The sequence below is a fragment of the Streptomyces sp. DSM 118878 genome, assembly GCF_052936595.1.
The window spans coordinates 6,612,475-7,073,847 of the sequence record NZ_CP193622.1 but is presented as its reverse complement, the minus strand read 5'-3'; the positions used below and the strand labels follow the sequence as shown (position 1 = coordinate 7,073,847).

Below are 461,373 nucleotides of genomic sequence, written 5' to 3'. Positions count from 1 at the left end.
AGGAGCTGTGCCCGCTCGACCACGTAGCGCGGCATGCGGGTGTTGATCTCTTGGGCCAGCTCGACCATGCGGAAGGGGTAGCCGAGCGTACGGACCTTGTGGGCGAGGTAGTTGGGGTCGATCGGGATGCAGTGCCCGCCCACGCCGGGGCCGGGGCGGAACGCCTGGTAGCCGAAGGGTTTGGTGGCGGCGCAGGAGATGGAGTCCCAGAGGTCGATGCCGAGTTCGTGCGAGAAGATGGCCATCTCGTTGACCAGGGCGATGTTGACGTGCCGGTAGGTGTTCTCGATGAGCTTGGCCATTTCGGCCTCGCGGGTGCCGGCGGCCTGGACGACGACGTCGACGAACTTTCCGTAGAAGGCGGCGGCGACGGTGGCGCAGTCGGGCGTGTATCCGCCGACGACCTTGGGGGTGTTGCGGATGCCGTAGATCTTGTTGCCCGGGTCGACGCGTTCGGGTGAGAACGCCAGGTGGAAGTCCGTGCCGCCCTTGAGCCCCGACTTCTCGAGGAGGGGCAGGACCACCTCGTCGGTGGTGCCGGGGTAGGTCGTCGATTCGAGCACCACCAGGGTGCCCGGTCGCAGATGGCGGCTGATCATGGTGCAGGCGCTTTCGACCATGGCCAGGTCAGGGCCGCCGTGCGGGGACAGCGGGGTGGGGACGCAGATGACGACGGTGTCCGCCTCGGCGACGACGTGCTCGTCGGTGGTCGCGGTGAAGCCCTGGGAACGCAGGGCCACCACGGCGGCGTCGTCGATGTCGTCCACGTGCGAGATGCCGTCGTTGAGCCTGGCCACGGTCTCGGCATTGCGGTCCAGGCCCGTGACGGTCAGGCCGCAGCGGCCGGCTTCGACCGCCAAGGGCAGGCCCACGTACCCGAGGCCTATGACAACGAGATCGCTGCGCACAGCGTGCTCCTTCTGAATGTGGAGTGGGGAGGGTGCGGGGGCGGGATTCGCCGGGATGGCTCTCTGTCTCAGTTGCTCTCGGTTGCTCTCAGTTGCTGCGCGCGCGGACGGCCACGAGAGCCACGAGGAGCGTGGGCACCAGCAGCAGCGCGAACGCGGTCGCATAGCCGCCGAGCGTGCTCGTGCCTATGGCCAGGCAGCCGTTGAGGACCGCGGTGGCGAGGGCGAGGATCACGACCTGCCCGAGGTTCATGTTGGTCTGCATCGCGCTGGTGGTGTGTCCCTGCCGGTGCGGTGCGCTGTGGCTGAGGGAGAGGACCGTGACGCAGGGGTCGAGCAGGCCCATGCCGACGGCGGCGAGCGGCATGGCCGCGACCGCGGTGTACGGGGACACGCCGGAGAAGCTGCCCATCACCGCGAAGCCGACGGACGCGGCCATGACCAGCGCTCCGACGGTGACGAGCCGATGGCGGGCCACATGCTGGAGGAGGTTGCCCTGTACCCAGGAGGCACCCGCCCACAGGACGGCGGAGACGGTGAACGCCACACCGACCACCACCGCGTCGACGTCGCGCTCCGTGATCAGCATCAGGGGCACGAGCGCCTCGACGGTGAAGTAGCTGCCGGAGGTGAGTCCGCGCATGAGCACCGCGGTCGGCAGCCCCCGCGCGCTGCTCCACGTACCCGGGGGCAGCAGCTTGGGGGCGAACGCCACCAGGAGCGCGACGCCCACGGCGACGAAGGGCAGGTGGTGGAGATCCCACTCGGACACGCCGTACTGGCCGAGCGCCGCTCCCAGGCTGAGGAGTGCGGCGACCAGCAGCGGCGGACGCGCGGCGCGTTCTTCCTTGGGCGGGAGGTCGGCGGGGGCGGAGTCCTGGCCGCCCGCGGGGCTCGACCGCAGGACGAACACCAGGACGACGGCGGGCAGCGCGGTGAGCGCGGCGAGGCCGTAGAAGACCGCACGCCAGGACCAGATTTCGGCCACCACACCGGCGAGGGGCGGGCCGACCAGCGACGGAATGACCCAGCTCGCGCTCATCATGGCCAGCATGCGGGGGCGCAGGTACTCCGGGTAGGACTGGCCGATCGCGGTGGTCACCGACACCGCGACCATCCCCGCGGCCAGGCCGTCGACGAACCGGCCCAGGGCGAGCTGCCAGATGGAGACGCTGGACGCGGACACCAGCAGCGTCACCACCGCCAGGACCATGCCCAGCGCCAGCGGACGGCGGGCACCGGCCCGGTCGGCCCAGTGTCCGCCCAGGACTCCGCCGAGGAGGCTGGCTGCCACGAAGCAGCCGGCGACCATCGGGAACAGCGGCACTCCGTCAAGGTCCTTCGCGGCGGTCGGCAGCGTGGGCACGACGGCCAGCGCGGCGAAGCCGGTGAGGAACATGACGACGGCGAAGGTCGTGGTCGCGGCGGCGTACCGCCGGGAGAAGAGTCCGGGTCCTGCGTCGGCGTCCTGGGCGAGACGGGTCTGCTCGTCAGGCATCGCTGCTCCGGTGCGGTGCCACCGTATCGGGGTCGTGGATGTCGCAGGCGAGCCACTGCGCGAGCGCGCGCGCCCCGCTGTGCAAGGACGCGGAGGGCCGCCAGCCCGTCTCCGCGGTGATCAGAGCGGTGGTCATACGGGGCCGGCTCTGGGTGGGGTCGGCGGGGCTCTGCTCCCACGGGGTGCGGCGCGCCGTCTCGGCGACGAGTTCCGCGAGTTCGGTCTCCTCGAAGTGCGCCGAGGCGACGTTGTAGACGGGCGAACGCGCCGGGCCCGCGAGGATGGCGGCGAGTGCTCCCGCGGTGTCGCGGTGGTCGACGATCTGGTGGTCGCGCCCTTCGACGAGGACCATGGGGCGGCGGGTCCAGGCCTGGAGCATCCAGGTGGCCATGACGCCCTCCAGCGGAGCGTGCGGCCCCACCTGCTCCGCGAGGCGGACGATCTGCACGGACGTGGCGGTCTCCGCGCCCCACCGCAGGAGCGCCTGCTCCTCGTCCCACCAGGCGGCCGCTTCCTCGTCGAGGGGGCGGGCGTGCAAGGCGTCCTCCGTGCCTCGGTCGGCCGCCGCGCCGCGGTAGACGGCGGCTGAGCCGAGGTGCACCACGCGCTGGATCCCCAGCTTCTCCGCGTGGGCGAGCGTTTCCGTCGTACGGGTTCCACGGTTGCGGTCGCCGAGGTGGATCAGGGCGCGGGGCGTCTGTCCCTCGTAGGTGCCGAGTTCGCCGACATAGGTCGCGCCGTGGCCCTCGTCCCCGAGCAGCCGGGCCAGTCGAGCGCCGAAGGCCCGGTCGCCACCGGTGACGACGACGGGATCGGTCATTGGGCCGGCCTCTGCCGTGAGCGGCAGACGGTGGTCCCCGCCGGCCGCCCGTGCCGCGCGGCCGGCGTCGAACGCCTCCAGGGCAAGTGCGCGGAGCCCGGGGATCAGATCGATGAGCTCTGCTCCGGTGTAGTCCTCGCAGAGGCCCCCGGGGCCCAGCGAGTCCATCACGGCACTCGCCACACCGGGGTCGACGGGGCCTGCGGCGAGGTCCTCGCAGACGACTCCCGTGGCGAAGGCCGTGAGCCATACGTGTCGGCGGGCCTCGGCGGGAAGTTCCGGCTGCCCGGCCTCGGCGAAGCCGCTGTCGCAGGCCTCCGCCATGTGGATGCGGCGCAAGTACGTCTCGGTGTCCAGGAACTCCCAGCGCTCCGCGTACCGCACGCCGCACTTGGCCTCGCCGTACTGGAAGAACGGCACCACCGGGAACGCGGGGGCAACCGTGTCGGTGACCTCGCCCGCCCGGTCGGTGAAGTACGTCGCTCGCCGCCATCCGTGCTTGCTGTTGCCGGCCAGGCTGGGAACGTCGTCGTGGTCCACGATGCTGGGAACCGCGAGCCGGACCGGTATCCGCAGCGTCTTGAGGTAGCGCTGCACCAGGACGTCGTACGGCCAGCCATCACCGTGCTCGGCCGCGAACCGGGCGTACCCTCGCGCCGCTTCGGCGGGGAGCATCAGCGCGAGTGACGGCACGTGTTCGTCGATGGCGTGGGCCCAGTGGGCGCCGGTCAGCGCTCCCAGGCGTACGACGCCGCTGTTGCGGCCTTCCCAGCCCTCGTAGAAGGCGACGGCTTCGCCGGGGAAGGCCGCGGCGGCCTGCTCGACATGGGGGAAGAATCCTTCGGCCAGGATCACGTCGTCCTGGAAGACGATGTGATGGGTCGCCTCCTCTCCCACGCAGCTCCAGGACGGATTGGCGGTCCGCAGGGCGGTCGGGGGCCCCGAAGGGTCGGGGTCCGTGATGACCTGGATGCGGCCCCGGGCATCCAGCGCGGCGATCTCCTGTGCCGCGGCAAACCTTCTGGGGTGGGTCATCACCGCGCCTGTGAGCACGACTGCCTTCACGGATCACCTTCCGGTTCGTCGGTGCCGGGCCGGCGGTGGGGGCCGGCCCGGCGATCTCGGGTTGCGTGTGCGGACGGGGCGTCGGCCCTCCGCCGCGCGATCAGTCCTGGGCGTCGGAGTTGCGGATCTGCCGCACGTTCTCGTTCAGGCCGTGATCGGCGCCTCGCTCGCGTTCAAGCTGGATCATGGCCGCGGGCCGGTAATTGAGGATGTACGCCCGGCGGGTACCGCTCGTGGTGTTTCCTCGCGAGTAGTGCAGGGTGGACCCGGAGTGCGCCACTGCCTCGCCCGCCCGCACGGGCACGGGGGTGGCGCCGGGCTCGTCCTCCGAGCAGTCGCACTCGATGTTCTTGCCGTCGCTGGTGGGTCGGTGCGGCCGGATCGGCTTCTTGTGGGAGCCCTGGACATACCACATGCAGCCGTTGTCCAGGCTCGCGTCGTCCATCGCTATCCAGATCGAGACGGCGCGGCGGTCGGGCATGTCGACCCAGTAGGCCGCGTCCTGGTGCCACGGGGTCGCCACAGCCGTGTGCGGATCCTTGTGGATCATCATGTCGAAGTCGAGTTCCGCGTCGTCCCCGATGAGTTCGCGAGCGACCGCCAACGCCTTGTTGTGCAGCGGGAGTTCACGCAGAGGGGGATGGAGCGCGGACGGCCACATGATCTGTGTGATGTTCTCGCGCACCCCCTCCTTGCGTGCGACGTGAGAGCCGAGGTCGGACCGCTTGTCCCCGGTCTCGATGTCTCCGCTCAGGAGCCGGTCGTAGATCGCCCTGTAGACGTCGAGATCACCCGGCGAGATGACTTCTCCCACCACGGCGTATCCGTCGTCTGCGAACTTCTGGGCCAACTCGGAAACCACTTGCGTGGTCAAACTGAACAACCCCTTCGTTACCTATGTTTCGTCGGCGCAGCGTTGCGTGGAAAACGCTGCATAGCATGGACGGAGCAGCCGACTACGGGAATTCGACGAGGCCTCCACAAGTTGGTCTATACCTGTGGGCCGGTTCCGGACACTAGGCGAGACTTCGTCGGCGGGTCAAGGTCATTTGCCTGGTCAGGACGCCAACGGACCGGATCGCACACCAAGTTGAGAAGTCACCAACCCTCGTACCATCCCTGCTCAGAGTGCATACCACCTCACTCACAGCGAGCACGGCACCGCGGTCGGGCGTTGCAAAGATCGCTATGGCCGGGCATGATCCACCCGGCGAAGAAATTGGCACGGCATCGCCGAAAAGGTCACCTATTCGCCCATCGGGCACGGAGACCGCCGTTCCACCGGCGCCGCCCGACGGTACTCGCGCAAGGGCGCGAAATATCGCACGAGTGACGCGGAACCCAAGTTCTCGCGAATACCGTGAAAGTACTTACTGGACGCGAAAAGCATGCGGCGCATGCGGAATGACCCAGAACGCACACAGAGCGACATAGCGAACGCAACGGACATCCAACGCACGCGTAACGGTCACCGGAACCATCGACCGTCGCAGCAGCACAGAATCGGAGAGAGCGGTGCCCAACAGTCCGCAGGTCCAGGCCGCAGTGCGGCGAAACCCCTATGCGTACATGCTGGACGACGCCGAACTCACGTCCCTGCTCCAGTCCTTGGGCGAACGGCGCGCCGAGAGCATCCTCCGGAACTCCACCACCACGCCGGGCCACGCCCCACGCGGCCCGTACCCCCGGCTCGCGATGGGTTTCGTCATCCTCGACCCGACGGCAGACGCCCGCGTCGGCCAAGCCGACGCCGTCCTGGGCGCCATCACCGTCGGGAGCGACGCCCGGGGCTTCCTCCCGAAGGCCGCGGCGAAGGCCTCAGCGCACCGCCGTCTCGGTCACAACAATGGAGTGGCCGTCCACACAGACCCCCACCTGCTCGGGAACGGGGCATTCCGCTACGGCCACTCCGCCGAAGTCCGTGGCCTCGTCGTCGCCGCCAGCTCCCAGACCCCCGATCAGGACCTCTTCGAGGCGTCCCGTCTCGCCACCGAGCTCGTCGAGGAACTCGCGGCCCGACACCTCGCGTTCGAATGGGAGCAGGGGGAGACCGACTGGCTCACCTCCGACGGCAAGGTCCCTGCCGAGTACACGGACATGATGGCCTGGTACCCGAACGGCAGCACCCGCCCGGAGTAGACCGGATTCTTGGAGGGTACGCATGAGCGATGTGAGCACCGGCACCGGCAAAGTGGTCGTGAACAGGGCGATGTCGCTGGACGGCTTCATCGCCGGCCCTGGCCACGCGATGGACTGGATCGCCGAGTACCTGACTGCGGACGTGTTCCCGGAGGTCATGGCGGCCACGGGCGCCATGCTCGTCGGCCGGGGCACGTACGAGGTCGCCAAGCGTATGGCCGACCAGGACACCGCCTACGACGGGGGACCACAGTTCGTCCTCACCCATGAGCCCCCCGGCGAACCGGACCCCACCGTCACGTTCCTCACCTGTGGGCTGGAGGAAGCCGTTGCCACGGCACGTGGCGCCGCGGGCGGCAGGAACCTGGAGATCCTCGGTGCCGACGTGGCCGCCCAGTGCCTGCGGCGCGGGCTCGTCGACGAGATCCTGGTGTATGTCCTGCCGGTGCTACTCGGCGACGGTGTCCGCTTCTCGCCCTCGACCCTCGGCAGGATCGACCTGGAACCTTTCGGCAACACCCGGTCGGGCGCCGTCACGATGCTCCGGTTCCGCGTGCGAAAGCAGTCACTGGCCGCGTGAGAGCTCGGCCACGTCGACCACGTCGGAGCCCTCGCGGCGTATCCGTTCGCTGCCCCAGGCACCGAGCGGCCCGAGCGCTTGGTTGAGCGTGTGCCCGTGCTCGGTCAGGGAGTACTCCACCCGTGGCGGCACCTCGGCATAGACCTTCCGGTGCACCACTCCGTCCTCCTCCAACTCACGCAGGTGCTGGGTCAGCATCTTCTCGCTCACTCCGGGCAGACCGCGACGGAGCTCGGCGAAGCGGCGTACGCGATGGGCGTCGAGCTCCCAGAGGATCAGCCCCTTCCACTTACCGCTGACCACGTCGAGCGCGGCGTCGATGCCACAGATGTAAGGCCCGCGTCTCGGCGCCTTGGCCATCACTGGTCCCCTTACTGAAAGGTAAGTACCGCAGGAAATAGTGGGTACTTCCCAGCGTAGTGGCGCGGCCTCGGCCCGATGGGCCGGGCGGTGCGGTCGAGGCGAGTGACCTCGTGTTCCTCACACGCGAGGCGGCGACCTGGGCAGCGCGGGAATGAAGGCCGCGGAGTCACTGCCGGAGCTGCTCGCCTCCGCCGACTCGATCGGCGCCATCCTCACGTCGGCCGACCACATCGTCGAAACCATCATCGACGGCATCCGAACACCGCGCTGATCCGGACCTCCCGCGACCGAGACGAGCGAGCGCCGCGCACTGGAGAGCGACGGCACACGCCATGGCCAGGCAGATCCCGGGGAGCCCGTAGCCCACCAGCGCGTGGCCCAGGGCCAGTTGGACGACGGAGCCGTACGCCGTGACGCGGGCCAGGGCCGGACTGCCGCCGCTGCCCTCGAAGGCACCGGCCACCCCGATGAAGCACGCGAGCAGCACCAAGTACGGCCCCAGACACCGCAGATGGAGCGCCCCGGCGTCGGCCACCTCGCCCCCGGCTCCGAAGGCCCGCATGATCCAGGGCGCGGCGGCGAGCAGTGTCACGGCGGCCGCCAGGCCGAGTGCCCCGGCGGCGACGAGCGCCTGGCGGCCGACCGCCCGCCACTCGTCGCGCCCGGCGCCCAGCAGGTGGGCGGTGTGGATGGCGGCGGCCTGGCGTACGGAGTAGAACGCCATGGTCGCGACGTACATGACCTTCGTCGCGATGCCGTACGCGGCGACCTCGTCCACGCCGATCCGGGCGACGACGGCGACGAGCGCGAGCGAGCCGGCCATGCGGACGACGAAGTCGGCGGACATGGGCAGCCCGGTCGCGGCCGTCCGCCGCGCGTCGGCGGCGAGCGCACGGGCCGCCGGGAGCCCGCCGCGTCGGCGCCCCACCCTCGACGGGCCGCGCCACGAGCGGCGGAGCGAACGGCGCAGCACCGCCAAGCCGCAGATCAGCGCCACCGTACGGCCGGTGACCGTGGCGATCGCCGCCCCGCGCACACCGAGATCGAGTCCGAGGATGAGCAGGGGGTCCAGGACGAGGATCAGCCCGTTGGCGAGCAGGGAGAGCCGCATCGGCGTACGAGTGTCGCCCGAGCCCTTGAGGATTCCGTCGACGACGTTCGTGGCGAAGTAGACCGCCACGCCGGGCAGCGCGACGGCGAAGTACTCCGCCGCGAGGTGCGGCGCCCGGCCGCCGTCGCCGAGGACCAGACGGGCGAGCGGCTCGCGGCAGACGTAGCCGCCGACGGCGACCACGGGGGTGAGCAGCGCCCACAGCGCCCAGCCCCCGCGCACCGCGGACCGCGCCGCCGCCACGTCCTTCGCCCCACGGGCACGGGCCATCAGCACCGTCGTACCGGAACCGGCCATGAGGATGACCCCGAGCAGGACGTTCTCGACGTTCGTGGCGACGGCCACCGCGGCGACGGCGTCCCCGCCGAGCCCCGCCACCCACACCATGTTGATGATCCCGGCCGCGACTCCCGCCAGGAGTTCGCAGTAGACCGGCAGGGCGAGCGACACCAGCCGCCGCCGGTGCTCCTTCGCACTCATGACCTTCCCCCTTTTCGCTGTACCTCGATTCGAGGTACAGCGAAAAGAGATAGCATCATCCGCGGGGAAGGGACAAGGGCCGACGACCGAGAGTTCAAGGGACAAGGAGCGCCGCACGTGCTGGAGTTGACGATTCTGGGCTTCCTCCACGAGGAAGCCCTGCACGGTTACGACCTCAAGGCCCGCATCCAGGACCTGAACGGCCACATCCGGCCGGTGAGCGACGGCGCCCTCTACCCGGCGATCAACCGGCTGGCCAAGGCCGGCCTCGTCGAGCAGCGCAGCGAACCCGGCAGTGGCGCCGCGCCCCGCCGGGTCCTCTCCCTCACCGGGGCGGGCCGTACGCGGCTGCTCGCGCGGCTGCGGGAACCCAAGGACGTGGAGATCACCGACGGGCAGCGGTTCTTCACCCTGCTCGCGTTCCTGCGGCACCTGCCCGACCCGGCGGAGCAGGCCGCGGTGCTCCGCCGCCGCCAGGCCTTCCTCGACGCCCCGGCGAGCTTCTTCTACCGGGACGGGGAACCCGTGCGCGCGGAGGACGCGCCGGATCCGTTCCGCCGGGGCATGCTGCGGATCGCCCGTGCCACCGGCCGGGAGGAGAAGGCGTGGCTGGCCGAGACCATCGCCGCGCTCGATCCGCCGACTCGCGGGATCAGCGGCTGACGGCGGCCTCCCGGGTCACACGCGACAGCTTGTCGGGGTTGCGGACGTGGTAGGCGCCTGTGACCCAGCCGTCCTCGACGCGCACGGCCACGACGCCGTCGACCTGCCCTTCGACCCGGACGAGGAGGGCTGGGCCGCCGTTGATCTGTACCGGCTCCAGCGACCTCGCGGCGTCGCGCCTCCACCAGCCGCCGGCCAGGAGGCGGGCGACCTTGTCCGCGCCCACGATGGGCCGCAGCAGGGCGTGCCGGACCCCGCCGCCGTCGCTCAGGGCGACGACGTCGGGGGCGAGGATGTCGAGCAGGCTCTGCAACTCCCCGGTCTCCACCGCCTGTTGGAAGGCGTGGAGCGCGGCCCGGGTCTGGGCCGGGGAGGCCGTGCCGCGTGGCCGGCGTGCGGCGACGTGCGCCCGTGCCCGGTAGGCGAGTTGGCGGACCGCCGCGGGGCTCTTGCCGACGGCTTCGGCGATCTCGTCGTACGCGAGGTCGAATACCTCGCGGAGCACGAAGACCGCGCGTTCGACCGGCGTGAGCGTCTCAAGGACCAGCAGCATCGCCATCGAGATGCTGTCGGCCAGTTCGACGTCCTCGGCCACATCCGGCGCGGTCAGCAAGGGCTCGGGCAGCCACGGGCCGACGTACGCCTCCTTGCGCCGGCCGAGCGCGCGCATCCGGTCGAGCGCCTGACGGGTGACGATCTGCACCAGGTACGCACGTTCCTTCCGCACCGTCGCCGGATCGACGGCCGTCCACCGCAGCCAGGCCTCCTGTAGTACGTCCTCGGCGTCGGCGGCCGAACCGAGGATCTCGTAGGCGACGGTGAACAACAGATTGCGGTGGGCCACGAACACCTCGGTGGCGGCGTCCGGCACCGCCGCCCGGGCAGCGCCGTCCAGCGGCTCGGGCGTGTCCGCCGTCCGTCCCCCGCACTCGCTCATCCCAGCTCCCGTCCGTCCGCTCCCCCGCCATGCGCAGCCATGGTCCGTGCATGAGACGTCGGTGCCGAGTCGCCCGTAACACTCGCGACGGGTGGCCTGCGTCACACCGCCGCCGGTGTTACGGGCGACGGGGGGCCGACGTCTCGTGTGTGTCAGGACGCCGTGCGTACGCATCGAGAAGGGCAGGGAACATGAGCAGCAGCAAGTTCGCCGTGGCAGGAGCGACCGGTCGGCTGGGACGCCACGTCGTGGACGTTCTCACGGAACGGGGGCACACGGTCGTGCCGATGTCCCGTGCCACCGGCGTGGACGTGATCACCGGCAAGGGCCTGGCCGACGCGCTCATCGGTGTCGACGTCATCATCGACGTCGCGTCATGGCACGCCTCAGACCAGGAGGCCGCCACGGACTTCTTCCGTACCGCCACCGGCAACCTGCACGAGGCCGGCCGCCGCGCGGGAGCCGAGCGGATCGTCGCCGTGTCCATCATCGGCGCGGACAAGGCCACCGCCGGTTTCCTCGCCGCCCAGCAGGTGCACGAGGAGGTCAATCTGTCCGGCCCGCTGCCCGCCCGCATCCTGCGGGCCGCGCAGTTCCACGAGTTCGTCGGTCAGGTCCTGGACTGGCGGCAGGGCGACGTCGCCTACGTCCCCGCCCTGCCCACGCAGCTCGTGGCCTGCCGCACCGTGGCCGAGACGCTGGCCGACCTGGCCATCGACCCCCACGCCGCGCAGCCGGGCCCCGGTGCGCCGATCCCCGAGGTCGCCGGACCCCGCAGGGAGACCCTGGCCGAAGCGGCCCAACTCCTCGGCGCCCGCCGGGGCATCGAGGTGGTGGCGGTCGACGGCTCCGGCATGCCCGATGCCGAGATCGCGGCGGCCGGCGGGTTCCTGCCGGGCCCGCACGCCGAGCTCGCCGGCCCCACGTTCCGGGAGTGGCTCGAAACCCAGCCCTGACCCGGCCGGCCGGCCGTCCGTCCAACCAAGGCAATAACCGTTAGGAACGTGCATCGGTTATAAAACACTAACGGTTAGTGTTAACTTTGCCGCATGAGGAGAGCGGCACACACCGGACGGCAAGAGGAGGAACGATGCGCACTGTGATCGTGGGAGCGGGTCTGGTCGGGCTCACCACCGCGGCCTCGCTGCGGCTGATCGGGCATGAGGTCATCGTGCTGGAGCACGCTCCGCAGGTGCGGGCCGCGGGGGCCGGCATCGGCCTGTGGCCCAACGCGCTGCGGGAGTTGGACGTCCTCGGCGTCGGCGACGACGTCCGGCGCATGGGCGAGACCGTCGACGCCTGGTTCTTCGACGCCGCCGGACATCCGATGCGCGCGGCCGGCTACGACCCGGCCGCCCACCAGTTCCTGATGGTGCCGAGGCCGGACCTGAACAACCTCCTCGCCGACACCGTCGGCAAGGACCAGATCCGCCTGGGGACACACGTCACCGGCTTCACCGAGCACGACACACACGTGGAAGTGCACGTCGCCGACGGTGCGCCGCTGCGGGCGGATCTGCTGATCGGCGCGGACGGCGTGTACTCCGACGTGCGCGCCTCCCTGGTGCCCGGCAGCGCGGCGGTCGCGCATGCGGGCAACTACGCCTGGCGGGCCGTGGTGCCCTCCGGGAACGAGCGGCCGGAGGGCACGTTCGTCACGATCGGCCCCGCGCGGACCCGAGGCGGCTACACGCGGGTGGCGCAGGGCCAGACCATGTGGTGGATCGGCCAGTTCGACGCCGGTGAACTGGTCGGCGGCAAGCGGGACCGCGCCCTGCGGCGGGCCCGCAACGTGGCCGAGTCCGGCTGGCACGACGAGCTTCTGGAGATGATCGCTTCGACGCCCGAGGAGTCCATCCTGGAGAATCAGATCATGCTCGTCCCCGAGCTGCCGCGCTGGACGACCGCCCGGGTCGCGCTGATCGGGGACGCCGCGCACGGCCTGTCCCCGCACATCGCGGCGGGCGGCACCCTGGGCATCGAGGACGCCGGAGTGCTCCGCGCCGAACTGGCGAGCGGGTCCGGCACGGCCGCCGCCCTCGCCCGCTACGAGAGCGCCCGCCGCTCCCGGTTCGAGCGGGTCCGCGAGCACTCCGCCGCGGTCGAGCACGCCGACGGGGCCGCCGAATCCGCCGAGCGCTACGCCGCCTTCACCCACTGGATGATCAACGCGACGACGTGATGACGTGGCTAGCGGCCCGGGCACCCCCGCCGACCTCCGCTTGACGGGTATACGTCACACCGAATCTCTGGTAGGAAACCTTCCTAACAGTACGCGGATCGACGAACTCCCCACCCTGGAGGCCCTCGTGCAAACCCCCCACCCCCCGCACGCCTCGCACGCCTCGCTCACCTCGCGCCGCACCCTGCTCGCCCTCCTCGGCGCCACCGTCGTCGCGGGCCCGGTCATCGCCACGCGGACGGCGTCCGCCGGGCAGACCTCCGCGCGGGCCGCCGGGCTCGACGATCCGGCGAAGAAGGAGATCGCCATGAAGCTGATCTGCAGCGCCGAGAACTCCAGCCTCGACTGGAAGCGCTACTACCGCTACTGCGAGGACATCGGTGACGGCCGCGGCTACACCGCGGGCATCATCGGCTTCTGTTCCGGCACCGGCGACATGCTCGACCTCGTCGAGCTGTACACCCGGCGCAAGCCCGGCAACGTCCTCGCCACGTACCTGCCCGCGCTGCGCGAGGTCGACGGGACGGACTCGCACGACGGGCTCGACCCCCACTACAAGCGCGACTGGGAGCGGGCCGCCGAGGACCCGGCCTTCCAGCAGGCGCAGAACGACGAGCGCGACCGCGTCTACTTCAACCCGGCGGTCAAGCAGGGCAAGGCGGACGGCATCGGTGTGCTGGGCCAGTTCTGCTACTACGACGCCATCGTGATGCACGGCGACGGCGGCGACCCCACCAGCTTCCGCAACATCCGTAAGCGCGCGCTGCGTTCGGCCGCGCCGCCGGCGCGGGGCGGTGACGAGGTGTCGTACCTGAACGCCTTCCTCGACGCGCGCGTCTGGGCGATGAAGCAGGAGGAGGCGCACGAGGACACCAGCCGGGTCGACACCGCCCAGCGGGTGTTCGTGCGGAAGCGGAACCTCGGCCTGAACACTCCGCTGGAGTGGAAGGTGTACGGGGACTCGTACCGCATCGGCTGACCGGCCGGCCGGGTCGACGAGGACCGCGGCGGATTCGCCGACTCGGCCGCCGTGCGCGATGACGGGCGGTGTACTGTCCCGGCATGTCCCAGGCCGAGATAGACGCGCTCACAGCCGAGTTCTTCGGCTCCTTCGACAACCGTGACGGGAAGACCGCCGACGTCGCCCGGATCCGCCGGCTGATGCTGCCGGGCGGCGTCATCGTCGTGACCGCGCCGGAGTACCACGCGTTCACCGTGGAGGAGTTCATCGGGCCGCGCGAGGAGCTCCTTGCCGAGGGCGGCCGGGTGACCGAGTTCTCCGAGTGGGAGACCTCCGCGCGGACGGACATCACCGGTGGCGTCGCCTCACGCTTCGGTGAGTACGCCAAGGCCGGACTCCTGGAGGGCAAGCCGTTCGAGGGCGGCGGCACCAAGACCATCCAGTTCGTCCGCACCCCCGAGGGCTGGCGCATCTCGGCGTTCGCCTGGCACGACCGGCCCTGACCGCTTCGGCTCCGGACACGGGCTCTCAGTGCGTGACGGCGGCTTCGGCGTCCGCCGTCGCGGGGGCCGGACCCGCCTTCTTGCCCAGGTGGTTGAAGACGAGGTTCAGCGCCACGGCGAGCAGGCAGCCCGTGGAGATGCCGGAGCCGAGGACGATCTGGGCCCAGGCGGGGAACGCGTCGTAGAAGCCGTCGGACAGGGCGGGAGCCAGGCCCGCGCCCAGGGTGACGACCACGATGAGGGCGTTGTCGCCGCGGTGCAGATCCGCCTGGAGCAGCGTCTGGATGCCGCTGACGGCGATCGAGCCGAAGAGGAAGAGGCTGACGGCGGCGAGCACCGGCATCGGGACGACCGAGATCAGCGCCGCCGCGGCCGGGCTGAGGCCGATCAGGACGAGGATGGCGCCGCTGAGCGCGACGACGAAGCGGCTGCGCACCTTGGAGATCACGACCAGGCCGATGTTCTGGGCGAACGCGCTGGCGTGGAAGGCGTTGAAGAGGGGGCTGAGCGCGGAGCCGAGCGCGTCGGCGCGCAGGCCGCGGGCGATGGTCCTCTCGTCGACTTCACGGTCGACGATCTTGCCCAGGGCGATCATGTCGGCGGTCGACTCGGTGAGGATCACCAGCATCACGACGCACATCGAGATGATCGCGGGAAGGTTGAACTGCGGGGCGCCGAAGTGCAGCGGGGACGGGATGCCGACCGCGGCGGCGCCGTCCAGCTTCGGGAAGTCGGCGAGGCCCATGGGGATGGCGAGCAGCGTTCCGAAGACCAGTGCGAAGAGCATGCTGATCTGCTTGAGGAAGCCGCGCGTGAACCGCTGGAGCAGCAGCATGACCAGGACCGTGGCGCCCGCGAGTCCGATGCTCCTGGGCTCCGGGGTGCCGCTCGCCGAGTCGTCGACGATCCAGTCGTAGGCGATGGGGATCAGCGAGACGCCGATCAGGGTGATGACGGAGCCCGTCACGACGGGCGGGAAGAACCGGACGAGCCGTGAGAAGTACGAGCTGACCACAAGCCCGAAGAGACTGGAGACGATGATGGCGCCGAAGACGATCGGCATGCCCGCCTCGACGCCGCCCTGTGTGGCGATGATCGTCAGCATCACGCCGACGCCCGCGAACGAGACGCCGTTGACGAAGGGCAGCCGTGAGCCGATGAAGTTGCCGATGCCGAGCGTCTGGAGCAGGGTCGCGACGCCCGCCATCAGGAGGCTGCCGCCCATGAGTACGGCCGTGTCCCCCGGTGACATCTTCGCCGCGACGGCCACGACGAGCGGGACGGAGACCGCGCCCGCGTACATGGAGGCGACGTGCTGGAGGCTGGCGACGAGCATGCGGCCCGGCGGCAGGATCTCGTCGACCGGGTGGACCTCGGGGGCGGCGGCGCTCGCGTCCGCGGTCTTCGCTTCAGAACTCATGGATGGCGCTTCTTCCGTTGCGTGACGCCGGAAGCCGGCCCCGTTCCATGGGAGTTCACTGAGACGCGGAACAGGGCCAACGTAACCGACTGGAAAGTAACTTCCGCCATACGGTCGACGGCGCCACGACGTTACGTCAGTGCACCCCGGCAGCGGAAGACCCCTTGTGTGAGGAGTGCGTGCGCTGTTCGGCGATGGCCCCGCCGCCCTCCATCGGCGCCGTGACGTCGTCGTCCTCGCGGCCCTTGCCGATGTGGTTGAAGACCAGGTTCAGGAGGACGGCCGCCACGCAGCCCGTGGAGATGCCCGAGTCGAGGATGATCTTCGCGGTCTCCGGGAACGCGTGGTAGAACTCCGGCGCCGCGATCGGGATCAGACCGACGGCCAGCGAGACGGCCACGATCAGGACGTTGTTGTCCTTCTCCAGGTTGGCCTTGACCAGCGTCTGGATGCCGCTCGCCGCGACCGAGCCGAAGAGCACCACACCCGCGCCGCCGAGCACCGGACGCGGCACGACCGCGATCAGCGAGGCGGCCATCGGGCAGAGGCCCATCAGGACGAGGAAGCCGCCGCCGACGGCCACGACGTACCGGCTGCGGATCTTGGTCATCGCGACCAGGCCGATGTTCTGGGCGAAGGCGCTGCACATGAAGCCGTTGAAGAGCGGGCTGACGGCCGAGCCGAGACAGTCGGCGCGCAGACCCGCGGCGATCGTCTTCTCGTCGGCGGGACGGTCGACGATCTCACCGAGGGCGAGCATGTCGGCCGTGGACTCCGTCATCGAGACGACCATGACGACGCAGAGCGAGACGATCGCGGCGGCCGCGAACTGCGGGGCGCCGAAGTGGAAGGGCGACGGGAAGCCGACGATGTCCGCCTCGCCGATCGGGCTGAAGTCCGTGGCGTTGAACGGGATCGCGATGAGCGTGCCGACGACCAGGCCGAGCAGGACCGCGATCTGCTTGACGAAGCCGGTGGTGAAGCGGCGCAGCAGCAGCACGACGACGAGGGTGATGCCCGCGAGGCCGAGGTTCTTCATCGAGCCGTAGTCGTCGGCGCCCGGCACCGGACCCTGCGCCCAGCCGAAGGCGACCGGCATCAGCGAGATGCCGATGAGCGTGATGACCGTGCCGGTGACCACCGGCGGGAAGAACCGCACCATCTTGGAGAAGAACGGGGCGGCGATGAAGCCGAGGACGCCGGCGACGATCACCGCGCCGAAGATGATCGGCAGCGCGTCGTCCTTGTCCTTGGTGGAGTCGACGACGGCGAGCATGGGGGCGACACCGGCGAACGTGACGCCGTTGACGAAGGGCAGCCGGGCGCCGATCTTCCAGATGCCGAGCGTCTGGAGGAAGGTCGCGAGGCCCGCGGTGAAGAGGCAGGCGCCGGTCAGGAAGGTGAGTTCCTTCGCGGAGAGGCCGACAGCGGCGCCGACGATGAGCGGCGGTGCGACGACGCCCGCGTACATGGCGGCCACGTGCTGAAGGCCGGTGGTGGCCATCTTCAGGGGCGGAAGCTTCTCGTCGACCGGGTGCACGGGTGGAGGTATGGAGGCTTCGCCGTCGCTGTCGGACGGCTCCGGGGTGGTGCCCTGCTTGGTGAACCTGGGCTGAGTGGCCACTGTGGCTCCTCCGGTTGTTTTCCAGTACCGGCTGGACACCGGCGCTTTTCGCTTCTGGGAGGTGGTGCGTGGTGCGGGGAACGCTCGGTATTCGGTTGTGGGAATGCGCCCAGGTAGTGCTGACCGCCCCGGGAACGTGAAGCTTTGGGCCACGTTCCCGGGGCGGCACTTGAGCAGCCCGCTCGGCTGCTCAAGTCCGGTCGGGGGCCGTCCCCCCCGACCGGAGTTCTCGTTGTCAGCTCCCGGCGGCGATCCGCGCGAGTCGCTGCGCCTCGTCCCGCGTGGAGCGGGCTATGGCGTCCTCGTCGGCGTGGAGCAGGCGGCCGTTCTCGACGACCGGTTCACCGTTGACGAGGGAGAGTGTGACCGGGGCCGCCGCGCCGAAGACGACGGCGGTCACCGGGTCGGCGATCGAGGCGTGCCCGATGCCGTCGATCTTCCAGAGGACGAGGTCGGCGAGCTTGCCGGCCTCCAGGGAGCCGATCTGCGTGGCCCGGCCGAGGACTTGGGCGCCGCCGTAGGTGCCGAGGCGCAGGGCCTGGCGGGCGTTGAGCGCGGCTTCCCTGTGCGCACCGAGGCGGTTGATCAGCAGGGCGTTGCGCAGCTCGGTGTGGAGTTCGCCGGACTCGTTGGAGGCGGTGCCGTCGACGCCGAGGCCGACGGGGACGCCCGCCCTCAGCATGTCGGGGACGCGGGCGATGCCGGCCGCCAGGCGCGCGTTGGACGAGGGGCAGTGGGCCACGCCCGTACCGGTGCGGGCGAAGGCGGCGATGTCGGAGTCGTTCATGTGGACGCAGTGCGCCATCCACACGTCATCGCCGAGCCAGCCGGTCGACTCGAAGTAGTCGGTCGGGCCCATGCCGAAGAGCTCGTGGCAGAACTTCTCCTCCTCGACCGTCTCGCTGCCGTGGGTGTGCAGCCGTACGCCCAGTCGGCGGGCCAACTCGGCGCCCTGCTTCATGAGTTCGGTGGACACGGAGAACGGCGAGCAGGGGGCCACGGCCACCTGCGTCATCGCGTCGTAGGACGCGTCGTGGTGCCGCTCGACCGTCTCCTCGGTCGCGGCGAGCGCCCCCTCCAGGGTCTCCACGGCGAAGTCCGGCGGCAGGCCGCCGTCCTTCTCGCTGCGGTCCATGGAGCCGCGGGCCAGGGTGAACCGGACGCCCATCTCGGAGGCGGCGCGGATGATCGACCCGGAGAGGTCGCCGGAGCCGCGGGGGAAGACGTAGTGGTGGTCCATGGCGGTGGTGACACCGCCGCGGACCATCATGCCGAGGGAGCCCTGCGCGGCGGCGTACGTCATCTGCTCGTCGATGCGCGCCCACGTCGGGTACAGCGCCGTCAGCCAGTTGAACAGGTTGTGGTCGGTGGCCAGGCCCCGGGTGATCCACTGGTAGAAGTGGTGGTGGGTGTTGACCAGGCCGGGGGTGACGAGGTGGCCGGTGGCGTCCACGCGGCGTATGACGCCCTGAAGGCCCTCGGGGGCCTTTCCGGCGCCGATGGACTCGATCCGGTTGCCCGCGACGACCACGTACCCCGAGGCGTACTCGGTGTCGTGGGCGTCGACCGTCGCGATGGCGGCGTTCTCGATGACGAGGCGCCGGACGGCGCCTTCCTGGGGTGCCGATGCTGCCATGGTGCTTCCTCTTCTACTCGTGGCGCTGCGATGCGGGCACGGCATGACCCTAGGAAGATTTGAGTGCCGCGGCCGAGGAGCCACGGGTGCCGAGATGGTGGAAGAACAGGTTGAGCGAGACGGCGACCAGTGCGCCGGCGCTGATGCCGGAGCCGAGGACGGTCTGCGCCCAGGCGGGGAACTCCGCGTAGAAGGTGGGCGCGGCGAGCGGGATGATGCCCGCTCCGAGCGACACGGCCACCAGGATGATGTTGGAGCTGTCGTCGAGGCCCGCCTCGGAGAGCGTACGGATGCCGCTGACCGCGATGGAGCCGAAGAGGACGATGCCCGCGCCGCCGAGCACCGGCATGGGGACCACGTTGACGACCGCGCCGAGCACCGGGAAGGCGCCGAGGACGATGAGCGCGCCACCGGCGACGGCGACGACGTAGCGGCTGCGTACGCGGGTCAGCGAGACCACGCCGACGTTCTGCGCGAAGGCGGAGGTCGGGAAGCCGCCGAAGACGGGGCCGACCAGGGTGGCGATGCCGTCGGTGCGCAGCCCGCGGGTGATGGTCCTGCCGTCGGTCCTGCGCTCGCAGATCTCGCCGAGGGCGAGCATGCCGGCCGAGGACTCGGTCATCAGGACCAGCATCACGATGCAGAGCGAGAGGATCGCGGCGGGCTGGAAGGTGGGCGCCCCGGAGGCGAACGGCGTGGGCAGCGCGGCCAGCGGCGCGGACTGCACGGAGGTGAAGTCCGCCATGCCGAACGGGATGGCGGCCAGCGTGCCGATGAACATGCCCGCGAGCAGGGCGACTTGCTTGAGGAAGCCGCGGCCGAAGCGCTGGAAGACCAGGATCACGACGAGCGTGAAGGCGGCGAGCGCGAGGTACTTCATGTCGCCGAAGGTCGGGTCGGTGTCGTCGCCGCCCTGCGCCCACTTCACGGGCACGGGCATCAGCGTGACGCCGATGAGGGTGATGACGACCCCGGTGACCAGCGGCGGGAAGAAGCGCAGTAGCCGGCCGAAGAAGGGGCCTATGACGAGGCAGAAGACACCGGCGACCATCACCGCGCCGTAGATGGCGGGGAGTTGCCCGCCCTTGGCGTTGGTCTCGGCGATGGCGAGGATGGGCGCGATGCCCGCCGAGGAGGCGGCGTTCACGAACGGCAGGCGGTTGCCGACGAAGCCCTTGACCCCGAGGGTCTGAAGGATGGTGGCGAGACCGGCGATGAGCAGTCCGGCGGCGATCAGCCGGGTCTGTGCCACGGTGTCCAGGCCGCAGGCCTGGCCGATGATCAGCGGAGGGGTGACCACGCCCGCGTACATGGCGGCGATGTGCTGGAGCGCGGCGGGGACGAGCCGCGAGGGGTGGAGCTTCTCGTCCACCGGGTGACAGTCGAGGGCTGACGCGTCTTTCGTCGGCTCCGTTCCCGCTGTCATCTCCGATGGGGTGGAACACGGGCCTTCTGCCGGCCCCGATGCAGGCTGTGCCATTGCTGTTCCCTCCGGTGTGGCGCGCCCCCGCCCGCTGCGGTGGGGCGGGGGCGCGCGTCCCGCGTCAGAGGTTGGTCATGTCGACCGGGATCTTCGGCTCGACGCCGTCCCGCAGGATGGTGGCCTCGATGAGGCCGTAGGGGCGGTCGGCGGCGTAGTAGACGGCTCCGTCCTTGGCCTCGTTGTCGAGGCCGAAGGGCGAGAGGTCCTGACGGAAGTGGTGCTTGTTGGGCGCGGAGAAGCGGATCTCGTCGATCTCGCTGCGGTTGTTGATGACCCGCGAGCCCATCTGGTAGAGCGTCTGCTGCAACGACAGCGAGTAGGTCTCCACGAAGGCGTGCAGGATGTGCTTCTTGGCCTGCTCGTACGACCGCTCCCAGCTCGGCATGCGCTGCTCGTCGCTGGTCCAGTTGTGCCGCCACCAGGTGGACAGGGAGGTGGCGAGGATGCGGTCGTAATCCTCCTTGAGCGTCGTGTACTTGTCCTTGATGAAGCCCCAGAACTCCGAGTTGGTGCTGTTCATCACGGTCAGGTCCTTCAGACCCGAGAGGACCTCGAACTTCTCGCCGTCGTAGGTGATCTGGGCGAGCCGCGTCTCCTGGCCCTGGCGGACGAAGGAGTGGTTGACCTCGTCGGCGCCGATGAACTTGGCGTTGCTGTCGGAGCCGCCGATGCGCGCCCAGGAGTACTCCTCGATCCGGATCCGCGCGCGGTGGATCGAGGGCTGGCTGTCCACGAAGTGCCGGGCGAGGTGGATGCCGTACTGCTCGGCGGAGTCGATGCCGTACTCCTTGGCGAACGCGAAGCAGGTGTTCTTCGTCGTGTCCGTCGGCAGGCAGTTGGCGTTCGAGCCGTTGTAGTGGACGTCGTCCAGGTCGCCGGAGAGGGCGACGGAGACGTTCAGGTCCTTGATGTGGTGGGTGTCGCCGTCCCGCGTGATCTTTACGACCCGGTTCTCAGCCTTGCCGTACTGGTTCTGTCCCAGAATGGTGGGCATGTCTGCTAGCTCCCTCGGTAAACGGAGTAGCCGAACGGGTTGAGCAGCAGCGGTACGTGGTAGTGCTCGCCCGGCGTGACGGCGAACGTGATCGCCACCTCCGGGAAGAACGCTCCGGTCGTGCCGCTGTCCCGATTCGCGGGGGCGTCCTGCTGCGCCTCGGCTTGCTGGTTCTTCGACTTCAGGAAGTACGCCTCGGTCTCGAAGTCGAGGCGTACGTGGGTGGTGCCCTCCGGCAGCGCCGGCAGGTCCTTGCAGCGTCCGTCGGCGTCGGTCGCGCTGCCGCCGAGCTCCTGCCACTTCTCGCCGGAGCCGCTGCGGGCCGACAGGGAGATGGCGACGCCCGCGGCGGGGCGTCCGACGCTGGTGTCCAGGATGTGCGTGGACACCGAGGCGGTGGTTTCCGTACTCATGCTGATTCCTGTTCCAGGAGGCGGGTCAGACGGATGCGGTTGATCTTGCCCAGTTCGGCGCGGACGATTTCCCGCTCCTGCTCGGGCGAGCTGCCGATCCGTTCCTTGACCGCGTCCCGCATCTGCTCACCGGTGCGGCCGGTGGCGCAGATCAGGAAGACGTGACCGAACTTCTCCTGGTAGGCCAGGTTCAGTTCGAGCATCTCGGCCTTGAGCTCCTCGGAGGCGCCGGCCATGCCCCGCTGTTCACGGGACGAGGTCGGGTCTCCCGGCTTCGGGCGGCCGATCGGCGGATGCCCCGCCATCGCCTCGGCGAGATCGTCCGCGGTGAGCTCCGCCATGGCGGCGTCGCTCGCGGCGAAGAGGGCTTCGACGGTGGCGTAGGGGCGCTGGGCGAGCAGTCTGCTCCCCCACGCCGAAGAGGCACAGGCCTCATGGAGGGCGGCGGTGGCCGCGGCCTCCGGCAAGGCATTGAACCGGGCGATGCCCGGCGTCTTACTCGAAGTCACGGGAGCCTCCGTGGCCTTGTGCTGGACGGGCTGCGGAACAGCTAAGACCTTGAAGAACACGGCGTCAACAGTTTGTTGAAATAACTTGAACAAAGAAGCCGCCACCCGGCTGGACGGGTGACGGCTCGGCCGCGCAGCGTGATCGCGCGGCGGGGGACGGACGTGGATCATTCGTGGGACGGACGGGGATCATTCGCCCTTCGCGGCGCTCTCCCTGTTCAGGTAGTTGTAGACGGTGAAGCGGGAGACGCCGAGCGCGCCCGCGACCGTCTCGACGCCGTGCCGCACGGCGAACGCGCCGCGCGCCTCCAGAATCCGCACGACCTCCTGCTTCGCCTTCCGGTCGAGCTCGGCGAGGGGCCGGCCCCGCTTGCGCTCCAGGGCGAGCAGGATGTGGTCCAGGGAGTCGGCGAGCTGCGGCAGCTTCACGGCCACCACGTCCTCGCCCTCCCAGGCCAGGACCACGTCGTCGGCCCCCGCCTGGTCGGGCGGCATCATCGTGCCGCCCATGGCGTCCACCAGCGGCTTGACCGCGGTGACGAAGGGGTCGTCCCCGAAAACGGTCACTTATCCGCCTCCCCCGGCTCGCGCGGCTCCCCCGGTTCACCGATCACGTTGACCTGGAGCGAGACGCGGGTGGCGCCCGCCCCCAGGGTCTGGCGCAGCATCGCGTCGACGGCGGTCAGGACCGCGTCGACGTCACCCTCGGCCGTGTTGCCGAACGGGCCCACGTCGACGGTGTCCAGCGGGGCCTTCTGGATCACCTCACGGGCCACCAGGGCATGGGGCGGGGCCTCGTCGAGGTCGAACGGTTCGGTCGTGAACTCCACTCTCAATCGCACGCCGCCAACCTACTGCCGTCGGCTGAATTTTCGGCAGGGCCCTCTTGACAGCTTCCGTGGACGACAGGCACTCTTCCATCAAGCAGAAATGAACTTCCGCAATACGGAAGGAGCGCGGAAGCCCCATGGGATACTCCGACCAGCGCTTCAATGTGAACCTGTCGATCCTCTTCACCGAGCTCCCGCTCCTGGAGCGCCCCGCGGCCGCCGCGAAGGCCGGCTTCGGCGCGGTCGAGCTGTGGTGGCCCTGGGTCGACGCCCCCACCCCCGAGCAGTCCGAGCTCGACGCCCTCAAGCAGGCGATCGAGGACGCGGGCGTCCAGTTGGTGGGCCTGAACTTCTACGCCGGCCAGTTGCCCGGGCCCGACCGCGGCGCCCTCTCCGTGCCCGGCGAGGAGAGCGAGAAATTCCGCGCCAACCTCGCGGTGGCCGCCGACTTCGCGAAGTCCCTCGGCTGCACGGCGCTCAACGCGCTGTACGGCAACCGCGTCGACGGAGTGGACCCGGCCGTCCAGGACGAACTCGCCCTGGAGAACCTGGTGCTCGCCGCCCGAGAGGCCGACCGCGTCGGCGCGATCCTGCTGATCGAGGCGCTCAACGCGCCCGAGTCGCCCAAGTGCCCGATCGTGAGCGCCCCCAAGGCGATCGAGATCGTGGACAAGGTGAACGCGGCGAGCGGGCTCGGCAACGCGAAGTTCCTCATGGACCTGTACCACCTGTCCATGAACGGCGAGGACCTGCCCTCGGTCATCGAGCGGTACGCCGCCAAGACCGGGCACGTGCAGATCGCGGACAACCCCGGCCGCGGCGCGCCCGGCACGGGGTCGCTGCCGCTGGAAGCCCTGCTCGACCAGCTGCACGCCGCTGGATACGAGGGGTGGGTCGGCCTGGAGTACAAGCCGGGCGACAGGCCCAGCGCGGAGGCCTTCGGCTGGCTGCCGGCTGGGAACTAGCCGCCTCTTCGCGGCGATTTCCTCCCACCCACCCGTTCGCCCCGCGGCTGACTCCGCGACGTAGGAACGCAGTTAGAAAGGCACCCTCATGAGCAACCTTCCCAAGATCGCGTGGATCGGCCTCGGCATCATGGGCTCCCCCATGTCCGAGAACTTGATCAAGGCGGGTTACTCCGTCACCGGTTACACCCTGGAGCAGGACAAGCTGGACCGGCTCGCCGCCGCCGGCGGTACGGCGGCGAAGTCCATCGCCGAGGCCGTCGGGGACGCCGACGTCATCGTCACGATGGTGCCCGCCTCCCCGCAGGTCGAGGCCATCGCGTACGGTCCTGACGGCATCCTGGAGAACGCGAGGTCCGGCGCGCTGATCGTCGACATGTCGTCGATCACCCCGCAGACCTCCGTGGACCTGGCCAAGGCCGCGAAGGACAAGGGCCTGCGCGTCCTGGACGCCCCGGTCTCCGGCGGCGAGGCGGGCGCCATCGAGGCCGTGCTCTCCATCATGGTCGGCGGCGACCAGGCCGACTTCGACGAGGCCAAGCCGCTCCTCGACGCGCTCGGCAAGACCATCGTGCTGTGCGGTCCGCACGGCTCGGGCCAGACCGTCAAGGCCGCCAACCAGCTCATCGTCGCCGTCAACATCCAGGCGTGCGCCGAGGCCGTGGTCTTCCTGGAGAAGTCCGGCGTCGACCTGAAGGCCGCGCTCGACGTGCTGAACGGCGGCCTCGCGGGCTCGACCGTCCTGACCCGCAAGAAGGACAACTTCCTGAACCGGGACTTCAAGCCCGGCTTCCGGATCGACCTGCACCACAAGGACATGGGCATCGTCACCGACGCCGCCCGCAACGTGGGCGCCGCCCTGCCGGTCGGCGGGGTGGTCGCCCAGCTCGTGGCCTCGCTGCGCGCCCAGGGTGACGGCGGCCTCGACCACTCCGCCCTGCTGCGCTCCGTCGAGCGCCTCTCGGGCGCCGAGCTCTAGCCACCGGGCTCCCCCTGAACTTCCGGGCCGTGGCGGCGCTGACACCTGTCCTGTCGCGCCCAGGCGCCGCCGCGGCCCGGAACCCTTGTCACCCTTGCCGCACCGCTCTTGGATCGCGGCTCGTGCAACACCCACCAAAAACTTCAACAAACTGTTGACGTAGCTGCTCAGGGCTCCATACGCTCCCGAACACCGTCACCAGTCGAAGCAGTTCCGTATGGAAGGTCAACCTCGCCACCATGTCGAAGCGTGTGCTCACGACCGAGTCCGGCGCCCCCGTCGCCGACAACCAGAACTCCGCCACCGCCGGCATTGGTGGCCCGATCCTTCTCCAGGACCAGCACCTCCTGGAGAAGCTCGCCCGCTTCAACCGTGAGCGCATCCCGGAGCGTGTCGTGCACGCCCGCGGCTCCGGCGCGTACGGCTACTTCGAGGTGACCGACGACGTCACCGGCTTCACCCACGCCGACTTCCTGGGTGAGATCGGCAAGCGCACCGAGGTGTTCACCCGCTTCTCCACCGTGGCGGACAGCCTCGGCGGCGCGGACGCGGTCCGTGACCCGCGCGGCTTCGCGGTGAAGTTCTACACCGAAGAGGGCAACTACGACCTCGTCGGCAACAACACCCCGGTGTTCTTCATCAAGGACCCGATCAAGTTCCCCGACTTCATCCACTCCCAGAAGCGCGACCCCTTCACGGGCAAGCAGGAGCCGGACAACGTCTGGGACTTCTGGGCGCACTCCCCCGAGGCCACGCACCAGGTGACCTGGCTGATGGGTGACCGCGGCATCCCCGCCTCGTACCGTCACATGAACGGCTACGGTTCGCACACCTACCAGTGGACGAACGCGCAGGGCGAGGCCTTCTTCGTCAAGTACCACTTCAAGACGAACCAGGGCATCCGCAGCCTCTCCGCCGAGCAGGGCGCCGAGCTCGCGGGCAAGGACGCCAACAGCCACCAGACCGACCTCCTCCAGGCGATCGAGCGCGGCGTGAACCCGTCCTGGACGCTGCACGTGCAGATCATGCCGGCGGCGGAGGCGGCCGATTACCGCTTCAACCCGTTCGACCTCACCAAGGTGTGGCCGCACAAGGACTACCCGCTCCAGCGCGTGGGCCGTCTGGTCCTCGACCGCAACCCGGACAACGTGTTCGCGGAGGTGGAGCAGGCCGCCTTCTCCCCGAACAACTTCGTGCCCGGCATCGGTCCGTCCCCCGACAAGATGCTCCAGGGCCGCCTGTTCGCCTACGCGGACGCGCACCGCTACCGCCTGGGCGTCAACCACACCCTGCTCGCGGTGAACGCGCCGAAGGCGACGAAGGCCGACAACTACGGCCGCGACGGTCTCATGGCGTCCAACGCCTACGGCCGTGACCGCAAGAACTACGAGCCCAACTCGTACGACGGTCCCGTCGAGACCGGCCAGGCCCTCTCCGCCCCGCTCGCCGTCCACGGCCACACGGGCACGCACGAGGCCCCCGCCCACACCAAGGACGACGACTTCTTCCAGGCCGGTGAGCTGTACCGCCTGTTCTCGGAGGACGAGAAGGCGCGCCTGGTGGCGAACATCGCCGGCGGCCTCTCGCAGGTCTCCCGCGACGACGTCATCGAGAAGAACCTCGCCCACTTCCACGCCGCCGACGCCGACTACGGCAAGCGCCTCGAGGAGGCCGTCCGCGCCCTGCGCGAGGACTGAGGCGCTACAGCTTCACCGGGGGCCGACGGGAGGTCGGCCCCCGGTGTTGAGCCCGACCCGTGTCACGCACCCGGATGAGGGGTGGTACGTGGCGCCGTCGGGCAGGCCGGTCCGCGGCGGCTCTGCGAGCCAGTGCGGTGGTGAAGGGCCGCGGCTTCCCTCTCGACCTGAGAGAGGGGACCCCACGGCCCGTCGCATCCGCCGCGGTCCCTCGCCCCTGGGCGTTGAGGCACCATGAACTCCGCCCGGCAGCGCGCATGCATGTTCCGCCAGTCGCGCGCGGTCGGGCGGCATCAACTCCACGTTTCTCACGGCCGGAGCGCCGGGTGCGGGCGGTCCCGTACCCGGCGCTCTCATGTGCCCGTGGGTCCGGCGAGTGAACGGTGGGCGTTGTCGATCAGCTCCTTGTAGGTGAGGACCTCGACACGGACGGTGTGGGTGTTGAACGTCCGCAGCGCGTCGTCGATCTCCTCCTCGGGCACGTCGGGTTGCAGGGCGGGGTGGCCGATCAGGACCAGCGCACTGGCTCTGCGCACCTCGATGCCGAACTCCTCGCGGATTTCACCGCGGTGCTCGTCCAGGCCCGTCAGGTAGTTGACGGCCTGCCCTACGGCGTCATGCACTCTGGCAGTGGGCACCCAGGCGTTGCGATACCGCTTGACCAGCGGCCCGTCGAGGCCCATGGCGCGCTTGAGCTCGACGATGTGCAGTGCGCCGTCGCCGCGCAGCAGGGGTATGTCCACCTCGTCACCGGGCACGAGGCGCCGTTGGGCGGCTTCGCCCACATAGCGGCCACCGAAGATCCAGGGCTGGCCCTGCAGAGCCCGCTGCAACTCGTGCTCGGATGCGCCGGGGTCCTCGACGACCGTGCGCAGCGCCTCCAGGCCGGCCGCCCGGCGCCGCAATTCCGCGGCTCGCAACAGGAGTTGCCCCTCGTCGTCGGAGGCCAGCAGCGCCAGTGCCTCCGGTGAGGTGACGATCTTCCGGGCGGCCTCGGCCGGGTCCTCCACGTCGACGCGGTCATCGCGCAGAATGCGCGCCAGCCAGAGCGCCGTCTCCGCCCGGCCGCGCGGGATGACGTAACGTCCCGGGCGGTCTTCGGGGGCCTCCATGAACCGGGTGTCCTCGCCCTGCGCCCGGAAGTGCTCCACCAGCTCCGCGGCGGTGGCGTCAGGCCGGTCCTTCAGATGCTCCTGGGCGGCGGACACCATCCAGTGATGGGTCGCCCACATCGTGTGCGCGAGGAAATCACGGCTGGTCTCGTTGCGCGCCCCGTCCTGGAAGAGTCGGTAGCGCTCCTCGAAGTCTTGCTGGAGGATGCGTCCCTCCGCATAGGCCAGTGAGTCGTGCAGTTGCCGGACGGCCTCCCACTCGCTCGCGCGCGCCGCCGCCTCCCGGGCCAGCGTCAGCAGCCGGGCGAGCTCCTTGCCGCCCCGGCGCTTGCTGCTCCGCCCGCCGTGCATGTGCGCCACCACGCCGGACACGGCCTCCCGCACCCCCTCGTCGGTGATGCCCTCGCTCACCGCGCGCAACTGCCACTCCAGCGCCATGTCCGCCCGTGTCGTCATGTCCGCCAGTGTGCCGCCCGGCACTGACAACGCCCCGCGTACGCGGAAGGGGCGGTCCACCCCCCTCGGGTGGACCGCCCCTGGCTTCGGCGGAGGTGTCAGACCTTCAGCGGGCGGATCGCCGTAGGCGCGTGCGCCGGCTCCGTCGCGATCTCCTCGAACTCCTTGACGGCGCTGATGTCCGCCGTCGGGCTCATGGAGATGTTCGTGATCCGCTCCAGGATCGCCTCGACGACCACCGGCACGCGGTGCTCCACCGCGAGCTTCTTCGCCTGCTCGAAGGCGTCGGCGAGGTCGGCCGGGTCGGTGACACGGATCGCCTTGCAGCCCAGGCCCTCGGCGACCTTGACGTGGTCGACGCCGTACACACCGAGTTCCGGGCTGTTCTGGTTCTCAAACTCCAGATTGACCTGGAAGTTGATGTCCAGGCCGATCTGCGCCTGGCGGATCAGGCCCAGGTAGGCGTTGTTCACGAGGACGTGCACGTACGGGATGCGGTGCTGCGCCCCGACCGCCAGCTCCTCGATCATGAACTGGAAGTCGTAGTCACCGGAGAGCGCGACGACCGGGGTCTCCGGGTCGGCCTTCGCGACGCCGAGCGCGGCCGGGATGGTCCAGCCGAGCGGGCCCGCCTGGCCGCAGTTGATCCAGTGCCGCGGCTTGTAGACGTGCAGCATCTGGGCGCCGGCGATCTGCGAGAGGCCGATCGTGGTGACGTACCGCGTCTCGGGGCCGAAGGCCTTGTTCATCTCCTCGTACACGCGCTGCGGCTTCATCGGCACGTTGTCGAAGTGCGTGCGGCGCTGGAGGGTCTCCTTGCGCCGCAGGTGCGAGGCGACCCACTGCGAGCGGTCGGGCAGCTTGCCCGCGGCCTTCAGCTCCTTCGCCACCTCGACGAACAGTTCGAGGGCGGCCTTCGCGTCGGAGGCGATCCCGTAGTCGGGGGCGAAGATCTTGCCGATCTGCGTCGGCTCGATGTCGACGTGCACGAACTTGCGGCCCTGCGTGTACACGTCCAGCTTGTAGCCGGTGTGACGGTTGGCCCAGCGGTTGCCGATGCCGAGGACGAAGTCCGACTCCAGGAACGTGGCGTTGCCGTAGCGGTGGCCGGTCTGCTGGCCGACCATGCCCGCGTTCAGGTCGTGGTCGTCGGGGATGGTGCCCCAGCCCATCAGGGTCGGCACGACGGGGGTGTTGGTGAGCTCGGCGAACTCGACCAGCAGATCGGAGGCGTCGGCGTTGATGATGCCTCCGCCCGCGACGATCAGCGGCCGCTCGGACTCCAGGAGGAAGCCGATCGCCTTCTCGATCTGGGCACGGGAGGCGGCCGGCTTGTAGACCGGCAGCGGCTCGTACGTCTCGGGGTCGAACTCGATCTCGGTCTGCTGGACGTCGATCGGCAGGTCGATGAGGACGGGTCCGGGACGGCCCGAGCGCATCAGGTGGAACGCCTGCTGGAAGATGCCGGGGACCTGCGCGGCCTCCAGGACGGTGACGGCCATCTTGGTCACCGGCTTGGCGATCGTCGCGATGTCGACGGCCTGGAAGTCCTCCTTGTGGAGCAGGTGCGTCGGTGCCTGGCCCGTGATGCACAGGATCGGGATCGAGTCGCCGATCGCGGAGTACAGGCCGGTGATCATGTCGGTTCCGGCCGGGCCCGACGTACCGATGCAGACGCCGATGTTGCCGGGGTTGGCGCGGGTGTACCCCTCGGCCATGTGCGAGGCGCCCTCGACGTGGCGGGCGAGGGTGTGGTCGATGCCACCGCCCTCCTTGAGCGCCTTGTAGAAGGGGTTGATCGCGGCGCCGGGGACGCCGAACGCGTTGACGACGCCTTCACGCTTGAGGATCTCAACTGCCGCGCGGACAGCGGTCATACGAGCCATGGGGTTCTCCTGCTTCGACAGCTTCGACAGCTTTTCTGCTGCCGGATACGGCTGGCGGATCCGGCTCCCGTCGCGCCCCGCGGTGAGCTTCTGTTTCCGCATTGTGGAAATAATGTTCTGCTATATGGAAGCAATGTAAGGGGGTTCGGCGAAGACCGTCAAGAGACGGCCGGTGATACGGCCGCGGAACGCGGTTGCGGGACACGGCCGTCGGCCGCGTGGAGTACGGCACCCCGGCTCTGCGCAATGTGCGTAACGCGCCTCACGCGGAGCCCTCCGGGTGGAGGATGGGGGGACGGCTTATGGCGTACGGCGGGCGGTACAGCCGCGGGCGTTACAGGGCGGGCGTTACAGGGCGGGCTTACGTGGCGGGCGGTACAGAGCGGGCGGTGGAGACGATGACGGCAGGTGGCGTTCCGGTGCGGTGCCCGGGCTGCCGGCGCGAGCACCTGTACGAGGCCCCGCCCCTCCCCTGCGCCTGCGGAGCGCCCGTGTCACCGCCGGTGGCCCGCGGGGCACCGCTGACGCCGGTCACCGACCGGAGCTGGGCGGACGAGTGGGTCACGGTCCGCTGCTGGGCCTGCGGCCGCCAGGGACAGTGGCCACAGCCGGAACTGGACTGCGACTGCGGGCGCGTCCTGCGGGTGCCGGTGATACCGGCCCTGAGGGCTCCGGGGCGCGCCGGCGATCCGGGGCACCCCAGCGGCCTGGGGCACGCCGGCGGTCCGGGGCGCTCCAGCGGTCCGGGGCGCTCCAGCCGTCCGGGGCATGCCAGCGCTCCCGGGGAGGAGTTGCCGCCGGGAGTCGAGGAGGCCGCTGTGGGGTCTGCTGGCGGGGCCGCCGCGGGGTCTGCCGAGGAGACCGCGGCGGGGTCTGTCGAGGGGAGTGCCGGCGAGGGCGCTGTGGGGTCTGCCGACAAGGCCACCGCGGGGCCTGCCGCCGAGACTGCCGCGGGGCCTGCCGACAAGGCCACCGTGAGGCCCTCTGACGAGGCCACCGCGGGGCCTGCCGCCGAGACTGCCGCGGGGCCTGCCGACAAGGCCACCGTGAGGCCCTCTGACGAGGCCGCCGAGGGACCTGTCGGCGAGGCCGCCGGGGCGCCGGCCGAAGCTGTGCGTCCCGTTGCGCCCGCCCATATCCCGCTTCCCCGCACAGCCCCGCGCCCCCGCCCCGCCTTCCGGCCCCTGCCCGTCCGGGACGCCCGCGACGCGGTCGCCGTCAGCGCGCTGTACCTGCGCTGGCTCGGCTACTCCGACACCCGCAGCACCCCCCGCGCCCGGCCCTCGGCGGTGCGCATCACCGCGCGCGGCATGCTGGCCCAGGTGGATCCGGCCCTGCGGCGCACCACCCCTCGCGACATCGAGTGCCTGTGGCTCACGGCCATGACAGGCCCCTCCGAGACGCCGCTCGCCTGCGCCTTCTTCTCCCTCGCCGGATATACGGACACCGCCCGCGCCCGCGCGGACACCCTAGGCGTGCCGCTGTTCACGCTGGACCTCACGGGAACCCCGCAGCCGGTCAACGGCGCGGCGGACGAGCTGGTGGCCACGGGCGCGTGAGCGCGCGGCCGTCCGCCAGGGCCACCCTGCCCGTGCCGGCACGAAATACTCACCCCATGCCGACCCGCACCCACATCCACACCCACATCCGCATCCGCCCCGCCGCCACCTCCGACCTCCCCTCGCTCCAGGACATCGAGCGCGCCGCGGGGGAACCGTTCCGCGCGCTCGGCATGGCGGCCATCGCGGACGACGAGCCGCCGACGGTCGAGGAGTTGGAGCGATTCCGCGCGGCGGGCCGGGCCTGGGTGGCCGTGGACGTCGACGATGGCGGTGACGACGGCAGCGGCGGGACGCCCATCGCGTACGTCATCAGCGAGACGCTGGACAGCCGAAGTGAACACATCGAGCAGGTCTCCGTGCACCCCCGTGCCGCCCGCCGCGGCGTCGGCCGTGCCCTGATCGAGCATGTGGCGGCCCTGGCCCGCGCACAGGGCAGGACCGCGCTCACCCTCACCACGTTCACCGACGTCCCCTGGAACGCCCCGTACTACGCCCGCATCGGCTTCCGTCCGCTCCCGGAAGCGGAACTCACCCCGGCGCTCCGCGCCATCCGCGCGCACGAGGCGGAGCTCGGCCTCGACCAGTGGCCCCGCCTCTGCATGCGCCGCGACCTCACAGAAGGAGAACTCACGCCCGGACCGGGCGGAGTCACTCGCTGAACCGCTCCCTGAGCTCGACCTTGCGCACCTTCCCCGAGACCGTCATGGGGAAGGACTCCAGGATGCGCAGCGCCGCCGGGATCTTGTAGTGGGCCAACTTCCCCCGGCAGTAGCCCTGGAGCTCCTCCAGGGTCAGCGTGCCGCCGGGTTCGCGCAGGATCACGCAGGCGAGGGGCACCTCCCCGTACCGCTCGTCGGGGACGCCCACCACCTGGACGTCGGCGATCTCCGGATGGCCGTACAGGAACTCCTCGATCTCGCGCGGGTACACGTTCTCGCCACCCCTGATGATCATGTCCTTGATGCGGCCGACGATCTGGACGTACCCGTCCTCGCGCATGACCGCGAGGTCACCGGTGTGCATCCAGCGGCCCGCGTCGATGACCTCGGCGGTGCGTGCCGGTTCGTTCCAGTAGCCGAGCATGACGCCGTACCCGCGGGTGCACAGCTCCCCGGAGGCGCCGCGCGGCAGGGTGACGCCGGTCGCCGGGTCGACGACCTTCACCTCGATGTGCGGCAGTACCCGGCCGACCGTGCCCGTGCGGCGCTCCAGGTCGTCGTCGCGGCGCGTCTGGGTGGAGACGGGCGAGGTCTCGGTCATCCCGTAGCAGATGGAGACCTCCGCCATGTGCATCTCTGCGACCACCCGTTTCATCACCTCGACGGGACAGGGCGAGCCCGCCATGATGCCGGTGCGCAGTGAACTCAGGTCGTACGTGGCGAAGTCGGCGAGGTTCAGCTCCGCGATGAACATGGTCGGCACGCCGTACAGCGAGGTGCATCGCTCCCGCTCGACGGCGCGCAGCGTGGCCACGGGGTCGAAGGCCGGGGCGGGGATGACGATGCACGCGCCGTGGGAGGTGATGCCGAGGTTTCCCATCACCATGCCGAAACAGTGGTAGAAGGGCACGGGCAGACAGACGCGGTCCTGCTCGGTGTAGCCGACGGTGCGGCCCACCCAGTAGCCGTTGTTCAGGATGTTGTGGTGGGAGAGCGTGGCCCCTTTGGGGAAGCCGGTGGTTCCCGAGGTGTACTGAATGTTGACGGGGTCGTCGCATCTCAACTCCGCCTCACGCGCGAGGAGTTGCTCCGCCCCGACCGAGTCGGCGGCGCCCAGGAGCTCGTCCCACGAACGGTCCCCGATGTAGTGGACGGCGCGCAGCTCGGGGCAGCGGGGCCGCACCTCGTCGACGAGCGCGCGGTAGTCGCTGCTCTTGTGCGCCTGCGAGGCGACCAGGAGGGAGACCCCTGACTGGTTGAGCACGAACTCCAGCTCGTGGGCCCGGTAGGCCGGGTTGATGTTCACCATGATGGCGCCGATCCGCGCGGTGGCGTACTGCACGAGCACCCACTCGGCACAGTTCACCGCCCAGATCCCGACCCGGTCCCCCTTGGCGACCCCGGACCCGAGGAAGCCACGCGCGAGCCGCGCGACGGCGGCACCGAACTCGGCGTACGTCCAGCGGGCACCCGCCGCTACGTCCACGAGGGCGTCGCGGTCGGGCCAGGCGGCGATGGCCCGGTCGAGATTGCGCCCGATGGTGTCACCTAGGAGCGGGGTGCCGCTGGTGCCGTGGGCATACGAGAGCGGAGTTGCCCCGCTGTCTTCATCGGCGTACGGGTGTGCGCTCACCGGAAGTCCTCCTCGCGGCACCCCGCGCCCGAGCCCACGGCGGTCGCCTCGTACTGCTCGCACTGCAGGAGGGCGTTCTCCGTGAACCGCGCACCCGGCATCCCTGCCAACACATCCATGAGCCGCTCCCAAAACCCCTGTCGAAGCCACCGACGCCACCGAGCCTTTGTGAAGCACGGCGTCAAGTGTGACCCGCCGGTCAGCGCCGCGTCGACCCTCACGCACCTGAAGGAGCGACGTGACCTGCGACCATGCCCCATCCGAAAACGGGGCAGGCATGTTTACGTCGCGGTGGCCCGTGCTCGAACCGGCACCAGGCCGTCACCCATAACCCTGAACGAAGGTTGCCCATGAACAGGGAACTCGAGACGTTCATCAAGGTGTACCTCACTATGGAGCAAGCTCGTGACTCGACTTACGGATATCGAGTTCGCCAACGAGGAGTCCCTGTATGACTATCTCCAGAAGATGTATCAGCATCTTTTCGAAGGCGGCGAGCAGCAACCCGCCCCACCCATGCGCCCTGGAAGTCACCCGTAGGACCGGACCTTGGCGGTCCTCAGGCCGACGGCTGACGCGCTGATGAATTCAGCTCTTGCCGTGCTCCAGCCACTCGTCCCCTGACCCCTCCGCCGTCCGTTGCCGTAGGTCGACTCGTCGGATCTTTCCTGAGATCGTCTTGGGTAGTTCCTTCGTGAACTCGATGCGGCGCAGGCGCTTGTAGGGGGCCAGCACCGAACGGGTGTACTCGAAGATCGCCTCTGCCGTTTCCTCGCCCGGCGACCAGCCCTGCGTCAGCACGACGTACGCCTTGGGGACGGCCAGCCGCACGGCGTCCGGTGCGGGGACGACGGCCGCCTCCGCCACTGCCTCGTGTTCCAGGAGGGCGCTTTCCAGTTCGAACGGGGAGATCTTGTAGTCGGAGGCCTTGAAGACGTCGTCGGACCGGCCCACGTAGGTGATGTAGCCCTCGGCGTCGCGCGAACCGATGTCGCCCGTGCGGTAGTAGCCGCCCGTCATGGCCTCGGCCGTGCGCTCGGGGTCGCCGTGGTAGCCGGCCATCAGGCCGACGGGGTCCTTGCCGAGGTCGAGGGAGATCTCGCCCTCGGCGGCGGCGCCGGCGGCGTCGGGCCCGTCGGCCACCGGCTGTCCCGTCACCGGGTCGAGGAGTACGACGGTGTAGCCGGGCGTCGGGCGGCCCATGGAACCCGGCTTCAGCGGCTGGCCGGGTGAGTTGGCGACCTGTACGGCGGTCTCGGTCTGCCCGAAGCCGTCGCGGATGGTGACGCCCCAGTCGCGCCGCACCTGCTCGATGACCTCGGGGTTCAGCGGCTCACCCGCGGCGACGACCTCGCGCGGCGGGGTGCGGAGCTGGGTCAGGTCGGCCTGGATCAGCATGCGCCACACGGTGGGCGGCGCGCAGAACGAGGTGACTCCGGCGCGGTCCATCTCCGCCATGAGCCGTCCCGCGTCGAAGCGGGAGTAGTTGTGGATGAAGACCGTGGCCTCGGCGTTCCACGGGGCGAACAGGTTCGACCAGGCGTGCTTGGCCCAGCCGGGCGAGGAGATGTTGAGGTGGACGTCACCGGGTTTGAGGCCGATCCAGTACATCGTCGCCAAGTGGCCCACCGGGTAGGACACGTGGGTGTGCTCGACGAGCTTCGGGCGGGCGGTGGTGCCGGAGGTGAAGTAGAGCATCAGGGGGTCGTCGGCTCGGGTGATGCCGTCGGGCTCGAAGACGGTCGGTGCGTCGGCCACGCCTTCGTAAGGTTTCCAGCCGGGGCCAGGGCCAGGGCCGGGGCTGGTGCCGGTACCTGTGCCGGGGCCAGTGTTCGGTTCCTGGTCGTACGGGCGGCGCCGGCCCGCGTTCCGGCCGCTCGCGGTGCCGACCGCGATGCGTGTGTAGTCGCCGGGCACGTCGTCGAACTTCTCCGTGTCCTCGGCGCGTACGACGACGTGGCGGGCCCGGCCGCGGTCGATGCGGTCGCGGAGGTCGACGGGGCCGAGCAGCGGGGTCGCCGGGATGACGACGGCGCGCAGCTTCATCGCGGCGAGGGCGATCTCCCACAGCTCGGACTGGTTGCCGAGCATCACCAGGATGCGGTCGCCGGCCCGTACGCCTCGCTCGCGCAGCCAGTTGGCGGCCTGGTTAGAGCGGGTGAACAGGTGTGCGAAGGAGTGGCGGGCCTCGGTGCCGTCCTCCTCGACGATGTGCAGCGCGGTCTTCTCGTTGCCCTCCGCGATGGCGTCGAACCAGTCGAGCGCCCAGTTGAACCGCTCGGGCCGCGGCCAGGCGAAGCCCTCGTATGCGGCGGCGTAGTCCTCTCGGTGCCGCAGCAAGAAGTCCCGTGCGGTACGGAACTGCTCCGTGGCGCTGGTCCCGGTCGTCGTCATGCGCACCCCTGCTCGATTCCGTGGCTCGTACTGCTGTGCTTTTGCTGTGGCGGCTCTGCCGTACTCATTGCCGGACGCTGTGGGACATCGTGTAATTCGAGACGCGGTCCCACCACCCCCGAACGGGGGTGTCGCGAGGTGAAAGGGCGGGCGCGTGGCGGCTGACGGCGGCGAGACGGTGGAGATACGGACCGCTCTGCTGCGGCTGCGCCGGGCCACGGGCATTCCGGTGGCCTTCGGCGGACTGCTCGAAGGGCAGCGGCACGTGCGGATCGCGGAGCTGAGCGGCACGGGGACGCGGGCGCTGTGCGGGCTCGCGGTCTCCTCGGGCAATGGCCTCGGCGGCAAGGCGATCGCCCTGTCCCGGCCGTGCGCCGTCACCGACTACAGCGAATCCCGGCACATCAGCCACGAGTACGACGCGGCGGTCGAGGCCGAGGGCCTGCGGTCGGTGCTCGCGGTGCCAGTGGTCGTACGACGGCGGGTGCGGGGCGTTCTGTACGGGGCGTTGCGGACCGCTCAGCCGCTCGGTGACCGGGCCCTGTCGGCGGCGGTGGCGGCGGCGCGGGACGTGGAGCAGGCGCTGGTCGTCCGCGACGAGGTGCGGTCGCTGCTCGTGGCCGCGCGGGAGCCGGTGGCGGGCCCCGGGGCCTGGGAGCAGGTCCGCGAGGCGCACGGCGCGCTGCGTGGCCTGGCCCCGCGGATCACGGACCCGGCGCTGCGGGCGGAGCTGCTTGCGGTGTGCGGCCGCCTGGAGTCGGCGAGGGCGGTGCCGGACGGTGGTGGCGAGCGGTCCCGCCCGGTCCGGCTGGCGCCCCGGGAGGTGGACGTCCTGGCCTGTGTCGCCGCGGGCGTCACGAACGCGACGGCGGCGGAACGGCTCGGCCTGCGGCCGGAGACGGTCAAGGGCTACCTGCGCTCGGCCATGCGGAAACTGGGCACGCATACGCGGCTCGAAGCGGTGGTGGCGGCGCGGCGGGCGGGGCTGTTGCCTTAGCGGGGGGCCGGGCGGACCACTTCAGCTGTCAGCTCGTCGCACAGACCGCGTCCCTGATCAGGTCGGCGACCCGGGTGGGCTCGGAGAGGGCGACGGCGTGCGAGGCGTCCGGAAGTTCGACGACTACGGCGCCGGCCCGTGCGGCGCCGAAGCGCTGGACCTCGGGGCTGATCGTGCGGTCCGCCCCGGTCACCAGGGCCCAGGACGGTTTGGTCCGCCACGCCGCCGCGGACGCGGTCTCCGTGAAGGCGGCCGTGGCGAGCGGGCGTTGGGCCGCTGCCAGGACGGCGGCGACGCTCTCGGGCACGTCCGCCGCGAACACGGAGGGAAAGGCTGTCTCCTCGATGGTGACCTCGACCCCGGAGTCGCCGTCGAGGAGCGGGTAGGTCCACGCCTTCAGGCTGGCCGTCAGCGGGGACTCGGGAAAGCCTTCTTGGAGCTGGCCGAGGCTCTCCCCCTCGTGGGGCACGTAGGCGGCCACGTATACGAGCCCCACGACGTTCTCCGCGGCGCCGGCCACGGTGATCAGCGCACCGCCGTACGAGTGGCCGACGAGTACGGCGGGACCTTCGACCTGGGCCAGGACGGAGGCGAGGTAGGCGGCGTCCGAGGCCAGGCCCCGCAGCGGATTCGACGGGGCGATCACCGGGATACCGCTGTGCCGCAGTTCCGAGATGACGCCTATCCAGCCTGTCGCGTCGGTGAAGGCACCGTGCACGAGGACGACGGTGGGGTTGGTCATGCGAGTTCTCTTCTCGGTGTCGGGCCACGTGTGGGGCGTCGTCACGCCTCAGCGCCTTCGCTCGTCCTGGGCGCCGGCAGGCGTCGTGAAGGCCGAGGTCGCCAGCGCCTGCCATTCGCTGGGACTCATGCCGTAGGCCCCGCGGAACGTGCGGCTGAAGTGCGAGGGGCTGCTGAAGCCCCAGCGGTGTGCCACCGCGGCCATGGTGATCCTCCGGTTGGAGCGGCCCAGTTCGAGCCGGCAGAACTCGAGCCTGCGCCGCCGCACCCAGTGGCTCACCGTGCTGCCGTCGTTCTGGAAGAGTTTTTGCAGGTACCGGACGGAGATGTGGTGGGCGCGTGCGATCGACTCCGGGGAGAGGTCCGGGTCCATCAGATGTTCTTCGATGTAGCCGTGGATACGGGACAGCATCTCGTTGCCGGCCCCGGACGCGTCCTCGGCCTCGCCCGTCGTCTCCGCTTCGAGGAGCTCCATCACCAGGACGGAGAGGAGGTGAACGGCCGTCCGGGCGCGCCGGTCCCCGATCGTGGAGCGGCGGAACTCGGCCTTGGCGGCGAGCGCGGTCAGGAAGTCGGACGCCAGCGCCCCGATCCCCTCCCCGCCGCGCACGGGTACGCCGAGCACCTGGTTCAGTTCCGGCTCCGTGACGCCCAGATAGCAGCGAGGCACCCGGAAGAAGATCATCCGGCAGTCCTCGCCGAACCGCAGCAGGTGCTGTCGGGCCGGGTCGCAGAAGACCAGGTCGTTCGGCTCCAGCAGGGTCTCGGTACGCCCGTGGACGACGGTGACGGGCCCGCGGACATGGACGCCGAGGTAGACATGGTTCCGGTCGTTCGTCTCCGGCATCTCGGAGAGCATCTGGACCAGCCACCCCGAGCGGGGGGAGGGCGAGGCGGGATCGGGCGCTTGTCGGGGCGACCGTTCGGGCACACGAGACATCAGTGTGAGGGTCATGGGGGTCCTAGCCGTAGGTGCGTGGTACGTGCGGGCGGAGGGCGGACTCACACCCCGTTCGCCGTCTCCTCGGCCAGGAACTTCTCCAGCACGGCATTGAAGGCCGGCGGGTTCTCCAGGAAGGGGAAGTGCGAGCTCGCCACGTCGGTGGTGAAGACGTGCAGGCGTGCGCCGGGAATCCGCTCGGCGACGAAGCGCTGGGAGTCGGGGTGCACATGGCTTCCCTCGCAGCCGATCACCAGGGTCGGCACATCGATCCGGGGAAGCACGTCGCGCCAGTCCTGCGCGCAGTGGTCGAACAGCAGCGGTACGCCCGCGTAGGCGGGTGTCGACCGGATCTCCTCGTCGACGAAGGCGAGCACCTCGGGGTCGGGCTCGCCGGAGAACATGCCGCGCACGAATTCGGCGCGGACCGTGTCACCCTCCGGCCCCGCGAGGGACGCGCACAGGTACAACAGCCCCGACACATCGAAGATGGCACCGGAGTCCCGCTGTTCCCGCTCGGTCGTCCAGGGCACGGCGGCGACCGCCGCGGGCTGGTCGACGGCGACGAAGCGCCGGATCCGTCCGGTCCCGTACTGGTCGATGAAGCTCCACCACACCGAGACACCCATGGACCAGCCCAGGGCGTCGAAACGGTCGAGACCGAGATGTTCGACGAGTTCGGACACATCGCGGGAGAGCCGGGCGATGCGGTAGCCGTGCCGCGGCTTGCCGGACTTCCCGTGGCCGCGGAGGTCGACGGTGACGACGCGGCGGCCGGGCGCCAGCCCCTCGACCTGGTGGCGGAACATCGCCTGCGTCTGCCCCCAGCCGTGCAGCATCACCAGCGGGACGCCCGCGCCGCCGGTGTCCTGGTACGCGAGCCGTGCGCCGTCCGTCGTGATCAGTTCCTTCATGACCTCTCCCCTGGTCAGAGGCGGCACATCGGTACCCGCCCGTCTCTCACATCATCGAATGGGGCAGGCCGCCCGCACCACCGCGAGCTGTAGGAATCGAGGCGTGAATCCTTCTCGCTTTGTCGAAGTCGCGTCGCCGGAGCGCGTCCGTGGTCAGACGGCCCCGTCGGCGCCCGGGGCGAGGAGTTCCTCGATCCTGAGGCCGAGGTGCAGCGTGAGCCGGTGGGCGCCTTCGTCGAGGTCGAGTCCGGTGATCTCCTGGATCTGGCGCAGGCGGTAGTAGAGCGAGGTGCGGTGGATTCCCAGCGCGTCCGCGGTCCGGGGTATCGATCCCGCGTGTTCGAGGAAGCAGCGCAGGGTGTCCCGCAGGCGGTCGCCGCCATGAGTGCCGCTCAGGACACGGAGCGGCTTCGGGATCAAGGACGCGTTCAGGGCGTGCTCGGGGAGCTGGAGCAGCACCGCGAACTCCCCGAGCAGCTCCCAGTCACCGGCGCTCTTCAGGGTGGGCAGCCGGCGCGCCGCGCGTGCCGCCACGAGCGCCTGCTCGTACGACGTCCAGGCGTCGTCCAGGCCGGCGTGCCGGCCGCCGACGCCGATCACGGCGTCCGCCGAGGGGCCGATGAAGGTGCGGAGTTCGTCCAGGATGCGGGCGGACTGAGCGGTGACCTCGTCCTGGCCGGGTGGGCGGTCGCGCAGCTGGAGCAGTGTCGCCCGCTCCTTGTCGACCGCGATGAGGCCCTGGGCCGAACGTGTCTGCCGGAACCCCTCCAGAGCTCCCCACAGGGCCGCCTCGCACTGCCGGACGAGGTCCGTCGCGCAGCTCAGCCGGACGATGGTGACCATGACGTGCTCGGCCGCTCCGAGCAGTCCGAGCTCCTTGCCCCGCCGCCGTGCGGTGGTACGGGCGGCGGCGTCGGTGCCGACGAGTTCGAGGACGAGGTCCCGCTCGTCGGCCTTCCGGGTGTCGCCGGCGATGTGTTCTCCGTGCATCTGGGCGGCCATGGCGTCCGCGGACCGGGCGATGGCACGTGTCTCGTCGTCCGTGAGCGTCTTCCCGGGCACGACCACCATGAGCAGTCCGAGGAGATGCCCGCGCTCGCGCAGGGGCACCACGTAGCGGGGCAGCAGTCCGAGGTCGTCGCGGCCGTCGATGAATCCGGCCCGGGACCACTGGGTCACGCCCTGGGCGAGGACGTACCGGATGGTCGCGTTGTCGGCGCGGCCCTGCAACAGGGTGCCGATGCGGACCCGGTCCTCGTCGCCGAAGTGGCGGCTCGTGCAGACCATGCGGACCAGCGGGTCGTCGACGGCGACGGACCGGCCGAGCCGCTCCGCGAGCTCGTCGACGAGCGCCTGGAGCTCGGGGCTTCCTGGGCGGGCTCGCTGGAGCCTTGCGGTCATACGCTGTTCCTCTCTCGACCAACGTTCCCCGCGGGCTACTCCATGTCCGCGGCTCTTGATCAGTCTGAGGAAGCGACGGCGTCGGCACATCACACGAATCGTGCATTGTCATGACGCCCGCAGGGGATACGAAGCGACTACTCTCCGCTGTCGCGCTTCTTCACCAGCCGGGTCAGCGCCCCGCGCGAGGTGATGTCCAGCTTGGTGAAGGCCCGGCGCAGGTGCGAACCCACCGTGTGCGGCGAGAGGGAGAGCTGCTCGGCCACCTGTTGGTTGGTCAGCCCGCGGGCCACGAGCCGTACCACCCGTATCTCCGCGGCCGTCAGCTCGGGCCACGCGCCGGAGAGTCCGGCCGTCGAGGGCCGGCGGCGGACACCGGCCGCCCGGAGGCGCCGGCGGACGCGTGCGACGTCCCGCTCGGCGCCCGCTCGCGCGTAGAGCGCGAGGGCCGCCTCGAAGTACGGCACCGCTTCGGACCTGCGGGTGGCCGCCAGTTTGCGTCCGGCGTCCTCCAGTGCCGACGCCCGGGCCAACGGCCGGGGGCAGTCCTCGTACAGCCGGACGGCGCGTACGAGAGGGGCGAGGTCGTTGTCCAGGAGCCCGCGGGCGTGCGCGGCGGTGGCGGCGAGCAGCGTGAGGCCGGGGTTGAGCGCGGCCATGCGCTCGGCGAGGGTCACCGCCTGCGCGGCCCGTTCGTGCGCGCCGGCACGCAGCGCAAGGCGGACGAGGACCGGGGCGTCGGCGGGGTCGACCAAGCCGGCGTAGGCCGGCCGGTCCGCGGCGGGTGACGTCATCGTCTCGTCGAGTTCGGCCATGGCACGGTCGGGCCGGCCTTCGAAGTCGGCCATCAGTGCCAGCATCCAGGAGCCGAAGTGCCGGACGACGGGCGCGTCGTCGCTCCGCATGCGCCGCGCCTGCGCCGCGTACGCCCGTGCGGTCCGCCGGTCGCCGGTGTGGAGGGCGACGCGCATCATCACGTACCGGAGCGTGACATCGGCGAGGTTGCCGGGGCCGGGATCGTCGGCTGTCGCGGACGCGGCTTCGGCGTCCGCCCGGGCGTCCGCCAGCCGTCCGGCCTCCAGAAGGATGCGGGACCGGGTCATGAGCCACATACGGGTGGCCGCCGTCCGGCCCTGCTCCCCGGTGATCCGGATGCCGTCCTCCGCGGCGGCGAGCGCCTGCCCCGAGCGTCCGGTGGTGTTCGACAGGAGAGCGTGCCACAAGGCCTCGGGGACCCACAGCGAGGTGCTGACGCCCAGGGCGTCGGCCAGCGCGGCGGCCCGCTCGGCCTGGCGGAACGCCTCGGTCAAGTCCATGCGGTGGAAACTCGCGGCCGAGCGGACCGTCGTCAGCGTGGCCTCGGCGGACCGGTCCCCCGCTGCCGCCGCGGTCTCCCACGCCTGCGCGGCGACCTGTTCGGCCGCCGCGTGCTCGCCCGACATCGACAGGCCCACGGCGAGCATGGCGAGCAGCCGTCCCCTGACGTCCACGGGGGTCCCGGGCAGTGCCGCCCCCGCGCGGGCCTGCCGGATCGCCTCGGAGAAGTCGAACGGTACGGCGAGGCGTGCCAGGGCGAGGCGTATGCGCGCCTCGTCCTCCGGTCGGAGACCGCCGGTCGCCAGGGTGGCGGCTCCCAGCTCACGCGCTGGGGCGGCCCGGCCCGTCTGCCAGAGCAGCGGGATCGTCTCGGCGACGATCCGCGGCCGCTCCGGGGCGTCCGCGGTGGTGAGTTCGAGGGCCTTGAGGCTCCGTTCCGCGGCACGTCCCGGAGCGGTGGCCGCGAGTTCCGCCGCCTCGGTACGCAGCCGGCCGGCCTCCATCACGTCTCCCTGCGGCGGCTCGGCGGCCCGGTCGTGCCCGGTCCTTCGCAGGGACAGGGGGAGGCCGACTTCCACGGCCTCGCGGATCAGGTCGTGGCGGAAGGCGAGGTGATCGCCGTCTTCGGCGAGCAGATCGGCGTCGAGGGATTCCCGCACCGCGGTGATGAGGGCCGCCGAGGACCTGCCGAGCCGTTCGGCCAGCAGCGCGATGGTGACCGGGCCGCCCATGGCTGCCACCGCCTGGACCAGCTCCCGTGCCTCGTCGGACAGCTGGTCGAGGCGGCGCACGACCGAGGGGAGCTCCCGTGGGGCGGGGGGTCCGGCCGACAGCCTGGCCGTGCCGTTCTCGATCGTCACCGCCTCCCGCAGCGGGCCGAGCAGCTCGACCAGGAGCTGCGGGACCCCTCCGGCGCGGCGGACGACGCGGAGGACGTCCGGGCCGGGAGCGGCACCGAGGACGTCCTCGGTGATCCCCGCGGTCGCCCGCTCGTCGAGCGTTCCCAGCGCCAGCTCGTGCGCGCCCGCCCGCCGGATCCTGTCCAGGGTCGTGCGCACTCCCGACGGCACGCTGCCACCGCGCACGGCGACCAGCCACAGGATGGCGTGCGAGGAGAGTCCGGCCGCGAGGGTGTTGAAGGTGAGAAGGGTCAGGTCGTCGCACCACTGGAGGTCGTCGAGGACGACGAGCAGGGGGCCGTTCCGGGCCGTCTCCCGCAAGCGGTCCCCCAGTTCCTGGAGCAGCCAGAAGCGCCGGCCGGGTGTCGTGGCGAGGTCCCTGAGGCGGACGGCGCCCGACAGCGGTTCCTCGCCGGAGAGCAGCCCGTCGAGGAGCGGGCCGAGCGGCACGAACGGTTCGCCGGGGGCCGCCGCTCCCTCGAACACCCTCGTTCCGCGCCGCTCGGCGGCTGCCGCGGCCTCCGCGAGGATCCTGGACCTGCCGATGCCGACGGGGCCCTCGACGCGGATGATCCCGCCTTCGCCCCGGTCGAGCGCGTCGAGCCGCGCCTCGATGAACGCCAGTTCGGCGTCCCTGCCGTGGAGGGGAGCCCGTACACGACCGAGGTCGCCGGGCACGGTCCTCGTCGTCTCTCGGTTCACGCTCATACGGCGGAACAGTATGAACCATGCGAGCCCACCACTCCGCCGTGGCCCGGCACCCGGCCACGGGGCCGTCTCAGTCGAAGCGCAGGTCGGCGAGTTGCCTTTCGAGCACGGTGACGTCGTCCTCGGGCTCCCCGCCGGCCGGGCGCGCCGCCATGAGCGTGGCGAGCTCGGCGCCCGCCCGGTGGACGCGGCCGGACAGGCCGTGGGTGTACTCGTCTCCGCCCGAGCCCCAGTCCTCGGAGGCCGCGAACACGGCGGTGGGCACGACGACGGCACGGAGATAGGCGAAGAGCGGGCGTACGGCGTGCTCAAGGACCAGGGAGTGGCGGGTGGTGCCGCCCGTCGCCGCGGTCAGGACCGGCTTCCCGGAGAGGGCGTCCGGATCGATCACGTCGAAGAAGGACTTGAAGAGACCGCTGTAGGAGGCCGCGAACACGGGGGTCACCACGATCAGGCCGTCGGCCGTCGTCACCGTGTCGATCGCGGCGCTCAGCCGCGGCGGCGGAAAGCCGGTCACGAGGTGGTCGGCGATGTTGCCGGCCAGTTCCCGCAACTCCACGACCTCGGTCGACGGCGCCTGCCCCCGGGCGGCGAGTTCGTCGCGGGCCGCCTCGGCCAGCCGGTCCGCGAGCAGGCGGGTGGAGGAGGGGGTGCTCAGCCCCGCGGAGACGACGGTCAGCTTCATGCGGCGGTCACCTCCCGGACGGCTCGCAGGGACGCGTGTGTGGGAGCCTCCGGCACGTCGGCCGGCCGGCCCGCGGCGAATTCCCTCCGCAGCACGGGCACGACCTCTTCGCCGAGGATGTCCAGCTGTTCGAGGACGGTCTTCAGGGGCAGGCCCGCGTGGTCCATCAGGAAAAGCTGGCGCTGATAGTCGCCGACGCTCTCCCGGAACGACAGGGTCCGCTCGATGACCTGCTGGGGAGAGCCCACCGTCAGCGGGGTCTGCTCGGTGAAGTCCTCCAGCGACGGGCCGTGTCCGTACACGGGAGCGTTGTCGAAGTAGGGACGGAACTCGTTCACGGCGTCCTGGGAGTTCTTGCGCATGAAGACCTGTCCGCCCAGGCCGACGACGGCGTCCTCCGGCCGGCCGTGGCCGTGGTGCGCGAACCGGCGCCGGTAGAGCTGCACCATGCGCCTGGTGTGGTCGGCCGGCCAGAAGATGTTGTTGTGGAAGAAGCCGTCGCCGTAGAAGGCGGCCTGCTCCGCTATCTCGGGGGACCTGATGGATCCGTGCCAGACGAAGGGCGGGACGCCGTCCAGGGGCCGGGGTGTCGACGTGAAGGACTGGAGCGGCGTACGGAACGTGCCCTCCCAGTCCACGACGTCCTCGCGCCACAGCCGGCGCAGCAGCGCGTAGTTCTCCCTGGCGAGGTCGAGGCCCCGGCGGATGTCCTGCCCGAACCACGGGTAGACCGGACCGGTGTTGCCGCGCCCCAGCATGAGGTCGACCCGGCCGTCGGCCAGGTGCTGGAGCATCGCGTAGTCCTCGGCGATCTTCACCGGGTCGTTGGTGGTGATCAGCGTCGTGGACGTGGAAAGGATCAGCTTCTCGGTGCGGGCGGCGATGTGGCCGAGCATGGTCGTCGGCGACGACGGGACGAACGGCGGGTTGTGGTGCTCGCCCGTCGCGAAGACGTCGAGGCCGACCTCCTCCGCCTTGAGGGCGATGGCGACCATCGCCTTGATGCGCTCGTGCTCCGACGGGGTGCGACCGTCGGTGGGGTCGGTGGTCACGTCACCGACGGTGAAGATGCCGAACTGCATGGGGTGTCTGCTTTCCTGGGATCGTCTCAACGGGGGGCGTCAGTTCGCCAGGAAGGCGAGGAGGGCGGTGTTGACCTCCTCCGCGTGGGTCCACAGCAGACCGTGCGGGGCGCCCTCGATCTCGACGTACTCGGCCGACGGGAGCGCCTTGTGGAACGGGCGCGCGGTGCCCTCGGCCGGCAGGACGCGGTCGGCCGTGCCGTGCAGGATCAGGGCGGGCACGTCCACGGCGGGGATGTCGGCGCGGAAGTCGGTGTACCAGGTCGCCGGCGCGGCGGACGCGGCGAAGGAGCCGCCGCGGGCCGCGGTGTTCCAGCTGTGGCGGACCGCTTCCTCGCTGATGCGGGTGCCGAGGTTCTCGTCGAGGTTGTAGAAGTCGTTGAAGAAGGCCGTGTAGTAGGCGTAGCGGTCGGCCTTCACGGCGGCGACGATGCCGTCGAAGAACTCCTTCGGGGCGACGCCGTCGGGGTTGTCGTCGCTCTTCAGCAGGCAGGGTTCGAGCGAGGCGAGGAAGGCGACCTTGGCGACGCGGCCGGAGCCGTACGTGGACACATAGCGGGCGACCTCGCCGGTGCCCATGGAGAACCCGACCAGGACGGCGTCCTTCAGGTCGAGGGTCTCAAGGACGGTGTTCAGGTCGCCGGCGAAGGTGTCGTAGTCATAGCCGGTGGTCGGCTGGGAGGACTGCCCGAAACCGCGGCGGTCGTACGTGATCACGCGGTAGCCGGCGTCGAGGAGCGCGGCGCTCTGGCGCTCCCAGGAGTGGCCGTCGAGAGGGAAGCCGTGGATGAGGACAACGGGCTGACCGGCGCCCTGGTCCTCGAAGTACAGCTCGATGGGGTTGGTGTTCTCCTGGCCCACGGTGATGTACGGCATGGATGTTTCCTCGTTTCGGGTCGGCTGGTCCGCGCGTCGGAGCAGCGCGGCATGCCCGTCACGCTAGGACCGGTCCCGCACCTCCTGTTGCCGTACCGCGCACCACACCTTGCACGGGAACGCCGAGGTCACTCAGGCGCCGGTGTCTGTTCCGGCGTCGTCCTCCGCGAGCACGAGCCGGGCCAGGTGGACCCGCGAGCGCACCGAGAGCTTGCGGAAGATCGACGCCAGATGGGTGTTGACCGTGTGCGGCGAGACGACGAGGACCTCCGCGGCCGACCGGTTGGTGTGGCCCGCGGCGATCAGCCGGGCCACCTTGCGTTCCGAGGCCGTGAGCGCGTCCCAGCCCTGGCCGAGGCGCGGCCGGGGGCCTCCGGTGCGTCGGCCGGAGCGGCTCGTGGCCCGTTCCAGGTCGGCCCGCACCCGCTCTGTCTCGGCGTCGGCCCCCGCCTGGGCGTAGAGGTCGTGCGCCCTGGTCAGGGCGGGTGCCGCGGCGGGGTCGCCGGCCGCGAGAAGCGCGCGCCCGAGGTCGGCGGAAGCGGCGGCGAGGGGCAGCGGCCTCCGGCCGGTGAGCAGCACGCGGACCGACCGCTCCAGGAGCCCGTGGTCGGCGTTCACCAGGCCGGCCACGTGGGCGGCCGTCCCCTGTGCGGTCGGCACGGAAGGGTTGCGGGCGGCGTGCTCCGCCGCCTGGGCCGCGAGGCCCTCGGCCAGGTCCCGGTCCCCGCCGCGCAGGGCGATCCGCACGGCCTGGACGACATGGGGGCGCAGGAGCCGCCAGCGGAAGAAGGGATGGTCGCGCTGTACGGACCGGACCAGTTCGGCCGCCGCCGCGTGGTCGCCCCCGGCTTCGGCGACGACGGCCTCGAAGTACTGGTGCGTGGCGTGGTTGCCCGTGTTCGGCCGCTCGGCCACGGCCGCCCGCACGACGTCCAGGTGTTCCAGCGCGGCTTCGCGGTCGCCGCGCAGCATCGCGAGGATGCCGCGGTTGACGCGGATGTTGACCAGGTTGCCGGGCACGTGGAGGTCCGCTTCGAGCCGCTCGGCGGTGACGAAGTCGGCGTCCGCGTCGTCGAGCCGGCCCAGCCCCATGTTCAGGGTTCCCTGCGCCCAGATCAGCATGGCGGGGCGCAGGGGCGCGTCGCCCGCCGTACGGATCAGTCGCCGTACGGTGTCGAAGTCGTCCAGGTGGATGCGGGCGACGGCCTCCTCGGGCAGGAATGCCGTGTCGAACACGCTCAGCGCCGTGTGGTGTTCGACGGCGGCGGCGCAGTCGCCCGCGTTGAGGGCGATCTCGCCGAGACCCCACAGCGCGAGGACACGGGCCTCCCTGTCGCCGGACCGCTCCGCCTCGGCGAGCGCCCGTTCGCCGGTCTCGCGGGCGGCCCCGAGGTCGCGTCCGCGGGACCGGGCGAGGGCCTGGCGGGCGGTGAGCCGGGCGCGGATCACCGGGTCGGTGACGGCTGCCAGTGCCGCCGTCGAGCGGCGGGTCAGCTCGTGGACGTCGTCGAGGTGCCACAGCGTGTCGCCGAGCACGGACTGCAGGCGGGCGAAGACGTCCAGGGGCGGCTGCCGGGCGAGCAGCATGTCCCCGGTGTCCCGTGCCTGGATGTACCGGCCCGCGCGGGTCAGCGCGACGACGGCCCGTTCCCCCACGTCGAAGACCATGGGCGCATGGGGCGGTACGAGTTCCAGGGCGCGTACGGCCAGGTCGGCCGCGAGGTCGGGCATCACGGCGATCACGTCCGCGGCAGCCGTGCCGAGCAGCGCGATCGCCTCCTGGTCGCCGGGTTCGGCGCTTTTCAGCAGATGCGGGACCGCGTCGGTGGAGCTCCGGCCCGCCGCGACGAGCCGGCTCGCGGCCTCGCGGTGCAGCGCCCGGCGTACGGAGGGGACGAGGTCGGCGTACACCGCCTGACGGAGCAGGTCGTGGCGGAACAGAAGACGTTCGCCGTCGTCGTGGAGGAGGGCGGCCGTGACCGCCTCGCCCACTTCGGCGCTGAGGCCGGACGCGGGCCGGCCGCACAGGGCGGCGGCGTCCGCGAGCGAGAACGCGCGGCCGAGGACCGAGCCGATCCGCAGGAAGTGGAGGGTGTCCGGCCGGAGATCGGCCAGCCGGTCGCGTACACCGAGGACCAGCCGCTCCGGCGGCTCCTGCGTGTCCGCGCCCGACGCCGCGATGCCCGTGAGCATCTCGGCCGCGAGGAAGGGGTTGCCTCCCGCCCCGTCGAGGAGTTCCGCGATCCGCGTCGGCACGTTCCCGCCGAGGACGTCCCGTGCCAGCTCGGCCAGGGCCGTGCCGGACAGCGGCCGGAGGGGGAGGGTCGTCGTCCGTGTCCCCCGCCCGTACAGTTCCGGGTCGTTCCTGCCCGTGAGCAGCCAGAGGACCGGGGAGCTGAGCAGCCGTGCCGGCATGACGCTCAGGGCGAACCGGCTCAGCGGGTCGGCCCATTGGACGTCGTCGACCGCGATCAGTACGGGCGCGTCCGCCGAGCGCTCCTCGATGAGCTGGGCCAGTCGTTCGACGAGCCAGACGCGCTGGTCGTGGTGGCCCGCGAGGTCCGCGAAATCCGTGCTGGACAGCAGCGGCGGGTCACCGTGCAGGAGGCCGGAGGCCAGCGAGGCGAGCGGTGCCAGCTCGTGCAGTTCCTCGGCGCGTCCGTGGCTGACGTGGAACCCGTGCGCCCGCGCGATCGAGACGGTCTCCCGCAGCAGTACGGTCTTCCCGATCCCGGGCTCGCCCAGGAGCAGCGCGATCGCTCCTCCCTCGCCGTCGCGCACCGCGTCGACCAGGGCGCGCAGCCGCTCCAGCTCGGCTTCGCGGCCCCGCAGCCCGGGCCGGCTCAGCGCCGCGCTCCCGGGCACCGCCCTGCCTTCCCCCTCGTGCCGGCCGGGGCTCATCCCTTGACCGACCCGGCGAGCAGTCCCCGTGCGAAGTGCCGCCGGAGGGCGAAGAAGACGAGCAGCGGGACGAACGCCGCCACGAAGGCTCCCGCGGTGAGCCGCTGCCACTCGTTGCCGTACGTCCCGGCCAGGCTCGCCAGTCTGACCGTCATCGGCGCGGTCTCGGCCGTCCCGCCCGACAGCGTCAGAGCCACGAGGAGGTCGTTCCACACCCAGATGAACTGGATGATCGCGAAGGAGGCCAGGGCCGGGCGGGCCAGGGGCAGCACGATCCGGAGCAGCAGCGTCCCGTGCGACGCGCCGTCGACGCGCGCGGCCTCGATCAGGTCCCGGGGCAGCCCCGCGAGGAAGTTGTGCAGGAGGAACACCGCGAACGGCAGCGCGAACACCGTGTGGGCGAACCAGGCCTGGCCGAAACGCGCGGGGCCGGTGGGGTCCCAGGCGGGCAGGAACAGCCAGCCCTGGGAGAACAGCTTCAGGAGGGGGACGAGCGCCATCTGGAGCGGCACGATCTGGAGCGCGAAGATGCCGACGACGAGCGCGTCCCGCCCCCTGAAGTCGATCCACGCCAGGGCGTACGCCGCCAGGAACGCCAGGACGAGCGGGAACAGCACGGAGGGGAGGGTGATGACGACGGAGTTGACGAAGTACTCCGCGAGCCGCCCCGACCCGTTTCCGCCGCCGGACAGCACCTCTCCGTAGTTGTCGAGCGTGAGGTGCGGCGTGCCGAACACGGTCCACCAGCCCGTCGTCTTGATCTCCTCCTCGGGGCGGAACGAGGAGAGCAGGAGGCCGAGGGTCGGTGTCGTCCAGAGGATCGCGATCACCACGGCGACCGACGTGAAGGCGCGGGAGGCCAGGCGCTCCCGGACGCCGTTCACCCCGCCCTCCGCTGCGCCCGGACCTGGTGGGCGACGAAGGGAGTGACGAGGACGAAGAGGAGCACGGCGAGCGCCGCGCCGCGGCCCGTCTCGCCGTAGCGGAAGGCCTGGTCGTACATCTCGTGGGCGATGACGCCCGTGTCGAACTGTCCGCCGGTCATGGTCTTGACGATGTCGAAGGCCTTGAAGGTTCCGATCGCCTGGGCGAGGACCACGACGAGCAGCGTGGGCCGGATCGAGGGCATGGTGATCCGCCAGAAGATCTGCCGGGGGGACGCGCCGTCGAGTCGGGCCGCCTCGGTCAGCTCTGCGGGAACGGCCCTGATCGCGCCGGCCAGCAGGACGGCCGCGAAGCCCGCCTGGGCCCACACCATCACCACGATGAGGAACAGGACGTTCCAGGGGGAGTCCACGAGCCATTGCCTCGGTTCGCCGCCGAACGCGACGACGACCTGGTTCAGCAGCCCGATCTGCGCGCCCTCCGCGGGGCGGTAGGCGTAGACGAACTTCCACACGACGCCCGCGCCGACGAGCGAGATCGCCATGGGCATCAGGACGAGGGACAGCGCGAGCGCTTCGCACCGCGACCGTACGACGGCCGCCGCGTAGAGCAGGCCGACGGAGGTCGCCAGCGACGGCACGAGCACCACCCAGGCCAGGGTGTTGCCCAGCGCGACCAACGCCCGGGGGTCGGTGAACATCCACACGTAGTTGTCGAAGCCGGCCCACGCGTCTCCCCCGTTCCCCGTGAACGACAGCGCCAGGGTGCGCAGAGCGGGCAGGAGGAGACCCACCGTGAGCAGCAGCAGCGCGGGGGTCAGCAGGAGGAGGACCGCGGCCCTTCTCCTGACCGGCCCCCGGTGCAGCGCCAGCACGATCAGGGAGACCACCGCCGCGAAGGCGGCGAGGCCCTGGAGCAGGTACAGCAGCTTGGGCTGCTGGGCGACGACGTCGAACGGCATCAGTGGCTCGGCCAGGACCGTTCGATGGACTCGGCGAACCGCCGGGTGCTCGCGCCGCCGATCCAGTCGACGGATCCCTTCCAGAACGTCCCGGCGCCGACCGAAGCGGGCATCAGGTCCGAACCGTCGAACCTGAACCGTGTCCCGGGGTCCTGGAGCAGCTGGATCGAGAGCCTGTCGACCGGGGTGGCGGCATTCGCCGGATCCACGCCCTTGTTCGCCGAGACGAACGGTCCCTTCTTCATCCGTGCGTTCGCGAAGTCCGCGGAGGCCAGGTACTCCTGGTAGGCCCGTACCTCGGGACGGTCGGCGAACGCCGCGGCGAACACTCCACCGCCCAGTACGGGGTGGTCGGCCGGCTCGGCCCCCGGCAGGAGGAAGGCGTAGACGTCCTTGTCCGGTCCGATCCCGGTGCCCTTCGGCCACATGTCGGCGTAGAACGAGGCCTGGCGGTGCATCGCACAGTCACCGGAGAGAATCGGTGTGCCGGCCTCCTGGAAGGGGATCGACGCCATCGAACGGGCCGGACCGAAACCGCCGTTGGCGTACCGGTCGTTCTTGAGGATGGACCCCACGGTGTCCATGGCCTTGATCACCCGCGGGTCGTTGAACGGGATCTTGTGGGCGACCCACTGGTCGTAGACGTGCGTCCCCTGCTGACGCAGCAGGACGTCCTCGATCCAGTCCGTCACGGGAAAGCCGGTCGCCTCGGCGGACTCGATGCCCGCGCACCACGGCTTGACGCCCGACGCCGCGATCTTCTCCGTCACGGCCATCAGCTCGGACCAGGTGCGGGGAACGCTCAGTCCCCTGTCGCGGAAGAACTTCGGCGAGTACCAGACGAACGACTTCACGTTCGCGACCAGCGGCGTGCCGTAGAGGGTGCCTTTCACGGTCGCGTAGCTGTTCCAGTCCGCCGACCAGCCCTCCTTCGCGAGGGCCGCGACCCCGGCGCTCACGGGCTTGAGCTTCCCCGCTCGCGCAAAGCGTTCCAGGAGGCCGGGCTGAGGGAAGAACGCCACGTCCGGCGCCGCCCCGCCGTCCACCCGGAGCTGGATCTGGGCCTCGAACTCCCCGTCGCCCTCGTACTGGACGTCGATCCCCGTGCAGTCCGCGAAGTCCGCCCAGGTCTCTTCGAACAGGTCCGCCTCCCGGTCCCGGTTCTCCGCGTAGACGGTGACCTGGGTGCCGGGGTGCTTGCCGTACTTGGCATACGGCCCGCAGTCCGCGGCGGCATGCGACCGCTGACCACTGTCCTGCGGAACACCACAGGCGGTGGCAAGGGAGGCCAGGGCGATGACGGCGAGCGCGAGCCTCGCGCCGAACCTCATGGGCGTATCTCCTCCGATCGCCCGCCGAAGAGGTCTGGGGGCGATCAGAAGTTACCAGCGCTCGAATAAAAACGACTAATCGTTCGATCTCGACTGGTCTTTCCCCAGACTGAAGCGGGCGCGCCTCGCCTCGGGAACCAGGTCGGTGTACTCGGGGTGCTTGACGATCCAGCCCCGGATGAACGGGCAGTACGGCAGGACGCGCAGCCCACGGGTCCGGGCGTCGTCGAGCGCTCCCCTGGCGAGGACGCCGCCCAGGCCGCGGCCGGCGAACCGGCTGTCGATCTCGGTGTGGAGGAAGGCCATCTCGCCCTCCGAGAGGTGGTACTCGGCGAATCCCGCGGTCTCGGCGCCGTCGTCGCCGGCGAGGATCTCGTACCGGGACCTCTCGGGCCGGTCCGTCACCTGCGGTTCCATGGGTGCTCCTGTGCGGTCGTGTGGTGGCGGGGTGGGTGGGGCCGGGTCAGAGCGTGCGGCGCACGCCGGCCTGGCGTTCCAGGTTGCGCAGCTGGACGGCCAGATCTCCTTCCACGGCGAAGTGGGCGGGGCCGCTGCGGCCGATGGGCAGGACCTGCTCGCTGCGCATGTCCTCAAGCATCAGGGCGAACGCCGTGTACATCGCGACGAGCGCCACCACGAAGCCGAGCGCACCGGCCGTGAGCGTCAGCCATTCGGCACCGGTGATGCCCGCGAGGCCGGTGGCCGCCCAGCGGGGCAGGGAGACCACGATGACGAACCACAGCGCGCGCTTGGGCCGCGTCACGGCGGTCATCAGGGCCCCGAAACCGAGGAGTGCCAGGTTGAACACGCCGAGGACCTTCAGGCCGTCGGCCACGCCGCTGAACATGACGAGTGCGTACGCCAGCCAGCTACCGGCGAACACCGCCATCAGCGTCGCCGCGATCACGTCACGGGCGCCGAAGGCCAGGATGCTCACCAGGAGCTGGAGGGCGAAGGCCGGGAGCACCGTGAAGGCGACGGCGGGGCGGGCCGCCTCGTCGAACAGCCCCAGTTGGAGGCAGCCCGTCATCACGGAAGCGATGGCGATGGCGAAGAAGCCCAGCGGCATGGGGGAAGCGATGGGGCGCAGGTTGATCCGGGTCATCGACCGGAGGTCCGGCTCGAAACTGCGTCCGGGGGGCATGGCCGCCGGGGAGTCGCCGCCGTCGGCGGGTGAAGCTGCGGACATCGGGTGGATCTCTCTTTCAGTGCTCGAAGCAGGGGTCGACGAAGGACGGCGTCGTATCGGGAACGGAGCCGCGGGCGACACGCCAACGGCGGTGCTGCTCGGACTCGGCGACGGCCTCGGCCACCAGGGACGCCTGACGCGCGCCGCTCTGGTAGCCGCCGAAGTGGGCCACGGGGCTCCAGACCGGGCTCACCGGCGGGATGGCCTCGTCGAGACCCGCGTACTCGGCACAGGCGTGCACGATCCGGCCGCCGACGACCGTGAGAACGGCTTCGATGTCGGGGATGACGGCCTCGGGCACGGTGAGGTAGTCGTCGGACAGGATCGCGAGGTCGCCGTAGAAGCCCTCGCGGAGGATTCCCTTGACGTCCTGCTCGCCGGTGAGCTCCGCCCCGCCGCGGGTGTAGAGGCCGAGGGCGGTCTCCCGGTCGATCGAGGTCCCGGCCGGGCTGAGGGCCGTGCCGCCGACGGTGCGCCCGGTCACCAGCCAGTGGAGCGCCACCCACGGGTTGTACGAGGAGACGCGGGTGGCGTCCGTGCCGGCGGCGACGGTCAGGCCCCGGTCGAGCATGGCCCGGACCGGCGGGGTGTGGGCGGCGGCCTCGGCGCCGTAGCGGTCACGGAAGGCGGTGCCCTGGAAGGACATGCGGTTCTGGACGGAGAGGGCACCGCCGAGGGCGGCGATCCGGTCCAGGCTGCCGGCCGAGACGGTCTCCGCGTGGTCGAAGAGCCAGCGGTTGCCGCCGGGGAAGAACCCCTCCGCGGCGAGTTTCTCGAAGACGGCCAGGTCGCGGCGGATCGTCTCGTCGTAGGTCGCGTGGAGCCTGAAGCCCCAGCCGTTCTCCATCAGGAGCCGTACGGCGCTCTCGAACTCGGCCTCGTATCCCGCGGCGAGTTCGGGCCGGGGCTCGGAGAAGTTCTCGAAGTCGGCGGCGGCCCACGTCAGGTTCTCTCCCGCGCCGTTGAGCCGGAGCCACTCGTCGCCGTCGCCGGGCTTGACCATCTCCGTCCAGCGCTTCAGGTCGGCCAGCTCCTGGCCCGCCGTCTGCGGGAACAGGTGGTAGGCGATGCGCAGGGACAGCTCGCCCGACGCCGCCAGGTCCATGACGGTGGCGTAGTTGTCGGGGAAGTTCTGGAATCCGCCGGCGGCGTCGACCGCGGAGGTCAGTCCGAAGCGGTTCAGCTCACGCAGGAAGTGGCGTGTCGACGTCCGCTTGTCGGCCTCGTCGAGGACCGGCGCCTTGGCCAGGGTCGAGTACAGGATCAGGGCGCCCGGCGCCGCGAGCAGCACGCCGTTGGGTTCGCCGTCCCGGCCGCGGACGATCTGGCCGCCGCGGGGGTCCGGGGTGTCGCGGGTGAACCCGGCCGCCCGCACCGCGGCCCGGTTCATCAGGGCCGACTGGTAGAGGTGCAGGACGAAGACGGGGGTGTCGGGGGCGGCGGCGTTGAGTTCGGCGACGGTCGGCATCCTGCGCTCGGCGAACTGCTCGGCGGTCCAGCCGCCCACCACTCGGATCCACTGCCCCTTCGGGGTGCGGCCGGCCTGCTCACGCAGCATCGCGAGGGCGTGGCGGAGGCTTCGCACGCCGTCCCAGCGCAGTTCCAGGACGTAGTTCAGGCCGCCCCTGATCACGTGCAGGTGCGAGTCGTTGAGGCCGGGGATCACCCGGCGGCCGAGAGCGTCGACGACCTTCGTTGCCGGGCCGACGAGGTGGGCGAGGGCGTGGTCGTCGCCGAGGGCCGCGACCCGGCCGTCGCGGATCGCGACGGCGCGGGCCTCGGGTCGGGCGGCGTCACCGGTGAAGACCTTGGCGTTGCGGACGAGGAGGTCGGCGTGCTCGTGTTCCCGGCGCGGGCCGGGGACGAGGCCCGCCACCGGCATGCTTGCCGACGGCCCGTGCACGGGGGTTCCGTGCGGCGACGGCCCGGTCATGCGAGGGCCTTGCGGAGGGCGTCGGTGGCGACGCCGATGGCCAGTTCCGCGGCCTGCGTCCGGCGCAGGTCGTTCAGCATGACGAAGTCGTGGATGGTCCCCTGGACGCGCAGTGCGACGACGGGGACGCCGGCGGCGCGGAGCTTCGCCGCGTACGCCTCGCCCTCGTCGCGCAGGACGTCGGCCTCGGCGGTGATGACCAGGGCCGGCGGCAGTCCGGTGAGCTGTTCGGTGGTGGCGCGCAGCGGGGAAGCGGTGATCTGGGCGCGCTCGGCCTCGTCGGTCGTGTACTGGTCCCAGAACCACCGCATGCCGTCGCGGCGCAGGAAGTAGCCCTCCGCGAACTGGTGGTAGGAACCGGTGTCGAAGCCGGCGTCGGTCACCGGGTAGAACAGCACCTGCTGCACGAGCGGGACGTCGCCGCGCTGCTTGGCCATCAGGGTCAGGGCCGCGCTCATGTTGCCGCCCACGGAGTCACCGGCGACGGCGATCCGGGTGCCGTCCAGGTCCTTGTGGTGCCCCTCGCGGGTGACCCACTGGGCGACGCTGTAGTTCTGCTCGATCGCGACGGGGTAGCGGGCCTCGGGAGAGAGGTCGTACTCGGGGAAGACCACGGCGGCGTTCGCGCCGACGGCGAGCTCGCGCACGAGGCGGTCGTGGGTGTGGGCGTTGCCGAACACCCAGCCCGCGCCGTGGATGTAGAGGACCACGGGAAGCGGGCCGGTCGCGCCGCGCGGGCGGACGATCCGGGCACGGACGTCGCCGGTCGGGCCACCGTGGACGGTGATCCACTCCTCGTCGACGGCGGGCAGCGGGACACCTTCGCCGCTCTGGACACCGTCGACGGCCTTGCGGCCGTCCGCCACGGGGATCTGGTAGAGGAACGGCGGCTGGGCGGTGGCGTCGGCGAAGGCCTGCGCGGCGGGTTCGAGTGTCGGTCGGTTCTTCATGAAGGGCTCTCCTTGCGGGGATGTAGGGGATGGGGGACGGCCGCGGCGTGCGACGAGTTCGGTGATCGCGGACCCGAGTCGTCAGCCGCGTACCAGAGGGGTGTCCACGAGGTGCTCGGCCAGGAACCACACCTGTGCCTCGCCGGTGCGGATGACGTCGGAAACGAGGAGGTCGGTGCTGCCCTCGTCGCCTTCCGCCGAGATCCGGGCGGCGGCGTCCCGCGCCTCGATCAGGATCCGCTCGTGCGCGTCGAGGAGCCGCGACAGCATGACGGGCACCGGCTCGACGCCATCCGGCGGCCGGGGTATGGCGGTCAGCTCCGCGACGTGGCGCGGGTCTCCGACGGCGACGCCGCCGAGGCTCTGGACCCGCTCGGCCAGCGCGTCCACGATGGCCAGTTGGGCCTCCGCGTGCTTGTCCAGCATCAGGTGGAGCGAGTAGAAGGTCGCCCCGCGCATGAGCCAGTGGTGCTTCTTGTAGAGGGCGTAGAGGATCTGCGTGTCGGCGAGTACGCGGTTCAGCCGCTGGCAGGCGTACATGCGGGTGTCATGGCCGAGCCCGATCGGCAGCTGCTTGAGCGTGCCGAACGCCTGGGTCTCGGCGCCCTTCTGGTGCAGCAGCGGCTGGCCGCCGCCGGGCTGGGCCGTGAGGGTGTCCATCGAGTGCTCCTGCTCGGGAAAAGGGTGGGAAAAGGGGTGGGAAAGAGGCCGGGAAGGGGCCGGCCGCCCGGTCGGGGGGAGGGGGCGGCCGGACCCGGTCTGCGGCGCGCTCAGCGCCCGCTGATCGCCGGGGCCGCGGACCGGTGCAGGACGAGCCGCGTGAGCAGCCCGCTGCCGAGGCCGGCCACGAGTGCGAGGGCGGCCCACCACAGCGGGTAGGGCGTGAGGCCGAGGACCGCGTCGAGGGACCAGGCGCCGGGGCCGGTGGCGGCGAGAGCCGCGGCGGTGGCGACGAGGACGAGCGGATACTCGTACCCGTCGTTCTGCACCCATAGCCCGTGGCGCCATTTCACGGTGAGAGCGACCGTCATGACCCCGATGACGCCGGTCGCCGCCAGCGGGGTCAGGACGCCGGCGGCGAGCAGCAGACCCGATCCGATCTGCCCCCCGCCCGCCGCCAGGGCGGTCAGCACTCCGCCGCGGAACCCGTCCGCGCGGAACTCCTCCGCGCCGCCCTCGAGCCCCCTGCCGCCCAGGTGTGAACTGATCTTCTGCACCCCGTGGCCGGCGACGAGCAGGCCCACCAGCAGACGCAGGATCAGGATGCCGGTGTCCAAGGAGGTCAGCCCGCCGCGTGCGCGCCGATGACGCTCTGCGCGTACACGACACCCAGGCCGTACGCGCCCGCATGCGCCTTGACGATCTCCATGACCGCGGGGTACGTCTCCTGGCGCGCCCAGTCGCGCTGCAACTCAAGGAGTACCTGTACCCAGGTCACCGGCACCGCGCCGGCGGCCAGCATCCGCTGAAGCGCGTGCTCGTGGGCGGCCGGGCTGACGCCGCCGGACGCGTCGGAGACCACGTACACCTCGTAACCCTGCTCCAGGGCGGAGAGGGCCGGCAGCACGAGGCAGACCTCGGTCCACAGGCCGGAGAGGATGATCTTCTTGCGCCCGGTCGCCTTGACCGCCGCCACGAGCGCCTCGTCCTCCCAGGCGTTCATGCTCGTACGGTCGATGACCTCCTGGCCGGGAAACACCTCGGCGAGCTGCGGCAGCAGGGGACCGGAGAACGACTCGGCGGCGACCGTGGTCAGAACGGCCGGCACGTCGAAGGCCCGCGCCGCCTTGGCAAGACCCACGGTGCTGTTGATGATCGCGGCGCGATCGCCGCTCCCGGTGCCGAAGAACATCTGCGGCTGGTGGTCCACGAACAGCATGACCGAGTTGTCCGGCGTGAGCAGATCCTTGCTCGGGGCGGCCTGCACCTTGTTGATGTCGAACATGAGGGGTCCTCTCGAAGCAATCGGTAACGTGCCCGCCGCCTCCGCGGCTCGGCACTCCTTCACGCTAGGAGCGACCCGACCGATCCTGTTGATCCTCTGCGCCCAGGAGTTGGCATGACAGCGCACAACCGACGGCGACAAGGTCCGCAGCCGATGTCCCCCGCCGCCCTCACCTCAGGTGAGCGCGCAGGAATCTCCCGCCGAGCCGTACCGCCGCGAGCGTGGGCGGGCTGTGGCGCAGGGCGGTCATGGACACGAAGTCGTGGACCGTGCCCTGGAATCGTGCCGCGGTCGCGGTGACACCGGCCTGGCGCAGCCGGTCCGCGTACTCCTCCGCTTCGTCGCGGGCGACATCAGCCTCCGCGGTCACGACCAGCGCCGTTGGCAGCCCCGCCAGTTCGGCCGTACTCGCGCGCAGCGGCGCCGCGGTCGGCTCGTCCCGCTGCCGGGGATCGACGGCGTACTCCCGCCAGTAGGACCGCACGGCATCCCGGGTGAGCTGATGTCCCGTGGCGAACATCCGTTGTGACGGGCTGTCGCAACGGGCGTCGGTCAGTGGGTAGTACAGCAGTTGGGCGCGGATCTGCGGACCCCCGCGCGCCCGCGCCAGTAACGTGAGCGCCGTGGCGAGGGTGGCCCCGGCGCAGTCGCCGGCGACCGCGAGCCGTTCGGTGTCGAGTCCGAGCGAATCGGCCTGTTCGACCGTCCAGGTCAGCAGGGCGTAGCACTCTTCGAGGGCGACCGGATAGCGGCTCTCGGGCGTGCGGCTGTACTCGGGAACGACGGCCGCGGCACCGGCTTCGCGCACCAGCTCGCTGACGAGCCGCGCGTGCGTCTGAGCGTCGCCCAGCATCCAGCGGCCCCCATGGACGTAGAGCAGGGTGGGGGGCCGGCTGACCCCGGCCGGCCGAAAGACCCAGAAGCCCACCAGACCGGTGGGCCCCACGGGCGCCGCGTGGAAGGTGGCATCCACGTCGAAGTCGTCGATCCGATCGCCCTGGGCCTCTTGCAGCGCCTGGCGCGCGGTCTCCGGCCGGAGCTCATGGAGGAAGGGCGGTGTCGCCGAGGCGTCGACGAGCCGTTGCACCAGGGGATCGAGGACCACGGGCCGCGGCTGCTCGGCGGGCCCCTCCCGGTCAGGCTCCGGCCGCATTCGTTCCGCCTCTCGCTCGGGCCCCTGGGTGGGTGGTGGTCGTCCGCACGTCAGGTGTCGTGCAGGAGGTCCCGAAGTTGATGGCGGCTGCTGATGCCGAGCTTGGGATACACGTTGTAGAGGTGCGAGCCCACGGTACGCGGCGAAAGAAACAGCCGGTCCCCGATCTCGCGGTTCGACAGGCCGCCCGCGGCGAGCCGCACTATCTGACGCTGCTGGGCCGTCAGCTCGGCAAGCCCCTCGGCCGAGGCCGTGGTGGACGCGGAGGCGTCGGTGACCCCCGTCGCGCGCAGTTCGCCGCGGGCCGCGTCCGCGAGCGCCCGGGCGTCGAGCCTGGCCGCCACCTCAAGGACGGCGGTCAACTGCGCGCGGGCCTCCAGGGGCCTGCGGCGTCTGCGCAGCCAGATCGCGTAGTGCAGGCGGGCCCGCGCCCGTTCCATCGGCCAGGTGTCGCCCTCCGGGTTGACCAGGGCCAGCCGAAAGTGGTGCTCGGGGTCCGCTGCCCCGTCGACGAGCGCCGCCGCGTGGTGCATCAGGAGCGTCATGCGGGTCGTCGGCCGCTCACCCAGATCCGCCCGCACCGCGCCCAGCACACGCGCCGCCTCCTCGCTCCGGCCGACGCGCTGTGCGGCGGTGGCCAGCTCACCGATGGAGCGCGGAGACAGGTAGGGGACCACGGGCGTTCCGTCCTCGCCGAACAGGGACCTGAAATGGCGGAACGCGCGCTCCGCGTCCCCCACGGCCAGCGCGTGGAGCCCACTGGCCCGCAGCATCCTGGCCCGGGTGGCGCCGTTCTCGCCGAGGCTGACGGTGCGCCAGTGCGGGCTGGTGAACGGGATGTCCGGCAGGCTGTCGCCCCGCAGCGCGCGCAGGGTCACCTCCAGCGCCTCCAGGTCCATGTCGACTCGGGGCAGCCGGTGGACGACCGCATCGGAGCGCCCTTCGTCGATCAGGGCCTGGGCCTGCGGCCATCGGCCCATGGCGATGAGGGTGTCCACGTGGTGCGGAAGCGTCCACACCCGCGATCCCCACGTCCCGTGGGGATCGCGCACCGTGCTCACCCGCCGGTACATCTCCGCGCACTGCTCCGACTCGTCGGTGTAGTACGCCACCGAGGCGCGGATCAGCAGCCGGGTCAGTGGGGCCGGCCCGTCGAGCGCGGCACGGTCGTCTTCCGCCGCGGGTGTCGCCCGGGCCGGCCGGCGTGCGTGGTCGAGCAGGCGCGGCAGCTCCGCACGATGCTCCGGCAGACCGGACTGCTGGGTGATCGCCGCCGCGAGCGCGGTGAACGCGAGGGAGGTGGCCGCGGTACGCGGGGGAGAGTCGCGCCACAGGTCCAGCAGGAGCCCGAAGGCTTCCCGCTGGAACGAGAGCAGCGACAGCGCGGCGGCCATGGCGCAGACCGCCTTGCAGCGCAGGTCCGGGTCGCGGCCGACGGAGAACTCCGCGTACAGGCCGGGGCCGACCCGGGAGAACTCCGCGTACAGGTCGCGGACCCACTCCGGGTCCCCGAGGGTGCTCACCGCGGCCATGGCGGCGGCGAGTCGGCGGGCCCGGTCCACGTCGTTGCCGCTGAGCCGTGCCGCCTGCTCCAGCGCCTTCGCCGAGGCGAAGTGGTCGCCCGTGCTCGCGGCGTGCACGGCGGTCGCCCGCTCCAGGGCCGAGGCGACCTCCTCGTCGGGGCCGATCGCGGCGGCGGCCAGATGCCATGCCCGGTGCGCCGGGCTCTGGCCCTCCGCCGCCGCGAGGTCCCGGTGGGCCCGCTGCCGCAGCTTCGCGGGCTGCTGGTGGAGAGCCGCCGCACGCGCCAGCGGGTGACCGAACGTGAGGCGGCCGTCGGTGATTGTGATCAGGCCGGCCTCCTCCGCCGGGGTCCACACGGTGAGGTCGTCGGTGCCCAGGGCGGCCATCACGATGCGGAGCTCCTCCTCCCGCAGCGCGGCCGAGGCGTAGAGCAACGCGCGCCGCGTGTCCTCGGGGAGACCGTCGAGCCGCGACGCGAACACCGGTGGGGCCGGGGCCGGCCCGGCACCGGCGCGTGCTGCCCGGTGCAGGTCGACGAGCGCCAGCGGATTGCCCTCCGCCTGCCGGAGCAGGTCGAGGCGGAGCCGCCCCCGGGGCGCGTCGGGCTGCGCGTCCAGCAGGCGGGCCGCCGCTCCGGGCGGCAACGGCCCGAGCCGCAGGACGGGGAGATCCGCCGGGACTCGGGGCGGGGGGCCTTCACCGCGTACGGTGAACAGCATGGTCACCGCCTGGTCCGTGAGCTGCCGCCGTACGGAGAACAGGACGTCCAAGGACGCGTCGTCCCAGTCCTGAGCGTCGTCCACCGCCACAAGCAGCGGGCTCGTCCGGGCGATGCGGGTCAGGAGTGCCAGCGTGGCGGCACACAGCGCACCTCGCTCCTGCGGCCCGGCTCCCCCGAGGGCCGGCAGAAGCAACCGGTGCAGTGCGGCGAAGGGCGCCGGTTCCTCCGCGCCCCAGCCCCGCGCCGAAAGGACGCGGGACCCGCGCGCCGCGGCCGTCTCCTCGGCGAACCGCAGCAACAGGGACCTGCCGGTGCCGGTCTCCCCGAGCACGAGCAGACCCTGCGGACCGGAACGCACGTCGAGGCACCGCAGGATCCGGCCGGTCTCCTCCTCCCTGCCGATCGGCACCGCCACGCGTCTCGCTTCGAACACCGTCATCGCACTCCGAGCTTCCCGTGCGGAGCGGCTGGGTCCCGCCCCTTCGTGGATGCTGGCAGGAAGGCGGGCAGGCCGCTTCTGTCATGTGACCAGTCATGCCGGCAGGAGAGCCTGGCAAAATGGCGTCAACGCCTTGAGCAGGTTTTTTCAGGGGGCGGGACTGAGGAGAGCATGGACGTCGGCGCCGTAGAGGCTCGCACGCGGGGCATCCGGGGCAGGGCCCGCGAGCTGGAGTGGATCAGCGGACTCGTCGACGCCGCGGACGGCTCCGGCTCGAAGGTGCTCGTGCTGACCGGTCAGCCGGGCGCCGGCAAGAGCACCCTGCTCGACCACGCCGCCGACGTGGCCGCGGCACGAGGCAGGCGAGTGCTCCGCGTACGTGGCTGCGAGGGCGAGCAGGGCCTCGACTTCGCGGGAGTGCACCAGTTGCTGCGCCCCGTCCTCCGCGACATCGACCGGCTGCCGAGGCGTCAGCGCGACGCCCTGCGGCACGCGTTCGGCATGGCCGACGGTGACGGTGACAGTGACGGTGACGGACAGCAGATCCCGGAGCCGTTCGTGATGAGATCCGGCGTGCTCACCCTCCTTTCGGAGGCGGCGACGGAACGGCCCCTGCTCATCGTCGTCGACGACGCCCAATGGCTGGACCTCTGCTCCCTGGACGTGCTGGCGTTCGTCGCCAGGCGTCTGGAAGGCGAACGGATCGCCCTGCTGCTCGCGGCACGGGACGAGTCCGTGCCGGCGCGCTTCGACCGTGACTTCCCCCATCTGGCGACCCGCCCCCTCGACGGGGCGGAGGCCGGGCTTCTCCTGGACGACCAGCCGCATCCACCGCGGGGCAAGGCCCGGGCAGAGATCATCGAACAGGCCGCCGGGAACCCGCTGGCCCTCATCGAACTCGCTCGGGCGTTCGCCAAGGGGCCGGGTCTCCAGAGGCCCGGTGCGATCGACGCCCTCCCCCTCACCACCCGGATCGAACGTCTCTTCGCGGCCGACCTGCCCGCCCTTCCGCCGGAGACCCGGCACGCTCTGCTCCTGGCGGCAGCCGCCGGCACCGACCGGCTCTCCGATGTCCTGCACGCCGTCCCGGGCCTGGAGGACCCCGAGGTCTGGCGGCCCGCCGAGGAGGCGGGGCTCGTACGGGTGGAGAACGGCGACGTCCTGCTGCGCCATCCGCTGATCCGCTTCGCGATCCACCAGGCCGCCTCCTTCGCCGACCGCCGTGAAGTCCATCTGACACTCGCCGCCGCGCTCGCCCACGAACCCGACCGTCGGGCCTGGCACCTCGCCGCTGCCGCGTTCGGCCCGGACGAGGAGGTCGCCGACGCCCTGGCGCGGAGCGCCGAGCGCTCCCGGCGGCGCGGCGGCTACGCGGCCGCCGCCACCGCGCTGGAACGAGCGGCCGAACTCACCCCGGACCCGGAGCGTCGTGCCGGGCGCCTGCTCGGTGCCGCGGTCTCCGCCATGTACGCCGGGTATCCCCAGTGGGTCGGGGAGATCGCTGCCCGTGTGGGCCCCCTGACACACGATCCCAAGCTGCTCGCCGAGGCCTCACTGTGCGGCGGCTGGTCGTTGTCCGTCACGCTCCGGCATGCGGACGCGCTCGGATTCCTGCTGCCGGTGGCCGAATCCATGGCCACCGCGGCTCCCGCCCTGGCCCTGGACGCGCTGGGCACGGCGGCGACCCCGGCCTACAACTCCGGCGATCCCGTCCACCGCGCCGAACTCCAGCGCATCGGGGACCTGATCTCCCCGCAGCCGGAGCGGAGCGACAGGCTGTGGGCGGAGGCGGTCGCCCGTCCCTTCACCGGGCGGGAGCAGGCGGTGAAACGCCTGCACGGCGTGGTCGACGGTCTGCGGGACGGCGGGGGCTCGGAGCCCGCCCCGCTCGGCGACCTCGTGATGCTCGGCGCCACCGCCTGGATCCTGGACGAGACCGACCTGTCCGTACGTGTTCTCGGCCAGGCCATGGACCACTTCCGCCCGGTCTCCACGGCCGGCACCAACTGCACGGTCATCCAGGCCCTCGCCCTCGCCCTGTTCGACAGCGGAGCGTGGACGGCGGCCGGGTCCGCGGCCGAGGAGGCCTACGGCCTGGCGGCGGAAGCGGGCGCGGAGAACGTCGCCGTGGGGGCACCGATCCTCCAGGCCACCTTGCGCGCCGTCCGCGGTGACCATGCCGGCGCCCGGGAGCGCGCCGCCGCGGCCGTCCGCGGCGCCGATCTGAGCAAGTCCCGCAGCCTGTACGTCCGCCATTGCCAGGCACTCGGCATGGCGGCGCTCGCGGAAGGCGACCACGGGGCGGCGTACGAGCACCTCCGCCGCGTGTTCACACAGGATTCCCCGCCCCTCCCCGTGCACCACCATGCCTCGCCCTACTACCTCGCCGACCTCGCCGCTGCCGCCGTACGCGCCGACCGGGCGGACGACGCCCGCGCCGTGCTCCTGGCCGTCGAGGACCACCTGGGCTCACCCCGCTCCAGCCGCCTGGACGCGATCGTGCACCGGGCCTCGGCCCTGCTGGGCCGGCCCGACGACGCGGAACCGCACTTCCTTGCGGCGCTCGCCGATCCCGCGGGCGCGCACTGGCCCTTCGAACGCGCCCTCACACAACTGGACTTCGCCGAGTGGCTGCGCCGTCGCCGACGGGTCGCGGAGGCACGTCCCCTGCTCACCGGCGCCCTGGAGGTCTTCGAGCGGCTCGATGCCCGCCCGTGGATCGAACGCGCCACCGCCGAACTCCGCGCGGCCGGCGTGGCCGTGTCGGCCTCCGCCGCCCCGGAGGCCGTGGCCGGCCTGACTCCGCAGGAGCTACAGATCGCCCGACTGGCCGCGGAGGGACTGACGAACCGGGACATCGGCGCCCGGCTCTATCTGTCCCCCCGCACCATCGGCTTCCACCTGCACAAGATCTTCCCGAAGCTCGGCATCACGGGACGCGCCCAATTGCGGGACGTCCTCGGCCCCTGACCGGTCAAACTCCTCGACTTCCCCGCGGAGTGGAACGGCTGACCGGGGCGCCGCCTTTGAACAGCGACAGCGGAACGTGGACACGTACAGGCCACAGCCGGGGCGCGGACAGACAAATACCCCGCCCGGCCGTCCCTAGGGTTGCTCACGTGTCGGCGCGACCGGCCGCGGCATCTCACGGCGCAGGGGCCCACCACGGCAGCCCCGCCCGGCCGTCAGCCGCGCGACACACCCGACCACCCCACCGATGAGGGAGTTTCCCATGCCCAGTTCCGACAAGCCGACCGTCGTCCTCGTGCACGGCGCTTTCGCCGACGCCTCCAGCTACGCCGAGGTCATCCCCCGGCTGATCGCCCGCGGCCTGGACGTGGTCGCCCCTGCGGTGCCCAACCGCAGCCTGATCGGGGACGCCGCCTACGTCGCCTCCGTCGTCCGGCAGATACCCGGTCCGGTCGTCCTGGTGGGCCACTCCTACGGCGGCGCGGTCATCACCGTCGCCGGCACCGAGGACAACGTCGAGGCACTGGTCTACCTGGCCGGTTACGCGTTGGAGAAGGGTGAGAGCCTGGGCGAACTACAGGGCCGCTTCCCGGACAGCGACCTTGCCGCCGCACTCGTCTACACCCCCTTCCCGATCGAGGGCTCGGCCACGCCCGGCACCGACGTGTCGGTCCGTACCGACAAGTTCCCGGCCATCTTCGCCGCCGACGTCGACCCGGAGCTCGCCGCCGTCCTCGCCGTGTCCCAGCGCCCGCTGGCCGCGCAGGCCTTTGCCGACGCGGCCCCGGACGCGGCCTGGAAGACGAAGCCGTCCTGGGGCCTGGTCGCTTCGTCCGACCACACCATCAACCCCGATGTGGAGCGCTACGGCTACCAGCGGGCCGGCATGACCACCGTCGAGGTCGACTCCTCCCACCTGGTGATGCTCGCCCACCCCGAGCGCGTCGTCGACCTGATCGAGGAAGCCGTACGGGCCGTCTCCGGCTGACCCCCACGGCCGCCTCCACTCCTCCGCCCTTCCACTCCTCCGCCCTTCCAGCCCTCCGCAGGGAGCGAACGTTGAACCCACCGATCTCACGCCGCACCGTCACCGTGTCCCTCCTGGCCGGCGCAGCCGCCCTGGGGACCGCCGGTACCGCACAGGCCGCGCAAGCCGCGCAGTCGGCGACGGCCGCCCGGCCGGCCGAACGGCACGGGCGCCCCGCCGCACCCACCATCGTCCTGATCCACGGCGCGTTCGCCGACGCCTCCAGCTGGAGCGCGGTCGTCGAACGCCTCCAGCGGGAGGGTCACCGCGTACTGGCACCGGCCCTCCCGCTGCGCGGCCTCGCAAGCGACTCCGCGTACATCCGCAGCGTTCTGGACAGCGTCACCGGACCGGTCGTGCTGGTGGGGCACTCCTACGGCGGAGCGGTCATCAGCCAGGCCGCGGCCGGCGCCCCGCAGGTCAAGGCGCTGGTCTACATAGCCGCCTTCGTTCCGGACGTCGGCGAGAGCGCGCTCCAGCTCACCGACAAGTTCCCCGGCAGCACCCTGGGACAGGCCACCGCCACCCAGTACTACCCGTTGCCCGACGGCGGACAGGGAGAGGAGCTGGTCATCAAGAAGGACCTGTTCCGCAAGCAGTTCGCGGCCGGTGTCCCCCGCACGACCGCCCAGGTCATGGCCGCGGGTCAGCGTCCGATCACCCTGGCGGCTCTCCAGGAGCCGGCCACCGCGGCCGCGTGGAAGTCGATCCCCAGCTGGTGCCTCGTGGCCACCCAGGACCGCAACATCCCGCCGGCCGCCGTGCGTTGGATGGCCAAGCGTGCCCGTGCCCACACGGTCACCGTCCGCGCCCCGCACGCAGCCGCCGTGAGCGATCCCGGTCCTGTCACCGGCCTGATCCTGCGAGCGGTCCGCTCCGTTCGCTCCGGCCACTCCGGCCGCTCCGGCCACTCCGGCCACTGACGTACGCCTCGGAACCCATCCCCTACCGGGGCCCCTGCAAGCAGAGAGAAAGAGAAGAGATCCCGCATGCCCAGATTCCTCACAGGGACCCGCGCCGGCCTCCTGGCCTCGGCCGTCGCGGCGGCCCTCGCCGTGACCGCCGCCGGTCCCACGACGGCGGCCACGGCCGCCCCGAAGCCGGACGTGCGCTTCGTCGCCCACCTGGACATCGCCGACGGACAGCGCCCGGAGAACATCACTCTGGAGCCCGGCGGCAGCGCCGTCGTCACCTTCGCCTACAGCCGTCAAGTGGCCCGCATCGACCGTGACGGCCGGGTGCACGTCCTCGCCACCCTGCCCAAGCCTCCGGCCGGCGCCGAGACCCCCGCCCTCTCCTCGCCCTTCCTCGGCGGAATCGTCCGTGCCCACGACGGGACCCTGTACTTCCTGTACGCCACCGGCAGCGGCGACCTGACCGGCCTGTGGCGCCTGCGCCCCGGCGGCGCCCCGCACCGCATCGCCGCGCTCCCCGCCGACGGCCTGCCCAACGGCCTCGCCCTCGACCAGCACGAACGCCGGCTGTACGTGGCCGACTCGGTCCTCGGCACCATCTGGCGGGTGCCTGTCACCGGGGGCACGCCCACCCGGTGGGCCACCGACCCCGAACTGGCCGCCGAGGGATTCCTCGGAGCCAACGGCATCAAAATCCACAACGGGGCGGTCTGGGCGTCCAACCTGGACAAGGGCACCGTGCTGCGCGTCCCGGTCACCCGGTACGGCACCGCCGGGCGGGTCGAGACCCGGGCCACCGGCCTGACCAACATCGACGACTTCGCGTTCACCGGCCGCGGCAACACCCTCCTTGCCGCGATCAACGCGGACAACAAGGTGGCCCTGGTCAGGCCGAGCGGCAGCCACACCGTCATGCTGACCGGCGCCGACGGTCTGGAGAACCCGACCTCGCTCGCCGTACGCGGCAACACGGCCTACATCGCCAGCGGCGCCTACTTCACCAACAACGACCCCAACCTCCTGGCCGCCCGGATCCACTCCGTCCGATGAGCCGGGGCCGGAGCCGCCGCTACCGCCATCGACCTGGCGGTGGCGGCGACCGGCATCCGCACCACCGCGACCAGGCAGACCAAGCAGACCAAGCAGACCAGGCAGACCAGTCGGCCGACTGATGCGTCTGCCCCCGTGCGAGAGCCACGCTGGTAGGCATGTCAGCGATATTGACCGCCACGGACGGTCTCGGTTCCCTGCGCACCTTCGTCCTGCGTTCCGACGAGGAGCGGGCCCCCGTCCTGCCCTGGCTCTCGGCCGCCCGCGATGAGAACGCCCTGTACGTCGCCCTGCATGTCCACGGTTCGGTCGCGGTCCGGCACGACGGAGACGAGGTCTTCCTCAAGCCGGGCGACCTGGTCTTCTGCGACGCGGGGCTGCGTGACTCCCCGCGCTTCGGCGACCAGTTCCGGATGACGGTCTTCCGTGTGCCGCGGCGCCGCCTTGAGGTCGCCGATTCCGACCTGCGCCGGGTCATGGGCGTGCCCCTGCGCTGCGAAGAGGGGATGGGGGCACTGGTGTCGGGTTTCCTGTCCGCGCTCGCCTCCGAGACGGCGTTCCACCGGACGCACATCGGCTACCGCATCGCCCGCAACGCCGTGGACCTCCTCTCCGCATTCGTCACCGAGGTCGTCGAGGGGGAGCAGGCCGACTCTTCAGGCGTCGGCGCGCAGACGCTTTCACGCATCCGGGCCTTCATCGAGCTGCATCTGGCTGATCCGGATCTGTCACCGGAGTCGATCGCGCTCGCTCACCACATCTCCGTCCGCTATCTGCACAAGCTCTTCCAGAGCGAGGGCACGACAGTGAGCCAGTTGATACGCCTGCGTCGGCTTGAGGCCTGCCGATACGAACTCAGCCGGGCACCGGATCGCAGGCTCGCGGTGGCCGTCGTGGCACACCGGTGGGGTTTCACCAGCGCGTCACACTTCAGCCGGGTCTTCAGGGCTGCCTACGGCATGTCGCCCAGCGAGTGGCAGGCCTCAGTGTGGGACGCCCCGGACGCCCCCGTTTCGGGCACGGTCGGTCCCGCGGCAGCGTCGAACGCGTGGCTCACCTCCGGCGCGGTGCCCTCGACGAGCAGTCCGCGGGCCCTCTCCTCGTGACGGCGGTCGGTGGCCGTGAGCCGGCCGTGGTGCTGGGCGAGATGCTCCGACCAGGACGCGACCAGGTAGTTCTCGACGAACCGTCCCGGATCGCCGCCGTCCTGGTAGATGCCCCAGGTGAGTGCTCCCGTGCGTCGGCGTGAGCGGGCCACCTGGCCCATGGACACGATGAAGGCGGCCCTGTTCTCGGCCGCTATCCGGTACACGACAGAGACCAGCACGGGGCCGTCGGCCGGGCCGGGCTCGAACACGAGGGGCGGAACGGGCCAGTGGTCGGACGGGGACGGATCGACACCGTCCGTTCCGTGCAGCGGCCGGCGACGGCCGATCACCGCGCCGACCAGCAGCAGCCCGCTGCCGGCCAGCAGGGAGACGGTCAGCCCCCAACTGTCGGCCAGCGCACCCCATAGGGGTGCCGCCAGCGCCTGCCCGCCCTGGAAGACCAGGAGGTAGACGGCGAGTCCGCGGGCCCTGACCCAGCCGGGAAGCCGTGCCTGGACGGCCGCGTTGAGGGTGGACAGCACGCCGATCCAGGCCAGACCGGCGGGCAGCAGCACGACCGTGGCCAGCCATGGGGCCCGGATCGTGGCCAAGGCCGCCAGGACTCCGGCGAAGACGAGGGCTCCCGCGGCCAGAGTGCCGTTGACGCCCAGCGCGCGGCGGATCGCGGGCAGCGCGAACGCCCCGCCCACGGCTCCGGCTCCCACCGCGCCGAGCAGCACCCCGTACCCGCCAGAGCCCAGGCCGAGGGAGCGGCTCGCGACCAGCGGAAGCAGCGACCACAGGGCGGCGGCGCCGGGAATGAACAGCACGGTGCGCAGCAGGACCCGGCGGACGCCGGGCGCGTTCCGTACATAGCGGCGGCCGGCGTGCAGGGCCGTCAGGAGCTTCTCGCCCCGGACGGCCTGCGGTGCCGCCTCGGGCCGTCTCCACAGCACCAGAACGGCCGCGGTGCCGAGGTAGGAGGCCGCGTTGAAGGCGAAGACCCAGCCCGCGCCCGCTGCCGCGACCACCGCTCCCCCGAGTGCCGGGCCGAGGGCGCGAGCCAGGTTCATGTTCACGGCGCCGAGCGCCGCCGCCTGTCCCAACTGGGGGCGTTCCACGAGTTCCGGCTGGATGGCCTGCCAGGCCGGGCCCATCAGCGCGGTGCCGCAGCCCAGCAGGAAGGTGAGACCGAGCAGCAGAGCCGGGGTGAGCGCGTCCGCGAACGCGAGCACCGACAGCGTGGTGGAGGCGGCGAGCATGGCGAACTGAGCGGTCAGCAGCACCGCGCGACGGTCGAAGCGGTCGGCCAGCACGCCTGAGGGCAGAGCCAGCAGGACGACGGGGAGACCGGACGCGGTCTGCACGAGCGTCACCAGGGCGGCGTCATGGCCGATCAGCAGCCACTGGGCGCCCACGGTCTGCATCCAGCTGCCGATGTTGGAGACCAGTTGCGCGATCCACAGCGCCCGGAAGACACGGGCCGCGAGCGGGGCCCAGGCCGAACCGGCCTCCGGGAGGGCTTTCTTTGACAGTACGGTGTTCACGTCGTTCCTACCGGTATGTTCACGTCAGGGGGACCGCTGTTCCCTCGTCGCCACCACGAGCAGGGCCGCCAGTAGTGCTCCGGCGGTGAGGGCGGGTGCGGGGGAGAAGGCGGCCAGCAGGACGCCGAGCGCGGCGATGGGATACGGGACCCGCTGAGCCACGGTCCTCTGATGGGGCCGCAGGTGCACGGCCCAGACGGTGATCAGGAAGACGGCCGCGGGGACGGTGACCGCCGCGCCCGCGGCCCACGCGGAGCCGTCCGTCCGACGCGTGACGTGATCGGCGTACGCGGCGAGGCCGGCTCCCTCGGCGGTCGCCGAAGCGAAGATCAGGTAGTGGCCGTAGGCCCAGGTGAATCTCCTGCGGTGGGCCTGGTGCGTGGTGGCGAGCAGGGTATGCGCGGACCTGGCGAAGTACAGCCACCACATGGCGAAGGCCATGAACAGGCCACCGGCCGCGACCGCGTACAGCGAACCGGTGCCGTGGTGCCGGTCGAAGGCGCCCCGGACCGCGACGGTGGCCGCCGCGATGGACTCTCCGATGACGATGAGGGTGAACAGTTCGTAGCGCTCGGCGATGTGGCGCGGATGCCATGGGGTCATCCCGGCGGACTGGGCCCACACCGGGACGGACACCTCCGCGACGATCAGCACCACGATCCCCGGAAGGCGTGCCGAGGCCGGGAGGCCCAGCAGCCCGACCCAGCCGACCTGACACGCTGTCACTCCGGCGGCGAAGCGCAGGGTGGTCGCCCGCCGGGACGGGTCGGACCACGCGGCGCGCAGCCACAGGGCGGTCAACGCCATGCGCAGCAGGACGTATCCGACGGTGATGACCCTCAGGTCACCCTCCTCGAACGCGCGCGGAACGCCGGCGGCGATCACGAGCGCCCCGGTGATCTGGACCAGCACCGTCAACCGGTACGGGACGTCGTCCGGGTCGTAGGCGGAGGCGAACCAGGTGAAGTTCATCCACGCCCACCAGATGGTGAAGAAGACCAGCGCGAAGCGCAGAACCCCGGTGGCGTACTCCCCTTCGGCCAGCGCCCCGTGCAGACTCCCGGACGCCTGTGCCACCGCGACGACGAAGCACAGGTCGAAGAGGAGCTCCAGCGATGTGGTGGTCCTGCGCGGCTCTCCGGGGTCGCGGCCCGGCATGGTCCGCCGTCGTCCGGGCGCCGGGATCTCGTGGGCGACCGGTGTGCGGCGGTTCAGCGGAGGGCTCCGAGCGCGGCCTCGACCGTCCGGTGGAACGTGGGGTACGTGTAGATCATGTGCTGGAGCCGGTCGACGGGTATCTCGGCGTGGACGGCCACGTTCAGTCCGTAGAGCACCTCGCCGCCCGCGGGGCCGGCCGACGTCGCGCCGATCAGTACGCCGCGGTCCGCGTCCTCGACAAGCTTGATGAACCCCTCGTTGCCCGGCCCGTGGATCCAGCCGCGCGTGGACGAGGCGACGGGCAGCACACTGGTGCGTACCCGCAGCCCCCGCTCACGCGCCTGCCGCTCCGTCAGTCCGACGGCCCCGATCTCCGGATCGGTGAAGGTGACGCGGGGCAGCGCCCGGTAGTCGGCGTCGGGGCCGGGCCGGCCGAGGATGTCCCTGACGGCGATCTGCGCCTGGTACATCGACACATGGGTGAAGGCGCCCCGGCCCGTGATGTCGCCGACCGCCCACAGCCCCTCCCCCGCCCGCATCTGCCCGTCCGTGTGCACGGCTCCCGCCGTCGGGTCGAGCCCCACGGTGTCGACCGCCAGCGCGGTCAGGTCGGTGTGGCGCCCGGTGGCGACCAGAAGCCGTTCGGCGCGAAGCGGCTCCCCCTCACCCTCGACGCGGACGGTGAACTCGGTGCCGTCATGGCTGATCCGCTGTGCCCGAGCACCGGTGAGTACGGTGACTCCGTCCGCCCGCAGAGCCTCCGTGGCCAGCTCACCGGCTTCCGGTTCCTCCTGCGAAAGCAGCCGGTCCTGCCCCTCGATCACCGTGACCACGCACGTGAAGCGGGCGAAGGCCTGGGCGAGTTCGACGCCGATGGCGCCCCCGCCGAGCACGATCATCGACTCCGGCAGCTCCTCGGCCGCCATGGCGTCCCTGTTGGTCCAGTACGGCGTTCCCTCAAGGCCCGGCACCGGGGGGACCCGGGGCCGGGTGCCGGTGGCCAGCACGACACCGCGCCGGGCTTCGATCGTGCGGTCGCCGACCATCACCCGGCGCGGCCCGGAGAGCCGGCCCCTTCCCCGGACGAGGCGACCGCCCTTGGCCGCGAGACGGTCGGCGGCGACCTGGTCGTTCCAGTCGTCGGTGGCCTCGTCGCGGATACGTCCGGCGACCCTGCCCCAGTCCGGTGTGACGACCGCTTCGCCGGCGAGAGCGGGCACCCGGCCCGCCTCGGCGAGCAGGTTCCCGGCCCGGATCATCATCTTGCTGGGCACGCATCCCCAGTACGGACACTCGCCCCCGACGAGTTCCGCCTCGACCCCCACCACGTCGAGGCCGGCTTCGGCGAGGGTGCCCGCGACGTACTCACCGCCCGGGCCCAACCCGACGACCACCACATCCGCCTGCTCGTTCGCGCTCATGTCTGCCTCTCCTCGCGCCTCGGGCTCCACCGACGTGGGCCGCCATGCCGACGCTAGATCGGCCGGCCGAAGACCTGTGCCCACCGGCGCACGGGCGCTTGTCGGAAAGTGAACACCTGACACGGGACACCACAGGCTGACGCGCGGGACTCACAGACGATCAGGGCCGGGGAGAGGATCGCGTGGCCGTCCTGTGGCGCGCGACGCGCCAGACGCCTTCGAGCAGCACACCGGCCACGACGGCGATACCGGCCGCGGCGCACGGCGCGGTGGTGCCGGTCAACTCCATGTCGAAGTAGGACCGGAGGTGCGGTACCAGGGTGACCGCCGCGAAGGACAGCGCCATCGCGAGCACCAGCAGTACGCGCCTGAAGGTGCAGGGGCGCGCGACGATGGACAGCGCCCACAGTCCGACGAGGAAGGCCGTGAGCGTCGTGGCGGATGTCTGCGCCTCCAGGTCCCCTCCATGGACGGCGCGGGCGACGGCGTACGACCCCATGGTGGCCGCGGCGGTCACGGCCCCGCACGGGACGGCGAACCAGAGCACCCGCCGCACGAAGTGGGGCCGCGGGCGCCCGGTGCCGGGGGCGAGGGCGAGGAAGAGGGCGGGGATGCCGATGGTGAGCGAGCCGATCAGCGTGAGATGCCGGGGCGGGAACGGGTACGGAACGTCGGCGAGGACGACGATGACGGCGAGCAGGGCGGAGTACGTCGTCTTCGTGAGGAACAGCTTGGCCACGCGCTCGATGGTGCCGATGACGCGTCTGCCCTCGGCCACCACCGACGGCAGGGCCGAGAAGTCGTTGTCGAGGAGCACGATCTGGGCGGCCGAGCGGGCGGCCGGGGCTCCCGTTCCCATACAGATGGCGACGTCCGCCTCCTTGAGCGCGAGTACGTCGTTCACCCCGTCCCCCGTCATCGCCACCCTGCGGCCGCGGGACCGCAGGGCGGTGACCATGTCGCGTTTGCGTCGGGGCCCCACCCTGCCGAAGACCGCGGTGCCCTCCATGGCTTCCGCCAGTTGGCCCTCGTCATCGGGGAGCCTCCGCGCGTCGACGGGGCGGTCGCCGTCCGGCAGTCCCGACCCGCGGGCCACGGCACCCGCCGAGAGCGCGTCGTCACCCGAGATCACCTTGACGTCCACGCCCTGCTCCGCGAAGTAGCGGAGGGCGTCGGGGGCCTCCTTGCGGGTGCGCTGCGCGATGACGACCAGAGCCACCGGGTCCGTCGCGCCGGGGCCCCGCTCCGGCGCGGCGAGCACCTCGCTGAGCGGGAGGGAGCAGCGCGCCAGGAGCAGCACGCGCAGGCCGCGCTCACCGTAGGCGTCCACGGCGACCAGTACGGAGTGACCTGCCGGGAGCAGCACGTCGGCCGCGCCGAGCAGCCACGTCACGGTGGCACCGTCCCGGCCGGTCAGGGTCGCACCGCTCCAGCGACGGGCGGCGGAGAACGGGGCGCGTTCCTTCTCGGTCCAGCCCTCGGGCGCGGGGAAGACGTCGATGGCGGCCCGCGGCCCGGCGGTGGGGTGGGCATCCAGCGCGCCGAGTGCGCCGAGCGCGCCGAGTACGTCCTCCACCCCTACGTCTCGTTCGATCCGGTACACCTCGTGGACGTCCATGGACGCCTCCGTCAGGGTCCCGGTCTTGTCCAGGCATACGGTGTCCACGCGCGCGAGCCCTTCGACGGCCGCCGGTTCCCGCACGAGGCACTTCCGCTTCCCGAGCCGGACGACACTTCCGGCGAAGGCGACCGACGCGAGCAGCACGAGCCCGTCGGGGACCACCGGGAGGACGCCTGCGACCATCCGCCGTGCCGCCTCGGGCACATCGCCGCCGCCGATGGTCAACTGATGCATGAACAGCGCGATCCCGGCCGGGATCATGGCGTACGTGGCGTATCTGACGAGGGTGGTGACGCCGTCGCGCAGTTCGGATTCGACGGGTGTGCAGCGGGCGGTCTTCTCCGCCGGCCGTGCCGCGCGGGTGTCCCGGCCGATCCTCTCGACGGCGAGCGCGCCGGAGCCGGAGACGACGGAGCTCCCGGACAGCACGTCGTCGCCCGGGCGTTTGAGCACGGGGTCGGCCGCACCGGTCAGGAGCGCCTCGTCGACCTCCAGGCCGTCCGCCTCCAGCACGGTGCCGTCGACGACGACCTGGTCCCCGGGACCGAGTCGGATGATGTCGCCGAGGCCGATCCGCTCGTAGGCCGGGCGGGCCCCGCCCGTGGCGGTGAGCCGGTCGAGGGCCCGTTCGGCGCGTACGTCCCGGACGACGCCGAGCAGGATGTTGGCGAGGACGACGACGCCGAAGACGGTGTCCTGGACGGGCCCGACAGCCAGGACGATCAGGAGCAGCACACCGATGACGGCGTTGACGCGGGTGCACACGTTGGCGCGCACGATGTCCCGGACGGTGCGACCGGTTCCCGCACCCCCGGCACCCCCCGGTAAGAAGGGGCCGACGGTGTCATGACCGCCGGCTCTCTCCGTTCCCTTCGCCCCCCTCGACCGCACATCCATTCCTGGATCCCCTCCACACCGGTCGTGACCAATGAACTGATCCAGACCGTAATGACCGCTGGTGTCCGCTCACTACGGACGAACGATGGCGGTGGCCCCCACTTTCGTGGTGGCCCCGACGGGACGAACGGTCGGACCAGCGTCTTCCGGCCTCAGCTCATGCCCGCGTCACGGGCGAGCAGCGCCACCTGGACGCGGTTGGAGAGGCCGAGTTTGGCCAGGGCTCGGCTCACATGGGACTTCACCGTGCCCTCGCTCATGGACAGTGCGCGGCCGACCTCGGCGTTCGACAGGCCTCTGGCCACCGCCCGGACCACGTCCTCCTCCCGTTCGGTCAGCACCGCCATCCGTTCGCGGGCGTTCGCGGAGTCCCCCGATTCGAGTCCGGCGAAGGTGTCGATCAGCCGCTTGGTGATCCGGGGGGTGAGCATCGCGCTGCCCTCGGCGACCGTGCGCACCGCGCCGGCGAGGTCGCGTGGCGAGGTGTCCTTGAGGAGGAACCCGGCGGCGCCGCTGCGCAGCGCGGTGTGCACGTAGTCGTCGAGGTCGAAGGTGGTCAGCATGATGACGCTGGGGGCGTTGGGCGAGCGGCGCAGTTCCTTGAGCGCGGTCAGTCCGTCCATGCCGGGCATGCGGACGTCCATGAGGACGACGTCCGGGCGGTGCTTGGCGACAGCCGTCACCGCCTCGCTGCCGTCGCTCGCCTCGCCGACCACCTCGATGTCGTCGGCCGGATCCAGGATCATGCGCAATCCGGCCCGTACCAGCGCTTCGTCGTCAACGACCAGGACCCGGATCACTTCTGCTCCTCCATGTCGTGCGGGGGAATCGGGAGCCGTGCGCGGACGGTGAATCCGCCGTCCGGCCTCGGCTCCGCGGTGAACTCGCCGTCGAGCAGCTCGACACGTTCGCGGAGCCCGACCAGGCCCATGCCGCTGCCCGGCAGCAGTTCGACGGGCCCCGCGGGGGCTTCGTTGTGCACGTTGATCTCCAGGTGGTGGTCGTGGTAGCGGACGACGACCTCGGTGCCGGCCGCTCCGGCGTGCTTGTGCACATTGGTGAGGGCTTCCTGCACCACGCGGTAGGCGGCGTGTTCCAGCAGGGTGGGCAGGCGTTGCGGGGTTCCCTCGTCGCGCCTGCGGACAGACATGCCCGCGGCCCGCGACTGGTTGAGGAGCCGTTCGAGGTCCACCAGGGTGGGCTGCGGTCCGAGGGCGATTCCCGCGCCGTCCACTGCCTTGAGCACGCCGATGACGTCCCTGAGCTGCGCGAGGGCCTCCCGGCCCGTGGTCCGGATGAGTTCCGCGCCGAGTGCGGTCTTCTCGTCCTTCGCGTTGATCTCCAGGGCGCCCGCGTGCAGCACCATCAGGGACACCCGGTGGGCGACCACGTCGTGCATGTCCCTGGCGATGCGGGCACGTTCCTGTAGACGCGCCTGCTCGGCGCGGGCCACCTGCTCGCGCTCCAACCGCTCCGCCCGTTCGCGCAGGCTCTCCACGACGTCCTTGCGGGCCTTGTTCCACAGCCCGAGGGCGAAGGGCAGCCAGACGAACAGCCCCGCGCCGCCGAGCGACGAGAGCATGTCCGCCCAGAAGACCCCCGGCAGCCCGAAGGCCAGGCCCGTGGCCGTCGGCAGCACCGTGATCGCGCTGGCCCCCATCACGTAGGACATCTGCTGGCGCGGCCTGTGCACGGTCGAGCCGACGACGTACGAGGCCACGCACAGCGTGGCCCAGACGGATGTCAGCACCCATGAGGCGCAGCCGACCACGACGACCGGCCAGCGCGTGCCCGGGAGGGCCCGGACCGCGGCCACGGAGGTGACCGCGATGAGCACGGCCAGGACCAGGGCGGGCCACGGGGTGAGCCCCAACTCCCCCTGCACCTGCGGGACCGGGCGGCCGTCGATGGGGAAGAACGCGCCGACGGCGAGCGCGGTCGACAGCACGCTCAGCCCCCAGCGGTCCAGCCATCGCCGTAAGTGTGCTCGAAATGCCCGTTCGGTGGCTGTGGGCGTACGTCGTGTCACACACTGAGCGTAGTAGCTCACCGGAGCCCCGTCCTCCGCCCTGTGTCCGGAACCGTCCCCACGAAAGTTGGGTGTCACCGTGACCTAAGTGGGGCAGGACCGTGGACTTTCCGGCGACGTGGCAAGGGACCCCGTTCTCGCAGACTCGCTGCCATGACAGAAACGACAGCCGCTGTCCGGGCCACGGGGCTCGGCAAGCACTACGGAACCGGTGACGCGCGGGTGACCGCCCTCGAGAACGTCGATGTGAGCTTCATGCGCCAGGAGTTCACGGCCATCATGGGCCCCTCCGGCTCCGGGAAGTCGACGCTGATGCACTGCGTCGCGGGTCTCGACAAGGCCGACGAGGGTTCGGTGTGGATCGGTGACACCGAGCTGACCGGGCTGAGCGACAACGCCCTGACCGATCTGCGCCGGGACCGCGTGGGCTTCGTGTTCCAGGCGTTCAACCTGCTGCCCACCCTCACCGCGCTGGAGAACATCCTGCTGCCGTTCGACCTCGCCGGGCGCAAGCCGGACAAGGACGTGCTGGACAGGATCATCACCACGGTGAACCTCAGGGACCGGCTGAGCCACCGGCCGAGCCAGCTCTCCGGCGGTCAGCAGCAGCGTGTCGCCTGCGCCCGGGCACTGGTGACCCGGCCGGACGTGGTGTTCGCCGACGAGCCGACCGGCGCGCTGGACTCCACCGCGTCCGCGGAGCTGCTCCGCTTCCTGCGGCAGAGCGTCGACGGCCTCGGCCAGACCGTGGTGATGGTGACCCACGAGCCCAGTGCCGCCGCCTTCGCCGACCGGGTGCTCTTCCTCAAGGACGGTGCCCTCGTCGACGAGATCCTCGCGCCGACCGCGGACAGCGTCCTGGAGCGCATGAAGTCCTTCGAAGGGTCAGTGGCCTGATGCTGAGGACCATGCTGCGCGATCTCCTCGCGCACAAGGGCCGTGTGGTGATGACGCTCGTGGCCATCGCCCTGGGCGTCACCGCGACGGTCGGGAGCTGGGTGGTGAGCGACTCCATCGCGGCGACGCTCACCCTGCGCGAGACGCGGGACGACGTCAGCGTCGCGGTGCAGAGCCCCGGCAAGGATGCGGTGCTCGGCGCGGCGGAGCGCGACCGGCTCGCGAAGCTGCCGGGGGTCTCCGAGGCCCAGGGGGTGGTCGTCGGGCGGGCCGGCGTCGTCGGGCCCGACGGCAAGCTGACCAAGGCGACCACGATCCTGGACCGGGCCGGCACCAACTGGAGCAGCGACGAGCGCTTCACCGTGGACGCGGGGAAGGCCCCCCGGGGCAAGGGCCAGGTCGCGCTCAACAAGACCGACGCCGAGAGCGCCGGGTACTCGGTGGGTGACACCGTGCGCATCCTGCTGTCCGGGGGCCGCACGGACCGCGCCGAGGTGACCGCGCTGTTCACGTACCACCGCCTGGGCCCGGAGGCGGAGGCGGATTCCGACGAGGCGTCGGACGCCGTTCCCGTGGTGGCCTACGACAACGCCACCGCCGCGAAGCTCCTCGGTTCCCGCTACCACCGCGTCGAGTTGACGGCCGCGGCCGGGACCGCCGCCGCCACGCTCGCGGACACCGCGCGCGACGCGATGCCCGGCAACTACCCGGTGGCGACGGGCAAGTCCCTGGCCGATGCCGCGGCCGCCCAGTCCGACACCGAGGCCCAGGACCTGAGGCTCACGATGCTGCCGTTCGCCGCGGTCGCGCTGATGGTCGGGATGTTCGTCATCGCCAACACCTTCACCATGCTCGTCAGCCAGCGCACCCGGCAGTTCGCGCTGCTGCGTGCCGTTGGCGCGCGAAGGAGGCAGGTGCGGACCGCGATCATCGTGGAGGCGGCCGTACTGGGTGTCGTGGGCGGCGCGATCGGCTCCCTGGCGGGTGTCGCGATCGGCCCGTTGATGATCAACGTGATGCGTCCCGACGACAACGTGGAGTTCACCGTCCGGCCGGTCGCGATCCTGCTGGGCTTCGGCGTCGCCGTGCTGGTGACGGTGCTGGCCGCGTACAACTCGGCGCGCCGCGCCGCCTCCGTGCCTCCGGTGGCCGCGCTGCGCACCGACGCCGTGGTCCCCCGGGAGACCAAGCGGCGCCGGAACCTGTTGGGCGTGGGCTTCCTGGTCGTCGCCGCGGCGATGGTCATCGCCACGGCCGACCCGAGCTCGTCCAACATGCTGCGCGTCATCGCGCTGGTCGGTGCCGTCCTCGGTGTCGTGGGTGTGATCCTGCTCGCCCCCTTCCTCGCCGAGAACGTGCTGCGCCCCGCCACCAGGATCATCGGCGGCCGGAGCGGCCCTGCCGTACGCCTGGGGCTGCGCAGCGCGGCCGGTGACCCGCGGCGTACGGCGGGCACCGCGACCGCCATCACGGTCGGCCTGGGCCTGGTGTGCGCCTTCGCCACGCTCAGCGCGTCCTTCTCCGATCTGATCGCCTCGACGACCCGGAGCAACGTGCCGGTCACGACCACCGTGCTCCAGTCGGCGGCCGGGGGCGAGTCGACCCTCACCCCGGCGGAGGCGGAGCGGGTCCGCGGGCTGCCGGGCGTCGACCACGTCGCCGCCAGCCGCGACGTGCTGGTCGGCCTGTCCTACCCGGGCGGCAAGACGGAACGGCGGATCTCCGCGATCGAGCCCGCGGCGCTGAAGACGGTGCTGACGCCCGACATCACGGAGGGCAGCGCCGATCTGACGCGGGGCGTGGTCATCTCGAAGAACCAGGCCGACATGCTGAAGCTCGGCATGGGCGACAAGCTCACCCTGGAGCTGGACTCCCAGACGTCGGTCACCCAGCCGGTGGTGGGCGTCTACGACGCCACCGAGCTCCAGGCGAGCATCTTCCTGAACGCGGCGGAGGCACCGCCGTCGCTGCGCAACCAGATCACCCTCCTGTACGCGTCGGGGGCCGACCCGGACAAGGCGCGCGCGAGCATCAAGGCGGCGTTCCGCGACCGCCCCGACGTGTCCGTCACCGACCGCGAGGGCCTGGTCGAACAGGGCGTGGACCAGCAGCAGTTCGCCTTCACGCTGATGTACGCCATGTTCGGCGTGGCCATCGCCATCGCGGTGTTCGGCGTCATCAACACGCTGGTGCTGTCCGTCATGGAACGCACCCGTGAGATCGGGGTGATCCGGGCGGTGGGCGCCAAACGGCTGCTCGTGCGCCGGATGATCAGGTCGGAGTCCATCGCGATCTCCCTGTTCGGCGCGCTCCTCGGAGTGGTCGTGGGGGTTCCGGCGGGTGCCGTGATGCAGCACGCCATGTTCGGGCAGCGGCTGTGGGACTTCTCGATGCCGTACGCCACGATCGGCATCGCGCTGGTCGGGATCGGCGTCGCCGCCGTACTGGCGGCGATGTGGCCGGCCCGGCGCGCCGCGAACACCAACATGCTGGCGGCGATCGCCAGCGAATAGCCGGGGACGGAAGGGGCTCGGCACAGCGGAGGGACGGCGGCGGGGCCGGTGGACAACATCCACCGGCCCCGCTCCGTCATGTCTCCGGCGCCTCCGCCCGTCAACTCTCCGGCGCCTCCACCCGTCAGCCGGGTACGCCCCAGCGGCGGGCGCCGCCCGCGGTGGGCACGTCGTACGCGTCGAAGTCCGGGGCCGTGCCGCGGCGTACGACGGTCAGCGTCCCGCCCTCGACGGGCCGGAACAGAGCCGTGCGCGGGCCGGTGCGCCGTATCTCGGCCCGGCGGCCCGGGCCGTCGTCGCCGGGCGGGCTCACCCACGCCTCGACGTCTCCCTCGATGCCGTGCCGCAGGGTCAGCGGCCGGCCGGCCTCGCTGCGCACCCGCACCCACCGCGTGCGGCCGTCCTCGCGCGCCGCGTCGACGACGAAGCCGCCCGGCGCGCGCAGCCCCGCGATCCGGACGTCCGGCCAGTCGTCGGGCACGGCCGGGAACACGTCGACCGGGCCGTGTCCGGCTCCGACGAGGAGTTCCAGGAGGGCCTGCCCCGCGTCGAAGGGGGCCGCGGCGAAGGGTGAGGAGACGTGGGCGTAGAGGGAGTTGGGGGACAGCGCGCCCTCGGCCGCGCCCCCCGTCCCCGTGAGGTGGTGCAGCATCTCCAGCGCCCGGCGTGCATCGCCCAGGGCCGCCGCCAGGGCCGCGGCCACGGCGTACGATCCGCCGTGCCAGGCGTCCCGGCTGCTCGCCCAGTGCTCGAAGCTGCGCCGCGCGTCGCGGCGCCCCTGGTCGTCTCCCGCCCTCTCGCGCAGGGGCAGCAGCCACAGGAGATGCGAGGGCACCGGGTGGGAGCGGCTCGCCCGGACGCCCGCTCCGACCATGACGCCGGTGTCGTCGCGGTGGTACGGGGTGAGCCGCGCGGCGATGTCCTGCCAGTCCGCCATACGGGGCTCGTCGTCACCGAGCCTGCGGACGGTGTCGATCAGCGTCGTCACCGCCCACCGCACGAGCGCGAGGTCGTAGGTGCAGTCGGTCACGTCGGCCTGGCCCGGCGAGTGGGTGACGGGCAGGTGCAACAGGCCGTCCACGCCCTCGTAGAGGAAGCCGGCGTAGTAGTCCACCGCCCGGCGCAGCGCGGGCCGCAGCAGGTCCTGGAGAAGGCGCCGGTCCTGGGTGTAGCGGTACGCCTCCCACAGGGCGAGCGCGCCCGACGCGCGCACCGGGTGTTCCGTACGTCCGGCCTTCGAGCCGACTCCGGGCAGGGCGCTGGTCAGATGGCGGTGGCTGTGGTGCGGCCCCCGCTCCAGCGCGGTGGCGACCGGGCCGATGCCGAGGTGGCCGGACGGGCCGAGCAGCGCGGGGGCCTGGCCGACGCGCTCGGGGGCGGCGTCGACGACGGCTGCCAGGGTGTACATCTGGATCCAGTGGAACCGCTGGAGGGTGCGGTCCGGCAGGGACACGTAGGCGTGCCGGTAGTGGTCACGCCACCACGCGCGATGCCGCGCGATCACGGCGTCCGGGTCGGCCGTGAGGAGCGTGCGCAGCGCGGCCTCGTCCGTCCCGCTCCCCGTCCCGGACGTGGCGGCGAGCAGCTTGTGTGCGCCGTCGCCCTGGTGGACCCAGGTCAGCGGTCGCGTCCGGCCGTCGGGGGGCGGAGCGGTGAAGGAGACCCGCTCTCCTCCTTCCGCGGTCGCGCGCAGGAGGAGTGCCGGGCCGTTCCTGTCCACCAGCGCGCTGAAGGCCACACTGCCCCTGGTCGTGGTGAGCCGTCCGGTCAGCTCGGCGTGCCACAGGTCCAGTGCGCAGGAGAGCCCGGTGGGGGTGCCGAGCGGGACGAGGTCCAGTCGGCCGGGGAGCGGGTCCGCGGGACGGGTGCCGGGTTGGCCGATGAGGAGGCGCACGGCACGGCCGCCGGGCGCCGTGACGAGTTGTGCCGCCATTCGTCCGTTGCCCAAGTACGGTGCGCCGGAAGGGCTTTCCGGTATGCGTGCCCATTCCATGCGGGCGTCCCGCACGGCGCGTTCGTACGGGTCCGTGGATTTCTCCGGGTCCTCGGGCACGGCGACGCCCGGCTTTTCCGCCGCCCAGGCGGTGCCGGACGCGGCGGCCAGGCCGGTGCCCGCTGTCGTGCGGATGAAGGTCCGTCTGCCGAATCCGGCGTTCATTGTCGGGGCCTCCGGCCTCAGTCAATAATTCAATACCGTCCAGGCGCCCACCCTTTACCGCAACGAAAAATGACCCTACAACTGGGGCAAGCGACAGTCACCGCCATTAAGTGAGCGATGAAAGACGCTCCACCAGGGGCCGCGGGAGGCGGCCGGAAGCTGCGGCCCCCCCTACGAAAGTGGTATGCGGTCGATTTCCATCGTCAGATGTGCCGGGCTGCCCCGATACGTACGGTGGAGCCACCGGCGCACCAACAGGGAGCATGCATGATTAGCCTCAGCGGGCTTACGAAGCGCTACGGCACGGTCACCGCCGTGGACGATCTGAGCCTTGAGATCAAGTCCGGCCGTGTGACCGGCTTCCTCGGTCCCAACGGTGCGGGGAAGTCCACGACGATGCGCATGATTCTCGGCCTGGACCGGCCCACCGCCGGAAAGGCACTGGTCAACGGCAAGGCCTACGAGGAGTTGCGCTACCCCTTGCGGGAGGTCGGGGCTCTCCTCGACGCCAAGGCGCTGCACCCAGGGCGGACCGCGAGGAGCCACCTGCTGTCCATGGCCCGCAGCAACGGCATCCCGGGGCGGCGCGTCGAAGAGGTGCTCGAAGTGGTCGGCCTGACAACGGTCGCGGGACGGCGCGTCGGGCTGTTCTCGCTCGGCATGGGGCAGCGCCTGGGCATCGCGGGAGCGCTGCTCGGCGACCCGGGGGTGCTGATCTTCGACGAGCCCGTGAACGGCCTCGACCCCGACGGGGTGCGCTGGGTCCGTGGGATCGCCCGCTCGCTGGCCGACGAGGGCCGTACGGTCTTCCTCTCCAGCCACCTGATGAGCGAGATGCAGCAGACCGCGGACCAGGTCGTCGTCATCGGCAAGGGCAAGCTGATCGCCGACATGCCGATCATGGAGCTGATCGAACGCAGCGCGCTGGGCACGGTGCGCGTGCGGGTCCCGGACCCGCGGGGCCGTGAGGAGCTGGCGCTGAGCATCGAGGCGGCCGGTTTCACGGCCGACCGCTCGGACGAGGACGTGCTGGTCGTGCGCGGTGCCACCCCTGAGCGGGTGGGCGACCTCGCGCACGAGGCCGCGGTCAGGCTGCACGAACTGCGCATGCAGGAGCCCTCGCTGGAAGAGGCGTACATGGAACTGACCTCCGGGAGCCTGGAGTACGGCACTTCCCGGATGGCGAACCGAACGGACGGTCCGGACGCATGAACGACAAGACGACGACCGCTCCGGCGGCAGCGACCCACGGCCGCGGCGGACTGCCGGGGGCCACGGCGGCCGAGTGGACCAAGCTGTGGTCCGTACGTTCCACCTGGGTGTCTCTGGTCGCGACGGCGGCACTGCTCATGGCCTACACCGTCATCTCCGGCGTCTCCGCCCGGTCCTCCGACGAGTCGGCGTCGGCCGGCGGGCTGCCGACCGCGCCGCTGGACAACATCGGCACCGGCGTCATCTTCATGGGCCAGTTCGCGGTGCTGGCCATGGCGACCATGGTCATCGCGTCCGAGTACGCGACCGGCAGCATCCGCTCCACCCTCCAGTGGGTGCCGGTGCGTCACCGCATGCTGCTGGCCAAGAGCCTCGTGCTGTTCCCGGTGTTGTTCGTGACCGGTCTGGTGCTCACGCCCGTGGCGCTCGGCACGGCCCTGGCGTCGCTCGGCGATGTCGCGGACCCGGTGAGCGCGGGCGACGTCGCCCGCCAGGCGCTGGCCGTCGGCGGCTACCTCGGCACGGTCGGCGTGATCATCACCGGCATCGGCGCGGCGATGCGCAGTGTCGCGGGCACCCTCACCGTCGGGTTCCTGGTGCTGCTGGTGCTCCCCATGACGCTCCAGTCCGTCTCGGTGGAGTTCCTCGCGAAGGCCGCCGACTACCTTCCGGGCCCGGCAGGCATGGCGTTGATGGGCGTCTCCGAGAACGACACGTACGGCGCCCCCGCGGCGGTCGCGCTGCTCGTCTTCTGGGCCGTGGTCGCCAACGCGGCCGGCTACTGGGTGCTGCGCTCCCGCGACGCCTGACGCGTCCGCCCCCGTAGCGGGCGGCGCCTCCCCTGATCGTCCCGGGCCCTCACATCCCCCGCGGGGCCCGGGACTTCCCGTCCCACAAGAACGCTGATTAAGCAGGGAACAAAAGAAACTGGCAGGGGCCCTTTTCCCACCGGAAATGCCTGCCCGCTTCACCCGGCAGCGGAACGAACGACCCTGACAGGGCAACGGAGCTGAGTTAGTCTCCAGTAGCCCGTCAGCCGTCACATTCCTCCGCTGGAGTATCATGCTGCCTTCTGGGCCAGAAATCACCGACAATGCGGCCCGGCCTCCGGACGAGGAGGTGGCGGCATTGAATTCATGGCTGACGCGCATGAGGCACACCGCTCCTGTCGGATATGACGAGTCCTTCCGCGCCTGGCAGGTATTCGGTTACGACGAGGCGCAGCGGGTCCTGTCCGACCCGTCCTTCTCGGCCGACATGCGCGCGGCGAGCCGGGCCGCGGGGATCGACACGTACGTACCGCCGGTCATCGAGCGGCTGACGTCGGCCAGCTTCTTCACGATGGACCCGGCCACCCACCGCTCGTTCCGCGGTCTGGTCAGCCAGGCGTTCTCGCGGCGCCTGGTGAACCGCCTCGCGCCCAGGGTCGCCGAGACGGCCACCGGCATCCTGGACGAACTCGACGGCCTGGAGCGGTTCGACCTGCTCGACCGGTTCGCCTATCCCCTGCCGATGATCGTGCTGTGCGAACTCCTCGGGGTGCCGCACGACGACCGGCGCGCCTTCCAGAGCTGGGCGGCCTCACTGATCGACCCGACCGGGCAGGCCGCCGACGGCGGCGGCGAACTCGGCGGCGAGCTGGAGCAGTTGGAGCAGTACCTGCACGAGCTGGTCGGCAGACGCCGCGAGCAGCCCGGCACCGATCTGCTCAGCCGGTTGGCCACGGCCGAGGTGGACGGCGAGCGGCTCACCGCGCAGGACGTCGTGAGCCTGGCCGCCGTCATGCTGCTCGCCGGGCACAACACCACGACGATGCTGCTGGCGAACCTCGTCGTGTGCCTGGACGAGAACCCGGCGGCCGCGGCCGCGATACGGGCCGACCGCGGCCTGATCCCCTCGGCCATCGAGGAGGTCTTCCGCTACCGCGGGCCGCTGCCGCGCGCCCTGCGCCTGGCGACCGAGGACTGCCTCATCGGCGGGCACGCGGTGTCCGCCGGTGCTCCCGTCATCGTCTGGACGGCGTCGGCCAACTGGGACGAGACCCAGTTCGCGCACCCGGACCGCTTCGACATCCGCCGCACGCCCAACCGTCATCTGGGTTTCGGGCACGGCATGCACTTCTGCCTGGGCGCTCCGCTGGCCCGCGTCGTGGCCGAGACCGCGATGTCCCTGCTCATGGACCGCTGTTCGAGCGTCACGGTCTCCCGGGACGCTCCGCTGTCCTACCCCGCGCCGCGGGTGAACCTCGCACCGGCCACACTCCCGGTCGAGATCCGCTGGGCCTCCTCCACGAGCCGCTAGGGGGACCGACAGCGTGTCCTACCTCGGGTTCCCCAGGCTGAACTTCGCCGGCACCATCCAGACGGACGTGGCCACGGCCAACAACGTGCCGCAGTACTTCGACAACGACCTCTTCGAGCCGCGCTACCAGTGGCGGATGGACCTGCCCGACGTCAACGGCCTGTGGAATCCGCGCGGCCCCGGCACGCTGCGGCTGGCCGACGTCTCCGTGACCAGCGTCTGCCTCAAGGACGGCCGCCGGCTCACCGCCGGCCGCAAGGACCCCGTCGTGGGCGGCCGGCTGGTCGACGACGACCTGCGGACCAACGGCAAGATGGTCGACCTCGACCCGCACAACCAGATGGTGCCGGAGATCTACGGCTGGCGCCCCCGTCTCCTGGACAAGGACGGCCGAGAGCTGCTGCGGGGCGCCTATCTCCCCTCCGCCGTCGAGGACATGTGGCCGCGCGCCACCCTCCCCTCCGGCCGCCCCGACATCTCCGGGGCGTACCACTCCGTCCTGACCGACCTGGAATGGGCGTCGGAGCTCACGTCCCCCTTCCTGCGCGCCTTGCGGGCGCTGACCCAGGACGGCATGCTCTCGATCAAGGTCACCATGGACGCCGTCGAGGACGGCGTCGAGAAATGGCCCGACAACATCACCCTCGGGCGGATCGTCGGCTCCATCGGCCCCTTCTTCTCGGGCGAGCCCCGGCGCTTCGTCGCCGGCCGCAGGCTGCGCAAGACCGACGACAAGAGCCCGCTCTTCCACGCGCCGTGCCGGGTCGACGAGCAGTCGTCCACCGTCTTCGTCGACCTCGGGAACAGCATTCCGGCCACCAAGCGCGGCGGCCCGCTCAAGGACGTCGGCCCGCTCGCCCTCGCGGTCCTCGACGAAGCCGGCGAACCCGAGACGCTCGCCCCCCTCGAAGGCATCGACTCCGGCTTCTACGAACGCGACGCGGGGATCGCCACCGCGGGACTGACCCGGCAACAGCTCGCGCTGATCTCCCGGCGCCGCATCGCCGTGGTCAGCACGGCGGACCCGCCCGTCGTCCTCCTGGCGGAGAACGCCGACGCCTCATGGGTCCACGCCGACGGCTTCGTCTTCCGGCTGCACCCCGACAGCCCGGACAGGACGGCCTCCACGACGCTCCACGCGACACGCTTCGGCCGTCCGGCCAAGGCGATGCGGCTGTTCCTCGACGCGGGCAAGGGCGCCAAGCCGCTGTCCGTCCCCGACGAGGCCGTCACCGACGCCAAGGGCCGCGCCGTGGTGACGCTCACGGGCACCGACCCCGGCAACCCCCGCAAGAAGATCGACGGCGCGCTGGCCGAGGTGTCCTACGGGCCGCTGCGCCGCCGGGGCGAGCCGGACGGCAAGCTCTCCATCCGCGTCTTCGACCCCTACCGGGCCCCCCGACGCCCGACGTGGCTGCGTGACGTACGGCCGCTCTTCCAGCAGTACGCCAACCTCTACCCGGTGATGCGGGACGTCATGGACCTGGGCAACTACAACCACGTCCTGCGGCACCGCACCTACGTCCGGCGGACCCTGCTCGCGTCGCCCGACTCCCCCACCCACATGCCGGTCACCCGGGACCTCTCCCCAGGAAAGCGAGACATGATCGTGAGCTGGCTGGACAGCGGGCCCCTGCCACCGCTGCTCGACATCACCACCGCCGACGAACTCAGGGACGTACTCCAGCAGGCGATGCTCGTCGAACTGGCGACCATGCCGCCCTACCTGGCCGCGCTGATGTCCGTCAAACCCGGCCACAACGTGAAGATCGCCCAGCTCATACGGGCCGTCGTGCTGGAGGAGATGCAGCACATGGCCCAGGTGTGCAACCTCCTGAACGCCGTCGGCGGGCAGCCCCGGATCGGCCGCCCGGGGTTCGTGCCGGTCTATCCGGGCGCGCTGCCCGCGGGCGTCCTGCCCGACCTCGAAGTCAGGCTCCGCAAGCTGTCGATCGAGCACGTACGCGACGTCTTCATGACGATCGAGCAGCCGCAGCACCCGACCGTGGACGGCAAGCCGTTCAAGGGCCACGTCATCTCCCCCAAGAGCGTGCGCGTCACCCGTGACGGCGAGGTGCGGCACGTGGACGACGACGCCGTCGAGAAGCTCAGGAAATGGTTCTCGAAGGCGGAGTACGAGCCGCAGACCATCGCATGGCTCTACAACCACATCGCCCGCGCCATCATCCGCCTGGACGACGACGGCAAGCTGTTCAGCGGGGACCCTGACCGGCAGGTCGGCTGGCCCGACGCGCCGGGCACGCTCTACAAGGTCACCGACAGCCGCTCCGCCCTGCTGGCCATCCATCAGATCGTGGAGCAGGGCGAGGGTTCCCCGCACGACCTGGACGGCGACGGCCTGGGCGACCCCGGCGAGCTGGGCCACTACTACATGTTCTCGGAGATCGTCGAGGGGCGGCAGCTCGCGCTCGACAGCAAGGGCAAGTGGACCTACTCCGGTCCCGCGATCCCCTTCGACCCCGACGGGGTCCACCCGATGGTCGACGACCCCGACACCTACCGGCTGCCCGCGGACTCCCTCGGCCGGCGCGAGTCACTGCGCTGCGACGTGTCCTACACCAACCTCCTCAAGAGCCTGAACCGAGTGTTCAACGGCCACCCGAAAGAACTGGACGACGCCGTGGGGCTGATGTTCCAGGTGCAGATCGAGGCCAAGAAGCTGCTGGCCATCCCCTCGGCGGAGGGCGCGAAGACCGTCCTCGGGCCCGCCTTCCAGTCGCCCGGCGTCAGCCTCGGCCAGTAGACGCGCCCGGCGGAACCAGGAGCCGGGCGCGCGCACGCCACACACAGGCACTTCCCCGTCAAAGGAGACACCGTGAGCAGCCCTTCGACACTCCACGCCCTCCACCACGAGCACGAGAGGGGCGACGGGATGCTGAGACTGCACTGCAACGAGAACCCGTACGGCCCGCCGCCCGGGGTCATCGCCTCCGTCACCAAGGAACTCGAAGGCCGGTGCGCCACCTACCCGGACAGCGGGGCGACCGTGCTGCGGGAGCGGCTGGCCGAACACATAGGTGTCCCCTCGGACATGGTGGCCGTGGGCAACGGTGCCGACGAGCTCGTGCTGCTCGTCACGCTCGCGTCGGCGGGCCCCGGCCGGACCGTCGTCGTCACGGAGTCGACGTTCCCCGGGTACGCCGCGTCGGCGGCCGTGGCCGGCGCGACGGTTCGCAAGGTCCCGCTGATCGACGACCACGTACCGGCCGCGGGTCTCGTGGGGGCACTCGAAGGCGCCTGCCTGGTCTTCGTCTGCAACCCGCACAACCCCACGGGCACCGCGCTCGCCCCGGCCGCCGTCGAGGAGATCATCACGGCCGCGGAGAGCGCAGGAGCCGTGCCGGTCTTCGACGAGGCGTACATGGAGTTCGCCGGGCCCGGTTTCGAGCACGCCCTGGACGCGGTGCGCGCGGGCCGACGGCTGCTCGTGCTGCGGACCTTCTCCAAGGCGTGGGGGCTCGCCGCCCTGCGCGCCGGCTACGCGGTCGGCCCCGCGGACCTCGTGGCCGGCATCCAGGAAGTGCGCCGGGCGCTGCCGTTCAACGTGAACAGGCTGGCGCAGCAGGCGGCCGTGGCCGCCCTCGACAGCCCGGACCACATCGAGGAGGTCCGCGGGCGCACCGCCGACGAGCGGGAGCGGCTGTGCCGGGGCCTGGAGCGCCTCGGTGTGGCGTACGTGCCCTCGGTCACCAACTTCGTGATGGTCAAGACGCCGGGAGACAGCGCCCGTTTCACCGCGCGGCTCGCCGACGAGCACGGCATCCTGGTACGTGACCTGACGTTCTTCGGGCGTCCGGGCCAGGTGCGGGTCACCGTGGGGACGTCCGAGGACACCGACCGGTTCTGCGAGGCGGTCGGCAAGCTGCTCGCCGCTCCGAGCTCGCACGCCGCACGCGGCCACGGCCTGGGCGGCGCACGGGACGTGATCTCCGTGCCGACCGGGGACGCCGTCACACCCGAGGACCTCTTCAACGGTTACGTCGGCGCCAACGTGGTGTTCGCGCTGACCAGGCTGGGTGTGTGGGAGCGTCTTTCGGCGCAGCCCACGTGCACGCTCGACTCGCTCGTCGCCGCGACGGGCACGGATGCCACGGGCCTCACGGCGATGCTGCGGGTGGCGGCCCTGCTGGGCTACGTCGAGCTGCGGCAAGGGGACGCCCACACGGTCTCCCTGACGGCGTCCGGCCGCGACCTCGTCCGGCTGAGGGGCTTCTTCACCTGGGGTGTCGGCGGCTACCACGACGTCCTGCGCGGACTGTCCGGTCTCGCCCTCGGCACCTCGGTCTTCGAGGGGGACATCGACCGCGACGGCGCGATGGTCGCCGTGGGCTCGGGCGAGGTGGGACGCGAGCTGATGCTGCCGCTGGAGAAGGAGGTGCTGGCCACGGTCGACTTCGGCGCGGTGGCCGACCTCGGCTGCGGGGACGCCACCCGGCTGCTGCGGCTGTGCGGCGGTGACGCGGCCCGGCGCGGCACCGGGATCGAGATCAACGGGGCCGCCTGCGCGCAGGCGCTCGGGCGGGTCGCCGAAGCGGGGCTCTCGGACCGCATCGAGATCGTGCACGGCGACGTCCTGTCCTTCTCCGAGCGGACGTTCCCCGGCGTCGACCTGGTCTCCAGCTTCCTGATGATGCACGACCTGTTCGACGCGACGGGAGACCCGGTCGGGGTCATGCGGACGCTGCGCCGGGTCTTCCCGGACGCCAGGCGGTTCCTGATCGGCGACACCGTGGCCCAGGACTGGGAGGAGCGCCAGGGGCCGCTGCCGGTCTTCTCGGCGGGCTTCGAGCTGGTGCACGCGTTCATGGACACGCCCATCATGAACCGGACGACCTACGAGAACGCCTTCGCGGGGGCGGGACTGCGGGTCGAGCGGCGTGAGCCGCTGGGTGCTCCCTCGACCTGGCTGTGGTTGCTGACCGCCGAGTGAGCCGGGCGCGGAGACGCGCCGAGCACGAAGGAGGGGCGGTCGCCGTCGGCGACCGCCCCTCCTTCGTGCTCGGCGGCGTCAGTCCGTGGCGCGGGCCGGGGCACCGGCCGGGGCGTCGGAGCGGAAGAACTCCAGGATGCTCTTGTTGACCGGCTCGGGGTTCTCCAGATAGCCGTAGTGCCCGGCGTCGGGGATGACGTCGATGCCGGCGCCGGGGATCAGGGCCGCCAGCTCCTCGCCGGCCCGCGGCGGGGTGATCAGATCGTCGGCGAAGGCGATGACGTGACAGGGGACGCGGATACCGGCGTACGCGTCGCGGCGGTCGGGCATCGGCTCCAGGGCGAGCTGGGCGCCCTGGCCCACCGGGTCCTGGGGCGACATCTCCAGCACGTCCAGCCAGTCGGCCACGGCCTGCTCGTCGTCGAGCGTCCGGGGGGAGAGGCTCTGCATCGCCTGGATCACCGCCCGGTAGCGCGTGGGCAGCGGCACCCCCGACGCGTGCAGTTCCTTCTCGGCCCCGGCCAGGGCCGCGCGCAGTGTGTCGCTGCGGGCCCGGCTCGCCATCAGTACGGCCTGGCACACCAGGTCGGGCCGGGCCAGGGCGAGTTCCTGGGCCACGTAGGCGCCCATGGAGGTGCCGACCAGCCTGATCCGGCCGAGACCGAGCCGGGCGGTCAGCGCGACGACGTCCGCCACCATGTCGTGGACGGTGAAGCCCTCGGCGCACAGGTCGGTGGGCGGGATGCCGCGGTTGTCGAAGGTGATCACCCGGTAGCCGGCCGCCGTCAGCGCCGGTACCTGGTGCAGGTGCCAGGCGCTGCCCCCGCTTCCCGAACCCATGATCATGACGACCGGTTCGCCGGAGCCGCTGTCCTGGTAGTGGAGACGGATGCCGTTGACGGTGACAAGGGGCATGGTTCTCCTACCTCCCGGTCAGGGTGATGGTCCGCAGTCGGGGCGAGGCCTGGATCTCCCGCTGGGTGAAGCGCTCGCGGACCCAGGTTCCCTCGGCGTAGAGCCGTGTCTGGTCCGCGTGGTGCGGGGACGTGGGGTCGGCGGACTGCCCGTAGGTGAGCAGCGACGAGGTGCGGGGGGCGCCCTTCGCCGGGAACTCCGTCACCTGGAGGAAGCTGGACCCGGTCGCCACGTCGGGGGTGCCGGCCCCGGGGGCCGTCCGGGGTGTGATCACGTTGAGCACTCCGGTCTCGTGCGGGCCGCCGTGGAGGGGGATGCGTTCGCCGTCGCGCACCACGTACTGGTGGTCGCCGAGCGGGGCGTCCAGGGGGATGTCCGCGGTACGGAGCTCCGCGGCCGCGTCACCGAACGCCCGCCGCACCTCGGGCCTGTCCACTGCCAGGGTGTGCGGTGTGCGCAGGGGGTCGGACGGCTCGAAGGGCACCTTCCACGGGCCGTCCTTCACCGTGGCGGCCTTCGCGACGAAACGGGCGAAGAGCAGCGAGCCACGGCTGCGGCTGTCGTAGCGGCCGTCCCAGTCGGCCAACGCCCGGCAGGCGCTCGACACGTCGACGGGGCCGTGGGAGGACGGTGCCGCTCCGCCGGGGAAGGACCGGCACATCCTCGCGGTGTCGGCGGCGGCCAGTTCGGCGGCTCTGCTGTGGTCCCGGAAGAGCATCCGCTCCATCGTGGTGCGCGAGAATCCCCTGCCCGGCAGCCCGTCCGTGCCGGCCAGCCGTCGCTGTACGGAGAGGATGCCTTCCTGGGTGCGCAGTGAGCGCGGGGTGCCGGTGTCCCCGACGACGCGGGGGTAACCGGTCAGCGGGGCCTCGGGGTTGGTCAGCCAGGGGCTGTTGTTGGAGTTGGTGACGTAGTCGTCGCGCTCCAGTCGCGGGAGCCGTCCGGGGCCGAGCAGGCCGGGCTCCACCGCGTCCGGGTCGCTCCCCCAGGCGCAGGCGCCGCGGCCGCCGTCCAGGACGGGTACGCCGCTGGTGCCCAGCAGTTGCTCGCCCAGCGGGGTGGAGCATCGCTTCGCCAGGTCGTCGGTGACGTGCGGCACGACCTGGATGTCGGAGTAGTACGACTTTCCCCTGCGGTCCACCGCCAGGGTGTTGATCCACGGCAGGCCCTGGGTGCGGGCTTGCGCACGCCGTACGTCACCCGTGTCACGGGTGCGGCCGAGGGCGAGCCAGTTGTTCATGGCCCGCAGGTTGGTCTTGTTGGCGTCCCGCAGCGTGAAGGCGGTGTCCTTGCTCCAGGGCAGCGGGAAGCCGCCGGGGCCCGCGCCGAGCACGGGCCCGTAGCGGCTGTCCCACAGCGTCCGCTCGACCGTGCGGATCGTCCCGTCCTTCTCGCGGACCCGGACGCGGACGCGGTGGCTCTTCATCGCCTCGGGTACGCCGTCGACGAGGTAGCGCGTCGGGTCCCCGGGGACGAGCGGCACCTCGTACAGCCCGTAGGTGCTCGCGGTGGAGACCGTGTGGGTCCACGCGACGTCGTGGTTGTGGCCGATCATTACGGCGGGGAAGCCGAGCAGCGAGGCGCCCGAGACATCCAGTCTGCCGGGAATCGTCAGGTGGCTCTGCCACAGGCGGCGCATGCCCTGCCACGGGAAGTGCGGGTTGGCGAGGAGTACGCCGCGGCCGGCGCGGGTGCCTTCGGCGCCGATGGCGAGGGCGTTGCTGCCCATTTCGCCCTCTCCCCGGGCGGCGCGGACCGCTGCGGCGAGCCCGGCCGCCGCGTCGGCGGGCCGCCGGGGGGTCGCGCCGGACTCCGCGGGCGGGCGGGCCCCCGTGATGCCGTCCATGAAGATGCCGGACCCGGACATCGTGGTGACCGCGTGGATCTGCCGGTACACGTCGATGGTGGCGATGGGCCGGACCCACTTCTCGCCGCGGCAGGCGGGATCGGTGATGCCGCCCCGCTCGTGCGCCTCGGCGAGGTACCGGTTGTAGCCCTGGACGTAGCCCCGCACGAGCTGGGCGACCTCCGGTTCCGGGCCGAGGGGCGGCGGCTCGGCGATGAGCCGCTCGACGGTGCCGGAGTCCTTGAGGCGCTGGAAGTACAGGTCGCTGGTGAGGCTGTCGGCCGCCGCGCCCACGCCCGGGTTGGCGGGGGCGTCGGCGCCGAAGTGGCGGGAGCGCTCGGCGTTGACCGTGACGTACGCGTCGGCGAGGACGCAGACGTTGTCCTTGGCCGACGCGTAGCCGTAGCCGTGGCCGAGCCCCGGGTAGTCGTCGGCGGTGATGTGCGGGACGCCGTACTCGGTGTACTGGATCACGGCCCGGCGGTCGTGGCCGGCCGCCGCGTCGATGGGTGTGGTGGAGGCCGGCAGGGCGGTGAGCCCCACCAACGTGGCCCCGGCCACCAGCGAGCTCACCGCCCTGCGGATGCGTGCGGGCAGCCGGGTCACGCGCGGCATGCGTGAGGCCCCTTTCCTCGTGTCGGTCCGCCTCAGGCGGCGTCGGCCTTCTCCATGGCGTCGATCAGGCTCTTGGGCCGCATGTCGGTCCAGTTCTCGTTGACGAAGTCGAGCGCCGACTGCCGGTCCGTCTCCTTCAGGGCGACCAGCCACCCCGCGGGTACGTCGACGAATGACGGCCAGAGGGAGTGCTGTCCCTCGTCGTTGACCAGGACCAGGTAGGTGCCTTCGGCGTCCTCGAACGGGTTGGTGCTCATCTGTGTCCTCCTCGGCTGGTGACGCGGTCAGACGGCCGCGTCAGGTGTCTCTTCGTAGCGGGCGAGTCCCGCCGGATCCGGCTCGAAGCGCACGGGCAGCTCGCTGAATCCGGTCAGGAAGTTGGAGTGGATGCGCTGCGTCGGGCCGGCGATCTCGAAGCCCTTGCTGAAGGTGCGCAGCGCGGAGAGCAGTTCGGAGAGCTCGACGCGGGCCAGGTAGGCGCCGAGGCAGAAGTGCGGCCCGTACCCGAAGGTGATGTGCTTGTTGGGGCTGCGGTCCAGGGCGAAGGTGCCGGGGTCCGCGAAGACGGCCTCGTCCCGGTTGCCCGAGGAGTGCCACAGGGTGACGATGTCTCCCGCCTCGATCCGCACTCCGCCGACCTCGGTGTCCTTGAGGCAGGTGCGCCCGAAGTGCATGGCGGGTGAGGCCCAGCGCAGCACTTCCTCCACGGCGGTGCCGAGGCTCACCTCGCCGGCCCGCAGGAGCTGCCACTGCCGCGGGTGGTGCGACAGTGTGAACACCGAGTCGATCATCGAGAGGCGGCTCGTCTCGTCGCCCCCGATGATGAGGCTGTAGCAGTTGAGGACCATCTCGTCCTCGGTGAGCGCCTGGCCGTCGATCTCTCCGCCCGCCAGCACGCTGATGACGTCGTCGCCCGGGGCATTGCGCCGCTCTTCGACGAGCTCGCCGAAGTACAGCAGGATTTCGTTGCGCGCCATGAGCGCGTCCATCTCCTGGCTGTCGGCGGCATCGGAACTCAGGGCCGACTTCGTCAGGGAGAGGAGGAATTCACGGTCGGCCGCGGGAACGCCCAGCAGATCCGCGATGGTGCCCATGGGGATATGGCTCGCGATGTCCTCGGCGAAGTCGCAGGTGCCCCGTTCGACCGCCTCGGCCACCAGTCTCCTGGTATTGGTCCGCACCCGGTCGGATATCCGCTCCAGGGCGCGCGGAGAGAACGCCTTCAACATGATCTTCCGCAGTTCGCGGTGCCGGTGGCCGTCGGTGACGGCGAGCATCTGACCGGCCGCCGAGTCCCCGCCGGCCAGGAGGGTGACCAGGAGATTCCCGCGCTCCGACGTGAAGTTCACGTTGTCGCGGTAGACCGCCATGATGTCGGCGTACCGGCTGACGACCCAGAAGCCCGGATTCTTGCCGAGCGGCGGGTGCCAGTACACCGGGCTCTCGGACCTGAGCCGTTGCCAGAATTCCGTCAGGTCTTGATCGTTGAAGGTCTGCGGGTCGGCCAGGTCTACGGCCTGGATCAGTTCCGTCATGCCGCGGATTACCTCTTCGTCCTGGTGTCGGATCCTTGCGTCGACGGCCGGCACCGAAGCTAGCACCGGCCGTCGAAAGGGGCACCGTCATTAAGCGGCAGCCAAATGTCCCACCGTCATCGGGTCTCTTTCACAGCTCCCGGGCGAGTGCCCTGCCGATGGCGGCGACGGCTTCCGTGTCGGCGAGCATCCCGCCGTGCGTGGTGTCCACCACGTGGTCGGTGATGGTGCCCTTGACGTAGGGCCGCCATGACTCGGGCACCAGTCTCTCGCGCACCTCGTCGGGGTGGCTGATGCCGGGGGTGGGGCGGGCGGCGGTGAAGAACAGCAGGTCCCCGCCGAAGACGCCCGGATCGAACGTCCGCATCAGGCGGTTGTTGTGGACATAGGCGTTCATGCTCTTCACCAGACCCGCCTCGCCCAGCGCGGCCAGCCGGCTGTTCTCCTCGTCGAGGTAGGCCGCGTAGCGGCCCAGGACGGCTTCGCGGTCCTCGGCGAGCTGCGTCAGGTCGAAGTCGAAGCCGTCCGCGAGGAGCGGCGCGATGATCTCCTCGTCGGACCAGTCGGGCGCCTCGGCCTCCAGGTCGGGCGGGAAGGTGTCCATGATGCCGAGCACGCTCACCTCCTCGCCCATCTCCTCCAGTTGGACGGCGATGGCGTGCGCGACCAGGCCGCCGAACGACCAGCCGAGGACCGCGTACGGCCCGGCCGGCTGTACGGTGCGCATCCGCTCGATGTAGTCGGCGGCCATCTCCTTGATCGTGCCCGGCATCTCGTCGGGCTCGGTCAGCCCCCTGGCCTGGAGCCCGTAGACGGGCTGGTCGGTGTCCAGGTGCGTGAGGAGACCGGCGAAGGACCAGCTCGTGCCGGAGCCCGGGTGGACGCAGAACAGGGCGGGGCGCTCTCCTCTGGGGCGCAGCGGCAGCAGCGCGGCGAGCGGGTCCCGCGAGGTGTCGGAGCCCAGTTCCCGGGCGAGCCCGGCCACGGTCGGCGCTTCGAAGACCGTGCGTACGGAGATCTCCACCCCGAGGTCCGACTGCACGCGGCGCACGAGCCGGGTCGCCAGGAAGGAGTGGCCGCCGAGCCGGAAGAAGTCGTCGTGGATGCCGACCGCGGGGACGCCGAGCAGTTCGGCGAAGAGGTCGGCGAGCACCTTCTCCTCGGGCGTGCGGGGGTGGACGAGGGAAGCGGGGCGCAGCCCCGGCGCGGGCAGTGCGCGGCGGTCCAGCTTCCCGTTGCGGGTCAGCGGGAAGGCGTCGACGGTCACGAAGGCCGAGGGGACCATGTAGTCCGGCAGGCTCTGCCGGACGTGCGCGGCGAGTTCCTCGTCGCCGGGGACCGCTCCGGGCTCCCGCGCCGGCCCGTCCGGCACCACGTAGGCGACGAGGCGCTTCTCGCCCCGGCCTTCGTCGCGGGCCAGGACGACCGCCTTGGCCACGGCCGGGTGCCGGGTCAGCACGCCCTCCACCTCGCCCGGTTCGACGCGGAAACCGCGGATCTTCACCTGGAAGTCGGCGCGGCCCATGTAGCGGACCTGCCCCTCGGGCGTCCAGCGGACCACGTCCCCCGTCCGGTACATGCGCCCGCCCGGCGGGCCGAACGGATCGGCGACGAAGCGCTCGGCCGTCATGCCCGGACGGTTGAGGTAGCCGCGGCCCACACCGCTTCCCGCGAGGTACAGCTCGCCGGAGCGGCCTGCCGCGACCGGGCGCAGCGCCTCGTCGAGCACGTACAGCCGGGCGCCCGCGATGGGCCCGCCCATCGTGGGGACGGGGTGCCACTGTGCGGCGTCCTCCGGCAGGACCCAGCCGGTCATCACATGGGTCTCGGCGGGGCCGTACTGGTTGTGCATGCGGCGGCCCGCCGCGCGCGCGTGGAAGGCCCGGACGGACTCGCTGGGGATGAGCGCCTCCCCGGCCTGCACGATGTCGCGGAGTGCGGGGAGGTCCATGCCGCGTTCGAGGGCCGCCTCGCTGATCGCCTCCACGACGAGGCTGGGCGCGAAGAGCTCCTGCACCTGGTGGCGGTCGAGCCAGGCCACCAGGCGTTCGGAGTCGCGCCGTACGTCCTCGGGGCACTGCACCAGCGTCTTGCCGTACACCAGCGCGGAGAGGATCTCCTGGACGGACACGTCGAAGCCGATGGGGGCGAACTGGGCGGTGACCCTGTTCCGCGGCAGCAGCGCGTCCTGCCAGGCGATCAGGTTCGCCGGACCGCAGGCCCGCATGACGACGGGCTTGGGCAGCCCGGTGGAGCCCGAGGTGTAGATGACGTACAGCGGGTGGTCGGGCAGCAGCGGCGGGCGTTCGGTGTCGGTGACGTCGGTGTCCGGGTAGGCGGCGAACGTGTCGAGTACGGCCGGGTCGTCGAGCAGCAGGTGGTCGGTGGGTTCACCGGGCAGGAGGTGCGCGAGCGCCACGGTGGTGAGCACCACGGTGGGTTCGGCGTCGGAGAGCAGGTAGGCGATGCGTTCGGCCGGCTGGGCGGGGTCGACCGGCACGTAGGCGGCGCCGGTCTTCAGGATCGCCCATACGGCGGTGACCAGGAGCGGGGAGCGGGGCATGGCCACGGCCACGTAGGTCTCGGGGCCGACCCCCAGGTCGATGAGCAGCCGGGCGATCCGGTTGGCGCGCGCGTTCAGCTCGGCGTAGGTCAGCCGCTCGACCGGCCCGGGGGTGCCGTCGTGGGCCACCTCCTCGCACACCACGGCGGGGGTGTCGGGGACGAGCGCGGCCCGCCGCTGGAACAGCTCCGGCAGGCTCTGCCACGGCCGCTCGCCGCCGGTGTCGTTCCACCCGGTGAGGACCTGGTGGCGCTCCTCGGCGGAGAGCACGTCGATGCGCCGCACCCGCGCGGCGGGGTTCTCCACGGCGATGTCGAGGAGTCTGAGCAGGCTGTCCACGAGGGACCGGGCGGTGCGGTCGTCGAAGAGGTCGCGGCTGTACTCCAACGACGCCTGCATTCCGGCGGGTGTGCCGTCGGCGCCGCGCCGCTCGGCGAAGGAGAACAGCAGGTCGAACTTGGCCGTGTTGACGGTGACCGGTTCGTTGGTGACGGTCAGCCCCGGCAGCCGGCCCTGCACGCTCGCGGCGGCCTGCTGGTCGTTGTTGTTGAAGGAGAGCTGGACCTGGAAGAGCGGGTGGCGGGACAGCGACCTTTCCGGGTTGAGCACCTCGACGAGGCGCTCGAAGGGGATGTCCTGGTGCGCGTAGGCGGCCAGGTCGGTGTCGCGGGCCCGGGTGACGAGTTCCTTGAAGGTGGGGTCGCCCGACACGTCGGTGCGCAGGACGAGGGTGTTGACGAAGAAGCCGACGAGTTCCCCGATGGCGTCGTCGGTGCGCCCCGCGATGGGCGTGCCGATGGGGATGTCCGTTCCCGCGCCGAGCCGGGACAGCAGTCCGGCGAGTCCGGCCTGGACGACCATGAACATCGTGGAGCGGGTGTCGCGGGCGAGCCGCGCGAGGCCGCTGTGCGTACGCTCGGGCACGTCGAAGATCAGCATGCCGCCGTCGCCGCTCGACACGCGCGGGCGCTCGCGGTCGGCGGGCAGCGCGAGCTCCTCCGGCAGGCCGGCGAGCTGCTCTCTCCAGTGGGCCAGTTGGCGGGACATGGCCGAGTCCGGGACGTCCTCCGAGCCCAGCATCTCCCGCTGCCAGACGGCGTAGTCGCCGTAGTTCACCGGCAGGGGCTGCCAGTTCGGGGCTCGGCCCGCGACGCGCGCGGCGTAGGCCACGGTCAGATCGCGCCGCAGCAGCGGCATCGACCAGCCGTCGGCGGCGATGTGGTGCATGAGCAGCAGCAGGACGTGCTCGGTCGGTGACAGCCGGAACAGCCATACCTTCAGGGGCCGTTCACCGCTCAGCTCGAAGCGGTGCTCCACGGCCCCGTCGAGCAGGCCGCGCAGCCGCTCCTCGGTGGTCGGCACGGTCTCCACGTCGACGGGCGCGACGGGCAGCACCTTCTGGTACGGGCCCGTGGCGTCCTCGGCGAACACGGTGCGCAGGGGCTCGTGGCGGGCCGCGACATCGGTGAGCGCGGCGCTCAGGGCCGCGTCGTCGAGCCGGCCGCTCAGCCGCAGCGGCACGGGGAGGTTGTAGGTCGGACTGGCCCCCTCCACCTTGTGCAGGAACCACAGGCGCTGCTGGGCGAAGGACAGCGGGACGCGCGCCGGGCGCGGCGATGCGGGCAGGATGCCGGTGCGGACGCCTCCGGTGCGGTCGAGGACCTCGGAGAGCGCGGCCACCGTCGGCGCCTCGAACAGTTCGCGGATGGCGAGTTCGGTCTTGAGCGTGGAGCGGATGCGGCTCACCAGGCGGGTGGCCATGAGCGAGTTCCCGCCGAGCTCGAAGAGGTCGTCGTCGATGCCGACCCTGGCGACTCCGAGCACCTCGGCGAAGAGGCCGCACAGGATCTCCTCGCGGGGGCCGCGCGGGCCGCGGCCGAGCACAGCGGTGTCCCAGTCGGGTTCGGGGAGGGCCTTGCGGTTGACCTTGCCGTTGGGCAGGAGGGGCAGCGAGAGGAGCGGTACGAACGCGGTGGGCACCATGTAGCCGGGCAGGGACTGCGCGGTGTGCGCGCGCAGCTCCTCGACGTCGAGGGTGTCCTCGCCGCCGGACGCGGGCACCACGTAGGCCACCAGGCGCTTCTCGTCGGCCCTGTCCAGGCGCGGCAGGACCACCGTCTGGCCGACCGCGGGGTGCCTGGTGACGGTGGACTCCACCTCGCCCGGTTCGATCCGGAAGCCGCGGATCTTGACCTGGTGGTCGGCGCGCCCCGCGAACTCCAGGACGCCGTCCGCGGTGCGCCGCACCAGGTCGCCGGTGCGGTACATCCGCGAGCCCGGCGGCCCGAACGGGTCGGCGACGAACCGCTCCGCGGTCAGGGCCGTGCGGCCCGCGTATCCGCGCGCCAGGCCGGCGCCCGCGACGTGGAGCTCCCCCGGCACGCCGTCGGGCACGGGCAGCAGGTTCGCGTCCAGGACGTACAGCCGGGTGTTGTCCATGGGGCCGCCGATGGGGACCACGGACCCGAGCGAACCGGCGTCGGTGACGGCGTGGTGGGTGGCGTTCATGGTGATCTCGGTCGGGCCGTACAGGTTCGACACGGTGACGCCGGGGCAGTGTTCGAGGACCCTGCGGAACGCCTCGGCCGAGGCCGCGTCGCCGCCCGTGGTGATGTCGCGCATACCGGCGAAGACGCCGGGGCGCTCCTCCGCGAGGAGGTTGAACAGCGCGGTGGTCAGCAGGGCGCCGGTGACCCGGTGCCGGGTGACGGTCCGCTCCACGGCGTCCACGTCCACCTCGCCCGGCGGGACGACGACGATCCGGTGTCCGGCCAGGAGCGGGACCCACAGCTCGTAGGTGGAGGCGTCGAAGGCGAGCGTCGCGTTCATCAGGACCCGCTCGTGGGCGCCGCCGCGCCAGCGGGTGTCGAGGGCGAGTTCGGCGACGCCTCGCTGGGTCACCACCACGCCCTTGGGCCTGCCGGTGGAGCCGGAGGTGAACATCGTGTACGCCGCCTGGTCGGCGCTCACGGACACGCCGGGGTCGGTGGACGGCCACTCCTGGCCGTCCGGCCCGTCCACGACGACGGTACGCAGGCCGAGTTCCGCGGCGCGCGGGGCCGTGGCCAGGTCGGTGACCACCACCCGCGCCCCCACGTCGGCGACGGCCTGCCTCATCCGCTCCAGCGGGTAGCTGTGGTGCAGGGGCACGTAGTGGCCGCCCGCCTTGAGGACGCCGAGGACGGCGACGGGGACCTCGGGCGAGCGGTCCAGCAGGAGCACGACCGGGGAGTCGGGGCGCACGCCCTCGTCGATCAGGTGGTGCGCGAGCCGGTTGGCGCGCTCGTCGAGCTCGGCGTAGGTGACCTCGCCGCCGTCGTGGACCAGGGCCGGGGCGTCGGGCACCCGCAGGACCTGGTCCCGGAAGAGCCGGGCGAGCGGAGCGTCGGGGACGGCCCGCTCGGCTCCGGCCAGGCCCGGGGGAAGTGTGCCGCCGCCCGGCTCGCACGCGGCGGTGATCCGGGCGACCGGGCTCCGGGGGTCGGCCGCCACCGCTTCGAGGGCCCGCACGGCCCGGTCCATGATCTGCCGCGCCGCGGTCTCGTCGTACAGGTCGGGGCGGTGGTCGAGGCGCAGCCAGATGCGCTCGCCCGGTGCGCCGATGAGCGACAGCGGGTAGTGGTTGGCGTCCTGGCTGTCGACCCGGGTCACCTTCAGGGCCGCGGACGACGCTCCCCCGCCGCCGCCTCCGGGGTAGTTCTCGAAGACGGTGAGGGTGTCGAAGAGTCCGCCGCGGCCCTCGGCCCCGACGGCTTTGCCGATGTCGGCGAGGCCGATGTGCTGGTGCGGCAGCAGGCGGGTCTGCGCCTCCTGGAGCCGCCGCAGGAACGCGGCCATCGGTTCGGCCGGCCGGAGCCTGGCGCGCATGGGCACCGTGTTGATGAACAGGCCGATCATGCCCTCGATGCCGTCGATCTCGGACGGCCGCCCCGAGACGGTGACCCCGGCCACCACGTCGTCGCGTCCGGTGAGGCGGGAGAGCACCACGGCCCAGACGCCCTGGAGGACGGTGCCCATGGTCAGGCCCTCGTCGCGGGCCCAGTCGGTGAGCCGCTCGGTCACCTCCCGGGACAGCCGTACGTTGACCTGCCCCGGCACCTTCGTCCCCGAGCCCGCGCCGGGCGCGACCAGCGTCGGTCCCTGAAGGTCGGCCAGCGCCTCCCGCCAGGCGTTCTCCGCGGCGACCCGGTCCTGGCCCTGGAGCCAGGCGAGGTAGTCGCGGTACGGGCGGACGTGCGGCAGCTTCGACGGGTCGCCCTTGCTGCCGTAGAGGGCGAACAGCTCCCGCCACAGGACCGGCAGCGACCAGCCGTCGAGCAGGATGTGATGGAACGTCAGCAGGAAGCGGTGGTGGTCGTCGTCGATGCGGACGAGCGTGAAGCGCATCAGGGGCGGCTTGGCCGGATCGAGGCGCTGGGCCCGGTCCTCGGTGACGACGCGGTCGGCCTCGGCCGCGCGGTCCTCCTCCTTCAGCGGGGTGAGGTCCACGTCCCTCCAGGGCACCCGCACCTCGCGGTGGATGATCTGGAGCGGGCGGTTGACCCCTTCGTAGCGGAAGCTCGCCCGCAGGTTCGCGTGGCGACGCAGCAGGCCGTCCGCCGCCGCCCTGAGGGCCACGCGGTCCAGCGGCCCTTCCAGATCGACGACGAGTTGCACCGCGTACAGGTCCGGTGCCGTCTCGTCGTACACGCTGTGGAAGAAGATCCCTTCCTGCAGCGGTGACAGCGGCAGGATTTCCTCCAGCCCGGGCTGACTCATTCCGACATCCTCCAGTCGCCTTCCAGCAGATCGATTTCGCTCTGGCTCAGCTCCACCAGAGGCATGTCCGAGGGGGTGTATCCGCCGGTGGCCGGCCGACGGGCGTGCTCCACCAGTGCCTCAAGCGCTCTGAACCACGCGTCGGCGAGGCGGCGTACCTCCTCCTGGGAGAGCACGTGCTTCGCGTAGAGCCAGTGGGCCGTCAGCTCGGGTCCGTTCGCGCCGTCCCGGGTCACGGCCGCCAGGTCGACGGCGTGCGGCAGCCGCATTCCGGGCGCCTGGCCGCCGACTCCGCTGAGGTCGGCGAGGACCGACCAGTCGGTCGAGCCCTCGGTGGTCTCCGTCTCGGTGAACCGGCCCAGGTAGTTGAAGCCGATCTGGGCCCCGGGCCGTCCGGCGAGTCCGCGCGCCGTGCGGGGGTTGAGGTGGCGCAGCGCGCCGTAGCCGATCCCGTTCTCCGGTACGGCGCGCAACTGCTCCTTGATCCGCTTGAGCACCTGGCCCGCGGCGGGCCCGGCGGCCAGGGCCTCGGCGTGGTCGTAGACGCCGGTGTCCAGGCGCACCGGGTACATGTTGGTGAACCAGCCGACGGTCCGGGACAGTTCGGTGCCCGGCAGGGTCTCCTCCTCGCGGCCGTGGCCTTCCAGGTCCACCAGGACTCCGGTGGTGCCGTCGCCCCGCAGCTCGGCGACGGCCATGGCAAGCGCGGTGAGGAGGACTTCGTCGACACCGGTGCGGAAGGTCTCGGGAACGGTGGTCAGCACCGCTTGGGTGAGGTCGGGCGAGAGCGAGCGGGCGAGCGTCGCGCCGCGCTCGTTCACGTCGCGCTCCGGGTCGAGCGGCCGCTTCCCGATGAGCGGTTCGTCGTGGGACAGCACCTCCTGCCAGTGGGCGAGTTCCGTCTCCCGCGCCGGATGCTGCGCCCAGTCGGCCAGCCGCAGGGCCCAGCCGCGCAGGGACGTGCCGACCGGCTGGAGCGCGGGCGGTTGCCCGGCGGCCACCGCCTGCCACGCCTCTTCGATGTCCGGCAGCAGAATGCGCCAGGACACTCCGTCGACAGCGATGTGGTGGACGCTCAGGAAGATCCGCCCTGCCTCTTCCGCTCCCCGGTCGAACCACACGGCCTGTACGAGAGTGCCCGCCTCGAGGGAGAGCCGCTCCCGCGCGGCGTGCGCGTGCTCGACCATCAGCTTGAGGCAGGCGTCCTCGTCCATGCCCGCGCAGTCGACGCGCCGCACCATGGGGCCGGCCGGGACGGTGCCGGGGCCGCTGACCTCCAGCCGCCAGCCGTCGCCCGCGCCCTCGCCCTCCCGCGGCCCGCCGGGGTCGACGGTGAGGCGCAGCCGCAGGGCGTCGTGGTGGTCGAGCAGGGCCTGCACGGTGGCCGTCAGACGGTCCTGGTCGCAGCCGTCCGGCGCCTGGAGCACCCGCCACTGGTGGAGCTCGTCGACGGGTCCGCCCAGTTCGGCGAACCAGTGCATGATCGGTGTCAGCGGGAGCGGCCCGATGCCCGCGCCCTCCTCCTCGACGCTCGCGCCGTCGGTCTCGGTGGCGACGCGGGCGAGCGCGGCGGCGGTCTTGTGCTCGAAGACGTCCTTCGCCGAGATGACCAGGCCCCGCCTGCGGGCCCGGCTGGCCAGCTGGATGGACATGATGCTGTCGCCGCCCAGCGCGAAGAACTCCTGGTCGGCGCCGATCTCTTCGAGGCCGAGGACGTCGGCGATCAGCTCACACAGCAGCCGCTCGCGCTCGTTGCCCGGCTCTGCCCCGCCCGGTGATCCGGTACCGAAGTCGGGTGCGGGCAGCGCCGTGCGGTCGAGCTTGCCGTTGGGGGTGAGCGGGAACTCCTCGATGCCGATCAGTGCGGCCGGGATCATGTAGTCGGGCAGGCTGCGGGTGAGGTGGGCGCGGATCTCGCCCGGGTCGACCTCTCCGGCGGCGCCCACGAGGTAGGCGACCAGGCGTCGGTCACCGGAGCGGTCCTCGCGGACCGTCACCATGCCCTGCGCGACCGAGGTGTGCTGAGCCAGTACCGCCTCGATCTCGCTGAGTTCGACGCGGAAACCGCGGATCTTGACCTGCTCGTCGGCGCGGCCGACGAACACCACCGAGCCGTCGGAGGTCCAGCGCACCAGGTCGCCCGTCCGGTACATGCGGGCGCCCGCGGGGCCGAACGGGTCGGCGACGAACCGTTCGGCGCTGAGTCCCGGCCGGTTCAGATAGCCCCTTGCCACCCCCTCGCCCGCGAGGTACGCCTCGCCCGTGACGCCCGGCGGCACCGGGTTGAGTGCGCTGTCCAGGACGTAGAGGCGGTCGTTGGGGATGGGGCCTCCGGCGTCCGGCACGGTGTCACCGCGCAGCGGGTCGCTCATGGTCGTGAGTACGGTCGACTCCGTGGCGCCGTAGACGTTGATGACCCGGACCCCCGCCTGTGACCACCGCTGGGCCAGTTCGGCGGAGAAGGACTCGCCGCCCATCAGCACTCCGCGCAGCGTGGGTGCCCGCTCGGGGTCGAGGGTGGCGAGGAGCGTCGGCGGGAGCGCCGTGTGCGTCACCCGCGCCCGGGTGATCAGGTCGGCCAGTTCGTCGCCGCCGACGAGCCCCGACACCGGCCCGAGGACCATGGTGGCCCCCGTGAGCAGCGTCATCACAAAGTCGCCGATGGCGGCGTCGAAGTTGGGCGAGACGAGTTGGAGCACCCGGCTCGCGTCGTCCAGGGCCAGCTTCTCGGCGTGGGCGGCGGCGAGCGAGGCCAGGCCCGTGTGGGGGACGACCACGCCCTTGGGGCGGCCGGTCGAGCCGGAGGTGTAGATCGTGTAGGCGGCGCCGTCGAGCCGCAGCGGCGCCGTCCGGTCGGTGTCCGCCGGGTCGTGGGCGGGCCGCGCGGCGACGGCGGAACGCGTCGCCGGGTCGTCGAGCAGCAGCCGGGGCGCGTCGCCGGCGGGCAGGGTGGCGGCCGTCGGAGCGGTGGTCACGAACAGCGCGGGGCGGGCCTCGCCGAGCATGTACGCGATGCGCTCGGCGGGGTAGTTGGGGTCGATGGGCAGGTAGGCCGCGCCCGCCTTGAGCAGGGCGACCAGCGCGACGACGAGTTCGTCGGTGCGGGGCAGTGCCACGGCCACGAACTGTTCGGGTCCCACGCCCAGGTCGATGAGGTGGTGGGCGAGCCGGTTCGCCCGTGCGTCGAGTTCCGCGTACGACACCGCCGTGGACTCGTACTCGACGGCGGTGCCGTGCGGTGTGCGCCGCACCTGTGCCTCGAACAGGCTCGGCCAGGTCTCCCGGGGCAGCTCGCGCGCGGTGTCGTTCCACGTGCCGAGGACGAGTTCGCGTTCGGCCGGTTCCAGGACGTCGACCAGGTCGACGGAGAGTTCCGGGTCGCTCGTCACGGCGTCGAGGAGACGCAGGTAGCGGTCGGCGACGGCCCGTACGGTGCCCTCGTCGAAGAGGTCGGTGCTGTACTCCACCGAGCAGTACATGCCGCCCGGGGCGCCGTCCCTGGCGGGGACCTCGCCGAAACCGAAGAGGAGGTCGAAGCCGGAGGTGCCGGTCCCCACGGGGTGTGCGGTGACCCGCAGGCCGTGGCTCCCCGCGTCGCCGCCGGGCGCCACCGGGTCGGTGTTGTTGAGCGAGAGCACCACCTGGAAGAGCGGGTGCCTGGCCAGGGTGCGTTCCGGGCTGAGGGCGTCCACCAGCCGTTCGAAGGGCACGTCCTGGTGGGCGTAGGCGCTCAGGACGGTCTCGCGGACCCGTTCGACGAGCTCGGCGAAGGTGGGTCCGCCCGAGACGTCCGTGCGCAGCACCAGGGTGTTGACGAAGAATCCCACGAGGTCGTCGAGCGCCTCGTCGGTGCGCCCGGCGATGGGGGAGCCCACCGGGATGTCGCTGCCGCCGCCGATGCGGTACAGCAGGGTGGCCAGGGCCGCCTGGAGCACGATGAAGACGCTGGCGTCGTGCGCCTGGGCGACCTCTCTCAGCCGGGCGTGCAGCGCGTCGGGGACGGTGATCTCGAAGCGGTCCCCCCGGTAGGAGGGAGAGGCGGGCCTGGGGCGGTCGGTGGGCAGGGCGAGCTCTTCCGGCAGCCCGCGCAGCTCCCGGGTCCAGTACGCGAGCTGGGCGCCGATCTCGCTGTCCGGGTCGTCCTGGGAGCCGAGCAGCTCCCGCTGCCAGCGCGTGTAGTCGGTGTACGTCACCGGGAGGCCGGGCGTATCGGGCTCCTCCCCCTTGAGCCGGGCGGTGTAGGCGCGGGTCAGGTCGCGGGCGAGCAGCGGGATCGACCAGCCGTCCGCGGCGATGTGGTGCATCAGCAGCAGCAGGACATGCTCGTCCTCCGCGAGTGCGAACAGCGTTGCCCGCAGCGGGAGTTCGGTGCTCAGGTCGAACGGATGCCGGGCCTCCACCGCCAGCCTGTCGTCGAGTTCCTCCTCGGTGACGTGCAGCACGGCGAGCCGGATGTCCGCCTCGTCCGCGTCCAGCACCCGCTGGTAGGCACCTTGGTCGTCCTCGCCGAAGGCGGTGCGCAGCGGCTCGTGCCTGACCACGACGGAGTGCAGCGCGTCGGCCAGGGCCGCGCGGTCCAGCGGTCCGGACAGCCGCAGGGACAGCGGCATGTTGTAGCCGGCGCCGGGTCCCTCGAAGCGGTTGAGGAACCACAGCCGCTGCTGTCCGTACGACAGGGGGGTGCGGTCCGGCCGGGGGCCTGCCGTGAGGGGGGCGCGGGTGCCGGCGGCGCCGTCGAGCGCGGCGGCGAGCCCGGCGACGGTCGGGGAGTCGAAGAGGGTGCGGACGGCGACCTCGGTGCGCAGGACGGTCCGGATGCGGCCGGCGAGCCGCGTGGCGAGGAGCGAGTGTCCGCCGAGGTCGAAGAACGAGTCGTCGACGGACACCTGCCGCACACCGAGCACTTCGGCGAAGAGGGCGCACAGGATCTCCTCGCGGGGTGTGCGCGGTTCCCGCCGCGGGCCCTCGGCGGTGTGCTCGGGTACCGGGAGCGCCGTGCGGTCGAGCTTGCCGTTGGGGGTCAGCGGCACGGCGTCGAGGAGCACGAACGCCGAGGGCAGCAGATGGCCGGGGAGCGTCAGGGCCAGGCCTGCGCGGAGCGCCGCAGGGGTCGGCGACGCACCGTCCGCCGGGACCACGTAGGCGACGAGGCGCTGGTCCCCCGGGGTGTCCTCGCGCACCACCACCTCGGCCCGCGCGACGCCGGGCAGGTCCGCGACGGCGGCCCGGATCTCGCCCGGTTCGACGCGGACACCGCGGATCTTGACCTGGTCGTCGGCCCGGCCCAGGAACTCCAGCGTGCCGTCGCGGCGCCAGCGCACCAGGTCGCCCGTGCGGTACATGCGCGCCCCCGGCCCGCCGAACGGGCAGGCCACGAAACGCTCCGCGGTCAGCGCGGCGCGCCGCACATAGCCGCGGGCCAGACCGGCGCCGGCGATGTACAGCTCGCCGCCGACGCCCGGGGGCACCGGACGCAGTCCCTCGTCGAGTACGTACACCCGGGTGCCCGCCACCGGCCGGCCGATGTGCGGTGCCTCGCCCTCGGCGAGGGGTGCGCTCATGGTCGCGGTGACCGTGGCCTCGGTCGGGCCGTAGGCGTCGATGACCCTGCGCCCGCCGCGGGTCCAGCGCCGGGCCAGTTCGGGTCCGAAGGCGTCGCCGCCGGTCATGACGGTCCGCAGGGTCGTGGCCCGTTCCTCGGGCACGGTGGCGAGGAGCGGCGGCGGCAGCAGTACGTGGGTGGCGGCCCGCCCGGTCAGCAGATCCGCGAGTTCGTCACCGGTGAGCCTGACGTCGGCGGGGCCGAGGACCAGCGTCGCCCCGGAGACCAGCGCCTGGGTGACGTCGGCGACGGCCGCGTCGAAGCTGAGCGACATCAGTTGCAGCACCCGGCTCGACGTGTCCATCGCCAGGTTCTCGATGTGGCTGGTGAGCAGCGAGTTGAGGCCGCGGTGGGAGACCGCCACGCCCTTGGGGCGGCCGGTGGAGCCCGAGGTGTAGATGACGTACGCGGTGTTGTCCGCGCGCGCCACGCCCACGCTCCGGTCGCCTTCCGCCGGGTCGGTGTCCGCCGACGCGGCGATCCGCTCGCGTACCGTCGGCGCGTCGAGGTCGACGAGCCGCTCGGTCGCGGCGGCGCCGAGGGCCGACTCCGCCACGGCCCGGGTGCCGGAGTCGGCGAGCACCAGGACCGGCGCGGCGTCATCGATCATGTACGCGATGCGGTCGGCCGGGTAGGCGGGGTCGACCGGCACCCACGCGGCCCCGGCCTTGACGACGGCGAGCATCGCCACCACCCATGTCTCGCCGCGCGGCAGGACCAGGGCCACCAGGCCCTCGGGGCCCGCTCCCGCCGCGGCCAGGAGGCGGGCGAGGCGGTTGGCCCGCGCGTTCAGCTCCGCGTACGAGAGGCGCTGTCCGCCGCTCTCCACGGCGATGTGCTCCGGCGTGCGGGCGGCCCGCTCCTCGAACATGGCCCGCAGGGTGCGCGGCGGCAGGGCGTCACCCGTCGTGCTCCACCGCTCCAGGACGCGGTGCCGTTCACCGGCGTCGAGCACCTCGGCCTCGCCGATGCGCCGGCCGGGGTCGGCGGACGCCGATTCGAGCAGGCGCACGAAGCGCTCGGCCAGCTCCGCCACCGTGTCCCTGTCGAACAGGTCGGTGCTGTACTCCAGGACGCCGTGCAGACCGTCCTGGTGGGCCCCGGGCCGCTCGTGGAGGGCGAACGCGAGGTCGACCTTGGCCGTGGCCGTGCTGACCTCGTACGGGGCGATGTCGGTGCCGGACAGTGTCAGCGCCTCGGAGACGCCTGTCCTCGCGGTGTTGTTGAGGGCGAGCGCCACCTGGAAGAGCGGGTTGCGGGAGAGGGACCGTTCGGGGGCGAGCACCTCCACCAGGCGTTCGAAGGGGATGTCCTGGTGGGCGTAGGCGGCCAGGTCGGTCCTGCGTACCCGCTCGATCAGCTCGGCGAAGGTGGGGTCGCCCGAGGTGTCCGTGCGCAGGACGAGCGTGGTGACGAAGACGCCGACCACCTCGCCCACCGCGTCGTCGGTGCGGCCCGCCGCGGGGGCGCCGAGCGGGATGTCCGTGCCCGCGCCGAGCCGGGTCAGCAGGGCGGCGAGACCGGCCTGGAGAACCATGAAGAGGCTGGACCGGGTCTCCTGGGCCAGGAGCCGGAGCCGCGCGTACAGCCCGGCGGGTATCTCGAAGCCGACCAGGTCGCCCTGGTGGCTGGCGTTGGCGGGGCGCGGCCGGTCGATGGGCAGCGTCAGCTCCTGCGGGCTGCCGCTCAGCGTCTCCCGCCAGTGGTCGAGCTGACGCGCCCGCACGCTGTCGGGGTCGCCCTCCTCGCCGAGCAGGGCACGCTGCCACAGGGCGTAGTCCGCGTACTGCACCGGCAGCGGCGGCAGGTCCGGCCGCTCCCCCGCGCACCGCGCGGCGTAGGCGGCGCCGATGTCCCGTCCGACGAGCGGCATCGACCAGCCGTCGCCCGCGATGTGGTGCATCAGCATCAGCAGGACGTGGTCGTCCTCGGCGAGGGTGAACAGGTGCCAGCGCACCGGGAGTCCGGAGCGGATGTCGAAGGGGCGCCGCGCGGCCTCGGCGACGCGCCGGTCCAGTTCGTCCCCGGTGGTGGCCACCGTGTGCAGCTCGGGTTCCGTTCCGGGGTCGAGCACCACCTGGTGCGGCCCTTCGGCGTCCTCGGCGTAGAGCGTGCGCAGCGCCTCGTGCCGTGCCACGGTGTCGGCGAGCGCCTGGCGGAGCGCGCCGGTGTCGATCCGGCCCGAGATCCGTACCGCCGCGGGCATCGTGTACGTGGGGCTGGGGCCCTGGAGGCGTTCGAGGAACCACAGGCGCTGCTGGGCGAACGACAGCGGCAGGCGCGCCGGGCGCGGGGTGGCGGCGGTGACCGGGGTGCGGCCCCGCTCCGCGCCGTCGAGGGCGGTGCCCAGGGCCGCGACCGTGGGTGACTCGAAGACCTGCCGGACCGAGATCTCGGCCGACAGGGTCGCGCGGACGCGGTTGACGAGCCGGGTGACGAGCAGCGAGTGGCCGCCCAGGGCGAAGAAGTCGTCGTCGATGGAGACCTCGGCCGTGCCCAGGACCTCGGCGAACAGGCCGCACAGGAGTTCCTCGCGCGGGGAGCGCGGGGCGCGCCCGCCGCTGTCGGGTCCGTACCTCGGTACGGGCAGTGCCCGCCGGTCCAGCTTGCCGTTGGGGGTCAGGGGCAGCGCGGCCAGGGCGAGGACCGCGGACGGCACCATGTACTCGGGCAGGGTGTCCGCCGTGTGCGCCCGCAGGGCCTCGGGGTCCGGGACCGCTCCGTCCACGGGTACGACGTAGGCGACGAGCCGCTTGTCCCCCGGGGTGTCCTCTCGTACGACCACGGCGGCGCGGGCGACGTCCGGGTGGTCTCCCAGGCGTGCCTCGACCTCGCCGGGTTCGACGCGGAAGCCGCGGATCTTCACCTGTTCGTCGGCGCGTCCGAGGTATTCCAGCTCCCCGTCGCGGTTCCACCGCGCCAGGTCACCGGTGCGGTACATCCGCTCTCCCGGCCTGCCGAAGGGGCAGGCGACGAACCGCTCGGCGGTCAGGGACGGGCGGTCCCAGTAGCCGCGGGCCAGTCCGGTGCCCGCGATGTGGAGTTCACCCGCGGTGCCGACCGGGACCGGGCGCAGCCGGCTGTCCAGGACGTAGGCGCGGGTGTTGCCGACCGGGCGCCCGATGGGTGCCGAACCCGGCCATGCCGCGGGGTCGTCCGGCAGGGTGTGCGCGGTGACGACATGGGTCTCGGTCGGGCCGTAGTGGTTGTGCAGCCGGTGGCCCGGCCTGCGGGCGTGGAAGCGCTGGATGGCGCCGCCCGGTGTGAGGGCCTCGCCCGCCTGGGCGATGTGGTGCAGCGCGGGCAGGGCGAGCCCCTGCTCGTCGGCGGCCCGGCAGACGGCGTCCACCACCAGGTTCGGCGCGTACAGCTCCGCCACCCGGTGCCGGTCGAGCCAGGCGGCCAGCGCGTCGGGGTCGCGGCGCACGTCCTCGGGGCAGAGGGCGAGTGTCTTGCCGTACATCAGCGTGGAGAGGATCTCCTGCGCGGACACGTCGAAGCTGATCGCGGTGAACTGCGCGGTGACGGTGCCCTCTCCGCCGGGCAGGGTGGCGCTGTGCCAGTCCAGCAGGTTCACCAGGGCCTCGGCAGGCATGACGACGGCCTTGGGGCGGCCGGTGGAGCCCGAGGTGTACATGATGTACGCCGGGTGGCAGGGCCGCAGCGGGGTGGAGCGCTCGGCATCGGTGACGTCGCCGTCCGACGGCAGCGGGGACGGGCCGGGGCCATCGGCCGGTTCCGGTTCGTCCGCCCCGAGCACCAGGACGGGCCGGCTGTCGGCCAGCATGAACTCCCGCCGCTCCGCGGGGAGTCCGGGGTCGACCGGCAGCCACGCGGCGCCGGTCTTGAGGGTCGCGAGCAGGGCGACGATCCACCGTTCGGACCGGGGCATCGCCAGGGCCACACACCGCTCCGGGCCGGCGCCGCGGCTGATGAGGTGGCGCGCGAGCCGGTTGGCCCGGGTGTTGAGCTCCCGGTACGTCAGCGTGGTGCCGGCTCCCACGACGGCAGGGGCGTCGGGCGTGCGCGCCGCCTGCCGCTCGAACAGGCCGGGCAGCGTGACGGCGGGCACCTCGCGGGCGGTGTCGTTCCACCGGGTGAGGACCAGCTCGCGCTCCTGGGGCCCGAGCACGTCGATGGCGTGCACCGACTGGTCGCGGCCGGTGGTGACGGCGTCCATCAGGCGCAGCAGACGGCCGGTCATCTCATCGGCCGTGACCCGGTCGAACAGGTCGGTGCTGAACTCCAGCGCCGCGTCCATCCCCGCCGGGGCGCCGTTCTGGTCGCGCCGTTCGGAGAACGAGAGCAGCAGGTCGAAGCGGGCCACGCCGGTGCTCACCCGCTGGACCGCCGCGGTGACTCCGGGCAGCGGGTGCACGGCGCCGTCCCGTACGGCGTTGTCGACGACGAGCAGGACCTGGAACAGGGGCTGCCGTGCGGCGGAGCGCTCCGGGTTCAGCTCCTCGACGAGACGCTCGAAGGGCACGTCCTGGTGGGCGTAGGCGGCGAGGTCGGTCTCCCGCACCCGCTCCAGGAGCTGGGGGAACGTCGGGTCGCCGGACAGGTCGGTCCGCAGCACGAGCGTGTTGACGAAGCAGCCGACCAGGTCCTCGACGGCCTCGTCGGCACGGCCCGCGACGGGGCTGCCCAGCGGGATGTCGGTGCCGCCGCCGAGGCGGGAGAGCAGGGTGGCGACGGCGGCCTGGACCACCATGAACAGGCTGCAATGGTTCTCACGGGCCAGGCGCGCCAGTTCGGCGTGGAGCGCGGGGGGTACCGCGAAGCCGACCCGGTCGCCGCGGTGCGTGGGGACGGCGGGCCGCGACCGGTCCGCGGGCAGCGGGATCTCCTCGGGGAGGCCCTCCAGCGCCGTCCGCCAGTGGTCGAGCTGCCTGGTGACAGGCGTGTCGGCCGGATCGGCGGCGCCCGTGGTTCCGGCGGCGGCGCCGTCGCCGATGACCCGTCGCTGCCACAGCGCGTAGTCGGCGTACCCGACGGGCAGGGGCCGCCAGTCGGGCTGCCGTCCGGCGCGGCGTGCGGTGTAGGCGGCGTTCAGGTCCCGGGACAGGACGGGCAGCGACCAGCCGTCCGCCGCGATGTGGTGCACCAGCAGCAGGAGCACCTGCTCCGGGTCCGTCCCGTCGGCCGGCTCGGGGAGCCGCAGCAGCCAGGCGCGTACGGGGGGTTCGGCGGCCAGGTCGAACCCGTACCCCGCGGCTTCGGCGAGCCGCTCGTCCAGCTCGTCCGGGAGCACGGACACGGTCTCGGGGACGAGGGGGGCGGCGTCCCGCACGATCTGGTACGGACCGTGGTCGTCCTCGGCGAAGACGGTGCGCAGCGGCTCGTGCCGGGTGACGAGGTCGGCCAGCGCGGCCCGCAGGGCCTGCTCGTCGAGGCGGCCGGTGAGGCGCAGCGCGAGCGGCATGTTGTAGGTCGCGGACGGGCCCTCGTAGCGGTTGAGGAACCACAGCCGCTCCTGCGCGTACGACAGGGGGAGCCGGTCGGGCCTGGGGCCGGCCGTCACGGCCTGCCGGGCGCGGTCCGCGCCGTCGAGCCGCGGTGCGAGGCGGGCGACCGTGGGTGCCTCGAACAGGGCGCGCAGGGGTAGTTCGGCGCCGAGGGTGGCGCGGATGCGGCTGATGAGCCGGGTGGCGAGCAGGGAGTGCCCGCCGAGGTCGAAGAGGTCGTCGTCGATCGTGACGCGCGGTACGCCGAGCACCTCGGCGAAGAGCGCGCACAGGATCTCCTCGCGCGGGGAGCGCGGCTCCCGTCCCTCGCCGTCCGTGCCGCCGTCCCGGGCGGGCGCGGGCAGCGCCTTGCGGTCGAGCTTGCCGTTGGGTGTGAGCGGCAGCGCCTCCAGCGTCACGAACGCCGAGGGCACCATGTAGTCCGGCAGCGCGGCGGCGGCGTGCTCGCGCAGCCTCGCGGGCTGCGGGAGGCGTCCGTCCGCCGGGACGACGTAGACCACCAGGCGCTTGTCGCCCGGGCGGTCCTCGCGGACGGCCGCGGCGGCCCTGCGGACGTCCGGGTGGCTGCCGACGGCGGTCTCGATCTCGCCGAGCTCGATCCGGAACCCGCGCAGTTTCACCTGGTCGTCGGCGCGTCCGACGAAGTGGAGCCGCCCGTCGGCGGTCCAGCGCGCCAGGTCGCCCGTGCGGTACATCCGGGACCCGGTGGCGCCGTGCAGGGCGCCGTAGGGGTCGGCGACGAACCGCTCGGCCGTGAGGTCGTGGCGGGCGAGGTAGCCGCGCACGACGCCCGCTCCCGCGATGTACAGCTCACCGGGGACGCCCGGGGGCACCGGCCGCAGGGCGCGGTCGAGCACGTAGGTGCGGGTGTTGGCGATGGGGGTGCCGATGTCCGGGGCGGCTTCGGAGCGTTCGCCGATGTCGGCGGCGGCGGACCAGACGGTGGTCTCGGTCGGCCCGTACAGGTTGAGCACGGAGCTAGCGTTCCGGCGCAGGGTGCGGGCCAGGTCCGCAGGCAGCGGCTCCCCTCCGGTCAGGACGCGCACTCCGCGCAGCCCGGCGGCGCCACCGTCGCCGGTGATCGCGTGCCACAGGCTGGGGGTGGCCTGCATGACGGTGATGTTCCGGTCGGCGAGCAGTGCGCGCAGGGCGGCCGGGTCGCGGGCGGTGTCGGCGCCGGCGAGCACGGTGGTGGCACCGTTGAGCAGCGGGCCGAAGATCTCCAGGGCGGCGATGTCGAAGCCGACGGTGGTCACCGCGAGGAGACGGTCACCGGCCGCCATGACGACCCGGTGGCTCATGTCCCGCAGGAAGTTGAGCAGTCCGCCGCGTGGTACGACGACGCCCTTGGGGCGGCCGGTGGAGCCCGAGGTGTAGATGACGTATGCGGGGTGGGCGGGGTGCGAGGGAGCCGTGCGGTCGGCGTCCGTCGGGGCGTGGTCGGGGCGTGCGCCGATGGCCGACCGGGTCTCCTCGGCGTCCAGTCGTACGACGCGGTCGGAGCAGTCCTCCGGGAGGGCGCCGGCGGCTTCGGACGTGGTGAGGAGCAGGGCCGGTGACGCCTCCGCGACCATCATGGCGATCCGGTCGGCCGGGAAGTCGGGGTCGACCGGGAGGTAGGCCGCGCCGGCCTTGAGCACCGCGAGCATGGCCACGATCAACTGCTCGGTGCGGGGCAGCGCGAGGGCCACGTACCGCTCGGGGCCGCAGCCGTGGGCGATGAGGTGGTGGGCCAGCCGGTTGGCGGCCGTGTCGAGCTCGCGGTAGGTGAGGGTACGGCCCTCGTACTCGACCGCGGGCGCGTCGGGTGTGTGCGCGGCCCGCTGTGCGATCAGCTCGCTCGGCGATCCGGTGGTCGGCGCCGCGGGCAGCGTGGTCGCGGTGTCGTTCCAGTGGGACAGGACCCGCTCGCGCTCGTCCGGTTCCAGTACGTCGAAGTCCGCGATGGCGGTCCCGGGCGCCTCCGTGGCCGCGTCCAGGATCCGCAGCAGGCGGTCGGCCATGGACCGTGCGGTGCCGAGGTCGTAGAGGTCGGTACCGAATTCCAGGGAGCAGCCGATGCCCTGGGCGCCCGCGTCCCGGGCGGCGCGCCGCTCCTTGATGGTGAGGTAGAGGTCGAACTGCGCGGTGCTGGTGCCGACTTGGCGTGGGCGGGCGGTCAGGCCGGGGAGCCCGTCCAGGTCCCGGGTCCCGCCTTCGGCGGAGGCCAGCATGATCTGGAAGAGGGGGTGGCGGGCGAGGGAGCGTTCGGGGTTGAGCTCTTCCACGAGGCGCTCGAAGGGCAGGTCCTGATGGGCGTAGGCCGCGAGGTCGGTCTCGCGCACCCGCTCCAGGAGCTCGGCGAACGTCGGCTCGCCGGACAGGTCGTTGCGCAGCACCAGCGTGTTCACGAAGCAGCCCACCAGCCGCTCCACCGCCTCGTCCGTACGACCCGCCACCGGCGTCCCGATCGGCACGTCCGTCCCCGCACCGAGGCGCGAGAGCAGCACCGCCAGAGCCGCCTGCACCACCATGAACACACTCACCCGATGCTGGAGCGCCACCTCCACCACCCGCGCGTGCAGCTCCACCGGGACCTCGAACTCAAGGCGCTCACCCCGGTACGACGCCACCGCGGGACGCGGCCGGTCCACCGGCAGCACCAACTCCTCCGGCAACCCCGCCAGCGCCTCACGCCAAAACGCCAACTGGCCCCCCAGCAACGAATCCGCATCGTCCCCGGACCCCAGCACCTCCCGCTGCCACACCGCGTAGTCCGCGTAGCTCAGGGGCAGTTCGGCCCACTGGGGGGCCGCTCCGGAGCAGCGGGCGGTGTAGGCGGTGGCCAGGTCGTCGCTGAGGACGCGTACGGACCAGCCGTCGGCCGCGATGTGGTGCACCAGGAAGAGCAGGACGTACCGGTCGTCCGGCAGCTCGAAGAGCCAGGTGCGGCAAGGGGCTTCCGTGGTCAGGTCGAAGGGGTGCCGTGCGGCGCGGGCGAGTTCCTCGTCGAGCCGTTCGGCGTCGACGCGGACGGCCGTGAACTCGGGCGTGACGTCGTCGCGGATGATCTGGTGGGCGCTTTCGGAGTCTTCGGCGAAGACGGTGCGCAGCGGGGCGTGGCGTGCCACCACGTCGGCCAGCGCGGCCCGCAGCGCGGCCCGGTCCAGGTGTCCCGAAAGGTCGAGCACCAGGGGGAGGTTGTAGGTGGCGGCGGGCCCCTCGAAGCGGTGCAGGAACCACAGCCGTTCCTGGGCGAGGGAGAGCGGCAGCCGGTCGGGGCTGGTCTCCGGCCGGGTGACCCGGGTCCGTGCCGCGGCGGTGCTGTCGAGCACGGCGGCCAGTTGCGCGACGGTGGTGTTCTCGAACACCTGCCGGATGGCGAGTTCGGCGTCGAAGACGGTGCGGACCCGGCTGACCAGCCGCGTCACCAGCAGCGAGTGCCCGCCCAGGTCGAAGAACGAGTCATCCACACCCACCCGCGGAACACCCAGCACCTCCGCGAACAGACCGCACAGGATCTCCTCCCGCGGACCACGCGGCAGCCGCCCCGCACCCACCCGGTACTCCGGAGCGGGCAACGCCCCACGATCCAGCTTCCCGTTCACCGTCACCGGCAGCCCGTCCAACACCACCACCGCCGACGGAACCATCCCCTCCGGCAACTTCCCCGCTACCCACTCACGCACCACACCCCCATCCACCACACCACCCGCGACCGCCACCACATACGCCACCAACCGCCAGTCCCCCACCCCCTCCTCACGCGCCACCACCACGCACTGCCCCACACCCGGAGCAGCCGCCACCACCGCCTGAACCTCACCCAACTCCACCCGCTGACCACGGATCTTCACCTGGTCATCCACGCGCCCCACGAACACCAGATCACCCGACACGGTCCACCGCACCAGATCCCCGGTCCGGTACATCCGCGCCCCGGCCACCCCGAACGGGCACGCCACGAACCGCTCCGCACTCAACCCCGCCCGGCCCCAATACCCGTGAGCCAACTGCACGCCCGCCAGATACAACTCACCCACCACACCCGGCGCCACCGGACGCAGACCACCGTCCAGCACGAACACCGACGTGTTCCACACCGGACGACCCATCGGCACCGACACACCACCCCCCGCACCGCCGGTGCACTCGAAGTGCGTCACCTCGATGGAGGCTTCCGTGGGGCCGTAGAGGTTGTGCAGCCGGGCGTCCAGTACGCCGGTGAAGCGGTCACGCAGTTCGGCGGGGAACGCCTCGCCGCTGCAGAAGACGCGGGTGAGGGACGTGCACTCCGCGGCGGCGGGCTCGGAGAGGAACGCGCCCAGCATCGACGGCACGAAGTGCACGGAGGTGATCTTCTCCTGGCGGATCACGTCCGCCAGGTAGGCCGGGTCACGGTGCCCCTCGGGCCGCGCCACCACCAGGGTCGCGCCGGTGATCAGGGGCCAGAAGAACTCGGGGACGGAGACGTCGAACCCCGCGGGTGTCTTCTGAAGGAGCCGGTCGCCGGCGGCGAGGGGGTCCTGGGACTGGAGCCACAGGAGGCGGTTGACGATGCCCTGGTGCGGCACCACCACACCCTTGGGACGCCCCGTCGAACCCGACGTATACATCACATACGCCGCACCCCCCGGCAACGCCCGCGGCACGAACCCGCCCGCCGAACCCGCACCCACCCCCTCCACACACACCACCGGAACACCCGGCACATCCACCGACACACCCGACACCGTCAACAACAACGCCGGCGCCGCATCCCCCACCACATACCGAACCCGCTCCACCGGATAATCCACATCCACCGGCACATACGCACCACCCACCTTGTGCACCGCCAGCAAAGCCACCACCAGCTCCACCGACCGAGGCACCATCACCCCGACCCGATCCCCCACCCCCACACCACGCGCCACCAACAACTCCGCCACACCACACGCACGCGCGTCCAACTCCGCATACGACAACGACACACCCTCGAACACCAACGCCACCGCATCAGGCGTCCGACCCACCTGCTCCACGAACAGATCAGCCAACGACACCGACGGCACCACCGCCCCCGTCGCATTCCACTCCACCACCACCCGCCGCGACTCCTCACCCGACAGCACATCGAGATCGGACACGGAGCGTTCGGGGTCGCGGATCAGCGCGTCGAGCACCTTCGCGAGCCTGTCGAGCACCGCTTCGGCGCCGGCGCGGTCGAAGGTGTCGGGGCGGTGGTCGAGCCGGAAGCCGAGCCGGTCGCCCGGGGCGGTGATCAGCGCCAGCGGGTAGTGCGTGGCGTCCCGGTTGTCCACCCGTTTGACGTGCAGGGACCCCGTGGACGTACGGCGGCCCGCCCCGCTGGAGGGGTAGTTCTGGAAGACGCAGAGCGTGTCGAAGAGTTCGCCGACGCCGGCCTGGCGCTGGATCTCGGCGAGTCCGATGTGCTGGTGCGCGAGAAGGAGGGACTGCTCGCTCTGGAGGCGTCGCAGCATCGCGGTCAGGGACTCGTCGTAGCGGATGCGGTGCCGCAGCGGCACGGTGTTGATGAACAGGCCGACCATCGACTCGACGCCCGCCACCTCGGGCGGGCGCCCGTTGACGGTGACGCCGGTGACGACGTCGTCCCGACCGGTCATGGCGTTCAGCACCAGGGCCCAGGCGCCCTGCACGACGGTGCTCAGGGTGAGGCCGTTCTCCCGTGCCCAGTTCAGCAGGGCGGTGGTGTCCGCCTCGGTCAGTTCCAGGCGTACCTCTTCGGGTACGACGGGGTCGCGGTCGGCGCCGGGCGCGACGAGGGTGGCGTCGGTGATGCCGTCGAGCGCCTCGCTCCAGGCGCGGACGGCCTCGTCGCGGTCCTGCCGGGCCAGCCAGCTCAGGTAGTCGCGGTAGGGGCGCACGGGAGGCAGCTCGTCGGTGGCCCCGCGGCTCTCGTACAGGGCGAACAGCTCGCGGGCCAGGACGGGCTGGGACCATCCGTCGAACAGCAGGTGGTGGCTGGTCAGCAGGAAGCGGTAGGTTCCGCCGCCGAGCCTGAGCAGGGTGCAGCGCATCAGGGGCGGCCTGGAGAGGTCGAAGCGGCGTATCCGGTCCTCGGCGACGATGCGGTCCGCCTCGGCGATGCGCTCGGCCTCGGGCAGGCCGCTCAGGTCGGTCTCCTGCCATACGGGTTCGACGTCGCGCAGCACCAACTGCGCCCAGTCGCCCGACTTGCGCTCGCGGAAGCAGGCGCGCAGGGCGGCGTGCCTGCGCAGGAGGCCGCCCACGGCGGCCCGCAGGGCGCCGGTTTCCAGGGGTTCCGCCAGCTCGAACACCGATTGCGCGGTGTACACGTCGTTGCCCGAGCGGTCGTAGACGCTGTGGAAGAGGAGGCCCTCCTGCAACGGCGAGAGCGGGAGAATGTCCTCGATGGTCCGCGGCTGTCGGCTCATTTGTGCGTCTCCCACTCCTGGGTCAACTCTTCTTCGAACTCGTCGATCTCGTTCTGGTCGATCGTCGAAAGGCCCACGTCGGACGGGGTGAGCCCGCCGGCGTCGGGGCGTTCGGCGTGTGTGGCGAGGGACTGGAGCGCCCGGAACCACAGGCGGGCCAGTTCTTCGACCCGGTCTTCGGTGAGCAGGTCCGCGGCCCACGTCCAGACGGCGGCCAGTTCGGGCCCGCGGGGGGTGTCCCGGGCGGCGGCGTTCAGTTCGAGCACATGCGGCAACGGCATGCGCGGGTCGTGGTCGGGGCCGGTGTCGACGCCCGCCTCGATGGTCCAGTCGGCGGGGTCCTGGTCCGTGCCCACGGCGTACCGGCCCAGGTAGTTGAAGCCGATCTCCGGCTGCGGGCGGGCGGCCAGCGGGCCCGCGGTGCGGGGGTCGAGGTAGCGCGCGAGTCCGTAGGCCATGCCGCGGTCGGGGATGGCGCGGAGCTGTTCCTTGACCTGTTTGACGAGGTCGCCCGCGGCTGGGCCCGCGGCCCACGCGTCGGACAGGTCGATGTCGCCGGCCCGCAGGCGCACGGGGTGGATGCTGGTGAACCAGCCGACGGTGCGCGACAGGTCGGCGCCGCCCGCGAACTCCTCCTCCCTGCCGTGTCCTTCGAGGTCGAGCAGGACCTCGGCGGCGGCCCGCCCCGGGCGGCCCGCGCCGTGCGGGCCCGACGGGTCCTGCCATTCGGCCATGGCGAGGGTGAACGCGGCGAGGAGCACTTGGTCGGGCCCCGCGCGGAAGGCGGCGGGGACGGAACTCAGTACGGCCTCGGTGACATCCGGCGGCAAGGTCACCGAGAGGTGCCGGGCGGTGGCGTAGGTGTCGCGCGCCGGGTCCAGGGGGCGGGTGCCGAGTGGCGGCGCCGAGGGGGCGAGGATGTCCTGCCAGAGCGCGAGTTCGGTGCCGTCGGGGCGGTCGCCGGCGAGTTCGGTCAGCCGGTGCGCCCAGCCGCGCAGCGAGGTGCCCACCGGCTGGAGCCGCGGGGTGCCGCCGGAGGCGCAGCCGTGCCAGGCCTCCGCGAGGTCCGGCAGGAGGATGCGCCAGGAGACGCCGTCGACGGCGAGGTGGTGCACCACCAGGAGCAGCCTGCCCTGCCGGTGCGGTCCCGCGTCGAACCACACGGCCTGCACCATCACCCCGTCGCGGGGTGCGAGCCGGGCGCGGGCCGCGGCTCCCTCCCGTGGGATCAGGGCCCGTATGTCCTCGTCGTCCATGGTGGAGACGTCGACCCGGTGCAGCACGTCGGCCGCGCGCGGGCCGGGGCCTTCGGGGACCTCCAGTCGCCAGCCCGGGGCGCCGAGGCCGACGATGTCGCCGCTGTCACCACCGCCTTCGGTGACGTGGAGCGTCATGCGCAGGGCGTCGTGGTGGTCGAGGACGGTCTGCAGCGTCCGTGCCAGCCTGTCGGGGTCGGCGCCCGCGGGCACCCGCACCATCTGCGACTGGCTGAAGTGGTCGGTCGGGCCGCCCAGTTCGGCGAGCCAGTGGGTGATGGGCATGAGCGGTACGTCGCCGGTGCCCTTCACGTACTTCTCGGTGTCTCCCGCCCCTCCGTCGACGTCGGACGCGGCATGGGCCAGGGCCGCGACCGTCTGGTACTCGAAGACGTCGCGGACGGAGAGCTGGAGTCCGGCGCGGCGGGCCCTGCTGACGAGCTGGATGGCCATGATGCTGTCGCCGCCGAGCCCGAAGAACCCCTCGTCGGCGCCGACCTCGTCCTGGCCGAGCACCTCGGCGAACAGGGCGCACAGCGCTTCCTCGCGGGGGGTGGACGGGGCGCGACGTCCGGTGCCGCCGCCGTATTCGGGTCGCGGCAGCGCCTGTTGGGCGATCTTGCCGTTGGGGGTGAGGGGCAGGGCGTCCAGCGGCATGACGGCCGTGGGCACCATGTGGCCGGGCAGTTCCCGCGCGAGGTGTTCCCGCCAGGCGGCCGGGTCCGGGTCGGCCGCGGCGCCGGTGGCCGGAACCGCGTAGGCGACGAGGCGTTTGTCCCCGGGGCGGTCCTCGCGGACCACGACGGTGCACTGGCCCACCCCGGGATGGCGGGCGAGTACGGCCTCGATCTCACCCAGCTCGATACGGAAACCACGGATCTTGACCTGGTGGTCGGAACGGCCCAGATACTCCAGACCCCCACCACGCAACCGCCGGGCCAGATCACCCGTGCGATACATCCGCGAACCATCAGCCGCGAACGGATCAGCGACGAACCGCTCCGCCGTCAACCCCGCACGATACAAATACCCGTCCGCAGGCGCCCGCCCACCGACATACAACTCACCCGCCACCCCCACGGGAACCGGCCGCAGCCACTCATCCAGAACATGCACCCGCAGATCCGGAATACCCACCCCGATCACACTGCGCGCACCACCCCGCACCGACGACGCGTCCAACGGCAGATACGTCACATGCACCGTCGTCTCAGTGATCCCGTACATGTTCACCAAAACCGGCGACCGATCACCATGACGGCCATACCAGTCCGCCAGCCGAGAAGGCTCCAACGCCTCACCACCGAACACCAGATACCGCAGCGCCAGCCCACGACCCACCTCAGGCCGCTCGGCATCCGCCGCACTCAACTGATGAAACGCCGACGGCGTCTGATTGAGGACCGTGACCCCCTCCCGCACCAACAGATCAAGGAAATCCGCCGGCGACCGGCTCACCTCGTGCGAGACCACCACCAGCCGGCCACCCCGCAGCAACGGCCCCCACAACTCCCACACCGAGAAGTCGAACGCGAACGAGTGGAACAACGTCCACACATCATCCGCACCGAACCCGAACCAGCCATCCGTCGCACCGAACAACCGCACCACATTCTGATGCGCCACCACCACACCCTTGGGCCGCCCCGTCGAACCCGACGTATAGATCACATACGCCGGATGCTCCGGCACCACACACCCACGCCGGCCCACCACACCCACCACCGGCAGACCCGCCAACTCCGCCACCGTCACCGGATCATCCAGCACCAGCGGCTCACCGGCGATGTCGTCCGGCAGCCCCGTGACGACGTCGGCGCTCGTCAGCACCTGGACAGGACGGCAGTCCAGCAGGGTGTGCCGGATGCGGTCGGCCGGATACGCCGGGTCCACCGGCACATACGCCGCGCCCGCCTTCAGCACGCCGAGGACCGCCACGACCAGGTCCGCCGACCGAGGAAGAGCCAGCGCGACGAAGTCGCCCGGCCGCACACCCCGGTCGATCAGGAGGTGCGCCAACCGCTCCGCGCGCGCGTCCAGCTCCGCGTACGACAACGACACGTCCTCGAAGACCACCGCCACACGCTCCGGCGTCCGCGCGGCCTGCGCCTCGAACAGCGCGGGCAGCGTCGAGCGCACGCCCTCGGGCGGCAGCTCGGCGCCCATGGCCCGAAGGCCGTCATGCTCGTCCTCGGTCAGTACGTCCAGTGCGCCGATGCGCCGGCCGGGCTGTCCGGCGGCGGCCGTCAGGACGCGGACCAGGCGTTCGCCGACCGAGCGGGCGGTGGGCCGGTCGTAGAGGTCGGTGCGGTACTCCAGGACGCCGCGCAGACCGCCGGGGCCGCCCTGCGCGGTGTGGCACTCCTCCAGGGCGAAGGCGAGGTCGAACTTCGCCGCGCGCGTGCTCACCGGGTACCGGGTGACGGCGAGGCCGGGCAGTTGGCCGATCGTGTCGAGCGCGGACTGCCGGTCGGAGGTGTCGACCCGCAGGGACACCTGGAACAGCGGGTGGCGGCCGAGCGAACGCTCCGGGTTGAGCGCGTCGACCAGCCTCTCGAAGGGGACGTCCTGGTGGTCGTAGGCCGTGAGGTCGGTGGCGCGGACCCGGTCGAGCAGTTCCGTGAACGTGGGGTCGCCCGCGGTGTCGGTGCGCAGCACCAGCGTGTTGACGAAGAAGCCGATCAGGTCCTCGACGGCCTCGTCGTCGCGCCCGGCCACCGGTGTGCCGATCGGCACGTCCGCCCCCGCGCCCAGCCGGGTCAGCAGCGCGGCGAGCGCCGCCTGCACCACCATGAACAGGCTGGCTCCGCTCTCCCTGGCCAGCCGCAGCAGGCTCTGGTGCACCTCGGCGGGCACGTCGAAGCCGACCTCGTCTCCGTCCTCCGAGGCGACGAGCGGGCGGGGGCGGTCGGTGGGCAGGGCCAGTTCGGCGGGCAGGTCCGCGAGCTCGGCCGTCCAGTGGGCCAGTTGGCGGGCGACCGGGGACTCGGGGTCGTCCTCGGAGCCGAGCCGCGCCCGCTGCCACAGGCTGTAGTCGGCGTACTGGACGGGCAGCGGTGCCCAGTCGGGGGCGTTGCCCTCGCTCCGCGCCGCGTAGGCGGTGACGATGTCGCGGGCGAGGGGCAGCAGTGACCAGCCGTCCGTGGCGGCGTGGTGGATCACCAGCAGCAGTACGTGCTCCTGGGGGGCGAGGGCGAACAGCCGGGCCCGCAGGGGTGTGTCGGCGGTCAGGTCGATGCCGGTGCGGGCCGCGTCGGCGAGCCGCTCGGCCAGTCGCTCCTCGGTGATGTCCTCGACGGGCAGTCCGGGCCGGGCCTCGGCCGGGGAGAGCACCTTCTGGTACGGACCGTGCTCGTCCTCGGCGAATACGGTGCGCAGCGACTCGTGGCGTTCGGCGAGGTCGGACAGGGCTGCCTCAAGGGCCTCGCGGTCCACGTCGCCGGAGAGCCGCAGCGCCGCCGGAATGTTGTAGGCGGGGCTGGGGCCCTGGAGGTGCTGGAGGAACCACAGCCGCTGCTGTGCGTACGAGAGGGGGACGCGCCCGGGGCGTGGCTCGGCGCGGGTCAGGGCGGTGCGGGCACGGTCGGCGGACGAGAGCAGGGTGGACAGTCCGGCGACGGTGGGCGACTCGAACAGCGTACGTACCGACAGTTCGGCCTTGAGGGCGCCGCGGATGCGGCCGACCAGTCGGGTGGCGAGCAGGGAGTGGCCGCCGAGGGCGAAGAAGTCGTCGTCGACGGAGACCTCGGGGACGCCGAGGACTTCGGCGAACAGCGTGCAGAGGATCTCCTCGCGGGGGTTGCGCGGCGCCCGGCCTCCGGGGGCGGCACTCGTCCCGGAGGCGGCACTCGTCCCGGGGGCGGGCAGCGCCTTGTGGTCGAGCTTGCCGTTGGGGGTCAGGGGCAGGGCGTCGAGCGTGACGAACGCGGAGGGGACCATGTAGTCGGGGAGCGCGGCCGCCGTGTGCTCGCGGAGGGCGGCGTGGTGCACGGGGCCGGCCGTGGGCACGCTGTAGGCGACGAGGCGTTTGTCTCCGGGGCGGTCCTCGCGGACCACGACGGTGCACTGGCCCACCCCGGGATGGCGGGCGAGTACGGCCTCGATCTCACCCAGCTCGATACGGAAACCACGGATCTTGACCTGGTGGTCGGAACGGCCCAGATACTCCAGACCCCCACCACGCAACCGCCGGGCCAGATCACCCGTGCGATACATCCGCGAACCATCAGCCGCGAACGGATCAGCGACGAACCGCTCCGCCGTCAACCCCGCACGATACAAATACCCGTCCGCAGGCGCCCGCCCACCGACATACAACTCACCCGCCACCCCCACGGGAACCGGCCGCAGCCACTCATCCAGAACATGCACCCGCAGATCCGGAATACCCACCCCGATCACACTGCGCGCACCACCCCGCACCGACGACGCGTCCAACGGCAGATACGTCACATGCACCGTCGTCTCAGTGATCCCGTACATGTTCACCAAAACCGGCGACCGATCACCATGACGGCCATACCAGTCCGCCAGCCGAGAAGGCTCCAACGCCTCACCACCGAACACCAGATACCGCAGCGCCAGCCCACGACCCACCTCAGGCCGCTCGGCATCCGCCGCACTCAACTGATGAAACGCCGACGGCGTCTGATTGAGGACCGTGACCCCCTCCCGCACCAACAGATCAAGGAAATCCGCCGGCGACCGGCTCACCTCGTGCGAAACCACCACCAGCCGGCCACCCCGCAGCAACGGCCCCCACAACTCCCACACCGAGAAGTCGAACGCGAACGAGTGGAACAACGTCCACACATCATCCGCACCGAACCCGAACCACTCATCCGTCGCACCGAACAACCGCACCACATTCTGATGCGCCACCACCACACCCTTGGGCCGCCCCGTCGAACCCGACGTATAGATCACATACGCCGGATGCTCCGGCACCACACACCCACGCCGGCCCACCACACCCACCACCGGCAGACCCGCCAACTCCGCCACCGTCACCGGATCATCCAGCACCAGCAGTCGTCCGCCACCGGTTCCCTCCGGCAGCCGGTCCGCGACGCCCGTGGACGTCACCGTCACCTCGGGCCGGCAGTCCCGCAGCACATGGTCCATCCGGTCCACCGGATACGCCGGGTCCACCGGCACGTACGCCGCGCCCGCCTTCAGCACGCCGAGGACCGCCACGACCAGGTCGACCGAGCGGGGCAGCGCCACCGCGACGAACTGACCCGCTGACACACCCCGGTCGATCAGCAGGTGCGCCAGCCGCTCCGCGCGCGCGTCCAGCTCCGCGTACGACAACGACACGTCCTCGAAGACCACCGCCACACGCTCCGGCGTCCGCGCGGCCTGCGCCTCGAACAGCGCGGGCAGCGTCGAGCGCACGCCCTCGGGCGGCAGCTCGGCGCCGGCCACGCGTTCGTCGTCGGCCAGCACGTCCACCAGCGCCACCCGCTCGGTCGGCGCCGCGGTGACGGTGTCGAGGAGCCGCAGCAGACGGTCGGCCATGGACCGTGCGGTCTCGGGGTCGTAGAGGTCGGTGCTGTACACCAGCGCGGCGCGCATCCCGTCGGGGGCGCCGTCCGTGGTGTGGCGCTCGGCGAAGCCGAAGACCAGGTCGAACTTGGCGGAGCCGGTCCAGGCTGTGCCTTCGCCGACGGACAGGCCCGGCATCGCCCGGCCGATCCGCTCATGGGCGGAGCCTTCGGTGTCGAAGGTGAGGGTGACCTGGAAGAGGGGGTGGCGGGCGAGGGAGCGTTCGGGGTTGAGCTCTTCCACGAGCCGCTCGAAGGGCAGGTCCTGATGGGCGTAGGCCGCGAGGTCGGTCTCGCGCACCCGCTCCAGGAGCTCGGCGAACGTCGGCTCGCCGGACAGGTCGTTGCGCAGCACCAGCGTGTTCACGAAGCAGCCCACCAGCCGCTCCACCGCCTCGTCCGTACGACCCGCCACCGGCGTCCCGATCGGCACGTCCGTCCCCGCACCGAGGCGCGAGAGCAGCACCGCCAGAGCCGCCTGCACCACCATGAACACACTCACCCGATGCTGGAGCGCCACCTCCACCACCCGCGCGTGCAGCTCCACCGGGACCTCGAACTCAAGCCGCTCACCCCGGTACGACGCCACCGCCGGACGCGGCCGGTCCACCGGCAGCACCAACTCCTCCGGCAACCCCGCCAACGCCTCACGCCAGAACGCCAACTGGCCCCCCAGCAACGAATCCGCATCGTCCCCGGACCCCAGCACCTCCCGCTGCCACACCGCGTAGTCCGCGTACTGCACGGTGAGCGGCGTCCAGTGGGGTGCCGTGTCGTTCAGCCGGGCCGTGTAGGCCGTCGCCAGGTCCTCGGCGAGTACGGGCAGGGTCCAGCCGTCGCCGGCGATGTGGTGGAGCAGGAGCAGCAGTTTGTGCTCGTCCGCCGCCGTCTCGAAGAGGGTGACGCGCAGCGGCGGTTCGGCGGCGATGTCGAATCCCGTGCGCACCGCCGTCTCGATGTGCCCGCGCACCTCGGACTCATCGGCGCCGACGAGGCGGACGACCGGAAGCTCGGGGCGGGCGGGTTCGCGTATGCGCTGGTACGGCCCTTCGGAGTCCTCGGCGAAGACGGTGCGCAGCGGCGCGTGGCGTGCCACCACGTCGGCCAGCGCGGCCCGCAGCGCGTCCCGGTCCAGGTGTCCCGAGAGATCGAGCACCAGGGGGAGGTTGTAGGTGGCTGCGGGCCCTTCGAAGCGGTGCAGGAACCACAGCCGCTCCTGGGCGAAGGAGAGGGGCAGCCGGTCGGGGAGCGGCCCCGCGGTGATGGGGACGCGTCCGGTCTCCGCGGTCTCCAGGGCCTCGGCGAGCCCCGCCACGGTGGGTGTGCGGAAGACGCGCTGAATGGGGAGTTCGGCGTCGAAGACGGTGCGGACCCGGCTGACCAGCCGCGTCACCAGCAGCGAGTGTCCGCCCAGGTCGAAGAACGAGTCATCCACACCCACCCGCGGAACACCCAGCACCTCCGCGAACAGACCGCACAGGATCTCCTCCCGCGGACCACGCGGCAACCGCCCCGCACCCACCCGGTACTCCGGAGCGGGCAACGCCCCACGATCCAGCTTCCCGTTCACCGTCACCGGCAGCCCGTCCAGCACCACCACCGCCGACGGAACCATCCCCTCCGGCAACTTCCCCGCTACCCACTCACGCACCACACCCCCATCCACCACACCACCCGCGACCGCCACCACATACGCCACCAACCGCCAGTCCCCCACCCCTTCCTCACGCGCCACCACCACGCACTGCCCCACACCCGGAGCAGCCGCCACCACCGCCTGGACCTCACCCAACTCCACCCGCTGACCACGGATCTTCACCTGGTCATCCACACGCCCCACAAACACCAGATCACCCGACACGGTCCACCGCACCAGATCCCCGGTCCGGTACATCCGCGCCCCGGCCACCCCGAACGGGCACGCCACGAACCGCTCCGCACTCAACCCCGCCCGGCCCCAATACCCATGAGCCAACTGCACGCCCGCCAGATACAACTCACCCACCACACCCGGCGCCACCGGACGCAGACCACCGTCCAGCACGAACACCGACGTGTTCCACACCGGACGACCCATCGGCACCGACACACCACCCCCCGCGACGGCGGGGAAGTAGGTGACGTCCACCGACGCCTCGGTCGGCCCGTAGAGGTTGTGGAGCTGGGCGCCCACCACCTCGTGGAAGCGGTCGCACAGCTCACCGGGGAGCGCCTCACCGCTGCTGAACACCCTCTTCAGGGAGGGGCAGTCGCCGGCGGTCGGCTCCGTCAGGTGGACCCGCAGCATCGACGGCACGAAGTGCAGGGTGGTGATCTCCTCCCGGCGGATCACGTCCGCCAGGTAGGCCGGGTCACGGTGCCCCTCGGGCCGCGCCACCACCAGGGTCGCGCCCGTGATCAGCGGCCAGAAGAACTCCCACACGGACACGTCGAAGCCGGCCGGTGTCTTCTGGAGGACCCGGTCGTCAGGCGTGAGCCCGTATGCGTGCTGCATCCACAGGAGGCGGTTGACGATGCCCTGGTGCGGCACCACCACACCCTTGGGACGCCCCGTCGAACCCGACGTATACATCACATACGCCGCACCCCCCGGCAACGCCCGCGGCACGAACCCGCCCGCCGAACCCGCACCCACCCCCTCCACACACACCACCGGAACACCCGGCACATCCACCGACACACCCGACACCGTCAACAACAACGCCGGCGCCGCATCCCCCACCACATACCGAACCCGCTCCACCGGATAATCCACATCCACCGGCACATACGCACCACCCACCTTGTGCACCGCCAGCAAAGCCACCACCAGCTCCACCGACCGAGGCACCATCACCCCGACCCGGTCCCCCACCCCCACACCACGCGCCACCAACAACTCCGCCACACCACACGCACGCGCGTCCAACTCCGCATACGACAACGACACACCCTCGAACACCAACGCCACCGCGTCAGGCGTCCGACCCACCTGCTCCACGAACAGATCAGCCAACGACACCGACGGCACCACCGCCCCCGTCGCATTCCACTCCACCACCACCCGCCGCGACTCCTCACCCGACAGCACATCGAGATCGGACACACGACGGCCCGGATCGGCGCACACCTGGTCCAGGACGCGCAGGAGACGGTCAGCGAGGGCGCGGGCCGTCGCCGGGTCGAAGAGTTCGGTGCTGTACTCCAGGCCGCCGTACATGCCGGCCGGGGTGCCGTCGGCGGTGAAGCGCTCGCCGAGGTCGAAGGAGAGGTCGAACTCGGCCGTGCCGGTGTGGCTCGGCAGCAGTTCGGCGTCGAGCCCCGAGAGCCGGCTGAGCGCGTTGATCCCGTCGTGGCGGTAGGTGTTCTGGAAGGCGAGCATCACCTGGAACAACGGGCTGCGGGACAGCGACCTGACGGGGTTGAGCTCCTCGACGAGGCGCTCGAAGGGCACGTCCTGGTGGACGTACGCGGAGAGGTCGGTCTCGCGGACGCGGGCGAGGAGTTCGCTGAAGGCGGGGGCGCCGGACACGTCGGTGCGCAGCACCAGGGTGTTGACGAAGACGCCGACCAGTTCCTCGACGGCCTCGTCGGTGCGCCCCGCGATCGGCGACCCGATCGGGATGTCGTCGCCGCCGCCGAGCCGTGAGAGGAGGGCCGCGAGGGCCGCCTGCACGACCATGAAGACACTGGCGTGGTGGGCGCGCGCGAGGGTGACCATCCGGCCGTGCAGCTCGGCGGGCACGTCGAACTCGAAGTGGGCGCCCGCGCCGGTGGCGACGGCGGGCCGGGGCCGGTCGACGGGGAGCGGCAGCTCCTCGGGCAGGCCGGCCAGGGCTTCCTTCCAGTAGGCCAGTTGCCGGTCCGCGAGGCTTTCGGGGTCGCCGGGCGTACCGAGCGCGTCCCGCTGCCACAGCGCGTAGTCGGCGTACTGGAAGGGCAGCGGGTCCCAGTCGGGTGCGTTGCCCCGCTGGCGGGCGGCGTAGGCGGTGGCGATGTCGCGGACGAGCCGCTCCATGGACCAGCCGTCCGCGGCGACGTGGTGGACCACGAGCAGCAGTACGTGCTCGGTGTCGGCCGTCCGGAAGAGCCGGGTGCGCAGCGGCGGTTCGGTGGACAGGTCGAAGCGCTCACCGGCCACGCGGTCGAGACCGGCGTCGAGGTCCGCGGGCCCGATGGGCGTCACCGGGAGGGACGGACGGGCCTCCTCGGGGCTGAGTACGGTCTGGCGCAGCCCTTCGGAGTCCTCGGTGAGGAGGGTGCGCAGGGGCTCGTGGCGGTGGACGACGTCCGCCATGGCGGCGTGCAGCGCCGCACGGTCCAGGGTGCCGGAGAGCCGGAGAGCGGCCGGGACGTTGTGGGTGGCGTTGGTGTCCTGGTCCTCCATGCGGTCCAGGAACCACCAGCGGCGCTGCCCGTAGGAGGCGGGTATGCGTGCGGGCCGCGGCCCCGCGGAGCGCGGGGGCTCGCCGACGGCGCCCGCGGATGCCAGGGCGAGGGCGAGGCCCGCCGGGGTGGGCGTGTCGAAGAGCTGGCGGACGGTCGTCTCGGCCCGGAAGGCGGCCCGGACGCGGGAGATGAGCCGGGTGGCGAGCAGGGAGTGCCCTCCCAGGGCGAAGAAGTCGCTGTCGGGGCCGACGTGCGGCAGGCCGAGCACCCGGGCGAACAACTCGCAGAGCAGCTCCTCCTGCGGGGTGCGGGGAGCGCGGGCGGGGGCGTCGTCGGCGTACTCGGGCGCGGGGAGCGCCTTGCGGTCGAGTTTCCCGTTCGGGGTGAGCGGGATGGCGTCCAGGAGGACGACGGCGGACGGGACCATGTACTCGGGCAGGACGTCGGCGAGCTGCTCGCGCAGCGAGTCCGGATGGGCGCCGCCCGCGGGGACGGCGTATCCGACGAGTCTGATGTCCCCGGGCCGGTCGCTGCGGGCGATGACGACGGCCTGGGCGACCTCCGGCAGTTGGGCCATGGCGGCCTGGATCTCGCCGAGTTCGATGCGGTGGCCGCGGATCTTGACCTGGCCGTCGGCGCGGCCCACGAACTCGACCGTGCCGTCGTGCCGCCGGCGTACGAGGTCGCCCGTGCGGTACATGCGTGCGCCGGTGGCGCCGTGCAGGGGGGCGAACGGGTCGGCGACGAAGCGTTCGGCGGTGAGGCCCTGGCGCTGCCAGTAGCCGCGGGCCAGCCCCGTGCCCGCGATGTACAGCTCGCCCACGACCGTCGGCGGGACGGGGCGCAGGGCGCTGTCGAGCACGTAGGCACGGGTGTTCCAGAAGGGACGGCCGACGGGTACCGGTCCGTCCGGGGTGGGCTCGCCCGGCTCCAGGCGGTGGTCCAGACAGTTCACCGTGGCCTCGGTGGGGCCGTACGCGTTGTACACCACGGCGTCCGGGTGCCGGCGGCGCCAGGTGTCGAGGGCGCTGCCGTGCAGCGCCTCGCCGCCGATGATGAGGGTGTCGCTGGGCGACGCGGCGTCGGGGAGGGCGTCGAGGAGCTCCAGATGGCTCGGGGTGACCTTCATGAAGGAAGGCCGCTGGCCGGCGTCCGCGGTCTCCTCGTCCAGCTCGCCGATGCGGACGTGGCCGCCGCTGACGAGCGGGGTGTACAGCGCGGTGACCGTGAGGTCGAAGGCGACCGGGGAGTGCAGCAGGGAGCCGCCGGCCGCGGCGGGGTATGCCTCGCGGGCCCGCTGGAGGTAGGCGGTCAGGGAGCGGTGCTCGACCACGACGCCCTTGGGGCGGCCGGTCGATCCCGAGGTGTAGATGACGTACGCGGGGTGGTGCGGCAGGAGCGGTGCGGTGGGCCCGCGGTCGTCGGCCGCGGGGCCGCCCGGCCCGTCGTGCGCGGCGGCGGTGGTGTCGGGCACGTCGATCAGTACGCGCCGGGACGCGGGGCCCGGGACGCGGTCGGCGAGCCGGGTGCCGGTGACGATCAGCGCCGGTTCGCAGTCGTCGATCATGTACTGGACGCGGTCGGCCGGATAGTCGGGGTCGACCGGCACATACGCGGCGCCCGCCTTGACCACGGCGAGCAGCGCGACGACCAGTTCCGGGGAGCGGGGCAGCACCAGCGCGACGAACTTCTCGGGGCCCGCCCCCTCGCGCCTGAGCCGCCGCGCGAGACGGTCCGCGCGCTCGTCCAGTTCGGCGTAGGTGAGGACCTGCTCGCCCGAGGTGACGGCCGGGGAGTCGGGGGTGCGCCGTACCTGGTCGGCCCAGAGGACGGGCAGGGTGGTCGCGGGCACGTCCTTGGCGGTGTCGTTCCACTCCACGACGGCGCGGCGGTATTCGTCGGTGTCCAGCAGGTCGGCCCGGCCGATGGGCCGGGAGGTGTCGGCGACGAGCCGGGAGAGGTGGGCGAGGAACCGGTCGCGATGGGCGTGGAGCTCGGCGTCGCTGTACAGGGCGGGATGGGCGTCGAAGTCGACGCGGATGCCGCCGGCGCCGTCGGGGGTCCCGCTGATGTGTACGGACAGGTCCCGCACCCGGCCGGTGGAGAGCTGGCGTGCCGTGGCGGTGGTGCCCCCGAAGTCCAGGGACTGCTCGTGGCCGACGACGTTGACGACGGGGCCCGCGAGCGGGTTCGTGGCGTTGCGCGCCAGGTCCCGGTGGATGTCCTCGCCGCGGTAGCGCTGGTGCTTGACCGCAGCCAGCACCTGCCGCGCCACGTGCGCGGTCAGGTCGGCCATGGTGTCGGACGGCCGCACACGGATGCGCAGCGGTACCTCGTTGGCGAGCATGCCGGGGGTGGTGAGGGCGGCGCGGCCGGTGCGCGCGGCGATCGGGAATCCGATGAGGACGTCGGACACGGAGGTCAGCCGCTGGAGGTAGGCGGCGAAGGCGGCGGTGAACACCACGGTCCAGCGGGTGCCGGCCGCCTTGGCCGCCGCCGTGAGGGCGCTGACCTGCTCGTCGGAGAGCCGGGTGGCGGCGCGCAGGTCGCTGTGGGCGGGGGGTGCGGAGCCCGGTGCGAGGCGCGGGGCCTCGGGGGCGTCGGCCAGGGCGTCCCGCCAGTACGCGCCGTCCCGCTCGTGGACGGGCGAACGGCGGTACGTGGTGTCCTCGTCGAGGAGCTGGGACAGGGGCCCGAAGGGGGTGGTGGGTGGTTCGGCGCCCCGCGTGTACGCCGTGTACAGCTCCGCGATCCGCCGGCAGTGCAGGATCTGGCCCCAGCCGTCGAGGACGATGTGGTGGTAGCGGAAGGCGAGCAGGTGGCGGTCGGGCGCGACGCGGATCAGGGTGTGTCCGTAGAGCGGCCCGCGGGTCAGGTCGACCGGTACGGCCAGGTCGGCCTTCATCCTGGCCAGGGCCGCGGCGTACGGGTCGGGCTCGCCGCTCAGGTCGGCGTGGTCCAGCGGTGCGGTGCCGGGGAGGGTCTCCTGCCACAGGCCCTCGTCGTCCTCGCCGAAGCGCACCCGCAGCGCCTCGGTCTCTTCCACGGCGCGGGTGACGGCGCGCTCCATGAGGTCCGGGTCCAGGGGCGCGTCGATGTCGAAGAACACGCCGCAGTTGTAGAGCGGCCCGGCCGGCTCCAACTGCTGTGCCACCCAGACACCCAACTGTGCGGCCGACGCACGGTGACGCGTGGATCCACCCTCGGACATACTCAACCTGCCCTTTCTGGGACTTCTTCGATGAGTGCGCGGCCCTCTCCGGGAGTGCCGTCTCCACGGGCAGGGGCTCGGAGCTGCGGTGCGGGTCAGCCGACCGCGTCGACGGCGATCTCGGCCGCCAGGAATTCCGCGAGGAGCGCGATGGTGGGGTACTCCCAGGTCAGCGCCGCGTCCAGGGTCAGTCCCCAGCGGTCCTCGATCTCACCGATCAGGGAGACCGCCTGGAGGGAGTCCACGCCGTACTCGGCCAGCAGGAGGTCCGGCGGGACGTCCTGGCCCTCCCTGCCCATGAGGTGACCGATCCGCCCGGCCAGCCACTGCCGTATCTCGGCCTCGGACGCCCCGGGTGTGGTCATACCGCCGCTCCCGGCGTCGCGTTGTCGGCGTACACGCTGTCCAGGCGTCCGTCGGTGAAGAGTTCCTTCATGGCGGCGCGCTCGATCTTGCCGCTGGTGGTGCGGCGGATGCCACCGCGGCGGACCAGGACCACCGCGGACGGTACGACCCCGAAGTCCCGGGCGACGCTCTGCTTCATGCGGGCGGTGAGCCCGGCCAGTCGTTGCTCGTCCAGTCCGGTGCGCACCTCGTGGGTGACGACGAGGTTCTCCTCGGTGTCGCCGTCGGCGTGCGGGCTCGTCGTGACGGCGAACACGGCGCCCACGTTGCCCAGTTCGGGGTGGTGGGCCCTGAGCTCGTACTCGATGTCCTGGGGGTACAGATTGCGGCCGCGGAAGATCATCATGTCCTTGATGCGGCCGGTCACGTAGAGCTCGCCGTCGTGCACGGCGCCCAGGTCACCGGTCCGCAGGAAGCCCTCCCTGCCGTCGGCGGTCACCGCGCGGAACGTGGCGTCGGTGGCCGTCTCGTCGCCCCAGTACCCCTGGGCGACGCTGGGTCCGCGCAGCCAGATCTCGCCGATGCCCCCGGCGTCCAGGCACTCCCGGGACGCGGGGTCGACGACGGCGACCTCGTAGCCCGGCGCGGTGCCGTTGCTCGGCAGGTCACGCCCCTGGTCGGCGAAGGGTGTGGGGCGGAACTCGCGGCGGGCCAGGGCCTCGGCGTCGACCTTGGTGACGACGGGTACGCGCGGGGGTGCGCCGGAGACGAACACGGTGGCTTCCGCGAGGCCGTAGCACGGGGACGCGGCCTCGGCGCGGAACCCGGCGGCCGCGAACCGTTTGGCGAACTCGGTCATGGAACCGGCCTGTACGGGCTCGGAGCCGTTGACCGCGTAGCGCCAGCGCGAGAGGTCGAGCCCCGCGATCTGTTCGTCGGTCACCTTGCGGGAGCAGTAGTCGTAGCCGAAGTTGGGGGCGGCGGACCAGGTGATGTCATAGGCGTCGATCATCTTCAGCCAGTGGTGCGGCCGCTTGAGGAAGGCCGTCGGGTCCATGAGCACGCAGGTGCTGCCCCGGAAGAGCGCGGGCAGCGTCTGGGCCATCAGGCCCATGTCGTGGTACTGCGGGGCCCATCCGCCGAACCTCGCGTCCGCCGGCACATCGAGGGTGGAGCACAGGGTGGCCGCGTTGGTGAGCAGGTTCCCGTGGCTGATCATCACGCCCTTGGGCGTGCCGGTCGACCCGGAGGTGTACTGGAGCAGGGCGAGCGTGCCGTGGTCGGCACGGGGCGCCGACCACTGCGTTCCGTCGGGGAGCTCACCGTCGTCGGTGACGATGACGGGGAGCTCGTCGAGTCCTTCCTCCGCCGCCCACTGCTCGACCGCCGGCAGGTTCGCGGTGTCGGTCAGCACGGCGCTCGCCCGCGAGTCCGCGGCGATGGCCCGCACCCGCCTGCGCTCGTGGGCGAAGCGTCCTGGCAGGGGCGCCGGCACGGCGACCATCCCGGCGTACAGACAGGCCACGAAGGGGACGATGAATTCGGCCGGCGGGTAGAGCAGCAGGATGCGGGAGCCGGCCGGGTGGCGGCCGGTGAGCAGGATGGCCAGTTTTCGCGCCTGCGCGTCGAGTTCGGCGTAGGAAAGGCGGGTCGCGGCATCCTGCTCGGGGTCGCGCACCCAGATCAGGGAATCCTGCCCCGGGCGGTCGGCGGCCCAATTCCGGAGGAGTTCCGTCGCGCTGGGATGTTTCGATGCATCGGACATGGCCCGTGGATTCCTCAATTCTCCGATGGGAATTATCTGTTCACAGTCGCCAGCGCATTGCGAAGCTATCCGTCGCGAGAAGTCGGCGTCAAGGACGGGATTCAGGGCGAAGAGGACTGGTCGACAATTGCTGTGAGGCCCGCCGGATCGCCTGTCACCGTTTTTAAGCGGGGGCTTAATGAACGGTTCCGGCGCCAACTGCGTCTTTCACTGTCGCCTGAATGACGGCATGACGGGGGTGGTTGCCCTGTCTCATGCCGCGGGCACCCGTGATTCGACACCGCCCCAGGGCTCGAAGGCGTCGGCATCCCTGTTCCGCACCCCGAGCAATGCCATTCCCAGTGGAGTGACCGTGTGCACGACGGTGTTTCGGTTGCGGTGCGTCGTAATGAGTCCGGATTCCCGGAGAATTGCCGTGTGCTGACTGGCGCCGGCCGAGGAGATGCCCAGCCTCTGGGCCAGTTCGGAGGTGGTGCACGCGACGGTGAGCGCTTGCAGTGCGGCGGCGCGGGTCCGGCCGACCAGCGCGGGCAGGGCCTGCACGATGTGGTCGGGCTCGTCCCACAGGCCGGCGGCGTGCGGGAAGTCCGGCGGCACCGCGAAGACCAGGGCCGCGTTGCCCGACTCCGGCTCGGAGCGGATCAGCATGCCCGGCTGGTGCGTCAGGAAGAGGGAGGGCACCAGGAGCAGGCCCCGGCCGTCCAGGTGCACGTCCCGGTCGGGTCCCGGCACCTCAAGCACCGGACTGCGCCAGAGGATCCTGGAGTGCAGGGTTTCGAGCAGCCGGTCGACGCCGCCCGACATGGTGATCCGGCCGCGCGCGTTGCACTCGGACTCCAGTTGGTTGCGCACGCGGTTCCAGTACGGCGCCACGGCGCAGTGCCACACGTCCCAGACCGCCGTCAGCGCCTCTTCGCGCGAGAGCCCCAGTGCGCGCAGCGGCCCGTCGTCCGCGTCCGGTGACCTGTCCACCAGGCAGAGCAGGTCACCGGGGGCGCGCACCCGGCTCTGCGGCGAGGCGAGGAGGCCGGCCGGCACGGTGCGCTGCCGCAAGTGCTTCGCGAGGCGGCTGCGCCAGCGCAGGTGCGGGGCGGCGCCCGGCCTGCCGAGCATTCCCAGGGCGAACACGGTCTCGGCGACCGGGCCGAGCGTGGGGCTCAGCCGGGTGCGCGCCAGGTCCTCGACCGTGAAGTGAATCCTCTGCACGTTCCTTGCCCTCCACCGAGACACTGACGACGGGACACTGCCTACGCGGGAACGTGTGTCACGCCGCCTTCACGTGCGCCTGCGCCTCCTTGACCCCGAGGATGCGCACCGCTTCGTAGTAGACCTTCGCCAGGCTGTCGCACTCGGTGCGCTGCTCCCCGCCGTAGCCGGCGCAGACGCGCTTCATGTCGGCGTAGAAGGCGCTGTCGATGCGGGCCTTGTTCGCGGCGAACTGACCGGCCGCCTTGTAGTTGCGGTACCCGAAGTCATGCCGTGCACATGACAGCTTGAAAGGGTAGCCGTACGGGTTGTCCGGGGACGAGGTGCAGTAATCGGTGGACCAGTCGAACCCGTAGGCGGACCAATTGCCCTGGTTCTGCCGGGCACTGTTCCACGCCGCATAGCTGGAAGCACTTGTCTGGGTCCAGCTCGACAGCACCTGGGGCTTGTCCGCCGGAGCCGCCTGCGCCGGAATGGCAGACCCGAGGGTCGCAGCCAGCGCGGCACCGGCGGTGGCCACCGACATAAGTACCCGAGAACGCATCGTTGAACCTCCGAAATCGGGCGCGGCTCAGCCGAGCCACGCAGAACACGTGGAAACACGCGGATTCGATCGTGCGTGCTCATCATTCTGCGTAACTCGGCTATGGCGGCTTTATCGCGGGACTATGTCGGGCACGCGCCGGAGGCCAGACGGGTCGGCCGGACGTGCTGCGTCAGCCGTAACGTGGTGCGCTCCAGGGATTCCTCGTGGAGCAACTGCTGTGCGTGCAGCCGCAGAAGGTGCGGATAGCGGTAGCGCAGGCCGGCGCCGCGCCGCATTCGTCTTCGCCCCTCAAGGATGTTGAATCCGAGAAGGTTGAGTTCCAGCAGGTTGAGGTCGACGAGTCGTTCCAGGGTGTCCTCGGCGTCCGCGGCCCTGGTGCGCAGCACATCGGCCGCCGTGCGTACGTCGAAGTCGACGGAGGGGCTGGCGCTCAGCGCACGGTACGCGGCCGCCGTGTCCTGCGGCACATGGCGCAGCGCCCGGTCGAAACAGGCGCGCAGCGAGCTCTCGCCATGGCTGAGCACGTCCAGGCGGCGCGCCGGGTCGGACAACCGCGTGACCAGGTCCTCGACGCTCCAGTGCGGTTTGCTGTCCAGCCTCATGCCGGCGGCCCGGATGGCCAGGGGCAGCCGGCCGCACAGCTCCAGGAGCCGGTCCACGGCCTCCGCCTCGGCAGTGGCCGGTTCCCGCCCCGTGCTGGCGGCCAGGAGCGCGATGGCGTCGTCGTGCTCGACCGGGCCGAGGCGCAGGCCTTTCATGCCCCGGCCGTGCATGAACTGTTCGAGGCCGGTGATCAGGACGCAGCACTGTCCACCGCCCGGCAGCAGCGGCTCGACCTCCCGGAACGCGGTGGCATTGTCGATGATGACGAACGCGCGCCGGTCGGCGAGCATGCTGCGGTACGCGGCCGAGCACTCGCCGAGGCCCTTCGGCACCAGGTCGGGATGCATGCCGAGGGAGCGCAGGAACCGCTGAAGGACGAGCAGGGCCGTGCGCTCGGGCGTCCCGGCCGCCGCGTCCCGGATGTCCACGTAGAGCTGGCCGTCGGGGAAGTGCCCGGCGTTCGCCCGCCCCCAGTGGACCGCCAGCGCGGTCTTGCCGCTGCCGGGGCTGCCGCTGATGAAGCACACGGCGGTGCGCCGCCGCCCGGGCTCGGCGGCCAGCAGGAAGTCGAGCTCCCGCAGTTCAGCCGTACGCCCGATGAAGTCGCCGTTGCCGAGCGGCAGTTCGCACGGCCGGCCGAGCTGCTCGGCCTCCACGGGCGGGCCCTCGGCGACCGCGGGGGCGACGGACGTGTCGTTGAGTATCGCGTCGTGGAGCGCCTGGAGTTCGGCGCCCGGCTCAAGGCCCAGCTCGTCGATCGACAGCGTGCGGCCCTCGCGGAACGTGTGCAGCGCCTCGGCCCGCTGACCCGCGCGGCACTGGGCCCGCATGAGGGTGGCGCGCAGTTGCTCACGGAGTGGATGGGTGTGCAGCAGGGCCCTCAACTCGCCGATGATGGACCGGTGTTCACCCAGTTCGAGGCGGAACGTCATTAACTGTTCCGCCGCCAGCAACCGCTGTTCCGACAGGCGTGTCGCCGCCATCTCGGCGAACTGCGCGGGCACGTCGCTCAACGCCGGCCCGCGCCACAGCGCCAGCGCCTGTCTGAGGAACTCGGCCGCTTCCGCCAGGTTCCCCTCCCGCCCGAGGCCGTACCCGCGCTCCGCTCCGCGGGTGAACTCCATGGCGTCGAGGCGGTGCCCGGCGAGGGAGAGCTGATAGCCGGGCTGAACGGTGGCGATCACCTCGCCCGTGCATCCGGCCCTCCGGAACAGCTTGCGGAGCTCCGCCACGCAGATCGAAACCTGGGTGCGCGCGGTGTTCGGCGGTCTCCCGTCCCAGACGTTCGAGATCAAGGATTCGACCGAAACCACTCCCCCCTGGGCCAGGAGGAGGTGGGCGAGTACCGCCCGCTGACGCACGCCGCGAATCTGGAGCGGCTTTCCGTCGACGGCGGCCTCCAGCGGCCCCAGTATCTTGAACTCCAGGCCGAACCGGGACACACCGTCCCTTTCCTCTCCCTCCGCGAGTCCCTCTCTGAGCATCGAACGCCGACCCTGGCCTTGATGTGCCATCGCGCGAACTCCCCCGTCGTGTGAGAGACGATCTCCTGGAACGCTTCCTTCCCGGACACCAACGACTACGAGATCTTCGCACGCCCAAGGCGTGAACAGCCATCAAATCCCGCCAGGTATGACAGCTTCCGCTGAGCGCGCGAACACCTCAGAACGCCTCAACCAGGGGGTTTTCAGGGCCGGTTGTCCACTCAATAACCGCGCGATGGGCTGCGCATAGCCACAGGCCGCATGATCCGGTGAGGCCCGTCGTCCGGATGCCGCGAGTGAGCACAACCGGCGGCCGGAAGCAACTGGTCGGCCCGAGTCATGGTGAGGACGACATGCGGATGAGCCGATGGACATCCGTGGCGGAGCGCCGGCGCTGATCGCGCCACGGATGTCCATCGGCTGAGATCTCCGGCCGACGGGTGTCGTGCGGCTCCGGCTCAACCGGTGGAGGCAGCTGTGGCGGAGGTCAGTTTGGTGGTCACGGTGATCCAGTCGTCCAGGACCTGCGCCGCCGCACCGGAGTCGACGGCCAGGGCCGCACGCTCCACCCCGGCGGCGATCCGCTCGGTCACGGGCCGGTCGTCGGGGTCCAGCGCGGCCAGCCCGGCCGCCGCCGAAAGCAGCACGGCGTCCCTGACGGGACCGCGCTCCCCCGCGAGCACCGCTCGGGCCACCCGGGCGTTGTGGACCCGGTCGCCGCCCCGCAGCGCTTCGACCGGGGCGCGCCCGATGCCGATGTCGCGCGGGTCGAGGCGGGTCCGGTGAACCTCACCGGCCTGCACCGACCAGATGGTGGACGTGGTGCTGACGGTGAGCTCGTCGAGCCCGTCGTCGCCCCGGAAGACGAGCGCCCGGGTGCCGCGGCGCGCGAGCACCCCGGCGATCAGCGGAGCCATCCGCCGGTCGGCGACGCCGACCGCGTGCGCGGCGGGCGCCGCCGGATTGGACAGCGGACCCAGCACGTTGAAGACGGTGGGTACGCCCAGCTCGCGCCGGACCCCCGCGGCATGGCGCATCGAGGGGTGAAAGCCGGGGGCGAAGCAGAAGGTGATCCCCGCCTGGGCCGCCGTCTCCGCCACGTGGTGCGGCGACAGGTCGAGCGGGATGCCGAGCTCCTCCAGCACATCGGCGGAGCCGCAGGCCGAGGAGGCGGAGCGGTTGCCGTGCTTGACCACCCGCGCCCCGGCACCCGCCGCGACGATCGCCGCCATGGTGGACACGTTGACCGTCCGGGCGCCGTCACCGCCGGTGCCGACGATGTCGAGGGCCGGGCCCGGCACGTCGAGGGGGCGCGCGTGCGCCGCCAGCGACCGCACCAGGCCGTCGATCTCCTCCACGGTCTCGCCCTTGGCGCGCAGTGCGATCAGGAACGCCGCCGTCCGCGCGGCGCCCGCCGTCCCGCTCATCATCTGGTCCATCGCCCATGCGGTGTCGTCGGACGTCACGTCGCGGTGGGCGAGCAGAGCGGTGAGAAGGGCGGGCCAGTCCCCCGCATGCGTGCTTCCGGTCACGTCGAATTCTCCCTGAGTTCGCGGGCAGCGCCCCATGCGGTTGGCTCGGTTCACCGGACCTCATTCTGTGAGCCGCGGCCATCGGTCCACCAGACCATTTGAGGAAATCAGTGCGGTCCAATTACGCACGGGAGGAGTCGGGAAATGAGCTGGCGCACTTCGATCGACGTCTCGCGTAATTCCGGGGAATCCCTCACCACTCAGATCCAGCGCGTACTCAAGCGCGAGATCACCGAAGGGGTGCTGCACCCGGGGACCCGGCTGCCGCCGAGCCGCCGCCTGGCCGACGATCTCGACGTGTCACGGAGCGTGGTCGTGGAGGCGTACGGCCAACTGATCGCCGAGGGCTACCTGGAGGCGGTCCAGGGCTCCGGCACCCGGGTGGCCCGCCATCTGTCGACCACGCCGGAGACGGTCGTCCCCACGCTGCTGGACGAGGGCCGGGTGCCGTCCGTCCGCTGGGACCTGCGCACCGGCAGGGCCAACGTGTCGCACTTCCCCTACCGGGAGTGGCTCGCGGGCTACCAGCGGGTCCTCCAGACGGCGCGGCAGTCCGATCTCGACTATCCGCCGCTCTCCGGGGCACCGGCCCTGAGGGAGGAACTGGCCCGTCATCTGGGGCGCGTGCGGGGCGTGCGCACCACACCGGGACAGGTGATGGTGGTGTCCGGGTTCGCCCACGGCCTCGGCCTGCTCTGTGCCGCGCTGCCCGAGTCGCACATCGACGTGCTGGCCATGGAGGAGCCGGGGCTGCTGCGGCAGCGGGAGTTCGTACGGGAGGCGGGCCTGCGCACCCGTGCCGTCCCGGTGGACGACGAGGGGATCGACGTGGAGGCCCTGGCCCGCAGCGGAGCGCGCGCCGTCCTCGTCACCCCGTTCCACCAGTTCCCCACCGGTGTCACGATGTCGCAGGAGCGGCGCGCGGCACTGGCCCGGTGGGCCCGGGACGTCGACGGCTATGTGATCGAGGACGACTACGACGGCGACTTCTGGTTCGACCGGCGCTCCCGGCCGCTCGCGCTGCAACGGCACGCCCCCGAGCGGGTCGTGTACGCGGGCACCACCTCCAAGTCCCTGGTCCCCGGGCTCCGGCTGGGGTGGCTCGCCGTGCCCGACGAACTCCTCGCGCCGCTCGAACGGGCCCGCTCCCGGCGCGACCTCGGCTCGGACAGCCTCACCCAGCTCGCCTTGGCCGAGCTGCTCGGATCGGGCTCGTACGACCGCCACATGCGCAGGCTGCGGGCCCGCTACCGGCTGCGCAGGGAGACCCTCGTCCACGCCGTGCGGCACTCCCTGCCGCAGGCGCGCGTCGGCGGCGCGGAAGCGGGCCTGCACGCCTACGTGCGCCTGCCGCACGGCACCGACGAGGCCGCCCTGGTGGCCGCCGCACTGGACCGGTCGGTGCTGGTACGCGGCGGACGGGAGTTCCACGGCGGGCCGGCGGGGGCGCGGCCCGCTCTGGTGGTCGGCTACACGTCATTGCCCAGATCCGGGCTCGCGGAGGCCCTGCGGCAGTTGGGCGCCGCCTACACCGATGTCTCGGGGCGCAGCTCGCCGGCGGCGGCGCGCATCGCCTGACCCGTGGCGCATCCGGCGAGGAAGTTGCCCAGCATGGCGAGCCCGCCCCCGGTGGCGATGGACTCCGGATGGAACTGCACCCCTTCGACCGGAAGGGTCCGGTGCCGCAGCCCCATGACGTACCCGTCGTCCGTCGACCGGGCGGTGACCACCAGCTCGTCCGGCAGCGGCTCGGCCACGACGAGCGAGTGGTAGCGGGTGACTTCCGCCGCGTCGCCGACGCCCCTGAACAGTCCTTCCCCGTCGTGCCGCACCGTGCTGGTGCGGCCGTGCATGATGTGCTCCGCGACCCGCACCCGTCCGCCGAAGGCCAGCGCGATCGCCTCGTGTCCCAGGCAGACCCCGAGCAGCGGCACCCGGCCGGCGAAGGCGCGGACGAGCTCGACGTGGCCGCTGTCCGCGGGGTGCCCCGGCCCCGGGCCGAGTACCACCGCGTCGGGGGCCGACGCGGTGAGCCGGGCCTCGGTGCGGGTGCCGGAGCGCACCACCTCGGTCGTGGCGCCGAGCGTGCGCAGATAGCGGTCGATGATGTGGACGAAGCTGTCGTACGCGTCCACGAGCAGCACCCTCATCCCGTCGCCTCCAGCTCCACGCCGGTGAGCGCCCAGTAGGTGGCGCCCATCTTGGCCAGCGTCTCCGCCCACTCGGCGCCGGGGTCGGACTCGGCGACGATGCCCGCGGAGCTCTGCGTCGAGTACGTACGCCCGTCGTACACCACGGAGCGGATGCACAGCGCGAGTTCGCTCCAGCCCCGCACGTCGATCAGGCCGACCGCTCCCGCGTAGGCGCCGCGCGGCTCGCGTTCCAGCGTGTCGATGATCTCCATGGCGCGGATCTTGGGGGCGCCGCTCATGGTGCCCGCCGGGAAGGTCGCGCGGAGTACCGCCCAGGTGTCGGCGTCGGTCCTGAGCCGCCCGGTCACCGTGGAGACCAGGTGGAAGACGTGGGAGAAGCTCTCCACCGAGAGCAGCCGGTCCACCGGCAGGGTGCTCGGCTCACTGACCCGGCCGATGTCGTTGCGGCACAGGTCGACGAGCATGATGTGCTCCGCCCGCTCCTTGCGGCTGGCGAGCATCTGGGCCACGCCCCGTTCGTTGGCCGCCGCGTCCGGCCCCCGGCGGGCGGTCCCGGCGATCGGCCGCATGACGATCCGGTCGCCCTCGGTCCTGACGAACAGCTCGGGGCTCGCCCCGATCAGGGTGCTGCCCGCGCGGGGCACCAGGTACATGTAAGGAGAGGGGTTGCGGCCGCGCAGCCGCCGGTACACGTCGACCGGGGCCAGGTCGCTCTCCACGTCGATCCGATGGCCGATCTGGATCTGGTAGACGTCCCCGACCCGGATGTGCTCCAGGCACCGCTCGGCCCAGCCCAGGAAGGTCTGCCGGTCCACGGTGTCGCGCACGGACCGCGGCGCCGGGGCGTCGGGGTGGCCCAGGGACGGCGAGCCGAGCGCCCGCTCGGCCAGCTCCCTCATGTCGGGAACGGGCACCCGATCGAAGCCGGGGCCGTGCGCCCGGCGCAGCTCGACGCCGCCGGAGTCACGGTCGTACCACACGGTGTCGCGGAAGAGGGTGAGCGTGATGTCGGGGACGGCGGACGCCGACGCGCGCGGCCGGAACCGCTCCATGTGCCAGGCGGCCTCGTACGACAGGGTGCTCAGGAACCCGAAGGCGTACCGGTCCTCGGGCACCGGAGTGTCCAGGCCGAAGAGCGTCTGCGCCCGGCTCAGGAGCTCCCACATCTGTGCCGGGGAGCGGAAGGTCCGGCGTGCCGGCTCCCGGCCCGCCGGATCGTGACCGGCCGCGTCGCCCTCCTGGTCCGCCGTCATCCCGGCTTGCTCCGCGACGCGTACGAGCGCGGTGCGCAGCTCCGGCACTCCGTCCACCTCGATGTGCGTCGCGTACACCCGTATCTCGGCCAGGCGCCCGCAGCCGACGACCGCGGGCCTGCGGTCCTGCTCGGGTCCGACGGGACTCTCGGTGAGGAAGACGTCCTGCCCGCCGCGCTCACGGCGCAGGAGCGCGTAGAGGTCGAAGGGGGCGTGCGGTGGCAGTCCGGTGGTGGTGACGCGTACGCCGACGCGTTCCGCGGACACCCCCCTGGAGATTGTCTGCGTTCCTGTCCTGCCGGGCATGCGGGCCTCATTCGAATTGATCCGCTGGATTGGTCCGGTCAGCCAAGCAGGCACCGCGAGAGGGGGACCAGACCAATTCCCGGGTACCGCTACGGTCCATTCACCGCATTGCTTGACCCTTTTGTGACGGCGCGGATTTGATGACGCACTCACCCCACTCACCGGAATGGGAAACGAATGAATCCGATGGAGAAGCCGGCCGCGGCACACAGTTGGCGCGGTCTGCCCGCCGCTCAACAGCCGGACTGGCACGACCGGGACGCGCTGCGCCGCGTCACCGGCGAACTGGCCGCCGCTCCCCCGCTCGTGCAGCCCGCCGAATGTGACCGGCTGCGGTCCCGGCTGGCCGCCGCCGCGCGCGGGGAGGCGTTCGTCCTGCAAGGCGGTGACTGCGCGGAGACCCTGCGCGGGGTCACCGCCGATTCCCTCCAGGGCAAGCTGAAGACGCTGCTCCAGATGGCGGCGATCCTCACCTACGGGGCCTCGGTGCCCGTGGTCAAGATCGGCCGGATGGCCGGTCAGTACGCCAAGCCCCGGTCCAGCCGCACCGAGACGCGCGACGGGGTGACCCTGCCCTCCTACTTCGGCGACGCCGTCAACGACCGGGCCTTCACGGCTGACGCGCGCCGCCCCGACCCCGCACGGCTGCGCGACGTGTACGAAGCGTCGGCCGCGACGCTCAACCTGGTCCGCGCCTTCGCGGACGGCGGCTTCGCGGACCTGCACCGTGTCCACGCCTGGAACCAGGGTTTCCTGACGGACTCCCCCGCCGCCGGCCGCTATGAGCGGCTGGCCACCGAGATCGACCGGACGATGGCCTTCATGCGCGCCTGCGGGGTCGATCCGCGCGGGCTGCACATCACCGAGTTCTTCACCAGCCACGAGGGGCTGCTCCTCGACTACGAGTCGGCGCTCACGCGTCCGGACGACGACACCGGCAGACCGTACGCCACGAGTGCGCACCTCCTCTGGATCGGTGAACGTACGCGTGAGCCGTCCGGCGCGCACGTGGAGTACTTCTCGCAGATCGAGAACCCGGTCGCGATCAAGCTCGGCCCTTCCACCACCGCCGACGATCTGCTCGCCTACGCCGACCGGCTCGATCCGCGACGCCACCCCGGACGCCTGTCCTTCGTGACCCGGATGGGCCGCGAGCGCGTCAGGGACGTGCTCCCCGCGCTGATGGAGAAGGCCGTCGCCAACGGCATCCAGGCCTGCTGGATCACCGATCCCATGCACGGCAACACGTTCACCGCGGACGGCGGCTACAAGACCCGCCGCTTCGACGACGTCATCGACGAGGTCAAGGGCTTCTTCGAGGTGCACAAGGCGCTGGGCCTCCAGCCCGGCGGCATCCACGTCGAGCTGACCGGCGAGGACGTCACCGAGTGCCTGGGCGGCGGGCAGGACGTGGGCGTCGGTGACCTCGCGCGCAGCTACGGAACGGCCTGTGACCCGCGCCTCAACCACAGCCAGTCCCTGGACCTGGCGTTCCTCGTGGCCGAGATGCTCCAGGACTGCCGGGCGTAACCCCGGGAAGCCAGGCCGACTGCTCCGTTAGCATGATCTGGCTCAAGAGGGTCACCTTGTTCCGACATCTAACACATCGGCCAAACAGTTGATATCTATGGCATCGCGAATAGCTTCGCGGGAAAACTTCAGAAACCTGTTCACCGCTTGGCGCCGGCCACGGGCGTTGCTGTGGACCGCGGTCGTCGTGGTGGGGCTGGGGTTCCTCGTCGCGCTGGAGATCGCCGCGCGCCACTACGGCCTGCCGGGGCCGATCGCAAATCAGGCACGCGAGGTGGTGTTCGCACCCAAGTCGGGGCCGCTGCTGTACGCCAGCATGGCGTTGATGATGGTGGTGCTCACCTGGCGGCAGCGGTTCATCGCCGCCGGTGTCGCGGTCGGCATCGACGTCGTCTTCTTCCTGGTGCGCTGGTTGGTCGACGCCAAGATGATGTTCGGCAACGGTGCGCTGTGGGTGATCATCGGCGTCGCGGTCTTCGCCGTCGTCCGGCGCACCGGCTCGGAGCGCGTCCTGCTCCTGAAGGGCGTCGGTCTCGGTCTGCTCCTGGTGGCGGGCCGCAAGACCGGTGACACCTGGCTGCTGATCACCTCGAAGACCCGTCCCCAGGTGCTCGACCAGTACGTGGGCACCGCCGATCACGCGCTCGGCAATCCGTCCTGGCTGGTGGGCCGCCTGGTGGAGGCCTCGGGCCCGGTCGGCGAGCACGTCCTCGACTACGTGTACATCCAGCTCGCCGTGGCCGCGGTCATCGTCGCCCTGTACCAGCTGCGGAACGTCGCGACCGAGCGCCGCTTCCCGGGCCACCACCTGGTGCGCACCTTCCTGGTCATCGGCCTGCTCGGCCCGGCCTTCTACATGATCTACCCGGTGGTGGGCCCGATCTTCGCGTACGGCGCCGACGGCGGGCAGTTCGCGACGGCCGACCTGTGGCCGGACGTCATGCCGCCGCTGAGCACCCCGCAGCACATGGACTTCAACGAGATCACCCCGCGCAACTGCATGCCGAGCCTGCACACGGCGTGGGCCACCACGATCTTCATCCACTCCCGCAGGGGCCCGCGCCTCCTGCGGTTCGCGGGCACGTTCTGGCTGATCGCCACGCTCGGCGCCACGCTGGGCTTCGGCTACCACTACGGCGCGGACATCATCGCGGGCGTCGTGTTCGCGTTCACGATCGACGCGGCGATGCGCGCGCTCGACCGCGGCTGGGACCGGTCGGCGATCCAACTGGTCTCCTACGGCGCCGCGGTCTTCACCCTGCTGCTGCTGTCGTACCGCTTCATACCGATGCCGATGGCCGAGCACCCGTACGTCTTCGGGCCCCTCATGGTCCTGGCGATGGTCTCGGTGATCTACGGCTACATGCGCACCGCCAAGCTCTGGGAACCGAAGCTCGCCCCTGCACCGAAGGCGACGGAAGCGCAACCGGAGATGGTGTGACCGGCGGTACGACAATACGGACATAGCCTAGTATTCTGGACGCACGGCGAGGTCTTCCGCCTCGCCTTCGAGCAGCCCGGAACCACCTAGCTGGAGGTGGGCGCAGTGACAACCTCTTCCACGTCGCCGTCCATGGAAACGCACCCGGACATCGCCGACATACGGGCCCGCCACGAGAGTGCCGAGCGCATGGCGAGCACGCCCAAGGTGCAGGCCATCGACGCGTTGGCCTTCGTGACAGGCCTTTATCTGGCCGCTTCGCCCTGGATCGCGGGCTTCAACGGCCTCACGCGCCTGAGCGTCGTCAACCTCATCGTCGGCATCTCCTACGCGCTGCTGATGAGCGGCGGCTTCGGGCGGGCCTACGAACGGAGCCACAGCATGGCCTGGGCCGCCTGCGCCCTGGGCCTGTGGACCATCGTCGCGCCCTGGGTCGTCGCGGGTGACCAGAGCACCACGCGGACCGTGGTCAGCAATGTCATCACCGGCGCCGTCGCCACCCTGCTCGCCATGGCCGCCGCCATGGCCGCCAAGAAGGCGGAGTCGCGGGGCGGCGCGGGACGCGGCAGGAGGAGCGGCATGTACCGGGCCGGGTCCGGTTGACCGACGAGTGACGTCACCACGCGCCCCACGGCCACCACGCCGTGGGGCGCGACGTCGTTCACGTCGGCGTTTGGCCCAGTGCGCCGCGGGCACTTCGAGCACCTACGCGCGACGATCTAAGGGCGAAGCGCGATCTCTGACGACCCCTAGCGCGAGGTAGTGATGAGCGACCAGAACATGGCGGACGACGCCTACCAGCCCACCGGCGACAACGAGGAGCAGGAGGACGCGGCTCCGCTGGACCTCCAGGACGCGGTGGACGAGCGTAGTTACGACGACATGCTCGACGAGGGCTACTCGCCGCCCGAGAAACCCCTCGGCGTCAACAAGACGGGCACCACGGCGGAGGAGCAGCACGAGGGCGAGACGCTCGACGAGCGGCTCGCGCAGGAGGTGCCCGACACGGAGCCCGTGGACGGTGACGGCGTCGGCGACCTGCCGGACGGCGAGGGCGAGCCCGTGGACCCGGAGGCCGGGGAGCGCCGTGCGGGCCGCCTCGTGGCCCCGGACGAGGGCGCGCACACGGACACCACGAAGGAGGTCGTCGCCACGGACGAGGGGATCGACGGGGGCGCGGCGTCCGCCGAGGAGGCCGCGGTCCACGTCGTCCCCGACGAGGAGTTGCCACCCGCTCCGTAGGGACCACCGGCCAGGACTGACCCCGCCCGGCGGGGGCACGCGAAACGGGTACGACACGATCACGCACCAGGGTGTCCCGGCCGAACCGGGACACCGGAACGGACGGCTATGAGCAGCGGTTTCATCGGCCCCGAAGGGTTCGGGCAGGACCCGTTCGGGGAGCTCTTCGCACGGTTCCTCGGCAGCGGCCGGCGGCAGATCGACATCGGCAGGATGATGAGCGGCCAGGCGCGGCAGCTCGTGGCCCAAGCGGCCTCGTACGCGGCCGAGCACGGCAGGAGCAACCTCGACACCGAGCATCTGCTGCGGGCGGCGCTGACCATCGAGCCGACCCGCGGCCTGGTCGCGCGCTCGGGGGCCGACCCCGAGCAGATCGCCGAGGAGATCGACCGGCACTCCGCGGAGACCGAGGGCGCCGTGCCCACGCAGGCCGTCGCGCTCACCCCGGCCGTGAAGCGTGCCCTGCTCGACGCGCACGAGGTGGCGCGGGCGGTCGGCGCCGGGTACATCGGCCCTGAGCACATCGTCATGGCACTGGCCGCCAACCCCGACTCCGCGGCGGGACACATCCTCAACGCGGCCCGCTTCGACCCGGGCCCGCCCTCGCAGGCGCCGCAGGGCCATCAGCCGGGGCCCGCCGAGCAGCGGCAGGGCGGCGGTGGCGGCGCGACACCCACCCTCGACCAGTTCGGGCGGGACCTGACCGCGCGGGCCGCCGAGGGCGGCGTGGACCCGGTGATCGGCCGCGAGGAGGAGATCGAGCAAACCATCGAGGTGCTCTCCCGGCGCGGCAAGAACAACCCGGTGCTGATCGGTGACGCGGGCGTCGGAAAGACGTCCGTGGTGGAGGGCCTGGCCCAGCGGATCGCCGACGGCGACGTACCGGAGACCCTGGCGGGCCGCCGCGTCATCGCCCTCGACCTGGCCGGCGTCGTGGCGGGCACCCGCTACCGCGGTGACTTCGAGGAGCGGCTGAACAGCATCATCGAGGAGGTCCGCGCCCACTCCGACCAGCTGATCGTGTTCATCGACGAGCTGCACACCATGGTCGGGGCCGGCGGCGGCGGTTCCGAGGGCGGCTCGATGGACGCGGGCAACATGCTCAAGCCCGCCCTCGCCAGGGGTGAGCTGCACGTCATCGGAGCGACCACCCTGGAGGAGTACCGGCGCTACATCGAGAAGGACGCCGCGCTCGCCCGCCGCTTCCAGCCCATCCTGGTCGCCGAGCCGAGCCCGGCGGACGCGGTGGAGATCCTGCGGGGGCTGAGCGACCGTTACGAGGCGCACCACCAGGTCCGCTACGCCGACGACGCGCTGCTGGCCGCCGTGGAGCTGTCCGACCGCTATCTCACCGAGCGCTTCCTGCCCGACAAGGCCATCGACCTCATGGACCAGGCGGGCGCGCGGGTGCGGCTGCGGGCCAGCACGAAGGGCACCGACGTACGCGCCCTGGAGCGCGAGATGGAGCAGCTCACCCGCGACAAGGACCAGGCGGTGGCGGCGGAGCAGTACGAGCGCGCCATGGAACTGCGGGACCGCGTCACCGACCTCGCCCGCAAGATCGATGCCGGGCAGAGCCGCGAGCCGGGCGACGGGCAGATCGTGGAGGTCACCGCCGAGGACATCGCCGAGGTGGTGTCCCGGCAGACCGGCATCCCGGTGAGCACCCTCACGCAGGAGGAGAAGCAGCGCCTGCTCGGCCTGGAGGGGCATCTGCACGAGCGGGTCGTCGGGCAGGAGGAGGCCGTCAGCGCGGTGGCGGAGGCGGTCCTGCGCTCCCGCTCGGGCCTCTCGAGCCCGGACCGGCCCATCGGCAGTTTCCTCTTCCTCGGCCCGACGGGCGTCGGCAAGACGGAGCTGGCGCGGGCGCTGGCCGAGGCGCTGTTCGGCAGCGAGGACCGGATGGTCCGCCTGGACATGAGCGAGTTCCAGGAGCGGCACACCGTCAGCAGGCTCGTCGGGGCGCCGCCCGGGTACGTGGGTCACGAGGAGGCGGGCCAGCTCACCGAGGCCGTACGCCGTCACCCGTACTCGCTGCTGCTGCTCGACGAGGTGGAGAAGGCCCACCCCGATGTCTTCAACACCCTGCTCCAGGTCCTGGACGACGGCCGCCTCACCGACGCGCAGGGGCGGACGGTGAACTTCACCAACACCGTCATCGTGATGACGAGCAACCTCGGCTCCGAGGCGCTGACCGGGCGCGGCGGCACCCTCGGCTTCCGCGCGGACGGTTCCGAGGCGGACGAGGAGGCGCGGCGCGAGCAGGTGATGCGGCCGCTGCGTGAGCACTTCAGGCCGGAGTTCCTCAACCGCATCGACGAGGTGGTCATCTTCCGCAGGCTCACGGACGAGCAGCTGCGGCAGGTCACCGACCTCCTCCTGGAGGAGACCCGGCGCCGGCTGCACGCGCAGGACGTCACCATCGAATTCACCCCGGCGGCGGTGGACTGGCTGGCGCGGACCGGGCACCAGCCGGAGTACGGGGCGCGTCCGCTGCGCCGCACCATTCAGCGCGAGGTGGACAACCGGCTCTCCCGGCTGCTCCTGGACGGCCGGCTCACGCCGGGCAGCCGGGTCACGGTGGACGTCGAGGGCGACGCGCTCTCCCTGACCACCACGGCCGGGGCACCGGCCGCCTGACGGGGCGTGGCCGTCGGGGCCGGTGCCGGGCTCAGGGGCGGGGGTTCTCCCGCCGCCCCGGGGGCCGGGCGTCGGCCCCCGGGGACCATGGCCGCGTCAGCGCGAGACGACGTGTCGCTCGTCGGGGACGCAGTGCGTCATGGTCAGGCCCTCGACGTCGCGCGGCGGATTCTCGCCGAGGTTGGCGAGCCGCTTGCGGTCCTCCTCGGTCAGGTCCTGGCTCGCCAGCGGCTGGAGCCCCGCGACGTCCTTGGGCCCGATGCCGAGGCCCTCGCCGATCCTGAGGCCGAGGTCGTTCTCGACGAGCAGGAAGTGCCAGACCATCCGCTCCTGCACCGCCCGGTCGCACTGGGACAGCATGCCGACGAGGTTCTCCACGAGATCGTCGCGCTCCCACTGCTCCATCAGGAGGTAGCGCTGGCCCGCCTGGAGGTAGTCGTTGGTGCGCGGGATGCGCTTGCGGGTGAGCCTGCCGCGGATCTCGGGGCCCTGCTCGTCCACCGTGGAGTACTGGGCCTCGCGCAGGCCGCCGGTGATGGACGGCTCGTAGTTGACGATGGGGTTCTCGCCGCCGCGGTCGACGTGGTAGGTCATCTGTCCGTCGCGCTGGTTGGTGCGGACGTTCGCGTTCTTGGCGTGGTTGACCGGGAGTTGCAGGTAGTTGGGGCCGACGCGGTGGCGCTGGGTGTCGCTGTAGGAGAAGGTGCGGCCCACGAGCATCTTGTCGTCGGAGAAGTCGAGGCCGTCGACGAGGACGCCGGTGCCGAACGAGATCTGCTCGTTCTCCGCGAAGTAGTTGTCCGGCATCCGGTCGAGCACCATCCGGCCGACGGCCTTGGGCGGGAAGTCCTGCTCGGGCCAGGTCTTGGTGTCATCGAGGGGGTCGAAGTCCAGCTCGGGGTGGTCGTGGTCGTCCATGACCTGGACGAGCAGCTCCCACTCGGGGTGGTCGCCGCGCCCGACCGCCTCGTACAGGTCCTTGGTGGCGTGTCCGAGGCCCTGCGCCTGTACGTTGGCGGCGTCCTCCGCGGTCATGCTGCGGACGCCCTGCTTGGGCATCCAGTGGTACTTGACCAGGAGGGACTCGCCCTGTTCGTTGACCCACTTGTAGGTGTTGACGCCGAAGCCCTGCATGTGGCGGTAGTCCGAGGGGATGCCGCGCGGGCTGAACAGGTTGACCAGCATGTGCATGGACTCGGGCGTCTGTGACATGAAGTCGAAGATGCGGCGCGGCTGCTGCTCGAAGGTGACGGGGTCCGGCTTGAGCGCATGGATGACGTCGGGGAACTTGATCGCGTCGCGGATGAAGAAGACGCCGAGGTTGTTGCCGACGAGGTCCCAGTTGCCGTCCTCGGTGTAGAACTTCACGGCGAAGCCGCGGGGGTCGCGGGCCGCCTCGGAGGAGTCACGGCCGCCGATGACGGTGGAGAAGCGCACGGCGACGTCGGTGCGCTTGCCGCGCTCCTGGAAGAGCTTGGCCCGGGTGAAGCGGGCGATCGGCTCGTCGCCGAAGGTCCCGTACGCCTCGAAGAAGCCGTACGCGGTGACGCCCCGGGCGTGGACGACGCGCTCGGGGATGCGCTCGCGGTCGAAGTGGCTGATCTTCTCCAGGAACTGGTAGTTCTCCAGCGTCGCGGGGCCGCGGGCGCCGACGGTGCGCTGGTTCTGGTTGTCGTGGACCGGGTGGCCCTGCCGGTTGGTGAGCGTCTCCCGGTTGTCGTCCGGGGCGGGGCCCTTGCTCGATACGTCGGTCACTGCTTCTGCTCCTTCGACCCGAGATCGGCACGTGCTCCGTGCCTGGTGATCATTGATGTGCCGTGGTGTGTCCGGGGCTGCCGTCGGTGCGGGTTGAACCGCCCGCGCTCACCCGTCCGTGTCGCCCGCGTCCTGGTCGTCGTCCCCCTCGGCCTGCGAGGGCGTCGTGCGCGGCGGATCGGGCCGCTCGTCCCGGGCCGGCCGGCCCGTGTCGTCGGGCCCCGTGTCCCGCTCGCCCTCGGCCTGTGACGGGGTGCTCTCACTCACGAGGTACGTCTCCCATTCATCCCGGTACATTCCGATATGTCCATGGTCGCCCGGGGCGGCGGCCGTGTCCGTTCGTGGCGTGCGCCACCGGGTACCCGTTCGCCTCGCCCTCACCCGAAAAGCCCCAAGGGAGACCCCCATGACCGACCTCACCGCTCCCCCGGCCAAGGCGGCCGTCGTCACCGGCGCGGACTCCGGCATCGGCCGCGCCACGGCCGTCCGGCTCGCCGCGGCCGGCCTGGACGTGGGGATCACCTGGCACACCGACGAGGAGGGCGCGCAGCGGACGGCCGAGGAGGTGCGCGGCCACGGCAGGCGCGCGGAGGTCGCCCGGATGGACCTGAGCCGGCTGCCCGATGAGGCGGCCGTGGTCGACCGGCTCGCCGAGCGGCTCGGCCGGATCGACGTACTGGTCAACAACGCGGGGACGGGTACCGCGACGCCCTTCCTCGACCTCACCCACGAGGACGTGCGGCACGTCGTCGACGTGGACCTCATCGGCCCGTTCCTCTGCGGTCAGCACGCCGCGCGCCGGATGATCCGGCAGGGCGACGGCGGCCGCATCGTGAATGTGACCTCCGTGCACGAGCACCAGCCCCGCGTGGGCGCGGCCCCGTACTGCGCGGCCAAGGGCGGGCTCGGGCTGCTGACCCAGGTGATGGCCCTGGAGCTCGCGGAGCACGGCATCACCGTCAACGCGGTGGCCCCCGGTGAGATCGCCACGCCCATGACCGGCCAGGAGGACACGGACGTGCACACCGAGAGCCGCCCCGGCATCCCGCTCGGCCGCCCCGGCGACGCCCGTGAGATCGCCGCCGTCATCGCGTTCCTCGCGGGCCCCGACGCCTCGTACGTGACCGGCGCCTCCTACGTCGCCGACGGCGGCATGGTCCGGATGGGCCCCCAGGCGGGCTCCCACCTCCACAGCGACGCCTGGCGGCGGCCCTGAGGTGCCCCCCGTGGCCCTGCGGTATAAGGAGAGAGCGACATCGCGCGGCCCCGCACGTCAGAGGGCCGGCGGCGAAGCGGCCCGTGTCGAAGTCGGCGGACCGGGTACCGGTGGTGCCTGGAGCAGGGATCGTCTCAGACGGCCGACCTGCACGGTCAGTGCAGCAGCCGGCGTCCGGAAACGGAGCAGCAGGTGACGCGGAACGCAGAGAACGCCACTCCCGACCACGCCGCCGGCGAGCGACAGCAGCCGGTCACCGAACTGCGCCCGGCGGGCGGGCCCATCGGGGTGAACGAGGCCCGGCACGACGTCCCCTCGGAGGAACTCCCGCCCGACCTCAACCAGGCCATCCTGGAGGCGGCCAAGCAGGTGGGCGCCCTGCTGAAGAGGAACGGCCACGAGTTCGCCCTCGCGGGCAGCGTCGCCGTGTACGCGCACGGCGGGGCGGGCAACCTCCAGCACGACGCCGACTTCTGCATCAAGCCGGAGGACGCCGGGTCGGTCGCGGCGACGCTCACCGAAGCCGGACTGACGGTGTATCAGCCGCCCGAGGACTGGCTGCTCAAGGCCAAGTGCCTGGGCCAGGACATCGACCTCATCTTCGAGCTGGCCCATCAGCCCGTCACCGCCGAGCTGCTGGCCCGGGCCACCGAACTGCCGGTGGACTCCGTACGGATGCCGGTCCTGGCGCCGACCGACCTGATGCGGGCCCTGCTCGCCGCGTTCTCCGAGCACCACTGCGACTTCGGCGCCGTCCTGCCGATCGCGCGGCAGCTCCGCGAGATGGTCGACTGGGAGACCGTCCGCCGCGACTGCGAGGACGCCCCGATGCCGGCCGCCTTTCTCTATCTGCTGGAACGCCTTCAGGTCGTCGCACCGCGAGGAGGAGACCGATGAACGACCCGGCCAACGTCGAGTACCGCATCGCCCACTTGCAGGAACGGCTCGCCGCCGAGGAACAGGGCGAGCTGGGCCTGCGCGTGGAGAACCGCGGCTCGTCCGTCACGGTCGCCGGGACCGTGCCCACGGCGCACTGCCGCGAGGAACTCCTGCGCACCGTGCGCGAGGAACTGGACGGGCTCACGGTCCACTGCGACATCGTGGTCGCCGAGACGGCGACCCCGGACCACCCGGAGGAAGTGTCATGATCCGCGTCGCCGCCGTCGGGGACATCCACATGGGCCTCGACAGCCGAGGAGTGCTCCGGCCCGCCTTCGAGACCCTGCCCGACTGTGCCGACCTGCTGCTCCTGGCCGGCGACCTCACCCGCCACGGCACACCGGAGGAGGCCCGGGTGGTCGCCGAGGAGATCACGGACCTGCCGGTCCCCGTCATCGCCGTGCTCGGCAACCACGACCACCACGACGACAAGCCCGACGAGGTCACCGCGATCCTGCGCGACGCGGGGGTACGGGTGCTCGAAGGCGAGGGCACGGTCGTCGAGATCGACGGGGCGCGCGTGGGCGTCGCGGGCACCAAGGGGTTCGGCGGCGGGTTCGTCGGGCGCTGCGGCAGCGAGTTCGGCGAGCGGATGATGAAGGACTTCATCCGGTACACCCGCCGCTGCGCGGACGGCCTGCGGACCTCCCTCACCGACCTCGCCGAGCAGGGCTGCGAGGCCCGCGTGGCGCTCACGCACTTCGCGCCCGTGCCGGACACCCTCGCGGGCGAACCCCTGGAGATCTATCCGTTCCTCGGCAGCTATCTGCTGGCCGAGGCCGTCGACGCGGTGGGCGCGGACCTCCTCGTCCACGGCCACGCGCACGCGGGCACCGAACACGGGATGACCAGCGGCGGCGTGCCGGTGCGCAACGTGGCCCAGCCGGTCATCCGCAAGGCGTTCAACGTCTACCACCTGCGGGGCCACGAGCACGCGACGGCCGCCGCCTCCGCCCAGCGGTCGGGCTAAGCCGTCCGCCGCGCCAGCAGTTTCTGCACCGTGCGGACCACGTCGAGGGCCGTGCCGCGGGAGCCGGAGACGACCGGGGCGCCCGCGGCGGCGGCGAGGTACGCGGGGCCCGTACGGCCCGCGATGACGGCGTCGGCGGCGCGCAGGACGCCCGACAGGGTCCGCACGTCCGTGCGGCCGCCCAGGTCGACGGCGATGTCGCCGCTGACCCGCCGGGTCAGGCCGGTCTCCTCGGGCCCGCCGGTGACGACGACGCGGTGGCCGCCGTCGGCGAGCAGGGCGACCACCTCGGCCGCGCGCTCGGCGCCTCCGGCGCGGGCCGGGCCGCCGGCGCCCGGGTGCAGCACGACGTACGGGCCGTTGCCCGTGAGGCCGGTGGTGTCGGGGCCGGGGTGGACGCGGAGCCTGCCGTCGTCCCCGCGGCGCGGGTGGAAGCCGAGGGCCGCGGCGCTGTCGAGCGCCGCCTCGGCGTCGCGCGCGGTGCCGTCGCCCCCGACGCGGGGCACCCGCGCCGCCCGCAGTAGCGCGGCCGGCAGCGGGCTCTCCCTGGGGGAGGCCAGGACGAGCGCGACGTCGAACGCCGCCTCCGCCAGGCGCCGGAGCGGTCCGTCCGGGTCCGCGTCGTCCACGGGCGGCGGTCCTTCGCCCTCCCACGGCGCCCGCGGTACGAGGACGTCGTCGGCGCCGGGCAGCAGCCGTGCCGCGGGTGCGCCGCGGGGTCCGCACGCCACCGTCACGTGGTCCGCCGAGGCCGCGACGGCGCGGACCGCCGGACCCGCCAGGAGCACCCCGGACATGCTGTCAGGGCAGACCACGAGCGCCTTCATGACACATCCTCCCTCTCACCACGAGCACGCATGCCGGGTGCCCCGCTCCGCGCCCGGCACGCCTCGGCGTTCACCTTCGGAGCGGGCCTCGGCGCGGCGTTCGAGGCAGTCGGCGATGGTGCGTTTCAGCCCGTCGTCCCAGTCGGTCCTCGGGGTCCAGCCGAAGAGTTCGTGGGCGAAGCCCGTCAGGGGCCGGGGCGGCTCGGGGACGTCCTGACCCGTGTACCGCACAGGCGCGTCGGAGCCGGTCAGGGCGAGGATCTTGCGGGCGATCTCCGCCACGGTGGTCCCGTCGTCGCCCCCGATGTCGACCGGCCGCACCGACCGGCTCGCGGCCACCAGGAGCACGCCGTCGACCGTGTCGTCGACGTAGCAGAGGGAGGGCGCGTGGCTGCCGTCCCCGGGGACGGTGACCGGTTCGCCGTCGAGGGCCTGCCGGATGAGTCCGGGGACCATGCGGCCGTCGCCGGGCCCCATGCGCGGCCCGTACGCCGGGAAGACCCGCACGATCCCGGCGTCGGCCTCCTCCGCGCTCACGTAGGCGGTGGTCAGGGTCTCGGCGAAGCGCCGCGCTTCGTCACGGGCGCTGTCGCGGGGCGCGGCCCCCTCGGCGTGGCAGGTCGAGGCGAGCAGGAAACGGGCGCCGTCCCTGCCGGCCACGGCGAGGGCGTTGCGCGTGCCCAGGCTGGCGGCGTCGAGCGCGTCCAGCGGGCGCTGCCGCGCGGCGGCGGGTGGGGCGAGGCACCCGAGGTGCAGCACCAGGTCGTACGGTCCCGCGAGGGTGTCCGGGGTGCCGGGCCGCGCGAGGTTCCGCTCCAGGTGGCGGAAGCGGGGGTGGTCGGCGAGGTGGGCGATGCCGCGGGCGGCGCCGAGCGGCAGGTCGTCCACGCAGTCGACCGCGACGCCCGCGTCGAGCAGGCGCTCGCACAGATGCGAGCCGAGGAAGCCGGTACCTGCGGTCACCAGGGCGTGCCGCCAGGGGGGCGGGGCCACGGGAGCCATGGAGAACATCGCCTCCGTGCCGGGAGGCCGCGTGTGGGTGGGCCGACGCATGGGAGCACCTTCTTTCGCCGACGTCTCAGGGCCAGGACGGCTCCCTGCGGGGCACGACGACCAGCTCGCCCACCACGCTGCCCGCCGGGACCGAGAGCGCGTACAGGACCGTGTCGGCCACGATGTCCGGGCTCTGGAGCATCGTGACGTCGGCGTCGGGGAAGCGCTCCATGATGAACGGGGTCTCCATGCCGCCCGCGATGACGCCGGTGACGCCGATGCCGACGCAGTCGCGCTGCGCCTCCTTGAAGAGCGTGTGGGTGAACGCGCGCAGGCCCGACTTGGCCGACGCGTACGGTCCCGCCTCGGTCCAGGTCCGGTTCGCCGCGGTGGACAGGATGTTCACGATGTGGCCGCCGCCACGGGCGATCATGCGGCGGTAGGTCTCCAGGCAGAGGTACATGGGCCCGAGCAGGTTGGTCTCGACGACCCGGGTCACCTCGTCGGCCGTCAGGTGCTCGATCGGCTTGGAGACGTCCACGGCGGCGTTGTTGACCAGGATGTCGACCGGCTCCCCTGCCTCGTCGAGATCCCGGAAGACCGCGGCCACGCCCACGGCGTCGCGTACGTCCATCTCCACGAAGCGGGCGTCGCCCCCCTCGCCGGTGAGCTCCGCGCAGAGCTCCACGGCGAGGTCCTTGCGGACGTCGGCGACCAGGACGGCCGCCCCGGCCGCGGCGAGGCGCCAGGCGATCGAGGCGCCGAGGCCCCGGGCCGCGCCGGTCACCAGCGCGCGTCTGCCGTGGAGGTCGATCTGTGCTGCGGCGCCCATGCTGTGCCTTCCTTGCTCCGGGGTGCGGATGGACGGTTCGCGCTGGGTGACCGCACCACCCACCACTGTGACCCGGAGCACGCCGCACGGCACGTCGGGAGCGGCCGGAGAAGCGTGTGAGCAAGCACACCAGAAGCGCGAATGTCCGTGTGCGGGACGGGAGTTGGTGTTCCTCGACCGTCCGCGGGGGCGAAGCGTCCCGAAGCGGGGCAGAAGCGCTTCGGGGCCATCTGCCACGATGGTCATCGCCGTACTCCGGAGCGTCCGCGACGACGTGACGCCGGCCAGGAGACGCCTACTCGGCGACACGGTGCCGAACAGATCCGGTGGAGCGACCGCGCAGAGCTGCGCGCGTCCTGAAACGCCGCCGGAACCACGCTTGAGTCCCCGCCGACTCGCCCGAGCCCCGAGTAGCCTGTGTCTTCTTCTTCTCCCCAGTCCTCTCCTGCCCCGTCCGAGCCCGTTCACACACCGGCCCCGGCCCCGGACGCGTCGCGGTCGCCGTGGCGGTCGCTGAAGTACCGCAGCATGCGCTGGTGGTCGGTCGCGAACTTCGTGTCGAACGCCGGTACGTGGATGCAGCTCACCGTGCAGAACCTGCTGGTGCTGCAGATCACCGGCTCCGCGGCGGCCACCGGCCTCTCCATGTCCGTGCAGGCCGCGCCCGCGCTGCTGATGAGCGTCGTGGGCGGCGCCGCGGTCGACCGCTGGCCCCGCAAGCTCACGGCCGCCGTCAGCCAGGCGCTCCTGGGCGTCATCGCCTTCACGACGGCCGTCCTGGTGGCGTGCGGCGGGCTGAACCTGACCGTCCTCATGGGGCTCGCCGCCGTGACCGGCGTCATCGCCACGGTCGACGGGCCCGCGTGCTCCCTCCTCGGCAACGACCTCGTGCCCCCGGAGGACGTGCCCTCGGCCATCGGCGTGGGCTCGCTCGTGCACAGCGCGGGGCGGCTCGCGGGCGCCGCGCTCGGCGGTGTCACGGTCGGCTTCCTCGGCACGGCCGCGGCCTACGCCGCCAACGGCGTGTCGTTCCTCTTCGTGGCCTCGGTCATACCCTTCCTGCGTCCCGCCTACGGGGCGGTGCGCGGGGCGGTGGCCGAGCGGCCGAAGGATGCCGCCGCGGCGAAGGCTTCCACCGAGACGGTGGGCGAGAACATGACCGTGCGGCAGGGCCTCGTCTACTTCATGCGGCGGCCCCGCCTGGTCGCTCTCGCGGGCGTCACCGGGATCAGCGCGGTCTTCGGACGGAACTACAACCTCACGCTGGTCGTGCTGGTCACCGGGCCGCTGGCCGGGAGCGCGGGGGCGTTCGGCACGGTCTCGACGGTGCTGGCGGTCGGCGGCATCATCGGCGCGGTACTCGGCGCCCGGCTGCGGAAGCCGTCCGTGCGCCTGGTGGGCACGCTGGCCGCGGCGGGAGGCCTGTTGCAGGTCCTCGCGGGCCTCTCCCCCACCTTCGCGGTCCTGCTCGTCCTGGTACTGCCGATGGCCGTCGTGGAATCGGTCTCCGACACCGCGGGCACGACGGTCCTCCAGACCGACCCGCCGGCCCACATGCGCGGCCGCGTGCTCGGCGTGTGGGGCAGCATCAGCACGGCGTGGGGCCTGGGCGGCCCGCCCGCGCTCGGCCTCCTCATGGAGCTGGCCGGCGCGCGCGGCGCCCTCGTCGCGGGCGGCCTCCTCATCGCCGGCTCGATCGGCACGGGCCTCCTGCTGCGCAGGCGCGGCACCGGCTCCCCGGTGCTGATCAGGACGGACACGAACGAGGCCACGGCCCAGCCCGCCCTGAGCACAGCCGCGTAACCACGTCACGGTGTCTCCCGCTGGGCGGCGGGCACCGCCGCTGCCGCCCTGCGGGCCAGCAGGGTCGTCGAGCGGCCGTCCAGGTACGGCAGGACCACCGCCTGGCCGCCCCAGGCCCGCAGCGTCTCCGCCTCGGGGAGGTCCTCGACCGAGTAGTCGCCGCCCTTGACCCACACGTCGGGGCGGAGCCTGGCCAGGAGGTTCTGCGGGGTGTCCTCCTCGAAGACCGCCACCGCGTCGACGCTGCCCAGCGCCTCCAGGACGCGGACGCGGTCGGCCTGCCGGTTGAGGGGGCGGCCGGGGCCCTTGCGGCGGGTCAGGGACTCGTCGGAGTTCAGGCAGACGATCAGGCAGTCGCCGATGCCGCGGGCGCTCTCCAGGAGGCCGACATGGCCCGCGTGGAGCAGGTCGAAGCAGCCGCCGGTCGCCACGACCGTGCCGCCGCGCGCCCGCACCCGCTCCGCGAGCGCGAAGGCGTCGGCGCGGACGCTCTCCTCGGGCGGCGCCGCGGGCGTCGTCCGCCACAGCGCGGGGTTCGTCGCGCCGCCCGCCGACACGAACGCGGCGGCCTCGGCGACGGCCCGCTGAAGGGCCTCCTCCGGCAGCGCGCCGTCGGCGAGCGCCGCGGCCGTGGTCGCCGCGAAGCAGTCACCGGCGCCGCACGCGTCGCCGGTGGCGCGGTAGGGGGACGGCACGAGCATCGGCGTGCCCGAGCCGGGGCGGGTGAGCAGGACGCCCCGGTCGCCGAGGGTCACCGCGACGCCGGAGACCCGCCAGCGCTCGGCCAGCTCAGCGCCCCGCCCCGCGTAGGCGCGCAGCGTCTCGTCCTCGCCACCGCACAGCGCCCGGGTCTCGGCGGCGTTGGGGGTCACCAGCCGCGCTCCGGGCACGGGGTCGTCGCCCTTGGGGTGCGGGTCCCACACCAGGGGCGTACGTGGGGTGACGGCCACCAGTTGTTCGCGTACGGCGCTCGCGGTGTGCCGCCCGTAGTCGGCGACGAGGACGGCGTGCGCCCCGGCCAGCGCGTCGCGCACCGCGGCGTCGGGCTCGCCCGGTGTGCCGCCGCCCCGGTCGATGCGGACCAGCGGCCGCCCGGAGGCGAGGACGCGGGTCTTCACCGGCAGGGTGCCTTCGAGCGGCAGCTCCACCAGGCGCACCCGGCCGCGGAGCTCGCGGCGCACGGCCTCGCTCGCGGGGTCGTCGCCGAGCGCGGTCACCAGGGTCACCTCGCGTCCGCCGCGGGCGGCGAGCGCGGCGGCGAGACCGGCGCCGCCGGGGTGCCGACGGTCGACGGTGACGTCGACGACGGGTGCGCAGGCGTCCGGCGAGAGCCGGGTGGCGACGCCCTCGATGTCCTCGTCGAGCAGGACGTCCCCGACGACGACGAGCGGCTTGGGACCGGTGTTCTTCATGACACGCTCCCGTTGACTCGGATCACACTCGGCGCGGCGGTCCGCACCGCGGCCTGTGCCGGTTCGGCGACGGCCGCGTCGAAGGCCTCGCAGAGCAGGTGGACGGCGACGAGGTGGGCCTCCTGCACGGTCGCCGTGGTGTCGCCCGCGACGCTGAGAAAGTCGTGGGCGGCCTCGATGAGGGGGTTGGGGCCCGGCCCGGTGAGCGCCCAGACGCGCAGCCCGGCGGCCCGCGCCGCCACGGCGGCGGTGATGAGGTTGGCGCTGCGGCCCGAGGTGGAGAGCAGCAGCAGGATGTCCCCGGGCCTGCCGTGGGCGGCGACCTGGCGCGCGTACACATGCTCGAACCCGTAGTCGTTGCCGATGGCGGTCATGGTGGACGTCTCGGCGTGCAGGGCGATCGCGGAGTACGCGGGCCGCTCCCGCTGGTAGCGGCCGACCAGCTCCGCGGTCAGGTGCTGCGCCTGGGCGGCGCTGCCGCCGTTGCCCGCGGCGAGCAGCCGGCTCCCGGCGGGCAGGGCGGCGGCGAGTGCGCCGCCCCAGTCCGTGATGCGGCCGAGGCCGTCCCGGCGCAGCCGGACGATCGCCCGCTCCAGGGAACGGCAGTGCAGATGTGCGGCGTCGAGTGCAGAGAATTCGCTCATGCTGTTCGGGCGTACCGCGTCCACGGGGGACGGCGGCGGGCCCGCACCTCCTTCTGATGGGCAGGGCCTCACACCGCGCCGACGCCCGTCACGACGGGCCGGGCGTCGAGCACCGCGCAGTAGGCGGCCTCGGTGGCCGCGGCGACCCGTGGCCAGCCGTACCGGCGCAGGGTCCTGCGGCGCCCCGCCTCGCCGCCCGCCGCGCGCCCCGCGGGGTCGGCGAGGAGTTCGGCGACGGCGCGGGCGAGGGCCGCGGGGTCGCGGGGCGGCACCAGGCGCCCGGTGGCCGGGTCGGCGACGGTGTCGAGCTGTCCGCCGACCGCGCTGGCGACCACGGGCCTGCCGCAGGCCATGGCCTCCAGCGGGACGATGCCGAACGGCTCGTAGTCGGCGGGGCACACCACCACGTCGGCCGCGCGCAGCAGCGGCGGCACGTCCACGCTCGGCACGCCGCCGGTGAAGCGGACCCGGCCGGCGACGCCCGCCTCCCGGGCGAGGGCGCGCAGCCTGCGCACCTCGGGGTCCTGGCCGAGCCGGTCGGCGGGAGGACCGCCGACGATCACCAGCTCGGTGTCGGGCAGCAGGGCGAGCGCGGCGATGGAGACCGCCGCGCCCTTGCGCGGAACGAGCCGGCCGAGCTGGAGCAGCTGGTGGCGCAGAGGGCCGCGCTCGGCGACCGGGCCGCGCGGGGTGAACAGGTCGGTGTCGACGCCGCAGGGCACGATGCCGACCTTGGCGGCGGGTATGCCCATGCGGCCCAGTTCGGCGACCTCGTCGCGGCAGGTGGCGATGATGCGGTGGCAGCCGCGGCCCACCTCCGTCTCCAGGGCGACCCGGCGCGGCGGGCTGGGGTCGGCGAGCCGCTGATGGCGCCGCTTCACCGTGCCGAGGGCGTGGTACGTGTGCAGCAGCGGCAGGCCGGTCTCGCGCGTGGCCCGGAGCGAGGCGAGCCCCGACATCCAGAAGTGCGAGTGCACCAGGTCGGGCGGGCGGTTGCGCCAGCTACGGGCCATGTACCGCCCGAACTCCGCCATGTGGGGCAGGAGTTCGTCCTTGGGGATCGGCTCGGGCGGGCCCGCGGGCACGTGGCGCACCTCGACGCCGTCGCGCAGCGCCACCCGGTCGGGCAGGTCGCGCGCGTCGCGGCGGGTGTAGACGGTGACCTGGTGGCCGCGGTCGGCGAGGGCACCCGCGAGGCAGGCGACGTGCACGTTCTGTCCGCCGGCGTCCACGCCGCCGAGGGCGGCGAGCGGGCTCGCGTGTTCCGAGACGAGCGCGATCGACAGCGCTCCGGGGGTGCCGGGGTCGAAGGGGTCAAGGGACGAGGTCATGAGCACGCCTCCGTCATCACGCGCTCCCAGTCGGCGAGGAAGCGCTTGAGTCCATACCGTTCGAGTGCCGCCTGGCGGGCGCGGGCGCCGTCCTCGGCCGCCGCCTCCGGTTCCGCCAGGTAGTGCCGGACCGCCCGCGCGAGGACGTCGGGGCGGGTGGACAGGGTGCCGGTGCCGCGCGGTACGGCCTCGACCGCCTCGGTGGTGGCGAACGCGACGACGGGCATGCCCAGGTGCATGGCCTCCAGGAGGGACAGGCCGAGCGACGTCCAGCGCACCGGGTGCAGGTACAGGCGGCGGCGCGCGAGCGCGGCGTGCAGTTCGCCCTGGGGCAGGTCGGCGGCGCGGCAGCGGTCCTCGGCCACGCCGAGGTGCGCGGCCAGGCCCTCGGTGCGCATGCCGAAGACGTCCAGGGGCGCCGCCTCGCTGAGGTCGGCCAGGAGGTCGGTGCCGGTGTACCGGCCGCGCCTGACCGGTTCGTTGACGACGACGGCCGCGCGGGCGAGCCGTCCGGTGTACTGGTGCCCGGGGTCGACGATGCCGTGCTCGATGACCTCGGTGCGCGTACCGCCGTTGTCCCAGAACAGCCGGTTGAAGTGCGTGACGTGCACGAGCGTGAGGTCGTCGCGGTCGGCGCAGGGGTGCCGGGTGTTCGGTACGTCGCCGTCCGGCGCGTTGTGCTCCAGGTACACCGCCGGCACGTCACGGCCCGGGCGCCGCCCGCCGAGCCACTGTTCGGCCAGGTCGCGTTCGTGCGGACGCTGGAGGACGACGAGGTCCACCTCCGCGTCGCGCAGCTCCCCGGGGGTGATCTCCCGTACGGAGTCGGGCCAGGCGAAGGTGCGCGCGCGGCCGAGGCCGTCCGGGCCGCGGTCCGGTGTGACGGGAACGAGGTAGGTGTGGGGCCCCTGCACGAACGCTGTCGTCCAGGAGCCGTGCACGTGCCACAGCAGGATGTTCATACGGTCGCTCCTCGTTCCGGTCCGGGCGCGTGGCCCGGTCCGGTCGGCGGGTGGGGCGGGGCGTCCGCCGGGTCCGGGCGGCCGAGGACGAGACGGACGGCGGTGAGCAGGTCGGGGGCCACGGTGTCCGCGGCGGCGGTCTCCTCGGCGCGGGTGACCGGGGTGGGCACGAGCACACCGCGCGCACCGGCGGCGCGCGCGGCGTCCACATCGGCGCCGATGTCGCCGATGACGACGGCGCGCCCGGCGGGCACACCGAGCCGTGCGCACGCGGCGAGGACGAGCCCCGGCTCCGGTTTGCGGCAGCCGCAGCCGTCGCCGGGGCCGTGCGGGCAGATCGCCCAGACGGCGAACGGGCCGAGGAGCTCCTCCACGCGCCGCCGCACCGCGTCGACCTGGGCGCGCGACAACAGGCCGCGCGCGACGCCCGACTGGTTGCTCACCACGCCGGCCGGGACGCCCGCCGCCCGTACGGCGTCGACGGCCTCGCGGGCGGTCGGCATGAGCCGCACCCGCGCGGGATCGCCGTTGTAGGGCACGTCGGCGACGAGGGTCGCGTCCCGGTCGAAGAGGACGGCGGCGGGGAGGTCCCGGTCCGCCGCGCCCGGGCCGCGCGGCGGGGCGGGACCGTCGATCAGCCAGGGCCCGTCGGCGGTCTCGGCGATGGCCGTGGTGATCGTCGGCGGCCGGGTCTGCGCGGCCGGGTGCCGGTTCATCGGCCGGCCTGTTCCCCGGCGAGCGGCCGACGCGGCGTACCCGGCGGCCTCGACGCTCCGGACACCGGCCGCAGCGGCGCGGCCCCGCGGTGCGCGATGTGGCCGCGCAGCCAGTGCCAGGTCGCGGCGGGCGGGATGAGCGCGCTGGTCACGGCCATGGCGACCACCTCCTCGCGGTGGCGGGGGCCCGGCAGGATGCGGGCCAGGGCGAACTCGGCGGTTCCGGCGAGCCAGCCGGCGGCGCAGGCGGTGGCGCCCGCGGGCCTGCGCAGCGCGGCGCAGGCCAGGGCGCCGAGGGCCGCCGCGGTCACCGCGAGGTGCCGGGGCAGCCTGCCGCGGGGGGCCGCGGCGCGGGTCCACCAGTCGGGGCCGTGCAGCCGGGTCATGAGCACGTCGTCCGCGTTGCCCCGCTGGAGGCGCAGCGAGATCCAGCGGTCCGCCGGGCGTACCGGATGGGCCGTGGAGCGCGCCCCGCGGGCTACGGTCCAGCCCTCGGCGAGCACCCGCAGCGCCAGGTCGGCGTCCTCGCGGAAGGCGCGCCGGAACCGCTCGTCGAAGCCGCCGACGGCTTCGAGCGCCTCCCGGCGGTAGGCCATGTCGGCGGTGATCCACCGGGCGGTGGCGAGCCCCGCGGTGCTGCGCTCCCAGTCCGTCGGCCTGCGGTCCGCGGGCAGCGGTACGTCGATGCGGGCGGTGACGGCGCCGTTGGCGGGGGTGGCCGCGGCGAGGTCGAGGGCGAGGTCGTCGCACCAGGTGGGTCCCGGCACCACGTCGTCGTCGAGGAAGACGACCCACGGCACCCGCATGGCCGCCCGCCAGCCGGTGTTCCTGGCCGCGGCGGGGCCGCGCGCCCTGCCGGGCACCACGGCGGTGACCGGGCGCAGGGCGGCCGGGACGTCGACCGGCAGCGGTGTGGCGCCGTGCTTGTGCGGCCGGTCGTCGACGAGGATCACGCTCTCGGGCTTCGGCCCTGTCGCGTCGGCGAGGGCGCGCAGGGTCGCGCCGAGGCTGGGCCGTCCGAGGGTGGGGATCACCACCGCGTACGTGCCTTCGGCGCCTTCGTGCCGTCGCTCGTGGGTGGCCATCAGGCACCGCCGTTCTCGTCGGCGCGCAGGTCGGCGCGGAAGAGGTCCTGGCGGCGGATCGCGTACGGGCCGATGGCCAGGAGGTCGACGGGCGAGGAGCCGAAGCACTCCAGGGCGTCGCGCGGGTCGTCGACCATAGGGCGGCCCGCCGTGTTCAGGCTGGTGTTGACCACGACCGGCAGCCCGGTGAGCCGCTCGAACTCGCCGAGCATGCGGGCGACCAGGGGCTCGCGCGCGGCGTCGACGGTCTGGATGCGGGCCGTGCCGTCCACGTGCACGACGGCCGGTATCCGCTCCCGCCAGGACTCGGCCACGTCGTGCACGAAGAGCATGTACGGGCTGGGCAGCGGCCCGTCGAAGATCTCGGGGGCGCGTTCGGCGAGCACCATCGGGGCGACCGGGCGGAACTGCTCGCGGCCCTTGACGTCGTTGAGGCGCTCCAGGTTGCCCGCGTGGCCGGGGTGGGCCATCAGTGAGCGGTGCCCGAGCGCCCTCGGGCCGTACTCGGAGCGGCCCTGGAACCAGGCGACGATCCGGTTGTCGGCCAGCGCCCGCGCCACGGTCCCCGCGATGTCCGCGGGCCGCTCGAAGCTCACGGCGGCCGTCTTCAGCCAGGCGCCCAGTTCGGCGTCCGTCCAGTCGCGGCCGAGGTCGGCGCCGGTCATGGGTTCGGGCTCGACGCCCTCGCCCGCGGTGAGCAGCAGCGCGCCGCCGAGGGCCGTGCCCGCGTCACCGGCAGCGGGCTGCACCCACACCCGGGAGAAGGGGCCCTCCCTGGCTATGCGGGAGTTGGCGACGCAGTTCAGGGCGACGCCGCCGGCGAGGGTGAGGACGCTGTCGTGGGTCTTGCCGTGCAGCCAGCGCGCCAGGTCGAGCATGGTCTCCTCAAGGACGGCCTGGGCGCTCGCGGCCACGTCGGCGTGGGCCTGCGTCCACGGCTCGTCGGCGCCGCGGGGCGGGCAGAGTTCATGCCAGGGCACCGCGGTGGCGCGGAATCCTCCGTCGCCGGTCGGGTACACGTGCCGGCGCAGTTCGGGGAGCATGCGCGGGCTGCCGTGGGAGGCGAGGGCCATGACCTTGAACTCGTCGGAGGAGCGGAGGAATCCGAGGTGCCCGGTGAGTTCCTCGTAGACGAGGCCGAGGGAGTGCGGCAGGTCCTGCGCGTACAGCGCCCGGAGCTCGCCCCGCACGCGCCGCGCGGCGAGGTGCGAGGCGCGCTCGCCCCGGCCGTCGAGGACGAGCACCGAGGACTCCTCGGCGCCCGGCGCGGCGAAGGCGCTGGAGGCGGCGTGCGCCATGTGGTGCGGCACGAAGCGGACGACGGCCGGGTCGAGGCCGGGCAGCGCGGCCTTGAGGAAGCCGGGCGCCTCACGGGCGTACGTCTGGCGCAGGTGGTCCCAGGGGTCGTCGAGCCCCATCGACTCGGCGGGCCGCGCGAGGCCCGGGTCGTAGGAGTAGGCGACGGCGTCGAGGTCCTCCGGGCGGAGACCGGCCCTGCTCAGGCACCAGGCGGCGGCCTGCTCGGGCAGTTCCCAGGCCGAGAACGGCACGGGCCGCTTGCCGTGCTTGCGCCGGGAGAACCGCTCCTCCTCGGCGGCGGCGACGGTTCGGCCGTCGATCACGAGGGCGGCGGCGGGGTCGTGGAAGAGGGCGTTGATTCCGAGGATGCGCATGGGAGAACCGGCCTTCTTTCGGCGGTCGCGGGGACGGGGGACATGACCGGGCTGGGTCTGGGCCGCCCTGCGGTCAGTGGTCCGCTGTGCCGCGGAACCACTCGATCGTGCGCCGGAGGCCGTCCGTCGCGTCGACGCGCGGCTCCCACTGGAGCTTGTCGCGGGCCAGGGTGATGTCCGGGCAGCGGACGGCCGGATCGTCCGTGGGGCGGTCGATGAAGCGGATCTCCGAACGCGATCCGGCGAGCTCGATGATCAGCCGGGCGAGCTCCAGCATCGTGATCTCGGAGGGGTTGCCGATGTTGACCGGGCCGCGCATGCCGTGGGCCGCGGCCGCGAGGACGCCGCGCACGGTGTCGTCGACGTAGCACAGCGAGCGGGTCTGGTTCCCGTCACCGGTGACGGTCAGGGGCTCACCGGCCAGGGCCTGCCGGACGAAGGTCGGCACGGCACGGCCGTCGTGGCCGCGCATGCGGGGCCCGTAGGTGTTGAACAGCCGCACGATGCCGGTGTCGGTGCCCTCGGCCTCGGCGTGCGCCGTGGTCAGGGCCTCGCCGAAGCGCTTGGCCTCGTCGTACACGCTCCGCGGGCCCACCGGGTTCACATGGCCCCAGTACCGCTCGTCCTGCGGGTTCTGCTGCGGGTCGCCGTAGACCTCGGACGTCGAGGCGAGCAGGAAGCGGGCGCCGGTGCGGTGTGCGAGCCGCAGGGCGTTGCGGGTGCCGAGGCTGCCGGTCTCCAGCGTGTGCAGGGGCAGCCGCAGATAGTCGGCGGGCGATGCCGGGGAGGCGAAGTGGAGGACGAGGTCGGGCGGGCGGTCGACGCCGAGGCCTTCGGCGACGTTGGCCCGTATGAGCGTGAAGCCGGGGCGGTCGAGGAGCGGTGAGAGGTTCTCCGGCCGTCCGGTGCTGAAGTCGTCCACGCAGGTGACGTCGGTGCCCGCGGCCAGCAGGGCGGCGCACAGGTGCGAGCCGACGAATCCCCCTCCGCCGGTGACGACGGCGTGTTCCCAGTTTCCCGACAGAGCTGTGGTCATCAAGGTCTCCTCCGTGCGCACCGATTTCTCGGTAAGCCTCTGCGAAACGGAGAGAGACGGCTACGCGGCGTACGGCAACCGGGTGAACCGGGTGACAGGCCGCTTCTTTCACGGCGGAAAGCAGCACGGCAGAAAGCAGAAAGCCCCGCCGCTGCGCGAGAGACAGCGGCAGGGCTGGGCGGACAGCCGGCCGGGCGGCAATAGGCACGGTTAATTCAGCGGCCCCGCGGATCAGCCGAGTCCGCCACTGCCGAAGCCGCCGCCCCCGCTGGTTTTCCTGTGGTCCTCCGGGTCCTGCGATTCACAGGGATGGCTGCTGCAGTTGCCGTATCCCCCCTGGATCTCGTGCGGGAGGAGACGGTGGCCGTCGTGCGGCATCTCGTTCGGCTCGCGGTACTCCCGCTCCTCCCTGACCGGGCCGTCGTACGGACGTTTCGGCTGCTTCTCGGGGTTCGGCGGGTCGATCTGCCGTGCCTGGGCGCGCCGGCCGAAGTAGAAGGCGCTCAGCAGGACGCCGACCACGACGAGCCCGGCGAGCCACATCAGCAGGTGGGCTGTGTGCGAAGCTGCGAGTTCCATTGTTTCCATACAGGGGTTGTACCCGCCCGGCCCGAAATATAGCTGGCATTTCCTTTTTTAAACACGGTCGACGGTGTCGATTAGCGGGCGAAAGTCACGCGGCGACTTGCGTCGCCGGGTGCTCCGACGGAACTACGGAGAGTGCGTCCGAAGTACTCAGGGGCGGTTTACCGCGGATATGCGTTCACGCGGATCTGCGCAGCTCGGCCGCGTCCCGCCGGAAGGCCCACACCATCTTCGGCTCCATGGCGAAGCGGAAGAGGCGCTGCACGGGCGGGGTGCACAGGAGGGTGATCACCGCGCCGGCGAACAACGTGACGGTGATCGCGCCCAGCGGCCGGTGCGGCCAGTCGGCGTCGTACCAGTCCCAGAAGCGGGAGCCCTTGGCGAGGAAGCCGTGCAGCAGGTAGCCGTAGAGCGTGCCCGCGCCGAGCACCGTGAACCACATGTGCCGGCGCGGCACCCACGCGAAGAAGCAGGCGACCAGGACCACCGAGCAGCCGAACATCGCGAGCGTCATGGGGACGCCCGTCCAGCCGGGGGCCGCCAACTCCTGAGCGCTGTCACGGCGGTAGAACCAGGCCGCGCTCATCCGCGGGGCGACCCAGTAGGCGAAGGCCAGGGCCGCGGCGAAGACCGGCAGGGAGAGCAGCCGCACCTCGCGGCGGCGCACGAGCTGGAAGTGCTCCGGCTTCAGGACGAGGCCGAGCACGAAGAACGGCAGGAACTGAAGGACCCGCTGGAGGTCCAGGTCGTCGCCGATGTCGGGCGAGACCGAGGCGAGCACGGCCACGGCCAGCGCCAGGGGCAGCGGCCACCGCACGACCTTCCACAGCGGCGTCGAGAGCCGCCAGACGAAGAGCGCGGCCAGGAACCAGGTGAGGTACCAGGGGTCGAGCAGGCTGATCGGGTACGTGGGGTCGCCGCCCGCCCAGCGCTTGAAGAAGGTGTACGCGACCTCGAAGAGGACATAGGGCACGGCGATGCCGGTCACCAGACGCTTGATGCGGCCGGGGCTCGCGTCGAAGCTGCGGGAGAAGTAGCCGGAGATGACGATGAACGCCGGCATGTGGAAGGCGTAGACGGTGATGTAGAGCGCGGCGGCGCTCCGGCTGTCGTCGCGCAGCGGCTCCCAGGCGTGGCCCATGGCCACCAGGACGATGGCCAGGTACTTGGCGTTGTCGAAGAAGGCGTCCCGCTGCTTGCCCGGCTTGCGCCCGCCCGCGCCCGGCCCCGGCGCTCCCGACGCGCGGGGTCTGCCGTGCCGCCCCGGTCTCGCGGCCGGCGTCCGCGTCGATGTCGGCGCGGGCGCGGGGACGGCCTCGGGGAGGGCTGCGCGATGGCGGCCGGGCAGGCGCGCTGTGTCGCTCACGGCACCTCCCGCAGGCAACCCGGAGCGGCGATCCTGCGTCTTACCAAGTTCGTGGGTACTGCGTCGGTGCGAGACATCCCTGGCACCCTAGCCACACGGGGCGCCAGGCGTACAACCGTGCCGCGTGTGGTCTTGCGCACCACTTCCCTCGCCCGGCGTTGCGCGTAAGGGCGGCGTGAGAGCGCCAGTTGCGCCGGACCGGACGTACGGGCCGGGTTCGAACAGTTCCGGCCCGCCCGCTCCGAAAGTGCCGGGCCCGCGCGCCGCCGTCATGGCCGGAACATCCGCGCGACGGCGGAAACACCACCCTGCCGACAGGATTCGACAGGCACCGAAAACACATCCCCCGTAATGGACCGGAAGTTGGCAGGAAACGCCTTGCGCCGCCCTCTGCCCCATCGCAGCGCTGCCCTGACATCATTTTGGCCGTGCACATGCCACAGGCACGGTGTCCGGAAATCACGGGCCTCGCCCCGGCACCCCCGATACCCGTGGGAACGCGTGTGGCTCATGGGAATTGACGGTCCATCATGACGTGCGCAACATTTTTCGGACAGACACAGAGTTTCGATTTCTCCACCGATCAGCAACACATACGGTGTTCGCTGTGGGGGGCAGGCACTGACCATGCCGGGGGGACGGTTGTGGCGGGTGCAGTTCTCGGAGGGGTAATCCCGTACGTACGGCGTTCGGCGCTTCGTGTGCGGAATTTCGATGCTTCACGTGTGGAATGACGCCGCGATCCGGTTCGACCAGCCGGGTCGCGTCGTCTCCTTGGCGCTGCCGCATGCCCTCACCCCATACGCCGTACGTAGGGCAGCAGGGGGAATTTCCACAGAAGAGGGGGGACCCTAGTGACGGAATCTCGGTCGAGTGATCCCGGATCGGAACCGAGCGGCTTACTGCTTGAAGCGTTCGATCCGCAGCTTTTCAGGGAGAACTCGGAAACCGCCCTCGCGAAACTGGAGAAACACCTGTCGGACATCTCGATCAGGGGCCTCGAACTGATCGAACCCGAGCAGCTGACCCGGTCGGCGAGGGCCTTGATGACGACCGAGCACGACACGGTCGCCGCCTTCGACGAGGAGCGGCTCACGGGCATCATCGACCTGTACGTCAGGACGGGGATCCAGGTGCTCTCGCCGGGCTACATGGGGCGGCAGTTCTCGGGGGTCGTGCCGCTCGCCGGCGTCATCGACTTCGTGAGCTCCATGGTCAGCCAGCCCGCGTCGTTCTACGAGGCGGGGCAGTTGCCCAACGCCGTGGAGCGGATCATGGCCGACGAGCTGAACCGCTTCATCGGCTACGACCCGGACCGCTTCACCATGGTGACCACCTCGGGCGGCTCGCTGGCCAACCTGACCGCGCTGCTCGCGGCGCGGAACGAGAAGCTGCCCGGCTACTGGTCACAGGGCGCGTCCGCCGTCCGCGGCCAGCCAAGGCCCGCCATCGCCGTGGGCGCGGACGTGCACTACAGCGTGGCGCGGGCGGCCGGCGTGCTCGGCATCGGCGACGCGCAGCTCGTCCGCCTGCCGCTCAACAGCCGGCAGCAGATCGACGTGGGCGAGGTGCGCGCGACCCTGGCGGCGGCCGAGCGGCAGAACCTCAAGGTCTTCTGCCTGGTCGCGTCGGCCGGCAGCACGTCGGTCGGTGCCTTCGACCCGATCGACGACCTCGCCGCCCTGGCCGCGGAGAAGGACCTCTGGCTGCACGTCGACGGCGCGCACGGCGCGAGCCTGCTCGTCTCCGACACGCTCCGCGGAAAGCTGCGGGGCATCGAGAAGGCGGACTCCCTGACCTGGGACGCGCACAAGATGATGTTCGTGCCCGCGCCCTGCACGATGCTCTTCTACCGGAACAGGGAAACAGCCCTCTCCGCGTTCCGGCAGAAGGCCAGCTACGTCTTCGAGGAGGAGCAGGACATTTACACCGCCTTCGACAGCGGGGGCAAGAACTTCGAGTGCACGAAGCGGCCGATGGTCATGACTCTCTGGGCACTGTGGGCCATTTATGGCAGGTCGCTTTTCGCGGAGAAGATCGAGTATCTGTGCCGGTTGACCGGCGAGGCCCACTCCATTCTGCGGGCCGATCCCGACTTCGAGACCCCGCACCGCCCCGAAGCGAACATTCTCTGCTTCCGGTACCACCCGGCCGGTCTCGGCGGGGGGCCGGGAAAGAAACTCGGGAGCAAGGCGCTGCACCACCTCCAGGTCGCCATCAGGAACCGCGTCAAGAGCGAGGGAAATTTCTTCATATCGAAGGTGGACATCGACGGAGTGGCCGCTCTGCGCGTGGTCATGATGAACCACCAGATCACCACGGAGCATTTCAGGATGCTGCTCTCCGAAATCAGGAGGACGGGGCAGGACCTGATCGCGGGCGACGAGGGAACCGGAAAAGCCTAGAGAGGACGGATGTTGAGTACATCTCACGCTCCACAGGTAACGCGTGTTCCACCGGAGCCATCGGCTCCGAGCGGGGCCCGTGAACTGGCCGAATGGCTCATCCCCGAATGGGAGTTGCGGCCGGAGTCCATCGAGGCCGTGACCGTGCTTCCCTCGTTCGCGAGCAAGATGCGCGAGTGCGAGAGAGTCTGCCAGACCCTCTACAGCGAGATCGCCCACGAGGTACAGGACGCCCTCGTCCTGCGCAGGCTCCAGCAGATGGTCCACACGGTGCTGCTCAATCCGCTCTGGCGCGAACGGCTGCGCGGCGCCGGCATCACGGACGCGCCGCGCACGTACGAGGAGTGGCAGCGCGTCCCGCTCTCCGACAAGGACGTCCAGCGCGACTTCTTCATGGAGTCGCGGCCCGGCATGGTGGTGCCCCTCACCCGCGGCGACTTCGAGATCGTGGCGAGCGGCGGCACCAGCGGCGGCCGCCCCCTGGAGGTCGTCTACGCCCTGCGGGAGCTGCGCGACACGTACGAGATCGCGGGCCGCTTCATGGGCGCCCATCAGCTCGCGCCGCACCTCGCGGGCACCGACCCGAAGTGGCTGTTCACCACGCTGGCCGACTACCAGATGTGGAGCAGCGGGACGATGGTCGGCGGGGTCCTCCAGCAGGTGCCCGGCGTCAACTACGTGGGAGCGGGGCCCGTCACCGCCCCGGTCCTCGAGCACATGTTCTCCTACCGGGGCCCCAAGGCCCTGATGGGGATCTCCGCGGGCATCGCGATCCTCGCGGAGCTGGGCGCGGGCATGCGCCAGGAGTACCGCGACAGCTTCCGCGTCGCCCTGTACGGCAGCGGCGTACTGCCGCAACGCAAGCGGACGGAGCTCAAGGCGCTCTACCCGAACCTGGCGATCCTCAGCTACTTCGCCGCCACCCAGGCGGAGACCGTGGGGCTCCAGCTGAACGCGGAGTCCCCCGACCTGTCGGCCGTTCCGGGGCTGCACTTCATCGAGATCGTCGACGAGGACGGGCGCCAGGTCGCCGAGGGCGAGGAGGGCGAGCTCGTCGTCACGCGGCTGCACGCGCACGAGACGCCGCTGCTGCGCCTGAAGCTGGGCGACCGGATGATCCACCGGCCGCGCACGGAGGGGCCTGGGCCGAAGACGCGGCAGTTCGAGTTCGCGGGGCGCACCGGCGACGTGCTGCACATCAACGACAGCCAGTACTCGGCGGTGCGCGCGTACGCCGTGCTGCGCGACGAGCTGCGGGCCGCCGAGGTGGTCGACCTGGACGCGGTGGCGCACGACGTGCAGTTCATCAACCACCGCGAGGGAAAGCGGATCCAGCTCGTCGTGTCGGTCGACGACGTGCTCGGCCTGACCTACCGGGCCGACACGGTGCTCGGCCCCTACGGCCTCCAGCGGCTCTTCGTGAACGCCCTGCCGCGCGCCCTCTCGCTCTTCAACCACGGGGAGGCGAACGCCGCGTCGTTCGAGGCGACCGGCTACACCTTCCAGCTCACGTTCGTACCCAGGCTGTCCGCGGAGATCGAGCGGACGGCTGTCGGAAAGGTCCCGCTGGTGCGGGACCGCGGCTAGGCGCGGGACACCGCGCGCGACCACCAGGTGCGAGAACAGGAGTGGAATGAAATCGCAGGTGAACATCATCGCCGTCGTCGACGTGATCGGGGCTCTGTCGATCAGGGGACTGCACGACGGCAACCTCTGCATGGTCGACGACGGACCGTTCGACAGTTCCCACCAGGGAACGGCGGACCTCGTCACCATCGTCAAACCGGGACAGGTCGTCTCGTGGACCGCGCTCGCCGTGGACCTCCAGACACCGGTCGAGATCAAGAACATCTCGTTCGCGCCGTCGAACGGCCATGCCACACATGGCCATGAGGCGCACGACGCCGACGTGCACGCCCCTGACGTGCACGGCCGGGCGGAGCAGGGCCCGCACACGTACGGACAGCAGGTGCCCGGCGCACACGAGCCGGAGGCCCACGGCGGAGAGGACGCCGAGGGCGCGAAGCTCGACCTCGATGTGTGGACCGGCGTGGTGCCGCACTGGATGACCCCGGGCATCCCCTACCAGTACCGCATCGAGTTCCAGATGTACGAGGGCGCACACAGCGTCATGCACGTCGAGACGCCCGCGCTGATGTGCCAGTAGCGGCCGATCCGACGAAGGCCGTGCCGGGAACGACGACGAAGGCGGAAACATGCCCCAACAGTTGGCGATCATCGTGCTCGTGGACGTCGGCAACGCGCTGGCGACCAGCACGCTCGAAGACAACACCTACCTGTTCGACAACATGAAACTGCACGGCTCCGAGAACCAGGGGACCGGCGGGCTGGTGACCGCGATCCACGGCTCCTACTGGCGCGACGGCTCCCAGGCCAGCGAGCAGGTACTCAACTGGCTGCCGTACAGCCTGGGTTCCCTCCCGCCGACCGTCCCGCGCGGCTACGAGGCCGACCGGGCACGGCAGAGCGACGAGGAGGCCCTGGCCGAGCTCCACGACCTCGCGAACAAGTCCTCGGTGGCCGGCACGGACGCGGCGGCCGAGCTGACCCGGATCCGCAGGAAGACCGGTACGCGCGTCAAGACGACGCGGCGCACCAGGGGCAGGATGTCCGGCGCCAAGATCCTCGACGTCACGGGGCAGGTCGTCGCCGAGGACAGCACGGGCGCGCACAGCTACCCGGCCCCGGTGATCACCGACATCTACGGTGAGGCGGTCGACGCCAAGATCATGTATCCGGCGGAGTACGGCTCCCCGGACATGGTGACCGACGGCTGGTACTGGTCGGCGAGCGTCGACACGTCCCGCCCCGGCACGTACTCGTACATGATGCGCATCCAGCTCCACAAGCTGGCGCAGGTCAACGGCGAGCTCCGGTGGGAACCGGTGAACCTGACCTGTCCCTCGGCCCTGAAGATCTCCTCGGAGCCGCGGCGCAACGCGTTCACCAAGGCGGGTGTCGGCCCGCTGCCGATCCCGCAAACGCCCCCCGGCCAGGGCGCCTGAAGATCCCACCGGATGAGGAGGAACGGATGACCACCAAGACGAAGCCGCCGCGGGAGACCGCCGCGAAACGACCCATCTCCATCACCGCCGTCGTGGACGCCGTGGGCGCGCTCGCGGCCGGCGACACGGTCGGCCACCTGTACATGTACGACACGAACCGCTCGGGCGGCTCCACCGGGTTCGGCACCGAGGAGCTGCGGACCAGGGCCGTGCGCGGCGACCAACTGCTGTGGAACTGTCTGGCGTTGGAGTGCGAGGCCTACGTCAGCATCGAGAGCATCGTGATCGACCCCGAGATCTGCGAGCCGGAGCGGAAGGTCTACCCCGGCACCGACGTCTCGTACTGGACCGGGACCGTGAAGAAGACGAGCCCCGAACCGATCACCTACCAGATCGCGTTCAGGCTGGGCACGCGGGACGAGCCGATCACGGCGACCCTGTCGTCGTCCCTCGTCGGCCAGTGACCCGGGCAGCCATGACCGCGTACGCGAAGGAGGAGCGGTGAGCACGAGCACGAGCACGCGCACAGGCACGGGCACGGCGGCGCGCACAGCCACGGGCACGCAGGAGAAGCAGAATCCCGGCCAGCTCAACTCGGTCCAGCTCAACATCGTCACGCTCATCAACATGGAGCGGGCGACGGAGACGGGTTCGCTGGGCGACGCGATGTACATGATGGACAACAGCGTCGGCGGCAAGGGGCAGGGCACGTCGTCCCTGGAGACGGTCTGCAAGCAGGGGCAGGTCCTCAACTGGATCGTGCGCCCCATGGACATGGAGAAGCGCCTCGACGGCACGTGGCCGCCCATGCCGAAGATCAACAACATCGTGTTCCTCGACACCGAGCTGGGCGACGAGGAGGACGTCGCGGAGCGCAGGATCTTCAACGAACTGAAGATCTACGGGATGCCGGACCGCATGCGCGACAAGTTCACGCCGGTCTACTACTACTGGGCCGGCACGGTGATGAGCACCGCCAAGCCCGGCCTCTACAGGTACCGGCTCGTGATGGAGCTGGAGCAGGAGGGCAAGAAGGAGCGGCTCTACCTGAACACGGCGATCCACCCGGCGATCAGGGTGCTCGCGGTCTGAGAATCGCGTCGACCTGCTCGCGGCACGGGCTGCGGCGGCCACTATGAACTCGATGTATACGCCGCGTGTATAGTGCTCGCATGTCCGCTGTGAACACGCCTGCTGCCTGCAAGATGACGACCCGGCCCAAGAGGTTGCGTCGTGCCGCCCCCGTCCTCGCGGCGGGGGCGGCACTCGCCCTCGCGCTGACCGGATGCACCAAGCTGGAGACCACGTCCCCCAGCTCCGTACGGAAGGGGGCGGCCGAGGCGAAGGCCGCGAAGTTCGGGACGGTCGACTGCCGCAAGGCCAAGTGCGTCGCCCTGACCTTCGACGCCGGACCGAGCGAGAACACGCCCCGGCTGCTGAAGATCCTCAGACGGGAGAGCGTGCCCGCCACGTTCTTCACCCTCGGCAAGAACCACATCGAGAAGTACCCCGAGCTGGTCAAGCAGATGGACCGCGAAGGCCACGAGGTCGCGAGCCACACCTGGTCCCACAAGATCCTCACCAAGATCGACAAGGCCGAGGCGCGCCGGGAGCTCCAGCGTCCCAACGACGCGATAGAGAAGCTCATAGGCAAGAAGCCCACGCTGATGCGGCCGCCGCAGGGACGCACCAACGGAGACATCAACAAGCTCTCCGAGGAGCTGGGCCTCTCGGAGGTGCTGTGGACCGTCACGGCCAAGGACTACACGACCAATGACTCCGCGCTGATCCAGAAGCGGGTCATCGACCAGACCGAGCGGGACGGCATCATCCTGCTGCACGACATCTACAAGGGCACCGTGCCGGCCGTGCCCGGCATCATCACCGAGCTGAAGAAGCGCGGCTACGTCTTCGTGACGGTCCCCCAGCTCCTCGCCCCCGGCAAGGCCGAGCCGGGCAAGGTCTACCGCTAGGGCCTGTCGGCGCTGGATCTCCGCGTCGGAGGGCCCGTACGGCCCCGCTCTCTGGCACGCTCGAAGGCGTGGCCGTCTTCCAGTTTGCCGAGCACTCCCCGCTGTCTCCCGCCGAGGCATGGCAGCGGCTGACCGAGTGGGAGCGGCACGGCGACTCCGTGCCCTTCACCCGCGTCACCGTCCGCACGCCGCCGCCGACCGCCGTGGGCACGCTCTTCGTCGCCCGCACCGCGCTCGGGCCCGCCGGTTTCGACGACACGATGGAGGTCGTCGAGTGGCGCCCGCCGCGGGGCGCCGCCCCGGGCCGGTGCCGCCTGGAGAAACGGGGCTCGTACGTCACGGGGTGGGCGGAGTTCCAGGTGCGCGAAGCGGTCACGGGCTCCACCGTGTCCTGGCACGAGGACCTGCGTGTGCGGTGGCTGCCGGGGTTCTTCGACGGGGTACTCGCCGCCGCGGGCCGCGTCATGTTCCGCCGGGTCGTGCGTCGGCTCACCGGGGGTGGGGCGTCGGGGCGGGGCCGAGAGCCCGTGTCATGACACAGGAGCCGTCAGGCCACCGAGCCGATCCGTTCCGCAGGCGTGCCCCCGGTGACCGGGTGGATGGGGGTGTGCGCTCCCGCGAGGGATACGCCGCTGCCGCCGCGGCGGTCGGCGACGATCTCCGAGGCGATGGAGAGGGCGGTCTCCTCGGGGGTGCGCGCCCCGAGGTCCAGGCCGATGGGTGAGCGCAGGCGGGCCAGTTCGAGTTCGGTGACGCCGACCTCGCGCAGCCGGCGGTTGCGGTCCTCGTGGGTGCGGCGCGAGCCCATGGCGCCGACGTAGGCGACGGGCAGCCGCAGCGCGAGGCGGAGCAGCGGCACGTCGAACTTGGCGTCGTGGGTCAGGACGCAGAGCACGGTGCGGGCGTCGACGCCGGTGCGCTCCAGGTACCGGTGCGGCCACTCGACGACGATGTCGTCGGCGTCGGGGAAGCGGGCGGGTGTCGCGAAGACGGGGCGGGCGTCGCACACGGTCACGTGGTAACCGAGGAACTTGCCGACGCGCACCAGCGCCGACGCGAAGTCGATCGCGCCGAAGACGATCATGCGGGGCGGCGGCACGCTGGACTCGACCAGGACCACGAGCGGCGATCCGCACCGCGAACCGTCCTCGCCGATCTCCACGGTGGCGGTGCGCCCGGCGTCGAGCAGCGCCCGGGCCTCCTGCGTCACCGTGCGGTCCAGCTCCGGATGTCCGCCGAGCCCGCCCTCGTACTGCCCGGTGGGGCGCACCAGGAGGGCGCGGCCGAGCAGTTCGGCGGGGCCCGAGGTGACCCGGGCGAGGGCCGCCGCCTCCCCCGCGGACGCGGCGGCGAGGGCGGCGGCGAGCACCGGCCTCGCCGGGGCGCCGGCGGGGACGGGGGTGACGAGGATGTCGATGACACCGCCGCAGGTCAGGCCCACGGCGAAGGCGTCCTCGTCGCTGTAGCCGAAGCGTTCGAGCACGGTCCCGCCGTCCGCGAGCGCCTGTTGGCACAGGTCGTAGACGGCGCCCTCCACACATCCGCCGGACACCGAGCCGATGGCGGTGCCGTCGGCGTCGACCGCGAGGGCGGCGCCGGGCTGCCGGGGCGCGCTCCCGCCGACCGCCACCACGGTGGCGACGGCGAAGTCACGTCCTTGCTCGACCCACCGGTCCAGCTCGTCGGCGATGTCCAGCATGTCGGCCTCCTCGAAGGCGTTCGGCGGCCCGGCGTGCCGGGCTTCGCGGATGTGGCGGGGCCGGGTGTCAGTGGACGCCCAGCCAGCTCTCGATGGGGTTGAGGGCGAAGTAGACGATGAAGACGAGCGTCAGGCCCCACATGAAGGCGCCGATCTCGCGGGCCTTGCCTTGCGCGATCTTGATGGCGACCCAGGAGATGACGCCCGCCGCGACACCGGTGGTGATGGTGTACGTGAAGGGCATGAGCACGACGGTCAGGAAGACCGGGATGGCGGTGGCGCGGTCGGCCCAGTCGACGTGCCGTGCGTTCATCATCATCATCGCTCCGATGACGACGAGCGCGGCGGAGGCGACCTCCTGGGGCACGATGGCGGTGACCGGCGTGAAGAAGAGGCAGGCCGCGAAGAAGAGGCCGGTGACGACGGAGGAGAGGCCCGTGCGGGCGCCCTCGCCGACGCCGGTCGCGGACTCGACGAACACGGTCTGTCCCGAGCCACCCGCCACGCCGCCGATGGCACCGCCGGCGCCGTCGATGAACAGCGCCTTGGAGAGGCCCGGCATGCGGCCCTTCTCGTCGGTGAGGTTGGCCTCGGTGCCGACGCCGATGATGGTGGCCATCGCGTCGAAGAAGCCGGCGAGCACGAGGGTGAAGACGATCATGCCGACGGTCATCGCGCCGACCTCGCCCCAGCCGCCGAACTCGACGTCGCCGAGGAGCGAGAAGTCGGGTGACGAGACCGCGCCGCCGTGCAGTTCGGGGGCGCCGTTCGCCCACTGCTTCGGGTCGATGACGCCGAGCGCGTTGAGTACGACGGCCACGACGGTGCCGGTGATGATGCCGATCAGGATCGCGCCGGGGGTGTTGCGCGCCTGGAGCATGAAGATCAGGAGCAGGGTGCCCGCGAAGAGCAGCACGGGCCAGCCGGTGAGCTCACCGGCCGGGCCGAGGGAGAGCGGCGCCGCCTTGCCGGGGTGCACGAAGCCGCCCTTGACGAGGCCGATGATGGCGATGAACAGGCCGATGCCCATGGTGATGCCGTGCTTCAGGGCGAGCGGGATGGCGTTCATGATCATCTCGCGCAGCCCGGTGACCACGAGAAGCATGATCACCACGCCGTACATCACGCACATGCCCATGGCCTGCGGCCAGGTCATCTCGGGCGCGACCTGGGACGAGATCACTCCGGACACGGAGAGCCCGGCGGCCAGGGCCAGCGGCACCTTGCCGACGAAGCCCATCAGGAGCGTGGTGACCGCCGCGGCGAGTGCCGTCGCGGTGACCAGGGCCTTCTGTCCCAGGGTGTCGCCCGCCGCGTCCTTGCCGGAGAGCACGACGGGGTTGAGCAGGACGATGTACGCCATCGCCATGAAGGTGGTGATGCCGCCGCGCACCTCGCGCGCGACCGTCGATCCCCGCAGGGATATGTGGAAGTACCGGTCGAGCCAGGACCTGCCGGCCGGGACGCGTGAGCCGGGGCCCGCGTCCTCCGCGGTGGTCTTGGGCTCCACTGATGAGTGGGTCATGTTGCCTACTCCCAAGGTTCACAGGGGCACCCGCACGAGTGGCGGGGTTTGGGATGGTGCATTGGCTGCACGACCCGGGGGACGGCCCGAGACGAACGACGCTCCCACGTGGGGAGGGGAGCTGGGCTCCGCGCGGTGCGGGCGGGGAAGTGTGACGTTCCTGGATTCGCCCGCACCGCTCGGAGGGCTTCGGAGGGGGATGACTCTGCCCCGGCGGGGACTACGTGCCGGTGAGGTGCTCGGGGCGTACCGGCGTCTTGTCGAGCTCCAGACCCGTCGCGTTCCGGATCGCCGCGAGGACGGCCGGGGTCGAGGACAGGGTCGGGGCCTCGCCGATGCCGCGCAGCCCGTACGGGGCGTGCTCGTCGGCGAGTTCGAGCATGTCGACCGGGATGGTCGGCGTGTCGAGGATGGTGGGGATGAGGTAGTCCGTGAAGGAGGGGTTCCTGACCTTCGCGGTCTTCGGGTCGACGATGATCTCCTCCATGACCGCGACGCCGAGGCCCTGGGTGGTGCCGCCCTGGATCTGGCCGATCACGGACAGCGGGTTGAGCGCCTTGCCGACGTCCTGGGCGACGGCGAGCTCGATGACCTTGACCAGGCCCAGCTCGGTGTCGACCTCGACGACCGCGCGGTGCGCGGCGAAGGAGTACTGGACGTGGCCGTCGCCCTGACCGGTCACGAGGTCGAAGGCCACGGTGGGGCGGTGGCGCCACTCGGCCTCGACCTCGACGCTCTCGCCCTCCAGGACGTCGACCAGGTCACCGAGGACCTCGCCGCCGTCGGTGACGACCTTGCCGCCCTCGAGGACCAGCTCGGCGGTGGCCCACGCGGGGTGGTAGGAGCCGAACTTGCGGCGGCCGATCTCCAGGACCTTCTCGCGCACCAGCTCGCAGGAGTTCTTGACGGCGCCGCCGGTCACGTACGTCTGGCGCGACGCGGACGTCGATCCCGCGCTGCCCACCTGCGTGTCGGCCGGGTGGATGGTCACCTGCGCGACGCCCAGCTCGGTCCGCGCTATCTGCGCGTGGACGGTGACACCGCCCTGCCCGACCTCGGCCATGGCCGTGTGCACGGTCGCGACGGGCTCGCCGTTGATGACCTCCATGCGCACCTTGGCGGTGGAGTAGTCGTCGAAGCCCTCGGAGAAGCCGACGTTCTTGATGCCGACCGCGTAGCCCACACCGCGTACGACGCCTTCGCCGTGCGTGGTGTTGGACAGGCCGCCCGGAAGCTGGCGCACGTCGGCGCCCTCGCTGGACTCCCACTGGCGCTCGGGCGGCAGCGGGCGGGCCTTGACGCGGCGCAGGATCTCGGCGACCGGGGCCGGTGAGTCGACCCGCTGCCCGGTCGGCAGCAGCGTGCCCTGCTCCATGGCGTTGAGCTGCCGCAGCTCGACCGGGTCCATGCCCAGCTTCGCGGCCAGCTTGTCCATCTGTGCCTCGTACGCGAAGCACGCCTGGACCGCGCCGAAGCCGCGCATGGCGCCGCAGGGCGGGTTGTTGCTGTAGAGCGCTATGGCCTCGATGTCGACGTCGTCGATCACGTACGGGCCGACGGACAGCGAGGCCGCGTTGCCGACCACGGCCGGGGACGCGGAGGCATAGGCGCCGCCGTCCAGGACGATCCGGCACTTCATGTGCGTGAGCTTGCCGTCCTTGGTGGCGCCGTGCTCGTAGTGGAGCTTCGCCGGGTGGCGGTGCACATGGCCGAAGAAGGACTCGAAGCGGTTGTAGACGATCTTGACGGGCTTGCCGGTGCGCAGCGCCAGGAGGCAGGCGTGGATCTGCATCGAGATGTCCTCGCGGCCGCCGAACGCACCGCCGACGCCGGAGAGCGTCATGCGCACCTTCTCCTCGGGCAGGCCGAGGACGGGGGCGATCTGGCCGAGGTCGGAGTGCAGCCACTGGGTGGCCACGTACAGCTCGACGCCGCCGTCCTCCGACGGCACGGCGAGACCGGACTCCGGGCCGAGGAAGGCCTGGTCCTGCATGCCGAAGGTGTACTCGCCGGTGACGATGACGTCGGCCCTCTTCGCGGCCTCGTCGGCGTTGCCGCGGATGATCGGCTGGCGGTGCACGATGTTGGGGTGCGGGACGTGACCGATGTGGTGGTCCTCGCGGCCCTCGTGGACGAGCACGGCGCCGGGAGCGGTCGCCGAGGCCTCGTCCGTGATGAGCGGCAGCTCCCTGTACTCGATCCGGATCTTGGCCGCGGCGCGGCGCGCGGTCTCCGGGTGGTCGGCGGCCACGATGGCGACCGGCTCGCCGTGGTGGCGGACCTTGCCGTGCGCGAGCACCGGGGTGTCCTGGATCTCCAGGCCGTAGTTCTTCGTCGCGGTCGGCAGGTCGTCGTAGGTCAGGACGGAGTAGACACCGTCCATCGCCAGGGCCTCCGCGGTGTCGATCGAGACGATCTCGGCGTGCGCGACGGTGCTGCGGAGCGTGTGGCCCCAGAGCATGTCCTCGTGCCACATGTCCGAGGAGTACGCGAACTCGCCGGTCACCTTCAGGGTGCCGTCGGGGCGCAGCGTCGACTCGCCGATCCCGCCCTTGGTCTGCGAACCCTGGGTGATCTTGGTGGGGGCTCCGGTCGTTCCCATGATCAGACCACGCCTTCCTGGAGTCCACGGTCCTGGCGGGCGGCCGCGAGGCGGACGGCGTCCAGGATCTTCTCGTAGCCGGTGCAACGGCAGAGGTTGCCCGAGAGCGCCTCGCGGATGTCGGCGTCGGTCGGCTGCGGGTTCTTCTCCAGCATCTCGTCGGCCGCGACGAGCAGGCCCGGGGTGCAGAAGCCGCACTGGACGGCGCCGGCGTCGATGAACGCCTGCTGCACGGGAGAGAGATCCGCGCGCGGGGAAACGCCGCCCTCGCCGGCCTGCGGGTCGGTGCCCTGGGCCTGCCACTGGCGGGCGTCCTGGAGCGAGGTGCCGCAGGCGCCGGCGGCGTGGCCGCCCCGCTCGTCGCGCTGCCTGGCGAAGTCGGCGAGGCCCTCGACGGTGACGACGTCCCGGCCCTCGGCCTGACCGGCCGCCACCAGACACGAACAGACCGGAACGCCGTCGAGGCGGACGGTGCAGGAACCGCACTCGCCCTGCTCGCAGGCGTTCTTGGAGCCCGGCAGACCCATGCGCTCACGCAGCACGTACAGGAGGGACTCGCCCTCCCAGACGTCGTCCGCTTCCTGCTGACGGCCGTTGACCGTGAAGTTCACGCGCATGATGCGACTCCCTCAGTGCTGCGGCCCTTGCCGCGGTAGGACTCCCAGGTCCAGCCGAGCGTGCGCCGGGCCATGATGCCGACGGCGTGCCGGCGGTAGCTCGCCGTGCCGCGCACATCGTCGATCGGGTTGGCGGCACCGGAGGCGAGCTCCGCGAACTGCTTGGCGATCGAGGGGGTGATGATCTTCTTGCTCTCCCAGAAGCCGCCCTCGTCGAGCGCGGCGTTCAGGAACTCCTCGGCCGCCTTCGCCCGGATCGGGGTCGGGGCCGCGGAGCCGATGCCGGTCCGCACGGTCCGGCTCTGCGGGTGCAGCGCGATGCCGAAGGCGCACACGGCGATGACCATGGCGTTGCGGGTGCCGACCTTGGAGTACTGCTGCGGCCCGTCCGCCTTCTTGATGTGGACGGCCCTGATCAGCTCGTCGGCGGCGAGCGCGTTGCGCTTCACGCCGGTGTAGAAGTCGTCGATCGGGATGAGGCGCGAGCCGCGCACCGACTCCACCTCGACCTCGCAGCCGGCGGCGAGCAGCGCCGGGTGGGCGTCACCGGCCGGGGACGCCGTGCCGAGGTTGCCTCCGACACCGCCGCGGTTGCGGATCTGCGGGGACGCGACGGTGTGCGAGGCGAGCGCGAGACCGGGCAGCTCCGTGCGGAGCTCCTCCATGATCTGCGTGTACGGGACGGAGGCACCGAGCCGGACCGTCTCCTCGCCCACCTCCCACTCGCACAGCTCGCCGACGCGGTTGAGGTCGAGCAGGTACTCGGGACGCCGGTGGTCAAAGTTGATCTCGACCATCACGTCGGTGCCACCCGCAATCGGCACAGCCGTGGGGTGCTCGGCCTTGGCGGCGAGCGCCTCCTCCCAGCTGGCGGGGCGAAGGAAGTCCATGAGGCTCTCTTCTTCGTATCGAGGGTCGTTCGCTGAGAGGGACGTCGATCAGGCCACCCGGGCCGTTGGTCCCTCGACTGCTCGTTCATGTGCTGTTAACGCGGAGTGGGGCAAGTACACCGCCCGGTACTCCGATGGGGTCAGTCACCGAAACCATGAAGGAGTTGGCTGGCCAACCCGCGCGTCTTGTAGATTCGTATGAAGAACGGGCCCCAGCAACCTCGCGGAATCCCCCGGGAAACCGGAAGCACCCGACGACACAGAGCCCCGGCGCTACGGAGCGCCTTTTCTTGTACACCCCATTCGAGACAGATCGGCGGCGACGACACATGCGGCTGCGCGCACTCCTTGACACCGACGCGCTGGGCCTGCGGCTGCTCGGCGGTGAGGACGAACTGGACCGCACCGTGCGCGGCGTGATGACCACGGACCTGCGGGACCCCAGCCGCTACCTCGCGGGCGGTGAGCTGGTCCTCACCGGCCTCGCCTGGCGCCGCGACGCCGGGGACGCCGAACCCTTCGTGCGCATCCTCGCCAACGCCGGGGTCACGGCCCTGGCGGCCGGCGAGGCCGAGCTGGGCGCCGTCCCCGACGACATCGTGCAGGCCTGCGCCCGGCACCGTCTGCCGCTCTTCGCGGTCAACGAGTCGGTGGCCTTCGCGACCATCACCGAGCACGTCGTACGCCAGGTCTCCGGCGAGCGCGCGGGCGACCTGGCGGCCGTGGTCGACCGCCACCGGCGCCTGATGACCTCCGGCCCCACGGGCGGCGGCCCCGACGTCGTCCTCGACCTGCTCGGCACCGACCTGGACCTGCGGGCCTGGGTCCTCTCCCCCGCGGGACGCACCGTCGCGGGATCGAGCGCCGGCGGCACGGCCCTGCCACGGCCCGTCCGCGCCCGCCTCGCCGGGGAGCACCTGGCCGCCACCCGCACCGGCCGCCGCGGCCCGCACCGCGTGGCGGTGGAGGGCGTGACGTACTCGCTGTTCCCCATTCGGCCCAGAGCGGCCCTGCCCGCCGCGGGGGGCCAGGCGCGCGGCGCGGCGGGGGCCACGCGTGACGTGCGCGAGACCCTCCTGTCGGACTGGCTGCTCGCCGTGGAGGCCGACGCGGGCGACTGGCCCGAGGAGCGCCTCGACCTGTTGCAGGGCGTGACCCAGCTCATCGCCGTCGAGCGCGACCGGCGCGACGCGGCCCGCACCGTCCGCCGCCGCCTGGCCCAGGACGTCCTGGAACTGGTGCAGACGGGCGCGGCCCCCGCGGAGATCGCCGCCCGCCTGCGGGTGGCGGCGCCCGTGCTCCTGCCCGGCCTCGGCGCGGCCCCGCACTGGCAGGTCGTGGTGGCCCGCGTCGAGTGGGAGGACGCGGCGATCGAGAGCGGCCCGGTGGCCCAGTCGCTCCTGGAGGAGATCCTCGTCGCCCCTCTCGCCGCCGGATCCGAGCCCTCCGACCGCATCGCGGTCGCGCACACCGGCGACGAGGCCATCGCGCTGGTGCCGCTCCCCGCGGTCTCCACCGAGCACGACGGCTCGGAGACGGGCCTGCTCGCCGACGCGCTCCTGGAGTCGGTACGCGGCCCGCTCTCGGCGGGCCTGGACGACGACGGCCGCCTCACCCTCGGCGTCAGCGCCTCCGTCCACTCGGCGGAGGGTCTGCGCGGCGCCCTGGAGGAGGCGCGGCACGCCCGCCGGGTCGCCGCCGCCCGCCCCGGCCGGGTCTGCGCGGCCGGGCACCAGGAGCTGGCCTCCCACGTGCTGCTGCTCCCCTTCGTGCCGGACGACGTGCGCCGGGCGTTCACCGCCCGCCTCCTCGACCCGCTGCGCGAGTACGACAAGCGCCACCGGGCCGAGCTGGTCCCCACCCTGGAGGCGTTCCTCGACTGCGACGGCTCGTGGACGCGGTGCGCGGCGCGGCTGCACCTGCACGTCAACACCTTGCGCTACCGGGTGGGCCGTATCGAGCAGTTGACGGGCCGCGACCTCTCGCGCCTGGAGGACAAGCTCGATTTCTTCCTCGCCCTGCGCATGAGCTGAGGAAAGACCCCGGAAGCGGGACTGGGCGGCCGCGTCCGCCGGCCGGCCCAGGACCGTTTCCCCGCCCACCCTTTGTGAATTCTTTCACCCGGCCTCTTGGCCCGGTGCCGCCATCCGTGCTGAGATGCGCCCACGACTCAACAGCTCAATGGTGTGCTCGGGGAGGGCAACGTGGCGCATACCGCCATGTCTGGTACCGGAACGACTGCAGGGGACGATCCACTCCAGACCGCGGTATGGCGGCTGCGCTCGCGCGGCTGCTGGACCGACGCGGCAGCCCTCCTGGCCCCGCGGCCCGGACCCGGCCCCGCGGTGCAGCGGACGGCGCTCCTCGTCGAGCGCTGCCTGTTCACCGGGGACGGCTGGGGCGAGGCCGAGGACGGCCTGCGCACCGCGGAGGCCCTGGCCGAGGACGACGACGACCGGGGCGCCGCGGCCTGCGAGCGCGGCCAACTGGCGTACGCGTCCACGGTGTTGGGGGTACGCGACCGGGCCGACGAGGCGCGGACCGCGCTCGGCAGGGCCGCCGCGCTGCTCGCCCCGAACGCCGCGCGGCGCCCCCTGCTCGACTTCCGCCGGGGGCTCATCGCCGAGCACATCGCGGGCTCCCCGCAGGCCGCGAAGGCCGCGTACCGCAGGGCTCACGCCGGCGCCACGGCGCACGCCGACGCCCTGCTGCTCTCGTTCACCTGGCGGCACCTGGCCGGACTCGCCCTGCGCGACGGAGAGCTGGCGGAGGCGCGGCACGGCTTCACGGAGTCGCTGCGCATCCGGGAGGAACTGGGCTACCTGGTCGGCACCGCCCCGGCCCTCGCGGCCCTCGCCGACGCGGAGCCCGAGCCGGAGGCCACCCGGCTGCGCGCGGAGGCCACCCGCCTCTTCCGCCTGCTGGGGGGCGTGCCCGCCTGGCTCTCCCAGCACCTGACCCCACCGGCACCGGCGCTCTGAGGAGGGGGGCGGGAGCGGCGGCCCGGCGGAACCCTAGGGCCTGCCGTCCGCTTCCGCGAAGTGCTTTTCGACCAGGGGCGGTACGGCGTCCAAGTCCTGGGCCACGAGCGCTTCGAGGAGGGCCATGTGCTCCGCCGCGTCCGCCACGAGACCGGCCCTGCGGCCCGCCGCGGGGCCGCCGAGCAGGGGCCACTGGGAGCGCCGGTGCAGATCGCCGGCGACCTGGACGAGCCGCTGGTTGCCGCCGAGGGCGAGCACCGCGCCGTGGAAGGCGCGGTCCGCCTCCGCGTAGCGCGCGAGGTCACCGCCCGCCGCCGCCGTCACGGTCGCCTCGGCGAGCGGGAACAGCCCCCGCCAGCGCGCCGCGGGGACGGTGCGGGCGAGCCGCAGCATCACCGGCACCTCGATCAGGGCCCGCACCTCCGCCAGCTCCTCCAGCTCCCGGGCGCTGTGCTCGGTGACCCGGAAGCCGCGGTTCGGGACGACCTCGACGGCCCCTTCCGTGGCGAGCTGCTGCATGGCCTCGCGGACGGGGGTCGCGGAGACGCCGAAGCGCTCGCCGAGCACCGGCGCGGAGTAGACCTCGCCCGGCCTGAGTTCGCCGCTCACGAGCGCGGCCCGCAGCGCGTCGAGGATCTGCCCCCGTACGGAGGTGCGCCGCACCACCCTGCGCGGCTGGTCCACCCCGCGCGGCCGCTCCGCCCCGGGCGGCTGCTCGGCCGCGCCGTGCGTGTGCTCCCCGCGCGCGGTCACGGTCGGCCTGCGGTCCCCCGGCCCCGGCTGCTCCGGCACCCGGAGGCGCGGCATCCCCGCGACGCGGTCCACCCCACGCGCTCCGGCCTGCTCCACCACGTTCACCCGCGTCCATTCGCGTCCAGCCACCGAAAAGGTACGAGAGGCACCCTAGGCGGACACGTCCGCGGTTGAAACCTCGATCATGTCGGGTAAGGTAAGGCTTACCTGCAATCGATCGCGATTCGGTGGTCCCCGCATGTCCGTTCAGACCTTGGCAGCGCCCGCCCTGAGCGCCCCCAGCGCCGTGGCGGACTCCTACGCCCGCCTCTCCGAGGTGTACTCCGGCCTGCGCGTCACCGAATTCGGCCACGAGGAACAGGCCCCACAGGGCGGCGGCTGGGTCACCGCCGCCCGGCTCGCGGAGGGCGGGGCCGACCTCGACGCGTTTCTGGCCTGGGACAGCGCGCAGGTGCTGAAGGACTACGGCGTCCGGGCACGGCCGGACGTGATCGCGAGCTTCGGCCTGCACCGGTACGCCTGGCCGGCCACCCTGCTGATCACCGTCCCCTGGTTCCTGCACCGCCGCGTCCCGCGCTACCCCGTACGGAACGTCTCCTTCCAGCGCACCCTGGGCCGCATGGCCGTACGCGCCGAGAGCTTCGCCTGTCTGCCGGACGACCCGGCCGCCGCGCTGCCCGGCGCCCGTGTCGTACCGGACGAGGAGGCGCTGCGCGCGGAGGTCAGGGAGGCGGTCGCCGAGCACCTCGGTCCGCTCCTCGACGGCTTCGGCCCCCGGATGCGGCGCCGCTCGCGCGCCCTGTGGAGCGTCGCCACCGACGAGATCGTCGAGGGCCTCTGGTACGTCGCGCATCTCCTCGGCGAGGAACGGCGCGCCATGACGGAGCTGGAGCGGCTGCTTCCGGGCGCCACCAAGCCGTACGTGGGCACGGCCGGTTTCCGGGAGCTGACGGGCCCCGACGGCGAGGCGCTGCCGACCCGGGACCGGGCGAGCTGCTGCATGTTCTACACCCTGCGCCCCGAGGACACCTGCGTCACCTGTCCGCGCACCTGTGACGCGGAGCGCGTCGCCCGGCTGAGCGCCGCCGCTACGCCGAACTGAACCCGCGCCGCGCTTCGAACCACCCTTTCGCGTCCACCTAATCGAACCCAACGCCCGCTCCTCCGAGGCGTGTTCGAGTAAAAGCGCGTTCTCCGTTCTCCCTGGCACCCCCTTGGCGTCTTCTTGCCCCGAAATCCCTTGTGGGCCCTCGCGATCGGGTCAATATGGCGCCGAAACGCCCTACCGCGACGCAAGGGACCCCAGATGAGACTGACCGACATATCGCTGGACTGGCTGCTCCCCGGCTGCGTCCTGCTCCTGGGCGTACTGGTGGCGGTGGCCGTGCTCGCGCGCGGGAAGCGCGGCCCCGCGAAAACGGGCAAGGGCGCCTCGGCCGACGACTCGTGGGAACGCAGCGAGGAGCGCCGCAGGCGCAAGGAGGCGATCTACGGCAGCGCCTCCTACGTCCTGCTGTTCTGCTGTGCCGCGGTCGCCGCCGCGCTCTCCTTCCACGGGCTCGTCGGCTTCGGCCGGCAGAACCTGAGCCTCTCCGGCGGCTGGGAGTACCTCGTCCCCTTCGGCCTGGACGGCGCGGCGATGTTCTGCTCCGTCCTGGCCGTGCGCGAGGCCAGCCACGGCGACGCGGCGCTCGGCTCGCGGCTGCTCGTGTGGACGTTCGCCGGGGCCGCGGCCTGGTTCAACTGGGTGCACGCGCCGAGGGGCCTCGGCCACGCGGGTGCCCCGCAGTTCTTCGCGGGGATGTCGCTCTCGGCGGCGGTGCTCTTCGACCGTGCGCTGAAGCAGACCCGCAGGGCCGCACTGCGGGAGCAGGGCCTCGTGCCGCGTCCGCTGCCGCAGATCCGCATCGTGCGGTGGCTGCGCGCGCCCCGGGAGACCTTCGGCGCCTGGTCGCTGATGCTCCTGGAAGGCGTGCGTTCCCTGGACGAGGCCGTCGAGGAGGTGCGGGAGGACCGCAAGGAGAAGGAACGCACCCGGCTGCACCGGCGCGACAAGGAGAAGCTGGAGCGCGCCCAGCTCAAGGCGATCAGCCGCGGTCAGCGCGGCTACGCCAGGGGCGGCCGCCAGGTCGACGTGCAGGCCGTCCCGTCGGGTGCCGGGTCCGCGCAGGTCGGCGCGGACCCTGCCATAGCGGCGCAGGACCAGCCGCCGCTACGCGCCCGGCCCTCCCTCCAGGCCGTCAAGGGTGACTCCGATGCCGCCGTCACCGTCGACCTCACGGCGGAGGACGACACCCAGGCACTGCCCCGGCTCGACTCCCTGGAGCGAAAGCTCAAGGACCTGGAGCAGCAGTTCGGCTGACCCCCGCCCCCGCCCGGCAAGCACAGAGCGGCGGTGCCCCGGCCAGGCGGTGCCACCGCCAGGCCCGTGCCACCGCCGCTCAGGCCACGCTGCCGCTGCCGCTGCCGCTGCCCAGTTCGAACCACACCGCCTTGCCCACGCCGTGGGCACGCACCCCCCACGCGTCGGCGAGGGACTGGACGAGGACCAGGCCCCGGCCGTGCGTACCGTCGTCGGTGGCCGGTGTTCGTGGTCGGGGGCGGCTTCCCGTGAAGTCCCGCACCTCGACGCGCAGGCCGCGCGGGCTCACGGTCGCGGTGACGACCGCGTCGTGATCGGTGTGCACCAGTGCGTTGGTGACCAGTTCGCTGGTGAGCAGTTCGGCCACGTCTGCCGTCCCCGGCCTTTCCCAGGGTCTCAGGAATTCCCTCAGGGCTCTCCTGACCTCGGACACCGCGCGCAGATCCGCTTTCGCCAGCTTGCGCCTGAGCTGGGCCGTGCCCGGGCCCACCGGCAGCTCACCGGCGTTCCTTTCCGCTGCGCTCGGCGACGAGTCCCCCAGCCCCCCGGGGGCACGTCCACGTGTCTGCCTCGTCATGTTCCCCGCCCACAGAGCGATGTTTTGGCCTCCTAGCTCGAACTTCTTCTCGGAATGCATGCCCCGGGCCCGCACCCGCACTCCTGTCGAATCGTCAACCATCGGCAGGGGTGTTCCCTGGGCCCACGGGGAAGTGAAGCCGTGGACCCCCGCCTCCGAGCGTTCCGAGGAGCCCGCGTGCACGACGACAGACTGCTGGTGGAAGGCCGCCTGGAGCGGGCGCTGCGCCAGTTCATCCGCCCCGCCCAGTACGCCGAAAAGGCGCCGCTGACCCTCTCCGTCTGGCACGCGCCGGGCGAGCCGGTGCCCGTCTCGGCCGCGCTCGAAGCGTCGTACGAGCCCTTCGAGACCGGCATGGAGTGGGGAAAGCCCTGGTCAACGAGTTGGTTCCGGCTCAAGGGAGTGGTACCGGGCCAGTGGCGCGGACGCCGGGTCGAAGTGGTCGTCGACCCCGGGTTCAGCGGTGAAGGACCGGGATTCCAGGCGGAAGGGCTCGTGTACGACGCGGCGGGCGTCCCGATCAAGGGAGTTCACCCGCGCAACCGGCATATTCCCGTGGCCTCACCGGCCGAGGGCGGTGAGCCGGTGCACCTACTCCTGGAGGCGGCGGCCAACCCTGCCGTACTGCACGACTTCGTGCCGACGCCCCTTGGCGACGTCCTGACCGCAGGCAGTACTCCGATCTACCGATTCGCGTCTGCCGATCTGGCCGTACTGGACGAGGACGTGTGGCGACTTGTCCTGGACATCGAGGTCCTGACCGAACTGATGGCCGAACTGGAGGCCGACCGGCCGCGCCGCCATGAGATCCTGCGCGCCCTGGAGGACATGCTCGACGCCCTCGATCTGCACGACGTGTCCGGCACGGCCGCCGCCGCGCGCGCCGAGCTCGCCGAGGTCCTTTCGAGGCCCGCGCACGCCAGCGCGCACCGCGTGTCGGCGACCGGGCACGCGCACATCGACTCGGCGTGGCTGTGGCCGCTGCGGGAAACGGTACGCAAGGCTTCGCGGACGTTTGCCAATGTGACCGCCCTGGCCGAGGAGTATCCGGAGCTGGTCTTCGCCTGTTCGCAGGCGCAGCAGTACGCCTGGGTGAAGGAGCACCAGCCGCACATCTGGGAGCGGATCAAGAAGGCGGTCGCGGACGGCACGTGGGCGCCGGTGGGCTCGATGTGGGTCGAGTCGGACGCCAACATGCCGGGCGGCGAGGCGCTCGCCCGGCAGATCACGCACGGCATGCGGTTCTTCCGCGAGGAACTGGGGGTGGAGACGGAGGAGATCTGGCTGCCGGACTCCTTCGGGTACACCGCCGCCTTCCCGCAGCTCGCGAAGCTCGCGGGCATCCGCTGGTTCCTCACGCAGAAGCTGAGCTGGAACCAGTCGAACAAGATGCCGCACCACACCTTCTGGTGGGAGGGCATCGACGGGACCCGCGTCTTCACCCACTTCCCGCCCGTGGACACCTACAACTCCCAGTTCCACGGCGCCGAACTCGCGCACGCCGAGCGGAACTTCGCCGACAAGGGCCGCGCGAGCCGCTCCCTGGTGCCGTTCGGCTGGGGCGACGGCGGGGGCGGACCCACCCGGGAGATGATGGAGCGGGCACGGCGGCTCCGCTCCCTGGAGGGCTCGCCGCGCGTCGAGATCGAGAAGCCGTCGGCGTTCTTCGCGGCGGCCGAGGAGGAGTACGGCGCCTTGGCCCCCGTCTGGTCGGGCGAGCTGTACCTGGAGCTGCACCGCGCCACGTACACGACGCAGGCGGCGACCAAGCGCGGCAACCGCCGCACCGAACACGCCCTGCGCGAGGCGGAGTTGTGGTGCACGGCCGCGGCGGTGCGCAACCCCGCGTACGTGTACCCGTACGACACCCTGGACCGCCTGTGGAAGACCGTGCTGCTGCACCAGTTCCACGACATCCTGCCGGGGTCCTCGATCGCCTGGGTGCACCGGGAGGCGCGGGAGACCTACGAGCGGGTCCTCGCCGAGCTGGACGAGGTCACCGCGGCGGCCGTGCGGTCGCTCGGCGCGGGCGGCCCCGCGGTCCTGAACGCCTCGCCGTACGCCCGTGACGAGGTCGTGGACACCGCAGAGGGCACCCTGGCGCGCGTCGATGTGCCGGCGCTCGGCACGCGGAGCCTGGACACCGCCGGCGGCGCCGGGTCCGGCGCGGTCGCGCACACCACCGGGGAGACCATCCTCCTCACCAACGAGCACCTGAGCGTGAGCGTCGACGCCGCCGGGCTGCTCACCTCGGTCATGGACCTGGACGCCGGGCGCGAGGTGCTCGCCGCCCCCGGCAACCTCCTCCAGCTCCACCCCGACCACCCCACGCACTACGACGCCTGGGACCTCGACAAGCACTACCGGCGGCGGCACACCGACCTCACCGGGGCCGACTCCGTCGAGCTGGTCGAGGACGGGCCGCTGCGGGTCGCGGTGCGGGTGGTGCGCGCCTTCGGGAAGTCCCGGATCACCCAGGAGATCCGGCTCGACGCGGGCAGCAGGCGGCTCGACGTCGTCACGGACGTCGACTGGCGCGAGTCGGAGAAGGTGCTCAAGGCCGCGTTCCCGCTCGATGTGCACGCCGAGCGCTCGGCCGCCGAGATCCAGTTCGGCCATGTGCACCGGCCGACCCACGCCAACACCGGGTGGGACGCCGCGCGGTACGAGATCTGCGCGCACCGCTGGCTGCGCGTCGCCGAGGAGGGCTACGGCGTGGCGCTGCTCAACGACGCGACGTACGGCCACGACGTCACCCGCGCCGAGCACGGCGGGGCGCTCGGCACGACCGTGCGGCTCACGCTGCTGCGGGCCCCGCACAGCCCGGACCCCGAGACCGACCAGGGCACGCACCGCTTCACGTACGCGCTGCTGCCCGGGGCGACGACGGGCGACGCGGTGGCCCAGGGCCTGGCGCTGAACCTGCCGCTGCGCGTGGCCTCCGCGCCCGTGCTCGCGCCGCTGGTGAGCGTCGACCACCCGGGGGTCACCGTCGAGTCCGTCAAGCTCGCCGACGACCGCGGCGGGGACGTGATCGTCCGTCTCTACGAGTCGCGCGGCGGCCGGGCAGCGGCCACGCTCGCCACGTCGTTCCCCGTGGCGCGGGCGGAGGTCACCGACCTGCTCGAACGGCCGCTGCACGACGCCGAGACGGGCGAGGCCGGACTGACGCTCACCCTGCGGCCGTTCCAGATCGTCACCCTGCGGCTGCGGCCGGCCTGAGAGCGTGTGTATTTTCAGGGCCTCGGCACGTGCCGCAGGTTGGAGCGGGCCATCTGGACCATCCGGCCCACGCCGCCGTCCAGGACGATCTTGCCCGCGGAGAGCGCGAAGCCGGTCACCATGTCCGAGCTGATCTTGGGCGGGATGGAGAGGGCGTTCGGGTCGGTGACGACGTCGACCAGGGCGGGGCCCTTGTGCGAGAAGGCGTCCTTCAGGGCGCTCGCGAGCTGCTTGGGCTTCTCCACGCGGATGCCGTAGGCACCGGCGGCGCGGGCGATGGCGGCGAAGTCCGGGTTGTGGTTGTCCGTGCCGTACGAGGGCAGGCCCGCGACCAGCATCTCCAGCTCGACCATGCCGAGCGAGGAGTTGTTGAACAGCACGACCTTCACCGGCAGGTCGTGCTGGACGAGGGTGAGGAAGTCACCCATCAGCATCGAGAAGCCGCCGTCGCCGGACATCGAGACGACCTGGCGCCTGCGGTCGACGAACTGGGCGCCGATCGCCTGCGGCAGGGCGTTCGCCATCGAGCCGTGGCTGAAGGAGCCGATGATGCGGCGCCTGCCGTTGGGGCTGAGGTAGCGGGCCGCCCAGACGTTGCACATCCCGGTGTCCACGGTGAAGATCGCGTCGTCGGCGGCGACGTCGTCGAGGACGGATGCCACGTACTCGGGGTGGATGGGGATGTGCTTGTCGACCTTGCGGGTGTAGGCCTTGACCACGCCTTCGAGCGCGTCCGCGTGCTTCTTGAGCATCTTGTCGAGGAACTTGCGGTTCGTCTTGGGCGAGACGCGCGGCGTCAGACAGCGCAGGGTCTCGCGGACGTCGCCCCAGACCGCGAGGTCCAGCTTCGAGCGGCGCCCGAGGTGTTCGGGGCGCACGTCGACCTGGACGATTCTGACGTCGTCGGGCAGGAACGCGTTGTACGGGAAGTCCGTGCCGAGCAGGATCAGCAGGTCGCACTCGTGGGTGGCCTCGTAGGCGGCGCCGTAGCCCAGCAGTCCGCTCATCCCCACGTCGTAGGGGTTGTCGTACTGGATGAACTCCTTGCCGCGCAGGGCATGGCCCACCGGGGACTTGATCTTCTCGGCGAACTCCATGACCTCGGCGTGGGCGCCCGCCGTGCCGCTGCCGCAGAACAGGGTGACCTTGTCGGCCGCGTCGATCATCTTGGTGAGCTTCTCGATCTCCGCGTCGCCGGGGCGCACCGAGGGCCGGGATGTCACCAGGGCGGTCTCGGCGGCCTTGGCCGGGGCCGGCTCGCCCGCGATGTCGCCCGGCAGCGAGACGACGCTGACGCCGGAGCGGCCGACGGCGTTCTGGATGGCGGTCTGGAGCAGCCGGGGCATCTGCTGCGGGCTGGAGATCAGTTCGCTGTAGTGGCTGCACTCCTGGAAGAGCCGGTCGGGGTGGGTCTCCTGGAAGAAGCCGAGCCCGATCTCGCTGGAGGGGATGTGCGAGGCCAGGGCGAGGACGGGCGCCATGGAGCGGTGGGCGTCGTACAGGCCGTTGATGAGGTGGAGGTTGCCGGGGCCGCAGGAGCCCGCGCAGGCGGCCAGCGTTCCGGTGATCTGGGCCTCGGCGCCGGCCGCGAAGGCGGCGGTCTCCTCGTGCCTGACCTGGATCCAGTCGATCTCCGGGGTGCGGCGGATGGCGTCCACGACCGGGTTGAGGCTGTCGCCGACGACTCCGTACAGGCGTTGCACGCCCGCGCGGACGAGAATGTCGACGAACATTTCGGCGATGTTCTGCTTGGCCATGCCGTACGCACCTCTCCAGCCTGGTGATCCGTGGACCCGGTCCTCGTTCCCCCGCTGGGTCCATGAATTCACAGGTGCGGCGGTCATGCCTCCCAGACGCCGGCGGCCGTCCGGTCGTCCGCGTACCCCTTGGCCCGCACCTGGACGTCGGCCAGGAACCCCGCGAGCCCCGGCGGGCCGCTCTTGTGCCATCGGCGGGTGAGGTGTTCGGGAAGCTCCGGCTCGCCGCGCAGGGGTTCGGCGAGGCCGCCGCTGCACAGCAGGAGCGTGTCACCCGGCCGGGCGACGGAGGCGCGGAACCGGAACGGTTCGCGGGGCGGCTCGTGGGCCCGTTCGTAGGGGCTCGGAGGCGTGGTGATGTTCAGGTCCATGGTGAGGCGGTCGTCCTCGGGCGTCCGCGGGGGCGGTGAGCCGAAGCCGACCACGGCGTCGCCGGTGGCGGCGGCGGAGCGGGGCTCGATGTCCTGCCACGCGCCGTCCCGCAGCCGGAAGATCCCGCCCGCGCCGACGCCGAAGAACACGCGGGTACGGCACCGGGGGTCGGCGGGCAGCAGGAGGCAGCGCAGGGACGCCGCGTACTCGCCGGGGTCGAGACCGAGGTCGACGGCGCGGGCGCGGAGCTTGCCGAGGCTGCGGTCGGTGAGGCGGTGCAGGCCCGACTTCAGGTCGCCGCGCCGGGCGCCCCTGATGTCCTCGGCGAGTTGCCGGTGGCTGCGGCCCACGGCCCTGCCGATCCCCTCGCAGGCCTCGGCGGCGGCCCGGTGCGCCCCCGGGGTCGCGCGGGCGCCGGTGGCCATGGCCACGAGCAGCAGGGCCTCGTCCCCGCTGCCGAAGCGCGCGGTGAGCAGGGAGTCGCGGCGGGGCTCGCCCCGGTACCTCGCGGAGTCGCCGCGCAGGGAGGCGGCGCGCAGGGTCCAGGTGCCGTACCTGGCCCCGTCGAGGACGGTGTCGGCGATGAGATCGCCGAGGTCGTCGGGGTCGGCCGCGGGCAGCGCGGTGGGCTCGGCCTCGTAGGTCGGCGGCCCGTCGCCGACGTGGTCGAGCTCCGCGGGGCGGCGGGGTTCCGCGGGGCGGCCGGATCGCGCGGGGCGGGGTTCCGCGGGGCGGCCGGGTTCCACCGGGCCGGGCTCCGGCTCGCGGTGGCCGCTCCGCTCGCCCGGCGGCGGGGGCTCCTCGGGGGGCGCCTCGGCACTGGGCACGGGCCCGGCCCCCGACCCGAACGTCACGGGACCGCTGGGCCCGGCGGGCGGCTCCCAGGGCGCGGGGGTGACGGGAGTGGTGAGCGGTGCTCCCGAGGCGGGGCGGTCGGGGTTCCGCGGCGGCGGCACCGCTTCGGGCGGCGCCTGCGCGGGGGGTTCCGGGAGGCCGCCGCCCGGGGAGTCGCCGGAACGCGGGGCGGGGATGTCCTCCTGCACCGCGTCCGCCGCCGAGGCGAACCGGTCGTCGAGGGTGTCCGCCGCGGGCGCCGGGCCCGTGTCCCGCGTGGCATCGTCGTACAGCTTCCCCCACCAGTCGTCGTCGCGGCCGGTATGCCTCTCCCCCTGCTGGCTCATGCCCCCAAGTTTCCACCGCGAGGGCCGCACGAAAACGGTGCTTCCGGAAATTCCGGCCCTTCCGCGCCCTCCCGGCCCTTCCGGCGACGACGGGGAGCGGCCGGGACCCCGACCGGAGGCCGCCGGGCGGACCCACCCCCCACGGGAGGCCCGCCCGGCGGTGTCGGTGTGGCTCTGAGAGCCGGACCCGCTCGCCGGGCCGCGTGCCCCGTAGCAGCGCGTTCAATCCGCGAACGGTACGGGGATGATGTGCGGGGCGGGTTTACGCCGTGGCCGTTTCCCGCCACGCGACCGCCGGGTCGGAGCGGTCGGAGTCGGAGCAGTCGGATCGGAACCCGGGGAGGGACGTCGCCGCATGCTGGCAGCGATAGGTCTGGACGAGACGCACGAGTCGGCGTACCGGGCCCTTGTGGCGGTGGGCGCCGCCGACGTGCCCGATCTGGCACGCAGGCTCACCCTCGCCGAACCGGAGACGGAGCGGGCGCTGCGCCGCCTGGAGCGGCACGGCCTGGCCGCGCAGGCCTCGGGCAGGGCGGGCCGCTGGGTGGCGGCACCGCCCGGCGTCGCGCTCGGCGCGCTCCTCACCCAGCAGCGGCACGAGCTGGAGAAGGCGGAGCTGGCGGCGACCCTGCTCGCCGAGGAGTACCGCGCGCGGGCCGTCGAGCCCACCGTCCACGACCTGGTCGAGGTGGTCACCGGGGCGGCGGCCGTCTCGCAGCGCTTCCTCCAGCTCCAGCTCGGGGCGAGCGACGAGGTGTGCGCGCTGGTGACCGGCAGCCCCATCGCCGTCTCCGGCATGGAGAACAGCGCCGAGGAGCAGGCCGCCGGCCGCGGCGTGCGCTACCGCGTGGTGGTCGAGCGCTCGGTCCTGGATCTGCCGACCGGTCTCGTCGAGCTCTCGGCGGCGATCGGCCGCGGCGAGCAGGTGCGGGCGGTGGACCGCGTCCCCACCAAGCTGGTGATCGCCGACGGCGGCCTGGCGATGGTGCCGCTGACCTCGCGCACCGCCGGGCCCGCCGCGCTGGTGGTGCACGCCAGCGGCCTCCTCGAATCCCTCTCAGGACTGTTCGAGGCGGTCTGGCGGGACGCGCTGCCGCTGCGCATCGGCGAGGACGGCCGCACACTCTCCGAAGAGGCCCCCGACGGCCCCGACGGCACGGACCTGGAGATCCTCTCCCTGCTGCTCGCGGGCCTGACCGACGCGAGCGTCGCCAAACAGCTCGACCTCGGGCTGCGCACGGTGCAGCGCCGGGTGAAGCGGCTGATGGAGCTGACGGGCGTGACGACGCGGCTGCAACTGGGCTGGCACGCGTACGAACGGCAGTGGGTGGCACGCCGGCCCCACCCGCCCCGGCCCCGGGGCTAATCTGACCTGCGATTTCTCCGAATCTGTCGCATTCTGGGCAGATGGGAGTCTGGGAACTCCTGCTGGTCGCTGTGGTGATGCTGCTCGGCCTGTGCGGAGTGCTGGTGCCCGGGGTGCCGGGGCCGTGGCTGGTATGGGCCGCGGTCTTGTGGTGGGCCTTGCAGGACCCGAACGGCCTCGCCTGGATGATCCTCGTCGGGGCGTCCCTCGTCCTCCTCGCGGCGCAGGCCGTGCGCTGGCAACTGCCCCCGCGGCGGCTGCGGGCGAGCGGCGCGACGCCCCGGATGGCCTTCTTCGCGGGGGCCGGGGCACTGCTCGGCTTCTGCGTGATCCCGGTGCTCGGCGCCCTGCCCGGCTTCGTCGGCGGCATCTACACCGGGGAACGGCTGCGGCTCGGCGGCCACGGCGAGGCGGTGACGGCGACACGGACCGCCATGCGGAACGGCGGCACCAGCGTGCTGACGGAACTGTTCGCCTGCCTGCTGATCCTGGGGGCGTGGCTGGGGGCGGTGTTCTGGGGTTAGGGCATCGGGGGTTAGGGCATCGGGGGTTAGGGCCTGCCGCTTGGATCATCCCGGCGTCGCGGGCCGCCCCGCGCGGGGCGGGCGGTACGTGAGCGATGCGGTCGCGGGGGTGCGCGTGCGAGGCTCGCCGCATGACCGAATTCAGCGAGGCCGAGCGTGCGTACCTCAAGTCCCAGCGCCTGGGGCGGATGGCCACGGTCGACCCGAAGGGCCAGCCCCAGGCGAACCCCGTCGGCTTCTTCCCGCAGGACGACGGCACGATCCTGGTCGGCGGGCACGCCCTGGGCACCACGAAGAAGTGGCGCAACCTCCGGGCGAACCCGAAGGTGTCCCTGGTCGTCGACGACATCGTGACCCTGAAGCCGTGGAGGGTCCGGGGCATCGACATCAGAGGCGAGGCCGAACTCCTCACCGGCCCCCACGACTTGGGCCCGGGCTTCAGCGAGGAACTGATCCGCATCCGGCCGCGGCGCATCCATAGCTGGGGCCTGGAAGGCGACTAGTCGCCCGCACCGTCTACACCAGAACCGCGGCGCTCCTAGGACTCGCCCCCCTCACGAGACATTCGAGACGTTCGAGATGTTCGATACGTTTGAGACGTTCGTGACGTTCATCCTGAGGTGGCGCAGGGCGTAGGAGCGCCAGGGGCGCCAGGTGTCGCGTACGGGTTCGGGTTCGCCGGGCGGGGCGACGTCGGGGTCGCCGAGCGCCCGCATGCGGATGAACGCGGCGGTACGGGGTTCCATGCCGGGCAGGCCGGCGAGGACGGCCTCGGCCTGGTCGCGGTCGGCCCCGGCGTCGAGGCGCAGGGTGCCGTCGGCGAGTGCCGCGGCGAGTGAGCCCAAGGGCCCCGCTTCGGCGGTGAGCGCGGCGGGCGCGGGGAAGAGGTGGGTGAGACGCCCGCACGCGGTGTCGAGGGCCTGGCCGTACCGCTGGACGAGCCGCGCGGCTCCCGCCCGCCCGACGAGCGCGCGCACGGCGAACTCCTCGGGGTCGGCGGCGCCCGGCGAGCGCAGCCCCGGCCGGGCGGCGACGAGCGGGGCAAGGCGTGGGTCGGCGCCGAGCCGTTCGTCCACCGCGTAGGGGTCGGCGTCCAGGTCGAAGAGGCGGCGCAGGCGCTGCACGGCCGTGGTCAGGTCCCGCAGGTCGCTGAGGTGGAGCCGGGCGTCGAGCCAGCCGCCGCGGTGCACGGCGGCGGTGGGTGCGGGGGCGGAGTGGGCCTCCTGGACGGCCACGATGCCGGTGCCGTGGGGCAGCCGGAGAGTACGCCGGTACGTACGGCTGCCGGGCTCCCCCGCGACCTCTTCGACGCCGGGCAGCGCCTCGTGGGCGAGCAGGTCGAAGACGGCGGCGGACTGGTAGGGCCCCCGGTGGGCGAGGCGCAGCGGAATCCCGGCGGCCGGGGTGGCCCGCCCGGCCCCCCGCTTCGGGGCGGCGGCGCGCAGGCCGGTCGGGGTGAGGGCGTACACCGCTTTGATCGTGTCGTTGAACTGCCGCACGCTGGCGAACCCGGCGGCGAAGGCGATCTCCGTGACGGGCAGGTCGGTGGTCTGGAGCAGCACCCGGGCGGTGTGGGCCCGCTGCGCCCTGGCGAGCGCGACGGGCCCCGCGCCCAGCTCGGCGGTGAGCTGCCGCTGCACCTGCCGGGCGCTGTACCCCAGCCGGACGGCGAGCCCGGGCACGCCTTCCCGGTCGACGACGCCGTCACCGATCATGCGCATGGCGCGCCCGACGACATCGGCGCGCACGTCCCACTCGGCGGAGCCGGGCACGGCGTCGGGCCGACAGCGCCGGCAGGCCCGGAACCCCGAGGTCTGGGCGGCGGCCGCGGTGGCGTAATACCGGACGTTCTGCCGCTTGGGCGTGACGGCGGGGCAGCTCGGCCGGCAGTAGATCCCGGTGGTCTCCACAGCGAAGAAGAACGCCCCGTCAAACCGACCGTCCCGACTCCGCACGGCCTCGTACCTGGTCTCTTCATCGATCACACCATCCAGTGTGCGTCCACTGCCCCGGACACCGCTGGCGGCTTTCGGACACGGACTTGCCCCCGGCAAGGCACCCAAAAACGGCCGTCCGAGCCCCGCCAGGGGCGCGGGAACGGCCGTCCGAGCCCCGTCAGGGGCGCGGGAACGGCCGTCCGAGCCCCGTCAGGGGCGCGGGGAACTGCGCGAGCAACCCAGAACAGGCCGCGGACGAACGACCCGGATCAGCCCCCCAAGGGGCGCGGGGAACTGCGCGAGCAACCCCGACGCCCCCGCAGGGAACTCGCGAGCAACCCCCAACACCCCCCGCAGGGAACAGAAGCAGACGAACGGCACCCGCCCAGCCCTGAAGCCCACCGCAGGTGAAGGACCGCTAAAAGCGCCCCCGCTTGGCCCGTACAGCCGCCTTGCCCTCCGCGCCCCGCAGCCTCCACACCCGCCGGAGCTCCGCACGGGCCCGAGCGTCGGTCTTGGCCACGATCCGCTGGTTCTCGCGGATGAGCTTGCGGTAGCTGTCGAGCCGCCGCTCGGGCAGCGAACCGTCGGCCAGCGCGGCGAGCACCGCGCACCCCGGCTCCGAGGCATGCGCGCAGTCGTGGAACCGGCACCCCTCCCCCAGTGCCTCGATCTCGGAGAAGACCTGCCCGACCCCGGTTTCGGCGTCCCAGAGGCCAACGCCCCGCAGCCCTGGCGTGTCGATGAGAACCCCACCCCCGGGCAGCACCAGGAGGTTACGGGTGGTGGTCGTGTGCCGTCCCTTCCCGTCGACGTCACGGATGGCCTGCACCTCCATGAGCTCCGCCCCGGCCAGCGCGTTGGCGAGCGTCGACTTGCCCGCACCGGACTGCCCGAGCAGGACCGAGGTCCCGCCGGAGACGACCGCGGCGAGGACGTCCACGCCCTCCCCGGACGTGGCACTGACCGCCAGTACCCGCACGCCGGGCGCCGCGGTCTCCACGTCCTCGACGAGGTGCGCGAGCGTGGCGGAGTCCGGCACGAGGTCGGCCTTGGTGAGGACGACCACCGGCTGCCCGCCCGACTCCCAGCCGAGCGCGAGGAACCGCTCGATGCGGCCCAGGTCGAGCTCGGCGGCGAGCGAGACCGCGATGATCGAGTGGTCGACGTTGGCCGCGAGGATCTGCCCCTCGGACCGCTTGGACGAGGTGGAGCGCACGAAGGACGTACGCCGCGGCAGATACGCGCGTACGTAGCGGGGGTCGCGGTCGTCGGCGTCGACGGCGGCCCAGTCACCCGTGCAGATGACCTTCAGCGGATCACGCGGCGTGACGAACTCGGTGTCGGCACGCACAGGCCCCTCGGCGGTGACGACATCGCACTGGCCGCGGTCGACGCGGACGACCCGCCCGGCGAGCAGCCCCCGCGCGGCGTACGGCGCGAACTCGGCCTCCCACTCCGCGTCCCAGCCGTACGGGGCGAGGGGATGCGCGAAGGAACCGCCGGAGGCGGATGAGAACGCAGAGAACGCAGAGGGAGATGGGAAAGACGAAGAGGAAGAAGAAGAGGGTGAAGAGGGTGAGGAGGGTGAGGACGAAGAGGAGGACAAGGGGGACCCTTCACAGAAGGCCCCGGCGATACGCGCCCTGCGGCACGCAGAAGGAGAAGCTCCGGTCAGCCGGCGGCCAAGGAGGTGGACTTGATGAACTCACGGATGCAGGCCATGCCCGTCGCGATGACAGCCATCGTCAACACCTCCTGTTCCTGCTCGTCGAGCCGACTCGGTGGCCGGTCGGCCTCCTGGTAACGCGGCAGACGTTAGTCCTGGTCCCTGCCGCGATGCCACTCCTTTTCCCGGAACGACCCACGCCGCCGACCCGCAGAGATAGTCCGGCGAGAGATAGTCCGGCAATCGTCTACTGCTCGAAGGCAACGGGTGGCTACTATGCCTGCCACACCCGGGGGCGGGACACGGTGGGGGACGCATGGCGATGCCCGGAACACCCGTTGGACCGTTGGAGAAGCAGGACAGAGCGGCGACCCGACGTCTGTGCGCGGGCGTCTACGTGGATGCTCATTACCGCACCGCGGTCATCCAGCACGTCTACAACGCGAGAAGACGGCGGGCCGCCCCCTCGTACGGGTTCGACCTCATACCTGTCCTGTCCCACGCCTGGCGTGCCTGGCGCCTGTCCGTGATCGAGGACACCCTGCTCCTGGTCACCGTGGGAATGGCCTTCGCCCTCGTCCCGTTGGCAGCGCTTCTCGCCACGGCCACGCTGGCCGTTCTCACTCTCCTGGCCGTGTCGTTCGCGCGCCTCTCCAGCCGCTTCTCCAGTCTGCGCAAGGCCGATGACGAAGAGGAGGAAGAGGAGGAGGAGCCCCATCCTGGGCTGACGGGCAAGTCTCTCGTGCGTGGTCTGTGCGCCTCCCTGCTGCTCACGGTTCTCACCCTCATCATCCTGGTGCACACGCGCGGGGCACGAGGACTGCTCATGGCCGCTGTCGTCGCTCTCGCCCTGTGCGCCACTCTTTCGGCTATCGGAGTTCTTCGCCAGCTCGCTCTGAACCGATTGCGTCGGCAGGCCGACTCCGAATCACCCATGAGGACAAGTCAGCGTCTGTCCGCGATCGATGCGCAGCAGCGGCATCCGGTGGTGGTGTACTCGGGCACAGAGCCATTCATAGGCAGCGGCAGAATGCTACGTACCTGGTCTTTCGCCCAGCGGCTGGTCAAAGCCAAGGATCTCGCCGCCGACCGGGACGAGGAGTTCACGGAGAAGCCTTTCCTCACATGGGAGATCGTCGAAGAACTACGACGTGCGATCTCCGCGCTGGGCACGGAGGAAGACCCCGAGACAAGGCTTCCGGGGATCAAGGTGGACGACTCCCTCTTCGTCGAGGGCCGATACGCCCAGAGCCATGCGAGTGAACTGGCGGCTCCGCCTGGGGACGACTTCATACGACGCATGCTCAATAACCCCCCGGAGACCGCCCGTCACTATCTGACGTGTCAGGTCGAGTCATGGGGTGGTGATGTCGTGACGACCATCTTCGTCCACGTCTCGCTCCAAGGGCGAACTCTCTATATCGAGTTCACCATCTGCGGGCTCGCGCCGACGAGGCTGGAGTACCACATCGTCGATGTCGTCGGCGGCACTGGACGCATGGCAGTTCTCCGGGCGGCGGCCAGGAGCCTTCAGCGACTCCCCCAGGCGGCCCTCGCGCCCGTTCGCCTGCTCACCGCCTCTGCCCTGCTGTTGCAGGCAACGCGGGCGGGTATGGACTCCACCGCGGAGAGCCTCAAGCGCGGGTTCGACATAGGCGCGGTGAGAAGCGCACGCGAGATGGCCGCGATCGCCGCGGACGAGAGCTACTTCCAGACGTTCGATGTCTCCAAGCATTCGAAGGTGATCGAACGGCGCCTTCTGGCCACGGTCGGCGAGTTCCTCAAGAGCCACGAGGTCGACACCACGGAGTTCATGCAGCGCGCCACCGCCATCCTCAACAACGGGATCATCAACATGGGTTCCGGGAGCGTCAATGTCAGCGATACGGCGATGGGGCAGGAAACCAGTGTCACAAAGTGACTCAAGGGGGGATTTCGTATGCATAACTACGGGATCAGCAACACCGGGTCCGGGGATGTCACTGTCAGCGGCTCGGTCGCCATGGGGAAGAACACAAGCGTTTCACATCGCAGTGCCGACGCTGCCCATCCCGTACTCGCCCCGACCTCAGAGGCGCCCGGCCCCGCGGAGCGACATGTATGGGACGTGGGAGTGATCACGGTCCTCACCGTGGAAACGCAGGCCGTGCTCGATGAACTCTCGAAATGGGGCAGCCACGCTGAAGTCCGCACACAGCAAGGCGTACTGTTCCACGAGTTCACGGGGGGCACCGGTACTCGGACCATCCGAGTGACGGTCACCCAGTCGCTTCTCCCGGGACAGCATTTCGCCGGCGGCGCGGTGGACCAACTGCGCAGGGAGTACGCACCGAGGATTGTGGCCCTGGTGGGAATCGGTGGCTCCATACATCCCGATGTACACCTGGGTGACGTCGTCGTCGCACAAGAAGTCGTGCACTACGAGCCGCGCAAGGTGACACCTCAAGGCGTACACCGCAGAGGCCAGAGCCATACGGTCACAGCCGGCATGCAACACGCCCTCAATGGATTCTTCACGGCGCACGGTGAGCCATGGGCACTACCAGACTCTCCCGGCCATCGAGCGCTGCGCGGTCTGGTGGGCTCCGGCGAAGCCGTGCTTGCGGACGTCGACGCCGAAGAACGCACCTACCTGCGCCAGTACAACGAGAAGATCCTGGCAGTGGAGACGGAAGGCGCTGGTCTCGCGACGGCTGTGCACGGTGCCGTCGGCGCGATCGGCGCGGCACATGCCTGGCTCGTGGTACGTGGGATCTCGGACGCGGCGGACGCGCGGAAGGGCGACGACCATCACCCTGTCGCCAGTCAGAACGCGGCGGCCGTCTTCAGGTCCCTGCTGCCGTATCTCCTGTAATCGTGTCGCCCGGAGCACCCGTCACCGAGGAGAAGGGGACGCGATGGCGGAACCGGATGAGATCACACCAGGTCGTGTGCTCCTCGTCGAGTACGAGCAGATCAAGGCGGAGCAGAAGGGCCGGATCAGCCTGCGCGACAACCTGATCTACGCGATGCTGGCCGCGACCGCCGCCGTGATCGCCGCCACGATTCCGTCCCCCAGTCGAACCGCTCTATTGCTGCTCCTGCCGCCCATATCCACTCTGCTGGGCTGGACCTACTTGGTGAACGACCAGAAGATCTCGGCGATCGGCCACTATGTCCGAGAGAACCTGGGCCCTCAGCTCTCCGCTGTGACGGAACAAGAGGGCATCGTGTTCGGCTGGGAAGCGGCTCACCGCCAAGACCGCCGCCGCACGTCACGGAAAAGGCTCCAGCTCGCCGCGGACCTCTTGGCATTCTGTGGAGGCTCAACAGCCGCTCTGGTCGCCTTCTGGGTGAACGGGCACCTCACATGGATTCTGCTCAGCGTCTCACTGCTCGAAGTCGCAGCTCTCGTGGTGCTGGCCATACAGATAGGCATATACGCGGACCTCGGCCATCGTTGACCCACGTCCCTGCCGATTTCAGCTCTCTTCACCCCGTCGCGCCACGAACACCAGCTCCCACCCCGGCCGGTCCGGCGCGTCCCGTACGTCGTCCACCGCGTATCCCTCGGCGAGCAGGTCCGCCTCCACCTCCCCGCGCTCGCGGAACCGCAGCGTCGAATCCGATGTCAGCGTCTCGCCGTCCCTCGCCCGGAACACGTACGTCCAGCGGAACGACACCAGCGGCCCTTCGACCGCCGTCAGTTCCACCCAGCTCTCGACCGGGCCCACCCCCGGGATCTCGGTGACCCGGTGCGAGGCGGCGCGGTTCCAGCGTTCCCAGGCGCGACGGGCGGGGTCCCGCGTCTCGAAGACCAGGCGGCCGCCCGGCCGCAGGGCCTCGTGGGCGCCCCGCAGCGTCGCCCGCCACGGTTCGGGGTCCGCGATGGCCTGGGCCACGTTCGCCGTCATCGTCGCGAGGTCCACCCGCAGGGGCGGCAAGGCCGTGGCGTCCCCGTGCAGCCAGCGCACGCGCTCCGCGCCCGGCTTGGCGCGGGCGATGTCGACGGACGCCCTCGCGGGGTCCACGCCGATGACGTCCATCCCCCGCTCGGCCAGCAGCAGCGCGAACACCCCCGTACCGCAGCCGATGTCGAGGACCCGGCGCGCCCCGAACTCCTCCGCCATGCGGAGATACGGGAGCAGATCGCCGCGGTCGGGGTCGAGCGGGTCGTAGAGCGCGGCCAGCCGCGGGTCACCGAACTCCGGGTCCACCTCCACTGCCGTCAGCCCTCCCCGCCACGTCCCGCGCCACGTCCCGCGCCACGTTCCCCGCCATGTCCCGCGCCACGTCCCGCGCGCCACTCCTCCGCGAGGACCGACCAGATCTCCGTGTCCTGCCGTACGCCCTTGTAGAGGTAGTTGCCCCGCAGGACCCCCTCACGGCTCATTCCCAGGCGCTCGGCCACCTTGATGCTCGGGCGGTTCTCCGAGGCCACGTGCCACTCCACCCGGTGCATTCCGCGCTGATCGAACACCCAGTCGATGAGAACACGCACCGCCCTGGTGACCAGACCGCGCCCCGAGGCGTCCGGTTCCAGCCAGCAGCCCGCCTCGCACGCGCCGTTCGCGCTGTCGAAGACCCGGAGCATGACCCCGCCGACGAGGCGACCGTCGAGCCAGATCCCGTAGAGGCGGCCGGTGTCGGAGGCCGCCTTGTCGGCGAACACCCGGAGCCATCTCCGCGCCGACGCGAGGTCGGACGTGACGTCCGGCAGACCGACGTACTGGCCTATGTAGTCCCGGCCGCGGTCCATGTGCGCCAAGAACTCCTCGGCCTGCCACGGCTCCAGGGGGCGCAGCTCCGCGCCGTCCTCGCCACCCAGGGAAATCGCGAACATGCCCCCACCTCCACCATGGCCACACCGGTCACACCGATCACACCGATCACACCGATCAGAGCGGCGGCCACTCCGCCGAAGAGCAAGATCCTCGCACGAGCCGCCAGACCGCCGAGCCGCCGAGCCGCCGAGCGGCCTCCCCACCGCCCCCTCGCGGAGGGATGGGTTCCGGACAGAACCCGCCCCCGGACGATCTGGCCGGTCTTGCCGTGGACGAGATAGATGCCCTAGGCATCCAATGGTTTCACGTAAGGGAACGTCTGCGCTTGCGAGGTACGCCATGCCGGAGTCCACCCAGACCCACCCCCCGACCACGCACCCCACCACACACCCCACCACCCCCGAGCCCACCACGAACCGCTCCAGCGACCCCATCCCCTTCCCCCAGGACCGCGCCTGCCCCTACCACCCGCCCACGGGCTACGCCCCGCTGCGGGAGGCCGCCCCGCTCACCCGCGTCACGCTGTTCGACGGACGCCAGGTGTGGCTCGTCACCGGGCACGCGGCGGCCCGGGAGCTCCTCGCCGATCAGCGGCTCTCCTCGGACCGCGAGCACGAGGGCTTCCCCATGCAGAGCGAGCGCCTGGCCCAGGTGCGCAACCGGAGCATCGCCCTGCTCGGCGTCGACGACCCCAAGCACAACATCCAGCGCCGGATGCTCATCCCCAGTTTCTCGGTCAAGCGCATCGCGGCCCTGCGGCCCCGCATCCAGGAGACCGTCGACCGGCTCCTGGACACCATGGTCGAACAGGGGCCGCCCGCCGAGCTGGTGAACTCGTTCGCGCTGCCCGTGCCGTCCATGGTCATCTGCGCCCTGCTCGGCGTCCCCTACGCCGACCACGAGTTCTTCGAGGAGCAGTCACGCCGGCTGCTGCGCGGGCCGGGGGCGCGGGACATCCAGGCGGCGCGCGATGAACTGGACGCCTACTTCTACGCGTTGATCGACCAGAAGCGGCGCGAACCGGGTGACGGGCTCCTCGACGAGCTGATCCACCAGCAGCTCGCCTCGGGCGCGGTGGACCGCGAGGAGCTGGTCAGCCTCGCCACGATTTTGCTCGTCGCGGGCCACGAGACCACGGCGAACATGATCTCGCTCGGTACGTTCACCCTGCTCCAGCACCCCGACCGGCTCGCCGAGCTGCGGACCGGCGTGGCGGCCGGGCAGCCGCTGATGGCCGCCGCGGTCGAGGAGCTGCTGCGCTATCTGTCCATCGCGGACGGGCTGATGCGGGTGGCCAAGGAGGACCTGGAGGTGGGCGGCGAGACCGTGCGCGCCGGGGACGGCGTCATCTTCTCCACGTCCCTCGTGAACCGCGACGGCACGGCCTACGAATCGCCCGAGGAGCTGGACTGGCACCGCGGCACGCGGCACCATCTCGCCTTCGGGTTCGGCATCCACCAGTGCCTGGGGCAGAACCTCGCCCGCGCCGAGATCGAGATCGCCCTGAGCTCCCTCTTCGAGCGCCTGCCACGCCTTCGCCTCGCGATGCCCGCCGAGGACATCCCCTTCAAACCGGGCGACACGATCCAGGGGATGCTGGAACTCCCCGTGACCTGGTAGGGGCGGCCGTGATGAGCGACGACGCGACCGGCACGGTGATCCGTGTGGACCACGACCGGTGCATCGGTGCGGGCATGTGCGCGCTGACCGCGCCCGGCGTCTTCACCCAGGACGACGACGGCTTCAGCGAGGTGATCCGGGGCCGCGAGGACGGCGGCGCCGGTGACCCGTTGGTCAAGGAGGCCGTACGGGCGTGCCCGGTGCGGGCCATCACCGTCACCGGGCGGCAGCTCTGACGCCTCCGGAGTCACCGGAGTCATCTGACACAGATCGTCAACTGGTTGATTCTCACGGCTCTGGTCGCTTTCCCGGTCCTGCGTAGGCTTTCAGGCGCCCCCCGAGAGAAAGAGACACACCCCTTATGCGCGCCCTTGTGGTCGATCACAGTGAGGCCGGACCCGTCCGGTTCGCCGATGTCGATGAGCCCGTACCGTCCGCCGGTGAGGCGTTGGTGGAGATACGGCACATCGGTCTCAACTTCGGAGAGCTGAACTACGTGCGTCAGTGGCCGGCCGGCGCTGTGCACGGTCACGACGCGGCCGGTGTCGTGGTGCGCGCCGCGTCCGACGGCTCGGGGCAGCCCGAAGGGACGCGTGTCGCGGTGGGAATGGCTCCCCACGCGTGGGCGGAGCGGGTGGCTGTCAGCCCCGCCTCGCTCGGCACCGTCCCCGAGGGCGTGGACCTGGCCGACGCCGCCGCGCTGGGGATCGCCGGAGTCACCGCGTTCCGGGTGCTGCGCAAGCGTTCCCTGCTGGCGCGCGACGTGCTGATCACCGGCGCCAGTGGGGGCGTGGGGCACTTCGCCGTCCAACTGGCGGCGCTGGCGGGCGCCCGGGTGACGGCACTCGTCGGTTCGCCGGAGCGGGCCGCCGGGCTCCGTGAACTCGGCGCCGACAGGGTCCTGACCGACCTGGCCGACCTGGCCGACCTGACCGATCTGACTGAGGCCGGGGACCGGTTCGACCTCGTCCTGGACACGGTCGGCGGGCCGTTGCTGGCCCAGGCGTGGAGTTCCCTCGCCGAGGGCGGCACCATCCACCTGGTCGGTTACTCCTCGGGGCAGGAAACCACGTTCCCGGCAGGGGCCTTGTTCGGCTTCGGTGAGCCCCGCAGCATCACCACCTACGGCGACATGACGCCGACCGGCGGGGAGTTGACGGACCTGCTGGGCCTCATGGCCGCAGGGAGGCTCTCGGCACCGGTCGGACTGCGAGGCGACTGGCAGGGCGTGGACGACGCCGTCCAGGCGCTGTTCGCGCGGAAGGTGCACGGAAAGGTCGTTCTTGACGTGGCCTGAAGCTCTGGACGAGGACACGTGTGCCGTCGCCCGCCGGTGGGCGGTTCGCCGTGGTGGACGAGGATGGACCCATGGATGTACTGGCGGAGGTCCTGCGTGTTTCGGGTGCGCGCGGGGCGCTCGGGGTCAAGCTGGAGGCCGGAGGAACCTGGGGCCTGCGGCTGGACTCCTTTCCAGGAGCGGCACTGCATGTGGTGTCCCGCGGCACCATGTGGCTCCACGTCACGGGCGAGAAACCTCTTCAGGTGCAGGCCGGGGACGCCGTCCTGGTGTCGCCGGGCACCACGCACGGGATAGCCGGCGGCGCCGACGTGACGTTGGGTTCCTGCGACCGTGAAGCGGCCGCCCGGGCTTTTGTCGATGGCCGGGCCCTGCGTCTGGGCTCGGCGCCGGTGCGGACGGAAGTGATCGTCCTGCACTATGAGCAGGACCCGGAGGTGCGCACACCGGTGCTCACCTCCCTCACTCGGCCGATGCACGTCACGGCCCGGGAGAACGCGCAGCTCAGAAGGACCGTCGAGCTTCTCGCCGCCGAGCTCGCCCAGCCGCAGATCGGCACCACCGCCGCCATCAACAGCATCGTCGACCTCCTGCTCGTCCAGTTCGTACGCGCCTGGCTGGCCCGCCACCCGCAGGAGCAGTCCGGCTCATGGCTGGCAGCGATGCGTGATCCGGTCGTGCGCGATGCTCTGGCATGCGTCCACGCCCACCCGGAACACCCCTGGACCACGGAGGCCCTGGCCGCCGCGACGAGCGTCTCCCGGGCGACGCTGTCCAGGCGCTTCCGGTCCGCCCTCGGGCAGACGCCGGGCGCGTACGTGACGCAGTGGCGCATCGACCTGGCGTCCGTCCGGCTCCGCGATACCGACGAGCCGGTCGAGTCGATATCCGGCGCGGTCGGATACGGCTCTCCGCACGCTTTCAGCCGTGCCTTCAGACGTGCCCGGGGCATGGCCCCCGGCGAGTACCGTTCCCGGCTTCGCAAGTGAACCGGACCCTTGGGCCGGTCGGAGCACGGATCAGGACCAGGGGCCTGAGCACGGATCAGGCCCGCAGCGTCACCGTGAAACTTTTGCCGTACGCGTGGCGCGTGTCGACGTCGATGCGCGTTCCGCCCGGCGCCGCGCCGACCCGTACCCCGCGGTCGGCCGTGACCACGCGCAGCCGGCGGCCGCGCAGCAGGACCGTCACCGTGTCCCGGCCCATGGTCGGGTCGGACACGGCGACGGCGGTGGTGTTCCCTTTCCGGGTCCGGCGGCGGCGTACGAGGACCGAGGCGGGGCCGTCGATCCGCAGGTCCGCCGTCTCGTGCCGCCCCGCGGTGAAGGAGTTGACCCCCGTCAGACCGAGGCCGCCGTGCGTCACGGCCTGGAGGCGGGGGGAGTTGGCGAGCACCTTGAGCGGGCCACGCACCCCGTGACGGTCGCCGTCGCCGTACCCCCGCACCCCCTCCTCCGTGGCGTTCGGCAGCAAGGCGTACGCGTATCGCCCCGCCCGCGCCCCCGCCGCCGCGTCCACCGTCACGCCGAACACCGACCGCGTCACGGCCGTGTCGGGGTTGGCGGTGCGCACGACCCGGCGGCTCCGGGTGACGCGGTCCAGACTGACCCGGACCGGCGGCGTGTCGAGGAAGACGTAGCCGACGGACGTGTTCCGCGTGGCGTTGGCGTAGCGCAGCCAGCGCAGGTCGGCGGTGCCGGGGCCGGTCCAGGCGCGGCCGTCGACGCGCGCCCCGGTGAGCGTGACCCGGTCGCCGGGAGCGGCGATACGGGCGTCGACGGTCGTCGTCACGGCCCGCCGCCCGGAGCCCCCGGAGCCCTCGGAGCCCTCGGAGCCCTCGGACCCTCCGGGCTCCCCGAGGTCCCCGACCCCCGCCGCGAGCACCACGATCTCGTCGTCCAGCAGGAACCACGACTTGGTGGCCGACGCCCCCCGGTAGACCAGGAAGTCATCCGGAAGCAGCTCCCGGTCGCGGTACGCGGCATCGCTGGACTGCACCATGGCGGCGGTTCCGTACGCCCCGAGGACGGCCCCGCCGGAGTGTCGGTGGGTGCCGCGCGGAAAGTAGACGTACTTGTTCTGCGACTCCGAGGACGACGTGAAGTGGAGCGGGTGACCCGGGTTGTCGTAGTACGGCTTCCCGTAGGCCTCCGGGACCGTGCTGCGCCGCTCGACCGGGGCGGTGACGCCGGCGAGGCCGTACGGCGAGACCGTCGTGTAGTAGTCGACGCCGTACGCCTGCGTCTGGTCCTGCCCCGCGAGATACAGGTAGTGCGCGCCGTCGCCCTGGAACCACGGCATGAGGTTCTCGCCGTTCATGTACTCGTACTTGCTGATCCGGTCGGAGCTGCGCGCGAGCGCGAAGGCGTAGCCCGGTCTGCGGTGGACGGTCTTGTCCATGGCGTTGAACGCGACGCTGCGTTCGCCGGGGTTGAGGTCGGCGGGGGCCACGGAGTCGTCGGCGACGATGTCGGCGTGGCGCACGATGCTGAGGGGCGAGACGAAGCGCGCCGGGTCGAGGCGGGCGCGCGAGGTGGCTTCGAGGTGCTTGACGTACCCCTTCAGCGCCGCCGCCGCGGCCCCGCCGGCCAGCGAGGAGAGGTCGACGACGACCTCGACGACGACCGCCACGTCGGTGTAGCCGGAGTCGGTGCGCGCGACCGCCCTGCCCTTCACCATCTCCATCATCCAGCCCTCGAAGATGAGCGGGGCGAAGCCGTCCCTGACCCAGCCGAAGACCGTCGGTACCAGTTCCTCGCCGTGGGCGAAGCCGGTCCCTTCGAGGATCTTGAGGGTCTGTACGACCCGGCTGAGCAGGCCCTTTCCGTACGAGCCCGTGTACGCGACGGAGCCGTGCTGGATGAAGGAGCCGTCGGCGTAGTGGCCGTCGGTCACTCCGTGGGAGAGGCGGTACGGGTCGATGGTGACGAACACCGTGAGCTGGTCGACCAGGGCCTTGCGGACGCGGGCGTCGCCGTCCGCGCCGAGGAGGGCACCCTGGAGGATGCGGTTGGTGGTGATGTCGGCGAGGTTGGCGCCGGTGTGGAAGCGGGAGTCGAGGTCGACGTCACCGCCGGTGCCGTTGCGGAGGTAGGCGTCCATGGAGGCGACGTAGGTGCGCACCAACTCCGGGCGGTAGGCGCGCACTTCGTCGGCGAGCAGTACGAGCGTCTTGCTGACGTGCTGCGATATGCCGATCTCCCAGTGGAACCAGTTCCCGTAGTAGCCCTTCGACTGGTCTCCGTAGTAGCGCTCGTGCAGCCACACCAGGCCGTCGATGACGCGGCGCCGCACGGCGGTGTCCCCGTACAGCCCGGAGGAGGTGCCCGTGGTGGGCGTGCGGGTGGCGAGGGCGATCTCGTAGAGGCGGCGGTAGGCGGTGTTCAGGTTGGCCTCGTCGGTGCCGAGGACCAGGCCGTCGAAGAGCTCGCCGTCGCCCGCGTCATCCATGGCCTTGAGGTTCGCCCGCGCGGCCTTGTCGATCGCCGCGAGTTTCCCCGCCGTCTCCGGCCGGGCGTTGGACGCGGTGGTCCCCGCGAAGACGTCCACGGTGTTGGCGAGCAGCCGCTCGCGGTCCTCGGCCGCCGTGGCGGCGTCCGCGGGGGCCCGCGGAACCACCGCCAGGAGTCCGGCGGCCGCCAGGGCCGACAGCAGGCTTCTGCGGGTGATCTCCATGCGGGCCTCCACCGCCGAACGACGACAGATTGACAGGCAGATGACGGACGGGCAGGTGACGGGCAGACAGGTCACGCGTAGGCAGGTCACGCGTAGGCAGGTCACGCGCAGACAGGTCACGCGGACAGGTGTACGTGGGTCGGGAACGCATTCGGGGCTTTACAGCAACCTACTCGGGACCGTCCGCGAAGGCGCGGGGCAGCGGGACCGAATGGGCTTCGGACGTACGTTCAGGCGGCCGGAGTCAAGCAGATGCCCCCAGCCGCCACAAGGGTCCCCGCACGACCGTTCGCCCGGGTGTTGATACGGTCCCCACTGATCTTGGTGCGGTACACGGGGGAAAGGGGCGCCATGACCGGGATGCGCTCGGTGCGGCGGCGCACCTGGCTGGTGGCCGGTCTGGCGGCGGTCCTGGTGATCGCGGCGTCCGTGACCTGGTACGGCGTGGCGAGGTCGGCGGAGCGCGAGGACCGGCTCGCGGACAACCGGCGGCAGCTCGCGCGGGCCTGCGAGGGCCTGCTCCCCGATGAGCTGGGCGCCTTGGTGCCGGACGACGAGCGTGGCGTACTGAACGAGTTCGGCACGATGCTCCGCCCCCGCGAGGAGAGCCGGGCGCTGCTCGACTGCACCCTGTCGTGGGGCGGCGGCGGTGACGCCTGGGAGCCGGACGCGATGGCGCGGGTACGTGCCGAGGCCGTCCTGACCCGCACGGACCCCATCGCCGTCGACGGCGGCTTCGGACTCCCGCTGCCGGAGAGCGCGCTCGGCTCCGTGTCGACCGAGTCCCGGATGCGGGGCAGCGAGGTCACGGCCCGGCTCCTCGCCGACTGCCCCGAAGGCCTGCGGGGGCGTGTCCGCCCGGCGCGTGATCTGCTCGTCACGGTGGCCCTGCCCTCGGCGGCCGACGAGTACGACGTCCCGCGCGCCGACAGTCTCCTCGCGTCCCGCACGGCGGTCCGCGTCGCGGACTGGGTGGCGCGGAAGCAGGGCTGCGGCGGCGAGCCGCTGGGCGCGAAGGGCGCGGCGGGCTCCGCCCCGGCCAAGGCGCCGAAGCTCTGCGACTGGCTCGACCCCAAGGCGCTGCCCGCCTTCGCCTCGGGCACGTGGAAGCCCGGCGGGAAGGCGGACGGCGCCTCGGGCTACAGCCCGCGCACCGGTTCGTGCGACCGGCACTGGGACGACACGATCGGCTCGCCCGGGGCGTTCGAGATCAAGGGGGCCGAGGCGGAGAGCTGGTCGGGGGTGCTCGCCGCCGGCGCCTATGACCACTACGAGGACTCCGGTGACGTCCCCGCCTCCGGCGACGTCCCCGACTCTGGCGACGGGTCCGAGTCCGACGCGCCCGCCCCCGACGCACCCGACCCTGATAATCCCGACCCCGAGGGCCCCCTGACGGTCGAGGAGTCCGGCGACGACCCGGCGCTCGCGCTGTGGGCCCGTGCGGAGTGCGACGCGGGGCCGACCTACCACCGCGTCGCGGTCACCCCCGAGCTCACCTACCGCGACGGCCTCGACGAGGGCAAGGCCGTGCTCGAACCGGAGGACCGGCGGCGGTTGTCCCGCCAGGCCCGTGCCGTACTCGACCGCTATCTGGCGGCGCCCGACGGCTGGCCCCGGCGCGCGCACTGCCGGTCCACGAAGATCATGGGAGAGGTGGCGGAGTGGCGCGGCTGACCTGGGGTTCGAGGGCGGGGCGCGTGGCGCTTACGTCCTGCGGGGCGCTGGTCGCCCTCGCGCTGATCGCGGGTGCCTTTTACTGGTGGGGCGGGCCCCGTGAGCGCCATGCGGCGCAGCAGGTACTGGACGAGGCGTGCGGCGGGCTGCTGCCGTCGGCCGAGATGCGGGCCGTGCTGGGCGACGGGCCCTACAGGACCGGTCGCGGCAGGATCGACGTGGAGGTCCGGGGCGAGGACGCCGACAGCGGGGACGCCAACGGCGGGGACGCGCGCCAGGTGACGTGCACCGTCAGCAGCCGGAACGAGCGCAACGCGGGGCACCCCACGCACGACGCGTCCGTCCAGGTCACCGTGGAGAGCGTGTCGCGGCGGCTGAAGTCCGGCGGCGACGGATGGCGTGCCACCACGTCGGCGGACCATTACGAGGCCCAGTATCCGCGCGTGTCGACGGAGCTGCCGCCCGCCGGGCTCGGCCAGGGCTGGCAGGGCATGTTCAGCGCGGGCGAGGTCTTCGGCGGCTCGTCCGGCGGGGAGTCGGCGAGCACGGCGGTGCTGCTGAGCTGTACCGGGAGCGGCGGTGCGGGTGGGCTTCTCGTCACCGTGGACACCAAGGAGGAGGACGCCACGCTCGACGACCCCCGGCTCCGTACGGCCTTCGCCCGCGTCGCCACCGCCACGGCCGAGAAGGCCTCGGAGAAGTGGGGCTGCGACGCGAAGCTCGGCGAGCCGCTGCGGACGGTTCCCCTGCCGGTCGGTGCCGACGAGCACGTGAAGCCGGCCGACGCGTCCGGCACCTGCGCGGGCCTTCCCGGCCGGGGTTCGCGGATCACCCAGGCGTGGGAGGACGCGGGGCCCGGCGGCGGGCCGGTGGAGGTGTGCGTGCTCGGCGGCGGCGGTACGGGGACTCCGGCCGGAGCCGCCGAGCGCCGCCTCACGCTGGTCGCGTACTACGGGCCGTACGCGGAGACGGAACGGCTGCGTCAGCAGGACCGCTACGGCCGGTACTCCGAGAAGCCCGTACCCGGCGAGGCCCCGGCGGGGCGGCTGCCGGGCGGGGGCCAGTGGGCGAGCGCGGTGTGCCGGGCCGGGGGCCCGGCGCTGTACACGGTCCGCACTGGTGACTCTGGTGACGCGGAGGACGGCGAGCGGCTCACCAAGGAGCCGGCGGCGGACCTGACATATGAACGCGCGGCCCTGCGGAAGTTCGCCGCCCGCTCGGCCAGGTCCCACGCCTGCCCTCCGCCGAAGCTGCCCTGACCTCACGGAACCGGCCTCCCCCCGAAGCCGCCCCGACCCACACGGGGCTCCGCCCCGGACCCCGCTCCTCAATCGCCGGAGGGGCTTATTCTTGCTCCCCCGCCGGGGCCGCAGTCCAACAACTCCCGCCCCGAAGCAATTGTGACCAGCCGCGCCCGCAGGGTTGCATGGGAGGCATGGATCTCTCCCGTCACGAAGATCTGACCCCCGGCAGCGGCACCCTCCCGCCCCGGGCCTGGTATCCGGAGTCCGACGCCCCCTCCCTCTCCCTCAACGGGACCTGGCGGTTCCGGCTCTCCCCCACCGCTGACGCCGAAGACGACCGCTTCACCCAGGATGGGTACGACGAGCACGACGGGTACGGCCACGCCCCATGGGGCGACATCACCGTCCCCGGGCACTGGGTGCTGCAAGGCCACGGCGCGCCGCAGTACACCAACACGCTCTACCCCTTCCCCGTGGACCCGCCCCGCGTCCCCACCGAGAACCCCACCGCCGACCACCTCCGCACCTTCGACCTCCCCCCGGACTGGCCCGCGTCCGGCGGCGCCACGCTCCGCTTCGACGGTGTCGAGTCCTACGCCCGCGTCTGGCTCAACGGCACGGAGCTCGGCGGTTTTCAGGGCTCCCGCCTCGCCCACGAGTTCGCCGTGGGCACGCTGCTGCGCCCCGAGGGCAACGTCCTCGCCGTCCGCGTCCACCAGTGGTCCTCCGGCTCCTACCTGGAGGACCAGGACCAGTGGTGGCTGCCCGGCATCTTCCGCGACGTGACCCTCCTCCACCGCCCGGAGCACTCCGCCCGCGACCACTTCGTCCACGCCGCCTACGACCACCGCACCGGAACCGGCACCCTACGGGTCGACGCCGACGCGCGAGGCCGCGTCACCCTCGACGAACTGGGCATCGACATCGCCACCGGCGAATCCGTCACCCTCCCCGTCCAGCCGTGGACCGCCGAGACCCCCCGCCTCTACGACGCCACCCTCGCCACCCCCGGCGAACGCATCCCCCTCCGCATCGGCTTCCGCACCGTCGCCCTCGAAGACGGGCTCATCAAGGTCAACGGCCGCCCCCTCCTCTTCCGGGGCGTGAACCGCCACGAGTTCCACCCGGAGACCGGCCGCACCCTCGATGCCGGGACCATGCGCGCGGACGTCCTCCTCATGAAGCGGCACAACATCAACGCCGTCCGCACCAGCCACTACCCGCCCCACCCCGCCTTCCTCGCCCTCTGCGACGAACTCGGCCTCTGGGTCATCGACGAGTGCGACCTGGAGACCCACGGCTTCCACGCCTTCGACTGGCGCGCCAACCCCGTGGACGACGACCGCTGGACCCCCGCGCTCCTGGACCGCGCCGCCCGCATGGTCGAGCGCGACAAGAACCATCCCTCGGTCATCATGTGGTCGCTCGGCAACGAGTGCGCTACGGGCCGTGGCCTGACCGCCATGGCCGAGTGGATCCGGGCCCGCGACGACAGCCGCCTCATCCACTACGAGGGCGACCGCTCCTGCGCCGACACCGACGTCTACTCCCGCATGTACGCCGACCACGCCGAGGTCGAGCGCATCGGACGGGGAGAGGACGGAGGGCCGGAGAGGCGCGCCGGGCTCCCCTTCATCCTCTGCGAGTACGCGCACGCCATGGGCAACGGACCCGGCGGCCTCACCGAGTACCAGCGGCTCTTCGAGACGTACGAACGCCTCCAGGGCGGCTTCGTCTGGGAGTGGATCGACCACGGCCTCGCCCATCCCACGTACGAGTACGCCTACGGCGGTGACTTCGGCGAGCGGCCGCACGACGGCAACTTCGTCTGCGACGGCCTCGTCCTCCCCGACCGCACGCCCTCCCCCGGCCTGATCGAGTACAAGAAGGTGATCGAGCCGGTCCGCATCGAAGGCGCCGGCGGAGAGGGCGGCGACGGCTGCGACGGAACCGTCCGGATCACCGACCTGTACGACTTCACCGACCTCTCCCACCTCGCCTTCACCTGGTCGTACGAGGTGGACGGCGTGAGCGTCGCCGCCGGTGACCTGACCGTGCCGCCCCTCGCGCCCGGCGAGCGGACGGAGGTGAAACTGCCGCCCGCCCCGACGCGCGGCACGGACGCCGAGACGCTGTGGACCGTACGGGCCGTGCTCGCCGAGGACACGGCGTGGGCGCCACGCGGACACGTCGTCGCCTGGGCCCAGTTGCCCGTGCGGCCGGGCACGGTCCGCCCCGCGCCCGGCGGCACGCACCCTGCCCTTGCCGGCCGGCGGATCACCCTCGGCCCCGCCGTCTTCGACGCCCACGGCACGCTGCTCTCCCTCGGCGACCTGGCAGTACGGGACCTGCGCCTCGACGTGTGGCGCGCCCCCACCGACAACGACAACGGCATGCCGTGGCGCCCCGAGCCCTCCGTCGCCGCACGCTGGCGCGCGATCGGCCTCGACCGCGTCCAACACCGCGTGGACGCCGTCGAACCGGGCGACGACGCCCTGACCGTACGCACGCGCGTCGCCCCGGCCGCCAGTGACCTCGGGCTGCGTGTCACCTACCGCTGGACCTCCGACGGGACCCGGCTCCGCCTCGCCGTCTCCGTGGCGCCGGACGGTGACTGGCAGGTGCCGCTTCCCCGGCTCGGCGTCCGCTTCGGGCTGCCGGGCGCGGCCGGGCGGGTCCGGTGGTTCGGCGGCGGCCCCGGCGAGGCCTACCCGGACAGTCGCGCCGCCTCGATGCTCGGCCTGTACGAAGCGGACGTCGACGCCATGCAGACCCCGTACGTCCGCCCGCAGGAGAACGGCGCCCGTCCCGGCATCCGCTGGGCCGAGATCGACGGCCTCCGGATCGACACCGATGACGAGCCGTGGCTCACCGTCCGCCGCTGGACCACGGAACAGCTCGACGCCGCCGCCCACCGACCCGACCTCACGCCCGGCGACACGGTCTGGGTCAACCTCGACAGCGGCCAGCACGGCATCGGCACGGGTTCCTGTGGGCCCGGCGTGCTCCCGCAGCACGAACTCCACGCACGCGTGGCCGACTTCGCGTACACCTTCAGTCTGACGGAACGCTGACCTTCAGCTCCGCCCAGACGGTCTTCCCCGGGGGGCCGTCCGGGCGGGGCATCACTCCCCATCGGCAGGCCAGCGCCTCCACGAGCAGCAGCCCCCGGCCCGACTCCGCCTCCGGGTCCACCACCCCCGCGATGACCGGCAGCCGTTCCCCGCGCGTGTCCGTGACCTCGACCCGTACGGTGCCGTCCACCGCCTCCGTCAGGTGTACGCGGAAGTCCCGCACCGTCACCGTCCGCCCGTGCCGAGCCGCGTTCGCCGCCAGCTCGGCCGTGATCAGCGCGACGGTCTCGTTGACCACGCCCGCGTAGGGGTGCCCCCAGGTGTCCAGACGGTGCGCCACGAGCCGCCGCGCGAGCCGCGCGCCCCTCGGCGTGGAGCTGAAGCACTGGGTGAACATACGTACGGTAACTGGCGCTTGGGCCTTGGCTCGCACTGTCATGCGCCCACGGTTGCGCTTGCGCGCGGCTTTGACCAGGCGTGGAGCCCGTACCCGACCCGTACGCCGGATCAGCGTACGAGTACGAGGGGTAGACAGTACTGGTCACCGTCCGTGACCATATGGGGCTTGGCGGGGTTCACCATCAGAACATCAGACACCTGGGGGTATCAGCCATGGCCGCCGACACCATCAGCAGCGAACCCGAGCCGTGCGACAGTCTCAAGATTTTCGGCGCGGTCCTTCAAGGCTTCCGCGAACGCGCGGGCCTCACGCAGGAGGCGTTCGCCCGGCGCGTGCGGTACTCCGTCCACTTCGTGGCCTCCGTCGAGCAGGGCCGCAGGCTGCCTCCGGCGCGGTTCGTGGAACGGGCCGAGGAGATCCTCGACGCGTTCGGCATCCTCCGCAAGGCCGCGCAGAGAGTGACCCGCCAGCCCGGCCTGGCGGCCTGGTTCCGCCAGTGGGCGAGCCTGGAGGAGCAGGCGGTCACTCTCCATACGTACGAATGCCGGGTCGTCCCCGGCCTGTTGCAGACCGAGGCGTACGCGAAGGCCGTGAGCTGGTGCGTGCCACCCCTGCCGACTCCCGAAGAGATGGAGGAGCGCGTGGCCGCGCGGCTCGCACGGCAGGGGCTGCTGAGTGTCGACCGGCAACCGGCCGCCTCGTTCAGCTTCATCCTGGAGCAGTCCGTCCTTGAGCGGCGCACCGGCGGTCACGAAGTGACGCGGGAGATCATCGACCGTCTGCTCGACTTGAACGAGCGGCACTGGAACGTCGAGTTGCAGCTCATGCCGCTGCAACAGCCGACGCACTCGGGCTTAGACGGCCCTCTGCAACTCCTGGAAGCCCAGGACCACCAGTGGTTCGCGTACTCCGAAGGCCAGCAGGCCGGACTGCTGATCTCAGACCGGAAAGACATCAGCGTGCTCCAGCAGCGGTATGCCAAGATGCGCTCGCAGGCTCTCACCCCCGAGGACTCCGTGAGCCTGCTGAAGCGGATGCGAGGAGCGCTATGAGCACCAACGAACTGGCCTGGTTCAAGAGCAGCTACAGCGGCTCGCAGGGCGACGACTGCATCGAAGTCGCCCTCATCTGGCGCAAGTCCAGCTACAGCAGCGGCAGCCAAGGCGACTGCGTCGAGGTAGCCCATGGCTGGCGCAAATCCAGCCACAGCAGCGGCAGCGAGGGCGACTGCGTCGAGATCGCCTCTTGCCCGTCCACCATCCACGTACGAGACTCCAAGAACCCCCGAGGGCCCCAGTTGGCCCTCGCGCCCCGGGCCTGGGGGGAGTTCATCAAGCACACCGCGAACCGCTGAGCGAGCAGCATGCGAACCGCACCCGCGCGCGGGCCCTCCGCGCCGCCCGAGCCCACGCCCGAGCCCCCAGCCGGCAGGCTCGTGTCATGGCTCGGCGCCCTGGGGCCGATCGCCGTGGGGTACGCGGTGTTCCAGGCCCTGGTGGGGCTGCTGCCCGTTGCCCTGTACGGGGACACCGCACGCTATTCGCTCGCCCTGGTCAGCGGCGTCGGCACCGGGCTCTGCGCCTGGCTGGCCGGGGCCCTGATGCGGGCGAGGGCGGGCGGGAGCGGGGTCACGGGGACGCTCGACGGGGTTCCGCCGCAGCGGGGTCCCGGCACGGCCACGCGGGGCGGTGGCGCGGGCCCGCTGCCGGGTCTGTCGGCGGCCACGTACGAAACCCTCGCCGCCCGGCTCACGGTCTTCGACGATCCGCTGCGGGGCCGTCTCAGCGGCTGGCCGCACGCGCTGGACGAGCAGTCCCAGCCGGTGCGGCCGACGGCGACAGGGACGGCGTACGGACTGCATACGGTGCTCGAACTCGGCGTACCCGACGGGCGGTTGCGCGCTTCGGAGCTGGTCGAGACGCTCTGGCGGCTGCGGCTGCCCGACGGCGGCTGGGCGGCGCGTTCGCAGGGCGCCGTGCCGCGCCCCGAGGTGACCGCCCTGGTGCTCGGCGCGCTCGCGCGGGCGGGCGCGGACCCGCAGCGGCTCGCCGCGGAGGCGGAGCAGTGCGCGGACCGGTTCCGGCACGAGATGGAGCCCGCCGGGCTTGAGATGACGCACGTGGTGACCACCGTGCTGCGCGGACTGCTGCGCGCGGCGCCCGGGACGGACGCCCTGCCGCGGCTGCGGGACGCGCTCGTCGACGGAGCGGTCACCGATCCGGCCCGGCAGCACCGGCGCTGCTGGGGCGCGCGGCTCGCGCCGCTCGGCGGGCGCCCGGTCGTGCCGTCGCCCGTGCACACCGCGCAGGCCGTGGTCGCGCTCGACCGGACGGCGCGGGTGCTCGGCGAGGACGCGAACGCACGTGCCACCCGTCAGGACGGCATCCGCTGGCTGCTGGCCTGCCCGGGGCCCGCCCACGACGGTTGCGAGGACCTGGAGAGCGGCCACGAGTCGGTGCGCCGCCCGCATCCGGTCGACGCCTCGCGGCACGAGGTGCTGTCCGTACGGCACTTCTCGGCCGCCTGGGTGATGCGGGCCCTGCTGACGCCGGGGGCCAGGGAGACCGCGGCCGAGGGAGGGCTGGACGCGGCCTGGCAGGAGATGCTGGCCGGTGCCGCCGCCTCGGTCTGGCGGCAGCAGAGCGACGGGATCTGGACGTGGGACGGTGACGATCTCGCCCACCCGCTGTGGATGACCTACCAAGGGCTTTCGGTGCTGCGGGCACATGCCGTATGGATGTATCAGCCGGGTGACTGAACCCCCGGCTCCGCGTGCGCGGGTGCTTGCGCGGCTGACGAGGGGAAGAATCCATTGGGTGGTCGGCACGTCCACGACGCGAGACGGCTCCTCGAAGACGCCCTCGACGAAGCCACGGGGGACGATCTGGTGCGGTCCGCCCGGACGGTCATCTCCGAACTCGGCCGCGAGGAACGGCTCCTGCCCCTCGTACGGGAACTGGCCGAGGGCGAGGGCGACCCCTCGGGATGCGCTCTCCTGTCGTACCGGCACGTCCTCGGCTTCGACAAACTGCTGCTCATCGACGGCGGGCCGCGGCACATGCTGCGCGCCCACATCTGGCATCCGGGCGCCGGCGCCCGCGAGGACGTCCACAACCACCGCTCACCGCTGGCGTCGCACGTGGTGCGGGGCGCGCTCGGCATGGAGCTGTACGAGGCGGCCCACGCGGCGTCGGACGGCGGCGTGCCCGCGTCGTGGTACCGCGAGTCGCTGTCGGGCGACGGGGGCGACTGGCTGCTCCAGCCGGCGGGGGGCGCCCGGCTGCGTCTCACGCTGACCATGGAGTACGCGGCGGGCAGTGGCTACGCGCTGCCGCCGGACGTCCTGCACCGGGCGTGGTGCGCCTCCGCGGGCCCCACGGTCACGCTGTTCCTGGAGACGGGAGCGGAGCGGCGCCGGTACACGGACGTGTTCACGGGACCTGGCGCGGCGGACGCGGGCGCGATGGCGAGGAAGAAGCCGCTGGAGGTGTCGGACTACCTGGCGGAGTTGTCCGTACTCGCGGAGCTGATCGGTTGACGCGAGGCTGATCGGTTGGCGCGAGGCTTTAGCTGAAGGCCTGGCGGACGATCTCGCGGTTGTAGTCGTCGATGTCGACCGAGCCGAAGTCGGCCGGTGCGAGCCAGCGGTAGGCCTGGTCGGGCAGGGGGAGCGTCACGTCGAAGGTGAGGGGGCGGACGAGGAAGTTGTCCTGCCAGTTCTTCACCTCGTGGCCGTGGTAGACACTGAGGAAGGAGGATTCGCCGACCTTGTGCATCACTTCGCCGAGGAGCCCGGTCTCCTCCTTGAGCTCTCTCAGGACGCCGTCGCGCGGGCTCTCGTCCGGGTCCAGCTTTCCGCACGGCACGCCCCACACCCGGGGATGGAACCGCTCGGTCTCACTGCGACGCACGAGCAGGACGCGGCCATGATGGGCCACGACGGCCGCCGCGAGCCGGTTGTCACCGGGATAATCCATACCCTCCAACGTAGCGGGGATCGGGGGAGGGTGACAGGCGGCGGGGGCACGTCTCGGCCATCTGGCCGTGTTCTGGCTGGTCGCGCGGGGGCGGAGCCTGGACATTCGTCAACTCATCGCCGTAGCCGGTCACCCACACGGCTCTCAAGGCGTCTGCGCGGGCGGTCTGTCGGGCGTCTGCGCGCACGGCCCGTGGGCCGCGGCCGGGGCACGCCGTGTCCGTTTCGTTCAAGACCCCGCACCGGATGCTTTCCTACGCTGCGAGGCATGAACAGCACACCGATCCCACGCTTCGACCTCATCGGCCTCGTCGTCTCCGACATGGCCGCGTCCCTCGCCTTCTACCGGCGGCTCGGCCTGCGCTTCCCCGAGGACGCCGAGAGCGCCCCGCACGTCGAGGCCCAGGTCCTCGGCGGTCTGCGCATCGCCTTCGACACGGAGGAGACCGTCCGGTCCTTCCACCCCGGCTGGCAGCCGGCCGGCGGCGGCCGGATCGGGCTCGCCTTCCTCTGCGCCTCCCCCGAGGCCGTCGACGCCTCGTACGCGGAGCTGATGGCCGCCGGGCACGAGAGCGAGCTCAAGCCGTTCGACGCTCCCTGGGGGCAGCGGTACGCCACCGTGCTCGACCCGGACGGCAACGGAGTCGACCTCTTCGCGCCCCTCGACCACCTGCCCGTTCAGTAGCCCGCCGAGCGTCAGGCCCGTCAGCTCCCGTACCTCGCGGGCGAGATGGGCCTGGTCGGCGAAGCCCGCCTCGGCCGCCGTGTGTGCGTACGGCAGGCCGTCGCGGGCCAGGGCGAGCGCCCGCTGGAGCCGCAGCACCCGGGCCAGCGTCTTGGGCCCGTAGCCGAAGGCGTGCAGTGAACGGCGGTGCAGCGTGCGGGCGTTGAGCCCGACCCTCGCGGCGGTCTCGGCGACCGGACGCCCGGCGTCCAGGCAGCGGACGACCTCGGCGAGGAGCGGGTCGGGGGGCGCGGCGTCGGCGGCGCGCTCCACGGCGACGGCTTCGAGAGCGGCCATGGGGTCGTCCGCGGCGTCCACCCACCGGGTGAGGCGGCGGACCCGCGCCGAGGTCCACAGATCGGCCAGGTCGACGCGCTGGTCCCGCAGTTCGTGGGCCGGTACGCCCAGCAGGGCCGGGGCGGTGCCGGGAGGGAAACGGACACCGACATGGCGCCCGCCGGTCTCCGTGCCGCCCGGGACGTACGCGCGGGTGTCCGGCCCGGCGACGAAGAGCCGCCCCTGCCTCCACAGCAGATCCATGCAGCCGTCGGGGAGCACGGGACGCACGCCGTCGTCACCACCGACGGCGGCCGGGACGCTGGTCCAGACGACCGCGCCGGCCAGCCGCGACGGCCGCTCGTGATAGCGCGCGACGTGCTGATCGACCACGCCTGTCAGGCTACGCCGCCACGGCCGCGGTGCTCCTGCGGGCTGACCCCGTACACCCTCTTGAAGGCTCCGGAGAGGGCGAAGGCGCTGCCGTAGCCGACCTTGCGGGCGATGGAGGCGATCGTCAGCCCGCTGTCGCGCAGCAGGTCGGCGGCGAGCGCGAGCCGCCAGTTCGTCAGGTACGTCATCGGGGGCTCCCCCACGAGTTCCGTGAACCGCCGGGCGAGCGCGGCCCGCGAGACGCCCGCCTTCGCCGCGAGGTCCGCGATCGTCCAGGGGTGCGCCGGGTCGTCCTGGAGCAGCCGCAGGGCGCGGCCGACGACGGGGTCGCCCATCGCCCGGTACCAGGCGGGGGCCTCGGCCTCGGGCCGGGAGAACCAGGCCCGCAGGGCGGCTATGAGCAGCAGGTCGAGCAGGCGGTCGAGGACGACTTCCTGGCCGGGGTCGGCGCGGCTGATCTCCTCGGCGAGCAGCGGGGTGAGCGGGCAGTCCCACACCTCGGTGGGCAGCACGAGGAGGGGCGGCAGCGCGTCGAGGAGCCGTCCGGTGATCTCGCCCCGCATCTGGTAGGTGCCGATCAGCATCTCCACGGAACCGTCACGGGACTCGCCCCAGGCGCGGAGCCCCAGGTCGGCGTAGCGGGCGACGGGGGCGCCGTCCAGCGGCACGCAACGCTGGCCGGGCCGGATCTCGGCGAAGGGGGCGGTGTCCGGCTCGTCGGCGCAGGTGTAGTGGTCAGGGCCGCGGGCGATGGCGACGTCACCGGGGCGGACGCGCTGCGCCGGCCCGCCGTTCCCGGTGCGGATCCACGCGGTGCCGCGCACCATGATCATGACGGAGAGGGGGGCCTCGTCCGCGATGCGCACGGACCAGGGCGGGTCGAACAGCGCCCGGATCATGAAGGCACCGCGCGCCCGCGGGCCTTCCAGCAAGCCTGCCAGTACGTCCATGGCGGCAGCGTAGACGCAGGCGTATGACCGTGAGCTTTTCGCCGATGGGCGCGGGGCCGGCGGGCCGGTTGACTGAACCCATGACGACGAACACGGACATGACGGACGCGGGCATCCGGACGCTGCTGGTGACGGGCGCGACCGGGCGGGTGGGCCGCCGGGTCGTGGAGTCGGCGCAGGCGGCCGGACTCACGGTACGGGCGGCCTCGCGGAACGGGGCGGGCTCGCGGGACGGGGCGGTGCGGTTCGACTGGGCGGACCGGTCGACGTGGGCGGACGCCCTGCGGGGCGCCGACGCGGCGCACATCGCGTACGTGCCGGATGTCGGGGCTCCCGGCGCGGCCGAAGCGGTCGGCGCGTTCGCGCGGCTCGCGGTCGAACTCGGCGTGCGGCGGCTGACCCTGCTCTCCGCGCGCGGCGAGCACCAGGCGCACGCGACGGAGCAGGCGGTACGGGACTGCGGGGCGCGCTGGACGGTCGTACGGGCGTCGTGGTTCGCGCAGAACCTGAGCGAGGGCCCGCTGCTCGACGGCATGCGCGCCGGGGAGCTGGTGTTCCCCGCGGGCGAGGTGCTGGAGCCGTTCATCGACACGAGGGACATAGCGGACGTGGTGGTGGCGGTCCTGACGGGCGGCGACCGCCGCTTCGCCGACCGCGTCCTGGACCTCACGGGCCCGCGGCTGCTCTCCTTCCGCGAGGCGGTCGCGGAGGTCTCGGCGGCGACGGGGCGGGACATCGCGTACGTTCCGGTGTCGGCCGCCGAGTACGGTGCCGCTCTCGCGGAGTTCGGTGTTCCGCCGCACGAGGCGGAGTTCCTGGTGGAACTCTTCGAGACGAACCTGGACGGACGCAACGCGGAGCTCTCCGAGGGGGTGCGGGAGGTCCTCGGGCGCGCCCCGAGGGACTTCACTGCCTTCGCCCGCGAGTGCGCGGGGGCCGGCGCCTGGCAGTGACCGCCCCGGCCCGGCGGGGTCCGGTCCGCACCCCCACGGGGCTCCGCCCCGGACCCCGCTCCTCAAACGCCGGAGGGGCTGAATTTCCCGCCTACTCCGGAGGAGGCTGCTCGCCGGACTTCTTCGCGTGGGTCCGCAGGCGTGACGTCACGTCGTCCGGGGGGAGGAAGCGGGACCAGCGTTCCGGGAACTCCGAGGGCATCTCGGGGTCGTCCGGGTCCACGTCCGCGTACGCCTCGCGCGCGGCGGCCGCGCGGGCCACCACCTCCGCGGCCTGCGCCTCCCTTATGCGGTCGTTGGCCGCACGCGCCACGGCCGTGGCGACGGACGGCCAGACGCGGTCGATCGCCGCGTTGACGGCCGCGCCCACCAGGACCGCGAAGGCCGACACGCCGATCCACAGCAGCACGGCCACCGGCGCCGCGAGCGAGCCGTAGATCGTCGGGCCCTCCACCGTGCTGGTGAGGTAGATCCGGAGCAGGAAGCTGCCGAGGACCCACATGCCGAGCGCGACCAGCGCGCCCGGCATGTCCTCGACCCACGGCGACCGCACCGGCACGGACACGTGGTAGAGCGTCGTCAGGAAGACCACGGAGAGGAGGACGACGACCGGCCAGTAGAGGATCTGGACGACCGTCGTGGACCCCGGCAGGAGGTCCACCACCGCGTCGGGCCCCGCCACCATCAACGGCAGCGCCACCGAGCCGATCAGCAGCGCCACGAGGAACAGGCCGAAGGCGAGGATGCGGGTCTTGACGATGCCGCGCACCCCGTCGAGGCCGTACATGACGGTGATCGTGTCGATGAAGACGTTCACCGCGCGCGAGCCCGACCAGAGGGCGAAGAGGAAGCCGATGGAGATGACGTCGGGCCGGCTGACCTTGATGACGTCCTGAAGTATCGGCTCCGCGATCTGGCTGACCCCCCGGTCGGACAGGACCGTACGCGACGCCTCAAGGATGTTGTTCTGGACGCTGGCGATGGTGTCCGCGCCCGTCCACGTGTCGACGTAGGCGAGCAGCCCGATCAGGCTCAGGAGCAGCGGCGGCACGGAGAGCAGCGTGAAGAACGCCGCCTCGGCCGCGAGCCCGAGGATGCGGTACTCGATGCACGAGTTGACGGTGTCCTTGAGCAGCAGCCAGGCGGTCCTGCGCTTGGAGACGTTTCGATACAGAACGCGGGCCCGGTTCCAGCGCCCCGCGGGCTGCCCGGGTGTTTCTTTTGCCTGGTGCACCTCCTTACCGTAGCGGCATGGCAGCCACCACCCACACAGTGACCAACCAGGCTCCGCCCCTGGTCGGATATGACGTATTCGCGTCCGACCGGGCCCTCGTGGAGGGCGTGGAGCGGCATCTGGACCCCGCGCTCCTGGGCGAGGCCCGCGACGAGCTCTCGCTGCTCGGCCGCAGCGCCGGTTCGGCCCAGGCACAGGAGTGGGGGACGCTGGCCGACGAGAACCCTCCCGTGCTCCGCACGCACGACCGGTACGGGCACCGGATCGACGAGGTCGACTTCCATCCGTCCTGGCACCGGCTGCTCGGCAAGGCGGTCGGCGCGGGCCTGACCGCCGCGTGGACGCGGCCCGGCGGGCATGTGCGCAGGGCCGCCGGGTTCCTGGTCTGGTCGCAGACCGAGGGCGGGCACGGCTGCCCGGTCTCCATGACGCACGCGGCGGTGCCCGCGCTCCGCGCCGACCCGGCGCTGGCCGCCGAGTGGGAGCCGCGCCTGACCTCGACCATCTACGACCAGGGGCTTCGCCCGGCGTCGCAGAAGGCCGGTGTTCTCTTCGGAATGGGCATGACGGAGAAACAGGGCGGAAGCGACGTAAGGGCCAACACGACACGCGCGCGTGCCCTGGCCGAGGACGGGACGTACGAGCTGACGGGCCACAAGTGGTTCTGCTCGGCGCCGATGTCCGACGGCTTCCTCGTCCTGGCCCAGGCCGAACAGGGGCTGACCTGCTTCCTCGTGCCGCGTGTCCTGGAGGACGGCACGCGCAACGTCTTCGCGATCCAGCGGCTCAAGGACAAACTGGGCAACCGGTCCAACGCCTCCAGCGAGGTCGAGTTCGACGGGACGTGGGCGCGCCGGGTCGGCGAGGAGGGCCGCGGGGTGCGCACCATCATCGAGATGGTGGCCGCCACCCGCCTGGACTGCGTGATCGGTTCGTCGGCCCTGATGCGGCAGGCCGTCGTGCAGGCGGTGCACCACGCCACGTACCGGGAGGCGTTCGGCGGCAAGCTCATCGACAAGCCGCTGATGCGCAACGTACTGGCCGATCTGGCCCTGGAGTCGGAGGCGGCGACGACGCTCGCGATGCGTCTCGCCGCCGCGTACGACGACGGGGGCGAGCAGGAGCGGGCGTTCCTGCGCCTCGCGGTGCCCACGGCGAAGTACTGGGTGACCAAGCGGTGTACGCCGATGGTCGGCGAGGCCCTGGAGTGCCTGGGCGGCAACGGCTACGTCGAGGAGTCGGGCATGCCCCGGCTGCTGCGCGAGGCACCGCTCAACTCCATCTGGGAGGGCTCGGGCAACGTACAGGCCCTGGACGTGCTGCGGGCGTTGCAGCGCGAGCCGCTGGCGCTCAACGCGTTCCTCCAGGAGGTCGGCAAGGCGCGCGGCGCCGACCACCGCCTGGACGGCGCGATCAAGGACCTGCTGACGGAGCTGGCCGACCTGGCGGGCGTCGAGGCGCGGGCCCGGCGCCTGGTGGAGCGCATGGCGCTGGTGCTCCAAGGATCGCTGCTGGTCAGGTACGCGCCCTCGGAGGTCGCCGACGCGTTCTGCGCCTCGCGGCTCGGCGGCGACTGGGGCACGGCGTTCGGCACCCTGCCGCACACCCTGGACCTGGCCTCGGTGGTGGAGCGGGCCGCCGCGCGGCCGTAGCGCGGGCCGCCCGGGAACCGACACGGGGGTGGTGCTGCGCCGACACGGCACCACCCCCGCACTTCAGGCCCCTTGAGGAGCGTGAACACCGCACGGGCGGCGTTGGGTACAGATTCGTCCCCCTGCCGGGACCGCGCCAGGGTTGCAGGAGGTTGCAACGCGCGGCGGCGGCGCCCCCGTCGATTCACTGCCGAGCCATCACGTGGTGGCGTGGCCACAGGGCACGATGAAGGGAAGCCCGGTACACCGGTCCGGTTCGAAAGGACTCCGCGGTGATGAACGCTCCCTCCACGATCGACCTCGAACGAATCTCCGCCATGGACCGCGCCCAGGCCGCGCGGCTCCTGACGGGCGTGCGCGACGCCACGCTCTCCGGACGGCGTCCGCGCGTCCTGCCGCGTCCGGTGATCGGGGACTCCTGGGTGCGCATGATGACCGGCGGCGTCGACCCCGACCGCGGCCACCGGTCGAGTCCGCTGGACGAGGAGGAGCTGGAGCAGCGCAGGCGCGCCTCGCCGCTGGCGGAGGTGCTGCCTGTCGTGCGCCACGCCCTGGTGCCCGTGGCGGACGCCGCGCAGCACATCATGGTGGTCTGCGACGCGGACGGGCGGGTCCTGTGGCGCGAGGGCAGCGCGGCCGTGCTCCGCCGGGCGGACGCCCTCGGCTTCACGCCCGGGGCGGACTGGAGCGAGGACGTCGTGGGCACCAACGGCGTCGGCACCGCGCTGGTGGTGCGGCGCCCGGTGCAGGTGTTCTCCGCCGAGCACTTCGTGCGCACCCAGCACGCGTGGACGTGCACGGGCGCCCCGGTGACCGATCCGCGCGACGGCAGGCTGCTCGGCGTGATCGACGTCAGCGGCCCGCTGCGGACCATGCACCCGGCGACGCTCGCCCTGGTCGACTCGGTGGCCCAACTCGCGGAGGCCCGGCTGCGGGAGCGGCACGAGAGGTCGCTGAACCGGCTGCGGGCGGTGGCGGCCCCCATCCTGGCGCGCCTGGAGGGCCGGGCGCTCGCGGTGGACGTGCACGGCTGGACCGCCACCGTCACGGGGATGCCCCTGGAGGACCGCCTCGCCCTGCCCAAGTCGCTGATGGCGGGCCGGTCCTGGCTGCCCTCGCTCGGCGTCTGCCGGGTGGAGCCGCTGCCCGGCGGTTGGCTGCTGCGCCCGGAGAACCCCGGGGACGAACCGGAGCCGCCCGCGGCCGCCCGGCTCGTCCTGAACGTCAGAGGCGCCCGCCACTGGACGATCACGGCGCTCGGCGGCGCCCGCGACTGGACCCATGAGCTGAGCCCCCGTCACGCCGAGCTGCTCTACGTCCTGTCCACGCACCCCGAGGGCCGCAGCGCCTCCGACCTGGCCCGCGACCTCTTCGGCGACCCCGCCCGCACGGTGACGGTCCGCGCCGAACTGTCCCGCGTCCGCCGCTACCTGGGCGGGCTCCTCGAAAACCGTCCCTACCGCTTCCACGAGAAGGTCCGGGTCGAGGTGATCCTGCCGGACGACCCTTCCGGCCTCCTGCCGCACTCGACCGCGCCCGCCGTGCGCCGGGGGCGGTGCGTGGCGGGGCCGTGAGCGCCCATGATTCGCTGAGCCCCATGAGTCTCACTGTCACCACCTGGTCGCTGGAGCAGACCTCCCCGCGCGACCTGCTGCCCGCCGCCGCGCCCGAGGGCGACGTACGCGTCGTGCGCGCCGAAGTGCCCTCGCCCGAGTTCAGCCGCTTCCTCTACGCCTCCGTCGGCGGCGACATCCGCTGGACCGACCGGCTGTCCCTGACGTACGCCGAGTGGGAGAAGCTGCTCGGCCGGCCGGGCGTGGAGACCTGGGTCGCTTACGACAGGGGCACGCCGGCCGGGTACGTGGAGCTGGCGGCGCGCGGCGAGAGCGGGGACGGGCCGGAGGGCGTCGTCGAGATCGTCTACTTCGGGCTCCTGCCCTCCTTCCGCGGCCGCAGGATCGGCGGCCACCTCCTCTCGTACGGGCTCGCGCGCGCGTGGGACCTGGCGGAGCGGTGGCCGGGGCTCGCGCCGACCGAACGCGTCTGGCTGCACACCTGTTCCAAGGACGGCGAGCACGCCATGGACAACTACCTGCGGCGCGGCTTCCGCCTCTTCGACACCAAGGTCGAGCAGGAGCCCGACGTGCCGAATCCGGGGCCGTGGCCGGGGGCCGCGAGGGACTGACACCGGCCCCCGCCGATGTGACCGACGACACCCTTGTCCACGATACGGGACAAGGGTGTCCGCATTTTGGATAATGCTGGACTGGGCCGAAAGTCCCGTGACACGCTTCCGTCATGGATCGCACTGGAACTGCCTTGGTGAGTCGGCGTCACGTCGACCTCGGCCGCATGTCCAGCGCCATGTGTCCGGCCTGCTGATCGACTCAGCACCGCCGCCCATCTGATCACCGGTCTTCCCTGACTTTCTCCCTGCGCAGCGCCGCGCGCACTTTTCGCATGTGCCGATACCCGCAGGTCAGAGCCGCATTCCCGCTGCCCGAAGGACGATAAATCCATGCCCGCCACGCCAGAGAAGCCCGCCCCAGCCACGCCCCGCCGCAAGGCGAGCCGTCACCGCGGCGAGGGCCAGTGGGCCGTGGGTCACTTCACGCCGCTCAATGGGAACGAGCAGTTCAAGAAGGACGACGACGGTCTCAACGTGCGGACACGTATTGAGACGGTCTACTCGAAGCGCGGCTTCGACTCCATCGACCCCAACGACCTTCGCGGGCGCATGCGCTGGTGGGGTCTGTACACCCAGCGCAAGCCCGGGATCGACGGCGGCAAGACCGCGGTCCTCGCCCCGGAGGAGCTGGACGACGAGTACTTCATGCTGCGGGTGCGCATCGACGGTGGCCGGCTGACCACCGAGCAGCTCCGCGTCATCGGTGAGATCTCCGAGGAGTTCGCGCGCGGCACCGCCGACCTCACCGACCGGCAGAACGTCCAGTACCACTGGATCCGCATCGAGGACGTGCCCGAGATCTGGCGGCGGCTCGAAGCCGTCGGGCTCCAGACCACCGAGGCCTGCGGCGACACCCCGCGCGTCATCCTCGGCTCCCCCGTGGCGGGCGTCGCCGAGAACGAGATCATCGACGGCTCCCCCGCCATCGACGAGATCCAGCGCCGCTTCATCGGCAACCCGGAGTTCTCCAACCTGCCGCGCAAGTTCAAGACGGCGATCTCCGGCTCCCCGCAGCTCGACGTGGCCCACGAGATCAACGACGTGGCCTTCGTCGGCGTGCACCACCCCGAGCACGGCCCCGGCTTCGACCTCTGGGTCGGCGGCGGCCTCTCCACCAACCCCAAGCTGGGCGTGCGCCTCGGAGCCTGGGTGGCCCTGGACGACGTACCCGACGTGTTCGCCGGTGTCATCGGCATCTTCCGCGACTACGGCTACCGCAGGCTCCGGAACCGCGCCCGCCTGAAGTTCCTCGTCGCCGACTGGGGCCCGGAGAAGTTCCGCCGGATCCTGGAGGACGAGTACCTGGAGCGGAAGCTGGCCGACGGCCCCGCGCCCGAGCAGCCCGCGGGCGTCTGGCGCGACCACCTCGGCGTGCACAAGCAGCAGGACGGCCGCTTCTACGTGGGCTTCACCCCGCGCGTCGGCCGCGTGGACGGCACCACCCTCACGAAGATCGCCGACGTCGCCGAGGCCCACGGCTCCGGCCGCCTGCGCACCACCGCCGAACAGAAGATGATCGTCCTCGACGTCGAGGAGGAGCAGGTGGAGCCGCTCGTCTCCGCGCTCGAAGCGCTCGACCTGCGGGTCAACGCCTCGCCCTTCCGGCGCGGCACCATGGCCTGCACCGGCATCGAGTTCTGCAAGCTCGCCATCGTCGAGACCAAGGCCCGCGGCGCCTCGCTCATCGACGAACTGGAGCGCCGCATCCCGGAGTTCGACGAGCCGATCACCATCAACCTCAACGGCTGCCCGAACGCCTGCGCCCGCATCCAGGTCGCCGACATCGGCCTCAAGGGCCAACTGGTCCTTGACGACGACGGCAACCAGGTCGAGGGCTACCAGGTGCACCTGGGCGGCGCCCTCGGGCTCGACGCGGGGTTCGGCCGCAAGGTCCGCGGCCTGAAGGTCACCGCCGACGAGCTGCCCGACTACGTCGAGCGGGTCCTCAAGCGCTTCCAGGCCGAGCGCGAGGACGGCGAGCGGTTCGCCGCCTGGGCCGCCCGCGCCGGCGAGGAGGACCTCAAGTGAGCGAGCGTGCGGCGCCCTTCCACTGCCCCTACTGCGGTGACGAGGACCTGCGACCGAACGAGACCGGCCACGGCGCGTGGGAGTGCGCGGCGTGCAACCGGGCCTTCCAGCTCAAGTTCCTCGGGCTCCTCGCCCGGGGCGTCCAGCGCACCGACGGCGGAGGGGATCGGATATGACGGCCACTCAAGCGCGTGAGACCCGTACGAACGACGAGCTGAAGGCGCTCGCCGAGCAGGCCGGGCGCGACCTGGAGGACGCCTCCGCCGCGGAGATCCTGAAGTGGGCCGCGGACACCTTCGGCCCGCGGTTCTGCGTGACCTCCTCCATGGAGGACGCGGTCGTCGCCCACCTCGCCTCGCGTGCCATGCCGGGCGTGGACGTCGTCTTCCTCGACACGGGCTACCACTTCCCCGAGACCATCGGCACCCGCGACGCCGTGGAGGCCGTGCTCGACGTCAACGTCATCACGCTGACGCCCCGGCAGACCGTCGCCGAGCAGGACGCCGAGTACGGCCCGAAGCTGCACGACCGCGACCCCGACCTGTGCTGCAAGCTGCGCAAGGTGCAACCTCTCGAAGAGGGCCTGACCGGGTACGCGGCCTGGGCGACGGGGCTGCGCCGCGACGAGTCGCCGACTCGCGCCGACACCCCCGTGGTCAGCTGGGACGAGAAGCGGCAGAAGGTCAAGGTCTCGCCGATCGCGCGGTGGACGCAGGACGATGTCGACGCGTATGTGAACGAGCATGGCGTCCTCACCAATCCCCTCCTGATGGACGGCTACGGCTCGGTGGGCTGCGCGCCCTGCACCCGCCGTCTCCTGGAGGGCGAGGACGCGCGGGCGGGACGATGGTCCGGCAGCGCCAAGACCGAGTGCGGGATCCACGGATGACCGCGGGACAGCGGATTCAGGAGAGTCACGTGACCGGAGCCACCGTCTGGCTCACCGGCCTGCCCAGCGCAGGGAAGACGACCATCGCGTACGAGCTGGCGGGCCTGCTGCGCGCGCGGGGCCGGCGCGTCGAGGTGCTCGACGGCGACGAGATCCGCGAGTTCCTCTCGGCGGGCCTCGGCTTCGGCCGCGAGGACCGGCACACCAACGTGCAGCGCATCGGCTTCGTCGCCGAGCTCCTGGCCCGTAACGGCGTCCTGGCCCTCGTACCGGTCATCGCGCCGTTCGAGGACAGCCGCGAGGCGGTGCGCAAGCGCCACCAGAGCGGCGGCACCCCGTACCTGGAGGTGCACGTCGCGACGCCGGTCGACGTCTGCTCCGTACGCGATGTGAAGGGCCTGTACGCCAAGCAGGCCGCGGGCGAGATCTCCGGGCTCACCGGGGTCGACGACCCCTACGAGGAGCCCGAGTCGCCCGACCTGCGCATCGAATCGCAGCACCAGACGGTGCGGGAGTCCGCCGCGGCCCTGCACGCTCTGCTCACCGAAAGGGGTCTGGCATGACCACCGTGGCCACCGTGACCGACGAGGGCACCGACAGCCCCTACGCGCTCAGCCACCTCGACTCCCTGGAGTCCGAGGCGGTGCACATCTTCCGCGAGGTCGCGGGCGAGTTCGAGCGGCCGGTGATCCTCTTCTCCGGCGGCAAGGACTCCATCCTGATGCTGCACCTGGCGCTGAAGGCGTTCGCCCCGGCCGCCGTCCCCTTCTCGCTCCTGCACGTGGACACCGGGCACAACTTCCCCGAGGTCATCGAGTACCGCGACCGGGTGGTGGCCCAGCACGGGCTGCGCCTGCACGTCGCCTCGGTGCAGGAGTACATCGACGCGGGCAAGCTGCGCGAGCGCCCCGACGGCACGCGCAACCCCCTCCAGACGGTGCCGCTCACCGAGAAGATCCAGAGCGAGGAGTTCGACGCGGTCTTCGGCGGCGGACGCCGTGACGAGGAGAAGGCGCGCGCCAAGGAGCGGGTGTTCTCGCTGCGGGACGAGTTCTCGCAGTGGGACCCGCGCCGCCAGCGCCCCGAGCTGTGGCAGCTCTACAACGGCCGGCACGCCCCCGGTGAGCACGTGCGCGTCTTCCCGCTCTCCAACTGGACCGAGCTGGACGTGTGGCAGTACATCGCCCGCGAGGACATCGACCTGCCGCAGATCTACTTCGCGCACGAGCGCGAGGTCTTCCAGCGGTCCGGCATGTGGCTGACCGCCGGTGACTGGGGCGGCCCCAAGGACGAGGAGACCGTTGAGAAGCGGCTCGTCCGCTACCGCACGGTCGGCGACATGTCCTGCACGGGCGCCGTCGACTCGGACGCGACGACGCTGGACGCCGTCATCACCGAGATCGCCGCGTCCCGGCTCACCGAGCGCGGGGCGACGCGGGCCGACGACAAGCTCTCCGAGGCCGCGATGGAAGACCGCAAGCGCGAGGGGTACTTCTAACCATGAGCAACACCACCGCCGTGACCGAGCAGTTCGCCGATCTGTCGGCCACCACCCTGCTGCGGTTCGCCACCGCAGGCTCCGTCGACGACGGCAAGTCCACCCTGGTGGGCCGGCTCCTGCACGACTCCAAGTCGGTCCTCACCGACCAGCTCGAAGCCGTCGAGCGGGCCTCGCTGGGCCGCGGCCAGGACACGCCCGACCTGGCGCTGCTCACCGACGGCCTGCGGGCCGAGCGCGAGCAGGGCATCACCATCGACGTGGCCTACCGCTACTTCGCGACCCCCAAGCGCCGGTTCATCCTGGCCGACACCCCGGGGCACGTGCAGTACACGCGGAACATGGTCACCGGCGCCTCGACGGCCGACCTCGCCGTGGTCCTCGTCGACGCCCGCAACGGCGTCATCGAGCAGACCCGCAGGCACGCCGCGGTCGCCGCGCTGCTCCGCGTCCCGCACGTCGTGCTCGCCGTGAACAAGATGGACCTCGTCTCCTACGACGAGAAGGTCTTCGCGCGGATCGCCGAGGAGTTCACCGCGTACGCCGGTGAGCTGGGCGTCCCGGAGATCACCGCCATCCCGATCTCCGCGCTCGCCGGTGACAATGTCGTCGAGCCGTCCTCCCACATGGACTGGTACGGCGGCCCCACCGTCCTCGAACACCTGGAGACGGTCCCGGTCAGCCACGACCTGGCGACCTGCCACGCCCGCCTCCCCGTGCAGTACGTGATCCGTCCGCAGACCGCCGAGCACCCCGACTACCGCGGCTACGCGGGACAGATCGCGGCCGGCACCTTCCGCGTGGGCGAGTCGGTGACGGTCCTGCCGTCGGGCCGCAGCTCGAAGATCGCCGGGATCGACCTGCTCGGCAAGCCGGTGGACGTGGCGTGGACGCCGCAGTCGATCACGCTGCTCCTGGAGGAGGACATCGACATCGCGCGCGGCGACCTGATCGTGCCGAGCAAGGACGTCCCGCCGTCCACGCAGGACATCCAGGCCACCGTCTGCCACGTCGCGGACGCACCGCTCGGCGTCGGCCAGCGGGTGCTGCTCAAGCACACCACCCGCACGGTCAAGGCGATCGTCAAGGAGATCCCCTCCCGGCTCACCCTCGACGACCTCTCCCAGCACCCGGCACCCGGCCAACTGGTCGCCAACGACATCGGCCGGGTGCTCGTCCGCACCGCCGAGCCGCTCGCCCTCGACGCGTACGCGGACTCCCGGCGCACCGGGTCGTTCCTGCTGATCGACCCGGCGGACGGCACGACGCTCGCGGCCGGCATGGCGGGCACCGCCTTCGCCGCGCCGGACTCCGACGAGGCGGCGGCCGCGGCCCTGGCTTCGGCGGACGACGAGGGCTGGGACTTCTGACCATGTTCTACGTCGACGTGTTCGCGACGTTCGCGAAGGAGGGCGGCCGCATCGGCAGCGGCGCCCTCGGCAGTGGCCAGGGGGGCGTCGCCCGATGTGCGCGATGACGTACGCGCACCGCTCGCGCGCCCACCGCACCACCGCCCCACGAAGACATATACCGCCGAGAGCCCCGGCCGCGCCCTGACGGCGTGAGCGCCGGGCCGACGAGAGGACCCCCTCCCGTGCCAGCCCGCCACACCTCCCGCCACACCGGCCCCCGTACCACCGGCCGCCACGCCACCGGCCCCCGCACCCGCGCGGCCCTCGCCGCCCTGCCGCTGCTCGCCCTGGCCCTGACCGCCTGCGGCTACGGCTCCCAGGCGGACGAGCAGAGCGGCCGGTCGAAGATCGCCGCGGGGGCGAAGAAGATCGACGGCCTGGACAGCGTGAAGATCGGGTACTTCCCGAACCTCACCCACGCCACCGCTCTGGTCGGCAGCCACGAGGGCATTTTCCAGCAGGAGCTGGGCGGCACCGAGGCGAAGTACTCCCAGTTCAACGCCGGCCCCTCGGAGATCGAGGCGCTGAACGCCGGGTCGATCGACATCGGCTGGATCGGCCCCTCCCCCGCCATCAACGGCTACACCAAGTCCCGGGGCAAGAACCTGCGGATCATCGGCGGCTCGGCCTCCGGCGGCGTCAAGCTCGTGGTGAACCCAAAGAAGATCACCTCCCAGAGCGACGTCAAGGGCAAGAAGATCGCCACCCCGCAGCTCGGCAACACCCAGGACGTGGCCTTCCTCAACTGGATCGCCGAGAAGGGCTGGAAGGTCGACGCGCAGAGCGGCCAGGGCGACGTCTCCGTGGTCCGCACGGACAACAAGATCACCCCGGACGCCTACAGGTCGGGCTCCATCGACGGCGCCTGGGTGCCCGAGCCGACCGCGTCCAAGCTGGTCGCCGAGGGCGGCAAGGTGCTGCTCGACGAGGCCGACCTGTGGCCGGACAAGAAGTTCGTGATCACGAACATCATCGTGCGCCAGGAGTTCCTGGAGGAGCACCCCAAGGTCGTCGAGGCCGTCCTGCGTGGCTCGGTGAAGACCAACGCCTTCATCGAGAAGAACCCGGAGAAGGCCAAGGCCGCCGCCAACGCCCGGCTCAAGGCGGACTCCGGCAAGGCACTGCCCGCCAAGGTGCTCGACCCGGCCTGGAAGTCCATCCGGACCACCGACGATCCGCTGGCCGCCACGCTCGACGCCGAGGCCGGCCACGCGGTCGAGGCGGGGCTCCTGGAGAAGCCCGACCTCAAGGGCATCTACGACTTGCGTCCGCTGAACAAGGTCCTCAAGGCCGCGGGTGAGTCCCCGGTCGACGACGCCGGTCTCGGCGTCGAGTAACCACCGAAGACGCCCCGTTCCCTGGATTCCCTGGAGGTGACGACCATGGCGACCACCCTCGCCAAGGCCGCGGAGGACATCGGCACCGCGGCCACGCACGCCGCCCGCATCGAGCACGTGTCCAAGCGCTTCGACGGCCCCGCCGGGCCCCAGCTCGTCCTGGACGACATCACCCTCGATGTCGCGCCCGGCGAGTTCGTGACGCTGCTCGGCGCCTCGGGCTGCGGGAAGTCGACGCTGCTCAATCTCGTGGCCGGGCTCGACAAGCCCTCGGCCGGGTCCATCGCGACCGACGGCCGCCCGGCCCTGATGTTCCAGGAGCACGCCCTCTTCCCGTGGCTGACCGCGGGCAAGAACATCGAACTCGCCCTGAAGCTGCGCGGCGTACCGAAGGCGGAGCGCCGCCCGCGCGCCGAGGAGCTGCTCGAACTCGTCCGGCTGCACGGGGCGTACGGCAAGCGGGTGCACGAGCTCTCCGGCGGCATGCGCCAGCGCGTGGCCCTGGCCCGCGCGCTCGCCCAGGACAGCCAACTGCTGCTGATGGACGAGCCGTTCGCGGCCCTGGACGCCATCACCCGCGATGTGCTGCACGACGAGCTGACCCGCGTCTGGCGCGAGACGAACGTCTCCGTCCTCTTCGTCACGCACAACGTCCGCGAGGCCGTGCGCCTCGCCCAGCGCGTCGTGCTCCTCTCCTCGCGTCCCGGCCGGGTGGCGCACCAGTGGCGGGTCGACATCGCGCACCCGCGCCGCATCGAGGACTCCGCCGTGGCGGAGCTCTCGCTGGAGATCACCGAACAACTGCGTGGGGAGATCCGCCGCCATGGCCAGCACTGAGACGACCGGAGAGGCGAAGTCGGCCGACGGGGCGAAGAACGCCGGCGACGGCCAGGACCTCGCGGGTCTTGAGGCGGGGCTCGACGCCCTGGAGTCCCAGGCGGGACCCGTCCGCACCCCGGTGCGCCAGGTCCTCGTACAGAAGGTGCTGCCGCCGCTCTCCGCGGTGCTGCTCATCCTGGTGGTCTGGCAGGCGCTGGTCTCCTTCGGGATCGTGGACGACCCGAGCAAGCTGCCCTCGCCGTCCGCGGTCTGGGACGAGGTCCGCGATGCCTGGCTCCAGGGCACGCTCCTCGACTACATCTGGACGTCCGTCTCGCGCGGCCTCCTGGGCTTCCTGCTCGCCCTCGTGATCGGCACACCGCTCGGCCTGATCGTGGCGCGGGTGCGGTTCATCAGGGCGGCCATCGGCCCGATCCTCTCCGGCCTCCAGTCGCTGCCGTCGGTGGCGTGGGTGCCGCCCGCCGTGCTCTGGCTGGGCCTGGACAACAAGATGATGTACGCGGTGATCCTGCTCGGCGCCGTCCCCTCCATCGCCAACGGCCTGGTCTCCGGCGTCGACCAGGTGCCGCCGCTGTTCCTGCGCGCGGGCCGCACGCTCGGCGCGACGGGGCTGCGGCACACCTGGCACATCGTGCTCCCGGCCGCGCTGCCCGGCTATCTCGCGGGGCTCAAGCAGGGCTGGGCGTTCTCCTGGCGGTCGCTGATGGCCGCCGAGATCATCGCGTCCTCGCCCGAGCTGGGCATCGGACTCGGCCAATTGCTGGAGAACGGCCGCAACGCCAGCTCGATGCCCATGATCTTCCTGGCCATTCTGCTCATCCTCGTCGTCGGCATCGCCATCGACCTGCTGATCTTCAGTCCGCTGGAGCGGCGGGTCCTGCGCGGCCGCGGTCTCCTCGTGCGGAGCTGACAGCCATGCATCCCACGCAACCCCTGCGTCTCGGGTACCCCGCGAGCCCCATGCACCGGCCCGTGCTGCTCGTCATCGCCCACGGCAGCCGCGACCCGCGGCACGCCGAGACCGTGTACGCGCTCGTGCGCCGGGTGCGGTCGCTGCGCCCGGGGCTGCGGGTGGAGACCGCCTTCCTGGACTTCGACGCGGCCACGGTGCCGGGCGTCCTGGAACGTCTCGCGGCCGAAGGCGTGCGGGACGTCGTCGCGCTCCCCCTGCTGCTGACGCGCGCCTTCCACGCGAAGGCCGACATCCCGGCCGTCCTGCGCCGGGCCCCCGCAGGACTGCGCATCCGCACGGCAGCGGTCCTCGGCCCGTCCCCGCTGCTCACGGCCGCTCTGGAGCAGCGGTTGTACGAGGCGGGGCTCGACCCCGCCGACAAGTCCTCGACCGGGGTCGTCCTGGCCTCGGCGGGGTCCTCCGACCCGGAGGCGATCGCAGTGATCGCTGACATCGCGCGGGAGTGGCGGCACACCGGTTGGTGCGCCGTGCGGCCTGCGTTCGCCTCCGCCTCCCTGCCGCGCACCGAGGACGCCGTGCGCGCGCTGCGGGCCGAGCCCGGGGTGCGGCGGGTGGCCGTCGCCCCGTACGTCCTCGCCCCCGGCTTCCTGCCGGACCGCATCGCGCGCGGCGCCGCCGGGGCCGACGTCCTCGCGGAAGTCCTCGGCCCCGCACCGGCGGTGGCCGGGCTGCTCCTGCGGCGCTACGACGAGGCCCATGTTTCCGGCACCCGCCGGACGGCTCCTCTGGCGCGGACTCCCGCACTGGCCTAGCTTGTGGATCCATGACCCCGAGCCGATCCCGCACGCTGTGGCTGCGGACCGAACCTCTGCACGCGGTGATCTACTTCGAGGAGCAGTGCCGCGGCCTCGGCCGTGCCCTCGGTCTCAAGGGCTTCTGGATGGGGTACTTCGCCGGCCGCACCGCCCCGATGGGCCGTGTGGGGCCCGGCGTCGCCGCGGCGGCACTCGGGGTCTTCGCGCCCGGCATGGTCGAGCGCGCCCTGCCGTCGGCCTGGGAGTACGTGTCGCCGGACCGTGTCGTCGAGGAGCGCGCCCGGCACACGGCACGCGCGCTGCGGCGCCTCGTGCCCGACGTCGACAGCCTGGCGGCCGCGGTCAACGGGCCCCTGGCGGCCGCCGTGGAGGGCGCGCCTCCGCTCGCCCGCCCCCTGTTCGCCGCAAACCGCTCCCTCGCCGACCGCTCCGATCCGGTCGAGCAGCTCTGGCAACTGGCGACCTGCGTACGCGAGTTCCGCGGCGACGCCCATGTGGCGGTCCTCGCCGACCACGGCCTGGACGCCCCCGAGGCGCTGGCGCTCGCCGCCGTCACCGGCCGGGTGGACGCGGCCGGCATCCGGCAGGCCAGGGGCTGGACCGAGGAGGAGTGGGCGCTCTCCGTGGACCGGCTGCGCGGCCGGGGCCTGATCGACGGCTCGGGCCGGGTCACCGAGCGCGGGGTGACCGAGCGCGAGCTGGTGGAGGACGACACGGACCGCCTCTCGGGACACCTCCTGCGCCCCCTCACCAGGGCGACGACGGACGCCCTGCTCACCGCCCTGCTCCCGGCCGCCCGCTCCGTCCTGGACTCCGGCATCCTCCCCTTCCCGAACCCCATTGGCCTGCCCCGCACGGCGGGTTAGAGCCGCTCGTCCGGATCACGCCGGGCCACGCCAAACCGTTGGCCAAGGCCGGGCCAAATCGCTTGCTCGGCAGGCCCCCGGCCCTCTACCGTCTCGCGGATGACACCCGAACTGCGGTCCGAACGCCTGGCGCTCACCGCCTACGTCGCCTCCGACGAGACGCACTTCGTCGCACTGTTCCAGGACGACGCCGTGGGCCGCTGGTTCGGTGAGGGCGTGCAGAGCGCCGCCGAGGACCGGGCACTCTTCGGCCGTATATTCAGCCTCGTCTACGCCGAGGAGCGCTTCCCCGTCTGGGCCGTGCGCCACGACGGACGTTACGTCGGCCATGCCGAGATCAAGCCATCCCCCGAGAGCTGGCTGGACGGCCACGAGATCGTGTACGGCCTGACCAAGGAGAGCTGGGGCCTCGGGCTCGGCACCGAGCTGGCGCGGCTGCTCACCTCGTACGGCCACGAGACGCTGGGGCTTGCCGAGGTGCACGCGACCGTGGACTCGGAGAACACCGCTTCCCTCGCCGTCCTCAAGCGCCTCGGCTACACCCAGGGCCACGAGGTCCACGAGGAGAACGGCAGGACCACTCTGCTCCTCACCTCACGGCTCCCCGCGCCGCCGCCCACCGGAGGAGCTCACTCCTCTTCGTAGGGCGTCCCCTGGTGGTACCAGAGCCGCCAGCCGTCGTCCGTACGCCGCCACAGCGAGCTGCGGTGGGCCTTGTGGCCGTCGCGGTCCGTGTCGAAGGTCAGATGCACCAGGTCCTCGGCGAGCTGCACGCCCCGCATGCCGGACGTCGTGGTGGGGATGGCCCCCGGTTCGGGGCGGGCCATGAGGACCCGCACGATCGACGCCCGGTCCCAGCGCGTCCCGGAGGCCCCGACCTCGGTGAACTCCGGGTGCAGCAGAGCCCCGAACAGCTCGGGCGACGCGCGGACCTCGGGGTCCAGGAGGTGCAGTTCGCCGTCGATGGCGGCATCGACGGCGGGGTTGCGGTCAGTCACGGGTCATCTCCAGGTCATGGCGAAGCGGCCGCCGTGCCCCGTGGGGGTGGGCACGGCGGCCGCGGTCCATCGGGACGGCGAGACTACTCGACGACCTTCAGGAGCTTGTTGGGCGTGCCCTCGCTCGGGTTGGAGATCTTGTCGGGCGTCGCGCCCTCGGTCAGGGCCGTGGCCACGTCCGCGGGCTTGGCGTCCGGGTGGGCGGCGACGTAGACGGCGGCAGCTCCCGCGACGTGCGGGGCCGCCATCGACGTACCGGAGATGGTGTTGGTGGCGTCGTCACCGGTGTTCCAGGTGGAGGTGATGTCCGAGCCCGGGGCGTAGATGTCGACGACGTCGCCGTAGTTGGAGAAGTCGGACTGCTCGTCGTCCTTGGTGGAGGAGGCGACCGTGACGGCCTCCTTCACGCGGGCCGGGGAGCCCTGCGAGGCATCGGTCGACTCGTTGCCCGCGGCCACCGCGAAGGTGACGCCCGAGGCGATGGCCTTCTGCACGGCCGCGTCGAGGGCTTCGTCGGCGCCGCCGCCGAGGCTCATGTTGGCGACGGACGGGCCCTGGTGGTTCTTGGTGACCCAGTCGATGCCCGCGACGACCTGCTCGGTGGTGCCCGAGCCCTGGTCGTCCAGGACGCGCACGGCGACGATCTTCGCCTTCTTGGCGACACCGTGCGCCTCACCGGCGATGGTGCCGGCGACGTGCGTGCCGTGGCCGTTGCCGTCGTCGGCGTCGTCATCGTTGTCGACGGCGTCGAAGCCGGAGGTGGCGCGGCCACCGAAGTCCTTGTGGCTGACGCGGACACCGGTGTCGATGACGTACGCGGTGGCACCCTCGCCCGCGGCGTCCGGGTAGGTGTACTTGTCGTCGCCCGCGGTGTCCGCCTGGTCGACGCGGTCGAGGCCCCACGACGGCGGGCTGTCCTGGGTGGCGTCGATGGTGAACTTCTTCGACTGGACGACCTTGCCGACGGCCGGGTCGGCCGCGAGGCGCTTGGCCTCGGTCTCGCTCAGGCCCTTGGCGGAGAAGCCGTTGATCGCCGAGGAGTAGTTCCGCTTCAGCTCGCCGCCGTACTCCTGCGCCAGGTCGCTCTTGTCGCCCTTGTCGGCCTTCTCGTCCATCATCACGATGTAGCTGCCGGCGACGGCGCCCTTGGCCTCGGCGCCGTACACCTTGCCCTCGGCGGGGGTGGCCGCACCGGCGAAGGAGGTGGCAAAGACCGTGACGCCGATCGCGGTGGCGGTGGTGGCTATCGCGGCGGTGAGCTTCATCGAGCGAGCGCGCTTGTGAGTTGCCATGAAGAGGGGTCTCCTCGTGGTGCATGTGGGGGGATGTGGGGGGTATTCAGCTGTCTCGCGTGGGGTGCGCCGTGGCGACAAAGCCGTCGCGACAGCCCCTGCGGCCCGGAAGATCTCCGGGTGTTGGGACGAAACCCTGACGGATTGACGCGCGCAGATCAATACCTTCATGCAGCTGTGACTTGTTCAACAAGGTTCTGTAATAACAAAGGGGATCTGTCACACGGGAACGGACATCCAGAGCCCGAATCCCCCCAACTCGGGCCCCACACCACGTCACACCGTGGTGGCGACCCGCTCCTCCTCGAAGGAGTCGATCGTCCGCGTGAAGTCCCGCGTCGAGAGCAGCAGTTTGTAGATGATGGCGAGCTCGAAGACGAGCAGGAGCACGCCGGACACGATCGTCGCGGGCATCACCACGTCGAACAGCGGGCCGATCATGAAGACGCCCATCTGGAACTCGATGCCGCTGACGAGGTGCGCCCGGATGCGGTGCCGGAGCAGGAAGGAACGGGCCCGCAGATAGAGCGGGAACTTGCGCCGGAACTCCTGGTGCAGGTCGATGACCCGAGCCTTGGGCTCGGCGCCCGCAGGCCCCTCTTCCCCGTCGTTCCCGGCCTCAGCCTCGGTCCCGGTCCCGGGCACGGCCTGAGCGGGCACGGCCTGAGCGGGCACGGTATACGGGGCCTCGCCGCGCGCCCTCTGGAGGTCCTGCTCGATGTCCGCCTGGGGGTTGTCCCGCAGCAGGTCCTCCATGAAGGCGAGCTCCGCCTCGTTCTGCGCCCGCCGCGCCGCCCGCATGCGCGTCTTGATCTGCTTGCGCATGGTGTGACGGATCTTGAAGATCTCCAGGGAGTTGATGTACCGCAGGGTGTCGAGGCCCACCACGGCGAGCGCGAGCCAGATGTAGAAGGTGTCGCCGGTGCGCTCGTACTGGCCGCCCATCAGGGCGACGCCGCAGACCATGACGCGGATGCGGTCGAAGACGAAGTCGAGCCAGGCGCCGAAGACGGAGCCCTGACCGGTGAGCCGGGCGACCTTCCCGTCCATGCAGTCGAGGATGAAGCTGAGGTGGTAGACGACGGCACCGAGAACGAGCCACTTCCAGTCACCGAACGCGAAGCACGCGGCGGAGCCGAGCCCCAGAAGGAACGCACCCCACGTGATCTGGTTGGGCGTGATGTTCGTGCGCATCGCGGTGAACCGTACGAGCGGCGTGGCGACCGGGTCGACGAGCAACACGGTCCACCACGCGTCGCGCTTCTTCTCTGTGATGCGGCGCACCTCGGCGAGGGGCGGTATGTCTCGGCGCATGGGGGTCAACTTCCTGGTGTTCGACGAAAGTTCACCTCACGCTAGGGAGATATTCGCTCAAGGGACAAGATCCCCCTCGTGCAACCTTTAACGGGGGGTAACGGTCTGCCTTTCAGGACGAGTCAATAGCCCTGCCAGAACAAGGCCACGTTACCTGAGCGTTACCGAAAAGCGTGACGGAGCGTTACATCGAAAGTGGAACCACCGGGCCCCGCTCATTTCGATGGCGAACGACGAGACGGCCCCGGCCCAGGTCGGATCGGGTCGGGCCGGGTCGGGTCACGCCTTCGCCTTGGGCAGCTCCGCCTCGATGAGGTCGGCCGCCCGCGTCGTGCCGCCCTCGGCCGCCATGGAGACCTGGATCTCCGCCAGCCTGCGCGCCACTTCGGGGTCGTCGACCAGCGCGAGGACCGCCTCGCGCAGCGCCGGCGCGTCCGCCTCCGCCATCGGCAGATGCCGGGCGACGCCGAGCCCCTGGAGCATGTCGGCGTTGCCGAACTGATCCGTGGCCAGCGGTACGGCGACCATCGGCGTGGCGGTGGCGAGCCCTTCCTGACTGCCGCCCGCACCGGCGTGCGTGATGAAGGCGTCGGCCTTCTTCAGCACCGCGAGCTGCGGCACCCAGGACCGCACCTCCACATTCCCCGGCACATCCCCCAGTTCGCCGCCCAGTTCGCCCACGTCGACGTGCTTGCCCACCTGGAGCACCACGTGCCAGCCCGGCAGGTCCCCGAAGGCCTTGACGCATTCACGGTAGAACGCGGGCTGCTTGGTGAAGGCGGAACCGAGCGAGACGAGCAGCACCTTCCCGGCATCGGCGGGCCGCTCCCAGGCGCCCTGCGCCGCCCGGTCGCCCTGACAGGCGCCGACGAACGTGTGCACGCTCTCGTCGACCCGGTCGGCGTGCGGCTGGAGCGCCCTCGGGATCAGCACGAGTGACCGCGACGGCCGGCCGACGAAGGAATCAGGGTGCTGGTCGATCCCGTTCTCGGCCAGCCAGGCGGTGAAGCGCGCGTAGTAGGCCTGCCCCCGCTCGGTCGCCTTCAGCTCCGCGTACATCGGTCCGGCGACCTCTTCCTCGTACCCCTCCCAAGCGACGAGGTTCGGCGAGAGCGAGATCTCGGGGACGCCCCAGCGGCGGGCGAGGACGCGCGCGGGGTACGAGGTGATGTCGTGCAGTACGAGGTCGGGCTCGTCCCCCTCGTACGCGCGGGCCAGCTCCGGCAGGACCTGGATCGCGTCGGCGAGGAACGGCTCGATGTGGTCGATCAGCTCGGTGCCCCAGGCGTCCGGGTCGGCGTCCGGCGAGGGCAGTGTCGTGGTGTAGGGCCGGGGTTCGGCACCGGCCTCGGCGACCTTCTCCGCGAAGGCGTGCGGAATGGCGTACGTGACGCGGTGCCCCCGGGCGACGAGCTCACGGATGACGTCGAGGCTCGGATTGACGTGGCCATGGGCGGCGATCGAGAACATGGCGATATGGGCGGGCCGGGGTGTGGTCATACCCGGCAGCCTAAACAAGACGAGACGTCTCGTGCAACACCTTTCACGCGTCAGCGGCGGCTACTCGATACCGGGCTCCCCGGCGGCAGTCTCGTTGTAGCGCAGCAAATACTCCGCGAACCGGGACAGATCCGGCCCGCTCCACTCGGCGAGCCGCTCGCGGAAGGCCATCCGGCGGGCGTTGCCGACCTGCGCGAGGACCTCGTCCCCCCGCTCGGTGAGGTGCAGCACGTGCACCCGGTGATCGGCGGGGTCCCGCCGCCGCTCGACGAGCCCGGCCTTCTCCAGCGCGCCGACCTGCCTGCTGATCGTCGACTTGTCGAGCGTGTAGTGCGCGGCCAGATCCGTGGCCCGGCAGCCGCCCTGGAACTCGAGGTGCCCGAGGAGGGTGAACGAGACGAGCGAGAGCTCGGGGTGCATCCGCGCGGCGGTGGCACGGGCGCGGCGCGCGAAGGCGGTCATCTCACGCTGGATGGTCTCGATGGCGGCATCCCGTGACGGGGGCGCCGTCTCACCCGGCTCCCCTGCCGCGGAATCCGCCGTCACCCCGGCCGGGGCCGGGGACTTGTCCGGCTCGCTCACGTTCCACCCTTCCCCTGGATGGTTGCAGAGTACAACGTGACGAGGCCGGTGGGCGTGTGAGGGAGGCCGGTGGCCGTGTGAGGTCGGCCCCCGCCCGCTACCGCTGGTAGCGCGCCAGCACTCGGTTGCCGTCCTCCACCAGGCGTTTGCGCAGCTCCGCCATGTCGATCGCGCCGCTGTAGTACTCCTGGAGCGCCGGGGTGGCCACTTTGTCCTTCCACTCCGGGTAGCCGCGCACCGCCTGGGCGGGGGCCGAGCGCAGGTGCTCGGCGAGGGCCGTGCCCGTGGCCCAGTCGTGCTTCTCCGTGTGCAGCGCGGGGTCCTTCAGCGCCTCCTCGCCGGTCGGCAGCATCCAGTCGCCGCGCGCCAGCTTCACCATGTTCTGCGGCTGGAGGAAGAAGTCGATGAACTCCGCCGCCTCCTTCTTGTGCGGGCTGTCCTCCGAGATGGACAGCGTCTGCGGGCTGACGCCCTGCGCGAGCCCCTCCGTACCCGCGGGCGCGGGCAGCACCTGCCAGTCGAAGCCCTTGGGGGCCTGCTGGGCGATCTGCTGGCGGTAGGAGAAGCCGAGCGGGACCATCGCGTACTTGCCGCCGAAGAAGCCGGGGAGCGTGTCGGAGCCGCCCATGCCGAGGGTGACGTCCGAGGCGCTCCTGTCCTTGTTCACCTGGTCGTGGACCGTGCGCGGCATGGTTTCGTCGCCCTTGCCGAAGCGGACGTCGACCTTGCCGTCCTCGCCCCGGTGGAACATCTGGCCGCCCGCGGACAGCGAGAGGTTGAGCGTCGCGGAGACCGGCTCCTTCAGCGGCCAGGCGACGCCGTACTTCCCGTCCTTGCCGTCGCCGAGCCGCGCGGTGACGCGTCTGAACTCCTGCCAGCTCCAGGGCTTCTCGGGGGTCGGGATCCGTACGCCCGACCGCTTCAGCCACTTCGCGTCGGCGATCAGGACGCGCGGCTCCTGGAGGAACGGGACTCCGTAGACCTTGCCGCCGAACGTCGTCGTCTCCCAGCTCCGCTGCGGGATGTCCGACTTGAGGCGCTCGGGCAGGAGGTCGCCGAGGTCCGCGAGATAGCCGCCGTACGCGAAGTCGGCGAGGTCGTCCGAGGCGTCGTGGATGATGTCCGGCGCCTCGCCGCCCTCGAAGGACGTGAGGAGCTGGTCGTGGACGCTGTCCCAGCTACCCTGCACGTACTCGACCTTGACGTCGGGGTGCGTGGCGTTCCACTCCTCGACCAGTGCCTTGTTGGCGTCGACGGACTCCTTCTGCCAGGCCAGGGACTGGAACTGGAGGGTGATCCGGCCGTCGTCGTCGCCCGCGCCGCCGCTGCATCCGGCGAGCAGCAGGGTGAGCGCGGTGGCGGCGCCGAGGAGGCGGGCGCGGCCGGAGCGGAACCGTGGGGTACGCGTCACGCCTTCACCGCCCCCGCCAGCATGCCGCCCGTGATCCGCTTCTGGATGATCGCGAAGATGACGAGCGAGGGGATGGTCGCGAGGAAGGCCGCCGCGGCGAGCGGGCCGAGGTCCGCGACGCCCTCCGCGCCGATGAAACGGTTGAGGATGACCGGCAACGTCTGCTTCTCCGGGGTCTTGAGCAGGACGAGCGCGAAGAAGAACTCGTTCCACGCGGTGATGAAGGCGAACATCGCGGTGGCCACGATGCCGGGCGCGAGGAGCGGCGCGACCACCGAGACGAACGTCCGCACCCTGCTCGCGCCGTCCACCGCCGCCGCCTCCTCCAGCTCGGCGGGCACGGCACGGACGTACCCCACGAGCATCCACAGCGCGAAGGGCAGCGACCACACCACATAGACCATGATCAGGCCGAGCAGGGAGTTGATCAGGTGCAGGTTCTTCAGGATCAGGAAGAGGGGGATGATGATCAGGACGAACGGGAACGCCTGGCTGATCACCACCCAGCCCGTGGCCGCCTTCGCGAGGCGGCTGCGGTGCCGCGCCATGACGTACGCCATCGGGGTCGCGACGACGACCGCGATCAGGGCCGCGCTGCCCGCCGCGACCAGGGAGTTTCCCGCGGCCCGCAGCAGCGGCTGCTCGTCGAAGGCCTGCCGGAAGTTCTCCAGCGTCGGGTCCTGCGGGATCCACGTGGGGTGGAGGCTGCCCAGCTCCCGCGCGGGCTTGAAGGCCGTCGAGATCAGCCAGAGGAACGGGAAGGCCAGGAAGACGAGGTAGGCGGCGAGCGCCGCGTACTGCGCGGCGCGCGTGGTCTTCTTCGTACGCGTCATGCCTCGTCGCCTCCCTTCAGGCGGCCCACGAGGTAGCAGGCGAGGATCACCGAGATCACGGCGACCATGACGCAGCCCATGGCGGCGGCATAGCCGAACTGGCCGTAGCGGAATGCCTCTTCGTAGGCGAACAGCATGGGCAGGCGGGTGCGGCCGCCGGGGCCGCCCTGGGTGAGGACGTAGACCAGGGCGAAGGAGTTGAAGTTCCAGATGAAGTTGAGCGCGGTGATGGCGAGGGCGATCGGCTTGATCGCGGGCCAGGTGACGGTGCGGAACCGTCGCCATGCACCCGCGCCGTCCATCGCGGCGGCCTCGTGCAGCTCGCGCGGCGTGTTCTGTAGTCCGGCGAGCAGGGCGACGGTGGTCTGCGGCATGCCCGCCCAGATGCCGACGACGATCACGGCGAAGAGCGCGGTGGCCGTGCCGGTCAGCCAGTCCTTGCCCTCCCCGAGGCCGAGGCCGGAGAGCGTTTCGTTGAGCACGCCGGCGTCCGGGTGGTAGACGAGCCGCCACATGATGCCGACGACGACCTCCGGCATCGCCCACGGGATGATCGCGAGCGCCCGCGCCAGCCAGCGCATCCGCAGCGGCTGGTTGAGCAGCAGGGCGAGGCCGAGCGCGAGGAAGAACTGCGGCACGGTGACGCCGAACGCCCACAGCAGGCCGATCCGGAACGAGTCCCAGAACAGCGTGTCGTGCAGCAGGTCCTGGAAGTTGAGCCCGCCGATCCACTGGGTGGGTTCGGTGCGGCCCGACTGGGAGTCGGTGAAGGCCAGCGCGATGCCGTAGAGGAGCGGGCCGACGCTGAGGACGAGGATCGGGATCAGCGCGGGCAGCACGAGGAACCACGCGCCGTGGTCCGCCGGTCGCGAACCTGGCGTGCCTCTCGCTGACCGCTTCGTCGCGGTCGCCAATGTCACGGGATCGGCTCCTTTGGGCGGCTGGTGTGGGTCCGGCCGCCCTGGCGGCCCCCGTCATCGTGCTGATGTGATCTTGATACGTCAAGCGGCTGCGCAGCCCGCGCACACGCCTTGGCCAGTGCGAATGCGAGACTGTCGGCGATCCGGGTGATGGGTGCGGGAGGCACGGGATGGACGAGGCACAGGCGCGGCGTGTACTGCGCGCGGCGGCTCCGGCGGTGGCGACGAGCGGGGCCGAGCTGATCGCGCTCGGTGAGAACGCGGTGTTCGCCGCCGGCGATCTCGTCGTCAAGGTCGGGCGCGCCGCCCCCGAACTGCTCGCCCGGGCCGAGCGGGAACTCGCCGTCGCCCGGTGGCTCGAACAGGCCGGCGTCCCCGCCGTGCGCGCCGCCGAAGACGGGGCCCGCCTCGTGGACGGCCATCCGGTCACGGTCTGGCACCGGCTCCCCGAGGCCGTGCGCCCCGCCGAGCCGCGTGACCTCGCCGCGCTCATCCGTCTCGTACACGCCCTTGAACCCCCTTCCCTGGAACTGCCCCGCCGTGAACTGCTCGGGGGTGTCGAGCGCTGGCTGCGGCTCGCGGGCGACGCCATCGACCCGGCCGACGCGGACTACCTCCGCCGGCGCAGGGACGGCTTCGCCACCGCCTCGGCCGCGCTGGTCCCGCGCCTCGCCCCGGGCCCGATCCACGGCGACGCGCTGCCCCGCAACGTCCTGGTCGGCCCGGAAGGCCCCGTCCTCGTGGACCTGGAGACGTTCTCCTCGGACCTGCGCGAGCACGACCTGGTCGTCATGGCGCTCTCCCGCGACCGCTACGGCCTCGCGCCCGAGGCGTACGACGGCTTCGTGTCGACGTACGGCTGGGACGTGCGCGAGTGGGACGGGTGTGCCGTGCTGCGCGGGGCCAGGGAGACCGCGAGCTGCGCCTGGGTCGCCCAGCACGCGCCCGCCAACCCGAAGGCGCTCGACGAGTTCCGCCGCCGGGTGGCGTCCCTGCGGGACGGCGATCCCGAGGTCCGCTGGTACCCCTTCTGAGCCCGGCGCCAGGAGCCCTGCGCCAGGAGCCCTGCGGCAGGAGTCCTGCGGCAGGAGTCCTGCGGAAGAGCCCCGCTAGCTCTCCCGCAGGGGCCACACGTCGTCCACCACGGCGTCCGCGTTGCCCTTGCCGCGCAGGAAGCTCTGGAAGTCCGCCGCCCACTGCGCATACCACTCGGTCTGGCGGCGGTGCAGCTCCGCCGGGCCGAGAGCGGCGACCTTGGGGTGGCGGCCGGCTATCGCGCGGGCGAGGCGGACCGCGGCGAGGGCGTCGGCGAGGGCGTCGTGGGCCGACTCCAGGACCACGCCGTACTCCGTGCAGACCGCTTCCAGATTCCGCTTGCCCCTGCGGTAGCGGTCCGCGCGGCGGTCGATCGTGTACGGGTCGATGACCGGTCCCGGCTCGGCGCCGTCGAGGCGCTCGCGCAGGGACGGCAGGCCATGCCTCCGCAGTTCGGCGGAGAGCAGGCTCAGGTCGAAGACCGCGTTGTACGCGACGACCGGGACGCCCGACAGCCAGTACGACGTGAGGACGTCGGCCAGTGTCCCCGCCACCTCGTCGGCGGGTCTGCCCTCGGCCACCGCTCGCTCATTGGTGACGCCGTGCACGGCGACCGCGTCGGCCGGTATCGGAACGCCCGGGTCCGCGAGCCAGGTGCGGTGCCCCAGCGTCTCACCGGCTTTGAGCTCCACCACCGCCGCGGTGACGATGCGTGACTCGGCCGGGTTTGTCCCCGTGGTCTCCAGGTCGAACCCGACCATCAGCTCTTGGTGCCAGCCCATGGCCGCCCCCTTCTTCGTGGTGCTTTCCCCCAGTGACCACCACGATCGCACGCACCACTGACAACGGCAGAGCAGCGTTCACGAGACCGGCCGCGAGTCCGCCCACGCCAGTTCGAACTCCTCGCGATACGTGGCGAAAAGACCGCCTTCGCCCGTATCGTCCGACTTGACCACCCGGCCACCGCCGCGCAGCACGAGCACCGGCGCCTCCATCCCCCGCGTCCTGCGCAGATACGACTGGACGACGGCGATACCGTCCGGCCCGTCCCCGTCGACCAGGTACGCGGTGAAGCGCGGCGTCTCGTCGAAGACCTGGATCTCGAAGGCGCCCGGGTCCCGCAGGCGCGCCCTGACCCGGCGCATGTGCAGGATGTTCATCTCGACCGTACGGCTCAACTCGCCCTTCTTGATGCCCAGCTCGCGCTCGCGGCGCTTGACCGCGCTGCTCGCCGGGTTGAGGAAGAGCAGCCGCGCCCGGCAGCCGGACTCCGCGAGCCTGACGAGACGGCGCCCGGAGAAGTTCTGGGCGAGGAGGTTGAGGCCGATCCCGATCGCGTCGAGGCGGCGGGCACCGCCGAAGATGTCCTCCGCGGGGAACTGCCGCAGGAGCCGCACCCGGTCGGAGTGGACGGCGACCACGTCCGCGTACCGGTCGCCGACCAGGTCCTCGACGGCGTCGACGGGCAGGCGCCGCCCGGACGGCGTGTCGGTGCCCGCGCCGAGGATGTCGAGCAGCCTGGCCGAGGCGCGCTCGGCCTGGGCGAGGACCGCCTCCGAGAGCGCGCGGTTGCGCGAGACGACGTTGCGGGTGACCTCCAGCTCGTCCAGGGCGAGCTCGACGTCGCGCCGCTCGTCGAGGTACGGCTCGAAGCACGGCCAGTGCTGCACCATCAGCTCGCGGAGCTGGGGCAGCGTGAGGAAGCTGAGGACGTTGTCGTCGGCGGGGTCGAGCAGGTACCCCTTGCGGCGGCTCACCTCGCGCACGGCGACCGCCCGCTGCACCCACTCCTGGCCGGCGGGCCCGGCGGCGGCCACCACCCAGTCGTCCCCGTGCACCGGTACGTAGATCGGGCGCAGAACAGCGGCCACGACCGCGCGCAGCCGCTGTTCCACCAGGTTCAGCCAGATGTAGGCCCGCCCGGCCCGTTGGGCGCGCGTACGGACCTCGCGCCAGGCGTCGGCGTCCCACTCCAGCTCCGGACCTATCTGGGACGCCGTCTCCATCGGCCGCGCCAGCGACACCGCTCCGGCGGGTACGTCCGCGGAGCCCCCCTCGTGACCCTCGTCACCTGGGGGCAGCTCCCGCCCACCCGAGCTCACCCGCGCACCCGCCTTCCGCTCCCCCGCACACTCCCCCGGTCAACGATCAAGGAAGGGTACTCCGGGAGCGGCGGGCGGTGCAGCCCGATGGGCAGGGTCGTTTCTCAACCGCCCATCGGCGGCTGACCGTTCTGCCCGGCGAGGTCCTGCGGAGTGAGCGGACTCATAGCGGTGACGTCACGCGCGGCGAGCGAGAAGCCCTGCCAGTGGACCGGCATCGGCTGCTGGTCCTCATCACGGGCGATGTGGTGGAAGCCGACGTGCACCCAGGTGACGGGGTGCGTCATCGTCTGGCCGTTCACCCACTTGTCGACACTGGTCGGCGCTCCGCCCGCGCATCCCGGGTTGTTGCTCGCGTACTGCTCGCACTTCTTGTACTGGGTGAAGTACACGTCGTGCTTGGTGAACTCCCGGCCCGCGTGCTTGCTGCTGGCCCCGGGCACGATCTCGTACGACCTGGGGTGGCCGTCCTTGTTCTTGCCGGCGCCGCTGACGACGCGCCACCAGCGCATGTCCTTGCGGTCGCCCGCGAGTTCCTTGCTGACCTTGGTGCGGGTGGTCTTCGTCTTGGGGCTGCCCTGGCCGGTGGGCGGGGTGACCTTGGAGTCGTACTGCTCGACCTTGGCCTTCGGGGAGCCGTCCAGGCCGAAGTTCAGCCGCCAGAAGACGTTGTGCGCGTGGCTCTCGGCCTTGGCCTGGTCGCCCTTGCCGATGGGCCAGCCGCGGCTGTCGCCACCGTCGTAGTCGTACGGCGAGAGGCTGCCGGTCGCGCCGACGTTGGAGCTGATCGTGCCGTCCGAGGAGAAGCGCCACTCGGTGATGTACTCGTACCAGGAGGCCTTGTTCACGGTGTAGACGAGCAGGTCCTTGCCCTGGCCCGTGTAGACCTTGCCGGTGCCGCCGGTGCTCGGGTCGTCGTTCAGGCGGTAGGCGTGCCCACGCGCGCGCGTGGTGGTGCACAGGCCCTTGACGTTGCCGCGGTTGGGGACCTTGACGGTCTTGATGGTGCCGCCGGGGCACTCGCTCGTCTTGAGGTTCTGCAGCGCCTGGCCGAAGTCGGTGCCGGTGACGTCGTCGTACTCGGCCTCACCGTCGTCATAGGGGACGTGCACCTGCGCGAGGCGGGCGCTGGTCAGGACGGGGATCGGCTTGGGCTCGCCCTTGGGCTGGTAGCTGATCTTGTCGAGTATCAGCCCGGAGAGCGTGTTGTAGTGCCAGCACATGCGCCAGGTCGTGCCGCCGTCGAGGGTCTGCTCGATCTTGTAGGCGTCGCTGCAGTCGGCCGCGGCGGCGGGCGCGCTCGGCGCCTGCGGTGCGGCGGAGGCGGGGGTGGTGGCGCTCAGGGCGCCGCCGATGAGCGCGGAGACCGCGACGGCCATGGTGGCCCGGCCGCGGGCGCGCGAAAGTCTGTTGACGTGCATTGCGGAGTGAACTCCCTCGTACGAGGAGAAACGAGTGTGGTGTCGGGCGCGGGCACGGATCGCCGTGCCGCGCGCGGCCGGGTCAGCCGAGGCGCCCCACGGTGCCGGTGCTCAGGTCCACGACGAGGGACCTGGTGTCGATCCAGGGGCCGCTCTTGACCTTGGTGACGACTTGGAGGCAGCGGTGCTTGCCGCACTCGGTCAGCTCCGCGGGCACGCGCTCGACGGTCTCCTTGCGGAAGACCATGCCGCTCAGTTCGAGCTGCCCGGGGCCCGTGAGCGCCTTGCCGGTGGCGTGCTTGAAGTCCTTCTTCAGGCCCTTGCCGAGCGGGTCGGCGATCAGCAGCCGGGCACCCTCGACGAGCTCCTCCTGGCTGGGCGGCGGCTGGACGTTCTGGGCGGTCGTCGTGTCGTCCACCCTGCCGGTCTCCAGGTTGACGGTCTTGGTGATGACCGCGTCCTTCTTGTAGTCGTAGTAGACGACTTCGGCCCTGCGCTCCGCGGCCGCGCCGATGTCGGTCGGGTCCGGCTCGCTGAGGTTCGTGGACAGCAGCTGCGGGCCGCGGTCCCCTTCGACGTCCCGGGCGCTGGAGCGCATCGGCGCGGACACCGACACCTTCTCGGCCCGCTTGATCTCCTCGTCGGTCAGCGGATCGCTGCCGACGCCCCTCGCGCCCTCCTCGGGCGCCTCCTCGACGACGCCGTTCTTGGCGATGGCGTCCTGTTCCTGTGCTGCCGCGTTGGCCTGGCGGTCCCCCGACTCGCCCGCCCCCGCTCCGGGCAGAACGGCGCCCACCAGCACGGCGGTGGCGGCCGCCGCGACTGCCGCGCCCGCCACCACCTTCCCCAGGTGGCGTCTGACTATCTCGCGCACTAACTCCCCCTACTCCCCTGGCATCCCTTTTGTGGGCATGCCGAGTATGTGGTCAGCGGGTTAGACGGGTTCGACTACGCAGTGGTTGCCCCACTTTTGGGCAGACTCTGGCCAATGTGCCCCGAACAGAGGGGGCGTGAGTGAAAGAGACTCCGCATGCAGGTCTGGCCTGGACAGGCGTACCCCTTAGGCGCCGCGTACGACGGAGCCGGCACGAACTTCGCGGTCTTCTCCGAAGCCGCGGAGCGCGTGGAGCTGTGTCTGCTGCACGACGACGGCTCGGAGACAGCCATCGAGCTGCGTGAGTCCGACGCGTTCGTACGGCATGCCTACCTCCCCGGCGTCATGCCCGGGCAGCGCTACGGCTTCCGCGTACACGGTCCCTACGATCCCGGACAGGGGCACCGCTGCAACTCCGCGAAGCTGCTGCTCGATCCCTACGCGCGCGCGGTGAGCGGGCACGTCGACTGGGGCGAGGAGGTGTACGGCTACCACTTCGAGGACCCCGACAAGCGCAACGACCTGGACTCGGCCCCCCACATGATGACGTCGGTGGTGGTCAATCCGTACTTCGACTGGGGCGACGACCGGCCGCCCCGCACCCCGTACCACCAGACCGTGATCTACGAGGCCCATGTGAAGGGCCTGACGATGCTGCATCCGGACCTCCCCGACGACCTGCGCGGCTCGTACGCGGCGCTCGGCCACCCGGCGGTCATCGAGCACCTCACCGGCCTCGGCGTGACCGCTCTGGAGCTGATGCCGGTCCACCAGTTCGTCAACGACCACCGCCTGGTCGACATGGGCCTGAACAACTACTGGGGCTACAACACCATCGGCTTCTTCGCCCCGCACAACGCGTACGCCTCCTGGGGCGACCGGGGCGAGCAGGTCCTGGAGTTCAAGCAGGCCGTGAAGGCGCTGCACGAGGCGGGCATCGAGGTGATCCTCGACGTCGTCTACAACCACACCGCCGAGGGCAACCACCTGGGCCCCACGCTGTCCTACAAGGGCCTGGACAACGCCTCGTACTACCGTCTCAGCGACGATCCCCGCTACTACATGGACACCACGGGGACCGGCAACTCACTGCTGATGCGGTCGCCGCACGTACTCCAGATGATCATGGACTCGCTGCGGCACTGGGTCACCGACATGCACGTGGACGGCTTCCGCTTCGACCTCGCGGCGACGCTCGCCCGGCAGTTCCACGAGGTGGACCGGCTCTCGTCGTTCTTCGACCTCGTGCAGCAGGACCCCGTCGTCAGCCAGGTGAAGCTCATCGCCGAGCCCTGGGACGTCGGCGAGGGCGGCTACCAGGTGGGCAACTTCCCGCCGCTGTGGACCGAGTGGAACGGCATGTACCGGGACACGGTGCGCGACCTGTGGCGGGGCGAGCCGCGCACCCTCGCGGAGTTCGCGTCCCGGCTCACCGGCTCCTCCGACCTCTACCAGGACGACGGCCGGCGGCCCCTGGCCTCCATCAACTTCACCACCTGCCACGACGGCTTCACCCTGCACGACCTCGTCTCGTACAACGAGAAGCACAACCATGCCAACGGCGAGCACAACCGGGACGGCGAGAGCCACAACCGCTCATGGAACTGCGGCGCCGAGGGCGAGACCGACGACGCGGACGTCCTCGCCCTGCGCGAGCGGCAGATGCGCAACTTCATCGCCACGCTGATGCTCTCCCAGGGCGTGCCGATGCTCAGCCACGGGGATGAGTTCGCCCGCACCCAGGGCGGCAACAACAACGCGTACTGCCAGGACAACGAGGTCGCGTGGGTGCACTGGCCGGACGAGGAGAGTTCCCTGCCGGCCTTCACGCGCGCGATGGCGATGCTCCGGCGCGACCATCCGGTCTTCCGGCGGCGCCGGTTCTTCCACGGCCGCCCCGTCCAGGGCACCCGCGACGAGCTGTCCGACATAGCCTGGTTCACTCCGGAGGGCGAGGAGATGGAGCAGAGCGACTGGGACGCGTCGCACGCGCGCGCGTTGAGCGTGTTCATGAACGGCAACGCCATCTCGGAGCCGGGGCAGCGCGGCGAGCGGATCACCGACGACTCGTTCCTGCTGATGTTCAACGCCTCGCCGGAGCCCCTGGAGTTCGTGGTTCCGGTCAACCACGGGCGGCAGTGGCAGATCGTGGTCGACACGGCGCTCGAAGAAGGGGTGGAGCCGGACGCGGGCCCCAAGGTGCGGGCCGGTGACCGCCTGACCCTGACCGACCGGAGCCTCACGGTACTGCGGCGGCCGGCATGACGACGCGCCGAAGAGGGTGACCGGCAGGAGCGGATGACACGAAAGGCGTCCTGGCGGGTACGTACCTTCGCATGACCCCTGACCGTTCCGGCCCCGCGGTGCCGCCTCCGCCGACCGCGACGTACCGGCTCCAGCTCCAGCCGGACTTCCCGTTCGCCGCCGCCGAGGCGGCCGTCCCGTATCTCGCCGCCCTCGGTGTGTCGCATCTGCACCTGTCACCGGTCCTGGAGGCGGTGCCCGGCTCGACGCACGGGTATGACGTGGTGGACCACGCGCGCGTGCGGGAGGAACTGGGCGGCGAGGAGGGGCTGCGGGCCCTGGCGCGCACGGCCCGGGAGGCCGGCCTCGGCCTGGTGGTGGACATCGTGCCGAACCACATGGCGGCCGTGCCGCGGCACAACCACGCGCTCTGGGACGTACTGCGCGGAGGGCCCGATTCGGCGTACGCACACTGGTTCGACATCGACTGGGAGGCCGGGGGCGGGCGCGTCCTGCTGCCGGTGCTCGGGGGCAGGCTCGGGGACGAGCTGGGGGCGCTGCGGGCCGAGGGCGACGTCCTGCGCTACCACGAACACGCGTTCCCCATCCGTGAGGGCACCGAGCACCTGCCGCTGCCGGAGCTGCTCGACGCCCAGTGGTACCGCCTGGCCTGGTGGCGGCTGGCCCGTACGGAACTCAACTACCGGCGCTTCTTCACGGTCTCCGACCTCATCGGGGTGCGCGTCGAACATCCCGACGTCTTCGAGGCGACCCACGCCAAGATCCTGGAGCTGCTGCACGAGGGCGTGGTCGAGGGCCTGCGGATCGATCACCCGGACGGCCTCGCCGATCCAGGAACGTATCTGCAACGGCTGCACGAGGCGACGGGCGGGCGCTGGACGGTCGTCGAGAAGATCCTCGCCGACGGCGAGCGGCTGCCCGCCGCCTGGCCGGTCGCGGGCACCACCGGCTACGACGCGCTGCGCCACCTGGACGGCGTCCTCACCGATCCGGCGGGCGCGGGCGAGCTGCTCGGGCAGTACCGGCGCTTCGCCGCGCCGCCGGCCGACCGGGGCGGCGAGTGGGAGGCGACGGCGCGGCGCGCCGCGTACAAGGTCGTCACGCACGAACTGGCCGCCGAGGTGGACCGCCTCACGCGCGAGGCCACCGCGATCTGCGCGGCCGACCCCGCGCTGCGGGACCACGCGCCCTGGGCGATCCGGACGGCGCTGCGCGAGCTGCTCGTGCGCGTTCCCGTCTACCGGCCGTACGCCACCGGGGGCGCCGCCCCCGAGACCGTGCTGACCGAGCGGGCGGCGGAGGAGGCGCGGGCCGTCTTCACCGTGCCGCAGGAGGCGGAGACGGTCACGGTCGTACGGGACCTGGCGCTGGGCCGGGCCGGTGCGGCGGACGGTGGGCGCCCGAAGGAGGCGGTGGCGGGGTTCCGTGCGCGGTTCGCGCAGGTCGCCTCCGCGCTGCGGGCGAAGGCCCTGGAGGACACCGCGTTCTACCGGCACGCGCCGCTGCTGTCGGCCGCGGAGGTGGGCGGGGCGCCGGAGCGGCCCGCGGTCTCCCTGGCGGAGTTCCACGAGTACTTCGCGCGCGTGCAGCGCGACTGGCCCTACTCCGGCACGGTCCTCTCGACGCACGACACCAAGCGGAGCGCCGACGTCCGGGCGGGCATCTCGGTCCTCACGCAATGCCCCGACCGGTGGGCCGACCTGCTGGCCACGCTGACCGAGCAGACGGCGCGGTCCTGCGGGACGAGCGCGCCCGACCCGCAGCTCGCCTGGGCGGCCTGGCAGACGTCGGTGGGGTTCGGCTTCCCGTACGACGCACGGCTGCGGAACGCGCTGGTCAAGCACGTGCGCGAGGCGGGCCTCCACACGAGCTGGACCGAGCCCGACGAGGCGTACGAGAAGGCGGTGGAGGCGTTCGTGGAGGCGGGGCCGTGCGGTCCTCCGCTGTACGCGGTCGCGTCGTTCACGCGCGAAGTGGACGCCCATGTACGGGCCAACGTGCTGGGCGCGGCCCTGCTCCATCTGGCTGCTCCCGGCGTACCGGACCTGTACCAGGGCACGGAGGGCGAGTACCGCGCACTGGTCGACCCCGACAACCGGCGCCCCGTGCGCTTCCAGCGGCATGTCCTGGAGCGGCTCGACACGGGCGGGGAGCGCTGCGACCTCTCCGAGGAGAAGACGGCGCTGACGGCGGCGGTCCTGCGGCTGCGCAGGAGGCGCCCCGAACTCTTCGGCGGGGCCGCGACGTACGAGCCGCTGACGGCCGAGGGGCCGGGCGCGCCGCACTGCGTGGCGTTCGCGCGCTCCGGGCAGGTCGTGGCGGCGGCGACGCGGCTGTCGCTGCGCCTCGCGGACGCGGGCGGCTGGCGGGGGACGGAGCTGCCGCTGCCGGCCGGGCGGTGGACGGACCTGCTCGCCCCTGAGCGTGTTTTCGAGGGCCACGCGCGCGTGGCGGAGCTGTTCGCGGAGTCGCCTGTGGCGCTGCTCGAACGGACGGAGGGCTAGCCGGCGAGGGCGAGGGGTGCGCGCCCGTCGGCTTCTCAGGCCACCGCGAGCCGGAAGCTCATCTGCCCGAAGCTGACCTGGTCGCCGTCCTGGACGACGGCGGCGCCGATCACCCTGCGGCCGTTGACCGTGGTGCCGTTGGTCGAGCCGAGGTCGCGCAGGACCCACATGCCGCCCTGCCGGCGCAGCTCGGCGTGGATGCGGGAGACCGTGTCGTGGCTGAGCCGCAGTCCGTTGGTCGGCTCCCTGCCTATGAGGAGGGGACGCTGGGTGTCCGGGGCCGGCAGGAGCAGCTTGGGCAGGCGCTCGGACTGCCAGGCCCTGCGCAGCTTCATGGTGAATCCGGAGACGGCCTCGACGCCGCCAAGCACCTTGCGCGCCCACGGCTTCTCGGTCCGCAGGTCTGCGGTGAGAGCGGCGAGTTCGTCGGGCCTGCGGGCGGCGAGGACCCGCTCCATGCGCCGCACGAAGGTGTCGTGCGAGAGTCGGCCGGAGGCCGCGCCCTCCTTGAGTGCGTCCAGCGCCCGGTCGCGCTCGACGTCCGTCACCCGCGCGGGGTACGTGGAGAACTCGAAAGAGGATGTCACCTGCCGATTGTCGGGCAACGCCGCCCCGGGTGTCCAGAATGGGTCGGGCGGCGGCCGATCGATCACTTCGGCCCACGAAGCAGGGGCTCCTGACGCACCATGGGACACAGGTGTGCCGGACAGCGGACGAGGGGGAACCGTCGGTGAGGTTCGAGGTGTGGGCGCCACAGGCCGAGCAGGTCGTGCTGGAGTGCGCGGGTGCCGGGCGGGCGATGGAACGCGTGCGCGGGCGCGCGGGCTGGTGGTCGGCCGAGGCGGAGGCGGCGGACGGGACCCGGTACGGGTTCTCGCTGGACGGCGGCCCGACGCTGCCCGACCCGCGTTCGCGGCGGCAGCCGGACGGCCCCGACGGGCTGAGCGCGGTCGTCGACCACGACCGGTACGCGTGGCGGACGCCGTGGGCGGGGCGCGGGGTGCGGGCCGCGGTCCTGTACGAGCTGCACGTGGGCACGTTCACGCGCGAGGGGACGCTCGACGCGGCGGCGGAGCGCCTGGGGCACCTCGCCCGGCTCGGCGTCACCCATGTGGAACTGATGCCGCTCTGCCCCTTCCCCGGCCGCCACGGCTGGGGCTACGACGGGGTGTCGCTCTGGGCGGTGCACGAGCCGTACGGCGGCCCCGAGGCGCTGAAGCGATTCGTCGACGCGGCGCACGCGCACGGGCTCGGCGTGATCCTGGACGTGGTCCACAACCACCTCGGGCCCTCGGGCAACCACCTGCCCGCCTTCGGCCCGTACTTCACGGAGAGCCACCAGACCCCGTGGGGCGCGGCGGTCAACCTGGACGCGCCGGGCTCGGACGAGGTGCGGGCGTATCTGACCGGCAGCGCGCTCGCCTGGCTGCGGGACTACCGGCTCGACGGGCTGCGGCTCGACGCGGTGCACGCGCTCGTGGACACGCGCGCGTGCCACTTCCTGGAGGAACTGTCCACGGCGGTCGACGCGTTGGCAGGGGAGCTGGGCAGGCCGCTGTCCCTGATCGCCGAGTCGGACCTCGGCGACCCGCGGATCATCACCCCGCGCGAGAGCGGCGGCCTGGGCCTGCACGCCCAGTGGAACGACGACTTCCACCATGCGCTGCACACCGCGCTGACCGGTGAGGGGCAGGGGTACTACGCGGACTTCGCGCGGGCCCCCCTCGCGGCGCTCGGCAAGACGCTGACACGTGGCTTCTTCCACGACGGGACGTACTCGTCGTTCCGCGGGCGCGCGCACGGCCGCCCCGTGGACCGGGCGCGGACGCCCGCGTACCGCTTCCTCGGCTACGCGCAGACGCACGACCAGGTCGGCAACCGGGCGCAAGGAGACAGGCTCTCCGCCTCCCTGCCCCCCGGGCTGCTCGCCTGCGCGGCGGCGCTCACGCTCACGAGTCCCTTCACGCCCATGCTGTTCATGGGCGAGGAGTGGGGGGCGTCGACGCCGTGGCAGTTCTTCACGGACCACACCGACCCCGAACTGGCCGAGGCCGTACGCCGGGGCAGGCGCCGGGAGTTCGCGGAGCACGGCTGGGCCGAGGAGGACGTCCCCGACCCGCAGGACGCGGCGACACGGGACCGGTCCTGCCTGGACTGGTCGGAGCCGGACACCGGCGACCACGCGCGCCTGCTGGCCTGGCACCGCGAGCTGATCGCGCTGCGGGCCGCCCGCGCCGACCTGACCGATCCCGACCTGGCTGCGGTGCGGGTCGCGTACGACGAGGCGGCGCGCTGGTTCGTGTGCCGGCGCGGTGATCTGCGGGTCGTCCTGAACCTCGGCGAGGAGGCCGCCGCGATCCCGCTCGGCGGGGACCACGCGCGCGTGCTCGCCGCCTGGGAGCCCATCGAGGCCCCGGGCGCGGACGGCGTGCTGCGGCTGCCCGGGGAGTCGTGCGCGGTCCTGGCCGCCGTCTAGGGCTCCCAAGGGCGCCGATCAGGTCACGACGCCCGGCCTGACCCGGACGAGCTGCCGTTCCCCTGTGGCATGGCGGACCGTCAGCGTCACCGTCCTGTCCGGCCGGGCGGCGGCGACCCTGGCGGCCAGTTCGGCCGCGGAGTCGATGCGGGACCGGCCGAAGGCGAGCAGGGTGTCTCCGCGTGCGAGGCCCGCGGTGTGGCCGGGCCCCGGGACGTGCAAGCCGACGAGGAGGGCGCCGGGGCCGCGCGGAGCGTCCACGGCTTCGACACCGAGGGTCGCCGTGCGGGCCGGGGGCCGGGGGGTCCGCGGGGTCTCCCGCTCCCGGGCGGCGGCCGGGTCCCCTGCGCCGCCCATGGCCCTGGTGTCCGCCGCTCCCGCGCCCTTCGCCACGGCTTTCCCCGCTCCGCCCGGGCCCGTCATTCCGGCCCGCTCCACGGCGTACCCCGCCCCCTCCCGCATCTCCGCGAGCCTGCTCATCCCGATGACCGTGGCGCCGACGGTGCCGATGCCGACCCCGCAGACCACCAGGAGGACGGCGGCGCCCAGGCCGCAGAGCAGGGCCGCCAGGCGCCTGCCGCGGCGCCTCACCCCGTAGGGGCGGTCGCCGCGGCTCCCCGCGGGGTCGTCAGTCCGGCTCCGGGGCGCGCCGGAATGGTCCTGCCCCGGCAACGGCTTGGGCCGCAACGCACTGTGTTCCATGGCTGACCTCCGGCCACAGCCCTACCCGGCGCACCCCCGCGGTGACGCCTCACGAACGGGTGACGTCAGGCCCCGGGGCGCCAGATCGGGTACGAAGCCGTGGGCCCGCCGGGCAAGGTCCTCGGCGCCGTACCGCCGGCAGCCGCGGTGCCAGTTGAGGATGCCCGACAGCCAGTTCCGCAGCTCCACGACGTAGCCGTCCATGGTGGCGCGTGCCTCGGCCGACAGGTTGAAGTCCTCGTACAGGACGGGGAACTCGTGCTCGGCGACGTGCTGGAACTGCCGCATGCGCTGGGTCATCAGATCGTGGACGATGCCGAGCGCGGTCGGGTAGTCGCAGCCGAAGAAGTTCTGCACGACCAGGATGCCGTTGTGGATCTCGCCCTCGTACTCGATCTCCTTCTGGTACGAGAAGACGTCGTTCAGGAGCATCGCGTAGTCCATGGCGGCGTTCTCCAGCGACCTGACAGGGCCGCTGCGGTAGACCTGGGGCGGCACCGACGGGCCGTGGCCCATGCGGCACAGACTCATGGTGAGCTCGGAGCCGAAGGTGGCGCGGCGCATCTCCAGATAGTCGACGGGGTCGGGAATGCGGTTCTGGAGCTGGTTGGCGAGCTCCCACAGCCAGCTCTCCGTCATGACGACGATGGTGGCCTTGACGGTCCCGCGCTGCCGCGCGGTCATGTTCCGCGTGGTGCGCAGCCACAGGTCGGCGAGGCCGCGCTCCATGCCGTTCGCGGGGACGGTGACGGCTTCGCCACCGATCGGCATGCATCCGGCGAGGCGCTCGGTGCAGATCTTCGCCGCGGCGACGTCACGGCGGTGGCCGAAGACGAGCGGGTAGTAGTCGTCGCCGTAGGTGCCCCAGGCCAGCCACTGGGAGCTGAGGTCGAGGGCTTCGGGTGTGCCGTCCGGGTCGAGGCCCGCGGCGCACAGCGGAAGGTCGTAGGCATCCAGCTTGTCCTCGTCCCAGACGCCCTCCGCGAGGATGCCCATGGCGTGCGACCAGGTGGTGACGTGCCGGCGGGCGGCGTCCAGGTGCGGGTTGAGACGCAGCTCGAACGGCATGTGGAAGTCGGGCAGCAGCGAGGGCCCCACCTTCTGGAACGGCACGTGCGTGTAGGCGCGGAACCGTTCCGCGCCCGCGGAGGCGAGCAGCGCGCGGATGTCGGCGGCGGCGGTGCCGAGGCCGGTGGGGCCGGCGAGCGGTGAGGTGGTGAGGGCGCCCTCGTTCATGTACCGGCTGGAGCGCAGGTGCCATGCGTGGCCGCCGGTCTGCCAGTCCTGGAGCCCCCGCGTGTACGCGGCCACGGCGGCGACCTCGGGTGGCGTGAGGCCCTTCTCCAGGGCGAGCGCGGGCACTTCGGTGAGGGCGGTGTGCTCGAACTGGTGCAGGCGTGAGGTGAGGATGTCGTTGACCGTGTCGGCGGCCTCCTGCGTCGTACAGCCGAAGAAGGTCTCCAGGACGAGCACGCCGTTGCTCAGCTCGCCCTCGTCGTGGACCTCGCGCTGGTAGGAGAAGAGGTCGTTGCGCAGATGGACGCCGTCGGCGAACGTCTCCATCAGCACCCGCAGCGGCCTGCTCCCCGCCACGGCCGCCGGGACCTCGGCGGTCGCGTACTCCACGAGCCCCGCCGACCAGGGGGCGCCGCCCACCTTGCGGCGCATCTCGATGTACTCGACGGGGTTGGCGATACGCCCTTCGTTGATGTTGGACAGCTCCCACAGGGACTCGTCCAAGAGGTGCTCGGTGGACTCGGCGAAGCGGCGGCGCCAGTCGGCGGACATCGCGGGCACCGTGCGCGCCCACAGGTCGGCGAGGCCCGCCTCCACCGGATTCTCCGGTTCGGGTAACGGGGTCGCCAGGTCCATCGGCATGAAGAGGGGCAGGCGGTCCAGGTGGGCCTTGCCCGCCGGGCGGTCCTGGGTGCGTTTGTACATGTCGAGGAAGTGGTCGTCGAAGAAGAAGACCCACACGTACCAGTCGGTGATCAGTGACAGCGCGGGGCCGTCGCAGTCGGGGTGGGTGTACGCGCACAACAGGCCGTAGTCGTGCGCGTCGAGGTCGCTCTGCTCCCAGATGCCGGACCCCTCCAGCATGCCCATGTCGCGCGCCCACCGGGAGGAGTGCGCGCGCGCCTCGTCGAGGTGGGGATTGAGCCTCGCCGGGTACGGCATGTAGAAGTGCGGCAGTTCGAACGGCTGCGTCATGGCCCCGCCCTACCCGGGGCCCTCCGGGACCATCCGTGCGGTTGCCGATGATCGCACCATCGCGTGAACAGGGGGCGCGGCGGGGCGCGTCGAGGGCGCACGGGGAGCAGGGGCAGCGGCCCCGATGCGCCTCGCCGGGGCACCGGCCCCCCGGTGAATCACCGGTTTCCCTTCGGGCCCTCGGCCCACGCCCCTAGGCTGCGGTGCACGTCCCCGGAAGGAACAGCCTCCATGACCGACGTGCCCCTGCGAGCGGAACTGCTCCTCGACCCACAGGTCCCCGACGACCTCGCCGAGGAACTCGTCGCCGCGCTGACCGGGCTCGGCGCACCGCCCGTCCGGATCCGCCGCGCCATCGACCACCGCGGTGGCGCGGAGATCCCCTGGGTGATCCTGGTCTCCCTGCCGCTGCACGCGTTCCTCAGCGGTCTGGGCGCGGAGGCGGTCAAGGACGCGTACACCGCGTTCAAGGGGCTCGTACGGAAGCTGGCGCGCCCCGCGTCGCCCGCTCCCGGCGCCCTCGGCGAGGCGTGCGAGGCGCGGCCGCTGCTGCTCCAGGACCCGGCGGGCGGGCTGAGCATCGTCCTTGAGGCCGACCTGCCCGCCGAGGCGTACGAGCGGCTCGTCGGACTCGACCTGACGGCGTACTCGGTGGGACCGCTGCACTACGACCGCGCCCAGGGACGCTGGCGCTCGCTCCTTGACGAGGCCGCCGGCTGACCGCCGGCCGAAGGACGCGGCGGTGCGTTCGCCGTGGAACGGGGACTGACTGTGAGTGCGCAGATCGCGGCGGAGCTCGGCCGCGCGGAACGGGCGTGCGCCGCCGGGGAGAAGGCCCTGGCCGCCGGGGACACCGCGGCGGCCGAGGCCGGGTTCCGGGAGGCGTTGGCGGGCACGGGGGCCGGTGCCGAGGCCGCCGCGGGCCCCGACGCCGACGCCGACACGTTGGAGCGGCGTGTCGCCGCGCGGGCCCGTACCGGGATCGGGCGGGTGCGGCTCGCCGCCGGTGAACAGGACGAGGCCGTAGCGGAGTTCGAGCGGGCACGGCGGCTGCGGCCCACGGCCGCCGGGCCGCTGCACTGGCTGGGGTGTGCCGCCGCGCACCGCGGTGACCTCGCCGCCGCCGAGCGCCATCTCACCGCCGCGCTTGCCTGCGCGGTCCCGCACGGCCGGAGCCTGGTGCAGCGCGCGTACGTACGGGCCCGCGCCGGTGACCCGGCGGCCGCCCTGGCCGACCTCCGCGAGGCGTCCCGCGGCGCACCTCTGGACGACGAGGCCCGCTGGCTCCTCGCCGCGCTGTCGGGCCGCTCCGACCGCGAGGTGGCCCTGCGGCTGCGCCGGGCGGCGCTCACCCGGCTGCTGGACAGCACCGGAGCCGCGGACGGGGCTGCGGACAAGGCTGCGGACGGGGCCTCGGAGGGGGCTTGGCGGCGGGCCTGCGCCCTGGTCGACGCCTCCCGGCGCCTGGACGGCGACTTCGGCGGCTTCGCGCCCCTGCACGCCGTGGTGCTCGTCCGCGGCGGACGGCGCGCGGCGGCCCTGGAGCTGCTCGACGCGGCGGTCCGGCGCGACCCCGCGGACCATCGCGTGTCCCACACCTTGGCGCTCGCCCTGCTCCACTCCCCCGAGGACACCGACGGCCGGAAGTGGGAGCGGTGCGTCGCCGCGTGGGCGGCCGTGCTGCACGACGCGATGTTCTGGCAGCGGCTGCGGGCCACCGCGGGCCGGCGGTACGGCGTGCCCGTGGAGGAGTCGCTCGTGCCCGTGGTGCGCGCCGGGCTCCGCGAGCTCATCGAGCGGCGGATGCCCGACGACGGCTCCGGGGCGCGGGTCGCACCGGGACCGCTGCTCCAGCGCGAGGCCGACGCGGCGAAGCTGCTCGCGGCCGTGGGCGGCTTTCCGTCCGCCGACGGCGGCGGGGTGCCGTTGTTCTGCGGGCCGCTGCGGGTGGCGGAGCTGGGCCTGACCGCGGAGTTCGGGGCGTTCGCCGCCGCGCACGAGGCCCGCGCCCTCAAGGCGGAGGCCACCGCCCCGCCGGGAACCACGGCCACGGGCGCCGCTCCTTCGGCCGCGCACGCCTCGCCCGCGTACGCCTCCCTTACGTACGCCTTCTCCGAGCTGGGCTTCGCGCAGCTCCTGCTGGGCCAGGGAAAGCCCGCCGACGCGCTCGCCGCGCTGTCCGAGCTGCGCTGCCCCGGCTGCCGGGCGCGGGGCAGCGGCCCCGGCGCGGCGGCCGTGTGCGAGCCGGGGTGTACGCGCTTCGACGAGCTGAACCCCGGGTACGCCGGGCTCGTGGACAAGCACCGCAGGCTCGTTCTGGACGCGCGCGGCCTGGCCCTGGAGGCGCGGCTCAGCATGGGCCGCGCCGAACTGACCGAGCCACGGCCCGACTTCCCGGCGGCCGCCGCGTACTGGCGGCGCGCGCTGGTCCACAGCCGCGAGATCGAGCGGTACCGCGAGACGCAGACGGCCATCGTCGACATGGCGCTCGGCGCCGCCCGCGCCGCCCACCAGGACGGGCGGCTGAGCCTCGCGGTCTCCACCCTGGAGACGACGCGTTCGGTGATCGGCGCCAACGAACGCGGGCGGCTCGAAGGGCAGTTGGCGCGCGTCCTCGCCGACCGCGGCATCTCCGTGGCCAACGGCCAGGAGGAGCCGCTCGACGGACCCGCCGCCGACCTGCGCCGCTCCGTCGCGTTCAACCCGCATCTGCTGCGGGCACAGATCAGCCTCGGCATCGTGCTGCGCGGGCTCGCCGCGGCCCGCTGGAGCTCGGGCAGCCTCTCCGGCGCGCGGGCGGCCCTGCGCGAGGCCATCGACCGGCTCACCGCCGCGCTCGGCCACTTCCCCGACGACCCCGAGCTGGAGGAGCAGCGCGAGGCCGCGGTCGCCGATCTCGACCACGTGATGTGGCAGCCCGACGAGAGCGAGCGGTGACGGCCGTGCTCACGTACGAGGAACTGCGCATCCGGGTCCGCCGCGTCGGCGCCGCCCGCTATCTCGTGACGGCGAGCGGCCCCGCGTCGGCCGCCGAGATCGTCGCCGTCGGCCGGGAGCCCGCGGATTTCCGCCGGCAGTGGGACCGGCTCATCACCGCCGAGCTCGGCCGGGGGCCGATGGGCGAGCAGCACACCGTGGCGCAGCTCAGGGAGCTGGGGCGCGGGGTGTTCAAGCTGCTGTTCGGCGAGCCCGGCCGGGCCGGGGAGAAGACGGGCGAGGCGGAGGCGGCGTGCGAGGCGGTCGGGGAGCACGTCGGGGCCTGCGTCGACGCGTCGCTCGGCAGGGCCCAGCGGATGCGGCCGTCGCGTGGCCTGCGGCTCCGCTTCGATCTGCCGCCCGAGCTGCGCGACCTCCCCCTGGAGGCGCTCTGCGCGCCGCCCGGCAGCCCCCAGCAGTCGCTCGCCCTCAACCACGGCTACTCCCTGGCGCGTTCGCTGCCCGGCGGGCCGCTGGGCCAGCGCCTTCCGGACTCCGCCGACGAGCCGAGCCTGATCAGGCTCCTTGTGGCCTGCGCGTCTCCCGCCGGTCTGGACCCGCTGCGGGCCTCGGCGGAGATCGCCGCCCTCCGGCACGACCTGCCGGAGGTGGCCGTGCAGACGACGGTGGTGGAGCGCGCCACGCGCGCGAAACTGGAGTCGGCGCTCGCCGCCCACTCCGGGCTGCCCACGGCCGTCCTGCTGATCGCCCATGGGACGTACGACGACGAACTGGGCAAGGGCGTCGTGTCCCTGGAGACGGAGGGCGGCGGTGTCGACCGCGTACCCGCCGACCTGCTCAGCGCGATGCTCCTGAAGGCCCGGCGGCTGCGCCTCGTCGCGCTCAACCTCTGCTCCGGGGCGGACAGTTCGCACCTGGAACCCTTCTCCGGGCTCGCGCAGGCGCTGATCGGTGCCGGTGTGCCCGCCGTGGTGGCGATGCGCGGGAAGGTCAGCGACGTCTCGGCGGGCGCGTTCAGCCCCGAGCTCCTGAAAGGCATCGCCGCCAACAAGACGATCGACGAGGCCATGGCCACCGCGCGGCTGCGCATCTCCCACCAGTCGGAGCACACGGCGGTGGAGTGGGCGACGCCCGCGTTGTTCCTCCACGAGGAGTGCCGGCAGGGCTGGCTGTTCAAGGCGCGCGAGGTGCGGGACGAGGGCGGGGCGGTCGCGGACCCGCTGAGCGAGGGCGCGGCCGCGCTGAAGGCCTTGAACAGCCAGTTCGGTCACGTCGACTCGACCGTACTGATCCGCGCGGCGCGCCACATGCGGGATCTGGGGCACTGGGAACAGGTCCAGCGCACCCTGCGCACGCCGACCCGGCAGTACGCCGACGAGCAGCGGCGGATGCAGGCCGAGGCCGCCTTCGAACTGGCCTGGCCAGAGATCGAGAAGCTCTGCGAGCTGCTGGCCGGGGAGCGGGACGCGGCGGGCGCGGAGGACCAGCTCACGGTGGTCGGCGAGCACCTGCCAGGACCGGCGCCGGCCTGCCTCACCGCGGAGGTGGCCGGGCTGCGGCGGATGGCCGCGCTCGTCGACGAGGGGCGGGCCGCGGAGGCGGCGGCGGACTGGACCACTGCCATCAGCCGCTACGAGGAGGTGCTCGCCGCGTGGCCCGGGGGCCCTCGGGACGTGGCGGCGCGGCTCGCCGCCGCGCGCGACGAACTGCATGTGGCGCGGACCCTGGAGGCCGCCGAACAGGCGCGTGGCGCGGGCGACTTGGCGGCCGCCGCCCAGGCCTACGGGACCGTCCTCGCCCTGCGTCCCGGCCATGCCGTGGCGCGGGCCCGTGCCGCGTACGTGGCGGGCCTGGCGGCCGAGGAGCGCGAGGACTGGCGTGCGGCGGAGTCCGCGTACGCCGGGTGCGCGGACCTGGACGACGCGATGGAGCGCTCGGCGTACGCGCGGGGCCGGGCGGCGGCGCAGGACGGGGACTGGCCCGCGGCGCGGGAGGCGTTCGCGCGGGCGGGCCAGGACCGCTGGTGCGCGTACGCGGCGGGGCGTGCGGCGGAGGCGGTGGCCGACTGGGCGGCGGCGGTCCCGGCCTACGAGGCGGCCGGCTTCCGGGACAGCGCGGTGCGGCTCCTGTACGCGCGGGGCCGGGGCGCGGCGGAGGCGGGCCGCGCCGTCGACGCCCTCACCGACCTGGCGGCGGCCTCCGCGGAGGGGTGGGACACGGAACCGCTCCTGAGCGAGCTGCGCCACCACGTGTACGGGTCCGCGCTCACGGCGACGGAGGCGGGCGACTGGCGCACGGCACTGGAGTCCCTCGCCCCCATGCCCGCGGATTACCGCGCCACCGTGTCCCTGCGCCGGTACGCCGAGGGCCGCTCGGCGATGGCGGAGGGCGACTGGGCGACGGCGGAGAAGGCGTTCGGCGAGGTGTCCGGGGAGGACGGGCCCGGGGTCGTCGTTCCGGAGGGGGTGGTGTCGGACGCCCCGCACCTTCGCGCGTACGCACGGGGCCGCCTCTGCCAGGAGGTCGGCCGTTGGTCCGAGGCCCTCGGCCACTTCGCGGGGCTGCCTTCCGAGGTCCTGGACGTGCCGGACCGCGTGCTGTACTCGCGGGGCCGTGCCGCCGACGAGCGGGGCGAGTGGACCGGGGTCATCGACGGCTTCGGCCGGCTGCCCGACACGTACGCCGACGGCGAGGTGGGCGTCCGCCGGCGCTACGCACGCGCGCGTGTCGCCGCCGATCTGCGCGGCGACTGGACGGCGGTCCTCGGCCTGCTCTCCGGCGTGCCGGACGGAGCACGTGAGGGCACGGTGTCCGCCCTGCGCCGCAAGGCGGAGGGCCGCAGGGCGGAGGAGGCGGGCGACTGGGCGGGGGCCTGCGAGATCTACGCGGGGGCGTTCCCGCGGGGTCCGGCGGAACCGGGCCCGGGAGGGGACGAGCCCACCCACCTCTACCGCTACGCCCTGGCCCGCGCCCACGAGCTCGCCGGGCGTTGGCAGGACGCCGACGGCCTCTACGGAACGCTGCCCGACGACTGGGTGGACGCCCCGGCCCGGCAGCGTTACGCACGGGCCCGCATCGCCGAAGCGGAGGCCGGCACGAGCGAGGCGTGGCGGCGGGTCGTCGAGGCGTACGGGACGGTGGACGGGGCGCTCGGCGTCGACGCGGACACCCGGGGGCGCTACGCGCGCGTGCGGCTCGCCGAGGCCGAGGGGGACTGGACCCGCGTCGTGCAGGAGGCCGAGGCCCTCGGCGGGTACGGGGACGCGCCCGCGCTCGCCTCGTACGCCCGCGGGCGCCTCGCCGACGCCCACCAGGAGTGGCAGCGGGCCGCCGAGGCGTTCCGGCGGTGCCCGGGGCACCGGGACGCCGACGCCCATCTCGCCTACGCCGAGGGCCGGCTCCGGGAGGCCGCGGGACAGTGGAGCGGCGCGGTGGCCGCGTACGAGAGGGCCCTCGGTGTGCTCGACCGCGCCGACGTGCGGTGCCGCAGGCTGCGGCGGCTGGTCGGGCTGCTGCCCTGGGCGGACGGTCTCACCAGCGCGCCCCTGGTGGCCGACCCCTTCGCGGTACGGGACCAGGCGTTCCCGTATCTGGCCCTGCGGGACGCCGGCGTGGACCCCGGCGCGTCGATGGACGTCGTCAAGAACGCCTCGTACGCGCTGCTCGAACGCGGTGCGATGTCCTGGCACGAGCGCGTCGCCCTGGAGCGGCTGCGGCTGCCGGGCCGGCGGCTCCAGCTCGACGCCCTGCTCTACCGGTGGCACGCCGCCCCGGCCCTGCGGGACGCCCTGGCCCAGCTCTCCCCCGACGAGGGCCCCGCGCTCCTCGACACCCTGTGCGAACGCTTCCCCCAGGACGCCCCGCTGCTGCTCCTCCTCGCCAGGGACAGGGAGGCGGCGGCCACCGAGTGGGAGCGGCGGCTGCGGGCGGCGCCGGGCGACATGGCGGTGGTGCACGGCCTCGCGGTGGCCCGGCTGTGGCAGGCGCAGGAGCTGGAGCAGAGCGGTGCGTGGGAGCACGCGGTGAGCGCGTGGGAGGCCGCGCTCGTGTACTGGGCGACCCTGCTGAGCGACGACGAGTACTGGGACGGCTGGCGTGCCGAGCGGGCCACCGCGTACGAGCGGGAGCTGACGCCGGAGGACATGGCGGCGCTGCGCTGGGAGCTGAATCAGCACCTCTTCGGGCAGCTCTCGGGCTTCGAGCAGCGCCACACCGAGCAGGGCAGGCCCGAACAGGCGGCGGCCTACCAGGCGTTGGCGGGCCTTTTGGAGTCGGAGCTGGGCGGCGCGCGGGTCCTGAAGGACGTGGGGGGCCTGCCGTCCGTGCCGGGCGCGGGCGCCACGCTGGCGTGCGGCCCGCGCTATCTGCGGCTGCTGCGGCTCCAGGCACCGCTGGGTGACCTCGTCGCGAGCCTGGACGCGGCGGCGCAGCAGGGCAAGGACCCCGGTGAGTACGCGGTGCGCGAGCTGCGCTGGGCCTTCTCGGGGCTCGCGCGGAGCTTCGCGCTCTCGGAGGTCCGCAAGTTCGAGCAGGCGCTGCGCGAGCTGCCCGAGCTGCGCACGCTGACCACCCTGCCGGAGGACTGCGCGGGCCCCGCCTCGTCGGCCGGCCACGCCGAGGAGTGCGGGCACTGCCTCGCCTTCCTGCGGGACAACCCCGCCTACGCCCGGCTGCCGCGCCGCCACGCCCGGCTGCTCCAGGACGGCGTGGAACTGGCCGTCCATGTCCGTCTCGCGCTCGGCAGGGCCGCCCTGACGCGCGGCGACGGCGGCCTCGGCACGGCTCTGGAGCAGTGGGCGGAGCTGGTGAAGGTGTCCCGCAGGGCCGGGATGCAGGCCCGGTCCAAGAAGGCCGTCATCCGTACGGTGCTCGGCCGCGTCGAGGCGCTGTCCGCCGAGGAGGGGCCGCCGCTGGGCCCCGCCCTGGACGAGGCCGTCACGCTCGTCGAGTCGGCGGTCACCGTGCTGCACCCGCTCGACCGCGAGCTGCTCGGCCAACTGCACGCGAAGCTGTCGGCGTTGCTGTCCCTGCGCGGGGTGTGGCGCGGCTACACCCGGACCAAGCACGGCATGCGCTGCGACGTGTACGGCGCCGAGGCCGACCTGCGCCGCGCCCTCGCCCTCAATCCGGAGTCGAACCACGCCCGCGACAACCTGGCGCGGGCCCTGGTGTTCACGCTGGACGAGCGTACGTACGAGGTGCCGGAGCGCCTGGAGCTGCTGCACGAGGCGCTCGGGCTGCTCGACGTGGGCCTCGGGCAGGCCCTGACGCACCGCTACCGCGAGACGCTCGGCGAGGCCCTGGACGAGATGGAGAAGCTGCTGACCCGGCACCTCGGTGTCGGCGGCATGGGCGACCTGATCCGCAGCGACGGCCAGGAGACGCCGCCGGACGACGAGGATCTGCCCGCCTGGGCGGCGGAGCTGACCGACAAGGCGGAGCTCGCGCTGAACCGCGGGGACACCCTGTGGGCGCTGCACCATCTGTTCCGCGCCACCCGCGCGGAGCCCACGAACAGCCGGATCAGACGGGCGCTCCTGGACGCGGTGCGCCGCTGGCACACCGAGCTGAGGCCCGGCAGCAGGGCACCCGAGAACCGAGCAGGAGGCAGTGTCGCGTGATCAAGGACCCCGAAGCGAGCTGGGAAGGCCCCTTCCCCTACGACGCGCTCGCCCCGGCCGGCGTGACCCCCTGGACGACCCACGCCGACATGCGGGACGTCTCCTTCGAGCTGCTCGCCCGGCATCTGATGACGCCGGTCACCCAGCAGGCCTGGGACGAGCTGCGCGGCGTACGCCGCAGGCTGCTCGTCGATCTGCTGTTGTACGACGTGGACATGGAAGCCGAACTGCCGCCGGCCGCGGCGGAAACCGACCGGGAGCTCGCCTTGGAATCCCCACGACAGGACCCCCCGCAGGGCCGTGAGCAGGACCCGTCGCCCTGCCCTCTCCCCGAGACCGCCGCGCGCCTCGTGGCCGACCTCGTTCGCTTCGATGTCTGATCCCACGGCCCGGCTCGCCTACGAGCACGCCCGCGACCTGGCGGCCCGCGACGCCGCCCATCAGGCGCTCACCGAGCGGCTGTTGCTGCGCTGTGCCGATGTGCTCGACTCCTTCGACCGGCTCCTCGCGGACGGCGCCGCCGGTGACGTCGTCACGTACCGCAGGAGTGTCGCGCTGATCGCGGGACAGCTTGAGACGGCCCTGGCCGACGAAGGGCTCGAACCGGTGGGGCGCCGCGGCGAGCGGGCCGAGCCCGCGACACACCACGTGACCGAGGCCCGTGCCGCGCCGCCCGGCGCGCAGGCGGGCGAGGTCCTGGAGACGGTGCAGCGCGGATACCGGTACCGGGGGCAGGTGCTGCGTGCCGCCCGGGTGGTCGTCGCCGCGGGCGGCGAGACGGAGCAAGGAACGGAGCGGGAATGAAGGCCATCGGCATCGACCTCGGCACGACCAACAGCGCTGTCGCCGCCCACGATCCGCACCGCGCGGACATCGCGGTGCTCACCAACAGCAAGGGCGAGCGGCTCACCCCCTCGGTCGTCGGCGTCATGCACCGCGACGGCAAGGACCAGCCGCTGGTCGGCGAGGACGCGCTGAACTGGGCGATCATGCAGCCCAAGGAGACCATCGCCTCCGTGAAGCGCCTGATGGGGCGGGACTTCGCCGACAGTTCCGTGGCGCAGGCGCGCGACCGGATGAGCTACGAGATCGTCGCGGGCCCCGACGACGACCCGCGCGCCCACGTGGTGCTCGGCGGTCGCGCCCGGACCCCCGCCGAGATCTCCAGCGTCATCCTGGACAAGCTGGTCAGGGACGCCTCACGCATCCTCAACGAGCCCGTGACGCACGCCGTGATCACCGTGCCCGCCTACTTCCGCGACGCCCAGCGCGCCGCCACCCGCGAGGCCGCGGAGAAGGCGGGCCTGGTGGTCAAGAAGATCGTCGACGAGCCGACGGCCGCCGCCGTCGCCTTCGGCCTGCACAAGCCGGGCGGGGCGCGCAGCCGGGTCCTCGTCTACGACCTCGGCGGCGGCACCTTCGACATCTCCGTGCTCAACGCGGTCAAGGACCAGGAGGGCAGGAGCCAGTTCCAGGTGCTGCGCTCGGCCGGTGACATCTGGCTGGGCGGCGACGACTTCGACCTGGCCATCGTGGAGCGGATCATCGAGTGGATGCGCGAGGAGCACCACGTGGACCCGTCGGGCGACAAGGCGTTCCTCTTCCACGCGAAGAAGGCCGCCGAGCGCGCCAAGCGGGAGCTGAACGACCTGGACGAGACGTACATCGTGGTCCCCGCGGCCTACCGCGGGGAGAACGGCGTGCTGGACGTCGAGATGAAGCTGACGCGCGCCGAGTTCCACGCGATGATCTCGCCGCTGGTGAGCAAAACCATGGCGCTGGTCCAGGAGACCCTCGCGCGCTACGAGCTGTCCACGGACGACATCTCCGACGTCCTGCTCGTGGGCGGCGGCACGCTCACCCGGCCCGTGTACGAGGCGGTCGAGGCGTTCTTCGGCGTGGCCAAGGTCCGCAGGAACATCAACCCCATGGAGTGCGTGGCCTTCGGCGCGGGCGTCCTCGCCGAGACGCTGCACGGCGTGGAGTGCTCGGACCCGCAGTGCGCGAAGGTCAACGAGTACGGGGCGATCGCCTGTTCGGCCTGCGGCCGGAGCCTGGCCGACGGGCGGTCCAGGGGCGACACGGGCCTGTACGAGTCGACGCCGATGGCGATGGGCATCGCCGCGATCAAGGGCAGCCAGCGCGACGTGTTCGTGGAGATCATCGAGGCCGGCTCGCCGTACCCGCTCTCCGAGCCGCGCCAGCGCACCTTCCACGCCACCGACAGCCGCCGTATCCGGGTGCCGGTGTACGAGGGCGACAGCAAGGTGGCGAGCGAGAACCACGAGCAGGGCGTGGTGGAGTTCGAGCTGCCGCAGGAGATCGAGATCAACCGCCAGGTGGACGTCTCCTTCAACTACTCCGCGGACCGCATCATCACGGTGAAGGTCAGCGTGCGCGGCACGGACATGGTCCTGGAGGCCACGCCCAACCGGGAGAAGCCCCGCACCCCGCCGCCCGAGCCGGTGGAGGAGCTGGACAGCGCGGTCCTGCGCGAGCAGCTCGCGTTCGCCGAGCGGGAGGCCGACAACTTCCTGAAGCGGTACGGGCCCTACATCGAGCCGGTGCAGGCGATGAAGGTGCGCCGCGACATCGAGCAGGCGCAGCGGGCGGTGGCGATGGGCGACAGCGGCGAGTACAAGCGCCTCACCGAGCTGCTGCTCGACGACATGTACCGCCAGTGCGGCCTGGCGAGCCAGTTCCGGCAGGCCGAGCTGGCATCGGAGGGCGCGCCGCCGGAGACGGTGCGGCAGATCAACGAAGCGGTGGAGTACGTCAAGCAGGCCCACCGGCAGGGCAACCGGGTCGCGACCGCCCAGCAGGCCCGCAATCTGGTCAACCTGGTGGCGGTGGCCCAGTCGGAGCGTGCCGTGCCCGCGCTCCCCGACCGGCCCGACTACGAGGGCATCCTGCGGTTCGCCGAAGAGACGGCGGGCGGATGACACAGGCGCGGCAGGACGGCCGCTCCGCGCCGGGGGCGGCCCCCGTCAGCCTCGGCATCGACTTCGGCGCCACGGGCCTGCGGGCGCTCTTCGCCCTGCCCGAGGGGCCCGGCCGGCGCCTGGAGCAGGAGGAGGACGGGCCGTGGCTCTTGTGCGAGCCGGCGGAGATGGGCCCGCTGCCGGTGACGTTCCCCAGCCTCAAGAGCCGCCTGGGCAGCGGGCGTCCGGTGCGCACGCCGGAGGGGGCGGCCGACGCAGACCAGATCGTGGTGCGCAGGCTGCGGTCCCTGCGCGAGCGCGTGGAGGCGGCGGCGCCCGGGCGGGTGACGCAGACCGTGATCAGCGTGCCCGCGCGGTTCGGCTCGGCGCAGCGGGCGGCCCTGCGGGACGCGGCGCGCGAGGCGGGCCTCGAACCGGCGCGCCTGGTCAGCGACTCCATGGCCGCGGTGATCGGCCACACCACGGAGCGGGACAGCGGCACGTGCCTGGTCTACGGCATGGGGTACGAGGGTTTCGAGCTCGGTCTGATCCGCAGCGTGCGCGGCCACTTCCGCTCGCTCGGCTACGAGGGCGGGACGACGTCGGGGGGCCGCGCGTTCGACGCCGGGCTGCTGACCTCGGCGGTCCGGCTCCTTCCGCGGGGCGGCGCGTGGCGGGCGGGGGGCCCCGACACCTCCGTATGGCAGGGCCTTCGCGCGCGCGGGCAGGAGGCGCGCGAGGCGCTCGGCAGGCCGAAGGGGCCGCCGGCCGCGGTGCTCGGGCTGCGGTTCGGCGGGGGGCCGCCGCTTCAGGTGCGGATCGACCGGCCCGACTTCGACGCGTACGTCGACCGGCATGTGCGGCGCACCCTGGACCGGGCGCAGGCGCTCCTCGACCGGGCGGGGATGCGGCAGGAGGACGTGGACACGCTGCTCCTGGTGGGCGGCAACACCCGGATGGAACAGGTGCGTTCACGGGTCGCCGGGCTCGGGCGGCACTGTGTGCGGGCGGCTCCCGAGCTGCTCGCCCTCGGCGCGCTGAAACACGCGCTGCGGCTCGCGGGCGGCGCCGCGTCCTCGGGTCCCGCGGCCCTGGAGGAGGGCCCGCTGGAACCGGCCGCGCTCGCCGACACCCTCTCCGACGCGCCGCCGCTCACGGCGACGCTGGTGGGCGGCGACGGGGAACGCCCGTCCGGGGACGCGGCCCGCCGCCATGACGCCGAGGAGCCGGCCTCCGTGGGGCGGCGTTCCGTACCGCCCCCGGTGCGCGACCCGCGCGTCGCGCACGATGGCCGTGAGGCCCATGCGGCTCATGAGGCGCGCGATGTGGAGCGGGCGCGGCTGCTCATCGGGCAGGGGCGGACGGGCGAGGCGTCCGCGCTGCTGCGCGAGATCATCGCGGAGGCGCAGGAGCTGCTCGACGGCCTGGACCGTCCCTCGCCCCCGCCCGAGCCGGCGCCCCTCGCGGAGTCCGGGACCCCCGCGGAGTCCGGGCCCCTCGCGGAGTCCGGGGGCGCGCCGGAGCTCGACCGCGGTTCCCGGCGGCAGCTCGCCCGCGCGCAGGCGCTGCTCTCGCTCGGCCACTACGACCATGCCGTGCAGGCCGCGCACATCGCCTGGCAGGACGCGGCGACCAGGCCGGCCGGCGCGGACATGCTGGACGCCATGATCGACGTGCACTGCGCGGCGGCCATGGCCGACATGTCCCCCGAGCACTTCGCCGACGCCGAGCGGTGGCTCAACTGCGCGTACGGCCACGATCCGACGAACGTACGGGTACGTGGCCTGCTCGCCGAGCGCACCTACCGGCACGCCGTGGAACTGGACCGGCGCGGCGAGCGGGATGAGGCGATTGAGGCCCTGGGGAAGTGCCTGACGTGGGATCCTGAACACGCCGACGCCGAGGCGTTGTTGCGGCGGCTGAACCGTGACGGCAGGAACCGGCGTGGCAGAGGGGACGTTCTCGGATAGAGGGCACGGACCCCACCTCATGAGCCACCCCGCGAGCCACCCCGCGAGCCAGGAGGAAAGCGCTTGACGCCCGCACAACTGCTCGACAAAGCCTTGATCATCAAGGAGTTGCGGCGTCTCGCGGCGCTGCCCGAGCTGTCGCCGCGCTCCGCCGAGCTCGATGTGCTGCACAAGGATCTGGGTTCCATGTCGCAGCTCGACCAGTGGGCGGAGGTCGACCTCGTCCAGGCCTACGTACGGCCCGAAAGCGTCACGTCACCCCCCGAACAGACGTCGGGCAAGCGGGACCGTCTCCTGGAGGCGGCCCTCGGGGTGCTGGTGTTCGTGCCGCTCCTGATCACCTGGTACGGCCTGCGCGAGGCCGTCCGGGCGTACGGCGAGTTGGCCGAGGAGGAGCCCCGGCAGGCGACGCGCCCCTTCCTCCAGCTCTGGCAGTCGGGCTTCGGCGGGCACCTGTCCTCGCTCGGCCGCTTCGAGAACGTGGCCCTGATGGCCGTCCTGCTCATCGCCCTGCTGGTGGCGCTCTCCGTCTGGCACGCGCGCGTGCGGGTGCGGGCCGATCGGGACGAGGCCGCGCAGGAGGCCGCCAGGGAGCGGATCCTCGCCGAGCTCGCCTCGGTCCTCACCCGGACGCAGATGGTGCTGGCGCCGCACCGCGGTGCCTCGCCGCAGCAGTTCGCGGCGGAGCTGACGAAGGCCGCCAAGCAGATGGGGGACCTGACCGCCAAGGCGGTGCAGAGCCACAAGGCGCTCAGCGGCGCGACCGCGTCCGTGGGGCAGGCCACCGACGCGCTGAAGAACGCGGCGCTGACCCTGACCACCGAGGTCCCGAAGCTCGGCGCCGTCGCGGACCGCATCGACACCACGCTGCACAACGGCACGGCGGAGACCGCCAAGGCCGGGCGGGCCAACGCGATCGCCGCCGGCAAGATCGCCGGCCAGGTCAAGTCGGTGGGCGACACGGTGGAGGCGTCCCTCAAGGCCCTGGTCACCGCGCAGCAGTCGCTGGTGGTGAGGTCGGAGTCGGTGGTCAAGGCCACGGAACAGGCGTCCCAGGCCCTGATCGCCAGCACCGGGCGCACGGGCGACGCCGTGGACGGCATGCGGGAGGCCACGGAGCGCTGGGACGCGGCGGCGGCCCACTGGCAGGACGCCGCGGCCCGCCTGGACGCCCGTATGGGCACGCTCGCCGGAGCGATGTCCCTCGGCCTCCCGCTCACCCCGGAACCCGAACCCGACGCCACCACCGCGTACGGGACGAACGGGGCGAACGGCGGGCCCTACGGCGGCCACGGAGACAGCACCACGCCCGCCACGCCCACCGGAGCTCCGGCCGGAACTCCCGCCGGGTACGGCACACCCCACGCCTCCGGAGCAGCCCCCGCCGGCACCCCCTTCCCCGCCCCCACCCGGCCCCTCGACGAGCCGCTCGACCCGCCGACCACCCGCCTGCCCCCGCCCGGGCCCCGTGACGGGGGCTCCGCGTGACGCGGAAGCGGGGGGCGCGTGGACGTGGGGGGCGTGGTGGGCGGCTCGGGGCGGTGGTGCTCGCCGGGTGGCTCTTCGCCGACCTGCTGCTCGTGCTCGCGCTCGTGTCCATGGCCGACCGGCCCGACCCGATGGCCGACGACCGGCCCAAGCCGTCGCCGGGCAAGCCCACCCCGACCCCCACGGGCCCACGCTCCGTGGACCGCAACCCCCAGGAGTTCAAGGTCTCCGGCAGGGACAAGGGCGACCTGGTCAAGCAGATCAGCAAGGACACCGGTAAGTGGAAGGGACGGACGGCCGCGCTCGTCCTCACCTTCGGCGGCGGCCCCAACGGCACGGTCTACGCGCACCGCGTGAACGCCCTGCTCGGCAAGGGCCGCGGCGACATGTTCACCAAGAAGACGGCCACGGACGACTTCCACAACCTCGGCAAGCGCCCGGAGACCGCCGTGGTCCGCGTGTACTTCTACACCGCGCCGGGCGGCTGAGCCATGGCGGTCCTGCGCCCCGGCCAGCGCCCGAGGGCGAGCGGCACCCGCCCGCCGCTGCCCACGCTGCCCCGCACCCCCGCGATGCGCGGCTACACCCACCTGCACGACTCCCTGACGGCCCTGTCCTTCCGGCACGCCGCGGACGTACTCCGCCCGCCCGCGCCCGCGGCCCCCTCGGCGAACGCGGTCTTCGGCACGCTCCCCAAGGCCGACACCGACGACGGATTCCGCATCCTGGACGGGCTCTGGTTCCCCGGCCGCGGGGGCAGTTGGGTACGCGTCGATCTGCCCCACGTGCAGGAGGCCCGCCGCCGCTGGCTGTCGGCCGCCGACACGCGCGCCCTCGCCGCGGCGGCCCTGGTGGACACCCTGGAGACCCTCGTACGGGATGACGCGATGGGGCTGCGGCGGCTGATCCTGTGGGAGGTGTGCTGCCGGCTGCGGGACGGCGGGGAGCGCCCGACCGCCGCCGACGCCGCCGCGCTCGGGGTGCACCGGGGCGAAGCCGGTGCGCTGGCCGCCGCCGTGGCCGCCGGGTTCCCGCAGGCGGGCCCCGCCCGGCACGCCGCCGAGACCCTCAACGACGTATGGCCGGGCGTGCGGCTGCGCGAGGCGGAGGGCGTCGTGGCACGGCTGCCGCTCGCCTCCGCCTACCCGGACGGCCCCGACGACCACCGCCTGGCCGCGCTCGTGGACGGCGTCCGCGCCCGCGCCGCCGAGGTGCGCGGGCTGACCGCCGAGGCCGGCCGGCAGGAGTCCGCGGGCTCGCTGCGGGCCGCCGCAAGGTCCTGGCTCGCCGCGGTCCGCCTGGCCAGGGACGACGCGGACGCCCAGACGGGGCTGCTGCGCGTGGCGGCGCTCCTCGCCGACGACCCGTTCGCCCCGGCCGAGGCGGCGGTGACGGCCGCGACGGACGACCGGGCCGTACGCCTGGCCTGGTGCGCGCCGCCGCGCCGCGCCGACGGGGTCTCGTACCGGGTGCTCCGCTTCCCCGACGGCGCCCCGCACCTCGCGGTGGAGACGGCGGCGGACGAGCGCGGCCTCGCCGTCGTCGACGCCGACGCCCCGGTGGGCCGCACCCTGCGGTACGCCGTGTTCCCGCTGCGCCGGTCACGCATCGCGGGGGTGCCGCGCGTCACCGCCCCGGTGCTGATCACGCCCGTCGTGACGGAGCTGCGCGCCGACGCCGTGCCGGGCGGCCTCCGGCTGCGCTGGCGGCCCGACCCGGCGGCGGCCGAGGTACGCGTCACGCGCTCCGGGGCGGGCGAGGACGCCGAGGGCTGGGGCGAGGGATCGATGGTGCGGGTGCCCTGCGAGCACGACCGGCTGCTCGACGTGCCGCTCCCCGCGGGCACGTACACGTACGAGGTGCGCTCCGGCTACCGCGACGCCGACGGTGACCTGGTGTGGTCCCGCGGCGTCCTCGTCACCGCCCGCGCCGAACGGTGGCCCTCGCCGGTGGAGGAGCTCACCGTGCGCAGACACCCGGACGGCGGGCGCGTCACCATCGCCTGGCGGCAGCCCGCGGTCGGCGAGAGCCACTTGCTGCCGTGGACCTCGGGGCCCGTCGCACCGGGCACGGACGTCTCCGCGCTGGTCGGCACGGTGGACCGGCTGCCCGCGAGTTCGGCGGGCGCCGAGTCGCTCGTGGAGCTCACACCACCGCCCGAGCGGCGGGTACGGATGACGGCGGTGAGCGTCCTGGGCGACCGGGCCGTGTCCGGGCCGAGCATCGTCATAGAACATCCGGCGGTCATAGGGGAGTTGCGCGTACGACGGCTGAGCGCCGACCGTGCCGCGCTGACCTTCGACTGGCCCGAGCCCGCGGTCCTGGTGCGTGTGGCGTGGAGCGACGGGCTCCGCGGCGGTGAGCGGCGCGTGGCCCGCAGCGCGCTGCGGGCCGGGCAGGTGGAGATCCCCGTCTCCGCCGAGGCGTGCCAGGTCACCGCGGTGCCGCTGCCCCGCCCCGACGCCGTGGCGATCGACACGGCACCGGCCCGCGCGACCCTCCCCGCGGCGCCACCGCCGCCCCCGCCGCTGCCGCCCCCCGCGCCGCCCCGGTGGTGGTCGTTCTGGCGGCGCTGGTGGCGGACGTGAGGCGGCTCGTGGGCGCGCTACTCCTTGACCACGGCCTCCGTGCCGCCGCCGAACTCGATGAGCAGCCCCGAGCGCAGCGCGATGGTCTTGCCCGGGTCGACGTCGCGTACGGTCCCGTCGTCCTTGCGCGCCGTCCACACGGAGTGCGTCCGGTTGGTCAGGCCGAACCGGCCGCGCTGCTGCGGGTGTTCGGTGACCTCGCCGACGACGGCGTTGAAGTCGTGGCGGTCGGGGTCGTCGCGCAGGTGGTGGGCGTAGACGCGGGCGTTCGGAGCCAGCCGGATGCCGCGGCGGGTGCGGAGCGTGCCGGTGCCGGTGACCATCTCCAGGCGCGGCGGCAGGGTCAGGGTGTTGCGGCACTTCCAGCACTCGGGCGGTGCGCCGTCGGGCTGGGTGAGGTTCTGCTTGCCGCAGACGCCGCACTGCGTGATGGCGTCGAGGACCTGGCTGAGCGCCTCGCGCCACTGTGACTCGCGCACCCGCAGCGAGGGGTTCTTCAGGCCGTCGGTGAAGGTGCGGACGAAGAGGCCGCGCAGGATCTGCGGCAGCGCGTTCCAGCTCGCGACGATGGTCGGCTGCTCGCTGGGCACCGGGCGGTTGCGGGTGTCGTTCGGGTCGTAGACGAAGACCGGGTCCGTGCCGTACAGCTTGCGCTTGGCCGCCGGGTCCAGGCAGCGGATGTTGAACTGGAGGGCGCCGTTGAAGGGGTGGTCGTTCATCAGGAGGTAGAAGAGGAGTACGGCGAGGGAGTGCAGGTCGCTCTGGGTGCCGGGCATGGCGCCCCGGTCGCCGCGGACCAGCTCGGGCGCCATGAAGTCCATGGTGCCCTCGACGGCCGCCTCGGCGCCCTCCACGACGGCGTTGTCGTTGTCGCAGACCAGGATGTCGCCCGTGCGGGGGTCGAAGAAGATGTTGCCCCAGTTGATGTCGCGGTAGGCGATGCCGCGGGAGTGCAGCGCGCGGTACGCCTCGACGGTGTGCAGGGCCACGGTGACCAGGGTGCGCATGGTCGCCGCCGAGACCGAGGGGTCGCGGCGGAAGAGCGCGGGCAGGTCGCAGAAGCGGGCGGGCCGCACGTCCATCACGTAGCCGAAGCCGGGCTGTGTGCCCTCGGGGTCCATCACGATGGAGCGCGGCCACAGGAAGCGGTCGTCGTCCCAGCCCTTGTCGATCAGCCCTTCGAGGATCGTCCGCTGCCGGGCGTCGGCGAGCTGCGGGTAGTACCACTTGACCGCGCGGTCGCCGGTGGGCGTCTGGACGCGGTAGACCTCGCCCTGGCCGCCGGAGCCGAAGAGCTCGGCGACCTTGAGCTTCTCCCCCGACTCGGCCACCAGGGTCTTTCCGGCGGCGAGCATGCCGTTCGTCATGCTTTTCCTTCCTGCACTAGCTGTCGTCCTGCACTCGACTGTCGTCGCTGCGCTGCGTGGACGCCGCGATGGCGCCCACGAGGGTCGTGTCGTCCCCGGAGAACGTGGCGGCGCGCGCCAGCCAGTCCGGTAGCTGGGCCTGGACCGCCGCGACACCCTGCTCGGCGGCTCGGCCGCGGACGCCGGTGGCGAAGTCCAGGAACCCCTGGTCGTCGGTGAAGCTCTTGGAGAGCCCGTCGGTGGAGAGCAGCACGCACGGCGGTGGCCCGCCGATGAAGGGCTGCCAGTGCGACCGCATCTTGCGCCAGGGCTCGGGCGCGCAGAGCGAGTCGGTCTCGTCGCCCATGTCGGGCCCGGTGGAGAGCGGGGTGTGCGGGGTGCCGGTGTCGTCGACCAGGACGAAGTCACCGTCGCCCAACTGCCAGCAGAACACCATGCCTTCGGTGAGGACGGCTCCGATGAGCGTGCTTCCGTAGGCGGCGAGGTCCGGGGGCTCCTTGCGCTCCCGCTCCCCGGCCGTCTGCCGCGGGGCGGCCGGGCCGTGGGCGGGCGCGTTGCAGTCGTGCAGCAGGGCGCGCTCGTGCCAGCGGTGGCCGACCTGCTGCGGCAGCCTGCGTGCCTCCTCGCGCAGGCCGGTCCAGTTCGCCGCGTCACCGCCGACGCGCACCACCTCGCGTGCGAAGGCGCGCGCGCACGCGGTGAACTCCTCGACCGCCCAGCGCGCCCCCAGGTCGCTGCGGAAGTGCGCGGCGCTGCCGTGTCCGTCGGCGACCGTGAGGACGACCGCGCGCCCCCCCGCGACGGGTACGAGCGCGCTGCGGTCCTGGCTGTACTTCTTCGCCACCCCTTTGACGGCGCCACTGATGAGCGTCCAGGGTGCGGCCGTCGCCCGGCCGGCCGCCGGGTCGCGTTCCGTCACTGCCCCCGGTTCGGTCACCAGATGTCGTCTTCGCCCTTGGTCATCGACGGGACGTCGATCGGCGTCGCGGCCTTCGAGCCGTCGTCGACCTTCGGCGTGGAGGCGTCCTTGACGACCGCGGTGGACATCCAGCGGATGGCGGCGGCGAGCTGGCGGGGGTTCTTCGCCTGGAGCGGCTCCAGTTCGGGGTTGCCGAGGAACTCCTTGAGCATGCTCTTGTCGGCGTCGTCACCGATGGCCACCGCGACGCGCACGGCCCGCTTGCCCCACGGGGTGCCGTCGATGGCGCGGAGACCGGCACGCCAGTCGTCGGTGGGCTGGCCGTCGGAGGCGAGCGCGAGCACCGGCGGCAGGGCGCGCTGGGGCATCGGCGGGGTCTGGAGCGCGCCGGCCGCCAGCTTGAACGCGGCGCCCATGTCGGTGCCGCCGTAGATGTGGACGTCCTCCCAGGAGAACTGGTCGACCGGGGTGGGGTCGCTGACGTGCCAGCTCGCCCCGCTGGCGAAGGTGATGGCCCGCACGAGGAGGGAGGCGGCGGGGTTGGACTGGGCGGCCTGCTGCATCTCCGGGATGGCCTCGCGGATGGCGAAGTTGAGCTCGCCGATCTTGCCGTTGACGCCCATGGAGCCCGAGCAGTCGAGCATCCAGATGAAGTGGACGGGGCGGCTGGCCATACTGCCGCCGGGGAAGTTGTCGGCGAGGATCTGGGTGGTGTCGCTCACGCTGGTCCTTTCCTGTGGAGCGTGAAGGGTGCGGTCGGGCCCGCGGTCGGGGCCCCGTGGGGCGCGGGTGTGGGGGTCACTCGTGGCTCTGCCTGATCCGGTTGCGCCACGCCGTCCATCCCTGGAGGTCCTGGCCCTCCCGCTGGATGACGGTGGCGACCCGGCCGAGCTGGTGCTCGTCCATGTCCGCTACGACGGACGCGAGCACCTGGTCGAGCAGTTCCTCGGCGACCGCGCGCCACTGCTCGGTGACGCCGTGCCGCTGCCGGGGGCGCCAGATGTGGTGGTACGCGGCCAACTCGGCGGGGGTGTCCGGCAGTTGGTGCCGCATCTGGTCGCGGACGCGGTCGTCCAGGAAGTACGCGCGGTAGGCGCTCAGCAGTTCCGGGCTCGCGGCGACGAGGATGCGCAGTCCGTGGGCCTCGCACACGTCGAGCGCGTCGGCCCGGGCCAGTGCGTATCCCACCCGTTCGTCGACGCCCTGCCGCAGCACCCGGCTCAGCGGTGCGGCCCTGTGGCCCAGCTCGCCGAGGCGGCCGACGGAGTCCCGCGTGACGCCCAGCCGGCCGTCGGCGAGGTCCTGGGCGGTCACGAGCAGGTCGGCGGCGGCCCGGTCGGCCGCCCCGAGCTGCCTGTCGCCCCGCATGTCGCGGGCGAAGGCGACCAGCTCCGGATCGCAGCGGTCCGGGTCCCTGACCCAGCCGATGATGGCGCGGCCGAGGCCGGCCTCGACGATGAGGCGGGACGTGCAGGTGCGGGCGACCCGGGCGACGTCGGCGCGGTCGGGCACTTTGCTGCGCCACACGAGGCGGTAGAGCAGCTTCATCGTCACGATGTCACTGACGCGCCGCCCGGACAGGAGCCCGATGAGCCGCTCCAGCAGGTCCGCGCCGCGCAGGTGGTCCGGGGGGCCTGCCCAGAGCTCCGCGGCGGCGGCGAGGCGCACCGTGAGCGGCGCTTCCTCGATGTTGCGCTGGAGCCACACGCCCTGCGGGGATCTGGCGAGCTGCCGCATGCGGTCCAGCTTGCGGGTGTTGAGGTCCACGGTCAGCATGTGCAGTACCCGGCGGGTGAAGGGCACGTGGTCGAGGTCTTCCAGGACCCGCACGGCGTGCCCGCACTCGCGCTGGTCGGGGCGGAGCAGCGCCTCCGCGAGCCGGTCCATGGCCTCGGCGAGCCCCGGGCCGTTGTCGGCGCCCACGGCGAGGGCGAGCCGCAGCGGCTCGGTCCAGGTGGGGACGGGCCCGCGCACCGCCCGGCGCAGGGCCTCGTCGGCGCGCTCGCCGTACTCCTCGCGCAGTTCCCGCCAGGCGTCTTGGCCGAGCGGGAGCCCTTCGAAGGCGGACAGGTCGGGGAGGGCGCCGCGGGTGCGGGACACGTCGAGGCGGTGCTTGACGAGGGCGAGGGCGAGGGGCCGCGCGGCGAGCGCCTGCTCGCCGTCGAGTTCCCTGCACAGTCTTTCGAGTTCGTCGACGGTACGGGCGTCGGTCTCGCCCCTGGTCACGGAGTTGGCGAAGGCGTCGACGACGGCGCGCAGCGACGCGCCGCCGAACCCGGCGAGATCGGCGCCGGTGAGGGCCGCCGCGCCCGTTCGGCCGCCGTCCCCTGCGCCGCCGGGCGCGCCGGAGATGAGCGGGATCAGGGCGAACGCGTCGTGGGTGCGCGCTCCCGTGCCGGGCGCGGGCGGGCTGCCGGAGATCCAGCGCTCGGCGGTGAGCTGCGCCCAGGCGTCGGTCCCCGCGGGGGGTGGGCTCTGGCGGCCGCCGGTGCCGTCGTGCACGCGGTACAGGTACGCGACCGTCGCGTCGTCGCTCCGGTCGAACTCCGCGTCGGGGCCGATGCCGATGATCTGCTGCGGGGCGCGGTACGGCTCCGCGGTCCACGTGGTGAACGTCAGTACGGGTACGTAGCTCTCGGGCAGCGAGGCGCAGGCGAGCGCGACCCAGTGGGCGACGGTCTCGGGGTCCTCCTCCACCAGGACGATCTGCCGTCCCGCCGGGTCACCGAAGAGACGGCGCACATCGGTGAGGAAGGGCGCGACCCGCTCGGCGCGCGCCCTGGCGAACTCCACCAGGCGCTCGCTGTCGAAGTGCGCCCGCGTGACGGGCAGTTCCGACTCGACGAACCCCGCACCGAGGGCCTCCCCCGCCTCCGGCTCCCAGGTGTCGGAGCGCCAGGTGTCGATCGGCCACACGGAGCCGGGCCCTGGCGTGTCCGCGCTCAGGTGGAGCACCTCCACGCGCCGGCCGGGCAGCGTGGCGCACAGGAGCCGGCCGCCGTCCGGCAGCAGGGTGTAGCTCAACTCGGAGCCCGCGCCTATGACGTCTTCGACGGCGGGGCCGAACTCCGGTGCGTCTACAAGGGGTTGTGGTGCCTGGCGGGAGGAGCCCACGGGCTGCGCGGGGATCAGACGGACGGCTCCGGTGTCCGGCTCCTGGTCGAGTCGGTAACTGAGGCGACGGATGGCCATGCCACATTGTGACCAACCGGGATGCCCCCTCGCAGGCCGTCCGCCAACTTCACCTCCGTCTCGACACGCGACTCCCGCACCGGCGCCCGGAGGCGCCCCGTCAGGGGCGCGGGGAACTGCGCGACCGGCCGAGAACGACCCGCACCCGGCAGCGAGGAGCAACCCGGCGGACGCACCCCCGAAGCGGATCCACGTAGGCTGCAAGATCCACCCCGATCGGAAGCGGAACCGGAGAACGCGATGGCCGCAGGCGAGGACGAGTTCCACGACGAGATCTTCCCGTGCGTGCCCGCCCCGGAGGACGGCAGTGCCTGGCAGGCCCCCGCCGACCTGGAGGCGCACCTGTACGAACTCCGCGAGGCCGACGACCCGTACACCTATCTGCGGGCCATCGCCGTGGAGGGCCTCTACCGCCCGGTGGCGCTGCATGAGAAGGATCCGGACGCGGACACGAGCCCGCTGCTCACCGTCGACCTGCCGGACGGCAGGAAGGCGGCGCAGGTGTACACGGCCGGGCTGCTCCCGCGCCCGCATCCGGCGGTGGTCTACGAGTTCGTGACGCTCGGCGCGCTGGCCGAGGGCTGCCCCGACGACGTCGACTTCCTCGCGGTCAACGTGCGGACGCCGTGCGAGCAGTACTTCCTCACCACGGACGAGGAGCGCCGGGTCTGGGCCGACCTGCACGAGCGCCACCACCGGCACGACGGCCTCGGCGACCGCATAGAGACGCGCCGCACGGGGGCGCCCGCGCCGGGCCCGCTCCTGCACGGCCTCGCCTGCGGCGCACACCTGTGCTTCGCCAACGGCGCGCCCTGGAACACCCTCGACTGGCACGGCGCGGGCCACCACAACGAGGTCGGCCGCCTCGCCGAGTCCTGGGGCGTCGAGAACCGCGAGGAGTGGCTGGCGACGCAGGAGCGCCTGCTCACGCGCGAAGTCAGCCCCTGGTACTGGGACTTCGTGCTCGGCGCCCGCGTCGCGGTGATCGCCGAGGTGGGCCCGCGCCTCGATCCCGAGCGGTGGCGGGAGTGCGTCGAGGTCACCCTGCGCAACCGCGTCAGGGAGACCGGCGGCCCCGACACCCCGCACCGCCCCGGCGACGACCCGGGCCTGGACGACTTCGTGACCGCCATGCGCGACCTCGTCGGCAAGGTCCTGCGCTACGAGGCCCGCTTCCGCGCGGACGAGCTGCTGCCGCCGGACGGTTTCGTGCGCACCGTCGCGCCCTGGGACATCGGCCGCGCCTCCAAGATGGCCCGCTGGGGCAGGGGCGCGCGTTATGCGACCGAGGCGGAGATGCGGGCGGCCGTCGAGCGGGCGTCCCGGGCGGCGGAGTCCTCGTACGCCTCGTGGGAGGAGTTCTCGGCGGGCTACGTCCTGGGCCGCTGTCTGCACTTCGACGAGGAGTCGTTCGGCACCTGGTACACGGACGTCCTGCACGCCCACCGGGCCCTGACCACGGACCCGGACAGCCCGTGGCTGACGGTGCCGTTCCGGGTGGGCTGAGCCCCGGCGGGCCGTTGGCCCGGATCATCACAATCAGGTCTCACTAGCCCCAGAGGCCTCTTTCGCCTCTTGCCAGCGACCCGTGTAATCGTTTCCAATCCTCCGTGTAATCGATTCCACAAGGAGGTGGAAGCGGCGATGGCACTCACTCCACCCCGGCCGCCCGGGGCACGTGGGGCACCCGGCTCACCCGGTTCGCCCGGCTCGGCGGGCTCAGCGGGCTCGGCGGGCTCGACCGGCTCGGCGGGGATCAAGGACGTCGCGGCCGAGGCCGGGGTCTCCGTGGCCACGGTGTCGCGGGCGCTGAACGGTCACCCCTCGGTCAGCCCCCGGTCCCGGCAGCGCGTGCTCGCCGCCGTCGAGGCGCTCGGCTACCGGCCGAACGCCGTGGCCCGGTCCCTGCGCACCCACCAGACGCACACGCTCGGCCTCGTCATCAGCGACGTGCTCAACCCGTACTTCACCGAGCTGGCCCGCTCCGTCGAGGAGGCCGCCCGCGCCCTCGGCTACAGCGTGATCATCGGCAACGCCGACGAACGGCCCGAGCTCCAGGACCACCACGTACGGACGCTGCTCGACCGGCGGATCGACGGCCTGCTCGTCTCCCCCACCGACGGCGGCTCCCCGCTGATGCTCGACGCCGTGCGCGCCGGCACCCCCATGGTCTTCGTGGACCGGTGGATCCCCGGCGTCGACGTCCCCGTCGTCCGCTCAGACGGCCGGCAGGCCGTGCGTGACCTGGTCGCCCACCTGCACGGCCTCGGTCACCGCAGGCTCGCCATCATCGCGGGCCCCGCGGCCACCACCACCGGCAGCGAGCGCGTCGAGGCCTTCCGGGACGCGCTGCGCGAGCACGGCATCGCGCTGCCCGACGCGTACATCGGGCAGGGCGACTTCCAGGCCGACAGCGGGCGCCGCGCCACGGAGCGGTTCCTCGCCCTGCCCGAGCCGCCCGAGGCCGTCTTCGCCGCCGACAACCTGATGGCGCTCGGCGCCCTCGACGCGATCCGCGCGCACGGCCTGCGGGTCCCGCACGACATCGGCCTCGCCGCCTTCGACGACATCCCGTGGTTCGTGCACACCGACCCGCCGGTCACGGCGATCGCCCAGCCCACGGCGGAGCTGGGCCGGGCCGCCGTGCACGCGCTCGTCGACCGGATCGAGGGCAGGAGCCCCCGTTCCGTGACCCTGCCCGCCCGTCTCGTCGTCCGGCGTTCCTGCGGCGAGGACACCCGCGTACGAAGGAGCAATCCGTGAGCAGCAAGGACGAGGCGCGGCGCGGCCCCGGGCAGCGGGAGCAGCCGCAACCACAGGAGCGGGACGCGCACGAGCTGCTGCGCATCGAGGGCATCCGCAAGACCTTCCCCGGAGTCGTCGCGCTCGACTCCGTGGACTTCGACCTGCGGCGCGGAGAGGTGCACGTCCTGCTCGGCGAGAACGGCGCGGGCAAGAGCACCCTCATCAAGATGCTGTCCGGCGCCTACCGCCCCGACAGCGGCCGCATCCTCGCCGAGGGCCGCGAGGTGCGCGTCAACGGCGCGCAGGACGCGGAGCGGCTCGGCATCGCCACCATCTACCAGGAGTTCAATCTCGTACCGGATCTGACGGTCGCCGAGAACATCTTCCTGGGCCGGCAGCCGCGCCGCCTCGGCATGGTCGACCGCAAGAAGATGGAGGCGGACGCCCAGGTCCTCCTGGAGCGGGTCGGGCTCCGGGTCTCGCCGCGCGCCAAGGTGCGCGAACTGGGCATCGCCCGGCTCCAGATGGTCGAGATCGCCAAGGCGCTCAGCCTGGACGCGCGCGTGCTCATCATGGACGAGCCCACCGCCGTCCTCACCTCCGAGGAGGTCGAGAAGCTGTTCGACATCGTGCGCACGCTGCGCGCGGACGGCGTCGGCATCGTCTTCATCACCCACCACTTGGAGGAGATCGCCGCGCTCGGCGACCGCGTCACCGTCCTGCGCGACGGCCGCAGCGTCGAGCAGGTGCCCGCGTCCACCCCGGAGGACGAGCTGGTACGGCTCATGGTGGGCCGCAGCATCGAGCAGCAGTACCCGCGCGAGCGGCCGGACGTCGGCCCGCCGTTGCTCCGCGTCGAGGGCCTCACCCGGGGCGGCGTCTTCCACGACGTCAGCTTCGAGGTGCGGGCCGGTGAGGTCGTCGGCCTCGCGGGTCTGGTCGGCGCCGGGCGCACGGAGGTCGCGCGCGCGGTCTTCGGCGCCGATCCGTACGACGCGGGCACCGTCGACGTACGCGGCGAGCGGCTGCCCGGCCACGACGTGAACGCCGCGATGGGCGCCGGCATCGGCCTCGTACCCGAGGACCGCAAGGGCCAGGGCCTGGTCCTGGACGCCTCGGTCAGCGAGAACCTCGGTCTGGTGACGCTGCGGTCGGCGACCCGCGCCGGGTTCGTGGACCTCAAGGGCCAGCACGAGGACGCGGCCCGGATCGCGGGACAGCTGGGCGTACGGATGGCCGGGCTCGGCCAGCACGTGCGCACGCTCTCCGGCGGCAACCAGCAGAAGGTCGTCATCGGCAAGTGGCTGCTCGCCGACGTGAAGGTGCTGATCCTCGACGAACCGACGCGCGGCATCGACGTGGGCGCGAAGGTCGAGATCTACCAGTTGATCAACGAACTGACGGCCTCCGGGCACGCGGTCCTGATGATCTCCAGCGACCTGCCCGAGGTGCTCGGCATGAGTGACCGGGTCCTGGTCATGGCCCAGGGCCGGATCGCCGGCGAACTGCCCGCCGAAGAGGCCACGCAGGACGCGGTGATGGCCCTGGCCGTCAGCAACGCGGCCGCGCCGCGGGACGCGCCGAACCCCGTACCGAACCCCGTTCCGAACGCCACACCGAACGCCACACCGAACGAAGAAGAAGAAGCGGAGGGCTCCCGTGGCCACTGAAACCGTGAAGCGCGACGCGGGTGGCGCGGGTTCGCTCCGCCGCGTCCTGCTCGACAACGGCGCGCTCAGCGCCCTGATCGTCCTGGTCGTGGCGATGTCGCTGCTCTCCGGCGACTTTCTCACCACCCAGAACCTGCTCAACGTCGGCGTGCAGGCCGCCGTGACCGCGATCCTCGCGTTCGGCGTCACCTTCGTGATCGTCTCGGCGGGCATCGACCTGTCCGTCGGTTCGGTGGCCGCGCTCTCGGCCACGGTCCTCGCCTGGACGGCGACCTCCCAGGGCATGCCCGTCTGGCTCGCGGTGATCTTCGCCGTCGCCGCGGGCATGGCCTGCGGTTTCGTCAACGGGCTGCTCGTCTCGTACGGGAAGCTGCCGCCGTTCATCGCGACGCTCGCGATGCTGTCGGTGGCCCGCGGCCTCTCCCTGGTGATCTCGCAGGGCAGCCCGATCCCGTTCCCCGACTCGGTCTCCCACCTCGGTGACACGGTCGGCGGCTGGCTGCCGGTCCCGGTGATCGTGATGGTCGTGATGGGCCTGGTCACGGCCGTGGTGCTCGGCCGTACGTTCATCGGCCGCTCCATGTACGCGATCGGCGGCAACGAGGAGGCGGCCCGCCTCTCCGGACTGCGGGTCAAGCGCCAGAAGCTCGTCATCTACGCGCTCTCCGGGCTCTTCGCCGCCGTCGCGGGCATCGTGCTCGCCTCCCGCCTGGTCTCGGCGCAGCCGCAGGCCGCGCAGGGCTACGAGCTCGACGCCATCGCCGCGGTGGTGATCGGCGGCGCCAGCCTCGCGGGCGGGGTCGGCAAGGCGTCCGGCACGCTCGTCGGCGCGCTGATCCTCGCGGTGCTGCGCAACGGCCTCAACCTCCTGTCGGTCTCCGCCTTCTGGCAGCAGGTCGTGATCGGCGTCGTCATCGCGCTGGCCGTCCTCCTGGACACGCTGCGGCGCAAGGCCGGGGCGACCCCGGGTGCCTCGTCGGGCGCGCCGGGGGCCGGGCTCAAGGGCCCGCAGGCGGTCAAGTACGCGGTGGCCGCCGTGGTCGTGGCGGCCGTGATCGGCGCGGTGTCGTTCTTCAACTCGGGCTCGTCGGGCACGTCGACGAAGGTCGGCATGTCGCTGTCCACCCTCAACAACCCCTTCTTCGTGCAGATGAAGGAGGGCGCGCAGGCCGAGGCCGAGAAGGCGGGCGTCGACCTGACGGTCACCGACGCGCAGAACGACGCCTCGCAGCAGTCCAACCAGCTCCAGAACTTCACCGGCGAGGGCGTGAAGTCCATCATCGTCAACCCGGTGGACTCCGACGCGGCGGGCCCCGCCGTGCGCGGCGCCAACAAGGCCGACATCCCGGTGGTCGCGGCCGACCGCGGCGTCAACAAGGCCGAGACCGCCACGCTGGTCGCCTCCGACAACATCGCGGGCGGCAGGCTGGCGGCGAAGTCCCTCGCCGAGAAGCTGGGCGGCAAGGGCGAGGTCGTCGTCCTCCAGGGCACCGCCGGCACATCGGCGAGCCGTGAGCGCGGGCAGGGCTTCGCGGAGGGCATCAAGGCGTACCCGGACATCGAGGTCGTCGCCAAGCAGCCCGCGGACTTCGACCGCACCAAGGGCCTCGACGTCATGACGAACCTGCTCCAGTCCCACAAGGGCGTGAACGGCGTCTTCGCCGAGAACGACGAGATGGCGCTCGGCGCGGTCAAGGCCCTCGGCGGCAAGGCGGGCACGTCGGTGCCGGTGGTCGGCTTCGACGGGACCCCGGACGGCCTCAAGGCGGTCGAGGCGGGCACGCTGTACGCATCCGTGGCGCAGCAGCCCAGGGAGCTCGGCAGGATCGCGGTGCGCAACGCGGTGCGGGCGGCCCAGGGCAAGGAGGTCGAGGAGATGGTGAAGGTCCCGGTGAAGGTCGTCACGGTGAAGAACGTGAAGGATTTCTCCTGACCGCTCCGTCCAGGGGCCCCGTGCGCGGGGCCCCTTCCGGCCGCGCACCACGTCAGCACCGTACGAAAGCAGGGAACAGCACATGAACGACGACTACGAACTGCTGGTCGTGGGCTCCGCCAACGCCGATCTGGTGGTCGGTGTGGAGCGCAGGCCGGCGCCCGGCGAGACGGTCCTCGGCTCCGACCTGGCCGTCCACCCCGGCGGCAAGGGCGGCAACCAGGCGGTGGCCGCCGCCCGGCTCGGGGCGCGCACCGCGCTCCTCGCGCGGGTGGGCGACGACGCGCACGGCACGCTGCTGCTCGACGCGCAGCGGGCGGCCGGGGTGGACACCGTGGGCGTCCTGGTGGGCGGTGCGCCGACCGGCGTCGCGCTGATCACGGTCGACCCGTCGGGCGACAACAGCATCGTGGTCTCCCCCGGGGCCAACATGCGCCTCACCCCCGCGGACATCCGCGCGGCGGGCAGCCTGCTCGCGGCGGCGCGGGTGGTCTCGACCCAGCTGGAGATCCCGCTGGAGACGGTCTCGGAGGTGGCGCGGGGGCTGCGGCCAGGGGCCCGCCTGGTCCTGAACCCCTCGCCGCCGGCCCCGCTGCCGGACGAGGTGCTCGCCGCCTGCGACCCGCTGGTGGTCAACGAACACGAGGCCCGGGTGATCCTCGGCGACGCCGCGGGCGAGACCCCGCGGGAGTGGGCCCGGGGGCTGCTCGCGCTCGGCCCCCGTTCGGTGGTGATCACGCTGGGCGCGGAGGGCGCGCTGACCGCCGAGCCCGGCGAGGAGCCCGTACGGGTGGCGAGCCCGCGGGTGGATGCGGTGGACACGACCGGCGCGGGCGACGCCTTCACCGCCGCGCTCGGCTGGCGCCTCGGCCTCGGCGAGGACCTGGCGACGGCGGCGGCCTACGCGGCGCGGGTGGGCTCGGCGGCGGTCACCCGCAAGGGCGCGCAGGACTCGTACCCGACCGCGGCGGAGCTGGCCTCGGTCGCGCCGGAGGTGTCGTCCTCGTGAAGAAGTCGGGCATCCTCAACCGCCATCTCGCGGGCGCGCTGGCCGAGTTGGGCCATGGTGACACGGTCCTGGTGTGCGACGCGGGCATGCCGATCCCGGCGGGTCCGCGCGTGGTGGACCTGGCGTTCCGCGCCGGGGTCCCGTCGTTCGCGGAGGTGCTTGAGGGCCTGCTCGCCGAGCTGGTGGTGGAGGGCGGAACGGCGGCGCACGAGACGACGGAGGCGAACCCGGCGGCGGCGCGACTGCTGCGCGAGAGCCTTCCCGCGCTCGACCTGATCTCCCACGAGGAGCTGAAGGGTCTCACGGCCGGGGCCCGCCTGGTGGTCCGCACCGGGGAGGCCCGCCCGTACGCGAATGTGCTGCTGCGCTGCGGAGTCTTCTTCTGACCCGAGGCCGCGGGGCGGGGCGTCGACCAGGCGCGGTCCGGTATACGAACACCCCTGCCCGCATTGTGACCGGATTCCCCTCTTGACGAGACCTCATCCCGCCTTCAACATCAGGCAACGCACAGCTCCAAAGGCGCCCCGCGACACACCCGCGTCGCAGGGCGCCTCGCACGTTCCGACCCCACTTCTGTCCGGAATTCGGAGCCCCAGATGAGTCTCTCCAGATCCGTCCGACCTGCCCTGCCCCGGGCCCTGAGACGCACCACGGCGGGCGTCGCCGTCCTCGCCGCCGCCGGGCTGCTCGCCACCGCCGCGCCCTCGGCCGCCGCGGCCCCCGAGGCGCCCTCCTCGACGCTCGCGGCGCCGGACATCCCGCTCGCCAACGTCAAGGCGCACCTCTCCCAGCTCCAGTCCATAGCCTCGGCCAACGGCGGCAACCGCGCGCACGGCAGGCCCGGCTACAAGGCCTCCATCGACTACCTGAAGGGCAAGCTGGACGCGGCCGGTTTCACCACCACCGTCCAGCAGTTCACGTCCAGCGGGGCGACCGGCTACAACCTGGTGGCCGACTGGCCGGGCGGCGACACGAGCAAGACCCTGATGGCCGGAGCGCACCTCGACAGCGTCTCATCGGGCGCCGGGATCAACGACAACGGCTCGGGCTCCGCGGGGGTCCTGGAGACGGCGCTCGCCGTGTCCCGTGCGCAGCTCAAGCCCACCAAGCACCTGCGTTTCGCCTGGTGGGGCGCGGAGGAGCTGGGCATGGTGGGCTCGCGCCACTACGTCAACAACCTGCCCACGACGGAGCGCTCGAAGGTCAGCGGCTACCTGAACTTCGACATGATCGCCTCCCCGAACCCGGGCTACTTCGTCTACGACGACGATCCCACGATCGAGAAGACGTTCAAGGACTACTACGCGGGCCTGAACGTCGCCACGGAGATCGAGACCGACGGCGACGGCCGCTCCGACCACGCCCCGTTCAAGAACGTCGGCATCCCGGTCGGCGGTCTCTTCAGCGGCGCGGAGCGCGCCAAGACCAGTGCGCAGGCCCAGAAGTGGGGCGGCACGGCCGGCCAGGCCTTCGACCGCTGCTACCACTCGTCGTGCGACTCGACGTCGAACATCAGCGACACCGCCCTCGACCGCAACAGCGACGCCATCGCCCACGCGGTCTGGACCCTCGCCACGGACACACCGGTCCCGCCGGGTGACGTCTACGAGAACACCACGGATGTCCCCATCCCGGACAACGGTGCCGCGGTGACCTCGACGGTGAACGTCACGGGCCGCACCGGCAACGCCCCGGCCGCCCTCAAGGTCGACGTCGACATCCGCCACACGTGGCGCGGCGACGTGGTGGTCGACCTGGTCGCCCCCGACGGCAGCGCGTACCGCCTGAAGAGCTCCAGCGGCAACGACTCGGCGGACAACGTCATCGCGTCCTACACGGTCAACGCCTCCAGCGAGGCCGCGAACGGCGACTGGAAACTCCGCGTCCAGGACGTGGCGTCCCAGGACACCGGCTACGTCAACAGCTGGAAGCTGACCTTCTAGCCGCTGCCCGGGCCACGCCCTACGACCTGTTCCTCTGCCGCGCGCCCGCATCCGGGCGCGCGGCACGTGTTTCCGGCCTCGGCGGGCGTCGGCCTTCGGCGGGCGTCAGCCTTCGGTCGGCGTCAGGCGCAGGGAGATGCTGTTGATGCAGTAACGCTGGTCGGTCGGCGTGGCGTAGCCCTCGCCCTCGAAGACGTGGCCCAGGTGGGAGCCGCAGCGGGCGCAGCGGACCTCCGTGCGGACCATGCCGTGCGACGTGTCCTGGAGGAGTTCGACCGCGTCCGTGTCCTTCGGGTCGAAGAAACTCGGCCAGCCGCAGTGCGACTCGAACTTCTCCGTCGAGGTGAACAGCTCCGCGCCGCACGCGCGACAGGAGTAGACACCCTGCGTCTTGGTGTCCGTGTACTCACCGACGAACGCTGGTTCCGTACCGGCCTGGCGCAGCACCGCGTACTCCGAAGGGGTCAGCTCCGCCCGCCACTGCTCGTCCGGCTTTTCGACGTCGTACGCCATGGGTGCAATCCCCTTACTTCGACAGGTGGGCCAGGATCTGCGGGCCGAGGTCGGTGACGTCGCCCGCTCCCATGGTGAGAACGAGATCACCGGGCTTCGTCATTCCCGCGATCTCGCGCACCGCCTCGTCCTTGTCGTGGACGGCCCGCACCTCGGCGCCCGCCTCGCGGGCCGCATCGATGATCAGGGCACTGGTGACGCCGGGGATCGGGTCCTCGCGGGCCGGGTAGATGTCCAGGACGACGGAGGAGTCGGCCAGCGCCAGGGCCTGGCCCATCTCCGTGCCCAGCTCCTGGGTGCGCGAGAACAGGTGCGGCTGGAAGAGCACCAGGATGCGGGCGTCGCCCGCGGAGGAACGCATCGCCTCCAGGTCGGCCGTCATCTCGGTCGGGTGGTGGGCGTACGAGTCGACGACCTGGGCGCCCGCGGCCTCGCCCTTGAGCTGGAGGCGGCGCTTGACGCCCGTGTAGGACTTCAGGGCGCCGGCCAGGTTCCGGGACGGGATGCCGAGCGCGACGCCGGCGGCGAGGGCGGCGACCGCGTTGTTGGCGTAGTGGCGGCCGGGGACCGAGACCGTGAAGGTGAGCAGCTTGCCGTCGAGGACGACGGTGACCTCGCTGGTCAGACCCCGCGCGGTGATCTTGTGGATGCGCAGGTCGGCGCCCTCGGACTCGCCGTACGTGACGACCTTGAGGCCACCGAGGTCGCGCAGGCGCCGGGTCAGCTCGACCGCGCCCTCCTGGTCCGCCGAGATGACGAGGGTGCCGCCGGGGACGACCTTTCCCGCGAAGATCTCGAAGGACTCGTAGATCTCGTCCATCGACGCGTAGTTCGCGTGGTGGTCGAGCTCGACGTTCAGGACGATGGCGACCTCGGGCGCGTACTTGTGGAAGCTGCGGTCGCTCTCGTCGGCCTCGGCGACGAAGATGTCGCCCTCGCCGTGCAGCGCGTTCGAGCCCGGCACGTCGAGGTCGCCGCCGATCGCGTACGACGGGCCGAGGCCGAGGGTGGCGAGCGTGACGGCCAGCATCGACGTCGTGGTCGTCTTGCCGTGCGTACCCGCCACGGCGATCGGGCGCAGGCCCTCCATCAGCGAGGCCAGGGCGTCCGAGCGGTGCACGACCGGGATACCGAGCTCGGCGGCGCGGGCCAGCTCCGGGTTGTCGGCGCGGATCGCGGAGGAGACGACGACGCAGGTCGCGTCGGACGCGAGGTGGGCGGCGTCGTGCCCGATGTGGACCGTGACGCCGAGCGCACGCAGCGCCTCCGCGGTGGCGGACTCCCGGGCATCGCTGCCCGCGACCTTGGCGCCGCGCTGGGCCAGGATCTTCGCGATCCCCGACATTCCGGCGCCGCCGATGCCGATGAAGTGCGGTCGGTCCATGGCGGTAGGAAGGCCGGGTGCCATGCGTGTGTCTCCCTGATACGACGAAGATGCCGACGAAACGTACGGCCGATCAACCCCAGCCTATTGCCTCCCGCTCCCCACCCCTTCAGGGCCACACAAAACACCCACCGCCCAGCCCCACCAGGGCCACGGCAATCACCACGCCCAGCCCCCGCCAGGGCCGCGGGAGAACGCCGCGCCGCGACCACCCCGTCAGGTGCGTGGGGGAACGCCGCAACCAGCCCCCGTCAGGTGCGTGGGGGAACGCCGCAATCAGCCCCCGTCAGGGACGCGAGGAACGCCACGCCACGCCCCCGTCAGGGACACGAGGAACGCCGCGACTAGCCCCCGTCAGGGGCGCGGGGAACTGCGCGACCAGCCACACCCAACCCGCAGACGAAAAACCACACCCGCCCCACCAGGGGCGCGGGGAACTGCGCGACCGGCCACACCCACCCCGCAGACAGACAACGACGACCCCACACCCACCACCAGAGGCCGCCGCAAGCCCACGCAGGGGGCAACCAAAGCCACCCCCAAGGCCCCAGGCCAGCCTACGCTTCGGTGTGCGAGAACAGCTTCAAAACCGGCACCCCCACCTTGTGCCGCGCCCGCGACGCCCAGTCCCGGTGGAAGAACTCCTCCACATAGTGGGGGTCGGTCAGCACGATCACCTCGTCCGCCCCCACCTCACCCACCAGCGTCTTCAGCGCGTCCAGCGGATGGTCCTCGATGAGCCGCCCCCGCGCCTCGCACCCCGCGGCCCGCAACGCGACGAGGGAGACCCGCAGCGCCTGCTCGGCGGGTCCGGCCGCTTCGTCGCCCTCGGGGGTCGACCCCTCCCGCGCCGCCTCGTCGAGCTCGCCGAGGGCCACGTCGTCGATGGCCCGCAGCAGCCGGTCCGCCTGGTCCCCCCGGGGCTGGAGCAGCACGTGAAAACTGACCGGCTCGTCCCCGTGCAAGGTGGTGACGAACTCCACGTCCGCGGAGGTCAGGGCCTTCTCGATCATCAATACGCTGGTGAACACGACAGGCGCGCCCCTCTCATCCGTGGGCCGCCCATGGAGGCCCGCGCAGAAACCATCCTGCCCCGTGGCCGCACGGGGCCTGCGAGTTCTAGTGTGCCCAGCCGAAGCCAAACGGAACGAGTGATTCCGCCTATTGTCAGCTTCGACGGTATCGGGTGAAGAGGAACCCGGCCTCCTCCAGTACGGACGTCAGCACGAACTGATCCGGCGTCGCCAGCGCATGCCCGCCCGCGATCCGCTGCGCGTCCCCCGCGGTGAGCATCGGCGACACCGTCAGGCACAGCTCGTCCAGCGCCCGGGCGGCCACGAACTGCCCGAGCAGCCGGGGCCCGCCCTCGGTGAGCAGCCGCGTCAGCCCCCGCTCCGCGAGGGCCGGCGCCACCCGTTCCGGCGCCACGGTCGCGCCCTCACCGGCGATCACCACCACGGCGCCCGCCTGTCTGGCCGCCTCCATCCTGTCGGCGGGCGCGGCGGCCCCCGTCACCACGAGCGTGGGCGTGAGGGGCGAGGTGAAGAGCGGGAGCGAGAAGTCCAGGTCCAGGCTCGCGCTGACCACGGCGATGGCGGGCGCCGGGGTCTGACCTGCCGCCTCCCTGCGCTCGGCGAAGGCGGCACGCGCGCGTGCGGGGCGGTACCCCTCCAGGCGTACCGTTTCGGCGCCTACGACCACGGCGTCGGCGAGGCCGCGCAGGGTGCCGAAGATCCGCATGTCGGTGTCGTTGGAGATCGGCTGGGAGCGGCCGTCGTGCTGGGCGGCGCCGTCGAGCGTGGACACCATGTTGGCGCGCAGCCAGGTCGCCGCACCGGCGGGATAGGCATAGGCCTCGGCAAGCACGTCGAGCCCCCACTCCTGGCCGCCCGAGTGCTCTCCCAGGCGGTCGCCGGAGTGACCGCCGGAGTGATCTCCCACGCCGGCGCTCTCGTGGCCGCCCGAGTGGTCGCCCGCGTGGCCGCTCACACCATCGCCCGCATGGCCACCCCCCCGGCCCCCCGCGCGCCCCGTAGCGCCCGCGGCTCTCGAGTCTGCTGTCTGGTCGGTCACAGGAAACAGGCGTCGCATGTCGGCAGTCTCGCACGCCGTTTAAGCTGGGGAACCGTGTCGTCCTCCCCCGCCGCCTCCGTGCGCCGTCCCACCGCCGAAGCGGTCCCGCAGTCCCTGTGCGCCCGCGAGCCGCACGTCCCCGCCGACCGCCTGGTCGCCGAGATGGTGCCGCCGCCGCGCTTCGACTCCGTACGCTTCGACACGTACATCCCGGACCCCGCTCAGCCCAGCCAGACCGAGGCGGTCCGCGCGCTGAGCGGCTTCGCGGCGGGGCTCGGCGGGGCGCACGCCTCCGGGGCGGGCCGCAGGCGCTGGTTCCAGAAGAAGCCCGCCGCTCCCACGGGCCCGCGCGGCATCTACCTCGACGGCGGCTACGGCGTCGGCAAGACCCACCTCCTGGCGTCCCTCTGGCACGCCACCCCCGCGGCGCCCGAGCAGAAAGGTTTCGGCACCTTCGTCGAGCTGACGAACCTCGTGGGCGCGCTCGGCTTCCAGCAGACGGTGCGCACCCTCGGCGGCCACCGGCTGCTCTGCATCGACGAGTTCGAACTGGACGACCCGGGCGACACCGTGCTCGTCTCGTCGCTGCTCGCCAAGCTCGTGGAGCAGGGCGTGGCGCTGGCCGCGACCTCGAACACGCTGCCGGGCAAGCTCGGTGAGGGCCGCTTCGCCGCGACCGACTTCCTCCGCGAGATCCAGGGGCTCTCCGCGCACTTCAGGGCGCTGCGCATCGACGGCGACGACTACCGGCACCGCGGCCTTCCCGAGGCCCCCGCGCCGTACTCCGAGGAGCAGGTCACCAAGGCGGCCTACGCGACCGAAGGCGCCTCGCTCGACGACTTCCCGCAGCTCCTCGACCACCTCTCCAAGGTCCACCCGAGCCGGTACGGCGCACTGACCGACGACATCGCGGCCGTCTGCCTGACGGACGTCACGCCGGTGCCCGACCAGTCGACCGCGTTGCGGCTGGTGGTGCTCGCCGACAGGCTGTACGACCGGGAGGTGCCCGTACTCGCCTCCGGCGTGCCCTTCGACCAGTTGTTCAGCGAGGACATGCTGAACGGCGGCTACCGGAAGAAGTACTTCCGGGCGATATCCCGGCTGACCGCACTGGCCAGGGACGCCAAGGGGCTCGTGGGCGCGCGGTAGACGGCAGCACGCGGAATCCGGCCTTCGGCAGCGCGCCGGACGGCGCCCGCCGCCGGGCAGGTGTGGACGGCGCGGAAACAGATGTCTACGCGCATGGTTCCCGAGCACCAAGGCGCGTGGTACACACATCCGGTCATATTCCTGTCCGCCAGCAGGAGGTTGCCCAATGTCTGCCACTCGACGTCAGGTTCTTGCCCGTACCGGTGCCGTGGGGGCCGGGATCGCCTTCACCGGCGCTCTCTCGGAGCTCTTCGCGGGCACCGCCGCCGCACAGGGAAAGGCGGGCTACGGCCCTCTCGTACCCGACCCCAAGGGTCTGCTCGACCTGCCGAAAGGTTTTCGGTACAAGGTGCTCTCACGGGAGGGGGACGACCTCCGTTCGGGTGAGGGCAAGGTGCCGAGCAACCACGACGGCATGGCCGCCTTCCGTGGCCGGAAGGGCGGGGTCCACCTCGTCCGCAACCACGAGAACCGTGTCAACGGCAAGATCGGCGTGCCGACCGTCAAGGGCCTCACCTACGACCCGATGGCCAAGGCCGGCTGTACGGCGCTCTCGCTCGACTCCAGAAACAACGTCCTGGGCGAACGCGTGGCGATCGCCGGGACGGCCGTGAACTGCTCGGGTGGTCCGACCCCCTGGGGCACCTGGCTGACCTGTGAGGAGACCGAGGACAAGGCCGGCACGAACGGCTACACCAAGGACCACGGGTTCGTCTTCGAGGTCGACCCGGTCGATCCGCACCGCACCGGCGCGGTGCCGCTCACCGCGATGGGCCGCTTCCAGCACGAGGCGGTCGCCGTCGACCCCCGGCGCGGCATCGTGTACGAGACCGAGGACGCCTTCGACAAGCCCTTCGGTCTCTTCTACCGTTTCCTGCCGAAGAAGCCCGAGGGCGGCCGCGGGTCGCTGCGCGCGGGCGGCAGCCTTCAGGCGATGCGGGTGCCGGGCCTGCCGGACCTGTCCTCGGTCCAGGAGACGGGCGCCACCTTCGAGAACATCGAGTGGGTCGACGTCCCCGACCCGCTGGCCGAGCAGACGCCCATCCGCCACCAGGACTTCGGCAAGAAGGGCGTCACCCACGCGCAGAAGCTGGAGGGCTGCTACTGGGGCGGTTCGTCGGTCTACTTCGTCTCGTCCTTCGCGCGCAAGGGGGAGGGTTCGGCGGGTGACCACTTCGGTCAGGTCTGGCGGTACGACCCGTCGCGGCGACGCCTCACCCTGGTGATCGTCTTCGGCCCCAGCACGGACATCCAGCTGCCCGGCGAGTCCCCCGACAACATCTGCCTCGCCCCCAGCGGTGGCCTGATGGTGTCCGAGGACGGCAACGGCGCCCAGCACGTGTACGGCGTCACCCGCCAGGGCGAGGTCTACCCGATGGCCCGGGGGCGCCAGAACATCGGCACCCCCGAGGAGCCGGAGTGGGGCGAGTTCGCGGGAGCCGCCTTCTCCCCGGACCACGACACGATGTACGTCAACTGCTACACCCCCGGCACGACGTTCGCGGTGACGGGGCCCTGGCACAAGTAGCGGCCCCGAGACGGCCGATGGCCCCGTCCCGCTCCGGGACGGGGCCATCGGCCGCCCTGCCGTGGCCGGCGCGAACCCCTAGTACGCCGTCACGGGATAGTGGTCGGACAGGTTCGTGTACGTGTACTTCTTGCCCCAGCTCGACACCGTCCAGGGGGCGCTCTGCTCCTTGAGCACGTTGTTGTGCCAGGTGGCGGGGCGGGCGTGGCCCTTGCGGTGGAGGATGTGGTCGAGGTCTTCGCGGGGGTCGTCCGGGTAGCGCTCGGCGGCGATGGAGTTGTCGCGGGTGTCGAAGGAGTACGGGTGGCCCGTGCGGGCGTCGGCCGGGGCGAGGCCGCCGTCGGCGAGCATCGAGGCGTACTCGGAGCTGTGTCCGTCGACGTTGAGGTCGCCCGCCACGATGACCTGTTCGTCGGCCGGGATGTTCTTGGCGTCCAGGAAGGCGTCCAGCTCCTTGAACTGCTTCGCGCGCGTCGCTGCGGCCTCGCCGCCGCCGCAGCCCGGGTCGGTGGACTGGGTGTGGGTGCCCACCACGTGCGCCCTGACGCCGTTCACATCGAGGACGGCGTAGACGAAGCCCTTGTTGGAGTACGAGTCGGAGCCGCAGGCGTCCTTGTAGACGTACTGCTCCTTGCGGACGATCGGCCACTTGCTGAGGACCGTCACGCCGCCGTCCTCGGGCGCCACCGCGGAGTACGCCCCGCCGGTCGCGTCCCAGCCGCTCTTGGAGCGGCCCATCACGGGCGTCTGATGCGGGTAGCGGCCCGCGGCGGTGTTCTTCAGCGCGTCGGACGAGGTGTTGTCGAACGCCTCCTGGAGCACGACGACGTCCTGCCCCTGGAAGAACCCGGCCTCCGGTATGGCCTTGGCCCGGTGGTCCTGGCCCCAGTTCGGGTACAGCGTCTTGCTGAACAGGAAGGTGTTGTACGTGAGCACCTTGAGCGGCGGCGGCGCGGCGGCCGCGTGGGCGGACGGGGCGACGGCGGCCAGCGTGGCGGCGGCGAGGACGGTGGCGACCGCGGCCGCGTGGGACCTGTTCGGCGCTGAGTACGGCAAGGGGACTCCCGGGAGTGAGGGGTGGGGCGACCGCCGTCGCGGGCGGCGGCAGTTGACGCCGTCACGGACGGGTGCGAGCGGCTGTCGGCCCGGCGCCCGCACATCCAACCAGCCGCGATTACTTCTGGGGATACTTCGCGTGAACACGCCGGTTCCGTCCCCCCTCGACCGCGCACACCCGGCGACGGGCCGCGGGCCGCGGGCCGCCGGGAAAGCCGCTCGGGGGCCGCCGCGCACAGCCCCCGTACGGCCTTCGGCGGCCATGCGGACGCCTTTTCGCCCCGGCGGTGGAGGGTGTTGTCCGACCCCCGCGCGCCAGGCCGCCCAAGGCCCGCCGACAGCCTCCGCACCCCACCCGCAAACCCCGCCTGACCTGGGCTTACATCACCCCCCGGAGCTACAATTCCCCCTCACGTAAGGGGACTTGATGGAACGCGACATCCGCACGATCGACGACGTGATGCGACTCCTGGACGGCCTGTTCGCGCCGGAGGCCGACCGCTGGACGGCCGAGGGTGCCTCCTGGTGGGACGGCTTCTACGCGGACCGCGCCAAGCCGGTGCCGTTCTTCGTGGCGAAGCCCGACGAGAACCTCGCCTCGTACGTCGAACGGGGCCTGCTGAAGCCCGGCCGCGCCCTCGACCTCGGCTGTGGCCCCGGCCGCAACGCCCTGTACCTGGCCGCCGCGGGCTTCGAGGTGGACGCCGTCGACCTGTCTCCCACCGCGATCGACTGGGCCGAGGAGCGCGCCCGGGAAGCGGGTGCCGACGTGCGCTTCCACCTCGGCGACGCCTTCGCCTCCGACGGCACCGTGCCGGACGGACCGTACGACCTGATCCACGACTCCGGCTGCTTCCACCACCTGCCGCCGCACCGACGCGTCAGCTACCTCGCCCTCCTGGACCGCGCCCTGGCCCCCGGCGGCCACTTCTCCCTGTGCTGCTTCGCTGCGGGCCCCTCGGGCATGGGTTCCGAACTCCCCGACGCGGCCTTCTACCGGCAGTCCGGGCTGCACGGCGGCATCGCGTACGACGACGACTCACTGCGCCGCGTCTTCGCGGACCTGACGGAGGTCGAACTCCGCCGCATGCGTGCCGAGCCCCCGGAGTCCCCGCACTTCGGCGAGCCGTTCCTCTGGACGGCACTGTTCCGCCGCGAGGCCCCAGGAGACGGCGTCACATCCCCGTAGCCGTGGCGGAACCGCAGGTCGCGGCCTCCCCTGCCACCCGCTCGGCCTCGCTGCGCAGCACGCAGAATTCGTTGCCCTCGGGGTCGGCGAAGACCACCCAGCCGGCGCCGTCGGCCGTGCGCCGGTCGGCGATCACCGTGGCGCCCACGGCCCTGAGCCGCTCCACCTCCGCGTCACGGGGGCCGTCCGGCCGGAGGCACAGGTGCACGCGGTTCTTGGTGGTCTTGGCCTCGGCCACCTCCGCGAAGTACAGCCGCGGCCCCGTCGGCAGCGCGACCACGGCCGTGGACTCACCGGGGAAGTCGTCGTCGTTCAGGGGGTGGCCCACGACTTCGCTCCAGAACTGGGCGAGTCCGTACGCGTCGGAGCAGTCGAAGGCGACATTGAAGAGGGTCGAACGCATCGGGGGCCTTTCGTCGTCACGATCATCGGTCGGTCGGCGGTTCACCTTCCTCGCCCGGCCCCCGCCGTGCCAACCGTATTTCGCGGCCCCAGCGGGTGCGGCGTGCGGTGTCGGGCGCGTCGGGCGCTCTTCCGGGGGGCGCGGTCACGTCCGCGTACCGGATCCAGCAGGATCAACCTGTCCCCCACGCACCCACGCACCCACGCACCCACGCGAGAGAAAGGCTCCAGCGCCATGAAGCTGCACACCCATGAATGGGGCACCGGCGACCGCGTCGCCCTTCTGGTCCACGGGATCATGTCCGACCACCGGACCTGGCGCCGGGTGGGGCCCGCGCTCGCCGACGAGGGGTACCGCGTGATCGGGGTCGATCTGCGGGGCCACGGCGCGAGCGGGCGCGGTGAGTACGGCGTGGAGATCTTCGCGGACGACCTCGTCGAGACACTGCCGGCCGGCGCGGAGCTCGCGATCGGGCACTCCCTCGGCGCTCTCGCGCTCTCCCTGGCCGTGGGACGCCTCGCGCCCGCGCGGGCCGTCTACTCCGATCCGGCGTGGGCGCTCGGCAGCGCGGGGTCGGTGGACCCGGCGATGTTCGTGCAGTTCAAGGAGGTCACGCGGGGGGCCATAGCGGGCTTCAACCCGCGCTGGGACGCGGTGGACGTCGACATCGAGGTGGCCACCCTGGCCGCCTGGGACCCGGACACCGCGCTCTCCCTGACCGGTCGGTACGCCGTCGACCACACGCCGGCCGCGCCGGTCGTCCCCTCGCTCGTGCAGGTCGCGGGCCTCGGCCGCCTCGTCGACGAGGCGCGCAGGGCGGAGCTGAAGCTGCGGGGGTTCGAGGTGCGCACGGTCGAGGGCGCCGGGCACACCATCCATCGCGACGACTTCGAGGCGTTCATGGAGTCGCTGGACGGGTGGCTGTGAGCGGGCCGGGGGCATGCGCATCGACGTAGGCGCCGTGCGGCCCGGACGGGTGGCGGCACGGTGTGCCCACCGGCCAGATAATCGTTTTGTCGTATTTATGCGTATACCGTCACCCCGTGAACGCACTCGTACGGAGAAGCGCCGCGCTCTGTGCCCTCGGCGCCCTGACCACCGTCCTCGCCGGCTGCTCCGGTGACGCCCGGCCCGTGCGCGCCGAGCGGCCCCCCGCTGCCGCCTCCCGCTCCGCCCCGCCCACGCTCGCGCCGGGCCCGGCCGGGCTGACCCCGGTGTTCACCTACGGCTCGCGGACGCACGGCCGTACCGTCGCCCTCACCTTCGACGCCGACATGACGGCCGACCAGGGGCCCCGCGCGGCCGCCGGTGAGCGGTTCGACAACCCCGCGCTCGTCGCCACGCTGCGGCGGCTGAAGGTCCCCGCGACGTTCTTCATGACGGGGCGCTGGGCCGAGGAGTACCCCGCCCAGGCCAAGGCCATCGGCAAGGACCCGCTCTTCGAGATCGCCAACCACTCGTACAGCCACTACGCCTTCACCGGCGACTGCTACGGCCTCCCCACCGTCCCCCCGGCCCGCATGCACGCGGACCTGGAGCGCGCCTTCGACGCGTTCCACAAGGCGGGCGTCGAGCGGTACGTGCCGTACTTCCGCTTCCCCGGCGGCTGCTACGACCAGCCGGCCCTTCGCGCGCTGGCGCCCGGCGGCGTCACCGCCGTGCAGTGGGACGTGGTCAGCGGCGACGCCTTCGCCACGGACGCGGCGGCCGTGGCCCGGCAGGTCCTGGACGGGGTGCGGCCCGGCTCGGTCGTCGTCATGCACTGCACCCGCAGCGCGGCCCCCGCCACCGAGCGTGCCCTGCGCACCATCGTCCCCGAGCTCCGCGAGCGCGGGTACCGGTTCGTCCGGGTCTCGGAGCAGATCGGCTCGGTGCGACCACGGAGTTAGCCTGGTCGTATGGCCGACGACGACAACTACTGCGCCGCTCCGAGCACGGAAGCGCAAGCGGGTTCGAGTGTGGGTACGGGCACTGGTACGGGCGCGGGCCCGTTCGCCGCGTGCGTGCTCTGCCAGGAGCCCACGGAGTACCCGGAGTCCCACAAGGGCATCACCCTCTGCCCGGTCTGCGCCTGGCAGGAGGCCCAGCGCTCGGCGTGCTCGGGCTGACCCGGCGTCACTCCCCTCGCTGCCCGCCCCGCTCCAGTCGTACGAGGACGGGGGCGCCGAAGGGGTCGCCGGACTGGGTCACCTCGACCTTCCCCGCGCCGAGCCACTCGTCCGTTCCGGGCACCCGGTGGATCTCCTCCAGCCACAGCATCTGGCCCGAGTCCTCGCGGGCCCCTGTCGTCAGGGGCAGGCGGTGGCGCTTGATCTTCAGGCATCGGCCGTCGTCGTCCAGGAACCAGTTGCCGTCGAGGAACAGGCCCTCGTCGTCCTTGGCCACCGGGAGGCGCAGGGCGCACCCGCCCGGCGCCTCCTTCTGGTCGACCCACCGGGAGCCGTCACGGCGGAGCCGGATGAACTCCTCGGCGGGTTCGTCCTCGACCTCGCCGTGGTTGAAGGAGTTGCTGCCGTACGCGCGCACCTCACCGTCCGCGAGCGCGAAGACCTTGATGAGGCCCGCGCCCGGCTCCGGCGGGACCGGATCGTCGAAGCGGAACTGCGGCGTCTCCACCGGCTGCCACGCCGTGCCGTCCCAGTGCGCCGAGGCGGGCTGGTCGTAGGACCCGCCGTGGCCGTGGTCGGTGCCGGGGCCGGTCGAACGGCTGCCGACCGCCCAGACGTCGTCCGGCCCCACCACCGCGAGGTCGACCGTCCTGTGGGGAAGTCGCGTCGTGGTCCAGCGGGTGCCGTCCCAGTGCACGGCGGTCCGCTCCCCCGTGAGGGCCCAGATGTCCCGCGGGCCCGCGGCATCGAGGTCCCCGACGTCGCCCGGGGGCGGGTTCGGCACGGCGGACCAGCGGGTGCCGTCCCAACGCGCCCAGGCGTGGGGGCCGTCGACCGCGCCGTAATTCTGCGGCCGCAACCACAGCGCGTCGTCGCCGGCCTCTTCGAGCACGGGCGGGTAGTCGGTGCCGCCCAGGGCTTCGGGCAGGGGCTCGCGCTGCCACCGCTCGCCGTCGTAGTGCAGCAGATGCGCGTTGGCCTTGCCGTTGTTCTCGGTCCCGACCGCCCAGATGTCGTCCTCGCCGAGCGCGGCGACGTCGGTGAAGCCGCCGTTGAAGTCCGCGATGTGCTCGAACTCCCAGCGGGGTGAGGTGGCCGCGCCGCTGGGGCGTGACGACTCGGAGCCCGTGGTCCGGGAGCCGGCCGGTGCGGAACCGGTGCCGCACCCGGAGGCCGTGAGCAGGACGGCCAGCACGGCGCCGGTCACCACGCGATGGCCGGTCACCACGCGATGGCGCCGGACGCCTGTGACGTCGCGCATGCGGCATTCTCCCCGTTGTCGCGGTACAGAAGGCGGGCAGCCTACCCGGTCGCTCCGGCGCACGCGCAGGGGGTCAGTGGCGCCGCGAGCTGAGCACGCAGGCGGGCCAGACCGCGGCCACCGCCAGGGCGAGGGCCGCGAGTCCCGCTGCCCACGGCACCGGTACGGCCCCCTCGCGTGAGCCCGTGGTCAGATCGACGAGGACCGACTTCGCCGGGGACCCCGTGGTGACGAGCAGCAGCAGCGCGCCGAGCAGCATGGCGGGCACGGTCTTCGCCGGGGAGCGGAGCAGCGGCCAGTTGGTGAGCGCCCCGATGGCGGTGCCGAGCAAGGCGCTGACCAGCATGGCGAGCAGCCCGGCCGCGCCGGCGGGCAGTCGGGGGACGGGGATACGGCCGTTGGTGCTCGCCGCGTCGCTGATCGCGGTCACGATGAGCACCGCCGCCACGCCGAGCGCGGCCGCCGCGAGGAACGCGGTGAGCAGCGCGGCGAGATGGGCGCGCGCCGGGCCGACCGCGGCGGCGGTGCAGCCGCGGGCGGCGGCCGGCTCGTTCCCGGCACAGACCCGCACCAGCCAGGCGGCCACGGGGAGCAGCGCGGCGGCGGCGTAGGCGAGCGAGTCCAGGACGGGCTGCCCGCTCTGCACGCCGACGCCGAGGAACACGGCGTACAGGATCACGGGCGCGAGCCACCGCTGGGACCGCACGAGCAGGGCGGCCTGGTACCGGAGGAGCGCGGTCATCGGGGCGCCTGCCCTTCGCGAGCGGTGGACGTCATCCCCACCACATGCCACGGCACCCGTGCCGTCAGGAGTTCTCGTAGAACCAGGTCGGAGTGGGTTTCCGGGACCGTGAGCCGCGTGGTTCCGTCAACGGCGTCGGTGTCCGTGCCGATGGCCATCGCCTCGGCCGCCGGGGGGAGCCCGGCGCCCGGCGGCCCTTGCGTGACGATGACGACGACGGGGCCGCGCGGCCCGGCGCCCCGCGGACTCTGCTCCTCCGTACGCCGTTCCAGAGCGCTGCCCGCCACCGCGTACGTCTCGTCCGCGGCGCCCGCGAGGCGGCGGGGGTCGTGGTCGACGAAGACGACGGAGCCGCCGGCGGCGGTGCGTTCGGCGACCGCGCGGTCGAGTTCGGCGCGGGCGAGGACGTCGAGGCCCGTCCAGGCCTCGTCGAGGACCAGCAGCTCGGGATCGGCGAGGAAGGCCTGCGCGACGGCCACCTTCTGGCTGCCGCCCTTGGACAGCTCGGCAAGCGGGGTGCGCGCGAGGCCGCCGGCGCCGAAGCGCTCGAGCCACCGCTCGGCGCTCCGCCCGGCCGTGCCGCGCGCGAGGCCGTGCACGCGGGCCATGTGCGTGAGGTAGCCGACGGCGGTGAACGGCATGGCGGCGGGGAAGCGTTCGGGGACGAACGCCGTGCGCGGCCGCCCGGTGACCCGCCCCTCGGAGGGCGCGTCGATACCGGCGAGCAGCCGCAGCAGGGTCGACTTCCCGGTCCCGTTGGCGCCCTGGACCCGGGTCAGGGCGCCCGCCCGTATGCCGAGGTCCACGCCGCGCAGCACCCAGGGCCCACGCAGGCCGTAGCGGCGGCCGACGCCGCCGAGCCGGAGGACGAGATCACGTTCCATGCGGGCCATCCTCGCGTACGGGGCGGGCCACGCGTGGCGGATCTCCTGCCTGGCAGACTGGGCGCGTGAGCAGCGACGAGACGATCCCCACCGGCACGCAGGACGACGACGAGCGCACCGCGGACAGCCCCTTCCGCCACGCGAGCACCTCGCGCGACGAGGCCCCGCAGTTCGTGCTGCCCCTCGTCGCCCGCATCGAGCGTGCCGCTCCCCCGGCCCGTACGGACGCGTTGGAGACCGCGGCCCGTGCCGTGCTGGTGATGCTGAGCGACGAGCGTTCGCTGGGCGACGGCGAGTGGGCGGGGGCGATGCGCGACTGGCAGGACGCCCGCATCCGCAAGGTGGTGCGCAGGGCCCGCGGCGGCGAGTGGCGCAAGGCCGAGGCGCTGCCCGGCATCACGGTCACGGGCAAGGCGGCGGAGGTCCGCGTCTTCCCGCCGGTCCCGCTGGACGGCTGGCCCAAGGAGCTGGCGAAGCTCCAGGTCTCGGGCACCGACCTGGACGACCCGGAGCCGCCGGGCGAGGCCGACGCGACGCACCCCGTGCTCTGGATGAGCCCCGATGTCGACATGTCGGCGGGCAAGGCGATGGCGCAGGCGGGCCACGGCGCCCAACTCGCGTGGTGGGAGCTGTCCCCCGAGGACCGCGCGGCCTGGCACGGCGCCGGCTTCCCCCTCTCGGTCCGCACGGCCGCCCCCGCCCAGTGGCAGGCGCTGACCACGAGCGGCCTCCCGGTGGTCCGCGACGCGGGCTTCACGGAGATCGCCCCGGGCTCCTGCACGGTGGTCGCCGACCATCCGGCGCTCCACGCGTCCCCGTCATGACCGCCGGCCGCGGCCCGCGCCCCGACGGCCGCGTCGAGCGGGGCAACCAGACCCGGCGGCTCGTCCTGCGCCGGACCGTCGACATCGCCTCCGTCGAGGGTCTCGACGCGCTGTCACTCGGGCGGATCGCCACCGAACTGCGGCTGAGCAAGAGCGGGGTGTTCGCCCTGTTCGGGTCCAAGGAGGAGCTACAGCTCGCGACCATCAGGGCCGCCGGGCGCATCTTCCTCGACGCGGTGGCCGAACCCGCCCTGGAGGCCCCGCCCGGCCTCGGGCGGGTGCGGCGGCTCTGCGCGGGGTGGCTGGCCTACTCCGAGCGGCGCGTCTTTCCCGGCGGCTGCTTCTTCTACGGGGTGATCGCCGAGTTCGACGCCCGCGAGGGTGCGGTGCACGACGCCCTGGTCCTCGCGAACCGTGACTGGAGCGCGCGGGTCGAGCGCTGCCTCGCCGAGGCCGTCGACAGCGGCGAGCTGCGGCCGGACACGGACGTCGGCCAGCTCGCCTTCGAGTTCATCGCCCTCATGGAGACGGCCAACGCCCACTCCGTCCTGCACGGCGAGCCGGACGCCTACCGCAGGGCCCGCGTCGCCATCACGGACCGTCTGCGCGCCGCCGCGACCGATCCGGGGCGGGTGGGCGCGCTTCCGACTGCCGCCGTGTAGCGGCCCATCGGCCGGGGGCCGGGGGCCGGGCGTCACCATCCCGTCTCCGGAAATTAACTGCACGACCGTTCGTTTAGTTTTATGCTCGCCTCATGCCTCCACCCTCAGCTCCCCCCGGACCCCGCCGCCCCCGCGAGGAAGCAGGCACGCCATGACCGACCTCGTCGCCCTCGACCGCATCGCCGTCCACGAGTCGCTGCGCGTCCTGGCCGCCGCCCGTGACGCCGCCGACTGGGAGCTGCCGACCCCGTGCGAGGGCTGGACGCTGCGCGGGCTGGTGACGCACATGACCGCCCAGCACCACGGCTTCGCGGCGGCGGCACGCGGCGTGGGCGCCGACCTGACGCACTGGATCGAGCAGGACCTCGGACACGACCCGCTCACACGGTACGAGGAGTCCGTGCGGCACGTCCTCGCCGCCTTCGCGGAGGAGCACGAAGGGAGCCCGCTGGACCGGCGGTTCGACCTGCCCGAGCTGGGCGGGCGCTTCCCCGGGCGCGTCGCCGTCGGCTTCCACCTCGTCGACCAGGTGGTGCACGCCTGGGACGTGGCGCGGACCCTCGGCCTCACCGTCCGGCTGCCCGGCCCCGTCGTCGACGCCGCGCTCGCCGTGGCCCGCCGGGTGCCCACGGACCCCGGACGCCGCGGCCCCGGCGCCGCCTTCGCGCCGCCCCTGCCCACGCCGCCGGGCGCCTCCGCCCTGGACGAGACGCTGGCCCTGCTGGGGCGTGACCCCGCGCGTGGGGCGCACGAGACCGCGTACGGACTCTCGCGCGGTTGAACGCCCCGCCCGTATCTTCCGTACTCCTCGGTATCACCGGTGAGTACGGGAGCACGGTGACTACGGGAGCACACGGGAGGCACCTTGCGGCGCGTCAACGGCACGGCTCTGATCATCGCGGCACTCGTCACCACGCTGGGCGCGATCGCGTTCCCCGTGTGGTCCTACGCCGACCGCTCCGGTACGGGTGAGGCCCATCTGGCCGCCGGTTCGGTGGCCACCCGGTGGGGGCCGCTCTCGGCGGCCGACCGGGATCTGCTCGTGAAGGTGCGGCTCGCCGGGCTCTGGGAGATCCCCGCGGGCCAGCAGGCCGTCGAGCGTGCGCCGACCGAGGCCGTCAAGGAGGCCGGTGACCACCTCATCGTCGGGCACACCGACCTCGACGAGCGGGTGCGCTCTGCCGCCGCGCAGCTCGGCGTCGAGCTGCCCAACCAGCCGACCGACCAGCAGCGGGGCTGGCTGGACGAGCTGACGGAGGCGAGCGGGGAGACGTACCAGCGCAAGTTCGCCAACCTGCTGCGCGTGTCGCACGGCAAGGTGTTCAGCGTGATCGCCCAGGTGCGCGACACCACTCGCAACTCCCTGGTCAGGCAGCTCGCCACGGACTCCAACCAGACGGTCCTCGACCACATCACGATGCTGGAGGCCACCGGGCTCGTCGACTTCGACGACATCGCCAACGGCGCCGCGGGCGCCGCCACCGCCGGCCCCACCGGGCCTCCCCCGCCGTCCGGGGCCACCCCGCGCGAGCCCTCGCCCGCCGGGCCCGAGGGCGAGGTGTCCACCACGTCGCGTCCGTCGCCGGGGCCGCCGGGGAGCATCGACACCGGCCGGCCGGAACCTCAAATGTAGCTCTGAACGTCTCTCTTCCGGGGTTCGGCCGGTCGCGTCCAGGTGATGGTCCTGGGGACGAGTGACCGGGCGACCGGGGGACTCGGGGGACGAAGGGGGAGACATGGAGCGTCTGGGGACCGGTATCGGCTGGCGTCCTGAGATCGCGGACGCCGTGGAGGCGATGCCCGGCATCGACTGGGTCGAGGCCGTCGCGGAGAACGTCTGTCCGGGGCATCTGCCCGACTCCCTGGTGCGCCTGCGCGAGCGCGGCGTCACCGTCGTGCCGCACGGCGTCTCGCTGGGCCTCGGTGGCGCGGACCTTCCCGACGAGGGACGCCTGACCGCACTGGCCGAGCGGGCCACGGCCCTGGGCTCGCCGCTGGTCACCGAACACATCGCGTTCGTACGGGCCGGCGGCGACCTCACCGCCACGCAGCCGCTGGAGGCCGGCCACCTGCTGCCGGTGCCCCGCACCCGCGACGCGCTCGCCGTGCTCTGCGAGAACGTCCGCGTCGCGCAGGACGCGCTGCCCGTGCCGCTCGCCGTGGAGAACATCGCGGCGCTCCTCGCCTGGCCCGACGAGGAGATGACGGAGGGGCAGTTCCTGTACGAGCTGGCCGACCGCACCGGCGTACGGCTCCTCATCGACGTCGCCAACCTCCACACCAACCACGTCAACCGCGGCGAGGACCCGGCCGAGGCGCTCGACGAACTGCCGGTCGAGGCCATCGCGTACGTCCATGTCGCGGGCGGCTTCGAGCGGGACGGGGTCTGGCACGACAGCCACGCGCACCCCGTCCCTGAGCCGGTCCTCGCGATCCTGGCCGACCTCGCCTCGCGCACCGCACCGCCCGGCGTCCTCCTCGAACGGGACGAGAACTTTCCCGAACCGGCCGAGCTGGAACGCGAGTTGGACGCCATCCGGGCCACGGTGAAGACCTCGGAGGCGCCCGGCGGCACGGCCCCGGCCCCGCCGGACGCCGTGCCGCCCGCCTCCGGCGCCGCCCGGCAGCGCACCGCGCTCTCCCAGGCCGCCCTGCTCTCCGCGCTCGTGGCGGGCACCCCGGCGCCCGAGGGCTTCGACCGCGCGCGCCTACAGGTGCAGAGCCACGCGCTGGCCGCCAAGCGGGCCGATGTCGTCGCGAAGGTCGCGCCGGAGCTGCCGGAGATCCTCGCGACCGCGTACCGCGCCGAGTTCCTCTCGTACGCCCAGAGACGCCCCATGACCGGCGGCTACCGCCACGACGCCCTCGGCTTCGCCGAGCACCTGCTGCTCGCGGGGCGGCCCGCGTCGCCGGACGCCCGGCGGCTGCTGAGTGACTGGTGGCTCGAACGCTCGGGCCCGGCGCCGCTCTCCCGGCGGCCCGCCGCCAGACTGCTGCACGCCACCCGCCGCGTCCTGCTGAGGCGGTGACCCCATGGGCGTCGCACCGATCGTGTACGCGACCGCCGTCCTGATCTCCTCCGCGCTGCTGGTCACGGGCGTGGTGTCGGTTCGCCGCGGCGGGTCCCCGCACGGCGACGGCTCCCGTGCCGAGGACGGAGCCTTCGTACGGGGCACCCTGGAGGCCGCGTTCCTCTCCGGCGGTCCCGCCCGCGCCGCCGACGCGGTGATCGCGGGGCTGCACGAGGACGGCCGTCTCGTCGTCGCGGGCCCCGGCGTCGTCGGCATCACGCGGCCGACCGCGCGGAACGCCGCCGAACAGGCGGTCATCGACGCCCACACGGCGGCGCCGAGCGGCGCGCTGCACTGGCTGCGGGCCGCCGTGATGCGCAGCCGCCCGGTCCAGGAGACGGGCGAGGCGCTCGCGGGGCGAAGGCTCCTCGTGCGCCCCGGGGCCCGGCGCACCTGGCGGCGCTGGGCGGGGGCGCAGGTCTTCCTGGCCTTCCTCGGGTGCATGGCGGCGGGCATCTTGACGGCAGTGCAGTACGCCAACGCCGACCACACGGAGCCGGACCGGCTTCTCGACAGCATCCTGTACGTCCTGCTCCCCGCCGCCGCCCTCGGCATCGGCGTCGGCTGCCTCTGTCTCGGCCTGACGTCCGGGCAGCTCACGCCCGCCGGACGCCGTGCCCTGCACCAGTACGTCGAGTCGTCCCGGCACGTGACGGGCGCCGCCCACCTCGTGGCCACCCGCGGGCTCTCGGCGGCCCACCCCGACCTGCGGTCCCAGCTCATCGCCGCCGCCCGGGCCCGGGGTCTCGCGGTGCCTCCCTGGTCCCCGGCGCCGCTGCCGTACCAGAACCCGAACCTCTGGATCGCCGGGGCACCGGCCTGGTGCGCGTCCAACTCCGGCTTCAGCGGTGGAGGCGGCGGTTCCGCGTGCTCCGGAGGCGGCGGTGGCGCGTGCTCCGGAGGCGGCGGTGGCGCGGCCTGCTCGGGCAGCGGCAGCGCCTGCTCGGGCGGTTCGTCCTGCTCGGGCGGTGGCGGTGGCGGTGGGTCCAGTTGCGGCAGCTCGTCCTCCTCCTAATGGGCGGCGCACGCCGCGCCACCCGGCCCGGTGACGCCGTACGGAGGCTGACGTACACCCCGCCGTAACGCCTCACTAGGCCACTCCGGGCGCACTAGGGTCTGTCGTTTAGATCAGCCCGGCGTCGCGGGCCCTGGCACGCACATCTGCCGCGTTGTCGTCGGTTGCCAACGCTCCGCGTTGTCGCCCTCCTCCGCCTTGCAGCTGCACGCACCAGACCCCGCTCAGGCCAGTCCAAAGGCACCGCCCCTTCCAGCCGACCTGATCCAAACGACAGACCCCAGCGTGCGGTGCCGCAACAGGAGGCACCATGCGATCCCGAATCATCAACGGAACCGGCCTCGTCGTCACGGGGCTCGTCGCGACGCTCGCCGCGCTGATCTTTCCCCTGTGGTCCTACGAGGACCGCTCGGGCACCGGCCTGGACAGACTGAACGCGGAGACGGTGTCGACCGACTTCGGGCCGCTCTCCGCCCTGGACAGGGACTTCGTCGGCAAGGTGCGCCTCGCGGGCCTGTGGGAGCTGCCAGCGGGCCAGCAGGCACAGGAGCGCGGCACCACCCGGGCGGTGCGCACCGCGGGCGACCACCTCGTGGAGGGCCACACGTTCCTGGACGCACGCGTACGCGAGGTCGCCGCCCGGCTGCGCCTCGAACTGCCGAGCCAGCCGAGCCCGCAGCAGCGGCAGTGGCTCGCCGAGCTGAGCGCGGCGCGCGGCGGGACGTACGACGAGAAGTTCGCCAACATCCTGCGCCGGGCGCACGGCACGGTCTTCTCGGTGGTGGCCGAGGTGCGCGCCAACACCCGCAACTCGCTGGTGCGCAAGCTCGCCGACGACGCGAACACGACGGTCCTCGACCACATCACCGTCCTGGAGAAGACCGGCCTGGTCGACTTCGACGGCCTCGCGCGGGACGCGGCTCCCGGCCAGGCCCCCGCGACCCGCTCCCCCGCCCCGCCGGGCCCCACCGCGTCACCGGCCCCGGCCGCGCCCGTCACCCCGTCCGCCACGTATCCCCTGCCCCCGGCCGCGTCCCGCCCGAAGCCGGAGTAGCCTGAGCGGCCTCCACAAGCGGAACGTTATCCGCCCGTCACCACGTGTCCGCATGGTGAAAATGCTGTGGCGCGAAGCACCGCCTTCGCATAGAACACCGCCATGTTCTGGGTCCCCCTGCTCCTCCTCGCCTGCGCCGCGACCGGCCTGACCTGCGGCAGGCTCTGCGTGGCGGCCGCCCGTGCCGCCGCCCGGGAGACGGCCGTGCCACGCGGCCGTCAACTCACCCTCTACGAGGCGGCGTTCCTGTCCGGCGGCCCCGCCCGCGTCGCCGACCTGGCGCTCGTCACGATGGCCGGGGCGCGGCGGCTGCTGATCGCGCACACCGGCTGGGCGACCGTGGTCGACCCGGAGGGGCGCGACGACATCGAGCGTTCGGTGCTCGGCGCGATCGGGCGGGGCGGACAGTCCCGCATCGCGCCGATACGCCGCGGGGCGGCCACCACCGACGCCGTGCGGGCCCTCGCGGACCGGCTCGTCGCCGCGGGTCTCGCCGTTCCGCAGGGCGCGGGCGACGGCGTGGCGGCCGGGGTGCGCCAGGTGCGGGCCACGGCGGTGGCGGTGCTCGCGCTCGGCGCCGTCGCGGCGCTCATGCCGGGTCAGGAGCCCGCGGTGGCGGGGGAGTTGCCGGTCGCCGCATGGTTCGCGCTGCCGCTGCTGCTGTGCGTCGGCTGTCTGCTGATCGCCCGCGTCGAGGCCCATCCGTACACGCGCTGGGCCTCACCCGCGGGGCAGCGGCTCCTGGGGACGCTCGACGCGGGCGGCGACCACCTCACCACCGTGGCGGTACGAGGAGTGCGCGCCGCCCGTGACCCGGAGCTGCGCGCGGCCTTCTCGTGGCGGGCGGGCCGGGCGGACGGAGAGGCCGCTCAACGGGGGCATTGAGCCGACACCGACGGGCCGGTGCTTTACTTCACCGAATATCACACGAATCATCCCCTTTGTTCCACGCCGACGTCACCGGGACCGCACACCCGGACCAAAGGGGTATGAAGCGCGATGAGAGCAGCAGCCGCCCGTTATGGAACCGCCGGATCCCTGGTCCTGACCGCCCTCGTCGTCGCCCCCGCGGGAAGCGCGAGCGGCGCCACCACACCCTCCGCCGAGGAGCGGGGCGTCTCCGTCGCCGCCGAGCGCGCCGAGGCCGCCGGAATCCGCTGGGACGCCTGCGCCAAGGCCGAGGACCTGCCCCCGTCCCTGCGGTGCGGGACGGTCGTGGTGCCGCTGGACTACGCACGCCCCCGGGGCAAGCAGATCCGGCTGACCGTCAGCCGGGCCAAGGCGACCGGCAGGGCCGGCGAGCGGGCGGTCGCGCGCCAGGGCTCGCTGCTCTACAACCCGGGCGGGCCCGGCGCCTCGGGCATGGCCTTCCCCGCCATGGGCATCATGCCCGAGTGGAAGCGCGTCGCGGCCGCCTACGACCTGGTGGGTTACGCCCCGCGCGGCGTCGGCCGCTCCGCCCCGCTCTCCTGCCGGCACCCGAAGCACCTCACCAAGGCGCCCACGAGCGCGCCGAGCCACCCCGACGCCACGTACAAGAAGGAGCGCGTCGCCAAGGCGAAGGCGTACGCGCGCGGGTGTGCCACCCGCAACCCCGGTCTGCGGCACTACACGTCGCTGAACAACGCGCGCGACCTCGACGTGCTGCGGGCCGCGCTCGGCGAGCGGAAGCTGACGTTCGTGGGCGCCTCGTACGGCACCTACATCGGGGCGGTCTACGCGACGCTCTTCCCCTCGCACGTGCGCCGCATGGTCTTCGACTCGGCGGTGAACCCCGATCCCTCGCAGATCTGGTACGGCAACAACCTCGCCCAGTCGGCGGCCTTCGAGCGGCGCTGGGCGGACTTCCGCGCGTGGACGGCCAAGCACGACAAGGCGTACGGCCTGGGCAGGACGCCGGAAGCCGTCCTGCGCAGCTACGAGAAGGCGGGCGAGAGGCTGGCCCGCAGGCCGGCCGGCGGCAAGGTCGGCCCGGGCGAGCTTCAGGGGGCGTTCCTGGAGGCCGCGTACTACGACGACTACTGGCCGATGCGCGCGGCGGCGCTCTCGGAGTACCTCAAGGGCAACCCGAAGCCGCTGATCGAGCAGGCCGCGCCGGAACCGCGCGGGGCGGCGGAGGCGGAGAACGTCAGCTCCGTCTACACGGCCGTGGAGTGCAACGACGCCCCCTGGCCGACGGACTTCGAGACCTGGGACCGCGACAACTCCCTGCTCGCGCGCTCGGCACCGTTCGAGACGTGGGAGAACGTGTGGATGAACCTGCCGTGCGCCTACTGGCAGATGCCCCGGCAGCGGCAGGTCGACGTCCGCGCGGCCGAGGGCGAGCTGCCCCCGACCCTGATCCTGGCCGCCGAGCGCGACGCGGCGACCCCGTACAAGGGCGCCCTTGAGCTGAACCGCAGGCTGGGCGGCTCGGCCCTGGTGACCGAGCGGGGCACGGGCACGCACGGGGTGGGCGGCGGCACCAACGCCTGCGTCAACCGGCACCTGGACGCGTATCTCCTGAAGGGCCGTGTCCCGGCGCGGGGCGCGTCGTGCGCACCGCGCCAGGAGCCGGAGCCGGAGTCGCCCTGACGGGCTTCGGGGCTACGCCAGGCCCGCCACGAGGTCGGCGACGGACTTGCGGCGGCCGGTGTAGAACGGCACCTCTTCACGGACGTGCATGCGGGCCTCGGAGGCACGCAGGTGACGCATGAGGTCGACGATGCGGTACAGCTCGTCGGCCTCGAAGGCCAGCATCCACTCGTAGTCGCCGAGCGAGAACGAGGCGACCGTGTTGGCGCGCACGTCGGGGTAGCCGCGGGCCATCATGCCGTGGTCCTTGAGCATGCGGCGGCGGTCCTCGTCGGGCAGCAGGTACCAGTCGTAGGAGCGCACGAAGGGGTAGACGCTGACGTAGTCGCGCGGCGTCTCGTCGGCCAGGAAGGCCGGGATGTGCGACTTGTTGAACTCGGCGGGGCGGTGCAGCGCCATGTTCGACCAGACCGGCTCCAGGGCGCGGCCGAGCTTCGTGCGGCGGAAGAGGTTGTAGGCCTCCTGAAGCTCGTCGCTGGTCTCGGCGTGCCACCAGATCATGATGTCGGCGTCGGCGCGCAGGCCGGAGACGTCGTACGTGCCGCGGATGGTGATGTCCTTGGCGGCGAGCTGGTCGAACAGCTCCTGGACCTCGTCGGCGTAGCCCGCGCGGTCCTCGGGGAGCACGTCCCGCAGCTTGAAGACCGACCACAGGGTGTAGCGGATGACCTCGTTGAGGTCCTTGGCCTTCTTGCCGGCGTTCGGGCTCTTGGCGATGGCGTCGTCACTCATGCCCCTATTCTCCTCCGGCCCCGTGGAGACTCTGCACCGGGTTGCGGGTGAGCTCCTCCACACCGGTCCGGTCGCCGGCGAGCTGGTCGACGGCGGCGTTCGCGCTCGCGACGCAGGCCGGGATGCCCACACCGTCGTACGCCGCTCCGCACACCGCGAGGCCGGGCAGCCTGCCCACGTGTTCGCGGATGCGGGCCACGCGCGCGTGGTGGCCGACGGGGTACTGCGGGAGGCCGTCGTGCCAGCGGGTGACGCGGGTGGCGACGGGCTCGGCGGCAAGACCTGTCGCCGCGCGCAGGTCGCGCCGTGAGAGGTCGAGCAGCTCGGCGTCGTCGCGCCCCAGGATCTCGCTCTCCCCGTACCGCCCCACCGAGGTGCGCAGCACCAGCAGGTCGGGGTCCTCCTCGGCGATCCAGCCCCACTTGCGCGAGGCGAAGGTGGACGCCTTGATGGTGTGCCCGTCCACGGGCGGCACGAGAAAACCGCTGCCCTCGGGGAGGTCGGCCTCGCGGCGGCGGTACGCGAGGGTCATCAGGGCCATGGAGGCGTACTCCACGCCGGCGAGTTCGGCCGCGGCGGCGGGCGCCTCGACGCCGAGCAGCGCGGCGGCGGCGTAGGCGGGCACGGCGACCACGACGGACTCGGCGTCGATGGCGTCGTCGCGGGTGCTCACCTGCCACCCCCGCGGGGTGCGCCGCAGTCCGGTGACCGGCGTCCCGGTGCGGATCTCGCCGCCACGCGCGCGTACCGAGTCCGCGAGGGCGAGGGGCAGTTGCCCGACGCCGCCCTCGATGCCCATGAAGACGGGCCCGGTCTGCTGGTTCCGCGCGGCCTTCGCCTGGATGGCGCGCACGCCCTCGGTGAGGGAGGCGTGCGTGCGGGCGGCCTCGAAGAGCTGCGGGACGGCCGAACGCATCGAGATGCGGTACGCGTCCCCGGCGTAGACGCCGCCGAGCAGCGGCTCCACGAGCCGGTCGACGACCTCGCGGCCCAGGCGTTCGGCGACGAAGGCACCGACCGCGACGTCGTCGCCGACCTCGGTGGGCGGCAGTTCACGGTCCTGCTCGATGCGGCGCAGGCCCTCGTCGGAGAGCACCCCGGCGAGCGCGGAGGCGTCGCCGGGGACGCCCATGACGTGGCCCTTGGGCATGGGGCGCAGGGCGCCGCGGGTCCAGATCGACGCGGTCGCGGTGGCGGGCGGCTGAAGCCGCTCACCGAGGCCCACCTCGCGGGCGAGCGCGACGGCTTCGGGGCGGCGGGCGAGCATCGACTCGGCCCCGAGGTCGACGCGGACCCCGGCGATCTCCCCGGCGTGCAGCTTGCCGCCGATCCTGTCGGAGGCTTCGAGGAGCGTCACCCGCGTGCCCGGGGCGGTGACGAGCAGCCGGTGCGCCGCCGCGAGGCCGGCGACGCCGCCCCCGATGACGACGGCGTGGCCGCTACCCGTACGTGTGTCCGTTTCGCGCATGTCCCCACTCTCTCAGAGCCCGCTCCGGTCCCCCGACACAGGCTCTCGGGCGGCCGAGTCCCGACCGTGACCGCATCGGGACCGCCCGGCGACCACCGTTTCGCCCCGCTCCGGCGTCCAAGGAGCACCAGTCACCGAGCCCCCGGGGGGAACGTCCATGGACACATCAGGCACGAGCGAACAGCACGGCTCCGCCGCGAAAGGCTCCGGCCGCCCCCGCGGGCCCCGGCTCCGCGCGGTCCGGGTCCTGCCCGCGGTCCTGCTGGCCGCCGCGCTGGCGCTCGCGGGGTGCACCGCGGGCGACAGCGACAGCGACGGCGGAGCCGGCGGCGACAAGGCGGCCGTGGACCAGAAGGGGACGGGCGCCGAGGGCCCGGACGGCGGCCGGGCGGACGAGTCCGCCGCGAAGCCCGGCGCGTCCGGCGCGAAGCAGCCGCGGCAGCCGGACGGGACCCACATCATCCGCACCGCGACACTCACCGTCCGCGTCAAGGACGTGCCGAAGGCGCTGGCGCGGGCCCGGACGGCCGCCGAGGACGCGGGCGGCATCGTGGGCGACGAGAAGACCTCACGCGACGGCACGGGCCGCGACCGCTCCCGCGTCGTGCTGCGCGTCCCCCAGGAGCGGTACGAGGGGGTCCTCGCCGCCCTGGAGGGCACCGGCAGGCTGGTCGGCAGGGACGCCAAGGCCAAGGACGTCACGGACCGGGTCGTCGACGTGGAGAGCCGCGTCGCGTCGCAGCGGGCGAGCGTGGCGCGCGTACGGGAGCTGATGGACAAGGCCACGAAGCTGAGCGACGTGGTCGCCCTTGAGGGCGAGCTGAGCACCCGTCAGGCCGATCTGGAGGCGCTGCTCGCCCAGCGGGCCTCGCTGAAGGACCGCACGACCATGGCGACGGTCACGCTGTCGCTCACCGAGGCCGCGGCGCCGAAGGACACCGGCAACGACGACGGCGATCCGACGCTCGTGGACGCGCTGGCGGGCGGCTGGAACGCGTTCGTCACCGTGCTGCGCTGGATCGGGGTCGCGCTCGCCGCGGTGCTGCCGTTCGCGGCGGTGGCGGCGCTGCTGGTCGTGCTCTGGCTGCGGGTGGTGCGTCCGAGGCTGCGGCGCTCGCCGTAGCGGGGGCGGGCCGTAGCGTGTGGGTATGAGCGGCACACGAGAGCGACTGGTCATCATCGGAGGCGACGCGACGGGCATGTCGGCGGCGTCGCAGGCACGCAGGCTCAGGAAGCCGGAGGAGCTGGAGATCGTCGCGTTCGAGCGCGGCGGCTTCGCCTCGTACTCCGCGTGCGGCATCCCGTACTGGGTGGGCGGCGACGTCGAGGAGCGGGACGACCTGATCGCGCGCACGCCACAGGAGCACCGCGAGCGCGACATCGACCTGCGGATGCGCACGGAGGCGCTCCGCATCGACGTCCCGGGCAGGCGCGTACTGGCCCGCGACCTCGCGTCCGGCGAGGAGTACTGGACGGCGTACGACAAGCTCGTCATCGCGACCGGCGCCCGTCCCATCCGCCCGCCGCTGCCCGGCATCGACGCCCCCGGTGTGCACGGCGTGCAGACCCTCGGCGACGGGCAGGCGCTGATCGACGCCCTGACGCGTACGGAGGGCCGGCGTGCGGTGGTGGTCGGCGCGGGCTACATCGGCGTCGAGATGGCGGAGGCGCTGATCCGCCGCGGCTACGACGTGACGGCCGTCAACCGCGGCAAGGAGCCGATGTCCACGCTCGACCCGGACATGGGCCGCCTGGTCCACGACGCGATGACCGGCATGGGCATCGAGATGGTGAACGACGCCGAGGTCACGGAGGTCCTCACCGGGGACGACGGCCGGGTCAGGGCGGTGGCCACCGAGGACGCCGAGTACCCGGCGGACATCGTGGTGCTCGGCCTCGGCGTCCGCCCCGAGACGACGCTCGCCGAGGAGGCCGGGCTGCCGGTCGGCGAGAACGGCGGCCTGCTGACCGACCTGGCGATGCGGGTGCGCGGCCACGAGGACATCTGGGCCGGCGGGGACTGCGTGGAGGTGCTCGACCTGGTGTCGGGCCGGGAGCGCCACATCGCGCTCGGCACCCACGCGAACAAGCACGGGCAGGTCATCGGCTCCAACGTGGGCGGCGGCTACGCGACGTTCCCCGGCGTGGTGGGCACGGCCGTCAGCAAGGTGTGCGACCTGGAGATCGCCCGCACGGGTCTGCGCGAGAATGAGGCGCGGGCGGCGGGCCTGCGGTACGTGGCGGTGACCATCGAGTCGACGAGTCGCGCGGGCTACTACCCGGGCGCGGCCCCGATGACGGTGAAGATGCTGGCCGAGCGGCGCACGGGCAGGCTGCTCGGCGTCCAGATCGTCGGCCGTGAGGGCGCGGGCAAGCGGGTGGACGTCGCGGCGGTCGCCCTGACGGCACGGATGACGGTGGAGCAGATGACGGCCCTGGACCTGGGCTACGCGCCGCCCTTCTCCCCCGTGTGGGACCCGGTCCTGGTGGCGGCGCGCAAGGCGGTGGCGGCGGTCCGGGCGGGCTGACGGCGACGCCCCTGTCCGCGTTCACGCCCCGCACATGCCCTGTTTCGGCCCCTCTTCCCCTGCGCACACCCCCACCTCGGCTCGCCTTCTGTCCCGATAGGTGAGTGCCGTCTCTTTTCCGCCAGCTTTCACGGAATCAGCACAGATCCTCCAGACGGGACGCACCATGTGACGCGTCAGAGCGGCACGGACACACACTGCGACAGGTGGGGACCACACACCCGATGAAGAACACCCCGCGAGCGGCGGCTCTCGACGCCGGCGCTCCGCCTCTCACGCTCTCGCTGCCCGGCTCACCGGCGGAGCCGGACGGCTCCCCCCTCCTCAAGGAAGCGTGAGGCGACCGTGCGCATCCTCGTCCTCGGCTCCACCGGATTTCTGGGCGGGCACATCGCCGAGCGGCTGCACGGCCTGCCGGGCGTGCGGCTGCTGCGCGCCGGCCGCGCCCCCGGCGACGCCCCGCGGATCGACCTCGCCACGTGCACCCTCGACGGGCTCATCGAGCGGCTCGCCAAGGCGGCGCCCGACGCCGTGGTCAACTGCGCGGGCTCGGTCGGCGGCAGCCCCCTGCCCCTCGCCGAGGTCAACGCGCGCGGCCCGGCCGTGCTCTGCGCGGCCATGGCGGCGGCGCTGCCCGAGGCCCGCCTCGTGCACCTCGGCTCGGCGGCCGAGTACGGGCCGACCGGCGCCGGCGAGCGGACCCCGGAGGACGCTCCCGCCCGCCCGGTCACCCCGTACGGCGCCACCAAGCTGGCCGGGACGCTCGCCGTCCTGGAGAGCCCGCTCGACGCCCTGGTCCTGCGGGTCACCATGCCGGTGGGCCCCGGCGCGCCGACCGTCGGGCTGCCCGGACGCCTGACCGCCGAGCTGAGCCGGGCCGTGGCCCAGACCCCGCACGGCACGGTCAAGGTGGGCGATCTGTCGGCGCACCGGGACTTCGTCGACGTACGCGACGTGGCGCGGGCGGTGGCGCTCGCCCTGGCCCTGCCGGGGCGGCTGCCGCGGCTGGTCAACGTCGGCGGTGGGCGGGCGGCCCCGGTGCGCGACCTGGCGCACGGCCTGGTCAGGGCGGCGGACTTCACCGGCGAGCTCCTGGAGACGGCCGGCGCGGCCGGCCGTGCCACGGCGGTGCCCTGGCAGTGCGCCGACATCACCGCGGCGGAGTGGGAACTGGGCTGGCAGCCGCGGTTCTCCCTGCGCGACTCGGTGGCCACGCTCTGGACCTCGGACGGCGCACCCGGCGCCCCCCGGCCCGCTTGAGCGGAAACGGTCCCTGCCCGAGACGGTCCCTGCCCGAGCGGGCAGGGACCGTTTCCGGACAATTTTCAGACAGTCGTGCGCTCGTGCACGTACTCCACGAGCCGGGTCAGCGCGTCGGGGTCCGTGGTCGGCAGGACGCCGTGGCCGAGGTTGAAGATGTGCCCCTCCAGGCCCTTCGCCGCGGCGAGCACCTCGTCGGTCTTCGTCTCGACGGCCTCGCGCGTGGAGAACAGGACCGCCGGGTCGAGGTTGCCCTGGATCGCCTTGCCGGGTCCGACGCGGCGCGCCGCCTCGTCCACCGGCACCCGCCAGTCGGCGCCGACGACATCGGCACCGGCCTCGCCCATGAGGCCGAGCAGCTCGCCCGTGCCGACGCCGAAGTGGATGCGCGGCACGCCGTACGAGGCGATCGCGTCGAAGACCTTCGCCGACGCGGGCATCACCGAGCGCCGGTAGTCGGCGGGCGAGAGGGCGCCCACCCAGGAGTCGAAGAGCTGCACGGCGCTGGCGCCCGCCTCGATCTGCACCTTCAGGAAGGCCCCGGTGATCTCCGCGAGCCGGTCCAGGAGATCGGCCCAGAGCTGCGGGTCGCCGTACATGAGCGCCTTGGTGTGCTCGTGGTTGCGGCTCGGTCCGCCCTCGACGAGGTAGCTCGCGAGGGTGAAAGGCGCGCCCGCGAATCCGATGAGCGGCGTGGAGCCGAGCTCGGCCGTCAGCATGCCCATCGCCTCGGTGACGTAGTGCACGTCCTCCGGCGTGAGGTCCCGCAACCGCGCGAGGTCGGCACGCGTACGGATGGGGTTCTCGACGACGGGCCCGACGCCGGGCTTGATGTCGAGGTCGATCCCGATCGCCTTCAGCGGCACGACGATGTCGCTGAAGTAGATCGCGGCGTCCACGTTGTGGCGGCGCACCGGCTGGAGCGTGATCTCGGTGACCAGGTCGGGCCGCATGCAGGACTCCAGCATGGCCGTGCCCTCGCGCACCTTGAGGTACTCGGGCAGTGAGCGCCCCGCCTGCCGCATGAACCAGACCGGCGTGTGCGGCACGGCCTCACGCCGGCACGCCTTCATGAACGGGGAGTCGTACGTCGCTGCGTCTCGCCGGCCCGCGGGGCTCTGGCTGCTGTTGGCACTCACCCGGAAAGTCTCCCACGTCGACCGGGAGCCCTCCGACGGGTGTCTCTCCCTGCACGAAGGCGCCGTTCCCCTTAACCTTCCCCGCATGGCTGCGGCTCAGGGACAACGGTCGGACGGCGCTGGCGAGATGGAGAGTTCGGAGGGGAAGGTGGCGGATTCGGCTCCGCTGCCCTTCCGCACGGCGGTCGACGCGCTGCGGGGGGCACGGCTGCGGCCGGAGATCGAGATCGATCCGACGCGGGCACCGCAGCGGCTCGCGCCGCACGCGTACGCGCTGGAGGCGGCGGTCGTGGACGGCGAGGAGGACCTCGCGGACGGCCGCCTCGTGCTGCTGCACGACCCGGCGGGGCACGACGCCTGGCAGGGCACCTTCCGGCTCGTCACGCTGGTGCGGGCGGAGCTGGAACCGGAGATGGCGGCGGATCCGCTGCTGCCCGAGGTGTGCTGGTCCTGGCTGACCGGCGCACTTCAGTCGCGCGGGCTCTCCGCCGGGGAGGCCGGCGGTACGGTGACGCGCGCCGGATCGCACTACTTCGGGGGGCTCGCGGACCGCCCGCCCGCCTCGCAGATCGAGATCCGGGCCTCGTGGACGCCGCGGGAGGGCGCCGGCGGGGTGCCGGACACCGCGACGCACCTGGCCGCGTGGTGCGAGCTGCTCTGCCAGGTCGCCGGGCTGCCGCCGGCCGCGCCGGGCGACGCGTCCGTGGTGTCGCTGCCGCAGCGGAGGGGGCCGCTCTCCCCCTGATCCGCTTCCGCTGGTCCGGTCGCCCTGCCCACCCGTTGATCCAACGGGTGGGTTTCGTGTGCGCCGGAGCGTTCGGCCGGGGGTGCCTCTTCCGTGGTCACCCGGAAGAGTGACCACTCGGTTCGATCTTCGGATGATCGAGTGCGCGTCCGAATTGCCCCGATTATTACGCACCAAATCCTGATCATTTCCTAAAGGCGGGCGCCTTTGCTGCCGAAGAGGTTTGTGACCTTGAAAGCACGGTTTCGCCCGGCTTCATCCCCGAGCCGGCCCCGTCCCGCCACCCCCAGGAGGCCTGGTGTCCGTTCTCCTCGAGCAGCCCGCAAGCCTGGTCGCCTACCGCCCGAACAAGCCGACCGCCATGGTCGTCGTGGCCGACCCCCGCGTCCGTTCCACCGTCACCCGCCATCTGTGGGCGCTCGGCGTACGCGACGTCATCGAAGCCTCGTCCATCGCGGAGGCTCGTCCCCGCATCGGCAACCCCCGGGACATCTGCGTCGCAGACGTCCACCTCCCCGACGGCTCAGGCCTGACGCTCCTCTCCGAGACCCGCGCGGCAGGCTGGCCCAACGGCCTCGCCCTCTCCGCCGCCGACGACATCGGTGCCGTGCGCAACGCCCTCGCGGGCGGCGTCAAGGGCTACGTCGTCACCGGCACGCGTACGAACGTCGGACTCCCCACCCGCCCCGGCGCCGCCCCCATCGGCTCGGCCGCCGCCCGAATGCACCGCCGCCCTCCGGGCACCCCGAGCCACCCCGGCGGCTACCGCGAGCTGTCCGGCCGTGAGGTCGAGGTGCTCCGCCTGGTCGCCGAAGGCCAGTCGAACAAGGCCATCGGCGTCTCGATGGGCCTGTCCGCCCTGACCGTGAAGAGCCACCTCGCCCGGATCGCGCGCAAGCTCGGCACGGGTGACCGGGCCGGGATGGTCGCGGTCGCCCTGCGCACCGGAATCATCCACTGACTGATTTACAACCCTTTAGCGCCCGTCGACGGAACGTTCCGTCGACGGGCGCCGCGCATACACAGATACCCTTGACAGGTGACCGACGCCCAAGAGACCGCAGCAGACAGCTCACTGCGAACCACCGGAGGCGCTCCTCCGGACGACGTCGAAACGGCGCCGACCCCGCTGCTCGAGCCCCGCGACGGCATTCCGCCGGTGATCGCCGACGAGGAGGCCCTCGCCGAGATGATCGCCGCGTACGCCCGCGGCACCGGCCCCGTGGCCGTGGACGCCGAGCGCGCGTCCGGCTACCGGTACGGCCAGCGCGCCTATCTCGTCCAGCTCCGCCGCGAGGGCGCGGGCACCGCCCTGATCGACCCCGTGGCCTGCCCCGACCTCTCCGGCCTCGGCGAGGCCATCGGCGACGCGGAGTGGGTCCTGCACGCGGCCACGCAGGATCTGCCGTGCCTGCGCGAAATAGGCATGATCCCCTCGTGCATCTTCGACACCGAGCTGGCGGGACGGCTCGCCGGGTTCCCGCGCGTCGGTCTCGGCGCGATGGTCGAGAGCGTCCTCGGGTACGTCCTGGAGAAGGGGCACTCCGCCGTCGACTGGTCGACCCGGCCACTGCCCGAGCCCTGGCTGCGGTACGCGGCGCTGGACGTGGAGCTCCTGGTCGACCTGCGCGACGCCCTGGAGAAGGAGCTGGACCGGCAGGGCAAGCTGGAGTGGGCCCGCGAGGAGTTCGACGCCATCGCCTCCGCGCCGCCCGCGCCGCCCCGCAAGGACCCCTGGCGGCGGACGTCCGGGATGCACAAGGTGCGGCGGCGCCGTCAGATGGCGGTCGTACGGGAGCTGTGGACCGCGCGTGACAAGGTCGCCCAGCGGCGGGACGTGTCGCCCGGCAAGGTGCTCAGCGACGGGGCGATCGTCGAGGCGGCGCTCGGGCTGCCGCCCAACGTGCACGCGCTCGCGGGCCTCTCGGGCTTCGGGCACCGCATGGGCCGGCGCCAGCTCGAACAGTGGCAGGCGGCGGTCGACCGGGCGAAGGCACTGCCGGACTCCGAGCTTCCGCAGCCCGGGCAGGCGGTGAGCGGTCCTCCGCCGCCGCGCTCCTGGGCGGACCGTGACCCCGCGGCGGCGGCACGTCTGTCCGCGGCGCGGGCGGCGGTCTCCGCGCTGGCGGAGCAGCTCAACATGCCGCAGGAGAACCTGATCACCCCGGACACGGTCCGCCGCGTCTGCTGGGAGCCCCCGGCTCCGGTGGACGCCGGGACCGTGGCCGAGGCCCTGGCCTCCCACGGCGCCCGCCCCTGGCAGATCACCCACGTGACCCCGGCACTGGTGGCGGCCCTCGCCTGAGCGACCCGCGGCCAGATGTGACGTTCGCCTCCCCGAGCCCTCCCTTGGCCGCATAGTTACCGGCAAGTAGGGTGAGCGGAGGAAGCGCGCCGCAGGTGTGGCGCAACCGCACCCTGGAGGAGAGCCATCGTGCCTCGTACCGTCAGGGACGTCGTCTTCGTGGACGGCGTCCGCACCCCGTTCGGCAAGGCGGGTCCGAAGGGCATCTACCACGAGACCCGTGCCGATGACCTCGTCGTGAAGGCCATCCGGGAGCTGCTGCGCCGCAACCCGGACCTCGACCCCGCCAAGATCGACGAGGTCGCCATCGCCGCGACCACGCAGATCGGCGACCAGGGTCTGACGATCGGCCGCACCGCCGGCATCCTGGCCGGGCTCCCGCAGTCCGTGCCCGGCTACTCCATCGACCGCATGTGCGCCGGCGCGCTGACCGCCGTGACCTCGGTCGCGGGCAGCGTCGCCTTCGGCGCGTACGACATCGCCGTCGCCGGCGGTGTCGAGCACATGGGCCGCCACCCCATGGGCGAGGGCGTCGACCCGAACCCCCGCTTCGTCAGCGAGAAGCTCGTCGACGAGTCCGCCCTGTTCATGGGCATGACCGCCGAGAACCTGCACGACCGCTACCCGGCCATCACCAAGCAGCGCGCCGACGAGTACGCCGTGCGCTCGCAGGAGAAGGCCGCCAAGGCGTACGCCGACGGCAAGATCCAGGCCGACCTGGTGCCGATCTCCGTACGGCGCACGAACGAGGAGGCCGGTGAGACCGGCTGGGGCCTGGCCACCGCCGACGAGCCGATGCGTCCGGGGACGACCCTGGAGAACCTCGCGGGGCTCAAGACGCCGTTCCGTACGCACGGCCGCGTCACGGCCGGCAACGCCGCGGGCCTCAACGACGGCGCCACCGCCTCGCTGATCGCCTCCGAGGAGTTCGCGCGGGAGAACAACCTCCCCGTGAAGATGCGCCTCGTCTCGTACGCCTTCGCGGGCGTCGAGCCCGAGGTCATGGGCTACGGCCCGATCCCGGCCACGGAGAAGGCGCTGGCCAAGTCGGGCCTGGACATCTCCGACATCGGTCTCTTCGAGATCAACGAGGCCTTCGCCGTGCAGGTGCTCGCCTTCCTGGAGCACTACGGCATCGCGGACGACGACACGCGCGTCAACCAGTACGGCGGCGCCATCGCGTTCGGCCACCCGCTCGCCTCCTCCGGCGTGCGCCTGATGACGCAGCTCGCGCGGCAGTTCGAGGAGCAGCCCGAGGTCCGCTACGGCATCACGACGATGTGCGTCGGCTTCGGCATGGGCGCGACGGTCATCTGGGAGAACCCGAACCACAAGGACGCCGGAGGCGACAAGTGAGCAGCTCCACCACTGAGCTCCTGAAGGGCGCGGCCGAGCTGTTCCCCGGCGAGGTCGTCACGCAGGCGCACGTACGCCACCTCGACCTCCCCGCGGGAGCGGGCCGCTTCGCGCTCATCACGCTCGACAACGGCCTCGACCACACCAAGCCGACCACCTTCGGCCCGCAGTCCCTCGCCAACCTGAACACGGCGATCGACCAGGTCGAGAAGGAGGCGGCCGAGGGCGCGATCGTCGGCGCCGGCATCACCGGCAAGCCGTTCATCTTCGCCGTCGGCGCCGACCTCAAGGGCGTGGAGCTGCTGAAGCGCCACGAGGACGCGCTCGCCATCGGCAAGGGCGGCCACGAGGTCTTCAAGCGGCTCTCGGGCCTGGCCGTGCCGACCTTCGCGTACTACAACGGCGCCGCGATGGGCGGTGGCGTCGAGGTCGGTCTGCACTGCTCGTACCGCACCGTCTCCAAGGCGCTGCCCGCCTTCTCGCTGCCCGAGGTCTTCCTCGGCCTGGTCCCGGGCTGGGGCGGCTGCGCGCTGCTCCCGAACCTGATCGGCGCCGACAAGGCCGTCTCGGTCATCATCGAGAACTCGCTGAACCAGAACCGTCAGCTCAAGGGCAAGCAGGTCTTCGAGCTCGGCATCGCCGACGCGCTCTTCGAGGGCGCCGACTTCCTGGAGCAGTCGCTGATCTGGACGGCCTCCGTCCTGAACGGCTCCGTCGAGGTCGTCCGCGGCGAGGTCGACCGCGGCGAGGGCTGGGACGCCGCCGTCGCCCGCGGCCGTGCCATTGCCGACTCCAAGGTGCACGGGGCCGCTCCGGCCGCCTACCGCGCCCTGGAGATCATCGAGGCCGCCAAGGACGGCGACCTCCAGAAGGGCTTCGACGCCGAGGACACCGCGCTCGCCGACCTGATCATGGGCGGTGAACTGCGCGCGGGCATCTACTCGTTCAACCTCGTGCAGAAGCGCGGCAAGCGCCCGGCCGGTGCCCCGGACAAGAGCCTGGCGCGCCCGGTCACCAAGGTGGGCGTCGTCGGCGCCGGCCTGATGGCCTCCCAGCTCGCGCTGCTCTTCCTGCGCCGCCTGGAGGTGCCGGTCGTCCTGACCGACATCGACCAGGAGCGCGTCGACAAGGGCGTGGGCTACGTCCACGCCGAGATCGACAAGCTGCTCGGCAAGGGCCGCATCAACCAGGACAAGGCCAACCGCCTCAAGGCCCTGGTCAGCGGTGTGCTCGACAAGGCCGAGGGCTTCTCCGACGCCGACTTCATCATCGAGGCCGTCTTCGAGGAGATCGGCGTCAAGCAGCAGGTGTTCGCCGAGGTCGAGGCGGTCGCCCCGGCGCACGCGGTCCTCGCGACCAACACCTCCTCGCTCTCCGTCTCCGAGATGGCGTCGAAGCTGAAGCACCCCGAGCGGGTCGTCGGCTTCCACTTCTTCAACCCGGTCGCGATCCTGCCGCTCCTGGAGATCGTGCGCGGCGAGCGGACGGACGACGCGTCGCTGGCCACGGCCTTCGGTGTCGCCAAGAAGCTGAAGAAGACCGCGGTGCTCGTGAAGGACGCCCCGGCGTTCGTCGTGAACCGCATCCTGACCCGCTTCATGGGCGAGATCCAGAACGTCATCGACGAGGGCACCCCGGTCGCGGTCGCCGAGAAGGCCGTCGAGCCGCTCGGTCTGCCGATGTCGCCGCTGGTGCTCCTCGAGCTGGTCGGCCCGGCCATCGGTCTGCACGTCTCCGAGACCCTGAACCGCGCCTTCCCGGAGCGCTTCACGGTCTCCCCGAACCTCGCCGCCGTCGTCAAGGCGGGCAAGCGCGGCTTCTACGTGTACGACTCCGGCAAGCCGGAGCTGGACCCGGAGGTCGCCGCTCTCCTCAAGCAGGGCGACAGCGTCCTGACCGAGGAGCAGGTGCGGGAGCGTGTCCTGGACGCCGTGGCGCAGGAGATCGGGCTCATGCTCGACGAGGGCGTCGTCGCCGAGGCCCAGGACATCGACCTCTGCCTGATCACCGGCGCGGGCTGGCCCTTCCACCTGGGCGGCATCACGCCGTACCTGGACCGCGAGGGCGTCAGCGAGCGCGTCAACGGCAAGCGGTTCCTCGACCGGGGCGTGGCGAGCGTCCCGGCGTAACCCGCGAAAACGCAGACGACGGCGGGGCCGTACGGAAGTCACTTCCGTACGGCCCCGCCGTCGTGCGGGCCCTCAGAGCGCGGTCCACGCCTCCAGCGCGAGCCCCTGCTCCGCCTTCTGGCGGGCCAGGCGCAGCGTCCCGTCGAGACCGACCGCCGCGATGACCACGCGGCCGCGCGCGTCGAGCGCGAGGGCCGGTGCGCCGAGGCACGGCTCGCCGGTCTCGGCCCACCACAGGCCGGCGCCCTCGTCCTCGGTGGGGAACGCGCCGATCGCCGGGCGGCCCGAGGCCGCGCGGTGGGCGAGGACCGTGCAGTCGTGGCCTTCTATGGGCGTGCGCAGGGCCGCCGTGGCGCCTGTCCCCGGAGCGCCGCCGAGCGGCACGGGCGCGCCGCCGTCCGCGGGGCGGTACGCGAGGACCCCGCCGCCGTCGGCGCCCGCGGCGTAGTACGTGAGGCGGTCGGGGCCGGTCTCCAAGGCCGTGCCGGAGGCGGGCGCGGGGGCGAGCGGGACGTCGTCGGCGCGCAGCAGCTCGCCGCCCTGGGTCTCCTGGGCCCAGCGCAGGGTCGCCTCGGCGCCGGGTGCGTAGACCTCCACGCGGCCGGTGGACGTGGCGAGGGCGACGATGCCGTCCAGGGCCTGGCGGACCTTGAAGTCCTTCCACCCCTCCCACTTGCCGCCCTTGCCCTCGCGGCGCATCCGGACGCTGTTCACCGCGTCCCGCACGAAGACGTGGACGGTTCCCGCGGCGTCCACCGCGGCGGCGGGCGCGCCGAGGTGCGGGGCGCGCTCGACGAGCTTGGTGTGCGGGTTGCCGACCGAGCGCCAGTCCATGAGGGGCCGCCCCGGCTGGTACTGGATGGAGTGCACGATGTCGACGAGGGGCTTCCCCTCGCCGTCGCGCCGCTCGCGGCGGCCGAGGAAGTGCACGTACCCGTCGGCGCCCTGGGCCAGGGTCAGATAGGTCAGGTCGGGCGCCTCGAAGAAGTCGGGGCCCGTCCAGTGGGGGCCGCCGGGTGTGGTCTCCGTCCAGCGGAGCAGTCCGCCCTCGGCCCTGACGTAGGCGGTGAGCCTGCCGTCACGGCCGCTCAGCAGCCAGCGGGCGCTCTCCGGAACACCGGTGATCACCGGCTTCGACCTCGACGGCATGACTCGGCGGCAACCCTTCCACGACCACGTGCGCACAACGCTCTACTGGTTAGTTTACGTTTGCCGCATGAGAACTCTCGTCGTCGTCGACGCCGCGAACGTCGTCGGGTCCGTCCCCGACGGCTGGTGGCACGACCGCCGCGGGGCCGCCGAGCGGCTGCGGGACGGACTCGTCGCGTACGCGGAGGAAGGGCTGCCCGGCCATCCGGGGCCGCTGGACATCGTCCTGGTCGTGGAGGGCGCCGCGCGCGGCGTGGAGTCCGTGCCCGGTGTACGGGTGGAGAGCGCGCCCGGCAGCGGCGACGACCGCATCGCGGAACTGGCCGCCGAGGCCGCGGGCCGTCCCTGCCTGGTCATCACGGCCGACCGGGAACTGCGCCGGAGGGTGGGCGAGTCGGGGGCCCAGTGCGCGGGCCCCCGAACCGTACGCCCGTGAAATGTGCCCCTAGAGCCGCTTGGCGCTGCGGAGGGTGGAGGCGTAGTAGCCGTTGCCGTCCAGGCGTGACGTGCCGCCCTTGTCGCCGATCGTCGGGCCGTTGACCTCTTCGCGGCTGGAGATGAAGATCTTGTGGCCGTCGGCGTCGTGGCCGAGGAAGATCCCCACGTGGTCCAGGCGCTCCTTGGTGCGGGCGTCCAGCTTGAAGAAGACCAGGTCACCGGGTTGGATGACGTCGATGGACTTGGGGCGGTCCGCCGCGGAGACGCCCTTCAGCTTGATGACCTCCGTACCGGCCTTGCCGCGCGCCATGCCGTTGGCGGTGCGGGGCAGGCCGTCACCGGCCTGGTCGTTGGACATCAGGGGGTAGCGGGCGCGGTAGCCGAAGACCGTGCGGACGAACCCGGAGCAGTCCATGGCGCGGGCCCGGAGCGCCTCCGGCTGGATGGTGGTGCCGTCGCGGAACGTGTACGGGATGCCGAGGTAGTCGAAGAAGTCCGACTGCTCCAGGCGCAGGTCGTTCCCGGAACTGCCCTCGGGGTTGATCGGGCCGAAGTCGGCGTCGCCCGCGTAGGCGATGCCCTCGTCGTCCTTCTTGACCGGCGCGCCCTGCACGTACTGGAAGGCCATCGCGAAGATGTCGTCCTCCTCGCTGCCGGAGAACTCCTTGTACCAGTCCTTGAACCACTTCTCCTTCTCGGCGCCCTCGCGCCAGGTCTCCGGCATCAGCCGCACCCAGTCGTTGGTGACGACGCGGGACTTGGTGTTCGCCGGCTCGGTGAAGGTGCGGCTCGGGCCGGTCAGCGTCGCGGTGCGGGCGCCGTCCGTGAAGGAGGCGAGCACCTTGCCGTCCTCGGTGCGCAGGACGGAGCGGTCGGGGTTCTTCAGGCGCTCCCACTTCTGCTTCCCGCTCCCCGGCTTGCCGTTGCTGTTCTGCAGGCCGGGGGTGTCGGTGACGGCCTGGACCGTGGGGGTCTTGGCCTCCTCGTCCTTGCGCAGCTCCACGGTGAGGTACGCGCTGCCCGCGAGGAGGGCGAGCACGGTCGCCGCGTGGACGACGGGACGTTTCTTCTTGGGCGGCATCGGTGACTCCTGCGATTCAGACGGACGGCATGAAGCCGAGGAGGATCCCGGCGGTGAGGATGACGTAGGCCATGAGCGTCACCGAACCGGTGGCGAGCAGGGTGGGGCCCTTGGGCTGGCGCACGAGCTGGTAGGCGATGAGGCCGGGGACGATGAAGCCGAGCGTCTGGTTCGCGTACATGAGCGGGAACTCGATCGACAGCACGATCATCACGGTCGCCTGGAGGGTGACGCCGAGCAGCACGACCGCGGCGAACAGACGCTTGCCGTAGAGGATCACGTACTTCTGCATCAGCAGGGTGCCGAGGTAGGTCAGCACGGTCACGCCGAGCACCATGGCCGCGCGCTGGAGGTCCTCGACGAGGGTCAGGGCGAGCCAGCCCGGGGTGATCATGCCGCCGGGCGAGAGGTTGGTCGTCAGGTAGCAGACCAGGGAGAAGAGCAGCCCGAGCGCGATGCCGACCGCGGCGATCTCGGGGGTGAGGACGGAGGGAATCAACGGGGCTCTCCTGGGCTGTGCCACTGCTGGTCGTCGTCATGGGCGGGCGGTGCGGGCGGCACCCGCGGCTCGAAGAGGCCGCGGGGTGCCGGGGGCTGGGACTGCGGTTCCTGCGGGGCGTAGCCCTCGTGGGACACGTACTGCTGGTGCTGCTGGTGCTGGTCGTACTGCTGGTGCTGCTGCTGGTGCTGGTAGTGCTCTTGCGGGGCGTAGTACTGCTGATCCTGGTACGGCTGGTTCTGGATCTGCTGGTTCTGGACCTGCTGGTTCTGGGCCTGCTGCGCGTGGAACTGCTGGATCTGCTGGGTGTGGACCGGGGTGTACCGCTCCTCGTACGCCTCCGGGTAGTGCTGGTACGGGTCGACGTGCGGCTCGTAGAACGGTGCGGGCTCCTCCGGAGCCTGCTCCTCGCTCTCGTCCGGCGGCAGCTCCGCGAGGTGCTCCAGGAGCAGTTCGCCCTGGCCGTGGATGTTGCCGATCGCCACGAGCGAGGAGTCCGGGCCGAGCAGCCCGAGCATCTCGTTCATGAACTCCTCGGGGTCGCGCCGGTCGCCGCCGAGGTCCACCGCGCGCCCGCGCCAGTCGGCGGGGATCGCGTCGATGGCGGACTTGGCGGGGTGGCCGATGACGAAGACCTTCTCCGGCTGGAGGTCGGGGATGATCTCGCCCATCTGGCCGTTGCGCTCGACGCGGTCGGGACGGCAGTTGATGACCACGTTGAGCGGGCGGTTGATGGCGCCGAGGTCGAGGAGCTGGTTGATGTTCATCAGCGTCGACTCGGGGTCGTTGGCCGCGAAGACGTTGGCGAAGCGCAGCTTCTTGCCGTCCTCGGTGGCGTACCGCTCGACCGAGAGGACACCGGGGTCCGGCGGGGCGTCGTACATGCCCTGGAGGGCGACCTCGCGGCCCACGCCGACGAGCTCGGCGACCTTGAGCGCGATCGACACGTTCTCCTTGAAGGTGAACCAGCTGAAGCCGCGCAGCTCCTCGTCGCTCACCGTCTCGGGGTCGGCGTAGATCAGCTCGCAGTTACGCGCGTCCGCCTCCTCCTGGAGGATGTCGAAACGATCCTTCTCGGCGGTGACGCAGATGCCGTTCTCCGGCATGGAGCGGCACAGCGAGCGCGCCACGTCGTCCAGGGTGGGGCCCATCTCGGCGAGGTGGTCCTCACGGACGTTGCAGAGCACGCCGATGGTGGAGCGGATCAGCTTGGACTGGTTGATCTCCTGGAGCGCCGGCATGACCGCCATGCACTCGATGACCAGGGCGTCCGGGTTGTACGCGGCGGCGCGCCGCACGATGCCGATCTGCTCGACGACGTTGGCGATGCCGAACTTGCGGTAGACGGGCTCCTCGGTGGCGTCCGGGTGGATGAAGCGGGCGGCGGTGCCGGTGGTCTTGGCGACCGTGGTGAGGTCGCCGCCGCGCAGGGCTCCCGCGCAGAGGCGGGTGATGGAGGACTTGCCTCGGATGCCGTTGACCAGCACCCGGGTGGGGATGTGCTCCAGGCTGGCGAAGTGCCGCCGCTGTTCGACGACTCCGGCCGCCAGCAGGATGGCGCTGCACACCACGAGCACGGTGTAGAGGAAGAGCACGGGGTTCAGTTCCTTCCGGCGAGGCCGGCCGTGGCGCCGTCCCGCTTGCGCTGTGTGCCCGTCGGCAGTTGCTGCCTGATCAGTTCCAGGCTGCGGGTGACGGCACCGACCTCGTCGTGGTGGGTCGGGTACAGGACGGTGCGGCGGTCACCGTCGGCGAGCGCCTCGGCCTTCTCGACGAGGTGCCGCAGCGGTCGTACGACGACGATGTGCAGCCACCCGAGACACGCCGCCGCCGCGGTGATGCCGAGGAGTCCGGCGAGGACGGTGCGGTTCTGGAGGGTGTACTCGGGGATGGCGAGACCCGAGGCGGGCTGCCAGCTCACGACGGTCCAGCCGAGGGAGGCCGCCGCGCCGCCGCCCGCGAAGGGCGCCGCCGCCGCGATCTGGATCTCGTCGCCGTCGCGGTAGAGGACACCGCTGGGGCGCGCTTTGCCGCCCACCTTCTGCGCGGTGCCCTCGGCGAGCCCGTTGAGCCGCCCGCCCGGCAGGCTCTCGAACTCCTGGTAGCCGTAGTTGGCGCCGATCACCTTGCGCTTCTCGTCGACGACACGCACCTGGCCGAGCCCGGGGCGCTTCAGGAGCGAGTTGAGGAACTCGATGCGGAACTCGCCGACCACGGCAGCGCCCTCGCGGCCGGACATCTCGGCGGTGCCGATGATGACCGGTTCCTTGCCGCCCTCGTCGATGACGCGGACGGCCTTGTTCGACGGGCCCTTGCCCGAGGGGCTGCGGGGGTCGTCGCCCGCCTTCGCGAGGACCTTCCCCTTGGCGTCGAGCACGTAGAGGGACTGGTAGCGGCTGTGCTGGTGCATGGTGCTTTCGAGCACCTTGGACATGTCCGACGCCTCGGTGCGGTCACCGATGAGGGAGGCGACCGAGGTGAGGTCGGCGTGGCCCTCGTTGAGGGCGCGGCGCACCCGGTCGGTGAGGGTGTCCGTGCGCTCACGCTGGTCGTTGACCATCTGCTGCGGTACGACGACACTGTCGCCCGCGCGGTTGAGCATCAGCATGAGCGGTGCCGACCAGGCGAGCAGGAGGACCGCGCAGACCGCGATGAGGGTACGGCTGCCGAACTTGCCCTTGCGGGCGGACCGCTCCTGCTTGTCGGCGGGCGCGCCCAGCAACTGGCGGCGCAGCCGTTCGAGGGCGGCCCCGATGCGGGCGGCCTCGCCGCGGCGCGGCACGGAGACGGGCCGTTCGAGGTCGCCCCGGCTCAGCCGGCGGCCCTCCAGGAAGAGCTGGATCAGCGGGCGCTGCACGGTCCGCAGGAGCAGGAAGACCGTGACGCCGCCGATGAGCAGCAGGGCGGCCGCGGCCAGCAGCCCGAAGGCCGAACTGGTGGTGGCCGTCGGGTCCTCGGCGACCGGCACCATGGCGACGACCGTGAGGCCGAGCCGGGTGGCGACGGTGGACTCGCCCGCCTCGGGTCCTGCGAGGCTCGCGTACCCCGCGACGGAACGCTCGCCGAGATGGCGGTCGCCGGTGAGGTGACCGCTGACGCCGAGGAAGCCGCCGGATCCCGGCTCCTTGGACATGACCGGGTGCGTGCGGGACTTCTTCGCCGCGGTGGTGGCGAAGGCCTTGAGCTGCTTGTCGGCCTGTTTGATCTGCTCGCGCTCGCCGTCGCCCTCCGCCTGCGCGGGGTCGGCGATGCCGTCGTCGCTCAGAATGTGCCCGTCCTGGCCGACGACGGCGATGGAGCGGAACTTGCCGAGGCTGATGCCGGGGAAGCGCAGGCTGCCGGAGGCGACGAGGAGTTGCTGCGGCTGCCCCTTCCAGGTGAGCAGGGCGAAGGAGAGCAGGCGGGTCTCGCCGTTCTCCAGGCGCACCATGCGCGGCGCGAGACCGTCCTTGTCCGCGAGCTTGCCGCGGTCGATGGCGGTCAGCGGCAGGTTCTCGCCACGGGCGGCGAGGAGCTTGCCCGAGGAGATCTCGACGACCGCGGTGCCCCTCCACTTCTGGTAGACGCTGCCGATCTTGTCGAGGACGGCGTCCGGGGGCACCGGATCGCCGGCGCTGAACAGCTCGGCGTTCCGGGCGAGGTCGGTGACCGACTCGTCGATGGAGGCGCGCAGCGCGATGGCGCCGTCCTCGGCGAAGTGCTGTTGGGACAGTTTGACCGCTTTGGGTACGGCTTCCTGGCCTGCGCGGCCGAGGGTGAGAGCGGTGACGCCCGCAAGGGCGAGGAGCAGGACCGACAGCACGGCGATGGGGGGACGTATGCCACCCAACAGAGACATGTCGGTCCTTCGGCGGACCTTGTGCCGCCGCTTCGAACGCGAAGCGGCCAAGGGGTGCTCCTCTCCTGGGGGTGATGCGGGACGCGGAAGCGCATAGTGATGCCTTCCGGAGAGCTTGGACCCGTGAACCCCTCGAAGAGATGTACGGGATCGGGAAAGTGTGAGCTAGGTCGCACTGATGACCGGAGTGCCGCGGTCAGTCACCGGGTAGTGACTCAAGCGGTTCGAGGCCGTCCTTGGCCGCGCCCCGGTTCAGGAGCGTGCCCTTGGTGCGCTCGAAGGCCAGGCGGTAGCGGGCGCGCCGCTGCTCGCCGAGCCCTTCGCCGTCCTCCAGCGTGGCGGCCACATCCAGGAGCCGGTGGTCCTTGACGGCGCCCTTGGGCGGGGTGCCGGTCCCGTCCTGGTCCGGCGGGATGTCCATGAGCGTGGGCACGTACTTGGCGTCGACGTCCCACTCCCCGCCGCGCTTGACGAACTCGAACCAGCCGACGACGCCCTCCTCGGTCAGTCCGCTCGGCGCGTCATGCCGGGCGACCTGGTTGCCGAGTCCGTACGCGATCCAGGTGCCGTCGACCTTCTCCATCGGCTGGACGACGTGGGCGTGGTGGCCGATGACGAGGTTGATGCCGGTCTCGCGCGCGATCCTGCGGGCCAGCCCGAGCTGCGAGGGGGTGGCTTCGGGCTGGTGCTCGCGCCCCCAGTGGATGCTCAGGATCACGACCTCGGCGCCCGCCGAGCGCGCCTTCTTCTCGGCGGCGGCGATCGCGTCGAACGTGATCTGGTTCACGATCCACGGCTTGTCCTTCGGGACCTCACGGCCGTTGAACCCGAAGGAGAAGGCTATCTGCGCGACCTTGACGCCCTTCACCTCGGTGATCAGCGGCTTGCCCGCCTCCGCGGCGCTGCGCGCCGACCCGGTGTGCCGCAGACCCGCCTTGTCGAGCGCGTCCAGGGTGCGGGTGACACCGGCGGGGCCGTGGTCGAGGGTGTGGTTCGACGCGGTCGAGCACTGGTCGTAGCCGGCGCCCTTGATCGCCGTGGTGATCTGCGGGGGCACGATGAAATCGGGGAAGTCCTCGAAGGGGCCGTCAGGCTTGCCCGTCACGGTCTCGAAGTGACAGATGCCGAGGTCGGCCTTGCTGATGACGGGTTTGACCCCGGCCAGCATCGGCCCGAAGTCGATGCCCTTCTCGCCCTTGCCGGTGGTCTTGGCGTCCTTGCGGGCCTGATCGGTCAGTGGTGAGTGGATCAAGATGTCGCCCGCGGCGGCGACGGTGAACGAGGGGCCGCCGTCGGATGCGGGCTCGTCGTCGTCGCCGACGAAGCCGCAGGCGGTGGCGGTGCCGACGAGCAGGAACGCGGAAGCCGCACAGGTCACGAAATGCCGGCGCGGGGGACGTGTCATCACAGGGATATCTTTATACAACCATGAAGAGCTACCGCACACGGCTGGTCACGATCGCAAAGAAGCTCGGGGTTGTCGCGGGCGTGACGGCCTGCGTCCTCAGCCTGTCGCAGTGCGGCTCGGGGTCGTCCGACCCGGGCCACGAGCCCTCGCGAGGGAGCCGGAGCCCCGCCGGCTCCACACCGGACGGCCGCCCGGACGAAGGCCCGGACGACGGCCTGGAACGCGTCATCACCGACTACACCGCCGGCTTCGACGAGGACAGCGGCTACCGCCGCCCCACCCGGGACGACCGGCGCACGCTGGCCACGAGCGTCGCCCTGCTCCTCGACGGCAAGCGCGCCGCCGCCGAGCGCCGCCTCGCCGACGTCGACTTCGCGGTCCGCACGGTGAAGGACCCGGTCGGCGGGCGGCGGTACGCGGAGGTCGCCGACCGCTCCGAGGGCGGCGCGGCCCCGCGCGGCTGGGGGCGGGTCTACATCGACCTCGACTCCCCCGTCCGCTGGTCGGTCCAGGTGCCGCACCCCGTGGCCGACCGGTACACCGAACGGCTCGGCGCGCAGCTCCTCAGCCACGCCCCGGGCGGCATGCTTGTCATCGCGGGTGCACATCGCGAATCCGGGCGTGGTGACACGGCGGACGTCGCGCACCGCAGGGACAGCGTTTTTCACGCCATCTGCGCCGAACTGGTGCGCCGCGGACTGCCCGGCGTGCAGCTCCACGGCATGGCCGACGACTCGGCACCGAAGCACGACGTCGTCGCCTCCACGGGCCGGGGCAGGCATGCCGTGACCGAGGGCCGTGACCTCGCGGACACGCTGCGGGAGCAGGGCTTCGACGTCTGCCGCGCCTGGGCCAGGTCCTGCCCGCTCGAAGGCCGCTCCAACGTGCAGGGACGGGCCGCCGCGTTCCACGACGTGCCCTGGCTGCACCTCGAATTCGGCCGCGGCATCCGCGAGGACCACACCCAGGCGCGCAAGGCCATCGAGGCCCTGACCGGCCTCACCCGCACCTGGCGCCGCCAGGACGCCCCGTCAGAAACCTCCTGACCCCTGGCCTGTCGCGCCTCGATGCCCGCCCGTCCGTGCGTAGAGGACCGCCCCGTCCACCCTCCCGACCGCCCGATAGCCCTCGGCGAGGACCCGGCCCAGTGACGGCACCCGGCCGGGTCCGTACGGCTTGCCGCGGGAGTCGTCGACGATCAGGGCCGGCGGGTGGCGGCGCAGTTCGTCGTGGAAGGTGGGCCAGGCGCCGCGGACGGCGTACTTCTCGCCCACCCGTGGGCCGTTGCGGCCGCCGCTGTAGTTGGTGAGGAGGCCGGCCGTGAGGTAGCGGCTCGCCGGGGTGCGGTCGGCGAGCCAGTACGTCTCCGGGTGTATCCCCCAGACCAGCACCCGCTCCCCCGGGTCGGTCCGCTCCCGCACCGCCTCCGCGAGCCGCCCCGCGTGCGCGAGGTCGGGGCGCGGCGCGAGCAGCCCCCAGGCCAGGAACACCGCGCACGAGCACCCCGTGGCGATGAGCGCCCTGGCCGTCCGTTCGCGCGGCAGACCTCGCAGCGCCGCCGCGCCGAGGAGGGCGAGCGGCGGCATGAGCTGGAGGTAGTAGTGGCCGAAGAAGTGGAGGCCGAGCAGTACCGCGGCCGCCGACGAGGCCAGCCAGAGCCACAGGTCCGTCGCCCCGCCGAGGACCCCCCGCAGGGCGCGCAGCACCGGCGGGATGATGCCCGCGCAGGCCGCCGCGAGGAGCAGGGCGTTGATGAGCCCCCGGCCGAGCACGTGGAGTTCGGAGCCGGTGAACGAGGCGTACGCGCCCGAGCCCGTGACCGTCCAGAAGACGAAGCCCCGCGGGGTCGTGACGAGGGCCGCCGCGAGGACGGGACCGCACAGCCCCGCCGCGAGGCGCGCCACGTCCCGCCGGGAGGCCCCGCGGCGCGGAGGGCCCCCGCCCCGCCAGAGCAGCCACGCCACCGGGAGCAGCACCGCGCCCCCGGTCTGCTTGGCGAGGAAGGCGCAGGCCACCGCCGTGCCCGCCGCACCCCACCGGCGGCGGTCGGCGCACCACACGGCGGCCGCCGTGCACGGCAGCATGAAGACCTCGAAGGTGGCCGCCTGGGTGTCCTGCGGGTTGAGGCCGATCGAGATGAGGAGGTACACGACGCCCGCCGTGCGCCCCGCCCGGTTCCCCCAGCGGCGCCGGGCCAGCGAGGCGAGGAGCACCGCGGTCAGGAGCTGCGCGGCGGCGGCGAGCACCTTCGGCGCGAGCAGCGAGGAGTCGCCGAAGAGCGCCAGGGAGCCCGCGTACAGCCAGGGGACGAGCGGCGGCTTGCGGTCGACGACCGTCTCGTAGAGCGCGCCGCCCTGCGCCAGCATCCGCGCCTGCACGGCGAGATAGCCCTCGTCGGGGCTCCACAGGGGGCGGCGGAAGGAGGGCAGCCGGGTCACGCAGGCCAGGGCGGCGAGCAGCGGGAGCAGCCGCGCCCAGTAGGTGCCTCGGCCGGGCGCCCCCTCCCCGAGCGCGCGGACGGAGGGTGACGAAGTGGCGGACCCCGCGGGCATGGGGTGCCGCTACCGTCCTTCGCCCGTGTGCAGGCGGCTGTGCGAGCGCCCGTACGCGAAGTAGACGACGATGCCGAGCACCATCCAGACGGCGAACCGCAGCCAGGTCTCGGCGGGCAGGTTGAGCATCAGCCACAGCGAGGCGAGCACGGAGAGGATCGGGACGAACGGCACGAGCGGGGTGCGGAAGGCGCGCGGCAGGTCGGGGCGCTGCTTGCGGAGCAGGATGACGCCGAGGGCGACGACGACGAAGGCGAAGAGCGTGCCGATGTTGACCAGCTCGGCCAGTTCGTCGATGGAGGTGAAGCCCGCGACGACCGCCACGACCACGCCGAGCAGGATCGTCGAGCGGTAGGGCGTGCCGAACTTCGGGTGCACCTTGGAGAAGGTCTGGGGCAGCAGCCCGTCGCGGCTCATCGCGAAGAAGACACGGGTCTGGCCGAGCAGCAGGATCATGCAGACCGAGGTCAGGCCGACGGCCGCGCCGAAGCTGATGAGCCCCGCCCAGAAGGGGTGCCCGACGGCCTTGAAGGCGTCCGCGAGCGGCGCGTCGGTGGAGAGTTCGCTGTACTTCTGCATGCCGGTGACGACGACGGACACGGCGACGTACAGGAGCGTGCAGATGATGAGCGAGCCGAGGATGCCGCGCGGCACGTCGCGCTGCGGGTTACGGGTCTCCTCGGCGGCGGTGGCGACGATGTCGAAGCCGATGAACGCGAAGAACACCACGGCCGCCGCGGTGAAGATGCCCATCACGCCGAAGTGCGAGGGCGTGAAGCCGAAGATGAGCTGGGCCAGCGGGGCGGTGATGCCGCCCTTGCCCTCGGTCGGCTCTGACGGCGGGATGAACGGGTCGTAGTTTGATCCGGTGATGAAGAGCGCGCCGACGATCACGACCAGGAGCACCACGGTGACCTTGACGGCGACGATGACGTTGGTGACGCGCGAGGAGAGCTTCATTCCCGCGATCAGGATGCCGGTCAGGGCGAGCACGAGGACGCAGGCCAGCAGGTCGAAGCCGAACCTGCCCTCGTGCGTCCCGCTCATCGCCTGCGGCAGGTGCAGCCCCGCGCTGTCCAGGAGCGAGCGCAGATAGCCGGACCAGCCGACCGCGACCACCGCACAGCCGAGCGCGAGCTCAAGGACCAGGTCCCAGCCGATGATCCAGGCGGGGAACTCCCCCAGAGAGGCGTACGAGAAGGTGTACGCGGAGCCCGCCACGGGCACCGTCGAGGCGAACTCGGCGTAACAGAGGGCCGCGAGCGCGCAGACGAGCCCGGCCGCGACGAAGGCCAGGGCCACCGAGGGGCCCGCCGTCTCCTTGGCGATCTTTCCGGTCAGGACGAAGATGCCGGTGCCGATGATGACACCGACGCCGAAGACCGTGAGATCGAGGGCGGACAGCGACTTCTTGAGCGCGTGCTCCGGCTCCTCGGTGTCCCTGATGGACTGCTCGACGCTCTTCGTCCTGAAGAGGGTGCTGCTCACGGGCGTACCTCCCACGCTTGTCGTCCCCGACATGATCGAGAGACCTTCTGCCCGGTACGCCCCGGCGCGGTTCCGTTCACGCGAATGGGCCGGTCCCACCACCCGTACAGGGTGCCGGGACCGGCCCATCGGCCGAACGTCTCGCCGTCAGTCGCGGGCGGGCTCCACGGAGTCCACGCCGGCGGTCGAGCGCTCGTACTTGCCGTCGAGCTTGGCGACGAGCCCGGTGACCTGGCGGGCGATGTCCGGCGCCGTCAGGCCGATCTCGGCCAGGATCTCCTTGCGCGACGCGTGGTCGAGGAAGCGCGGCGGGATGCCGAAGTCCCGCAGCGGCACGTCGACGCCGGCGTCCCGCAGGGCCTGGGCGATCGCGGAGCCGACACCGCCCGCGCGGGAGTTGTCCTCGACGGTGACGACGACGCGGTGCCGCTCGGCCAGCGGCGCCATCGCCTCGTCGACCGGCTTGACCCAGCGCGGGTCGACCACGGTCGTGGTGATGCCCTGCTTGTCGAGGAGACCCGCGATCTCCAGGCACATCGGGGCCAGCGCGCCCACGGAGACGAGGAGCACGTCAGGGCGGTCGCTGCCCGCCTCGCGGAGCACGTCCATCGAGCCGACCTTGCCGACGGCCTTGACCGCCGGGCCGACCGCGCCCTTGGAGTAGCGCACGACGGTCGGGGCGTCGTCGACCTCGACGGCCTCGCGGAGCTGGAGGCGGACCTGGTCGGCGTCGCGCGGCGCGGCGATCCGCACGCCCGGCACGCACTGGAGGATCGACATGTCCCACATGCCGTTGTGCGAGGCGCCGTCGGTGCCGGTGACGCCCGCGCGGTCCAGGACGAAGGTGACGCCGCACTTGTGCAGGGCCACGTCCATCAGGAGCTGGTCGAAGGCGCGGTTGAGGAAGGTCGCGTAGACGGCGAAGACGGGGTGGACGCCGCCGGTCGCCAGGCCCGCCGCGGAGACGGCCGCGTGCTGCTCGGCGATGCCCACGTCGTAGACCCGGTCGGGGAACTCCTCGGCGAACTTCTTCAGGCCGACCGGCTGGAGCATCGCGGCGGTGATCGCGACGATGTCCTCGCGCTCCCGGCCGAGCTTGACCATCTCCTCGCCGAAGACGGACGTCCAGTCCATGCCGCCCGCGGCGATGGGCAGCCCGGTGTCGGGGTGGATCGGGCCGATGCCGTGGAAGTGGTCGGCCTCGTCCTCCTCGGCGGGCTGGTAGCCGCGGCCCTTCTCGGTGAGGCAGTGCACGATGACCGGGCCGCCGAAGCGCTTGGCGCGCGTCAGGGCGGACTCCAGGGCCTCGATGTCGTGGCCGTCGATCGGGCCGACGTACTTCAGCCCGAGGTCCTCGAACATGCCCTGCGGGGCGATGAAGTCCTTCAGGCCCTTCTTGGCGCCGTGCAGCGTTTCGTAGAGCGGCCTGCCGACGACCGGGGTGCGCTCCAGGATGTCCTTGCCGCGGGCCAGGAAGCGCTCGTAGCCGTCGGTCGTGCGCAGGGTCGCCAGGTGGTTGGCGAGGCCGCCGATCGTCGGAGCGTAGGAGCGCTCGTTGTCGTTGACGACGATCACCAGGGGGCGGTCCTTGGCGGCGGCGATGTTGTTCAGCGCCTCCCAGGCCATGCCGCCGGTGAGCGCGCCGTCACCGATGACGGCGACGACGTGGTCGTCCTTGCGGCGCACCTCGTTGGCCTTGGCGAGGCCGTCGGCCCAGCCGAGGACCGTGGAGGCGTGGCTGTTCTCGATCACGTCGTGGTCGGACTCGGCGCGCGAGGGGTAGCCCGACAGGCCGCCCTTGCTGCGCAGCTTGTCGAAGTCCTGGCGGCCGGTGAGCAGCTTGTGCACGTAGCTTTGGTGGCCGGTGTCGAAGAGGACCCTGTCCTTGGGCGACTCGAAGACACGGTGCAGGGCGATCGTGAGCTCGACCACCCCCAGGTTGGGGCCGAGGTGGCCACCGGTCTTGGCGACCGCTTCGACGAGGAAGCTGCGGATCTCTCCGGCCAGCTGGCTCAGCTCCTCGGGACTGAGCTGGTCCAGATCGCGCGGTCCCGTGATGCGGTTCAGCAGCGGCACCCGTGCCTCCTTGCTAGAGCTGAGATGTGCTGTTCGAGCGTTGCCGGGACACCCGAGTCTAATGTTCCGCTACGGCCGCCCGCGTCCGGGAGGCGGGTTCCCGGCCACTGGGACAGACAAAAACCCCGCGCCCCAGTAGGGGCGCGGGGCCGTGACATGTGCGGCTCCGCCGCGCGGGCGCGATCAGCCGCGGTGGACCCGCGGAGACAGGCGTGCCGGAACCCGCTGGGCGCCTACGCCCGTCCCGCGGACTTCTGCGTACGCCGCGAAACGGAGTCGATGACCACCGCGGCCAGCAGAACCGCACCCGTGATCATGTACTGGATCTCACTCGCCATGCCGAGCAGGTTCAGCCCCTGCTGAATGGACTGGATCACCAGCATGCCGAGCAGGGCGGACCACACCTTGCCCCGCCCGCCGAAGAGGCTCGTGCCGCCGATGACGGCGGCGGCGATGACCATCATCAGCGTGTTGCCGCCGCCCAGGCTCTTGGTCGCGCCGCCGGAGAGGCTGGCGATGAAGAGACCGCCGAACGCGGCGAGCATCCCGGAGATGGCGAAGACCGTGATCCTGATCCGGTCGACGTTGATGCCGGCCCGCCGGGCCGCCTCCGCGTTGCCGCCGACCGCGAAGACCTGGCGGCCGAAGGTGGTGCGCCGCGCCACGAAGTCCGCGATCACCAGGACGGCCAGGAAGAGCACCAGGGCCAGCGGCAGGCCGCGCGCCCCCTGGGGCTCGTTCAGCTGGTACGCGGCACCGCCCGCGAGGACGGCGACGACGACCGTGCGGAGCGCGATCTCGCTGACCGGACGCGAGGGCAGCTCGGCGGCCTTGCGGCGCTTGCTGTCGAGCAGCAGGGAACCCGCGTACGCGATGATCGCGACGGCGGCCAGACCGTACGCGGCGCCCTTCTCGGCGAAGAAGTGACCGGTCAGGTCCTCGACGACACTGCCCTCGGGCGTGTTGATGCTCCCCTCGCCGCCCATGAGCCAGATCTGGAGACCGCTCCAGCCGAGGAAGCCGGCCAGGGTGACCACGAAGGCGGGAACGCCGATCTTGGCGAAGAAGAAGCCGTGGACGGCGCCGATGACCATGCCGGACGCGATGGCGATGAGCACCGAGAGCCAGTCGTTCAGGCCGTGGGTGACGCTCAGCACGGCCCAGACCGCCGCACCCATGCCGGCCACCGAGCCGACCGAGAGGTCGATCTCGCCGAGCAGCAGGACGAAGACGATGCCGACGGCCATGATGCCGAGGCCGGAGGTGAAGACCGCGATGTTCGCGAGGCTGCTCGCGTCCAGGAAGTGGTCGTTCTTCATCTGGAAGATGACCGCGATGACGATCAGCCCGATGACGACGGGCAGCGAGCCCAGCTCACCGCCGCGCAGCTTCCGCTTGAACTCGGTGAGGTAGCCGGCGAGGCCCTCCTCACGGACGAGCAGGCGCGGGTCGACGGCGGGGCTCGGGGCTGCCGAGGCGGGCGCGTCGGTCGCGGGACCCGAGTCCTTGCCGGTGGGGGTCTTGGCGAGGTCGCTCACTTCGCGTCCTCCTTCGGTGCCGTGGCCGTGCGCGCCCTGCGGCGGGTCACGGCGTTGTCCGTGGCGCCGGTGATGGCGGCGATGATCTCTTCGTTGGTGGTGTCCGCGACGGAGAAGATTCCGTTGTTGCGGCCGAGCCGCAGCACGGCGACCTTGTCCGCGACGGCCTTCACGTCGGCCATGTTGTGGCTGATGAGAATGACGCCGTGGCCGCGCTCGCGCAGCCGCTCCACCAGGTCGAGGACCTGTGCGGTCTGCTCGACGCCGAGGGCCGCGGTGGGCTCGTCGAGGATGACGACCTTGGGGTCGCCGACCAGCGCGCGGGCGATGGCGACGACCTGGCGCTGACCGCCGGAGAGCGCCGCGACCGGGATGCGGACGCTGGGGATGCGGATGGAGAGGGTGTCCAGGAGCTCCCTGGCCCGCTTCTCCATCTTGATCTCGTCGAGGACGGACGCGCTCTTCAGCTCGCTGCCGAGGAAGAGGTTGGCGACGACGTCGAGGTTGTCGCAGAGGGCGAGGTCCTGGTAGACGGTGGCCACGCCGAGGTTCTGGGCGTCGTGCGGCCGTCCGATGCGGACGCTCCTGCCCTCCCACTCGATGGTGCCGTCGTCGATCGGGTGAACGCCCGAGATCGTCTTGACGAGAGTGGACTTTCCGGCGCCGTTGTCGCCGACGAGGGCGACCACCTCACCGGTGTGGATTTCGAGGTCAACGTCCGTGAGCGCCTGGACGGCGCCGAACCGCTTGGAGACCCCGCGCAACGCCAGCACGGGCGTAGCGGACACGTGAATCATCTCCTTCGCCGCCTGACCGGCGGGGATGGTGGTGCAGCAAGAGCTGTGCGAGAGGGGAGTCCGGTGCCCGCCCCCCGTCTGCGGGGCGGTGTGTCGGGGCGGGCACCGGACCGGTACCGAGGGGACCTGCGGACTACTTGATGCCCGCGGTGTCGCACGCCTTCTTGTACTGGGCGGTGCAGATCTCGCTGACCTTGTAGACCTTGTCCTTGACGATCGTGTCGGCGACGTCGTCCTTGGTGATCGCCTGGGCGTCGTACAGCTTGGCCGGGATGCCCTTGAAGTCGCCGCTGAGCGAGTCGACCTTGCGGTCCACGATCGCGTCGATGCTCTTGCCCTTGAGCAGGTTCACCGCGATCTCGGCGGTGGTCTCGGCCTCCGGCTTGATCTGCTTGTAGATCGTGTAGTCCTGGTCGCCGCTCAGCAGGCGCTGGATGCCCGCGAGTTCGGCGTCCTGGCCGCCGACCGGGACCTTGATGCCGCGCTGCTTGAGGGCGGTGATCACGCCGCCCGCCATGCCGTCGTTGGCGGCGTAGACGCCCTGGATGCCGTCCTTGCCGAGCTTGTCGATCGCGGAGGACATCTTGCGGTTCGCCTCGTCCGGCGACCAGTCCGGGATGTCCTGCTCGTACGCGATCTTCTTGACCTGCTTGTCGAGCACCGAGTGGGCGCCCTTCTTGAAGAAGGGGGCGTTCGGGTCGGTCGGCGAGCCGTTGATCATGACGACGTTGGCGTCCTTGGCGTCGGAACCGAGCGCCTTGACCATGGCCCCGCCCTGAAGGCGGCCGATCTTCTCGTTGTCGTAGCTCACGTACGCGGCGAGCGGGCCCTCGGCGAGGCGGTCGTAGGCGACGACCTTGACGCCCTGCTTGTCGGCCTGCTTGACCCACGACTTGGTCGACTTGTAGTCGACGGAGTCGAGGATGATCACCTTGACGCCCTGGGTGACAAGGGCCTCGAACTGCTTCTTCTGCGTCTCGATGTCCTGAGCCGCGTTGTTGTACTTGACCTCGCAGTCCGAGCAGAGTTCCTTGATCTTCGCCTCCATGATGGGGCGGTCGAAGGTCTCGTAGCGCGTGGTCTTGTTCTCGGGGAGCAGCAGACCGATGGTCTTGCTGTCGCCGGCGTCGCTGCCCTTGTCGTCGCCGTCTCCGGCCTTGCCGCAGGCGGTCATGGCCAGTGCCATCGAAACCGCCGCCGTGCCTATGACGACGCGACGCGTCCTTGCGTTCATGTGGGGTGCCTCCCTGACGAGGCCGCGTCGTTGCGGCCGAGGTGGCTCGAAGTCAACTCGGCCGCCACACCAGCGTCAAGGAGTAAATCCTTAACGAGATGACAACGGTGCCATGCGTTATCTAAGTGAAGGCAGGTGCGCTCGCGGGCAGCGTTCCGTCCAAAAGGGTTGAATCGCCCATCTCGCTGAGCGCGAGCGCCAGCGCGCCGAGGACTTCCGCGCGACCGCCGAGGGCACCGGGCAGGACCGAGAGCTGCCGCGCGGCGCTCGGGATCGCGTACCGCCCGACCGACTCCCTGATGGGCCCGAGGACCAGCTCACCGGCCTCCGCGAGATCCCCGCCGAGCACCACCCGGGAGGGGTTGAGCAGGTTGCAGAGATTCGCCACGCCGCTGCCGATGTGCCGCCCGACGTCCGCGATCACGCGCCGGCAGCCCGGGTCGCCGTCCCGCGCGAGGCCGACCACGCGCTCCATGGTCAGATCCGTGCCGTGGGAGGACTGGAGCAGCGGGAGCACGTACCGGGCGGCGGTGAAGGTCTCCAGGCAGCCGCGGTTGCCGCAGCGGCAGACCGGGCCCGACTCGTCCAGGGTGATGTGCCCGATCTCCCCGGCCGTGCCGCCGGGCCCGCGGTAGATGTGCCCGCTGATGACGAGCCCCGCTCCCACACCGCTCGCGACCTTGATGTACGCCAGGTCCCGCACCCCGCGGCCGCTGCCCCAGACCAGCTCGCCCAGCGCGCCGAGGTTGGCGTCGTTGTCCACGTGCACCGGGACCCCGAGGCGGGCGCCGAGCTCCTCGGCGGGCTTGGTGCCGGTCCAGCCCGGCAGGATGGAGGTCGAGCCGAGCGTCCCGGACTCCACGTCGATGGGCCCCGGCACGCCGAGCCCGATCCCGGCGATCTTCTCGCGGTCCACGCCGGTGGCCGCGATCAGCCTGCTGACGAGCTGCTCGGCCCGGTCGAAGCCCTGCGCGGCCGAGGCGTCCACGTCCAGCGGCTCGGACTCCTCCGCGAGCACCTGGTGGGCGAGGTTGCCGACCGCCACGCGCAGGTGCGTGTGGCCGAAGTCGACGCCGATGACGATGCCCGCGTCCCCGCTGAGCGAGACGCTGCGGGCCCGCCTGCCGCCCGCCGAAGTGGGGGTGACCTCGACGGTTCCGCCGTCCTTCAGCTCGCGGACGATGTTGGAGACCGTCGCGGCCGACAGGCCCGTCGCCCTCGCGATCTCCGCCTGCGTGAGCGATCCGGCGAGCCGCACCGCGCGTACGACCCGCTCCAGATTGGCCCGGTGCAGAGAGGACTGCGACCCCGGAGTCTCCATTGACTCATCCACCCTTTGCCCTATTTCGGGCGGCACGAAGCCCCCCGTGACACCAGTCCCCGGAGTGGGTACCAGGCCATGTACAAGTTGTGAACTCCAAACTCGGCTGTAGGAGATGCCGCAGTCAAGTCCTTGACGGAGATCCGAGCGGGGTCACCTCACCGCCCACGTGCCCCGCTCACCGGACGGACCAGCTCCGCACGGCCGCATTGCCGGCCGTGCCGTGAACCGGCGCCGGGGGGCCGGCCCGGCCGCCGCAGCGTGCAAGAGGTGTCGGAATCAGCCGATCTCACCGATGGCCGGGACGCGCGGGGCCTTCGTTCCCTACGTTGTCAGGCGGTTCGTCCGGTGCGTCTACGGCCCGTCAGTTCCGGGAATGCCGTTGACGGAGGGGACCCGGCGGACCGGGGGACGCGGCGGGAGAGGGGGACGCGGTGGAACGACTGACGGCGGCCGATCCGACCGAGGTCGGGCGGTACCGCACGATCGCGGAGCTGGGCCGGGGCGGCATGGGGCGGGTCCTGCTGAGCAGCGCTCCCGACGGGCGGCTCGTCGCGCTCAAGCAGGTGCACACGCAGCTCGTGGCGGACGACGGCTTCCGGGCCCGGTTCCGCCGGGAGGTGGCGGCATCGCGCAAGGTGTCGGGCACGCACACCTCGGCGGTGATCGACGCCGACGCGGACGCGGCTGAACCCTGGCTGACGTCGGAGTTCGTCCCGGGCCCCTCGCTCCAGGAGGCGGTGGCCGCCGTCGGCGCGCTGCCGGAGGAGGCCGTGCTCCGCATGGCCCAGGGGCTCGCCTCCGCCCTGACCGACATCCACCGGGCGGGCCTGGTGCACCGCGACCTGAAGCCCTCCAACGTCCTGCTCGCCGACGACGGGCCCCGCGTGATCGACTTCGGCATCGCGCGGGCGGCCGACAGCGAGGACGGCACCGAACTCACCACCTCGGGATGGCTGGTGGGCTCCCCCGGCTTCATGTCCCCGGAACAGGCCAAGGGCCTGCCGCCCGGCCCGGCGGGCGATGTGTTCTCCCTGGGCGCGGTGCTGGTCATGGCGTGTACGGGCCGGAGCCCGTTCGCCGGTCCCGGCGTGCCGCAGACCCTGTACAACGTCGTGCACACCGAACCCGACCTCTCCGGCCTTCCCGCGACGATCCGCACCCTCGGGGCACGCTGCCTGGCCAAGGACCCCGAGGAGCGGCCGACGCCCGCACGGCTCCTCGCGGAGATCGGCCGCCTCACGCCGTCGGCGCGCCCCTGGCCGACCGAGGTGCACGAGCTGATCGCGGCCCAGCAGGAGGAAATCGCCCGGCTGCGCGCGGAGTTGGCGAGCCGCACGGACGACCGGGACGCCGGGGCGGCCGCCCCCGTCGAGAGCCCGCCCCTCGGGGGCCCGCCCAGCGAGGCGGCGCCCGCGCAGCGGCCGTCCCGGCGCGCCCTCGCCCTCGCCGCGGTGGCCGCCGTCGCGGTCGGCGCGCTGACCGCGACGGCCCTTCACACCCTGAACACCGGACGCGAGGACGGCTCCCACAGCACCGACACCCGCCCACGGGTCACCCCGACCGCGGTCCGGGCGTCCCCGGAACCGGCCACCGGGGCGGCGCGCCCGTCGGCCGTCACGACGCGGGAACCGACCCCGGCGCCGACCACACCCCGCGCCGAAACCTCCCCCGCCCCCGAGCCCGCCCGGCGGCTCCCGACGCCGGCCGGGACGCGGCCGAGCACCCGGCCCGCGGTTATCGCCGACTGCGGCGGGAAGGCCCTGGACAGGCCCGCCTCGCTCATCCTGGCCTGCGGCGACGGCGGGGCCGGGCTCGACTCCCTGACCTGGACCGGCTGGGGCGCCCCCACCGGCCGCGCCACCGGCCAGGGGTGGGAACGGGTCTGCACCCCGAGCTGCGCCGAGGGCCGCGAGGCCCGGTACGCGGTGACGGTGACCGTCTCCGGCCTCGCGGCGGGCCGCTACACGCTCATGCGGGTCACCGCCCCGCAGGCGCCCGGCGGTTCCGCAAGCTACACGCTCGACGCGTACGGTCCGACGCGACGGGGGTGACACTGCGGGCGGGCCCGCCCGCTCAGGTCCCCCACGCCGTGAACGCGCCCCAGTGCACGGTCGAGGCGAAGGGCCGCTCGTCCCCCGCCCTCCCCTGCCCCGCGTACCGCCCGGTCAGCTCCGCGAGGTGCGGATGCTCCCGGGTGTACCGCGTCAGCTCGTCCCGGGTGAGCCCGCGCAGCCAGCGGCGCGACCGGCGCAACGCCGGTACGGGGGCGTGGGCGCGGGCGAGGAGTTCGTGGAAGCGGGTCATCAGGAAGGCGGTCGCCAGGTCGTCCACCTGCCACAGGCTGGTCACCGCGCAGGCGGCCCCGGCCTGGAGGAACCCGGCCGGGAGTCCGAGGAACTGGTCGGGGGCCTCGATGATGCCGTAGTGGCCCGACTGGCAGGCGCTGGCCACCGCGAGGCGGCAGACGGGGAGCTGGTGCCGTACGAGGGTGTCCATGTCCAGGTGGCCGTCGGCGAGCGCCAGGGAAGCGCCCCGGCCCTCGGAGCCCGCGCTGCCGTGGCAGCTCAGGTGCAGATACGACGCCTCGGCGAGGTGGCCGAGCAGCCAGCCGACCGTGGCCTCCTCCCCCACGGCGCCGCTGACCTCGCCCCGGGCCGCGAACAGCGCGGCGATCTCGGCGCGTTCGCTGCGGCTGCCGGGCAGCGAGCCGTCCGGGTCCGTGACGGTCACCAGGCGCGGCACCGCCTCCTGGGGGCGCTCGGCCCGCGCGCGGGAGGCGGCGTGGACGGCCGCGGAAGGGGCGACGGTGAGGGTGCCCGCGTCGTCGAGCACGCGCCCCGCCCCGCCGGGACCGGGCCCCAGCGGCACGGCGTGCAGGGGCACCAGGCCGAGCAGTCCGGTCGGGACGACGACCGCCTCGTGCCGCCCGTCCCGCGCGAGGAGGTCGGCGAGCGGGCGCATGAGCGGTTCGAGGGCCCCGAGGCGCTCCAGGGTGGCCGGAAGCTGCCGGCGGCGCCTGAGTCGTGTGGCCTGCTGCACGAGCCACAGCCCCGCGCTCTCGTCCTCCGGGTCCACGACGAGGAGGTGCAGGAGCGTGACGCTGCTGACCTCGGGGACGTGCACGGCCCGTACGACCGGCCCGTCACCGCCCCTGCCACCGCCGCCTTCGCCGTCGCCGGGGACGATCAGGACATAGCTGCCCCAGGGCGCGTTCACCAGGTACGCGAGCGGCACCCCGCCCGCGGCCCTGGCGATGTCCCGTACCTCGGTCGTGCGCAGGAAGTCCTCGAAGCCCGGGATCGCCCGGATCTCCTCGACCACCGTGCGCAGGGCGCGTTCGGCCGCCGCCTGCTCGCGGGCCCCCGGCCCGACCGGTCCGTGCGCCAGCGCGGACGGTTCGGTGACCGATGAGCGGTACCGGGCCCGCGCCCGGGTGTAGCGGCAGGCCAGGACGGGGTCGACGCCTTCGAGTTCCGTCAGCTCCGCCGCCCCGCGCCCCGCCACGGCCGAGAGTTCGCAGGCGAGGCCGCGCTCCAGGGCCTCCACGGCGCGCTCCGGGCGGCCGGCGCGCGCCAGCAGGTAGGCGGCCCAGCGGGCGAGCCGGTCCACCTGTACGAGGACGCCGCGGCGGCTCTCGACGGTGACCTGGGCGTCGTAGAGCGCGCTCGCGGCGGTGAGCATGTCCGCCGCGACGTCGGCCGCCTCCGTCCAGCGCTCGGCGCCGGCGAGGGAGTTGATCAGCTCCCGGGCGACGTTCAGGTGCAGGGAGGGCGCGACCGTGGGCGGTGCGGCGGCGAGGGCCGCCTGCCGCAGCCGGACGCTCTCGGGGCTGCCGTGGCCGTCGGTCAGATCGCTGGCGCGGGCCAGCAGCCAGATGATGCGGCCGGTGTTGAGCAAGCCTGGGCGCGCGGCGGACAGGCCGAGCGCGGCGGTCGCCGCCGCCCGCGCGCCGTGGGCGTCCGGGGGTTCGCGCTTCAGCAGGAGGTCGGCGAGGTTGATCTGCGCCTGTGACCACAGGGCGGAGTCGTCATCGGGCGCGAGGTGGCGCAGCGTGTCGCGGTAGCACTGCTCCGCCTGGTGCGGGTCGCCGGGTTCGGCGCGGCGGTGGAGCAGCAGCCCGAGGTTGACCATGGAGTAGGACCAGTTGACCGCGGAGCGCTCGGGGGAGCGTTCCGCGAGGCCCGCCCTGATGCGGTCGATGCCGAGGGTGAGGTCCGCGGTCCCGCCGCCGGGGCGCTCCGAGAGGAGCAGTCCGTAGTTGGTCTGGATCCGGGCCCAGAACTCGGGGTGTTCGCGCCGGTCGAGGCGGCCGGCGCGCGCCAGGAGGTCGCGGGCGGTCTCCCAGACCTCCAGGCGGTCGCCGTCGTCGCGCGCGTAGTGCGCGCTGGCGAGGTTGTTGGCCGTCCGCACCCACTCCAGGGAGCCCTCGGGCGTCCGAGACAGGGCGTGTTCGAGGAGTTGGTACGCCTCGGCGAGGTCGGTGTCGGCCCCGGCGTGGACGGCGCCCGCCAGGCGTTCGCCGAGCAGGGCGGCCAGCTCGGTCTCCATGTCCTCCTGGCCGAGGTCGGCCGCGAGCGCCAGGGCCTCGCGGGCCACCGGGATGCCGTCGGGTCCTTCGGTGCGAAAGGCGCGCTCGTACAGCTCGTCGAGCCGGGTGCGCAGATCGCCGCCGAACCGGCTCAGGGACGCGAAGTAGCGGCGTGCCGCCTCGCGGGGCGGCGTGTGGCCGTCGCACAGCTCGTCCAGGAGCCGCTGGCGCCTGCGCAGCACGGATTCGAGGGGCGTGCCCTCGGCGGCGCGCAGCTCCTCACGGCCGGCGTCGCGCACCGTGGTGCCGGCGGTCAGGTCGGGTTCCGTGCGCAGGAGTTCGTCGAACTCGTCGGGCGGAGTCGACAGCACGGCGTACAGCAGCCGGTTCACGCGGGCGTCCTCGCGGTTCGCCGCGAGATGGTGGAGGAACGTCCCGTAGTTGTCGACCGTCGGCTGTCCTTCGGGGGCCAGCTCCTCGCACGCGGAGGCGGTGTCCGCCAGGTCGCGTTCGAGGTCCCGGGCCAGGACGACCGGCAGCAGTCTGCGCGGCAGCGGGATCGCCTGCCCGGTGAAGGCGTTCCCCCGGAAGGCCCCGGCCCGCTCCGCCTCTTCGAGGACGGGCAGCGCCGCCCGGGACGGGTCGCCCCGCAGTTCCTCGATGGAGAGGCCGATCAGCAGCGGCGCCACCTCGCCGGGGCGCAGGACGAGCAGCGGGGCGCCGATGTCCGTCCGCTCCCCGCAGCCGGGGCACTCGGCCCGTGCCAGGCCGGTGGCCGGCGGAGCCAGGACGTCGGCCCGCTCACGGGCGTCGACGACGCGCCACACCGGGGCCGCGCATGCGCGACCGCACCTCTCGCAGCGCCAGTCGTACGACGCCCTCGCCGATACCGCCACGGTGCCCCCGCTCCCCCGGCCGCCCCGCCGGTCACTTGCCGCCGGTGAGCCGCGAGAGCAGGGCCGTGAAGACCCGTCCCAGAGCGGCGTCCCGCATGGCCCGCTTGTGGATGGTGAAGCTCCACCTGCCGCGGGTGTCCCGCTTGACGGCGACCTCGGTCTGCAGGAGCACGACGACCAGGACGGTGACGGAGAGCGAGACGGGGTCCACGCGCTCCATGGGCGAGCGCGCGTACTCCACGGCCTCGGCGACCGTGCTCGCCATGCCCTCGTCCAGGGACGCCACATACTCCAGGGCGGCCCGGGCGAGCTCCCCGTCGGTGGCCTCCGGCCGGCCCGGCGGCAGATACGCCGCGAGGTCCCCGGCGGCCACCACCCGGGACAGCTCGGCGCCGTCCCAGGGGCATCGGCTCGCCTCCCCGAGGAGCCCCCGCTCTTCCACCACGACGGCGAGGGCCCTGACGGCGCTCTCCTCGGAGAGCGCCCGGACGTCCAGCTCCAACTGACCTTGACTCGACATGCCGCCAATTCTGACCGCACGGCGGGCCGTCCGGGGGCAATTGGGCGAGTTGGCCCCTGCACGCAAGGGCCCGCCCCGCTACTTCACCGACCCCGCCGTGAGCCCGCTCACCACATGCCGCTCGATGAAGGCGAACAGCACGATGACCGGCACGATCGCGACCACGGAGGCGGCGAAGAGGTAGTTCCACTGCACCGTGTAGTTGCCGATGAAGTTGTTGATGCCCACGGTGAGCGGCTGCTTGGCGGGTTCGGTGGTGAGCGTGAGCCCCATGACGAACTCGTTCCAGGCGGTGATGAAGGTGAAGATCACCGCGGTGACCACGCCCGGCAGCGCGAGCGGCAGCGTCACCTTGATCATGGCCCCGAAGCGGCTGGTGCCGTCCACCATGGCGGCCTCTTCGAGCTCCGGCGGGATGGAGCTGATGTAGGCCGTCAGGATCCACACCGCGAAGGCGAGGTTGAACGCCGCGTTGGTGAGGATCAGCGTCCAGACCGAGTTGAGCATGTCGAGCTGGTGGAACTCGCGGTAGAGGCCGACCAGCAGGGCGGTGGGCTGGAACATCTGGGTGACCAGGACGAGCAGGAGGAACAGCTTGCGGCCCCGGTAGCGCATGCGCGCCGTGTAGTACGCGGCCGGCAGCGAGACGATCAGCACGAGCAGCGTGGCGCCGCCCGCCACCAGCAGGGTGACCTGGAGGTTCTGCCCGAGCTCGGACTCCTTCCACACGTTGACGAAGTTGGCCCACTCCAGGTCCTGGGGCAGGTAGGTGCGGTCCCGCAGCTCGTCCTTGGGCCGCAGCGCGGTGACGATCATCTCCAGGTACGGCGCCAGGAAGAGCGCGGCGAGCAGCCACGCGACGGCCGTGTAGACCAGGGTGCGCGGCCGGAAGGAGCGCTTCTTCGAGGCCCCCGGGCTCTTGTGCGGCGCCTTGCGCGGCGCCGTGGCGGTGGCCATCAGTCCTCCTCGTTCCACCGGCTGACCTTCAGGAAGATCAGCACGAGCACCACGACCATCAGGAAGTTCACGACCGACATGGCCGCGGACTCACCGATGTCGGTCTCCTTCAGCTTGTACATGAACACCATCGACGTGGAGGTGTCGTAGCCCGGGCCGCCCTGCGTCATGGCCCAGATGATCGGGAAGGAGTTGAAGACGTTGATGAGGTTGATGACCACGCCGACGAGGAACGCGGGCCGCAGCATCGGCAGCGTGATGTACCGGTACGTGTGCCAGGTCCCCGCCCCGTCGATCCGGGACGCCTCGTAGATCTCCTGCGGGATCGTCTGGAGCCCGGCGAGCAGCGTGTACGTGGTGAAGGGCAGCGAGACGAACACGGCGACGGCCATCATCCAGGGCCAGGCCGTCTCCGGTTTGCCCAGCCAGTCCTTGGAGCTGTCGATGAGACCGAGGTCCAGCATCACGGTGTTGAGGACGCCCGCGGTCTGGTTGAGCATCCACTTGAAGCCGATGGCGGTCATCAGGACGGAGGCCGCCCAGGGGGCGATGAGCGCCCAGCGGGCGATGCGGCGCCCGAGGAACTTCTGGTTGAAGAGCTGCGCGAGGGCGAGCGAGAACAGCATCGTGAAGCCGACGACGACGATCGTCCACACCACGGTCCAGAGCAGGACGGCCCCGAGGTCGCTCTCCTCGAAGAGCTTCTTGTACTTGTCGGTCCCGGCGCTGCCGCGCACCTTGCCGGAGATCGAGACGTTGAGGAACGAGGTGCGGATCAGTTCGACGACGGGCCAGACGACCACGGCGAGGATCAGCAGGATGACGGGCGCTATCCAGGGCAGCGGGCCGAGCCGGGCGATGCCGCTGCGGCGGCTCACGCGGCCCGGTGCGCGCCCGCCCCGTCCCCGGCCGCCGCGGGCGGCCGGGGACGGAGGGGCCTTCAGGGACACAAGGACTCCTTGCGAACTGGGCGAACTGGGCGAGCTGTGCGAACTGGGTCGGGACAGCGGCTACTTGGCTTCGGCCGCCGCGGTCTCCGCCTTCTTCTGGAGGTCGCCGAGGATCTGCTTGGGGTCGTCGGAGACGGCCTTGCCACCGGTCTTCTTCATCTCGGCGGAGACGACGTCCCAGGAGGTGTCACCCAGCGGGTAGAACTTGGCGCTCGGCAGCACCTGGAAGAACGGCTCCAGGTCCTTGTGCTTGCCGTTGCTCTGCATCTGCTTCAGGGCGTCCTGCGTGACGGGCATGAGGTTGTACATCTCGTCGAACGCCAGCATCTTCTTGGAGTACGTGAAGTCCAGGAACTTCTTCACGGCCTCCTTCTCGGCGCCGCCGTCCTTGAACGCCATCATCCAGTCGGCCACGCCGAGGGTGCTGTCGAGCGGGCCCGTCTTGCCGGGGATGGGCACGACGCCGTAGTCGACGTTGCCCTCCTTGGCCATCTGGATCAGGCTCGGGTGGCCGTTCAGCATGCCGACCTTGCCGGCCGCGAAGTCCCCGAAGGCGGTCTTGCGGTCGGTCGAGGCGGGGTTGGCGTAGGTGAGGCCGGGCTCGACCAGCTTGGTCTTGAGCCACTCGAAGGTCTCGACGTTCTGGGCGCTGTCGAGGGTGTACTTGCCGTCCGCGTCGGTGTAGCCCCCGCCGTTGCCGAGCTCCCACATCATCGTCTCGCCCTGGGTCTCCTCGGGGCCGAGCGGCAGGGCGTACGGAGTCTCGGCGGCCTTGGCGGACTTGATCTTCTTTGCTGCCGCGGCGAGCTCGTCCCAGGTCTTCGGCGGGGTCTTCACGCCGGCCTTCTTGAAGACGTCCTTGTTGTAGAACATCACGCGGCTGGAGGAGACCCACGGGATGCCGTACTGCGTGCCGTCGACCTCGCCGGCCTTGGCGAAGGTCGGGATGAGGTTGTCGCGCGTCTTGGCGGACATCACCTCGTCGGCCTTGTAGAGCAGGTCGTCGGCGACCTTGTCGGCATAGCCGCCGGTCTGGAGGAGGTCCGGCTCGTCGCCCGCCTGGATCATGTTCTTGACGGACTTGTCGATGTCGTTCCAGTTGATGACCTGGACGTCGACCTTGTAGCCCTTGTTGGCCTTCTCGAATTCCTTCTTGACCTCGTTCCAGTACACCTTGGAGGCGTTGGAGGCCTTGTCGCCGTAGTCGGCCGCGACGAGCTTGATCGTCTTGCCGTCGCCTTCGTCGCTGTCGCCACCACAAGCGGTAAGTCCGAGTGCCATGCAGAGCGTTGCCGCACCGGTGGCGACCATTCGATTCCTCATGCTGTTCAACCCTTCGACATCCTTGTCGACTTGAGCGCGTACAGTCGCACCCTGCGGCGCCGTCGCGCCGACATTACTCACGTGACGTTTCGCCTCAACAGGCCTAGACCACTTTCGTGGCCAACCTGAAATCACCTACTGCCAGGCCTACTTGAGAGCACCGGCCGTGAGACCGGCCTGCACCTGGCGCTGGAAGACCGCGTACACCACGAGCACCGGCAGCATGGCGATCGTCAGGCCCGCGAAGAGGGCGCCCCAGTCCCCGCGGTACCCCTGCGAGACCGCCAGCGAGGCGAGCCCCTGCGGCAGCACGTAGTTGTCCTTCTCCTCGTTGTTGAGCAGCAGCGGAAGCAGGTACTGGTTCCACTGGCCGAGGAAGTTGAAGATGCCGATGCTGACCAGGCCCGGCTTGGCCATCGGCAGCATGATCTGGAAGAACGTACGGGTGTGCGAGGCCCCGTCGACCATCGCCGCCTCCTGCACGCCGGTCGGCAGCGTACGGAAGAAGGAGGTCAGGAAGAAGGTGGTGAACGGCAGCGAGTACGCGATGTACGCGATCATCAGCCCCGGCCGGGTCTCAAGCAGCCCGAAGTTCTCCATGACGGCGAAGAGGGGGACCAGCGCGAGGATGACGGGGAACATCATGCCGCCCGCGAACAGCATGAAGATGAGGCGGTTGCCCGGGAAGGTGAAGCGGGCGATGACATACGCCGCCATCGAGCCGAGCAGCATCGTGCCGGTCAGTGAACCGGACAGGATGATCAGCGAGTTGATGGTGTAGCGGCCGATGTCGGCCTTGTTCCACGCGTTGGCGAAGTTCTCCCAGTGGAAGGAGGCGGGCCAGCCCATCGGGTCGCTGAGGATCTCCGCCGAGGGGCGCAGCGCGGTGAGCGCGACCCAGATCAGCGGACCGGCGGCGAGGATCACCCACAGGACGAGGAAGGCGTGCGAGAAGACGTTGAGGGTGGCACCCTTCTCCTTCTCGCCGCGGGGCGCGTCGGAGGCTTCGAGGCGGGGCGCGGTGGTGGTGGTCGTGGTCATGATGCAGTGGCTCCCGCGGTCTCAGTATTCGATCCGGTCGCGATTCCCGGCCCGCATGACGATCAGGGAGAACGCCATGCTGAGGACGAGCAGGACGACGCCGATGGACGTGGCGTAGCCGTACTGGCCGTCGCGGAAGCGTTCGTAGAGGAAGACGGGGGTCACCTTCAGGACGTGCGGCGGCACCATCACCAGGCAGATCGCGAAGGTGTCGAGCGCCTGGATGCCCATGTAGATCCAGCCGGTGCGCACCGTGTCCCGGATCAGCGGGAGCGTCACGCTGAAGAAGGTGCGGGCCCGGCCCGCGCCGTCGAGCAGCGCCGCCTCGTAGACGTCCTTGGGGATCGAGCCCATCGCCGCCGAGAACAGCACCACGTAGAAGCCGATGAAGCTCCAGCTGATCACGGTGAGCAGCGCGATCACGGCGAGGGTCTGGTCGCCGCCGAGCCAAGCGGGTCCCGCGACGCCGACCTTGTCGAGGCCGCCGTTGATCAGACCGCTGCGGGTGTTGAAGACGCGTCCCCACACGACGGCGATGATGGCGACGGAGAGCACCTGCGGGAAGAAGTAGACGACCTTGTAGAAGGACGATCCCGCGACGCCCGCGATGGCCTGTCCCCTGCGGTGCCGGCCGCCCGCGGTGATCATGTAGGCGAAGAACATGCCGAGGACGAGCGTGAGGGCCGGGGCGATGACGAGCAGGAGGGTGCTGACCTGCAACGAGTCCCAGAACCGCTCGTCGTTCCACATCTTCTGGTAGTTGTCGAACCAGACGAAGTTCGCGACGGGACCGCCGGACCAGTCGGTGAACGAGTAGTAGATCGCCTGGAGGAAGGGCGAGACGACGAACAGCGCGTAGAACGCGAGCGGCACGGCCAGGAAGCCCACGATGAAGCGGTACTTGTCGAGCGTGCGGTAACGCCGGTCGTAGCGGACCCGTTCGGGGGTGAAGCGGGGCGGCAGCAGGATCGCGACGAGGAACAGCAGCCGGCTCGGTGGGCCCGGCGCGGGCCCTCGGTCCGCCCGCTTCTTGGGAGGTGGCGTCTTGCCCACCAGGGAGTCGGTCTTCATGCTGCTCAGCCCCGCCCGCTCTTCCGCCTCGCTCGTCAGGCCTTCTTGACCTTGCTGATGTCGGGGTCCTTCAGGATCCGCTCGGTGGCCTTCTGCATGGTGTCCATGGCCTGCTTGGGGCCGATCTGGCCCTGCATGAACTTGTGGACCATGTTGTTGAAGTCCTCGCGGAACAGCTCGTTGTACCAGTCCATGAACTGCGGGATGACGATGTTGTCGCCGGCCGCCTTGATGGCCGCCTGCGCGCTCGCCGTGCCCGACGGCAGGTCCTCGCCGTCGATGGCGCCCTTCACGACGGGCATCGAGCCGACCTCCTTGAAGAGGTTGAGGGCGGCCTTCTTGCTGTACATCATCCGCAGCCACTCCAGGCCGCCCTGGCGGTTCTCGGCCTTGGCGGGGACGACGAAGGGCTCACCGGCCGGGGCGTAGAGCGTGCCGAAGGGCATCTTGTCGCCGGAGTCGAGCGAGGGGGTCGCCCCCACCGTCATGGCGAAGTCCTTCGGCGTGGTGTCCTTGGCCTCGTTCTCCACCCAGGAGCCGTTCGGCACGAAGAGGCACTTGCCCCCCTGCGTCCAGGCCGTCTGCATCTCGGTGTGCGCCTCGGTGCCGTCAAAGCCGGTCAGCACGTACTTCTTGGCGACCACTTCCTCCCAGGCCTCGAAGACGTCCTTGACGGCGTCGTGCTGCCAGGCGCCCGGCTCCAGGTAGTCCATGGCCTCGGTGACGCCGCGGCCGCCGCGCTGGGCGAACATCGCGTACATGCTGAAGAACATGTAGCGGGGGTGGCCGCCCGGGTAGCTCCAGCCGTGGATGCCCTTCGCCTTGGCCTTCTTGCAGACCGCGAGCATCTCGTCCCAGGTCTTCGGGTACGCGGAGTCGAGGCCGTCCTCCAGGAGCTTCTTGGAGTACCAGTTGCCGTACACCGTCAGGGCGACGTTGAGCTGGTAGCACTCCTTGCCGCCGAAGCGGCCCATCTGCTCGACGACCGGCACCAGGGTCTCGCGCACCGTGACGTCCGGGTCGTCCCACGAGGGGGCGTCGAGCACCTCGCCGAGGTCGGCGACCTGCTTGTTGTGGACGAGCTTGCCGATGTTCATCTGCTCGGCGCCGGAGTTGTTGACGACGTCCGCCGTGGGCTTGCCGCGCACGATCTTCGGCTGCACCTGGGTGGCGATCTTCTCCGTGGCCTTCTGGTCCGGCTTCGCCTCGGGGTACTTGTCGGCGTACATGTCGGTGACGTACTGGGCGTACTTGTCGCCGTAGCCACCGTTGAAGATGTAGACCGTGAGCCCCGCGTCCGCCTTCACGCCGAGCGGGTTCTTCTTGGTCTTCTTGCCCTTCTCGGCCTTGTTCTCCGAGCCGCCTCCGCTGGCGCAGGAACTGAGTGCCCCGACAGCGGGCACCGCGAGCAGACCCGCTGCCGCCGCCCTCTTCATGACATCACGACGGTTGACGCTGGTGGATCCCATGCTCAAGTCCTCGCCTTCTCCAGGACTCAGGCGGTGAACCGGACCCTCCCGGCACCGCGGTGGTGTGGGACGCCGACAGGTATAGTCCACTCGCGTTCCACCGGGCAAGATCGAATACACGTTTGCCCCGCAGGGTTTCCGAGTTGAGACCTGCGACGTTCCCTGGTCGAACCTCTCGCACCTGGCCCTCGCGACGCGTGGACTTTCGCGCCGGTTTCCATGGACTTTCCCGCGAGGCCCTCAGAGCTCGTCGGCCGCGTCCTGGATGCGGTCCACCGTCTCACCCGGGGTGGCGCGGCCGAGCAGCATCTCGCTCAGCGCCCGGCCGCTCACGTCCTGGAGTTCGGTGGCCTCGAAGCCCCTCCAGTCGAACGCGTTGCCCTTGGCCCCTTCGTACGCGGCGATCGCCGACCCGGCGCCGGCGGTGAGCCCTTTCCACTCCCCCGCGCCCCGGACGGCCGGCAGGGCGCCGTGCCGCGCGGCGAACCGCCCGGCCGACGGGCGCCCGAGCATGATGCGCAGCAACTCCATGGCCGCTTGGGGATTTTTCGCCCGCTCGGGTACGACGAAGGGCTCGCCGTAGTTGACGGCGACGGTCCCGAACGGCAGTCGGTCGTCCCCGGAGACGGCCGGCGGCGGGCCCACCGCCGGGTCGAAGCCCTCGGGCGGCCGGGACTCCTTCTCCAGCCATGAGCCGTTCGGGATGAACAGGGCCTCGCCCTCGGTCCACCGGGTCTGCGCCTGGGTGTGGTCGTAGCCCGCCGACTGCTTCAGCACATGGCCGCGCCGCCCCAGTTCGGCGTACGCCTCGAAGACGTCCCGCACGGCCCGCGCGCGCCAGGCCCCCGGCTTGTTGTCCACCAGGGCGTCGAGCGCCTGCCCGCCGCCCCGCTTGGCCACGGAGGCGGCCACGGCGAACCACAGGTAGTAGGGGTACTTGCCCGGGTAGACGAGCCCGGCCATGCCCCGCCGATCGGCGGCCGCGCAGACCGCGAGGAGGTCGTCGAAGGTGCGGGGGTAGCTCTTGCCCAGGTCGCGCAGGGCCTTGCGGGAGTACCAGAGGCCGTAGACCGTGAGCAGGTAGTTGATGCCGTGCACCGGCCCTTCCCCGCGGGGCCCGCCCCCCTCCGCGGCGCCCGGCAGCAGCATGTCCCGCACCTTCTTGCCGGGGCTGCCGATCGCCGGGGCGTCGAGCAACGGGGTGAGTTCGCGCAGGCCGCCGCCCTTGGCCAAGGTCCACACATCGGCGAAGCCCTCGCCGGAGTTCTGGATCAGATCCGGCGGTGATCCGTCGACCAGCTCGGACGGAGCGCGTTTGCCGGGGTCCGGGGCGAACTCCTCCGCCACGTCGATGCCCGGGTACGCCTCGCCGAGGCGCCGCACCGCGTCGGCGAGCATGTCCTTGCCGTACGGGCCGTCGAAGAGCAGCAGCGACAGGCCCCCGCTCTTCGCCACCTGGAACGGATCGGCGGCGGTTCCCGCCTCGGCGCCGCCCTTCCCGCCGCCGGACCCACCTCCGCCTTCGCCTCCGCCGCCGTCGTCCCGGCCGCGCAGCACGGCGAACGTCCCGCCCACCGCGGCCGTGGCGACGCCCGCGGCCGACACCGCGAGCAGCGCTCGGCGGGAGAGCCCCCTGCGGGGCACGCCGGCAGCGGCCGAAGCCACGGCGGGAGGAGCCACGGCGGGAGGAGCCACGGCAGGGGGAGCCACGGCGGCCGGAGTCACGGCGGGAGGAGGTCCCACGCCCGGCGGAGGAGCAACGCCCGGCGGCAGAGCCCCAGCCGAAGTCGCGGGAGACCGCGCCCCGGGCTCCGACACCGCCTCCGGCTCCGACACCGCCCCGCCGGCCGCCCCGGCCCGCCCCCGCACCAACGTCGTGAGCTCGTCCGGCAGCCACCGACCCGGTCGCCCCTCCGGCAAGGTGGCGGGTACCGAGAACTCCGCGAGGAGCGAGGCCACCGTGGGGCGCTCCGCCGGGGCCTTGGCCAGGCAGCGCGCCACCGCGGTCCGCAGCGAGCCGGGCACGCCGTCGAGCCGCGGCTCCTGCTCCATCGTGCGGTAGATCATCGCGAAGACGTCACCGTGGCCGAAGGGCCCCTCCCCCGTGGCCGCGAAGACAAGGGTGGCCCCGAGCGCGTACACGTCCGTGTGCGGGCCGATCTCCGAGCCGCGGAGCTGCTCAGGAGCCATGTAGCCCGGAGTGCCCGGCACTTGCCCCGTCCGGGTGATCTGGGAGTGGGCGACCGAGCGGGCGATACCGAAGTCGATGACGCGGGGGCCGTCCTCGGCGAGGAGGATGTTGGAGGGCTTGAGGTCACGGTGCGTCAGTTCGGCCTCGTGGATCGCCGCGAGCGCCGCCGCCGTCCCCGCCATCAGCGCCCGCAGCGACGCCTCCGGAAGCGGCCCGCCCGTGGCGACGGCCTCGGAGACCGACACGCCGGGGATGTACTCGGTGGCGAGCCACGGCCGCGGCGCGTGCGGATCGGCGTCGAGCACGGCCGCGGTGAACCGCCCGTCGACCTTGCGCGCGGCGTCCACCTCGCGCGCGAACCTGCGGCGGAACGCGACGTCGTGGGAGAGTTCGGGCCGTGCCGCCTTGATCGCGGCGAGGCTCCCGTCCGGCGCCCGGCCGAGGAACACCTCTCCCATGCCTCCGCTGCCGAGCCTTCCGGACAGCGCGTACACACCCATCGACTCCGGATCGCCGGTCCCGAGCGGCTCCATGCCCCCGTCACCTCCCCCGTTCCGCAGGTGAGAGTACCGTCGCCCCGCACCGGCGGGCAGTCGGCCACCAACGGTGACTCCCGCCCCGCGAATCCCGGCAACAGCCTTGACACCCCTCACCACTTCACTCCCTACTAGACCTTGCGTAGCGATCGTGACAACGTTGTCCAACCGCAGGGAGGGGCTCGGGGATGCCGCAGCCGGCTCGCAGACCTCGATACAGACACCAGCGTCCGGGGATTCCCGGGGCGCGCTCGGCAGCCGCCATCGGAACGGTGGCGCTGGCGCTCGTCGTGGCGGCCCAGGGGGCCGCCGTCGCCGGGCCCGAGAAACCACCGCGTACGGAAGCCGAGTTCTTCTCCTCGTTCGAGGAGGGCGAGGCCGTGCCGGACTGGCTGAACACCGTGGAGACCGGCGCCGACGGCAAGAAGAAGGCCGCCGGGGTCAACGGCGAGTTCAGCTCGGGACTGCCCGGCAGCGTGATGAACCACGTCACCGACGTCAGGGCCAGCGGCGAGAACGCCGGCTCCGGCGAGGTGGCGGAGAACCTCATCGACGGCGAGGCCACCAGCAAGTGGCTCACCTTCGACAAGGCCGGCTGGGTCGAGTTCGACCTCGACGAGCCCGCCAAGGCCGTGACGTACGCGCTGACCTCGGCCAACGACCACGCCGAGCGTGACCCCAAGGACTGGACCCTGAAGGGCTCCACCGACGGCGAGGACTGGAAGGTCCTCGACGAGCGCAAGGGCGAGACGTTCGACGGCCGTCACAAGACGAAGAAGTACGACTTCGACAACGCGACGGCCTACTCGCACTTCCGCATCGACGTCACCGGCAACAACGGCGCCTCCGACGCCCTGCAACTCGCCGACGTCCAGCTCTCCGTGGGCGGCTCCGAGGCGCCCGCCCCCGAGGACATGCTGAGCCTGGTGGACCGCGGTCCCAGCGGCTCCCCCACCGCCAAGGCGCGCGCCGGGTTCACCGGAAAGCACGCGCTGCGCTATGCGGGCAGCCACAAGGCGGACGGCCACGGCTACTCGTACAACAAGGTCTTCGACGTCAACGTCCCGGTGAAGCGCGACACCGAGCTGGGCTACCGCGTCTTCCCCTCGATGGCCGAGGGCGACCTGGACTACGCCGCCACGAACGTGGCCGTGGACCTGGCCTTCACCGACGGCACCTATCTGAGCGACCTCAAGGCCGTCGACAAGCACGGCTTCGCGCTCACCCCGCGGGGCCAGGGCGCCGCCAAGGTGCTCTACGTCAACCAGTGGAACAACGTCGCCTCGCACATCGGCGACGTCGCGCGCGGCAAGACGGTCGACCGCGTCCTCATCGCGTACGACGCACCGAAGGGCCCGGCCAAGTTCCGCGGCTGGCTGGACGACGTGTCGCTCAAGCAGGTGGCGCCCGCCAAGCCGAAGGCGCACCCCTCGGACTACGCGGACACCCGGCGCGGCACCAACTCCAGCGGCGGCTTCTCGCGCGGCAACAACATTCCCGCCACGGCGGTCCCGCAGGGCTTCAACTTCTGGACGCCGGTCACCAACGCGGGCTCCCTGAGCTGGCTGTACGACTACGCGCGCGGCAACAACGACGACAACCTGCCGACGATGCAGGCGTTCGGCGCGAGCCACGAGCCGAGCCCGTGGATGGGTGACCGGCAGACGTTCCAGCTCATGCCGTCCGTGGACAAGGACACCCCGAACGCGTCGCGGACCAAGCGCGCGCTGCCGTTCAAGCACGAGAAGGAGACGGCGCGCCCGCACTACTACGGCGTGACGTTCGAGAATGGCCTGAAGGCCGAGATGGCGCCGACCGACCACGCGGCGATGATGAGGTTCACCTACCCCGGTGACGACGCGAGCGTGATCTTCGACAACGTCAACGACAAGGGCGGCCTCACCCTCGACAAGGAGAAGGGGATCGTCTCCGGCTTCTCGGACGTCAAGTCGGGCCTGTCGACCGGCGCCACCCGCATGTTCGTCTACGGCACCTTCGACACCCCGACCACCGCGGGCGGCAAGCTGGACGGCGGCGGTGGCGGCGACGTCACGGGCTACCTCCGCTTCAAGCCCGGCAAGGACCGCACGGTCACCCTGCGCCTCGCCACGTCCCTGATCGGCCTGGACCAGGCGAAGGCCAACCTGAACCAGGAGATACCCGAGGGCACCTCGTTCGACCGGGTCAAGGACCGTGCCCAGAAGAGCTGGGACGACATCCTCGGCAAGGTGGAGGTCGAGGGCGCGAGCGAGGACCAGCGCACGACGCTGTACTCCTCCCTGTACCGCCTCTACCTCTACCCGAACTCCGGCTTCGAGAAGGTGAAGGGGGCCGACGGCAAGGCCAAGCACCAGTACGCCTCGCCCTTCTCGCCCGCGACCGGCAAGGACACGCCGACCCGCACCGGGGCGAAGATCGTCGACGGCAAGCCGTACGTGAACAACGGCTTCTGGGACACCTACCGGACGACCTGGCCCGCGTACAGCCTGCTCACCCCCAAGAAGGCGGGTGAGCTGGTCGACGGCTTCGTGCAGCACTACAAGGACGGCGGCTGGACCTCGCGCTGGTCCTCGCCGGGTGCCGCGGACCTGATGACGGGCACGTCGTCCGACGTGGCGTTCGCCGACGCGTACACCAAGGGTGTGAAGTTCGACGCCGAGGCCGCGTACGACGCCGCGCTGAAGAACGCGACGGTCGCGCCGCCCGCCCCGGGCGTCGGCCGCAAGGGCATGAAGACGTCGCCGTTCCTCGGCTACACGCCCAGCGAGACGCACGAGGGCCTGTCGTGGGCGCTTGAGGGCTACCTCAACGACTACGGCATCTCCAAGATGGGCGCCGCCCTCTACAAGAAGACGGGCGAGAAGCACTACAAGGAGGAGTCCGAGTACTTCCTCAACCGTGCCCGTGACTACGTGCACCTCTTCGACGGCAAGGCCGCGGGCGCCGGCACGAAACCCGGCTTCTTCCAGGGCAAGGACGCCAAGGGTGTCTGGCGCGTGGACTCGGAGAAGTTCGACCCGCGCGTGTGGGGCCACGACTACACCGAGACCAACGCATGGGGTTACGCCTTCACGGCCCCGCAGGACTCGCGCGGCCTCGCCAACCTCTACGGCGGCCGCAAGGGCCTCGGCGACAAGCTCGACACGTACTTCGCGACCCCCGAGACGGGCTCCGCCGAGTTCGCGGGCTCCTACGGAGGCGTCATCCACGAGATGACCGAGGCGCGCGACGTCCGCATGGGCATGTACGGCCACTCCAACCAGGTCGCCCACCACGCCGCGTACATGTACGACGCGGCCGGGCAGCCACACAAGACGCAGGAGAAGGTCCGCGAGGTCCTCTCCCGCCTCTACACCGGCAGCGAGATCGGCCAGGGTTACCACGGCGACGAGGACAACGGCGAGCAGTCCGGCTGGTACCTCTTCTCCTCCCTCGGCTTCTACCCGCTGGTCATGGGCAGCGGCGAGTACGCCATCGGCTCGCCCCAGTTCACCAAGATGACCGTGCACCTGGAGAACGGCCGCGACCTGGTCGTCAAGGCGCCGAAGAACAGCGCCGAGAACATCTACGTGCAGGGCCTGAAGGTCAACGGCAAGAAGTGGAACTCGACGGCGCTCCCGCACACGGCCATCGCCCGCGGCGGTGTCCTGGAGTTCGACATGGGCCCGAAGCCGTCCACGTGGGGCTCGGGCAAGAAGGCCCAGCCGACCTCGATCACCAAGGACGACAAGGTCCCGTCGCCGAAGAAGGACGCCCTCAAGGGTGAGGGCGCGCTCTTCGACAACACCTCGGCGACGGACGCCACGTCCTCCGCCCCGGTGGAGCTGCCGGTCGCGGGCAGGACGAAGGCCGTGCAGTACACGCTGACGTCGTCCACGGACAAGGCGAAGGCGCCCAAGAGCTGGGTGCTCCAGGGCTCCGCCGACGGCAAGAAGTGGCGGACGCTGGACAAGCGCTCGGGCGAATCCTTCGCCTGGGACCAGCAGACCCGGGCGTTCACGGTCGACCGTCCGGGAACGTACGGGCACTACCGGCTGGTGCCGGACGGCTCCGCGACCCTGGCGGAGGTGGAACTGCTCGGCTGACGGCACGGGCGCCTGATGGCGAGGAGGTCGTCTGCGGCCGGGTTGCGAACTCGGCCCAGACGACCTTGCCGGGGTCGCGCTCCGTCACGCCCCACTTGTCGGACAGAGCGGCCACGAGCACAGCGAGGCAGCCAACTGATCGCCGACCCTGATGAGGTGTCCATTCTGGAGCGCAAGTGTGCGATGCTGCGGACTCAGGCCCTCAACCCCCATGAGACCAGAGGCCTGTTGGAGAACCTGCTAGGAGAGCGATGAGCGGCACCGCGCTTATGTGGTTCAAGTCGACCTACAGCGGCAGCGAAGGCGGCGAATGCCTCGAAGTCGCCTACGACTGGCGAAAGTCCAGCTACAGCAGTGAGCAAGGCGGCGCCTGCGTCGAGGTCGCCGCTCACCCCACCGCCGTACACATCCGCGACTCCAAGAACCCGGACGGCCCGCACTTCACGGTCGCGTCCGAGACCTGGACCGCGTTCCTGAAGCTCCCCTGACGGCACGTGAGGTACTACCTCTACGTCTCCGGCACCAAGCTGGACATGCTGTACGAGCAGATCCCGCCGAAGCTGCTGAAACGGCTCGCCGTCGAGGCGAAGGTCGACCTCAAGGTGCTCAGCGTCGCCGTTCAGTCGCCGCGTGCGGACGTGACCTCGTACGACAAGCTGGACCTCGTCGAGGCCTACTTGGAGCGGGAGTTCGACGTCAGCTGGATGACGGAGCCGAGGCCCTGGTTCCGGGGTGACCTGGAGCTGCGGGTCGCCGGGTACGGGTCTCCCGAGGGGCCGACGTTCATGACGGGGCGGGACGGCGACACCGTCATCGCGCTGATCGGCTCGGCGCACCACCTCCTCGGACAGCGCACCGCGCCCGAGACGATCCAGCGCAGCTACTCGATGCTGCCGTCACTGTTCAGGCTGCTGGACGACACGCCAGGGCGTCCGCACGGACGGGACGCGGCACATGACGTCCTGGAGTTCGCCGAGTCGTTGTCGGAGCCGCCGGTCTACAGCGAGTTCCTCGCACGACGGCTGCTGCACGGCACGGCGACCGGACGGGACGGACGACAGGTCGACATCGTCGTAGGCACGCCGTTGTACGTGGCGATGGCGGACGAGGACACGCGACGGGAGGCCTGACGTGGAGCCGGACATCGTGCGGATGCGGCTGGAGGGTGATGTCGCGGGCCTGGGCGAGGTCATGCGGTCCGGCCCTTCCCCGCACCACATGTGGGCCATCGACCTGCTGCGGGACATCGGCGGGCGGGAGGCGGCCGACGCCCTCTTCGACTGCGTGAACCGGCCCGACGCCTACCCGAAGCGGTTGCACGTGCACGCGCTGTCCGCCCTCGCGGAGCTGCGGGACCGCCGCGCCCTGCCCCGAATCCTCAGGCCGGTACAGCGCGGCGAGTCGAACCACTGGGCACGGGCCCGGATGTACGAGGACCTGGGCGCGGTGGGCGGGCCCGAGGCGGTCAGGGAACTCGTCCACCGGCTGGGCGATCCGCGACCGGCACACATGGTCGTCGAAGCGGTCGCCCGGCTGCGCCCGCCGGAGGCCGTCCCCGCGCTGTTGGCCGCGCTCTGGGCGCTGCTTCCCCGCGACGAGGTGCACACCGTGGAAACACTGGGGGCGATGCGTGACCCTCGTACCGCACCCGCCCTGCTGTATCTGGCGGCGTCGGAAGGCAGCTCACCGCGCCTGCGGAAGGGAGCCGTCCTGGCGCTCGCACAGTTGCCCGAGGACTGCTGGCCGCCACCGGCCGGCCTGGACGTCGAGTTGATGCTGAAGCGCGCGCTGTGCGACCCGGACGCGGCGACCGCACGCCCCGCGGCCACGCTCCTGGCCAGGACCGACTACGGCCTGGAGATACTGCGGAGCCACGTCCACGGCGCCGCGCCGTGGCAACCGGCCGAGTACCGTACTCCGGCCTGCGCCGCCGTCACGGTCTGCGCGCACATCCAGGAACGCCCCGCACGCTTCGGCAAGGACGGCAGGGACGTACCGAACCTGGTCGCACTGCTCGGCGAGCAGTCCATACCGATGGTGCGCAGGGCGGCGGCATCGGCGCTCGGCGCCGTCGGGGGCAGAGCGGCGACCGAAGCGCTGCTCGCCGCGCTGGGTGACGACCGTACCGGCGACACGGTCGCGCGGGCCCTTTCGGCACTGGCCGCGCCGCCCGTACGGGAGTTGCTCGCGATGCTGGCGGACGACTCCCCCGGAGCTCGGCGACAACGCCGGGGCGCCGCGGTCGCGTTGGGGTTGCTGGAGTGCGCGGACGCGGCGCCGCTGCTCCTGGCCGCACTCGGCGCGGAGAACCCCAAAGACGTACGAACAGCCGCCGCCGACGCGCTCGGCGACCTGCGGCACGAACCGGCCTCCGCACGCCTCTCGTCCCTCGTGGGCGACGACGAGGAGCCGGGCACGCTGCGCGCGCGGGCGGTGCACGCGCTGGGCCTCATCGGTGCGCGCGAGTCGCTGCCGGTGCTGCTGACCGCCGTGCACGATCCGTCCGAGCCGGTGCGGGTGCAGGCGGCGCAGGGCCTGGGCCGCTTCCCGGGCCGGGAGGCGGCCGCCGCTCTCGGGGAGGCCGCCTCGACGGACGCGAGTGGTGACGTCGCGCGGAGCGCGGTACGGGCGTTGGGCCGCATGGGCACCCCGGCGGTGCCCGTCCTCGCCGCGTTGGCGGGGCGGTTCCGACGAGACGTGGGGGAGGAACTGGTCACGGCGCTCGCCGAGTGCGCGGGGACCGAAGCGGTGGCAGGGCTGGCCGTATTGACTACCTCGCCGGAGGCCGCGGACGTCCACCTGGCCGCGGTCGGGGCTCTCGCCGACCGCCACTCCCCCGACTGTGTCGCACCCCTGGCGTCGTTGCTCACCGCCGACCACGCCTCCCGCCTGCGCGGCAGCGCACTGCGTGGCCTCGCGGCGCTGGACACGGAGGAGGCCGACGCGCACGTCCTCACGTACTGCCGAACGAAGGGCCTCACAAGCGAGGAAGCACATGCGGCGCTGCGCACCATCGCGGACCGCAGGCGCTGAGCCAGGGCCGGTGATGACGACCGGAAGCCGCTCGACAACGCGCTGTCGTCGTGCTTAAGATCCACGGCGACATCGCGTGTCGGTCACCGGCCGGGTGAGGCATGGAGGTGTCAGGAGATGCCTGTTGGAGGCATTCCTTGTCAGTCGAGTTGAACCACACCATCGTCCACGCCCGGGACAACCGGGAATCCGCGGAGTTCTTCACGGAGCTGCTGGGCCTGCAAGTCACCGGTGAATGGGGCCCGTTCGTCGCGGTGGCCCTGAGCAACGGAGTCACCCTGGACTTCGCCACCGTGCCCGCGGAACACATCGCCACGCAGCACTACGCCTTCCTGGTCTCGGAGGCGGAGTTCGACGCCGCGTACGAGAAGATCACGGCGCGCGGCATCCAGCACTGGGCGGACCCGCACCAAAAACAGCCGGGCGAGATCAACCGCAACGACGGCGGCAAGGGCGTGTACTTCCTTGACCCGGCGGGCCACGCGCTGGAACTGATCACGGTTCCGTACGGCGGCTAGGAACCGCCGCGGCGAACGCGCGAGGGCCGCACCCCGTACGGAACGGGGTGCGGCCCTCAACTGCTCGCCGTATGCGCTGACTTACTTGCGGATCAGGCTGCGCAGCACGTACTGCATGATGCCGCCGTTGCGGTAGTAGTCGGCCTCGCCGGGCGTGTCGATGCGGACGACCGCGTCGAACTCGACACCCGAGTCGGTGGTGACCTTGACCGTGCGGGGCGTCGAGCCGTTGTTCAGCTCGGTCACGCCGGAGAAGGAGAAGGTCTCCTCGCCGGTGAGGCCGAGGGACGAGGCGGTCTGGCCCTCCGGGTACTGGAGCGGCAGGACGCCCATGCCGATGAGGTTCGAGCGGTGGATGCGCTCGTACGACTCGGCGATGACGGCCTTGACGCCGAGGAGCGCGGTGCCCTTGGCGGCCCAGTCGCGGGACGAGCCGGAGCCGTACTCCTTGCCCGCGAGGACGACCAGCGGGATGCCCTGGTCGATGTAGTTGCGCGAGGCGTCGTAGATGAACGAGACCGGCGCGTCCTCCTGCGTGAAGTCACGCGTGAAGCCGCCCTCGGTGCCCGGCGCGATCTGGTTGCGCAGGCGGATGTTGGCGAACGTACCGCGGATCATGACCTCGTGGTTGCCTCGGCGCGAGCCGTAGGAGTTGAAGTCGCGGCGCTGCACGCCGTGCTCCGTGAGGTACTTGCCGGCCGGGGTGTCGGCCTTGATCGCACCGGCCGGGGAGATGTGGTCGGTGGTGACCGAGTCGCCCAGCTTGGCCAGGACGCGGGCGCCCGTGATGTCGGAGACCGGGGTGGTCTCCATCGTCATGCCCTCGAAGTACGGGGGCTTGCGGACGTACGTCGACTCGGTGTCCCACTCGAAGGTGTTGCCGGTGGGGATCGACAGCGCCTGCCACTGGGCGTCGCCCGCGAAGACGTCCTGGTAGGACTTGTTGAACATGTCCTCGCCGATGGAGTTGGCGACGACGTCGTTCACCTCGGCCTCGGAGGGCCAGATGTCCTTGAGGTAGACCGGGTTGCCGTCCTGGTCGGCGCCCAGGGCCTCGGTGGTGATGTCGATCTTCATCGAGCCGGCGAGGGCGTACGCGACGACCAGCGGCGGGGACGCCAGGTAGTTCATCTTGACGTCGGGGTTGATGCGGCCCTCGAAGTTCCGGTTACCGGAGAGGACGGACGTCACGGCCAGGTCGTGGTCGTTGACGGCCTTCGAGACCTCGTCGGGCAGCGGGCCCGAATTGCCGATGCAGGTGGTGCAGCCGTAGCCGACGAGGTTGAAGCCGACCTTGTCGAGGTAGGGGGTGAGCCCCGCCTTGTCGAAGTAGTCGGTGACGACCTTGGAGCCCGGGGCGAGGGTGGTCTTGACCCACGGCTTGCGGGTCAGGCCCTTCTCGACGGCCTTCTTCGCGACGAGCGCGGCGGCGACCATCACGTACGGGTTCGAGGTGTTGGTGCAGGAGGTGATGGCCGCGACCGTCACCGCGCCGTGGTCCAGCTCGTACGTCGAGCCGTCGGGGGCGGTCACGAGGACCGGGTTCGACGGGACGCCGTTCGTGGTGGCCGGGGAGTCGGAGGCCGGGAAGGACTCCTTGCCCGCCTCGTCCACGCTGTCGACGTAGTTGCGGACGTCGCTCTTGAACTGCTCGGCGGCGTTGGCGAGGACGATGCGGTCCTGCGGACGCTTCGGTCCGGCGATGGAGGGGACGACCGTGGAGAGGTCGAGCTCCAGCTTCTCGGAGAAGTCGGGCTCGGCGGCCGGGTCCAGCCAGAGGCCCTGCTCCTTGGCGTACGCCTCGACGAGCGCGACCTGCTGCTCGTCGCGGCCGGTCAGGCGCAGGTACTTCAGCGTCTCGTCGTCGATCGGGAAGATCGCGGCGGTGGAGCCGAACTCCGGGGACATGTTGCCGATGGTGGCGCGGTTCGCGAGGGAGGTGGCGGAGACGCCCTCGCCGTAGAACTCGACGAACTTGCCGACGACGCCGTGCTTGCGCAGCATCTCGGTGATCGTGAGGACGAGGTCCGTGGCGGTGGTGCCCGGCTTCAGCTCACCGGTCAGCTTGAAGCCGACGACGCGCGGGATGAGCATGGAGACCGGCTGGCCCAGCATCGCGGCCTCGGCCTCGATGCCGCCGACGCCCCAGCCCAGGACGCCCAGGCCGTTGACCATCGTGGTGTGCGAGTCGGTGCCGACGAGAGTGTCGGGGTAGGCCTGGCCGTTGCGCACCATGACCGTGCGCGCCAGGTGCTCGATGTTGACCTGGTGGACGATGCCGGTGCCCGGGGGGACGACCTTGAACTCGTCGAAGGCGGTCTGGCCCCAGCGCAGGAACTGGTAGCGCTCCTTGTTGCGGCCGTACTCCAGCTCCACGTTCTGGCCGAAGGCCTCCGCCGTGCCGAACTTGTCGGCGATCACGGAGTGATCGATGACCAGCTCGGCCGGGGCCAGCGGGTTGATCTTCGCCGGGTCGCCGCCGAGCTCCTTGACGGCCTCGCGCATGGTGGCGAGGTCCACCACGCAGGGCACGCCGGTGAAGTCCTGCATGATCACGCGGGCGGGCGTGAACTGGATCTCCTGCGCGGGCTGGGCCTGCGAGTCCCAGTTGCCGAGGGCACTGATGTGGTCGGCGGTGATGTTCGCGCCGTCCTCGGTACGGAGCAGGTTCTCAAGCAGGACCTTCAGGCTGTAGGGAAGGCGTGCGGAGCCCTCGACCTTGTCCAGCTTGAAGATCTCGTACGACTCGTCGCCCACGCGCAGCGTGCTGCGGGCGTCGAAGCTGTTCGCCGACACGACAGTCTCCTTCTATTTTGTGCGCGTTTCCGTCACATCCTGCCGCCACGACTCCTCGTCGATCCGCTAAGGTAAGGCTTAGTTAGGTAACCCTTACCGAGTGGCGGCTTCTGGTGCGCCTCGGCAGATATCTCGATGTCGAGATAACTCTAGTACATGACCCGCCCGCACGACGAGGCACGCCCGGCTGACCGCTGTCATCCAATCGAGTCGTTTGACAGCGAACCCAGTCGTTCCGGCTTCCTTGACAGCGAACCTAGTCGTACGAGGTAACGCGCTGGGGGTGCTGAGTGGCCGTACGGGTCGGGGTGGAGCTTGCGGAGCCGTACGTCGAGCTGTCGTACGTGGATGCTGTACGCGAGCGTCAGCGGCGTCCGCTGCTGGACTGTGTGACGGCCCGGTTCGAGGACGTGGCCGCCGTACGACCGTTTCGCTGGTCACGCGGTGAGCGTCACTTCTCCGGCTGGTACTGGGCGGCAACGACCGGGCAGCACGTCGGTTTCGAATCGTGGCTGGAGCGGGACCGGCTTTTGCTGATGGACTTCGATCCTGAGGTGGTGGGGATCGCCTCGCAACCGTTCTGGCTGCACTGGCACGACGGCGAGCGGGAGCGTCGGCACGCTCCGGACTACTTCGTACGCCACACGGACGGCTCGGCGGTGGTCGTCGATGTCCGCGCTGATGAACGGATCGAGGCGAAGGACGCGGAGGCGTTCGAGGTCACCCGCCTGGCCTGCGGCCAGGCGGGATGGGGCTTCGAGCGGGTCGGGACGCCGGAGGCGGTGCTGCTGGCGAATGTCCGGTGGCTGTCGCGCTACCGGCACCCTCGGTGCCTGCGCGGACCAGTCGTGAACCGGCTCCGGGCAGCTCTCTCGGCCCCGGTCCCGCTGATGATCGGAGCCGATGCCGCCGGCGACCGGCTTGAGACGCTGCCTGCCTTGTTCCATCTTCTCTGGCTCCAGGAAGTGGCCGCCGAGGGACTGGCGGTCGAGTTGCTGGGGGCGTCCACCATCGTGCGCCTGGCGGACGGAGGTGGACGGTGACGGGGAAAGTGCGACGGGTGCCTCCGACGGGCAGGATCGCGGAATTCCCGGAGAGCGCCGCTGAACAGGCCCGCTGGTGGGAGACGCACATTCTGGAGGTTCTGGACGGCTTACCGCCGGATGCTCCAGCAGGGACGGCGCCACGGCCGGAGTTCGATCCGGAACGGAACTCGCTGGCTCAACGGGAGCGGGCCAAGGCTGCCGAGCTAACGGCGGCCGGGCACGCGATGACGGCCAGCGGCGTAAAGCAGAGGCGCCAGCGCTACCAGCGCGACGGGCTGGTCGGACTGGCCGACGGCCGGTCGGCCAAACAGATGCCGTCGTTCGGCCGGGTCGCCCCGGCGGTGGTCGAGGCGATGCGGGAGGCGATCGAGGAGACCGCCGAGGCGTCGTCGAAGACGATCGGCTTCGTGGTCTGGCGGGCGACCCAGATCCTGAACGCACATGAGGACGCGGAAGGTGTCGAGATGCCGTCTGAGCGCACGCTCTACCGGCTGTTCGACAGGCTGGCGGCCGGCACGCACGCGACAGGCTCGGCAACCACGCGCCGTTCGGTGAACGCGCGTCCGACCGGCCCGTTCGGGGAGGTGCCCGCCTGCGCGCCGGGCGAATGGATGCAGATCGACTCCACACCGCTGGACGTCCTGGTGCGACTGGACGACGGCATTGCCGAGAAGGTCGAGTTGACGGCCATGATCGACCTGGCGACCAGGTCACTGGCCGCTGTGGTGCTGCGACCGACGACGAAGGCAGCCGACGCTTCTGCCCTCCTGGCCCGGAGCATCACCCCGGAGACGATGCGTCCTAGCTGGTCAGAAGCCCTTCGGATGTCGCGGTCGGCGATGCCACACCGGCGGCTGCTGGCCTTGGACGAGCGACTGGAGCACGCTGCTGCGAAGCCGGTGATCGTGCCGGACACGATCGTCTGCGACCACGGGAAAGTCTTCATCTCGAACAACTTCCGCGCCTCTTGCCGCTACCTGGGCATCAGCCTTCAGCCGACGCACAAGGCATCACCCTTCGAGAAGGGCGCGATCGAAAAGACGCTGGGTTCGGTGGCGACGCTGTTCGCGCAGTTCGTCGCGGGCTACACCGGCCGGTCAGTGGACCGCCGGGGCCGGGGGCTGGAGAACGGGCCACTGTGGTCCTTGCCCGAGTTGCAGAGCTTGCTGGAGGAGTGGACCGTCGCCGTCTGGCAGAACCGGCCGCACGATGCACTACGGGACCCGGACTCACCGAAACGGGCGTTCTCGCCAAACGAGAAGTACGCGACGCTGCTGGAGTCGTGCGGCTACGTTCCGGCCCCGCTCAGCGGCGAGGACTACATCGAGTTGCTGCCCGAACGCTGGCAGGCGATCAACGCCTACGGCATCCGGATCAATCACCGCACCTACGACGCTCGCGAGTTGACCCCCATGCGCCGCCAGCACTCCGGGGTGGCGGAGAAGAAGGGGCTATGGGAGATCCACTACGACCCCTACGACGTCTCCCGCATCTGGGTACGCGACCGCCGCAGCGAGCCGGCCCGGTGGATCACGGTGTTCTGGAAGCACCTGCACCGCGTCGGCGTCCCGTTCGGTGAGATGGCCTGGGACCACGCCCGTGAACAGGTGCCCGGCGGGAGCGAAGAACAGATCGCCGATGCTGCCGCTGCCCTGCTGCGGCGGGCTCACGACGGCCCTGCCACGGAAGCAGACCGGCCAGCCAAACGCTCAAAGCGAGACCGGCGGATCGCCGCCCGCACCCGGGCCACCGCCACCGATCGGCCGAGCCCTGACTCCTCGGGCGTCGAGCCCGTGCCTGACGATGCGGACACCGAGGTGGCGAAGGTCATCCCGCTGGGCCTGTTCGATCCACTGGCCAACCCTTGGAGGCGCACGTGACCATCTCCGACCCGGCATCCCAACAGGTCGCGTTGGGCGAGATCGACGCCGAAGCCAACCGGCAGTTGACCACCCTGGAGGGATGGCGGAAATCCATCGAGGACCCGCCCGCACCCCCGGTTCTGTTGTCTGCCGGCGAACTGAAGCGGCTGTCCGAGACCGAGCGGGATCTCGACGACGAGTACCGGCTCGACCACCATGCCCGGATGCTCGTGGTCGCTACCTCGTTCGTCGAGAAGACCGTGGTCTGCGGCCGTCGGCTGGTCCTGCTCAACCGCCACGCGATCAGCGCCCGCCGCGGCCTGATGGTCTCCGGGCTTCCCGGAACGGGCAAGACCAGCGCCATCACCCAGCTCGGGCGCGCCCATGAACTCCTCGATCGGGCCCGCCACCCCAACGTCGCCGACCGCATTCCCGTTCTCTACATCACGGTCCCTCCCGCCGCGACCGCCCGCATGGTTGCAGCCGAGTTCGCCCGCTTTCTGGGCCTTCCGGTCCGGGCCCGGTCGAACATGACGGACATCATCGAGGCCGTCGTCGGTGTCTGCACTGATACCCGCACCGGTCTCGTGCTCGTCGACGAAATCCACAACATCTCGCAGGTCACCCGGGCCGGCGGTGAGGTCTCCGACACCTTGAAGTACTTCTCCGAGCGCATCCCTGCCACTTTCGTCTACGCAGGCATCGGCCTGGAGACCAGCGAGCTTCTGGCCGGCACCCGGGGAGCCCAGATCGCGGGCCGCTTTACCCTCGTCCCCACCCGCCCGTTTCCCTACGGCGACGAGTGGAAGGGGCTCGTGGCGACTATGGAGGAGACCTTGCTCCTGCACGACCACCCACCGGGGAGCCTGGTCAAGCTGGACCGCTACCTCCATAACCGGACTGCCGGGATGATCGGCGCGTTGTCCCACGCGATCCGAGGGGCCGCGATCGACGCGATCCTCAGTGGCACAGAACGCGTGACCAAGGAAGGGATCGACGCGATCCCCCTGGACCATGCGGCGGAGACCACGGCGAAGCCGTTGAAGCAGGCAGCCACCCTATGACCGGGTCTTTGTCGGGCCGGCTGGCCCGGCTGCCCGTCCAGATTGCACCGCGACTCGGTGAGGAAACCGACTCCTTCATCCGGCGTCTCGCCCGCGCCAATCACCTCAAGCCCAGCTATCTGCACGGATATCTCTGCGGGCCGCCATTCTGGTTCGGCAAACCCCTCCTGGACCGGCTCGCCGACGCCGCCGGGCGTTCTCCCGAGGTGCTGGAACGCGCGCTCGCGGACGCAAGCTCGCCCCGAGGACGCGCCAAGCCCAACCCCCGCTACCCAGGCAAGGAACTGTTCCCGGGTCGTGGTGAACTCACTTACCTCATCTCCGATGACGCCCGCGACGGGACCATGACCGTCCGTGCACTGGCTGACCGTTACGAGGTCCCGCAGCGGACAATCCGGCTCGTGCTGGACACCGCACGGCCCGCTGATCGTGATGTGAAGTTCCGCAAGGACCCGGTCATGGTCCCCGTCATCCGCCTGGTCGACGACATGCTCGCCCGAGGGGTTCGCGGCAGAGCCATCTGGGCGGAACTGATGGACGAGCACGACTACTCCGTCTCCTACTCGTCCCTGCTCTACTACGTCCACCGCGGTCGTCACATGAAGCGCTACCCGCAGCCATGAGGAACCGGCAAAAAAGCGAGCCCACTCTCGTCCCGACCTTGTTCCAAGCGCTGCCGCGAGAAGGCCCGCCGACGCCGCACGCAGGACCATAGAAGCCAGGTGGCCTAGGCTGTTTCCTTCGGATCACCTTGCTAGACCAGATGTCGACGGCGGCGAGATGGAGTCCGGCGAGGTAGATGATGGCGGTCTTGTCAAATAACGGGTGGTCAGGCCGCGCCGCTGCTTGAACGCCATGTGGATCTTGGTGGTCGGTACGCCGCGAGACCCGGCCGAGGGAGTGGCCGTCCGGCGCACTGGCCGGGGCCCCTTTCGTCCTGAACGACTGTCGGCATGGCCACCGGCCCCAGCGGAAGACGTGCGTCCGCGCGGCCACGGCCGTTTGCGGCACCACCGCCGCCGCCGGTCCAGTGGGCGCCCGGGGGCCGCGTCCTGCAGGTCAGTCGCCCCCTGCCCCGGTGCGTGCTCGTGGTCAGCAGGCCATGGTCTCGATCAGGTAGAAGGGGGCCGCCTCCAGCAGCGGGGTCGCCGACACGATGGACAGTCCCGCGCGGTGGCACACCTCTTCGAAGTCCTTGCGGGTACGTTCCCTCCCGCCCAGGTTCACCAGCATGTTGAGGTCGCTGAGGTAAGTGATCCCGCCGTCTGCGGCGTGCGCGGCGGCGCCGGTACCAACAACTTCGGGAAGCACCGGCTCCACGATCAGGACGTGGCCGCCGGGCGGTAGTACCTCACGGCAGTGGCCGAGGATCGTGACCGCTTGATCGTCCGACCAGTCGTGCAGGACGCTCTTGATCAGGTACAGGTCCGAGCCGCCGGGCACGGAGCGGAAGAAGTCGCCTGCGGCCAGGGAGCAGCGGTCCGCCACCCCGTGCCGGTCAAGCGTCCCCGGTGCCTGGGCCAGACCGTCCTTGGTGTCGTGGAGGACGCCGGTGAGCGCCGGGTGCGCGGCGAGTATGCCGGCCAGGACGCTTCCGTCGCCGCCGCCGATGTCGGTGACCGAAGTGAAGCGGCTGAAGTCGTAGGCGTGCGGCAGCACGGCGGCCGTCTCCTCGGAGGCCTGGCTCATCGCCGCGTTGAAGTCGGCGGACAGCTGGGGGTGTCGGCCGAGAAAGCTGAAAAAGTCGGTGCCGAAGACGGCGTCGAAGGCGATGCCGCCGGTGCGGACGCTGCTGTCTAGGCCGTCCCAGGCCCGCACGATCGCCGGGTCGGTGAACATCCGGACGAACGAGACGAGCGAGTCGGGGCGGCTGGAATCGAGAAGGGCACCGGCGGCAGTCACTGAGAACGTGTCGGGTTCGTGCTCCTGCATCAGGCCCAGGCCGGCGAGGGCGCGCAACAGCCTCGTCATGGGTTGGTGCTCGGCTCCTGCTTCGGCGGCTACCTCGCTGGCCGGTCGCCGGCCGTCGCCGATCAGGTCGAAGACTCCGAGCCGCAATGCGGCGCGCAAGGTCTGCGAGGCCATGCTGCCGAAGGCGAGCTGGACGATCAGGCCTCGGTCGGCCATGGCCTCTTGGGCAGCAGCTGTGTCTACGGTGCTCACGGATGACTTCCTTCCTCGTCGGGATGGGTGGCTCTGGTGTTCGGGGGTGCGGGTCAGAGGCCGGCCAGGACAGCGGGCGTGCACTCGGCGAAGGCGAGGACGTCGCGGTGGAGGTGGGACTGGTCGGCGTATCCGTGCGCCAGGGCGATGTCCGCGGCGTTGCCACCCGCGCGGAGGGACTGGGCGGCCTGGTCGAAGCGGACGAGCATGGCGGCGCGCTTGGGTGTGAGGCCAATCTGGGCATTGAACCGGGACCACAGCCGCTTGCGGCTCCACCCGCAGGACGCGGCGAGGTCGTCGACCCGTACCCGGCCCCCGTGCGTCACGATGGTGTCCCACACACCGGCGACCTCGGGTGCCATTGACGGGCCCTGGGCAGCCCGGCGGGTGAGGAACTCGCTGACCAGCGTGAAACGTTCCTGCCACGCGGTGGCGGCGGCCACCCGTTCACGGAGCTGCCGTTCCTGCCGCCCCCACAGGTCTTCCAGGCCGACGACCCCCCCTTCCAGTTCGTGCGGCGACACACCCAGCAGCGCGTAAGCGGCGCCGGGCGACAGGCACATCTCGATGCACTCGACGTCCCGGCCGTGGATCCGTGTGGAACCGGGCGACAACGACGCGACGAGGCTGGAATGAGGGTTCGGGCTCGCCGAGGGTCGTTGCGTGGTGCCGCCTTCGACCGTGAACGGGTCGTTCCCCAGGCCGATGACGACGACCACGGCAGGCTGGGGAAGCACCCGCAGATCCAGTGCCTGGCCGACGCGATCCCGGAAGCCGGCCATCCGGACACCGGGAACGGCAGGCGCGCCGACGGGCCGCACTACTTCCCACCCGCTGTCAGCTGCATGGTCGCCGTCGGAACCATGGTCCACGGCCACGGCCCCGGCATCCACTTCGTCGCTGTGCATGCCCCCACCCTGACGGACCCGAACCGCCCCGTCTTGGAAAAAAGTTCCGCGGGCCGACGCGCGAAGCCCCAAGCGGCCACCAGGGAGTTGTCTTCGGATCGTCTGATCGTTGGTTGATGTGTGATATTGGCTGACGCCCAGTGGGCGAGGATCGAGCCGTTGCTGCCGGACCGGACTCCGAAGCGGGGAGGGCGGTGGCGGGATCACCGGCAGGTGATCGACGCGATCGCGTTCAAGTACCGCACCGGGACGCCGTGGACGGACCTGCCTGAGCACTTCGGGTCGTGGAAAGGCGTCCACAATCGGCTGCGGAAGTGGGCCGCCGACGGCACCTGGGAGAAGGTCTTCACCGCTCTGCTCGCCCAGGCCGACTCCGAAGGGGACCTCGACTGGGTCATCGCGGTCGACTCCACCGTCGTCCGCGCTCACCAGCATGCCGCCGGCGCCCGCCAAGGGGCCCTGGCCGACGAGCCCGACCATCATGCCCTCGGACGGTCCTGCGGCGGTCTGACCACCAAGATCCACCTCGCTGCCGACGGCCGCTGCCGACCCCTTGCATTCGTCCTCACCCCCGGCCAGGCAGGCGACGCACCCGCGTTCCCTCAGCTCGGGACGTTACGGGCCTCCGGCGCCCTGGCGTCCTGGATGTTCCGCATAGTCCGCAACGAGTGCCTCCGGCGTGCGCGGGCCCGGCTGCGGGACCACGGCGCGCCGCTGCGGGAGGACACCCCCGTGGCCTCGGCCGAGGACGAGGTGCTCCAGCGCATGGACGCGGGCAGGGTGGCGGCCGCGGTCGCCGCGCTGCCCCCCGACCAGCGTCGCGTACTGATCATGCGGGACATCCAGGGCCACAGCGGCCGGATGGTCGCCGATGCGCTGGGCCTCAGTACGGCGGCGATGAAGTCCCGTCTGCACCGGGCCCGTGCGGCGGTCCAGCGGTCGCTGCGGACGGCCCCGGGATCAGCTTCCGCGTCAGCCGCTGGATCAGCTCCTGCATCAGCCTCTGGAGGACACGATGACTGAACGCGGCTCCGGGCCCGGCTCCCGCCCCGGGGGCCCCGGTCCCGACTACGCGAGCAAGTCTCTGCCCGAGCACATCCTGCGCGGTGTCGTGGGGTTCGGCGCGCTGGCCGGCTCTGTCGCCCTCATCCCGGTGGTCGGACTGGTCAGCCTGGTTCTGCTGCCGGTCGGCCTGCTCTCCTTTCGCGGCTGCCCGACGTGCTGGGCGGTCGGGCTGATGCAGACCATCTCGCGGGGCCGCCTCCAGCGCTCCTGCGAGAACGGCCGGTGCGGGCTGACCACAGCCGCCCACGGCACGCACCGCCGGGACAGCGGGGGCAGCGAGGCCAGCCGGGACAGCGGGGGCACCAGGGGCGGCGGGCCGGGGCTGCCTACAGCCACCCCGTAGGCGTCAGGCCTCCGGCAGCAGCGTCACGCGCAGCTCGCGGAGCCGCTTCCGGTCGGCGATCACCTCGTACGCGGCCACCCGCTCGGCCTCCACGCTGATCAGCAGCGCCAGGAGCAGCCGTCCGCGCGGGGCGACGACCAGGCCCACCGAGCCGTCGATGAGCGCCGCCTCGGCACAGCGGGCGTTGCGCCGCAGGAGAACGCTCTCCTCCGCCACGGCCCTGGCGCCCCGCAGCTCCACCGACCGGCCCGCCGGAAGCGCGGCGGGATCCGCCCTGCGTACGACATCCGGGGCGAGGACCGCGAGCAGGGCTTCGAGGTCGCCGCTGCGGGCCGCCGCGAGGAACGTCTCGACGACCCGGCGGTCCCCTACAAGCCGCGGGGCGGTCGCGCGCGGTGTACCGCGGACCTTCTGGCGGGCGCGGCTCGCGAGCTTCTTCGTGGCGACCGGGGTGCGCTCCACGACGGGGGCGATGTCCACGAAGGGCACGGCGAACAGGTCGTGCAGCACGAAGGCCACCCGTTCGGCGGGGCCCAGCGTGTCGAGGACGACGAGCAGCGCGCGGCCCACCGAGTCGGCGAGCAGCACCTCCTCCTCGGGCCCCGCGCCCTCCCCGAATGCCCCGGAGGTCCCCACGGGCTCGGGCAGCCGCTCCCCCGCCGGCTCTTCATGCCGGAGCGCGGCGGAACGCAGTAGATCGAGGCAGAGGCGGGAGACGACGGTACGCAGCCAGCCGGCGAGGTTCCCGATCGCGTCGGCGTCGGCGCGGCTGAGCCGCAGCCAGGCTTCCTGTACGACGTCGTCGGCGTCGCCGAGCGAGCCGAGCATGCGGTGGGCGACGCCGCGCAGGTGGCCGCGGTGCGACTCGAACCGCTCGGCGAGCAGCTCCTGCCGCCGACCGCGGGCGTCACCGTGCGCGTCGCGTTGCGCGCCGCCGTACGCGCCGCCGTGCGCGTCGCGTCGCGCCTCGTCGCACGCGTCGCCGTGCGTGTCGCGTTGCGCGTCCCCGTATACCCCGCCGTGCGCGTCGCGTTGCGCGTCGTGTTGCGCATCGCCGTGCACGTCGCCGTACGCGCCGCGTCGCGCGTCCCCGTATACCCCGCCGTGCGCACCCCCGTTCATGTCCCTGTCCCGTTCCATCGGTCACCTTTCCTCGTCGTGTCCCGTCACCTACATGACGTACACGGCCGAGCCGTGGTGACCATCCCCGTCACCCGATTGCTGTCACCCGATTGCTGTCGCCGTCCAATTCCTGTCACCGATCACCGATCACCGATCACCGATGGAGGAACGCCATGACCACCACCCTCAGCACCCAACCCCTGCTGCGCGGCCTCGACCTCGGTGGGCTTCGCCTGCCGAACCGTGTGGTGATGGCCCCGATCACGCGGGCCCGCGCCACGAACGCCGCCCTCGCGCCGACCGGGATGCACGCCACGTACTACGGGCAGCGGGCCGGGGCGGGGCTGATCATCACCGAGGGGACCTGGGTGAGCGAGCGCGCGATCGGCTTCGTCGACGTGCCCGGGGTCTTCAGCGAGGCACAGGTCGCGGGGTGGCGCGGGGTCACCGATGCGGTGCACGGGCTCGGCGGCCGCATCGTCCAGCAGCTCTGGCACACGGGCGCGGCCTCGCACCCCGATCACCTGGGCGGCGCACTGCCACTCGGCCCCTCGGCGGTCAATCCCGACGAGAGGGCCTTCACCTCCGACGGGTTCAAGGCGACCGTCACGCCGCGCGCGATGACGCTCGCGGACATCCGGGCGACGGTCGAGGAGTACCGCCTGGCCTCGGCGAACGCCCGGCGGGCAGGGTTCGACGGGGTGGAGATCGGCGCCCTCGGCACGTTCCTGCCCGCCCAGTTCCTCAACCCGGCGCTCAACTGCCGTACCGACGCCTACGGCGGTGACCGCGCGGGGCGGCGGCGTCTGCTGCTCGACGTGATCGACGCGGCGGCTGCCGAGTGGGACGGGCGGGGCGTCGGCGTCCGCCTCTCGCCCTACTGGGAGGGCGGCAGCTTCACCGCCGACGCGGCGACGCTCGCCTCGTACGACGAACTGGTCGCCGTGCTGAACGACCACCCCGTGGCGTATCTGCACCTGCGGGGACGGGACCGCGACGAACGCGGCGGGGACTTCGCGGAGTTCACCCGCTACCGGCGGCTCTTCCGAGGCCCCCTGATCGTGAACAATGGCTTCGACCGGGTCTCGGCGAACGCCGCCGTCGAGGAGGGCGTGGCCGACGCCGTGTCCTTCGCCAGGCACTTCATCGCCACTCCCGACCTGGTCAGCAGGTTCGCCGCGGGCCGGGAGCCGTCGCCGGGCGACCCTGCCACGTACTACCGCGGCGGGGCGCAGGGGTACGTCGACCATCCCTCGGCGGCGGGCTGAGCGCGCGCCCCTCCGGGTCCGGGACGGGGCCGCGATGTGACGTGGTGTCCGGTCACCGGTTCAGCGCTGCCGAGATGCGGCTCACGGGCGTCGGGGGCAGAGTGGGTGGACGGCACGGCCCCCCTGATGGCTCCCTGATGGCTCCCCAGGTGGCCCCCCTGATGCCGCCGCGATTCCCCCTTTGGCTCACCCCAGCGCGCGCGTCATCTCATATCTGAGATAACCTGCTGCACATGGCAGACGACTACCTCGTACGTATCGGCAAGCTCATCCGCGACGCCCGCCAGCACAGGGGCTGGACGCAGACGCAGCTCGCCGACGCGCTCTCCACAAGTCAGAGCGCGGTGAACCGCATCGAGCGCGGCAACCAGAACATCAGCCTTGAGATGATCGCCCGTATCGGCGAGGCGCTCGACAGCGAAATCGTGTCGCTCGGCTATGCCGGGCCGATGCACCTGCGAGTGGTCGGCGGACGCCGGCTCTCCGGCTCCATCGACGTCAAGACGAGCAAGAACGCGTGCGTGGCGCTGCTCTGCGCCTCCCTGCTCAACAAGGGCCGGACCGTGCTGCGCCGCGTCGCCCGCATCGAGGAGGTGTACCGCCTCCTGGAGGTGCTCAACTCCATCGGCGTACGCACCCGTTGGATCAACGACGGCGTCGACCTGGAGATCGTGCCGCCCGCGAAGCTGGAGATGGACGCCATCGACGCGGAGGCGGCACGCCGCACCCGCTCGATCATCATGTTCCTCGGCCCGCTGCTGCACCGCATGGACCGCTTCAAGCTCCCGTACGCGGGCGGCTGCGACCTCGGCACCCGCACGATCGAGCCGCACATGATCGCGCTGCGCCGGTTCGGCCTCGAAATCGCCGCCACCGAGGGGCTGTACCACGCCGAGGTCGCGCGCAACGTCACCCCCGACCGGCCCATCGTCCTCACCGAACGCGGGGACACCGTCACGGAGAACGCGCTGCTCGCCGCCGCCCGCAGCGAGGGCACCACGGTGATCCGCAACGCCTCGTCGAACTACATGGTCCAGGACCTGTGCTTCTTCCTGGAGGCGCTCGGCGTGCGCGTCGAGGGCATCGGCACGACGACGCTGACCGTGCACGGCGTCCCGACCATCGACGTCGACGTGGACTACTCCCCCTCCGAGGACCCGGTCGAGGCGATGAGCCTGCTGGCCGCCGCCGTCGTCACGGAGTCCAAGCTGACGGTGTGCCGGGTGCCGATCGAGTTCCTGGAGATCGAGCTCGCGGTCCTGGAGGAGATGGGCCTCGACCACGACCGCACGGCGGAGTACTTCGCCGACAACGGCCGTACGCGCCTGATCGACCTCACCGTCCGGCCCTCCAAGCTGGAGGCGCCGATCGACAAGATCCACCCGATGCCGTTCCCGGGCCTGAACATCGACAACGTCCCCTTCTTCGCGGCCATCGCGGCGGCGGCGCAGGGCAAGACGCTGATCCACGACTGGGTCTACGACAACCGCGCGATCTACCTCACCGACCTCAACCGCCTCGGCGGCCACCTCCAGCTCCTGGACCCCCACCGCGTCCTGGTCGAGGGCCCGACCCGCTGGCGCGCCGCCGAGATGATGTGCCCGCCGGCCCTGCGCCCCGCCGTGGTCGTACTGCTGGCGATGATGGCGGCCGAGGGCACATCGGTGCTGCGCAACGTGTACGTCATCAACCGCGGCTACGAGGACCTGGCGGAACGCCTGAACTCGGTGGGCGCCCAGATCGAGACGTTCCGCGACATCTGAGGGCTGCTGTCCGGCCGGCCCCGTGCTCCCGCGCGGGGCATCTCAGTCGGGGCGCGGCACCCACGAGGCCGCGCGTTTGGCGGCGACGGTCCCGCCGACGAGCGCGGCGACCAGGGCGGTCAGTGCCGTGCCCGCCAGCATGGCCGCCAGCAATGGCCACGACACCTCGCCGCCGTAGGCACCGCCCGTGACCGGCTGGACGAGGACGAGGTGGACGCCGACACCGATGGCGCCCGCCGCGCAGAGCGGCACGCCCAAGGTCCACGCCGCGGTCCGGTGGAACACCCGGCGGTCCCCCGTGAGCACGTTCAGCGGTGCGAGTGCCCGGGCCAGGCGCAGGAACTGGGCGGTGGCCGCGATCGCCATGGCAAGGAGCAGGATCACGGCGCCCAGGGCTGCCAGGAACGGGATCCACCGGGACTGGTGACTTAGTTCGGAGGGCTGTTCCGTACTCTCGCGATGCCCTTCCACGACGGCTTTCGCGGACAGGTGCAGATGTGCGGCGCGCTTGACGGTCGGCAGGTCGAGGCGGGAACCACCTGGCTCGAAGACCAGCGCCTGTAGCCCTTCGCCCTCGGTGAGCGGCTCCACAGGCCCCGACCGCACGAGGACCGGCTCCCCGCCGGGCCCCGGACCCGCGCCGTGTATCCGCCGTTCGAGGTCGCCGAGCGCGACCTGCCGCTGCTTCCCCCGCGGGGGGCACGGCAGGTGGAGGAGGGCCAGGTCGCTGCACGGCGCCTGCATGACGCGCACCGCTTCCGGCCCCTCGCCCAGCCGCCCCAGGGCGACGACCCGCGCCGTCCGGGGCAGCGAGGACCGGAAAGCCTGAGGCAATTCACCCTGGTGGGCCGACCGGACGAGGGCCGCGCTCTCGGCCCGGCCCGGCGTCCTCTCGTGACCGGGCATGACAGACAGCAGGCTGGACAGGATCTGCGCCTGGCCGAGGACACCGATGGCGACCACCAGGACCGCCACCAGACGGACGACGGCGGCCGGTCGTGCGGCCGTGGTCCGCACGGCGATCAGCAGGGCGGGGTCACCCCGGTGCCGCACCGAACCCGCTGCCCTTCCGCTCCACCGTCCCGCGCCCCAGCCCAGCACCCACGGGAGTGTCGCCCACACCCCCGCTACCGCGAAGAGGTAGGCGATGGCCGAGCGCTGTGCCCCGCCGAGGAGTGGCCCCGAGAACACCGCCATGATCACGAAGATGGGGAAGGCGCCGAGGGCAAGGAGTTTCAGCGGGCCCGCCTGTGCGCTCGTGGGCTGGTTCGACCGCGTCCCGGACCGGCGGGCGGGGGCGGGTCGCAGCAGCAGTACCAGGCCGAGGGTCGTCAGCGCCGCGAGCACCATGGCCGCTGTGACGGGGACGATGTGCGCACGGATGTCCGCGGCGGCCAAGGTGTAGCCGATCCACGGCAGTCGTACGTCACTCAGGAGTGCCGGTGCGAGCACCGCCCCGGCGAGCAGTGTCCCGAGCGTGACAGGAAGGACGGCGCCCCCGAGGTCCACGCACAGCCGGGCACCCCTGCCCGCGCCCAGTGCGTCGAAGAGGGCGTCCCTGCGGTCCCGGCCGGCGGCACCGGTACGGGCGGCCGCGACGACCAGAGCCAGCGCGGGCAGCCCGAGCAGCACCGCGAGCAGGGCCCACATCGCTGTCTCCTCACCGACGACCCGCAGGTCGCCGAAGGGGATCCAGTGCCCGCCGTAGCCGGTGATCTTCTCCAGGTCCGCCGTCCGGAGCATGTCCGCCGTCGGCCTGACGTACGCGAGGCGCTCGCCGGGTGAAGCCAGTCCTTCGCTGCCGACCCGCCCGGTGACTCTTCCGTACCGGTGGGTGAAGCCTTCGGCGCGTGGGGCTTCGGCGAGCGCCGGTGACAGCAGGACTTCGCCGGGGGCGGGCCAGTGTCCGACGCCTGGCGGTAGCGGCGCGTCGTCCTCCAGCGGTGCGATCACCACCACGGTGAACTGACGGCCCTCGTAGGAGTCCCAGTAGCGGCTCCACAGGGCTTTCGCCTGCTCGCCGCTCTCGGCGAGCGCCGGGGTCCGGGCGGCACCGCGTTCCGCACGCCCGTCCCAGGTCGCCGAGGCGAGCACGAACGAGCAGAAGGTGAGGGCGAGCACCGCCGACGCGAGCAACAGCGCTGCACGTCGTGTACGCCCCGCCTCGGCGCCGTGGTGGGCCGCGTGTCCCAGGCGCAACAGCTGCCAGGTGAGACGGCGGCCGCCGCCCGTCACGGCGCCGCCGTCAGGCTGCCGCTGTCCAGCTTCAGCGTGCGGTCCGCACGCCGGGCTATCGCGGGGTCGTGGGTGACGACGAGCAGGGCACAGTTCCGAGTCCTCGGCAGGTCGAAGAGGAGGTCCGCGACGAGGTCCCGGGTCCCGGCGTCCAGTGCTCCGGTCGGTTCGTCGGCCAGCAGCAGCGCCGGTTCGCCGATCAGCGCACGGGCGACCGCGACGCGTTGGCGTTCGCCGCCGGACAGTTCACCGGTGAGTGCGCCGTCTGCCCGCACGCCGAGCTCCGCCAGGAGCTCGTGGCTGCGCCGGTAGGCGTCCTCGCGGGGGACGCCGTCCAGGAGTGCGGAGATCGCGACGTTCTCCACGGGGGACAGCTCCGCCAGCAGCTCACCGAACTGGAAGACCATGCCGATGTTCTTCCTGCGGTGCCGGGAGAGGCGGCGGCCTTTCATTCCGACCACGTTCTCGCCTGCCACCATGACCTTTCCCGCCCTCGCGGGGACAAGGCCAAGGACGATGGACAGCAGCGAGCTCTTGCCCGAACCGGAGGGCCCGGTCACGGCCAGGGATTCACCGGCGCGCACCTCCAGGTCCACGCGGTCCAGGAGCGGTCTGTCGTCGATCTCGTAGGTGAGGCCTGCGATGTGCAGGGGCGGGGAGGGCGTCACGGATTCCTGTCTGCTTTCACGGGTACAGAGCTGCCCGGGGCTCGTGCGCCCCGGGCAGGTCACAGCGGACCGACCGGCCCGGTCAGTCGCCGGTGACGATGTGGTCGTCGCTCCACCAACGGCCGCAGTCGTCGGGCCAGTTGTTGATGACGACGCACGCGCGGGCGTCCCAGACCTTGCTGCCGACGCCGCTGTAGGTCCTCTTGCCGCTCCCCTTCTTGTTCCAGAGGGTGAACTTCCTGGTGTCGTGGGCTCGGCGGTTGTACTCCGCCTTCACGGACCGGCCGTCGGCCTTGCGGTCGGCGAGACCGATCTTGCTGTTGGTGCCGTAGCTCCACGCGGCCGCGTAACCGCCGTTCGAGGACGTCACGGAGATGTCCTGCGCGACAGCCAGCGTCGACCCCGCCGCCAGTGCCATACCGAGGGTCACCACGGCGATCCGTGAGAGGGACCTGTTGCGTATTGACATTCTTTTTCGTTCCCCATCATGTGTGGCAGACGATCCACGCCCTCAATGGCGTGGACTTCCGTCAGCGAAGGTCGTACGAGAGGTTCTCGCGCGCCACCCGCTGAACGCTCTTCAGCCTGGCGTCCTCTTCCGGGAAGAGTTCCAGCATCTCGTAGGCGTAGGACGCCGCCTCGATGGAACGGCCGGAGCAGATTTCCTCGTAGAGGATCCAGGAACCGCCGCGGACCACGTCGAGGCACTTTTCGGCGATCTCGTCCTGCTCGCCGTGGACCAAAGCGTGCAGGACCCACATCAGCTGATGCCGGTGCTCGTACGGGGCGCCCGCCGCGAGCGCCGCCATGACCATGCTCGCCGTGGCCACGGCGGGCCGCATGAGGTTCGACTGCACCACGGCGTGGTTGTCCGCCCAGCCCTCCCCGAGGTCCTCCGGAGGCGGGCCGCTCAGAGAGCGCAGGAAGTCCCGCGGAATGTGCTCGGCCGATCTGCGGCATCCGCACGTCATTCCAGCCCAGTCATGCCGGGAGATTTCCACCTGCAAGAGATCGAAAGAATTCACTGCCCTCACCTCAGCCTGTCCCAACGTCCACCCTTGACGTGCTGCACACCGTCGATGAACTGAGGTGGATCGTAGTCGTGCTGGCAGTTCACGCAGACTTTCTTGTTCCTCGTGACCTTGGAGGCACCGTCCTTGACGACATGCTTGGCGTTCGTGAACTTGACCTTTGAGGCATCGCCCCCGAGAGCGAAGCACACATTGCCCTCGGCGCAGTAGCTCGCCCCCGGGTATCTGCCGCCGGAGGACGCGAGGGCGATCTCCCCGGTCTCGGTGTTGACAGCGCCCACATAGGTGCGATTGCCCGTCTTGCGCGTGTAGTTCTTCAGGGCGAAATCGTCGACCATGCTCTCGGCCTCCGCGAGCCGCCCCTCGGGGGTCCAGCCGGACGGCGGGGCGTGCGTCTCCAACGCGGCCGGCGTGATCTTCTTCCCGGCCCAGCCCCGGTTGGACGGAAGCTGAAGCGACCACTGCGAGAGGTCGTCGGCCGAGGCGCCCGACTTCCCGAAAAGCCCCTTGCCGTAGCGGAAGGCGGGCCCGAGGAGTGGGGCGAGGCCGCCGCCCGCGGCCCCGATCAACAGATCGGAGGGGCTGGTCGGCTGGCACTGAACCGTGTTCACGGCGTACGTGTAGCCCGCTCCGATGGCGGCGTCCGTCACCGCCGCCACCGCCAGGGCCCGCCCCCCGGAAAGACCGAGCGAGGTGGCGAAGCCCATCCCCGCGGGGGCGAGGAACCCGGCACCCGCGCCGATCACGGCGCCCTTGGCGGTGGCCCCCGCGAAGTCCCCCCAGTCGAAGTCGTCCTGGTGCGTCAGGGCGTAGACGCCGCCGCCGATGACACCGCCGATGGCGCCGCCGATGCACCACGGGCACGCCCCGGACGGGTCGGCGAGGTTCGACGGGTCGTTGTTCACGTAGGCGTAGGAGGACTTGCTGGAGTTGTCGAGGGCCGCCGGGACGGGGTCCTGCGTCGTGAAGCGGCTCTGTCCGGTGTCGTAGGAGCGGGCGCGCAGCAGGAGCCTGTCCGGCAGGTACTGGTCCTTGTACTGGCCCGTGTACCCGAAGATGCTGCTCTGGCCCCCGCTGACCGTCGCCTTGCCGGTGGATTCGCCCCACGGACCGTAGGTGTAGCGGTAGTTGTCCTTGCCCGCCGAGTCGAAGACCGTGCCGACGGAGTTCTGGCGGTCCTGGGTGAAGTGGAAGGTGCCCTGCGTGCGGTCCATGGACCGTGCTGTGCCGTCGGGGTCGTAGCGGTAGTCCGCCATCAGCGCACCGGCGCTGTCGGTGTCGGTGGCCACCTGCGGCAGCGGGTTGTTGATGTCCCAGCGGGAGGTGCGGGCGAGCTTGCTGTTCTTCTGACTGACGGTACGGTTGCCGTCCGCGTCGTACAGGAACGCGTAGGCGTTGGAGCCGACCTTGGCCGTCTTGACCCGGCCCAGCGGATCGTAGGTGTAGGTGTCGGCGCCGTCCTTGGTCTGGTTGCCGTCCGCGTCGTAGCCGAACTCGGTGGTCGTCGCCCCCTTCTTCGCGGAGCTGAGCCGGTCGGCCTCGTCGTGCTCGTACGTCGTCGTGGTGCCCGACGCCGTCGCGGAGTCGAGGTTGCCGACCTTGTCGTACGTGTACGTCTCGCCGCCGGTGCCGGGCAGGCAGGACGCGGTGCCCGTGTCGGTGCACGCCCGCTTCATCCGGCCCGCGCTGTCGTACGCGTACCGCGAGGGCTTGCCGCCCTTGGGGGTGTCCGTGATGATCCGGCCCGCGTCGTCGTACGCGAAGGAGTTGCTGCCCGACGGGGTCGTCAGGGAGGCCAGGCGGCCCGCCCGGTCGTAGGAACGGCTCTCGGTGCGCGCCGTCGTCGTCGGCAGTGTCACCGAGGTGAGGTTGCCCGCCTCGTCGTACTGGTAGCCGGTGTCCTTGCCGTCGGTCCTCTGGGTCTTGACCCGGCCGGTGTCGTCGTAGGTGTAGGAGATCGCCCGGCCGTCCGGATACGTGCGGGACTTGAGGGTGTCGTCCGTGTTCCACCGGTAGGTGAAGGGTTTGGCGGCGCCCGGCGACGTGATCGTCTCGACCTTGTCGTCCTTGTCGTACGTGAGCGTGCGGGAGCCGGTGGCGTCCTTGACCGTGAGGGGTCGGCCCGCGTCGTCGTAGGTGTACGACTGCGCCGGCGTGCCGTCGGAGTAGGTGACCTTGGTCGGCAGGAGCCGGGCGTCCACCGTCGTGGTGATGGTCTGGTGGCGCGCGTTGGTGACTGTGGTGCGGTTGCCCTCGGCGTCGTAGGTGTAGCCGACGGTCTCGCCCCGTGGGTTCGTGACCGACGTCATCCGGCCTTCGGCGTCGTAGCCGTACTTCGTGACGTGGGAGTTCGCGTCCTTGCTGGTCTCCAGGAAGCCGGCCTTGTCGTAGGCCGGGTCCGTGGTGCCGCCGTCGGGATGGGTGACGAGGTCGACGCGGTTCAGCGCGTCGTAGGCGTAGACCGTCGGCTTGTTGCCGGGCTCGGCCACCGCGGTGACGTTGCCGACCGCGTCGTACTCCGTTGTCGCCTTGTGCCCCAGCGGGTCGGTGACCGTCGTGGCGTGGCCCGCCGCGTCGTAACCGTACGTCCAGGTGTATTCGGCGGGATCGGCGCCGGCGGCGTTGCCGCGCGGGTCGACCGACGTGGCGAGGCGGCTGTCCCCGTCGTAGGTGTAGGTGGTGCGTTCCTTCGCCGGGGAGACCTCGGCGGTCAGGTTGTCGTCGTCGTCGTACTCGTACCGGGTGATGTGGCTCGACCACGTCTTCGAGGACTCCAGGCGGCCCTCGTCGTCGTAGGCCAGCGTGGTGCCGTGGCCGAGGCCGTCGACCGTCCTGGTGACGGAGCCGTTGTCGTCGTACTCCACCGAGCGGGTGTGGCCGAGCGGGTCGGTCGTCGACAGCGGGCGGTCGTCGGCGTCCCAGGTGAACGCGCTCGTCCTGCCCTGCGGGTCGGTGACGGACGTGCGGTTGCCAACCTTGTCGTAGCCGAACTTCCAGGTGTGGTCGGCCTGCTTCGCACCCTCGGTGTTGCCGCGCGCGGTCACCATCCGCGACTGGCGTCCGGCCTTGTCGTACAGGTACGAGGTGGTGCCGCCGGTGCGGTCGGTGACCGACGCGACGCGGCCCGCCTGGTCGTAGCCGATGATCCGCTTCTTCCCCACGGGGTCGGTGACCTCCGTGGGGCGGCCCGCGTCGTCGTACGCGTACGTCGTGACGTGCTTGTTCGCGTCGGTGCGGGTGAAGAGACGTCCGATCGGGTCGTAGTCGTACGCCGTGACTTTGCCGCGCGCGTCTGTGACCGTCTCGAGGCGGTCGGCCGCGTCATAGGTGTAAGCGGTGGTGTACTTCGCCGGGTCCGCGCCGGTCTCGTTGCCCCGCGGTTCGACGGCCGTCTTCAGGCGTCCGGACGCGTCGTACGTGAAGGTGCTCCTGCCGCCTTCGGGCTTGGTGACGGACGTCAGGTTGCCGTCGTCGTCGTGGCCGAAGCGAGTGGTCTCGCCGCGTGCGGACGTGGCTGTCTCGACAAGGCCCGTCGCCGCGTCGTACGCGTATGTCACCGGTTTGGTCAGCGGTCCGTCGACCGAGGTCAGCTGGTTCTTCGCGTTGTACCCGAAGACCGTCTTGTTCGACTCGCCGTCCGTGTGCGACTCGACGTTGCCGGCCTTGTCGTACGACCACGTCTCGTCGGAGGCTCCGGAGGAGCGGCGCTTCAGGCGGCCCGTGGTGTCGAAGTCCCACTGCGTCTCGCGGGTCTCGGCGTCCACCGCGCTGGTGCGGTTGAAGTGCTCGTCGTAGCGGTAGTAGCTCCTGTTGCCGAGCGGGTCGAGCTGGGTGAACAGGACGTTCCTGTAGTAGATGTCCGTCCAGACGCCGCCGTCCGGCGCCGTCATGTCGGCCTGGTCGAACTCGCCGTTCCTGCGGTACGCGAAGCGGGTCTCCTGCTTGGCCCCGTCGGTCTGGGACGTCACCCGTCCCTTGTCGTCGTACACGTTCTGCGTGACGACCTTGCCGTCGGCCCCGGTGACCTCGTCCAGGAAGCCGCCCGAGTCGTAGCCGTACCTCTCGGTGGCGCCGTCGAGGGCCTTCACCGCGGTGAGCCGGCCGTCGGTGTAGTCGTAGTCGACCAGACGCCCGTCGGCCAGCGTCAACCGGTCGAGACGGTCACCGGAGTAGGAGAGCGTGGCCGCGCGCCCGGCAGCGTCCGTGATCTTCGTTGGTCTGGTGCCGGTGTACTCCAACGTCAGACCGCGTGCGGTCCGGTCCTTCAGCGCGGAGAGGCGGCCCTCGGAAGTGAAGGAGTAGACCCGGTGGTCGGCCGTCGTCAGCCGGTAGCCATTGCCGTCGGCGGACAGCGTGGAACGGGCCTGCCCGGGGGCCGCGTACGCTCCGCCGCTCTTCTTGGCATATGTGTGCCGGGCGCCACCTTCACCGATGAGGACCACATCGCCGTCGGACCGCACCGAGAGCCGGGTCTCCCAGGGGAGCTGCCAGCCCTTGCCGAGCGCTCCGGTTTCGGCGTTGTCCGAGGAGTACACGCGCCCCACGGTCAGCGGCACGCCCGGCGCCGCCACACGGGCGTCGGTGAAGGACTCGGTGAACGCGCCCGTCGCGGTGTTCACCGGGTCCGCACGCAGTACGGTCGTCCCCGCCGAGCCGCTCGCGTCGCCGCACAGCGCGGCGCAGGCAGCGCCTTCCGGCAGGGCCGGAACCATGTAGAAGAGGTTGTACGAGCCGCACGACTCCTTATCCGTGGGGTCGTCGGCCACGGTCGTGCAGACGTAGACGAAGTACGACGGGCTGGAGCTGTCGCACACCGTGGTCGGCAGCGTGATGGACGCGTTCACCACGGGGAACGTCCGGCCCGTGTTGAGCGTCGGCGCCTGCACGGTCTGTCCGAAGTCCAGGACCTTGTCCGGTGTGCCCGCGCAGTAGTCCGTGACCTTCCAGCGCACCTTGACGGGGTGCACCTCGTCGTCCGCGCCCCCGGTCTGCCAGATCGCCGCCGACACCTGGAGCGGTTCGCCCGGCACCGCGGCGCCGATGTGGTTGCCCAGAGCCATCAGCCAGCCGCCCTGCTGGGCGGCGGTGTTCCCGAACGGGTCCACGGTGTACTGGTAGAGCGATCCGCTGGAGTACGAGGGCCCGGCCGCGTCGGCCTTCGCCCGCACGGCCGACCTCGACGCCCGCTGACCGTGTGCCCCTTGCTTCGCCGCTCGCTGATTGCGCTCGAACAGCGCCATCTGGCGGGCGGTCGCGGGGCGGCTCTTCGTCGTCGGCAACTCGTGCGACTTCGCGCCCTCGCCACGGACCGCGGTCTGCGCGCGCCGCTCCGCGGGCGTCATGGGCTTCTGCACCGCGGCGGGCACGGGCATGCGCCCCGTGCTGCCGACCGGCCGTACGGCGGGCTCGCCGTCGTCGGCCGACACCTTCCCCAGCCATCCGCCGCCCGCCACCACAGACAGCACGAGCACGACCATCAGCGCACGCAAGCGCGCAGAGGCTATCGCCAGCACGACCCTGTTCCCCCCGAGTACCTTCACAGCTGTGGCCAGCTGTGTACAGATCGTGAAGGACTTTGATGCACAGGCCATCAAATGACAAGGACGGAAAAGGAGGATTTGGCACGCCTCACGCCGTTACGCCCGACAGTCTTTACTGATCCGAAACAAAGGGCAAACCAGTCACAGACCTGAGGCGTGGCCCTCACCGACGGAGACCGCCCGTCCGGGCGGCGGCCTCGACGCAGTGCCGCGTGCCGCCGGCCGGGGCCAGGCCCCTCGCGGGACGCCAGGGCGTCGAGAACCCTGCGCCCATGGCCGACATCGCCCCGCTGTCCGCCCGCTTCACCGTGACCGGCCCGGCCACCGGACGTGTTCGCCACGCAATCCAGTGCCGCCACTCAGTCCAGCACCGCCACTCCGTCCAGCTCCACCATCGCCTGCTCGTCCCAGAGGCGGGCCGTGCCGATCACCGCCATCGCGGGGTAGTCGCGGCCCGCCAGCTTCTTCCAGATGCGGCCCAGGTCGGGGGCGCAGGCCCGGTAGTCGGTGACGTCCGTGGCGTAGACGGTGACGCGGGCGAGGTCGGCGGGGGTGCCGCCCGCGTGGCGCAGGGCGGTGAGGAGGTTGGTGAGGGCGCGCTCGAACTGCTCGGGCAGCGTCACTCCGGTGACCTTGCCCGCGCCGTCCAGCGCGGTCTGCCCCGCGAGGAACACGAGGCGTGACCCGGTGGCCGTGACGGCGTGCGAGAAGCCGGTGGCGGGGGACAACTCGGCGGGGTTGAGCCGGTGCAGGGTCATGGGGCTACGACTCCTCGGTCGAGGTGGAAGGGGGCGTTCGTGCAGGCGCCCCGTCAGGGGCGCGGGGAACTGCGCGACAAGCCACAACGCGCCCGCGGACGGGGACGCGCTCGCGGACGGGGACGCGCACGGGGACGGGGACGCGCACGGGGGACGTCGGCGGCATCGGCACCCGGCGGGGCACTCACCCGTACAGCTCCTTCGCGATGATCGACCTCTGCACCTCGCTCGCCCCCTCATAGATACGGGGCGCCCGCACCTCGCGGTAGAGGTGTTCCAGGAGGTGCCCCCGCTGGAGCGCCCGCGCGCCGTGCAACTGGACGGCCGCGTCGACCACGTACTGCGCCGTCTCCGTGGCCAGCAGCTTCGCCATCGCGGCGCGGCGCGCGATGCCGGGCCCCCGCGCCCCCTCGCGGTCGTACGCCGCGGCCGCCGCGTAGACCATCAGGCGCGCCGCCTCCGTACGGGTCGCCATCTCGGCGACCTGGTGGGCCACCGACTGGAGGTCCGCCAAGGTCCCGCCGAACGCGTCCCGCCGCGCGGTATGGGCGAGGGTCGCGTCCAAGGCCGCGGACGCCATGCCCACCGCGAACGCGCCGACGCTGGGCCGGAACCGGTTCAGCGTGGTCATCGCCACGCGGAAGCCGCGGTCCACCTCGCCGATGACGTCCTCGGGGCCGACGCGGACGCCGTCGAAGGCGAGCGCGCCGATCGGGTGCGGGGAGAGCATGTCGAGGGCGGTGCCGGTCAGGCCCTCGCGGTCGGCGGGGACCAGGAAGGCGGTGACGCCGCGGGCCCCAGCGCCCTGTGCCGTACGGGCGAAGACGGTGTAGAAGTCGGCCTCGGGGGCGTTGGAGATCCAGCACTTCTCGCCGGTCAGGCGCCAGCCGCCGGGACCGTCGGGGACCGCCGCGAGGGACAGGGCCGCCGCGTCCGAGCCCGCCCCCGGCTCGGAGAGCGCGAACGCCGCGACGGCGCGGCCCGCCGCGGCCTCGGGCAGCCACCGCTCGCGCTGGACGGCGGTGCCGTACGCGTGCACGGGGTGGGCGCCGAGCCCTTGCAGCGCGAGCGCGGTCTCGGCCTCGGTGCAGGCGTAGGCGAGGGATTCACGCATCAGGCAGAGCCCCAGGGCTCCCGAGCCGACGTCCTCACCTCCGGGCCGCCCGGCCGTGCCCGGCCCCTCGAACAGCCGCCTCAGCAGCCCCAGCTCCCCCAGCGCCTCGACCAGTGGCCGGTTCACATGGCCGGGGGTGCCCTTCTCCGCCAGGGGACGCAGGCGGTCGGCGGTCAGTGTGCGCAGCTCCGTACACCAGGTGGTTTGTGCTGGATCGAGAGAGAATGTCGGCATCCCCGGCCCCTCCTTTATCGCGCACCGTTGACTGTCGTCACCATCACGATACGCTCGTCGGGCGAGCCCACCACAGCGCCCGTCCGGCAGGCAAGGGGGCAGAGCCGCCATGGCAACCACCGGCATCCCAGGGCTGACACCGTCCGGTCACGCGGACAGCTTCGCCAGGGACCACCTCCCGCCGCGCGAGCAGTGGCCCGCCCTCGTCCACGACCGCCCCGAACTGCACTACCCAGCCCGCCTCAACTGCGGCGCCGAGCTGCTCGACCGGACGGTGGCGCGGCACGGCGCCGGGCGTCCCGCCTTCCACGCCGCGTCCGGCGAGACCTGGACGTACGGCGAACTGCGCGGCCACGTCGACCGGATCGCCCACGTGCTCACCGAGGATCTCGGCGTCCTGCCCGGCCGGCGCGTGCTGCTCCGCGGGCCCACCACCCCGTGGCTCGCGGCCTGCTGGCTCGCGGTGATGAAGGCGGGCGCCGTCGCCGTGACCGTCCTCGCCCAGCAGCGCGCGCAGGAACTGGCCACCATGTGCGAGATCGCCGAGGTGCGGCACGCCCTGTGTGACGTGCGGTCCGTCGACGACCTGAGCAAGGCCGGGGTGCCCGGCCTCGGCATCACCACGTACGGGGGTGACGGGCCCGAGGACCTGCTCGTGCGCGCCGCCGGACACCCCGAGCGGTACGACGCCGTCGACACCGCCGCCGACGACGTCGCGCTCATCGCGTTCACGTCAGGTACCACGGGACGCCCCAAGGGCTGCATGCACTTCCACCGCGACGTGCTCGGCATCGCCGACACCTTCGCACGGCACATACTGAAACCGACCCCCGACGACGTGTTCGCCGGCAGTCCCCCGCTCGGCTTCACCTTCGGCCTCGGCGGACTGGTCATCTTCCCGCTGCGCTTCGGCGCCTCGTCCGTCCTGCTGGAGCAGGCGGGCCCCAGGCAACTCCTCCCGGCCATCGGACGGCACGGGATATCGGTGCTGTTCACCGCCCCGACCGCGTACCGCACGATGCTGGACGAGCTCGACGCGTACGACGTCTCCTCCCTGCGGCGCTGCGTGTCGGCCGGCGAGAACCTGCCCGCGGCCACCTGGCAGGCCTGGAACGAACGCACCGGACACCGCATCATCAACGGCATCGGCGCGACCGAACTGCTCCACATCTTCATCTCCGCCGCCGACGACGCGATACGGCCCGGCACCACGGGACGTCCCGTCCCCGGCTGGCACGCGCGCGTGGTCGACGATTCCGGCGCCCCGGTACCGGACGGCGAGCCCGGACTGCTCGCGGTGCGCGGCCCCGTCGGCTGCCGCTACCTCTCCGACGAGCGCCAGCTCCAGTACGTACGGCACGGCTGGAACATCACCGGCGACACCTACGTCAGGGACGCCGACGGCTACTTCCGCTACGTCGCACGCGCCGACGACATGATCATCTCCGCCGGGTACAACATCGCGGGCCCCGAGGTCGAGGAGGCCCTGCTGCGCCACCCCGACGTGGCGGAGACGGCGGTGGTCGGCCACCCCGACGAGCTGCGCGGACAGGTGGCCGTGGCGTACGTGGTCCCGCGCGCGGGGACCGAGCCCGACGCGGCCGGGCTGCGGGACTTCGTGAAGGCGGAACTGGTGCCCTACAAGTGCCCCAGGGAGATCGTCTTCCTGGACGCGCTGCCCCGGACCGCGACCGGCAAGCTCCAGCGCTTCCGGCTGCGGGGCCCGACAGCGGGCGGGCCGGGGCCCGTAGAGTGATCACGTGTCCGAGCAGCACACTCCACGGTCCCTGATCGTCACCTTCTACGGCGCCTACGGTCGCGCCGCGCCAGGCCCCGTCCCGGTCGCCGACCTGGTGCGCCTCCTCGCGCCGGTCGGCGTCGACGCGCCCTCGGTGCGCTCGTCGGTCTCGCGGCTCAAGCGGCGCGGGCTGCTCGTGCCCGCCCGCACGGAAGGAGGGGCGGCGGGGTACGCGCTCTCGCCGGACGCCCGTCAGCTCCTGGAGGACGGTGACCGCCGCATCTACGGCACGGCCGCCGCCGGGCGCGAGGGCGGCTGGGTCCTCGCCGTGTTCTCCGTGCCCGAGGCCGAGCGGCACAAGCGGCACGTGCTCCGCTCCCGCCTGGCGGGCCTGGGCTTCGGCACGGCCGCGCCGGGCGTCTGGATCGCCCCCGCGCACCTCTACGAAGAGACCAGGCACACCTTGGAGCGCCTGCAACTGGCCTCCTACGTGGACCTGTTCCGCGGCGAGCACCTGGGCTACGCCCCGACCGCCGAGGCGGTGTCCCGCTGGTGGGACCTCACCTCGCTGGCCAAGCAGCACGAGGCGTTCCTCGACCGCCATGAGCCGGTGCTCCGCTCCTGGGAGGCGCGCGAGGGCGCCGACCCGGCGCCGCGGGAGGCGTACCGCGACTACCTCCTGGCCCTCGACTCCTGGCGGCAGCTCCCCTACGCCGACCCCGGGCTCCCCGCCGAGCTGCTCCCCGCCGACTGGCCCGGCGCCCGCTCGGCCGCGGTGTTCACGGCGCTCGACGGCAGGCTCCGGGCGGCCGGGGCGCGCTTCGTCACGCCGGATGCCGGCTCTTGAGCGTCAGCCGCGGCTTCGGGGCGTCCGTGCGGCCCGTCTGCGGGCGGCGGCTGCCCGCGCGGTACTGGATCGGCCAGGGGGCGCCCGGACCCTCGTAACCCTGTTCGGCGGCCGCGTGCAGCGTCCAGTGCGGGTCGTAGAGGTGCGGGCGGGCCAACGCGCAGAGGTCGGCGCGGCCCGCGAGGAGCAGGGAGTTGACGTCGTCCCAGGACGAGATGGCGCCGACCGTGAGCACGGGGATGCCCGTCTCGTTGCGGATGCGGTCGGCGTAGGGGGTCTGGTAGGAGCGGCCGTAGGCGGGGCGTTCGTCGGCGACGACCTGGCCGGTGGAGACGTCGATCGCGTCGGCCCCATGGGCGGCGAAGGCGCGGGCGATCTCCACGGCGTCCTGTGCGGTCGTGCCGCCTTCGGCCCAGTCGGTGGCGGAGATCCGGACGGTCATCGGCTTGTGCGCCGGCCATGCCTCGCGGACCGCGTCGAACACTTCGAGGGGGAAGCGGAGCCTCGCTTCGAGTGTGCCTCCGTACGCGTCCGTGCGCCGGTTCGTCAGCGGGGAGAGGAACCCGGAGAGCAGATAGCCGTGCGCACAGTGCAGTTCGAGCAGGTCGAAGCCCGCCCGCTCGGCGCGCGTGGCCGCCGCGACGAACTCGTCCCGGATCTCCGCCAGACCCGCCCCGGACAGCTCGTGCGGGGTCTGGCTGCCCGGCTTGTACGGGAGCGGGGACGCGGCCCGCAGCGGCCAGTTGCCCTCGGGCAGCGGGTCGTCGATGCCCTCCCACATCAGCTTCGTGGAGCCCTTGCGGCCCGAGTGGCCGAGCTGCACGCCGATGGCCGTACCGGGGGCCCGCGCGTGCGCGAAGTCGGTGATCCGCCGCCAGGCCTCGGCCTGCTCAGCGGTGTAGAGCCCTGCGCAGCCCGGCGTGATGCGGCCGTGCTCGCTGACGCACACCATCTCCGTCATGACCAGGCCCGCGCCGCCGAGCGCCCTGGCACCCAGGTGGACGAGGTGGAAGTCGCCGGGGACGCCGTCCACGGCGGAGTACATGTCCATCGGCGAGACGACGACGCGGTTGCGCAGGGTCAGACCGCGCAGCCGGAAGGGCGTGAACATCGGCGGAGTGCCCTGCGGGCAGCCGAATTCGCGCTCGACGGCGCGGGTGAAGTCCGCGTCGCGCAGCCGGAGGTTGTCGTGGGTGACGCGGCGGCTGCGGGTCAGGAGGTTGAAGGCGAACTGGCGCGGCGGCTGGTCGAGGTGGTCCGCGATCCGCTCGAACCACTCCAGGCTCGCTCGGGCCGCGCGCTGCGTGGAGGCGACCACCGGGCGGCGCTCGGCCTCGTACGCCTGGAGCGCCGCGGGCAGGTCCGGCTGCTCCTGGAGGCAGGCGGCGAGGGCGAGGGCGTCCTCGACGGCGAGCTTGGTGCCGGAGCCGATGGAGAAGTGGGCGGTGTGCGCGGCGTCGCCGACCAGGACCGTGTTCCCGTGCGACCAGTGGGAGTTGACGACCGTGCGGAAGGTGGTCCAGGAGGATTTGTTGCCGCGCAGGGGGCGTCCGCCGAGCGCGTCCGCGAAGATCTTGGCGCAGCGTTCGGTGGACTCGCGCTCGTCGAGCCCGTCGAAGCCGGCCGCCTCCCACACCTCCTCGCGCATCTCGACGATGACGGTGGAGGCGTCGCGCGCGTAGGGGTAGCCGTGGAGCTGCATCACGCCGTGCTCGGTCTCGGCGATCTCGAAGCGGAACGCGTCGAAGGCGAAGTCGGCGGCCAGCCAGATGTACCGGCAGCGGTGCGTCGTGAGGTGCGGCCCGAAGGCTTCGGCGTGCGCCTCGCGGGTGAGGCTGTGCACGCCGTCCGCCGCGACGACCAGGTCGTACGCCGTGGAGAGCTCGGCGGCGGGCGGCGCCTCGGCGCGGAAGCGGAGCTCTACGCCCAGGCCGCGGCAGCGCTCGTGCAGGATCTCCAGGAGCCTGCGGCGGCCGAGCGCGGCGAAGCCGTGGCCTCCGGAGGTGTGCCGCCGGTCGCGGAGCACGATGTCGATGTCGTCCCAGCGCACGAACTCGGCCTGGAGGGCCGCGTAGACCGCGGGGTCGGCGTGCTCGATGCCGCCGAGGGTCTCGTCGGAGAGGACGACGCCGAAGCCGAAGGTGTCGTCCGGGGCGTTGCGCTCCCAGACGGTGACCTCCCGGGCGGGGTCCAGGCGCTTGAGCAGCGCGGCGGCGTAGAGACCGCCGGGGCCGCCGCCGATGACGGCGATGCGGTGCGCTGTGCGGGCGGCGCTCGGGGCCGGGACGGCGCTTGGAGTGGGGGCGGGGCCGGTGTCTTCGGCGGGGGCGGTGATTTCGGTGGGGGCGGTCTTCATCGGCCCTGCCACTTCGGGGGGCGCTTCTCGGTGAACGAGGCGTGGAACTCCGCGTAGTCCTCACCGTTCATGAGCAGCGCCTGGGTGGCCGCGTCCAGCTCCACGGAGGCCGCGAGCGGCATGTCGAGCTCGGCGGTGAGCAAGGCCTTGGTCTGGGCATACGCGAGGGCGGGTCCTTCGGCGAGGCGGCGCGCGAGGGCCTGCGCGGCCTCGGCGGCCTTGCCCTCCTCCGTCAGCTCGCTGATCAGGCCGATCCGCTCGGCCTCGGGGGCGCGCACCGGCTCGCCCAGCATGAGCAGGCGCGTGGCGTGGCCGAGGCCGACGACGCGGGGCAGCAGGTAGGCGGCGCCCATGTCGCCGCCGGAGAGCCCGACCCGGGTGAACAGGAAGGAGAACTTCGCCGAGGGGTCCGCGACGCGGAAGTCGGCGGCGAGGGCGAGCACGGCACCGGCCCCGGCGGCCACGCCGTGCACGCCGGCGACGACCGGGAAGGGGCACTCCCTGATCGCCCGCACGACCTGCCCGGTCATGCGGTTGAAGTCCAGCAGCTGGGCCGTGTCCATGGCGAGGGTCGCGCCGATGATCTCGTCGACGTCACCGCCGGAGCAGAAGCCGCGTCCCTCGCCGCCGAGCACGAGCGCGCGCACGGACCGTTCGCGGGAGAGCTCGGCGAGCAGATCGCGCAGGTCGGCGTAGGCACCGAAGGTGAGCGCGTTGAGCCGGTCGGGACGGTCGAGGGTGACCGTGGCGACCCCGTCGTCGACGGCCAGGCGCAGGTGGCGCCAGTCGGGGGTGCGGGTTGCGGAGCCGGTGAAGGGACTCATGAGGTGCGGCCTCCTCGGCCTGGGGGCTGGAGTTCGCTGCCTCACGAAGTTATCACCGAACGGTGACTGTCGTCACGAGCACGCGATACCGCCATACGGGGGTCCTATGCCCCCCAGGTGCCCGACCGTGGTCCCTGTCGATATAGCGCTTACGATTCGTACGGTTGAAAGCAGGACCGCCTGCTGCCCGGAACGGACCCGCCTTGCACGAGCTACCCTCACCCGCCTCCTGGCGCATCGAGCTGCCGCACACCACGGCAGCCGTGCCGGTCGCGCGCGCCCTGGTCCGTACGGCGCTCACCGAGATCGAGTCGCCCGCCGACACCGACACCGCGGAGCTGCTCACCGCCGAGCTGGTCGCCAACGCCGTCGAGCACACCGACGGCAAGGACCCGATAGAGCTGGTCATCGAGCTCCTGCCGACCGGCTGCCAGGTCGAGGTGCGCGATTCGAGCCCGCTGCCGCCCGGCGACCTCACCTCACCCTGCCCCCCGGGGCCGCCGGACCCCTGGCAGGAACACGGCCGCGGCCTCCTCCTGATCCGCACCCTCAGCTCGTCCTGCGGCCACCGCGCCACGGACTCCGGCAAGGCGGTGTGGTTCAGGCTGCCGTCCCGGGGCTGAGGCGCGGCTCAGGCTAGCGTCGCGACCAGTACCGCCTTGATCGTGTGCAGACGGTTCTCGGCCTCGTCGAAGACGACCGAGTACGGCGACTCGAAGACCTCGTCGGTGACCTCCAGGGACGTGGTCCCGAACCTGTCGTGCATCTCGCGGCTCACCTCGGTGCCCAGGTCGTGGAAGGCCGGCAGGCAGTGCAGGAACTTCACGTCCGCGTTGCCGGTCGCGCGCAGCACGTCCATCGTCACGGCGTAGGGCGCGAGGTCGGCGATGCGCTCCCCCCAGACCTCCTTGGGCTCCCCCATGGAGACCCAGACGTCGGTGGCGACGAAGTCGGCACCCCTGACCCCCTCCTCGACCGCCTCGGTGAGCGTGACGCGCGCCCCGCTGGCCTCGGCGAGCTCGCGGGCCGCCGCGATGGTCGCCTCGGACGGCCAGTAGGCGCGGGGCGCCACGATCCGGATGTCCATGCCGAGCAGGGCGCCCGTGACCAGGTAGGAGTTGCCCATGTTCATCCGGGCGTCGCCCAGGTAGGAGAACGAGACATCAGTGAGGGGCTTGGCCGTGTGCTCGGTCACCGTCAGGATGTCGGCGAGCATCTGGGTGGGGTGCCAGACGTCGGTCAGACCGTTGTAGACGGGCACGCCCGCGTGGGCGGCGAGCGTCTCGACGGTGTCCTGGGCGTCCCCGCGGAACTCGATCGCGTCGAACATCCTGCCGAGCACCCGGGCGGTGTCCTTGGCGGACTCCTTGTTCCCTATGTGCGAGCCGGACTGGTCGATGTACGTCGTCGACGCCCCCTGGTCGGCGGCGGCGACCTCGAAGGCGCAGCGCGTCCTGGTGGAGCTCTTCTCGAAGATCAGCGCGATGTTCTTGCCGGTCAGACGCCGCGCCTCCGTCCCCGCCCGCTTCGCCGCCTTCAGCTCGGCGGCGAGAGCGACCAGGCCACGGAACTCGTCGGCGGTGAAGTCCAGCTCCTTGAGGAAGTGGCGGCCGGAGAGGTGGGTGGCCATGGTGGCGCTCCTAGGTGCGGATACGTGGACGGCGAAACCATCGATCGGACTATCGGACTACGGGAACCATTGGAACTATATACGATCAACGACAATTCTATGCATGAGGTCTGTCGAGGCCATCTGTCGAGACCCGGCTCGGCCTGTCGAGACCCGGCTCGGCACGGCCGGCAGGCTGGGTCAGGCCCCCGGCACCGCGTCCCGCTCGACCGGACAGCTCATGCACCGCGGGCCGCCCCGGCCGCGCCCCAGCTCGCTGCCCAGGATCTCGATCACCTCGATGCCCTGCTTGCGCAGAAACGTGTTGGTCGTCGCGTTCCTCTCGTACGCGACCACGACCCCCGGCTCCACCGCCAGGACGTTGCAGCCGTCGTCCCACTGCTCGCGCTCGGCGGCGTGCACGTCCTGGGTGGCCGTGAGGACGCGGATCGAGTCCAGGCCGAGCGCCGCGGCGATCGCCCGGTGCATGTGCTCCGGCGGGTGGTCGGTGACCTTCAGCTCCCGGTCGCCGACGCCCGGCTCGATGGTGTAGGAGCGGAGCATGCCGAGGCCCGCGTACTGCGTGAAGGTGTCGCCGTCGACCATCGTCATGACCGTGTCGAGGTGCATGAACGCCCGTCGCTTCGGCATGTCGAGCGCCACGATGGTCTGCGCCGAGCCCGCCGCGAAGAGCTTGTGCGCCAGCATCTCGACCGCCTGCGGAGTGGTGCGCTCGCTCATGCCGATGAGCACCGCGCCCCTGCCGATCACCAGGACGTCACCGCCCTCGATGGTCGAGGGGTAGTCCGCCTGCCCCTGTGACCAGACGTGGAAGTCCTCGTCGCGGAAGAGCGGATGGTGTTGGTAGATCGCCTCGAAGTGCACGGTCTCGCGCTGCCGGGCGGGCCACCGCATCGCGTTGATGGAGACGCCGTCGTAGATCCAGGCGGACGTGTCGCGCGTGAAGAGGTGGTTGGGCAGCGGGCCGAGCAGGAAGTCGTCCAGGTCCATGCAGTGGAAACGCACGGACGTCGGCTCGGCGTGGAGCTCCAGGAACTCACGCTTCGTCATCCCGCCGACCAGCGCCTCGACGAGCTCGGGCGACGGCATCGTCTCGAACGCGGCCCGGAGGTGGTCCGTGGCCAGCGGGCCGTACTCCTTCTCGTCGAAGACCCGGTCGAGGACGAGGGCGCGGGCCGCGGGCACGTCCAGGGTCTCGCTGAGCAGATCACCGAAGAGGTGCACGGCGACGCCCCGGTCGCGCAGGACGTCCGCGAACCCGTCGTGCTCCTGGCGTGCCCTGCGCACCCACAGGACGTCGTCGAACAGGAGCGCTTCCTTGTTGCTCGGCGTCAGACGCTTGAGCTCCAGATCGGGGCGGTGCAGTATGACGCGGCGCAGCCGCCCGGCCTCGGAGTCGACATGGAATCCCATGGGGTCCATCTTTCCCCGGCGGGACGGACCGCGCGCAGTCAATGCGCTACCTCGTGGCGGCCCCGGGCCGGCCGCGGCCCGTCCAGAACCGCGGCCCGTCTCAGAGCCGTGGGTCCACCGGCTCCGACTCCAGGGCCAGGACCGCGAACACCGCCTCGTGGACGCGCCACAGCGGCTCTCCCTCGGCCAGGCGGTCCAGGGCTTCGAGGCCGAGCGCGTACTCCCTCGTGGCGAGCGAGCGCTTGTGGCCGAGGAAGCGCTCGCGCAGCTTCTCCAGGTTCTGCGGGCGCGTGTACTCCGGTCCGTAGATGATCCGCAGGTACTCGCGGCCACGGCACTTGACGCCCGGCTGCACCAGATGTCCCTGACCGTTCCTGACCAGGGCCGCGACCGGCTTGACGACCATGCCCTCACCGCCGCGGCTGGTCATCTCCAGCCACCAGTCGATGCCGGCGCCGACCGACGCCTCGTCGCCGGTGTCGACGTAGAGGCGCCGGGTGGTCTGGAGCAGCCCGGTGCCGTCGTGCTCGACCATGCGGTCGATCAGGGCGAGCTGTTCGTCGTGCGGGAGCGCGGCGAGGCTGCGGCCCCGGACCGCGAGGATCTGGAACGGCGCGAGGCGCACGCCCTCCAGGCCATCGGTCGGCCAGCAGTAGCGCCGGTACGCCTCGGTGAACGCGGCGGCGTCCCTTGCCCGTTCCCGCTGCCTCGCGAGGAGCGCGCCCACGTCGACACCACGCGCCTTCGCGGCCTCCAGGGCGGCCACCGCGCCGGGGAAGACGGCTCCCGACGCGGCGCCCACGGCCGCGTACTGGGTGCGGAGCAGGCCCGATGCCTTCAGCGACCAGGGCATCAGCTCGGCGTCGAGCAGCAGCCAGTCCGTGTCCAGCTCCTCCCACAGGCCCGCCTCCGTGACGGCGGCGCGCAGCCGGGCAAGAATCTCCTCCGTGACGGTGGAGTCGCCGAAGAACGGGCGGCCCGTACGGGTGTAGAGCGAGCCGGTCGGCGCCTCGCCACCGCCCGGCGCGGCCGGGGTGTCCCCGACGCCGAAGCGCTCGCGGGCCACGTCGGCGTCCCGGCAGACCAGCGCCACCGCACGCGAGCCCATGTGCTTCTCCTCGCACACGACACGGCCGACGCCGTCCTGCGCGTACGAGGCGAAGGCCTCCGCCGGGTGCTCCAGGTAGCCCTCGCGCCGCGAGGTGGGGGTGGGCGCCATGGTCGGCGGCAGGTACGGCAGCAGGCGCGGGTCCACGGCGAAGCGGCTCATGACCTCCAGGGCCGCCGCCGCGTTCTCCTCGCGCACGCTGACGCGGACCCCGATCGGGGTCTCCCCCTCCGGAAGGAAGCCGAAGGCGCGGGGCAGGGTCTCCACCACGCGGCGGCCCCGCACGTCGGCGAGGTCGAGCGGCCGTCCGTCGTGGCCGCCGGGCGCCTCCGGGCGCAGCGGCTTGGCGGGCTCATACCAGACGCGCTCCGCGGGGACGTCGACCAGCTCGCGCTCGGGCCAGCGCAGCGCGGTCAGCCTGCCGCCGAAGACCGCGCCGGTGTCCAGGCAGATGGTGTTGTTCAGCCAGGACGCGGTGGGCACCGGGGTGTGGCCGTAGACCACGGCGGCACGGCCGCGGTAGTCCTGCGCCCACGGGTAGCGCACGGGCAGGCCGAACTCGTCGGTCTCGCCGGTGGTGTCGCCGTAGAGCGCGTGCGAGCGCACCCGGCCCGACGTGCGCCCGTGGTACTTCTCGGGCAGCCCGGCGTGGCAGACGACCAGCTTTCCGCCGTCCAGGACATAGTGCGAGACGAGTCCGTCCACGAACTCCCGCACCTCCGCGCGGAACTCCTCGCTCTCGGCGTCGAGCTGCTCGATCGTCTCGGCGAGGCCGTGGGTGTGCTGGACGGTGCGGCCCTTGAGGTAACGGCTGAGCTTGTTCTCGTGGTTCCCGGGCACGCACAGGGCGGTGCCGGCGCCGACCATGCCCATCACGCGGCGCAGCACGCCCGGGGTGTCCGGGCCCCGGTCGACGAGGTCGCCGACGAACACGGCCGTACGGCCCTCGGGGTGCTCGCCGTCCACGTAACCGAGCTTGCCGAGCAGGGTCTCCAGTTCAAAGGCGCAGCCGTGGATGTCGCCGATGATGTCGAAGGGGCCGGTGAGGTGAGTGAGGTCGTTGTACCGCTTCTCGGTGACGATCGAGGCACGGTCGACCTCCTCGACCCCGCGCAGCACGTGCACCTTCCGGAAGCCCTCGCGCTCCAGGTGGCGCAGGGAGCGCCGCAGTTCGCGCTGGTGGCGCTGGATGACGCGGCGCGGCAGCCCGGCGCGGTCCGCGCGCACGGCGTTGCGCGCCGCGCAGACCTCTTCGGGCACGTCGAGCACGATCGCGATCGGCAGGACGTCGTACTCCCTGGCGAGCTGGACGAGCTGCTTGCGGCTCTCGCTCTGCACGTTGGTCGCGTCGACGACCGTACGGCGCCCGGCGGCCAGCCGCTTGCCCGCGATGTAGTGCAGCACGTCGAAGGCGTCGCCGCTGGCGCTCTGATCGTTCTCGTCATCGGCGACGAGCCCGCGGCAGAAGTCACTGGATATGACCTCGGTCCCCTTGAAGTGCCGCCGCGCGAAGCTGGACTTCCCGGACCCGGTGGCACCGACGAGCACGACGAGGGAGAGATCGGTCACGGGCAGCACGCGGCCGGCGGGGGCGGGGGCCGGAGGTTCAGGGGTGCCGGGAGGCGGGGTGGTTGCCGGAGGTTCCGGGGGGCCGGGGGCGGGGGGTCGCGGGGTGCTCGGGTCGTGCTGCTGGGCGTCGTTGTGGTTCGTCATGCCGCCTTCGCTCCCTTCGCGCGCACGTCCTTGCCGTTCCGCGCCCCTTCGGCCTGCGTGAAGACCGCCATCTGGGTCGGCGGGCCCACCTCGGGGTCGTCGTCGCCGACAGGGGCGAACTCCACCCCGTACCCGTGCCGTCCGGCGACCTCGGTCGCCCAGGCGCGGAACTCCTCGCGGGTCCACTCGAAGCGGTGGTCCCCGTGGCGGGCGTGACCCGCGGGGAGGGTCTCCCAGCGGACGTTGTACTCGACGTTCGGCGTCGTCACCAGGACCGTCCGGGGCCGCGCGGAGCCGAACACCGCGTACTCCAGGGCCGGCAGGCGCTCCACGTCCAGGTGCTCGATGACCTCGCTGAGCACCGCCGCGTCGTACCCCTTCAGCCGCTTGTCGGTATACGCGAGCGAACCCTGGAGCAGCTTGACCCGCCCGGCCTGGCGCTCGCCCATGCGGTCCACCTTCAGCCGCCGCGAGGCGACGGTCAGCGCGCGCATCGACACGTCGACCCCGACGATCTCCGTGTACCGGACGTCCTTGAGCAGCGCCTGCACCAACTGGCCCTGCCCGCAGCCCAGATCGAGGACGCGACAGGCCCCCGACTCGGCCAACGCGGCGAGGATCGCCTCGCGCCGCCGCACGGCGAGCGGCACCGGAGCCTCCTCCGTGTCGCTCTCCTCGTCGACGGCGTTGTCGATCTCGTCGATGTCCGAGTCGTCGGCGTCGGCGAGCCGCACCAGTTCGAGCCGCGCCTTCGCCTCACGGGTCAGGGACCAGCGCCGCGAGAGGTAGCGGCTGGTGATGAGGTCCTGCTCCGGGTGGTCCGCGAGCCAGCCCTCACCGGCCCGCAGCAGCTTGTCCACCTCGTCCGCGGAGACCCAGTAGTGCTTGGCGTCGTCGAGGACGGGCAGCAGCACATACAGGTGCCGAAGGGCCTCGCCCAGGGTCAGCTTCCCGTCCGGCACGTCGAGTACGAGGCGGACGTACCGCGAGTCGCCCCACTCCGGGAACCGCTCGTCCAGCGGGACGGGCTCCACCGACACCGACCAGCCCAGCGGCTCGAAGAGGCTCCGCACCAGCGCGGCACCGCCTCGCGCGGGCAGCGCGGGGACCTCCACGCTCAGCGGCAGCGGCTGCCCGGCCAACTCGGGCCGCGCCTTGCACACGTCGCGCATCGCGCTGGAGAACACCGTGCTCAGCGCCACCGCCAGGAGCGAGGACGCCGCGTAGGGCCGGTCGTTCACGTACTGCGCGAGGGCCGCGTCGGGCGCCCCGCCCTGCCCCTTGCCCTTCGCCCTGCCGCGCCGCACGAGCGCGAGGGGATCGACCTCGAGAAGCAGCGCGGCCGTACAGCGCTCGGCGGTCGCCTCGGGGTAGAGGACGTGCGCCGTGCCGTAGGAGGTGGAGAACGCCTGCGCGTTGTCGGGGTGCTTGTGCAGCAGGAACCCGAGGTCGGTCGCGGGGCGTTCGGGGGTACCGGTGGTGGTGACGGTAAGGAACACGGTGAGTGGGCCTCGAAACGGGGTCTGAGCCGCGGTGCGCAGCGGGCGTCCCGGCGCGGTGCACGCGAGTGCCTCCGGGCCGGGCGCCGATGAACCGCGGCAGTGGAAGTGCGCGCTTCCGGTGATCACGGCGGCACGCCTCTTCAACGTACAGCGATCACCACGGGCACACCCTGGAATTTCCCCCTACCCGTCTACGCCCCACGTGAGGCCCCGATGCCCCCGCGCGAGGCCCCGCGTGGGGCGTGCGCCCCCCGGCGGAAAGCGCGGGAGGAGTGGCGGGCCCCTGCCCTCTCTGCGCACCGTGTGCGCTCCCCGTATGACGTTCAGGCAGGGCGCACGACGGTGATACGCCTGTTGTCAGTCCTGCTCTCGCGCGTGTTCCCGCGCGCGGCATCGCATCGGCATCGGTATCGGTATCGGTATCGGTATCGGCCAGCATCGGCATCGCAGAGGAGTGATCGTATGACGCCGTTCGACACGGGGCGGTTGTGCGCGATCGTCAAGATCCTGGACAAGGCGAGCAGTCATCTCCGTCTGGCGGCCCGGGAGTGCGCCCTCCCCGGCCCCACGACCGCCACGCCCTCCACGGCGTCCGGTCCGGCCTCCGATCCGGCCTCCGATCCGGCGGCCTCGGCCATCGTCGCGCTCCTGCGTGTCTCGGAGCACGCGTCGAGCAGCGTACGGAGGGCACTGGTCCATATACGCAACGGTGAGGCCCAGCGGGCCTGGGACGAGCTCGACACGGCACGCACGGAGCCGTCCGGCGCCGCCCTCGTCCCCGCCGGCATCGCGCAGCCGCTGCCCCCGCGTGTGACCACTGCCCTGCGCCTGATGCTGGGGATCACCGGCTTCTTCCCCTCCGAGACGGAACAGGTCCTCGCACGAGCCGCCGTCCGCTGACCGCCGGGCGCCGGAGGGGTGCGTCCGGCGGCCATGTCTGTGGCCGGGCGGGCCGCCCGGCAGACGGCGGGCGGCAGGCGGCAGGCGGCGGGCTAGGACAGCTGTGACTGCACCTGGGAGGAGATGAGCTCCAGGTGGTCCAGATCGGCAAGGTCGAGGCACTGGAGGTAGATGCGGCTCGCGCCGATCGCCTCGTACCGCCCGATCTTGTCGACGACCTCCGCGGGCGAACCGGCCAGGCCGTTGGCCTTCAGCTCGTCCACCTCACGGCCGATCACCGCCGCCCGCCGGGCCACCTCCGCGTCGTCCTTGCCCACGCAGGCGACAAGCGCGCTGGAGTACACCAGGTCGCCGCCCCTGCGCCCGGCTTCCTCCGCCGCCGCGCGGACCCGTCCGAACTGCCGCTCGCTGTCCTCCAGTGAGGCGAAGGGGATGTTGAACTCGTCCGCGTACCGCGCGGCGAGGCGTGGGGTGCGCTGGGCCCCGTGCCCGCCGATCAGGACCGGCACCTTGCTCTGCGCGGGCTTGGGCAGGGCCGGGGAGTCGGTGAGCTGGTAGTGCTTGCCCTCGAAGGTGAAGGTCCTGCCCTCCTCCGTCGCCCACAGGCCGGTGACGATTTCGAGCTGCTCCTCCAGGCGGGCGAACTTCTCCTTGGGGTAGGGAATGCCGTACGCCCGGTGCTCCTCCTCGAACCAGCCTGCTCCCAGCCCCAGTTCGATCCGGCCGCCCGACATCTGGTCGACCTGCGCCACCTGGATCGCCAGGACGCCGGGCAGCCGGAACGTGCCCGCCGTCATCAGCGTGCCCAGCCGGATCCGCCGGGTCTCCCGCGCCAGCCCGGCCAGCGTGATCCACGCGTCCGTGGGACCCGGCAGGCCGTCGGACGACCCCATGCGGAGATAGTGGTCGGAGCGGAAGAAGGCGTCGAAGCCGAGGTCCTCGGCGGCCTTGGCGACGGTGAGCAGGGTGTCGTAGGTCGCCCCTTGCTGGGGTTCCGTGAAGATTCGAAGATCCATGGCTCCATCCTGCACGCTCGCGCGCCCCTCGGCCCCGCCGGTCCCGCCGGGCGTCCGCCGCCCCGGTCGGGTGAAAATCCGTCGCCACGACGACCCGTGCCCGTCCTCCCCCGTGCCCGGTCGTGCCGGGTGAATGAACGTCGGCCCGGGCGGACCGGACCACCCGGCCCCGCGCCGACACCCGCTCCGGCACCCGCGCCGGCCGCCACACTGACCGCCACTCCGGCCGCCACACTGGCCCCCACACTGACCGCCACGCCGACGGCCGCAGTCGGGGCGTCGCTCGCGTCAACCGCCCTCCCCCGGGGGAGGCGCGTGAGCCGTGCGGGCCACCATGCCCCGGGAAACGGCCCCCGGGGACGGCCCCAGCCGCCGCCCCGTCCGCCCCCGCTTCCGGTGGCGGGTCCGGTCGCTTCCGACGCCGGGCTCATGACGGCCCCGCCGCCGAGTCGGCCTCCGGCAGGCGCTGCTCCCGCGCCGCGAGCCTGCGCAGCATCTCAAGGACCCGGTCCCTGGACTCGTCGGCGGCGTCGATCGCCTCCATGCACTGCCAGTAGACCCCCTCCTCCGCGGCGCCCATGGCTACCCCGACGAGCGCGATGCCGACCTCCCCGAAGAGCCCGTCGAGCGCGACCAGGACCTCCTGGGCGTCGCCGGTCTCCGACAACCGCGCCGCCCGTATGTCCTCGGTGCCGAGACGCGGGGCGTCGAGCACGATGCAGGCCCTGCCGCCGACTTCACTCAGCCCCAGCGCCTCGCCCCGCAGCTCCGGGGGCCCCGCGACCGCGAGGCGGCTGCCGATCGCCTGCGCGAGCGCCTGCGACTGCCAGACCTCCGCGACCACTTCGGCCGGGTCCTCGCACAGCGCGAGGGCACGCCGGTTCGCCTCGATGAGCCGCATCGCGTTCATGAGCCACCCCCCATCCGTCCCGCATCTGTCCCGCATCCATCGCGCACGCATCCCGTACGCATCCCGCACGCATTCGCCGCGCGCCGCCCGAACTCCCGTATCCACTACCCAGAGTGATACCCATCCGGGCGAAAAGCCAGGGGAGACCGGAAATCTGTGGACAACCACGTCGGTTTGGACAAGTCCATAACTCCGGAGAGTGACGAACATCTGGAGAAGGGCACGGGACGAGGGACGCTTTCAGGCTCCCGGCGCCGGAAACCGCCGCTCGTTCCTGTCGATCTTCGCGTCGAGCGCGGCGAGCGGGTCGATCCCCAGGACCTCGCAGAACTGGAGCAGATAGGCGAGGACATCGGCGACCTCGTCCGTCACCCGGTGCGCCGAGTCCGGGCTCGCCATCACGCGCTCCGACTCCTCCGGCGTCAACCACTGGAAGATCTCGACCAGTTCCGACGCCTCCACGCTCAGCGCGGCGGCCAGGTTCTTCGGGGTGTGGTAGCGCCCCCAGTCGCGGGCCGCGGCGAACCCGGCCAGCCTCCGCTGAAGCCCCGCCAGGTCACGCCGCGCGTCCCGCTCTGCATCACGTTCCTCTGTCACGGCTCAAGGTCTACCACCGAGGCGTCGGTGACGCGGGCCGCTGCCGCACCGTCCCGTACCGCCCCGACCAGGCGGATGTGGCCGCGCGCGCAGGTGCGCGCCGCCAGTTCGCCGAGCGCGCGGACCTGCCGTGCGTCCAGGCGGTGGTCGAGGCCGTCGGCGAGGACCGTGAGGGTCTGGCAGGCCTCCGGCACCTCGGCCGCCGGGTCGACGGCGAGCACTCCGGGGCCTGTGAGCAGGACCAACGCCAGGGCCAGGTACCGCAGCTCGCCGTCGCCGAGGCGTGCGAGCGGGGTGCGTACGCCGTCCCCGCGGTCCACGTAGGCGGCGACCGCCCCGTCCTCCGCTTCCTCGGCCGCGACGTCGACGACCGGCCCCGCGAAGCCGTCGCGCGCCGCCGAGACGAGGGCCGCGTGGCGCACGGCGCACTCGGCCCGGGTCCGCCACAGCACCTCGGCGAGGTTGTCGCAGCCGCCGAGGAGACGGCCGCCGCCGATGAGTCCCGCGGGCACCGGGGCGCGCATCCGGCCGGGCCGCGGGTCGCAGGCGAACGCCGAGCGGAGAGCGACCACGACCTGCTCGGCGGCGGCGAGCACCAGGCGCTGCCCGTCGGTGGAGCCCGCCACGCGCAGCGGTACGAGCGCGGTGCCGAGCCGGTCGTCGGGCATCGGGGCCCGCGTCACGGGCGCGGTGCCCGCGGTGTGCCAGGCCGCCTGGACCACCGGCCGCCCCGGGTCACGCAGCGCCGTCTCCAGGAGGACGAGGCCGTCGCGGGTCAGCCGCTCGCCCACGACGCGGAGTTCGGGCTCGGCCTGGACGGCGAGGTCGAGGCGGACGGTGCCCGCGGGGCCGTCGACCGAGCAGCCTATGCGGAACCCGCGCCGCCGCTGCGTGTCGGCGCGGGCGCGTTCCGGTACGCAGGCCATGGGGTCGTCGAAGACGTCGACCAGTTCGGCTCCCGCGCCGAGCCGCGCCAGGGCCTCGTACGCGCGCAGGGCGCTGGACTTGCCGCTGCCGCTGGGTCCCGTGACGAAGGTCAGCGGGCCGAGCGGCAGGACCGCGCCGCGGTGCCCGGCGAAGGCGGACAGCCTCAGCTCGACCACGCGCGGCCGGTCCCTGCCCGTGGGCGGCCACGGGGCCGCGACCGGAGGAAGAACCTGCATGTGAACCCCGTCCTGAACCCCGCCATGGACCCCGCCATGGACCCCGTCCTGCACCCCGTCCTGCACCCCGCCATGGACCCCGTCCTGATCCCCGTCCTGAACCCCGTCCTGATCCCCGCCATGGCCTCCGTCATGTGGGCGCGTCGAGTGACCACCGTCACGTGAGCGCGTCATGTGAGCACCGTCATGTCCGGAAGGTAGGCGGCGGTCTGCCCGGCGAACCGTTCCGTCCGTCCGGCCTTCCTACGATCGGGGCATTAGCGGCGAAGATCCCGCGCGCGGGACGGCCAGAGGTTTAAGGCGGCGCACCGCCGTGCGATCCTGGGCGGGTGAATCTGGAGGACCTCAGACAGTTGCGCCGGGCGCGGGACGTGATGGACCGCGACTATGCCCAGCCGCTGGATGTCCCCGCCCTCGCGCGCGTGGCCCTCATGTCTTCCGGCCACTTCTCGCGCAGCTTCAGGGCCGCCTACGGAGAGACCCCGTACAGCTACCTCATGACCCGTCGCATCGAGCGCGCCAAGGCGCTGCTGCGGCGGGGTGATCTCAGCGTGACGGACGTCTGTTTCGAGGTCGGGTGTACGTCGCTCGGGTCGTTCAGCACACGCTTCACCGAGCTGGTGGGCGAGAGCCCGAGCGCCTACCGGGCACGGTCGCACGAGCCGGGTGAGCCCATCCCCGCGTGCGTGGCGAAGTTCCTTCTGAGACCGGTCAGGAATGGAGAAGCGAAAGCCGCGGGCCGCCCGTAGCTTCTAGGGCATGGACATCAAGCTCTCGCAGTGTTTCATCGCCGTCGACGACCACGACAAAGCCATCGCGTTCTACCGTGACGCCCTCGGCCTGGAGGTGCGCAACGACGTCTCGTACGAAGGGCTTCGGTGGGTGACCGTCGGCTCGCCCTCGCAGCCGGGCGTGGAGATCGTGCTCGAACCGCCGGCCGCCGACCCGGCCACGTCGCCCGCCGACAAGCAGGTCATGGCGGAGCTTCTCGCCAAGGGCCTGCTGCGCGGTGTGATCTTCTCCACCGACGACGTGGACGGCACCTTCGAGCGCGTCAGGACCGCGGGCGGCGAGGTGCTCCAGGAGCCGGTCGACCAGCCCTACGGCGTCCGTGACTGCGCTTTCCGCGACCCGGCCGGCAACATGCTGCGCTTCAACCAGCCGCGCCGCGGATAGCACCGCTCAGGAAGCACCGGAAGCTCAGGAAGCCCCGACGCTCCCGGAAGCCCAGGAAGCTCCGAAGGCGCCGGAAGCTCAGGTCTGGGAGACCGCTTCCACCAGCCCCTGTACCTCCGTGCCGGGCGGCGCCAGGAGGAAGACGTTCTTGTCGACCCGGTGCATGCCGCAGCCGAGGCCGAGGACCACGCCGCTGCTGAAGTCCAGTACGCGCTTGGCCACTTCGGTCTCGGCTCCGGTCAGGTCGAGGAGGACCGGGATCTGCGCCATGACCGTCTCGGCCACCTCGCGGGCGTCCGAGAAGACGTTCACCCGCATCACCACGAAGCGCCGCCGCGTCTCGGTCTCGGCCTCGGGCATCGCACGGTGCCCGGGCCACGAGGGCCATTCGTTGCGGCTGCGCAGAGGTACGACCTGGGCGAGCCCTTCCCACTGTTCATCGGTGACGTCGTGGCGCTGACTGTTACTCACTGGCCCACCCCGTCCTGGCTCGCACGTGAAATCTGCACCGGCCAATTCTTACGCCAAGTCACCCGTTCAGCCCAACACCGACACGAATGACCCGCCGCGAACATCCGGTACGGCTTGTCGCACGTGAGGCGCGATAAGGGCGCCGGGCCTGGTCAGCAGTAGAGTGCGGTCGCGCAGTCCCCTCCCGAACCCCGAGGTAACAGAGTTGAGCCCCGCACCTCCCGCCTCCCCCGAAGGCATACCGGCCGTCACTGTCGTCGGGCTCGGGGCCGACGGCTGGGACGGCCTCTCCGCGGCGTCGCGCGCGGCGCTGGCCGACGCCGAGGTCCTGATCGGCGGCGCGCGCCAGCTCGGCCTGCTGCCGCTCTCCCGCTGCCCCGGCGAGCGCGTCGCCTGGCCCTCGCCGCTGCGCCCCGCCGTGCCCGCCCTGCTCGCCGCCCACGCGGGACGCCGGATCGCCGTCCTGGCCAGCGGCGACCCCATGTTCTACGGTATCGGCCGCGCCCTGACCGAGGAGCTGGGCCCGGGAGCCCTGCGCGTCCTGCCCCACCCCTCCTCCGTCTCCCTCGCCTGCGCGCACCTGGGCTGGCCGGTCGAGGACACGGAGGTCGTCACGGTCGTCGGACGCCCGGCCGCGCGCCTGGCCGCCGCGCTGCACGACGGGCGGCGGCTGCTGGTCCTCAGCGCGGACGCCGCAACGCCGGCCGAGGTCGCCGCCCTGCTGCGCGACCGCGGCTTCGGCCCGAGCAGGCTGCGCGTACTGGAACAGCTGGGCTCCGAGCGCGAGAAGTCGTACGAGGACACGGCCGAGGCCTGGTCACATCCGCCCGGCGACCCGCTGAACATCCTCGCGGTCGAGTGCAGCCGCAGCCCAGAGGCGTTGCGGCTCGGTGCCGTGCCGGGGCTGCCCGACGCGGCGTACGAGAGTGACGGGCAGCTCACCAAGCGGTATGTCCGCGCCGCCACCCTCGCGGCCCTCGCGCCCGCCCCCGGCGAGTTGCTCTGGGACGTGGGCGGCGGCTCGGGGTCGATCGCGGTGGAGTGGATGCGGGCGCACCCCTCCTGCCGTGCGGTCACCGTCGAGAAGAACACCGTGCGCGCCGAGCGGATCGGACGCAACGCCGAGCGGCTCGGCGTCCCCGCGCTGCGCGTCGTCACCGGCGCGGCCCCCGCCGCGCTCACCGGGCTCCCCGTCCCCGACGCCGTGTTCATCGGCGGCGGCCTCACCGCACCGGGTCTGCTCGACGCCTGCTGGGCGGCGCTGCCGGCCGGCGGACGCCTCGTCGCCAACACCGTCACGCTGGAGTCGGAGGCCCTGCTCGCCGACCGCTACCGGCTTCACGGCGGCGAGCTGGTGCGGCTCGCCGTCGCGCAGGCCGTCCCCGTCGGCGGCTTCACCGGGTGGCGCCAGGCCATGCCGGTCACCCAGTGGACTGTCACCAAGAGGTCCGACAACACGAGGTCCGTCAACACGAGGTCCGTCAACGAGTCCGGAATGTCTGGAGAACAACAGCGATGACCGTGTACTTCATCGGCGCGGGCCCCGGCGCCGCCGACCTGATCACGGTGCGCGGCGCCCGGACGCTCGCGGCCTGCCAGGTCTGCCTGTACGCGGGCTCCCTGGTGCCGCGCGAGCTGCTCGCCGAGTGCCCCGAGGGCGCGCGCCTGGTGGACACCGCGCAGCTCGACCTGGACCGGATCACCGCCGAGCTGGTGGGTGCGCACGAGGCGGGTCTCGACGTGGCACGGCTGCACTCGGGCGACCCGTCCGTGTTCAGCGCGGTCGCCGAGCAGATGCGGCGGCTCGACGCGGCGGGGGTGCCGTACGAGGTGGTGCCGGGCGTTCCCGCGTTCGCCGCGGCGGCGGCCGCCCTCAAGCGGGAGCTGACGGTGCCGACCGTCGGCCAGACGGTGATCCTCACGCGCGTCGCCCAGCGGGCCACGGCCATGCCGGAGGGCGAGGACCTGGCCACGCTGGGCCGCAGTGGCGCGCTGCTGGTGCTGCACCTCGCCGCGGGCTACGTGGACCGGGTCGTCGAGGAGCTGCTGCCCCACTACGGCGCCGAGTGCCCCGCGGCCGTGGTCGCCCTGGCCAGCCGGCCCGACGAGGTGATCCTGCGGGGCACGCTGGCGGACATCGCGGACCAGGTGAAGGCCGCGGGCATCGTAAGGACCGCCGTCATCATGGTGGGCCGCACGCTCGGCGCCTCACAGTTCCGTGACAGTCACCTGTACTCGGCGGAACGGGACCGGCACGTCTGCTGAGCGTGTCATCGCGCTCTCCCTGAGTGCTGAGTGAGAGACACGGCCGGCAGCCCTGCCCGGCTCAGCCAGTCGGCTTGATCAGCCGGGCCGGGACTCCCGCGGCCACGGTGCCTGCGGGGACGTCGCGGGTGACCACCGCACCGGCAGCGATCACCGCACCGGCACCGACGGTCACCCCCTGCGTGATCACGGCGGCCGTTCCGATCCATACGTCGTCCTCGATGACGATCGGGGCGAAGGAGAGGTACTCGCGGCGCTCGGCCAGGGGCAGTGGATGGCCTCCGGTGATGAGGCTGACCTTCGGGGCGATCATGACGCCGTTGCCGATACGGATGCCTCCCCTGTCCATGAAGGTGCATCCCTGGTTGACGAAGACGTTCTCCCCGAACGTCGTGTTCAGCCCGTGCTCGGTGAAGAACGGCGGGTAGATCGTCACCGACTCCGGGAGCGGGCCACCGAACACAACGGACAGTAGTTCCGCGCGCCCTTCGCTGTCGCTGAACGGAAGCACGTTCAGTCGGGACGTCGCATCCGTTACCTCCACGATCCGTTCCGCATGGCGCGCGAACTCAGGGGTCTGGACATACATGATCTGCTCTGTGCGGGTGGACATGTGCTGATCTCAGCACCGCGCGGAGCATTCGATCAAACAACCCCGCACCACTCCCGGTACAACCAATGGTTGTGGGAGTGGTCGGGTCGGGGAAGTAGGGTGGCGGCGTGGACATCGAAGCGCTGCGGACGTTCGCGACCGTCGCCGAGACCGGCCAGTTCCAGGCCGCGGCCGACGAGCTGGGGGTCAGCCAGCAGGCGGTCTCCAAGCGGATCGCGGCCCTGGAGAGGCACCTTGACGTCATGCTCCTGGTGCGGACCTCCCGAGGCTCCCGGCTGAGCCCGGACGGGCAGGTCTTCCTGCCGCACGCCAAGAAGGTGGTGGCGGCCGTCGAACAGGCCGAGCAGGCCGTGCGCCCCGGAAGCCGTCCCTTGCGCGTCGACGTCCTCAATCGGCGCATCCTCCCGGCCCAGACCGTCTACCGCTTCTACCGCTCCCGCCCCGGGACGGACCTGCACGCGGTCACGCTGAGCGCGGAGAACGCCGCCCAGGCCGCCCAGGCGGTGCTCGAAGGGACCGTCGACGCGTCCTTCCGTGCCCTGCCGGGAGACCAGGTCCCGACCGGCATCAGCGTCGAACGGCTCCTGGACGCACCCCTGGAGCTCCTGGTCGGACCCGGCCACCCGCTGGCCGACGCGCCCCGGGTCAGCCCCGCGGACCTGGCCGGTCACCGCATCTGGATCCCCGGGATCATGCCGGGCACGGAGTGGGCGGCGTTCTACCGGGCGCTGTCCGAGGCCTTCGGCCTGAGCATCGACGCGCTCGGCCCCAACTTCGGTGACGAGGCCCTGATGGACACGCTGGCCGACTCGGCCTCGCTCGCCACCCTCGTCGGCAGCGGGGACCGGTACCTGTGGCCCCAGACCCACGACCTGCGGCGCATCCCGTTGCACGACCCGACCCCGGTCTACCCGCACATGCTGCTGTTCCGCAGCGGAGACCAGCACCCCGTACTGACCGAGCTGCGCGAGCATCTGCGCACCACAGGCCCGCGGACCCCGCACGACGTGTGGACGCCGGACTGGGTGAACCGCTGACCACACGCGGGGCGCTCAGCTCCGGCCCACCACCGTGCCCGCTCTGTCGATGCAGATGACGTCGACCTCGACCGGAGCGCCCCGCAGTACCGCGAGGGCCTCGTCGCGGGCCGTCTGCGCCACCAGGTCGCCCAGCGGGACGCCCGCCGCCTCGCACAGGCGCAGGGCCTCAAGCCCCGTGTTGGCCGCGGCGATCCGGCCGGCCAGGGCTTCGGAGGCGCCGCCGCGTGTCGCCAGGTCCGCCAGGAAGCCCTTGTCGACCTGGGAGCGGCCCGAGTGGAGGTCCAGGTGGCCCGCCGCCAGCTTGGAGAGCTTGGCGAAGCCGCCGCAGATGGTGAGGCGGGCGACGGGGTGGCGGCGTATGTACTTCAGGACCGCGCCCGCGAAGTCGCCCATGTCGAGCAGCGCCTCCTCGGGGAGGCCGTACTCCGCCACGACCGTCTTCTCCGAGGTCGAACCGGTGCAGCCCGCCACGTGCGTGCGCCCCGCCGCCCGCGCCACGTCGACGCCGCGGCGGATGGAGTCGATCCACGCCGAGCAGGAGTAGGGCACGACGATGCCGGTGGTGCCGAGGATCGACAGGCCGCCGAGGATGCCGAGCCGCGGGTTCCACGTGGAGCGGGCGATCTCCTCGCCGTGGTCGACGGAGACGGTGATCTCCACGTCCGGGGCCGTGCCCGCGCCCCGCGCCACCCGCGCCACGTGGTCCCGCATCATCTGCCGGGGCACCGGGTTGATCGCCGGTTCGCCCACGTCCAGGGGCAGGCCGGGGCGGGTGACCGTGCCGACCCCCGCGCCCGCCCTGAACACGACGCCCGAGCCCGGCGGCAGCCGCCGCACCGTGGACCGCACCAGCGCGCCGTGCGTGACGTCCGGGTCGTCGCCCGCGTCCTTGACGATGCCCGCCATGGCGTACGCGTCCCCGCGCTCCTCCGCGGCGAGCGCGAAGGCGGGCGTCTGGCCCTTGGGCAGCGTGATGGTCACCGGGTCGGGGAAGTCGCCGGTCAGCAGCGCCGTGTACGCGGCCGTGGTCGCCGCCGTCGCACAGGCGCCGGTCGTCCAGCCGGGCCGCAGACCGGTGTGCTTGAGTTGGGCGCTGCGCCCGCCCTTTGCCTCACTCATGAAGGAAACCGGACTCCGTGCACGTATTGATTCTTGGGGGAACGACCGAGGGCCGCCGCCTGGCCGAACTTCTGGTGGGCGGGGCCGGCGAGGCGGGAGAGGCGCGCGAGGCGGGGCCTCGGGTCACCAGTTCCCTCGCCGGGCGCGTCGCGGCGCCCCGGCTGCCGCCCGGCGAGGTCCGCGTCGGCGGCTTCGGCGGGGCCGAGGGGCTCGCGGCCTGGCTGCGCGAGCACCGCGTGGACCTGCTCATCGACGCCACCCATCCTTTCGCCGGGACGATCTCGTTCAACGCGGCGACGGCCGCCGCCTCGGCCCATGTTCCCCTGCTCGCCCTGCGCAGGCCCGGCTGGGTGGCGTCCCCGGGCGACGACTGGCATGCGGTGGACTCCCTGGAGCAGGCGGCACGGGTGCTGCCCGAGCTGGGCGAGCGTATCTTCCTCACCACCGGGCGGATGGGGCTAGCCGCCTTCGCCCGGCCCGAGCTGGACGCGCTCCGGTTCCTCGTGCGGTCCGTGGACGCGCCGGAGCCGCCGTTCCCGCAGCGGATGGAGGTGCTCCTCGACAGGGGCCCGTTCACGCTCGGCGGCGAGCGTGAACTGCTGCGGCGGCACCGGATCGACGTGGTCGTGACGAAGGACAGCGGCGGCGCGGCGACGGCCCCGAAGCTGGCCGCCGCGCGCGAGGCGGGGGTGCCGGTGGTCGTCGTGCGGCGCCCGCCGACGCTCGGGGGCGTACCGGTGGCGGCGACTCCGGAGGAGGCGGCCGCCTGGGTGCGGCGGCGCGCCTAACCGGCCCTACGTCGCTTCCGTGCCCTCGGGGTACCTCCGGGGCGTCCAGACGATCTGGTCGCCGCCGGCCCGCCGCGTCCACCGCGTCTGCGAGGAGCCCACGATCAACAGCGTGCGCATGTCGACCTCGGCAGGGTCGAGGTCCGCGAGCCGCACCACCCGCGCGCTCTCCTCGGGACCGCCGATGTCACGCCCGAGCACCACGGGAGTATCGGGCGCCCGGTGTTCGAGCAGCAGCTCCCGTGCCTTGCCGACCTGCCAGGTGCGGCTGCGTGAGCCGGGGTTGTAGAGGGCGAGGACGAGGTCGGCGGAGGCCGCCGCGGCCAGGCGTGAGGCGATGACCTCCCACGGCTTGAGGCGGTCGGAGAGCGAGATGGTGGCGTAGTCGTGGCCGAGGGGGGCGCCCACGCGGGCGGCGGCCGCGTTGGCGGCGGTCACCCCCGGCAGCACCCGCACCGGAAGGTCCGCGTACGCGTCCTGCGAGGCGGCCTCCAGGACGGCCGTGGCCATGGCGAAGACGCCGGGGTCGCCGCCCGAGACGACGGCCACGCGCCGCCCGCGCCGCGCCAGCTCCAGGGCGAACTCGGCGCGCTCGGACTCCACGCGGTTGTCGGAACCGTGCCGCCGCTGTCCCGGGCGGTGGGGCACGCGGTCCACGTAGGTGGTGTAGCCGACCAGGTCGTCGGCGGCGGCGAGCGCGCCGCGCGTCTCGGGGGTCAGCCAGAGCGGTCCCGCGGGCCCGGTGCCGACCACGACGACCTCGCCGCGGGCGTCCGCGGCCGGCTCCGGCGCGGGGCCGCCGGTCAGCGGGGCCACCCGGCTCGGCAGCACGGCCACCGAGAAGTACGGCACCGACTCCGGGTCCACGTCGGCGAGGCGTCCTGTGCGCTCGCCGTCCATGGTGGCGCGCTCCACGTAACGGGCCTCGTCCAGGCGGCCCACGCGCTCCAGGGCGCCGCGCACCTTGCCGAAGGTGCGGCCGAGCTTCATGACGACCGCCGAGTCCGTCGCCGCGAGACGCGCGGCGAGCTCCTCCTCCGGGAGGGTGCCGGGCAGGATCGTGAGGATCTCCTCGGCCTCCACCAGGGGTTCGCCGAGCCGGGCCGCCGCCGCGCTCACCGAGGTGACGCCGGGGATGACCTCGGTCTCGTAGCGGTGGGCGAGGCGCTTGTGCATGTGCTGGTAGGAGCCGTAGAAGAGCGGGTCGCCCTCGGCGAGGACGGCGACCGTGCGCCCGGCGTCCAGGTGCGCGGCGAGGCGCCCGGCGGCGGCCTCGTAGAACTCGTCGAGGGCACCGCGGTAGCCGCCGGGGTGGTCGGTGGTCTCCGTGGTGACGGGGTAGACCAGCGGCTCCTCGATGTGGTCGTCCCGCAGGTGCTTCGCCGCGATGGAGCGGGCGATGGAACGGCCGTGCCGCGCGGAGTGGTACGCGACGACGTCGGCGGCGGCGATGACCTCGACGGCCCGTACGGTCATCAGGGAGGGGTCGCCGGGGCCGAGCCCGACCCCGTACAGCTTCCCCGGCTCAGTGGTCTCGGTGTTCACTCCGCCTCGCTCGCAATCGCGTTGATCGCCGCCGCGGCCATCGCGCTGCCGCCGCGACGTCCCCGTACGACCAGGTACTCAAGGCCCGAGGTGTGCTCGGCGAGCGCGTCCTTGGACTCGGCGGCGCCGACGAAGCCGACCGGTATGCCGAGCACGGCGGCCGGGCGGGGGGCGCCCGCCTCGATCATCTCCAGGAGGCGGAAGAGCGCGGTGGGCGCGTTGCCGATGGCGACGACGGAGCCTTCGAGGCGGTCGCGCCAGAGTTCCAGGGCGGCGGCGCTGCGGGTGGTGCCGAGCCGGGCGGCGAGGTCGGGCACGGACGGGTCGGTGAGGGTGCAGACCACCTCGTTGCCGGCCGGGAGCCGCTTGCGCGTGACGCCGCTCGCGACCATGTTCGCGTCGCACAGGATCGGGGCGCCGTCGCGCAGCGCCTTGCGGGCGTCGGCGACCACGCGAGGGCTGAAGGCGAGGTCGCGGACGAGGTCGACCATGCCGCAGGCGTGGATCATCCGCACCGCGACCTGGCTGACGTCGGCGGGCAGACCCGCGAGGTCCGCCTCCGCGCGGATGGTGGCAAAGGACTCGCGGTAGATCGCCGCGCCGTCCTTCTCGTAGTCGAACACTGTGCTCTCGCTCATTTCGTGGCCGTTGTGGTGGTGGCCGTTGTTGTGGTTGCCGATGTCGTACGCGTACGTGCCTGTGCCGTACGTGCCGTGGTGACCGCCTCTGTGAGGGTGGTGCCGGTCACGGGGGTCGCCGTGCCGCCGGTGCGCGCCGTCACCTCGTACCGCCCCTCACCGGTGGCGAGTACGTCGATCCAGTCACCGCGCGGGTGTCCGCAGCGGCGCTCGCAGCCCGACCAGTGGACGGGCAGGCCGCCGAGGCCCGGCACGGCGTCCGCGCGGACGTCGGCGAGGGACTTGGCGCAGCCGGGGCGTCCGGTGCAGGCGCCGACGCCGAGCCAGGGTGACGCGGGGTCGGTGATGAACCCGGCGTCGGCCAGTGCGGCCAGGCGGGCGTGGGCCGCCGTCGCGTCGGCGAAGCCGGGGAGGACGAAGCCACGCCACGGGGTGACCCGCAGTTCGTCGGCGGGCAGCGGCAGGAGGGCCCGCCACTGGGCGGCGGTGACCCGGCCGAGCGGGGCGTTGACGGCGACCGCACGGCCGATGACCCCGGGCGGCGGCGCAACCGCCGGCTCCCCCGCACTCGGCGTCAGCGGCTCCCCCGCGGCCAGCGGCTCCCCGGTCGTCGGCGCCGCCGGGATCGACGCCCGCCGCAGCGCCTCGGCGACCCCCGCCTCGCAGCCGCGAGGCAGTTCCCGCACCCGCCAGGCCCCGTTCCCCGCCTCACGCGCCGCGGCGAGGAACGCCCCGGCCGCGGCGAGGGCGGCGCGCGGGGCGTCCGCGGCGGCCACCCGCAGCGCCACGGCCCCGACCCGCACGACCGCCGTCCCGCCCGATTCTGCGATCAAGGTCACATCGCCGCCGAGCCCCGCCATGTCTCCGCGCCCGTCGTCGAGGGCGAACAGGAAGCGGCCGGACAGCGCGGTGGTCCACTCCTCCGCGCAGAGCAGCCCGTCCAGCTCACGGGCCCACAACTGCACGTCAGCGAGGCCTTTTCCGTCGATTCCGGCGAGCGGGGAGGCCACGATGTTCCGTACGCGTTCATGGCGCGCGGAGGGCAGCAGGCCGGCGTCCGCGAGCAGCGCGGCCAGGGGGGAGCCGCAGTCCTCGGCGAGGCCGCGCAGCTCGACGTTGCCGCGCGAGGTGACGCTGAGCCGGCCGTCCGCGAGGCGCTCCGCCGCGTCGGCCAGGACCAGCGCCTGACGGCCGGTCAGGAGCCCTGCGGGCAGCCGGAGTCGGACCAGCGCACCGTCGTCGGCGAGGTGCGGGCGCAGGGCTCCGGGACAGGCGTCGCCCCGGTCACGTATGAGGGATTCGCCCTTGTTCGTGGAGGTCGCTCGGGTGGGCGGCATGGCGGCGAGCATACCCACGCGCTTCCGGGCAGTCGCCTCCCGACGAGGGCCGTCGGGGCAGCCTGCCGCCCGCTCCGGCGCGGGCAGGACTTACTATGCAGACGGCGGTCCGCCAGGTCCGCCGACGCCAGCGACGGCGTGGGCCCGACAGGGGCCCGAAGGAGGAAGCCCGGTGTGAATCCGGCGCGGTCCCGCCACTGTGAGCCCCACCCACGTGGGGTGAGCCAGGAACTCCTGCCGTCCATACGACCACCCGGGGCGCGGACACCCCGAGGAAGGCCTGCGCCCGCATGCTTCTGCTGCTGTCGACCTCCGACACCGATCTGCTCAGCGCCCGCGCGGCGGGGGGTCCGGTCGACTACCGGTTCGCCAACCCCTCCCGCCTGGACCTCGCCGAGCTGCCCTCCCTGCTCGACGGCGCCGACCTGGTCGTCGTACGCCTTCTCGGCGGTGTCCGTGCCTGGCAGGACGGCCTGGACCAGCTCACCGCCAGCGGTCTGCCGGTGGTCGTGCTCACCGGTGAGCAGGCGCCCGACGCCCAGCTCATGGCCTCCTCCACGGTGCCGATCGGCATCGCCGCCGAGGCGCACGCCTACCTCGCGCACGGCGGCCCCGCCAACCTGGAGCAGCTCGCCCGCTTCCTCTCCGACACGGTGCTGCTCACCGGCCACGGCTTCGAGCCGCCCGCGGCGGCGCCGTCCTGGGGCCCGCTTGAGCGCGCCGCGCGTGACGTCGAAGGCCCGACCGTGGCGGTGCTCTACTACCGGGCCCACCACATGAGCGGCAACACCGCGTTCGTGGACGCCCTGTGCGGCGCGATCGAGGACGCGGGCGCCCGCCCGCTGCCGCTGTACGTGGCCTCGCTGCGCGCCCCGGAGCCGGAGCTGATCGAGGAGCTGCGCGCGGCGGACGCCATCGTGACGACGGTCCTCGCGGCGGGCGGCACCAAGCCCGCCGAGGCGTCGGCCGGCGGTGACGACGAGTCCTGGGACGCGGGCGCGCTGACCGGCCTCGACGTGCCGATCCTCCAGGCGCTCTGCCTGACCGGGTCGCGTTCGGCCTGGCAGGAGAACGACGAGGGCGTCTCGCCGCTCGACGCGGCCAGCCAGATCGCGGTGCCGGAGTTCGACGGGCGGCTGATCACCGTGCCGTTCTCGTTCAAGGAGATCGACGAGGACGGCCTGCCCGCCTATGTCGCCGACGCCGAGCGCGCGGCCCGCGTCGCCGGGATCGCCGTGCGGCACGCCCGTCTGCGGCACATCCCGGCCGCCGACAAGCGCCTGGCCCTGGTCCTCTCCGCGTACCCGACCAAGCACTCCCGCATCGGCAACGCGGTGGGCCTCGACACCCCCGCGTCCGCCGTCGCGCTGCTCCGCAGGCTCATCGACGAGGGCTACGACTTCGGACCCACCGAGGAGATCCCGGGCCTGGTCTCCGGCGACGGCGACGAGCTGATCCGCGCGCTGATCGACGCGGGCGGCCACGACCAGGACTGGCTCACCGAGGAGCAGCTCGCCGCCAACCCCGTCCGCATCCCGGCCGCCGCCTACAAGCGCTGGTACGCGACGCTGCCGCAGGAGCTGCGGGAGTCCGTCGAGGAGCACTGGGGGCCGCCGCCCGGCGAGATGTTCCTCGACCGCTCCCGCGTGGACGCCGGCGGTGACCCCGAGGGTGACATCGTGCTCGCGGCCCTGCGCCGCGGGAACCTGCTGATCCTCATCCAGCCGCCGCGCGGCTTCGGCCAGAACCCGATCGCGATCTACCACGACCCGGACCTGCCGCCCTCGCACCACTACCTGGCCGCGTACCGCTGGATCGCCGCGTCCGCCGAGGACGGCGGCTTCGGTGCCGACGCGATGGTCCACCTGGGCAAGCACGGCAACCTGGAGTGGCTGCCGGGCAAGAACGCGGGCCTCTCGGCGGCCTGCGGCCCCGACGCCGCGCTCGGCGACCTGCCGCTCGTCTACCCGTTCCTGGTCAACGACCCGGGCGAGGGCACGCAGGCCAAGCGCCGCGTGCACGCCACGCTCATCGACCACCTGGTCCCGCCGATGGACCGCGCCGACTCCTACGGCGACATCGCGCGCCTGGAGCAGCTCCTCGACGAGTACGCGCAGATCAGCTCCATGGACCCGGCGAAGCTGCCCGCGATCCGCGCGCAGATCTGGACCCTCATCCAGGCCGCGAAGCTCGACCACGACCTGGGTCTGGAGGACCGCCCGGACGACGACGGCTTCGACGACTTCCTGCTGCACGTCGACGGCTGGCTCTGCGAGATCAAGGACATGCAGATCCGCGACGGTCTGCACGTGCTCGGCACCGCCCCGGCGGGCGCCGCCCGCGTCAACCTCGTCCTGGCGATCCTGCGCGCCCGCCAGATCTGGGGCGGCACCTCGGCCCTGCCCGGCCTGCGCGAGGCGCTGGGCCTCGACGAGTCCGCCGCGACCCGGGTGAGCGCCGACGAGGCCGAGGCGAAGGCCCGCGCCCTCGTCCAGGCGATGGACGACGCCGACTGGGACCTCTCCGCCGTCCCCGCCGACCAGAGCGAGCAGGTCAGGGCCATCCTGGAGTTCGCGGCCCGCGAGGTCGTGCCGCGCCTGGCGGCCACGACCGCCGAGCTGGACCACTCCGTGCACGCCCTGAACGGCGGCTTCGTCCCGGCGGGCCCCTCGGGCTCCCCGCTGCGCGGCCTGGTCAACGTCCTGCCGACGGGCCGCAACTTCTACTCCGTCGACCCCAAGGCCGTCCCCTCCCGGCTCGCCTGGGAGACGGGCGAGGCCCTGGCCGACTCGCTCATCGAGCGGTACAAGAACGACAACGGCGACTACCCCACCTCCGTGGGCCTCTCCCTGTGGGGTACGAGTGCCATGCGCACGGCGGGCGACGACGTCGCCGAGGCCATGGCGCTGCTCGGCGTCCGCCCCGTCTGGGACGACGCCTCGCGCCGCGTCACCGGCCTTGAGGCCATCCCGTACGAGGAGCTGGGCCGGCCCCGCATCGACGTGACGCTGCGCATCTCGGGCTTCTTCCGCGACGCGTTCCCGCACACGATCGGCCTGCTCGACGACGCGGTGCGCCTCGCGGCCTCCCTCGACGAGCCCGCCGAGCACAACTACGTACGCGCCCACGCCCAGGCCGACCTGGCCGAGCACGGCGACGAGCGCCGGGCCACCACCCGTATCTTCGGCTCGCGCCCGGGCACGTACGGCGCGGGGCTGCTCCAGCTCATCGACTCCCGCGACTGGCGCACGGACGCGGACCTCGCCGAGGTGTACACGGTGTGGGGCGGCTACGCGTACGGCCGCGGCCTCGAAGGGCGCCCGGCGCGCGCCGAGATGGAGACGGCGTACAAGCGCATCGCGGTGGCGGCCAAGAACACGGACACGCGCGAGCACGACATCGCCGACTCGGACGACTACTTCCAGTACCACGGCGGCATGGTCGCGACCGTGCGCGCGCTGCGGGGCACGGCCCCCGAGGCGTACATCGGGGACTCCACGCGCCCCGAGACGGTCCGCACGCGCACGCTGGTCGAGGAGACCTCGCGGGTGTTCCGCGCGCGCGTCGTCAACCCGAAGTGGATCGAGGCGATGCGCCGCCACGGCTACAAGGGTGCCTTCGAACTCGCCGCGACGGTGGACTACCTGTTCGGCTACGACGCCACGACGGGCGTCGTGGCCGACTGGATGTACGACAAGCTCACCGAGGCGTACGTCCTCGACCCCACCAACCGGCAGTTCCTCCAGGAGGCCAACCCCTGGGCGCTGCACGGCATCGCCGAGCGGCTCCTGGAGGCGGAGTCGCGCGGCATGTGGGCCAAGCCGGACCCGGCGGTGCTCGAAGCGCTGCGGCAGGCGTACCTGGAGACCGAGGGCGACCTGGAGGACAAGGGCTGAGCCCTCGGAGCCGGCAGGCTCTCAGCCGGTGCGTTCGTGACGGCCGTCCAGCCAGGCGAGGGCGGCCGTCGTCAGCGCCGTGACCCCGGTGGTGATCGTCGGTTCGATCAGCGGGGCGAAGAACGGCGAGTGGTTGGAGGGGATGTCCCGCTCGAAGGTGCCCGCCTGTCGCGCGGCGATCACCTTCGCGGGGTCGGCGCCGCCCAACAGCCAGTAGCAGAGCGGGATGTCGGGCTCCGCCGAGGTGGCGAAGCAGCCGACGTCCTCGCTGCCGGTCACCTGGCCGGGGTCCATGATCCGCTCCGCGCCGATGACGGCGCCGATCGCGGCCATCGTCTTGTCCACGGCGTGCGCGTCGTTGACGACGACGGGGAAGGCGTCGACCTCCGTGGTCTCGGGCTCCCGCTCCGCGCCGGCCGTGGCCGCCTCGCCCTTGATGACCCGCTCGACGGCGGCGAGGACGCGGGTGCGGACCTCGGGGGTGTACGTACGGATGTTGATCTGGAGCTCGGCCTCGTCGGGGATGACGTTGTGCTTCGTGCCCGCCCGCAGCGCGCCGACGGTGACGACGGCGGTCTCGCCGCCCGCGACCTCGCGGGAGACCACCGTCTGGAGCCGCATCACCGTGGACGCGGCCATCACCACCGGGTCGATCGTCGCCTCCGGGCGTGAACCGTGGCCGCCCTTGCCGAACATGCGCACCGTCAGCGAGTCGCTCGCCGCGAAGGCGGGGCCCGCGTGCGCCCCGATCATGCCCGCGGGCAGCGGGGCGACGTGCTGGCCCAGGACGACGTCGGGGGTGCCGAACCGCTCGTAGAACCGGTCGGCGATCATCTCCCGCGCGCCCTGCCCCGCCTCCTCGGCGGGCTGGAACACGGCGACGATCCTCCCCGACCAGTCCTCGCGGCGGTCCGCGAGCACCTTCAGCGCGCCGAGGAGGCAGGTGACGTGCATGTCGTGGCCGCAGGCGTGCATGACGCCCGCGGTGCGGGAGGCGTACGGGAGGCCGGTGCCCTCGGCCACCGGGAGCGCGTCCATGTCGGCGCGGAGCAGGACGGCCGGGCCCGCGCCGTTCGCCATCACGGCCACGACGCCGGTGCGGCCCACGCCCGTCGTGACCTGGTAGCCGTACGAGGCGGCGCGACGGGCGGCCTCGGCGGCGGTGCGGTGCTCCTCGAACGACAGCTCGGGGTGGGCGTGCAGGTCGCGGTAGAGGTCGGCGAGGTCTCCCGTGAGTGCGGGGTCGTCGGGCATGGCACGCTCCTCGTTGTCTCGCTGCGGTGCCGGTCACTGTACGGATGAACCCTCCATGGCCGTACGCACCACTCCCGCCCCGCCCGCTCTCTACGCCCCGGGCGTACGGGTGGTCATCCGCAGGCGTAGGGTGCGCGGCTGGTAGACGGTGGCCAGCGGGACGGGGCGCACGTCGACGCCCGGTTCGCAGGTGACCCGCCACTTGCTGAGGATGGTGGCGAGCGCGAGGGTGGCCTCGGTACGGGCGTAGAGGTCGCCGATGCACTTGCGGGCGCCGGTGCCGAAGGCCATGAACGACTGCCGGGCCTGCGGCGTCACCCGTTCGGGCAGCCAGCGGTCGGGGTCGAACCGGCGCTCACCGGGGAAGGACCCGGCGTCGAGCGCCACGGCCGCCGGGCTGAAGACGACGGTGCTCTGCGCGGGCAGCCGCAGCCCCGCCACGTCGAGGTCGGTGGAGGTCAGCCGGGTGAAGAGCCAGGCCGGCGGATAGAGCCGCAGGGTCTCGGTGATGATGCGGTCGGTGAGCTGGAGCCGGGCGACGTCGTCGAACTCCGGGGCCCTGCCTTCGAGGACCTCGTCGATCTCCGCGTACAGCGCCTCCTCGATCCGCGGATACTTCGAGAGCAGGTAGAAGATCCAGGTGAGGGTGGCGGCGACGGTCTCCGTGCCGGCCGCCATCACGGTGATGACCTGGTCGTGGATCTCCGTGTCGCCGAGCCTGCCGCCGTCCTCGTCGCGCGAGTCGAGGAGGGCGGAGAGCAGGTCGTCGTGGTCGGCGCCGTCGCGGCGGTAGTCGTCGATCAGCGTCTGCGTGGTCCGGTGCAGGTAGTCCAGGTTGGCGCGGTAGCGCCGGTTGCCGGGGCTCGGCATCCTGCGCACCACCGCGGGCAGGAACATCTGCCGGAAGAGGCCCTTGAGCACGGCGTCGAAGGCGCGCTCCACGCTGTCGGCGAGCTCCTTGCTGACCGGCGTCGAGTACAGCGTGCGGCCCACGGTGCGCAGGGCCATGCCGTACATCTCGGGGAAGGCGTCGACCACCACGCCGTCGCTCCAGCGCTCGGCGGTGGTCTCGATCTCGGCGTGCATCGCCGAGGCGTACCGCTTGAGCTGGGGGCGGGTGAAGGCCGACTGCATGAGCCTGCGCTGCCGCCGGTGGTCGGCGTAGGGGCAGGTGACCAGGCCGTTGCCCGCGATGTCCCGGGCGCGGTCGTAGAAGATGCCGCCCTTGTCGTACTCGTTGTCACTGGTCAGGACCTGGCGGAGCAGGGCGGGATGGGTCGGTACGTGGGCCTCGGTGGGGCCCAGGCGTATCTTCACCAGGTCGCCGTGCCGGGACAGCGACGACATGAACTGAAGCGGGCGGCGCATCATCTGCCAGGCGTGCCCGACGAAGGGCGCGGCTCCGGGCGCCGTGCCCGCGACGAAGGTCTGCCGCTCGGTCGGGGAGGTCGGGGAGGTCGGGGCGCTCTGCTGGACCATGGGGTTTCTCCTTGTTTCCCTCGGGTGGTACGGGGTGGGGTGGCCGGGGGCCGTCAGCGGACGCTGCCGAGCTCCTCCAGGAAGCCCTGGCGGCCCGCGGCCAGCGCGAACTCGGCGTCGTAACGTCCCGAGGAGCGGTGCCAGTCGTAGGAGCCGCGGATGACGGGGCGCACCGCGTCCAGGCGGTAGCGTTCGACGGCCTCGCGCTCGTCCGCGGTGAGGGAGAAGGCGTCGCAGACCTTGGGCAGGATGCTCTCCAGGAGCAGGAACTCCTCCAGGCGTACGCGCACTTCGTCCTGCATGTACGCGATGCTGCGGCTCTTGGGCCAGCCGTGCTCGCGCATCAGGATGAAGACCATGTTGTTCAGCTCGCCGCGCGCCTCCTCCTTCTCCAGGGAGGCGATGTCGTTGAGCATCAGGTTGACGTCGACGGCGATCCGCAGCATCGCCGACACGACGGCACCGTCGAAGACCCGGTGCGGCACCTCGAAGTGTCCCGTGGCCTCGGCGAGGTCGACGGTGGGCTGCACGCCGATCGTGTGGCGGCGCATGGCGAGGTACTCCCGGGCCGAGCCGCAGGGCGTGTCGTCGAGGCGGCCGCGCGCCTCGTCCACGTAGCCCTGGAAGTAGTTGCGCCAGTGCCGGGCGCTGCGGGCGCGCCACTCCTTCGACATCCCCCGGCAGGTGCGCCGCCAGACGTCGGCGAAGCCGTGCGCGATCAGGGGCGCGGAGGCGGGCAGCGGTCCGTCGAGGGCGGCGGCGACGGCGTCGGTGAGCTCCCTGGTCCGCACGGGGTCCTCGCCGCGCGGGCCGTCGAAGAGGTCGTCGAAGAGGAAGAACCAGGACATCAGGTCGACGCCGAGGTCGAGGTCGGCGCCGGTGGTGGAGGGGTAGAAGCGGGAGGCGAGGTCGGCGTAGCCGCCCTTGCGGTGGCGCTCGGCGGCGGCCTCGGTGCTGATCAGGCCGAGGGAGCGGGGCCACTCGATGTGCACGGCCTCGGCTCTGGCGTGGTCGGGGCTGCGGCGGCCGGGCAGCGGTATGGAGAAGTCGACGTCCTGGGGCATGGGGATACTCCCTGGGCTGCGGAACAGGGCGCGGAGCGCGCCCGGGTGGGGGCGAGGGGGCGTAGGTGTGGTGGAGCGGGGCGGGTGTCGTGGAGCGGGGCGGGTGTGGTGGAGCGGGGCGGGCGTACGACGTGTGGTGGGCCGGGGCGGGTGTGGGGGCAGACGGGGCTCACATCTGCCGGTCGACGACGAACCGTCCGAGCGCGAGGAGTTCGTCCCGCGCGCCGGCGTCCAGCTCGACGCCGCGCAGCGCGTCCTCGGCCAGCGCCATCCGCCGGGCGGCCTCGGTCAGCGCCCAGTCACGGCCGCCGGAGCCCTCGATCAGGCGGGCCACCCGGCGCCGTTCCTCCTCGTCGGGTTCGCCGCGGGTGGCGAACCAGGTGGCCAGCTCGCCGCTGAGCGGGCCGTCCTGGTTCAGTGCGTGGCTCACCGGCAGGGACTTCTTGCGGGAGCGCAGATCCGAGTGGACCGACTTGCCGGTGACGGCCGGGTCGCCCCAGATGCCGAGAACGTCGTCGACGAGCTGGAAGGCGATGCCGACGTGGTCGCCGTAGAGCGCGAGCGCGTCCACCGTCGTCTCCGGTGCCCCGGCGAGGACGGCGCCGATCGCGGCGCTCGCCGAGAGCAGCGCGCCGGTCTTGCCCGCGGCCATGTCGAGGCACTCGTCGACCGTGACGTGCGCGCGCTGTTCGAAGGACAGGTCCTGGACCTGGCCGCGGATCAGATGCCGGGTGGTGCGCGCGAGGAGCCGGGCGGCGGGCGCCGCCGTCGGCAGACCGGTGTCGAGCAGCACCTCCTGGGCGAGCGCCAGCATCGCGTCACCGGTCAGGATGGCGCTGGAGGGGCCCCACAGCTTCCACACCGTGCGGCGGTGGCGGCGTTCCTCGTCACCGTCCATCAGATCGTCGTGCACCAGGGAGAAGTTGTGCACCAGCTCTACGGCGACGGCGCCGGGCAGGGCGACCTCCGGCGGTGCGCCGACCGCCTCGGCCGACAGGAGTGCGAGCGCCGGCCGTACGGCCTTGCCGGCGTCCGCGCTGGTGGGCGCGCCGCCGGCGGTGATCCAGCCGAAGTGGTAGGCCGCCTGGTGACGCGAGCGGTGGTCGAGCCGGTCGACGGCGGCGCGCAGCGCCGGGGTGATCGTGACGCGGCTGTGGCGGAGGCAGGCGGGAGCGGTGCTCATGCGGTGGCCTCCGCGCGCCAGGGGTCGGTGGGGTCGTCGAAGATGCCGACGACCTGGCGCATGACGCGTCGTTCGGCAGGGTCGAAGGCCTGCTTGGCGTGGATGGTGCCGAGCTGGTCCCACATGACGATGTCCCCGGGCCGCCAGGTGTGGGTGTAGGTGTACTCGGGCTTGCCCGCGTGCGAGAGGAGTCCGTCGAGCAGCTTGCGGCTTTCCTCGGGGGTGAGGTCCACGATCCGCTCGGTGTTCAGGGTGCTGACGTAGACCGACCGGCGGCCGGTGCGCGGATTGCGGGCGATCAGCGGGTGGATGGTGGAGGTGCCGTCCTCGGCCTTGATCCGCCCGGTGCCCTCGCCGAGGGACACCTCGCCCTGGAGCTCCTCCTCGATGGTCTCCTCGTACCCGGTGCGCAGGGCGTGGCGGACCCGGTAGGAGTGCAGCAGGCGGCGCTCCTCGGCGGGCAGCGACTCGTACAGGGCGTACATGTCGGTGAAGAGGGTCTCGCCGCCGGACGACGGCACTTCCACGGCCTCCAGGAAGCCGACCCGGGAGACGCGGGGGCGGAAGGAGTAGTCGGTGTGCCAGCCCATCCACCCGGCGTCGCCGACGCCGATCTTGCGGCCGTCCTCCACCAGGTTGGAGACGATCAGGATCTCGTTGTGGTCGGGGTGGGCGCCGCTGGTCAGGCCGGTCTTCGGGATGTACCCGAAGCGGCGGCCGAAGGCCAGGAACTCTTCGTCGGAGGGGGGCTCGTGGCCGCGGAGGACCAGTACGAGGTGCGCGTCGAGCGCCGCCCAGATCTCCTCGGCCTGGGTCTTGTCCATGTCGCCGGTGACATGGGCGCCGTCCACGACGGCGCCGAGAGCGGCGCCGGGTATCGGCGTGACGTCCATGGGCGTTGCCGCCTTTCACGAAGGGATGGGGTGGTCAGCGCAGATCGAGGCCGGCGAGGTCGCCCGCCCGGCGCCAGCGCCTGAGGATGTTCACGAACTCCACCGAGCCGCCGCCGTAGCTGGAGTTGAGCAGGGGCAGTCCGCTCGGGTCGCCCTCGTTGTTGTAGAGGCCGGGCGTGCAGTTCTCCAGGAAGCCGAGGTCGTTGCTGGCGAGCCGGAGGATTTCCTCGACCCACTCCTTCTCGCCGGCCTCCGAGGCCTCCACGACCCGGTGGCCGCGCTCCTCCACGCACTTGACGATGTGTGCGAGGTGCCGGGTCTGCTCCCCCAGCATGTAGGCGATGTTGACGTGCCGGCCGGCCTGGACCTTGGAGAGGATGAAGCAGTTGGGGAAGCCGTGCACCTGGAGTCCGTGCAGGGTGCGCGCCCCGTCCGCCCACTTCTGGGACAGCCTCGTGCCGTCGCGGCCGACGATGTCGTAGCCCGCGCGGTCGGTGTACGGGACGGCGAACTCGTGCTCGTACCCGGTGGCGAAGATCAGGCAGTCGACCGGGTACTCCCGGCCGTTCGCGACGACCCCGCCCGGGGTGAGCCGTTCCACGCCCTGCCCCTGGGTGTCGACGAGGGTCACGTTGGGCCGGTTGAAGGTCTGGAGGTAGCCGTCGTGGAAGCAGGGCCGCTTGCAGTACACGCGGTAGTACGGCTTGAGGGCGGCGGCCGTCGCGGGGTCGGTGACGACGCCGTCGATGCGGGCGCGCAGCTCCTCCATCTTCAGGAAGTCCGCCCGCTCGGCCGCGAGCGCCCGCTCCTGGGGGTCACCCCCGGTGTCGCCGGTGGGCAGGATCGCGGCGGCCAGCTTCGCCGTGGTCTGGGTCCAGCGGTCCTGGACCAGGTCCTCGTCCTGCGGGACGCCGGAGGTCAGCGCGTGGAAGTTCTCCATCCGGCGCTGCTGCCAGCCCGGTTCGAGGGTGTCCGCCCAGCCGGGCGGGGTGGGCCGGTTGCCGCGGACGTCGACCGTGGCCGGGGTGCGCTGGAAGAGGACGAGCTGCTCGGCCCACTCGGCGAGGTGGGGGGCGAGCTGGATGGTCGTCGAGCCGGTGCCGATGACGCCGACCCTCTTGTCCTTCAGCCCGGTCAGGCCGCCGGTGCTGTCGCCGCCGGTGTAGTCGAAGTCCCAGCGGCTGGTGTGGAAGGAGTGCCCGGCGAACGTCTCCAGGCCCGGCAGTCCGGGGAGTTTGGGGCGGTGCATCAGACCGATCGACATGGCCACGTACCGGGCCCGGATCAGGTCCCCGCGGTCGGTGCTCACCAGCCACCTGTCGGCGGCCTCGTCCCAGCGCAGCTCGGTGACGGTGGTCTGGAAGAGGGCGTCGCGGTAGAGGTCGTACTGGTGGGCGATCCGCTGGAGGTGGGCGAAGATCTCGGGGCCGGTGGAGTACTTCTCGGTGGGTATCGTGCCGGTCTCTTCGAGCAGCGGCATGTAGATGTAGCTCTCGACGTCGCACCGGACGCCGGGGAAGCGGTTCCAGTACCAGGTGCCGCCGACGTCGCCGGCCTCGTCGATCAGCCGGATGCGGTCGAGGCCGGTCTCCTTGCGCAGGTTGGCGCCGGTCAGCAGGCCGCCGATGCCGGCGCCGACGACGGCGACGTCCACCTCGTCGGTGAGCGGCTCGCGCTCCCGCCACTCGGTGTAGGGGTCGCGCGCGTAGCGGCTGAAGTCACCGCGCGCGAACTGGTAGGTGCGACCCGCGCCGCGCTTGTCGCGTTCCTCCCGGTACTTCTCCCGCACCGCTGCCAGGTCGATGGTCAGAGCCTGTGTCATATCCCCGGTCGGATCAGCGTGCGGCGTCTGGTGCGTGCGATCGCAAGGCGCCGGAGAGTCCTCGTGGCGGAGCCACGTGGGCTTTTCGGCAACGCCGCGAGCGTGCGTGCCAGGCGTCGCACGCCCGGCCGGGGGTATGACACAGGCTCTCAGTGCTTCGTCGCTACGGTCGTCGCTACGGTCGTCGCCTTCGGCGCGGGCCACAGCTCCTCCTCGGGGGAAGGGGGCGAAAGGGGGACATGACGCCATACATCGTTGAACTGTTCGCGCAACCGCGGCGGGGCGTCGGAGTTACTGAAGAGGTAGAAGCGGTCGGAGCCGAGGGCCTCCCACACGATCTCGGCGACGTCCTCGGCGCTCACCGAGGTGTCGCCGCCCGCACCGCGAGGAGCCGTAAGACCCTGGACCATGGGGGTGTCGACCCGTCCGGGGCACAGCACCGACACCCGGACGCCGGTGCCCTCCAGGTCGGCGCGCAGGCTGCGGGCGACCGCGAGGTCGGCGTGCTTGGAGGCGGCGTAGGCGGCGCTGCCCGCGCCGACGACGAAGGCGGACATCGAGGCGGTGTGGATCAGATGGGCGGGCCTGCCGCGCGCCAGGAGCCGCGGCACGAAGGCCCGGGCCACCAGGACGTGCGCCCAGTGGTTCACCTCGAAGACCTGCCGCATCCGCTCCAGCGGCACCTCCCACAGGGGCTGCCCCACGGGGCCGAGGACCCCGGCGTTGTTGCACACCACGTCGACGTCGCCGAGCAGGTCGAACGCCGTGTCCGCGAGCCGTTCGACGGCGTCCGGGTCGGTCAGGTCGGCGGTCACCGCGGTGACCCGGGCGCCCTGGGCGGTGAGTTCGGCGGCCCCGCGGCGCAGTGCGTCGCCTTCGATGTCCGCCATGATCACGCCGGCGCCGGCCCGGGCGAGGCGGGCGCTGAGGGCGAGGCCGATGCCGCTGGCCGCGCCGGTCACCACGGCTGCCCTTGTCGGTAAGTGCACTTGGCTGTCTCCGCTTCTGCGCACGGGTACGCCGAAGGACGGCGCGCCGTTGCCCACGAGAAGGACTGGATCAGATCGCGCCGTTCACGGGCGCGGGTGTCACCTGGGGTCGGGGAGCTTCAGGCTGATCATGAGAACGGTCACCGAGCAACATGCCAGGAGCGCGAGAACGGACACGGCCGCCGACACCGTCGACTGCCAGTCGGCCAGGGAGAGGTAGACGGTTCCGCCGACGGTCGCGCCGAGCGCGGTCGCCATCTGCTGGCTGGTGACCAGCACACCGCTGCCCATGCCGGCCTGCGCCGGGGGTACGTCGGCGAGGATCATCCGGAACAGCGTCGGTCCCGTCAGCGCCGCGCCCACGCCGTAGAGGCCGATCCCGACGAGCACGAGCACCAGTGAGGGGTGCGGCCAGCCGAGGCCGATCACCAGCGCGAGCAGCAGCAGGCCACCGCCCTGGACGAGGGCGCCCAGGGTGACGATCCGGGCGCCCAGGGCCGCCGCGATCCTCGGGGTGAACAGCGTCACCACGAAGAACGCCGCGGCGAACGGCGTCAGCACTCCGCCGGATTCGAGCCCGTCGAGGCCGAAGTGCCCCTGCGCGAGAAGCGCGTAGACGAACAGGAAGGCGCCGAAGCCGGCCGAGAACGGCACCATCGCCGCGAGCCCTCTGCGCATCCCCGGATGGGACAGCACCGACGGGGACAGCAGCGGTGAGCCGCCGCGCGCCTCAAGACCGCGTTCGGCCCGTGCCAGCGCCACCGCCCCCACCGCGGCGACCACGAGCAGCGACCACAGCCACGGCGGCCAGCCCAGTTCGGGGCCTGCCACGACCAGGGCCAGGACGCTGACCATGGTGACGCCGAACAGCGCGGTGCCCTTCGGGTCGAAGGACGGCTTCGTGTCGGCCCGGGTCGCGGGGACGCGCCGGACCGCCAGCAGCGCGGCCACGCCGATCGGCACGTTGATCGCGAAGACCGCCCGCCAGCCGATCCCCGCGATGTCCAGGGAGACGAGGAGGCCGCCCACGATCTGCCCGATGACCATGCCGAGGGCCGCGGTAGCGCCGTACATGCCGATCGCACGGGCGCGCGCCTGGCCCTCGGTGGCCGCCTGGATCGTCGCGAGCACCTGCGGTACGAGCATCGCGGCGGCGGCGCCTTGCAGCAGCCGCGCCGTGACGAGGAACTCGATGGTCGGGGCGAGTCCGCACAGCGCCGAGGTGAGGGTGAACGCGGCGAGCCCGTAGGCGTACAGGCGCCGTCTGCCGAAGGCGTCGCCGAGGCGGCCGCCGAGCACCAGGCCGAGGGCGTAGGTGAGGCCGTAGCCGGACACGACCAGTTCCAGTGCGGCGGGGCCGCCGTGGAGGTCGTCACTGATCGGGTTCAGTGCCACGTTGACGATGGAGGCGTCCACGATGGACAGGGCGTATCCGGTGAGCACCACCACGAAGGCGATGCCGCTGAGCCCCGCGGCGGCCGGTTTCGGGCCGGCCGAGGGCTCCTGTGCCGCGTTGGGTCCCTGCAAGGAGGGGAGACCCTCGCGTTTCGTCATGCGTTGCCTACCCGGGCGTTGGTGGGGGACGGTTGCGGCGGATGCGGGGGTGACGAGGTCATTCGATGGTGGTGGGGGTTCCGGTGATCTTCGACAGGATGCCCTTGGAGGGGTCCCTCGCGGACTCCGGCCAAGGGGTCAGGGCGTTGAACCCGCGGTGCGAGGAGGCGGGTTGGACGCGGGTGTCCATGGACATCCGCATGGCGGGCGGGTCCACCGAGACGTTCGGGAGGGACTTGTGGCACATGAAGGCGTGGAAGATGATCACGTCGCCCGGTTCCATGGGCGAGAACAGCAGCTGCTCGTCCGCGCCGAACTCCTGGGCCGGGATACCGCGTACGGGGTGGCCGAAGCGGCGGAAGTTCTCGGTGACGACGTGCTCGCGCGGGCCCTTCTTGTGGCTGCCGTCGGCGACGGCGACGCCGCCTGTGCCGAGGGTCGTCGGCAGGAGCGGTATCCAGGCGGTCCGGAAGTCCTTGTTCGGGCCTATGTAGAAGCCGTCCTGGTGCAGCGGCGTCAGGAAGCTGGGCTCCGCGGAGCCCGCGGCGGAGGGGTAGTAGCGGATCGTCGTCGACTTGAAGACGAAGACGGGCTCGCCGAAGACCTTCTCCCAGACCTTCAGGGTCGAGGGGTGGTTCCACAGGTCGTCGTACTTGACGTGGTCGTGCATCGCGACCTCGTCGACCGCCTCGAAGGACTCGATGCCGAGGGTGTCGAGCGTGGTGCCGGGGGCGGCATGGCCGAGCGCGATCAGGCCGTGGAGCATCTGCTCGGCGGCGGTCCGCACGAGTTCGCGGTCCAGGGCGCCGCGCAGGTAGACGTAGCCGTGCTCGTCGTAGAACCGGTCGAGGGCCGCACGGTCGTCGATGAGAGGCGTGCAGTCGACGTAGTCGCTGAAAGTGTCCGTCATGGTTCCTTGTCCTCGTGATGTCCGCGCGGGGGGAAAGGAGCGTGCTCGGTACGGAGGTTCCTGCTCGGGGCGGATCGGTGGCCGGGGCGTGCGCCGCTCAGAACGTCACGGGGATGTCGTCGAACCCGCCGGTGATGCGGTGTTCCTGCCAGTGCAGTGACTCCTCGGGCACCGCGAGCCGCAGGTCGGGCAGTCTGCGGAACAGCCGCTCGAACACCGCCGTCAGCTCGATGCGGGCCAGCGTGCGGCCGATGCAGTGGCGGGCGCCGTGCCCGAACGCGAGGTGGGACTTGGGTCTGTCCCGGGTCAGGTCCAGTACGTCGGGGTCGGGGTAGGCCCGGCCGTCGATGTTGGCCGCGCCGATGGCCAGCTTCACCGCGTCCCCGGCCCGGATCACCGTGTCGCCGACGGTGATGTCGCCGTGCGCGTAGCGGGGTATCAGCGCGTTGGACCCCTTGCCGCCGACACTCAGGCGCAGGATCTCCTCGACCGCCGCCGGGGCGAGGCCGGGGTTCTCGACGAGCTGCGCGCGCTGGACCGGGTTGCGCAGCAGCAGCAGGGTGCCCAGGTCGATGCGGACGATGGTGGTCTCGTAGCCGAACAGCAGGACGGCGGCGCCCAGTTGGACGATCTCCTCGTCGGACAGCGCCCCGTCCTTGGCGGCGATCAGCTCGGAGAGGATGTCGTCGCCCGGCTCGGTCCGCTTGCGGGCCACCAGTTCCATCATGTAGTCGACGACCTTTTTGAAGGTGTTCGCCGCGTGCTGGTCGTCGCTGTTGTCGAACGTGCCTCTCGCCCACTGCCCGAACCGCTCCCGGTCCTCCAGCGGCACACCGAGCAGGTCGCAGACCACCATGGTCGGCAACGGGAACGACAGCGCGCGGTGCAGGTCGACCGGCGGAGCACCGCCGGCCAACTGGTCGAGCAGCTCGTCCACATGGTGCTCGATGCGGGTCTGCATCTGCCGCATCCGGCGCGTGGAGAAGAGGGGCACGAGCAGGGCGCGCATCTGCGCGTGTCTGGCGGGCTCGGTCTCGCAGTCGTCCCCGGCCATCAGCGCGACCATGAAGCCCCTGGCCGCACTGTGGGCCGACTGCTGCGGGTCGGGGTTGCTGAGGCGGAGGCGGGGGTCGGCGAGCAGCGTCCTGACCTCGTCGTAGCGGGTGACGAGCCAGGCGTCCTCACCGGCGGTACGCACCCTGGTGATCGGCCCCTCCCGCTGGAGTGCGCGCATCTGGGGTGCGATGCCCATGATGGACGGGTTGTCGAACGGTAACCTCGGAATTTCCTTCACGTGGCCAGGCTCATTTCCCCGAGGGTGTGGGCATTCTGCTGAAAGCACCCCGGATCGACAGCGGCGGGAATTCTGCGTCAGTGTCTGCTTTTTGCCGCGATGAGAGCGATACGGCTTTGGCGGCGCCGCGTTATGGGGAAGTCGCGCTGCCGAGGTCGGTGCTCCGTGCGGCCGCCGCGCGACAGATGCTGCGGCCGATCCGCCCGAATCCCTTGGTGCCGATACGCGTAGGCATAGATGCGTTCCTCGCTCTGCGCTACTGACGTGGACCGACGCGCCATTGCGCCATGGAGGTCCGGTGCGGCCCGCGTACCGCCGCGAGGCGCCGACCACCAATGCATCAACGAGACTATATAAGTGTGCGCTATTTTTCTAGGGTGACCACTTCGCAGACCAACAGCCCGCGGGACCACTTGGACGTGGGCGCCCTGATCACGGCGATCGAGAACTTCAACCGCTTCTACATTCGCCTGCCGGCGCTCCAGACGCTGTCGTTCACGACCCTGTCGGTCCTTGACACCCTGACCTCCCGCGGCCCGACACGGCTCACCAAACTCGCCAAGACCGAGCAGATCAGCCAGCCGGGACTCACCCAGTTGGTCACGCGCCTCGAACAGGACGGGCTCGTGGAACGCCGTCCCGACCCGACGGACGGACGCGCCGTCCTCGTCCACATCACCGAGGCCGGCCGGCAGGTCGGCACGTCGCGCCTGGAGGACCGGATCCGTCGTCTGCTCCCGCTCGTCGCCCAGTTGACACCCGAGGACCAGCAGGCGATCACCGCGGCGCTCCCCGCCCTCTCCCGCCTCGCGGAACTCGGCAACCAGGACCGGCCGTGACGGCCCGGCTCGATGCCCCGCGGCAGCGACGCGTCGAGCCGGGACCGTGCACGACCCGGGTCCGCGAGAGGCTCTAGAGCGAGCCGCCGACCTTCAGGGCGAGGTCGATGAGGCGGTTGGAGTAGCCCCACTCGTTGTCGTACCAGCCGACGACCTTGACCTGCGGGCCCATCACCCGGGTGAGCCCGGCGTCGTAGACGCAGGAGGCCGGGTCCGTGACGATGTCGGAGCTGACGATGGGCGCCTCGGTGTAGGAGAGCAGTCCCTTGTACGCGCCTTCGGCGGCCTTCGCGTACGCCTCGTTGATCTCCTCGACGGTGGTACGGCGGCTCGTGGTGACCGTCAGGTCGGTGACCGAACCGGTCGGCACGGGGACCCGCAGCGCGAACGCGTCGAGGCGGCCCTTGAGTTCGGGCAGGACGAGGCCGATGGCCTTGGCGGCCCCACTGGACGTCGGCACCACGTTGACGGCGGCCGAGCGCGCGCGACGCAGGTCCTTGTGGGGGGCGTCCTGGAGGTTCTGGTCCTGCGTATAGGCGTGGACCGTGGTCATCATCCCGTACTCGATGCCGACCGAGTCGTGCAGCACCTTGGCCAGCACGCCCAGGCAGTTGGTGGTGCAGGAGGCGTTGGAGATGATCGTGTGGCGCTGAGGGTCATAGATGTCGTCGTTGACACCCAGGACGATCGTGACGTCCTCGTCGCTCGCGGGGGCGGCGATGATCACCTTCTTGGCGCCGCCGTCGATGTGCGCGCGGGCCTTCTCGGCCTTGGTGAAGATGCCCGTGGACTCGATGACGACGTCCACCCCCAGGTCGCCCCAGGGCAGTTGGGCCGGGTCGCGCTCGGCGAGGACCTTGACCTTGCGGTCACCCACCCGGATCGCGTCGGGCTCGGCGGTGACCTCTTCGGGGAAACGGCCGAGGACCGAGTCGTAGGTCAGGAGATGGGCCATGGTCGGAACGTCGCCCAAGTCGTTGACCGCGACGATCTCCAGGTCCGCGTTCCTGGCGGCGACCGCCCGGAAGACGTTCCTCCCGATGCGGCCGAATCCGTTGATACCTACACGAACAGTCATGCGTTCCTCTCACAACGGTGATGACACGGGCTCTGAGAGCTCGACGGTCGGAGAGGGCGGCCCCATGGCGCGTCACGCCGTGGCGACCACCCGAAACACCATAAGCAACTTGTGTAAGTTATCAATACATCGCCACTCCGCAAGCTATAGGCTCCCCCGGGTGCGTGCCTCCGGAACCCATCTGAATGTGACTCAGTTCATCGCCGCCGTCGAGGACTTCAACCGCTTCTACATCCGGCTGCCACGTCGGGGTAACCACGCCTTCAGCTCGCTGTCGGTGCTCGACGCCCTCGCCCGCGACGGCAGCCCGAAACGGCTGGCCGAGCTGATCGTGAGCGAGCAGCTCAGCCGGCCGGGACTCACCCAGATCGTCCGACGACTGGAACGCGACGGCCTCGTGGAACGCGCCGGCGACCCGTGCGACGGCCGCGCCGTCCTCGTACGCATCACCGAGAAGGGCCGCGGCGTCGGCGAATCGCGGAGCCGGGAACGGGCTGAGCAGCTCACGCCGCTCATCGCGCTGCTCACCCCCGAGGAGCGCGGCGCGCTCGCCGACGCGCTGCCCGCCCTGCGGCGCCTCGCACTGCTGGGGCGGGACGCCGCGGAGGCCGCGGCCGGCCGACCCGCGGGGACCGGTCAGCCGACCCGCTGAAGAGCCTTCTCCCGGCGCTCGGCCATGGTCGACCCGGATTCACGCCGGGCCATGCGCCGCAGTACGACGGGGGCGAGAACGAGACCGATGACCGCCCATCCGGTCAGAGCGCCGACGGTCTCCAGGTGCCGCCAGGAGTCACCGATCTCGACGGTGACGGCGCCCTCCGGGAGCAGGGCCGAGCGCATGCCGAGGCCGAGCCAGTAGACGGGGAAGACCTGGGCGATCCACTGCGCCCACTCCGGCATGGAGGTGACCGGGTAGAAGATCCCGGAGATTCCGATCATGGCGAGGATCGGCAGGGTGAGCAGCCCCTGGCTGCGGGCGCTGCTGAACACCGACCCCAGCACCGCCCCGATCGGCAGGGTGGCGACCAGGCCGAGAACCAGCACCCAGCCCAGCGTGAGCCAGGAACCCAGGCTGCCGATCGTGAGGCCGGGGACGAGGAAGAGCCCGGGTACGAGGAAGATCGCCAGGTCGACGACGACACCGCCCGCCACCGAGATGATCTTGCCGATGAGGTAGGCCGGCATCCCGTGCGGCGTCGCCTTGGCCCGCAGGAGCGTCCCGTCCTCCCGCTCGGCGGTGAGGAGTTGGCTCATGGACACCATGGCCATCGCGGCGTTCATGCCGAGGATGCCGGGCAGCACCAGGGTGCCCAGCTCGAAGCCGCTGCCGCCGAAGGACACGTCCCGCAGGAAGAACGTCACGGCCAGCATCAGCACGGGCCAGAAGAAGTGGTTGAACAGGTCCGAGGCGTTGGTGAACGACTGGCGCAGTTCGATCACGCCGCGGGACCAGCCCGCCCGCAGTGCCGTCTCGTTCATCGGGTCGCCTCCCCCGGCCCGCTCACGGGTCGCACCAGCGAGAGGTAGGTGTCCTCAAGCGTGGCCTCGCGGACTTCGAGATCCGTGGCGCCCTCGCCGGCGATCCGCTCGGCGAGCTCCCGCGCCGTACCGTCGGCGATGATCCGCCCGCCGTCGAGGATCATGATGCGGTCCGCGAGCTGCTGGGCCTCGTGCAGATCGTGGGTGGTGAGCACGATCGTGGTGTCCTGCTCGCCGGCGAGGCGGTCGACGAGGTCGTGGAAGTCGCGCCGGGCCACGGGGTCGAGGCCGGCGGTGGGTTCGTCGAGGAAGAGCAGTTCGGGACGGCCCACGATCCCGACCGCGACGTCCAGCCTCCGGCGCTGGCCGCCGGAGAGCATGCGGACCTTCTTGTCGGCCTGCGCC

Annotated in this window: 348 protein-coding genes, 4 pseudogenes and 1 riboswitch (2 of these 353 cut by a window edge); of the genes and pseudogenes, 160 read left to right on the top strand and 192 right to left on the bottom strand. The window is 72.0% G+C overall.

The window, feature by feature from the left end:
• From ACRAKF_RS31075 to ACRAKF_RS31060, 4 genes are all read right to left on the bottom strand, one after another.
• A protein-coding gene (locus ACRAKF_RS31075; RefSeq protein ID WP_447040955.1) for a nucleotide sugar dehydrogenase crosses the window boundary here: on the bottom strand, window positions 1-908 show its 5' portion. 352 nt of this gene lie to the left of the window's left edge; 908 of the gene's 1,260 nt are visible here — the first part of the coding sequence; its start codon is at window positions 906-908; the stop codon falls past the left edge of the window.
• A gap of 88 nt (window positions 909-996) precedes the next feature.
• Window positions 997-2,406, bottom strand: a complete 1,410-nt coding sequence (locus tag ACRAKF_RS31070; protein WP_447040953.1) for an MFS transporter — start codon at window positions 2,404-2,406, stop codon at window positions 997-999.
• Window positions 2,399-4,291 carry an NAD-dependent epimerase/dehydratase family protein gene (locus tag ACRAKF_RS31065; RefSeq protein WP_447040951.1) on the bottom strand — a complete coding sequence of 631 codons (1,893 nt, stop codon included), beginning with the start codon at window positions 4,289-4,291 and terminating at the stop codon, window positions 2,399-2,401. Before ACRAKF_RS31065 ends, ACRAKF_RS31070 begins: the two co-directional genes overlap by 8 nt.
• 100 nt (window positions 4,292-4,391) lie before the next feature.
• Window positions 4,392-5,165, bottom strand: coding sequence for a phytanoyl-CoA dioxygenase family protein (locus ACRAKF_RS31060; protein WP_447040949.1), 774 nt, complete (start codon window positions 5,163-5,165; stop codon window positions 4,392-4,394).
• Between the two features lie 641 nt (window positions 5,166-5,806).
• Here ACRAKF_RS31060 and ACRAKF_RS31055 point away from each other — a divergent pair.
• Both ACRAKF_RS31055 and ACRAKF_RS31050 read left to right on the top strand, forming a co-directional pair.
• Window positions 5,807-6,430: a hypothetical protein gene (locus ACRAKF_RS31055; protein WP_447040947.1), complete on the top strand. Its 624-nt coding sequence runs from the start codon at window positions 5,807-5,809 to the stop codon at window positions 6,428-6,430.
• A 22-nt stretch (window positions 6,431-6,452) separates the two neighbouring features.
• On the top strand, window positions 6,453-7,010 hold the full coding sequence (locus ACRAKF_RS31050) for a dihydrofolate reductase family protein (protein ID WP_447040946.1): 558 nt from the start codon (window positions 6,453-6,455) through the stop codon (window positions 7,008-7,010).
• Here the strand turns inward: ACRAKF_RS31050 and ACRAKF_RS31045 are convergent.
• Complete coding sequence (locus ACRAKF_RS31045; protein ID WP_447040944.1) at window positions 6,996-7,370, bottom strand: winged helix-turn-helix transcriptional regulator; 375 nt, start codon at window positions 7,368-7,370, stop codon at window positions 6,996-6,998. The two genes, ACRAKF_RS31050 and ACRAKF_RS31045, sit on opposite strands and share 15 nt — an antisense overlap.
• A gap of 169 nt (window positions 7,371-7,539) precedes the next feature.
• Window positions 7,540-8,964: an MATE family efflux transporter gene (locus ACRAKF_RS31040; RefSeq protein ID WP_447040942.1), complete on the bottom strand. Its 1,425-nt coding sequence runs from the start codon at window positions 8,962-8,964 to the stop codon at window positions 7,540-7,542.
• Between the two features lie 117 nt (window positions 8,965-9,081).
• Here ACRAKF_RS31040 and ACRAKF_RS31035 point away from each other — a divergent pair, with 117 nt between their 5' ends.
• Complete coding sequence (locus ACRAKF_RS31035; protein WP_447040941.1) at window positions 9,082-9,627, top strand: PadR family transcriptional regulator; 546 nt, start codon at window positions 9,082-9,084, stop codon at window positions 9,625-9,627.
• Here ACRAKF_RS31035 and ACRAKF_RS31030 read toward each other — a convergent pair.
• Window positions 9,617-10,564 (bottom strand): RNA polymerase sigma-70 factor, encoded by a 948-nt coding sequence (locus tag ACRAKF_RS31030; RefSeq protein WP_447040939.1) that lies wholly within the window; start codon window positions 10,562-10,564, stop codon window positions 9,617-9,619. The two genes, ACRAKF_RS31035 and ACRAKF_RS31030, sit on opposite strands and share 11 nt — an antisense overlap.
• Before the next feature lie 191 nt (window positions 10,565-10,755).
• Between ACRAKF_RS31030 and ACRAKF_RS31025 the strand changes: the two genes are divergently transcribed.
• The 4 genes from ACRAKF_RS31025 to ACRAKF_RS31010 all read left to right on the top strand — a co-directional run bounded on the left by ACRAKF_RS31025 (window position 10,756) and on the right by ACRAKF_RS31010 (window position 14,210).
• Window positions 10,756-11,520 (top strand): SDR family oxidoreductase, encoded by a 765-nt coding sequence (locus ACRAKF_RS31025; protein ID WP_447040938.1) that lies wholly within the window; start codon window positions 10,756-10,758, stop codon window positions 11,518-11,520.
• Window positions 11,521-11,654: 134 nt separating this feature from the next.
• On the top strand, window positions 11,655-12,746 hold the full coding sequence (locus tag ACRAKF_RS31020) for an FAD-dependent monooxygenase (RefSeq protein WP_447040937.1): 1,092 nt from the start codon (window positions 11,655-11,657) through the stop codon (window positions 12,744-12,746).
• A gap of 127 nt (window positions 12,747-12,873) precedes the next feature.
• A complete protein-coding gene (locus tag ACRAKF_RS31015; protein WP_447040936.1) occupies window positions 12,874-13,725 on the top strand; it encodes a chitosanase in 852 nt (283 codons plus the stop codon).
• An 83-nt stretch (window positions 13,726-13,808) separates the two neighbouring features.
• Window positions 13,809-14,210 (top strand): DUF4440 domain-containing protein, encoded by a 402-nt coding sequence (locus ACRAKF_RS31010; RefSeq protein WP_447040934.1) that lies wholly within the window; start codon window positions 13,809-13,811, stop codon window positions 14,208-14,210.
• 25 nt (window positions 14,211-14,235) lie between these two features.
• Here ACRAKF_RS31010 and ACRAKF_RS31005 read toward each other — a convergent pair whose 3' ends face one another.
• The 9 genes from ACRAKF_RS31005 to ACRAKF_RS30965 form a co-directional block, all read right to left on the bottom strand.
• Window positions 14,236-15,630, bottom strand: a complete 1,395-nt coding sequence (locus tag ACRAKF_RS31005) for a nucleobase:cation symporter-2 family protein (protein ID WP_447040933.1) — start codon at window positions 15,628-15,630, stop codon at window positions 14,236-14,238.
• Window positions 15,631-15,766: 136 nt separating this feature from the next.
• Window positions 15,767-17,134, bottom strand: coding sequence for a nucleobase:cation symporter-2 family protein (locus ACRAKF_RS31000; RefSeq protein ID WP_447042257.1), 1,368 nt, complete (start codon window positions 17,132-17,134; stop codon window positions 15,767-15,769).
• A gap of 355 nt (window positions 17,135-17,489) precedes the next feature.
• Window positions 17,490-18,890, bottom strand: a complete 1,401-nt coding sequence (locus tag ACRAKF_RS30995) for an 8-oxoguanine deaminase (protein ID WP_447040932.1) — start codon at window positions 18,888-18,890, stop codon at window positions 17,490-17,492.
• Window positions 18,891-18,939: 49 nt separating this feature from the next.
• Window positions 18,940-20,370, bottom strand: coding sequence for a nucleobase:cation symporter-2 family protein (locus ACRAKF_RS30990; protein ID WP_447040930.1), 1,431 nt, complete (start codon window positions 20,368-20,370; stop codon window positions 18,940-18,942).
• A gap of 64 nt (window positions 20,371-20,434) precedes the next feature.
• Window positions 20,435-21,367: a factor-independent urate hydroxylase gene (gene pucL, locus ACRAKF_RS30985; RefSeq protein WP_447040929.1), complete on the bottom strand. Its 933-nt coding sequence runs from the start codon at window positions 21,365-21,367 to the stop codon at window positions 20,435-20,437.
• Window positions 21,368-21,372: 5 nt separating this feature from the next.
• Entirely contained in the window at window positions 21,373-21,780 is a 408-nt protein-coding gene (gene uraH / locus ACRAKF_RS30980; protein WP_447040928.1) for a hydroxyisourate hydrolase, read from the bottom strand.
• The gene (gene uraD / locus ACRAKF_RS30975) at window positions 21,777-22,289 is read right to left on the bottom strand and encodes a 2-oxo-4-hydroxy-4-carboxy-5-ureidoimidazoline decarboxylase (protein WP_447040926.1); all 513 of its coding nucleotides are present in this window, start codon (window positions 22,287-22,289) and stop codon (window positions 21,777-21,779) included. The genes uraH and uraD overlap by 4 nt, the downstream gene beginning before the upstream one ends.
• Before the next feature lie 189 nt (window positions 22,290-22,478).
• A complete protein-coding gene (locus ACRAKF_RS30970; protein ID WP_447040924.1) occupies window positions 22,479-22,856 on the bottom strand; it encodes a helix-turn-helix domain-containing protein in 378 nt (125 codons plus the stop codon).
• Window positions 22,853-23,131: a thiamine-binding protein gene (locus ACRAKF_RS30965; protein ID WP_447040922.1), complete on the bottom strand. Its 279-nt coding sequence runs from the start codon at window positions 23,129-23,131 to the stop codon at window positions 22,853-22,855. Before ACRAKF_RS30965 ends, ACRAKF_RS30970 begins: the two co-directional genes overlap by 4 nt.
• A 125-nt stretch (window positions 23,132-23,256) precedes the next feature.
• On the opposite strand from ACRAKF_RS30965, the gene ACRAKF_RS30960 reads away from it, so the two are divergent.
• The 3 genes from ACRAKF_RS30960 to ACRAKF_RS30950 all read left to right on the top strand — a co-directional run bounded on the left by ACRAKF_RS30960 (window position 23,257) and on the right by ACRAKF_RS30950 (window position 26,760).
• A complete protein-coding gene (locus ACRAKF_RS30960) occupies window positions 23,257-24,084 on the top strand; it encodes a TIM barrel protein (protein WP_447040921.1) in 828 nt (275 codons plus the stop codon).
• Between the two features lie 88 nt (window positions 24,085-24,172).
• Complete coding sequence (locus ACRAKF_RS30955; protein ID WP_447040919.1) at window positions 24,173-25,063, top strand: 2-hydroxy-3-oxopropionate reductase; 891 nt, start codon at window positions 24,173-24,175, stop codon at window positions 25,061-25,063.
• A gap of 239 nt (window positions 25,064-25,302) precedes the next feature.
• On the top strand, window positions 25,303-26,760 hold the full coding sequence (locus ACRAKF_RS30950; RefSeq protein WP_447040918.1) for a catalase: 1,458 nt from the start codon (window positions 25,303-25,305) through the stop codon (window positions 26,758-26,760).
• A gap of 353 nt (window positions 26,761-27,113) precedes the next feature.
• Here the strand turns inward: ACRAKF_RS30950 and ACRAKF_RS30945 are convergent, their stop codons facing one another.
• Window positions 27,114-28,328, bottom strand: a complete 1,215-nt coding sequence (locus ACRAKF_RS30945) for a Shedu anti-phage system protein SduA domain-containing protein (RefSeq protein ID WP_447040916.1) — start codon at window positions 28,326-28,328, stop codon at window positions 27,114-27,116.
• A gap of 98 nt (window positions 28,329-28,426) precedes the next feature.
• Window positions 28,427-30,214, bottom strand: coding sequence for a glyoxylate carboligase (gene gcl / locus ACRAKF_RS30940; RefSeq protein WP_447042255.1), 1,788 nt, complete (start codon window positions 30,212-30,214; stop codon window positions 28,427-28,429).
• Window positions 30,215-30,705: 491 nt separating this feature from the next.
• Between gcl and ACRAKF_RS30935 the strand changes: the two genes are divergently transcribed.
• Together ACRAKF_RS30935 and ACRAKF_RS30930 are read left to right on the top strand one after the other, a co-directional pair.
• Window positions 30,706-31,773 carry a hypothetical protein gene (locus ACRAKF_RS30935; protein WP_447040915.1) on the top strand — a complete coding sequence of 356 codons (1,068 nt, stop codon included), beginning with the start codon at window positions 30,706-30,708 and terminating at the stop codon, window positions 31,771-31,773.
• Window positions 31,774-31,829: 56 nt separating this feature from the next.
• Window positions 31,830-32,435 (top strand): GNAT family N-acetyltransferase, encoded by a 606-nt coding sequence (locus tag ACRAKF_RS30930; protein WP_447040914.1) that lies wholly within the window; start codon window positions 31,830-31,832, stop codon window positions 32,433-32,435.
• Here ACRAKF_RS30930 and ACRAKF_RS30925 read toward each other — a convergent pair.
• From ACRAKF_RS30925 to ACRAKF_RS30915, 3 genes are all read right to left on the bottom strand, one after another.
• Window positions 32,425-34,068, bottom strand: coding sequence for an AMP-binding protein (locus ACRAKF_RS30925; protein ID WP_447040912.1), 1,644 nt, complete (start codon window positions 34,066-34,068; stop codon window positions 32,425-32,427). The genes ACRAKF_RS30930 and ACRAKF_RS30925 overlap by 11 nt on opposite strands.
• The gene (locus ACRAKF_RS30920; protein WP_447040910.1) at window positions 34,065-34,187 is read right to left on the bottom strand and encodes a hypothetical protein; all 123 of its coding nucleotides are present in this window, start codon (window positions 34,185-34,187) and stop codon (window positions 34,065-34,067) included. The genes ACRAKF_RS30925 and ACRAKF_RS30920 overlap by 4 nt, the downstream gene beginning before the upstream one ends.
• 469 nt (window positions 34,188-34,656) lie before the next feature.
• On the bottom strand, window positions 34,657-36,462 hold the full coding sequence (locus tag ACRAKF_RS30915; RefSeq protein WP_447040909.1) for an AMP-binding protein: 1,806 nt from the start codon (window positions 36,460-36,462) through the stop codon (window positions 34,657-34,659).
• 154 nt (window positions 36,463-36,616) lie between these two features.
• On the opposite strand from ACRAKF_RS30915, the gene ACRAKF_RS30910 reads away from it, so the two are divergent.
• Complete coding sequence (locus ACRAKF_RS30910; RefSeq protein WP_447040908.1) at window positions 36,617-37,459, top strand: response regulator transcription factor; 843 nt, start codon at window positions 36,617-36,619, stop codon at window positions 37,457-37,459.
• A gap of 28 nt (window positions 37,460-37,487) precedes the next feature.
• On the opposite strand, the gene ACRAKF_RS30905 is transcribed toward ACRAKF_RS30910, so the two are convergent.
• The 21 genes from ACRAKF_RS30905 to ACRAKF_RS30805 form a co-directional block, all read right to left on the bottom strand.
• The gene (locus tag ACRAKF_RS30905; protein ID WP_447040907.1) at window positions 37,488-38,201 is read right to left on the bottom strand and encodes an alpha/beta fold hydrolase; all 714 of its coding nucleotides are present in this window, start codon (window positions 38,199-38,201) and stop codon (window positions 37,488-37,490) included.
• 48 nt (window positions 38,202-38,249) lie between these two features.
• Window positions 38,250-39,140, bottom strand: coding sequence for a helix-turn-helix domain-containing protein (locus ACRAKF_RS30900; protein ID WP_447040906.1), 891 nt, complete (start codon window positions 39,138-39,140; stop codon window positions 38,250-38,252).
• Between the two features lie 62 nt (window positions 39,141-39,202).
• On the bottom strand, window positions 39,203-40,054 hold the full coding sequence (locus ACRAKF_RS30895; RefSeq protein WP_447040904.1) for an alpha/beta fold hydrolase: 852 nt from the start codon (window positions 40,052-40,054) through the stop codon (window positions 39,203-39,205).
• 153 nt (window positions 40,055-40,207) lie between these two features.
• Complete coding sequence (locus ACRAKF_RS30890; protein WP_447040902.1) at window positions 40,208-41,455, bottom strand: PucR family transcriptional regulator; 1,248 nt, start codon at window positions 41,453-41,455, stop codon at window positions 40,208-40,210.
• Between the two features lie 137 nt (window positions 41,456-41,592).
• A complete protein-coding gene (locus tag ACRAKF_RS30885) occupies window positions 41,593-44,379 on the bottom strand; it encodes an AAA family ATPase (protein ID WP_447040900.1) in 2,787 nt (928 codons plus the stop codon).
• Window positions 44,380-44,449: 70 nt separating this feature from the next.
• Window positions 44,450-45,064, bottom strand: coding sequence for an FMN reductase (locus ACRAKF_RS30880; RefSeq protein WP_447040898.1), 615 nt, complete (start codon window positions 45,062-45,064; stop codon window positions 44,450-44,452).
• Window positions 45,061-46,146 carry an LLM class flavin-dependent oxidoreductase gene (locus ACRAKF_RS30875; protein ID WP_447040897.1) on the bottom strand — a complete coding sequence of 362 codons (1,086 nt, stop codon included), beginning with the start codon at window positions 46,144-46,146 and terminating at the stop codon, window positions 45,061-45,063. The genes ACRAKF_RS30880 and ACRAKF_RS30875 overlap by 4 nt, the downstream gene beginning before the upstream one ends.
• A 39-nt stretch (window positions 46,147-46,185) precedes the next feature.
• The gene (locus ACRAKF_RS30870) at window positions 46,186-47,022 is read right to left on the bottom strand and encodes an alpha/beta fold hydrolase (RefSeq protein WP_447040895.1); all 837 of its coding nucleotides are present in this window, start codon (window positions 47,020-47,022) and stop codon (window positions 46,186-46,188) included.
• A gap of 132 nt (window positions 47,023-47,154) precedes the next feature.
• On the bottom strand, window positions 47,155-49,923 hold the full coding sequence (locus tag ACRAKF_RS30865) for a helix-turn-helix transcriptional regulator (protein ID WP_447040893.1): 2,769 nt from the start codon (window positions 49,921-49,923) through the stop codon (window positions 47,155-47,157).
• On the bottom strand, window positions 49,920-50,807 hold the full coding sequence (locus ACRAKF_RS30860; protein WP_447040891.1) for a carbohydrate ABC transporter permease: 888 nt from the start codon (window positions 50,805-50,807) through the stop codon (window positions 49,920-49,922). The genes ACRAKF_RS30865 and ACRAKF_RS30860 overlap by 4 nt, the downstream gene beginning before the upstream one ends.
• Window positions 50,804-51,769: a carbohydrate ABC transporter permease gene (locus tag ACRAKF_RS30855; RefSeq protein WP_447040889.1), complete on the bottom strand. Its 966-nt coding sequence runs from the start codon at window positions 51,767-51,769 to the stop codon at window positions 50,804-50,806. Before ACRAKF_RS30855 ends, ACRAKF_RS30860 begins: the two co-directional genes overlap by 4 nt.
• Window positions 51,769-53,100 carry an ABC transporter substrate-binding protein gene (locus ACRAKF_RS30850; protein WP_447040888.1) on the bottom strand — a complete coding sequence of 444 codons (1,332 nt, stop codon included), beginning with the start codon at window positions 53,098-53,100 and terminating at the stop codon, window positions 51,769-51,771. The genes ACRAKF_RS30855 and ACRAKF_RS30850 overlap by 1 nt, the downstream gene beginning before the upstream one ends.
• 75 nt (window positions 53,101-53,175) lie before the next feature.
• Window positions 53,176-53,517 carry a GNAT family N-acetyltransferase gene (locus ACRAKF_RS30845; protein WP_447040887.1) on the bottom strand — a complete coding sequence of 114 codons (342 nt, stop codon included), beginning with the start codon at window positions 53,515-53,517 and terminating at the stop codon, window positions 53,176-53,178.
• Window positions 53,518-53,563: 46 nt separating this feature from the next.
• On the bottom strand, window positions 53,564-54,289 hold the full coding sequence (locus ACRAKF_RS30840) for a GPR1/FUN34/YaaH family transporter (protein ID WP_447040886.1): 726 nt from the start codon (window positions 54,287-54,289) through the stop codon (window positions 53,564-53,566).
• Between the two features lie 16 nt (window positions 54,290-54,305).
• The gene (locus tag ACRAKF_RS30835; protein ID WP_447040885.1) at window positions 54,306-56,222 is read right to left on the bottom strand and encodes an amidohydrolase; all 1,917 of its coding nucleotides are present in this window, start codon (window positions 56,220-56,222) and stop codon (window positions 54,306-54,308) included.
• On the bottom strand, window positions 56,219-57,172 hold the full coding sequence (locus ACRAKF_RS30830; protein WP_447040884.1) for an alpha/beta hydrolase: 954 nt from the start codon (window positions 57,170-57,172) through the stop codon (window positions 56,219-56,221). The genes ACRAKF_RS30835 and ACRAKF_RS30830 overlap by 4 nt, the downstream gene beginning before the upstream one ends.
• An 81-nt stretch (window positions 57,173-57,253) precedes the next feature.
• On the bottom strand, window positions 57,254-57,832 hold the full coding sequence (locus ACRAKF_RS30825; RefSeq protein ID WP_447040882.1) for a Dps family protein: 579 nt from the start codon (window positions 57,830-57,832) through the stop codon (window positions 57,254-57,256).
• A gap of 110 nt (window positions 57,833-57,942) precedes the next feature.
• The gene (locus tag ACRAKF_RS30820; RefSeq protein WP_447040880.1) at window positions 57,943-58,449 is read right to left on the bottom strand and encodes a DoxX family protein; all 507 of its coding nucleotides are present in this window, start codon (window positions 58,447-58,449) and stop codon (window positions 57,943-57,945) included.
• 5 nt (window positions 58,450-58,454) lie between these two features.
• Complete coding sequence (locus tag ACRAKF_RS30815) at window positions 58,455-59,117, bottom strand: hydrolase (protein ID WP_447040879.1); 663 nt, start codon at window positions 59,115-59,117, stop codon at window positions 58,455-58,457.
• Window positions 59,118-59,286: 169 nt separating this feature from the next.
• Window positions 59,287-60,270, bottom strand: coding sequence for an alpha/beta hydrolase (locus ACRAKF_RS30810; RefSeq protein WP_447040877.1), 984 nt, complete (start codon window positions 60,268-60,270; stop codon window positions 59,287-59,289).
• Window positions 60,271-60,320: 50 nt separating this feature from the next.
• Complete coding sequence (locus tag ACRAKF_RS30805; RefSeq protein WP_447040875.1) at window positions 60,321-62,954, bottom strand: LuxR C-terminal-related transcriptional regulator; 2,634 nt, start codon at window positions 62,952-62,954, stop codon at window positions 60,321-60,323.
• Window positions 62,955-63,125: 171 nt separating this feature from the next.
• Between ACRAKF_RS30805 and ACRAKF_RS30800 the strand changes: the two genes are divergently transcribed.
• The 5 genes and pseudogenes from ACRAKF_RS30800 to ACRAKF_RS30780 all read left to right on the top strand — a co-directional run.
• Window positions 63,126-65,924, top strand: coding sequence for an AAA family ATPase (locus ACRAKF_RS30800; RefSeq protein WP_447040873.1), 2,799 nt, complete (start codon window positions 63,126-63,128; stop codon window positions 65,922-65,924).
• 262 nt (window positions 65,925-66,186) lie between these two features.
• Window positions 66,187-66,912 (top strand): alpha/beta fold hydrolase, encoded by a 726-nt coding sequence (locus ACRAKF_RS30795; RefSeq protein WP_447040872.1) that lies wholly within the window; start codon window positions 66,187-66,189, stop codon window positions 66,910-66,912.
• A 71-nt stretch (window positions 66,913-66,983) separates the two neighbouring features.
• Complete coding sequence (locus tag ACRAKF_RS30790; RefSeq protein WP_447040870.1) at window positions 66,984-67,874, top strand: alpha/beta fold hydrolase; 891 nt, start codon at window positions 66,984-66,986, stop codon at window positions 67,872-67,874.
• A gap of 66 nt (window positions 67,875-67,940) precedes the next feature.
• Window positions 67,941-68,915, top strand: a complete 975-nt coding sequence (locus ACRAKF_RS30785; protein WP_447040869.1) for an SMP-30/gluconolactonase/LRE family protein — start codon at window positions 67,941-67,943, stop codon at window positions 68,913-68,915.
• A 158-nt stretch (window positions 68,916-69,073) separates the two neighbouring features.
• Window positions 69,074-69,847 (top strand): annotated as a pseudogene (locus ACRAKF_RS30780) (helix-turn-helix domain-containing protein); the annotation flags it as partial.
• Between the two features lie 20 nt (window positions 69,848-69,867).
• Here the strand turns inward: ACRAKF_RS30780 and ACRAKF_RS30775 are convergent.
• From ACRAKF_RS30775 to ACRAKF_RS30750, 6 genes are all read right to left on the bottom strand, one after another.
• On the bottom strand, window positions 69,868-71,550 hold the full coding sequence (locus ACRAKF_RS30775; RefSeq protein ID WP_447040867.1) for an MFS transporter: 1,683 nt from the start codon (window positions 71,548-71,550) through the stop codon (window positions 69,868-69,870).
• A 24-nt stretch (window positions 71,551-71,574) separates the two neighbouring features.
• On the bottom strand, window positions 71,575-72,708 hold the full coding sequence (locus tag ACRAKF_RS30770) for a low temperature requirement protein A (protein WP_447040866.1): 1,134 nt from the start codon (window positions 72,706-72,708) through the stop codon (window positions 71,575-71,577).
• A 53-nt stretch (window positions 72,709-72,761) separates the two neighbouring features.
• On the bottom strand, window positions 72,762-74,129 hold the full coding sequence (locus ACRAKF_RS30765; RefSeq protein WP_447040864.1) for a dihydrolipoyl dehydrogenase family protein: 1,368 nt from the start codon (window positions 74,127-74,129) through the stop codon (window positions 72,762-72,764).
• A 160-nt stretch (window positions 74,130-74,289) separates the two neighbouring features.
• The gene (locus ACRAKF_RS30760) at window positions 74,290-76,647 is read right to left on the bottom strand and encodes an HAD-IC family P-type ATPase (RefSeq protein ID WP_447040863.1); all 2,358 of its coding nucleotides are present in this window, start codon (window positions 76,645-76,647) and stop codon (window positions 74,290-74,292) included.
• 152 nt (window positions 76,648-76,799) lie between these two features.
• Entirely contained in the window at window positions 76,800-77,447 is a 648-nt protein-coding gene (locus ACRAKF_RS30755) for a response regulator (protein WP_447040862.1), read from the bottom strand.
• Complete coding sequence (locus tag ACRAKF_RS30750) at window positions 77,444-78,595, bottom strand: sensor histidine kinase (RefSeq protein WP_447040860.1); 1,152 nt, start codon at window positions 78,593-78,595, stop codon at window positions 77,444-77,446. The genes ACRAKF_RS30755 and ACRAKF_RS30750 overlap by 4 nt, the downstream gene beginning before the upstream one ends.
• 234 nt (window positions 78,596-78,829) lie before the next feature.
• On the opposite strand from ACRAKF_RS30750, the gene ACRAKF_RS30745 reads away from it, so the two are divergent.
• Both ACRAKF_RS30745 and ACRAKF_RS30740 read left to right on the top strand, forming a co-directional pair.
• The gene (locus tag ACRAKF_RS30745; RefSeq protein WP_447040859.1) at window positions 78,830-79,573 is read left to right on the top strand and encodes an ABC transporter ATP-binding protein; all 744 of its coding nucleotides are present in this window, start codon (window positions 78,830-78,832) and stop codon (window positions 79,571-79,573) included.
• Window positions 79,574-79,584: 11 nt separating this feature from the next.
• Window positions 79,585-82,086 carry an ABC transporter permease gene (locus ACRAKF_RS30740; RefSeq protein WP_447040858.1) on the top strand — a complete coding sequence of 834 codons (2,502 nt, stop codon included), beginning with the start codon at window positions 79,585-79,587 and terminating at the stop codon, window positions 82,084-82,086.
• A 124-nt stretch (window positions 82,087-82,210) separates the two neighbouring features.
• On the opposite strand, the gene ACRAKF_RS30735 is transcribed toward ACRAKF_RS30740, so the two are convergent.
• Window positions 82,211-84,244, bottom strand: coding sequence for a glycosyl hydrolase family 95 catalytic domain-containing protein (locus tag ACRAKF_RS30735; RefSeq protein WP_447040857.1), 2,034 nt, complete (start codon window positions 84,242-84,244; stop codon window positions 82,211-82,213).
• Window positions 84,245-84,511: 267 nt separating this feature from the next.
• Between ACRAKF_RS30735 and ACRAKF_RS30730 the strand changes: the two genes are divergently transcribed.
• From ACRAKF_RS30730 to ACRAKF_RS30710, 5 genes are all read left to right on the top strand, one after another.
• Entirely contained in the window at window positions 84,512-85,456 is a 945-nt protein-coding gene (locus ACRAKF_RS30730; protein ID WP_447040856.1) for an ABC transporter ATP-binding protein, read from the top strand.
• Window positions 85,453-86,265 carry an ABC transporter gene (locus ACRAKF_RS30725; RefSeq protein WP_447040854.1) on the top strand — a complete coding sequence of 271 codons (813 nt, stop codon included), beginning with the start codon at window positions 85,453-85,455 and terminating at the stop codon, window positions 86,263-86,265. The genes ACRAKF_RS30730 and ACRAKF_RS30725 overlap by 4 nt, the downstream gene beginning before the upstream one ends.
• Window positions 86,266-86,605: 340 nt before the next feature.
• Window positions 86,606-87,757, top strand: a complete 1,152-nt coding sequence (locus tag ACRAKF_RS30720) for a cytochrome P450 (protein WP_447040852.1) — start codon at window positions 86,606-86,608, stop codon at window positions 87,755-87,757.
• Between the two features lie 13 nt (window positions 87,758-87,770).
• Window positions 87,771-90,521, top strand: a complete 2,751-nt coding sequence (locus ACRAKF_RS30715; protein WP_447040850.1) for a ferritin-like domain-containing protein — start codon at window positions 87,771-87,773, stop codon at window positions 90,519-90,521.
• Window positions 90,522-90,593: 72 nt separating this feature from the next.
• Window positions 90,594-92,708 carry an aminotransferase class I/II-fold pyridoxal phosphate-dependent enzyme gene (locus ACRAKF_RS30710; protein WP_447040848.1) on the top strand — a complete coding sequence of 705 codons (2,115 nt, stop codon included), beginning with the start codon at window positions 90,594-90,596 and terminating at the stop codon, window positions 92,706-92,708.
• A 78-nt stretch (window positions 92,709-92,786) separates the two neighbouring features.
• Here ACRAKF_RS30710 and ACRAKF_RS30705 read toward each other — a convergent pair whose 3' ends face one another.
• The 13 genes from ACRAKF_RS30705 to trpD form a co-directional block, all read right to left on the bottom strand.
• Complete coding sequence (locus ACRAKF_RS30705; RefSeq protein ID WP_447040846.1) at window positions 92,787-93,623, bottom strand: alpha/beta fold hydrolase; 837 nt, start codon at window positions 93,621-93,623, stop codon at window positions 92,787-92,789.
• Window positions 93,624-93,630: 7 nt separating this feature from the next.
• On the bottom strand, window positions 93,631-96,084 hold the full coding sequence (locus ACRAKF_RS30700; RefSeq protein WP_447040845.1) for a penicillin acylase family protein: 2,454 nt from the start codon (window positions 96,082-96,084) through the stop codon (window positions 93,631-93,633).
• A gap of 32 nt (window positions 96,085-96,116) precedes the next feature.
• Window positions 96,117-96,341, bottom strand: a complete 225-nt coding sequence (locus tag ACRAKF_RS30695; RefSeq protein ID WP_447040843.1) for an MbtH family protein — start codon at window positions 96,339-96,341, stop codon at window positions 96,117-96,119.
• A gap of 27 nt (window positions 96,342-96,368) precedes the next feature.
• Entirely contained in the window at window positions 96,369-97,619 is a 1,251-nt protein-coding gene (locus tag ACRAKF_RS30690) for a cytochrome P450 (protein ID WP_447040841.1), read from the bottom strand.
• A gap of 130 nt (window positions 97,620-97,749) precedes the next feature.
• On the bottom strand, window positions 97,750-104,940 hold the full coding sequence (locus tag ACRAKF_RS30685; RefSeq protein WP_447040839.1) for an amino acid adenylation domain-containing protein: 7,191 nt from the start codon (window positions 104,938-104,940) through the stop codon (window positions 97,750-97,752).
• On the bottom strand, window positions 104,937-122,408 hold the full coding sequence (locus ACRAKF_RS30680; protein ID WP_447040837.1) for a non-ribosomal peptide synthase/polyketide synthase: 17,472 nt from the start codon (window positions 122,406-122,408) through the stop codon (window positions 104,937-104,939). The genes ACRAKF_RS30685 and ACRAKF_RS30680 overlap by 4 nt, the downstream gene beginning before the upstream one ends.
• Window positions 122,405-136,789 (bottom strand): amino acid adenylation domain-containing protein, encoded by a 14,385-nt coding sequence (locus ACRAKF_RS30675; protein ID WP_447040836.1) that lies wholly within the window; start codon window positions 136,787-136,789, stop codon window positions 122,405-122,407. Before ACRAKF_RS30675 ends, ACRAKF_RS30680 begins: the two co-directional genes overlap by 4 nt.
• A 95-nt stretch (window positions 136,790-136,884) precedes the next feature.
• Entirely contained in the window at window positions 136,885-137,154 is a 270-nt protein-coding gene (locus tag ACRAKF_RS30670) for an acyl carrier protein (protein WP_447040835.1), read from the bottom strand.
• Entirely contained in the window at window positions 137,151-138,899 is a 1,749-nt protein-coding gene (locus ACRAKF_RS30665) for a fatty acyl-AMP ligase (RefSeq protein ID WP_447040834.1), read from the bottom strand. The genes ACRAKF_RS30670 and ACRAKF_RS30665 overlap by 4 nt, the downstream gene beginning before the upstream one ends.
• A gap of 252 nt (window positions 138,900-139,151) precedes the next feature.
• Entirely contained in the window at window positions 139,152-140,105 is a 954-nt protein-coding gene (locus ACRAKF_RS30660) for an ArsR/SmtB family transcription factor (RefSeq protein WP_447040833.1), read from the bottom strand.
• Between the two features lie 58 nt (window positions 140,106-140,163).
• The gene (locus ACRAKF_RS30655; RefSeq protein WP_447040832.1) at window positions 140,164-140,649 is read right to left on the bottom strand and encodes a phospholipase; all 486 of its coding nucleotides are present in this window, start codon (window positions 140,647-140,649) and stop codon (window positions 140,164-140,166) included.
• Between the two features lie 122 nt (window positions 140,650-140,771).
• Window positions 140,772-142,697, bottom strand: a complete 1,926-nt coding sequence (locus ACRAKF_RS30650; protein ID WP_447040831.1) for a BTAD domain-containing putative transcriptional regulator — start codon at window positions 142,695-142,697, stop codon at window positions 140,772-140,774.
• Window positions 142,698-143,197: 500 nt separating this feature from the next.
• Complete coding sequence (gene trpD / locus ACRAKF_RS30645) at window positions 143,198-144,271, bottom strand: anthranilate phosphoribosyltransferase (protein ID WP_447040830.1); 1,074 nt, start codon at window positions 144,269-144,271, stop codon at window positions 143,198-143,200.
• Between the two features lie 144 nt (window positions 144,272-144,415).
• On the opposite strand from trpD, the gene pdxR reads away from it, so the two are divergent.
• Window positions 144,416-145,849: a MocR-like pyridoxine biosynthesis transcription factor PdxR gene (pdxR, locus tag ACRAKF_RS30640; RefSeq protein WP_447040828.1), complete on the top strand. Its 1,434-nt coding sequence runs from the start codon at window positions 144,416-144,418 to the stop codon at window positions 145,847-145,849.
• Here pdxR and ACRAKF_RS30635 read toward each other — a convergent pair.
• Window positions 145,798-146,421: an anthranilate synthase component II gene (locus tag ACRAKF_RS30635; protein WP_447040826.1), complete on the bottom strand. Its 624-nt coding sequence runs from the start codon at window positions 146,419-146,421 to the stop codon at window positions 145,798-145,800. The genes pdxR and ACRAKF_RS30635 overlap by 52 nt on opposite strands.
• Window positions 146,418-147,944, bottom strand: a complete 1,527-nt coding sequence (locus ACRAKF_RS30630; protein ID WP_447040825.1) for an anthranilate synthase component I family protein — start codon at window positions 147,942-147,944, stop codon at window positions 146,418-146,420. The genes ACRAKF_RS30635 and ACRAKF_RS30630 overlap by 4 nt, the downstream gene beginning before the upstream one ends.
• A gap of 216 nt (window positions 147,945-148,160) precedes the next feature.
• Between ACRAKF_RS30630 and ACRAKF_RS30625 the strand changes: the two genes are divergently transcribed.
• From ACRAKF_RS30625 to ACRAKF_RS30605, 5 genes are all read left to right on the top strand, one after another.
• Entirely contained in the window at window positions 148,161-149,513 is a 1,353-nt protein-coding gene (locus ACRAKF_RS30625) for a class II 3-deoxy-7-phosphoheptulonate synthase (protein ID WP_447040823.1), read from the top strand.
• A gap of 97 nt (window positions 149,514-149,610) precedes the next feature.
• Window positions 149,611-150,954: a phosphatase PAP2 family protein gene (locus tag ACRAKF_RS30620; RefSeq protein ID WP_447040821.1), complete on the top strand. Its 1,344-nt coding sequence runs from the start codon at window positions 149,611-149,613 to the stop codon at window positions 150,952-150,954.
• A gap of 132 nt (window positions 150,955-151,086) precedes the next feature.
• Window positions 151,087-151,557, top strand: coding sequence for an SPW repeat protein (locus ACRAKF_RS30615; RefSeq protein ID WP_447042254.1), 471 nt, complete (start codon window positions 151,087-151,089; stop codon window positions 151,555-151,557).
• Between the two features lie 162 nt (window positions 151,558-151,719).
• Window positions 151,720-152,196, top strand: a complete 477-nt coding sequence (locus tag ACRAKF_RS30610; protein ID WP_447040819.1) for a DUF5709 domain-containing protein — start codon at window positions 151,720-151,722, stop codon at window positions 152,194-152,196.
• Between the two features lie 108 nt (window positions 152,197-152,304).
• Window positions 152,305-154,836, top strand: a complete 2,532-nt coding sequence (locus ACRAKF_RS30605) for an ATP-dependent Clp protease ATP-binding subunit (RefSeq protein ID WP_447040818.1) — start codon at window positions 152,305-152,307, stop codon at window positions 154,834-154,836.
• Between the two features lie 96 nt (window positions 154,837-154,932).
• On the opposite strand, the gene ACRAKF_RS30600 is transcribed toward ACRAKF_RS30605, so the two are convergent.
• Together ACRAKF_RS30600 and ACRAKF_RS30595 are read right to left on the bottom strand one after the other, a co-directional pair.
• The gene (locus ACRAKF_RS30600) at window positions 154,933-156,591 is read right to left on the bottom strand and encodes a catalase (RefSeq protein ID WP_447040817.1); all 1,659 of its coding nucleotides are present in this window, start codon (window positions 156,589-156,591) and stop codon (window positions 154,933-154,935) included.
• A 108-nt stretch (window positions 156,592-156,699) separates the two neighbouring features.
• The gene (locus tag ACRAKF_RS30595; RefSeq protein ID WP_447040816.1) at window positions 156,700-156,858 is read right to left on the bottom strand and encodes a hypothetical protein; all 159 of its coding nucleotides are present in this window, start codon (window positions 156,856-156,858) and stop codon (window positions 156,700-156,702) included.
• A gap of 139 nt (window positions 156,859-156,997) precedes the next feature.
• On the opposite strand from ACRAKF_RS30595, the gene ACRAKF_RS30590 reads away from it, so the two are divergent.
• The 4 genes from ACRAKF_RS30590 to ACRAKF_RS30575 all read left to right on the top strand — a co-directional run bounded on the left by ACRAKF_RS30590 (window position 156,998) and on the right by ACRAKF_RS30575 (window position 159,716).
• Window positions 156,998-157,807 carry an SDR family oxidoreductase gene (locus ACRAKF_RS30590; RefSeq protein WP_447040814.1) on the top strand — a complete coding sequence of 270 codons (810 nt, stop codon included), beginning with the start codon at window positions 156,998-157,000 and terminating at the stop codon, window positions 157,805-157,807.
• A gap of 192 nt (window positions 157,808-157,999) precedes the next feature.
• Complete coding sequence (locus ACRAKF_RS30585; protein WP_447040813.1) at window positions 158,000-158,704, top strand: hypothetical protein; 705 nt, start codon at window positions 158,000-158,002, stop codon at window positions 158,702-158,704.
• Window positions 158,701-158,955, top strand: coding sequence for a hypothetical protein (locus tag ACRAKF_RS30580; protein ID WP_447040812.1), 255 nt, complete (start codon window positions 158,701-158,703; stop codon window positions 158,953-158,955). The genes ACRAKF_RS30585 and ACRAKF_RS30580 overlap by 4 nt, the downstream gene beginning before the upstream one ends.
• Window positions 158,952-159,716 (top strand): metallophosphoesterase family protein, encoded by a 765-nt coding sequence (locus ACRAKF_RS30575; RefSeq protein ID WP_447040811.1) that lies wholly within the window; start codon window positions 158,952-158,954, stop codon window positions 159,714-159,716. The genes ACRAKF_RS30580 and ACRAKF_RS30575 overlap by 4 nt, the downstream gene beginning before the upstream one ends.
• Here ACRAKF_RS30575 and ACRAKF_RS30570 read toward each other — a convergent pair.
• From ACRAKF_RS30570 to ACRAKF_RS30555, 4 genes are all read right to left on the bottom strand, one after another.
• Entirely contained in the window at window positions 159,713-160,543 is an 831-nt protein-coding gene (locus ACRAKF_RS30570) for a glycosyltransferase family 9 protein (protein ID WP_447040810.1), read from the bottom strand. The two genes, ACRAKF_RS30575 and ACRAKF_RS30570, sit on opposite strands and share 4 nt — an antisense overlap.
• A gap of 15 nt (window positions 160,544-160,558) precedes the next feature.
• Window positions 160,559-161,596 (bottom strand): NAD-dependent epimerase/dehydratase family protein, encoded by a 1,038-nt coding sequence (locus ACRAKF_RS30565; protein ID WP_447040809.1) that lies wholly within the window; start codon window positions 161,594-161,596, stop codon window positions 160,559-160,561.
• Between the two features lie 25 nt (window positions 161,597-161,621).
• Window positions 161,622-162,368: an SDR family oxidoreductase gene (locus ACRAKF_RS30560; protein ID WP_447040807.1), complete on the bottom strand. Its 747-nt coding sequence runs from the start codon at window positions 162,366-162,368 to the stop codon at window positions 161,622-161,624.
• A gap of 464 nt (window positions 162,369-162,832) precedes the next feature.
• Entirely contained in the window at window positions 162,833-162,955 is a 123-nt protein-coding gene (locus tag ACRAKF_RS30555; protein WP_447042317.1) for a hypothetical protein, read from the bottom strand.
• Between ACRAKF_RS30555 and ACRAKF_RS30550 the strand changes: the two genes are divergently transcribed.
• Window positions 162,897-164,171, top strand: coding sequence for an MFS transporter (locus tag ACRAKF_RS30550; RefSeq protein WP_447040806.1), 1,275 nt, complete (start codon window positions 162,897-162,899; stop codon window positions 164,169-164,171). The two genes, ACRAKF_RS30555 and ACRAKF_RS30550, sit on opposite strands and share 59 nt — an antisense overlap.
• A gap of 5 nt (window positions 164,172-164,176) precedes the next feature.
• Here ACRAKF_RS30550 and rfaE2 read toward each other — a convergent pair whose 3' ends face one another.
• The 10 genes from rfaE2 to ACRAKF_RS30500 form a co-directional block, all read right to left on the bottom strand.
• Entirely contained in the window at window positions 164,177-165,583 is a 1,407-nt protein-coding gene (gene rfaE2 / locus ACRAKF_RS30545) for a D-glycero-beta-D-manno-heptose 1-phosphate adenylyltransferase (protein WP_447040805.1), read from the bottom strand.
• Complete coding sequence (locus ACRAKF_RS30540; protein WP_447040803.1) at window positions 165,580-166,227, bottom strand: D-sedoheptulose-7-phosphate isomerase; 648 nt, start codon at window positions 166,225-166,227, stop codon at window positions 165,580-165,582. The genes rfaE2 and ACRAKF_RS30540 overlap by 4 nt, the downstream gene beginning before the upstream one ends.
• Before the next feature lie 68 nt (window positions 166,228-166,295).
• Complete coding sequence (locus tag ACRAKF_RS30535; protein ID WP_447040802.1) at window positions 166,296-167,558, bottom strand: glycosyltransferase; 1,263 nt, start codon at window positions 167,556-167,558, stop codon at window positions 166,296-166,298.
• Window positions 167,555-168,520, bottom strand: a complete 966-nt coding sequence (locus ACRAKF_RS30530) for a glycosyltransferase (RefSeq protein WP_447040800.1) — start codon at window positions 168,518-168,520, stop codon at window positions 167,555-167,557. Before ACRAKF_RS30530 ends, ACRAKF_RS30535 begins: the two co-directional genes overlap by 4 nt.
• Window positions 168,517-169,236 (bottom strand): D-glycero-alpha-D-manno-heptose-1,7-bisphosphate 7-phosphatase, encoded by a 720-nt coding sequence (locus ACRAKF_RS30525; protein ID WP_447040798.1) that lies wholly within the window; start codon window positions 169,234-169,236, stop codon window positions 168,517-168,519. Before ACRAKF_RS30525 ends, ACRAKF_RS30530 begins: the two co-directional genes overlap by 4 nt.
• A complete protein-coding gene (locus ACRAKF_RS30520; RefSeq protein WP_447040797.1) occupies window positions 169,233-170,321 on the bottom strand; it encodes a glycosyltransferase family 2 protein in 1,089 nt (362 codons plus the stop codon). Before ACRAKF_RS30520 ends, ACRAKF_RS30525 begins: the two co-directional genes overlap by 4 nt.
• Window positions 170,321-171,994 carry a carbamoyltransferase family protein gene (locus tag ACRAKF_RS30515; RefSeq protein ID WP_447040795.1) on the bottom strand — a complete coding sequence of 558 codons (1,674 nt, stop codon included), beginning with the start codon at window positions 171,992-171,994 and terminating at the stop codon, window positions 170,321-170,323. The genes ACRAKF_RS30520 and ACRAKF_RS30515 overlap by 1 nt, the downstream gene beginning before the upstream one ends.
• A gap of 73 nt (window positions 171,995-172,067) precedes the next feature.
• Window positions 172,068-173,030, bottom strand: a complete 963-nt coding sequence (locus ACRAKF_RS30510) for an NAD-dependent epimerase/dehydratase family protein (RefSeq protein WP_447040793.1) — start codon at window positions 173,028-173,030, stop codon at window positions 172,068-172,070.
• Between the two features lie 231 nt (window positions 173,031-173,261).
• Window positions 173,262-173,618, bottom strand: a complete 357-nt coding sequence (locus ACRAKF_RS30505; RefSeq protein ID WP_447040792.1) for a DUF6479 family protein — start codon at window positions 173,616-173,618, stop codon at window positions 173,262-173,264.
• Window positions 173,619-173,793: 175 nt separating this feature from the next.
• Window positions 173,794-174,981 carry an acyltransferase family protein gene (locus ACRAKF_RS30500; protein ID WP_447040791.1) on the bottom strand — a complete coding sequence of 396 codons (1,188 nt, stop codon included), beginning with the start codon at window positions 174,979-174,981 and terminating at the stop codon, window positions 173,794-173,796.
• A 1,046-nt stretch (window positions 174,982-176,027) separates the two neighbouring features.
• Here ACRAKF_RS30500 and ACRAKF_RS30495 point away from each other — a divergent pair.
• The 8 genes from ACRAKF_RS30495 (at window position 176,028) to ACRAKF_RS30460 (ending at window position 182,921) form a co-directional block, all read left to right on the top strand.
• Window positions 176,028-177,386: a pyridoxal phosphate-dependent decarboxylase family protein gene (locus tag ACRAKF_RS30495; RefSeq protein ID WP_447040790.1), complete on the top strand. Its 1,359-nt coding sequence runs from the start codon at window positions 176,028-176,030 to the stop codon at window positions 177,384-177,386.
• A 138-nt stretch (window positions 177,387-177,524) separates the two neighbouring features.
• Window positions 177,525-178,973 carry a hypothetical protein gene (locus ACRAKF_RS30490; RefSeq protein WP_447040789.1) on the top strand — a complete coding sequence of 483 codons (1,449 nt, stop codon included), beginning with the start codon at window positions 177,525-177,527 and terminating at the stop codon, window positions 178,971-178,973.
• 46 nt (window positions 178,974-179,019) lie between these two features.
• Window positions 179,020-179,553 carry a hypothetical protein gene (locus ACRAKF_RS30485; RefSeq protein WP_447040787.1) on the top strand — a complete coding sequence of 178 codons (534 nt, stop codon included), beginning with the start codon at window positions 179,020-179,022 and terminating at the stop codon, window positions 179,551-179,553.
• A gap of 49 nt (window positions 179,554-179,602) precedes the next feature.
• Window positions 179,603-180,412, top strand: coding sequence for a hypothetical protein (locus ACRAKF_RS30480; protein WP_447040786.1), 810 nt, complete (start codon window positions 179,603-179,605; stop codon window positions 180,410-180,412).
• Window positions 180,413-180,438: 26 nt separating this feature from the next.
• Window positions 180,439-180,876: a hypothetical protein gene (locus ACRAKF_RS30475; RefSeq protein WP_447040785.1), complete on the top strand. Its 438-nt coding sequence runs from the start codon at window positions 180,439-180,441 to the stop codon at window positions 180,874-180,876.
• A 37-nt stretch (window positions 180,877-180,913) separates the two neighbouring features.
• The gene (locus tag ACRAKF_RS30470; protein ID WP_447040784.1) at window positions 180,914-181,504 is read left to right on the top strand and encodes a hypothetical protein; all 591 of its coding nucleotides are present in this window, start codon (window positions 180,914-180,916) and stop codon (window positions 181,502-181,504) included.
• Window positions 181,505-181,584: 80 nt separating this feature from the next.
• Window positions 181,585-182,385 carry a polysaccharide deacetylase family protein gene (locus ACRAKF_RS30465; RefSeq protein ID WP_447040783.1) on the top strand — a complete coding sequence of 267 codons (801 nt, stop codon included), beginning with the start codon at window positions 181,585-181,587 and terminating at the stop codon, window positions 182,383-182,385.
• 68 nt (window positions 182,386-182,453) lie between these two features.
• On the top strand, window positions 182,454-182,921 hold the full coding sequence (locus ACRAKF_RS30460) for an SRPBCC family protein (protein ID WP_447040782.1): 468 nt from the start codon (window positions 182,454-182,456) through the stop codon (window positions 182,919-182,921).
• 11 nt (window positions 182,922-182,932) lie between these two features.
• On the opposite strand, the gene ACRAKF_RS30455 is transcribed toward ACRAKF_RS30460, so the two are convergent.
• From ACRAKF_RS30455 to ACRAKF_RS30435, 5 genes are all read right to left on the bottom strand, one after another.
• Window positions 182,933-184,084 (bottom strand): XdhC family protein, encoded by a 1,152-nt coding sequence (locus ACRAKF_RS30455; protein WP_447040781.1) that lies wholly within the window; start codon window positions 184,082-184,084, stop codon window positions 182,933-182,935.
• Between the two features lie 67 nt (window positions 184,085-184,151).
• Window positions 184,152-185,609, bottom strand: a complete 1,458-nt coding sequence (locus ACRAKF_RS30450) for an NCS2 family permease (RefSeq protein WP_447040780.1) — start codon at window positions 185,607-185,609, stop codon at window positions 184,152-184,154.
• A 220-nt stretch (window positions 185,610-185,829) separates the two neighbouring features.
• Complete coding sequence (locus ACRAKF_RS30445; RefSeq protein ID WP_447040779.1) at window positions 185,830-188,211, bottom strand: xanthine dehydrogenase family protein molybdopterin-binding subunit; 2,382 nt, start codon at window positions 188,209-188,211, stop codon at window positions 185,830-185,832.
• 2 nt (window positions 188,212-188,213) lie between these two features.
• On the bottom strand, window positions 188,214-188,828 hold the full coding sequence (locus ACRAKF_RS30440; protein WP_447040778.1) for a (2Fe-2S)-binding protein: 615 nt from the start codon (window positions 188,826-188,828) through the stop codon (window positions 188,214-188,216).
• A complete protein-coding gene (locus ACRAKF_RS30435) occupies window positions 188,819-189,718 on the bottom strand; it encodes an FAD binding domain-containing protein (RefSeq protein WP_447040776.1) in 900 nt (299 codons plus the stop codon). Before ACRAKF_RS30435 ends, ACRAKF_RS30440 begins: the two co-directional genes overlap by 10 nt.
• Before the next feature lie 329 nt (window positions 189,719-190,047).
• On the opposite strand from ACRAKF_RS30435, the gene ACRAKF_RS30430 reads away from it, so the two are divergent.
• Both ACRAKF_RS30430 and ACRAKF_RS30425 read left to right on the top strand, forming a co-directional pair.
• A complete protein-coding gene (locus tag ACRAKF_RS30430; protein WP_447040774.1) occupies window positions 190,048-191,751 on the top strand; it encodes a PucR family transcriptional regulator in 1,704 nt (567 codons plus the stop codon).
• Between the two features lie 171 nt (window positions 191,752-191,922).
• Window positions 191,923-192,699, top strand: a complete 777-nt coding sequence (locus tag ACRAKF_RS30425; RefSeq protein WP_447040772.1) for a hypothetical protein — start codon at window positions 191,923-191,925, stop codon at window positions 192,697-192,699.
• Window positions 192,700-192,732: 33 nt separating this feature from the next.
• On the opposite strand, the gene ACRAKF_RS30420 is transcribed toward ACRAKF_RS30425, so the two are convergent.
• Window positions 192,733-193,506, bottom strand: a complete 774-nt coding sequence (locus tag ACRAKF_RS30420) for a GntR family transcriptional regulator (protein ID WP_447042253.1) — start codon at window positions 193,504-193,506, stop codon at window positions 192,733-192,735.
• A 184-nt stretch (window positions 193,507-193,690) separates the two neighbouring features.
• Here ACRAKF_RS30420 and ACRAKF_RS30415 point away from each other — a divergent pair, with 184 nt between their 5' ends.
• Window positions 193,691-194,554 (top strand): (2Fe-2S)-binding protein, encoded by an 864-nt coding sequence (locus ACRAKF_RS30415; protein ID WP_447040770.1) that lies wholly within the window; start codon window positions 193,691-193,693, stop codon window positions 194,552-194,554.
• A gap of 204 nt (window positions 194,555-194,758) precedes the next feature.
• Window positions 194,759-195,814, top strand: coding sequence for a DUF2637 domain-containing protein (locus ACRAKF_RS30410; RefSeq protein WP_447040768.1), 1,056 nt, complete (start codon window positions 194,759-194,761; stop codon window positions 195,812-195,814).
• A gap of 79 nt (window positions 195,815-195,893) precedes the next feature.
• On the opposite strand, the gene ACRAKF_RS30405 is transcribed toward ACRAKF_RS30410, so the two are convergent.
• A complete protein-coding gene (locus ACRAKF_RS30405) occupies window positions 195,894-196,391 on the bottom strand; it encodes an ATP-binding protein (protein WP_447040767.1) in 498 nt (165 codons plus the stop codon).
• A 177-nt stretch (window positions 196,392-196,568) separates the two neighbouring features.
• Here ACRAKF_RS30405 and ACRAKF_RS30400 point away from each other — a divergent pair, with 177 nt between their 5' ends.
• Window positions 196,569-199,613 carry an alpha-mannosidase gene (locus ACRAKF_RS30400; RefSeq protein ID WP_447040766.1) on the top strand — a complete coding sequence of 1,015 codons (3,045 nt, stop codon included), beginning with the start codon at window positions 196,569-196,571 and terminating at the stop codon, window positions 199,611-199,613.
• A 14-nt stretch (window positions 199,614-199,627) separates the two neighbouring features.
• On the opposite strand, the gene ACRAKF_RS30395 is transcribed toward ACRAKF_RS30400, so the two are convergent.
• Together ACRAKF_RS30395 and ACRAKF_RS30390 are read right to left on the bottom strand one after the other, a co-directional pair.
• Complete coding sequence (locus tag ACRAKF_RS30395; RefSeq protein ID WP_447040764.1) at window positions 199,628-201,370, bottom strand: pyruvate dehydrogenase; 1,743 nt, start codon at window positions 201,368-201,370, stop codon at window positions 199,628-199,630.
• A gap of 83 nt (window positions 201,371-201,453) precedes the next feature.
• Entirely contained in the window at window positions 201,454-202,923 is a 1,470-nt protein-coding gene (locus tag ACRAKF_RS30390) for a protein phosphatase 2C domain-containing protein (RefSeq protein ID WP_447040762.1), read from the bottom strand.
• Window positions 202,924-203,278: 355 nt separating this feature from the next.
• Here ACRAKF_RS30390 and ACRAKF_RS30385 point away from each other — a divergent pair, with 355 nt between their 5' ends.
• The 3 genes from ACRAKF_RS30385 to ACRAKF_RS30375 all read left to right on the top strand — a co-directional run bounded on the left by ACRAKF_RS30385 (window position 203,279) and on the right by ACRAKF_RS30375 (window position 205,316).
• Window positions 203,279-204,289 carry a helix-turn-helix domain-containing protein gene (locus ACRAKF_RS30385; RefSeq protein ID WP_447040761.1) on the top strand — a complete coding sequence of 337 codons (1,011 nt, stop codon included), beginning with the start codon at window positions 203,279-203,281 and terminating at the stop codon, window positions 204,287-204,289.
• Window positions 204,290-204,330: 41 nt separating this feature from the next.
• Window positions 204,331-204,813, top strand: a complete 483-nt coding sequence (locus ACRAKF_RS30380) for a DUF456 domain-containing protein (protein ID WP_447040760.1) — start codon at window positions 204,331-204,333, stop codon at window positions 204,811-204,813.
• Window positions 204,814-204,944: 131 nt separating this feature from the next.
• Window positions 204,945-205,316, top strand: a complete 372-nt coding sequence (locus ACRAKF_RS30375) for a PPOX class F420-dependent oxidoreductase (protein WP_447040759.1) — start codon at window positions 204,945-204,947, stop codon at window positions 205,314-205,316.
• A 51-nt stretch (window positions 205,317-205,367) separates the two neighbouring features.
• On the opposite strand, the gene ACRAKF_RS30370 is transcribed toward ACRAKF_RS30375, so the two are convergent.
• Both ACRAKF_RS30370 and rsgA read right to left on the bottom strand, forming a co-directional pair.
• Window positions 205,368-206,798: a bifunctional transcriptional activator/DNA repair enzyme AdaA gene (locus tag ACRAKF_RS30370; protein ID WP_447040758.1), complete on the bottom strand. Its 1,431-nt coding sequence runs from the start codon at window positions 206,796-206,798 to the stop codon at window positions 205,368-205,370.
• A gap of 370 nt (window positions 206,799-207,168) precedes the next feature.
• Window positions 207,169-208,359 (bottom strand): ribosome small subunit-dependent GTPase A, encoded by a 1,191-nt coding sequence (gene rsgA / locus ACRAKF_RS30365; protein WP_447040757.1) that lies wholly within the window; start codon window positions 208,357-208,359, stop codon window positions 207,169-207,171.
• Window positions 208,360-208,735: 376 nt separating this feature from the next.
• On the opposite strand from rsgA, the gene ACRAKF_RS30360 reads away from it, so the two are divergent.
• The 3 genes from ACRAKF_RS30360 (at window position 208,736) to ACRAKF_RS30350 (ending at window position 211,862) form a co-directional block, all read left to right on the top strand.
• The gene (locus ACRAKF_RS30360) at window positions 208,736-210,340 is read left to right on the top strand and encodes a hypothetical protein (RefSeq protein WP_447040755.1); all 1,605 of its coding nucleotides are present in this window, start codon (window positions 208,736-208,738) and stop codon (window positions 210,338-210,340) included.
• Between the two features lie 210 nt (window positions 210,341-210,550).
• The gene (locus ACRAKF_RS30355; RefSeq protein WP_447040753.1) at window positions 210,551-211,273 is read left to right on the top strand and encodes a 5'-methylthioadenosine/S-adenosylhomocysteine nucleosidase family protein; all 723 of its coding nucleotides are present in this window, start codon (window positions 210,551-210,553) and stop codon (window positions 211,271-211,273) included.
• A gap of 43 nt (window positions 211,274-211,316) precedes the next feature.
• Window positions 211,317-211,862, top strand: coding sequence for a hypothetical protein (locus ACRAKF_RS30350; RefSeq protein WP_447040751.1), 546 nt, complete (start codon window positions 211,317-211,319; stop codon window positions 211,860-211,862).
• Between the two features lie 18 nt (window positions 211,863-211,880).
• On the opposite strand, the gene ACRAKF_RS30345 is transcribed toward ACRAKF_RS30350, so the two are convergent.
• Both ACRAKF_RS30345 and ACRAKF_RS30340 read right to left on the bottom strand, forming a co-directional pair.
• On the bottom strand, window positions 211,881-212,615 hold the full coding sequence (locus ACRAKF_RS30345; RefSeq protein ID WP_447042251.1) for a class I SAM-dependent methyltransferase: 735 nt from the start codon (window positions 212,613-212,615) through the stop codon (window positions 211,881-211,883).
• An 11-nt stretch (window positions 212,616-212,626) separates the two neighbouring features.
• Complete coding sequence (locus ACRAKF_RS30340; protein ID WP_447040750.1) at window positions 212,627-213,241, bottom strand: GNAT family N-acetyltransferase; 615 nt, start codon at window positions 213,239-213,241, stop codon at window positions 212,627-212,629.
• Window positions 213,242-213,521: 280 nt separating this feature from the next.
• On the opposite strand from ACRAKF_RS30340, the gene ACRAKF_RS30335 reads away from it, so the two are divergent.
• The 4 genes from ACRAKF_RS30335 (at window position 213,522) to ACRAKF_RS30320 (ending at window position 217,088) form a co-directional block, all read left to right on the top strand.
• The gene (locus ACRAKF_RS30335; RefSeq protein ID WP_447040749.1) at window positions 213,522-214,802 is read left to right on the top strand and encodes a cytochrome P450; all 1,281 of its coding nucleotides are present in this window, start codon (window positions 213,522-213,524) and stop codon (window positions 214,800-214,802) included.
• An 11-nt stretch (window positions 214,803-214,813) separates the two neighbouring features.
• On the top strand, window positions 214,814-215,038 hold the full coding sequence (locus ACRAKF_RS30330; protein WP_447040748.1) for a ferredoxin: 225 nt from the start codon (window positions 214,814-214,816) through the stop codon (window positions 215,036-215,038).
• Window positions 215,039-215,163: 125 nt separating this feature from the next.
• Window positions 215,164-216,099, top strand: a complete 936-nt coding sequence (locus ACRAKF_RS30325) for a zinc-binding dehydrogenase (protein ID WP_447040746.1) — start codon at window positions 215,164-215,166, stop codon at window positions 216,097-216,099.
• A gap of 71 nt (window positions 216,100-216,170) precedes the next feature.
• The gene (locus ACRAKF_RS30320; RefSeq protein ID WP_447040744.1) at window positions 216,171-217,088 is read left to right on the top strand and encodes a cupin domain-containing protein; all 918 of its coding nucleotides are present in this window, start codon (window positions 216,171-216,173) and stop codon (window positions 217,086-217,088) included.
• 55 nt (window positions 217,089-217,143) lie between these two features.
• Here the strand turns inward: ACRAKF_RS30320 and ACRAKF_RS30315 are convergent, their stop codons facing one another.
• The gene (locus ACRAKF_RS30315) at window positions 217,144-219,774 is read right to left on the bottom strand and encodes a polysaccharide lyase family 8 super-sandwich domain-containing protein (protein ID WP_447040743.1); all 2,631 of its coding nucleotides are present in this window, start codon (window positions 219,772-219,774) and stop codon (window positions 217,144-217,146) included.
• 351 nt (window positions 219,775-220,125) lie between these two features.
• Between ACRAKF_RS30315 and ACRAKF_RS30310 the strand changes: the two genes are divergently transcribed.
• From ACRAKF_RS30310 to ACRAKF_RS30300, 3 genes are all read left to right on the top strand, one after another.
• The gene (locus ACRAKF_RS30310; RefSeq protein ID WP_447040741.1) at window positions 220,126-221,448 is read left to right on the top strand and encodes a hypothetical protein; all 1,323 of its coding nucleotides are present in this window, start codon (window positions 220,126-220,128) and stop codon (window positions 221,446-221,448) included.
• Between the two features lie 23 nt (window positions 221,449-221,471).
• The gene (locus ACRAKF_RS30305) at window positions 221,472-222,707 is read left to right on the top strand and encodes a hypothetical protein (RefSeq protein ID WP_447040739.1); all 1,236 of its coding nucleotides are present in this window, start codon (window positions 221,472-221,474) and stop codon (window positions 222,705-222,707) included.
• A 176-nt stretch (window positions 222,708-222,883) separates the two neighbouring features.
• A complete protein-coding gene (locus ACRAKF_RS30300) occupies window positions 222,884-225,766 on the top strand; it encodes a glycoside hydrolase family 2 TIM barrel-domain containing protein (RefSeq protein WP_447040738.1) in 2,883 nt (960 codons plus the stop codon).
• Here the strand turns inward: ACRAKF_RS30300 and ACRAKF_RS30295 are convergent.
• Window positions 225,747-226,163 (bottom strand): ATP-binding protein, encoded by a 417-nt coding sequence (locus tag ACRAKF_RS30295; protein ID WP_447040736.1) that lies wholly within the window; start codon window positions 226,161-226,163, stop codon window positions 225,747-225,749. The genes ACRAKF_RS30300 and ACRAKF_RS30295 overlap by 20 nt on opposite strands.
• A 215-nt stretch (window positions 226,164-226,378) precedes the next feature.
• On the opposite strand from ACRAKF_RS30295, the gene ACRAKF_RS30290 reads away from it, so the two are divergent.
• The 4 genes from ACRAKF_RS30290 to ACRAKF_RS30275 are packed head-to-tail and all read left to right on the top strand — an operon-like array spanning window position 226,379 to window position 229,704.
• Window positions 226,379-227,218, top strand: coding sequence for a helix-turn-helix domain-containing protein (locus ACRAKF_RS30290; RefSeq protein WP_447040735.1), 840 nt, complete (start codon window positions 226,379-226,381; stop codon window positions 227,216-227,218).
• Window positions 227,215-227,520 carry a DUF397 domain-containing protein gene (locus tag ACRAKF_RS30285; RefSeq protein WP_447040734.1) on the top strand — a complete coding sequence of 102 codons (306 nt, stop codon included), beginning with the start codon at window positions 227,215-227,217 and terminating at the stop codon, window positions 227,518-227,520. Before ACRAKF_RS30290 ends, ACRAKF_RS30285 begins: the two co-directional genes overlap by 4 nt.
• A gap of 9 nt (window positions 227,521-227,529) precedes the next feature.
• A complete protein-coding gene (locus ACRAKF_RS30280; RefSeq protein ID WP_447040733.1) occupies window positions 227,530-228,924 on the top strand; it encodes a hypothetical protein in 1,395 nt (464 codons plus the stop codon).
• A gap of 54 nt (window positions 228,925-228,978) precedes the next feature.
• Window positions 228,979-229,704 carry a hypothetical protein gene (locus ACRAKF_RS30275; protein ID WP_447040731.1) on the top strand — a complete coding sequence of 242 codons (726 nt, stop codon included), beginning with the start codon at window positions 228,979-228,981 and terminating at the stop codon, window positions 229,702-229,704.
• Window positions 229,705-229,732: 28 nt separating this feature from the next.
• Here ACRAKF_RS30275 and ACRAKF_RS30270 read toward each other — a convergent pair whose 3' ends face one another.
• A complete protein-coding gene (locus ACRAKF_RS30270) occupies window positions 229,733-230,143 on the bottom strand; it encodes an NUDIX hydrolase (protein WP_447040730.1) in 411 nt (136 codons plus the stop codon).
• A 267-nt stretch (window positions 230,144-230,410) separates the two neighbouring features.
• Here ACRAKF_RS30270 and ACRAKF_RS30265 point away from each other — a divergent pair, with 267 nt between their 5' ends.
• A complete protein-coding gene (locus ACRAKF_RS30265) occupies window positions 230,411-230,827 on the top strand; it encodes a VOC family protein (RefSeq protein WP_447042249.1) in 417 nt (138 codons plus the stop codon).
• Here ACRAKF_RS30265 and ACRAKF_RS30260 read toward each other — a convergent pair.
• A pseudogene (locus tag ACRAKF_RS30260) lies at window positions 230,822-231,535 on the bottom strand (helix-turn-helix domain-containing protein); the annotation flags it as partial. The gene ACRAKF_RS30265 and the pseudogene ACRAKF_RS30260 overlap by 6 nt on opposite strands.
• Before the next feature lie 5 nt (window positions 231,536-231,540).
• A complete protein-coding gene (locus ACRAKF_RS30255; RefSeq protein ID WP_447040728.1) occupies window positions 231,541-232,485 on the bottom strand; it encodes an AraC family transcriptional regulator in 945 nt (314 codons plus the stop codon).
• A gap of 80 nt (window positions 232,486-232,565) precedes the next feature.
• Here ACRAKF_RS30255 and ACRAKF_RS30250 point away from each other — a divergent pair, with 80 nt between their 5' ends.
• A complete protein-coding gene (locus ACRAKF_RS30250; RefSeq protein WP_447040727.1) occupies window positions 232,566-233,438 on the top strand; it encodes an NmrA family NAD(P)-binding protein in 873 nt (290 codons plus the stop codon).
• Window positions 233,439-233,529: 91 nt separating this feature from the next.
• Here ACRAKF_RS30250 and ACRAKF_RS30245 read toward each other — a convergent pair whose 3' ends face one another.
• Complete coding sequence (locus tag ACRAKF_RS30245) at window positions 233,530-234,672, bottom strand: YihY/virulence factor BrkB family protein (protein WP_447040726.1); 1,143 nt, start codon at window positions 234,670-234,672, stop codon at window positions 233,530-233,532.
• A gap of 17 nt (window positions 234,673-234,689) precedes the next feature.
• On the opposite strand from ACRAKF_RS30245, the gene ACRAKF_RS30240 reads away from it, so the two are divergent.
• The 16 genes from ACRAKF_RS30240 (at window position 234,690) to ACRAKF_RS30165 (ending at window position 249,755) form a co-directional block, all read left to right on the top strand.
• Window positions 234,690-236,324 carry an acyl-CoA dehydrogenase family protein gene (locus ACRAKF_RS30240; RefSeq protein WP_447040725.1) on the top strand — a complete coding sequence of 545 codons (1,635 nt, stop codon included), beginning with the start codon at window positions 234,690-234,692 and terminating at the stop codon, window positions 236,322-236,324.
• Window positions 236,325-236,599: 275 nt separating this feature from the next.
• Complete coding sequence (locus ACRAKF_RS30235) at window positions 236,600-237,898, top strand: GAF domain-containing protein (protein ID WP_447040724.1); 1,299 nt, start codon at window positions 236,600-236,602, stop codon at window positions 237,896-237,898.
• Between the two features lie 23 nt (window positions 237,899-237,921).
• Window positions 237,922-238,509 (top strand): GNAT family N-acetyltransferase, encoded by a 588-nt coding sequence (locus ACRAKF_RS30230; protein ID WP_447040722.1) that lies wholly within the window; start codon window positions 237,922-237,924, stop codon window positions 238,507-238,509.
• Between the two features lie 113 nt (window positions 238,510-238,622).
• Window positions 238,623-238,706: a putative leader peptide gene (locus ACRAKF_RS30225; protein ID WP_324611535.1), complete on the top strand. Its 84-nt coding sequence runs from the start codon at window positions 238,623-238,625 to the stop codon at window positions 238,704-238,706.
• Window positions 238,707-238,842: 136 nt separating this feature from the next.
• Entirely contained in the window at window positions 238,843-240,540 is a 1,698-nt protein-coding gene (locus ACRAKF_RS30220; protein ID WP_447040720.1) for a nitrite/sulfite reductase, read from the top strand.
• Entirely contained in the window at window positions 240,537-240,716 is a 180-nt protein-coding gene (locus ACRAKF_RS30215) for a hypothetical protein (protein WP_447040718.1), read from the top strand. Before ACRAKF_RS30220 ends, ACRAKF_RS30215 begins: the two co-directional genes overlap by 4 nt.
• Window positions 240,713-241,429, top strand: a complete 717-nt coding sequence (locus ACRAKF_RS30210) for a phosphoadenylyl-sulfate reductase (protein WP_447040716.1) — start codon at window positions 240,713-240,715, stop codon at window positions 241,427-241,429. The genes ACRAKF_RS30215 and ACRAKF_RS30210 overlap by 4 nt, the downstream gene beginning before the upstream one ends.
• A complete protein-coding gene (cysC, locus tag ACRAKF_RS30205; protein WP_447040714.1) occupies window positions 241,426-241,992 on the top strand; it encodes an adenylyl-sulfate kinase in 567 nt (188 codons plus the stop codon). Before ACRAKF_RS30210 ends, cysC begins: the two co-directional genes overlap by 4 nt.
• Window positions 241,989-242,927, top strand: coding sequence for a sulfate adenylyltransferase subunit CysD (gene cysD / locus ACRAKF_RS30200; protein WP_447040712.1), 939 nt, complete (start codon window positions 241,989-241,991; stop codon window positions 242,925-242,927). Before cysC ends, cysD begins: the two co-directional genes overlap by 4 nt.
• Before the next feature lie 2 nt (window positions 242,928-242,929).
• Window positions 242,930-244,297 (top strand): sulfate adenylyltransferase subunit 1, encoded by a 1,368-nt coding sequence (locus ACRAKF_RS30195; RefSeq protein ID WP_447040710.1) that lies wholly within the window; start codon window positions 242,930-242,932, stop codon window positions 244,295-244,297.
• Between the two features lie 224 nt (window positions 244,298-244,521).
• Entirely contained in the window at window positions 244,522-245,676 is a 1,155-nt protein-coding gene (locus tag ACRAKF_RS30190; RefSeq protein ID WP_447040708.1) for an aliphatic sulfonate ABC transporter substrate-binding protein, read from the top strand.
• A gap of 45 nt (window positions 245,677-245,721) precedes the next feature.
• Window positions 245,722-246,513, top strand: a complete 792-nt coding sequence (locus ACRAKF_RS30185) for an ABC transporter ATP-binding protein (RefSeq protein WP_447040706.1) — start codon at window positions 245,722-245,724, stop codon at window positions 246,511-246,513.
• On the top strand, window positions 246,500-247,426 hold the full coding sequence (locus ACRAKF_RS30180; protein WP_447040705.1) for an ABC transporter permease: 927 nt from the start codon (window positions 246,500-246,502) through the stop codon (window positions 247,424-247,426). Before ACRAKF_RS30185 ends, ACRAKF_RS30180 begins: the two co-directional genes overlap by 14 nt.
• 50 nt (window positions 247,427-247,476) lie before the next feature.
• Window positions 247,477-248,241, top strand: a complete 765-nt coding sequence (locus tag ACRAKF_RS30175) for a sirohydrochlorin chelatase (RefSeq protein WP_447042248.1) — start codon at window positions 247,477-247,479, stop codon at window positions 248,239-248,241.
• An 11-nt stretch (window positions 248,242-248,252) separates the two neighbouring features.
• Window positions 248,253-249,110 (top strand): SCO6745 family protein, encoded by an 858-nt coding sequence (locus tag ACRAKF_RS30170; protein WP_447040703.1) that lies wholly within the window; start codon window positions 248,253-248,255, stop codon window positions 249,108-249,110.
• A gap of 99 nt (window positions 249,111-249,209) precedes the next feature.
• Window positions 249,210-249,755 (top strand): GNAT family N-acetyltransferase, encoded by a 546-nt coding sequence (locus tag ACRAKF_RS30165; RefSeq protein WP_447040702.1) that lies wholly within the window; start codon window positions 249,210-249,212, stop codon window positions 249,753-249,755.
• On the opposite strand, the gene ACRAKF_RS30160 is transcribed toward ACRAKF_RS30165, so the two are convergent.
• The 8 genes and pseudogenes from ACRAKF_RS30160 to ACRAKF_RS30125 form a co-directional block, all read right to left on the bottom strand.
• Window positions 249,740-250,108 carry a nuclear transport factor 2 family protein gene (locus ACRAKF_RS30160; protein WP_447040700.1) on the bottom strand — a complete coding sequence of 123 codons (369 nt, stop codon included), beginning with the start codon at window positions 250,106-250,108 and terminating at the stop codon, window positions 249,740-249,742. The two genes, ACRAKF_RS30165 and ACRAKF_RS30160, sit on opposite strands and share 16 nt — an antisense overlap.
• Window positions 250,109-250,191: 83 nt before the next feature.
• Window positions 250,192-251,400, bottom strand: coding sequence for a S8 family peptidase (locus tag ACRAKF_RS30155; protein WP_447040698.1), 1,209 nt, complete (start codon window positions 251,398-251,400; stop codon window positions 250,192-250,194).
• 276 nt (window positions 251,401-251,676) lie between these two features.
• Window positions 251,677-252,714 (bottom strand): CDP-alcohol phosphatidyltransferase family protein, encoded by a 1,038-nt coding sequence (locus ACRAKF_RS30150; RefSeq protein ID WP_447040697.1) that lies wholly within the window; start codon window positions 252,712-252,714, stop codon window positions 251,677-251,679.
• A 279-nt stretch (window positions 252,715-252,993) separates the two neighbouring features.
• Window positions 252,994-254,254: pseudogene (mgt, locus tag ACRAKF_RS30145) on the bottom strand (macrolide-inactivating glycosyltransferase).
• Between the two features lie 20 nt (window positions 254,255-254,274).
• Complete coding sequence (locus ACRAKF_RS30140; RefSeq protein WP_447042246.1) at window positions 254,275-254,676, bottom strand: MarR family winged helix-turn-helix transcriptional regulator; 402 nt, start codon at window positions 254,674-254,676, stop codon at window positions 254,275-254,277.
• A gap of 217 nt (window positions 254,677-254,893) precedes the next feature.
• Entirely contained in the window at window positions 254,894-256,207 is a 1,314-nt protein-coding gene (locus ACRAKF_RS30135; RefSeq protein WP_447040696.1) for an ABC transporter substrate-binding protein, read from the bottom strand.
• Entirely contained in the window at window positions 256,204-257,040 is an 837-nt protein-coding gene (locus ACRAKF_RS30130) for a carbohydrate ABC transporter permease (protein WP_447040694.1), read from the bottom strand. The genes ACRAKF_RS30135 and ACRAKF_RS30130 overlap by 4 nt, the downstream gene beginning before the upstream one ends.
• Window positions 257,037-257,960: a carbohydrate ABC transporter permease gene (locus ACRAKF_RS30125; protein ID WP_447040692.1), complete on the bottom strand. Its 924-nt coding sequence runs from the start codon at window positions 257,958-257,960 to the stop codon at window positions 257,037-257,039. Before ACRAKF_RS30125 ends, ACRAKF_RS30130 begins: the two co-directional genes overlap by 4 nt.
• A 170-nt stretch (window positions 257,961-258,130) precedes the next feature.
• Here ACRAKF_RS30125 and ACRAKF_RS30120 point away from each other — a divergent pair, with 170 nt between their 5' ends.
• Window positions 258,131-258,994, top strand: coding sequence for a phosphotransferase enzyme family protein (locus ACRAKF_RS30120; RefSeq protein ID WP_447040691.1), 864 nt, complete (start codon window positions 258,131-258,133; stop codon window positions 258,992-258,994).
• Window positions 258,995-259,069: 75 nt separating this feature from the next.
• Here ACRAKF_RS30120 and ACRAKF_RS30115 read toward each other — a convergent pair whose 3' ends face one another.
• The 4 genes from ACRAKF_RS30115 to ACRAKF_RS30100 all read right to left on the bottom strand — a co-directional run bounded on the left by ACRAKF_RS30115 (window position 259,070) and on the right by ACRAKF_RS30100 (window position 263,392).
• A complete protein-coding gene (locus tag ACRAKF_RS30115) occupies window positions 259,070-259,777 on the bottom strand; it encodes an exonuclease domain-containing protein (protein ID WP_447040690.1) in 708 nt (235 codons plus the stop codon).
• A gap of 78 nt (window positions 259,778-259,855) precedes the next feature.
• Complete coding sequence (locus ACRAKF_RS30110; protein ID WP_447040689.1) at window positions 259,856-261,097, bottom strand: SAV2148 family HEPN domain-containing protein; 1,242 nt, start codon at window positions 261,095-261,097, stop codon at window positions 259,856-259,858.
• A gap of 104 nt (window positions 261,098-261,201) precedes the next feature.
• Entirely contained in the window at window positions 261,202-262,518 is a 1,317-nt protein-coding gene (locus ACRAKF_RS30105) for a copper amine oxidase (protein WP_447040688.1), read from the bottom strand.
• Between the two features lie 82 nt (window positions 262,519-262,600).
• Window positions 262,601-263,392 carry a Tat pathway signal sequence domain protein gene (locus tag ACRAKF_RS30100; protein ID WP_447040687.1) on the bottom strand — a complete coding sequence of 264 codons (792 nt, stop codon included), beginning with the start codon at window positions 263,390-263,392 and terminating at the stop codon, window positions 262,601-262,603.
• Window positions 263,393-263,548: 156 nt separating this feature from the next.
• On the opposite strand from ACRAKF_RS30100, the gene glgX reads away from it, so the two are divergent.
• Together glgX and treY are read left to right on the top strand one after the other, a co-directional pair.
• Complete coding sequence (glgX, locus tag ACRAKF_RS30095; protein WP_447040686.1) at window positions 263,549-265,657, top strand: glycogen debranching protein GlgX; 2,109 nt, start codon at window positions 263,549-263,551, stop codon at window positions 265,655-265,657.
• 71 nt (window positions 265,658-265,728) lie between these two features.
• Window positions 265,729-268,161: a malto-oligosyltrehalose synthase gene (gene treY, locus ACRAKF_RS30090; RefSeq protein ID WP_447040685.1), complete on the top strand. Its 2,433-nt coding sequence runs from the start codon at window positions 265,729-265,731 to the stop codon at window positions 268,159-268,161.
• Window positions 268,162-268,196: 35 nt separating this feature from the next.
• Here the strand turns inward: treY and ACRAKF_RS30085 are convergent, their stop codons facing one another.
• Entirely contained in the window at window positions 268,197-268,748 is a 552-nt protein-coding gene (locus ACRAKF_RS30085) for an FHA domain-containing protein (RefSeq protein WP_447040684.1), read from the bottom strand.
• 143 nt (window positions 268,749-268,891) lie between these two features.
• Here ACRAKF_RS30085 and treZ point away from each other — a divergent pair, with 143 nt between their 5' ends.
• A complete protein-coding gene (treZ, locus tag ACRAKF_RS30080) occupies window positions 268,892-270,637 on the top strand; it encodes a malto-oligosyltrehalose trehalohydrolase (protein WP_447040683.1) in 1,746 nt (581 codons plus the stop codon).
• 18 nt (window positions 270,638-270,655) lie between these two features.
• Here the strand turns inward: treZ and ACRAKF_RS30075 are convergent, their stop codons facing one another.
• Both ACRAKF_RS30075 and cyc2 read right to left on the bottom strand, forming a co-directional pair.
• On the bottom strand, window positions 270,656-271,339 hold the full coding sequence (locus ACRAKF_RS30075) for a PDZ domain-containing protein (protein ID WP_447040682.1): 684 nt from the start codon (window positions 271,337-271,339) through the stop codon (window positions 270,656-270,658).
• A gap of 21 nt (window positions 271,340-271,360) precedes the next feature.
• Window positions 271,361-273,550 (bottom strand): germacradienol/geosmin synthase Cyc2, encoded by a 2,190-nt coding sequence (gene cyc2 / locus ACRAKF_RS30070; RefSeq protein ID WP_447040681.1) that lies wholly within the window; start codon window positions 273,548-273,550, stop codon window positions 271,361-271,363.
• Window positions 273,551-273,781: 231 nt separating this feature from the next.
• Here cyc2 and ACRAKF_RS30065 point away from each other — a divergent pair, with 231 nt between their 5' ends.
• The 10 genes from ACRAKF_RS30065 (at window position 273,782) to ACRAKF_RS30020 (ending at window position 291,075) form a co-directional block, all read left to right on the top strand.
• Complete coding sequence (locus ACRAKF_RS30065; protein ID WP_447040680.1) at window positions 273,782-274,270, top strand: hypothetical protein; 489 nt, start codon at window positions 273,782-273,784, stop codon at window positions 274,268-274,270.
• A gap of 51 nt (window positions 274,271-274,321) precedes the next feature.
• The gene (locus ACRAKF_RS30060) at window positions 274,322-276,487 is read left to right on the top strand and encodes a tetratricopeptide repeat protein (protein WP_447040679.1); all 2,166 of its coding nucleotides are present in this window, start codon (window positions 274,322-274,324) and stop codon (window positions 276,485-276,487) included.
• Window positions 276,484-282,108, top strand: a complete 5,625-nt coding sequence (locus ACRAKF_RS30055) for a CHAT domain-containing protein (RefSeq protein WP_447040678.1) — start codon at window positions 276,484-276,486, stop codon at window positions 282,106-282,108. The genes ACRAKF_RS30060 and ACRAKF_RS30055 overlap by 4 nt, the downstream gene beginning before the upstream one ends.
• The gene (locus tag ACRAKF_RS30050) at window positions 282,105-282,488 is read left to right on the top strand and encodes a hypothetical protein (RefSeq protein ID WP_447040677.1); all 384 of its coding nucleotides are present in this window, start codon (window positions 282,105-282,107) and stop codon (window positions 282,486-282,488) included. Before ACRAKF_RS30055 ends, ACRAKF_RS30050 begins: the two co-directional genes overlap by 4 nt.
• Window positions 282,481-282,912: a nucleotide exchange factor GrpE gene (locus ACRAKF_RS30045; protein WP_447040676.1), complete on the top strand. Its 432-nt coding sequence runs from the start codon at window positions 282,481-282,483 to the stop codon at window positions 282,910-282,912. The genes ACRAKF_RS30050 and ACRAKF_RS30045 overlap by 8 nt, the downstream gene beginning before the upstream one ends.
• Window positions 282,909-285,050, top strand: a complete 2,142-nt coding sequence (locus ACRAKF_RS30040; RefSeq protein ID WP_447040675.1) for an Hsp70 family protein — start codon at window positions 282,909-282,911, stop codon at window positions 285,048-285,050. The genes ACRAKF_RS30045 and ACRAKF_RS30040 overlap by 4 nt, the downstream gene beginning before the upstream one ends.
• Complete coding sequence (locus ACRAKF_RS30035) at window positions 285,047-286,999, top strand: Hsp70 family protein (RefSeq protein WP_447040674.1); 1,953 nt, start codon at window positions 285,047-285,049, stop codon at window positions 286,997-286,999. The genes ACRAKF_RS30040 and ACRAKF_RS30035 overlap by 4 nt, the downstream gene beginning before the upstream one ends.
• A 63-nt stretch (window positions 287,000-287,062) precedes the next feature.
• Entirely contained in the window at window positions 287,063-288,487 is a 1,425-nt protein-coding gene (locus tag ACRAKF_RS30030) for a hypothetical protein (protein WP_447040673.1), read from the top strand.
• Window positions 288,484-288,975, top strand: coding sequence for a hypothetical protein (locus tag ACRAKF_RS30025; protein ID WP_447040672.1), 492 nt, complete (start codon window positions 288,484-288,486; stop codon window positions 288,973-288,975). The genes ACRAKF_RS30030 and ACRAKF_RS30025 overlap by 4 nt, the downstream gene beginning before the upstream one ends.
• Window positions 288,976-288,978: 3 nt before the next feature.
• Window positions 288,979-291,075 (top strand): hypothetical protein, encoded by a 2,097-nt coding sequence (locus ACRAKF_RS30020; RefSeq protein WP_447040671.1) that lies wholly within the window; start codon window positions 288,979-288,981, stop codon window positions 291,073-291,075.
• Between the two features lie 17 nt (window positions 291,076-291,092).
• On the opposite strand, the gene ACRAKF_RS30015 is transcribed toward ACRAKF_RS30020, so the two are convergent.
• From ACRAKF_RS30015 to ACRAKF_RS30000, 4 genes are all read right to left on the bottom strand, one after another.
• The gene (locus ACRAKF_RS30015; RefSeq protein WP_447040670.1) at window positions 291,093-292,442 is read right to left on the bottom strand and encodes a protein kinase domain-containing protein; all 1,350 of its coding nucleotides are present in this window, start codon (window positions 292,440-292,442) and stop codon (window positions 291,093-291,095) included.
• A 16-nt stretch (window positions 292,443-292,458) separates the two neighbouring features.
• Complete coding sequence (locus ACRAKF_RS30010; RefSeq protein WP_447040669.1) at window positions 292,459-293,379, bottom strand: protein phosphatase 2C domain-containing protein; 921 nt, start codon at window positions 293,377-293,379, stop codon at window positions 292,459-292,461.
• The gene (locus ACRAKF_RS30005) at window positions 293,376-294,035 is read right to left on the bottom strand and encodes a vWA domain-containing protein (RefSeq protein ID WP_447042245.1); all 660 of its coding nucleotides are present in this window, start codon (window positions 294,033-294,035) and stop codon (window positions 293,376-293,378) included. The genes ACRAKF_RS30010 and ACRAKF_RS30005 overlap by 4 nt, the downstream gene beginning before the upstream one ends.
• A 124-nt stretch (window positions 294,036-294,159) precedes the next feature.
• Window positions 294,160-296,553, bottom strand: coding sequence for a GTPase-associated protein 1-related protein (locus tag ACRAKF_RS30000; RefSeq protein ID WP_447040668.1), 2,394 nt, complete (start codon window positions 296,551-296,553; stop codon window positions 294,160-294,162).
• Window positions 296,554-296,793: 240 nt separating this feature from the next.
• Between ACRAKF_RS30000 and ACRAKF_RS29995 the strand changes: the two genes are divergently transcribed.
• The 7 genes from ACRAKF_RS29995 to ACRAKF_RS29965 all read left to right on the top strand — a co-directional run bounded on the left by ACRAKF_RS29995 (window position 296,794) and on the right by ACRAKF_RS29965 (window position 305,853).
• Window positions 296,794-298,059: a DUF1266 domain-containing protein gene (locus ACRAKF_RS29995; RefSeq protein ID WP_447040667.1), complete on the top strand. Its 1,266-nt coding sequence runs from the start codon at window positions 296,794-296,796 to the stop codon at window positions 298,057-298,059.
• Window positions 298,060-298,197: 138 nt separating this feature from the next.
• Window positions 298,198-299,316 carry a LacI family DNA-binding transcriptional regulator gene (locus tag ACRAKF_RS29990; RefSeq protein ID WP_447040666.1) on the top strand — a complete coding sequence of 373 codons (1,119 nt, stop codon included), beginning with the start codon at window positions 298,198-298,200 and terminating at the stop codon, window positions 299,314-299,316.
• Window positions 299,317-299,390: 74 nt separating this feature from the next.
• Window positions 299,391-300,968 carry a sugar ABC transporter ATP-binding protein gene (locus tag ACRAKF_RS29985; RefSeq protein ID WP_447042243.1) on the top strand — a complete coding sequence of 526 codons (1,578 nt, stop codon included), beginning with the start codon at window positions 299,391-299,393 and terminating at the stop codon, window positions 300,966-300,968.
• Entirely contained in the window at window positions 300,958-302,901 is a 1,944-nt protein-coding gene (locus ACRAKF_RS29980; protein ID WP_447040665.1) for an ABC transporter permease/substrate-binding protein, read from the top strand. Before ACRAKF_RS29985 ends, ACRAKF_RS29980 begins: the two co-directional genes overlap by 11 nt.
• 82 nt (window positions 302,902-302,983) lie before the next feature.
• Entirely contained in the window at window positions 302,984-303,910 is a 927-nt protein-coding gene (locus ACRAKF_RS29975; RefSeq protein WP_447040664.1) for a ribokinase, read from the top strand.
• Window positions 303,907-304,296, top strand: a complete 390-nt coding sequence (rbsD, locus tag ACRAKF_RS29970; RefSeq protein WP_447040663.1) for a D-ribose pyranase — start codon at window positions 303,907-303,909, stop codon at window positions 304,294-304,296. Before ACRAKF_RS29975 ends, rbsD begins: the two co-directional genes overlap by 4 nt.
• Window positions 304,297-304,506: 210 nt before the next feature.
• Window positions 304,507-305,853 (top strand): M28 family metallopeptidase, encoded by a 1,347-nt coding sequence (locus tag ACRAKF_RS29965; protein ID WP_447040662.1) that lies wholly within the window; start codon window positions 304,507-304,509, stop codon window positions 305,851-305,853.
• Window positions 305,854-305,958: 105 nt separating this feature from the next.
• Here the strand turns inward: ACRAKF_RS29965 and msrB are convergent, their stop codons facing one another.
• The 4 genes from msrB to ACRAKF_RS29945 all read right to left on the bottom strand — a co-directional run bounded on the left by msrB (window position 305,959) and on the right by ACRAKF_RS29945 (window position 309,841).
• Window positions 305,959-306,366, bottom strand: a complete 408-nt coding sequence (gene msrB / locus ACRAKF_RS29960) for a peptide-methionine (R)-S-oxide reductase MsrB (protein ID WP_447040661.1) — start codon at window positions 306,364-306,366, stop codon at window positions 305,959-305,961.
• A 13-nt stretch (window positions 306,367-306,379) separates the two neighbouring features.
• Entirely contained in the window at window positions 306,380-307,774 is a 1,395-nt protein-coding gene (gene murC, locus ACRAKF_RS29955; protein ID WP_447040660.1) for a UDP-N-acetylmuramate--L-alanine ligase, read from the bottom strand.
• 533 nt (window positions 307,775-308,307) lie between these two features.
• Window positions 308,308-308,763, bottom strand: coding sequence for an indole-3-glycerol phosphate synthase (locus tag ACRAKF_RS29950; protein ID WP_447042242.1), 456 nt, complete (start codon window positions 308,761-308,763; stop codon window positions 308,308-308,310).
• Between the two features lie 154 nt (window positions 308,764-308,917).
• Window positions 308,918-309,841 (bottom strand): pyrimidine reductase family protein, encoded by a 924-nt coding sequence (locus tag ACRAKF_RS29945; RefSeq protein ID WP_447040659.1) that lies wholly within the window; start codon window positions 309,839-309,841, stop codon window positions 308,918-308,920.
• Window positions 309,842-309,877: 36 nt separating this feature from the next.
• Between ACRAKF_RS29945 and zapE the strand changes: the two genes are divergently transcribed.
• Window positions 309,878-310,972 (top strand): cell division protein ZapE, encoded by a 1,095-nt coding sequence (zapE, locus tag ACRAKF_RS29940; protein ID WP_447040658.1) that lies wholly within the window; start codon window positions 309,878-309,880, stop codon window positions 310,970-310,972.
• Between the two features lie 166 nt (window positions 310,973-311,138).
• Entirely contained in the window at window positions 311,139-312,500 is a 1,362-nt protein-coding gene (locus tag ACRAKF_RS29935; protein ID WP_447040657.1) for an alkaline phosphatase PhoX, read from the top strand.
• 78 nt (window positions 312,501-312,578) lie between these two features.
• Here ACRAKF_RS29935 and sph read toward each other — a convergent pair whose 3' ends face one another.
• A complete protein-coding gene (gene sph, locus ACRAKF_RS29930; RefSeq protein WP_447040656.1) occupies window positions 312,579-313,556 on the bottom strand; it encodes a sphingomyelin phosphodiesterase in 978 nt (325 codons plus the stop codon).
• Window positions 313,557-313,983: 427 nt separating this feature from the next.
• On the opposite strand from sph, the gene ACRAKF_RS29925 reads away from it, so the two are divergent.
• A complete protein-coding gene (locus ACRAKF_RS29925) occupies window positions 313,984-314,745 on the top strand; it encodes a class I SAM-dependent methyltransferase (RefSeq protein ID WP_447040655.1) in 762 nt (253 codons plus the stop codon).
• On the opposite strand, the gene ACRAKF_RS29920 is transcribed toward ACRAKF_RS29925, so the two are convergent.
• The gene (locus tag ACRAKF_RS29920) at window positions 314,732-315,148 is read right to left on the bottom strand and encodes a VOC family protein (RefSeq protein ID WP_447040654.1); all 417 of its coding nucleotides are present in this window, start codon (window positions 315,146-315,148) and stop codon (window positions 314,732-314,734) included. The genes ACRAKF_RS29925 and ACRAKF_RS29920 overlap by 14 nt on opposite strands.
• A gap of 234 nt (window positions 315,149-315,382) precedes the next feature.
• Between ACRAKF_RS29920 and ACRAKF_RS29915 the strand changes: the two genes are divergently transcribed.
• The 3 genes from ACRAKF_RS29915 (at window position 315,383) to ACRAKF_RS29905 (ending at window position 317,256) form a co-directional block, all read left to right on the top strand.
• Window positions 315,383-316,075: an alpha/beta fold hydrolase gene (locus ACRAKF_RS29915; protein WP_447040653.1), complete on the top strand. Its 693-nt coding sequence runs from the start codon at window positions 315,383-315,385 to the stop codon at window positions 316,073-316,075.
• A 116-nt stretch (window positions 316,076-316,191) separates the two neighbouring features.
• Window positions 316,192-317,037 (top strand): polysaccharide deacetylase family protein, encoded by an 846-nt coding sequence (locus ACRAKF_RS29910; RefSeq protein ID WP_447040652.1) that lies wholly within the window; start codon window positions 316,192-316,194, stop codon window positions 317,035-317,037.
• A gap of 9 nt (window positions 317,038-317,046) precedes the next feature.
• Complete coding sequence (locus ACRAKF_RS29905; protein ID WP_447040651.1) at window positions 317,047-317,256, top strand: hypothetical protein; 210 nt, start codon at window positions 317,047-317,049, stop codon at window positions 317,254-317,256.
• A gap of 7 nt (window positions 317,257-317,263) precedes the next feature.
• On the opposite strand, the gene ACRAKF_RS29900 is transcribed toward ACRAKF_RS29905, so the two are convergent.
• The 3 genes from ACRAKF_RS29900 to ACRAKF_RS29890 all read right to left on the bottom strand — a co-directional run bounded on the left by ACRAKF_RS29900 (window position 317,264) and on the right by ACRAKF_RS29890 (window position 320,143).
• Entirely contained in the window at window positions 317,264-318,517 is a 1,254-nt protein-coding gene (locus ACRAKF_RS29900; protein ID WP_447040650.1) for a hypothetical protein, read from the bottom strand.
• Between the two features lie 73 nt (window positions 318,518-318,590).
• Complete coding sequence (locus ACRAKF_RS29895) at window positions 318,591-319,259, bottom strand: ABC transporter (RefSeq protein WP_447040649.1); 669 nt, start codon at window positions 319,257-319,259, stop codon at window positions 318,591-318,593.
• The gene (locus ACRAKF_RS29890; RefSeq protein WP_447040648.1) at window positions 319,256-320,143 is read right to left on the bottom strand and encodes an ABC transporter ATP-binding protein; all 888 of its coding nucleotides are present in this window, start codon (window positions 320,141-320,143) and stop codon (window positions 319,256-319,258) included. The genes ACRAKF_RS29895 and ACRAKF_RS29890 overlap by 4 nt, the downstream gene beginning before the upstream one ends.
• Window positions 320,144-320,208: 65 nt before the next feature.
• On the opposite strand from ACRAKF_RS29890, the gene ACRAKF_RS29885 reads away from it, so the two are divergent.
• The 9 genes from ACRAKF_RS29885 to ACRAKF_RS29845 all read left to right on the top strand — a co-directional run bounded on the left by ACRAKF_RS29885 (window position 320,209) and on the right by ACRAKF_RS29845 (window position 329,343).
• Window positions 320,209-320,967, top strand: coding sequence for a peptidyl-tRNA hydrolase (locus ACRAKF_RS29885; protein ID WP_447040647.1), 759 nt, complete (start codon window positions 320,209-320,211; stop codon window positions 320,965-320,967).
• A complete protein-coding gene (locus ACRAKF_RS29880; RefSeq protein WP_447040646.1) occupies window positions 320,964-321,629 on the top strand; it encodes a TetR/AcrR family transcriptional regulator in 666 nt (221 codons plus the stop codon). The genes ACRAKF_RS29885 and ACRAKF_RS29880 overlap by 4 nt, the downstream gene beginning before the upstream one ends.
• Window positions 321,630-321,780: 151 nt before the next feature.
• Window positions 321,781-322,410 carry a TIGR03086 family metal-binding protein gene (locus ACRAKF_RS29875; protein WP_447040645.1) on the top strand — a complete coding sequence of 210 codons (630 nt, stop codon included), beginning with the start codon at window positions 321,781-321,783 and terminating at the stop codon, window positions 322,408-322,410.
• Between the two features lie 84 nt (window positions 322,411-322,494).
• Window positions 322,495-323,262, top strand: coding sequence for a DUF4142 domain-containing protein (locus tag ACRAKF_RS29870; RefSeq protein ID WP_447040644.1), 768 nt, complete (start codon window positions 322,495-322,497; stop codon window positions 323,260-323,262).
• A gap of 103 nt (window positions 323,263-323,365) precedes the next feature.
• Window positions 323,366-324,658, top strand: coding sequence for a DUF692 domain-containing protein (locus ACRAKF_RS29865; RefSeq protein WP_447040643.1), 1,293 nt, complete (start codon window positions 323,366-323,368; stop codon window positions 324,656-324,658).
• A gap of 4 nt (window positions 324,659-324,662) precedes the next feature.
• Window positions 324,663-325,715, top strand: coding sequence for a TIGR04222 domain-containing membrane protein (locus ACRAKF_RS29860; RefSeq protein WP_447040642.1), 1,053 nt, complete (start codon window positions 324,663-324,665; stop codon window positions 325,713-325,715).
• A 310-nt stretch (window positions 325,716-326,025) separates the two neighbouring features.
• Window positions 326,026-326,769, top strand: coding sequence for a DUF4142 domain-containing protein (locus ACRAKF_RS29855; protein WP_447040641.1), 744 nt, complete (start codon window positions 326,026-326,028; stop codon window positions 326,767-326,769).
• 102 nt (window positions 326,770-326,871) lie between these two features.
• Window positions 326,872-327,654 carry a TIGR04222 domain-containing membrane protein gene (locus tag ACRAKF_RS29850; RefSeq protein ID WP_447040640.1) on the top strand — a complete coding sequence of 261 codons (783 nt, stop codon included), beginning with the start codon at window positions 326,872-326,874 and terminating at the stop codon, window positions 327,652-327,654.
• Between the two features lie 114 nt (window positions 327,655-327,768).
• Window positions 327,769-329,343, top strand: coding sequence for an alpha/beta hydrolase (locus tag ACRAKF_RS29845; RefSeq protein WP_447040639.1), 1,575 nt, complete (start codon window positions 327,769-327,771; stop codon window positions 329,341-329,343).
• 12 nt (window positions 329,344-329,355) lie between these two features.
• On the opposite strand, the gene hemQ is transcribed toward ACRAKF_RS29845, so the two are convergent.
• Both hemQ and hemG read right to left on the bottom strand, forming a co-directional pair.
• Window positions 329,356-330,075: a hydrogen peroxide-dependent heme synthase gene (gene hemQ, locus ACRAKF_RS29840; RefSeq protein ID WP_447040638.1), complete on the bottom strand. Its 720-nt coding sequence runs from the start codon at window positions 330,073-330,075 to the stop codon at window positions 329,356-329,358.
• A gap of 4 nt (window positions 330,076-330,079) precedes the next feature.
• The gene (hemG, locus tag ACRAKF_RS29835) at window positions 330,080-331,543 is read right to left on the bottom strand and encodes a protoporphyrinogen oxidase (RefSeq protein WP_447040637.1); all 1,464 of its coding nucleotides are present in this window, start codon (window positions 331,541-331,543) and stop codon (window positions 330,080-330,082) included.
• A gap of 157 nt (window positions 331,544-331,700) precedes the next feature.
• Between hemG and ACRAKF_RS29830 the strand changes: the two genes are divergently transcribed.
• The 4 genes from ACRAKF_RS29830 (at window position 331,701) to ACRAKF_RS29815 (ending at window position 335,331) form a co-directional block, all read left to right on the top strand.
• Window positions 331,701-332,666 carry a DUF4349 domain-containing protein gene (locus ACRAKF_RS29830; RefSeq protein ID WP_447040636.1) on the top strand — a complete coding sequence of 322 codons (966 nt, stop codon included), beginning with the start codon at window positions 331,701-331,703 and terminating at the stop codon, window positions 332,664-332,666.
• A gap of 25 nt (window positions 332,667-332,691) precedes the next feature.
• The gene (locus tag ACRAKF_RS29825) at window positions 332,692-334,071 is read left to right on the top strand and encodes an FAD-dependent oxidoreductase (RefSeq protein WP_447040635.1); all 1,380 of its coding nucleotides are present in this window, start codon (window positions 332,692-332,694) and stop codon (window positions 334,069-334,071) included.
• Between the two features lie 206 nt (window positions 334,072-334,277).
• The gene (locus ACRAKF_RS29820) at window positions 334,278-334,409 is read left to right on the top strand and encodes a hypothetical protein (RefSeq protein WP_447040634.1); all 132 of its coding nucleotides are present in this window, start codon (window positions 334,278-334,280) and stop codon (window positions 334,407-334,409) included.
• Window positions 334,410-334,416: 7 nt separating this feature from the next.
• Window positions 334,417-335,331: an NAD-dependent epimerase/dehydratase family protein gene (locus tag ACRAKF_RS29815; RefSeq protein WP_447040633.1), complete on the top strand. Its 915-nt coding sequence runs from the start codon at window positions 334,417-334,419 to the stop codon at window positions 335,329-335,331.
• A 65-nt stretch (window positions 335,332-335,396) separates the two neighbouring features.
• Here the strand turns inward: ACRAKF_RS29815 and hemE are convergent, their stop codons facing one another.
• Window positions 335,397-336,404: a uroporphyrinogen decarboxylase gene (gene hemE / locus ACRAKF_RS29810; protein ID WP_447042241.1), complete on the bottom strand. Its 1,008-nt coding sequence runs from the start codon at window positions 336,402-336,404 to the stop codon at window positions 335,397-335,399.
• A 151-nt stretch (window positions 336,405-336,555) separates the two neighbouring features.
• Between hemE and ACRAKF_RS29805 the strand changes: the two genes are divergently transcribed.
• The 5 genes from ACRAKF_RS29805 to ACRAKF_RS29785 all read left to right on the top strand — a co-directional run bounded on the left by ACRAKF_RS29805 (window position 336,556) and on the right by ACRAKF_RS29785 (window position 343,005).
• Window positions 336,556-337,215, top strand: a complete 660-nt coding sequence (locus tag ACRAKF_RS29805; RefSeq protein WP_447040632.1) for a DUF3000 domain-containing protein — start codon at window positions 336,556-336,558, stop codon at window positions 337,213-337,215.
• 298 nt (window positions 337,216-337,513) lie between these two features.
• Entirely contained in the window at window positions 337,514-338,176 is a 663-nt protein-coding gene (locus ACRAKF_RS29800; RefSeq protein ID WP_016643199.1) for a response regulator transcription factor, read from the top strand.
• 78 nt (window positions 338,177-338,254) lie between these two features.
• Window positions 338,255-339,520: an HRDC domain-containing protein gene (locus tag ACRAKF_RS29795; protein ID WP_447040631.1), complete on the top strand. Its 1,266-nt coding sequence runs from the start codon at window positions 338,255-338,257 to the stop codon at window positions 339,518-339,520.
• Between the two features lie 129 nt (window positions 339,521-339,649).
• Window positions 339,650-340,876 (top strand): thiolase family protein, encoded by a 1,227-nt coding sequence (locus ACRAKF_RS29790; protein ID WP_447040630.1) that lies wholly within the window; start codon window positions 339,650-339,652, stop codon window positions 340,874-340,876.
• Window positions 340,873-343,005 (top strand): 3-hydroxyacyl-CoA dehydrogenase NAD-binding domain-containing protein, encoded by a 2,133-nt coding sequence (locus ACRAKF_RS29785; RefSeq protein ID WP_447040629.1) that lies wholly within the window; start codon window positions 340,873-340,875, stop codon window positions 343,003-343,005. Before ACRAKF_RS29790 ends, ACRAKF_RS29785 begins: the two co-directional genes overlap by 4 nt.
• A 72-nt stretch (window positions 343,006-343,077) precedes the next feature.
• Here the strand turns inward: ACRAKF_RS29785 and ACRAKF_RS29780 are convergent, their stop codons facing one another.
• Window positions 343,078-344,154 carry a hypothetical protein gene (locus ACRAKF_RS29780; protein ID WP_447040628.1) on the bottom strand — a complete coding sequence of 359 codons (1,077 nt, stop codon included), beginning with the start codon at window positions 344,152-344,154 and terminating at the stop codon, window positions 343,078-343,080.
• A 67-nt stretch (window positions 344,155-344,221) separates the two neighbouring features.
• Between ACRAKF_RS29780 and ACRAKF_RS29775 the strand changes: the two genes are divergently transcribed.
• A complete protein-coding gene (locus ACRAKF_RS29775) occupies window positions 344,222-344,590 on the top strand; it encodes an NTP pyrophosphohydrolase (protein WP_447040627.1) in 369 nt (122 codons plus the stop codon).
• Between the two features lie 9 nt (window positions 344,591-344,599).
• Here the strand turns inward: ACRAKF_RS29775 and ACRAKF_RS29770 are convergent, their stop codons facing one another.
• The 5 genes from ACRAKF_RS29770 to ACRAKF_RS29750 form a co-directional block, all read right to left on the bottom strand.
• Window positions 344,600-345,673 (bottom strand): C40 family peptidase, encoded by a 1,074-nt coding sequence (locus ACRAKF_RS29770; RefSeq protein ID WP_447040626.1) that lies wholly within the window; start codon window positions 345,671-345,673, stop codon window positions 344,600-344,602.
• A gap of 16 nt (window positions 345,674-345,689) precedes the next feature.
• Entirely contained in the window at window positions 345,690-346,172 is a 483-nt protein-coding gene (locus ACRAKF_RS29765) for a poly-gamma-glutamate biosynthesis protein PgsC/CapC (RefSeq protein WP_447040625.1), read from the bottom strand.
• Window positions 346,169-347,767, bottom strand: coding sequence for a poly-gamma-glutamate synthase PgsB (gene pgsB / locus ACRAKF_RS29760; RefSeq protein WP_447040624.1), 1,599 nt, complete (start codon window positions 347,765-347,767; stop codon window positions 346,169-346,171). The genes ACRAKF_RS29765 and pgsB overlap by 4 nt, the downstream gene beginning before the upstream one ends.
• A gap of 5 nt (window positions 347,768-347,772) precedes the next feature.
• On the bottom strand, window positions 347,773-350,010 hold the full coding sequence (locus tag ACRAKF_RS29755; RefSeq protein WP_447040623.1) for a HAMP domain-containing protein: 2,238 nt from the start codon (window positions 350,008-350,010) through the stop codon (window positions 347,773-347,775).
• Between the two features lie 196 nt (window positions 350,011-350,206).
• Entirely contained in the window at window positions 350,207-351,415 is a 1,209-nt protein-coding gene (locus ACRAKF_RS29750) for a CapA family protein (RefSeq protein WP_447040622.1), read from the bottom strand.
• Between the two features lie 23 nt (window positions 351,416-351,438).
• Between ACRAKF_RS29750 and ACRAKF_RS29745 the strand changes: the two genes are divergently transcribed.
• Window positions 351,439-352,464, top strand: a complete 1,026-nt coding sequence (locus ACRAKF_RS29745; protein ID WP_447040621.1) for a hypothetical protein — start codon at window positions 351,439-351,441, stop codon at window positions 352,462-352,464.
• On the opposite strand, the gene ACRAKF_RS29740 is transcribed toward ACRAKF_RS29745, so the two are convergent.
• The 7 genes from ACRAKF_RS29740 to ACRAKF_RS29710 form a co-directional block, all read right to left on the bottom strand.
• Entirely contained in the window at window positions 352,450-353,970 is a 1,521-nt protein-coding gene (locus ACRAKF_RS29740; protein ID WP_447040620.1) for an ArnT family glycosyltransferase, read from the bottom strand. The two genes, ACRAKF_RS29745 and ACRAKF_RS29740, sit on opposite strands and share 15 nt — an antisense overlap.
• A 9-nt stretch (window positions 353,971-353,979) precedes the next feature.
• On the bottom strand, window positions 353,980-355,491 hold the full coding sequence (locus ACRAKF_RS29735; RefSeq protein ID WP_447040619.1) for an amino acid permease: 1,512 nt from the start codon (window positions 355,489-355,491) through the stop codon (window positions 353,980-353,982).
• 114 nt (window positions 355,492-355,605) lie between these two features.
• A complete protein-coding gene (dxs, locus tag ACRAKF_RS29730) occupies window positions 355,606-357,534 on the bottom strand; it encodes a 1-deoxy-D-xylulose-5-phosphate synthase (RefSeq protein ID WP_447040618.1) in 1,929 nt (642 codons plus the stop codon).
• A 233-nt stretch (window positions 357,535-357,767) separates the two neighbouring features.
• Window positions 357,768-359,072 (bottom strand): sugar ABC transporter permease, encoded by a 1,305-nt coding sequence (locus ACRAKF_RS29725; RefSeq protein ID WP_447040617.1) that lies wholly within the window; start codon window positions 359,070-359,072, stop codon window positions 357,768-357,770.
• Window positions 359,069-359,869 (bottom strand): ATP-binding cassette domain-containing protein, encoded by an 801-nt coding sequence (locus ACRAKF_RS29720; RefSeq protein ID WP_447040616.1) that lies wholly within the window; start codon window positions 359,867-359,869, stop codon window positions 359,069-359,071. The genes ACRAKF_RS29725 and ACRAKF_RS29720 overlap by 4 nt, the downstream gene beginning before the upstream one ends.
• Before the next feature lie 133 nt (window positions 359,870-360,002).
• A complete protein-coding gene (locus ACRAKF_RS29715; RefSeq protein ID WP_447040615.1) occupies window positions 360,003-361,103 on the bottom strand; it encodes a substrate-binding domain-containing protein in 1,101 nt (366 codons plus the stop codon).
• A gap of 121 nt (window positions 361,104-361,224) precedes the next feature.
• On the bottom strand, window positions 361,225-362,424 hold the full coding sequence (locus ACRAKF_RS29710) for an ROK family transcriptional regulator (RefSeq protein WP_447040614.1): 1,200 nt from the start codon (window positions 362,422-362,424) through the stop codon (window positions 361,225-361,227).
• 434 nt (window positions 362,425-362,858) lie between these two features.
• On the opposite strand from ACRAKF_RS29710, the gene ACRAKF_RS29705 reads away from it, so the two are divergent.
• Complete coding sequence (locus ACRAKF_RS29705) at window positions 362,859-364,478, top strand: protein kinase domain-containing protein (protein WP_447040613.1); 1,620 nt, start codon at window positions 362,859-362,861, stop codon at window positions 364,476-364,478.
• Between the two features lie 22 nt (window positions 364,479-364,500).
• Here the strand turns inward: ACRAKF_RS29705 and ACRAKF_RS29700 are convergent, their stop codons facing one another.
• The 9 genes from ACRAKF_RS29700 to ACRAKF_RS29660 all read right to left on the bottom strand — a co-directional run bounded on the left by ACRAKF_RS29700 (window position 364,501) and on the right by ACRAKF_RS29660 (window position 377,906).
• Window positions 364,501-367,851 (bottom strand): CHAT domain-containing protein, encoded by a 3,351-nt coding sequence (locus ACRAKF_RS29700; protein WP_447040612.1) that lies wholly within the window; start codon window positions 367,849-367,851, stop codon window positions 364,501-364,503.
• 31 nt (window positions 367,852-367,882) lie between these two features.
• The gene (locus ACRAKF_RS29695; RefSeq protein ID WP_447040611.1) at window positions 367,883-368,371 is read right to left on the bottom strand and encodes a hypothetical protein; all 489 of its coding nucleotides are present in this window, start codon (window positions 368,369-368,371) and stop codon (window positions 367,883-367,885) included.
• A 78-nt stretch (window positions 368,372-368,449) separates the two neighbouring features.
• Window positions 368,450-369,328, bottom strand: coding sequence for a carbohydrate ABC transporter permease (locus ACRAKF_RS29690; RefSeq protein ID WP_447040610.1), 879 nt, complete (start codon window positions 369,326-369,328; stop codon window positions 368,450-368,452).
• Window positions 369,328-370,278: a carbohydrate ABC transporter permease gene (locus ACRAKF_RS29685; RefSeq protein WP_447040609.1), complete on the bottom strand. Its 951-nt coding sequence runs from the start codon at window positions 370,276-370,278 to the stop codon at window positions 369,328-369,330. Before ACRAKF_RS29685 ends, ACRAKF_RS29690 begins: the two co-directional genes overlap by 1 nt.
• 60 nt (window positions 370,279-370,338) lie before the next feature.
• Window positions 370,339-371,559 (bottom strand): extracellular solute-binding protein, encoded by a 1,221-nt coding sequence (locus tag ACRAKF_RS29680; protein WP_447040608.1) that lies wholly within the window; start codon window positions 371,557-371,559, stop codon window positions 370,339-370,341.
• A gap of 189 nt (window positions 371,560-371,748) precedes the next feature.
• The gene (locus ACRAKF_RS29675; RefSeq protein ID WP_447040607.1) at window positions 371,749-372,642 is read right to left on the bottom strand and encodes a carbohydrate ABC transporter permease; all 894 of its coding nucleotides are present in this window, start codon (window positions 372,640-372,642) and stop codon (window positions 371,749-371,751) included.
• A 21-nt stretch (window positions 372,643-372,663) separates the two neighbouring features.
• Window positions 372,664-373,713 (bottom strand): carbohydrate ABC transporter permease, encoded by a 1,050-nt coding sequence (locus ACRAKF_RS29670; RefSeq protein ID WP_447040606.1) that lies wholly within the window; start codon window positions 373,711-373,713, stop codon window positions 372,664-372,666.
• Window positions 373,714-373,748: 35 nt separating this feature from the next.
• The gene (gene ngcE / locus ACRAKF_RS29665; RefSeq protein ID WP_447040605.1) at window positions 373,749-375,182 is read right to left on the bottom strand and encodes an N-acetylglucosamine/diacetylchitobiose ABC transporter substrate-binding protein; all 1,434 of its coding nucleotides are present in this window, start codon (window positions 375,180-375,182) and stop codon (window positions 373,749-373,751) included.
• A gap of 240 nt (window positions 375,183-375,422) precedes the next feature.
• On the bottom strand, window positions 375,423-377,906 hold the full coding sequence (locus tag ACRAKF_RS29660; RefSeq protein ID WP_447040604.1) for a serine/threonine-protein kinase: 2,484 nt from the start codon (window positions 377,904-377,906) through the stop codon (window positions 375,423-375,425).
• A 191-nt stretch (window positions 377,907-378,097) separates the two neighbouring features.
• On the opposite strand from ACRAKF_RS29660, the gene ACRAKF_RS29655 reads away from it, so the two are divergent.
• The 6 genes and pseudogenes from ACRAKF_RS29655 to ACRAKF_RS29630 all read left to right on the top strand — a co-directional run bounded on the left by ACRAKF_RS29655 (window position 378,098) and on the right by ACRAKF_RS29630 (window position 385,545).
• Window positions 378,098-381,994 (top strand): GH92 family glycosyl hydrolase, encoded by a 3,897-nt coding sequence (locus ACRAKF_RS29655; protein ID WP_447040603.1) that lies wholly within the window; start codon window positions 378,098-378,100, stop codon window positions 381,992-381,994.
• A gap of 120 nt (window positions 381,995-382,114) precedes the next feature.
• A pseudogene (locus ACRAKF_RS29650) lies at window positions 382,115-382,249 on the top strand (transcriptional regulator); the annotation flags it as partial.
• The gene (locus ACRAKF_RS29645; RefSeq protein ID WP_447040602.1) at window positions 382,246-382,482 is read left to right on the top strand and encodes a DUF397 domain-containing protein; all 237 of its coding nucleotides are present in this window, start codon (window positions 382,246-382,248) and stop codon (window positions 382,480-382,482) included. The pseudogene ACRAKF_RS29650 and the gene ACRAKF_RS29645, both read left to right, overlap by 4 nt.
• Window positions 382,483-382,488: 6 nt before the next feature.
• Window positions 382,489-383,124: a DUF7019 family protein gene (locus ACRAKF_RS29640; RefSeq protein WP_447040601.1), complete on the top strand. Its 636-nt coding sequence runs from the start codon at window positions 382,489-382,491 to the stop codon at window positions 383,122-383,124.
• A 1-nt stretch (window position 383,125) separates the two neighbouring features.
• Window positions 383,126-385,027, top strand: a complete 1,902-nt coding sequence (locus ACRAKF_RS29635; protein WP_447040600.1) for a HEAT repeat domain-containing protein — start codon at window positions 383,126-383,128, stop codon at window positions 385,025-385,027.
• Window positions 385,028-385,164: 137 nt separating this feature from the next.
• Complete coding sequence (locus tag ACRAKF_RS29630) at window positions 385,165-385,545, top strand: VOC family protein (protein WP_447040599.1); 381 nt, start codon at window positions 385,165-385,167, stop codon at window positions 385,543-385,545.
• 81 nt (window positions 385,546-385,626) lie between these two features.
• Here ACRAKF_RS29630 and acnA read toward each other — a convergent pair whose 3' ends face one another.
• Window positions 385,627-388,341, bottom strand: a complete 2,715-nt coding sequence (acnA, locus tag ACRAKF_RS29625; protein ID WP_447040598.1) for an aconitate hydratase AcnA — start codon at window positions 388,339-388,341, stop codon at window positions 385,627-385,629.
• A 290-nt stretch (window positions 388,342-388,631) separates the two neighbouring features.
• On the opposite strand from acnA, the gene ACRAKF_RS29620 reads away from it, so the two are divergent.
• The 4 genes from ACRAKF_RS29620 to ACRAKF_RS29605 all read left to right on the top strand — a co-directional run bounded on the left by ACRAKF_RS29620 (window position 388,632) and on the right by ACRAKF_RS29605 (window position 392,936).
• Window positions 388,632-389,384: a TnsA-like heteromeric transposase endonuclease subunit gene (locus tag ACRAKF_RS29620; protein ID WP_447040597.1), complete on the top strand. Its 753-nt coding sequence runs from the start codon at window positions 388,632-388,634 to the stop codon at window positions 389,382-389,384.
• 356 nt (window positions 389,385-389,740) lie between these two features.
• Window positions 389,741-391,267 carry a Mu transposase C-terminal domain-containing protein gene (locus ACRAKF_RS29615; RefSeq protein WP_447042239.1) on the top strand — a complete coding sequence of 509 codons (1,527 nt, stop codon included), beginning with the start codon at window positions 389,741-389,743 and terminating at the stop codon, window positions 391,265-391,267.
• The gene (locus ACRAKF_RS29610) at window positions 391,264-392,313 is read left to right on the top strand and encodes an ATP-binding protein (protein WP_447040596.1); all 1,050 of its coding nucleotides are present in this window, start codon (window positions 391,264-391,266) and stop codon (window positions 392,311-392,313) included. The genes ACRAKF_RS29615 and ACRAKF_RS29610 overlap by 4 nt, the downstream gene beginning before the upstream one ends.
• Window positions 392,310-392,936 carry a hypothetical protein gene (locus tag ACRAKF_RS29605; RefSeq protein WP_447040595.1) on the top strand — a complete coding sequence of 209 codons (627 nt, stop codon included), beginning with the start codon at window positions 392,310-392,312 and terminating at the stop codon, window positions 392,934-392,936. The genes ACRAKF_RS29610 and ACRAKF_RS29605 overlap by 4 nt, the downstream gene beginning before the upstream one ends.
• Before the next feature lie 469 nt (window positions 392,937-393,405).
• Here the strand turns inward: ACRAKF_RS29605 and ACRAKF_RS29600 are convergent, their stop codons facing one another.
• Window positions 393,406-394,476, bottom strand: a complete 1,071-nt coding sequence (locus ACRAKF_RS29600; RefSeq protein WP_447040594.1) for a methyltransferase — start codon at window positions 394,474-394,476, stop codon at window positions 393,406-393,408.
• Window positions 394,477-394,529: 53 nt separating this feature from the next.
• Window positions 394,530-395,384 carry a helix-turn-helix domain-containing protein gene (locus ACRAKF_RS29595; RefSeq protein WP_447035794.1) on the bottom strand — a complete coding sequence of 285 codons (855 nt, stop codon included), beginning with the start codon at window positions 395,382-395,384 and terminating at the stop codon, window positions 394,530-394,532.
• Between the two features lie 120 nt (window positions 395,385-395,504).
• On the opposite strand from ACRAKF_RS29595, the gene ACRAKF_RS29590 reads away from it, so the two are divergent.
• Together ACRAKF_RS29590 and ACRAKF_RS29585 are read left to right on the top strand one after the other, a co-directional pair.
• Complete coding sequence (locus tag ACRAKF_RS29590; RefSeq protein WP_447040593.1) at window positions 395,505-396,407, top strand: IS5 family transposase; 903 nt, start codon at window positions 395,505-395,507, stop codon at window positions 396,405-396,407.
• Window positions 396,400-396,792 (top strand): hypothetical protein, encoded by a 393-nt coding sequence (locus tag ACRAKF_RS29585; RefSeq protein ID WP_447040592.1) that lies wholly within the window; start codon window positions 396,400-396,402, stop codon window positions 396,790-396,792. The genes ACRAKF_RS29590 and ACRAKF_RS29585 overlap by 8 nt, the downstream gene beginning before the upstream one ends.
• 3 nt (window positions 396,793-396,795) lie before the next feature.
• On the opposite strand, the gene ACRAKF_RS29580 is transcribed toward ACRAKF_RS29585, so the two are convergent.
• Complete coding sequence (locus ACRAKF_RS29580) at window positions 396,796-397,914, bottom strand: sigma-70 family RNA polymerase sigma factor (protein WP_447042237.1); 1,119 nt, start codon at window positions 397,912-397,914, stop codon at window positions 396,796-396,798.
• A 173-nt stretch (window positions 397,915-398,087) separates the two neighbouring features.
• Between ACRAKF_RS29580 and ACRAKF_RS29575 the strand changes: the two genes are divergently transcribed.
• Both ACRAKF_RS29575 and ACRAKF_RS29570 read left to right on the top strand, forming a co-directional pair.
• Window positions 398,088-399,182 carry an alkene reductase gene (locus ACRAKF_RS29575; protein WP_447040591.1) on the top strand — a complete coding sequence of 365 codons (1,095 nt, stop codon included), beginning with the start codon at window positions 398,088-398,090 and terminating at the stop codon, window positions 399,180-399,182.
• A 233-nt stretch (window positions 399,183-399,415) separates the two neighbouring features.
• Entirely contained in the window at window positions 399,416-400,945 is a 1,530-nt protein-coding gene (locus ACRAKF_RS29570; RefSeq protein WP_447040590.1) for a helix-turn-helix domain-containing protein, read from the top strand.
• Window positions 400,946-400,987: 42 nt separating this feature from the next.
• Here ACRAKF_RS29570 and ACRAKF_RS29565 read toward each other — a convergent pair whose 3' ends face one another.
• The 7 genes from ACRAKF_RS29565 to ACRAKF_RS29535 form a co-directional block, all read right to left on the bottom strand.
• Window positions 400,988-403,180: a hypothetical protein gene (locus ACRAKF_RS29565; protein WP_447040589.1), complete on the bottom strand. Its 2,193-nt coding sequence runs from the start codon at window positions 403,178-403,180 to the stop codon at window positions 400,988-400,990.
• Entirely contained in the window at window positions 403,177-403,848 is a 672-nt protein-coding gene (locus ACRAKF_RS29560) for an ABC transporter ATP-binding protein (RefSeq protein ID WP_447040588.1), read from the bottom strand. The genes ACRAKF_RS29565 and ACRAKF_RS29560 overlap by 4 nt, the downstream gene beginning before the upstream one ends.
• Window positions 403,849-403,930: 82 nt before the next feature.
• Entirely contained in the window at window positions 403,931-404,317 is a 387-nt protein-coding gene (locus ACRAKF_RS29555) for a hypothetical protein (protein ID WP_447040587.1), read from the bottom strand.
• A 61-nt stretch (window positions 404,318-404,378) separates the two neighbouring features.
• Window positions 404,379-404,873 carry a hypothetical protein gene (locus tag ACRAKF_RS29550; protein WP_447040586.1) on the bottom strand — a complete coding sequence of 165 codons (495 nt, stop codon included), beginning with the start codon at window positions 404,871-404,873 and terminating at the stop codon, window positions 404,379-404,381.
• 5 nt (window positions 404,874-404,878) lie between these two features.
• The gene (locus ACRAKF_RS29545) at window positions 404,879-410,368 is read right to left on the bottom strand and encodes a DUF6531 domain-containing protein (RefSeq protein WP_447040585.1); all 5,490 of its coding nucleotides are present in this window, start codon (window positions 410,366-410,368) and stop codon (window positions 404,879-404,881) included.
• A 410-nt stretch (window positions 410,369-410,778) separates the two neighbouring features.
• Entirely contained in the window at window positions 410,779-411,177 is a 399-nt protein-coding gene (locus ACRAKF_RS29540) for a RidA family protein (protein WP_447040584.1), read from the bottom strand.
• A gap of 184 nt (window positions 411,178-411,361) precedes the next feature.
• Window positions 411,362-412,525, bottom strand: a complete 1,164-nt coding sequence (locus ACRAKF_RS29535) for an acyl-CoA dehydrogenase family protein (protein WP_447040583.1) — start codon at window positions 412,523-412,525, stop codon at window positions 411,362-411,364.
• A gap of 109 nt (window positions 412,526-412,634) precedes the next feature.
• Between ACRAKF_RS29535 and ACRAKF_RS29530 the strand changes: the two genes are divergently transcribed.
• Together ACRAKF_RS29530 and ACRAKF_RS29525 are read left to right on the top strand one after the other, a co-directional pair.
• Window positions 412,635-414,281, top strand: a complete 1,647-nt coding sequence (locus ACRAKF_RS29530; RefSeq protein ID WP_447040582.1) for an AMP-binding protein — start codon at window positions 412,635-412,637, stop codon at window positions 414,279-414,281.
• A gap of 4 nt (window positions 414,282-414,285) precedes the next feature.
• A complete protein-coding gene (locus ACRAKF_RS29525) occupies window positions 414,286-415,110 on the top strand; it encodes a PaaX family transcriptional regulator (protein WP_447040581.1) in 825 nt (274 codons plus the stop codon).
• Here the strand turns inward: ACRAKF_RS29525 and ACRAKF_RS29520 are convergent.
• The gene (locus ACRAKF_RS29520; protein WP_447040580.1) at window positions 415,088-417,466 is read right to left on the bottom strand and encodes a bifunctional salicylyl-CoA 5-hydroxylase/oxidoreductase; all 2,379 of its coding nucleotides are present in this window, start codon (window positions 417,464-417,466) and stop codon (window positions 415,088-415,090) included. The two genes, ACRAKF_RS29525 and ACRAKF_RS29520, sit on opposite strands and share 23 nt — an antisense overlap.
• Window positions 417,463-418,290 carry an enoyl-CoA hydratase family protein gene (locus ACRAKF_RS29515; protein ID WP_447040579.1) on the bottom strand — a complete coding sequence of 276 codons (828 nt, stop codon included), beginning with the start codon at window positions 418,288-418,290 and terminating at the stop codon, window positions 417,463-417,465. Before ACRAKF_RS29515 ends, ACRAKF_RS29520 begins: the two co-directional genes overlap by 4 nt.
• A 203-nt stretch (window positions 418,291-418,493) precedes the next feature.
• Here ACRAKF_RS29515 and ACRAKF_RS29510 point away from each other — a divergent pair, with 203 nt between their 5' ends.
• Complete coding sequence (locus ACRAKF_RS29510; protein WP_447040578.1) at window positions 418,494-418,913, top strand: ATP-binding protein; 420 nt, start codon at window positions 418,494-418,496, stop codon at window positions 418,911-418,913.
• Between the two features lie 8 nt (window positions 418,914-418,921).
• Here the strand turns inward: ACRAKF_RS29510 and argF are convergent, their stop codons facing one another.
• From argF to ACRAKF_RS29490, 4 genes are all read right to left on the bottom strand, one after another.
• Complete coding sequence (argF, locus tag ACRAKF_RS29505) at window positions 418,922-419,920, bottom strand: ornithine carbamoyltransferase (RefSeq protein ID WP_447040577.1); 999 nt, start codon at window positions 419,918-419,920, stop codon at window positions 418,922-418,924.
• 180 nt (window positions 419,921-420,100) lie between these two features.
• Complete coding sequence (locus tag ACRAKF_RS29500) at window positions 420,101-421,333, bottom strand: arginine deiminase (protein ID WP_447040576.1); 1,233 nt, start codon at window positions 421,331-421,333, stop codon at window positions 420,101-420,103.
• Window positions 421,334-421,433: 100 nt separating this feature from the next.
• A complete protein-coding gene (locus tag ACRAKF_RS29495; RefSeq protein ID WP_447040575.1) occupies window positions 421,434-424,154 on the bottom strand; it encodes a polynucleotide kinase-phosphatase in 2,721 nt (906 codons plus the stop codon).
• Window positions 424,151-425,653, bottom strand: a complete 1,503-nt coding sequence (locus ACRAKF_RS29490; RefSeq protein ID WP_447040574.1) for a 3' terminal RNA ribose 2'-O-methyltransferase Hen1 — start codon at window positions 425,651-425,653, stop codon at window positions 424,151-424,153. Before ACRAKF_RS29490 ends, ACRAKF_RS29495 begins: the two co-directional genes overlap by 4 nt.
• Window positions 425,654-426,118: 465 nt before the next feature.
• Between ACRAKF_RS29490 and ACRAKF_RS29485 the strand changes: the two genes are divergently transcribed.
• A complete protein-coding gene (locus ACRAKF_RS29485; RefSeq protein WP_447040573.1) occupies window positions 426,119-426,556 on the top strand; it encodes a hypothetical protein in 438 nt (145 codons plus the stop codon).
• Between the two features lie 92 nt (window positions 426,557-426,648).
• On the opposite strand, the gene ACRAKF_RS29480 is transcribed toward ACRAKF_RS29485, so the two are convergent.
• From ACRAKF_RS29480 to ACRAKF_RS29465, 4 genes are all read right to left on the bottom strand, one after another.
• Window positions 426,649-427,572 (bottom strand): LLM class F420-dependent oxidoreductase, encoded by a 924-nt coding sequence (locus tag ACRAKF_RS29480; RefSeq protein ID WP_447040572.1) that lies wholly within the window; start codon window positions 427,570-427,572, stop codon window positions 426,649-426,651.
• A gap of 427 nt (window positions 427,573-427,999) precedes the next feature.
• Entirely contained in the window at window positions 428,000-428,482 is a 483-nt protein-coding gene (locus ACRAKF_RS29475) for a DUF6099 family protein (protein WP_447040571.1), read from the bottom strand.
• Between the two features lie 240 nt (window positions 428,483-428,722).
• Window positions 428,723-429,079, bottom strand: a complete 357-nt coding sequence (locus ACRAKF_RS29470; RefSeq protein ID WP_447040570.1) for a nucleotide pyrophosphohydrolase — start codon at window positions 429,077-429,079, stop codon at window positions 428,723-428,725.
• Window positions 429,076-430,242 carry an AAA family ATPase gene (locus tag ACRAKF_RS29465; RefSeq protein WP_447040569.1) on the bottom strand — a complete coding sequence of 389 codons (1,167 nt, stop codon included), beginning with the start codon at window positions 430,240-430,242 and terminating at the stop codon, window positions 429,076-429,078. The genes ACRAKF_RS29470 and ACRAKF_RS29465 overlap by 4 nt, the downstream gene beginning before the upstream one ends.
• Between ACRAKF_RS29465 and ACRAKF_RS29460 the strand changes: the two genes are divergently transcribed.
• The 3 genes from ACRAKF_RS29460 (at window position 430,243) to ACRAKF_RS29450 (ending at window position 431,418) form a co-directional block, all read left to right on the top strand.
• Window positions 430,243-430,407, top strand: a complete 165-nt coding sequence (locus ACRAKF_RS29460) for a hypothetical protein (protein ID WP_447040568.1) — start codon at window positions 430,243-430,245, stop codon at window positions 430,405-430,407.
• A 164-nt stretch (window positions 430,408-430,571) separates the two neighbouring features.
• Entirely contained in the window at window positions 430,572-430,991 is a 420-nt protein-coding gene (locus tag ACRAKF_RS29455; RefSeq protein ID WP_447040567.1) for a helix-turn-helix transcriptional regulator, read from the top strand.
• A gap of 10 nt (window positions 430,992-431,001) precedes the next feature.
• Entirely contained in the window at window positions 431,002-431,418 is a 417-nt protein-coding gene (locus ACRAKF_RS29450; RefSeq protein ID WP_447040566.1) for a VOC family protein, read from the top strand.
• A gap of 78 nt (window positions 431,419-431,496) precedes the next feature.
• Here ACRAKF_RS29450 and ACRAKF_RS29445 read toward each other — a convergent pair whose 3' ends face one another.
• Window positions 431,497-431,889 carry a cell division protein SepF gene (locus ACRAKF_RS29445; protein WP_447040565.1) on the bottom strand — a complete coding sequence of 131 codons (393 nt, stop codon included), beginning with the start codon at window positions 431,887-431,889 and terminating at the stop codon, window positions 431,497-431,499.
• 205 nt (window positions 431,890-432,094) lie between these two features.
• Between ACRAKF_RS29445 and cbiE the strand changes: the two genes are divergently transcribed.
• The gene (gene cbiE, locus ACRAKF_RS29440) at window positions 432,095-433,408 is read left to right on the top strand and encodes a precorrin-6y C5,15-methyltransferase (decarboxylating) subunit CbiE (RefSeq protein WP_447040564.1); all 1,314 of its coding nucleotides are present in this window, start codon (window positions 432,095-432,097) and stop codon (window positions 433,406-433,408) included.
• Window positions 433,405-434,154, top strand: a complete 750-nt coding sequence (gene cobM, locus ACRAKF_RS29435) for a precorrin-4 C(11)-methyltransferase (RefSeq protein WP_447040563.1) — start codon at window positions 433,405-433,407, stop codon at window positions 434,152-434,154. Before cbiE ends, cobM begins: the two co-directional genes overlap by 4 nt.
• A gap of 61 nt (window positions 434,155-434,215) precedes the next feature.
• Here the strand turns inward: cobM and ACRAKF_RS29430 are convergent, their stop codons facing one another.
• Window positions 434,216-434,743, bottom strand: a complete 528-nt coding sequence (locus ACRAKF_RS29430) for a DapH/DapD/GlmU-related protein (RefSeq protein ID WP_447042235.1) — start codon at window positions 434,741-434,743, stop codon at window positions 434,216-434,218.
• Between the two features lie 131 nt (window positions 434,744-434,874).
• Between ACRAKF_RS29430 and ACRAKF_RS29425 the strand changes: the two genes are divergently transcribed.
• A complete protein-coding gene (locus ACRAKF_RS29425; protein WP_447040562.1) occupies window positions 434,875-435,804 on the top strand; it encodes a LysR family transcriptional regulator in 930 nt (309 codons plus the stop codon).
• A 15-nt stretch (window positions 435,805-435,819) separates the two neighbouring features.
• On the opposite strand, the gene ACRAKF_RS29420 is transcribed toward ACRAKF_RS29425, so the two are convergent.
• Window positions 435,820-436,926: a cobalt-precorrin-5B (C(1))-methyltransferase gene (locus ACRAKF_RS29420; RefSeq protein ID WP_447040561.1), complete on the bottom strand. Its 1,107-nt coding sequence runs from the start codon at window positions 436,924-436,926 to the stop codon at window positions 435,820-435,822.
• Between the two features lie 17 nt (window positions 436,927-436,943).
• Between ACRAKF_RS29420 and ACRAKF_RS29415 the strand changes: the two genes are divergently transcribed.
• Window positions 436,944-437,714 carry a cobalt-precorrin-6A reductase gene (locus tag ACRAKF_RS29415; RefSeq protein WP_447040560.1) on the top strand — a complete coding sequence of 257 codons (771 nt, stop codon included), beginning with the start codon at window positions 436,944-436,946 and terminating at the stop codon, window positions 437,712-437,714.
• 6 nt (window positions 437,715-437,720) lie between these two features.
• On the opposite strand, the gene ACRAKF_RS29410 is transcribed toward ACRAKF_RS29415, so the two are convergent.
• The 3 genes from ACRAKF_RS29410 to cobG are packed head-to-tail and all read right to left on the bottom strand — an operon-like array spanning window position 437,721 to window position 441,246.
• A complete protein-coding gene (locus ACRAKF_RS29410; protein WP_447040559.1) occupies window positions 437,721-439,259 on the bottom strand; it encodes a precorrin-2 C(20)-methyltransferase in 1,539 nt (512 codons plus the stop codon).
• Entirely contained in the window at window positions 439,256-439,882 is a 627-nt protein-coding gene (locus ACRAKF_RS29405) for a precorrin-8X methylmutase (RefSeq protein WP_447042234.1), read from the bottom strand. The genes ACRAKF_RS29410 and ACRAKF_RS29405 overlap by 4 nt, the downstream gene beginning before the upstream one ends.
• Window positions 439,883-439,893: 11 nt before the next feature.
• On the bottom strand, window positions 439,894-441,246 hold the full coding sequence (cobG, locus tag ACRAKF_RS29400) for a precorrin-3B synthase (protein ID WP_447040558.1): 1,353 nt from the start codon (window positions 441,244-441,246) through the stop codon (window positions 439,894-439,896).
• Window positions 441,247-441,360: 114 nt separating this feature from the next.
• Window positions 441,361-441,481, top strand: a riboswitch (cobalamin riboswitch).
• A gap of 43 nt (window positions 441,482-441,524) precedes the next feature.
• Between cobG and cobN the strand changes: the two genes are divergently transcribed.
• The gene (gene cobN, locus ACRAKF_RS29395) at window positions 441,525-445,130 is read left to right on the top strand and encodes a cobaltochelatase subunit CobN (RefSeq protein ID WP_447040557.1); all 3,606 of its coding nucleotides are present in this window, start codon (window positions 441,525-441,527) and stop codon (window positions 445,128-445,130) included.
• Between the two features lie 21 nt (window positions 445,131-445,151).
• On the opposite strand, the gene ACRAKF_RS29390 is transcribed toward cobN, so the two are convergent.
• The 10 genes from ACRAKF_RS29390 to penM form a co-directional block, all read right to left on the bottom strand.
• Complete coding sequence (locus tag ACRAKF_RS29390; RefSeq protein WP_447040556.1) at window positions 445,152-446,384, bottom strand: amidohydrolase; 1,233 nt, start codon at window positions 446,382-446,384, stop codon at window positions 445,152-445,154.
• Between the two features lie 90 nt (window positions 446,385-446,474).
• Window positions 446,475-447,863 carry a pentalenene oxygenase gene (gene ptlI / locus ACRAKF_RS29385; protein ID WP_447040555.1) on the bottom strand — a complete coding sequence of 463 codons (1,389 nt, stop codon included), beginning with the start codon at window positions 447,861-447,863 and terminating at the stop codon, window positions 446,475-446,477.
• A 53-nt stretch (window positions 447,864-447,916) separates the two neighbouring features.
• The gene (ptlA, locus tag ACRAKF_RS29380) at window positions 447,917-448,927 is read right to left on the bottom strand and encodes a pentalenene synthase (RefSeq protein WP_447040554.1); all 1,011 of its coding nucleotides are present in this window, start codon (window positions 448,925-448,927) and stop codon (window positions 447,917-447,919) included.
• Window positions 448,928-449,096: 169 nt separating this feature from the next.
• Window positions 449,097-450,110: a polyprenyl synthetase family protein gene (locus ACRAKF_RS29375; RefSeq protein WP_447040553.1), complete on the bottom strand. Its 1,014-nt coding sequence runs from the start codon at window positions 450,108-450,110 to the stop codon at window positions 449,097-449,099.
• On the bottom strand, window positions 450,107-451,003 hold the full coding sequence (gene ptlD, locus ACRAKF_RS29370) for a neopentalenolactone/pentalenolactone F synthase (protein ID WP_447040552.1): 897 nt from the start codon (window positions 451,001-451,003) through the stop codon (window positions 450,107-450,109). Before ptlD ends, ACRAKF_RS29375 begins: the two co-directional genes overlap by 4 nt.
• Window positions 451,004-451,037: 34 nt before the next feature.
• Entirely contained in the window at window positions 451,038-452,825 is a 1,788-nt protein-coding gene (ptlE, locus tag ACRAKF_RS29365) for a neopentalenolactone/pentalenolactone D synthase (protein WP_447040551.1), read from the bottom strand.
• Window positions 452,826-452,974: 149 nt separating this feature from the next.
• On the bottom strand, window positions 452,975-453,814 hold the full coding sequence (gene ptlF, locus ACRAKF_RS29360; RefSeq protein WP_447040550.1) for a 1-deoxy-11-beta-hydroxypentalenate dehydrogenase: 840 nt from the start codon (window positions 453,812-453,814) through the stop codon (window positions 452,975-452,977).
• A gap of 99 nt (window positions 453,815-453,913) precedes the next feature.
• Window positions 453,914-455,368 carry an MFS transporter gene (locus ACRAKF_RS29355; protein WP_447040549.1) on the bottom strand — a complete coding sequence of 485 codons (1,455 nt, stop codon included), beginning with the start codon at window positions 455,366-455,368 and terminating at the stop codon, window positions 453,914-453,916.
• A 58-nt stretch (window positions 455,369-455,426) separates the two neighbouring features.
• Window positions 455,427-456,278 carry a 1-deoxypentalenic acid 11-beta-hydroxylase gene (gene ptlH / locus ACRAKF_RS29350; protein ID WP_447040548.1) on the bottom strand — a complete coding sequence of 284 codons (852 nt, stop codon included), beginning with the start codon at window positions 456,276-456,278 and terminating at the stop codon, window positions 455,427-455,429.
• 97 nt (window positions 456,279-456,375) lie between these two features.
• Complete coding sequence (penM, locus tag ACRAKF_RS29345; RefSeq protein WP_447040547.1) at window positions 456,376-457,572, bottom strand: pentalenolactone synthase; 1,197 nt, start codon at window positions 457,570-457,572, stop codon at window positions 456,376-456,378.
• A 377-nt stretch (window positions 457,573-457,949) separates the two neighbouring features.
• Here penM and ACRAKF_RS29340 point away from each other — a divergent pair, with 377 nt between their 5' ends.
• Window positions 457,950-458,411, top strand: coding sequence for a MarR family winged helix-turn-helix transcriptional regulator (locus tag ACRAKF_RS29340; protein WP_447040546.1), 462 nt, complete (start codon window positions 457,950-457,952; stop codon window positions 458,409-458,411).
• A gap of 73 nt (window positions 458,412-458,484) precedes the next feature.
• On the opposite strand, the gene gap is transcribed toward ACRAKF_RS29340, so the two are convergent.
• Window positions 458,485-459,489 (bottom strand): type I glyceraldehyde-3-phosphate dehydrogenase, encoded by a 1,005-nt coding sequence (gene gap / locus ACRAKF_RS29335; RefSeq protein ID WP_447040545.1) that lies wholly within the window; start codon window positions 459,487-459,489, stop codon window positions 458,485-458,487.
• A 187-nt stretch (window positions 459,490-459,676) separates the two neighbouring features.
• On the opposite strand from gap, the gene ACRAKF_RS29330 reads away from it, so the two are divergent.
• Window positions 459,677-460,141, top strand: coding sequence for a MarR family winged helix-turn-helix transcriptional regulator (locus tag ACRAKF_RS29330; protein WP_447040544.1), 465 nt, complete (start codon window positions 459,677-459,679; stop codon window positions 460,139-460,141).
• Here the strand turns inward: ACRAKF_RS29330 and ACRAKF_RS29325 are convergent.
• Together ACRAKF_RS29325 and ACRAKF_RS29320 are read right to left on the bottom strand one after the other, a co-directional pair.
• Window positions 460,126-460,968 (bottom strand): ABC transporter permease, encoded by an 843-nt coding sequence (locus tag ACRAKF_RS29325; RefSeq protein ID WP_447040543.1) that lies wholly within the window; start codon window positions 460,966-460,968, stop codon window positions 460,126-460,128. The genes ACRAKF_RS29330 and ACRAKF_RS29325 overlap by 16 nt on opposite strands.
• Window positions 460,965-461,373, bottom strand: partial view of an ABC transporter ATP-binding protein gene (locus ACRAKF_RS29320; RefSeq protein WP_447040542.1) — the 3' portion only. 398 nt of this gene lie beyond the right edge of the window; only the last 409 of its 807 coding nucleotides appear in the window; its start codon lies beyond the right edge, outside the window; it ends in the stop codon at window positions 460,965-460,967. Before ACRAKF_RS29320 ends, ACRAKF_RS29325 begins: the two co-directional genes overlap by 4 nt.

Bases quoted from the DNA above. Each gene is read 5' to 3' on its own strand.
- ACRAKF_RS31045 (WP_447040944.1), bottom strand. From the start codon at position 7,370: ATGGCCAAGGCGCCGAGACGCGGGCCTTACATCTGTGGCATCGACGCC.
- ACRAKF_RS30675 (WP_447040836.1), bottom strand. From the start codon at position 136,789: ATGTCCGAGGGTGGATCCACGCGTCACCGTGCGTCGGCCGCACAGTTG.
- ACRAKF_RS30565 (WP_447040809.1), bottom strand. From the start codon at position 161,596: ATGCGTCGGCCCACCCACACGCGGCCTCCCGGCACGGAGGCGATGTTC.
- cysC (WP_447040714.1), top strand. From the start codon at position 241,426: ATGACCGCGGGACAGCGGATTCAGGAGAGTCACGTGACCGGAGCCACC.
- gap (WP_447040545.1), bottom strand. From the start codon at position 459,489: ATGACTGTTCGTGTAGGTATCAACGGATTCGGCCGCATCGGGAGGAAC.
- ACRAKF_RS30930 (WP_447040914.1), top strand. From the start codon at position 31,830: ATGCCGACCCGCACCCACATCCACACCCACATCCGCATCCGCCCCGCC.
- ACRAKF_RS30540 (WP_447040803.1), bottom strand. From the start codon at position 166,227: ATGAGCGAATTCTCTGCACTCGACGCCGCACATCTGCACTGCCGTTCC.
- ACRAKF_RS29500 (WP_447040576.1), bottom strand. From the start codon at position 421,333: ATGGGATTCCATGTCGACTCCGAGGCCGGGCGGCTGCGCCGCGTCATA.
- pucL (WP_447040929.1), bottom strand. From the start codon at position 21,367: ATGCCCACCATTCTGGGACAGAACCAGTACGGCAAGGCTGAGAACCGG.
- ACRAKF_RS30845 (WP_447040887.1), bottom strand. From the start codon at position 53,517: ATGGAACCGCAGGTGACGGACCGGCCCGAGAGGTCCCGGTACGAGATC.
- ACRAKF_RS30035 (WP_447040674.1), top strand. From the start codon at position 285,047: ATGACACAGGCGCGGCAGGACGGCCGCTCCGCGCCGGGGGCGGCCCCC.
- ACRAKF_RS30325 (WP_447040746.1), top strand. From the start codon at position 215,164: ATGCGCGCCCTTGTGGTCGATCACAGTGAGGCCGGACCCGTCCGGTTC.
- ACRAKF_RS30280 (WP_447040733.1), top strand. From the start codon at position 227,530: ATGCGAACCGCACCCGCGCGCGGGCCCTCCGCGCCGCCCGAGCCCACG.
- ACRAKF_RS30405 (WP_447040767.1), bottom strand. From the start codon at position 196,391: ATGACGAGGCAGACACGTGGACGTGCCCCCGGGGGGCTGGGGGACTCG.
- ACRAKF_RS30105 (WP_447040688.1), bottom strand. From the start codon at position 262,518: ATGCACGTCAACAGACTTTCGCGCGCCCGCGGCCGGGCCACCATGGCC.
- ACRAKF_RS31070 (WP_447040953.1), bottom strand. From the start codon at position 2,406: ATGCCTGACGAGCAGACCCGTCTCGCCCAGGACGCCGACGCAGGACCC.
- ACRAKF_RS29515 (WP_447040579.1), bottom strand. From the start codon at position 418,290: ATGAGTCCCTTCACCGGCTCCGCAACCCGCACCCCCGACTGGCGCCAC.
- ACRAKF_RS30315 (WP_447040743.1), bottom strand. From the start codon at position 219,774: ATGGAGATCACCCGCAGAAGCCTGCTGTCGGCCCTGGCGGCCGCCGGA.
- ACRAKF_RS30465 (WP_447040783.1), top strand. From the start codon at position 181,585: ATGTCCGCTGTGAACACGCCTGCTGCCTGCAAGATGACGACCCGGCCC.
- cobN (WP_447040557.1), top strand. From the start codon at position 441,525: ATGCTTCTGCTGCTGTCGACCTCCGACACCGATCTGCTCAGCGCCCGC.
- treY (WP_447040685.1), top strand. From the start codon at position 265,729: ATGACCCCTGACCGTTCCGGCCCCGCGGTGCCGCCTCCGCCGACCGCG.
- ptlH (WP_447040548.1), bottom strand. From the start codon at position 456,278: ATGACGGACACTTTCAGCGACTACGTCGACTGCACGCCTCTCATCGAC.
- ACRAKF_RS29770 (WP_447040626.1), bottom strand. From the start codon at position 345,673: ATGCCGCCCAAGAAGAAACGTCCCGTCGTCCACGCGGCGACCGTGCTC.
- ACRAKF_RS30360 (WP_447040755.1), top strand. From the start codon at position 208,736: ATGGCGATGCCCGGAACACCCGTTGGACCGTTGGAGAAGCAGGACAGA.
- ACRAKF_RS30005 (WP_447042245.1), bottom strand. From the start codon at position 294,035: ATGGCCAGCCGCCCCGTCCACTTCATCTGGATGCTCGACTGCTCGGGC.
- ACRAKF_RS29825 (WP_447040635.1), top strand. From the start codon at position 332,692: ATGAGCGGCACACGAGAGCGACTGGTCATCATCGGAGGCGACGCGACG.
- murC (WP_447040660.1), bottom strand. From the start codon at position 307,774: ATGGCACCCGGCCTTCCTACCGCCATGGACCGACCGCACTTCATCGGC.
- ACRAKF_RS30175 (WP_447042248.1), top strand. From the start codon at position 247,477: ATGCACCGGCCCGTGCTGCTCGTCATCGCCCACGGCAGCCGCGACCCG.
- ACRAKF_RS30430 (WP_447040774.1), top strand. From the start codon at position 190,048: ATGCGGCTGCGCGCACTCCTTGACACCGACGCGCTGGGCCTGCGGCTG.
- glgX (WP_447040686.1), top strand. From the start codon at position 263,549: ATGCAGGTCTGGCCTGGACAGGCGTACCCCTTAGGCGCCGCGTACGAC.
- ACRAKF_RS30185 (WP_447040706.1), top strand. From the start codon at position 245,722: ATGGCGACCACCCTCGCCAAGGCCGCGGAGGACATCGGCACCGCGGCC.
- ACRAKF_RS29745 (WP_447040621.1), top strand. From the start codon at position 351,439: ATGAAGAGCTACCGCACACGGCTGGTCACGATCGCAAAGAAGCTCGGG.
- ACRAKF_RS30065 (WP_447040680.1), top strand. From the start codon at position 273,782: ATGACCGACGTGCCCCTGCGAGCGGAACTGCTCCTCGACCCACAGGTC.
- ACRAKF_RS29860 (WP_447040642.1), top strand. From the start codon at position 324,663: ATGGGCGTCGCACCGATCGTGTACGCGACCGCCGTCCTGATCTCCTCC.
- ACRAKF_RS31020 (WP_447040937.1), top strand. From the start codon at position 11,655: ATGCGCACTGTGATCGTGGGAGCGGGTCTGGTCGGGCTCACCACCGCG.
- ACRAKF_RS30230 (WP_447040722.1), top strand. From the start codon at position 237,922: ATGAGTCTCACTGTCACCACCTGGTCGCTGGAGCAGACCTCCCCGCGC.
- ACRAKF_RS29535 (WP_447040583.1), bottom strand. From the start codon at position 412,525: ATGCCGACATTCTCTCTCGATCCAGCACAAACCACCTGGTGTACGGAG.
- ACRAKF_RS30045 (WP_447040676.1), top strand. From the start codon at position 282,481: ATGTCTGATCCCACGGCCCGGCTCGCCTACGAGCACGCCCGCGACCTG.
- ACRAKF_RS30895 (WP_447040904.1), bottom strand. From the start codon at position 40,054: ATGAAGGAACTGATCACGACGGACGGCGCACGGCTCGCGTACCAGGAC.
- ACRAKF_RS29755 (WP_447040623.1), bottom strand. From the start codon at position 350,010: ATGTCTCTGTTGGGTGGCATACGTCCCCCCATCGCCGTGCTGTCGGTC.
- ACRAKF_RS30635 (WP_447040826.1), bottom strand. From the start codon at position 146,421: ATGAGGGTGCTGCTCGTGGACGCGTACGACAGCTTCGTCCACATCATC.
- ACRAKF_RS30440 (WP_447040778.1), bottom strand. From the start codon at position 188,828: ATGCGCGTGAACTTCACGGTCAACGGCCGTCAGCAGGAAGCGGACGAC.
- ACRAKF_RS30015 (WP_447040670.1), bottom strand. From the start codon at position 292,442: ATGACGAACGGCATGCTCGCCGCCGGAAAGACCCTGGTGGCCGAGTCG.
- ACRAKF_RS29420 (WP_447040561.1), bottom strand. From the start codon at position 436,926: ATGAGTGAGGCAAAGGGCGGGCGCAGCGCCCAACTCAAGCACACCGGT.
- ACRAKF_RS30165 (WP_447040702.1), top strand. From the start codon at position 249,210: ATGACACCCGAACTGCGGTCCGAACGCCTGGCGCTCACCGCCTACGTC.
- ACRAKF_RS30730 (WP_447040856.1), top strand. From the start codon at position 84,512: ATGATTAGCCTCAGCGGGCTTACGAAGCGCTACGGCACGGTCACCGCC.
- ACRAKF_RS30620 (WP_447040821.1), top strand. From the start codon at position 149,611: ATGGCATCGCGAATAGCTTCGCGGGAAAACTTCAGAAACCTGTTCACC.
- ACRAKF_RS30115 (WP_447040690.1), bottom strand. From the start codon at position 259,777: ATGGGCTGGCACCAAGAGCTGATGGTCGGGTTCGACCTGGAGACCACG.
- ACRAKF_RS30510 (WP_447040793.1), bottom strand. From the start codon at position 173,030: ATGACCACAGCTCTGTCGGGAAACTGGGAACACGCCGTCGTCACCGGC.
- ACRAKF_RS29990 (WP_447040666.1), top strand. From the start codon at position 298,198: ATGGCACTCACTCCACCCCGGCCGCCCGGGGCACGTGGGGCACCCGGC.
- ACRAKF_RS30020 (WP_447040671.1), top strand. From the start codon at position 288,979: ATGGCGGTCCTGCGCCCCGGCCAGCGCCCGAGGGCGAGCGGCACCCGC.
- ACRAKF_RS30350 (WP_447040751.1), top strand. From the start codon at position 211,317: ATGGCGGAACCGGATGAGATCACACCAGGTCGTGTGCTCCTCGTCGAG.
- ACRAKF_RS30240 (WP_447040725.1), top strand. From the start codon at position 234,690: ATGGCAGCCACCACCCACACAGTGACCAACCAGGCTCCGCCCCTGGTC.
- ACRAKF_RS30525 (WP_447040798.1), bottom strand. From the start codon at position 169,236: ATGAACCGGCACCCGGCCGCGCAGACCCGGCCGCCGACGATCACCACG.
- ACRAKF_RS30390 (WP_447040762.1), bottom strand. From the start codon at position 202,923: ATGAGCCAGCAGGGGGAGAGGCATACCGGCCGCGACGACGACTGGTGG.
- ACRAKF_RS30075 (WP_447040682.1), bottom strand. From the start codon at position 271,339: ATGGAACACAGTGCGTTGCGGCCCAAGCCGTTGCCGGGGCAGGACCAT.
- ACRAKF_RS30530 (WP_447040800.1), bottom strand. From the start codon at position 168,520: ATGAACATCCTGCTGTGGCACGTGCACGGCTCCTGGACGACAGCGTTC.
- ACRAKF_RS30250 (WP_447040727.1), top strand. From the start codon at position 232,566: ATGACGACGAACACGGACATGACGGACGCGGGCATCCGGACGCTGCTG.
- ACRAKF_RS29995 (WP_447040667.1), top strand. From the start codon at position 296,794: ATGGCCGCAGGCGAGGACGAGTTCCACGACGAGATCTTCCCGTGCGTG.
- ACRAKF_RS29465 (WP_447040569.1), bottom strand. From the start codon at position 430,242: ATGCAGGTTCTTCCTCCGGTCGCGGCCCCGTGGCCGCCCACGGGCAGG.
- ACRAKF_RS31000 (WP_447042257.1), bottom strand. From the start codon at position 17,134: ATGGCCACCACCGGCCTTCAGCACGTGGCCGCCATGTACGCGGGCGTC.
- ACRAKF_RS29845 (WP_447040639.1), top strand. From the start codon at position 327,769: ATGAGAGCAGCAGCCGCCCGTTATGGAACCGCCGGATCCCTGGTCCTG.
- ACRAKF_RS30825 (WP_447040882.1), bottom strand. From the start codon at position 57,832: ATGGACACCCTCACGGCCCAGCCCGGCGGCGGCCAGCCGCTGCTGCAC.
- ACRAKF_RS30290 (WP_447040735.1), top strand. From the start codon at position 226,379: ATGGCCGCCGACACCATCAGCAGCGAACCCGAGCCGTGCGACAGTCTC.
- ACRAKF_RS29735 (WP_447040619.1), bottom strand. From the start codon at position 355,491: ATGTCGGGGACGACAAGCGTGGGAGGTACGCCCGTGAGCAGCACCCTC.
- ACRAKF_RS29690 (WP_447040610.1), bottom strand. From the start codon at position 369,328: ATGGCCACCGCCACGGCGCCGCGCAAGGCGCCGCACAAGAGCCCGGGG.
- ACRAKF_RS30840 (WP_447040886.1), bottom strand. From the start codon at position 54,289: ATGTCCGCAGCTTCACCCGCCGACGGCGGCGACTCCCCGGCGGCCATG.
- ACRAKF_RS30480 (WP_447040786.1), top strand. From the start codon at position 179,603: ATGCCCCAACAGTTGGCGATCATCGTGCTCGTGGACGTCGGCAACGCG.
- ACRAKF_RS29570 (WP_447040590.1), top strand. From the start codon at position 399,416: ATGGCAGACGACTACCTCGTACGTATCGGCAAGCTCATCCGCGACGCC.
- ptlI (WP_447040555.1), bottom strand. From the start codon at position 447,863: ATGGTCCAGCAGAGCGCCCCGACCTCCCCGACCTCCCCGACCGAGCGG.
- ACRAKF_RS29615 (WP_447042239.1), top strand. From the start codon at position 389,741: ATGCGGGAGGCGATCGAGGAGACCGCCGAGGCGTCGTCGAAGACGATC.
- cysD (WP_447040712.1), top strand. From the start codon at position 241,989: ATGACCACCGTGGCCACCGTGACCGACGAGGGCACCGACAGCCCCTAC.
- ACRAKF_RS30395 (WP_447040764.1), bottom strand. From the start codon at position 201,370: ATGGCCAAGCAGAACATCGCCGAAATGTTCGTCGACATTCTCGTCCGC.
- ACRAKF_RS29660 (WP_447040604.1), bottom strand. From the start codon at position 377,906: ATGGAGCCGCTCGGGACCGGCGATCCGGAGTCGATGGGTGTGTACGCG.
- ACRAKF_RS30955 (WP_447040919.1), top strand. From the start codon at position 24,173: ATGAGCAACCTTCCCAAGATCGCGTGGATCGGCCTCGGCATCATGGGC.
- ACRAKF_RS29680 (WP_447040608.1), bottom strand. From the start codon at position 371,559: ATGGCACTCGGACTTACCGCTTGTGGTGGCGACAGCGACGAAGGCGAC.
- ACRAKF_RS30520 (WP_447040797.1), bottom strand. From the start codon at position 170,321: ATGGCCACCCACGAGCGACGGCACGAAGGCGCCGAAGGCACGTACGCG.
- ACRAKF_RS30855 (WP_447040889.1), bottom strand. From the start codon at position 51,769: ATGCCGTTCGACGTCGTCGCCCAGCAGCCCAAGCTGCTGTACCTGCTC.
- ACRAKF_RS30270 (WP_447040730.1), bottom strand. From the start codon at position 230,143: ATGGATTATCCCGGTGACAACCGGCTCGCGGCGGCCGTCGTGGCCCAT.
- ACRAKF_RS29555 (WP_447040587.1), bottom strand. From the start codon at position 404,317: ATGTCAATACGCAACAGGTCCCTCTCACGGATCGCCGTGGTGACCCTC.
- ACRAKF_RS29945 (WP_447040659.1), bottom strand. From the start codon at position 309,841: ATGCGACGCCTGTTTCCTGTGACCGACCAGACAGCAGACTCGAGAGCC.
- ACRAKF_RS30890 (WP_447040902.1), bottom strand. From the start codon at position 41,455: ATGACCGCAAGGCTCCAGCGAGCCCGCCCAGGAAGCCCCGAGCTCCAG.
- ACRAKF_RS30700 (WP_447040845.1), bottom strand. From the start codon at position 96,084: ATGCCGCGCGTGACCCGGCTGCCCGCACGCATCCGCAGGGCGGTGAGC.
- hemQ (WP_447040638.1), bottom strand. From the start codon at position 330,075: ATGAGTGACGACGCCATCGCCAAGAGCCCGAACGCCGGCAAGAAGGCC.
- ACRAKF_RS29830 (WP_447040636.1), top strand. From the start codon at position 331,701: ATGGACACATCAGGCACGAGCGAACAGCACGGCTCCGCCGCGAAAGGC.
- ACRAKF_RS30225 (WP_324611535.1), top strand. From the start codon at position 238,623: ATGGATCGCACTGGAACTGCCTTGGTGAGTCGGCGTCACGTCGACCTC.
- ACRAKF_RS29950 (WP_447042242.1), bottom strand. From the start codon at position 308,763: ATGATCGAGAAGGCCCTGACCTCCGCGGACGTGGAGTTCGTCACCACC.
- ACRAKF_RS30495 (WP_447040790.1), top strand. From the start codon at position 176,028: ATGACGACCGAGCACGACACGGTCGCCGCCTTCGACGAGGAGCGGCTC.
- ACRAKF_RS30880 (WP_447040898.1), bottom strand. From the start codon at position 45,064: ATGAAGCTGACCGTCGTCTCCGCGGGGCTGAGCACCCCCTCCTCCACC.
- ACRAKF_RS29965 (WP_447040662.1), top strand. From the start codon at position 304,507: ATGAGTCTCTCCAGATCCGTCCGACCTGCCCTGCCCCGGGCCCTGAGA.
- ACRAKF_RS30735 (WP_447040857.1), bottom strand. From the start codon at position 84,244: ATGAACGCCGGATTCGGCAGACGGACCTTCATCCGCACGACAGCGGGC.
- ACRAKF_RS30995 (WP_447040932.1), bottom strand. From the start codon at position 18,890: ATGGCAGCATCGGCACCCCAGGAAGGCGCCGTCCGGCGCCTCGTCATC.
- ACRAKF_RS29540 (WP_447040584.1), bottom strand. From the start codon at position 411,177: ATGACCCTGCACCGGCTCAACCCCGCCGAGTTGTCCCCCGCCACCGGC.
- ACRAKF_RS30680 (WP_447040837.1), bottom strand. From the start codon at position 122,408: ATGAGCCGACAGCCGCGGACCATCGAGGACATTCTCCCGCTCTCGCCG.
- ACRAKF_RS30870 (WP_447040895.1), bottom strand. From the start codon at position 47,022: ATGCCGTACATCACCGTGGGCCAGGAGAACACCAACCCCATCGAGCTG.
- ACRAKF_RS29580 (WP_447042237.1), bottom strand. From the start codon at position 397,914: ATGAACGGGGGTGCGCACGGCGGGGTATACGGGGACGCGCGACGCGGC.
- ACRAKF_RS29875 (WP_447040645.1), top strand. From the start codon at position 321,781: ATGACCGACCTCGTCGCCCTCGACCGCATCGCCGTCCACGAGTCGCTG.
- ACRAKF_RS29880 (WP_447040646.1), top strand. From the start codon at position 320,964: ATGACCGCCGGCCGCGGCCCGCGCCCCGACGGCCGCGTCGAGCGGGGC.
- ACRAKF_RS29975 (WP_447040664.1), top strand. From the start codon at position 302,984: ATGAACGACGACTACGAACTGCTGGTCGTGGGCTCCGCCAACGCCGAT.
- ACRAKF_RS29605 (WP_447040595.1), top strand. From the start codon at position 392,310: ATGACCGGGTCTTTGTCGGGCCGGCTGGCCCGGCTGCCCGTCCAGATT.
- ACRAKF_RS29850 (WP_447040640.1), top strand. From the start codon at position 326,872: ATGTTCTGGGTCCCCCTGCTCCTCCTCGCCTGCGCCGCGACCGGCCTG.
- ACRAKF_RS29480 (WP_447040572.1), bottom strand. From the start codon at position 427,572: ATGGATCTTCGAATCTTCACGGAACCCCAGCAAGGGGCGACCTACGAC.
- ptlD (WP_447040552.1), bottom strand. From the start codon at position 451,003: ATGGACGTCACGCCGATACCCGGCGCCGCTCTCGGCGCCGTCGTGGAC.
- ACRAKF_RS30670 (WP_447040835.1), bottom strand. From the start codon at position 137,154: ATGACCACACCCGGGGCGTCCGAGGCCGAGATACGGCAGTGGCTGGCC.
- ACRAKF_RS30220 (WP_447040720.1), top strand. From the start codon at position 238,843: ATGCCCGCCACGCCAGAGAAGCCCGCCCCAGCCACGCCCCGCCGCAAG.
- ACRAKF_RS29750 (WP_447040622.1), bottom strand. From the start codon at position 351,415: ATGACACGTCCCCCGCGCCGGCATTTCGTGACCTGTGCGGCTTCCGCG.
- cobM (WP_447040563.1), top strand. From the start codon at position 433,405: ATGACCGTGTACTTCATCGGCGCGGGCCCCGGCGCCGCCGACCTGATC.
- ACRAKF_RS29740 (WP_447040620.1), bottom strand. From the start codon at position 353,970: ATGCCCGCGGGGTCCGCCACTTCGTCACCCTCCGTCCGCGCGCTCGGG.
- ACRAKF_RS30335 (WP_447040749.1), top strand. From the start codon at position 213,522: ATGCCGGAGTCCACCCAGACCCACCCCCCGACCACGCACCCCACCACA.
- ACRAKF_RS29855 (WP_447040641.1), top strand. From the start codon at position 326,026: ATGCGATCCCGAATCATCAACGGAACCGGCCTCGTCGTCACGGGGCTC.
- ACRAKF_RS30590 (WP_447040814.1), top strand. From the start codon at position 156,998: ATGACCGACCTCACCGCTCCCCCGGCCAAGGCGGCCGTCGTCACCGGC.
- ACRAKF_RS30990 (WP_447040930.1), bottom strand. From the start codon at position 20,370: ATGGCACAGCCTGCATCGGGGCCGGCAGAAGGCCCGTGTTCCACCCCA.
- ACRAKF_RS30875 (WP_447040897.1), bottom strand. From the start codon at position 46,146: ATGCAGTTCGGCATCTTCACCGTCGGTGACGTGACCACCGACCCCACC.
- ACRAKF_RS30295 (WP_447040736.1), bottom strand. From the start codon at position 226,163: ATGTTCACCCAGTGCTTCAGCTCCACGCCGAGGGGCGCGCGGCTCGCG.
- ACRAKF_RS30375 (WP_447040759.1), top strand. From the start codon at position 204,945: ATGACCGAATTCAGCGAGGCCGAGCGTGCGTACCTCAAGTCCCAGCGC.
- ACRAKF_RS29475 (WP_447040571.1), bottom strand. From the start codon at position 428,482: ATGAACGCGATGCGGCTCATCGAGGCGAACCGGCGTGCCCTCGCGCTG.
- ngcE (WP_447040605.1), bottom strand. From the start codon at position 375,182: ATGGGATCCACCAGCGTCAACCGTCGTGATGTCATGAAGAGGGCGGCG.
- cyc2 (WP_447040681.1), bottom strand. From the start codon at position 273,550: ATGACGCAGCCGTTCGAACTGCCGCACTTCTACATGCCGTACCCGGCG.
- ACRAKF_RS30515 (WP_447040795.1), bottom strand. From the start codon at position 171,994: ATGCGCATCCTCGGAATCAACGCCCTCTTCCACGACCCCGCCGCCGCC.
- ACRAKF_RS30155 (WP_447040698.1), bottom strand. From the start codon at position 251,400: ATGGCAACTCACAAGCGCGCTCGCTCGATGAAGCTCACCGCCGCGATA.
- ACRAKF_RS30580 (WP_447040812.1), top strand. From the start codon at position 158,701: ATGAACGACCCGGCCAACGTCGAGTACCGCATCGCCCACTTGCAGGAA.
- ACRAKF_RS31005 (WP_447040933.1), bottom strand. From the start codon at position 15,630: ATGAGTTCTGAAGCGAAGACCGCGGACGCGAGCGCCGCCGCCCCCGAG.
- ptlA (WP_447040554.1), bottom strand. From the start codon at position 448,927: ATGCCCCAGGACGTCGACTTCTCCATACCGCTGCCCGGCCGCCGCAGC.
- ACRAKF_RS29895 (WP_447040649.1), bottom strand. From the start codon at position 319,259: ATGACCGCGCTCCTCCGGTACCAGGCCGCCCTGCTCGTGCGGTCCCAG.
- ACRAKF_RS30885 (WP_447040900.1), bottom strand. From the start codon at position 44,379: ATGAGCGTGAACCGAGAGACGACGAGGACCGTGCCCGGCGACCTCGGT.
- ACRAKF_RS30140 (WP_447042246.1), bottom strand. From the start codon at position 254,676: ATGACCGCCTTCGCGCGCCGCGCCCGTGCCACCGCCGCGCGGATGCAC.
- ACRAKF_RS30605 (WP_447040818.1), top strand. From the start codon at position 152,305: ATGAGCAGCGGTTTCATCGGCCCCGAAGGGTTCGGGCAGGACCCGTTC.
- ACRAKF_RS29865 (WP_447040643.1), top strand. From the start codon at position 323,366: ATGGAGCGTCTGGGGACCGGTATCGGCTGGCGTCCTGAGATCGCGGAC.
- ACRAKF_RS30835 (WP_447040885.1), bottom strand. From the start codon at position 56,222: ATGACCGGGCCGTCGCCGCACGGAACCCCCGTGCACGGGCCGTCGGCA.
- ACRAKF_RS29675 (WP_447040607.1), bottom strand. From the start codon at position 372,642: ATGACCACGACCACCACCACCGCGCCCCGCCTCGAAGCCTCCGACGCG.
- ACRAKF_RS30505 (WP_447040792.1), bottom strand. From the start codon at position 173,618: ATGGAAACAATGGAACTCGCAGCTTCGCACACAGCCCACCTGCTGATG.
- ACRAKF_RS30130 (WP_447040694.1), bottom strand. From the start codon at position 257,040: ATGACGCGTACGAAGAAGACCACGCGCGCCGCGCAGTACGCGGCGCTC.
- ACRAKF_RS29645 (WP_447040602.1), top strand. From the start codon at position 382,246: ATGAGCGGCACCGCGCTTATGTGGTTCAAGTCGACCTACAGCGGCAGC.
- ACRAKF_RS30255 (WP_447040728.1), bottom strand. From the start codon at position 232,485: ATGGACGTACTGGCAGGCTTGCTGGAAGGCCCGCGGGCGCGCGGTGCC.
- ACRAKF_RS30435 (WP_447040776.1), bottom strand. From the start codon at position 189,718: ATGGACTTCCTTCGCCCCGCCAGCTGGGAGGAGGCGCTCGCCGCCAAG.
- ACRAKF_RS30665 (WP_447040834.1), bottom strand. From the start codon at position 138,899: ATGTCCGATGCATCGAAACATCCCAGCGCGACGGAACTCCTCCGGAAT.
- ACRAKF_RS30380 (WP_447040760.1), top strand. From the start codon at position 204,331: ATGGGAGTCTGGGAACTCCTGCTGGTCGCTGTGGTGATGCTGCTCGGC.
- ACRAKF_RS30655 (WP_447040832.1), bottom strand. From the start codon at position 140,649: ATGCGTTCTCGGGTACTTATGTCGGTGGCCACCGCCGGTGCCGCGCTG.
- ACRAKF_RS30210 (WP_447040716.1), top strand. From the start codon at position 240,713: ATGACGGCCACTCAAGCGCGTGAGACCCGTACGAACGACGAGCTGAAG.
- ACRAKF_RS29375 (WP_447040553.1), bottom strand. From the start codon at position 450,110: ATGAGCACCGCTCCCGCCTGCCTCCGCCACAGCCGCGTCACGATCACC.
- ACRAKF_RS30615 (WP_447042254.1), top strand. From the start codon at position 151,087: ATGGAAACGCACCCGGACATCGCCGACATACGGGCCCGCCACGAGAGT.
- ACRAKF_RS30450 (WP_447040780.1), bottom strand. From the start codon at position 185,609: ATGACCCACTCATCAGTGGAGCCCAAGACCACCGCGGAGGACGCGGGC.
- ACRAKF_RS30610 (WP_447040819.1), top strand. From the start codon at position 151,720: ATGAGCGACCAGAACATGGCGGACGACGCCTACCAGCCCACCGGCGAC.
- ACRAKF_RS29890 (WP_447040648.1), bottom strand. From the start codon at position 320,143: ATGGAACGTGATCTCGTCCTCCGGCTCGGCGGCGTCGGCCGCCGCTAC.
- ACRAKF_RS29355 (WP_447040549.1), bottom strand. From the start codon at position 455,368: ATGACGAAACGCGAGGGTCTCCCCTCCTTGCAGGGACCCAACGCGGCA.
- ACRAKF_RS30920 (WP_447040910.1), bottom strand. From the start codon at position 34,187: ATGGATGTGTTGGCAGGGATGCCGGGTGCGCGGTTCACGGAGAACGCC.
- ACRAKF_RS30950 (WP_447040918.1), top strand. From the start codon at position 25,303: ATGTCGAAGCGTGTGCTCACGACCGAGTCCGGCGCCCCCGTCGCCGAC.
- ACRAKF_RS30795 (WP_447040872.1), top strand. From the start codon at position 66,187: ATGCCCAGTTCCGACAAGCCGACCGTCGTCCTCGTGCACGGCGCTTTC.
- ACRAKF_RS30170 (WP_447040703.1), top strand. From the start codon at position 248,253: ATGACCCCGAGCCGATCCCGCACGCTGTGGCTGCGGACCGAACCTCTG.
- ACRAKF_RS30415 (WP_447040770.1), top strand. From the start codon at position 193,691: ATGTCCGTTCAGACCTTGGCAGCGCCCGCCCTGAGCGCCCCCAGCGCC.
- ACRAKF_RS30235 (WP_447040724.1), top strand. From the start codon at position 236,600: ATGAACGCTCCCTCCACGATCGACCTCGAACGAATCTCCGCCATGGAC.
- argF (WP_447040577.1), bottom strand. From the start codon at position 419,920: ATGGCCACCCACCTCTCCGGCCGCCACTTCCTCAAGGAGCTGGACTTC.
- ACRAKF_RS30445 (WP_447040779.1), bottom strand. From the start codon at position 188,211: ATGGGAACGACCGGAGCCCCCACCAAGATCACCCAGGGTTCGCAGACC.
- ACRAKF_RS30945 (WP_447040916.1), bottom strand. From the start codon at position 28,328: ATGACGACACGGGCGGACATGGCGCTGGAGTGGCAGTTGCGCGCGGTG.
- ACRAKF_RS30550 (WP_447040806.1), top strand. From the start codon at position 162,897: ATGCGCTGGTGGTCGGTCGCGAACTTCGTGTCGAACGCCGGTACGTGG.
- ACRAKF_RS29935 (WP_447040657.1), top strand. From the start codon at position 311,139: ATGTCTGCCACTCGACGTCAGGTTCTTGCCCGTACCGGTGCCGTGGGG.
- ACRAKF_RS30785 (WP_447040869.1), top strand. From the start codon at position 67,941: ATGCCCAGATTCCTCACAGGGACCCGCGCCGGCCTCCTGGCCTCGGCC.
- ACRAKF_RS30265 (WP_447042249.1), top strand. From the start codon at position 230,411: ATGAACAGCACACCGATCCCACGCTTCGACCTCATCGGCCTCGTCGTC.
- ACRAKF_RS29780 (WP_447040628.1), bottom strand. From the start codon at position 344,154: ATGCCGTCGAGGTCGAAGCCGGTGATCACCGGTGTTCCGGAGAGCGCC.
- ACRAKF_RS29575 (WP_447040591.1), top strand. From the start codon at position 398,088: ATGACCACCACCCTCAGCACCCAACCCCTGCTGCGCGGCCTCGACCTC.
- ACRAKF_RS30850 (WP_447040888.1), bottom strand. From the start codon at position 53,100: ATGAGGTTCGGCGCGAGGCTCGCGCTCGCCGTCATCGCCCTGGCCTCC.
- ACRAKF_RS30420 (WP_447042253.1), bottom strand. From the start codon at position 193,506: ATGCCGCGCCTCCGGGTGCCGGAGCAGCCGGGGCCGGGGGACCGCAGG.
- ACRAKF_RS30765 (WP_447040864.1), bottom strand. From the start codon at position 74,129: ATGAGCGCGAACGAGCAGGCGGATGTGGTGGTCGTCGGGTTGGGCCCG.
- ACRAKF_RS29925 (WP_447040655.1), top strand. From the start codon at position 313,984: ATGGAACGCGACATCCGCACGATCGACGACGTGATGCGACTCCTGGAC.
- ACRAKF_RS29530 (WP_447040582.1), top strand. From the start codon at position 412,635: ATGGCAACCACCGGCATCCCAGGGCTGACACCGTCCGGTCACGCGGAC.
- ACRAKF_RS30535 (WP_447040802.1), bottom strand. From the start codon at position 167,558: ATGACCTCGTCCCTTGACCCCTTCGACCCCGGCACCCCCGGAGCGCTG.
- ACRAKF_RS29695 (WP_447040611.1), bottom strand. From the start codon at position 368,371: ATGTCGAGTCAAGGTCAGTTGGAGCTGGACGTCCGGGCGCTCTCCGAG.
- ACRAKF_RS30695 (WP_447040843.1), bottom strand. From the start codon at position 96,341: ATGAGCACCAACCCGTTCGAGGACGCCGAAGGCACCTACCTGGTCCTG.
- ACRAKF_RS30000 (WP_447040668.1), bottom strand. From the start codon at position 296,553: ATGGCCATCCGTCGCCTCAGTTACCGACTCGACCAGGAGCCGGACACC.
- ACRAKF_RS29430 (WP_447042235.1), bottom strand. From the start codon at position 434,743: ATGTATGTCCAGACCCCTGAGTTCGCGCGCCATGCGGAACGGATCGTG.
- cobG (WP_447040558.1), bottom strand. From the start codon at position 441,246: ATGCTCGCCGCCATGCCGCCCACCCGAGCGACCTCCACGAACAAGGGC.
- ACRAKF_RS29520 (WP_447040580.1), bottom strand. From the start codon at position 417,466: ATGAAGACCGCCCCCACCGAAATCACCGCCCCCGCCGAAGACACCGGC.
- ACRAKF_RS30485 (WP_447040787.1), top strand. From the start codon at position 179,020: ATGAAATCGCAGGTGAACATCATCGCCGTCGTCGACGTGATCGGGGCT.
- ACRAKF_RS30340 (WP_447040750.1), bottom strand. From the start codon at position 213,241: ATGTTCGCGATTTCCCTGGGTGGCGAGGACGGCGCGGAGCTGCGCCCC.
- ACRAKF_RS30900 (WP_447040906.1), bottom strand. From the start codon at position 39,140: ATGTCTCGTGTGCCCGAACGGTCGCCCCGACAAGCGCCCGATCCCGCC.
- ACRAKF_RS30120 (WP_447040691.1), top strand. From the start codon at position 258,131: ATGGACGAGGCACAGGCGCGGCGTGTACTGCGCGCGGCGGCTCCGGCG.
- ACRAKF_RS29720 (WP_447040616.1), bottom strand. From the start codon at position 359,869: ATGATTCACGTGTCCGCTACGCCCGTGCTGGCGTTGCGCGGGGTCTCC.
- ACRAKF_RS29325 (WP_447040543.1), bottom strand. From the start codon at position 460,968: ATGAACGAGACGGCACTGCGGGCGGGCTGGTCCCGCGGCGTGATCGAA.
- uraH (WP_447040928.1), bottom strand. From the start codon at position 21,780: ATGAGTACGGAAACCACCGCCTCGGTGTCCACGCACATCCTGGACACC.
- ACRAKF_RS31025 (WP_447040938.1), top strand. From the start codon at position 10,756: ATGAGCAGCAGCAAGTTCGCCGTGGCAGGAGCGACCGGTCGGCTGGGA.
- ACRAKF_RS30410 (WP_447040768.1), top strand. From the start codon at position 194,759: ATGAGACTGACCGACATATCGCTGGACTGGCTGCTCCCCGGCTGCGTC.
- hemG (WP_447040637.1), bottom strand. From the start codon at position 331,543: ATGCGCGAAACGGACACACGTACGGGTAGCGGCCACGCCGTCGTCATC.
- ACRAKF_RS30685 (WP_447040839.1), bottom strand. From the start codon at position 104,940: ATGAGTCAGCCCGGGCTGGAGGAAATCCTGCCGCTGTCACCGCTGCAG.
- ACRAKF_RS30385 (WP_447040761.1), top strand. From the start codon at position 203,279: ATGCTGGCAGCGATAGGTCTGGACGAGACGCACGAGTCGGCGTACCGG.
- ACRAKF_RS29905 (WP_447040651.1), top strand. From the start codon at position 317,047: ATGGCCGACGACGACAACTACTGCGCCGCTCCGAGCACGGAAGCGCAA.
- ACRAKF_RS30865 (WP_447040893.1), bottom strand. From the start codon at position 49,923: ATGAGCCCCGGCCGGCACGAGGGGGAAGGCAGGGCGGTGCCCGGGAGC.
- ACRAKF_RS29915 (WP_447040653.1), top strand. From the start codon at position 315,383: ATGAAGCTGCACACCCATGAATGGGGCACCGGCGACCGCGTCGCCCTT.
- ACRAKF_RS30310 (WP_447040741.1), top strand. From the start codon at position 220,126: ATGACCGGGATGCGCTCGGTGCGGCGGCGCACCTGGCTGGTGGCCGGT.
- ACRAKF_RS30625 (WP_447040823.1), top strand. From the start codon at position 148,161: ATGAATCCGATGGAGAAGCCGGCCGCGGCACACAGTTGGCGCGGTCTG.
- ACRAKF_RS30720 (WP_447040852.1), top strand. From the start codon at position 86,606: ATGAGGCACACCGCTCCTGTCGGATATGACGAGTCCTTCCGCGCCTGG.
- ACRAKF_RS29715 (WP_447040615.1), bottom strand. From the start codon at position 361,103: ATGAACGCAAGGACGCGTCGCGTCGTCATAGGCACGGCGGCGGTTTCG.
- ptlE (WP_447040551.1), bottom strand. From the start codon at position 452,825: ATGACACAGGCTCTGACCATCGACCTGGCAGCGGTGCGGGAGAAGTAC.
- ACRAKF_RS30805 (WP_447040875.1), bottom strand. From the start codon at position 62,954: ATGACGGTGTTCGAAGCGAGACGCGTGGCGGTGCCGATCGGCAGGGAG.
- ACRAKF_RS31010 (WP_447040934.1), top strand. From the start codon at position 13,809: ATGTCCCAGGCCGAGATAGACGCGCTCACAGCCGAGTTCTTCGGCTCC.
- rfaE2 (WP_447040805.1), bottom strand. From the start codon at position 165,583: ATGAAGAACACCGGTCCCAAGCCGCTCGTCGTCGTCGGGGACGTCCTG.
- ACRAKF_RS30455 (WP_447040781.1), bottom strand. From the start codon at position 184,084: ATGCTGGACATCGCCGACGAGCTGGACCGGTGGGTCGAGCAAGGACGT.
- msrB (WP_447040661.1), bottom strand. From the start codon at position 306,366: ATGGCGTACGACGTCGAAAAGCCGGACGAGCAGTGGCGGGCGGAGCTG.
- ACRAKF_RS30195 (WP_447040710.1), top strand. From the start codon at position 242,930: ATGAGCAACACCACCGCCGTGACCGAGCAGTTCGCCGATCTGTCGGCC.
- ACRAKF_RS30815 (WP_447040879.1), bottom strand. From the start codon at position 59,117: ATGTTCGACATCAACAAGGTGCAGGCCGCCCCGAGCAAGGATCTGCTC.
- ACRAKF_RS30285 (WP_447040734.1), top strand. From the start codon at position 227,215: ATGAGCACCAACGAACTGGCCTGGTTCAAGAGCAGCTACAGCGGCTCG.
- ACRAKF_RS30770 (WP_447040866.1), bottom strand. From the start codon at position 72,708: ATGCCGGGCCGCGACCCCGGAGAGCCGCGCAGGACCACCACATCGCTG.
- gcl (WP_447042255.1), bottom strand. From the start codon at position 30,214: ATGGCTCGTATGACCGCTGTCCGCGCGGCAGTTGAGATCCTCAAGCGT.
- ACRAKF_RS30830 (WP_447040884.1), bottom strand. From the start codon at position 57,172: ATGAAGAACCGACCGACACTCGAACCCGCCGCGCAGGCCTTCGCCGAC.
- ACRAKF_RS29495 (WP_447040575.1), bottom strand. From the start codon at position 424,154: ATGACGAACCACAACGACGCCCAGCAGCACGACCCGAGCACCCCGCGA.
- ACRAKF_RS30560 (WP_447040807.1), bottom strand. From the start codon at position 162,368: ATGGGCGCCGCAGCACAGATCGACCTCCACGGCAGACGCGCGCTGGTG.
- ACRAKF_RS30690 (WP_447040841.1), bottom strand. From the start codon at position 97,619: ATGACGGAACTGATCCAGGCCGTAGACCTGGCCGACCCGCAGACCTTC.
- ACRAKF_RS30570 (WP_447040810.1), bottom strand. From the start codon at position 160,543: ATGAAGGCGCTCGTGGTCTGCCCTGACAGCATGTCCGGGGTGCTCCTG.
- ACRAKF_RS29775 (WP_447040627.1), top strand. From the start codon at position 344,222: ATGAGAACTCTCGTCGTCGTCGACGCCGCGAACGTCGTCGGGTCCGTC.
- ACRAKF_RS29390 (WP_447040556.1), bottom strand. From the start codon at position 446,384: ATGCCCGACGACCCCGCACTCACGGGAGACCTCGCCGACCTCTACCGC.
- ACRAKF_RS29585 (WP_447040592.1), top strand. From the start codon at position 396,400: ATGACTGAACGCGGCTCCGGGCCCGGCTCCCGCCCCGGGGGCCCCGGT.
- ACRAKF_RS29900 (WP_447040650.1), bottom strand. From the start codon at position 318,517: ATGCGCGACGTCACAGGCGTCCGGCGCCATCGCGTGGTGACCGGCCAT.
- ACRAKF_RS29655 (WP_447040603.1), top strand. From the start codon at position 378,098: ATGCCGCAGCCGGCTCGCAGACCTCGATACAGACACCAGCGTCCGGGG.
- ACRAKF_RS30905 (WP_447040907.1), bottom strand. From the start codon at position 38,201: ATGACCAACCCCACCGTCGTCCTCGTGCACGGTGCCTTCACCGACGCG.
- ACRAKF_RS30040 (WP_447040675.1), top strand. From the start codon at position 282,909: ATGAAGGCCATCGGCATCGACCTCGGCACGACCAACAGCGCTGTCGCC.
- ACRAKF_RS31050 (WP_447040946.1), top strand. From the start codon at position 6,453: ATGAGCGATGTGAGCACCGGCACCGGCAAAGTGGTCGTGAACAGGGCG.
- ACRAKF_RS30475 (WP_447040785.1), top strand. From the start codon at position 180,439: ATGACCACCAAGACGAAGCCGCCGCGGGAGACCGCCGCGAAACGACCC.
- ACRAKF_RS30575 (WP_447040811.1), top strand. From the start codon at position 158,952: ATGATCCGCGTCGCCGCCGTCGGGGACATCCACATGGGCCTCGACAGC.
- ACRAKF_RS30740 (WP_447040858.1), top strand. From the start codon at position 79,585: ATGCTGCGCGATCTCCTCGCGCACAAGGGCCGTGTGGTGATGACGCTC.
- ACRAKF_RS29710 (WP_447040614.1), bottom strand. From the start codon at position 362,424: ATGGAGACTCCGGGGTCGCAGTCCTCTCTGCACCGGGCCAATCTGGAG.
- ACRAKF_RS29485 (WP_447040573.1), top strand. From the start codon at position 426,119: ATGACGCCGTTCGACACGGGGCGGTTGTGCGCGATCGTCAAGATCCTG.
- ACRAKF_RS29670 (WP_447040606.1), bottom strand. From the start codon at position 373,713: ATGAAGACCGACTCCCTGGTGGGCAAGACGCCACCTCCCAAGAAGCGG.
- ACRAKF_RS29805 (WP_447040632.1), top strand. From the start codon at position 336,556: ATGGCTGCGGCTCAGGGACAACGGTCGGACGGCGCTGGCGAGATGGAG.
- ACRAKF_RS30330 (WP_447040748.1), top strand. From the start codon at position 214,814: ATGAGCGACGACGCGACCGGCACGGTGATCCGTGTGGACCACGACCGG.
- ACRAKF_RS30320 (WP_447040744.1), top strand. From the start codon at position 216,171: ATGGATGTACTGGCGGAGGTCCTGCGTGTTTCGGGTGCGCGCGGGGCG.
- ACRAKF_RS30180 (WP_447040705.1), top strand. From the start codon at position 246,500: ATGGCCAGCACTGAGACGACCGGAGAGGCGAAGTCGGCCGACGGGGCG.
- ACRAKF_RS29920 (WP_447040654.1), bottom strand. From the start codon at position 315,148: ATGCGTTCGACCCTCTTCAATGTCGCCTTCGACTGCTCCGACGCGTAC.
- ACRAKF_RS30745 (WP_447040859.1), top strand. From the start codon at position 78,830: ATGACAGAAACGACAGCCGCTGTCCGGGCCACGGGGCTCGGCAAGCAC.
- ACRAKF_RS31040 (WP_447040942.1), bottom strand. From the start codon at position 8,964: ATGAGTGCGAAGGAGCACCGGCGGCGGCTGGTGTCGCTCGCCCTGCCG.
- pdxR (WP_447040828.1), top strand. From the start codon at position 144,416: ATGAGCTGGCGCACTTCGATCGACGTCTCGCGTAATTCCGGGGAATCC.
- ACRAKF_RS30915 (WP_447040909.1), bottom strand. From the start codon at position 36,462: ATGACGACGACCGGGACCAGCGCCACGGAGCAGTTCCGTACCGCACGG.
- ACRAKF_RS31030 (WP_447040939.1), bottom strand. From the start codon at position 10,564: ATGAGCGAGTGCGGGGGACGGACGGCGGACACGCCCGAGCCGCTGGAC.
- ACRAKF_RS30760 (WP_447040863.1), bottom strand. From the start codon at position 76,647: ATGGATGTGCGGTCGAGGGGGGCGAAGGGAACGGAGAGAGCCGGCGGT.
- ACRAKF_RS30800 (WP_447040873.1), top strand. From the start codon at position 63,126: ATGGACGTCGGCGCCGTAGAGGCTCGCACGCGGGGCATCCGGGGCAGG.
- ACRAKF_RS30705 (WP_447040846.1), bottom strand. From the start codon at position 93,623: ATGCCCCTTGTCACCGTCAACGGCATCCGTCTCCACTACCAGGACAGC.
- ACRAKF_RS30150 (WP_447040697.1), bottom strand. From the start codon at position 252,714: ATGCGCCGAGACATACCGCCCCTCGCCGAGGTGCGCCGCATCACAGAG.
- ACRAKF_RS30810 (WP_447040877.1), bottom strand. From the start codon at position 60,270: ATGCGGCCGGAGCCTGACCGGGAGGGGCCCGCCGAGCAGCCGCGGCCC.
- ACRAKF_RS29450 (WP_447040566.1), top strand. From the start codon at position 431,002: ATGGACATCAAGCTCTCGCAGTGTTTCATCGCCGTCGACGACCACGAC.
- ACRAKF_RS30725 (WP_447040854.1), top strand. From the start codon at position 85,453: ATGAACGACAAGACGACGACCGCTCCGGCGGCAGCGACCCACGGCCGC.
- ACRAKF_RS29595 (WP_447035794.1), bottom strand. From the start codon at position 395,384: ATGCACAGCGACGAAGTGGATGCCGGGGCCGTGGCCGTGGACCATGGT.
- hemE (WP_447042241.1), bottom strand. From the start codon at position 336,404: ATGAAGGCGTGCCGGCGTGAGGCCGTGCCGCACACGCCGGTCTGGTTC.
- ACRAKF_RS30300 (WP_447040738.1), top strand. From the start codon at position 222,884: ATGGATCTCTCCCGTCACGAAGATCTGACCCCCGGCAGCGGCACCCTC.
- ACRAKF_RS30960 (WP_447040921.1), top strand. From the start codon at position 23,257: ATGGGATACTCCGACCAGCGCTTCAATGTGAACCTGTCGATCCTCTTC.